Source organism: Burkholderia sp. AU45274 (assembly GCF_030482505.1).
Lineage (GTDB): Bacteria > Pseudomonadota > Gammaproteobacteria > Burkholderiales > Burkholderiaceae > Burkholderia.
The window spans coordinates 284,482-727,581 of sequence record NZ_JAUJQE010000003.1; the positions used below are offsets into that span (position 1 = coordinate 284,482).

The window sequence follows — 443,100 nt, forward strand, 5'->3', positions numbered from 1 at the left end:
TACCGCCGTGCCGTCCGGCGTGTCGGCGACGACCCCGAGCCCGCGCAATTCCCGCGTGCGCTCGAACGGCGCAACGGCAGCGCCGGTCAGGCCTGACGCGGCGGCATCGCGAACGAGCGCGCGGCTCGCCGGATGCGCGCTGCTTTCGCCGAGCCGCGCGGCCAGCGCACGCGCCTGCGCGCCGTCAACGCCCGGCTGCAGCCACACCTGCCGCACGTGCAATTCCCCGCGGGTGAGCGTGCCCGTCTTGTCGATCACGAGCGAATCGACTTCGGCGATCTTGTCGAGGAACGCGGCATTGCGAAACAGGATGCCGTGCCGCGCGCCGACCGCGATCCCGGCAATGGCCGTGGACGGCGCGGCGAGCACCAGCGCGCACGGGCACGCGGCCACGATCACCGCGAGCATCGCCGATGCATTCGAGGACGTGAACCAGACGATCGCCGCGATCAGCAGCACGAGCGCGAGATATGCGCCCATGTGCCGCTCGAGCACTTGCGTGACGGGCGGTTTCGCCTGTTCCGCGTGCTGCATCAGCGCGATGATCTTGCCGAGCGTCGAATCCTTGCCCGTGTGCGTGACGTCGATGCGCAGCACGCCGTCGAGGTTCAGCGCGCCGCCATACACGGCGCTGCCTGCGTCGACGTCGTGCGGCACGGATTCGCCGGTGATCGGCCCATTGTCGACGCTCGACGTGCCCGCGACGACGACGCCGTCGACCGGAATGCGCGCGCCGGCCACCACTTCGATGCGGTCGCCCGCACGCAGCGCGTCGTACGCGACTTCGACGACACTGCCGTCGGTGCCGATACGGCGCACGCGGCCGGCCGTCAGCCGGCCGAGCGCGCGGATCGCCTCCTGCGAACCGAGCACGCTGCGCTCTTCCAGTGCATGGCCGAAGGTCATCACGATCGGCAGCAACGCGGCTGTCGTCATGTCGCCGATCGCCCACGCGGCCAGCATCGCGAGCGCGATCAGGCGATCGGTCACGCCGTGCAGGCTCGGCGCGCGCAGGCTGTGCCACGCGCTCGCGAACACCGGCCCCGCGACGATCAGCGACGCGAGCGCGGCGAGCAGTTGCGCGAGCGTGTCGCCGCCGGCCGACAGCACGCGCCATGCGAACGACAGCACGAGCAGGCCGCCCCCGAGCAGCGCCAGCGCGATCTGCCGCGTGATCGTGCGGCGTTCGTCGGAGGACAGCGCGTAGGCGGTCGTGCCGGCAGGCGCGGCGTCCGGCTGCGTGGCCGGTTCGGCGAGCGAATTCATCGGGCGGTTCCGGGCAGGATCAGGTTGGAAGTATCGTGCGGATCGATCGTCGTCACGCGTCCGGCTTTCGACAGCACATGCTGCATGCGATCGCGATACAGCCGCGCCAGCAGCCCCGGATCGCCGTTCTCGCGAAGCGTCGCGTCGAGTTGCCGGATGTCCAGCGTGTCGGTCTGCGCGGTCGCGACGCGTTCGGCCGCGTGGGCCTGCGCGTCCTGCACGATCCGGTCGGCATCCTGCTGCGCATCCTGGCGCCGCTGTTCGGCGGCGGTGCGGGCTTCGGCGATGGTCCGTTCAGCGACCTGCAGCGACGTCAGCACCGCGTTGAACGCATCGGCGGCCGCTCCGGGAAACGCGGGCTGCACGTCGACGCGCGCGATTTCGACGCCGAGCCCCGCGTGCGCCGCGTCGAGTGCGCGCAGGTGCCGCGCGATCGCATCGGCGAGATCGCCGCGCAACCGTTCGCGACGCGCGGCCATCTGCCGGTCGGCGGCCAGTTGCTCGGGCCGCGCGACCAGGATCGCGTCGAGATCGCGGGTCGCCGCAACTTCGACGGCCGACGCGGACACGATCCGCTCGAGCGCCGCGTCGAGGCGAGCCTGCTGCAGCACGTACGCGTACGGATCGCTGACCCGGTAATAAAGCACCGCGCTCAACGCGACCGCGCCGCCGTCGCCCGTCAGCACGTAGCCCGAACCGGCGAGCGCGTCGGGCAACCGCGCGACGCCCTTCGCGGACGGCGCGAGCGCCCGCGGATCGCGGTCGAGCGAGCGGATCCGCTGCTCGAGCACGCGCGCGGCGCCCGGCACGAGCAGGACCGATTCGAACGGCTGCGGCCACGCGATCACGAGCCCGGCGTCCTGGGTACGCACGAGCGCGCCGAACCGCATCACGACCGCGCGGCTGTCCGCCGGAATCCGCCGGATGTTCGAGCCGGCCCACGCGCAGGCGGCGAGCACCGCGAGCGCGGCGACGAACCAGAACGACAGACGCACGGCCTGCGCGCCCGGCCCGAGCGGCGGTGCGGACGGCTCGCTCATCGCGCGGCCTTGTGTGCCTTGGGCGCCGGCGCGGCCTGCGCCGACGCGTCGCCCGGGCCCTGCACGAGCACGCGGAACGGCGCGGCGTCGGTACGCAGGATCAGGTTCGTATTGGTGCCGACCACCGTGTTCAGCGTGTCGAGCGAACGCAGCATCGTGTACAGGTGCGGGTTGCCCGCATAGCTCTTGCCGTAGATGTCGGCCGCGTCCTTGCGCGATTGCGCTTCGATGCCGGCCGCTTTCACGTTCGCATCGGCCAGTGCGATGCGCGCGTCGCGCTCGGCATCGGAACGGATCTGCGCGGCCTCGCGATTGCCCTCCGCGGTACGCTGCGCGGCCACCGTCTCGCGTTCCGCGCTCATCCGGTCGACGGTCGCGGCGAGCGTGACGGCCGGCAGCGTGAGCCGTTCGAGCCCGACCTGGGCGACGCGCACGCCATAAGCCGAATAGAGCTGCGCATCGATCTGCCGGCGCAGCGCATCTTCGAACTCGCCGATCTTCACCTGGGCCGGATCGGTGTTCACGAGCGACGCGAGATCGTATCCGGCGGACGTCGTCTGCAGCGCGGAGCCGACGAGCGAGCGGATCTGCCGCGCCGCTTCGTCCGGCTCGTTGCCGACCGCGCGCATGAAGCGCCCGATGTCGCGCGCATCGGCCGGCACGCGCCACGCGACGTAGGCCTCGACGATGATGCGCAGCCCGTCGCGGGTACCGACGTCCTGCAGGCCGCTCGACGTGGTGTGCAGGCGCAGGTCGACGGGCGTCACCGCGTCGATCGGCGCGGGCAGGCGCCACGCGAGCCCGGGTTCGAGCAGCACGCGCACCGGTCGGCCGAAGCGCGTGATCACCGACGCCTCGCCGGCACGCACCTGCACGAAGCTCGCCACCGCGAGCGCGACGAGCACGCACAGCACCGCGACCGCCACGCGCAGGCGGAACGCGCCGGGCGGCTGCGGCGCACCGTGGTGCGCGTGATGAGGATGGCCGTGGTGCGCATGATCATGCGCGTGCGAATGAAACAAACTCACGATGTCGCCCCGGGTGCGGCGTCGCCCGCGTGCGGCGCGGCGACACGGCGTGTTGCCGTGTCGCGCCGTCCGTGCGGAAATCGCCGCGACATGTCAATGGATGCCGGCAAGATCGCCGGCAGGCGTATTGCGAAGATCGACGGTCGCCCGCGTGCCGTCGGCCAGCCGGTCGTCGATGATCGTCATGCGCGCGTCGCGCAGGCCGCGTTGCAGCCGGTCGAGGTAATACTCGAACGGAAACGCGGGGCCGCCGAGCCGGTATGCGACCAGGTCGGCGTCGAAATCGATCTGCTGCACGCGCGCCGACGACATCGTGTCGCCGGCCTGCGCTTCGGCGTGCGCGACCCGTTCGAGCGCCTGCTGCTGTGCGTTGCCGAGCAGGCCGGCCGCGAAGCCGCGCGCCTGCGCGACGCTGCCCTGCGCGCGGATCTGCGCGGCCTGCACGTCATGGAACGCGGCGGCCGCGCCGGTCGGCGGATGCACGCTCTCGATCACGACCGCAATCACGTCGACGCCGCTTTGCAGCCGGTCGAGCTGCTGCTGGATCGCGCGCTTCAACTGGCCGGCCATCGCGGCCTGATTGGTTTCGAGCAGCGATTCGAGCGTATGCGACGCGAGGTAGTGCACGAGTTCGCGATTGGCGCTCGTGCGCACCGTGCTTTCCGGGTCGATCGTGCGATAGAGCGCCGCGCGCGCGTCGGCATCGGTCGGGCCGAGCCGGTAGTCCACCCGCACGTCGGCGTTGACGATCTGGAAGTTCTGGCGGTCGCCGTTCGCGCCGGCGATCACCTGGGTGGTTTCCCACGGATGCGGCACATCCCAAAGACGGTCGAGGCGTTCGGGTGTCGGGCCATCGGCCGGCACGGGCGACGTATCGGCGCCGCCGTCGCTCACGTTGCCCGCGATCGCGACCTGGTGCACCGCGCCGTTGTCGACGATGCGCGCGCGCCCGAACGGCCAGGGCAGGCCGACGTGCAGGCCCGGCTGCCAGACGGCGACCGGCGCGCCGAAGCGCTCATAGACCGCGCGCTGCTCCGGGTTCAGCACGACGACGGCGGTAAGCAGCCATGCACACGCGACGGTGGTGGCGAGCGCGCCGGGCAGCAGCCGCACGAAGCTGCGCCAGCCCCAGCTCTGCCGCAGGTCGATGCCGTAACGATGGCGCAGTTCGGCGCCGAGCGACGCGAACGGCGACGGGCGCCGGCTCAGCAGCCCGGCGATCGCGCTGGTCGGCACGATGGCGCCGCGCGGCACCGCAAACCACGACAGCACGCCGCGCAGCGCCAGTTCGGCGGCGACGGCAGCATTGAGCAGCGCGACCGCCCGCACGAGCCCGTCTGCGGGGCGGTGCCGGAACGCGAACCCTGCAGCGGCCAGCGCACCCGCGAGCGCGGTGACGAGCGCGACGCGCAGCACCCGCGTGAGCGACGCGGACACCGCCGAACGGCTGGCGGCCGCCGCATGGTGGCGTTCAGCGACGAGTGTGAGGAAGGCGAGCACGATGCAGGCCGCGCCGGCCGCGAGCGTCGGCTCGGGCGCAGCCATCGCGCGCACCAGCATCCCGGGCGATGGCGGCTGCCACGCGAGCGCGGCCAGCGCGACGGAGAGCACGCCGCCCGCGGCAACGGCCCACGGCCGCCAGTCGATCGCAGCGGCGATCGCCGGCCACGGGTTGTCGTCCTGCTCCGGCTCGTGCTTGCGGCTGAACGCATCGCGCAGCCAGTCGCCGATCAGCGTGGCGGCCGATAGTTCGGGAGGATCGCGGCGCGCGCGGCCGGCGAGCAGCACGCCGATCGCGACCACGAGTACGTTGCACCAGGCACTGGCAAGCGGCGCGCACCAGCGCAGGTCGGCGGGGAGGAAGTCGACCGCGCCCAGCGCGCCGAGCGTGGCGACCAGCAACGCGGCGGCGCCTGCGACCGGCGCGAGTGCGTCGCGGCTGGCCGGATTGCCGGGAATGTCGTCGTTGCCTTCCGCCTGTTGCCCCATCGGGGATTCCTTACGTACGCGTTACAGGATGCGCAGGAGTCCGTGCGGAATGCTGCGAGCGGCAATGTAGCGCGGCGGATGACGAAACTCAAGGCATCGATGCGATTGGCTCGACGGATGAAACAGTCGTGCGGATGGAACCTTTCCGCCACATTACGCGCAACGTGCGCAGCCGATGTCCGGCACGGCGCATCGGCCTGGATTCAGATCAGATGCCGGCCCGCCACCGACTCGATCTCGAGCACGCAGGCATGCGGGGGGTGCCGGCCGGCGGCCCCCTACTTCGCCGCCTGCGCCGCCGGCGTGAACGAGCACTTCGGATCGTTCTTGCCCCGCGCCGAACAGCACTCGAGCAGGTCGCTCACCGACTTCACGTTGGCCGCGTTCCACTCGTCGCGGCTGCGGTTGTTGTCGATCGGCATCCAGTGCGTCAGCGGATAGCTGCTCGCCAGCGGGTTGCTGCCTTTCGGCGGCGGCAGCAACCCGGCGGCGAGCGGCACGTAGATCTTGCAACTGTTCTGGTCGCCGATCCGGTGGCAGCCGATGCAGGTGTTACCGGGCGTGCTGATCGCGTGCGACGTCCATGACGCGAAGTCGGCCCCGAGATTGACGTACTTGCCCCACGGATCGGTCGGCACGCGGTTCCAAACCTGCCCGATCCATGGGCTGTACATGACCGGGCTCGCGTCGTGGCACGACACGCAGCGCTTCGTCGCGGTCGCAGCCGGTTTCCACCAGAATTCCGCGGCCGACGGCCGGCCGGGCGGCGGGGTCTTCTCGTTCGGCGGCGGCACGCGCGACGCGTCCATGCCGCCCGTGCCGCCCTTGTCCGCATGAAACCAGCAGGTCTTGCCGTTGCGCACGTGGTGCAGCACGATGTCGACTTCGTCGTAATACGGGCTGCGGTTCTCGCGGATCTGCTTGCGACGGCAAAACGCCGAGATCTGCGTGTCGCCGTGAGACAGGTCGAGGATCTTCGAGTAAGGCGTGCATTGCCCGGAGGTCGGCGCGTCGTACGGCAACAGCGCCGGGCGATCGCAGGTCATGTGTGCCGTGTACCGCGCGGGCACGCTGCCGTTGACGGTGATCGGCACGTCCGTCCCGCTGTTGCAGTCGAACGCGGGAATCTCGCCGATTTCGTCGGTGCACTGCTGCGCGTATTCGTGCAGGGAGGCATCGGCGCCTTCCGCGGCAAACGAGGCGGGCGCGGCCAGCAGCATCGCCAGCGCCGCGGCGCAGGTCCTGATCGTCATGCCGCCTCCTTCGTGTAGCGCATCGCCACCTTGCGGATGGCCTCGATGTATTTGACGTAGCCGGTGCATCGGCACACGTTGCCGCCCACCCACGTCTCGATCATCGCGTCCAGTTCGGCGGCGGGCACCGGCTGCGCGCGCAGATGATCGAGCATCGCGGTCGCGGCCATCAGGAATCCCGACGCGCAGTAGCCGCACTGGAACGCGAACGATTCGAGAAAGCTCTGCTGCAGCGGCGACAGCGTGCCGTCCTGCGCGAGCCCTTCGATCGTGTAGACGTGCATGCCGGCCATCGCGCTGACCGGCGTCGAGCACGACAGCGTCTTTTCCATCGGCGCGTCGGGCGTGTTGCGCACGCCGACCGTGCACGCACGGCACACGCCGATGCCGCAGCACAGCTTCGTGCCGGTCAGGTCCTGTCGTTCATGCAGGAAGTCGATGAGGTTCATGTCGGCGTCGTCGGCTGCTGCCTCGACGGGCTGGCCATTCACGACCATGCGGATCGGATCGCTCATTGCAGTGCCTCCCGAATCTTGTCCGGCGTGACCGGCGTGACCCTGAACCTTCGCCCCGTCGCCATCGCCAGCGCATTGAGCAGCGCCGGCGCGATCGGGCACATCACCGCTTCCGCGATGCCGCGCGCATTCGCGGGATCGTTGCCGGGCGGCGGCAGCGCGATCAGCTCTTGCTCGGGAATGTCGGGCAGGCGCGTCACCTCGTAGCGGTCGAGGTTCCATCGGCCGCCACCCGGGCCGTCCGGGCCGAGCGGGCACGTCTCGGTCAGCACGTTGCCGATGCCCATCGCGACCGCGCCCTGCGACTGTCCTTCGACGAGCTCCGGCGACAGTTGCCGCCCGACGCTCACCGCCGACACCACGCGCTCGACCTTCACGCGCCCGTTCGCCGGATCGACGGACACGCCGACGAGCGACGCCGATGGCGCATAGGTCGTGCGCCCGTAGAGGCTCGTGTCGACCGGCGGCGCCTGCAGCGCGCGGTACAACGGCGTCAGGAAGTAAGGATCGAGGCCGACCGCCACGTAGTCGTAGTCGATTTGCGCACTGCCCGACGCGAACGGATAGGTGCCCTTCCAGAAGTAGCCGGCATAGCTCGCATGCACGGCCGCCACCGTCTGCAGGCCCAGCTCCGTGATGGTGTCGAGCAGCGTCGGCCACGAAATCGGCGTGAGGCCGTTCGCGACGAGCGCACCATTGGCCCAGCGCACATCCTCGGCCCGCACGGACACGCCCCACCATGCACGGGCAGCCGGCAACACGCTTTGCAGGAACAAGGCCTGTGCCGCCCCCTTCACTGCGTGGTACTGATGGAATGCGCCGAGACAGGCGCTCGACGAACCGTACGTATAGCGCACCGTCTTCGGATTGGCCGACGGGTTGCTCGACCGCGTGAGCCCGAGTGCATTGAACGGCCCGATCTCGCTCATGGCGATCGTCTGCGCGTTCTGCCCGAGAAATTCGGACGGTGCGAGCCCCAGCGTCGTGGCCGCGCCGTTACCCATGTCGGTGTACGGCGTGACCACGCGCAGCCGGCTGTCGGGCAGGATCTGCACCATCCCGAACATGCCGTCACCGGAGGTGCCGTAGGCCTCGTTCGCCATCGCGAGTCCGACGCCGTAGCGAAGATGGTGCGCAGCGCGTTCCGCGCGGGTGCGCTCGCGTTCGCGCCACAGCGGGTGCTGTTCGAGCCGGTCGAGCAGCGCGTCGAGCTGCAGGTCGAACAGGATCGGCGCACCCGTGATCGCGCGCCCCTTGCCGAGCCCGGGCGTGCTGCCGAGAAAATTGGCGCGACGGATCGCGAACGGCGAGAGCCCGAGCCGGCGCGCGGCCTCGTCCATCAGCGTCTCGACCGCCATGAACGCCTGGGGGCCGCCGAAGCCGCGCTGCGATCCGCCGAACACTTCCCGCGTGTAAGTCGAGGCCGCCTGCGCGCGTGCGCGCGGAATCTCGTAGCAGCTCATCGCGCTCAGCGCGGCGAGCTGCGCGACGTACGGCGACAGGTTCTTCTTGCCGCCGCCGTTCATCAGGAAATCGCACGTGATCGCTTCGAGCTTGCCGCGCCGGTTGAACCACAGCGATTCCGAAAACTGCGTTTCGCAGCGCTTCAGCCCGACCTGGAACTGCTCGTAGCGCGACTGCTGCCAGCGTAGCGCGCCCGTCGCGAACGGCGCCGCGAGCGCGAGATAAAGCGGGAAATAGGACTTGTCGCGCCCGCCGAAGCCGCCGCCCGGATAGCACGCGATGACGTGGGCCTCCTTGGCCGCGATGTCGCTGCCCTGAAACAGCGCGAGTGCGCCGGTCGCATCGTCGTTCGCCGACTGCGTACCGAGCACGAGGCTCATTGTCGCGCTGGATGCGTCGTACCATGCGAGCCCCGCTTCGGGTTCCATGAACATCGGGTCCATCGCCGGCGTCTCGAATCCTTCGTTGCCGGTCGCGCGCACGCCGATCCACGCGCCGGCGGCCGCGTTGCGGGCAATCGTCGCGTCGATGTTGGCGACCGCCTCCTCGCGTTGCTTCAGGTATTCGGCGGTCGGCTTGCCGCTGCTGTCGGTCTGGTAGTTGTCGACGTAGTTGAAGCCGCGTTCGTCATCGCGCACGTAGATGGTCACGGGAGAAAACGGCACGGCCTGCGCGGTCGTCGGGCGCGTGACCGGCGCGCCGTAACGGATCACGCCTTGGTTGAAATCGAGCAGCTTCTTCGCTCGACGATAGACATCGAAGTTCTCGAAGATCAGCAGCGCGGCCGGTTGTCCGTAGCAATCCGCCGCGTGGCCGGTGCGCGCGAGCCAGTAGATGTCCTGGTTCGCGATCGGGTCGGCCTCGGGTGCCAGCGGAATCCGCCGCGCGCTCAGCAATGCGTTGTCGACGACGGCGATCGGCCGCAATTCGGCCGGCAGCACACCGAGGTCGTAGCCTTCGTACACGGCGTCGACCCGATCGCACCGCAACGCATAGAGCCAGTTCTCCTGCTGCGGCCAGCCGACGAAGTCGCGCGACTTGAAGTCGCGTGCGTAGATCTTCTGGCCCGTGACCTTCGGGATGCCGTCGATGCGCCAGCGCGCCTTGCCGGGCACCGGCGCCCAGCCCGGCCCGGCCGCGTCGTCGTCCGCCTGCCCGGCGGCGCCGAGCGCCAGCGCCGGCAAATGGGTGATCGAGATCGCGACGAGCGCGCCGCTCCCGGCCAGCTTCAGAAACGTCCGGCGTGTCACAGGCACATCGATGGCCATGCTGGGTCCCTCGTTCGAATGGTCGTGCCGGCACGGCCGACGCGCGACGCGACGCCGGCCGGGTACGGGCCGCTTCGGGTGTGCTTCGTCGTGCGGGATGTCGGTGCGGAAACGGTCTTGCGGACGCGGTCGCGTGCCGGCGGTCAGGAATCGGGGGGAAGCGGACCGGGGAACGTGCGCGGCGGATTCGCGCGGGCGCCACGGGCCCGCGGATGTCTGCTGGATGAAGCGTCAGGCCACCTGCTTGCCATTGCTTGCTCGTTCATGTTTCCCCCGGCCTTGATCGTGCGTGACTGGCCTGTTTTCCGTATTGTCGGGCAGTCTCTTGATTTTCAAGTGTTGTTGTTCGGTATTTCCGGCACGTGCAACGTTTGCGTCGTCAGTCCCGTGATGCAGGCATGATTTTCAATAATGTAGAAATTCGGGCCGGGTATTTCAAGGAGATTTTCGGATGGCGCGCAGCGGTGCGCAAAAAACGAACGAGAAGCCATTGCCATGAACGACGGAGTCAACAATCCCGCGGATCGTTGCCGTCTTTCACTATCAGGCGAGGTATCGCCGTGCCGTTTCATCCAGGCGCACAACGCGATGCCGGCAAACTTCGCCGGCATTCAGGTTAGCAGTAGGGGGCAGCCGCTAAGGCGGTGGACTACGGCTCGTTCCATGGCCGACCATGGGTCCAGGATGCCTTGACGCCGCTATGGTCAACCTGTCTCGCGGCGCCGCCTGGGGAGGGAGCCTCCATGAAGCCTGTTACCGTGCCGGCCGGCGGGGGTGGCCATCCGGCACGCAAAACCTTGATCGACGCAACCGGCGCAACGCCGCTGCGTCACTCACTGCCCGATGCCCACGAACGTCGGCAGCAGCACGCGATAGACGTGGATCATCGCCGGCCCGAGCAGCACCATCATCAGTGCGGGGAAAATGCAGAAGATCAGCGGGAACAGCAGCTTCAGCGCGATCTTCGCGGCCCGCTCTTCCGCGCGCATCCGGCGCCGCGTGCGCAGCATGTCGGACAGCACGCGCAGCGATTCGCTGATGCTCGTGCCAAAGCGGTCGGCCTGGATCAGCATCGCGCAGAACGATTCGATGTCCTCCACACCGGTACGCAGCGCGAGATTGCGCAGCGCCGTCTCCTTCGTGAAGCCGGAGCGCATCTCGAGCAGCAGCAGGTCGAGTTCGCTCGCGACCACCTCGCTGCTGAACCGCAGCTCCTCGCTCACCTTCATCAGCGCCGCATCGAGCCCGAGACCCGCTTCGACGCACACCGTCAGCAGGTCGAGCGCGTCCGGGAAATCCTCGAAGATCTTCCTCTGGCGCACCTTGACCCGCTGCGACAGCACGACGTTCGGAATGTAGTAGCCGATGCCGGCGAGCGCGACGAGGATGACCGACAGGATCGCACGCTCGTCGCCGAGCGACGTCGTGATCAGCACGAGCAGCGCCGCGCACGGCAACCCGAGCGCGAGCGCCGTCTTCGCGGTGAAATACAGCGCAGCCGCGCTCTGGTTGCGCCAGCCGGCATTCATGAGCCGGATGCGCAGCGGCGAATTCTCCCAGCCCTCCTTCGGCACCGACAGCTTCGAGATCGGCGTGGACAGCTCGACCAGCTTCGCGACCCAGCGCGACGTCAGGTCGTCGCCGTCGCCCGTGCCCGCCACGCCGGTCGCGCCCGCCCCGGCCCCGCCGGCCTGCTGGACCCGGCGCTGGATGCTGCGCGGCGCGAACAGCAGCATCGCGACGAGCGCGCCGCCGGCCACGAAGAGGAACAAGCCGCCCAGCATCACGGCCTGGACTACGCTCAGGTTTTGCATGACAGCCTCGCAACGGTTCGTTATACGGCTCGCGCGTCAGACGCGAATGCGGACAATACGGCGGATCCAGAACAGCCCGAACAGCATCGACACCAGCATCGCGCCGACCATCCTGATCCCCGCCGGGTCCTCCCAGAGCACGGACAGGAATTCGCGGTTCAGCAGCGCCATCACCGCGGCGGTGCCGAACGGCAGCAGCCCGAGAATCCATGCCGACAACCGCCCTTCCGCCGACAGCACGCGCACCTTGTCGAACAGCTTGAAGCGCTCGCGGATCAGCGCGGCGATGCTGTCGAGCAGCTCGGCGAGGTTGCCGCCCGTCTCGCGCTGGATCAGCACCGCGATCACGAAGTAGCGCAGGTCCTGCACCGGCACGCGCGTGACGAGGTTCATCAGCGCATCGTGCAACGACACGCCGTAGTTGACCTCGTCGAACGTGACGCGGAACTCGCCGCCCATCGGCTCGGGAAACTCGTCGCCGACCATCCCGAGCGTGCTCGTGAACGAGTGGCCGGACCGCAGCGCGCGCGCGATCATGTCGCAGATGTCCGGCAACTGCCGCTCGAGCTTGCGCATCCGCTTCCCGCGGCAGCGCATCACGTACATCATCGGCAGGCATCCGGCGAACAGCGCGACCGGCAGCGCAGCGAGCTGCGGCAACGTCGCGAAGCTCAGCGCAAGCCACGCGAACGCCGCGAACACCGTGCTGAGCATGATCAGCTTCGGCAGCGTCCAGTCGAGGCCCGATTGCTGGATCACGAGATCGAGCCGATGCACGCGCGGCATGCGCAGCAGCAGCCGGTCGAACGGCTTCGATTCGTCGAGCATCCGCTTCTTCAGGATCGACAGCCGTTCCTGCTGGACGTTGCCGCCGGCCGACATCGAGCGGATGCGCGATTCGATCCGGCGCGCGGCGGCGCCATGCCGCGCGTTCCACCATTGATAACCGCCTTCGATCGCGAGAACCACCGCGACGAAGGTGAGAATCACAAAACCGTAAAAGATCGTGTTCATGAAGCCTCCCCGGCAGCGAACGGCGCCCTGTCGTCAGTTCGTCTCGTACCGCTGAGACGGGTCGTACAGCGAATCCGGCAGGTTGATGCCGAATGCCTGCAGCCGCTCGACGAACTTCGGCCGCACGCCCGTCGCGCAGAAGTGGCCGCGTACCGAACCGTCGCGGTCCACGCCCGTTCGCTTGAACGTGAAGATCTCCTGCATGTTGATGATGTCGCCCTCCATCCCGGTCAGTTCCTGGATGCTGACGATCTTGCGCCTGCCGTCGGTCAGCCGCGCGGCCTGCACGACCACCGAGATCGCCGACGTGATCTGCTGGCGCATCGTCTTCGGCGGCAGCGTCAGGCCGGAGACGCTGATCATGTTCTCGAGCCGCGTCAGCGCGTCGCGCGGGGTGTTCGCGTGGATCGTCGCGAGCGAGCCCTCGTGGCCGGTGTTCATCGCGTTGAGCATGTCGAGCGCTTCGGCGCCGCGCACTTCGCCGAGGATGATCCGGTCCGGGCGCATCCGCAGCGCGTTGCGCACCAGCGTGCGCTGCGTGATCTCGCCCTTGCCTTCGATGTTCGGCGGGCGTGTTTCGAGCCGCAGCACGTGCGGCTGCTGCAGTTGCAGTTCGGCGGCATCCTCGATCGTCACGATCCGCTCGTTGCGCGGAATGAAGCCGGACAGGATGTTGAGCAGCGTCGTCTTGCCGCTGCCGGTGCCGCCCGACACCAGCACGTTCACCTTCGCGCGCGACAGCGCATCGAGCAACTCGGCCATCGGCGGCGTCAGGCTGTGGTAGCGCACGAGGTCGTCCATCTTCAGCGGATTGACCGCGAAACGCCGGATCGACATCAGCGGCCCGTCGATCGCGGACGGCGGGATGATCGCGTTCACGCGCGAGCCGTCGGGCAGACGCGCATCGACCATCGGGCTCGATTCGTCGATGCGGCGCCCGACGCGCGACACGATCTTCTCGATCACCTTCATCAGGTGCGCGTCGTCGTAGAACGTCACGTCGGTCAGTTCGAGCTGGCCGAAGCGCTCGACATAGACCTGCCGGTACGTGTTCACGAGGATGTCGGAAACGGTCGGGTCGCGCAGCAGCGCTTCGAGCGGGCCGAAACCGAACATCTCGTCGTACACGTCGATCGCGAGCTGCCGCCGCTCGATGTCGTTCGCCGGCAGCCGCTCCTCGTCGAGGATGCGCGTGATCAGCAGGCCGATCTCCATGCGGACCGATTCCTGCGGCATCCGCGACAGGCGCTCGAGCTCGACGCGTTCGAGCACGGCCAGGTGGATTTCGCGGCGCAGCTTCTGGTATGCGTCGCGCACCGACGAATGGGTCGGGCCGGCCGGTTCGCTGCCCGTCGCCAGCGGCTGGGCCCGTTGCAAGGACATCTGTTCGCGCAATGACATGATGGTTCCCCGAAAGATTTACATGGACTTGAGCTTCGGCGTGGCCTTGCGGCCGAACAGCCGGGACATCAGCGGTTCGCTGTGCGTCGCGCCGTGTCCCGCGCGCACCTCCCCTTCGACGAGTTGCTTCGCATACCCTTGCAACGCTCGGACGACCCCCGTGCCGCGCGCGACCCGCGACACCGGATGGCCCTGGTTGAGCGCTTCGAGCACGGTGTCGGCATCGTCGGGAATCGTGCAGGCCGCGTGCAGGCCGAGCACTTCCTCGAGCGCCGTGCGAGTGCGGTCGCTCGCGCGCGTCGCGCGGTTCACGATCAGCCGCATCTGGTCAGTTGAGTAGCCGAGCGACACGAGGATCTCCAGCAGCCGGCGGCCGGCCCGCACGTGCGGCATCGCGGGCTGCAGCACGAGCGCGATCTGGTCGCTGCGATCCAGGGCGACCATCGACAGCGGATTGATGCAGACGCCGACGTCGAAGATCACGAAGTCGTAACGCGGCGCGGCGACGCCCAGGATCCATTCGAGCGCGTCCTCGCGCATCTCGGCGGCCTTGACCGGGTCGCCGGCGCCCGCGAGCACGTGGAAGTTTTCCGTCACGTGCGCGACGCTCGCGTCGAGGAACGCGCTGTCGAGCCGTTCGATCTGCGCGCACAGCTGCGGCAGCGTCGACGGCGGGGTTTCGTCGCTGACGAGGAACGCCGCGTCGGCGAACTGCTGGTTCAGGTCGATCAGCAGCACGCGGCGCTTGAAGCCTTCCGCGATCTCGAATGCGAGGTTGCTGGCCGCGAAGCTCGTGCCGGCTCCGCCCTTGCACGACATGAACGACACGATCCGCGTGTCGTCCGTGTCGCGCCGCGTGCTTTGCGCGGCGGCCCGTTCGAGCGCGTGGCCGAGCGCCTGCGGGTCGAGCGGCCACTGCAGCACGTCGCGGGCGCCCGCCCGCATCGCGTCGAGCAGCACGTGCGGCGACGCGTCGGCCGTCACGAGAATGCAGGTCAGGCTCGCGTGCGCGCGGCAGATCCGTTCGATCGCCGACAGCTCGGACGGGTCGAGCGACGTGCCGTCGACCAGCAGGATATCGAACGCGTCGAGCCCGTCGGTGCGATGTTCGATCTGCGACGGGCGGCCGGTCGCGCGTGTCGCGCGATAGTGTCCGCAGTCGGCCACGAGGCGCGCGATCTGCGAAAGACGCGCGGTGTCGTCGGAAGCTACGAGGATGTTGATCATGTCGTGTGCCTCGCCTGTTCGATTAATTACAGTTGGCGCCGCCGGTCGCGGAAGTGAGGCTTTCGCGCGGCAGTGTCGTCGTGAACGGCGGCATCGTCACCGTGATGTTCACGAACGGGATCATCGTCTTGACCGTGACGTTCGTGACGCTGACCGTCACGAACGCGCACGAATTCACGTCACAGCTCGCGGGCGAGTAGTTCACCGACACGTTCGCGTTCGACAGCAACGGCAGCAGCGCTCTCACCCGCTTCACGACGCCGGCCGCATTCACGTCGCACACCACCGCCGTGCGCGCGCCCAGGCGCACGGCTTCGCTCGCGGTGCTCCAGTAGAACAGCACGCGGCCGAATTCGAAGATGCCGATCAGCAGCATGATCAGGATCCATGCGATCAGCGCGAACTCGACGATCGCCGAGCCGCGTTGGGCACGCCGGCGTGACGGGGGGGCATGGCGCGCGTTCATGACACTTGCCTCATCACGGTGACGATGTTGTTGAAGGTGATCGACGGCAGCCCCGGGAACGCGGGGATCGGCTGGTACTTGTAGCCCGTGATCTTCACTTCGACGACGTTGATCGCGCCCGTCGCGGTGCCGCCCGACGCGTTGTTGTTCGAGTCGTAGGTCGGCAGGTTCGCGAACTGCGCCGGGTCGGACGTGTCGCTGCAGCCGGTCGTGCGCTGCGCGTCGCAGATCGTCACCATCGACGTCTTGAGCCCCGGCACCAGCTCGGTGCCGGCGGCGCCGCACGTCGTGCTGCCGTAGACGACGAGGCACTGCGCCTGCGAGGCCGGATACGCGCTGTCGGTCGGCAACCAGACCGACAGGTAGCGCGCCGCATCGCGCGTCGCCTTGGTCAGCGTCTCGAACTGGTAGATCGCGCGGCCGAACTCGGCCACGCCGGTCGCGAGCATGATCATCGGCATCAGCACGAGCGCGAACTCGACGGCGACGGCGCCGCGGGTGCGCGAACGGCGAAACGGGGGCTTTTTCATGATCCGCTCTCCGCTATTGAACGAGCATCGGGACCTGGGTCCCGGACGCGCTGCCGCTGCCCGGCAAGCCGTGCGTCGCGCACGGATTGTTGCCGGAGACCGACGAGCCGAGGTATTCGAGGTGCGCGACGATCGCGCCGCTGCCGGAGCTGAACGGCAGCGGATCGAGCATCAGCACGCAGTCCCATTGCGTGACGTGCACCTTGCCGCTGCTGCCCTTCAGCGTCGAACAGTCGCCTTCCGGCGCGAGCGCGACACGGCGGTCGCTGCCGTAAGTCTGGTAGTTGCTCGCCGTCGCGGTGCCGTTGGTGTTGATCCCGCTGCCGGTCGGCGGCGCGCCGTCGCCCTGGTAGGACTTGAAGGCTGCGCGGTCGGCCACGAACTGCGTGTACGCGTCGCCCTTGATGCCCGCCGTTCCGGGCGGCCCGTAGTTCGGGCCGACATATGCATAGCCGGTGAAGTCGGGCTGGCCGCTCGAGCCGTTCGCGCCGTTCGTATAGATGCCGAAGCGCGTGTTCCAGGCGCGCAGCGACGCCGACTTCAGGCCCGTGGTGGCGAGATCCGGCGGACTCGTGATGTTGCAGGTATTGCCCGACAGCTCGCTCGCGAGGGTCGGTTCGTTCGTCGAGCCGTCGAGCGCCGCCCAGCCGAAGTTGCCCGGCCCGTAGGTCGACGACGACCCGGACGGCGACGAGATCCAGTCGCCGACCTTGTAGGCCGGATCGGACGGGCCGCGACACACGAACACCGGAATCGCGCAGGTCGTCTGCCCGCCGCCGACGGTGGCGATCGCGCTGGCCGACACCTCCGCCGCGTTCGCGAGCTTCGTGCCCGGCAGCACGTTCAGTATCTCGATGAACCAGTGCGCGATGTTGCTCAACGTGGCGGTGCACTGCACGTACTTGATGTTCGCCGGCTTCGTGACCGAGTTCTTCGTCTGGAACGCGTTGGACAGCGAGTCGCTGAACGTGACGTTCGCGTTCGTCGACATCTGCACCGACTTGTTCTGGAAGAACACGAAGTTCAGGTGGCCGGCGGCGATGCCGTCCGCCTCGGCCACCGACAGGCTGATGGCCGAGGTCAGGTCACGCGCGGCCGACAGCGCGCAGGCATCGGCGCTGTTCTGCAGTTCGCTGCGCGTGACGTACAGCTTGCCGAGATCCAGCGCGAGGCCGACGAACCCGATCATCACCGCCAGTGCGAGACCGACGATGATCGCGACGGCACCGCGCTGGCGATGCAGGCTGCGACGCATGACTTTCGGATGGCGAGCTGCGCTGTTCATGGCGTTCTCCCTGAGCGTGCCGTCGTTACTGGGTGGACTTGCCGATGCCGATCACGAACGCATTGGCGGGCGGCACGGTCTGCTTGAACGACTTGTCGTAGTTGTCGAGCGCGGCCGCGGCGGCAGCGCCGTCGACCCCCGGCGCCGACACCGAGGCCGCGTGGTCGGCGGCATGCGGGTCGATGATCTGGGCCTGGGTCACGGCGCGGACCGAATCGCCGAAGCGGGTGTCCCACACCGGGGTCGACGACATGCAGCCGGCAAGCGCGAACGCGAGCGGTGCGGCGAGCGCCACGCGGCGCACGATGACGAGGTAGGCGGATTTCATGAGCGTCCCCTTGGATGGCTTCAACGATCGGTGGATTCGGGTGCCGCGCTCACGCGCACGACCTGCTGCGCATGGGCCGCCGCCGGTGTCCGGCGCTTCGGCTGCCCCGCGGGCTGGGCCGGCGTGTCGGAACCGGCCGCCGCAAGACGGGCGGCGGCGGCTTCGATACGCGCGATGCGGGCCGCGTTGGCGGATTCGTGCTGCGAGACGGCGGCGGCAACCGGTGCAGGCGTCTTCTGCGGCTCGGCCGGCGCCGGCGGCTGCGCGTCCGTCCCCTGCGGCGCGCGCGGCGCGGGCAGCGCGGCGGCCGGGGCGGCGGGCGCTTCCGATTGCGGTGCCGGTGCGGGGGCCGGTGCCTGGGCCGGGGTCTGCGGTGCGGCTGCCGCGCCGTTCGCCGGTTGGGCGCCGTGCTTGCGAACACCGCCGCGGCCTTCCATGTTGCCGGTCGCATACACGTCGACTTCGTTCGGCTTCGAGAAGCTGTCGGTCGGCAACGGCACGTCGGCGGTCTGCAGCGGCTTCACCAGGTGCGGCGTGATCACGAAGATCAGCTCGGTGCGGTCCTGCTGAAACGATGTACTGCGGAGCAGCGCGCCGAGCACGGGAATTTCGCCGACACCGGGGAGCGCCTTCAGCGCGCCGGTCCCGTTGTCCTTGATCAGCCCGCCGATCGCGAACGTTTCGCCGTCGCCCATCTGCACCGTCGTCGATGCGCGCCGCGTCGTGATCAGCGGCAGGATCGACGTGCCGCCGATGTTGGACGCGCTCAGCGTGACGCCCGTCTGCGACAGCTCCGACACTTCCGGTGCGACCTTCAGGCTGATCCGGCCGTTGCCCAGCACGGTCGGCGTGAACTTCAGCGCGACGCCGAACTCCTCTTCCTGCAGCGTGATCGACGAGACGCCGTTGCTGCCGCTCTGCGGGATCGGGATGAAGATCTTGCCGCCGGCGAGGAACGTCGCTTCCTGGCCGCTGATCGTCACGAGATTCGGCTCCGCGAGGATCTTGACCATGTTGTCGGTGTTCTGCGCGTCGGCCGCGAGGTTGAACGGCTTGTTGTTCGCCTTGCTGAAGGCGATGCCGGTGGCGACGCCCGCGAGCAGGTTGCTGACCAGCGCGCCGCTCCACGAACCGAAGCCGCCCTGGATGTTGAGCGCGCTGCCCATCTGGTTGATCAGCGTCTTCGACACCTCGGCCACCTTCACCTCGAGCATCACCTGCTGCGGCGACGTGACGTTCAGCATGTTGAGCACCCCGCCCGCCTTGCCGCCGCCCGCCGGATCGCCCGCGCTGTCACCGTACGCCCGGGCGATCTGCATGGCCTGCTGCGCGGCCATCGAGCTCGACACGGTGCCCGCCAGCACGATCGTGCCGGCGGCGGTCGACACGTGGATGTCGCGCTCGCTCGGCATCAGCTGCATCAGCGACGCCTGCAGGCCGCCGGCATCCGCGCCGACCGCGACGTCGATCACGCGGCATGCCCCGCTCTTGCCTTGCACGATCATGTTGGTCGTGCCGACCGCGAGCCCGAGGATGTACAGCGTCTGCGGCGACACCATCGTGGCCTGCGCGACGGCCGGATTGCCGATCGTCCGATTACGGACCGGCTCCGGCATCGGCACCAGCAGCGACTTGCCGAGCGGCACGCTGACACTGGTCGATTCGCGCACGGCGCCGACGCAGTTCGGCCCGCGCAGCGGCCCCGCCGCTGCGGCGGGCGCGGCGGCCGCCACCGGCGCCATGCTGATCGTCATCTGCATCGGCCCCTTGCCGACCGCGGCCGGCGCGCTGGCGCCGCCCTTGGTCAGCGCGGCCGACTCGACGCCTTCCTGCGCGAGCGCGCCATAAACGGTCAGCCATCCTGAACAGAGGATCGCGGCCATCATCGTGCCCCGTGCGACGCGTGTCTGCAGTGGGCCGGTACCTGTGCATTGCGGTTTGATCTTCATTTCGTCTGATCCCCCGAGAGACCGGCGCCGTGCCGGTTATCGACTTCCAGGGCCGCCGCGCATTGCCGGCGGCCGTTTATGTGACTTCGATGAACTGATTCAGAAACACTCGACGCTGCCCTTCACGCCCGTCAGCACGCCGACGCAGTCGCGCCGCACTTCCGGCGCCGCGTGCGATGCGACGTGCACGCGCACCGTCTTCACACGGGCCGGTGCCGGCGGCGCTTCGGGTGCGGGCTCCTTGCCGAGCAGCGTCAGCTTGGTCGCCCCGTCGGTGTTCAGCGTCTTCTGGTCGACCTGGTTGCGCAGCACGAGCGACAGCGTGCCGACGCTGCGCGCGAGGTCGAGCCGTTCGGCCTGGTCGGGCGTGACTTCCAGCGTCACCGCGTTGACGACCTTCGGCGCCGTGTCGTCGCGGCTGACCTGCTGCGCGACGGCGAGCACGAGGATGTGCTCGAGCACGATCTTCGAGATGCTCTGCCCGTCGGTCTTGCCCTGTTGTTCCTGCGTGTTGACGATCACGTCGACGTAGTTGCCCGGCAGCGCGAAGCCCGCGACACCGACCACGTCGTTCACGCGCACCGTGATCGCGCGGCTGCCGTCGGCGATCACCGCGGACAGCCCGCCCTTCGTGCCGACCGGCGCGAGCTTCGACTCGATCACCGGCTCGCCGCGTGCGAGGCTGGTGCGCACGACGCGCCCTTCGAGCCCCTTCGTATCGGTGAACGCGCCGTTGGGCACGCTGCCCGAGGGCCAGCTGACCATGTGGATCTGGTTCGGCCCGAGCGGTTCGCCCAGGTTCAGATCGGTGTTGGCCACCGCGACCGGCGTGACCGAGCTCGTGGATGTCTGCACCAGCCAGTGGGACGCGAATACGACCGCGGCAAGACCCGCGACCATCGCGACGACCAGCATCATGACCGCTCGACTGTTTTTCATGGCAATGCTCCTCGACGAATCGTGAAAGAAACGGCTCAACCGGTGATGTAGGTGCGCCCGCCGCGCTCGACGGGCGGCGGATGGCTGCCGTCCCGTTCAGGCACCGTGCCGAAATAGCTCGCCCATGCGTCGTACAGCGCGTCGTGCGTCACCTCGGGCGGATCGCCGCGGTAACGCGCGCCGGCGGCCACGAGACGCAGCAGGTCCGCCGGGAAACAGGCGAGAAACGCCTTGCCGGTCGGCAGGTGCAGCCGATGCAGCAGGTAGTCGAATGCATCGCTCGCCGATACGAGTCCGAGCGATGCGCAGGCCGCGTTGTACACCTGGCGGTAGTCGTCGATCGACATCGCGCCGACGTGCAGCTTCGAGCCGAGGCGGCGCAGGAATGCGTCGTCGCCCAGCTGCTCCGGCGACAGGTTGCTCGAGAACACCGGCCAGACGTCGAACGGCATCACGAAGCGGTTGCCGGATTCGAGCGTCAGGAAATCGACGCCGCGATCGAGCGGACGCAGCCAGCGATTGAGCAGGTCGCGCGGCTCGACGCGCTGGCGGCCGAGATCGTCGACGACGTACATGCCCAGGTTCGCCTTCATGTGCGGCGGCGCCTGGTAGAAGCCGGCGGCCTCGTCGCGGCGCAGGTCGAGCTCGTCGAGCGTCAGTTCGCCGCCCGACATCACGACCGGCCGTTGACACAGGCGCCAGCGGCGATCGACCGACAGGCCGCCGGACGGCGTGCCCGCGTCGACGTGCACGAGCGGGTCGTAGATCTGGATCACTTCGCCGGCCGCGCAGATCGCGTGCGGCACCGGCACGCGGCCGCGCATCAACGAGCCGAGCCGCTCGGCGAGGAAGGTCTTGCCGCTGCCGGCCGGGCCGTAGATCAGCAGCGGACGGCCGGCGTTCAGCGCGGCCGCCGCCGCATCGAGCAGCGACGTGTCGATCACGATGCCTTCGAACGCCGCCCACACTTCGTTCTGGCTGATGCGCAGCTTGCGCACCGAATGCGCGTTCAGGCATTCGATATAGGCATCGAGCGTCACCGGTGCGGGACCGCTGTAGCTGCTGCGCGAGCGTTCCTCCAGCGCGAGCACGCGGCCCGCGTCGGTCAGGCGGAACGTCACGTCGAGATCGGTCGCACCACGGTGCGTGAGCTCGACGAGGTGCTCGCGCACCAGGAATGCGAAGACGTCGTCGAGCACCGCGAGCGACAGGCAGTGCCGTTCGACCAGGTCGCCGTATGACGGGCGGCCGAGCATCAGTGTCGACTTCAGCACGAGGCCGGCAACGAACGTCATGCTCAACCCGGTTTCCTCGAGCGAGCGCGGCGCCGCCGGCAACTGCGCGCCCAGCTTCGTATGCGCTTCCCGCGACGGCAACGGATCTGGCAGGCGTGCCACCTGTGCGTCGCGTCTCGGTTCGGTGTGATTCGTGTTCATGATCGTTGCGTCCTCGTTGCGGATGCGTCGCGCTATGCGCACGACACGAACAGCATGCCCAGCGTGCCGGCCGCGATCGCCACGCCGTACGGCAGCGTGCCGACCGATGCGATTTCGACGGGGCCGCCGGCGGTCTCGGCGCTCGCGCCTTGCAAGCGCCGCGCGATCAATACGCGCACGTTCGCCCACATCTGGCGCATCCGCCCGCGCAACAGCGCGAAGGCGACGGCGCCGATCCCGCCGGCCAGGAAGGTGGCCAGCACGATGTAAAACGTCATTTCCGCGCCGACCCAGGCGCCGATGGCGAGCATCAGCTTCACGTCGCCGGCCGCCATGCCGCGCAACAGGTAGAACGGCAGCAGCATGCCGAAGCCGGTCGCGGCGCCGGCGAGCCATCCGAGCGCACCTGCCACGACACCGTGCAACAGGCACTGGGCAACCAGCGCGCCGGCCAGGCCGAGCAGGACGAGACGGTTCGGAATGCGACGGGTCGCGATGTCCGTGCTGGCCGCGGCGACAGCAAGCAGCGTCACGCACAACGGAACCGGATAAGGCGGCGCAACAGGGAGCATGGCGAACCTCGCGGTCGAATCGGTGGAATCGGCGGATCAGGAAACCATTGCCAGCGCGGTGGCCACGGCGGCCGTCACGGCCGTCGCGATCACCTCGTACGTATCGGCAAGCGAGCCTTTCAGCGTGACGACGCTGCCCAGCACCGCAACGGCGAACATCGCGCCGAGCAATGCATATTCGGTCGACGTCACACCCTGCTCGTCGCTGATCCAGCGACGTACGACGCGCATCGTGGCTTGCATGATGGTCTCCGGTTCCGGGTCGATCAGATGACCGGGGACGGCTCGAGCGCTGCACCGGCCGAGCCGTCCGCGGCACGATCCATCAGATGGCTGCGACCGCCGAATCGAGGTCGTCCGCGATCGTGGTGAACACGGTCTTGAGGTCCTTGCCGACCGTCGACAGCGCGGCGATGATGCCGATGGCGATCAGTGCGGCGATCAGGCCGTATTCGATGGCGGTCACACCGTCTTCGTCGCGGAGGAAACGGCTGGCTTGTTGAATGAACTTGGACATGATGATCTCCTTGCGTAGTCACTTTCAGATCCCTCGCGTGCCGGCAGGATCGATTGATCCGGCATCGATACGTCGAGGCATGGTGTTAATGCCGTGTGGTGCCAACGAACGAATCGGACGAGCCGTTCGCCGCACCGTCCATCAAATCGCAGCAACGATCGAATCCAGATCGTCGGCGACCGTGCTGAAGACGGTCTTCAGATCCGTACCGACCGTCGTCAACGCGGCGACGATACCGATCGCGATCAGCGCGGCGATCAGGCCGTATTCAATGGCCGTCACGCCGCCCTGATCCTCGACGAGCCAGGCGATCTTCTCGATGATTCTTGACATGAGCATTCTCCTTTCGGACTGCTATGAAATACCCTTCGTCCGTCGGGACGTCGGGGGTGGGCACCACCGGCACTACTCGAAAAATCGGAATGCGTCGCTCAGCTGCGGGAGCGGGGATAGACACCCCTGTCCGTGCGAACGGGTATCAATGAGGCCGTGAGCGAGAGAGGCGTGTACGGTGCGACCGGCCGGATGAACCGGACGATCCGATCGACCCGAACGGCACGACTGCCGTTCGACGCGTGGAATCCTGTTGAACGGGAGACAAACTCCCGGAAAATCCGCAATGTGTCTTTAATGCGGTTTGCGATCCGCAATATGCTGTGGTCTTTCATTTTTATTCCCCAATGCTGCCATGCCGATTTCTTATTGCCCTGACGCTACCGGGTCTCATGGGTCATTCGACGAAGTCTTGCTCGGTTGATCGACCTGGAGCTGCGTGTTCCCCGTCGCGCTCCGGCCCTCCTTTCCGCAGGTGATTCCGCAGCGGATTCCGTCTGTCCTTTGCCGGAACCGCCCGGTCTTCACCTCGTCGACTGCCGTGCCAACGCTTACGCAAAGAGCAGGCCACCCCGAACGAAATCCAGGCGTATCAAGCGTTCCGGCGATGCCCGTCCATCCCGGCTCGGGGCTCGATGCGCGAAATGTTTCAAAATTGATCGATCCGCCCGCGCACGCGTTGCACGCCTGAACGCCGGTCGCCGCGCTGCAACAAGGGTCTCAATTTTTTTCTCGGGACTTTCCCGAACGCATCCGGCCGCTCGGGCGCCGCGGTATCGACGGCACGCAAACCCGGTAAAAAACCCGGAATGTTTCAAGCCAGATACATGAAATCCGGTCGCGCCGTTTTCTCATACGTGAAAACGCGGTTTTCACACGTATCGCTGAACAATTTAAATACCCGCCGTCCGTGCGCGGTTTGCATCGTGCGATTTTTTCTTCAACAATGAATTCACCGGACAACGCGATTTCAGCGCGATTCGATCCGCGGGCACGACAACATGAAAACGGCTGTGAAAGACCACGCAGCCTTCACGACAGACGGGGAATCATGTACACAGCCAACCGTGAAATCCGCGGGCGTGCAATACGCCGCATCCAATGGCTGACAGCCGACCGGATCATTCCGTACAGCTGCATCATGCTGATGCTCTTCACCGCATTGCTGATCGTGTGGGGGATCGTGACCGACGGCTTCACGTCGACCACCACGGTCCGCCCCGGCACCGACTTCTCGGTCTTCTGGACCGCATCGCATCTCGTGTTGCAAGGCCACGCCGCATCGGTCTACGACATTTCCTCATTCAAGCAGGCCGAGTTCGCGCACTTCGGTGCGTCTCTGCAGCACCAGCCGCTTCCCTGGCTCTATCCGCCGACGATGCTGCTGTTCATCGCGCCGCTTGCCCTTGTGCCTTTCCTGCCCGCGTATTTCCTCTTTTTGGCGGGCAGTCTTTTATGCTACGCGTTCGCAGTCTCGCGGTTGTCGGGATTGCGCGCGCATCTTCCCCACCCGCGCGCCGCCACGCTCGTCGTGGTCGCGTATTCGGGGGTGTGCCTGTCCGCGCTGTTCGGCCAGAACAGCGTCCTGACCGCCGGCCTCGCCGCGCTCGCGCTGCATCTGCTGGGCAAGCGCCCGGTCGTGGCCGGCGTGGTGATCGGATTGCTTGCGATCAAGCCGCAACTCGCCGTCGTGTTTCCGTTCGTGCTGATCGCGGCGCGGGCATGGCGCACGTTCGCGGCGGCCGCGCTGAGCGCGACGCTGTTCGCGGCGGCCGGGATTGCACTGACCGGCCCCGGCGCGCTGCACGGTTTGAGCCAGGCCATGTCGACGGTACGCGACATGCATTTCATGCTCGCGTCGTACTGGTTCGCGTCGCCGACGCCGTTCGCCGCGTTGCGGCTCGCGGGTGCGCCGGTGGCCGCCGCGCTGGCCGCGCAAGCGGCGGTCGCACTGATCGCGATCGCCGCGGCTGTCGATGTATGGCGCCGTACGCCCGACATGCGCCTGCGCGGCGCGGTGCTGGCGGTCGCCACGCTGCTGACGACGCCCTATCTGTGGCATTACGAACTGACGTGGCTCGGCATCGCGATCTTCTGCCTGATCGCGCACGGCCTCGACGAAGGCTGGCTGCCCGGCGACCAGGGCATCCTCGTGCTCGCGTGGCTGCTGCCGGTCTTCGAGATGTTCAACCGGTTGACGAAGCTGCCCCAGATCGGGCCGGTCGTGCTGCTCGCGGTGCTGCTCGTCGTCGTGCGCCGCGCGGCCCTCGCGTCACGGACCACGCCATGAAAGCGCCTTCGTTCGCCCGCCACGCGCATGCCGCCACCGACGTGCATCCGGAACTCCCGATCGCGGGCCCGCGCCGCTATCCGCACTGGCTCAATCGCGAACGCGTGCGCCTTTATGCGGCCGCCGTGCTGATGGCGGAACTGCTGTTCATCGGCATCTATTCGCTCCGCGTGGTCCTGTCGCACCACGGCGCACCGGAACCGCTGTCGCCGGATTTCTCGCCGATCTGGAGCGCGGCGTGGCTCGCCGCGCACGGGCACGCGGCCGATGCATGGCATTTCCCCGCGCTGCTCGCGGTCCAGAAGCTCGCGATTCCGGCGCTGAATCTCGCGGAAGGCACGCTGCCGTGGCTCTATCCGCCGTCCATGCTGCTGCTCGTGCTGCCGCTCGGCTGGCTGCCGTACACGCTGGCGCGCGTGCTGTGGCTCGGGCTCACGTATGGGCTGTTCGCGGCAACGATCCGCGCGATCGTGCAGCGCGATGCCGCGTGGCTGTGCGCGCTCGCGTTCCCCGGCGCGTTCCTCACGGTGATCGCCGGGCAGACCAGCCTCTTCACCGCGTTGCTCGCCGGCGCCGGCCTGCTTGCGCTGAACCGCCGCCCGGTGTACGCCGGAATCTGCTTCGGTTTGCTGACGATGAAGCCGCAGCTCGCGGTGCTGTTCCCGCTCGCGCTACTGTGCGCGGGTCAATGGCGCGCGCTGGCCGCGTGGGCCGCGACGATCGCGTGCAGCGTCGCGCTCTCGACCCTCGCGTTCGGGTTCGGCCCGTGGCTCACGTTCGCGCATGTGATCGACAACGTCTACGCGATCGTCGGTGCCGGCCAGGCCAAGTTCGTGCGCATGCCGTCGGTGTTCGCGCTCGCGATGATGGCAGGCTGGCCTGCCGTCGTCGCGGACGGCCTCCAACTGCTGTCGGCCGCGATCGCGTCGATCGCCGTCATCTATGCATGGCGCGGCGCCTGCTCGTACGCGCTGCGCGCCGCGACCCTCGCCTGCGCCTGCCTGCTCGTCAGCCCCTATCTGTACGACTACGACCTGACCGGGTACGGCATCGTGATCGCGTGGTACGCGCGCTATGCGTGGACGCACGGCTGGCGCCGCTTCGATCGCGAATGGCTGCTGCTGCTGTGGCTGATGCCGCTCGCCGGTCTCGCGGTCGTGCCGCATCTGTCGTTCCAGTTCATGCCGCTCGTCACGCTGGCGTCGCTCGGGCTGCTCGTCAGCCGGATCGCCCGGGAACGACACGACGTGCCGTTGATGCCGGACACACGCGACAACTCGACCGAAACCGCGTTCTCGCATCAGGCCCGAACGCACCACCGCCCGGCGTACGGAATGCGCCGCACCGGCCGACCGACCATCGGCGCGCAACGGTGAAACGACGTCACAAGGGGAATCATCATGCGGGAACCACTCTATACACCGCTCATCTCGCTGGTCGTGCCGTTCTATAACGAAGGCGAGGCCGTTGAGCACTTCTTCGACGTCGTGATTCCGCTGATGACGTCCATCGCCGCGATCCGTTTCGAGATCGTCTGCGTGAACGACGGCAGCCGCGACGACACGCTCGACCGGCTGATCCGGATCAGCACCGCCGAGCGGCGCGTGCGCGTGATCGACCTCACCCGCAACTTCGGCAAGGAAGCGGCGCTCACGGCCGGCCTCGACGAAGCGCTCGGCGACGCGGTGATCCCGCTCGACGCCGACCTGCAGGATCCGCCGAGCCTGATCCCCGTGATGATCGAGCACTGGCGCGACGGCGCGGAAGTCGTCGCGGCGAAGCGCAGCAACCGCGCGTGCGACTCGTTCGCGAAACGCACGGCGGCCGCGATCTACTATCGCGTGCACAACCTGCTGTCGGACGTGAAACTGCCGGAGAACGTCGGCGATTTCCGGCTGATGGACCGCAAGGTCGTGAACGCGCTGCGCAACCTGCCCGAGCGGCATCGCTTCATGAAGGGGCTGTTCGCGTGGGTCGGCTACCGCACCGTGATCGTCGAATACCAGCGCGACGCGCGCAGCGCCGGGCACTCGAAGTTCTCCGGCTGGAAACTGTGGAATTTCGCGCTGGAAGGCATCACCAGCTTCAGCACCGTGCCGCTGCGCAGCTGGACCTATATCGGCGTCGGCATCGCCACGCTCGCGTTCCTGTACGGCGCGTTCATCATCTTCCGCACGCTGCTGTTCGGCAATCCGGTGCTCGGCTACGCATCGCTGATCTCGGTCACGCTGTTCATCGGCGGGATCGAGCTCATCGGGATCGGTGTCGTCGGCGAATACGTCGGGCGGATCTACGACGAGTCGAAGCAGCGGCCCGTCTACCTGATCCGCCGCCGCTACCAGGCGCACGGCAAGGTGATCGAACTCCCGGTCGCGCGCGATGCGCGCCGCCAGATCGCGCGCCGGCGCGTGCAGCCGACCCGTGCGCGGATCGGCGCACGCTGACGCGCGCCAACGGCCATGATCGCCCTGCTCCATGCCGAGCGCACGCGGCTCGTGCGCTTCGGCGTGTCCGGGCTCGGCTCGACCGCGATCCACACGCTGGTGGCCGCGGCGCTGTTCGCGCGGTTCGACGCGACGCTGGTGACGGCGAACGCGATCGCCTTCCTCTGCGCGACGGCCTTCTCGTATCTCGCGAATACGCTGTGGAGCTTCTCGTCGACGGTGGGCACGCGCAACGCGGTGCGCTTTCTCGCGGTCACGCTGGCCGGCTTCGTCGAAACGATGCTGCTCGCGCGTGCGGCCGAAGCGCTCGAAGCTTCCCGCGCGATAAGCATCGTCGCGATCGCGCTGCTGGTTCCGCCGACCACGTTCGCGCTGCACCGGCTGTGGACCTATCGGTAAGCGATCCTTCCCCGCCCGCCGCTGTCGGACATCATCGGCCATTCGATTAACAGGTTCAATGTCGTTATATTTATGTAACGCGTCGAGCCGATTGAAGCCGATTTTAAAATTACCGTCCGAAATAATATTAATGCCCTGTTTACCTTTACAGCTTCCGGAATTAACCGAACGGGATAATCTGCATTCGCCATCTCGCCTGCACGTGCCTTGACCGGCACGAAGCCTTGCAGGACAAGGCGATGGCGGCCGCACGAAGAAATTCGCGCAACAATAAGTCCCATTCATTCAAACGGGAGCTTCTATGTCACGCGTCACTGATGTGCTCGTCTCTTTCGATACCGAAACCATTCTCAAAAAATATCCGAATCCCAGCAAGAACCCGGCCGCACCGACGCTGATCGATTGGCGCTATGTCTATATGGTGACCAACCAGGACAACGTCATCTCCGGGCAGGCAGGCGGCGAACTCGACCTGAAGGCGCAGGTCGGCGACCTGATCCGCTGGCGTGAAACGAGCCTGTCGCTGGGCTTCGAGAACCAGGTCGTGTTCTACAAGTTCGTCGGCAACGTCGGCAACGAACTGATCTCGACGCCGACGCCGCGCGTCGCGGAAGCGTCCATCCCGGTGCCGAACACCAGCAAGCCCGAGGTGCCGACCTGCCAGAAGGTCGCGAACTACTACTGGTCGTCGGAGTGCCTGAAAGTCGGCCGCGTGACGTACCACTTCCAGTTCCAGATCATCGATCGCAACTGCCAGAGCCAGGGCTGCTTCTCCTGGGATCCGTTCATCTCGATCCATAACTGATCGCGGCAGGCGGGCGGCCGCGCGGCGGTTGCCCGCATCATCCACTTGTTGCGGAGGAAGCGCTCATGTCTGGTCTTCGTTGCGATGCGCTGGTGATCGTCGACGCCGTCACGTTGCTGTCGGCCTACCCGGAGGCAAGCCGGGATCCAGCCGCGCCGACCGTGATCGACGGCCGGCATCTCTATGTGGTGAGCCCCGGCGACGCCGCGCCGCTCGGCCACAACGATAGCCGCCTCTTTACCGGCCTGTCGCCGGGCGACCAGCTGCGCCTGCGCGAAACCGCGCTGGCCTTGCGCGCCGAGGTAAGCGTGCTGTTCGTCCGGTTCACGTTGAAGGATGCGGGCATCGTCGCGCCGATCGAACCCGAAGTGCGCGACGCGGCCACGCCCGTGCCGAATGCCGACGACCTGCTGCATCCGCCGTGCCATCCGATGAAGGACCACTACTGGCGCAGCGACGTGCTGGCCGCGGGCGCCACCACGTGTACGGCCGATTTCGGCGTATACGACCGCGACGGCACCGTATCGGGCTATTTCCGCTGGGAAACGTCGATCGAGATCGCCGGAAGCCAGCCGGACACGAAGCAGCCCGGTTTCAAGCCGTCGTCGGATCGCAATGGCCACTTCACGCTGCCGCCGAATACGGCATTCAAGGCGATCTTCTACGCGAATGCCGCCGACCGGCAGGACCTGAAACTTTTCATCGACGATGTGCCGGAACCGGCCGCATCGTTCGTCGGCAACAGCGAGGACGGCGTCAGGATGTTCACGCTGAACTCGAACGGCGGCAAGATCCGGATCGACGCGTCGGCCAACGGCAGGCCATCCGCGACCGATGCGCGCCTCGCGCCGCTGTCCGCGGGCGACTCCGTCTGGCTCGGCTGGCTGGGTGCCGAGGACGGCGCCGATGCCGACTACAACGACGGGATCGTGATCCTGCAGTGGCCGATCACGTGAGCGCTGCAGCAATCGGCACACGGGCGGTTCAGGTACGCGGCAGCCCCGGCGGATTGGTCTGCGACCGCTCGATCGCTTCGGCGTCGAGGCTCCAGCGGCCGAGCACCTTCCGGTAGCTGCCGTTCGCGATCAGCGCATTGATCGCGACCGTCAGCGGATCGGCGAGGCCGCTGCCCTTGCGCGTCGTGATCGCGATGTCCGCGGTGCGCGGCCAGCCGCCGCTCACCGTGCCGATCAGCTTCGCATCGCCGCGCAGCGACGCCTGGTACGCGAGCATCGAATTCACGCTGAAGATCGTGTCGACGCGCCCCGACTGCAGCGCGACCCAGCGCTCGGCCGCATCCGCGTAATACTGGATCTCGACCGGCGCGAGGCCGCGCGCGACGTTCTGCCGGTTCCACTCGAGCAGGATCTTTTCCTGGTTCGTGCCCGAATCGGTCACGACGCGCAGCCCGGCAACATCTTTCGGCTCGCGGATCGCGGCGATCCGGCTGCCGTTCTTCACGTAGAAGCCGAGCTGATCCTTCCGGTAGGTCGAGAAGTCGAATTTCTCCTTGCGCTGTTCGGTCACCGTCACGTTCGAGATCACCGCGTCGACCTTGCCGGACTGCAGCGCGAGCGGCCAGTCGGCCCACGAAAGCGGCACGAGCTTCAGCTTGCGGCCGATGCTGTCCGCGACGAGCTGCGCGAGATCGGGATCGAAGCCGACCACCGTTCGCGCATCGGTCGCATAGGTGCTGAGCGGCGGCAGGTTCGGCGCGATGCCGATCGTCAGCGTGTTCGCCTCGGCAAACCGGAAGCCGGCCGGCAATGCCTGCTCGACCGCCGGGTTCACGGTGCCGCGCTGCCGGCCGGGCTGCTCTGGGCTCAGGTCGAACGTCGCGGCCTGCGCGGCCACGCTGCCGCCGATCAGGACGGCGGCCAGCACGCGAACGACGCGCGCAACGGGAAATGCTGTTCTTTTCATGTCTTCCGGATTCCTTTGTTTTTTTGATGACGCGTGTGCGGAACGCGGGCGGGCCGAACGATGTTCACCGCCCGTCGCCGCCTGGCGCTCCCGGCCCGCTCAGGCGGGCGTCGCTTCGAGTTCGGCCGCGGCCGCGCGTCGCGTCACCGGCTGGGCGACCGGCGACGGGCGGGTTGCTTGCGACTCGCCCGCATACAGCGCCTTCGGATCGAACACGCGCGCCTGCAGCGGCGTGAACGCACGGAAGTTCCACAGGCTGCGCGCGACGAACACGCGCTGCACCCAGCGGAATGCCCGGTCGTTCTCGTCGTATTGCGGATCGAAACTGTCGCGCGAATGCAGCGTGAAATGGTTGTTGATCAGCACCAGCTTGCCCGGTTGAACCTGCACGCCGAACGACACCTCGCGCACCGCGCGATACAGGTTGGCCAGCGCCTCCTGCGCGCGCGTGTTGACCGCCAGCACCATGTCCGGATAGAACGCGACCGTCACGCGCGGCGCATCGAGCGGCCCCGACAGCACCGCGCTCAGGTCGGTGTTGTCGCGCGGCGTCGGCGCGGCCCCGCGCCACCGGTACGGCACGCGGATGATGTAGTGCTCGCCGTAGAGTTGCGCGATATCGTCCGGCGACAGCAGCTGCAGCGCACGACGCGCATCGGCGAGCCGCGTGTACGGGCCGCCGCCGGCCTCGCTGCGCACGCCGAGCAGCAGCAACGCGAACGGCGACGTATCGCCTTCCGGCATGTGCGCCTGCGCGGCGTTCTCGATATGGAAATCGAGTTCGACCTCGGAGCCCAGGCCCGTATAGTCGCGCGCGGTCGCCTTGTGCGGCGTGAGGTTGTTCACGAGCTCGCGGCCTTCGTGCGCAATCGAATACGGCTCGCCGGCCAGCGTGCTCAACGCGACCAGCACGTTCTCGCTCAACACGCCGGCCTTGAATGAGCGGCCGGTTTCCTCGAACCGCGGGCTGCCCTTCACGTCGTCGTCGATCGGCAGGTTGTCGATCTCGATCAAGCCGTGCGCATCGGCGGTCGGCGCCTTCGCGCGATCGAACGCGTCGACGACCCGGTCGGGAAACGCGGTGTAGGCAAGCTTGCGCACCGCGCTGATGTAGCCCGCACCGCCGGCCGGATCATAGGCCAGTGCGCCGAGCGTCGTCCGGATGTGACTCGATTCCGCTGCCGTCAAAACGATGCGTGCATCTGCGAGATAGGTCATAGGTCTCTCGTATAAAGATCGGAGGTCGATAAGCGGTATGGCTCTACCGCCGCGCGTGGCCGTCCTCGGGGCCCGGCGCTCGACAAGACTAGGAGACCGTCATTGCATTGCGAAATGATATTAATTCGATTGCAAACAAAAAATTTCGATATATGTTCAGCAACGCGGCGAGCGGCGGGCCGCGTCGTTCGTGCCGTCGCTTAACACGAATGGTTGTTAAAAAATCGCTGGTTATTATTTGTATTCGCTAACGGGTCGATGCTAGTTTTCTGTCGGATTCGACGATGCGCCGGCCGTCGATCGGCAGCCGGCGCCCTTCCTCCGCCCCACGGAAACCCGTTAGATGAACCGATTCCATCTGCTGCGCAGTACGCCCGGAAACGACGCGCCGTTGGCTGCATGCCGCCCCACCCGCCACGCGGTGCGGAGGACACGATGAGCGATCGCGCGCCGGCACTCGAGCGCACGCTAGCCGCCGGCGTGCCGCCGCACCGCACGTCGCTGCGTGCGATCTTCCCGACCGTCGCGGCCGCGAGCCTTGGCTTCGCGATCGTCCAGCTCGACGTGACCGTGGTCAACGTCGCGATTCCGAGCCTCGGCCATTCATTCGGATCGAGCGTCCACGGGCTGCAGTGGATCGTCGATGCGTACACGCTATCGTTCGCCGCGCTGCTGCTGACGTCCGGCACGCTGGCCGACCGCTTCGGCAGCCGCCGGCTGTTCGCGTACGGCCTTGCGCTGTTCCTGCTGGCATCGCTCGGCTGCGCGCTCGCGCCGTCGCTGGTCGCGCTGATCGTCGCGCGCGTCGCGCAGGGCGTGGGCGCCGCGATGATCCTGCCCACGTCGCTCGCGCTCATCACGCACGCGTGCGCCAACGATGCCGCCGCCCGTGTGCGGGCCGTCGCGTGGTGGAGCGCGACGGGCGGCGCGATCAGCGCGGCCGGGCCGACGCTCGGCGGCCTGCTGATCGATTCGCTCGGCTGGCGTGCGATCTTCTTCATCAATCTGCCGATCTGTGCGGCCGGCCTGTGGCTCACGCTGCGCCACGTGCGCGATTCGGCCGCCGCGCGCACGCGGCTGTTCGATCCGGCCGGCCAGATCGTCGCGGTGCTCGTGCTCGCGCTGCTGACGGGCGGGATCATCCGGGCCGGCGCGCAGGGGGTGGGCGATCCGTATGCGGCCGGTGCGCTGGCCGCGTCGGTCGTGCTCGGCGCGCTGTTCGTCGCGATCGAGCGGCGCGTGGCCGCGCCGATGCTGCAGCTCGCATTCTTCCGGATCGCGCGCGTGCCGGGCGTGCTCGCGATCGGCGCGGTCACGAATGCCGCGTTCTACGGGCTGATCTTCTCGCTGAGCCTCTATTTCCAGAACGCGCGCGGCTTCACCGCGACCGAGTCGGGGCTCGCGCTCGCGCCGCTCACGATCATCATGCTCGCCAACATCGCGAGCGCGCGTCTCGCCGTCCGCCATGGCTTCCGCGCGACCGTCATCGTCGGCCTCGCCGTGTCGCTCGCGGGCTACGTGTGGCTGTGGCAGACGCTCGGCGCGCACACGCCGTATGCGCTGCTGGCGCCCGGGCTCGCGGCGATGGCGATCGGCGGCGGGATCGCGATTCCCGCGCTGACCTCGACGATGCTCGGCAGCGTCGAGGCCGGCCGCGCGGCCACCGCGTCGGCGATCCTCAATACCGCGCGCCAGGTGGGCGCAGCCGTCGGCGTCGCGGCGCTCGGCGCACTGGTCGCGGGCCAGGGCGCGGCGATCGTGGCCGGCGCGGCACGCGGGTTCGCGGTCGCGGCCGTGCTCGTCGCCCTCTGCATCGTGCTGGCCGCGCGCTGGCCCGGCGATGCGCCCAGCAATGCGCCCGATAGCGGCCCGCGGGCCTGAGCCCAAGCCCCCTTCAACCGATCCCACAGCCCAGCGAGGAATCCATGCCGCACCGCTTCATCGATACCGTCCTGATCGTCGACGGCGCGTCGACAGCCGCCTATCTTGCGCCCGCGTTCCGCGCCTACGGCATCCGTTGCGCGCACGTGATCAGCGACCCCGACCTGCCGGAAATCTACCGGAACCAGTTCGTCCCGTCCGACTATATCCGCCAGGTCCAGCATCACGGCGATATCGACGCGACGCTCGCGCAGTTGAGCGACCTGCGGATCGGCGCGGTGCTGCACGGCCTCGACGCGGCGCTGGAGCTGGCCGACACGCTCGCCGAACGGCTCGACGTGCCGACGCGCAATCCGCTCGCGACGTCGGCCGCGCGGCGCGACAAGTACGCGATGAACGAGCGGATTCGCCAGGCCGGCCTGCGTGCCCCGGCCCATTTCCACAGCACGTCGGTCGACGCCGCACTCGAATGGGCACGCGCGTACGGCAAGCTGCCGCTCGTGGTGAAGCCGGCGCGCAGCGCGGGCGTGACCGGCGTGAAGATCTGCCGGACGCTCGACCAGGTCGAGGCCGCCGCGCGCGACGTGCTGGCCACCCGTTCGCTGTACAACCAGCCGAACGACGACATCGTGATCCAGAGCTATTCGGAGGGGCAGGAATACATCGTCGATTCGGTGTCGTTCGAAGGCTGCCACCGGGTGGTCAGCCTGTGGGAAGTGCACCGCGACCGCACGCATGCGCCGCGGCTCGACAAGATGCTGGTGCTGAATCACGCCGATCCGCGCTACGCGCCGCTGCTCGACTACGCGGCCGCGGTGCTCGATGCGCTGGACGTGCGCTTCGGGCCGACCCATCTCGAACTGTTCGATACGGCCGACGGCCCGACGATCGTCGAGCTGAACGCGCGACTGCACGGCAGCCTCGATCCGCGGCTGACGAGTGCGGTCAGCGGCGAGAATCATGTGTCGGCTGCCGTGGAAGCGGTGCTGCATCCGGAGCGGCTGTTCGGTGACGTCGCCGCACCGACGGATTTTCGGGGTTACTGCGGGCACGTGCTGCTGCTGTCGTCGCGCAACGGCGTGCTGCGGCAGGACTTCACGTGGCAGGCGATCCAGGCGCTGCCGTCGTTCGTCGGGCTCAAGCAATGGGCGAGGGTGGGCGACACGCTGCGCGTGACCACCGACCTGCAGACGGCGCTCGGCACCGTCGGCCTGTACAGCCCGACGTTCGAGCGGCTGCTGGAGGACTGCCGGCGGATTCGCGAGATCGAGGCTGAATTCTTCGCGGATGAACGGGCGGTTGCGCCGGCGTAGCGCGTGCGGCGCGGTGCGGCGCGCCGAGGTGCGCCCTGCTAGCGCCCGAGCAGCGCCCCCGCCTGCCGCCCCAGCACCGCACGCAATGTATCGAGCTCGGGCAGCTCAGGCGCTTCGTCGGACGTGACGAGATAGGTCGTCACACTGTCGAGATCGTCGAACGAATGCGCCCGCAGTTCCTTGCGCGCCACGTGCTCGGTCGTGATCCGCTTCGGCAGGATCGCGACGCCCATGCCGGCCGCCACGCAGCCGAGGATCGCGCCGAACGTGCCGAACGACGCCACCGACTCGATCGCGATGCCGCGCGCCTTCAGCCAGTGCTCCGCGACCGCGCGATACGGGCAGCCGTCGTGAAACGCGAGCAGCCGCACCGGGTTGTCGGCCAGCACCTGCCGCCGCGTGGCCGTGGTCGCGCTCACCAGCACCATCTCTTCGGCGAACGCCGGGTCGTAGCGCAACCCGGGGCGCACGACCGCGCGCGCGGTGAGCGCGGCGTCGATCCGGCCGCGCAGCAGTGCATCGGCCAGATCCGGTTCGCTGCCGATCTGCACCGCAAGGCCGAGCGCCGGGTCGCGCGCCTTCAATGCAGCGGCGAGCGCCGGCAGCCGCGTGGCCGCCGTGCTTTCCATCGAGCCGAGCCGGAAGCTGCGCGCGACCGGTGCCTCGCGCACCACCTGCGTCGCTTCGTCGACGAGGCGCAGGATGCGATCGCAATACGGAATCAGCCGACGCCCGGCGTCGTTCAGCACCAGCCGCTTGCCGTGCCGGTCGAACAGCGGCGCGTCGAGCGACGCTTCGAGCAGGCGCAGCCGCGCGGTGACGTTCGACTGCGTGCAGCCGAGCCGTTCGGCCGCGCGCAGCGCGCTGCCTTCCTGAACGACGGCCCGGAAGGTTTCGAGCAGAGGGATGTTCATATCACTTTCTCTTGTTACTGATCGCAGTTATATCATTTTACTTCGCAAAAAATCCGGATTAGCCTTGCGGATACCCGGTGCCCGACGGCCCGCTCCCGAGGAATCCGCATGCCCTTCTCCGCCTGCCCTGGTCGCGCGACCGTCCGCCGTCGTCCCGAGGCTCGCCCGTGCGCACGCTGATCGCCGCGCTGGTGCGGCGCGGCCCGACCGTGCTCGCGTGCGGCGTCGGCCTCGGGCTGCTGGTGCCGCCGCTCGCGGCTCTCGCGCGGCCGCTGATGCCCGTCACCGTGTTCCTGTTCGTGCTCGGCACGCTGCTGCGCGTCGAGCCCAGCGCGGTGCGCGCGGTCGCGCGGCGGCCGGCCGTGTCGCTGCTGCTGCCCGCCGCGACGATGATCGCGTGCCCGGTCGCGCTCGGCATCGCCGCGCGGCTCGTCGGCATGCCGTACGACTGGGTCGTCGCGCTGGTGATCGCGTACTGCGCGCCGCCGTCGAGCGGCACGTCGACGATCGCGCGGATGCTGTCGCTCGACGCGAGCGTCGCGCTCGTCGCGACCCTCGCATCGATGGTGTTCGTCCCGCTCACCGCGCCGCTGCTGACGGCCTGGTTCAGCCACGATGCGGCCGTGTCGATCTCGCCGCTGAATCTCGCGTTACGGCTCGCGCTGCTGATCGGCAGCGCCGAGGGCGTTGCGCTGCTCGTGCGGCGCTTCGCCGGCGCCCGGCTCGACCGCTATGCGACACCGATCGATGCAACCGTCGTCGTTGCGCTGCTGGTGTTCGCGCTCGGCACGATGGCCGGCATGCAGCAATCGATCATCGACGCGCCGCACCGCGCGCTGACCGCGATCGCCCTCGCGTTCGCCGTCAACGCGGGCTTCCAGGTGATCGCGTACGGGCTCACGCCCGGCGACGTCCGCACGCGGCTCAATGTCGCGCTGATCGTCGCCAATCGCAACGTCGGCCTGATGTGGGCCGCGCTCGGGCTCGCCGCGACGCCCACCATGGCGCTCGTGTTCACCTGCGCGCAGCTGCCGATCTACACGCTGCCGCGCGTCGTCCAGCATCTGCTGCCGCGCCTCGAAGCACAGCGCCTGCGCCGCCGCGCACGCTAGCCGGCACGCGATGCCGTTCCCCTCTTCCGCCCTCGATCAAGGATCCAGCATGAAGCGACTCATCGTGATCGGCGCCCGCGCCACCGGCAGCAGCCTCGCGCTCGTGCGTGGCGCGCTTGCGCGGCAAGCGGCCGTGACCGTGATCACCGCCCCCGCGCACCGTCTCGACGGCGTCTTTCCGGCGGGCGTCGAGACGATCAACCTCGAACCCGATGCCGGCCAGCTCGCCGGCTGGCTGCGCACGCGCTATCCGGACGAGATCGACACGCTGCGCGTGACGACCGCGCACGACACCTACGCGCGCACCGCCGCGTGGGTCGCCGACGCGCTCGGCCTGCCCGGCCCCGATGCGCGCCACGTCGCGCACGCGGTGTCGAAGTCGAACCAGAAGGCGCTGCTCGCCGCGCACGGCATCCCGGCCGCGCAATTCGTCACGGGCACGCTGGCCGCGCCGGCGGCGCTCGCGGCCGCGGCAGACCCGCTGCGTTTCCCGGTCGTCGTCAAGCCGTCGGAAGGCTCGGCGAGCGACGGCGTGCGGCGCTGCAAGGACATCGCCGAGGTCCGTGCGCAGCTCGACGCCCTCGCTGCCGGGCAAGCCGACGCTCAAGCGCTCGCGACCGAGCGCGTCGTGATCGAGGAATTTCTGAGCGGCAGCGAATACTGCGTCGAGTATTTCGACGGCCGGTACGTCGGCGCGCTGCGCAAGCTGAAACGGCACGGGGCGGGCTTTCTCGAGCGCGGCTATACGTCCGAACTCGACCTCGACGCGGGCACGCTGCGCGCACTGATCGACGTCGGGACGCGCGCCACGGCCGCCGCCGGGCTGACCTGGGGTCCCGTACACCTGGACTGCATCGTGCACGACGGCGTGCCGCACGTGATCGAACTGAATCCGCGCATCGCGGGCAGCTTCATCTGCGACATCGTGCGCGACGGCTATGGCTTCAACGTGGTCGAAGCATTGCTCGACAAGCTCGACGGACGCCCGGTGGAGATTCCCGAGCGGTTTGAACCGCAGGCGTATGCGCACGCCGAATTCCTGCTCGACAGCGATCCCGGCGCGTGGCGTTTCGCGCAGGCGGGCGAGATTCACGACGGCACGGTCACGATCAGTTACGGACCGCAGGTGCTGCCCGATCGCGAGCGGCGTGCGTTTCTCTATGTGCGGGTGGCGCTGCCGGTCGCGCACGGTGTGGACGGCGCGCCCGCGCATCCCGGTTCGTCGGCCCACGGAAATCCCGTCGGGCAGCACGCCGTTTCCGGCTCGCCTTGAAACGGCCAACTGCACGCCCTCCCGGGCTCGGCCGAACGCTGTCGTGCCGCGTGGCTTCGGTCAGGCACCGTCACAAACGACGCCCCAGCAACTGCCCCGGCCACCCTTCCACGTCGAAGGGTGAAATTCGCTCATAGCCGCACGACTCGTAGAAACGCACCAGCGCGCCGGTCCCGCCGCCGTAGCAGTCCACCCGCAAGCGCGCCACCCCGGCCGCCCGGGCGCGCTCGTCCGCGAAGGCCATCAGGCGCCGGCCGACACCCCGCGCCCGCGCATCGCGCGACGCCACCAGCACGCGCACGTAGATTTCCGGCTCGGTCGCGGGCGGCACGTAGGGCATGGACTCGCCGAGGATCAATGCGCCGAGGACGCGGCCGTCCTGATCCTCTGCGACCCACGCGTCGGGCAGCGCGCAGGCGTCGGTCACGAGCGCGATCCGCCGGGGTTGCGTCGACCAGGGCTCGCGGCCCCATTGCCCGTCGTTGCCGATGGCGACGAACCACGCAATCACGTCGTCGAAGATCGCCAGCACGGCCGGGGCATCGCGTGCGCTGGCACGACGGATTCTCACCTTGTCCACGCCTGTCACCGTCACGTTCAACACTCCTTCGCCTGCGTCATCGACCGGCGCGCAATGGGATGTCAAGCCGGGCTGCCCAGGGACACGCGATGGAAGCCCGGCGATCAAGCCTGCTACGGTACTGACATTCCACCCGATTGATCAAGGTGTGACGGCCCGCGATTCGACATGACGGGTTGTCTTCGTGAAAAACCCGGGCCAACGAGCCGCCACGCTGCCGGCGGATCAACACGGCAACGTGGTTCGAGGCGTAGCAAGGAAGCCGAAAGATCGTGCTGCAGCGCATTGCCCACGACGCTCCGCCGATCCGGCGCAACGCCCCGCCGCCTGCTCCGCCCCGGATCGCAGCGAATCGCTTCCCGCGCGAATGTCGGCGTTCACGGCAAAAATATACAATCGACGCGATGCATCGCAGGCATGAAGCGCCAGCCGCCCACTCTCGCTCGCCACCATGAACGCACCCGCTGATTCCACCTCCTCCGCCCCGTCGGTACTCGGCGTCTATCGTCAACTGGCGGACCCGTCCGCCGGGCAATGGATCGTCAGCCGCTCCGAACGCGCGCACATGTACCGCATCCAGCATCACCGCCCTGACGGCAGCACCTCGGTCGATACGGTCGTCGATGCGGACAACCTCGATGCGAAGCTGCACAAGTGGATCCAGGAGGGCTTCGTCCGGCGTGAAGCCGGCGATCGCGTGGCGCCCACTCATCGCGGCGCGTTCATGCAGGCGCTGCGAAGCGCGCACGCGGCGCGACCGGCGGCAGCCGGCGACGCAGCGCACGTCGCGCAGGTGGGCGGCGTGCCGATGCCGCGCGGCCCGGGCGGGCCGCTCGTGCCGCCGGTGAACCTGGCCTACCTGTTCACCGCGCGCGTGACGAACGTGCTGGAAGACATCGTCGAGAACCGGCGCATCCTGCTGATCGGCCACACCGGCACGGGCAAGACGAGCCTCATCGAGCAGGCCGCCGCGCTGGCCGGCCATGGCGTACTGCGCTCGAACATGAACGGGCAGACGACGGTCGGCGACTTCGTCGGGTTCTGGACCGTCAAGGGCGGCGAGACGATCTGGGTCGACGGCGTGCTGCCGACCGCGATGCGTGAAGGGCTGTGGCTCATCGTCGACGAGATCGACTTCGCGGAGCCGGCGATCCTCGCGGTGCTGACCGCCGTGCTCGAACCGGCCGGCCGCTTGTTGCTGAAGGAGAAAGGCAACGAGATCGTCGTCCCGCATCCGTCGTTCCGGCTGTTCGCGACGGCCAACGCGGTGGGCGCGATGGGCCAGTTCCGCCATCTATACCAGGGCGCCAACGTGATGAACGAGGCGTTTCTCGACCGCTGGCGCGTCTACCGCCTCGACTACCTGCCGCCGCCCGATGAGGCGCGCGTGCTGCAGCGCACGTTCGGCCCGGCCATGACCGCGGCGATGGCCGACACGCTCGCGGCCATCGCGGCCGACTGCCGCGCCGCGTTCGTCCGCGAGGATCTGGCCAGCGCGTTCTCGACGCGACGCCTGATCGACTGGGCCGAGCTGATGCTGCGCACCGGCGATCCCGAATCGGCCGCCGGCCCGACGATCTATGCGAAGGTCGGCGCGGAAGACGCCGACCTGATCCGCAGCATCATCCGCCACTACATCGACGTCGAGGCCTGACGCGATGGACCGGGACGACGACGCGCGGTCGCTCCACCTGACCCGGCTGGCCCGCACGCTCACGCAACGGCACGGCATCGAGGTGCGGTTTGCACGCCACGGGCCGGTCGCGCGGCACGACTTGCTGGTGCTGCCCGACACGCTGCTCGCCGGCGACGCCGATGTCGACGTCGACGACGATGCGATCACCGGCCTCGTCGACCTCCATGCAGCGCGCATCCGCTTCGGTGCAATCGATGACATTGCCGCACTGTCGTCGCCCGCGGTGCAGGCCATTGCGCAGGCGATCGACGACCGGCGCGCGGCCGGCTGCCTCGCTGCGATCTATCCCGGTGCGATGACGTTCCTGCGGCGGATGCGCGCGGCGACGGCCGCCGACGTGCGCCATCGGTGGCCTCGCATGGCATGGCGCGACAGGCTGGTGTGGCGCATCGAACGGGCGCTATGGGACGAACCGCCGCCTTCCATCGAGCGCATGCCGTCGCTCGACGCGACGATGGCTGCATCGGGCGATCTCGTCGACGCAGCGCGTGCAGCCACGTCGACCGCCGACAGCATCCGCGCCGCACGCCGGATCGTCGAACGCGTGCGCGCGCTGGCGTCGGCCGGTGCGAACAACATGATGTTCACGGCCGATACGGGCAGCACGATCGACAGCGACAGCATCGCCGCCGAATTCGAATCGGACGGACAGCGCGCGCCGGACGACTCACGCGCGCCCGTTTCCGCCGAATCGGGCGCCGGTGCGATCGCCGACACGGCATCGTCCACCGAAGCACCGACGCCGGCCGATGCGATGCCCGGCACGATCCGCCTGTCCGCGGACAGCCGGCCGCTGCTGTCGGTCCCGCTGACCACCGCGTTCGACACGGTGACGGACTTCACCGGCAACGGCGAACCGGCGCGCTGGCACCGCCTGCGAAGCGCGGCCCGCGCGCAGACCGAGCCGCTCAAGCTACGACTCGAACGGGCGTTGAAAGTGGACGAGCAGACGCGCTGGAAACGCGAACAGGAACGCGGCGAGCTCGACCGGATGTCGCTCGCCCGCCTCGTCACGTCGCCCGGCTATCGCACGCCATTCCGCATCCGGCGCGCCGCACCCGGGCGCGACGCGGCCGTCAGCCTGCTGATCGATTGCAGCGGGTCGATGGCCGGCAGGAAGATCGAACTCGCCAGGCTGTGCGCGTCAGCGCTGTGCGATGCGCTGACGCAGCTCGGCTTCGCGTGCGAAGTGCTCGGCTACAGCTCCGTCGAAGACGCGGCGATGCGCGCGCACTACCAGCGCTGGATCGACGCCGGCCGCGACACCTTCGGCTATAACCGGTTCGTCGAACGGCTCGACCTGCGCGTCTACAAGCGGTTCGATTCCGACAACCCGAGCGGCCTCGCGTGCATCGAATGCGGCCACGAGAATCCCGACGGCGAGGCGTTGAGCTGGGCCGCCGAGCGGCTGCTGGCGAAGCGGGCGCGGCGGCGAATCCTGATGGTGCTGTCGGACGGCTATCCGGCCACCGGCGACGGCAACCCGGCGATCCTGCGCACCGACCTGCGTGCCCGCGTCGACGCGCTGCGCGAGCGGCGCGTCGAGCTGATCGGTGTCGGGATACTCGACGATGCGGTGGAAACCTTCTATCCGGTCAGTAGCGTGGTCGAGCATCTGCACGAGCTGCCGGGCGCGGCGTTCAGTGTATTGAGCGATACACTGCTGGATCGGCGCTAGCCTCGCGCGCGACAGGGTCGAAGCACACTTCGATTCGCCGGCGCGTCACATCGGACGGTTAGCATCGCCGATGGCCGACTCGAATCGCCGCGATGACGCAGGATCCCGCGTTCCGTTGCATTCGACCGGCCGACCGGTTTCGATGTGCACGCGGCCGGCAGCACGATCCTTGCTCCGCGCCCCCTTTCGATTGTCAACGCGACGGCGGAGTCGGCCGCGTCTTCCTGCCACGGTCGGCCGCCGGCACGAAACTGCACATGCCCAGGAAAAAAACCAGCCTCTGGTTGCGGCCCCTCGAACTGCTCTCCGTCGCCGCCGGCGCGCGCCCGACGAAGCGCACGAGCAAGCCGCGACCGGCCGCCAAGCGAGCGGTCAAGCCGGTCGCCCGGCCAGCCGCCACCGTGCCTCCCGCTGGACGCACCGGCACCGTGCATCCGGCCCGCGCCCCGGCGGACAAGGCGCCCGGCACCTGGCTCCGCTCGTTTCATTCCGCCGGCCCGAGTGCCGGCCGCTACGTGAACCATCTTGCCTACGCGTTGTATCTCCCCGCCGCACCGGCGACGACAGCCGGCATGCCGGTCGTCGTCATGCTGCACGGCTGCAAGCAGAGTGCCGAATCGTTTGCCGCGGGCACGCGCATGTGCCGTCTCGCCGAGCGCTCGGGGTTCGCCGTGCTGTTCCCCGAACAGGCCAAGACCGCGCATGCGCATCGCTGCTGGCACTGGCATGGCGACGCGACGGAGTCGGAAGCCGCGGCCGTCACGTCGCTGGTCGACGCCATCGTGCGACAGCACGGCTTCGACCGCGACCGGATCTACCTGGCCGGCATGTCCGCCGGAGCCGGGCTCGCCGCCGCACTGGCCATCCGGTATCCCGACCGCTTCGCGGCCGTCGGCCTGCACTCCGGCCCGGCCATCGCCCCGCCGTCGTCGACGTTGGCGGCGATGAACCTGATGCGTCGGGGCCTGCGCGACGACCCGATACGCGCGGTCGATGCGTGCGCCGACGTCGCGTCCTATCCCGGCATGCCGGCCCTCGTCATGCACGGCGCACTCGATACGGTCGTGACCGACCGGAACGCGACGCAGCTCGGCATCGCGTTCGCGCGGCTCAACCGGCTCGTCGACGAGCACGGCGCGATGCGGGTGGGCGAGCAACGCACCTATGCGCGCGACGATGCCGACTATGTCGACTATCTCAAGGCCGGGCGTCTCGTCGTCCGGGTCTGCATCGTCCGCCGGCTGCCGCATGCGTGGAGCGGCGGCGACCCGCGCGAGCCGTTTCATTCCGCCACGGGGCCGGACGCCACCGCGATGCTCTGGCATTTCTTTCGTCGCCAACGCCGCAAGCGGCTGCGATGACGTGCGACAACCGCGCCGGCCCGCGGCACGCGGCGCCGTCACGCGATCACGCCCGGTGCGCCAGCTCCGCCGTGTTCTCGCGCTCGCCGGCGCGCCGGATCGGGATCCGGACGCAGAACGTCGTGCCCCACCCGGGCTCGCTCGTCACGTCGATGGTGCCGCGATGGCGCTTGACGATGCCATGCGATACCGACAAGCCCAGCCCCGTGCCCTGCCCGACCGGCTTCGTCGTGAAGAACGGATCGAAGATCCGCCGGACGACGTCGGGCGTCATCCCCGTCCCGGTGTCGCTGATCGCGATCGACACCTGCTCGCCGTCGCTCGATGTGCGGATCGTGATCACGCCGCGCTCGGGAATCGCGTGCGCCGCGTTTACCAGCAGGTTCATGAACACCTGGTTCAACTGCGACGGCAGGCATTCGACCTGCGGCACGTCACCGTAATCGCGCACGATGTCGGCCTTGTACTTGAGTTCGTTGTGGACGACGTTGAGCGTGCTTTCCAGGCCCGCGCGGAGATCGACCACGCTCCACTCGTCGCTGGCCGGGCGCGAGAAATCGCGCAAGTCCTGCACGATGCGCCGCACGCGCAGCGCGCCGTCGATCGATTCGTCGATCAGCGTCTCGATCTCGCCGCGCACGTAGTCCAGGTCCGCCGCGCGGCCCGTCGCCGCCAGCGCATCGCGCGCGGCCGGGTCGAGTTGCGGCAGCGCGGCTTCATGCGCGGCGATCACGTCGAGCAGACTGCGCACCCATGTCTTCAACGTGTTGAGGTTCGCACTGACGAAGCCGATCGGATTGTTGATCTCGTGCGCGACACCGGCCGCGAGCTGACCGATCGACGCGAGCTTTTCCGACTGCAGCAGTTGCACGTGGGTTTCCTCGAGCACATGCAGCAGGCGCCGCTGCTCGTCCTTCTCCTGTTCGAGCCGCGCCTGCGCGGCCTTGCGTTCGTCGATCTCGGTCGCCATGTTCTCGCGCGTGCGCTGCAGCATCGCCGTCGTCTGCTCGTAGCGATGCAGCGCGCGTTCCAGTTCGACGGTGCGCAAGCGCACGAGCCGCTCGAGCGTGTCGGTCATCCCGCGCAGGAAGGTTGTGCGCGCATCGAATCGGGTCAGCAACAGCGTGACGACCAGGGTTCCCGTCGTGAACAGCGTGACCGTCGTCGCGAGCCAGGGCGTATCGACCCCGTTCGCGGCTCCGCACCGCGCGTCCGGCGCGAAATGCGCGGCCGCCATCGCCGTGTAGTGCATGCCGGTGATGCCGACACCCATGATGAAAGCCGCACCGACCCGCTGGGCGGTCGCATGACGCGCCTGCTGCACGCGCAACGCCTGCGCGATCCAGAGCGCGGCCGTCGACGCGATCACCGCGATGCCGATCGACGCGGCGAACAGCGCGGCATCGTAGCGGATGCCGGGTTCCATGCGCATCGCGGCCATCCCCGCGTAATGCATGCCGGCAATCCCGGCGCCCATCAGCGCGCCGCCCACGAGCAGCCGCCGCCAGCCCAGCCGTGCGCGCGTGACGACCGTCAGCGCGAAGTACGACACGAGCACGGCAATCGCCAGCGACGCGCCCGTATCCGGCCATGCATAGCCGAGCGGAATCGGCAGCGAAAACGCGAGCATGCCGACGAAATGCATCGACCAGATGCCGGTGCCCATGGCCACCGCGCCGCCGCCCAGCCACGCACGCTTGAGCTTCGGGTTGTCGAGCAGCGAAATGAAGGCGGCCAGGTCGAGTGTCGTATAGGAGGCCAGCGTCGCGATCGCGAGCGACAGCAGGACGAGCGGGAGATGGTAGGTGCCGTACATGATCGAGCGCCCGGATCGAGGTGAGTGCGTTGCCGCGGCGCGCAGTCGTGCGCCGCGGCCATCAGGTCGCGCGGCCGGGCTCAGGCCGGCGCCGCGCCTGCATTCGGCGCGCTCTGCGCCGGCTTCGCCGCAGTCTGGCCGGCCAGCACGAGGATGTCGAACGACGTGCCCTCGCGCGTCTCGAAGCGGCGCACGAGCTCGATCTGGTGCGCCGACATCACGCTGCCCTTGGTCATCAGCAGCACGCCGCGATGCGTGCGCAGATCGTCGGCGAGCTGCATCCCCTCGCGCAGCTGCGCGGACTTGACCTCCGCGACGGACGCCGCGATGCCTAGGCTCGCCGGGTCCCGCATCAGTTCGGTCAGGCCGTCGACGATTCGCGGGTCGTAACGCACGCCGGCCTGCGAGCGCAACGCGTCGAGCGCCTGCTCGACCGAATGCGGCGCGCCGATGTCGCCATTGCGCAGCCCTTCGAAGTCGCGCGCGATCGCCAGGATTCGCGAGCCGAGCGGGATCGTGTCGCCCGCCAGGCCGTCCGGCGTGCCGCGTCCGTTGAAGCGCTCGTACTGGTGCAGCACGATCGACGCGACCTTGTGCAGTTGCGCGACCGGTGTCAGCACCATCTGCGCGCGCAGCGGATGCTGCAGGAACAGGCCGTGCTCTTCCGCCGTCATCTTCGCGAGCGGCTTGCGCAGCAATTCGTCCGGCAGCGACAACTTGCCGATGCCGTGCAGCAGCCCCGCGAAATAGACGTCCTGCGCATGCAGCTCGCTCATCCCGGACGCCAGCGCGAGCCGCCGTGCGATCTCGCCGACCCGCATCGCGTGACCGCTGGCCGACCCGCAGCGTATCTCGATCATGCTCGCGCAGACCTGGACCATCGCGGTGAAGCTGCTTTTCAGGTCGCGTTGCGCGGCTTCGAGGAACATCACGGTCTGGCCGAGTTCCTCCGTGCGTGCGCGCACCTGCGTTTCGAGTTCCGTGTTGAAAAGGCGCAGCGCTTCGTTCTGCGCTTCCGTCAGCGCGGCCAGCCGCGCCGCTTCGCGCCGCAAATGCCGCTGCTCCAGTGCGTGTTCGATGGTCAGCAGCAGGTCGTGGTCGTCCCACGGCTTGTTCAGGTAGCGATAGACGCCGCCGTCGTTGACGGCCTGCACGACCGACGCGATCTCCGCATAGCCGGTCAGCAGGATGCGCATCGTGTCCGGGTAGAGCGCCCGTGCGCGAGCCAGGAACTCCGCGCCGCTCATGCCCGGCATCCGCATGTCGGACACGATCAGGTCGACTTCGGTCGACGCCAGGATCTCGAGGGCCGCCTCGCCGCTTTCCGCGGTCAGGATCGCGTAGCCGGCAGGACGGAACACGCGCCTGAGCGCCGACAGCACGCTCGGCTCGTCGTCGACCAGCAGGATCGTCGGTACGCCACCCGCATCGTCGGATGTCGCTGCCGCCCCGGTCGTTTCAGGCGATACCGCATTCGGTCCGTTTGTTGCAGATGTCGTCATGATTGGCCTCGGATCATGTATTTGTATTCTCTCTGCATCATCGGCATGCGCCGCGCATTCCGTATCCGGGAAAACGCTGACGCGCTCTCCCGAATCACACCGCGAACGCGATCTACACCGTCGCCGAACCCGGTGCGCGCACGTAATAGATGTCCCACTCCGCTTCGTCGGCCTGCACGAAGCCGTGCCGGGCATAGAAACGGTTCGAATCGCTGCCGCGCAACGCGCCGACGCGAACGGGCACCCGCTGCGAATCGGCGTCGGCAAAGATCTTGCGCAGCACCGCCGCGCCGATCCCTTTTCCCTGATGCTCGGGCACGATGTACAGATGGTCGAGCAGCCAGTGATCCTCCTGCGGCCGGATCACGAAAAAGCCCGCGCTCACGCCGTCGACTTCGATCAAGCGACATCGCGCCGGATCGAACGACGCGAGAAACCGGTCGCGCGCACGCTGGGGATCGAAGCGACCGATGCGTTCGAGGCTGTCACGCATCGCGGCGATGCGGATGGCGACCAGCGTCTCGGCGTCGGATCGGGTGGCGAGGGGAAAGGTCAGGTTCATTGGCAAGTTGTGCTCATGCGGAGAAAAGCCCGGCATCCCGGCGCGGGCGTCGAAGCCTGCTCGCGACGCCGGCCGGCACGAACCACGCGCGTCAGGGCGTCTCGATGCCATCTGCCCGCGTCGCCAGGAATCGCAGGTACTTGCCGTCCTCGTCCTCGAACAGTTCCGGCCCGCCGCTCGCATAGGCGCGCATCAGTTCGTCGGCCGCGCGATCGAGATCGCCCAGCTCGAACTGGCACTGACCGAGCCTCAGGTGCAGGAACGGGTTGCCGATCGCGTTGGGGAAATGCATCGACTGGGCGAGATTGTCGCGTCCGGCCGCGTAGTTCTCTTGATGGAAATTCACGTCGCCGATGGCGGCCATCAACCACGTGCCGGCTTCCCAGTTGGTCTTGGGTTCGGGAAGCAGGTCGAATCCCGCCCAGAATTTCTCGAGCGCGCCTTCGTAGTCGCCGTCTTCCATCAACGCATCGCCCGCGTCGCTCAGCGCGCCGATCCGTTCGTACAGCGCGTTGTCCAGTTCTGCCATGTCGAGTCCCTGTTTCCGAGTTGAAGTCGGCCCGGTGCGGCCAGTGGTTGCGATACGATCGCGGTGATTGTTTGCAGTTTTGCCGTCCTGATCGCCGATCCGGCCGGCCTTCATCCAGCATACTCGAGCTGCATGCGCGCGTGCCGCGACTTTCGGCGCACCGTCGTCTGCCCGGGCGCGTCGCTTGCCGCATTACACTATCTGCCGCCACGCTACGCGTCCCGACAATCCGTGTTGCCAGGCCTGCCGCTGACCATGATGTGGGTCGCGCTCACCTGGCGAATTTTCGTTTGACTATCGATCCATGCTCCGCTTCGACAATCTCGGCAAGCGCTACGACAAGCGCGTCATCTTCAAGGGACTCCACTACGCATCCGGCGCCGGATGCGTGGCGCTGTGCGACGAAACCGGCAGTGGCAAATCGACGTTGCTCGCCATTCTCGCCGGCACGCTCGACGCGGACGAGGGCGAGGTGTGGATCGGCGGCCATTCGCTGCGCACCGCGCCGCACGATGCGAAATCCGCGCTGGCGTACGTACCTGACGATTGCCTGGCGTATCCGCTCCAGACGGGCCGCGAGTTTCTCGATCTCGTGGCGGCCGGCAGGAAGACCGTCGTCGACGCCCGCACGCTCGAGCTGGCCGATCGATTCGGGCTCGGCCCGCATCTTGAGAAGCGCTTCGAGCAGATGTCGTTCGGCACGCGCAAGAAACTGTTCCTGACGGCCACGACGCTCGGCGCGCCCGCCGTCGTGATCGCCGACGATCCGGACAGCGGGCTCGATGCCGCGTCGCGTGCGGTGCTGATCGATCTGTTCAAGACACTGGCTACAGACCGTGCGGTCTTTTTTTCGACTTACGATCCGGCGCTGACGAGCGCCTGTGACGCAAGGGTCACCACTTTTGCGGAGCTTGGATTCGCTGGATAGACGGCATCGTCGCCGGCGCAGTCGCGGGGAAGGATCGGGGGCGGCTGATGGTTGGAGGGAGAACGACGCAGCGACAATCGATCGCCGTCTTTTGCCGCAAGGAAGTGCGAAACGGCCCCTCCCGCCTCGCACTTCCGTGACCTTCGCGATACGCACGGCCGCCGCACCGGGCTTCGATCAACCGACTGTCCGACACCCGAGCCGGTTATCGTTCGCCCCGCGCACGCGCCCGGCCATGGGCGCCGTCAGGCCTTCAACGCCCCGAACACCTCGTCCAGCATCTTCTTCGCGTCGCCGAACAGCATCCGGTTGTTGTCCTTGTAGAACAGCGGATTGTCGACGCCCGCATAGCCGGACGCCATGCTGCGCTTCATCACGATCGAGGTCTTGGCCTTCCACACCTCGAGCACCGGCATGCCGGCGATCGGGCTGCCCGGATCTTCCTGCGCCGCCGGGTTCACGATGTCGTTCGCGCCGATCACCATCGACACGTCGGCTTCGGGGAAGTCGGCGTTGATCTCGTCCATCTCCATCACGATGTCGTACGGCACCTTCGCCTCGGCGAGCAGCACGTTCATGTGCCCCGGCATGCGGCCGGCCACCGGATGGATCGCGAAACGCACGTCGACGCCCTTCTCGCGCAGCACCTTCGTGAGTTCATGCACGGTGTGCTGGGCTTGCGCCACGGCCATCCCGTACCCGGGCACGATGATCACGCTCTTCGCATCGCGCAGCAGCTCGGCCGTCTCCAGCGCACTCACCGCCACCACTTCGCCGGCCGGCTGCGCACTGCCGCCGGCCGCCGCGGGCGCACCGCTGCCGGTGCCGAAGCCGCCGGCAATCACGCTGATGAAGTTGCGGTTCATCGCGCGGCACATGATGTACGACAGGATCGCACCCGACGAGCCCACCAGCGCGCCGATCACGATTAGCAGGTCGTTGCCGAGCATGAAGCCGGTGGCGGCCGCCGCCCAGCCCGAGTAGCTGTTGAGCATCGACACCACGACGGGCATGTCCGCGCCGCCGATCGCCATCACCATGTGCACGCCGAACAGCAGCGACACCACCGTCATCACGATGAGCGGCGTCATGCCGTCCTGGACCGTCTCCGCATGCAGGAACGCACGGCCGAACACGACCACCACCACCAGCGCGGCCAGGTTGAGCCAGTGCCGGGCCGGCAGCAGCAGCGGCTTGCCGCCGATCTTGCCGGAGAGCTTGCCGAATGCAATGACCGAGCCGGCGAAGGTCACCGCACCGATCAGGATGCCGACGTAAATTTCCACTTCGTGGATCGCGTGCTCGGCACCCGTGAACTGCACCGACGTATCGATGTAGCTCGCGAAGCCCACCAGGCACGCCGCCAGGCCGACCAGGCTGTGCATCAGCGCCACCAGTTCGGGCATCTGCGTCATCTGCACCTTCTTCGCGGCGTAGAGCCCCACCGCGCCGCCGACGACCAGCGCAGCCACGATATACGGAACGCCCTCAACCGACACGCGCGGGCCGAGTACCGTGGCGAGCACGGCGATCAGCATGCCGATCATGCCGAGCAGGTTGCCGCGCCGTGCGGTCTCGGGATTGGCCAGCCCGCCGAGGCTGAGGATGAAGAGGATGGCCGCGCCGATATAGGAGACGGTAGTCAGATTGGAAGTCATTGTTATCGTCTCCTTACTTGCGGAACATCGCCAGCATGCGACGCGTCACCGCGAAGCCGCCGAACATGTTGACGGCCGTGAGCGTCAGCGCGCCCACCGCGAGGCCCAGGATCAGCCCGGACGGACGGCCCCCCGCCGCCGTGTCGCCCAACGGCGGCGCGACCTGCACCAGCGCGCCGATCGCGATGATCGACGAGATCGCATTGGTGACGCTCATCAGCGGCGTATGCAGCGACGGCGTGACGTTCCAGATCACCATGTAGCCGACGAAGCAGGCCAGCACGAACACCGTGAAGTGCGCGAGGAACGTGGCCGGCGCGAACTTGCCGACCAGCAGGAACGCCAGTGCGCCGACGGCGAACGTGATGGCGAGCGACTTCGCCGACATCGGCGCGCCGCTGCCGTGGCCGTGCCCCTTGGACGCGGTTGCCGCGACCGGCGGTGTTGCGGGCTTCGGTGCGGCGGCCGGCTGCTGGATCGGCGGCGGCGGCCACGTGACGTTGCCTTCCTTGACGACCGTGAGGCCACGGATCGCGTCGTCGTTGAAGTCGACGTTGATCGTGCCGTCCTTGCCCTTGCACAGCTCCTCGACCACGCGCAGCAGGTTGGTTGCATACAGCGTCGACGACTGTCGTGCCAGGCGCGACGCGAGATCCGTGTAGCCGACGATGGTCACGCCATGACGCACCACGGCTTCGCCCGGCACCGTCAGTTCGCAGTTGCCGCCTTGCTCGCCGGCCATGTCGACGATCACGCTGCCCGGCTTCATCGACTGCACCATCTCGGCCGTGATGAGCTTCGGCGCCGGCTTGCCGGGGATCAGCGCGGTGGTGATGATGATGTCCGCCTCCTTGGCCTGCTGCGCGTACATCGCGCGCTGCGCCTGCTGGAAGCCTTCGCTCATCACCTTCGCGTAGCCGCCGCCGCCCGAGCCTTCCTCCTCGTAGTCGACCTTGACGAACTCACCGCCGAGCGACTTGACCTGGTCGGCCACTTCCGCGCGCGTGTCGTTGGCGCGCACGATCGCGCCGAGGCCCGCGGCCGTGCCGATCGCCGCGAGGCCGGCGACGCCCGCGCCGGCGATGAACACCTTGGCCGGCGGCACCTTGCCCGCGGCCGTGATCTGCCCGTTGAAGTAGCGGCCGAACGCATGAGCCGCCTCGATGACGGCGCGGTAGCCGCTCACGCCGGCCATCGACGTGAGGGCATCCATCTTCTGCGCGCGCGACAGCGTGCGCGGCAGCGAATCGATCGCCAGCACCGTGGCCCGCTTCGCGGCCAGCTGCTGCATCAGTTCAGGGTTCTGGGCCGGCCAGACGAAGCCGATCAGCGTGCCGCCCTCGCGCATCAGCGCGACTTCGTCGCTGCTCGGCGGGCGCACCTTGAGGACGATGTCGCTGCGGCCCCATAGATCGGCGGCCGTCGGCACGACTTCGGCGCCGGCCGTGCGGTAGTCGTCATCACTGAAGTTCGCGCCGGTGCCGGCACCGCTTTGCACGGCCACCGAGAACCCGAGCTTGATCAGCTTTTCGACCACGTCGGGAACGGTCGCTACGCGCCGCTCCTCGTGGGCCGTCTCCAGAGGGACCCCAATCAGTAATGTCATATCCTGAACTGTCAGTAGTGGCCGTCGCGAGGAATTACGGCCTGCGTTTCACGTCACCCAACTCAATCCGTGTACGACTTTGCTCCGCGCGCAGCTTGGCACTCCCGCGCAGATTTCACAAACGATCGATCCTCTAATCGATGGTCTTGTCAGGGCAAACCGGTTCATGCTCTTGCCGGATTATGCTGACGAATATCCGGCGCAGGTTCCGATCGGATAAAACCCGTCAAGCATATCCCGTGCCAGAGTCTTTCCAAAATTTATCTTTTGAATCGGCGCGCATTCAATCCATGAATCCCCTGTCTGGACACGACGGGGCTGGCACCCTCGCACTCACCGGCCAGAACCGCGCGGCACGGGCCGCCAGCACGTGAATCCGTTTGAAACGTGAATAATCGGTGATCGGCACACGAGCACCGGAATCGGTTTCATCGAGAATGCCCTTGCCTACCGGAACAATGCCATTTGTCGCGCGCCAACGACATAATCCGTGTGGCCGACGCACTTCAGTGCCGGCGAGTTTAATGGAGAATGCTGACTGACTGTTGCCCCCCATCCGGTGACGATCATTCACGCAGCGCATCGACGTGGGCACGAATGCGGCGCGCGCCTTCCTCCGGCGTGCAGGTCGATGTGTCGATGCGCAGCGAGTAGGGCCGTGAATATGCCGGATGCCCGAACTGCGATCGCGCCATGCCTTCGCCTCGATCCACTCTCGCGCGTTCGCGCTGTTCGAGGATGTCCAGCGGGCACGTCACACCGATGACGAAGGTCTGACGCGGCGACAGCGCAGCAATGCATGCGTCGAGCGCGCACTGATCCCGAAGCACGAGGTCCAGCACGATCTCGAAATGGCTGGCCGCAATCCGCGCGAGCGTCGACTGCAGGTTGAGGTGGTGAAGCCTCAGCGCCTGATTCAGTTCTTCTTCCGATCGCATGTCACGCCGGCGCGACATTTCGACGAACGCGTCGAGCGATACGTGAAACATCGGCACGTCCGAACACTGTTGGAGCGCGCGTGCCAGACTGCTCTTCCCTGCACTGGTCGGGCCGTGCAATACGACAGCGACGGGTTTCATGGCGATGGTCCGCGGGAGAGATTGCCGGTTGTCCGGGTGCAACGCTAGATCAGCTCGGCGACGCGCACGATGACGAGCGCGGCCGGCACGAGCACCGCTTGCGCACACAACGTGCCGAGCACGCGCGCGCCCGCGAGTGTCGTGATGGCCCGCCGAAAGCTGTTCTCCGAGATCCGCCCTTCGATGACGTCGTCGGTCATGACCGAAACCTGCGGGTCGATGACGACCGCCAGCACGACGGTCGCGAAACCGTTGATGACGGACGACAGGTTCGCGCACGTCACTCTCAGGTCGGGCTTCAGGTAGCCCGCATAGAGCGACGCGAACACGCCGACCGTCCAGATCGCCATCGCGGCGACGTTCAGCGCAATGACGCCCCATGACACACCGGTGTTCGCGGTCAGTTGCGTGACGTTCTGGCTGGAAGGCAGTCGTGCGCCGACGCGCAGATAGTTGATCCCGGCGCGACTGCACGCATCCAGCAGCAAGCGGGGAATCGAGCGGTTCACCTGGAAGTGTTCGACGGCGCGACTGAAATAACGCTGGAACGTCGGGATCAGGAACGACCCGACGACGGTCGCCACGGTGGCGGACAGCAGGAACCACCGGAAGTCGGCCAGCAACCCGCTCCCCATCCGGTGCGCGATATCCATTTCAACGCGTTTCGCGATGAACGGCCCCTGAAAGGAATTGGCCGTTCGCGACACGAGCGCGATGATCCCGAACAACGAAAACGACAACGCGATGCGTCGCGTGCGCACGCCGGCGATCCGCACGGCATAAGCCAGCGTCGCGATCACATGGATGACGAAGGTAAGCCCGCAGATGATCCAAAGCTGACTGTCCATGCTGGTGCCGCGTGCGTGACGGGATCACGAGTGTACCCGAGCACGGCGCATCAGCCTGGCGACGCCGCCGTCGCAAGCGTAACGGTTGGACGATGCGCGTCAGCCGCTGCCGCCCGGCGCCAATCCCCGCGCTTCATCCAGCATCCATGTCGCGAAAGCCCGCAACGGCCCGTCGGCCAGCTCGATCGGATCGGGCAGGACGAGGCAGAAGTTTTTCGTCACCGTCTTGCCCTCCGGCCAAGGCGCAACCAGCCGCCCCTGCTCGAGCTCCGCGTCGATGTACAGGCGCGGCACCAGCGCGACACCCAGGCCGGCCAGCGCCGCTTCGATCAGCATCGAATGGAGGTCGTAGCGCGCGCCCACCGCGGAATTGGTCAGCACGATGCCGGCCGCCTGCGCATAGGCTTGCCACGCGTCGGGATTCTGTCGCCGATGAAGACGCGGCAGTGCGTCCAGCGACGGCTTCGCCCCGGCGCCAGCGAGCAGCGCCGGACTGCAGACGGGCACCAGCACTTCCTCCAGCAGCGGATGCAGATGCATCCCCGCCCATGCCGGATGCTCGAAATGAATCGCCACGTCGAAACCGCTCCCGGCCAGCAGGAACGGCTCCATCCGCTCGGCGATATGCACTGTGATGTTCGGATGCCGATCCTGAAAATGTTTCAGCCGCGGGATCAGCCAGCGCGTCGCGAAGGTTGGGATGGCGGCGATATCGAGGCTCGCGCCTTCGATCGGCTGCCCCATCAGGTACAGGCTGTCCCGTTCGAGCCGATCCAGAATCTCGCGAACCTGCACCGCGTATCGCGCACCGTTCGGCGCCAGCCGCACCCGATTGCCGATCCGCTCGAACAGCGTGACGCCCAGGAACGCCTCCAGCCGGCCGATCTGGCGACTGACGGCACCCTCGGTCCGCGCCAGCTCTTCGGCGGCTCGGGCAAAGCTGCCGTGTCGGGCCGCGGCTTCAAACGCCTGGAGCGCGGAATTGCTTGGGATCTTGCGGGACATGGACGTCTCGTTGGTCGGAGTGTGTTCACCGTCAGCTTGAGCAAATGTCACTGAAGGCTGACTTTATTTCGTTTTATGGCGCGGAATCACGAGCTTAGCATTACGTTACCGCACTGAACATCACACGTTCCCAGATGGACGTGCATCCTGCCCAAAGGACAATCCCATGATCTACACCGTGGAATGCAGCTTCGCCGACCTCGACAGCGAAGCCGAATGGAACGACTTCTACAGCCTTGAAAAGCTGCCCGCGCTGATCTCGGTCACGGGGTTTCACACGTCGCAGCGGTTCAAGGCGATCACCGGCGGTTGCCCGGTTTATCTGGCGATCCACACGATCGACGGCCTCGATGTCCTGACCGGCGACGAGTATCGCCGCAAAGGCGGCGGCAATTTCGCGAAGTGGCAACGACACATCACCGACTGGCACCGGAATCTCTACAGCGATATCGGCTTCGCGCCGGCGGTAAAGGACGGTGAACATCTCGCAGTAAGCGCCGGCGGCCCTGATTCGCTGATTCAATTGGGCCTCCAACCGCTGGCCATGCAGGCCGTTGCGCTCGAGAAGTGTCCGGCACGCCGTTGGCTCGCCGTCGTGCCACGGAACAGCGCGCAGCTTGTCGAGGCGCTCCCGGAAGGCATTCACCTTTACGCGCCGATGACGGAGCAGTTGACAAGCACACGCGCCCTTTCGATTGCACAGGAGTAGACCGCGATGCCGAACGTCACTTTCTCGATCGATGCGACGCGGATGCCGGCTGATGAAAGCCTTGCCGAGCTGTCGCGCGATTGCGTCGAACTCTGCACGCAGGTGCTTGAGGCTGAACTCAAGAACGTCCATGTCATTTTCCTGGCGGTTCGGCACGGGCATGGACATCCCGTCTTCGCCGACATCCGGTATCGCGTCGGCACGCGTCGCACGCCGGAGGTCATGAACCGGTTCATGGACGCGCTGGATCAGGCGATCGTTCGCCGCACCGGCCTCACCGCGCGCATTCGGTGCTTTGGATATACCGCGTCGAGCATTCACGCTCGCAACTAGCCGATTCGGAGCAACACGATGTCCACCCTTACCTTTCCTGTTCAGCAAGTCGGGGATTTCATGATCACCGCCATCAGCGATGGATATCTCACTGCCAGTCTCGACTTCCTGTCGAATATCGCTTCGGATGACGCATCAAAAATGCAGCGTGATGCCGGACAGAAAGAGCCGACGGCCGTCCATATCAATTGCTATGTCGTACGCGGAGCGGGCCGCACCGTTCTCATCGACGGTGGGGCTGGCGGGTTCAAGCAATGGGGTGGCCAGCTCAAAACGAACCTGATACTTGCCGGCATAGAACCCGCCGCGATCGACACCATCCTGCTTACCCATGCGCATCCCGATCACGTCGGTGGGCTGGTGAATGGTGCGGGACAGGCCGCGTTTCCACATGCGGAACTGGTCGTGCATCAGCGAGAGGTCAGGTTCTGGCAGGACGACGGAAATCTCAGTCGCGCCAGTGAGCGGGCTCGCGGCAACTTTGCGAAGGCGCGTCAGGTGTTCGATGCCTATGACGACCGGCTTCGCCTGTTCGAAGACGGACACGTGCTCCCCGGCATCAGCGCGCTGCCGTTGCCGGGACACACCGATGGACACACCGGATATGTTCTCGAATCCCGCGATCAAGGCCTGCTTGTGTGGGGGGATGTGGTGCATTTCCCGCATATCCAGATTCAGCGGCCGGACGTCTCGATTGCGTTCGATCACGATGCGTCGCTGGCAGCTGCTACACGGTCACGCATTCTCGATCAGGTCAGCGCGGACGGCCTTCTGATCGCCGGCATGCATCTGGGGGAACTCGGGTTCGCACGTATCAAGCGGACGAGCGACGGGTATGGGTTGCTTTACGAGAACGAAGGCTGAAGCCACACGTGTACCGATGTGCGATGCCGCCACCTCACGCCGACATGCTTGAGTCACTCGTTTGATCCAGGTGTCGTTTTTTGAGGGTTATACGACCTTTGCGCCATCCGCTTCGCGTTCCATACTGCACGTGGAAGATCGAGCAGCGAAAAGCACAAACGCCATCGCGTCTTGCGCTTTCGGCCCGATCAATCACGACGTAGAAAGGAGCAGAAGATGAGGCTTAAAGACAAGTCGGCGTTAATCACCGGTGGGACCAGTGGCATCGGTCTTGCCACCGCGAAGCGGTTCATTGCGGAAGGCGCCCGCGTCGCGGTGACGGGTCGCGACGAGGCGGTGATCGAGCGCGTGAGGGCCGAACTCGGCGAGCATGCGCTCGTTCTCAAGGGCGACGTCCGTTCGATCAACGACATGCGGGCGATTGCCGCCGAAGTCGGCGAACAGTTCGGCGGCCTGGATATCGTATTCGCGAACGCCGGCTGGGCGTTCCCGTCGGCAGTCGACGATATCGACGATGCGCTTTACGACGAGATCATGGACATCAACGTCAAAGGCGTGGTGTTCACGCTTCAAGCGGTGCTGCCGCAATTGCGAGCGGGCTCGTCCGTCATTCTCAACACCTCGTTCGTCGCGCAGACCGGCAAGCATGGCATCTCGTTGACGGCAGCCGCGAAGGCCGCCGTGCGATCGCTTGCCCGCAGTTGGTCCTACGAGTTTCTCGACCGGAAAATCCGCTTCAACGCGATCGCGCCCGGCGCGATCGACACGCCGCTGCTGACCAAGTGGGGCATGCCGGACGAATGGGTTCGCGACCGCAAGGCCGAGTTCGCCGACACCATTCCGGTGGGTCGCATGGGTACGGCCGAGGACATCGCCAACGCCGCGCTCTATCTCGCCAGCGACGAATCCGCGTACGTCGTCGGCACCGAACTGGTCGTCGACGGCGGCGCCTCGCAGCTTTGACCTGCGGCGCACGCACGGTTCCGGAGCCCGGCATGTCATCGCGGCTCATCCACCTATCCGACCTCACGTTCGCCACGCTTTGAGTCACGGCGGCTATTTCATCCGGCCCAGCCTCGTAACGCTCGCAGCAGGGCCGACCCGCAAGGAGAATTGATCTTGACCGACAGTAGCGAAAACAATGCTTCCGGACCGCCGCTCACCCAAGCCGGTCGTTCGCGCCGGGATGTGCTCAAGTTCGGCAGCATCGCGACGCTAGGCGCCGTCCTCGGTGGCGGCGCCCTGCTTGGACACGCCGCCCCTGTGCTTGCCCAGACCGGCGGCGACGGCGCACTTGCCCCGAACGACCCGCTCGATATCCTGATCGTCAATTACGACGGCGGCACGCTGCTCGACTTCGCCGGCCCCAGCGAAGTCTTCCATCGGCTACCGAATACGAACGTTCGCTACGCGAGCCTCGATGGCGGCAACGTCACGCTCGAATTCGGCGTCGTGTACGGCAAGACCGAGCGGCTGGCCGATATCGACAAGACGGACGTGCTGCTGGTCCCCGGCGGGTCCGACCTGTCGGCGCCGATGCGCCCCGCCTATCAAGCGCAGATCCGGCGCCTGGCAGAAAGTGCCCAGCATGTGACGTCCGTCTGCAACGGATCGCTCGTGCTAGCCGCAACGGGAATTCTCAACGGCAAGCGAAGCGCCTGCCATTGGGCCTTCGTCAACAAGCTGGCCGAATACGGCGCCATTCCCGTGCCCGATCGCTTCGTCGAAGACGACAACGGCCGGTTCATGAGCGGCGGCGGCGTGACGGCGGGCATCGACTTCGCCCTTCGCGTGGCGGCGAAGCTGCGCGGTCAACAGGCCGCCGAACTCACTCAGCTCGTGATCGAATATGATCCCGCGCCGCCGTTCCACTCCGGCCATCCGAGAGATGCACGGCCGGAAGTCATCGCGATGGTCGACAAGAAACTGCCCGGTGCATCCAGGGGGCTCGCACGCGTCCCGGGCGTTCGTTGAATCGCTTGCAGGCAATGTGAGCCAACCCATCGACAGACTGCGATGAACACCGCGACCGACATTGCCTGCTTCATCCTCCACTTTCGCAGTCCTTTCCATTCAAACCATGCACGAAAATCACTCGATGCAACAGACCCGTGTTTTCACCGCTGCTCTTGCAGCCTGCTTCACCTTTTTTGCGTTTGCCGCGCCCGCGACTGCCGCTGGTTCGCCACGTCCGCCCGAAGCGGCCATCAAGGCCGAGAATGCGCGCTGGGCGGATGCCTTTGCGCGAGGGGATTACGAGGCGATCGGCCGCCTCTACACCCGCGACGGCACGCTCTTGCCGCCCGGAGGCAACAAGATCACGGGACGCAACGCGATCATCGGGTACTTCACCAAGGGGTATGCCGGATCAAAGCCCGCCACCGTATCGTTCAGCAATGACGAGTTCTACGGTAACGACCGGGTCGTGACAGAGGTGTCGGATGTGGAGGTCCGCGACCACGACGGACAACTCAAATTCCGCGGCAAGCAGACGCTCGTCTTTCTGAAAGAGGACGGCGCGTGGAAGTTGCATCGCGACATGTGGAACGATGACGGCCCGCTGACGGCGGATGGCCATTGAGCGTCTGGTGAAACGCATGGCGATCTACCCAACGCGCCGCTAGTCCGCGAGAGGGACCTCGGCCAGGCAGCGCGCGGATCGGCCGGCAGACGATGGTCGATCAGCGCGCGCCGTTCGATCGGCTCTCGCGTCGAATCGCTTGCGGCGGGTGCCCATGCAGTTTGATGAAGGCCCGCCGCATCCGTTCCGGGTCGGTGAACCCGACAGCCAGCGCGATCTGCTCGATCGGTTCGCTGCCGCCCTGCAGGCGCAGCCGCGCCGCTTCGACACGCAAGCGCTCGACCGCCTTCGCCGGTGTTTCTCCGGTTTCCCGGCGAAATGCGCGCCCGAACTGCCGCAAACTCAAACTTGCGGCCTCGGCGAGCCGCTCGACGGGCAACGCTTCCGCCAAGTGTTCCCGCGCAAAATTCAGCGCGATGCGGATGCGATCCGATTCCGGCTCCATCTGCGACATCGCCGAGAATTGGGACTGACCGCCCGGCCGACGATACGGAACCACCAAAAGCCGGGAGACAGCGCGCGCAACCTCCGCGCCCATATCTTTTTCAATCAAGCCGAGCGCCAGGTCGATGCCGGACGCGATGCCCGCCGACGTCCAGATGCGGCCCGCCTCGATATAAATACTGTCGCCCTCGACCCTGGCGCGCGGGAAGCGCGACTGCAATTGGGCCGCGTATCGCCAGTGCGTCGTCACGCTCACGCCGTCCAGCAAGCCGGTTTCCGCAAGCAGAAACGCCCCCGTACACACGCTTGCGACCCGCGCAGCCCTGGCGCCCAGTTTTTTGGCGGCGGCGATGTTCTCCGGCGTCTGCATCGGATCGATGTCACCGCCCACGAAGATGACGGTGTCGAACGTGCGCCTTCCGATCGGCTTCGTGTCGACCGACAGGCCCGTATTGCCGGGAACCGGGCCGCCGGACTGCGAGATGACGTGGAGCTCATAGGGCGCGTGGCCCGCCGCCGTGGCGACCTGGTTGAAGGCCGACAGTGGCCCGCCCAGATCGAGCGCATCGTAGCCACGGCAAACGAAGAATCCGATTCGATGCATGACGAAGTCGTTAACTGGAAATCCCGAAAAGTCGTATTTTATAAGGAACCCTCAAATAGCGCCATTCAGCCTGAAATGAGGGAAATACGTCGTTTACGTCGTGATCGATTGTCCGTATGTCTAACCGCCGACATCTGCCGGGCCCGGATAGCAATGAGGCCCCCCCTACTCCGCATTCACCTTCCGCCACTGCATCGGCGACATCTCGTACCGTCCTCGAAACGCGCGACTGAACGCCGCTTCCGACGTATACCCAACCCGCCCGGCAATATCCGAAATCGGCGCGCGGCTGTACCGCAACAACTCCGCCGCCCGGTCGAGGCGCCAGGTCGTGAGGTAGCTCAGCGGCGCCTGCCCCACGACACGCTGGAACCGGTCTGCAAAAGCCGACCGCGACAGATTCGACAACTCGGCAAGATCACTCACGCTCCACGCCCGCCCGGGATCCGCATGAATGGCCGACATCGCCGGGTTGATCCGGCTGTCGATCGCGCCGGACAGCCACCCGTGCCCCGCCGAGCCCTCCGTCGCCCAGGTGCGCAGCAACTGGACGAAGATGACGTCCAGCAATCGGGAGATCATCGCGGCGGCGCCCGCGCGCGGACTCAACGCCTCGTCGAGGATGAAATGACAGCTCAGCTCCAGCCACTCGAACGGCCGTTCCCGCAACCCTTTCAGCACCAGCACCGGCGGCAGCACGGACAGCAACCGTTGCGACAGCACGCCGTCGAATCCGAAGTCGCCGCACAGCCAGGTAGTGTCGCCGCTCCCGATCGTCAGGCGCTCGCGATCGTAGTACTGTGGCGCGAGATCCGTGACGAGACGCGCGGAGCGGCCCGGCCGGTCGGAGATGACATGGCCGTGGCCATGCATCAGCATGACCAGGTCTCCCTGCGACGCGTGATAGCGCTCGTCGATCCCGTCCACTTCGATCGCCACGCTGCCGCTGCGGATGATGTGCAGACGATACTTGCCGGCAGGAAAGCGCAATCCGAAAGGCGCCGATGCCGCGCACGTGAAGACCGTGTTGCCGCGGATGCGGATCAGCTCCAGCACGTCGGAAAAGGCATCCCGCTTGAAGGCGAACGGATCTGCGTCATCGTCCAGCGCCGTCGGCGTTTGAGCAAAGAATTCCGGCTTTTTGGCCATGTCGCGTACTCGGATGGTCTTTATGATGGACACATCATTCACGCTGAACGACGCCGGTGTCAAAGACTATTCTCAAGGTGCGTGGCATTCGGCAATCGCGTAGTACCCCTTGTTTCGTTGCTGGCAAGCATGGGGCGGACGGATCCGGAAATACGAGGTCTCACGGGCGCGATGTTCGTCATCCAGCAATCACAGGAGCAGGGATATGAATCCGGAAACGCGTACCGATACGGTTGTACTGATTCACGGCCTGTGGATGACGCCGTTGTCGTGGGAACATTGGGTCACGCGCTACGAGCAGCGCGGCATGCGCGTCATCACGCCGGGATATCCGGGTGTCCAGCCGGGCACGGCCGGCGTCGAGGCGCTCCGCCGCGACCCGTCGCCGCTGGTGAATCTCGGCGTGCGCGAGATCTTCGATCACCTGGCCCGAACGATCGCCGCGCTCGACACCAAGCCGATCATCATGGGGCATTCGTTCGGCGGCGCGTTCGCCCAGCTTCTTCTCGACGCGGGCTACGGCTCGGCCGGTGTGTCGATCGACGGCGCCGCGGTGAAGGGTGTATGGGCGCTACCGTTCAGCCAGATCAAGGCGGCGTTCCCGGTCCTGCGCAATCCGGCCAACCTGCATCGTGCGGTGCCCATCACCGAGCACGAGTTTCACTATGCGTTCACGAACAACCTGAGCCTCGAGGAATCGAAGAAGGTCTATGACCGCTACGCGGTGCCCGTGTCGGGGCGGATCCTGTTTCAAGGCGCGTTCGCGAACGTCAACCCGAATGCCCCGACGCGCTACAACTTCGCGAACGACACTCGCGCACCGCTGCTCTTTATCGCCGGTGGGAACGACAACATCCTGCCGCCGGCCGTACAGCGCGAGAATTTCGAAAGGAATGCGAAGGGCTCGCGTGCGATCTCGGCGTACAAGCTGTTCGACGGCCGCAGCCATTACACCTGTGGCGAGAAAGGCTGGGAGGAGGTTGCCGACTTCGCGCTCGACTGGGCGCAGGCGCCTGCGGCAGGGGATCTCGGCAAGGGTTGAGTTGCTGGTCAATGGCCCATAAACGGCTATGGCCGTGAACCCGCCTACTCTCCTTCAACAACTCTACCGGGCGGCCGATCCAGCCTCGCACGTCGATTCTTTTATCGCTCGTGCATGAGGCGAGTCGCGCACGATTGGCCGTGAACATGTGAACCCCGTGGAATCCTGAACGACGTCTTGTAGCGTCAACAGACCGTTGAACGACTTGTCGGCCTGACGCATTCTCCGGTTCGCCATTCGAGGCAGGCACCCCGTCGCGTTCCGTTTTCAATGCGCGAGCGGCACGTCGGCGGACATGGTGTTGGATTGCCCCGGTCTGGCACCCTCGACCACGGGTGCAGGTCAGGCAATCCATCCTGGCACGCGTCACGCGCGCCGGCTTACGCGGCCTTGGCCAGCTCCGCGTCGATGGCGGCGACCAGCTTCGGGTCGTCCGCGGTCGTATCGGGCGAGAAACGCGCGACCACTTCACCCGTTCGGCTCACGAGAAACTTCTCGAAGTTCCACAGCACTTCGGGCGCCGGGTTCGGTTGAATGCCGTAGCCTTCGAGGCGCGCACGGAACGGGCCGTCGCCGGTCGCCTGCGGCTGCGCCAGGGTGAGCGAGCGATAGAGCGGATGCTTGTCGTCGCCGATCACGGAGATTTTCGAAAACAACGGAAACGTCACGCCGAAGGTGCCGGTGCAGAACGACTGGATCTCCGCATCGGTGCCCGGCTCCTGGCCCTTGAAGTTGTTGGCGGGGAACGCCAGCACTTCGAGACCCTCCGCGCGCTTGCCTTCGTAGAGCGCCTCAAGCCCTTCGTATTGCGGCGTCAGCCCGCATTTGGACGCCACGTTCACCACCAGCAGCACTTTGCCTTCGTAGGAACGCAGGGTTGTTTGCGCGCCGTCGATGGCGTTGACAGGAATATCGTAAATCGTGCTCATGTCTGCATCCTTCAATTGATCAAATCGGTTGGCGAGCCGCAGGAATCGCGGTGTATCGCGTTCATTGGAAAACCGTGGACGTCGGTCGGCAAAGGCGCGTTGTCGACGCTCGTGATCTGCGCGTGGCAGAGCCCTATCCTACTGCGATCGGTCAACTTCCTGCTTGCAGGCGCGGGCCGTGGGGGCCAACAGGCGACCTGGAAAGGCCCAGGCTTCGATACAACGGCAGAATGGCTGCATAAGCATCGCCCCGTTGCCGGGGTACGCCATCAGCGGATGCGGTGCGTGGCAATATCCGAACCTTGGTCAGACTTCGGAACGCTCTACAACCACCTCGCTGATTTGAAGCACGGGCTGTATATCCGTGTAATTGGCGATGTCGGCCATGATCTCCTGCGCATGCGGGTCGCGCGCCGCCTGGAAAGCTTCGATAGAAGTGCAGACGAAGTCGCATTTGGCTACGTAGACAGGATCAGTGCCCGGAGCACCGCCTGCGATGCCCTTGTCCACCGTGTAGTACAGACATGCCGCACCGAGCCGCTGCTTCACCATTGGCATGTGCTTGTCGCGGTAGTAAGCATGATCGAATCGCGCGCCTGCGGCGTACGGGTACATGACACTGACTTTGATCATCGGGTTCTCCTGTTGCTTCATGGGAATCGAGGCGCCAACGCTCGCGAGATGGCGTCGAGGCCGCTGATACGGAGCGCAGCGGTTCTTGATTTTGCAAAAAACTCATCGAATTAACGATCCTATCCGATCAATGTGAGGCGAAGACGGCGGTTGTATCGCTTTCAGATCGTCGCGGTCAGCGCTTCATTTTCTGCTGGGCGCACCAGACTCTCTCCAGTATCCGTCAACCTGGCAATGCTGTCTTTATCTAGCGCTGCGCTACTCATGGCCCACTTGCTTGAGCCACGCGTTTAATTCGCGCGTACGATCACGTGTTCGGTCGATTTCGCAAGTCAGTAGATCAAGATTACGATCTGCGCCTGCCTCGTTTATCAGATACCAGGCGGTACACTCGTTGTCGAGAAAACGGACCCATTGCCGCTGAGCCTGGACAAATTTCACCTTGAGTGCCGGATAGTCGACGTACTCGTCACGTGGCCGAGACATCGACTTCAAAACCTTTTGGTACGTGCGATTCAATTCGTCGTCTGCTTGCTGATATTCTTCTTGGCTACGCTGCAGCAAGCACTCGGGCGCCACGCTATCAGGTGTGCAATTCCGCGCTTGCGCAGCAGTGAACCACGAACATGTCAGCGCCATGGCGACGCCGAGCGCTGCGCGACGACGGCTGAACGCCGATGCGCGAGCATGCACGCTTGCTCCCATTCCTGTCTTTCCCGTTCAAATTGTGATCTGAGTCATTCTCGCATCGATCGCGGTCAACAGCGCCGACCGAAGCAGATACCGCCGACTTGCTTTCAACAAGCGCGACCAACGTTGAAAAACCGCTTGTCAACGAACGGCACGACCATGTCGGGTGACTGAAAATGGCCGATCGCAGCCACCCATCCACTGCGACAACTGGTCGGATTCGTCTTTACGAAGAGGACGATTCGACGCAATCACTTCGACGAATCAGGACCCTTATCGCGCGCAACAGATGTTGGTTTATCGTCGGAATCAGAGTTGCCGGAATCTCATGAGGTCCTGCGGTTCGGAAATCGGCCGCTCGCAGGATGTGAGCCTGTCCGCCGTTGAATTGCACGAACGCTTCGATCGTCGGGTCGTCCCGTATTGCCGCTTTCATGGCATCTTCATCGAACCAGTTTGACGAATAGAGGGTGAATGTCGGTGTATCGACTGGCGGAAGCGCCCGGAAACCTGCGTGAACGAGCCAGTCGAATTGCGCCCGGTCCATCTTGACGATACTGGACGCGCCGTAAAGACTGCTACCGTTGCGCGCGAGATGGTCGATCCACCAGTCGTTTTGCCATCGCTCGTAACCGAGCAACGCACCTTCCAGGCGCTCCATGTTCTCGCAGCCATCGCCGTGCAAGTTGATGTTCTGACGAAAAAATTCCAGAGCCGGGATGCGCCACTCCTCGCCTTTGAGCGTATACAGGATTTGCCCAATTCGACGCGCTGGACGGCCTGGTCGTGCCGGTGCATCAACGATGATTTCGTGCGAGTGCAAGACGCCTTGAGCCACATACTCGTCGAAGCGTGCCTTGAGTAGGACCGACGGCCGCCATTCGCTGTTGAATTCGATGAACCCGAATGGTTTGCGCCCTTGCACCATCAAAGCCAGCTCGTAACCTGTATGGACAAGGTACGGGATACGAACACCAATATCGACATACTTCGAGATAACGGCATCGCGCGAACCATGATCAAACTCGATCGCAAAGGCGTCGCATACGGCCGCGACCTGTGCCGGCGACAGAAGATAATAGTCATCGAGGTCCGCATCCTCGGGTGCGTCCGGGTCGACCAGCCGCCGCAGCGCATCCAGGTCGTCGGTTTCGAATCGAATCTCGAGGCACGGATACAGAAGATCCGGATCGATTGCCGACAGAATGAACGGGGTGCTCGGATAGGCCATGGCAGTTTCCGGTGCGTCAGTTTGAAGACATCGACATACGCCAGGTCACCTTCGATCGCCGATGTTTCCAAGTTGATCGCAGAAATCCACGGACATCACACGCAATCGGAGACGGCTTGGCGCAGAAACGCTGGACTAGACCACGCAGACACCATCTGGTCGTCTGACGTCAGTAGCAAACGAAAATCAGCTCCCGATCTGGCGCTGCATGAGATAGAACCTCATGTCGTCGCGCCCCTGCATTGAAACCGGTTTCGGATCGCGATTAAAGCCGAGCATCTCATAAAATGGGTATGCCGATTCTCGCGCCGTACACCAGAGCAATAATCCACGCTGTTCGCGGACATGGCGAATGGATAGATTGACCAGAAGGCGTCCGAATCCCAGACCACGCACCGATGGATGGACGGCCATGCCGCGAAGGCGCCAGGCTTCAGCGTTCAAAACACCGGATTGTCCTTCTTGACACACCGACGCCACCGCCACAATGCCGTCGTTATCACGCACAGCAAAGTGCATTGTCGTCGGGGCGAGGTCTCCGGGTAGCGCACTCCCTTCCTCATCTCCGGCCATCAAGATTGCGGCCCTGAGGGGATAGGTTTCTTCCGCGCGAACGGCGCAGATGGTAAAGCGCACATCTTGTGAAGTCATCTAATTGTCGGCTCGCTTCATCACGCAGATAGTCTTCCGGTTCGCTTTCAGCATACCCACTCGCAAAATTATCAGTTGCCGGGCGTAACCAGTAAGGGTAATTTCCTATCCGTTATCTCTTTTTCAATCATACGCTAACTGCGATCACAGATGACGTCGAAAGTCTCGACAGATGCAGAGCTTGCCTACGACGAGATCCGATCGAGGATCTTTGACGGCCGCCTTGCGCCTGGGCAGAAAGTATCCCATCGAGGACTATCGGACGAACTCGGTTTCGGCCAAATGCCTGTGCGCAGCGCATTGCATTTGCTCGAGTCCGAAGGGCTGGTCGTGGTGATCGAAAAGAGTGGGACCTATGTCGCTTCGCCAACTACGAGCGATCTCCGCGAAATTTTTGAAATGCGGCTGGCCCTCGAGAGTACAGCGGCGTTTCTCGCAGCCAGGTCGGGCGTAACGGCAGACCTTCGCGACGCGGCAGAGAAAATGCAGGTGCTGATTGACCAGGACGTCGCGGACATCATGCTCGAGCAACGTGTCGGTTGGGTATTTCATCAAGCGTTGTTTGCCGCCGCAAGGAACGTGCGAATCTCATCCGCGTATAGTCTATTGCGAGCCCAAACCTTGGCGCTAAACGAACTCCCGCGTAGCGACGCCGAAACCGTTCGGCGCGGCACGATCGAGCACCTGAAAATCTTTCACGCAATCGAAGCAAACGACGGCGAGCTTGCGCGTCAGCATATGTGGAATCACATCGTTGACGGCACGCCCGCCCGGATAAAACTACTAAAGGCGCGGCATGAACACGAAAAATAAGGGGCTTTCCCTCCCGCTGCAAATGCTTGGCGGGCTTGTCCTGGGCGTCGCTTGCGGCGTATTTGCTCCTGGCTTTGCCGGGAAGCTGGGCTTTCTCAGTGCGATGTTCGGCCACGCGATCAAGATGGTCGTCATGCCGTTGATCTTCCTGTCGGTCACGGTCGGTGTCTTTCGTGCGGGCCGACTGCGCGAACGGCTCGGAAAGGTCGCACTATCCAGCATCGTCTTCTTCGTTTTGATGACTGGCCTGGCTGCGTCGCTCGGTCTGCTGCTCAACTTCGCATTTCGGCCGGGTCTCGGTGCGAGCCTCACGCACTCCGGATCGATGCCAGCAGCACTCGCATCCAGCATCGACTGGACGAAATTTCTCGTTGATTTGATCCCCGCGAACATCGTCGCTGCGCTCGCCGCAGGGAATTCTCTCCCGGTGCTCGTTTTCGGCGTCATTTTCGGTGCGGCATTGGCGGCTGCCCCGGAGCGTGCCGAGCCTGCGATTGCCGTTTTCGAGGCGCTGCTGTCGGGACTGTTCAAGATGACCGAGTGGGTGATCGCATGGTCGCCGCTCGCGATCTTCGCCGCGATCGCGCAGCTGTTGTCGGCCAAGGGCTTTGCCGGCGTGCACTCGCTCGTCGAGCTTCTGGGCGTGGCCTATCTCGGCATGGCGATTCTGGCGGTGGTACTCACCCTCGTCATTCGCGTCGCCGGTCAATCGCCTCTCGCCGTTCTCAGGAAAGTGAAGGAACCGCTGATCCTGGGTTTCACGACGCGGTCGTCCGAAATTACCTACCCGTTGCACCTGAAGAAGCTGGTTGAATTCGGCGTTCCCCACGGCGTGGCGTCCACGATCTTGCCGCTCGCCTATATTTTCAATCGCGACGGCGCGGTCCTCTACACGGCCCTCGCGGTCGGCTATCTGGCTGACGCCTATCATCTCGCCTGGTCCTGGCCGCTGGTGATCACGATTTTGATTTTGACGATCATCACCATCGACGGCGCAGCCAACGTGCCCTCCGGAGCAATCGTCGCCATCACCATCGTGCTGACGTCGATCGGGTTGCCGGCCGATGCGGTGCTGCTGCTGTTGGGCGTCGACGCCTTTTTCGACATGGGGAGAACTGCCCTGAACGTCTATGGGAGCACGGCGGCGGCGGCTGTCGCGGTGAGGCTTTCCGGTTCGGAGGACGGTATCGCCGCCGAAACCGTAACGCGTCAGGCAAGCGTGTGAGTGCTTCGGAAGCGACGGGCAGGGGGCGCTTCACTGTTGCGCCCGCCCATTGCAAGGCGCCGGGGCACATCTACTCGAGCATCCGGGTACGGCGACGAGAACAGGATTGGATGATCGTTCGTTTCCATTGATCTTCGGTTAGCAGAACGACGGATCTTTTGCAGGAGAAACAGTATGGTTGGTTCAGAGTCCGCAGATTATTTCATGCTGCGCCTAGGCACGCCGCATCCGACATGGGCGTTGACTGATGACAGCAACATGATTGGCATCGGCAATTGTGACGGCGTGGTGAGTGCCCTGTTCGAGCTGGATCGCAACCAGATCGCACGGATTAGAGCATTGGGCCAAGCGGTGGAGAGAGTCAGGTGTATTTGCGACCGCGCGGGCCGGGAGCTGCACTTTTATCTCCACGGCAGACAGGTGTCGCCCGGCGTGTGGGCCGGAGTCGCGTCGGCCGATCCCGACTATCTGCCGACCGCCGCGATGATCTCAACATGGACAGTACCGAAGAAGCCCTGCGATGCCTTCAAGTTCCCGAGCGTGAGAGCACGTGTGGTCGCATCCGTTAGCCTAACCTAAACTGCGATCACAGATTATTGCGCAAGGTCGAGCCGGATAAGCCCCGACTTTCGGGGGCCGATCGTTTGACATGTTCGTCCGGCCGCGCGCGCACGCCGTTCAGTGCCTTTGGTTCTGGCACACTCAACCTCGGATCGCCAGGACCATTTTGCTGGCCAGTTCATCGGCCAGCACTTTTCATTCATGGGTATTCGGTCTTCGAGCGACGCCCTTTCATCGCGAAGCTCAAGCACGAGACTACGCGGAAGCCCGCAAAAAACATCCCGCCAACCCTGCAGCAGAGCCTGCGCCGCACGTGACGAGACGCAACGCGTGACGCTCGCCAAGCCCCACGCCCGCCCGCTCCAAGACCGAAAACTCTGCGCTCCTCAACCGCCCTACGGCGCTCACCGCATCACCGCCCAGGCCCCCTGCTCGCCCCGAGCGCTCCCCGTTCGAACAAAATCCGAAACATTCAGCGAAACCGTATCGGCCTTCGCCTTCGAGCGCGCCTTCCGCGCGACTGCCAGGATCGGCGTCAAATGCTCGTAAAAGCATTCGAGCTGTCGTGCGTCAGACGCCAGTCGCTCAAGATCGCACGCCCGCTCGAGAATCAATCGAGCAATATGAAAACGCTGAAGCCCGTGGCCGACCCGAATCTGAAACACGACGCCATCGCTGCTATGCGGCACCCCCGCCCACATAAGCGAACTGCGATCCATAAAGCCTCCGAAAAATCCCAATCGTCACACCAATATGCCAGCCATCTCCGACGTTGCATATTTGTATTTCAAAATTGTGGCGTTTCACACATTGGCATTTTCGTAAAACTCGAATATTGCGCCGCAGCAAAAGTATCCGTAGACTGGGTTTGCGCGTCCGATGTAGTTGCCCCGCAGTCGTCCCATGACGGGAGAGCACGCGATGACGACTTCTTCACCAGCACTGAACCAGGCACCCCCTGCGCTCCACGTGTTCCAGCAAGATGGCGGCTGGCACTGGGGCATCACGGTTCCTCGCTCCGCGGGATCCGGCTTCAAGCTGATCGCATTCAGTACCGACATCTTTTCCACGGAAGACACCGCACAACGCGACGGCGATCGGGCGTTGGCCTCCATCGTCGCCAGTGACGTGCATTGATTCTGGCGGATCGGGCAAGTGCGCCTTCCTTGAATTTTCACAGCCAACTGCAATACTCGTATCACCCTTCGTTGCGGGACCCTTTACCGCGCGCGATGACGGACTTCGCCCCTTGTCTGACCTACCCGATCGTCGGTGACGATCCAGGCCAGCCGGTCGCTGCCTGCGGCCTCGGTTGCGGTACGTTGCAATCAAGCTCCCGGCGAACGTCATACGAGAAAAATGCGGCACAGCGGCTGCTGCAACCACGCAATGACGCACCGTGCTCGAAAGCAATCGAGAGACGATCACTGCCGCGGTCAATCGACAGACGTTGCCGAAAGGCGGCCGACAGCCCCCACCCAACCAGTCAGACTGCTCAACCGAGGCCCGCTTGCGGCCGGCATGCCGATAGCAGACAGGAGACGTTACGTGAACATCCGGATCTTGATGCCCTGCACCCTGGTTCTTGTTGCCCTCCATGCTCACGCGGCAGATATCACCGGCGCAGGCAGCACTTTCGCAGCACCGATTTATGCAAAGTGGGCCGATGCGTACAAGAAGGCGGGCGGCGGCAAGGTCAACTATCAAGGCATCGGCTCGTCGGGCGGCCTGAAGCAGATCAACGCGAAGACGGTCGACTTTGCCGGTTCGGACGCTCCGCTGAAGGATGACGAGCTCGCGAAGGCAGGCCTGTTCCAGTTCCCGACGGTGGTCGGCGGCGTGGTGCCGGTCGTCAACGTGCCGGGCGTGAAGGCCGGCGAACTGACACTGTCGGGCCCGGTGCTCGGCGACATCTACCTCGGCAAGATCAAGAAGTGGAACGACCCGGCGATCGCCGCGCTGAATCCGAAGGTCAAGCTGCCGGACACGGACATCGCCGTGGTTCGTCGTGCTGACGGCTCGGGCACGAGCTTCATCTGGACGAACTACCTGTCGAAGGTCAACGACGAGTGGAAGTCGAAGGTCGGCGAAGGCACGACGGTCAACTGGCCGACGGGCACGGGCGGCAAGGGCAACGACGGCGTCGCAGCGTTCGTGCAGCGCCTGCCGGGCGCAGTCGGCTACGTCGAATGGGCGTACGCGAAGAAGAACAACATGGTCTACACGGCCCTGAAGAACTCGACGGGCACGGTGGTCGAGCCGAAGACGGAAACGTTCAAGGCCGCTGCTGCCGGCGCGAACTGGTCGAAGTCGTTCTACCAGATCCTGACGAACCAGCCGGGCAAGGACGCGTGGCCGGTCGTCGGCGCGACGTTCGTGCTGCTGCACGCAACGCAAGAGAAGCCGGCACAAGGTGCGGAAACGCTGAAGTTCTTCGACTGGGCATTCCACAACGGCAACCAGGCCGCCACGGAATTGGACTACATCTCGCTTCCCGAATCGGTGGTGTCCGAAATCCGCACGCAATGGAAAGCGAAAATCAAGGATGCTTCCGGTAAGCCGGTTGCAAACTGAGGATTCCGGATGAGACGCGCAATCGCCCGCATTCACCTCGCAGCGCAGGAGGACGCAACCGCCGATCGACGCACACCGCGATGGCGAGCGGGCCTGATTGAAGCATGAGACGGACGCACTGCCGATTACGTTGCAATCAGCGGACGATTTGAGCCATGCGCGAAGAAAGCGCTTCACCGAACCAACGCGCTCCTGAAAAGCTGACCCCCATGCCTTGCGAAGCCTGCACGACCATGCACGCGACTTCCGATCCTGTCGCCCATCGGGAAATGGTGGAATTGCACAAGCCAACGAAACTGCGGCCGCTAGGACGGCCCGCAATCGTCGTGCGACAGTATCGCTGCCGTCTTTGTCATACGAACTGGCTGGTGGAGTCCGATCCGTTGCAAGCCGGCGTCACTGAATGGCTCTGCCTGAACGGGTCAGCGAACATTCTCGCGCCCTCTTCCACACCGCAGCCGGATGACGTGGCAACCGGGCGCGCCGAAGAAGCCGCTATCGGGAACACGACGTTGCGGCTGAACCCGGCACCCTTGCGATGGAGGCAGCGCCATCTTTTTGCGCACTACGGCAGGTAAGGCGTGATGTTCGTCAACGCGCGAGAAACGTACTCCTCCTTCTCCCCCACCGGCGCCACGTAGTGCAGTGCGCTCCGTGCGGCTTCCTCGCCCTCCAGGCGTGCAATGATCCACGCGGCCAGATACTGCGAAGCAAAGCAGCCACCTGCCGTTGCGACGTTGCCTTGTGCGAAGAATGGCTGATTGAGGACTTCGACGCCCGCCTCGACGACCCAGGGTTTGGTCGTGAGGTCCGTGCACGCCGGGATGTTGTCGAGAAGGCCGAGCTTTGCCAGCACCAGCGTGCCCGAACATTGGGCGCCAATCAGTTGCCGGGTCGGATCGAGATTCAGTTGCTCCATCAGCGTCGCGTCGTTGACGACATCCCGGGTTTGAATACCGCTCCCGACGATGACGGCATCCGCCGCGCGTGCGTCCGCCAACGTCGACTGCGCCTGCACGGTCACCCCGTTCATCGATGTGACGAAATGCTCCGGGCATGACAGCGTCACCCGCCAGTCGGGCTTCTTGATTCGGTTGAGTACGCCCAGCGCGATGAGGGAATCGAGTTCGTTGAAGCCCTGGAAGGTCAGAATGGCGATGTGCATGGGGTGCCCTGGCTGAGGTCTGTCGATGCATATTGCCAGATCGGCGCGATGTACGGATTGACGTTGGCGAAAACTGACGGTTGCTGTTTCGGCCACGGGGGCCTGGTCGGAAGGTGCACGTCGCGTTCTCACATCGGCGCTGCTTTCCGGGGCGGCAGTTCATGAAGCGTAGCCTCACCGAGGAATCGCTTTCCGTTTGGCCCCGTGGGTTCGGAAAGTCAGTGGATCGGCTGTCCGACAACCCGGGCCCACATCGCCCGAACGCGTCGCGCGCGGTCTTCGAAGAGATATGACGCCGCAAGCGTCAAGACACCTGAAATGGCACCCGTCACGATGTGCTCGACGTAGGGGATGCGGTAGTGACTCGTGTGCGAGTAGGCATCGCCCACCGTGGTCAGGACGCCAACGACCAGCGCATTGCCGTATCGATTCGCGTAGAGTTTTGCCACGGGCGTGAAAGTCAGAAGGACAGCCAGGAGTCCGGTCAGCAGCCCCGTCTGAAATGCGATAGTCCAGTGGGCGAGGCTCATGATATTTCCCCAGCTCCCCGGCATGCACGTCATGCACGCACTGGTCGGCTGCCAGAAACGCTGGACAAACAGTCTGACGCGGTGATTCCACTCGGTTGACATGATGCATTCCCATCCATGCCGTCGCCGCGGCCGGAGCCGCCACACGTATCGTTGAAGCAGTTTTCGAACTTTTCGGCGAGCTCGCCGCCGTCGTCACGGATGGGTCGGCTGTGTGCCGTGGAGACTTGGCAATGCCGGACATGGGGGAATACTACTCCACGATTAGACGGCCGCTGTTTCGATCGAGACCGAAATTTCAACGCTCGAGTCTATCGGGGCGGCCCCGTCCGTGATGCCTGTCGAACGAGGTGCTTGCGCGCGAAGTCGCCGGCCGGCATCGACCCGAAGGGTCGGTCGCCTTGCCAGTAAGCGGCCGTTCGAACTATCTATACTTCCCTGACAACATGCTGCCTCCCTGAGCCAGAACGCAAAAGGACGCTCCCATGAGACTGCTAACAACTGCTGAAGCTGATGAATACCTTCAGAAGATTGGCATGCACATCGGAAGTTGGAATCAAATCGCCGACATACCGCGTGAAAGTACTGTACGCACCTACCTGCCGTACAGTGCGCCCACTAACTCGAGGGAACTGTACGTGTTTGCGCATCACGCGGCCGGCTGGTTGCCCGCAGGCAAGTGGAAAATATTCCAGATCGACAATTCGAGCGCATTCCGCGGGGACGAGCTTCGGTTCATCGATACCCTGCTCGGATCAAATACGGACCTGGACCGTGAAATCGATGTTGGGTCCCGATCTCTTTTGTTCGATGGGGCCGCAAACGCGAACCTCGATGTTTCTACTGAACTGACCATCGCAAGGCTCATCTATCTTTTCTTGCTTTTCGAACAGCATGCCTGTGTGGTCTCCTCGGCGAGTTTGAATGGTCAACGGCTAGGCGTACAAGACGGCGTTATCTATTTCGAGTCCGATGTCTTCTATCGCCCTATAGCTGACCAACTGATTCGCGTGTTCGAGTCTGAGCCATTGCGGCTTCCGTCATGGATGGACCGCTTTTTAGATATCGCTTGATTGACCGCCTCTGGCCGGCCGCTGTTCAATGCGGCCGCCCAAATACGCACCGTTGCTGCAGATCGAGCCGTTGCACCTCAAGGGCAAGTATCAGAGCACTACGGTCACGCGCTCCGAAGCTCCGAAAGCTTGCCCTCCCTTGACGGATCGGCTTCAGCAACCGAAAGCCCGGCACACCTCGCAATTGACCTGACTCCAGCCCTGCACCCATCACGACTTGCGGCCCCAATGGCAAGCAACGATCAGAGATCTCCGCGCACTTCACCGGTTCCCAGCGCGCTCCGCTGCCGGTTGACTTCCGCCCAAAGCTCATCGCTGTCGTCGTTGCGCAGCACGACCATCCAGTCCAGTTGATCGTCGGTCACGCCGAAGTACTCCAGGATTTCCCGTCGAGCCGCATCGATGAACTGCGCGTATTCCGGGGTTGCCTGGGCCCGCGCGTGCAAGGCGTCGTATTCGGCATCGTCCGCGCCGCCGCCGTGCTCGTCGATATAGCGCGAGATCCACTGGTCCCGTTCGTGGTCGTAGTCCGCCTCGGCGCGCATCGCCTGCAACGCCGTGTAGAAATCCAATTGGGCAAACGCGGCGATCGCCGCCGTTGTCGCCTCGTCGAATGGTGTCGTCATTTCATCTCTCAAGTCAGTCATCGCACATCATCGCACGGGCCGCACCCGGGCCGGCCCCTCGAATACGAACCGCGCGCACATGCCATAATTCGCCCGTTCCCGAGCTACCGGATGCATCGTGTCATACGCGAAATGATTTTGATCAGATCACTTGCCGCCTGTCTGTTGATGGCTGGATGTCTTGCTGCAGCGCACGCCGAGACGTATCCACCCGAAGTATCGAGAAGCATCGACAAGCTTCAGTCCCAATGTTCCCGCAAGTCCAACGATCCCAAGGCGCCAGCCTGCATCGAATACAAGGCCACGTTGGCCCGCACCATTCCCTCTGCCGTCCAGGCATTGATGCATCAGGAAGAAGTCGCCAATGACCAATGCCGGAACGGTCCGGCGCCGAAGTTGTTGCCTGACGGGCAATATGCGCCGGGAAGCGCGTGCGCACAACGCGAACAACTGATGAAGACCCTTCACCAGCACGGCTGGTGCTGGGGCCATACGGACATGGATAGCTACCTTCCAGGTTGGGTGATCTGTCATCCCGGTGAATGGCAGTAAGACCGCCCCCATAGCGGGACGGCATTCCGCAAGGCTGCGCAGGCGGATTGCAGGTCCCAGTCTTCGCCGGCGAAGCTCGCACCCGCTGTTGCCGCAGCAAAGAGTCGAACAGGTTTCCCGGCCATCGTTCAGTCGCTCGATCTGCCTTTGCAGCGCTAATCCTCGCCGCCGTCCTGGCATCAGCAACGGGCGCTTGTCCCGGCGGACTTTCCTGAACCTCCCGTTTCAGCCTGAAACGGTGGCCCTGAAATTTACGTCGACGGATCGTAATGGGCTGCAGATTCAACCCGACGACGCCACGCACTCGAAGTTGCCTTCAGCCGCCAAACCGCCAGCCATATTCAATGGCTGGCGAGCCGCATCCCCACGCATCAGGACGGACGTTTCCCACGGGCACCCGCGGGTTTGCCAGCCGGCTTGCGCGCGCCCGCCGCCGGCTTGCCGGCAGATTTGCCACGCGGCTTCTGCACGCTGAACGGGCTGCCGATGGTGTAGTCCGGTCCGTTACCGGCCGGCTTCGCATGCGGCGCCGCAGCCTTGTGCTTGTTCTCACCACCTTGCGGACGCGGCTTTTTGCCCGACACCGGCATGGCAGCCGACGCAGCGTGCGGCACTTTCGGCTTCTTGGGCTTTTTCGGTTTCTTGATGATCTCGCCCGTCGCGCTGGTTTCCGGCACGCGGTGTTCGGCCTCGAAACCCGGCTCTTCTTCACGGCGCAGCGTTTGCTTGATCAGCGCTTCGATCGCGGCCAGTTGCGGCGCTTCATCCGCGCACACCAGGGACACCGCCACGCCACTGGCACCCGCGCGGCCGGTACGGCCGATGCGGTGCACATAGTCTTGCGCGACGATCGGCAGGTCGACGTTGATCACCAGCGGCAGGTCGTCGATATCCAGCCCGCGCGCCGCCACATCGGTGGCCACCAGCATCTGGACTTCGCCCGTCTTGAAGCGCTCCAGCGCACGCAGGCGCGCCGGTTGCGGCTTGTCGCCGTGAATGGTGTCGACGGCATAGCCCGCTTCGTCCAGCATCGCCGCCAGGTAATCCACGCCGTTGCGCGTCTTGACGAACACCAGCGCATGCGCCCACTTGTTCTCGGCCACGAGGTGCATGAAAAGATCGGGCTTGTTCCGCTTGTCCACCGTCACCACCCACTGCTTGATCTTGCTGGCCGTGGCATTGGGCGGACTGACGCTGATGTTGACCGGACTGCGCAGAATGGTCGCCGCCATCGCGCGGATATCGTCGGTAAACGTGGCCGAAAACAGCAGCGTCTGACGCTGCGCGGGCAGCGCGGCAAAGACGGCGTTGAGTTCGCGCGCAAAGCCGAGATCCAGCATGCGGTCGGCTTCGTCCAGCACCAGCGTCTGCACCTGATCGAACTGCACCGCGTTCTGGCGATTGAGGTCCAGCAAACGGCCCGGCGTGGCCACGAGCACATCCACGCCCTTGCGCAACTTCATCATCTGCGGATTGATGCTCACGCCGCCGTAAGCGGCCAGAAACCGCAAATCGAGGCCCTTGCCGTAAGCGATGAAGCTTTGCAGCACCTGTTCAGCCAGTTCCCGCGTCGGCACCAGCACCAGCACACGTGCGCGGTTGCTGGACACCGCCGGGCCGTGTTGCACCAGCCGCTGCAGCAGCGGCAGCGCAAAACCCGCGGTCTTGCCCGTGCCGGTCTGGGCGCCCGCCATCACGTCCTTGCCACCGAGCACGGCAGGAATCGCCTTGGCCTGCACCGGCGTGGGGGCCTGGTAATTGAGGTCCTGCAGGTTACGCAGCAAGGGATCGATCAGGCCGAGCGAGGCAAAAGACATGGACGTATTCCGGACTAAAACCGCAATTCTAGCGGTTGCCGGGCGAATCAAGGCCCACTGCACCCGGCTGGACGGCGCCGACGGCGAGCGACGCCACGGCCAACCGACAGCCGCCGCTGGCGCGAAGCAAGCAAATCGCCTCCCTCTTCCCGCATCAAATCGCCTCTCGCAGTCACGCAATCCCTTTGCCCGTCCATCACTGTTGGGGCCACAAGATGAGGGGAACGCACCTGTCTCGCGTCGCCCGATTGGCGCCGAAGGCAGGCTTGCGCCGCTCGATGACGCTCGATGACGAAAGCCAGGTGATAAGCTCGATGCCGACGCGCGGTCGCACATCGACGCGCGCCAAACCCTGCCCCTACGACCGTCACGAGCCTGCCATGCCCCTCGCCCCTTCCGTCCTCTCCGCGTTCACGCCGACCGGCAAGCTGCGCGCGTCGATCAACCTCGGCAACCCGATCCTCGCGAACCGCGACCCGGCGACGGGCGAACCGTTCGGCGTGTCGATCGACCTTGCGCGCGCGTTCGCCGAGCGTCTGTCGGCCGAGCTGGAACTGGTCGTGTTCGACACTGCCGGCAAATCGGTGCAGGCGCTGACCGACGAGCGCGCCGACTTCGGCTTCTTCGCGGTCGATCCGCTGCGCGGCGAAACGGTCGCGTTCACGGCGCCGTACGTGCTGATCGAGGGGTTCTATCTGGTGCGTGACGCGTCACCGATCCGCGCGAACGCGGACGTCGACCAGCCGGACCACCGCGTGACCGTCGGCAAGGGCAGCGCCTACGACCTGTTCCTCACGCGCGAACTGAAGGCCGCGCAGATCGTGCGTGCGCCGACGTCGCAAGCCGTCGTGCAGACCTTCGTCGAACAGCAACTGGAAGTGGCCGCAGGCGTGAAGCAGCAGCTCGAGGCCGACGCCGCTAAAACACCCGGCCTGCGCCTGCTCGACGAGCGGTTCATGGTGATCCGGCAGGCCATGGGCGTGCCGAAGAGCCGCGGCGAAGCGGCCGCGGCGGCATTGAATGCGTTCGTCGAGGAAATGAAGGCGTCAGGCTTCGTCGCGGATTCGCTGCGGCGGCATGGCATCTCTGGGGCATCCGTCGCGCCGCAAGCGTGATTGCATCAGGCGTGACGCAGCGATCTACAACTGCGATCCCCCCGCTTTGCGGCCGCCCGACTTCGCGCGGCCGCGTCGGGTGCAGGAAGCGGTGATCGAGATGAAGTCGTCGGGCATGGGCGGAACCGATCTTCGCGACCTTCGATACAGATCGGACCGCAGATCAGCGCTTTCGATTGTCCAACTCGGCAGGGTGGATACGACCGGCCGGAACAAGGCCCCTTCGCTCAGTACGACTTGACCGCCACCGTGGCCGGAGACTCGCTCAACGGGACGAATCGGCGCGTGGTGCCGTCGAGTGCGTCGATGCGCCCCATCTCGATGTCGTAGACCCAACCGTGCAGATTCATCCGTCCTTGCTCGAGCGCGAGCGCAACCGACGGATGCGTGCGCAGGTTGGCGAGCTGCGCGATCACGTTCTCTCGCACCAGACCGTCGAGCTTGTCCCGAGGGGAGTCGAACTGATGCGCGGCATTGATGGCTTTCGCGGCATCGGAATGGCGCAACCAGTTCGCAACAGCCGGCATATGGTCGAGACACGTACACCGTGAGATCGCGCCCATCGCGCCGCAATCCGAGTGCCCGCAAATGACGATATCCCGCACGCCGAGCACGGCGACCGCATACTCGACCGTGGCCGACACGCCGCCCGGTTCCGGTCCGTACGACGGGACGATGTTGCCCGCGTTGCGAATCACGAACAGTTCGCCGGGCTCGCGCTGCGTCAGCAGCTCGGGCACCACGCGGCTGTCCGAGCACGTCACGAACAGCGCCTTGGGATTTTGGGCGGTCGCGAGCTGCTTGAACAGCTCGACACGTTGCGGATAGACCTCGCGCTGAAAGCGCAGGAAGCCGTCGATGATGTCGCGCACGGGACTCTCCTGATACGAATTCACGGCGGGCGGGCAACGAGATCGTACGCTGCCGTCCGCCAAGGCGGCCGACATTATCGCAGATCGGCGACGTCGTGATGAGGCTGGCGCGGACGTCGGCCAGCCGGACTTACCTCGACGCGCCCCCATGCGCGCACGGCACCTCCAATCCGGTCCGCCCGGGACCGAAAACCGGCACGATCCGGGGACGTCCGCCGCACCGACGCACCACCCTAAGTCGGCAGCGGCGCCCTTGATTCGATTCCGGGTTTCGGTATATTTGCGGGACACACGAGGGGATGGCGCACTCGCAAAAACAGGGCGCCCTCAAACGACCAAAAAGCCTATAACCGAGAATAACGATCATGTCCGGCACCTACGACCTTACGCTCGTCGTACTTTCCTGCCTGCTTTCGATCCTCGCATCGTTCACGGCACTCAATATCTCCGATCGCCTGAATCTCATCGGGAATCGTTCGATCTGGCCCTGGATCGCGTTCGGCGGGTGCATCATGGGGCTCGGCATCTGGTCGATGCATTTCGTCGCCATGCTGGCATTTCACCTGCCGGTGGCTGTCGGATACGATATTCCCACCACCGTCGCTTCCTTGCTGATTGCGATTGCGGCTTCCGCCGTCGGCTTCGTCCCGCTCGCCCGCTTCGCGCTGCACTGGCCGCAACTCATCATCAGCGCAATCGTCATGGGACTGGGCGTCGCCGGCATGCACTATCTCGGCATGCAGGCAATGAGCATCTGCTCCGGTATTCGATACCAGCCCTGGTTGGTCGTGCTGTCCGTCATCATCGCGATCCTGGCAAGCGGCGCCGCCTTGTTGCTCGCCTTCGACCTGCGCCGGCCGAGCACATTCGGCAGAACACGCCAGATCGGCTCGGCCATCGTCATGGGCGTGGCCGTGTGCGGGATGCACTATTGCGGCATGGCAGCGGCCAGTTTCGAACGAGGCAGCGACGCGACGGCAACCCTCTCCAACCTACCCGCACCGTGGCTGGCCGGTATCGTCGTGACGGTCAGCCTGGTGATTTTCCTGGTCGCCGCCGCGATCATGCTGCTGGATGCCAGGATCAACACCCAGGCGCGAGAACGCGTTCAGGCGACATTGAGCACCCATCTCGATCGACGGAATCCGACTCGCTGACAGCGCACGCTCGGCTTCATCCGGCACGTCAAACGGGCGTTTCCCCGCTCTCCCGGCCCGGCACACCAGGTGCACGGGTGGACGGCCGCTTCGGCGCGCCGGCCTGTCCCGCCGGGGTAAGACCGCACGTGAGGCGGCTCACCCCGACAACACGCTCGCCCTAGCCCAGCCAGCGCGCATCCGGCCAGTCGCCCTGGTCGAACGTCGCCTTCACGCAATCGAGCAGCACCCCGACCACGCAGCGCACCGGCGCCGTGGCCTGCCGGCTGCTGGGCGCCGCGAGCACAATCGTGCGCCGGACGCCCGGCGACGCGAGCGGTGCCGCGCTCAGGATGCCGCGCTCGACCTCCTGCGTCACGCCGACGGCCGGCAAGATCGTCCAGCCGTGGCCTTGCGCGACCAGTTCCTTCTGTACGCTCAGCGCATTGGTTTCGGCGAAGACCTGCAACGTCACGCCCGCCTCGGCCGCCGCGTGCTCGATCGCCGCGCGCAGGCCCTGCGGCGCGGAAGGCAGGATGAACGGCTCGCGCGCGACCCGATCCAGCGACACCGGCCGCTTGCGCGACAGCGTGGCCGACGGCGCCGCGACGGCCCACAGACTCTCGTCGATCAACGCCTTGACGTGCAGCGCGGGCGTCTCCTTCTGCCCGTACAGCAGCGCCGCATCGACATCCCCCGCTTCGAGCCAGTCCTGCAGGTGGCCCGCGTAGCCGATCGTGAGCCGTAGCCGGATGTGCGGGTAGCGCCGCGCCACCTCGCTCGCCAGCCGTGTGGCCAGCAGATCCGACGTGCTGGCCAGCAGCCCGATGCTCACGATGCCCGCCACCGGCCCGTCGGTCGGCTGGATCTCGGCCTTGGCGCGCGCCACCTCGTTGAGGATGCGGCGCGCGTATTCGAGCATCGTCTTTCCCGACGACGTGAGCTGCATGCCGTGGCGGCTGCGGTCGAACAATTCCGTCCCCATGTCCTCCTCGAGCAGGCGCAGCTGGCGTGACACGGCCGGCTGCACGAGATTCAACAGGCTCGACGCCCGGGTGACGTTGCCCGTTTCGGCCACGGTGACGAACGCACGCAATTGCTTGAGATCCATCGCGGGATACCTCGATACCAAAAACTGATTCGACGATCAGGAAATTCTATTGTTTAAGAAATCCATCAAAACTTATTATGGACTCGACCCATGCCAATGACGAGACACGATTCATGAGCGCCTCCGTTTTCTCCGCCCCCGATCAGTACCAGGCAATCCGCGACGCGGTACGTAGCCTGTGCAATCAGTTTCCGGCCGACTACCACCGCAAGATCGACGAGGCGCGCGGCTATCCCGAAGCGTTCGTCACGGCCCTCACGCAGGCCGGCTGGCTGGCCGCGCTGATTCCGCAGGAATACGGCGGCCCGGGGCTGTCGATGGCCGAGGCGTCGGTCATCATGGAAGAGATCAACCGCTCCGGCGGCAATTCGGGCGCGTGCCACGGCCAGATGTACGTGATGAACACCATCGTGTTCAGCGGCACCGAAGCACAGAAGCAGCGCTATCTGCCGCGCATCGCGGCAGGCGAGCTGCGCGTGCAGTCGATGGGCGTGACCGAGCCCACCACCGGCAGCGACACCACCAAGCTCAAGACCACGGCGGTGAAAAAGGACGGCCGCTGGGTCATCAACGGCCAGAAGGTGTGGATCTCGCGGGTCCAGCACAGCGACCTGCTGATCCTGCTCGCGCGCACCACGCCGCTCGACCAGGTGCAGAAGAAGAGCGACGGGCTGTCGTGCTTCATCGTCGAGCTGGACAAGGCGATCGGCAACGGCCTCACGGTGCGCCCCATCCTCAACATGGTCAATCACGAGACCAACGAGCTGTTCTTCGACAACCTGGAGCTGCCGGAAGACGCGCTGCTCGGCACTGAAGGCAAGGGGTTGAAGGTGATCTTCGACGGCCTGAACGCCGAGCGAACGCTGATCGCGGCCGAGTGCATCGGCGACGGCTACTGGTTCCTCGAGAAGGCGCGCGACTACGCGAGCGAGCGCAAGGTGTTCGGCCGCCCGATCGGGCAGAACCAGGGCATCCAGTTTCCGCTCGCCGAATCGTTCATCGAGCTGGAGGCCGCGAACCTGATGCGCTGGCGCGCCTGCGAGAAGATCGACGCGCGCCAGAACGCCGGCGTCGAGGCCAACATGGCCAAGTACCTGGCCGCGAAGGCCAGCTGGGAAGCGGCCAATGCATGCCTGCAGACGCACGGCGGCTTCGGCTTCGCGTGCGAATACGACGTGGAGCGCAAGTTCCGCGAAACGCGCCTGTACCAGGTCGCGCCGATTTCCACCAACATGATCCTGGGGCATGTGGCCGAGCACGTGCTGCAGCTCCCGCGCTCCTACTGATTCCGGAAGGATTCCTCTCCATGAAGATGCTCGTACCCGATCGGCCGGACCGGCAAGATCGTCGCGCCGCAGCTGTACATCGCGGTCGGTATCTCGGGGGCGATCCAGTATTTGGCCGGCATGATGGATTCGACGGTAAGCGTCGCGATCAACAAGGATCCCGAAGCACCGATCTTCATCGTGGCGGACTACAGCCTCGAAGCCGACCTGTTCGCGGCCATGCCCGAACGGGTCAACGCACGCTGACGGCAATGGCGACCGGCACCCGACATGCTGGCGCCGGCTGCCTGCCTGACGCTTCAATCATCGAGCACCCAACACCATGAGTGTCGAGCCGTCCGAATCCTTCGACGCGTGGGTCGGCCGGAGCGTTGACAGCGCGGACCGGATTACCCGGGCCCCCGTCCGTCTGCTGCAGGCGGCACTGGACTACGCGAACCCATCCGAACTCCCCGCGACGCTGCCGCCGCTGTGGCACTGGCTGTACTTCCTGCCGGGCGAGCGGCAGTCGAACATCGGCGTCGACGGTCACCCGCGGCGCGGCGGCTTCCTGCCGCCCGTCACGCTGCCGCGGCGCATGTGGGCCGGCGGACGGTTGCAGTTCCTGCGCCCGCTGGCCGTCGATGCGCCCGTGCAGCGCCGGTCGACGATCCTGAGCGTGCAGAGCAAGTCCGGCCGCAGCGGCCAGCTGGTGTTCGTCACCGTACTGCACGAAACGAGCGATGCCGAGGGCGTGGCCATCCGCGAGGAACAGGACATCGTGTACCGCGACGCGCCGCCTCCTGCCACTGCCGGCATACCGGCACCGCAGCCGGCCCCGGCGCCGACGGACGAACAGTATTCGCGCATCGTCACGCCCGATCCGGTGCTGCTGATGCGCTTCTCCGCGCTCACCTTCAACGGCCACCGGATTCACTACGACCGGCCCTACGCGATGCAGGAAGAAGGCTATCCGGGCCTCGTGGTGCACGGCCCGCTGATCGCGATGCTGCTGCTGGAGGAACTGCGCCGCACGCACCCCGGCAAGACGATTCGCCGCTTCGAGTTCAAGGCCGTCAGCCCGCTGTTCGACACCGCGCCGTTCACGGTGAACGGCAAGCTCGAAGGACATGCCGCCCGCCTGTGGGCGCGCGGCCCGCAAGGGCAGCTGGCCATGCAGGCCAGCGCCGAACTGGAATAACGATCCGACCATGCAAGCTCGCAAAGCTCAACCCGGCCCGCTCAGCGGGATGACCGTCGTCACGCTCGAACACGCGATTGCCGCGCCGTTCTGCACGCGCCAGCTCGCCGACCTCGGCGCCCGCGTCATCAAGGTGGAGCGCCCCGGGGTGGGCGATTTCGCGCGGGCGTACGATCACCGCACCCGCGGTCTCGCGTCGCATTTCGTGTGGACCAACCGGTCGAAGGAAAGCCTCACGCTGGACCTGAAGCAACCGGCCGCGCAGGAGGTGCTGGGCGAACTCGTCGCCCAGGCCGACGTGCTGGTGCAGAACCTCGCGCCCGGCGCGGCCGCGCGCATGGGCCTGTCGTTCGATGCGCTGCACGCGAAGCACCCGCGGCTGATCGTCTGCGACATCTCGGGCTATGGCGCCGATGGCCCTTACCGCGACAAGAAAGCCTACGACCTGCTGATCCAGAGCGAGGCGGCGTTCCTGTCGATCACGGGCACGGCCGACGAGCCCTGCAAGGCCGGCAACTCGATCGCCGACATCGCGGCGGGCATGTACGCGTACACGGGCATCCTCAGCGCGCTCCTGCAGCGCGGCGTCACGGGCATCGGCTCGCACGTGGAAATTTCGATGCTCGAGGCGCTGGCCGAGTGGATGGGCTTCCCGATGTACTACGCGTACGACGGCCAGCAGCAGCCGGGCCGCAACGGCGCCGCGCACGCGACCATCTATCCGTACGGCCCGTTCAAGGCCGGCGACGGCCGGGTCGTGATGCTCGGCCTGCAGAACGAGCGCGAATGGAAGACGTTCTGCGATGTCGTGCTGCGCGCCCCGGCGCTCGCGACCGATCCGCGCTTCGACGCCAACGTGCACCGCTCGGAGCACCGTGCGGAACTGAAGGCCGTGATCGAACAGGCGTTTTCCTCCCTCACCGCGCAGGACGTGATCGCGCGCCTCGACGAAGCGCAGATCGCGAACGCCGCCGTGAACCAGATCGGCGATCTCTGGACGCATCCGCAACTGCACGCGCGCCAGCGCTTTCGCACGATCGACTCGCCGGCCGGCGAACTGCAGGCGCTGCTGCCGCCCGCCACGATCGACAGCTTCGACGTGCGCATGGACGCGGTACCCGCGCTGGGCGAGCACAGCGCGGCCATCCTGCATGAACTCGGGCGCACCGACGCCGATATCGAACAACTGCGCGCCGCCGGCGTGATCTGAGCCATGTCCAAGCCCCTTTCCCCCGTCCGTCACGCGCGCAGCCTGCTGTTCGTGCCGGCCACCCGCCCCGAGCGCTTCGCGAAGGCGCTCGATTCGGGTGCCGACTGCATCATCGTCGACCTCGAGGATGCCGTCAGCCCCGACAGCAAGGACGACGCACGCGCGCAGCTTGCGCAGCACCTGCCGCGGCTGACGGCCGAGCAGCGTGCGCGCACCGTCGTGCGCGTGAACGCGGTCGGTACGCCTTGGCACGACGCGGACATCGCGCTGCTGCGCGACTGGGCCGCGCAACGCGTGGCCGTGATGCTGCCGAAGTCCGAAGATGCGGGCGCGCTGCGCAAGGTTGCGGAGCGGCTCGGCGAGCACGCGCAACTCGTCGCGCTGATCGAATCGCTGGCCGGGCTCGATTCAGCCGACGCGCTGGCGCGCGACCCGCAGGTCGTGCGTGTCGCGTTCGGACATCTGGATTTCCAGCTCGACCTCGGCATGCGCGCGACGTCCGACGAGCCGGAGCTGGCCTTTGCGCGCAATGCGCTCGTGGCCGCGTCACGCCGCGCGCAGTTGCCGGCGCCGATCGACGGCGTGACCACGCGCACCGACGATGCCGAGCGTCTGACGGCCGATGCGCGGCGTGCGCGCGCGTTCGGGTTCGGCGGCAAGCTGTGCATCCACCCGGCGCAGGTCGCCGGCGTGAACGATGCGATGGGCTATTCGGAAGACGAGCAGGCGTGGGCGCGCCGCGTGATCGACGCAGCCGCGAAACACGGCGGCGCCGCGTTCAGCCTGGACGGCCGGATGGTCGATCTTCCGGTGATCCGGGCGGCCGAGGCGATCATCGCCGGTACGCGGAAATAATCGATCGCGACTACGCGGCGCGCCCCACCGGTGCGCACCCGCGCCGCCGCTCAGGCCGCCGCTTGTTCGCGCCGATCGGCGGGACGCCAGCCGAGTGCCGGTGCAATACGCGTGATGACGTCGTCGAGGATCTGCAGATAGTTCTCGAACGGCAGGTTGTAGGGCAGTTCGACACGCAGTTCCCGCACCTGTCCGACCACCGGATCGGCCAGCAGCCGCTCCAGGATTTCGTCCGAGGGGCCGACCAGATCCGGCGCGTACAGCGTGCGTCGCTCGCCCTGCGGCGCCAGCGTGCGGGCATGACGCCCGTCTGCAAACGCGCGATAGCGTTCGCGCTCTTTTGCGCTCGCGCTGTCGGTCGGGACGATCACACGGCCCAGCGAGATACGCGGTGCGTGGGCTTCATGCCAATGGTCGCGATACAGCGCCAGTTGCCGCAACTGGGCGTCGAGATAATTGTCGGTGCCCTCGCCCGTGGTCACGTTGGCGATCAGCAAGTTGAAGCCGTTACGGGCCGCCCATTCGGCCGAGCGCGCGGATCCCGCGCCGTACCAGAGCCGCCCCGTCAAGCCCGGTGCGAAGGGGCTCACGCGCGGCCGGACCTTGCCCGCAGCCGATTCCACGAACGTGTCTTCGTCACCGAGCCAGTCGCCGGCCAGATTGCGGCGCAGCCGGGCCACGCGGGCATGCGAGAAGTCGACCCGTTCCGGATCGGTGTCGAACAGCCGTTCGCCCAGCAGCGCCCCGTGAATCGGCGCGCCCGCGCTGAGCCCGACGTTGAGCCGCCCGCGCGACAGCACGTCGACGGTGGCGAGGTCCTCGGCCAGCCGGAACGGATTCTCGTATCCCATCTGGATGACCGCCGCGCCCAACCCGATCCGCGTCGTGCGCTGGCTCGCCGCCGCGAGAAACGTCGCGGCCGACGAGACGGCGCGCTCGAGATGGCGTTGCCGTATCCAGGCGCCGTCGTAGCCGAGCGCCTCGCCCGCGTGGAACAGGTCGAGCGCTCGCTCGAATCCCTCCGCTGCGTCTTCGCCGGGGTAGTTTCCCGCTGTCAGGAAGGCAATATGATCAATGCGTACGTTGCTCACTTTCGTGTCCTTCGCAATCAGTCGAAAATCGAAAGGAAATGAGACATCGCGCTCGACCTCGAAAACGTCGAGCCCATCGGATTCAAGCGGTCACGAGAAAGCGTGGAAGGGACTGACGACTTCACATGCGTCGTCGATTATGGAGAACGTGCGACTGACCCGTTGCGGTCATTTCTTCTATGGATATGACGCGCGCATCCATAATGGAATGCGCGATCGAGGCTGGGCGGTTCGACGCCCGTTGGCGGTCGTCGAGCGGTTGCGCGCACGCGGCCTCGGCCTGCGTGCACCGCGTCGGGATCGACCGGCGAAATCGGGGCGCCCGGGCGATACGGCGCCGACGGCTCGCGCTTCAACACCTTGCGTGACAGTGCGGCCGGGAAACCCAGCTAGGCCTTGAACAGCGACACGACCGTCACGCCGGAGGCAGACTCGCCGCGACGGTCGACAAGAGACTCACGCCCCGTCAAACGCCTTCGACCAGCACGGCCCGAAAGCGTGCGCCCTTGAAGCGGTGCGGAACGATCGCCTGGTATGCCGGGCTGCCATACCACGCGTGCGCGGCGTCCCTGGACGGAAACTCGACGATCACCACCCCTTCCGGGCCGTCGCCCTCGAGCGTTTCCTGCGGGCCATACGCGGCCAGCACCTTCAACGGGTGGCCGGCGGTCGTCGCGCCGACCTTGTCCTGGTAGAGATCGAGTTCCTGCTGATCCTGCGTGCTTTCATGCGTGAAGACGATATAGGTCGCCAAGATTGCACTCCTGATGCGTTCGAGAATGATGGGACGATCCGAAGATCGTCCGCCGGACAACGGCATTCATCCTAACCATCGGGCGCGCTTTCTCTTATCCCCCTGCTTCCAACTCTCTATGCGAGCCGGATTAACAATGGACGCAACCGGTCGGCCGGGCGCATGTCGCAGCACCAAAAGAAAACACCCCTCGACGAGGGGTGCATGAGCCGGATCGCGGTGCCCCCCAGCCGCTGGCAAGTCAGCTGGGGGAACTCACCGCCCGGCACCGGAGCCGTCGAGACGCAGCGTCGCGCTCACCCTACTCGCGCTTCGCCCTCGCGCTCGGCCTCGCCTTCGTCCGACCCCGTTCGCGCCAGCACCGGCTTGAGCGCCTGCCCGGTGTGGCTTGCGCTCACCTGCGCGAGCGCTTCCGGCGGCGCCGCCGCGACGATCGTGCCGCCGCCCACGCCGCCTTCCGGCCCGAGATCGATGATCCAGTCGGCTTCCGCGATCACGTCGAGGTCATGCTCGATCACGACGACGCTGTGCCCCGCATCGACGAGCCGGTGCAGCACGCGAATCAGCTTCGCGACGTCGGCCATGTGCAGGCCGACCGTCGGTTCGTCGAGCACGTACAGCGTGTGCGGCGCCTTCTGGCCGCGCCGCGTGATGTCGTCGCGCACCTTCGTCAGCTCGGTGACGAGCTTGATGCGCTGCGCCTCGCCGCCCGACAGCGTCGGCGACGGCTGGCCGAGCGTCAGGTACCCGAGCCCGACATCCTTCATCAGCTGCAGCGGATGCGCGATGTTCGAGATCGGCGCGAAGAATTCCACCGCCTCGTCGATCTCCATCGTCAGCACGTCGCCGATGTTCCGGCCGCGCCACGTGACGGCAAGCGTCTCCGGGTTGAAGCGCTGCCCGTGGCACACGTCGCACGGCACCTTCACGTCGGGCAGGAAGCTCATCCCGATCGTGCGCACGCCTTGTCCTTCACATGCGGGGCAGCGCCCGTCGCCGGTATTGAACGAGAAGCGCGACGCCGTGTAGCCGCGCGCCCGCGCTTCGAGCGTATCGGCGAACAGCTTGCGGATCGTGTCCCACACGCCGATATAGGTGGCCGGGCACGAGCGCGGCGTCTTGCCGATCGGCGTCTGGTCGACTTCCAGCACGCGGTCGATCTGCTCCCAGCCGCTCAGCGATTCACAGCCCTGCCACGCATGCGTGACGTTCAGCGATGGCCTCGGCGCGCTGCGCGCGAGCACGTTCGAACGGCGGTTGGTGGCCGGCGCGTCCTGCTGCGCGGCCTTGCGTGCGCGGCGCGTGGCCGGCGACGACAGTACCGAGCGGCCGACCGCGTCGAGCAGGTTCGTCATCAGCACGTCGCGCGCGAGCGTCGACTTGCCCGAGCCGCTCACGCCCGTCACCGCGACGAGCCGCGCAAGCGGGATGCCGACCGTGACGTCACGCAGGTTGTGCAGCCGCGCGCCGTGCACGGTCAGCCACGCGTCCGGCACCGCGGCGCCGCCCTGCTTGCCCGGCAGGCTCACGCTGCGGCGCGGCTGCAGCGGGTGCGTCATCGGCTGCGCGAGCAGGCGCCCCGTGACCGAATCGGACTGCGCGGCCAGATCCGCGACCGCGCCCTGCGCGACCAGCGTGCCGCCGCGCTTGCCGGCGCCCGGGCCGACATCGATGATGTGATCGGCGCGGCGGATCGTGTCCTCGTCATGCTCGACGACGACGAGCGTATTGCCCTTGTCGCCGAGCTTGCGCAGCGCGTCCAGCAGGATCTGGTTGTCGCGCGGATGCAGGCCGATCGTCGGTTCGTCGAGCACGTAGCAGACGCCCTGCAGGTTGCTGCCGAGCTGCGCGGCGAGCCGGATGCGCTGCGCTTCGCCGCCCGACAGGCTCGGCGCCGCGCGATCGAGGCTCAGGTAACCAAGCCCGACTTCCTCGAGAAACGCGAGGCGGCTGCCGATCTCGCTGACGATGTCGCGTGCGATCTGCGCGTCGCGCCCCGTCAGTTCCAGCCCGTCGATCCAGCGCCGCGTGTCGGACACCGTCCATTGCGCGACCTCGACGATCGGATGCGCGTCGAAGGTGACCGCGCGCGCGGACGGGTTCAGCCGCGTGCCGTGGCAATCCGGGCACGGCTCGTTGCCCACGCCTTCCGGCTCCTGCTCGTCGGACGGCAGCGTCTGCTCGCGGCCGCGATCATCGCCGGCGAGCACCGTGTCGTCATACGCGGCGCGCTGTTCGCGCGTGAGCGTGACGCCGGTGCCGACGCAAGTCGTGCACCAGCCATGCTTGCTGTTGTACGAGAACATCCGCGGGTCCAGCTCCGGGTAGCTCGTGCCGCACACCGGGCACGCGCGCTTGACCGACAGCACCTTGACCGTGCCGACCCGCGCGGTCGAATGATCGTTCTGCATCGCGTGGTGCAGCCCGTCGAGCGGCGCGAGCAGATGCATCACGCCCTTGCCAAGCTCGAGCGTCTCGTCGAGCACGCGCCGCAATTCGGCCTCGTGGTCCGGCGACACGACGATATCGGCCACCGGCAGCTCGATCGTATGCTCGCGGAAGCGGTCGAGCTTCGGCCACGGATCGACCGGCACGAACTCGCCATCGACGCGCAGATGCGTGCTGCCGCGCGCCTTCGCCCACTTCGCGAGATCCGTATACACGCCCTTGCGGTTGACGACGAGCGGCGCGAGCAGCCCGACGTGCTCGCCGCGATGATCGCGCAGCAACTGCGCGGCGATCGATTCGACGGATTGCGACGTGACGGGCGTGCCGTCGTGGATGCAATGCTGCAGGCCGAGCTTCACGTACAGCAGCCGCAGGAAGTGCCAGACTTCGGACGTGGTCGCGACCGTGCTCTTGCGCCCGCCGCGCGACAGCCGCTGCTCGATCGCGACGGTCGGCGGAATGCCGTACACCGCATCGACTTCAGGGCGGCCGGCCGGCTGCACGATCGAGCGTGCATACGCGTTCAGCGATTCGAGGTAACGGCGCTGGCCTTCGTGGAACAGGATGTCGAACGCGAGCGTCGACTTGCCGGAACCCGACACCCCGGTGATCACGTTGAACTTGCCGTGCGGGATGTCGACGTCGAGCGCCTTCAGGTTGTGTTCGCGCGCATTGACGATCCGCACGACGTCTTCGCCTTCGATCGCACGCCGCTCGCGCGCCGCGTTCAGCACGGCCTGCAGCGGCTTGCCTTCGTCGGCGAGCGCCAGCTCGGCATCCATTGCGCGGTCGTACTGCAGCAGCGCCACGCCGGTATGCGATTCGGCGCAGGCCTTCACGTCGTCGGGCGTACCCGCGCACAGCACGAGGCCGCCGCCGTCGCCGCCTTCCGGGCCGAGATCGATCAGCCAGTCGGCCGCACGGATCACGTCGAGGTTGTGCTCGATCACGATCAGCGAATGGCCGGCCGCGAGCAGCTTGCCGAACGCCTGCATCAGCTTCGCGATGTCGTCGAAGTGCAGCCCGGTGGTCGGCTCGTCGAACATGAACAGCTTCGCCCGCGCGATGCGCGCTTCTTCCGTGACGACCCGGCGCCCATTGACGGCCGCCGCCGATTCGGCGAGGAAGCCGGCCAGCTTCAGCCGCTGCGCTTCGCCGCCCGACAGCGTCGGCACCGGCTGGCCGAGCTTCACGTATTCGAGGCCGACGTCGACGATCGGCTGCAGCACGCGCAGCACCTCGGCGTCGGTCGCGAAGAACGCGGCCGCTTCGCTGACGGTGAGATCGAGCACGTCGGCGATGCTCAGCGCACGGCCGTTGCGCTCGATGCGCACTTCGAGAATCTCGGCGCGGTAGCGGCTGCCGTCGCAATCCGGGCAACGCAGGTAGACGTCGCTCAGGAACTGCATCTCGATGTGCTCGAAGCCCGAGCCGCCGCAGGTCGGGCACCGGCCGTCGCCCGAGTTGAAGCTGAACGTGCCGGCGCCATAGCCGCGTTGCAGCGCGAGCGGCGCCTTCGCGAACAGCTTGCGGATCTCGTCGAACGCGCCGACGTAGCTCGCCGGGTTCGACCGCGTGGTCTTGCCGATCGGCGACTGGTCGACGAACACGACGTCGCCGACCTGGTCGGCGCCCGTGAGGCTGCGATACGCGCCCGGCGACTCGGTCGCCTTGCCGTGGTGCCGCGCCATCGCCGGATAGAGCACGTCCTGCAGCAGCGTGGATTTGCCGGACCCCGACACGCCCGTCACGCAGACGAGCCGCTGCAGCGGGATCTCGACGGTCACGTCGCGCAGGTTGTGTTCGCTCGCACCTTCGAGCACGATGCGCGGCGTGTTCGCGTCGACCACCCGGCGCGCCCAGTTCGACGCATGCGCGACATGCTTGCGGCCGCCGAGATACTCGCCCGTCAGCGTATGCGCGGAGCGGATGTCGCCCGGCGTGCCGTCGTAGACGATCGTGCCGCCGCGCTCGCCCGGGCCGGGCCCCATGTCGATCAGCCGGTCGGCCGCGAGCATCACCGACGGATCGTGTTCGACCACGACCAGCGTATTGCCCGCGTCGCGCAGCCGCTGCATCGCCTCGACGATCCGCGTGAGGTCGCGCGGATGCAGGCCGATGCTCGGTTCGTCGAGCACGAACAGGGTTTTCGTGAGCGACGTGCCGAGTGCCGTCGTCAGGTTGATCCGCTGCACCTCGCCGCCCGACAGCGTGCGACTCTGCCGGTCGAGCGTCAGGTAGCCGAGCCCCACGTCGCACAGGTATTTCAGGCGCGTGCGCACCTCGGCGAGCAGCAGCTTCAGCGCATCGTCGAGCAGCGCGCTCGGCAGCGTGATGTCGTCGAAGAAGCGGCGAATGCGCTCGATCGGCAGCAGCATCAGGTCGTGCACGGTGAGGCCCGGCAGCGCTTCGAGCTGCGCGCGACTCCAGTCGACGCCGCGCGGCATGAAGCGGCCGGCCGGCGCGAGCACGCCGTCGGCATTTTCTTTCGACCCGAGCCGCCATTGCAGCGATTCCGTCTTCAGGCGCGCGCCGCCGCACACGTCGCACGGCGTGTAGCTGCGGTATTTCGACAGCAGCACGCGGATATGCATCTTGTACGCTTTCGACTCGAGATAGCCGAAGAAGCGCTTCACGCCGTACCACTGGCTCTGCCACTTGCCGTTCCAGTCCGGCGACCCGTTGACGACCCAGTCGCGCTCGGCGTCCGACAGCTCGGACCACGGCGTGTCGCGCGGGATGCCGGCTTTCGCCGCGTAGCGCATCAGGTCGTCCTGGCACTCCTTCCAGGCCGGGGTCTGCATCGGCTTGATCGCGCCGCCGCGCAGCGTCTTGCGCGCGTCGGGGATCACGAGTCCGAGATCGACACCGATCACGCGGCCGAAGCCGCGGCAGGTTTCGCATGCGCCGTATGCCGAATTGAACGAGAACAGCGCCGCCTGCGGCTCCGCGTAGCGCAGGTCGCTGTCGGGATCGTGGAGCCCGGTGGAGAAGCGCCATACCTGCGGCTCGGCAACCGCGTTCCCGGCGTCGGCCGGCAGCACATAGACGTTCACGCGCCCGCCGCCGCGCTTCAGCGACGCCTCGATCGCCTCGACCACGCGCACCTTGTCGGCGCCCTGCACGCGGAAGCGGTCGGCCACCACGTCGAGCACCTTGCGCGGCCCGGTGGGCGACGCGACCTCGCGCTGCGCCTGCACGCGCGTATAGCCGCTCGCCGACAGCCACTGCGCGATTTCTTCGTCGGACACCGCTTCCGGCAGCTCGACCGGGAACGTGACGACGACGCGCGGATCGTCCGCCTGCGTGCGCGCGACGAGCTCCGCGTAGATCGTCTCCGGCGTGTCGTGCCGCACCTGCCGCGCGGTCTTGCGGTCGAACAGCTCGGCCGCGCGCGCGTACAGCAGCTTCAGGTGATCGTTCAGCTCGGTCATCGTGCCGACGGTCGAGCGCGAGCTGCGCACCGGGTTGGTCTGGTCGATCGCGATGGCCGGCGGCACGCCGTCGACACGCTCGACCTGCGGGCGGTCCATCCGGTCGAGGAACTGCCGCGCGTACGCGCTGAACGTCTCGACGTAGCGCCGCTGGCCTTCCGCGTACAGCGTGTCGAACACGAGGCTGGACTTGCCGGAGCCCGACGGGCCGGTGACGACCGTCATCTCGCCGGTACGCAGGTCGAGATCGAGATTCTTGAGGTTGTGCTGACGTGCTCCGCGAATGCGGATCAGATTGCTGGATGACAATTTGCCTGCCCGTCTGAATGAGTTAGCCAGAGTGCTCGGTGCCGGAACGCTGCGGCGGATGCCCGCAGGCGCGGCGCACGGGCCGCAACGGTTGCACGTGTGCGGCTCGATTGCGACGGACACTATACTGTATATTCATACAGTTTTCCATGACGACCCTGGCGCCGTCATGGGCAGGCGGCTGGCGAGGGGGCGAGACGCCTGCCGGCATGGCATGGCGCGATGACGGGCACCCTGAAATCTCGGATCACCCGGATTCCGCTGTCGGTCGCCACTGTCCGTCCGATGCAGCCGGACCCCAGGCATAAACGCCTCGCCGCGCACGTTTACCGCACGTACCGCACCAAGAAAGCGTTCATGCCGTCGCACCGGCAGGGGTGTCTGCGTGCGCGGCAGTCACGCCGATCGATCCCCCACTCCTGATTCCCCCTTCCCCACGTCTCGCTTGCGCGACGGCGCCTGCCGAACAGGCGACCGGGCGCATGCTGGTTCGCAGCGGTAATGGACGCGTCCCGCCCACCATTCGAATCCCCCGTCGCCGGCTGACGACGGGTGCAGCCCTCCCCGTGTGCAGCGCTCGAAAAGTTAACTTGTAGAAGTTGTGACGCATTAGTAGCATTTGCTACATGAACACTTTATCGATCTGGTCACTCCTGGTTCTGACCCTTCCGACAGAAAACGCGACGGCCCGCATGCGGTTCTGGCGTGCGCTGAAGGCGAAGGGGTGCGCGGTGCTGCGCGACGGCATCTACCTGCTGCCGTACACCGGAGAGCATGAAGCGACCCTGCGCGAACTCGCGGACGCGATCGCCGACAGCGGCGGCACGGCCCACCTGTTGCGCGCGCCCAGTCTCGACGCGTCACAGGAACAGGAATTCCGCGCGCTGTTCGACCGCGACGACGACTACGCGGCCTTCACGCGAACACTCATCGACGCGCGCAAGACACTGGCCGGGCAGTCCCCCACGGAACTCACCCGCCTGCTGCGTCGCCTGCGCAAGGATTTCGACGCCATCCGGGCGATCGACTATTTCCCGGGCGATTCGGCCACTCGTGCCGAAGTCGCGCTGCAGGATTTCGTCGCGCTGGTCGACACCGTGCTGTCGCCGGGCGAGCCGCACGCCGCGGACCGCGCCATTCGCCCGCTGGCGATTGACGAGTACCAAGGTCGCACGTGGGCGACGCGGCAGCGGATGTGGGTCGATCGCGTCGCGAGCGCATGGTTGATCCAACGATTCATCGACGCACGCGCCCGCTTCATCTGGCTGGCGGCGCCGGCGGATTGCCCGGTCGATGCGCTCGGCTTCGATTTCGACGGTGCGACGTTCACGCACGTCGGCGAGCGCGTGACATTCGAGGTGCTACTCGCCAGTTTCGGGCTCGAAAACGACGCCGCGCTGATGCGGCTCGGCGAGATCGTGCACGCGCTCGACGTAGGCGGCCCCGCCGCGCCGGAAGCGGTGGGCTTCGAGGCCGTGATGGCCGGCACGCGCCAGCGCACGGAGAACGACGATCAGTTACTCGAGCAGATGGGCGCCGTGCTCGACGCCCTGTACGCGCACTTCACGTCGAATGGCAAAAACCAGACCACGGCCCGATCATGACCACTACCGTCGCCACCACCGAACCGACCTACTCGCTGGGCGAGCTGGTCGCCTACATGCTGCGTCTCGGCACCTGGGGTTTCGGCGGGCCGGTCGCGCTCGCGGGCTACATGCGTCGCGATCTGGTCGAGCGTCGCGGCTGGATCACGGAGGCCGACTACAAGGAAGGCCTCACGCTGGCCCAGCTCGCACCGGGGCCGATGGCGGCCCAGTTGGCGATCTATCTCGGCTTCGTCCACTACCGCCTCCTCGGCGCGACGCTGGTCGGTTTCGCGTTCGTGCTGCCGTCGTTCCTGATGGTGGTCGCGCTCGGGTTCGCGTACGCGCATTTCGGCGGGCTGTCGTGGATGCAGGCCGTCTTCTACGGCGTCGGCGCCGCGGTGGTCGGCATCATCGCGATGAGCGCGTACAAGCTCACGACCAAGACCGTCGGCAACGACAAGCTCCTTTGGGCGATCTTCCTGACCCTGGCTGCGGTGACCTTCATCACGGAATCGGAAATCGCGTGGCTGTTCGTCGCCGCCGGCCTGATCGGCTGGCTGTGGCGTGCTCCACCGAAGTGGCTGCACAAGGGCGGCCTGAATGCCGTTGCCGCTGCCCATCTTCCCGCGGCTAGCGGGTGGCTGAGCGGCATCGATTTACCGCAGCTCGTTCAGATCGGTGCCTTCTTCATGAAGGCAGGTGCGTTCGTGTTCGGCTCCGGGCTCGCGATCGTGCCGTTCCTCTATGGCGGCGTCGTCACCGAGCATCACTGGCTGAACGACAAGCAGTTCGTGGATGCCGTCGCGGTCGCGATGATCACGCCCGGCCCGGTCGTGATCACCGTCGGCTTCATCGGGTATCTGGTCGCGGGATTCCCGGGCGCACTCGTCGCTTCTCTCGGCACGTTCCTGCCTTGCTATCTGTTCACGGTCATTCCCGCGCCTTACGTGAAGAAATACGGGCACCGGCCCGGCGTCAAGGCGTTCGTGAACGGCATCACGGCGGCGGCCGTCGGCGCGATTACGGGCTCCGTTCTCGTCATCGCGAAGCGATCGATCGTCGATATCCCGACTGCGCTGCTCGCCGTCGCCACGGTGCTGCTGCTGTGGCGTTTCAAGAAATTGCAGGAACCGGTGATCGTGACCGCCGCCGCCGTCATTGGACTCGTGGCGTTCCCGCTGCTTCATCATTGACCTGCGTCGCCGGGAGACGAAAAGCCGCGTTTGAGTTTCGTTGCCTGTCGAAGGCCGTGTCTCCGGCAGGAGTCGCTGCGTGCCTTCCTCAATTCACCGGCACTCGCCAAAGCGAAGCCCGATTCTCCTCGACCGCTTCTTCTCTGACGGCCCGACTACCTGTCGGATCGAATTCCGGCTGATACAGGTAATCCACTCGCCACATCTCGTCGGCCCTCCCGCGCCTCTTTCGGCCGTCACCAAGCGACGCGTCAGCCGGGCACCACCCGCGCCAACCATTCGCCCACGCCGTCCGCCACGTGCTCACGCTCGGGACTGTCGTGCCACACCCGGATCACCTGGCCGATCCGGCCGCCCTTGTCCGGGTCGAGATCGACGCACAGATGGTCGCCGCCGCCGTTGTGGGTGAGCGGGATCCATTTCAGGTTGTACCAGTCGCCGCGAATGCCCGGCTCCGGCTCGCCCTCGTAGCCCGCCAGATCGCCGCTCGCGACCAGGTCGCGCCAGATGGACCACTGCGCGAGGATCTGCCGAGCGGACAGCAGCGTCTCGCCGCCAAACGGTTCGGTACGCCCGGCTTCCTGTCCGTCGTGCAACATCAGGCTCTCGCGCCACGCCTCCGGCAACGCCACGCCGAGCCCCGCCTCGAGCGCGCGCAGATCATCGTCGCTCGCCGGACCGCGGAAAGGCGCCGGTGCATCGGCCGGCAGCGTGCGCCGCCATGTGTCGAGACGCGACCAGGACGCCGCGATCGTGGTGTCCGGCGATGGTGCGGCTGCAGCGCCTGTCGCATCCGCTCGCGTTGCATCGGAAGCTGCCGGGGGCGATTCGTCCACCGCTGGAGATCGAACCGCTTGCGTGTCGTCCACCGCCGAGCGCACAGCCCGCGGGGGCCGGCGCGGCTGGTCGAGCCGCATGAACAGCACCGGCGAGCCCGCTGCCAGCGGCGTCGCCCCCGCCGCAACCGCGACGAGCGCATCGGCTCCGGCGAGCGCGCCGAGCGCATCAGGCCGTTCGCCCGCCAGCGGCGTCACGACCGGTTCACCCGCCGCGCCCGCCGCGAGCCTCGCCCAGCGGAGGTCATTCAGCACTGGATCGCGCGATATCTGCGTGCCAAGTACGCCCGTCTCCCAGTACGGTCCCGGCATGTCCGCAAATTCCAGCAAATCGATCAGCCGACGCAGAATCGTGTGCGCGAGGATCGCGACCTCGCCGGGGTAGCCCGGCAGGTTGACGAGCGTCGCCTGGTCGTAACAGGTGACGACGCGCATTCCGCGCGGCCGGCCCGCCGCATCGGTCAACTCGAACGTGCGGCGCTGCGCCGGCGAACGATTCTCGCTGCGTCCAAAATTGAAGCGAGCCGCGCGCACCTGCTGCAGCGTCACGCGCGCCTCGCTGTACGGAAACACCGGCAACCGGTTCAACGCGGCGTCCTGGTGCGGATCATTCCCCAACACCCCCGTGCCGACCAGCAGGTCGTAGCGCTGCGCAAGCGCGGCAAGCTGGCGGCGAAATGCCAGTTCGGCATCGTGGGATTGCAGCGGAGGCAAGGTCATGTCCGGCGGAGCGACATATTCGAGCGATACGTCGCAGCCCCACTGCTTCAGGAGCGCGTGCAGATAGGGGCCGTTCGCGTCGGGACGCTGCCACGGCAGCCGCTCGCAGCCGGACGGCACGAGGTCGTAGCTCGCGACGACCACGCACACGCGCGGCCGCCGGCTTACCTCGACGGTACGCACGCCGGCGGCAATCAGCAGCGCCTGCTGTTCCGCGTCAATGCGCTGCCCCTTGTCGAGCAACAGGGCACCCCATGCGTAATCCGAACCACGCGCGATCACACCTTCTCCTTCGACCGGTGGCGCGTCGAGTTTGAGCCGCGCATGCTGTTGCCCGTCGGGGGCGCGATTGCGCGTGCGAGGCACCACGGTGTCCGCGTGCGCGGGTAACGGCGCGAGCGCCGGCAGCCATTCGGCAGCGCCCGCCGACAAAGCCCGCGCCACCGGATCGCCGCCGCGATGGATCAGAATCGGATACTGCAGCCGCACATTCAGCATCGCCGGCCGCACGGGCGATGCGTGTGCCGCGTCGGTTGCGCGCAGCGCATAGCCTTCGATCGCCGCGAGCGCGAGCCGCGGCAGCGCCTCGGGCGCGGTCACGGCCTGCGCAAGCACGCGTCCGTCAGCCTGCTCGACCGGCACGGTCTCGACGCGCATGCCGCCCGGCACCGCGTCGGCGCAACGGCGATAAGCGTCTGCCAGCCACGCCGGCATCGGTGAAGGGTCGTTCGTCATCGTCATGTCAATACGGTTTGAGTGCGCACATCGTCGGCAATCCGCTCGGAACGATGTGCGCGGTCGATCAGATGCGGCGTGGCGAATCAGCGTCGCTTCGACGCCGGCGAAGCACCGGCCGGTTCACCGTCGACGTAGAATTCGTCGGCGTCCAGCACGCGCTGCGCGCGGAAAAAATCGCCAAGCAACGCGCCAGCGCGACGATTGTCGCTGGCGTCGATGCGCTTGACCGAGAACGTGCCGGTCTTCGCGCCCTGATTGGTTGCCGCAAACGGATACTCATCGCAATCGCAATCACTGGGCGTTTCGTCGGAATCGCCGGTGAACGTGCATTGTCCGGTGACCCGGCCGTACTGCGCAATGCACTGCTCCTTGGACACAGCGCGATTGCCGGCGCGCAGCGTTGCGTTGCGGGTGCGCGTGAGCGGCCGCGAGTCCGATCCTGGCAGGATCGTACCGTCGTCACGCGGGACGAACTTGTGGCTCCAAGTGACCCGCGTGAAGTGGCTTGTGCCAGTTGAGACGCCATACGAATGACTGTTCCAGTGTCGGACCTACCCGGGTCTCCGCACTGGGTCGAACGGTGGCAACGGGTCGGGTGCCGCGACAAAGGTCCAGCCAAGCCCCGCATGGAAGCAAAGACCGGCGAGCGAAGGCGGGGTTGCGCACAAGCGCTCGCGAGACCAACCTGCCCGAAGGATGTGGAAAGCGTGATTCCCGACACCGGCGAGGTGCTGAATGCGCAAGACCGCGGCTCGCCAGCCCATCCCTCCCTCGCTACGCCTTCTTCGTATAACTGTTGCACCAGCCTTTCGCATTGACCTGCTTGCCGCCGAAAATCGCGCACGCCCCCGTCGTGGCGCCGGCCTTGCCCTGGAAGAACTGGCAATTCGCACAGGCGTCGCCCGCGTGGAATTTCGGGTACTTCGCATGATCGACGCGGCCGGCGTCCGCCTTGTAGCCGAGCGCCTGGGCATTGGCATCGGTTTCCTGCACGACACCGGCACCGGCATCCGCCGCCGTCGCGCGGCGTCCAACGGCGAGCGCGGAAGCGAGCACGGTGGTGACTGCAATAAAACGTCGGCGTGAAAATTTCATGGGAATCTCCCTTCAAGTTTGCATGAACGAATGTCCGTGAAGCGCCGCTCCCCCGATGACGGGACGCCGTCCGCTCCGAAACAGCGCCCGTCGATAGCGTGCGCATTGCGCCCATCAAGCCGACGCACGATCGACGCTGCAATCAGCGAAAGAACAGCTCCCGCATCCCGAACGTGTGATGCGCTTCCGCCGCCATCAGCACCATGAGCACGAGCAGGCACAGCGGCGGGATCAGGATCGCGTACACGAGCGCCAGCCGCTCCCACATCATGTGCATGAAGATCGACACGATCAGCCCGGCCTTCGCGATCATCAGCACGACGATCAGCACCCAGCGCATCAGGCCCTGCACGTTGAAGTAGTCGACCAGGTACGACAACGTGCTCAGCACGAACAGCAGGCCCCAGATCTTCAGGTAGAGGCCGATCGGATGCTGCTGGCCGTGCGCGGCGTCGGGTCGATCGGCGGGATCGGTGTGCTCCATGGCTGCCTCACCACAAATAGAACAGCGCGAAGATGAACACCCACACCAGATCGACGAAGTGCCAGTACAGCCCGGCGATCTCGACGATCTGGAAGTTGCCGTGTTCGGTGAATCCCGGCTGCAGGATCTTGCGCGCGATCAGCAGCAGGTAGATCACGCCGCAGGTCACGTGAAAGCCGTGGAACCCGGTGATCGTGAAGAAGCACGCGCCGAACTGCGCCGCGCCCAGCGGGTTGCCCCACGGGCGGATGCCTTCGCGGAAGATCAGGTTGCTCCATTCGAACGCCTGCAGCGACACGAAGGTCGCCCCCAGCAGCGCGGTCGCCAGCAACAGCGCGGCAGCGGGCCGTGCGTTGCGCCGGTAGCCGAAGTTGACGGCCATCGCCATCGTGCCGCTGCTGCTGATCAGCGTGAACGTCATGATCGCAATCAGCAGCAACGGCACTTCCACGCCGCCCACGCTGAGCCCGAACACCTTCGCGGTATCGGGCCACGGCGCGGTGGTCGTCATGCGCACCGTCATGTAGCCGATCAGGAAGCTGCTGAAGACGAAGGTGTCCGACAGCAGGAAGATCCACATCATCGCCTTGCCCCACGGCACCCTGAAGGCTTCGCGGTCGGACGACCAGTCGGTGACGATGCCGCGCCAGCCGTCGGGCCGCGCGTCGACGGGCGGCACCGCGGACGATTCGGCAGCGGATTCGGTGTGGGCCGTCGGCGCGGTCATGGCGCGGCTCCGTATAGCGGCCCGCAGACGGCGGCGACGATCCCGGGGGTCAGCCACCACATCGCCGCCAGCAGCACGAGCCAGACCGCGAGCAGGAAATGCCAGTAGCGCGCGCACAGTGCGATGGCCCGTTGGGCCCGGAACGGGTCCGCGCGCCGGAGCTGCACGATCGTCACGGCCCACGCCGCCAGCCCGCCCAGCACATGCAATCCGTGCAGGCCGGTGAGCAGGTAGAGGAAGCTGTTGGACGGATTGACTGTGACGGTCTCCCCGGCTGCCGACAGCATCTGCCACGCAACCAGTTGCCCGATCACGAACACGGCCGCCAGCACGCCACCGGCTACCAGCCACATCGTGCGGTACGGGCCTATCCGCCGGGCTCGCTGCATCGCGATGCTGGCCAGCGCCAGCGCGCCGGAGTTCCACCACAGCAGCGCTGGATGCGGGATCGGCTGCCAGTCGGGTTCGCGCATGCGCATCGCATAGGCGAACAGCAGCAGTGAGAACAGCGTCGTCGCCACCGCCATGAACACGGCCAGGCCGGTGCGGCCCGCATTCGGCAGGCCGGGTGGCGCATCGGGAACGAAGGGGCGCGGCAGCGTGGTCATTTGTGTGCCTCGCCCGGGTGCAGCGTCGGATGGGCCGCCTTGGGTTCAGGCGCCGTCGCCGGCGGCTGATTCTGCGGCACGAAGTCTTCCGCCTGCCCCGGCGGACTGTATTCGTACGCCCAGCGGTAGACGACCGGAAGCGTCGGCCCCCAGTTGCCGTGCACGGGCGGCGTTTGCGGCGTCTGCCATTCGAGCGTGGTGGCCCGCCACGGGTTGCCGTCCGCACGACGGCCGTGTCGGAGGCTCCACGCGAGGTTGAACAGGAACAGCAACTGCGCCGCCGCGACGATCAGCGCGACGATCGTGATGAACGTGTTGAGCGTCTGCGCCGAATGCGGAATGAAGCTGTAGCCCTGATACGCGTAATACCGCCGCGGCATGCCGAGGATGCCGAGATAGTGCATCGGGAAATAGATTGCGTAGGTGCCGACGAAGGTAATCCAGAAGTGCGCGCGCCCGAGCGTGTCGTCGAGCAGGCGGCCCGTCACCTTCGGGTACCAGTGATACAGGCCGCCGAACACCACGAGGATCGGCGACACGGCCATCACCATATGGAAGTGCGCGACGACGAAATACGTGTTCGACAGCGGGATGTCCACGCTGACGTTGCCGAGGTAGAGCCCGGTCAGCCCGCCCAGCACGAAGGTGCTGATGAAGCCGATCGCGAACAGCATCGGCACGGTCAGGTGGATATCGCCGCGCCACAGCGTCAGCACCCAGTTGTAGACCTTGAGGGCGGTGGGGACGGCGATGATGAGCGTCGTGGTGGCGAAGAAGAAGCCGAAGTACGGATTCATGCCCGCGATGAACATGTGGTGCGCCCAGACCACGAAGCTCAGCGCGCCGATGATCACGATCGCCCATACCATCATCCGGTAGCCGAAGATGCTCTTGCGCGCGTGCGTACTGATGAGATCCGACGCGATGCCGAAAGCCGGCAGCGCGACGATGTAGACCTCCGGATGCCCGAAGAACCAGAACAGGTGCTGGAACAGCAACGGGCTGCCGCCGGCGTGCTTGAGCGTCTGCCCCATCGACACCACGGCCGGGACGAAGAAACTGGTGCCGAGCGTCCGGTCGAACAGCATCATCACCGCCGACACGAACAGCGCCGGAAACGCCAGCAGCGCCATGATGGTCGCGATGAAGATGCCCCACACCGTGAGCGGCATGCGCATCAGCGTCATGCCGCGCGTGCGTGCCTGCAGCGTGGTGGTCACGTAGTTCAGGCCGCCCATCGTGGCCGCGACGATGAAGATCGCCAGCGACACGAGCATCAGCACGATGCCCCATTCCACGCCCGGCGTGCCCGGCAGGATCGCCTGCGGCGGATACAGCGTCCAGCCCGCGCCGGTCGGCCCGCCCGGCACGAAGAAGCTCGCCACCAGCACCAGCACGGCCAGCAGGTAGACCCAGTAGCTCAGCATGTTGAGAAACGGGAACACCATGTCGCGCGCGCCCAGCATCAGCGGGATCAGGTAGTTGCCGAAGCCGCCCAGGAACAGCGCCGTCAGCAGGTAGATCACCATGATCATCCCGTGCATGGTGACGAACTGGTAGTAGTGGTTCGCGTCGATGAACGCGAACTTGCCCGGAAAGCCGAGCTGCAGCCGCATCAGGTCCGACAGGACGAGGCCGACCAGGCCGATCGCGATGGCCGTCAGCGCGTACTGCACGGCGATGACCTTGTGGTCCTGGCTCCACACATAGCGGGTCCAGAAGCTGTGCGGGACGTGGTCGGTGTGCGCGTAGGTCATGGCGTGTGCTCCGTCTGCTGCGTCCGTTCCGCTAGGGCTGGGCCGCGGTGCTGGCGGCCGTCCCGCCTTGCGCCTTGATGTAGGCCACCAGCGCGCTCAGTTCCTGCTCGCTCAGGTCGAAGTGCGGCATGATCGGCGAGAAGCCCTTCACGACACGGGCCGTCGGATTGCGGATGAACGCGCGCAGATAGGCTTCGTCCACCTTCGCGGTGCTGCCGTCGGCCATCGTTTCGGTCTTGCCGTACAGGCCCTTCCAGGTCGGGCCCACGAGCGGGCTGCCGTCCACGGTATGGCAGGCGACGCAGCCCTTGGCCGCCGCGAGCGTCTTGCCCAGGTTGGCCAGCGCCTGCGCGCTGCCGCCCGCGGCGGCCGGCGCGGCCTGCACGTGGGCCATCTGCTGCTGCGCGAACGTAGTCTGCTGCGCCAGCCAGCGCGAGAACGCGGCTTCGTCTTCCACCACCACCACGCCGCGCATGCCGGCATGCCCGATCCCGCAGAGCTGCGCGCACAGGATGTCGTAGCGCCCAGCCTGGGTCGGCGTGAACCAGAAGGTGGTCACCATGCCCGGCACCATGTTCATCCGTGCCCGGAACGGCGGGACGTAGAAGTCGTGCAGCACGTCGCGCGACCGGGTCAGGACCTGGACCGGCCGGTTGAGCGGCAAGTGCACCTCGGGACTGTCGATCAGGTAGTTGTCACGGCCGTTCGGATCGGCGGGGTTCAGGCCGAACGGGTTGTCGTTGCTGATGTAGCGCGCGTCGGTCGTGCCCAGCTTGCCGCCGGGCCCGGCGAAGCGGAAACGCCATTGCCATTGCTGGCCGAGCACCTCCATCTGCAGCGCGTTGCGCGGCGGCCGGATGTAGTCCGCGTAGACGAACAGGCCCGGCGCCAGCAACGCCGCCACGCCGACGATGGTCAGGCCGATCAGCCACCATTCCAGTTTCCGGTTGTGCGGTTCGTAGGCCGCACGATGCCCGCTACGGTGGCGATAGCGCACCAGGGCGACCACGATGAACAGGTTGATGGCGATGAAGAATGCGCCGGTGATGACGAGCGTGATCGTCAGCATGTCGTCCATGCGCACCCAGTTCGACGCGATCGGCGTGATCCACCACGGACTGGCAAAGTGAAACCCCACCGCCAACAGGATGATCAGGACCAGGGCAATCGCAAGGGCCATAGGCCGCCTCGCTGCATCTCACTCGCCGGCACCGCCGACACCGGGTTCCGTGTCTCCCGCGGCCGCCGCGTGTTCAAGCGCGGCGCGGCGGGAAACGCGATGGGTCAGTCGTCCACGTTCTGCTTGCGCAATCGCTCCAGCCTGCCGTACGTGATGGCCGCCACCACGCCGAACAACAGGTTGGCCAGCAAGGGCCCGGAACCGCGCTCGGAGACGAACCACGGGAACACGGCCGTCATCACGTAGAAGTTCCACCCATACGCGACGATCCCGAACGCCAGCCCGATCGCGGCTTCCATGCCCACGCTCGAATCGAGGCGGAAAGGCGCCATGATCGCGGCGAGCATCATCCCCATGATCGCGCCGAGCACGTAGTGCAGCAGCAGCGCCATCGCCACGATTTCGAGGTTGAATTGCGTCATCTGGCCGAGCGCGCTGCGGCCCATCACCATCGCCGCGATCTTGTGGGTCGGTTGCCACGGGCTCGAGCCGAGCACCAGGGTCGACCAGACGAATTCCAGCGCGATCACCAGCGCGCCGCCCGCGAGACCGGCCACGGCAGCGGCGACCCAGTCGGGCGTACGCCGCTCCCAATGGTGCGATTGAATGTGCAGTTCCATACGACCTCCTTGCCGACCGTTCGACGTCGGCACTTCGGTTCCGAAGGCGTCACGCGCGTCGGACCCGCGTCTCTTGCGCGATTCGGGATGGCGGACAGGGTTGCCTGCGCAACGTGCGAGCGACCCGCTCCACGCGCGGCCTGCGGTCGCGGTCGTGCGCTCGACGCAACGCGTCGATGCCCCCGGGTGTCGGGCAGGCCGGCTTGCTGTCGCGCGTCAGGGGAAGATCGGTGACGTCGGTTCGGCGCCTTCCAGGTCCGCCTTTGGAAAATGCTGGGCGACCATTTCTTCGATTTCCTGCTCTCGCAATGCCGGCACGTCGGCCATGATCAGGATCTGGCCTGCCTGGATCGCCTCGCGAAATCGCTGGAGTCGCGCGTTCGGCTCGGCGATGCCGATCATCGCGGCGGTCCACGCCCCGAATCCCGCGCCGGCCAGCGTCAAGCCGACGACGGCGCCGCCCGCGATCACGAGCTCCGCCGGCGGAAAGACGAGCGCGACGAGGCCGATCAGCGCACCGGCCGCGCCGCCGAGCGCGACGCCGCGCTCGAGCGCATGCACGACATCGCTGCTTTGCAGCAACGATGCTTCGGGCAACTGATCGAGTGTGACGCTGTGGTCGGCGAGAACGTGGATATGGCGCCAGACGATACGTGCGCGCAATAGATCGTCGACGATGGCCTTCGCCATCTGGGTATCGGGTACGAGGAAATAAAGGCGTCTCATGTTGGCACCCCTTTTCTTGCCATCAACGCGTCCACAAGGGACTGTTTTCTATTCTATGTCAGCATCGGCGACACGCCAGGTGCATGCGGACCACGGACGGGGTCGCATGCGAGCATTCGGCACGCGTGGCAGGTGGGGTTGAAACGCGGTGGTAGTTTGTCGATCACGGACGACCGATGCGGGGGCCCGGGACATTCGCCCCCGATTGGCGCTATCCGCGTTTGCGTAACGGCGCCAGCAAGTCCCGCAGGCCGTTGTGGTCGATCTCGTGCATCAGCGCGAGCTGCCGGCCGATTTCTCCGCGCGGAAACCCTTCGCGCGCTAGCCAATTGAGGTAAGGCCCGGGCAGGTCGGCAATCAGCCGGCCTTTGTATTTCCCGAAGGGCATGATGACGGTGACGAGCTGTTCGAGGTCTGGATTTTGCATGCGGGTATTGTGCCCGGCTTTTCGGTCCTGTCGCAGATCTCGCGAAAAGGACTCAGCGAACCACCTGCGCCCCTTTTCTGGCCTGCTAGACTGGAATTCCCCCCTGCACACGATGGAGGGAATCATGTTGTCCGTCTACGTCGTGAAGACCGGCGAGCAGTTCCTCTGCACCGCCGAGGATGGCGATATCGGCATGGCACCGGCGGTTGAGGATGCCACGTCGTTTGGTTCGTATGAGGAAGCGGAAAAGGCCGCGCACGTGCATGCCGACCCCGGATACGAAATCGTCGCCGTCTGTGTAATCAGGCACTGACAGGGCGCCCGCTGCCGGGCGCCACGCGACGAGATGCGGCTCGCAGTTCCGCTGGCGCCATGCGACATGGGGTGGCGCGATGGACTTTGCCCGGAATTACCTGGGAACCGATGGATTGCGTATCGGGAGTCTCTCAATGGGATCGCCGCGCGCGTCGGCATTCCCGCTGTGTACGCTCCGATACAACGCGCGTTTCCTGAAACGCCTGGCATCCGGCGCGCATTCCTCGTATGCGGCGCTGCGGGAGTTCGGAGCGTCGCTGCTCCGCTGTTATCGTCTGGGCCCTTTCATGCCCTCCGACTCCATGGCCGCATGCCACTCCTCATTCGCCTCGATGGGGTCCATCTCATCGTCGACGGAGGCCGTCGCGCGCTCGGCGGCCGCTCTGGCTTCGTCTGCCGGGGACGCAAAATCACCGTCGCCATCACGATCGCCATCGCCGTCACCGTCGCCCGGGGGCTGCAGCATGTCCTTGAGCATCGCGCTCAGCTCCGGCGTGTCCCATGGCAGCCCACGCCGAGTCCGATCCTTGATGTAGTGCCTCACCTCCGCGTCCTGCTCCACGGTCAGCGGCAGCCCTCGGAAGGTGCTTTGGGGGCCAGCGTCGATCATCGCATTCTCCTGCTTCTAGGGCATTTCCAGTGTACTCGCCATTGCGAGCCCGTGAGCAGTGATTACGGCGCGCTTGCGGCGGATCAAACGTGTGGGCTCGACGGGCGCGCGGCCGCCCATTTCAGGCACCCGCCTGCGATGGGTCGATACCGATGAAAGTTTCGCGAGATTTCGCGACCCGCTTATCCGGTAGTTCAGGGGGAAGAAGTGACAACCTCCACTGCCACAAGCACAGTATTCGCTGCTATCCGCCGAACGCAACGACGATCTCTTCGATCGTCACGCGGATGCGCGCCGTATGCCGCAGATCCTGATGCGTGACGAGCCAAACCTCATACGACGCGTCGTTTGTACGGTCCGGCCAGATCCGCACAAGGCCGTCTCGTTCGCCCATCGGCACGGGTATCTCGCTGATGCCGAGCCCGGCCTTGAGTGCCGCGCGCAACGTCAGGTTCGTGTTCAGCCGTGCGACGATGCGGCCGTCCGTCAGCGGTTCCCCGACGAACGCCGGCACCCGCGCCTTGGCGAAATACGGCTGGTACACGACGAGATCATGCCCGGCGAACCGCTCGCCCGGCACCGGTTCGCCATGGCGCCGCACATAGTCGGGCGACGCGAACAATCCGACTTCCCAGCGCGCCAGACGGCGGGCGAGCAGATCTGGATTTCGGGGCTTGACGGTCCGGATCGCGATGTCGGCTTCGCGCTTCGCGAGATTGAGGAGCAGGCTCGTCGTGTCGAGCATCACCGATACGTCCGGATGCTTCGCATGCAGGCGCTCGAGGGCCGGCATCACGAACTCGTGGGCCAGCGCATCCGTCGTCGATAGCTTCACCTCGCCGGCGAGCCGCTTGTCCACGCCCTGCGTGTGGCGCACGAGATCGTGTGCGGATTGCTCCATCGCCTCGGCTGCACGGATCGCGATCCTGCCGACCGGCGTGAGTTCATAGCCGTTCGACGTACGCAGGAACAGCGTCGCGCCGAGCGCGTGCTCGAGCGCCGCAAGCCTGCGGCCCACCGTGGCCTGATCGATGTCGAGCGCGCGAGCGGCGGCCCGCAAGGTCCTTTCCCGATGGAGCGCGACGAAGATGCGCGCGTCGTCCCAGTTCATGTCGCCCCCGGCGTGATGCAAATTTGCATCATACGTCCAGCAATTCTCTGCACGTCAAACACAGGCTGCGCGATTACACTTTTTTCAACCGATGCGGCGGGTCGCTCGAATCCGCGGCGCATCCGGCATTTTAAAAGGATGAAGTCGTGTCACACGAAACGAAAGGCATTCCCGCGGCGATGACCGCGATCGACATTACGCAGCCGGGCGGCCCGGATGTGCTGGCACCCGTGCAGCGTCCTGTTCCCGCACCGGCCGACGACGAAGTGCTGATCCGCATTCATGCGGCCGGCGTGAACGGTCCTGACGTGCTGCAGCGCAAAGGGTTGTACGATCCGCCACCGGGCGCGTCGGACATTCCCGGGCTCGAAGTCGCGGGCAAAATCGTGTCCGTCGGGCGCGACGTGACCCGGTTCGCGGTCGGCGATCTCGTCTGCGCGCTGGTGCCGGGGGGCGGCTATGCGGAGTACGCCGTCGCGCACGAGAGCAACACACTCGCGGTTCCCGATGGTCTCACGATGGTCGAGGCGGCCGCGATCCCCGAAACCTTTCTGACGGTATGGCTGAACCTGTTCCAGCGCGGCAAGTTCAAGGCTGGCGAAAGCGTGCTGATCCATGGCGGCGCATCGGGGATCGGCACCACGGCGACGATGCTCGCGAAGGCGTTCGGCGCCTCGAAGATCATCACGACGGTCGGCTCCGACGCGCACCGCACCGCAAGCATCGCGCTCGGTGCCGATGTCGCGGTTGACTACCGCAACGAGGATTTCGTCGAGGAAGTCATGCGCGCGACGGATGGGCGCGGCGTCGACGTGGTCGTCGATATCGTCGCCGGTGATTACGTCGCGCGGAATTACGCGGCGGCCGCGATGAACGGCCGCATCGTGCAGATCGGCGTGATCAAGGGGCCCGCGCCAGCACTGGACCTGTTCCCGATGCTGGCGAAGCGCCTCATGCACATCGGCTCGACGCTGCGCTCGCGCACGCACGAGGAAAAGGCGGAGCTGATCGAGGATCTCAAGCGATCGGTGTGGCCGCACATCCGGCGTGGCGCGGTGAAGCCCGTGATCCATCGGACCTTCGATCTCGACGATGCGCGCGGCGCGCATGCGCTGATGGACTCGGGCACGCATATCGGCAAGATCGTGCTGACGACCCGGGCGGCAGGCGTAGACTGACGCGCGGCTCCGGCCACCTGACATGACTCACTCCCCGATCAAAACCATGACTGATACACGCTACCACTACTACGAACCGTCACAAGGCCATGGATTGCCGCACGATCCATTTAATTCGATTGTCGGTCCAAGGCCTGTCGGATGGATTTCCACGCGCGGCAGCAACGGCATGCTGAATCTCGCGCCATACAGCTTTTTCAACGCCTTCAACTACCATCCGCCGATCATCGGCTTCTCGAGCATCGACGCGAAGGACAGCCTACGCAACGTGCAAGAAACGGGGGAATTCGTGTGGAACCTCACCACACGCGATCTCGCCGAAAAGATGAATGCAACGTGCGCAATGGTGCCTTACGAAGTTGACGAGTTTGAAGTGGCCGGGCTGACCCCCGCTCCGTCTCGGCAAGTCGCCGTTCCACGCGTGGCAGAGAGCGGTGTCAACTTCGAATGCAAGCTCACCGATGTGATCCAGCTGCGCGATCACAAAGGCACGCCTGTCACCACATGGCTCGTGCTGGGAGAAGTCGTGGCTGTTCACATTCGCCAGGACTTGCTTAAAGACGGCACCTTCGACACCTTCGGCGCAGGCATCATTCTTCGGGCAGGCGGCCCATCGGCCTATGCGCTCGTCGCACCCGAGAGTCGATTCGATATCGGGCGCCCGCCCGGGGCGAATCCCCCCGTCGCACGATGACGGAGGGTGGCGCAGTCGGCTCGTGAAGGGCCGTTGGACCTCGGAAGCTGCCGCTGACTTGTTCCCGGACCGAGCGGCTGTCGACGGTCGAAAGTGCGTGTTCGCTAAGCCTGACGGCAGGCGTTCGGTGCAGATCCTCAGCCGAACGTCCGCAAGGCAGCGTCAAGTCGACCGGCCGCGACCAACACTTGAACGCCCGCAAAGGCCGAGCACTTGCCGCTCGGCGCAGGCACGGGGCCACCGATATCCGGTTGAACAGCCGTTGAGGCTGCGCGAGCTCCAACGGCGATTGTGGATCGATTGATCGCCATGTCGTCCACGAAACAATCGACAACTTGGAACTATACTGGGCAACCAGGAGGCTTCCATGACCGATCACGACAGACTGCATCCACTCCGTCCGCTCCTGAAAAACTGGGTTTGGGAGCATGGTCGAATCGGGACTCGCTATCTCGACTGCGTAGATGGCGAAATCAGGTTTGACGAGGGCAAGAAGTCGCATTTCGCGGCCGAGAAATATATCTATGTGCCCCTTGGCAAGGGCGCTGAAGACGATGCATCCGCGGAGGGGCCTGCGATCCACGAGGCTGGACTTGCCCGGTTTTTGCGAGCCGCGCAGCTGGGCACGCCGGAGGAAGCCGGTTCGGCAGCGGATGTCCAGCGCGCAGTGCAGGACTGCGTTGAGATTGGCCTGTTCAGCGCATATCAATGGGAGGCACGAGAGGCGTTTGCCCGATACGCGCAGGAACCCATGTTCGATGACGAGATCCGCGCGGCGGTTGTCGACGACATCCGGCGTATTTACGCCGGCATGCGGGAGCAACTGGCGCTGTACGATTTCAGTGTGCTCCACGGCTTGCCCACGCCGCTGCTTATCGGCGACACGCCCTTCATCGACTGGCGCCAGCGTGCCAGTCCGGCACTCCCGTTCGTATCGCTCCCGCTGGGTCCTTACTGCCTGCTGGTAGGCGCGCCGTCAGGCAGGAAAAGCCGAATCGCCCCGGTCGTCTGGAAGGCCGCTGCCACGATGGGCCCGTTGAAGGATCACAACCGCCAAATCGAGGAGCAGGCACGTCTGTGGCTGGTGGCGACCACGGACGACCAACTCGTCGCTGCGCAAAGTCGCATTGCCGCGGCCGTCGGCTCCAGGCAAGGGAATGTGAAGCCCTGACCGACGTTCACCTTAAGCAGATCGTCGGCGGTGGCTAAGTGAAAGACCGGCACGTGAAGCCGACCGGTTCGCCATCGACGTGTGATGCGATCACCGTGATACCGGATGCATAGTGGCCGAGCGCTTCGACGTCAGTTCGGACCTAGTTCGAGAGGTCCTTGCGGACGATTTCCGCACCCGCGCTCAACGCACTCAGCTTGCCTCTCGCGACTGCACGCGACAACGGCGCCATGCCGCAGTTGGTGCAGGGATAGAGCTTGTCGGCATCCACGAACTGAAGTGCTTTTCGCAACGTACCGGCGACTTCCTCGGGGGTTTCAATGGTATCGGTCGCCACATCGATGGCCCCCACCATCACCTTCTTGCCCCGAATGAGTTCAATCAGATCCATGGGAACGCGCGAGTTGTGACATTCCAGCGAGACCATGTCGATACTGGATTTTTGCAACTTGGGGAAGGCTTCCTCGTACTGCCGCCACTCCGACCCCAGCGTCTTCTTCCAGTCCGTGTTGGCCTTGATGCCATAGCCATAGCAAATATGCACGGCGGTTTCACACTTGAGACCTTCGATCGCTCGTTCCAGGGTCGCGACGCCCCAATCATTCACCTCATCGAAGAAGACATTGAATGCGGGCTCATCGAATTGAATGATATCGACGCCGGCAGCCTCCAGTTCCCTGGCTTCCTCGTTCAGGATCTTTGCGAACTCCCAGGCCAGTTTTTCGCGACTCTTGTAATGATCGTCGTACAGCGTATCGATCATCGTCATCGGCCCCGGCAACGCCCATTTGATGGGCTGGCTCGTTTGCCGGCGCAGGAACTTGGCATCGTCAACGAAAACCGGCTTCTGTCTCGCCACCGCATCAACGACCGTCGGCACGCTGGCGTCATAGCGATCGCGAATTCGAACGGTCTTGCGGTTCTCGAAATCAACGCCGCTGAGGTGCTCGATGAACGTGGTCACGAAATGCTGGCGCGTTTGCTCGCCGTCGCTGACGATATCGATGCCCGCATGTTGCTGCTCTTGCAACGACAGGCGCAAAGCATCCTGTTTGCCCTCGATCAACACCTCGTCCTGCAATTTCCACGGTGACCAAAGTGTCTCGGGTTGTGCGAGCCACGAAGGTTTAGGCAAACTGCCGGCGGTTGAAGTGGGTAGAAATTTTTTCACGGTAGACGACCTCGTGTATTTGTTGGTCAAAGCGCGTAGTCCGCAGACCACTGCTCAAGAATGGCCTGGTATGGCTTGATAAATTGCTCTTCGACAAACCTGCCCTGTTCGATAGCCAGCCGGCTACGCTCTTCCCGATCGTAAACAATCCGGGTGAGCGAAAAATCCTGATGCTTCAGACTCGGTTGGTAGGATTTTCCTGCCGGAGAATTCGCATTGTAAATTTCGGGCCGGTAAATTTTCTGGAAGGTATCCATCGTGCTGATGGTGCCGATGAGCTCCAGATTGGTGTAATCGCCCAGCAAATCACCGGTAAAATAAAAAGCCAGCGGTGCGACACTATTCGGCGGCATGAAATAGCGCACCTTCATTCCCATTTTTTCGAAATACTCGTCAGTCAAGGAATACTCGTCCTGCCGGTATTCGATACCCAACACGGGGTGCCGATTTGCCGTCTGATGATAGGTCTTGCTACTCGAAACGCTCAGACATATAACGGGCGGTTTCGCGAAATTATCCTTGTAGGCGCTCGACTTCACGAAGGACTTGAACAGATTCCCGTGCAGGTCGCCAAAGTTATCCGGCGTACTGAAGCCGGGCTGATTCTTGTTGTACTCCAGCAAGACCACACTGAAATCGTAATCTCGCACATAAGAGGAAAAATTATTTCCCGCGATGCCGTCAATGTGTTTGTTGTTTTTTCGATCGAAAATATTCGTCTTCAGTATTTCGATCAAGGGCAGCGCGGCACTGCCCCGCTCGCCGCCGATATTCATTTCGACCGAAATGATTTCAAGCTTGACGGCATAGCGATCGCCTTTGGGATTGTCCCAATGCGCCATCGCATTGAAGCGATTGTCAATCATCCTGAAGGTATTGCGCAAATTCTCCTGACGACTCTTTCCTCTGGCGAGGTTCGCAAAATTGGTCGTGATGCGCGTATGGTCGGAAGGCTGATAGTCCTCATCGAAACTGACGCTTTTAATAGCAAATGTAAACTCTTGACTCGTCATGATCTTGCGCCCCAGATTTCGAAATGAAAACCGCATCTGCTCCATGCCTTTCGATGCGGCTCGCTTTTCTTTTCCGATGAACGAATGTGACGTTGGGCCATGGCCGACTGGATATGAATCGATTTCAACCAACCAAGAGCGATGCTCACGGTGCGGTGTATCCGGTTCACATCGGAAGAAAAGTAACTGGCAGCGATGATATAGTTTCCATTGCATGAATAAAAATGGATTTATTTCATGCAACCATTAAATTTGTTCATGGAGTGGTCGATGCTGGATCGCAATCATCTGATGGTCGTGCGGGAAGTGGAGCGGCAGGGCTCGCTCACGGCCGCGGCCGATACGCTCAACCTCACGCAGTCGGCGCTCAGCCATGCCGTGAAGAAGCTGGAGCAGCAGCTCGGTACGCCCGTGTGGGCGCGCGAAGGACGGACCATGCGGCTCACGCAAGCCGGACAGTACCTGCTGAGCCTCGCGAACCGGTTGCTGCCGCAATTCGAACTCGCCGAGGAGCGCATGAGGCAGTACGCGCAGGGCGAGCGCGGCACGTTGCGGATCGGCATGGAATGCGCGCCGTGCTATCAATGGCTGCTGAAGGTGGTGTCGCCGTATCTCGCGCACTGGCCGGATGTCGATGTCGACGTGAAGCAGCGCTTCCAGTTCGGCGGCATCGGTGCGTTGATCGGCTATGAAATCGACGTGCTCGTCACGCCCGACCCGCTCAAGAAACCCGAACTGCATTTTGAGCCGGTGTTCGATTACGAGCAGGTGCTGGTGGTTGCCGATGATCACCCGCTGGCCGGAGAAGCGTATGTCACGCCGGAACAGCTGACGCACGAGGTGCTGATCACGTATCCCGTCGAAACGGACCGGCTCGATATCTACACGCAGTTCCTCACGCCCGCGAACAGGGTGCCGAAGCGCCACAAGGTGATCGAGACGACCGACATCATGCTGCAGATGGTGGCGAGCGGCCGTGGCGTGGCGGCGTTGCCTCGCTGGCTCGCGGAAGAATACGCGGGCTGGATGCCGCTTACACCCGTGCAACTTGGAAAGAAGGGGATTGCGAAGCAGATTTTCCTCGGCACGCGCAAGACGGATGACGACGTCGATTATCTTGCGGCGTTTGTAAAGGCTGCGCGGGAATGGAAATGGGCGGACGCGAAGATGCGAGACTAGTTTTGCAATTGGGACATGAACAAAACTGATTGCTCCCGCAACGGGCCGCTTTCCGCGCCTTCGTGCTTGTCGACCCGCGCTGCAGTCGAGCCCGCGTCAGCCACGCGACCATTGCAGCCCCGCACCTCCGCCGAAGTCTCTCTCATCCCTTTTCACGCAGCGGCACCGGGCATTGCTTGCGCCCCGCGCAGCAACACGTTGGCGGGCGCCGATGAACCCACGACATCGGCGTCCACCAACCGGCCCGCGGGCCGTCGTGCCGCGTCGTCGTCCGCGCGATGGCGGCATCGCGCACGCCCATCGCGACGCGTTGCCTGATTCGACCGCCAGCGTCTCCGAACGGCGCCACAGCCGCAAGCGAGAGCCGTCCGTTCGCGACGGCAACGCCTGCGGCAACCCAGTGGCGACGCCCTACTTCCGCAGCGAGATTTCCACCCGGCGATTGCGCGCGCGCCCTTCGGCAGTCTCGTTCGATGCGGCCGGGTTGGTATCTCCATGTCCCGTCGCCGCGACCGCATCCGCCTTCAGCCCGTGTTCGCGCAGATACCCCGCGACGGCATCGGCGCGGCGCTTCGACAGGGCCTGGTTGTGTGCATCCGAGCCGGTCGCGTCGGTATAACCGTCCACTTCCACACGCGAGAAGTGCCGGTCGCCCTGCTGGCTCAGCAAACTGTCGAGCGCGGCGGTGGCGGCGGACGTCAGCACGGCGGAGTCGGTCGCGAAGTACGCATCGCCGGTCAGGCTCACCTTCTCGACCGCGACGGGCGCCGGTGCGGCCGCCGCGGCGACCGGCGCGGGTGCCGCACCGCACTGGAACACGATCGAGTGCGGATCGGCGCCGTCGCGGTACGGCGTCGTGGAATCGACCTTGCGCACGGCCTCGTTGCCGCACATGCGCGTCGCGACCTTCATGCAGGTATTGGCGCTCGACAGGATGCCGTGACAGTCGACACGGAACGTCCGGATGCCGTCGCGGGGCTGAAGTTCGTATGCGTTGTACGTCGGTCCCGATGCGCTCGAACAGGCCGCGAGGGAAACGACGGACGCCAGCAGTGCAAGATGAATGTTTTTCACGTGAGGACTCCGAAAATGCGAGGGGCGCAGCGCGGGCGGCGCAATGGTGCAGCCGCATCCGCGTGCGTGTGCGTTCGACGCGGTCCGCCCTGGCAGTGCATGCCGGCGCGAACCGCAGCGCGCGATTACTTCCACTGATACAGCATGCCCGCGCCGACGACGCGCTGGCTGCCGGCGAAGCCGCCGTTCAGCGTCGCCTTCAGGTTTTCCGTGACGCGCGCCTGCACGCCGACCGCCATCGCCTTCTGCCCCTGGAACGTCGCCGTACCGACCCCCATCGCGAAGTTCGAGTCACGGTCCATGTGCGGGATCGACGCCATCGCTGCGGTGGCCGCGATCCCCTCGCGTGCCATCGAATCGGTCTGCTGGATCTGCTGCTGCATCTGCGTGAGCTGGTTGTTGACCGTGTTCAGCGACTGCGTGAACTGGTTCGACACCGCGTTCAGCTGGTTCACGTTCACCGCATCCGTGCCCTGCGTACCGGCCGCGACGTTGACCACCTGGCGCGCCGATTCCGCCGAACCGACCGCGACGACGTTCGAGCGGCCGCCGTCGTTGCTGCCCGTGCCGATCGCGGTCGAATTGCTGCCCGACGCCGTCGAGCCCACGCCGAAGGCGGTGGAACCGTTGCCCGATGCGAGCGCATTGTTGCCGACCGCCGTGCTGTTCGAGCCCGATGCCACCGCCCCCGACCCACCCGCCGACGAATTCGGGCCGGTCGAGCCCGGCGGCACGTTCGCGCCGTTCGGGTTCGTCGTGTACTGGCCGCCGAGGTTGGTCGTGCGTTGGTCGATCAGCGTCGTCAGCTGGTTCGCGACCGAGTCGAGCTGCGACACGTTCACCGCGTCCGTGCCGTTCTTGCCGGCCGCGAGGCCTGTGATCTGCCGGTTGCCGATGTTCACTTCGCCGGCCGACGATTGCGGGCTGCCCAGGCCGTACGCGACGTAGTTCGTCAGCGCGCCGACCGTCGTCAGCGAACCGGCGCCCAATGCGACGCTGTTCGCGAACGTCGCGGACGCACCGGCGCCCAGCGCGAGCGCATCGGTGGCGTTGCCGAGCGCGCCGGAGCCCAGCGCGACGCTGCCCACGCTGACCGCCTTCGCATTCGCGCCTTGCGCGACCGACTGCGCGCCCAGTGCCGTCGCGCCGCTGCCGAGCGCGAGCGCGTCGGCCTGTGCGGCACTCGCCGCCTGCCCGATCGCGATGCCGCCAGGGGCGGTCTGGTCGACGATCGCGCCGTTGCCGATGCCCACGCCGTGGTCGCCGTTGACGACCGTCGTCGGCCCCACCGCGACCGATTCCGCGCCGACGGCGAGCGAGTCGGCCGCCGTCGAATTCGCGTGGAAATACTTCTGGCCCGTGACCGCGAACGACTGCAACGCGCCGGCGAGCTGCCGCACGGTCACCGCATCCTGCTGCCCGGTGCCGTCCGCGACGTTGGTGATCTGGCGATACGTCTTGCTGGTCGCGTCGCCGACCGATACCGCGCCGAGCAGCGTCTGGTCCGTCGTGTTGAACGGGATCGACGCGGTGCCGTTGCGGAGGATGCCCGAGGCCGGCGTCGTCGCGCGGTCGGATACCGACCCCGCGCCGAGCGCGATGCTGCCGTCCACCTTCGAGATCGCATTCGGGCCGATCGCGACACTGTCGAGCCCGATCGCCTGGCTGTCCGGCGCGGTCGAGTTCGCGTGGAAATACTTGATGCCGTGGGCGTTGATGTTGTCGATCGCCGAGCCGACGTTGTTGTTGATCGTCGTCGAACCGTCGCTGTTGTACGTCACGTACGAAGGTGCCGAAATCGTGCCGGTCGTCGGATCGTAGGTGGCCCCTCCGCCGATTGCGCCCGCCGTGCTGTTGCCGAGGTTGGTGTTGTTGTTGGCGATCGAGCTGAGGCCGGTGGACAGCGAGCCGATGCCCGTCGACGTCGCGGTGGACAGCGACGTCAGGTTGCTGTTCGTGCTCGACAGCCCGGTGGACAGCGAGCCGACGGTCGTCGAGGTCGATGTCGACAGCGACGCGATCGAGCTCGTCGTCGAACTGAGCCCGGTCGACAGCGAACCGATGCTCGTCGAGGTCGCGGTCGACAGCGACGTGACGGTGCTGTTCGTCGTGCTCAGGCCGGTGGACAGTGAACCGACCACCGTCGAGGTGGACGTCGACAGCGACGTGATCGAGCTGTTCGTCGAACTCAGGCCGGTGGACAGCGAGCTGATGCCGGTCGACGTCGACGTCGACAGCGACGTCACCGTGCTGTTCGTCGAACTCAGGCCGGTGGACAGTGAGCTGATGCCGGTCGACGTCGAAGTTGACAGCGACGTCACCGTGCTGTTCGTCGAACTCAAGCCGGTGGACAGCGAGCTGATGCCTGTCGACGTCGAAGTCGACAGCGACGTCACCGAGCTGTTCGTCGAACTCAGGCCGGTGGACAACGAGCTGATGCCCGTCGACGTGGACGTCGACAGCGACGTCACCGAGCTATTGGTCGAACTCAAGCCGGTCGAAGTCGACGTGGACAGTGACGTGATCGCGCTATTGGCCGACGACAGACCGGTCGACGTGGACGTCGACAATGACGTCACTGTGCTGTCGGTCGAGCTCAGGCCCGTCGACAGCGAGCTGATGCCCGTCGAGGTCGACGTCGACAACGACGTGATCGCGCTATTGGCCGACGACAATCCGGTCGACGTGGAAGTCGACAACGACGTCACCGAGCTGTTGGTCGAACTCAACCCCGTCGACAGCGAGCCGATGCCCGTCGAAGTCGATGTGGAAAGCGACGTGATCGCGCTATTGGCCGACGACAATCCGGTCGACGTGGAAGTCGACAACGACGTCACCGAGCTGTTGGTCGAGCTCAACCCCGTCGACAGCGAGCCGATGCCCGTCGAAGTCGACGTGGAAAGCGACGTGATCGCGCTGTTGGCCGACGACAACCCGGTCGATAGCGACGACACCCCCGTCGACAACGAACTGACACTCGACGCCGTCGACGTCGACAGCGAATTCACCGCCTGATTCGTCGCATCGAGCTGCGACCCGTTGATCGCATCCGTGCTCGCCGAACTGATGCGCCCGGCCGCGACGTTGGTGATCTGGCGCTCGGTACCCGCTGCACCGACACTGACGACGCTGGTCGGATTCGTGCCCTTGAACGTGTACGTCACGCCGCCGATCGTCGCGCTCGCGGTCGGGTTCGGCGCGGCCGTCGTCGAGCCCGAGCCGAGCGCGACGTCGCCTGCATTGTTCGCCACGGCCGACGCGCCGAACGCCAGCGCCCCAGCGGCCGCGGCCGTCGACGTGTTGCCGAGCGCGAGCGAGCCGGTGCCCTGCGCGATGTTCGAATTGCCGATGGCGACCGCGCCGTCGCCGTTCGCCGTGTTGTTCGACCCGGCCGTGACCGCACCGGTGCCGATCGCGGTGCTCGGGTCGCCGATCGCCACCGCACCGTTGCCGCTGACCGTCTGGCTCGCGCCGAGCGCCACGGCGCCGGTACCGCCCAGCACCTTCGAGTTGAAGCCGCCGGCGATCGAGCCCGGCCCGGCTGCGGCCGCGACCGAGTTCGAATCGCCGATCGCCACGGTCGACCCCGCCGCCGCGACGCTGTTGATGCCGATGGCCGTCGCATTCGTGGCCGATGCCGTCGCACCGGGCCCCAGGGCGGTCGCCGAGATGCCGGTCGCCAGCGCGGCATTACCGAGCGCGGTCGCGAACTGCTGCGTCGCGCTCGACTGGACGCCCATCGCGATCGAACTGACGCCCGTCGCCTTCGCGCTCGTGCCGAGCGCCATCGAGGTATCGGCGCCGGCCGTCGTGGCCGAACCCAGCGCGATCGAACTGGTGCCGAGCGACTGCGTGCCCGAGCCCGGTACGCCGGCCGTCCCGCCCCAGCCGATCGCGATCGACGACGTGCCCTTCGCACCGCTGTTCACCCCCATCGCCACGCCCGAATTGCCGGAAGCCAGCGCGCCGCTGCCCACGGCAACGGCGGCCGCGCCCGAGCTGGTCGATTGGTTGCCGAGGGACACCGAGCCCGTCAGGTCCGCATGCGATGCATAGCCCAGCGCGACACTTTGCGCGCCGGCGGCGCTCGCCCCGAGGCCCAGCGCCGCCGCGTATTGACCGGAAGCCAGCGCATTGTTGCCGAGCCCGATGGCCGACACACCGGTCGCGGCCGCACCACTGCCCATCGCCACCGACCCGCTTTGCGTCGCGCTCGACAGGTTGCCGATGGAAACCGAGTAATCGCCCGAACCGATCGCCTGCACACCCATCGACGTGCTGTTGACGCCCGTCGCCTGCGCGTTGATGCCGACGGCCGTCGAAGCGTCGCCCATCGCATGCGCCCCCGGGCCAAGCGCCGTGGCCGACACGCCCTGCGCCGTCGACAGGTTGCCCAACGCGGTGGAATTCGTCTGCGCGGCGCTCGACCCGACGCCGATCGCGATCGACGAGACGCCGCCGGTGGCCGTCCCGCCATCCGGGTTGTACTGCGCATGCGCACCGGCATGGAACAGCGCGAGGTACGCGGACGCCATCAGCATGGTGAGCCGCCTGAGCGACGGGGCCGAGGTCGCGCCTGCGCGAACCGCGGCCGCTCCTGCGACGTCACGCCCCGGCGTGCCACGCGACGACGCGACGCGCTTGCCGCGCGCCCGATCAAGCTCCGAAGCCGCAACCCAGGCTCCCAATGCTTCGTTCCAGATCGACTTGAACGACTTGTTCATCTTGTCTTCCCTCGGTTCTCATGTGCTGGATGACGCAACGGCGAACACGGCAGCCGGCGAGAATGTCCTCAACACATTCCCGTCCGCCTGGCGATGCCTCGCCACTCACTTTGGATCACTAACTAAACAGCCCGGTAACGCTGCTCGACACGCGCGATGGATATCGCGATCACGCGATCGCGCGCCGCCCGTGCCGGTCGACACGAGGCGACGCGACGATCGCCGGTTATCGAATCATGGAAGCCGACACGGCAATCCCGGCGGCTCGACGCCGGGCGTGCCGTTCATCCGCGCACGCGCGCGCCGTCGCGCCGAACCCGCGACGACCTCGAATCTCATGGAAAAGCGTCATTCAGACGCCGGATGGGCGGAAGCCGGCCCGCACCCGGGGGCGGCCCGCCCTGTTTCATTCAGGAGGAGGATGACGCCGTGCGATCCCCGGGGCTGAAGCATGCGCCGCCGGTTCGTGCGAACCGGTGCGTTGGCCTGTCATGCCTGTTGTGTTCATCGTTTTCGTACCCGCCTGATTCGAAAGCGCGCCGCGCGCGACCGTCCCCCGATGGATCGAACCCTCGGACGGCCCACGCGCAGCCACGCACCCCTTCCGTCCGGCCTTCAAACGCCTTTCCGGAATCCCGGAACAGCATCGACGACTTGCCGGACGACCCCTGCACCGAATTAATCGATCGAATTTCGTTGATGATTTCGTCTCGACCGGTGCGTCATGCCCAACTGCATTCCAGAACTCACCGATTTCTCTTATATAGCAACGTATTCGGTGAATAATGAAATCTGCATTACCCTCGTGCCAGTTATTCTCTTGCCGACGCGATCCCATATCATGGGATATGACATCGATCAATGTCTCATTGGTATCGCATGCATCGGAATAGAACTTCGGCATGCGATCCACGCGATCCAGACCGTTTGAAAGAACCGATTCCAGCCGCGCCGGGGCTAGTTTGCTGGCATTCGTCAGAACGAACCTTTTCCCGAGCGGAAAAACCCTTTTCCCGAGAAGACAGCATTTAAATTCATACATTCCAACGCAAATTGCGATTTCACGATTAACACGATTTCGACCCGCCGACATCAAAAAATTAATCACGCAACTCACAATTTCTTCATTCTTTTCACATAGCAGGCGTCGACTTCTGAACGCACGTCAAACTGATTAACCGCCCCTTCCCATTCCCATTATTCCGAATTGATCCGGCAATAACGACCGATTATTAAAAACCGATCCGGCATGTTTTTCCACTTCCGTTTCTTCCGGCCGGACGCCGTGGCGGCAAGCACGCAACATCCCCGCCGCACAAGCCCCCACATGCCACACGGAATCCTCACAATGTGACCTGTGGTCGGCATATAATTTTTCGCAACAATCGTGCAGACCGCGATGCACGTCATCTGACCGGCCACCCTTCCACCGCCTCCGCAACCATGTCATCCCGCTCGTCCAGTCCGGCGTCGCCTCGTCCCACGCCGGATCTTGCTGACGCACATATTCTTGTCGTCGACGATCGCCCGAACGACCTGCGGCTCCTCACCGAAATCCTGCGGGCCGCACGGTGCCGGATCAGCGTCGCGTTCGACGGGCTGCAGGCGTATCACCGTGCGCAGGCGATCGCGCCCGACCTGATCCTGATGGATGTCCGCATGCCGCGCATGGACGGTTTCGCGGCGTGCCGGCTGCTGGCGTCGACGCCTTCGACGCAATCGATCCCAGTCATCATCCTGACGGCCGCGGGCGATCTCGAGGATCGCATCGCAGGGCTCGAAACCGGTGCGATCGACTACATCATCAAGCCGTTCGAGCCGACCGAAGTGCTGGCCCGGATCCGCAATCACCTGAAACGCGCGCGGCGCAGCCAGCCGTTCGCGCATCTGCCCGAGCTGCCCGACAACCCGGAGGCGGCCCTCGTGCGCGCGGCGTCCGAGGTCCTGCTGCGCGACCTGCGCCATCCGCCGGCGCTCGAGGATCTCGCCAGGCAGGTCGGCACGCACGAGAAGCGCCTGTCCCGCGTGTTCCGCGACCATCTCGGCCAGACCGTGTTCGAATATCTGCGCGACACGCGCCTGCGCGCCGCGATGCACTTTCTCGCGGAGACGTCGATGGGGATCGGCGACATCGCCGAGGAAATCGGCTTTTCCACGCCCGGCAACTTCGCCACCGCCTTCCGCGAACGCTTCGGCATCACGCCGTCCGACTGGCGGCGCCAGCGCCATGCGGTCAATGCCCCGCCCGCCACACCCGGGGCGCACCATCACGATGGGTAGGCGCCACGCGGCATGGGCAGCCGGATGTCGCGCGGTGCTGCTGCTCCTGCTCGCGATGGCCGTCACCTGCGCGACGGCGCACGCCGCGTCGACGCCGAACCCCGCGCAACTGGACACCGTGTCGGTCTTCGAGGACGCGAGTACGACGATGTCCGCCGAACAGGTCGCCGCACGGCTCGCCGATCCGGCGCATGGCACGCCGGTGGCCGGCACGTCGTCGTTCAACGTCGAGTTCTCGCGATCGGCGTGGTGGATCCGCGCCACGCTGACCAACCGCGACAGCGCCGCGCGCCCGCTGGTGCTGGTGATTCGTGACGCCCGCGTCGACCAGGCGGACTTCTATCTCGGCCGGAACGGCGGGTGGACGCTCGACAGCCGCTTCCCGGCCGCCGGCGCCGGTAGTGACGCCCGACCGTCATCGCGCTACCCGGCACTCGACGTCACGTTGCGTGCCGGCGAAAGCGTCCCCGTCCTGATCCGCGTCACGTCGCGCAAGGAAATGCGGCTCGCGCCGGCCGCGTTCACGCGCGCGGCATGGGATGCGCTGGAACGTCGCGCGACGATGTGGGACTTCGGCTTCTTCGGCGGGTTGCTCGCGCTGATGTGGTGCGCGCTGCTGATCGGGTTCTTTTCGCGCAGCGGCGTGTTTCACGTGCTGGCCGCGGTGGCGCTGGGCACGACACTGTTCGAAGCGGCTTACCGCGGCTATCTGGCGCTGGCGTTGCCGCCTGCGCTGCGTGAATGGTCGGCGCGCGGCGAAGTGATCTTCGCGTACCTGGCGGTGTCGTGCTTCGTCGTCTTCATCCTGATGGTCGCCCGGCGCGAGCAGGCGAAGCTGCCGATGCGCGCGATCTACATGGCCTTCCTCGCGCTCGAAGGGATCGGCATGATCGGCGCCGCCTGCGGCGACCTGCTGACGTTCACGTGGTTCTGCCTGCGGCTGAACGCGGTGCTCGGGATCGTCAACATCAGCCTCGCGCTGCTGCTCGCGATCCGCCGGACGCCGACCGGCCGCGTGATGCTGATCGCCATCGCGATCGCCACCTTCAACATGTTGATCCGCGTGCTCGACGGCATGAACACGCTGCCGCCGGCGCTCGCGTGGCTGAAATCCGACATCTTCCCGAACCCCGTCATCGCGATCGTCGGGCTCGCCACGCACCTGCTGGTGCTGGCCGCATGGATCCACCACGTCGGCCGCCAGCGTACCGAGGCGAGGAAGCGGCTCGAACACTGGCAGCTCACCGAGCAGGATCGCCTGCGCGACGAAGTCGCACGCCGCACGCTCGCGCTCAACGACGCGCTGCAGCAGGTGACGACCCACATGCAGCAGAAGATCGAGACGCTCGGCTACGTCAGCCACGACCTGCGCGCGCCGCTGTCCACGATCAACGGCTATGCGAAGCTGCTGCTGCAAGGCGCGACGCGCGGCCAGGCGCGGCTGATCCGGTCGATCGACCGCAGCATCCGCTACCAGCTCACGCTGATCGATGAGCTGCTCGCGTTCACGAAGGCCGAGCTGCAGCCGCTCGGCGTGACGCCGGATGCAACCGACCTGCCCGGCCTGCTCGACGACATCGGCCACTATGCGCTCGCGCTGTGCGCGCAGCAGGACAACCGGTTCGTCTACCGGCCGGCCACGCCGCTGCCGCGCACGGTGTCGATCGACGGCATGCGGCTGCAGCAGGTGCTGCTCAACCTGCTGTCCAACGCATCGAAGTTCACGCGCGACGGCACGGTCACGCTGTCGATTCATGCCGCGCGCGAAGGCGACGCCTGGCGCCTGCTGTTCGAAGTGGCCGATACGGGCATCGGGATCGACATCAGCGGCAACCGCGACATCTTCCGCGCGTACCAGCAGGTGCAGGCCGTGAACGGCGGCACCGGGCTCGGCCTGTTCATCGCGCAGCGCATCGTCGGCGCGATGGGGGGCGAGCTGGCCGTCGCCAGCCAGCCGGGCGTCGGCACGGCATTCTCGTTCGCGATCGTCGCGCCCGCCGTCGGGCACGCGCTCGTGCCGGTGTCGGAGCTCGTCCGGCGGTTTCATCCGGACGGCGAGGCCGAGCCGGATGACACCGCGCCCACGATGCCGTGCCCGCCCGACGATGCGCTCGACCAGTTGATCCTGCTGGCCGACAACGGGCAGTTGACCGATATCGAGGCATGGCTCGGCCCGTATGCGGACGAGCCGGATTACGCGGCCTTCGTGCGGGACGTGCGCGAACACCTCGATGCACTGGACCTGGACGCGATCGGGAAACTGGCCGGCTCGCTAAAACAGGCGCGCCGCGCCGCGACGGCGTTCGACGCCGAAGCCGACGCGGCCGGGCCGGCCTGACGGCACGGGCCACCGCGGCGCGCACGCGCCGATCGGGCACCGGCCGGCCGCCGGATGCGACCGCCCGCGCATCGGCACCCCCACCGTCGCGTCAGCACGCGTCGTGCCGCGCCCCCCGCCGGACGATGCGCGCTACAGCCGCCGCATCGTCGAAACCAGCGCGGCGCCCTCGTCGGGCGAGGCCGGCCGCGCCCGCACCGGGTCGCGCTCCGGCCTCGGCGCACCGAGCCCCGTGCCGCCCGTGCGCCGCCGCGCGGCGTGCCGCTCGATCACCCGTTGCAGCACGCAGAACACGCACAGCAGCGCCCCGATCACGATCCGCGTCCACCACGAACTCAACGTACCGTCGAACGTGATCAGCACCTGGATCGTGCCGAGGATGCCGACGCCGAACACCGAGCCGACCACGTAGCCCACGCCGCCGGTGAGCAGCGTGCCGCCGATCACGGTCGCGGCGATCGCGTCGAGTTCCATGCCCTGGGCCTGCAACCCGTAGCCCGACAGCACGTACAGCGTGAACACGACGCCGCCGAGCGCCGAACAGAAGCCGCTCAGCGCGTACACGCCGACCTTCGTGCGCGCGACCGGCAGCCCCATCAGCAGCGCCGAGCGCTCGTTGCCGCCGATCGCGTAGACGTTGCGGCCGAAGCGCGTGAAATGCGCGACGTAGATCGCGCCGGCCAGCGTCGCGAGCGCGATCAACGCGCCCGCGCTCAGCGTGCCGCCGCCCACCGGCACGCTGAAGCCCGCGATCGCATGAAACACCGGCTCGTTGATCGTGATCGACTGCGTCGTGATCAGGAAGCACGCGCCGCGCGCGAGAAACATCCCGGCGAGCGTGACGATGAACGGCTGCAGCCGGAAATAATGGATCAGCGCCCCCATCGCCGCGCCGTACAGCGCGCCGAACGCGAGCACCAGCGGCACGATCACCCACACGGGCCAGTGCAGCCGCTCGGCGCCGACCGCGCAGAAGATCGTCGTCAGCGCGACGACCGAGCCGACCGACAGGTCGATCCCGCCCGACACGATCACGAACGTCATCCCGATCGCGACGATCAACAGGAACGCGTTGTCGACGAGCAGCCCGGTCAGCACCTGCATCGAAAAGAAGCCCGTGTAGGTCACGGACCCGAAGCCGAACAGCGCGGCGAACAGCACGATCGTCACGACGATCGGCAGCGTGCGCGGGTCGGCAAGCCGGCCAAGGAATCGGTTCATCGCGGCGTCGCTCCGGAAGTGGCGCGCGAACGCGCGGAAGACAGCAGCCGTGACGCGTGCCGGACGAACAGCGCGCGCGCCGCGTCCGACTGGATCAGCGTCACGACGATCACGACGACCGCCTTGACGACGAGCGTCGCCTCCGGCGGCACGCCGATCGAATAGGTCGTATAGGTGAGCGTCTGGATGATCAGCGCGCCGAGCACCGAGCCGGCGAGGCTGAAACGGCCGCCGAGCAGCGACGTGCCGCCGAGCGTCACCGCGAGGATCGCGTCGAGTTCGAGCAGCAGCCCCGCGTTGTTGCCGTCGGCGCTGCGCACGTTCGAGCTGGCCAGGATGCCCGCGAGCGCCGACATCACGCCTGAAAACAGATACACGCCGAACACGATCGCCCCCGAGCGCAGCCCCACGAGCCGTGTCGCGACCGGGTTCACGCCGATTGCGCGGATGAACAGCCCGAGCGCGGTGCGGTTCACCAGCAGCGCGGTCGCGGCGATCGTCGCCAGCGCGATCCACACCGCGCACGGCACGGCCGCGAGATAGCCGCCGCCGAGCGCGAGGTAGCCGGGCGCGCCGATCGGGATGATCTGGCCGCCCGTCAGCAGTTGCGCGACGCCGCGGCCGGCCACCATCAGGATCAGCGTCGCGATGATCGGCTGCATCCCGACGAACGCCACCAGCAGCCCGTTCCATGCGCCGGCCAGCAGCCCGACGCCGAGCGCGGCAGCCAGCGCCACGCCGATTCGCGACGGGTCCGCTTCGAGCACGATCGCCGCGGCCGCCCCGGCGATCGCGACGATCGCGCCGACCGAGATGTCGATCCCGCGGGTCGCGATCACGAGCGTCATCCCGAGCGACACGATCACGAGCGGCGCCGCGCGGTTCAGGATGTCGACCGGCGCGCCGAACAGGTGACCGTCGAGCAGCGTGATCGACAGGAAGCCCGGGCGATACGCGACGTCGAGCGCGAACAGCAGCGCGAGCGTCAGCACCGGCCACACGAGCGAATGACGGAACAACGTGCGCAGCCGCGTCATGACTGGCCTCCCGCGATCAGCCGGTATACCTGCTCCTCGGATGCGTCGGCGCCGGTGAGTTCGGCGACCTTGCGCCGGTCGCGCAGCACCGCGATCCGGTGGCTCACGCGCACGACTTCGCTGATCTCCGACGAAATGAACAGGATCGCGAGCCCTTGCGCGCACAGCGCGAGCACGCGCTCCATGATGTCGAATTTCGCGGCGACGTCGATGCCGCGCGTCGGCTCGTCGAGAATCAGCAGCTTCGGTTCCGTCGCGAGCCAGCGCGCGAGCAGCACCTTTTGCTGGTTGCCGCCCGACAGCAGCCCGATCGGCTGCTCCGCGTCGCGCGCCTTGATGCCGAGCCGCGCGATGTACGTATCGGCGAGCTCGCGCTGGCGCGCCCGCCCGATCAGCCGCCACCAGCCGCGCCGCGCCTGCAGCGCGAGAATGATGTTCTCGCGGATCGACAGCGCGGCGACGATGCCCTCCTTCTTGCGATCCTCCGGGCAATACGCGATGCCGTTGCGAACCGCGTCGTGCGGCGACGCGAGCCGCGTGCGCGCGCCGTCGATCTCGATCGCGCCGGTGTCGGCGCGCTCCGCGGCGAACGCAAGCTGCGCGGTTTCGGTGCGCCCCGAGCCGAGCAGCCCGGCCAGTCCGACGATCTCGCCGGGCCGCACGTCGAGGTCGAGCGGGCTCATCATCCCGCGCCGGCCGACCTGCTGCATCGACAGGAACGGGTCGGCCTCGCCGGCGGTGCGTTCGACCGCCGCCGCACCCGCCTGCAGCGTGTCGGACATCCGTTCGCGGCCGGTCATCTTCGCGACCAGCACGTCGACCGGCAGGTCGCGCGCGAGATACTCGCCTTCGCGCTCGCCGTTGCGCATCACGGTGATCCGGTCGGACACCGCGTAGGTCTGCTCGAGAAAGTGCGTGACGAACAGGATCGCGATGCCCGAGGCCTTCAGCCGGCGCAGCACGTCGAACAGCCGCGCGACCTCGCCGTCGTCGAGGCTCGACGTCGGCTCGTCGAGAATCAGCACGCGCGCGTCGACCGACACCGCCCGTGCGATCGCGACCATCTGCTGCACGGCGATCGGATACGCGTCGAGCGAGCGCGTGACGTCGAGCGCCAGGTCGAGTTCGGCCAGCGCCGCGCGCGAACGTGCATGAATCGTGTTCCAGTCGATCGCGCCGCGCCGCATCGGCTGCCGGCCCGCGAAGATGTTCTCCGCGACCGACAGGTTCGCGCACAGGTTCACTTCCTGGTAGAGCGTCTGGATGCCGGCCGCCTCGGCTTCGCGCGGCGCGGCGAAATGCACGACCCGGCCGCCGACGCGAATCTCGCCCGCGTCGTGCGCATGCACGCCGGTGAGCACGTTGATCAGCGTCGACTTGCCCGCGCCGTTCTGGCCCATCAGCGCGTGGATCTCACCCGGAAACAACCGGAAGTTCACGCGCTGCAGTGCGTTCACGCCCGGAAACGACTTGTCGATGCCGATCATCTCGACCACCGGCGGACTCTCCATGCATCCTCCCTCGAAACGGTTGGCGCCCGGGCGGCCGCAACACCGCCGCCCGCGCCGGATCGTCGGTACGTGGCTCAGTACTTGCGGGTCGGCAGCACCTGGGCCGCGACGTTCATCGGGAACACGGTCTCGTTCGTCACGATGCGCTTGGGCAGTTGCTTGCCGGCGACGACGTCCTTCACCGCGGTCATCAACTGCGGGCCGAGCAGCGGGCTGCATTCGACGTCGACGTTGATCTTGCCGGCGACCATCGCCTGGAAGCCGCCCTTGGTCGCGTCGAACGACACGACGCTCACGTCCTTGCCGGGCTTGATCCCCGCCTCTTCCATCGCCTGGATCGCGCCGAGCGCCATGTCGTCGTTGTGCGCGTAGACGACGTTGATCTGCTTGCCGTAGGTCTTCGCGAACGCTTCCATCACCTGCTTGCCGCCGGCCAGCGTGAAGTCGCCGCTCTGCGACGCGATCACCTTGAACTTAGGATTGCTCTTGATCACTTCGAGCAGGCCGGCCCGCCGGTCGTTGGCCGGCGCCGAGCCGACCGTGCCCTGCAGCTCGACGATGTTGATCGGACCCGGGTCGTTCTTGTAGCGCTCTTCCATCCAGTGGCCGGCGCGCCGCCCTTCCTCGAGGAAGTCCGAGCCGATCATCGTCACGTACAGCGACGGGTCCTTCACGTCGACTCCGCGGTCGGTCAGGATCACCGGGATGTGCGCGGCCTTCGCTTCGGTCAGCACGGGCTCCCAGCCCGATTCGACGACCGGCGAGAACGCGATCACGTCGACCTTCTGCGCGATGAACGAGCGGATCGCGCGAATCTGGTTCTCCTGCTTCTGCTGCGCGTCGGAGAATTTCAGGTTGATGCCGGCGTCCTTCGCCGCGCCCTTCACCGACACGGTGTTCGCGGTGCGCCACGCGCTTTCCGCGCCGACCTGCGAGAAGCCGAGCGTGATCGGTTTCTGCTGCGCGTGCGCGCCGCCGGCCAGCACCGTCGCCGCGGCAACGATCGCGCCGGCCGCCAGCTTCCTGATGAATGTCATGGTTCGTCTCCGATGATGTCGTTGTCTGCCGTTGCGCTGTTCTGTTTCTGCGTGGCGCAGGCACGGGTCGGGGCTGTGCGCCGGCCGGGGGCGTCGCGCCGGCCCGGTCTGCATGCCCCGCATCAGTCTAGAAACAAGTCAGATAACCTTCTAATGAAATATTGGATTGGGGCGATATCGGATTCGGCATACGTATAAACACCTAAACGAACGACGCGGCCCGTTCCAGGCGGCCTTTGCACGAGCCAGCGCACCACCGGCGCGTTGCCTCACGGCATCGTAAAACGCTCGCTCCAGCCGACCTCGACGATCTCCGCGGCAGCTTCGATGTTCGTTGAACGCGACACGGCGTCGACGCGATCCGCCCGATGCCGACATCGGGCCGCAGTCAGCTTGCCCGGGCGAAGCCGTTGCGTTGTTTCGTCCATGCAGCGGAAACAAACACCCGGATGCCCGTCCGGCGCGCGCTTGCGCCGGGCCTTCTCGCGCATGCCGGGAGTGGCGCACGGTTCTTGCTGCGCAGCACCGGAACGTACGCATAAACAGGAGAAAACCGTGCGCGCAGGATGTCCGCCCGGAACGCAGCCCGACGATACGCGGATCGGCACTGACGTCGATCGACGCGCCGCAGCATGAAGCAGCGCGCCCCGTCGCAGCCGAAGGCGCGCATGCCCGCCGGGCCGCTGCGCCATGTCGACGACCGCCGCCCCGGCTATACGCGCCGGCCGCTCCGCAACGGCTTCGCGTATTACGGGCCCGACGGTGTGCGAGTGCGCGATGCCGACGAAATTGCCCGTATCAACGCGCTCGCGATTCCACCCGCGTACACCGACGTGTGGATCTGCATGGACCCGCGCGGTCATCTTCAGGCAACCGGCCGCGATGCACGCGGGCGCAAGCAGTATCGCTATCACCCGCTGTGGCGCGAGACGCGAGACGCGAACAAGTACGCGCGGATGGCCGCGTTCGCGCGTGCGCTGCCGCGCATCCGCGCGCGCGTCACGCGCGATCTGGCGTTGCCGGGCATGCCGCGCGACAAGGTCGTGGCGACGATCGTCCGCTTGCTCGACACGACGCTCGCGCGGATCGGCAACACGGAATACGCACGCGAAAACGGCTCGTACGGGCTGACGACGTTGCGCAAGCGTCATGTGAAAATTCAGCCCGGCCAGGTGCAGTTGCGCTTCGCCGGCAAGAGCGGGATCGAACACGACGTGACGGTTGACGACGCGCGGGTCGCGCGCATCGTGCGGCGCTGCGCCGAGCTGCCCGGGCACGAGCTGTTCCAGTATGTGGACGACGACGGCGTACGCCATCCGGTCGGGTCGTCCGACGTGAACGACTACCTGCGCGAGGCCGGCGGCGCGGATTTCACCGCGAAGGACTACCGGACCTGGGCCGGCAGCGTGCATGCGCTCGGGTTGTTGCGGCGCACCGAGCATCGCGGCGTCACGCACGCGCGCAAGCAGATCGTCGAGACCGTGCGCGCGGTGGCCGAGCTACTGCGCAACACACCGGCCGTGTGCCGGCGCTGCTACATCCATCCGGCCGTGCTCGACGCGTTCGAGGCGGGCACGCTCGCCGCGCTCGCGGTCCGGCGTACGCCGCGCGGCTTGCGCGTGGACGAAGCGGCGTTCGTGGCGTTGCTCCGCAGCGCACGCCGGCGCATGGGGACATGACTGCGCACATCGCCCGGACACACCCGCTTCGACGCAGCCGGCCCCACACGAACCCGATGTCGTTTACCACCGGGTTCCGGGCGCATGACCGATAGCCGCCCGCGCCCGTTTCCCTAAACTGGTTCGCACAACACACCTGCCCGGTGTCGTCCGCTACGCGCGTCACGCCACCGGCATCGACGCATCCCCGAGACATCCGCCTTCGCTGTCCGTCGGCCCGCACGCCCCCGCTGCGTTCCCGCCGGCCGCGCCGCCAAGGCATTCCAGGAGAGTTCATTGAGCCCGTCGCAAGCGCGCCCCGCGAAAACCCGATCTTCGCGCCAGTCCGTCAAGCTGGATGACATCACGATCGTCGACCCCGCCGTCCTCAAGCGCGCGGTCGGCGCCATGGCGTTCGGCAACGCGATGGAATGGTTCGACTTCGGCGTCTACAGCTACATCGCCGTCACGCTCGGCAAGGTGTTCTTCCCGTCCAGCAGCCCGTCCGCGCAGCTGCTCGCGACCTTCGGCACGTTCGCGGCCGCGTTCCTCGTGCGCCCGCTCGGCGGCATGGTGTTCGGCCCGCTCGGCGACCGCATCGGCCGCCAGCGCGTGCTCGCCGCCACGATGATCATGATGGCCGTCGGCACGTTCGCGATCGGCCTGATCCCCAGCTACGCGTCGATCGGCATCATGGCGCCCGTGCTGCTGCTCGTCGCGCGCCTCGTGCAGGGCTTCTCGACCGGCGGCGAGTACGGCGGCGCGGCCACCTTCATCGCCGAATTCTCGACCGACAGGCGCCGCGGCTTCATGGGCAGCTTCCTCGAGTTCGGCACGCTGATCGGCTATACGCTCGGCGCGGCGACGGTCGCGCTGCTCACCGCGTCGCTGTCGCAGGAAGCGCTGCTGTCGTGGGGCTGGCGCGTGCCGTTCTTCATCGCCGGCCCGCTCGGCCTCGTGGGGCTCTATGTCCGGCTGAAACTCGAGGAGACGCCCGCGTTCAAGAAGGAGGCCGAAGCACGCGAAGCGGACGAACGCACGCGGCCGAAACAACGCTTCGCGACGCTGCTCGTCGAACAGTGGAAGCCGCTGCTGCAATGCGTCGGCCTCGTGCTGATCTTCAACGTGACCGACTACATGGCGCTGTCGTACCTGCCGAGCTACCTGTCGGCGACGCTGCACTTCCGCGAATCGCACGGCCTGTTCCTGGTGCTGCTCGTGATGGTGCTGATGATGCCGATGACGCTCTACGCCGGGCACCTGTCGGACAAGGTCGGCCGCAAGCCGGTGATGATGGCGGGCTGCGTGGGCCTGCTCGTGCTGGCCGTGCCGGCGCTGATGCTGATCCGCACCGGCGGCATGCTGCCCGTGTTCGGCGGGATGCTGATCTATGGCGTGCTGCTGTCGTGCTTTACCGGCGTGATGCCGTCGGCGCTGCCCGCGCTGTTCCCCACGCGCATCCGCTACGGCGCGCTCGCGATCGGCTTCAACGTGTCGGTGTCGTTGTTCGGCGGCACGACGCCACTCGTCACCGCGTGGCTCGTCGATCGCACCGGCGACCTGATGATGCCCGCGTACTACCTGATGGGCGCATCGTTCATCGGCATCGTGTCGGTGCTCGCGCTGCGCGAAACGGCGCGCCAGCCGCTGCCCGGCTCCGCGCCGTGCGTCGCGAGTCGCGCGGAGGCGCTGAGCCTCGTTCGCGGCCAGGCCGACGAAGCGCGCGGGCAAGACAGGAAGCTCACGCCGGTCAGCGAACGTGCGTGATGCGGGCGCGGGTAGCGTTGGCGCTCATGACGTGACGCGACGCCGCGCGACATGCGGCGCGTCGCGCGCACCGCGTCAGCCTGCCGACAGCCGCTGCGCGTCGAACCAGTCGAGCAGCATGCGCGTGACGAACGCGGGATTTTCCAGATTCGAGATGTGGCCGGCGTCCGGCACCAGCGCATGGGTGCAGCCGATCACGCTCGCCATCTTCACGGTTTCCGACGGCGGGCGCGCCATGTCGCCCGCGCCGCACATCAGCAGCGTGCGTTCGGCGTCCAGTTCGGCGAGTGCCGGCAGCGTGTCGGGCCGGCCGAAGATCAACCGGCCGAGCGGGACGATCGATTGCCGTAACCGGTCGGCCGGCAGGTTCGCCAGCGCGTCGCGAAACGCGGACGGCACCGGGCCCGTCAGATTGACGTCCGGTCGGAAGAACAGCGGCACGATCGCATCGAGCAGCGGCGGCGCGATACGGCCCGCGGCGGCGATGGCGTCAAGCATTCCGAAGTAGCGCAGCCGCGTCGCCTCGGGCTCGGCCTCGAGCGACGCATCCATCAGCACGAGCGAGCGCACGCGCTGCGGTTCGCGCAACGCGAGCCGCGCGCCCCACATGCCGCCGACACTGAGCCCGACGAGCGCGCACTGTTCGATCGCCAGCGCGTCGAGCAGCGCACTCGCCTGCGCGGCGAGATCGTCGAGCGTCTGCGTGCCTTCCGGCATCGCACCCGATGCGCCGTGCCCCCACAGGTCCGGCACGATGACACGATACTGGCGCGACAGCGCGTCGATCTGCGGCGCCCACATCGCCGCATCCCACAGATAGCTGTGCCCGAGCAGCACCGGGAACCCGGTGCCGTGATCCTGGTAATGCAGGGTGCTGCCATGAATGTTCACTGCGGGCATGTCGTCTCCGGTGTCGGCGCGATCGGCAGTGGCCCGGAACCGGGCGCCGCGGTCGGCGGCGTGCTGCAACGAAGGCGAAGCGGCGCATCATCGCACAGGTTGCAGGCGCGGCGCATGACGGTTCGCACCTGCGTGCGCGTCGACCCTGCCGCATGCCCCTTCAACACGCACGCGTGACGGCGTGCCGCGACCGTCCTATCCGACGCGATACATCGGCACCACGTTGCTGCCGGCCGTTTCCTGGTCCGACGCGAGCGGATGACTCGCCTGCTCGAGCAGCCAGTTGGTCAGCACCGCGATATCGAACTCGTTGCATGCGTCCGGGTTCTGCACCAGCACGTAGCTGCCCGATGCGACCGTGCAGTGCGGGAACAGCTCGACGAGCCGGCCCTGCTTCAGCAGCCCGTCGACCAGCGGCCGCCGCCCGATCGCGATGCCGTGCCCGTCGACCGCGGCCTGCACCAGCTGATCGTACTGGCTGAAATGCAGTGCGCCGGCGGGCCGCAGGCGCGGCACGCCCAGCTCCTTCAGCAGATGGCTCCATCCGTGCCACGGCCATTCGCCGCGCGGATCGTCGAGATGCAGCAGCACGTGCTTGTCGAGATCCTCCGGCTTCATCGACGCGACGTCGCCCGGCGCCGGCATCAGGCTCGGGCTGCAGACCGCCACGACATGCTCGCGAAACAGCACGTCCGTCTCGTCCGTCGACGTATACGGCCCGGCATATCGCACGGCCAGGTGCAAACGTTTGCGTTTAAGATCTTCAATTTCGCTCGTGGCGGATACGCGTACGTCGATGTCGGGGTAGCTGGCGCGGAATGAACCGAGGCGCGGAATCAGCCACAGCGCCGCGAACGAAACGGTGGTCGACAACGAGATCGCGCGCTGGCCCACGCTCGACGACAGCTTGCCGATCACCGATTCCAGGTCGGACAACGCGAACGAGATCGCGTCGTACAGCTCCCGCCCCTTGTCGGTCAGCGTCAGGGAACGTATGTGCCGATGAAAGAGCTCGATCCGGAGCTGCTCCTCGAGCGCCTTGACCTGCCGACTCACGGCGGATTGCGTGACGTTCAGTTCCTGCCCGGCACGCGTAAAGCTCAAATGACGCGCCGCGCATTCGAAGCCTCTCAGGAAATCCAGCGAAGGCATACTTCTCAATCGCTTTGCCAATCTCACATTAGCCATACCGCCGCCTCAAAGTTGCACCCACCGACAGGCAAGTCGCCGTTCGTCTCCCTGACTCGTTTCTCCTTTTTGGATTCGGAAACGATTTTATATTGAAGCATGGATGCGGATCATTCTTATTTTCAATCGTGACACTCGTATTTATCTATCGATTTTCATCGGCCAGATATTCTTACATTACCATTATCAAGTAGTGATTTTGTAAATCAATAAGCGGCCAGAATGGCGCGAAGAATGACCGACGAAATCGCGTAAAAACAGCACATTACAGGCGAAAATCGACGTCATGACGACGATACGGACGCCACAGCAGAAGCACGTCCGCACACCTACAATTCAATTTCAATCACCAAACGATTTTATTCATTTACCGTATTACGAAAAGAAACCACACCTCAACCTACACGCGGAATACCATTTAAATCCGTTATTTCGTGTTTATAAAAACATACTAAACGCATGAAATTGAATTGCACCATTCAATTGCCGTAAATTGATGAACCTATTATGTCCGGCAATGAATATTGCCGCCGCCCGGAAACGGCAACCCGCGTGCATGACACCACTCTGTCGTCCGGAATCGGTTCCGCCCTTTACCGGACGGGATGCGCGCCGCTATACCGCGTCCACCACGCCGTCCGTCACACGAGGCGTTCGCGCGGTCACTTCGCGGCGATAGCGGTTCAGCTCCTGCGCGGTCGCGAACGGGCGCTCGAACAGGATCGACAGGTTGTGCAGGATCCGCTCGACCACCTTCTTTTCCCATTCGCCGTCGAAGCGGATCTGCTCGTCGAGCCAGCGCTCGAGCCATTCCGGATCGGGCAGGCGCGACTGCACGGTGTCGCGCGGGAACAGCGCCTGGTTCACGTGCAGGTTGGTCGGGTGCAACGGCTTCTCGGTGCGGCGCGCCGATGCCATCAGCACGCCGATCTTCGCGAACGCGGCACGCGCGACGTCGCCGCAGTCGTTCAGCGCCTTCTTCATGTAGCGCAGATACGCGCCGCCGTGGCGTGCTTCATCGCGCGAGATCGTTTCGTAGATCTGCTTGATGACCGGCTCGGTGTGCCAGTCGGCCGCGCAACGGTACCAGTGGTTCAGGCGGATCTCGCCGCAGAAGTGCAGCATCAGCGTCTCGAGCGGCGGCGCCGGGTCGAATTCGAAGCGCACCGCGTGCAGTTCCGCTTCGGTCGGCGCCATCGCCGGCTTGAAGCGGCGCAGGTATTCCATCAGCACGAGCGAATGCTTCTGTTCCTCGAAGAACCACACGCTCATGAACGCGGAAAAGTCGCTGTCGTGCCGGTTGTCGCGCAGGAACATTTCCGTCGCGGGCAGCGCCGACCATTCGGTGATCGCGTTCATCCTGATCGTCTCGGCCTGCTCGTCGGTGAGCAGCGACGCGTCGAAGCGGTCCCACGGAATGTCCGTCTCCATGTCCCAGCGCACCGCTTCCAGCGACCTGAAAAGTTCCGGATAGAGCATCGTCGTCACCGTCGTTGAAAGGCATTCGGGCCCGGCACCGGCCCGGTCATGCCGATTGCGTGGACGCCGGCGCCGCCGTTTCGGCGTCGGGTGCGCGGTCGTCCGCATCGTCGTCCACCGTGCGCGGCGACAGCCTGCCGCGCAGCAGCGCGTAGTAGAACTGCCGGTAGGTGCGGTGGTAATAGCGGATGCGCGGCCCGATCGCGCCATGCAGATCGTGCAGCCGCTCGATCGGCAGGTTCGGCATCATGTGGTGCTCGACGTGATAGTTGTTGCCGTTCGTGAACCACGTCATGAATGCATTGCTCTCGATCGTCCGCGTGTTGCGGAACGGATCGGTGCTCGTCAGGTCGCAGCGGTAATGCTCGGGCATCTCGACCAGCGCATGCACGGGCGCGGCCACGAACACGAGCGGCACGACCCACACCCACACGACGAACCAAGTGTGCAGCGCGATCGACACACCGGCCAGCAGCGCGATCGCCGCGACCATCAGCAGGTGATCGCGGCGGATCGCGCGCGACACGAGCGGGTTGTCGCCGAAGCGTGCGCCCGGCACGACGAGCTTCGCGACGTTCTTCGCGAACTGGATATAGTGCGCGGCCATCGACAGCCGCCACGCCCACAGGCCGAGATTCACGACGGGGCGCGCGCCGTACTGGTCGCCGTAGTCGAAAAACTCCTTGTTCTCGGGCGTGCCGAGCAGCCGGTGATGGCGCAGGTGGCTGTCCTGGTACGCATGAAACGACACGAGCATCGGCATGCCGAGCAGCACGCCGAACACCATGTTGAGCCGCTTGCTCCTGAATCCCTGGTAATGCAGCGCCTGATGCTGCAGCTCGACCCCGTGCGCGTACATCGCGCCGATCAGCGGGATGCCGACGATCTTCAGGACCACGACCGTCGACAGCGCGAACAGCATGCCATGCGCGATGAGTGCGACGTAGACCGCGAGCTTCAGCGAGAAGACGACGCCGCTGGGGCGGCTCTTCATGTCTGCAACCGGTTTCTGACGGGCGAGAAGCGATGAGGTGACGGACAAAATGCTCTCCTTGGCCGGACCCTGCCCGGCACGATGACGCGGCGACACTGGCGCGCTGCCGGGTTGCAATTCTTCTGTGAGTCGATGCTTCGGACAAACGAATTTTCCGAACGCATTGCATGACGCCCGCGCATGAGCGCACCACATCGTGAACTAGACGACCGGTCGAATGCGTACCGACCATTCACCTCGCACGGGCTCGCGCGTATACACACATGGCAGTGCCGAGTGGATGCGTGCTGCTCATGCATAGCCTGCAAATATTCCGTTTGTCGCGTCATGTCGATCCGGCAAGAATCCCCCTCACTCGACGAACGGCGCCGCCGGCACCGTGGCGCGAGCGGCCGTGTTCCTCAAGGGGAGAATCCTCGTGACGAAGTGCGCATCCACCATTCATCGCCTCATCGAATCGCTCGAGGACGTCGCGGGCGCCATGCATCGCATGACGTTCGTCGACGACGCCGGCAACGAGGCGAGCATCACGTACCGGCGCTTCGCTGAAGAAGTGTTTCGCCAGGCCGGCGCGCTGCGCGAACTCGACGTGCGCGAGAACGACATGGTGATGCTGGCGTTGCCCGCGTCGGTCGAGCACGCGGTCGCGATGATGGCCTGCGTGATGACGGGCGCACTGCCCTGCACCGTGCCCGTTCCGACGCGCCGCGCCACGACCGGGCGGCAGGTGATCGATGTCGCCTGCGAGCTGTACCGGCCGCGCCTCGTCATCGCCGCGGATGCGCAGTCGGCCGCATGGCGCGACGATGCGTTTCCCGCTTCGTTCACGCGCGTCGTCGATCTCGACACGCTGTCGCTCGTCGCGGATGCCGGCGCGCGCGCGCTGATCAGCGCGAAGCATGGCCGCGATCCGCATCATGTCCAGCTCACGTCCGGCTCGACGTCGCACCCGAAGGCCGCGGTGCTCAGCCACGAGAACGTGATCGCGAACGTGCTCGGCATCGGCGGGTCGGTGCGTTTCGACATTGCGGCCGGCGACGGCACCGCGTCGTGGCTGCCGCTCTATCACGACATGGGGCTGCTCACGCTGCTGTCGAACCTGCATTACCGTGCGCCGCTGCTGATGATGCAGCCGAACAGCTTCATCCGGAATCCGCTCGGCTGGTTGAAGCGCATCGCGTCAGCGCGCGCGACGACGACGTCGGTGCCGACCTTCGCGCTGCGCTACTGCGTGCGCCGTTTCAATGCCGCCGCGATGGAAGGCGTGGATCTTTCCGCGTGCCGCAACATCTTCATCGGCGGCGAACGCGTGGACGACGCGACGCTGCGCGACTTCGCCGCGACGTTCGCGCCGTACGGTCTCGCCGCATCGGCGCTGCAGCCGTGCTACGGGATGGCCGAATCGACGCTCGCGGTATCGATGCATCGTGCGTGGCACGACGGCGCCGTTGACGGCGCACCGTACGTGATCGCCGACACGCTCGACCGTCGCGCGCTGATCGAGCGCCGCGACGCGCAACCGGCCGCCGCGAACGACGGCGCCGACACCGACACCGAAACCGTGCTCGCGATGGGCACGCCGATCGAGGGCATGGCGTTCCGGATCCTCGACGACGGCGACCACGCGCTGGCGAATCGCGCGGTCGGCGAAGTCGCGATCCGCGGCACGTCGGTGATGCTCGGCTACCTGAACCCCGACGACGGCTCGATCGCCGCGCCGCTGACGGCAGACGGCTGGTTCCGCACCGGCGATATCGGCTATATCGCCGACGGCCAGCTGCACATCCTCGGGCGCAAGAAGGAAGTCATCATCATTCGCGGCAGCAACTACTTCCCGCACGAAATCGAGGAAGCGTTGGCGTCGCATCGCACGCTGCGCAAGAGCACCTGCATCGCGTTCGGGCTGCCCGACCCCGAGACGGGCACCGAGCGGCTGGTCGTCGCGATCGAGGCGCGGCCCGTCGACGCGACGCCGCAGACGCGCGCCGAGTGCCAGCAGTTGCTCGCGTCGCGCATCGGTTTCGCCGCGCAGGATCTGTGCTTCGTCGAACCCGGCTCGCTGCCGCGCACGACGAGCGGCAAGCTGCAGCGCCTGAAGTGCCGCGACCTCTATGCGAGCGGCGCGCTGTCCGTGATCCACGCGACGGCCGCCGCCGAAGCCGGCCAGGGAGCGTACGCATGACGACCGCCACGCTCACGCCGGTGCTCGAACTGCGCGACGTCTCGCGCGTGTACGAGGGCGCGGGCCGCGTCGTCGCGGTGCGCGGCGCGACGATCTCGATCGGCCGGCGCGACGTCGTCGCGCTCGTCGGCCCGTCGGGCAGCGGCAAGAGCACGTTGCTCAACCTGGCCGGCTTTCTCGACGTGCCGAGCAGCGGCGAACGCTGGCTCGAAGGCCGCCGGATCGACGATGCGCCGGACACACTCGAACGGATTCGCCGCGAGCGCATCGGCTTCGTGTTCCAGCAGTTCAACCTGATTCCGGTGATGTCGGCGCTCGAAAACGTCGAGCTCGGCTGCTTCGCATGGGGCACGCCGCGCACGCGCCGCGAGCGCGCCCGCGCGATGCTCGACGCGGTGGGGCTCGCCGCGCGCGAACGTCATCGCCCCGGCGAGCTGTCCGGCGGCGAGCAGCAACGCGTTGCACTGGCGCGCGCACTCGCCAAGGAACCGGCGATCGTGATCGCGGACGAGCCGACCGCCAGCCTCGACAGCACCAACGCACGGGCAGTGGCCGAGCTGATCCTCGACACCAACCGCACGCTGGGCACCGCCTTTCTGATTGCGTCGCACGACGATCGTCTGTGCGCGCACCTGCCGCGCCGCATCGAGATGCGCGACGGCGTACCGGGAGTGAATCGTGAACTGGTCGACGTTTGCGTGGCGTAACCTCTGGCGCAACAAGCGCCGCACCGTGCTGACGATGGCGATGATCGGCGTCGCCGCGTTCGCGTCGAGCCTCGCGCTCGGCTACGTGATCGCGACCTTCGATGCGGTGCGCGAAGGATCGATCGACAGCGGCGTCGGCCACGTGCAGGTGCTGCACCACGGCTATCTCGACCTGATCGGCGAACGTCCGCTGCAGTACGGGCTCACCGCCGACGAGCAGGCCACCACCACGCACGCGATCGCGGCGCTGCCCGGCGTCGCGACCACCGCGCGCGGCATCGACTTCGACGGGTTGATCTCGAACGGCGATCTCAGTTACGGCTTCGTCGGCGAAGGCATCGAGCCGAACCGCGAGCCGCCCGGCTTCTTCGACTATCACACGGTGCTGTCGGGCCGTTACCTGTCGCCGACGAATGCCGGCACCGAAGTGGTCGTCGGCGCGGAACTCGCGCGCAAGCTCGGCGTGCACGTCGGCTCGGTCGTGCAGCTAATGGCGTCGACCGCGCACGGCGGCATCAACGCGACCGATGCGCAGATCGTCGGCGTGATGAGCACCGGCAACAAGGACGTCGACGAACGGATCGTCAATGTGACGTTCACGGCCGCACAGGCGCTGCTGCGCACCGACCGGGCGTCGCGCATCGCGGTGTTCCTGTCGGACACCGCGCACACGCCGGCCGCCGCCGCGTCGCTGCGCGCCGCGCTGCCGACGCTCGACGTGAAGACCTGGGACCAGCTCGTGTCGCTCTATCACCAGGTCGTCGCGCTGTACAAGAACCAGTTCTCGGTGTTCGGCGCGATTCTCTGCCTGACCATCCTGCTGTCGATGAGCAACTGGATCCTGATGAGCATCGTCGAGCGCCGCCGCGAGATCTCGACCTTGCGTGCGCTCGGCGTGCCGGCCGCGACGGTGCGCGGCGTGCTGATCCAGGAGACCGCCTTCCTCGGCCTGCTGGGCGCCGCCGCCGGCATCGCGGTGGCGCTGCTGACGATGGTCGCGCTCAATCACGCACAGATCCGCCTGCCGCCGCCGCCGGGGCGCGTGAAGTCGATCCTGCTCGAATTCACGGTCTCGCCGGCCGCCGTGGCCGCCGTCGAAGGCGCGTTCGTCGTGCTCGGGGTGGCCGCCGCGCTGCTCGCGACGCTCGGCCTCGCCAAACGCAACATCCTCGAAGGACTCGCCCCATGATTCGCATTCGCCACCTGGCCGCCGCGCTCGTCGCGTGCGCGCCGCTCGTGCATGCCGCCGACGCCCCGACGGCCCAGACCATGCTTGCCCGTGCCGACGCATACCGCAGCACGGCCGCCGATACGCAGACGAACATCCAGATCACGAACGAAGTCGGCGGGCAGTCCGGCGACGCGACGCGCTATCTCGTCTATACGCGCGGCAACGGCGACACGCTCGCGCTGACGCGCAGCGGCGAGAACGACGGCCAGAAATACCTCGCGACGACGCGCGGCCACTGGTTCTACGTGCCGAACACGCGCAGCGCGGTCCGCATCAACGGGATGCAGCGGCTACAGGGCGAGGTCGTGATCAGCGACATCACGCGCACGCACTGGGCGGACAGCTATCACGCATCGGCCGCGCCGGGCGCGACGACGATCGCCGGCAAGCCGGCCACCGAGCTCGATCTGACCGCGACCGATCCCGACAACGTCTACCCGACGATCAAGCTGTGGGTCACGCCCGATACCGACGTACCGGTGCGCGCGCAGTTCTTCCTCGCGAGCGGCCTGCTGTTCCGCAGCGCCGATTTCTCCGCGCCGGTCGATGCGAACGGGCGCAAGGTGATCCGCAAGATCACGTATCGCAACGAGATCGAAAAGCAGCGCGCGAGCGTCGTCGACATCCTCGACGGCCAGCCGCGCAAGATTCCGTCGGGCTGGTTCAATCCCGACACGCTTGCCGATGGCCAGTGACAACAACGCCCATGTCGACGCCCATCGTGACCGCCGCCTTCCATCATCCGGCCGACTCTGGCCCGCCGCCGCGCTCGCCGTCCCGCTTGCGCTCGGCTGCACGCTCGCGCACGGAGAATCGCTGATGGAACAGTTGAGCACGCTGAACGGCATCGCGTACACACGCACCGTCGACAGCATGGACGGGCACGCGCTGTTAGGCAACCTGATCGGCGACCAGCCGCGCAACCTGCAGGAAGCGGGCCTGCTCGCGCGCATCGACGGCGAGAACCTGTTCATGAACGCCCGTGCCGTGGCCAGCAACCACTCGCTCGGCGCGCAGGCCACCCGCTTCAACGAGGCCGGCGTGCGCTACGCATTCGACAACGGCATCACGCTCACCGCCGGCAAGCGGATCGATCCGCTCGATACGTCGCAGGCGTTCTTCCCGCTCGGATTCTTCCAGAAGCGGGCCGCGACGGCCGACATCTACGACCGCTACGGCGACGTCGAAGGCACGCCGCTCGTCGAAGCGAAATGGGCCGGCGAACAGACCACGCTGCAGTTCATCGCCGGGGAAAACCGCACGCTGCGCAGCGACGTCGACAACCGCGACGTGCAGGGCGCGACGCAGCTCGTGCGCGGTGCGTACAACTGGTCGGGCGGCTCGGCCGCGTTGCTCGCCGGCCGGCATGCGGGCCATGGCGGCGCCGGTGCGACGCTGTCGTTCGACGTCGCGCGCTCGAACACCGTCTATGCAAGCGCGTGGCTCGAGCGCGGCACGACACGGCCATTGCCTGCGTTCATCGCGAACGGCACGTCGCTCGATTCCCCGGCCGCGTACGACGCGGTCGATCGCCGCAACGATCGCCAAGTCATGTGGCGCAGCGCGGTCGGCATGCAGAGCGCACTGCCCGGCAACTTCTCGCTGATCGTCGAGTGGTCGCACGACGAGGCGCGCTACGACGCGAACCAGTGGCGCCAGATGGTCGGCGCGGTCCGCGTGAACAACGCGCTGCTGCCCGTCGCGCCCGGCGCGGCGCTGGGCGGCCTCGGCGGCACGGCCGATTTCGTGAGCGTCGACGGCAACCTGCGCGACTACCTGTTCGCGCGGCTCGGCAAGAAGATCGGCCGCGTCGAATATTCGCTGCGCGGCGTCTATTCGCCGCAGGACAAGGGCCTGCTCGCGATCGCGCAGATCGTCGCCGATGTGAACAAGCGCGTGAGCGTCGACGTCGCGGTCACCCGCGCGTTCTCCGACAGCAATTCCGAGTACCGGATGGTCGGTCTCGGCACCCGTATCGACGCCGCCGTGCGCGTGCGCTTCTGACAGGAACCCTGCCCCATGTCCACGCTTTCCGCTCCCGCTTCGTCCGCCGCCCCGTTCACGCCCGCGCCGCTGCTGCTGCGCGTGGCCGACCGGGCCGCGTATCCGGTGCTGCGCCACTTCGACACGATCGCGTCGCTCGGCACGCCGCCGCGCGCGGCGACCCGGCTCGTCGAAGCCGCTGCCGTGCGGCTGCTCGACAGCGAGATGGTGATCGCGCTGCATGCCGCCACGCCGGACGTGCTACCCGATTCGTCCGCGTCGACGCCGCTGCGGCACGAAGAAGCGCCGCTCACCGAAGCGTTGCTCGAACAAATCAGCCGCGAAGGGTTTCATCACCTGTTCAAGCCGTTCATGCGCGCGTTCATCCGCATCATGTTCGGGCTGTTCTTCTCCGACGACCAGAACCGTCGCGCCTGCGACTGCATCGACAGCGGCCACAACTTCGCGTTCCTGATGAGCGACGGCGGCGGCCCGACGCTCGCCGCATGGCGCACCGTCGTGCGCAGCGACGACAACGGCCTCGCGCTCACCGTCGACAAGGTGTGGGGCATCGAAGCCCACCGCGACTGCATGGCGGTGGTCGCCGCGCGGTTGCCGGGCGTGATGTTCCCGGCCGCCTACCTCGTGTGGCCCGACGAGTACCGGAAGCTGAAGCGCACGACCTGCGGCGCGCCGTTCCTCGCCGGCAACCTGCAGCTCGCGAACGTCGGCGGCCAGGTGCGCGCCCATGCCGAGGATCGCCTGCGCATCGGCGGCCCGACCGTGTTCAACAAGTACCTGACCGTCGTGCGCCCCTACTTCGTCCGCGCGCTGATGGCGCACGTCGGCTGGCTCGCGCAAACGGGCCGCATCGAACTCGACGCCGACGCCCGCGCCGTCCACCAGTTCATCGCCCACGCCGCGCGCAGCCAGACCGACGACGCGCACTACAGCTTCGGCAAGGTGCAGCGCGTGCTCGCGATCAAGCTGCTGTCGAACGAGTTCCTGACGGCGCTCGTGCGCGACGGCAGGGTGGCGACCTTCGACGACCAGCGCGACCTGCTGGCGTTTTCGAAGATGGAAGGCAGTTCGTACCGCTGTTATCACGAGCTTCGCAAGAGCCTGCGCTGCGAAGCCGGCAGTTGACCCACGCGACAGGCCGATCGATCCCGATCAACCCACTTCATTATCAGGAGCTCCTCTCATGACGACCCAGAACGTTCCGGCCGACGCGCTCGACATCCTGTCCCGCGAAGTCGCGAAGATCCTCAACGTCGAGACCGTCGACACCGACGCCGGCATCGGCGAACTCGGCATCGATTCGCTGAACATCGTCGAGCTGATCGTGTTCTGCGAACAGCTCTACGGTTCGATCGACCCGGAAGCGCTGAACATCACGCAGTACACGACGCTGCAGCAGCTCGACGCGCAACTGCGCCGCCAGCAGCACGCCGCCTGACACGACGATGCTCGCGCCCCTTGCGACCGTGGCGGCCCCCGCCGCCCAGCCGGCCCCGGCCACTGCGCTGACCGTGCAGGCGCTCGCGTACCGGCGCGTCGCGCCGTCGCGCGACGGCGCGGCCGTGCCGCTCGACGACACGGCCCGCGCGATCGGCACGCTCGCGTGCGCCGAACGCGAGCGGCTGTGCGGCGCGGTCGGCGCGGACGACTACGTGGTCAGCTCGACGATCCTGTCGATGCTGCTGATGAACGATTCGCCGCAGCATCGCGTGTTCGCGCAGGCACTCGCCGGCGCGAACGACTACACGCCCGACTGGATGACCTGCTCATACGAATGCGCGGGCTGGGGCTACGTATTGCGCCGCTCGCTCGCCACCGCGGCCGAGACCGGGCCGCGCACGCTGCTGCTGCAGATCGTCGACATCGACGTGCACGGCTACACGTACTGGCACGGCAACCCCGCCTGGGGGCGCTCGGGCTTCGGCGTGTGCACGCTGCTCGTCGACGTCGGCCGAGAAGCGTCACCGTCCATGACGTCGGTGCTGGCCGAGGCCGCGCCGCCGGCCAGTGCGGTCGTGCGGCTGGGCCGCGACATCCGCACCTTCTGCGCGGCCCGCCCCGGCTTGCACGCGGCGCTGCCGTTCTTTCCGGCGACGTCGCGCCGTGCGCTGCTCGCGTCGGTCGGCAAGACGCCGCTGCTGCCGGACGGCCACGGGCAGTTCGGTCATGCGTTCGGCAGCGATCCGTGGCTGTCGGTGCTGCTCGCGCATCGCGACGGCGACACGCCGCGCCGCGCGGCCGTCTGCTCGCTCGCGCTGAACGGCTATTACGCAGTCGCCGACGTCGCGTTCGCGCCGGACGCGACGTTCTCGCTCGACGACGAGGCGTGACATGGTGCGACCCGTTCACTTCACCTACCGGATCGAGCGCGACGCGCGGCAGCCGGTCGCGGTCGCCGCGAGCGCGTACCGGATGCCGCTCGACACGCCGGCCGACTATGCGCGTGCCTCACTCGCGGAAACAGCCGGCGACCTGTATGACGCCGGCGATGCGCTCGGCGGCGATCGCCGCGTGCTGCTCGACCACGTCCAGTACTTCGCATTCCTTGCCGAAATCACGGCACGCATCCGCGACGCCGTGCATCCGGACGCGCGCGTATTCATCGAGGTCTGCGCGCCGTACTTCGGCACGTTGCCGGCCGAACTGCTCGCGCCGCACGTGCTGCTCGGCGTGCACCTGTACGACGAAGCCTTGCGCGATGCCGCGCGCGGCGCACCCGTCGTGTGGATCGGCGACCGGATCCTGCGCGACGCGGAGTTCGCCGGCGACAACCGCGTGTGCTGCGCGATCTGGCCGGCGCGGCTCGCCGACGCCTTCGACGCGCAATTGCGCGGCGCATGGCCGGCGTATGCGATCCGCCTCGACCCGCACCCGGCCGCGCCGCGCGCCGCCGCCACGACGCTTACCGATTCCGCCCATCATTCCGGCGCCGCCGCGCGACCAGGGAGACCTTGAAATGACTGACACGCTCACCGTAATGCAGGACACGGCCGACATCCGCTGGTCGATGCCCGTCGACGCCCTGATGTCGAACGACTACGCACTGCGCGAAGAGGCGCTGAACCGCTTGTACGAAAAGGCGAAGGCCGCGCAGTGGGACGTCGCGACCGATGTCGACTGGAGCCACGATCTCGATCCGGCGAACCCGCTCGGCATGCCCGACCCGACGCTGCTGATCTACGGCACCGAGCTGTGGGGCAAGCTCTCGGACACCGACAAGCGCGAGGTGCGCCATCACGCGCAGGGCTGGCTGCTGTCGCAGATCCTGCATGGCGAGCAGGCCGCGCTGATCTGCGCATCGAAGCTCGCGTCGGCCGAGAACGGCCTGAGCGCGCGGCTGTGCGCGGCCGCGCAGATGATGGACGAAGCGCGCCATGTCGAGGCGTACGCGAAGCTCGTGAACGAGAAGCTCGACGTCAGCTACCCGATGAGCCGCTCGCTGAAGGGGCTGCTGCACGACACGATCACGAGCAGCGCGCTCGACATGACGAACCTCGGGATGCAGGTGCTCGTCGAGGGCATCGCGCTGTCGATCTTCCAGAGCGTGGTCGCGTACAGCACCGATCCGTTCATCAAGGACCTGTTCGTGCGGATCCAGCGCGACGAGTCGCGCCACTTCGCGGTCGGCCGGATCACGCTGTGCCGCGTGTATGCGGAGATGAGCGCGGTCGAGCTGCGCGAGCGCGAGGAGTTCGTCTGCGAGGGCGCGGCCGTGCTGTACGAGCACCTGTGCGCGGACGACATCTGGGAACCGATGGGGCTGTCGAAGCGCGAATGCAGCGCGATGGTGCGCGAATCGCCGGTCTCCAGCTCGATCCGCCGCTCGATCTTTCGGCGCCTGGTGCCGACGATCCGCGAGATGGGTCTGCTCACGCCGACCGTGCAGGCGACCTTCGAAAAACTCGACGTCCTCGACTACGCGGCGATGCCGCTCAACTGAACCATGACGACGACCTCCTCCCAAGCGTCACGCGATTTCTGGATCGGCATCGACGCGGTGGCCTACGAGCTGCCGGGCCTGCCCGTCGATATCGAGGCCTGGGCCGCCGAGCGCGACTACCCGGCGCAACGGGCCGCGGCGATCGCGCACTCGGGCAGCCGCTATTTCCACATGGCGCTCGACACGAGCGAGACCGATCTCGCGATCGCGGCGGCCGGCCGCCTGCTCGACACCGCGCGCGTGCATCCGTCCGACATCGGCGCGATCGTGCACGTGCACACGCAGCAGTTCAGCGTGCCGCCCGCGCCGCGCAGCCTGCCGCACGAGCTGGCCGCGCAGCTCGGCATCGAGCCGCTGTGGCTCGGCTCGGTCGCACAGCTGAACTGCGTGTCGGTCGCGGCCGGCATCGAGACGGTGCGCGCGCTGATGCGCCGCTATCCGCAGCTCGACGCGGCGCTCGTCGTGTCGTCCGATCGCGTTTACGGCGAGGATTACCGGATGCGGCAGATGACGGGTGTGCAGTGCGACGGCGCGGCCGCGATGCTGATCGCGCGCAACAGCACGAAAAACCGGCTCGGCGGCATCGCGATCGAGACGCATGCGAAGTGGCATCGCGGCTCGGACACCGTCGCCGCGAACGAGGCCGACCTGATCATGATGGAGTGGCCGTACACCCGCAAGGCGATCGACGCGGCGGTCGCGCTCGAGCCGTACGCGCTCGACGCGTACGAGCTCGTGCTGCCGCACAACGCCGACCTGCCCGGCTGGAACGCGCTGTGCCGCGCGATGCGCGTGCCGGCCGAGCGGCTCTATGCGGAAAACATCCATGCGCGCGGCCATGCGTGCTGTTCGGACTTCCCGATCAACCTGGCCGACGTCGGGCTCGACGCGGTCGCGCGCGGCCAGCGCGTGCTCGGCGTGATGCAGTCGAACTGCGGCGCGTACGCGGCCGCCACGCTCCATCCGGTGGGCCGCCATGACGCCTGAGCGCCCGCTTCCGCCCGCCGGCGACCACGCGTGGATCGCCGACCTGCGCACGCCGTGCTACGTGTACGAGCCGGAGGTCGCGATCGCGCGCTACCGGTCGCTGAAGGCGCGGCTCGGCACGCGGCTGATCGTGTCGCTGAAGGCGAACCCGAACCAGGACATGCTCGCGCGCTGCGCGCATGCGTACGAGGATGGCGTCGAACTCGCGAGCCGCGGCGAACTCGATGCGGTGATCGGCCGGATCAAGACGCCGCGCTACCTGAACAACCCGTCGATGGACGAGATGTTCATGCGCGCCGGGCTCGCGTCGCGCTGCCATTTCGTGCTCGACAACCCGGACGCGGTCGCGCGCTTCGTGCCGCTGGCGCGCGAGGCGGCGGCCGGCGGCAGCACGCCGGGCGCCGTGCTGCTGCGCGTGAATGCCGGCGCGCTGGCCGGCGACGAGGCGCGCGCGCTGTGGCACGACCACTTCGGGATGACGCCGAACGAGGCGCACGACGCGGTGCGTACGCTCGCCGCTGCCGGTTTGCCGGTGGCCGGGCTGCACGTGTTCTCCGGCCCGCATTCGTTCATCCGCCAGGACGCGACGCAGCCCGACACACTCGTGCTGCCCGAGCGGCTCGCGGCGCTCGCGCGCGATCTCGCCCCCGCCAACGGCGCGCCGCTCACGTCGCTGAGTCTCGGCGGCGGTTTTGCCGACGATCACCCCGGCGACGCCGCGTTCGAACGCTATGCGACTGCGCTCGCGCCGCTGGCCGGCCAGTACGCGCTCGCGCATGAATCGGGCCGCGCGATCTTCGCGGATGCGGGCGTGTTCGCGACGCGCGTCGTCGCGGTCAAGACGTGGCAGGACCGCACGATCGCCGTCTGCGACGGCGGGCTCTCGCATGCGTTCCTGCTTGCGCAGACCGAATCGGTGATGCGCCGGCTGGCCGCGCCGTCGCTCGTGCGCCACAAGCCCGCACCGCCGGAGCGTGGCGTACCGACGATCTATGTCGGCAGCACCTGCAGCCGCGCGGACGTGATCGGCCGCGACGACACCGGCGCCCCACCGCAGGTCGGCGACATCGCCGTGTTCGCGCGCTGCGGCGCGTATCACCGCACGTACTCGATGGCGCATTTCCTGTCCCACGAAGCCGCGCACGTGTACGTGCGGCCTGCCTAGACCCACCTGAGAGAGAAGCCGATCATGAACGCCCTGATCAGCGTCGCCGACCTGCTCGAACACGGCGCCGCACGCTGGCCGCAGCATCCCGCGTATGCCGACGGCGGCGGCGCGATGACCTACGAACAGCTTGCGCGCGCGGTCCGCCGCGCGGCCGCCGCGCTCGCGTCGCGCGGCGTGCAGCCCGGCGAGCGCGTCGCCATCTACGCGCCGAAACGCATCGAAACCGTGGTCGCGATGCTCGCGGCCAACGCGCTCGGCGCGATCTTCGTGCCGGTCAATCCGCAGTTGAAGGAAGCGCAGATCGAACACATCGTCACCGACAGCGGCGCGGCGCTGTTCATGACCGGCGCGCAGCGGTTGAAGCGCCTGCCGGCGCTCGCCGCGCTCGTCGGCGAACGCGCGATGCTGATCGAGGAACTGGCCGACGCGATCCACGCAGCCGGCACCGACACACCTGCTCCGCTTCCCGCCGGCCGGCCGGTGGACGACGATCCCGCCGCGCTGCTCTACACGTCCGGCTCGACCGGCAAGCCGAAAGGCGTGGTCGTGTCGCATCGCAACCTCGTGTCGGGCGCATTCAGCGTCGCCGCGTACCAGGGGCTGGCCGACGACGACGTCGTGCTCGGCGTGCTGCCGCTCAGCTTCGACGCGGGCCTGAGCCAGCTCACGACCGCGCTGGCCGCCGGCGCGTGCTACGCGCCGCTCGACTTCCTGCAGCCGGCCGAAGTGCCGCGCCATTGCGACGCGTTCGGCGTGACGTCGATCACCGGCGTGCCGCCGTTGTGGATGCAGCTCGCGTCCGCCGGCTGGAGCGACACGGCGCGCACGCGGATCCGCCGCTTCGCGAACACCGGCGGCCATCTGGCGACGCCATTGCTGCACCGCCTGCAGGCGGTGTTCACGAACGCCGCGCCGTACCTGATGTACGGGCTGACCGAAGCATTCCGCTCGACCTACCTGCCGCCGGCCGACGCGGCACTGCGCCCGACGTCGATCGGCAAGGCCGTACCGAACGCCGAGATCCTCGTGCTGCGCGCGGACGGCAGCGAATGCGCGGCCGACGAACCCGGCGAACTCGTGCATCGCGGCGCGTTCGTCACGCTCGGCTACTGGAACCGGCCCGAGCTGACCGCGCAGCGCTTTCGCCCGCTGCCGCGCCGGCACGGCGAGATCCCGCGCGCCGACGTCGCCGTGTGGTCCGGCGACATCGTGCGGCGCGACGCGGACGGCTACCTGTATTTCGTCGCGCGCGGCGACGACATGATCAAGACGTCCGGCTATCGCGTGAGCCCGACCGAGGTCGAGGACGTGCTGTTCGCGCTGCCCCACATCCGCGAGGCCGCGGTGTTCGGCGTGCCGCACGCATCGCTCGGCGAGGCGATCGCCGCGTGCGTCGTGTCGACGCTCGACGCCGAAGCATGCCGCGCCGACATCGCACGCGCCTGCCGCGACGCGTTGCCGACCTACATGAGCCCGCTCGTCGTCGAGCCGCTGCCGGCGTTGCCGCGCAACCCGAACGGCAAGATCGACCGCCCTGCGCTGAAAAACCAGTATCGCGACGCGTTCGCGCCCACGAACGAGGAGACCGCCGCATGACCCTGTCGACGCTCGATGAAACCTGCCTCGGCGCGCGCCGCATCGCCGAGCCCGGCACGCTGGCCCTGTCGGGCGGCGTCGTGGTGCTGCCGCCGTCGGTCGTGTTCAGCGCGATCCAGGCACAGGAACGCCATCCCGGCTACCGGCATCTGCTGCTGCCGCAGGCGCGCTTTGCGCGGCCGCGCGGAATGGGCGCGCTGACGCCCGACGAAGGCACGCGCCTCGCGCCGGGCGGCCGGCCCACGCTGCGGGTCGCGCCACCCGGGCGCAGCCTCGCCGATCTCGCCGCCGACGCGGCACTCGACCTGCGCGACCAACTGGGCTCCGGGCAACTGGCGCGCACGACCCACGTGATCGTCGCGAGTTGCGCGCTCAACGAAGGGATCGGCGACTCGGTCGTCGGCCGCATGCAGTACGAGCTCGGGCTGCAGCGCGTGACGCCCTTCGCGCTCGGCCAGAACGGCACGCTCGGCTGGTATTCGGCGCTGATGCTGCTCGACGGGCTCCTCGACGAAGGCGACCAGGCGCTCGTGATCCTCAGCGACAAGTGGCTCTACCCGTTCTTCCGCCAGTTCGGCGACCTGGTCGGCTACGGCGACGCGGCCGCCGCGCTGCTCGTGTCGCGCGCCGGCCCGGCGCCCGAGCCGGCGGACTGGGGCGGCGTGCGGTCCGTGGCGATGGAATTCGGGCCGTCGATCGCCGATCCGTGGGCCGACGCGCCCGGCACATTGCGCGACACGCTCGCGCCGGTCGCCGCGCGTGCGATCCGCCGCGCGCTCGACCTGGCCGGGCTGCGCGCCGGCGAGATCGACTGGTGCGTGCCGCCCGGCTTCGATCCCGGCTTCGCGGCGCGCGTGGCCGACGCCGCGTCGATCCCGGTCGCCGCCCGCATCCAGCATGAAGCGGCCGGCCACCTGTCGTCGGCCGAATCCGCGGCCGCGCTGATCCGGCTCGCCGGCGCGCTCGACGAAGGTGAACGCCGCACGGTGCTCGTGTGGGACGCGGCACTGCATGGCGCGGCGGCGGCGGCCGTCGTCGACCTCGCCGGCGGCCTCGATGCCGCGCTCGATATCGAAGGAGACGCGTAATGAGCGCCTACAAGGTGAGCCTGCGCGAACTGCGCTTCTTTCTGTGGGAACTGTTCGAAGCCGACAAGCGGTTCCTCGCGGAACACGGCCTGTACGGCACGCATGACCGCGCATCGATCGACGCGCTGCTCGAACGCGCACGCGATTTCGCGCTCGACCTCGGGCGCAGCTACCAGCAGGCGGACGTCGAGGGCTGCACGCTGCTCGACGACGGCCAGGTGCGCATTCCGTCGCATTTCCACGCGCTGTGGGCACGGTTTCGCGACGAATGGTCGAACACGCTGTTCGGCACCGCGCACGGGCTGCCGCCGATCGTCACGCAGATGATCTACGAGATGTTCATGGGCGCGAACCCGTCGTTCATGACGTACGGCGGCTTCACGCGCCCCGCGATCAAGCTGCTGCAGATGCACGGCACGCCGCTCCAGAAGGCGCTGATCGCGCCGCTCGAGGCGTACCGCTGGGATGCCTGCTTCTGCGCGACCGAACCGCAGGCCGGCACCGACCTCACCGCGGTCGCGCTGCGCGCGACGCCGCTCGAACGCGACCTCTACGCGATCGACGGCGAGAAGGTCTATATCTCGGCCGGCATGCACGAGCTGACCGAGAACACGCTGTATTTCGTGCTCGGCCGCATCGACACCGCGTCGCCGGACTCGTTCTCGCTGTCGTGCCTCGTCGTGCCGCGCTTCTGGCCGGACGAGGAAACGGGCGAGCTGCAATCGAATCATGTCGACTGCATCGGCCTGCCGCGCAAGATGGGGCTCAAGGGCTGCGCGAACACGCATCTCGTGTTCGGTTCGAACGGCACGACCAAGGGCTGGCTGCTCGGCGGCCGGCGCAACGTCGGCCTGCTGCAGCTGATGCCGCTGATGAACCAGGCGCGGATGAGCACCGGGATGTTCGGCGTCGGCGTCGCGTCGAGCGCGTACCTGCATGCGGTCGAGTATGCGGGCCGCCGGCTGCAGGGCCGGCCGATCGAGCGCGCGTCGAACACCCACGCGGCCCGCGTCGCGATCGTCGAGCACGCGGACGTGCAGCGCATGCTGGTCGACATGAAAAGCCGTGTCGACGGCTGCCGCGGCCTGCTCGGCAAGCTCGCCGCGACCGCCACGCGCGCGGCGATGCTCGAAGCGACGCCCGACGCCGACCCGGCCGAGATCGAGCGCCACCGCAAGCTGCAACTGCTGCTGACGCCGATCTGCAAGGCGTTCATCTCCGACCAGGCGTGGCGGATCTGCGAAACCGCGATCCAGGTGCACGGCGGGCTCGGCTATACCGATGCGAGCCCCGTCGAGCAGAACGCGCGCGATGTGAAGATCCTGTCGATCTGGGAAGGCACGAACTACATCCAGGCGCAGGACCTCGTGCGCGACAAGCTCGGCTTCGGCCACCATTCGCGGCTGATCCAGTACTACCGCGACGAACTCGACGTGTTCCTCGCGCGCCAGCATCACACCGGCACGCATGCGGAGCTGCGCCCGCTGTTCGATGCGCTGCGCACCGGCGCCGACCGGATCGCCACCGCGCTCGACGACATCGCGCGCGACGTGCAGGACGGTCACACGCACCGCAGCAGCCAGTTCTACACGCGCTTTCTCGAGATGTTCGGCGTCGTCACGTCGGCGTGGGTGCTGCTCGAATCGGCGACGATCGCCGCGCGCCGGCTCGACGCGCCGGACACCGCCGACACGCCGGCCGAACTCGCGTTCTATCGCGGCAAGCTGAAAAGCGCGCGCTACTACTTCGCGAACGTGCTGCCCGTGGTCGACCAGCACGCGGCCGTGATCGCCTCGATGGCGCATGCGGCGATCAGCGTCAGCAGCGACGAACTCGCGCAGGTGGAATGACATGGATACGACATTCGATTCCGGTACGACCGCTGCGACCGCCACGACCACCTCGGCCGGCGACGCGCCGCGCAACCTGCTCGGCCGCCCCGCGACCCGCCATCGCGGCACCGACATCGACGGCGCGACGCTCGAACCCGAAGCGCTGCGCGTGCGCGATCTCGATCTGAACGCGCTGATTGGCGCAACGACGTTCGAAGGCGCGCTCGCGCACCTGTGGTTCGACGTCGCGCCCGGCAGCGCCGCGCATCGCGCACACGAAGCGGCCATCGGCGCGCGGCTCGCGGCGTTCGCCGATGCACTGGCGCCCGGGAGTGCCGCGCAATCCGTCGCCGCGGATCTCGGCGCGGCGGGTGTCGCGCCGGTGTTCGCGGCAGCGTCCGGCCTGCTGCGCGGCTTCGACGACGTGACGGCCCGCATGCACGGCGACGCGCCGGACGACGCCGACCTCGACACGATGCTGCTGTGCGCGGCCGCCGCGCCGTTCCTGCTGCACGCGGCGATCGAAGGCCGCCCGTTTGCCGCACGCCACGACTCGATCGGCGCATCGCTCGCCGGCACGTCGAACCAGGCGCAACGCATGCTCGTGCTGACCGGCGCGACGCGCACCGATGCGCCGGCGCAAGCCGCGATGGACATGCTGCTCGTCGCATGGCACGCGGGCTTCGGCTACATCACGCCGACCGTGCTCGCACCGCGGGTCGCGATCGGCACCGGTGTCACGCTCACGCAGGCGATCGCGTCCGGTTTCCTCGCAAGCGGGCCGTCGCACGTCGGTGCGGCGCTCGAAGCGATGCAGTGGCTCGCCGCGCTCGCGCAGTCGGTGCCGGGCGGCACCGGCGCACCGCCTGCCGCGCTCGACGCAACCGGGCGCGCAGCGATCGACGCCACGCTCGACGCGAAACGCACGCTGTACGGCTTCGGCCATCCGCTGTTCGTCGCCGACCCGCGTCCGCCGCACATGCGCGCGCGGTTCGCGGCGCGAGGCTTCGACGGCGCTTACGTGACGCTGTTCGACGCGTGCTGCGCGCAGGCCGATGCCCGCCGCTCGCTTCGGCCGAACATCGATTTCCTGACGGCCGCGACGCTGCTCGAACTCGGTGTCGCCGCGCCGTCGTGGGGCGTCGGCGTCGGGCTCGGCGCGCGCATCGCGGCGATGGCCGCGCATGCGGTCGAGCGGCGTGGCCGCCCGGCTTTCGGCGTCAACAGCGCGACCGCGCGACGGCTGCTGGCCGCCGTGCCGGTCGGCTGGCTGTGAACCCTCATCCCTCCGCACTCCGCACAAGGACCGTCATGCTGCTCAAGAACCTGCGCCCGGCGAACGACTACGATCGCTTCGCCACCGAAACGCTCGAACCGTGGGACCTGCTGTTCATCAGCCGCATCCGCCAGCTCGCACGCGGGATGACGCCCGGCGTGATCGCCGACATCGGCACGGCCACCGGCGTCGTGCCGGTGCGGCTCGCGACCGACCCGGCGATGCGCGGCTGGCGCTACGTCGGCATCGACCTCGATCCGGCGATGCTCGACGAAGGCCGCCCGCGCATCCACGAACTCGACCTCGACGACACGATCGAGATGCGCGTCGGCGATGCGCTGGCACTCCCGTTCGACGACGGCACGCTGACGATGGCCGTCGGCCGCGCGACGCTGCACCACCTGCCGAACAAGGCATTGAGCCTCACCGAGATGTATCGCGTGCTGGAGCCGGGCGGCATCGCGCTCGTGCACGACATGCGCCGCGACGCGCCGCAGCACCTGCTCGACCGCTTCACCGAGATGCGCGCCGCCGCCGACTATCCGCCGACCCACGTCGAGGAAAAGATCACGCTCGACGAAGCGCATGCGCTCGTCGCCGAAGCCGGTCTCGCGGCAGTCGCGTCGATCTACAGCCCGAGCGCCGGGCTCGGCGCGCTCGGCTTCGAGATCCTGCTGAAGAAACCGGCGCTGGCCTGAGTGATGACCGACCTCGCCTTCCTCGCTGCGCACGCCGCCGCGCGGCTCGGCGCCGACGACGTGCACTGCGCGGCGGTCGCGCCCGGCGCGACGCTGCCGCTGTGCGTGACGCCGCGCAGCGCCGAACTCGCGACCTCGCCGGAGATGTTCGTCGCGTGGTACCGCTCGCGGCTCGACACGATCGACACGCTGCTCGATGCGTGCGGCGCGCTGCTGTGGCGCGGCTTCGCGGTGCCCGACACCGCCGCGTTCGGCCAGCTCGGTGCGCTGTATCCGCCGCACGCGAACGGCTATACGGCCGGCGCCGCGCCGCGCAAGCAGATCGACGGCCAGGTGTACGAGTCGACCCGCATGCCGCCGCCGTTCAAGATCGGGCTGCACCAGGAAATGGCCTACATGCCCGCGTTCCCGCGCCTCGTCGCGTTCTATTGCCGGCAGCCGGCCGACGCGGGCGGCGAGACGCCGATCTGCGACATGCGCCGCGTGACGGCGCGCGTGCCGGCCGCGCTGCGCGAACGGTTCGCCGAGCGCGGCGTGATGTACCTGCGCAATTTCGCGGCGCCCGGCGCGCGCGCGGACGGCCTCGCCGCCCATCCGGGCATGCCGTTCGCCGAATACCACCGGCCGTGGGACGACGCGTTCGGCACGACCGAGCGCGACGAGGTCGAGCGGCTGTGCGCGGCGCGCGGCGTCGGCTGCCGCTGGCTCGACGACGGCAGCGTGACGGTGTCGCACGTCGGCAGCGCGCTGCGCACGCATCCGCGCACCGGCGAAACCGTGTGGTTCAACCAGGCGAGCGCGCAGCACCCGAACCCGCGCTCGATGGGCGAGCTCAGCTACCGCTACCTGCAACGCATGTACGGCGGGCGCGCAGCGTTCCCGTACGAGATCCGCTATGGCGACGGGTCGCCGATGCCGTTCGACGATCTCGTCGCGATCTACGACGCGTTCGACGACGAAGAGCGCGCGTTCCCGTGGCAGGCCGGCGACGTGCTCGTCGTCGACAACATGCTGGTCGCGCACGGCCGCAACCCGTACCGGGGCGCGCGCGACACGCAGGTCATGCTGTTCGACTGACAGGAAGCCGACGATGAGCGATTCGTTCCTCGCCTCCGTGCGCGCGCTGTTCGGCCCGCACACCGCGTTCGACCGGCCACTGCGTGCCGGCACGCAACCGCTGCCCGATGCGCACTCGCCCGGTGCGGCGCTCGGCGCGCGCGCGATCGAGGTCGCGGCCGGCGATTTCCGTTTTTCCGCGCGGCACGTGCGTTTCCGGCTCGGCGCAATCACCGCGATCGTCGGGCCGAACGGCTCCGGCAAGACCACGCTGCTCGAAACGCTGCTCGGCTTCCGGCGCGGCGGCACCGACGTGCGCGTGCTCGACGTGCCGGCCGCGCGCTTCATGCGCGATACGCCGTCGTTGCGGCGCATCGGCGCGCAACTGCAGAAGGTCGAGTATCCCGACCATCTCCGCGTGTCGGAGATCGTCGCGCTGCACCGCGCGATGTATGTGCGTGTGGACGCCGCGGTCACGGATGCACTCGGCATCGCCGAACTGCTCGACAAGCCGTGCCGCGCGCTGTCGAAGGGGCAGCGCCAGCGCATCGATCTCTATGTCGCGCTCGCGCACCGGCCGGAACTCGCCGTGCTCGACGAGCCGTTCACCGGCCTCGACCGTCGTTACGCGGGCGTCGTGATCGACCTGCTGCGCCACCGTGCGCGCGGCACGAGCGTCGCGATGATCTGCCACGCCGAGGAAGAGCTGGCCGTCGTCGACGATCTCGTGTGGGTGCGCGACGGCGGCGTGCGCTACCAGGGCGACAAGGACACGCTGCGCGCCGAGCTCGTCGGCGAGGCGCGCGCGGTCCTGCATTGCCGCGACGAAGCCGATGCGCGCGCGCTGCGCAAGCGGCTCGCGGCGCTGCCGGGCGTGACCGGCGTGCGCGTGTCGGCCACGCATGTCGTCGAGGTATTCGGCGACGCGACGCTGCATCCGAACGTGCACCGCATCGTCGGCGAACAGGGCATCCAGCACCTCGCGCTCGCACCGAGCACGCCGGGCGACCTGCTGCGCCTCTGTACCGAGGGCCCCACCCATGACTAAGGTGTTCCTGATTCTCGTGCGCAACGAGCTGCTCGGCTATCTGCGCAGCCGCTCGTCGCTGTTCTGGACGCTCGTGTTCCCGGTGTTCCTGCTGAGCGTGATGCTGTTCGCGTTCGGCGGATCGGGTTCGCTCGGCACAGCGGACATCGCGTTCGCCGTCCCCGGCGGCGCGACCCCGTACAGCCGCGCCTGCGAAGCGCAGATCGTCGACAGCCTCACGCACAGCGACACGGTGAAGGCGACCTTCAACGGCCGCGGCGCGGCAGCCGATCGCGTGACCGTCGTGCTCGGCCACGACGAGCGCACGCCGGCGACGATCCGCTACGACTTCAACGGCTCGCTCGCGGTCAAGGCCGCGTCGCGCGTCGTCGAGATCGCGCTCGCGCGCTGCGCCGCGCAGCGGCTCGGGCTGCCCGCCGCGCAGGCGCGCTTCGAGAACGCGGCGCCCGCGCGCCGCCCGTTCGACTATGGCGCGTTCTTCGCGACCGGCATTCTCGTGATGGCGTTCATGGCGATCGGCCTCAACTCGACGACGACCGCGATCGCGTCGCTGCGCGAGCGCAATACGTTCAAGCTGTACGTGTGCTTCCCGGTCTCGCGCGGCGTGTTCCTCGCCGCGCTGATCGTCGCGCGGATGATCATGATGGCGCTGTCGGCGCTCGTGCTGCTGACCGTCGCGCGCGTCGCGTTCGGCATCGCGCTGCCGATCGCCACGCCCGACGGGCTGCGTGCATTGCCGATCGTGCTGCTCGGCGCGGCGATGGTGCTCAGCATCGGCGTGCTGCTCGCGAGCCGCGCCAGGTCGCTCGCCGCCGCCGAACTCGCGTGCAACGTCACCTACTACCCGCTGCTGTTCTTCAGCGACCTGACGATCCCGATGCACGACGCGCCGGCCTGGCTGAAGGCGGTGCTCGCGTTCCTGCCGACCAACCAGTTCGCGGTCGCGCTGCGCGGTGCGCTGGTCGACGGCGCCCCGTATGCGCAGCTCGCGCCGCAACTGCTCGGCATGACCGCGAGCACGGCGCTGTTCCTGTTCGCCGCCGCGCGGCTGTTCCGGTGGCACGACGCTTGACGCGTCGCCCGCTGTTTCGCTGTTTCGCTGTTTCGACGAAGGAGAATCCCCCGATGAAATCGAGCAATCCCATCACCGACTACCTGCTGCACGCGAGCAACTTCCTGCCGGCGATCGTGTTCCTGTTCTACGGCCGGCTCGGCCCCGAGCAACCGGACGTGCGCTGGACGCACGCGTTCCTGATCGGCGGCGTGCTCGCGCTCGTGCACGGCGCGTGGCTGATCCGCCGCGCGGACCGCAACAGCATCGCGATCGGCGTCGACCTGTTCCTCGTGATCGGCGCGGTGCTCGCGCTCGTGTCGCCGACAGGTAGCCGTTTGTGGGGCGAAGAACTCGGGCCGGCGGCGATGCTCGTCTGCGTGCTGGTCGTCGGCATCGTGCATACCGCGTGGTCGGACGGCGGCTTCGTCGACGGCACGTTCGTCGACCACGCGCGCGCACGTTCGCTGTCGATCGTGCTGCTCGCGGTCACCGTCGTCGCGCTCGCGGTGTCGATCGCGATGCGCCACAGCCCGCTGTGGGGCGGCGTCGTGCCGCTGATCGCGCTAGTCGTCGTGCGCGGCCGCCTGCGCAAGCAGCTCGTGCGGGCCGGCTGACGATGAGCGCGCTGCCCGACCGCGCCGCGCAGCGGCACGCGCTCGCCGCGACGCTTGGTGACGGCTGGCTCGACGGGGCATCTTCCGACGAGTGCGCTTCGTATGTAACGGATGTGACGCTCCACGGCGGCATCGCGCTCGGCGTCGCACGGCCGGGCTCGACCGCCGACACGAGCGCGCTCGCCCGAGTCGCCGTCGCGCACCGCATCGCGCTGGTCGCGCAGGGTGCGCGCACCGGGCTCGTCGGCGCCGCCGTGCCCGATCGCAGCGGTACGCAATGCGTGGTGTCGTTCGACCGGATGCGCGCGGTGCGCGCGTTCGACGCGGCGAATCGCAGCATCACGGTCGAGGCCGGCGTGCCGCTGTCGGACATCAACCGCGTGGCGGCCGAAGCCGGCCTCTGCCTGCCGATCGACCTCGGCAGTGATCCCACGGCCGGTGGCCTCGTCGGCGCGAACGCGGGCGGCAGCCGCCTGATCAAGTACGGCGACGTGCGCCGCAACGTGCTCGGCGTCGAAGTCGTGCTCGCCGACGCGGCGGGCACCGTGATCGACGCGCTCGCGCCGCTGCGCAAGCGCAACGCGGGCTTCGACGTCACGCAGTGCTTCATCGGCGCGAACGGCGCCAACGGGCTCGTGACGGCCGTGTCGTTCGCGCTCGCGCCTGTAGAACGATCGTCGTGCGCCGCGTTCGTCGCGTTCGCGTCGTACGACGCGGCGCTCGCCGGCCTGCTCGCGTTCGAGCGCGCGTTCGGCGAGATGCTGTCGGCATTCGAATTCATGTCGGCTGCCGCCGTCGGCTGTGTCGCGAACGCGTATCCGGCGTCGCGTATTCCGTTCGAAGCCGACGCTGCCGCGTGCTATGCGCTCGTCGAGATCGCGACCGGGATGCCGGGGCTCGATGCACTGCTCGAGGAGCGCACGATTGCGACGCTCGATACGCTGGCGGGCGGACACGTGGTGCTCGATGCGGCCTGCGCGCCGGCCGAACGGTTCTGGCGAATTCGCGACGCACTGCCGGCCGCGGTGGCGCAGGACGGCATCCCGCTGTCGTTCGACGTGTCGTTTCCGCGCGGGGCGCTGGCCGCGTTCGTCGCCGACGCCGAGCAGTGGATCGCGGCCGCGCATCCGTCGCTGCGCTGTCACACGTTCGGGCATTTCGGCGACGGCGGCTGCCATCTCGTCGTGTCGATCCCGCACGCCTGTGCGGACCACTACGGGCCGCTGCAGCAGGTGGCGCTGCGTGGCGCGCTGTACGACCGCGTCGTGCGGGCGGGCGGCTGCTTCAGCGCCGAGCATGGCGTCGGGCCGGTCAACGTCGCGTACTACCGCAAGCATGTGCCTGCCGCCCAACGGCAGGTCGCCGCCGCCATCCAGCACGCCGTCGACCCGCTGGGTCTGATCGGGCGTGTCCGCTATTGATGCGCCGACAAGCGGCGCCACGGAGAATTCGCATGGTCCTTCGACACCCGCCCGGCCCGGGTACCGTTTCCGAACCGGATGACGAACCGCCTTTGTCCGGCATTCCGGCCACGCTGCCCGACTCGGGGGTCGTGGTCAACGTGCGAGGCGTGGCGTACGTCATCCAGCTGCCGCCGCGCGATCATGCGCGCCCGGCGCTGTGGCGCGAGTTGGCGGACTGGCGTGACGACCGGTCGGCGGGCGGTAACGGCGAGCCGGAGGCGCGGCAGGATTGAGCGTTGATGTGCGCTCCGGTGCCTTGAAAGGCCACCGCAGAAACGACCACGGCGCCGGACAACCTCGGTCGTCCGGCACCGCGTCGGGCGAAGCACGCGATTCGAAAATCAGAACACCGCGTGCCCGCTGATCAGGCTCGGCAGCCAGGTCGAGAAGAACGGCAGGTAGGTGACGATGTTGATCGCACTGAAGATCGCGAGGTAGTACGGCCACGCCATCTTCGTGGTCTCGCCGATCGACACGTTGCCGATCGCGCAGCCGACGAACTGCACCGAGCCGATCGGCGGATGCACGAGACCGAGCGAGCAGTTCAGCAGCAGCATGATCCCGAACTGCACCGGCCCGACGCCGCACGCCATCGCGATCGGCAGGAACAGCGGCGTCGTGATCAGGATGTGCGCGGCCATGTCGACGAACGTGCCGAGGAACACCTGGATGATGTTGATGTACAGCAGCATCAGCCACGGCGCGGCGGTCGACTGCTTCAGCAGCCCTTCGATCGCATCCGGAATCTCCAGGTACGACATCTGGAAGCGCAGCATGTTGGACACCGCGATCAGCAGCAGCACGACGCCCGTCGTGCGTGCCGCATGCGACAGCGCACGGCGCAGCTTCTCGGCCGTCAGCGTCCGGTAGACCACCGCGGTCAGCACGAGCGAGTACACGACGGCGATCGCGGCCGCTTCGGTCGCGGTTGCAATTCCCTTCGCGACGCACACGAGGATGATCGCGATCACCATCAGCCCGGGCACCGCGCCGACGAAGCTGCGCAGCACCGCATACCAGCCGGGGAACGCGGGCAGCGCGGACGAACCGTCTTCACGGCGCGGATAGCCGTGACGCACGGCCTGCCAGTACGCGGCGGCCAGCACGAAGCCCATCACCCACAACACCGGCAGCAGCCCCGAGAACAGCAGGTCGCCGATCGACACGCCGCTCACCGGCTGGCCGTGCAGCATCCCGGTGATGCCCTGCGCGGCGAACGCATAGATGATCATGTTGGTCGACGTCGGCATCAGCGCGCCGGCGAGCGACGCATGCGTCGTCACGTTGACCGCGTACGCGGCGCTGTAGCCTTCGCGCTTCATCAGCGGAATCACCACGCCGCCCATCGCCGACGTATCGGCGGTCGGCGAGCCCGACACGCCGCCGAACAGCGTACAGGCGACGACGTTCGCCATCCCGAGGCCGCCGCGGAAGTGGCCGACGGTCGCCTGCGCGAAGCGCAGGATCCGGTCCGCGATGCCGCCATGCAGCATCAGTTCGCCGGAGAAGATGAAGAACGGCACCGCGAGAAACGAGAACGCATTCATTCCCGAGATCATCGCCTGCATCGCGGTCGCGATCGGCAAGCCTTCGACCAGATAGGTCAGCACGCAGGCGATGCCAAGCGCGAACGACACGGGCACGCCCAGCACGAGGAAAATCAGAAAACTGACGGACAGGATCGCGAGTTCCATGGCGTTATTGTCCCGGCGAAGAACGACGAAGCGCGAGCAGGTGCTCGAGCGAGAAGAGGATGATGGCGATCGCCGCGGGCATCGCGATCAGGTAGCGCACGCCTTCGGGCAGCCCGATGATCGGGATGCGGTCGCCCATCGTCTCGGCGGCCATGCTGCCGCAGCCGATCATGATCATGATCGCGAACGCGATCAGGCTCAGGTGCTGGATCGCGATGACGACCGTGCGCACCTTCGGCGACAGCCGGCGCACCAGCGAATCGAGGCCGATATGGCCGCCGTCGCGCACCTTCATCGCCGCCCCGAACATCGCGATCACGATCACGAGCAGCAGCGCGATCGGCTCCACGAAATCCGGCGCGTTCTCGAACACGTAGCGCATCACGACCGCATAGAACACCAGCACCGTCAGCACCGCGAGGCACGCCGACGCAATCACGGCCAGCACGCGGAACAGCACGTCGTTCACGCAGCGCAACAGCGGCGCGGCATGCGGGCGTGGCGACGCCGTGCCGTCCGGCGCGCCGCCGCCGGGCGAACCCCCAGCCGACGCGCCGTTCAGGGAGGTGTGACGTGTCACTTGGTGGCCTCGATTTCGTCGACGATCTGCTTCATCTGCGGCGTCTTCTCATACTTCGTCCACAGCGGCTGCATCGCCTTCACGAACGCCGCGCGGTCGATCTGCGCGGCCGGCAGGATCTTCGCGCCACCCTTCGTCACCAGCTGCTGCGCGGACGCTTCACGCGCGGTCCAAAGCTTCTGATAGTACGGCACCGAATCGGCCGCCGCCTTCCTGATCGCCGCCTGCTCCTGCGGCGACAGCGTGTCCCAGACCTTCTTCGAGAACACCAGCACTTCCGGCGTCATCGCGTGCTGCGTCTCCGAGTAGTCGGGCGCCACTTCGTAGTGCTTGGTTTCCTCGTACGACGGCAGGTTGTTTTCGGCTGCGTCGACGAGACCCGTCTTCAGGCCCGTGTACACCTCGGCGAACGGCATCGGCGTCGGCGTGCCGCCCATCGCCTTGATTTCGTCGACCATCAGGTCCGACGGTTGCACGCGCACCTTCAGCCCTTTCATGTCGGCCGGCGAGCGCACCGGGCGCTTCGCGTAGATCGAGCGCGCGCCGCTCTCGTAGAACGTCAGCGCGATCATCCCCTTCGCGGTGAACGCGTCGAGGATCTTCTGGCCGGCCGGGCCGTACATCGCCTTGCGGAAATGATCGACGTCGCGGAACAGGAACGGGAACGACGGGATCAGCGATTCCGGCACGATCTCGTTGAACGACGCGCCGTTCACGCGCGCCATGTCGATCGCGCCGATCCGCACCTGGTCGACCGTGTCCTTCTCCGAGCCGAGCGCGCTGTTGCCGAACACCTTGATCGAATCCTTGCCGCCCGTCTGCTTCGACAGCTCGTCGCCCATGAACTTCACGGCCATGTTGGTCGGGAAGTTGTCGCCGTGCACGTCCGCCGAGCGGAACACGCGTGCCTGGGCGGACATCGCGAAACCGGCCATCAGCGCGACGGCCAGGGCGATACGGGAGCGGTTGAATCGGTGCTTCATCTCAGTCTCCTTGATGGTTGTGCTCGTTATTGCGCGGCGATCCGCCGGCATGCGCATTCTTTGGCGCCGTGCTCGCTGACCGCAGAGTCATACGTCGTATGACGTGTTGACGCGAATGTACGTCGGTTAATCGTTTAACTCACTTGGTGCATACCCGTAGAGCCGTTGCTGTGGCGGGTTTGGGGTATGTTTCAGGGAATCGTTTTCTCTGTTTCGATGAATTTGTGCGAAACGTTTTCTGGGAAGGGGTTTGCGTTCAGGCCGGACAGCCGGCCGACCGTTTTTACCATTGCCCGAAATCTAACTTTCGCTTTGTTTTCAACTGTCGTAGGATGACTGATCACGATGCCGGCATGTCGGCGCAATCTCATGAATACGCCGGCCGGACACAGCCGCGGAAGGAACGACGGGGAATCCGGGCAGGGGCAGCCGCCTACGCCCCCCCCCCCCGCTGTAGGGTGTCAGAGTATTCGCGACTGGCGCCACGGTTTTGCGACTCAGTGTGACCAAGTTACTGCGACTGCCCTACGCATCGTCGACAACACCCCGTGATGTCAACGCCCGGATTCATACCTGATAGGACGCATGTTCGCGTAGGGCGCACAGCTGGCACCATGCTTTTCCGACTTTCGACCAAGTCGATGTAACCGACTTGGCTCGGAACTCCGACGGCGGCTCCCGGCCCTGAAGAGACGCTCGTCCATCCCATCGCGTGCTCATTTGAACGTCGGCGACACCACTGAGAGCGGCCCTTCGTTGGAGGATGGAATCTGACAGGTCATCTGGCTGAGGGTGTGCCGGACCCACGAATTTTGCGTCGTTCTTCGCGCAACCGCGTCCACCCAATCGGGTCGCCATCGACAGACGCGACGCGATCGCTGAGCCGAGCGGTATGATTGGCGCAGTGATTGCGACAATGGCTGCCCGGAGACTGGAATTGCTCAAAAGCTACCTAAACAAGGATGGTGAGGACCTCTTCGCCTCATTCAAATCGGATGCGGATCGTGAGTGGACCTGGCGGGTGATAGAGTGCATACGCGAACGTTACCCCGATGCCGATCAATGGACGACAGGTGGGCCAAACTATCAGTACACCGACTTGCGATTCGGGCGACGCAAGCTCGGCCATTCAGCGTGGCGTGTCAGTTTTCGAATTCGGCTGAGGGCAGGACGACCTGCCTGTGAGCTTGCCAAGTGGCTCTGCAAGGGTTTGGCGAACCGTCCGGCGATGTCGCCTGTGACGCATCCTGATTCGACCGCCATGAATCGTTGGCTCGACGAGTGGGTGCCGCGCATCGCCCCCTACGCGAGCGACTTGATAGGGGAAGGCTACCGTCCGTCGGACTACGGCACTTCAGCGTCCCCTGACATTGACCCGGACGAATCCGATCCAATCGAGCGGACGCCACGCGGCATGCATCCAGATGCCCGCCTGATGAACACCATTCTGTACGGCCCCCCGGGAACCGGCAAGACGTATGCCACCATTGACGAAACATTGCGCATCTTGGATCCCGAGTTGCTGGCGCAATATCCAGAGCCTGTCGGCAATGCTGCGGCTGACAATCTAAATCGACGTTCTGCGTTGAAGACAAGATTCGACGAATTGGCTCAGGCCGGGCGCGTGCGCTTCGTCACCTTCCACCAAAGCTTCAGCTACGAGGACTTCGTGGAGGGAATACGTGCGGTCAGCCACAGCAACGGACAAATCAGCTATCAAGTCGTTGACGGGGTGTTCAAGGCGCTGTGTGATCGGGCACGGGGGGCCGCCGCAACCAACACATCCGTTGAGACCGAGTCGCCCATCAAACTCTCCGGACGCCGCATCTGGAAGATGTCTCTGGGCGCGGCTGAAGGAGACGACGCATACGTCTACGATGACTGCATCAGGCAAGGGATGGCGCTGCTGGGCTATGGTTACGCGCTCGACTATACCGGCTGCGCCTCACGAGCTGACGTCTCTGCACGGATGCGCGAACACGGGCATCAACCCGATGTCAATGACTACGCCGCAACGGCGGTTAACATCTTCATAAACGTGATGAAGACGGGCGACCTGCTCGTCGTTACAGACGGAAATCTGAAGTTCCGGGCACTTGGCGAGATCACGGGACCCTACCGACATATCGAACGGGAGGAAGGCGACGATTACAGGCAGAGCCGTGCTGTACGTTGGCTACGGTCCTATGAGCCGTCCCTGGCCTTCGGTGAATTGATGAACAATCGCTTCAGCCAAATGACGCTTTATGAACTGCGTGACGGCTCAATCGACATGACGAAACTCGACGCCTTGCTGGCACCGGCGCCGCCACCGACTGGAGTCGACGCGACGCCTTATGTGTTGATCATTGACGAGATTAATCGGGGAAATGTGTCGCGTATCTTTGGCGAACTGATTACGCTCATCGAGCCCAGCAAGCGGGCTGGCAATCCAGAAGCGTTGACGGTTACGTTGCCGTATTCGCAGACGCCATTCACGGTGCCGGACAATGTCCATCTGCTCGGTACGATGAACACGGCTGACCGCTCCCTAACGGGTCTGGATATCGCTTTGCGTCGACGCTTCACTTTCAGGGAAATGGCGCCCCGGCCAGATTTTCTGGATGACGTAGACGTTGCCGGCGTCAACATCGGCCGAATGCTTGCAGTCATGAATGAGCGCATTGAGCTATTACTTGATCGCGACCACATGCTGGGCCACGCGTACTTCATGCCACTGGCCGCCGAAGGTGGCAACACACTGGAGACGCTGGCTCGAATCTTCAGACATCAGGTATTTCCGCTGCTTCAGGAATATTTCTTCGAGGACTGGGAGCGAATCATCTGGGTGTTGAACGATCATCGCAAGGCTGATGAATTGCGCTTTATCCGACAGCGCGGCGCGCCTCTCGCACAACTCTTTGGTGCGGAGCTGGTCGGCATGTTGCGCGAAAAACGCTGGGAAGTGAACACAAAAGCCTTCGATAACGTTGAAAGCTATGTGGGCATCCTGTCGACCGAAGCATGAGCGCTCGCACGCTGACTGTCCGTGAATTCGCTCGTTTAACGACGGGCGCTGTGCCCACGTCGCTAGATCAGGCGCAAGTTACGAACGCCGACTTCGAATGGCTATGCGAGATTTCGGCACGTATGCGCGGGAGAACCGGCGCGCAGGTTCTGCATGTCGAAAGCCAGCGGTGGCTACGTTTGGACAATTATGTCGGCGTACTCGAATCGCCTGGCGGCCTGCGTCTCGAGATCCTGCCCAAGCATGTAAGCCGCGCCGACAACCAGACTGTCGAACAGGCCCGAGCGTTACTGCGCCGCATGCTTGAAGTGGCAATGGAAATTACGCCGCGCGAAGGCGACGAGGCTACCCTTCAATGCTTTGATCACCCCATCACCGAGTGGGTGATGCGACGGTTTCTACAGGCACTCGAGCATGTGATCAAACGAGGCATGAGATACGATTATCTTCGTATCGAAGAAGAACAGCGCTATTTGCGCGGCCAACTGAATATCGCGAAGCAAATGCGTGCGTCGCCTGCTCACGCCGATCTGCTGAACATCCGGTATGACGTGTTCTCGCCAGACCGTGCCGAGAACAGGCTACTCAAGTCCGGGTTGCTACGCGTGAGCAAAAGCACCCGGGATGCCGATAACTGGCGCGTTGCCAATGAATTGCTGCACATCCTTCACGAGGTCCCTGCCAGTCGAAACGCGTCGGCGGATTTCCAGGCGTGGCGCAAGGACCGCCTGATGGCGCATTACGTCCAGGCCAGGCCCTGGTGTCAGATCGTGTTGGGCGACCAAGTGCCGCTGGCGCTAGCCGGTGAGACGCAAGGGATCAGTCTGCTGTTCCCCATGGAGAGGCTTTTCGAGCGTTACGTAGGCCGCGCGTTACGCATACTTCTACCTGTTCATTACCGACTGACGGAGCAAGGTTCGCGACATTGGCTCTGCAACCATGACGGCACTGGCATCTTCAAACTCGAGCCGGATTTTTTGATCGAGGGCCCAGAAGCTCCGAGAATCCTCGACGCCAAGTGGAAACTGATTGACGGAGCGGACCGTACCAACAACTACGGGCTTAAACAGACAGATTTCTATCAACTCTATGCCTACGGCCAGAAGTATCTCGGTGGCGTTGGCGAATTGATTTTGATCCATCCGCGCACGCAGCAGTTCGAGGCGGCGCTGAAGCCATTCTATTTCACTCCCGATTTGCGCTTGCAAGTATTGCCGTTTGACCTAGACACTGCAACACTGCATGGCCTGACTTGGTTTGCGCCGGACTCTGAATTTCCCTCCAGTTATTTAGATTTGCGAGCCTATCCACCCGAGGAGGCTGCTTACCGGTGATTCGATACACGCGAAGTCAGACCGTCACCTTCTGGGTTTCCTTTACCTCCCGCGTCCTCCGCCGTACGGAAAACGTCACATGCGGAACACGCTAGTAGCAGTAGCGAAGTAGTCTTGGATGACCTTAATGCGCTAGAGAACAGCCGTTCCTGGAGTGCTGACATGAAGGACGGCAACGGATCAACTGCTGTCGACTCATCCTGGGGAAGTGGCAATTCATGCACAATGTCGAACCGTAGCCCTTTTGGCCGGAGTCGGCGTTCAAACCGCGTGAGGTTCCGCAGACCATTGTCCGTTCGTTCACACTTTCGCACGAACGGACTGCCTCAACTGAGCTGCGACCGAGCGATAGTGCTACCCCTTTTGCTGCACGCTCCTCACGTGCGCGGGAACCGCGTACAAGCCCTTCAACTCATGCGAACGTTCTTGTCATGCCAGAAGATTTCGAAGTACACGGCCCGCACGATCATGCAGTAGAGCACCCTGCGGCGCATGAAGAAAGCCACGGAGCGGCGCGCATCGCCGTGATGACTGCTGTCCTCGCCTGCGTCGGCGCGATTTCCGCATACCAGAGCGGTGCGGAAGAGAATTTCGCGTTGCTGCACAAGAACGAGGCCGCGATCCAGAAAACCGAGGCGGCTAACCTGTGGGCCTATTACCAGGCAAAGGGCGAAAAGCAGAATCTAGCCGAGCTCGGTGCGGCATTGAGCCAGGAAGCATCGCCGCAAAGAAAGCGTTTCGAAGCAGACGCGGCGCGGTATCGCGAAGAGAAGGAGCCGATCCGCAAGCGCGCCGAAGCGCTCGAGCAAGAAGTCGTGAAGAGCAATGCTGCAAGCGAGGAGCGGCTACACCGACATCATCGTTGGGCGCAGGCCACTACCATCATCCAGATCTCGATCGCGCTTGCTGCGATCACGATTCTCACGCGGCGGAAATGGATGCAACACCTGTCGATGGGGGCTGCCGCGATCGGCGTCGTACTGGCTGGGCTGGCGCTCTTTGGTGTGTAGCGGCACGACGAGCGGGCGCTTGTCGGCCAGTTTCTGGCGTTCGCCAGACAGTTTCAGATCGCCGCCAGTCACCGCCGACAGTCAACTTTCGTCAACCGAAACGGCAGACAGGCGCTGTTAAGCTTTGACCTTCGTGAGATAAAAAACGCAGGCTCTGGCGTCAGCGGCGACCTCACTGTGTGCGCTGGCAACAAGTTGCCGGATTACATGCAACTCGCTTGGGCCGCCGATTACCGCCGCAATTTGAACGGCGCGCCTGACCAAATCGGGCTGCTCGGATGCCAACGCCGCCCGCACTACAGCACACGCTTTCTCGCTGAAATCCGGGATGGTTCGGGAGAATTCTTCAACAATTTTCCGCAGGTGATCCACGCCCACGTACCCCGGCGGTTCTTGTCGTGTCTGTCCCCAGGTGAATGAGTTTCCGTGCGGACCACGTGCCGCCAGCCAACGCCAAATCTCGTTGGTGGGATCTCCACCAAGCCTAATGACCTCGTTGACGATTGTGCTATTCATAGGGGCTGACCACCTAGTGAGAACGGCAAATTATCGACGGGACCCAATGTCCGATGCTGTAAGTTTGAGGGTGAGCGGCGGCTATCGGCAAGCTGCAGTCAACCGCGTACAACGAAATGCCGCTACGTTGACGCCGCAAAAAAAACAATCGCACGAACTCCGACACACCACCGCAGAATCGGTGGCGCGACTGGCCGTAAGTCACTTACTTTCTGCGCAAGCAGTTGCCGATACCCTTACTCCCTACACCCACCCCGCCCCCTCACGTCTGCATAACCAACGACGTAAGCTGCGCCGCCCGCCCCACCGCCGTCTTCGCATAGATCGACTTGATCTGCGTGCGGATCGTGCCGATCGACACACCGCGCAACCCGGCGCATTCCTGCGGCGACAACCCGTCGCAACACAGCAGCACGGCAAGATCAGCCTCGGCCGACGACAGCCCATAGAACACGCGCAGCCGCTGCGCGCGGGCCGACGGCGAACGCAGATCGGCGGCCGTCATCAGCGTCGCGACGCCCGGCCGCTCGCGCATCAGGCGCGATTGCTCGGGCACCGGCATCAGCGCCAGCGGCAACGGTTCACCCGTTGTGCGCCGTAACAACAGCCCGCCGCGCGCGTACGCGTGCCGCCATTGCGCATCGTCGACACAGCCTTCCGGCGCGAATCGCCCGTTCACGACCCGCAGCGCCGGTTCCGCCGCGATCAGCTGATCGGCCGCGCGATTCGTGTAGCGCAGCTCACGCTGCGCGCCGAGCAGGAAGACGGGCACCGGCAGCGCATCGAGCGCCGATTCGGCGGCGGCCACGCGCGCCTCGAGCTCGCCGATCCGCGCCTGGATCTGCAGCGCCCGGCTAATGTGCATCCCCATGTTTTCGATCGCGTGGCGCTGATCGTCGGACAGCCCCTGCGATTCGAGGCCGCCCTGGACGCTGAGGAATGCGCCCGAGCCCTCGCTGCGATGGATGTACAGGCCCGAAATGCTGCCGAGCCCGAAAGGGTGAAGGAATTCCTGATAGAACGCGCTGTGCGTGCGCTGGTGCGCGGACAGGTGCTTGACGTCCTCGAACCAGCGCCCCGCCGGCCAGTCGGCGGCGACCGGCACGACCGGGTCGTACCGATAGAACTCGGTGTTGTAGGTGTGGTAACACGCGGCGACCCATGACGCGTCGTCGCCCGCCGCCTGCTCGATCGCCGGCACCCGCGCCGCGTCGTCGAATGACAGCAGCGTGACCATGCGCACACCGACGCACGATCGCAGCCCGTCCAGCACCGTTTCCCATCGTTGATCGCCCAGCGCCGCAGCGTAGACGTCATCGATCCATGCGGATGGAATCAACCCGTTCATTTGCATCTGGCCACCCCGCGCCGTGCGTTTTTGTCGAACGTCTTCTGCGCATCTTAGTCAATCGGCGCCCACGTTTAAATCACTCGTTCGCGTTTGATCGAAATACCACGTTTGTTACCGCTTATCGTCAGACGTAATGGCCGTTATTCCGGCCCGCACGGTGTCGCCGGCTTTTCATCCGGATCACGGTATGCCATGATGCAGCGCATGACGATTCGAAACACCACGCTCTCGCTGCACCATCACCACGGACGCCCGCTGTTGCGCCGTGGCTCGTTTCGCATCTAGCAATTGCATCGGGTGAATGCCCGATCAAGACGACAACCAAGGCGCCTCCGGCGCCTTTTTTGTTTTTTGCCGCCTTGAAAGCGGACTGCGCCGATCAATCGAACCCGTATGGAGTGTTTTCAATGCAACAGCCCTGGAAAGACATCGCCTTGTCGGATTTACCGCTCCGCGAGGATCTCAAGTTGCGGCACGCGTACGGGGCGCCGCAGCTCGATGTGCCGGTCTGCCTGAACGTCAACGAGAACCCCTATCCGCCGTCGCCCGCGCTCGTCGCGCGCATCGCCACCGCGGTGGCCGACGCCGCGCGCGCGGCGAACCGCTATCCCGACCGCGACTTCGCCGAGCTGCGCGCGCATCTGGCGGCGTATCTGACGCACGACACCGGCGTGACGGTCGACGCATCGAGCGTCTGGGCAGCCAACGGCTCGAATGAAGTGATCCAGCAGATCCTGCAGGCATTCGGCGGCCCCGGGCGATCGGCGCTGGCCTTTACGCCCGCGTATCCCATGTATGACGAATACTGCCGCACGACTTTCACGCGCCTGCATACGTTGCCGCGCACCCGGGATTTCGCGCTGGATCTGGATCAGGCCCTCGACAGCATCCGCGAGCACCAGCCGAGCGTCATCCTGCTGACGTCGCCGAACAACCCAACCGGCACCGCGCTGCCGGTCGACGATATCCGCGCGATACTCGACGTCGCGCCGGGCGTGGTGGTCGTCGACGAGGCCTATGCGGAATTCCGGCGTCACGGCGTCCCCAGCGCGGTGACGCTGCTGCCGGAGCATCCCCGGCTCATCGTCACCCGCACGCTGAGCAAGGCGTTCAAGTTCGCGGGCGGCCGCGTCGGGTATTGCGCGTGTGCGCCTGCGATCGTCGAAGGGCTGAAGCGGGTTCGATTGCCCTACCACCTGTCCGCCTTCACTCAGGCGACGGCCTGTGCGGCGCTGGTCGCGCGTGACGAGATGCTGTCGCAAGTGGAGGCGATCAAGGCCGAGCGCGATTCGACCGTCGACTGGCTGCGTGGCCTGGGCCTCACGGTCGCCGATTCCGATGCCAACTTCGTGATGTTCGGCAAGTTTGCGGATCGGCACCGGATCTGGAGCGGCCTCCTGCGTCACGGGGTCCTGATTCGGGAGTCCGGGCCGCCGACGTATCTTCGCGTGTCGATCGGCACCGGCGCGGAGATGGCCGCGTTTCGTGCGGCACTGCTTGACGTGATGGCACCCGAATAAGCGACCGGCCATCCGGTCGACGACGCGATGAGGCCCATGCGTGGGCCGTATCCGACGATGTACTTACTTCATCGTCGCGAACCGCATTTCCATCGTGTGGATCTTCGCGAGCACCGCTTCGCTGAGCTTTCTGACGTGGCGCGGCACATCGGGCGCCGACAGCAGCTCCTCGATTCGCCCGCGCCAGTAGCTGGGATGCCGCACGCGCCCCGCACCCGACATCGACACATCGTCAGCGCTCGTCTCGCTGTCCAGGAGAGCCACCATTCGCTGAATGTGTGAGAGCTCTCGTTCTGCAAAGTCTCGTGCCAGCATATTGATTGAAATTCCCCGAAATACGACAGCAGGCCTTCCGTCATCAACGCGCCATCGTGTTGCGGTGTAAGGCATTCACCGCACACGTCAGTCGCCATCGTAAGCAGAAGCTGTGTCAGTAAACCGCGTGGGCATTTGCTGATTTCGATACGGAATGGGGAGCCTGTCCGATTGTTCCGACGACTTCCGGCCCCGATGCCCTGCGGTCAATCGTAGGCTGACTGTTGGCCGATGGCATCTCCCAAAGTGGGGATGCGGGGCGATATTGGCGGGGCGGTGTTTCCGGAATTTTCAGGTCGTCGGGCGGTGCGCGGAAGGCATACGGTTGTCGGCCGAAGACAAAACCCCGATCAGTTGACTATCTCGACGACGCGCGTCGGGCGTATGGCTGACCGGTAGGCACGAGGCGAGCATGTACAGTGTGCACGCGAGTAGCGCTGCGCCGTGGACCGCGGGCGACCTGCGCGCCCTGCTCAACAAATCGGCGCGCGAGATTGCCTGGACAACGGGCGAGCGACAACACAGCCCATTCGCCCAATTCGCCGCGCACCTTCAAATCGCAGATATCGAACGCCGCCTGACGCTTCGCAAGATCCTCATCGGCGAGCAGGCTGTCGAAGTCCTTTGGTGGTAATTGCTGGCTTTGCTTTCCGTATTGCTAGCGCGTGCTTTCACCAGCAGGCGCGTCGTGCATCGGCTATAGGAATGTTTCGCGCAACTACACACTCGCGAGACAGGATCCGCTGAAGTCAGATACCGACATCGCCCTGCTTCAGCCCGAAAATGAAATCGACTTCCACCGACGCCCCTTTGGGCAATTGCAGCACGCCGACCGACGTCCGCGTATGAACGCCTGCATCGCCAAGCACCGCGTACAGCATGTCGGATGCGCCGTCGGCGACTTCGCTTTGCATCGTGAAGCCGGGTGCGCTTCGCACATACACGGTGATGCGCGGCACAGTCGCGATCGCGTCGAGTGTGCCGCGGTGCTTCCTGATCAGCGACAGCGCACGCAGCACCGATACGCCGGCGGCCCGGCGACCTTCGTCGAGCGAAACGGATTCCCCCACTACGCCCACGAAATGCACCACGTCGCCGATTCGCGGAATCTGGCCGGCAATGTAGGCCGTGTTCCCGTCGATCAGAATGGGCGTGTACTTTCCGCCGATCCTGATTTCCTCGTCCGGATTGAAGCCGAATTCGGCCGCGACCTGCGTCAGCTTATCGTCTCTGTTCATTGGTGAATCCCCCGATACTTCAGAAAAATGTAAAGAATAATTAAGTCTCGCGCGGATGTCTCGACGAAAAAATCCCGCTGCGACCGATCAAAGCGACGTGCCGCCGCCGTTAAAAAGTTTCCGGGTAATCCTCTACGTTTTCTCAAACATGACACACTTTTCAGGTGTTCGAAGCAGTCCTGCATTGCTTTATCGATGACAAATCTCGTAGTCGAAGAGAATTTCCTCAAAACTTTCTGCTGAAACCGCTATCATATGTGTACTCAACCTGAAGAGTGATACATGGCAACGTACAAGGAACTGAAAGCCCAAATGGAAGCTTTGGCCGAGAAAGCCGAAGCTGCACGTGCCGCGGAATTCCAGGCGATCGTCGACGACATCCGCACCAAAGTTGCGGAATTCGGCATTACCGAGAAAGACATTTTCGGTACGCGTCGTGGTCGACCGGCCAAGCAAGCGGCCGCCCCCGTGCAGGCAAAGTATCGCGACCCGAAGACCGGGGCAACCTGGTCGGGCCGCGGTCGCGCGCCCGCATGGATCAAGGACGCGAAGAATCGCAATCGATTCCTGATCCAGGAATAAGATTCTCGACGCGCACCGGCGCGCGCTAGCGCGCCGCCCTGCTATTTGGGCATCGATACCGGCGGTATTTAAAGGCTGCTCCGGTGTGGTGACGATTTGCGCCATCCGGCGCGTGGTTGCACGCTACGCGCCGGATTTCATGCTGCCCAATATTTCCTGATTCAACGTTCGTAATAAATCGCAAGCCAGACGGATTGTGTTGCTTCGTGCGTCCACGCGACGCGATGACGGCAATGCGGCTCGATCAGCACGTAGTCGCCGGGATGCATTTCATGGCGCGTCGGACCTTCTTCGAATTCGAGTACGGCGGCGCCCGACAGCAACACGACCCATTCGGCGCGCGAGTCGTCATACCAAAAGCCATCGGGGCTCGCGTGCCCCATCGACACGATTCGCTCTACGTTCAGACGCTGCCCGGTGACGAGGCGGTCGATTTGTTCATCTTTACCGCGCTCGCCATCGGTGGTGAAAAGATTGCCGGTTTGAAGTTGCATGGGGCGGCCTCGTCGATGATCGTCGGGGAAAGAATCGTGCGTTGAGTGACGCAGACTTTCACCTCAGTCTAACGATCACCATTGACACTGACTCGTTTCATCGGAAACAGCATCATAGCGTTCCACATGCCTGAAACCGGCCGCGGATTCAACCCGTCGATACATCGAATTGATGAACGCGCTCAGCGGATGTATCGAAGTCCCGTATCGCTCGCGGACGTTCACACTCGATCCAGCGGAACGGTAAGCAGGTCGATCACCGCTTGCGTCTCGGGGCGCACGCCGCGCCACCACGCAAAGGCTTCCGCCGCCTGCTCCACCAGCATGCCAACGCCATCCGCTACACCGGCGACCCCTGCATTGCGCGCGAGTCGCAAGAACGGCGTGAGGTGCTTGCCATAGGCCAGTTCATAGGCTGTGCCATGCGGGCTGAACACGCCGGGCGGCACGGGCGGCAAATCGCCTGTCAGACTCGCGGACGTCGCGTTGACCACCAGATCGAAGCGCCCCATACGCTCGAGTTCCCCGTAAGCGCATGCCGTTATCGGGCCATACGAAGCCAATTGCGATGCCAGCGCTTGCGCTTTCTCGACATGACGATTCGCCACCACCAGTTGTGCGGGGCGCGCGCCCAGGAAGGGAAGCAACGCGCCGCGGGCCGCGCCGCCGGCACCCAGCAGCAACACACGCTTGCCCGCGAACGGCGTGTGAAGATTCACCTCGATATCACGCAGCAGGCCGATGCCGTCGAAGTTGTCTGCGAGAATCCGACCGCCGTCGAACTTGAACGCGTTCGCCGCGCCTGCAAGCGTCGCGCGCTCGCTGCGCTCATCGGCCATGTCGAATGCCGCAAGCTTGAACGGCGCCGTGATGTTCATGCCCTTGCCGCCCGCCGCGATAAATTTCCGCACCGTTGCCGCGAACGCGTCATCCGGTTCGCACGGCCCCTCGATGGCCGTGTAGTGCATCGCCTGCTGCGTCGCTTCGGCGAAAAGCCCATGAATCAGCGGGGATTTCGTATGGCCGATCGGATTGCCGATCACCGCATAGGTATCGCTCATCGTCGCCTCACTTGTCGAACAGCACGCCATCGGTTTGCATCGCATCGATCTCGGCGGGCGTGAAACCCAGCGATTGCGCGACTTCGGCATTGTGCTGCCCCAGATCCGGGGCAACCTCTCGGATCGTGGTATCGCATCCGGAAAACCGGAACGGCAGATTCGGCAGGCGCAGCGTGCCGTAACGCGGATGCTCCTGTTCGACGATCATGCCGCGTGCCTGGATTTGCGGATCGGCGATCACTTCGTCGATGCGTTGCACCTTCGCGCAAGGCACATCGATGCCGTCGAGCAGTTCGAGAATCTGCGTCACCGTGCGCGCGGCGACCCACGGCTCGACCACGCCGAGAATGTCCAGCCGATGCGTATTGCGACCCACGCTATGGTGAAACCGCTCGTCGGTGCCAAAGCCGCGCGGCCCGCCGCTCGCTTCGATCAGCGACGCGAAGCGCTTCCACGCATCGTCCACCTGCGCGGCGATCACGAGATCGCCATCGGTCGCGCGAAACACACCATAAAGCGTCGAGCCGGGCATGTCGTGCCCGGTCTGTTCGGGCAGCACATCGGCAAGCGTGTAGCACTGGACCGCATATTCGTGCATCGAGACGAGCGTGTCGTAAAGCGCCATGTCGATGTGCTGCCCTCGCCCGCTTTTCACGCGGCCGAGCAGTGCCGCATTGATGGCCGCGACCGCGTGAATGCCCGTGTACATGTCCCCGAGCGAAATACGCAGCAGCGGTGGGCGGTCGCCGGGCGTGCCGACCATCTGCATGATGCCGCTCTTGGCCTCGGCGATCAGTCCGAAACCCGCGCGATGGGCGTCCGGCCCCGTGTGGCCATACGCGGAAATGGAGCAGTAGACCAGCCCTGGATTGCGCGCGGAAAGCGCTTCGTAGCCGAGCCCAAGTTTGTCGAGCGCGCCGGGCCGGTAATTCTCCACGAATACGTCGGCCGAATCGCAGAGCCGCTCCATGAAGGCCTTTCCGCGCGGGTCCTTCATGTTCACGCTGACGCCGCGCTTGCCCATATTGAGCTGCAGAAAATAGCCGCTCGAGCGAGCGTCAAGCACGGTCGCGTGCTGGCGTCCCGCATCGCCGCTGCCGGGTCGCTCGACCTTGATCACTTCCGCACCCAGCGCCGCGAGGCAACGCCCCACGTACGGACCCGCGAGAAAGTGGCTGTAGTCGACGACACGAATCCCTTCCAGTGGACGCGCCTGTTTCATCGTTCAGCTCCCGGCCGGCGCGGCACCATCAGACGATGCTCACCTCGCTGCACCACTTCGCCGTGCTGATTGATCAGCTCCGAAGGAAGCGTCACGATGCCCCAATCCGGGCGGCTCTTGCTCGGGCGCATCGCGCCGATGCGAAACTTCACATGCAGCACGTCATCGACCTTGATCGGCAGAACGAAGTCCCAGCTCCAGCCCAGCGACATGCCCGGCACAAAGCGATAATCGCTGCGGGTCTTCAGGCCATCGGCAATCGAAAGACCAAACAATCCATGCGCAACGAGGCAGCCAAAGTGGCTCGCGTTCGCATACGCTTCATCGACGTGCACCGGTGTGTGATCGCCGGTGAGATCCGCGTACGCGAGAATGCGTTCCTTCGTGACGGTGTAGCTCGGGCTCACGCATTCGTCGCCTTCGCGTGCGTCGTCCCAGTATTTTTCGACGATGGTCATGTCATGCCTCCGCGCGCGGATTGATGGCGAGCGCCTGGCCCACGCAGCGCGCGGGTTTCGCCTGAATGAATTCGATGGCGAGACCATCGGGCAAACGCAGCCAGTTCGCACCTTGCGGCATGGGCTGCACGTCGTAGCGGCGGGCGGCGGCGAGCGAGGCTTCCACGTCCTCGCACATGATGCCGAGATGGCCAAGCCTTCCTTCGGGGCCCGAAAAATCCGGCTGGTGGATGAACTGCATGCCGCCGAGCGTCCAGTACTGGCGCGGCGCTTCGGTCGTGCCGTCGACCTCGCGCATCGTCATGCCGAACACCTCCTCGAAAAAACGGATGTGCCAGTGGATGTCGCGCACGAAGACGGCGACATGTTCGAGATAGGCTTTCGGTTGGCTCATGCTTGCGCCTCCGCTTTCCGGCGGTCGACCATCGCGCGCTCGATGCCCTTGATGCACGCAACCAGCGTGGCGTTGACCGGCGTCGGCACACCGTAACGCGCGCCCCAGCGCACGACCGAGCCGTTGATGAAGTCGATTTCGGTCACGGAACCTTTTTCGAGGCTTTGCAGCATCGACGTCTTGAACGCAGCGGGCAAGCCCTCGGCGGCAAGCGACCACGCCTGCTCCGGATCGTTCATCGACAGGGTGACGCCTGCCGCCTTCGCGGCCGCGATCGCTTCCGCGACGGCCGCCAGCGAAGTGGCCTTGAGCAGCGGCTCGTCATAAAGCTGGCCGTAAGTCAGCGACGTGATGCCGGTCAGCGCGCCCGTCGCGACATTCACGAGCAGCTTGTCCCACATGGTGCCGACGATGTTGTCGCTGACCTGCGTGTCGAGGCCCGCGTGGCTGAATGCGTCGGCAATACGTCGAACGCGATCCGTCACGCGTCCGTCCAGTTCGCCGATGATGGTGTGCTTGCCCACGACGCCCGACTCGATGTGCCCCATGCCGCGGAGTACGCCCCCCACATAGGTCTTGCCCGCGAGCACGCGTTCGCGGCCCACGGCGTCGGCAAGAATGTCTTCGTGACCGAGGCCGTTTTGCAGTGACAGCACCAGCGTTTCAGGTCCCACCAGCGCTTGCGCGCCGCGAATCGCCGCATCGGTGTGGAACGATTTGACGAGCACGATCACGACCTCGGCCACCCCTGCTTCGTCCGGCCGGGTGGTCGCGCGGACTTGCACCTGGCGCGTGCCGCTTGCGTCGTCGACGCGCAGGCCGTGGGCTCGCATCGCATTGACATGATCGGGCGAGCGGTCGATCAGCCAGGTCTCGTGGCCGCCTTCGGTGAGCGTCGCGCCAATCGCGCAGCCCAGCGCGCCGGCACCCAGAATGGCAATTTTCAAGTGCGTCTCCTTAACGTGTGACGTCACGATAGGAGCCGCTTCATCATGTCGCAATACAATGGATACAATGACATCATTGCCACACGCAATATCGTTGATCTGCGATGACCCCGACCGATCTGCCCGACCTCAAGCTGCTGCAGTTGTTCGACCTGCTCTACGACACGCGCAGCGTCACACGCGTGGCTGAACAACTCGGCCAGAGCCAGCCGACCGTCAGCATCTGGCTCGCGCGGTTGCGCGAGCATTTGCACGATCCGCTCTTTATCCGGACGCCCGGCGGCATGGCGCCCACACCGCAAGCGGATGCGTTGATCGGCCCATGTCGGGAGATTCTCGAATCGTTGCGGCGCTTCTCGGCCTGGGAAATCGCCTTCGATCCGGCGACTGCGCAAAGACGCTTTCGCATCTGCATGACCGATGCGAGTCACGTGACGCTGCTGCCGCGTCTGCTCGCCTACGTGCGCGCACAAGCGCCTCGCGTGCGCCTGGAAGCTGCGCGGATCGACGGCAACACGGAACGCGCGCTCGAATCGGGCGAGGCCGATCTTGCGATCGGATACGTGCCGTGGCTGAGCGGCGGCATCTATCAGCAACAGCTATACGAGCAGGATTGGGTGTGCCTGGCGAATCGCCATCATCCGCGTATTCGCAAGCGGCTCGGCGTCAAGGCGTATCGCACCGAAGGCCATGTGGCGATCACGGGAGGAACGGGCACGGCGCTGCTCGAGCAGGCGCTCGTGCGGGAGCGCATTGAACGGCAGGTGGTGCTCGAATTGCCCGGTTTTCTGGGGCTCGGCGCCATTGTGCAGACCACCGATCTGATCACGACCTTGCCGCGCCATATCGGCGAGACGCTGGCTCAGGCCAGCGATCTCTCGGTACATCCCTGCCCCATTCCCGTCGAGGGCTTCGCCGTTCGGCAACACTGGCACGCGCGCTACCATCAGGAGGCCGGCAATCGCTGGCTGCGTTCGGTCGTGGCCCGGCTGTTCGGCATGTCTGGAGCGGACGTTACAGGCTGACGATTTGCCGTTTCGGCATCGATGTCTGCGGGTCCATCGCAACGATCGCGCGCACGCTCGCGGAAATATGGACGCCGTGACGGAAAGCGATCGTTGGCATGGCCGTCGAACATCAGTGATGGTCGCGCCGGCACAAGCCGCACCTCAGACGTCGCAAGTATTGCGGCCGGTGCAATGCCGCCAAGGACACTCGATTCCTTTCAACACATATCGATTGCCTTCCACATGAAAGGAATGGCGACGGATCCGTGCCGCGGGAATAAAACCAGGCCGACTCCGGTATATCGGGGCGTCAGGCCGCTCACCACGCCGAACGAGCCGGTGCACGACGCCCAACCGAACCGGAGAGACCGCAATGTCACACCCCAACCACGTCGCCTACACACGCTTCGCGATCGCCATGCACTGGTCGATCGCCATCTTGATCCTGTTGAACCTGATGATCGGGATCTACATGGATACCTTTCCGCACAACTCGTCTCAGTTCAACGGCATCCTGTTCTATCACGCGTCGATCGGCAGCCTGATCTTCATGCTGACCGTGCCGCGCCTCGCGTGGCGTGCGACGCATACGCCGCCGCCGCTGCCGGCCAGTGTTCCGGCATGGCAGGCGCGGATCGCCGGTGCACTGCACGGCGTGCTGTACCTGCTGCTGTGTCTCGTGCCGCTGACCGGCTACGTGCACCGCCTCGCTGGTGCCCATCCGGTCAGTTTCTTCGGCATCACGGAATTGCCGGTGCTGGTTGGCCGCGACGAACCGCTGCGACTCCTGACCGATTCGCTGCATCGCGCGCTGGTGCTGACGCTTGGCTTGCTGCTGGTCATGCACGTCGCGGCCGGACTGAAACACAAGTTCGTCGATCGGGACGGTGTCGCGGAGCGGATGGGAATCTGAGCGCAACCTGGCGGTTGATGTTCGCCCGAAACGGCCACCCGAACATCGGGATCCCAAGCAGCCGACATTCGTCGCTGTATGCAATGTGGATGTGGGATGATCGTCCCGCCATGCAGCAACTTCGTCACCGTCTGCAGAACGAACGACCGATGAGAAGAATTTTCAGCTCCCGACACCCGCTCGAGGTGGGGCGCTGCCAGAAGAATGCTGCTTTGCCGGAGTAGTGCAGCCACTACTCCGGACTTCCACGCCGGCGATCAGAAGCCGTGGTACATACCGATGTTGACTTGAACCTGGTTGCCGCCCGATGCGGTGTTGCCAAAGTCCGCAACGGAAGCCTGAGCGCCCTTGGCATGAACGTACCCGCCCATCGCGTATAGCGCGGTGCTTTTCGACAGCGAGTACGTCGCGCCCAGCGACACCTGGTTGATCGACGCCATCGTGCGGCCCTCGGCAGCCAGCGCGGGCGTGGCCGCGGAACCGTAGACATACGTGTACCCGGTCGCCAGCGACAGCGCCGGCGTTACCTGGTACTGCAGGAGCGCGCCCAGCACGTTGAAGTGGATCGACGGCTGGCCGGCGTTGCCCTGGTACTGCGCGTTCGAGTAGCGCAAGCCAGCCGTGTACGGACCGATCTGATATTGCGTGGCGACTTGCGCGATGCCCGCGCTCTTGAATGCATTGCCGCCGTTGTAACCCGAACTCGGATAGCCCAGCGCACCACCGAAACTCGGCTGCGCCGTTGCGTTCATCCACCCGTTCTCACCCTGGTTTGCCGCATGGAAATAGCCGCCGGCGACCGTCAGACCGCCCTGAGCGTAGTTCGCCGCCACCGACCACGACTGGCCCGAACCCATCGAGCCGGCCACGCCGCCGAACGAGTACGCGCCTTCGGCCTGGAAGCCGTGGATGAGCGGCGAAATGTACTTCACGGCGCTGTTCTGGTTCGTCGTGTTGTCGTTGTTGTCCACGTCGCCCGGGGTCGAGAACGTCGACGCCGAAATGGCGTCGCCCGTCAGGACCTGAACCATTTCCGTCACGGCGTCGAGCTGGCGCCCCAGACGCACGGTACCGTACTGATCGGAAGCGAGGGATAGGTATGCCTGGCGGTTGAACAACGAGCGCGTGGAACCGATGGGCCCCTGGCCGCCTATGCCGCCCGTACCAATATTGAAGCCGTTTTCGATCTTGAAGATCGCCTTGAGGCCGCCACCGAGATCCTCCGTCCCCCTGAGGCCCCACTTGTTCGAACCTGCGGCACCACCATCGAGGCCGAACCGCTTGTGGCCATTGATGTTCGACGTGTAGCCGATACCTGCATCGAGCATGCCATACAGGGTGATCGACGACTGTGCCATTGCTGCCGACGATGCTGCGAAGGCGGCAACAGCGATAACGCTGACCTTGATTTTCTTGTTTTTCATCTGTATTTCACTGTCAGGAGTGGTTGCGGGATTGTTTGAAACGGGTTTTGTTGTATTCGAATGCAGATGACGGCGCATGGGCTGCGCGTCGTCTCAGGTTGCAACAGCCGGCTTCATGTTCGCCAGATCGGCATATTCGACTCGATCATTTCGTCATCCTCAAAATTTCATGCCGGAAGGCGCCTCGCATCTCGACCTGTCCCGCATTCCATCGATTGGAACCATCGCGGCGTCCCGCCTGGACGAAAGCCGCTGCGTTGCTTCCGTTGTCGCTCCAGCTGCTATCGAATTCGCCATCCGGACGAACAGATGTGCCGAATCCGCGAAGCCGAAAAACTCGAGCGGATCGCCACGCGGAACCGAACGTTTCTTCAATGGCAATTCGAAGAAGCATTGGGTCGTCACGTTCCACACTCACGCCATACCCACGAGCGAAGTGGGCGAAGACGAAACCGGCCACGCTCCACCCGCGACAACAAGCGCTATGGAAATGCCGACCGCCGTCGCAGGCTGATCGAGCGTCCGGTTCAGCCGCTGGAGAAGCACGCGAACTTTTCGCCAATCACCAATGCTGCAAGCGGGACGCGCTTTGCAGGTGCGAAAAACCATATCAGGAACATAAATCGTCGTCAAAATTTGTTTGATATAAGTTAATCGCGTTTGATACCCGTGCGGACTACCGGGATTTCCCTGATAGGAATTGGCGCCAGGACGAAGTGTTGGAAAAAGCCGTGCCGTCGGACAAAGACCTCGTGCGGAACGGGTACGCCCAGGCGGGAGCGGCAGACGTTCACTACCGTGATATCGCGTCGCTCCTGACATGGCCGCGGGACATCGCCATTCAGGTTGGCATCGCGGAGATACGCCGCGTCTACGCCGGACGCCGGCACGGACGCAACGCGCGAAGCGGCGTCGGCGAAACGGTTCGTATCGGAAACCGAAGCGAATTTCTCACTGAATGCATTGCGGTTATTCGGGACACGGGATTGCCCAATGCCACGAGGGATACGGGACGCTGGCGCGCCCTCCATCTAATCCGGAACGTTGGATATTCAACGTCGACGCAATGTCATTGCCTGGATCGCCACGTGCAAGGGTCAGCGTTCCCGCGCCATTCCGGGATGAGCCCACGTCCCGTCAGTTGCATTGCGGATGACGCGCTCGACAGATTGCTCAAAACGGGGGGATGGAGATGGCGTGTCGCAAGTGATGAGCCCGCCATCCCGCGACCGTCGATCGTGTCGAACATGAAACGTAGCGGCCGCCCAATCCATGCGGCGGCCGCGGAAGCGACTTCGCCTACTTCTTGACCACCGGAACGGTGAGCGAACTGACGAGCGCCGTCACCGGTGCCAGCAGACCGCCACCCGTCACAGCGCCGCCCCCTTGCCCGGAATTGCCGTTCAGCGAGACAGCCAGTGCCGGGACGACGCCGGCCACCGAGCCGACAGCCGAACCGACAGAATGCACCGCCGTGTTGACGATCGTCGCGCCGCCGGAGACAAGTGTGCCGACTGCGTTGGTCGCACCTCCGACTGCACCGGCTGCCGTGCCGCCGTTGAGTGCGACACTCAGTGCCGGCAACGTGCCTGCGATCGCGCCGGTCGTACCGGTTACGGTGTTCGCCAGCGTGCCCGCGAGGCCGGTCGTCACCGCCGCGAGGGCTCCGGCTGCACCGCTTGCGCCGTTGATGACGCCGGTTCCGGAGCCGATGATGCCGCCGACGCCGCTCGTTGCAGGTCCGATCAGCGACGTGACGGCGGATGCGATCGGCGTGATCGCCGCCGTGCCGCTGCCGGCGATTCCGGTTACCGCGCCGGACGCCGCACCGATTGCACCATTGGCGGCACCGATCGGCAGCGATCCGCCGAGGGTGCCGACGATGCTGGTGATCGGCGTAATCAGCGCGCCGCCATTGCCCGCGACACCGGTGACGGCGTTGACGACTCCCGTGCCGGTGTTGGCCACCGTGCCCACGACACCACCCAGGCCACCGATCGCACCACCGCTGCCGCCAACACCGCCCAATGCGCCGGTCAACGTGCCGACTGCGCCGGTTGCCGTGTTGGCAACCGTGCCGACGACGCCGCCCAGGCCACCCGTTGCACCACCGGTCCCGCCGATACCGCCCAACGCGCCGGTCACCGTACCGACGACGCCACCGAGCCCCCCGGTCGGATCGCCACTGCCGCCAACGCCTCCCAAGGCTCCCGTTACGGTACCGATCGCGCCGGTTGCCGTGTTGGCTACTGTGCCGACGACCCCACCCAGACCACCCGTTGCGCCACCGGCCCCGCCGATACCGCCCAAGGCGCCCGTCACCGTGCCAACCACTCCGCCGAGACCACCGGTCGGATCGCTGCCGCCAACACCACTCAGTGCACCCGTTAACGTGCCGACTGCACCGGTTGCCGTGTTAGCTACCGTGCCAATGACGCCGCCCAGACCACCCGTTGCACCACCAGCCCCGCCGACGCCGCCCAAGGCGCCCGTCACCGTACCGACCACACCGCCAAGACCACCAGTCGAACCACCGCTGCCGCCCCCGCCACCCAGTGCACCGGTGACCGTACCAACCGCACCAGTCGCCGCGTTGGCTACCGTGCCAACGACGCCGCCCAAGCCACCCGTTGCACCACCGGTCCCGCCAACACCACCCAGCGCACCCGTCAACGTGCCAACTGCACCGGTCGCCGTATTGGCTATCGTGCCAACGACACCACCCAGGCCACCTGTCGCGCCACCCGCCCCGCCGATGCCGCCCAAGGCTCCCGTGACCGTACCGACCACACCGCCAAGACCACCAGTCGAACCACCGCTGCCACCCACGCCACCCAGTGCACCGGTTACCGTACCAACCGCACCGGTTGCCGCGTTGGCTACTGTGCCAACGACGCCGCCAAGGCCACCCGTTGCGCCACCAGTTCCGCCGATGCCGCCCAACGCGCCGGTCACCGTACCGACCACGCCACCGAGGCCACCGGTCGGATCGCCACTGCCGCCGACGCCACCCAAGGCTCCCGTTACGGTACCGATTGCACCAGTTGCCGTATTGGCTACCGTGCCAACGACACCGCCCAGGCCGCCCGTTGCGCCACCAGTCCCGCCGATGCCGCCCAGGGCTCCCGTCACCGTGCCGACCACGCCACCGAGGCCACCGGTCGGATCGCCGTTGCCGCCAACGCCACCCAAGGCTCCCGTTACGGTACCGACTGCACCGGTTGCCGTGTTAGCTACCGTGCCAATGACGCCGCCCAGACCACCCGTTGCGCCGCCAGTCCCGCCGATGCCGCCCAACGCGCCCGTCACCGTACCGACCACACCGCCGAGACCACCAGTCGAACCCCCGCTGCCGCCCACGCCACCCAGCGCGCCAGTGACCGTACCAACCGCACCAGTTGCCGCGTTGGCTACCGTGCCAACGACGCCGCCCAGGCCACCCGTTGCGCCACCAGTCCCGCCGATGCCGCCCAAGGCTCCCGTCACCGTGCCAACCACTCCGCCGAGACCACCGGTCGGATCGCTGCCGCCAACACCACCCAATGCACCCGTCAACGTACCGACTGCGCCGGTTGCCGCGTTGGCTACCGTGCCAACGACACCACCCAGGCCACCCGTCGCACCACCCGCCCCGCCGATGCCGCCCAAGGCTCCCGTCACCGTGCCGACCACACCGCCGAGACCACCAGTCGGATCACTACCGCCCACGCCGCCCAGTGCACCGGTGACCGTACCGAGCACACCCCCGATGCCGCCTGTGGCGCCACCGCCGCCACCCATCCCGCCGAGTGCCCCCGTCACGGAGCCGGCCACGCCCGCGACCGGCTCGAGCAATCCGTTACCCAGATTGATGGCCGCACTCCCCGCCGCCGACCCTGCCGCCCCGATCGCGATACCGCCGGCATTCGTCGGGCTGCCAACCGAGACGATCGCGTTCCCCCAACCCGCCACGGTGCCGACGAGCCCCCCAGCCGCCGACGAACCGCCGCCGATGATCACGCCATCGGCATTACTCAGGCTTCCGGGCACGGACGTCACGACCACCGCCTCGGACGCGCTGGCGGCCACGCTGAACAAAGCCGCGACCGACAAGGCGATACCTGTCAATTTCACGTTCATTTTCGTTTTCATGAAGACCCTCATTTCGGTTGGACAACCGCGGAACAGCTCGAACGATGACGCCTGGATCCTGCCGCCACGAAGGTGGCGCGAATCGTTTGCGGATCGCCCGATACGACACGTGTTGAAACGGGTTTAGACAGGCCGGAGAGGCGGGATGTCAAACATCGCGCCATACGTTTCACGCCAATTGATTTGCATCACGAAACTTCTGTCATGCGAATCGAACAACCAACCAAGGAACCATCGATCAACCATCGGCCGCTCGCGACAACGACATCGCGAGCGGCCGCCCCCTTAAAACTTCCACAGCAGATTGCCGTACAGCGCGTGGTCGCTGAAGCTTCCACCGATCTGGCCGCTATACGACAACCCCAGCGACAGGTTCTTCGTGACGGCCGCATCGACCCCGACCTCGAGCACCGCGGCATCTCGCGCGACCGGCACGCCGACCACGCTGAACGGTGAACCGCCGCTCGCGAACGCCAGCGTCGAACCCGGCTGCGTATTGCCGAACGCATGCCGCCAGCCGACGGTCCCGAACGCGGTGACCTTGCCCTTCGTCGTGACCGCGACATCGGTCGAGGCGCGCACGCCGAGCGTCGAGAAGCCGAGGCCGGTCGTGCTGGAATCGCCCTGCAGTGCTGCCGCGCCACCGTTCTCCCTGAAGCTACCGGTATGCAGGCTCGCATACGCGAGTCCGACGAACGGTTCGAGTGCGACGTTGCGGATGGCCGTCGAGTAACCGATCTCGGTGAACACCTGCGTCGCGTTCGCGTCGTAGCTGGCGGTGTCGTGGTCGGAGAAGCCGCCGAACGACGGATTGCGCTCGCTATGCACGCGGTACCACGACTGCGCGAGGCCGCCGCGCACGTTCCATGCGTCGTACCGGCCGCTGGCGTACAGCGCGATCGTCTCGCCGTTCACCTTCGCCGACTGGTTCTGGTCGGCATTGAGCAGGGTGCGCGATGCGCCGCCCGCGATACCGACGCGCCAGTGGCTGCTGACCTCCGCATCCGTCCCGACGACGAAGCCATACAGGTTGCGATCGACCGACGCGACGCCGTCGCCGTCGAACCGGCTATGCGAGCCGTACAGCCGGCCCCACACCGCCGGCTTGAACGACTTGGCCGGCGTACAGCCGTTCTCCGACGCCAGGCGCCGGTCGAGCGACGCCGCGTGATCGTCCGCCGACACCGGCGCCTCGCAGCCGCACAATGCACCGCCGGGCTGCGAGCCGAGACGCGCGCGATCGAGCACCGCGTCGCGCACGTAGCGGGTGTCGGACAGCAGCACGCTTCTCGTGCTCGGATGCAGATCGCCGTCAAGCTGCGCGAACGCGCGGTTGGCAGTCGGAGCATCCGACGTCAGCACGGTATCGAACAGCGGATTGCCGGCGCCGAGCGTGCCGACCGCGCCCGCCACCGCTTGCCCGTCGGGCGTCGTCGCCACCGACGCGAACGGCGTGCCGTTCGGTGCCAGCGACATCAGCACCTGCGCCGGGTTGTACGTGAGCGTCGGCGTGAGGAACGCATACGTCGAGTTCACCGCGCTGAACTGCCCCTGCACGCCCGCGCCGGCGTTCACGATGGTGTACAACTTGCCCGGCTGATACTGCCCGGTCGCCGCGACGACCTGCACCGTCCCGCCGTTGAGCGCGGCCGAGCCGGTCACGTCGAGGCCGCCGCTTTGTTGCGGCGTCGCGCCGACCTGCAGCGTCGAGCCCGGCTGGAACGTCGCATTGCCCGCCACCTTCAGCGGCTGCCCGAGCTGGAGCACCGAAGCGGTGCCGCCGCCCGACACGACGAGGCCACCGATCGTGCCTGTCCCGGTGACGGTCGCGCCGTTGCCGACGGTCACCGGCGAGCTGGCCAGCGAACCGGTGACGGCGAGCGTGCCGCTGGCCACGGTCGTCGGCCCGGACAGCGTGTTCGTGCCGCTCAGCAACTGCGCGCCCGTGCCGGCCAGCGTCAGCGGCCCGGTGCCCGACAGCGTGCCCGCGAAGGTGCTGGTGCCCGCGGTGTTGACCGTCAGCGGCGTATTGCCGAGGTTCACGCTCGAGCCCGTCGCGCCCGACAGCGTGCCGATCGACTGCGGCGCGGCCGAGCCCGCCAGGTTCAGCGTCGCGCCGCTGCCCGCGAGGATCATCGGGCTGGTCGGCGCGAGGCTGCCTGCACCGGTGAGCGCCAGCGTGCTGCCACTGCCGATCGTCGTGCCGCCGGTGTAAGTATTGGCGCCGGTCAGCGTCTGCGTGCCGCCGCCCTGCACCGCGAAGCCGCCGGTGCCCGCGATCGTGCCGCCGAAGGCGCCGCCTGCCGGGCCGGCCACCGTGAGCGTGTTGCCGCCGAGATTCACGGTCGAACCCGCGGTGCCCGACAAGGCACTCGTCGTCTGCGGGCTGCTGGCGCGAGCCACGTCGAGCGTCGCGCCGGTGCCGGCCAGCGTCACCGCACTGCCGGACGACAGGCCGCCGCTGCCGCCGACCGCCAGCGTGCTGCCGCTGCCGATCGTCGTGCCGCCCGTGTAGGTGTTGGCACCGGTGAGCGTCGTCGTCGACGGGCCGCTGACCGCCAGGTTGCCGCCGCCCGAAATCGGCCCGCTCAAGCCGAGGTTGTTCGCGCCGCCGACCGTCAGCGTCGAACCCGTGCCGAGATTCACCGCGTTGCCGAGCGTCGTGCCGGCCACGCTGGTGCCGAGCGTGCCGCCGTTGCCGCCGACGTTCAGCGAGCCGCTGCCGAGTGCCGTCGGCGTGCCGGCAACCAGCGTGCCGCCGCCCGTGACGCTGGTGCCGCCGGTGTAGGTGTTGGCACCCGACAGCGTCGTCGTCGCCGGGCCGGTGACCGACAGATTGCCGGTGCCGGAAATCGCGCCGGTCAGGCCAAGGCTGTTCGGGCCGCTCACCGTCAGCGTGGAACCCGTCCCGAGGTTCACCGCATTGGCCAGCGTCGTGCCCGGCGTGCCGGCGGCCAGCGTCCCGCCTGCGCCGCCGGTGTTCAGCGCGCCGGTGCCGAGCGCCGCGTTGCTGCCCGCGACCAGCGTGCCGCCACCGGTCAGGTTCGTGCCGCCCGAATACGTGTTCGAACCGGTCAGCGTCTCGGTGCCCGTGCCGCCCAGCGTCAGGCTGCCGCCCGTGCCGGCGATCGTGCCGCCGTACGTACCGCTGCCCGACCCGCCGAGCGTCAGGTTGTTGCCGCCGAGGTTCACCGTCGAACCGGCCACGCCCGACAGCCCGGTCGTCGTTTGCGGCGTCGTCGCGCCGCTGACATCGAAGGTTGCGCCCGCACCGGCCAGGTTCAGCGGACTGCTGCCGGAGAGGCTGCCGCCCGCACCGATCGCCAGCGTGCCGCTGTTGATCGTCGTCGCGCCGGTGTACGTGTTCGCGCCGGCCAGCGTTTCCGTGCCCGTGCCCGACAGCGTCAGCCCGCCCGTGCCGCCGACCGTACCGCCGAACGTGCCGCTGCCCGAACCGCCAAGCGTCAGCGTGTTGCCGCCGAGGTTCACCGTCGAGCCCGATACGCCGGACAACGAGCCCGTCGACTGCGGCGTCGTGGCCGCGCTGACGTCAAGCGTCGCACCCGTACCCGACAGGTTGACCGCACTGCCCGCCGACAGGCTGCCGCCCGCGCCCACCGCGAGCGTGCTGCCGTTGCCGATCGTCGTGTTGCCCGTGTACGTGCCGGTACCGGTGATCGTCGTCGTTGCAGGGCCGGTCACCGACAGGTTGCCGCTGCCGCCAATCGCGCCGCCGAGGCCCAGATTGTTCGCACCGCCAACCGTCAGCGTCGAACCCGTGCCGAGATTGATCGCGTTCGTCAGTGTCGTGCCTGCGACGCTCGTGCCGAGCGTGCCGCCTGCGCCGCTCGTGTTCAGTGCCCCCGTACCGAGCGCCGACCCATTGCCCGCGAGCAGCGTGCCGCCGCCGGTCAGGTTCGTGCCACCCGTGTACGTATTCGCGCCGGTCAGCGTTTCGGTGCCCGTGCCCGACAGCGTCAGGCTGCCGCCCGTGCCGGCGATCGTGCCGCCGTACGTGCCGCTGCCCGAACCGCCGAGCGTCAGTGCATTGCCGCCGAGGTTCACCGTCGAACCCGCTACGCCCGCCAACGCGCCCGTCGACTGCGGCGTCGTGGCGGCACTCAGGTCCAGCGTTGCCCCCGCCCCCGCCAGATCGACCGCGCTGCCCGACGACAGGCTGCCGCCCGCGCCGACCGCCAGCGTGCTGCCGTTGCCGATCGTCGTGCCGCCCGTGTACGAGCTCGCGCCGGTGAGCGTCGTCGTCGACGGTCCGGTCACGGCGAGATTGCCGCTGCCCGAGATCGCACCGCCGAGGCCCAGGTTGTTCGCCCCGCCGACCGTCAGCGTCGACCCCGCACCGAGATTCACCGCATTGCCGAGCGTCGTGCCGGCCACGCTGGTGCCGAGCGTGCCGCCCGCGCCGCTCGTGTTCAGCGCACCCGTGCCGAGTGCCGATCCGTTACCCGCGATCAGCGTGCCGCCGCCCGTCAGGCTCGTGCCGCCCGTGTACGTGTTCGTCCCGTTGAGCGTCTCGGTGCCCGTCCCGCCCAGCGTCAGGCTGCCGCCTGCACCGGCGATCGTGCCGTCGTACGTGCCGCTGCCCGAACCGCCCAGCGTCAGGTTGTTGCCGCCCAGGTTCACCGTCGAACCAGCGACGCCCGACAACGTGCCCGTCGTCTGAGGCGTGGTCGCGCCGCTCAGGTCGAAGGTTGCGCCCGCACCCGTCAGGCTCACCGGCGTCGTCGCCGACAGACTGCCGCCCGCGCCGATCGCCAGCGTGCCGCTGTTGATCGTGGTGGCGCCCGTATAGGAGTTCGCGCCGGTCAGCGTTTCGGTGCCGGTGCCGTTCATCGTCACGCCGCCCGTGCCGGCGATGTTGCCCGCGTAGGTGCCGCTGCCCGTGCCGCCGAGCGTCAGGTTGTTGTTCCCGAGGTTCACCGTCGAGCCGGCCACGCCCGAGATCGCGCCCGTCGATTGCGGCGACGACGCGCCGCTCAGGTCGAGCGTCGCGCCGGACGCCGTCAGGCTGACCGGGCTGCTCGACGACAGGCTGCCGTTGCCGCTGATCGCGAGCGTGCCGCTGTTGATCGTCGTCGCGCCGGTGTACGTATTGGTGCCCGTCAGCGTTTCGGTGCCGGTGCCCGACAGCGTCAACCCGCCCGTACCGCCGATCACGCCGCCGTACGTGCCGCTACCCGATCCGCCCAGCGTGAGCGTATTGCCGCCGAGATTCACGTTCGTGCCGGTTCCGCCGGACAGCGCACCGCTCGTCTGCGGCGACGTGGCCGCGCTCAGGTCGAGCGTCGCGCCGGTACCCGACAGGTCGATCGCGCTGCCCGACGACAGGTTGCCGCCCGCGCCGACCGCCAACGTGCTGCCCCCGCCGATCGTCGTGCTGCCGGTGTAGGTGTTCGCGCCCGACAGCGTCGTCGTCGACGGACCATTCACCGCGAGGTTGCCGCTACCGCTGATCGCGCCGCCGAGGCCCAGGTTGTTCGCACCGCCGACCGTCAGCGTCGAACCGCTGCCGAGGTTCACCGCGTTGCCCAGTGTCGTGCCGGGCGTGCTCGCGGACAGCGTGCCGCCTGCGCCGCTCGTGTTCAACGCGCCCGTGCCGAGTGCCGTATTGCTGCCCGCGACCAGCGTGCCGCCGCCGGTCAGGCTCGTGCCGCCCGTGTACGTATTGTTGCCCGTCAGCGTTTCGGTGCCCGTGCCCGACAACGTGAGGCTACCGCCCGCGCCAGCGATCGTGCCACCGTACGTGCCGTTGCCCGTGCCGCCGAGCGTCAGGTTGTTGCCGCCGAGATTCACCGTCGAACCCGCCACGCCCGACAGCGTGCCGGTCGTCTGCGGTGTCGTCGCGCCGCTCACGTCGAACGTGGCGCCCGCACCGGTCAGGTTGACCGGGCTGCTCGACGACAGGCTGCCGCCCGCGCCGATCGCCAGCGTGCTGCCGCCGCCGATCGTCGTCGCGCCCGTGTACGTGTTGTTGCCGGTCAGCGTTTCGGTGCCCGTGCCCGACAGCGTCAGCCCGCCCGTGCCGCCCACGGTGCCGCCGAACGTGCCGTTGCCCGAACCATTCAGCGTCAGCGTGTTGCCGCCGAGGTTCACCGTCGTGCCCGATACGCCCGACAGCGTGCCCGTCGTCTGCGGCGTCGTGGCCGCGCTCACGTCGAGCGTCGCACCCGTGCCCGACAGGTTGACCGCGCTGCCTCCCGACAGGCTGCCGCCCGCGCCCACCGCGAGCGTGCTGCCGCCGCCGATCGTCGTGTTGCCCGTGTACGAGCTCGCGCCGGTGAGCGTCGTCGTCGACGGGCCGGTCACGGCGAGATTGCCGCTACCCGAGATCGCGCCGCCGAGGCCCAGATTGTTCGCACCGCCAACCGTCAGCGTCGATCCCGTGCCGAGATTGACCGTGTTGGTGATCGTCGTGCCGGCCACGCTGGTGCCGAGCGTGCCGCCCGCGCCGCTCGTGTTCAATGCGCCCGTGCCGAGCGCCGCGCTGCTGCCCGCGAGCAGCGTGCCGCCGCCGGTCAGGTTCGTGCCGCCCGAATACGTGTTGTTGCCCGTCAGCGTTTCTGTGCCGCTGCCCGACAGCGTCAGGCTGCCGCCCGCACCGGCGATCGTGCCGCCATACGTGCCGTTGCCCGTGCCGCCCAGCGTCAGGTTGTTGCCGCCGAGGTTCACCGTCGAACCGGCCACGCCGGACAGCGTGCCGGTCGTCTGCGGCGTCGTTGCACCGCTCACGTCGAACGTCGCGCCCGCACCGGCCAGGTTGACCGGGCTGCTCGCCGACAGGCCGCCGCCCGCACAGATCGCCAGCGTGCCGCTGTTGATCGTCGTCGCGCCCGTGTACGTATTGACACCCGTCAGCGTTTCGGTGCCCGAACCGGACATCGTCAGCCCGCCGGTACCGCCGATCGTGCCGGCATAGTTGCCATTGCCGGAACCGGCGAGCGTCAACGTATTGCCGCCGAGATTGACGTTCGTGCCGGCGACGCCCGACAGCATCCCGCTCGTCTGCGGCGAAGTCGCCGCGCTCAGGTCCAGCGTCGCGCCCGAGCCGGAGAGGTTGAGCGCGCTGCCCGCGGACAGGCCGCCGCCCGCGCCCACTGCCAGCGTGCTGCCACCGCCGATCGTCGTGTTGCCCGTGTACGTGTTCGAACCCGTGAGCGTCGTCGTCGACGGGCCGCTCACCGTGAGATTGCCGCTGCCCGAGATTGCGCCGCCCAGCCCGAGATCGTTCGCACCGCCAACCGTCAGCGTCGAACCCGCGCCGAGGTTCACCGTGTTGCCCAGCGTCGTGCCCGCCACGTTCGTGCCGAGCGAGCCGCCCGCACCCGAGACGTTCAGCGCGCCGGCACCCAGTGCGCTGCCGTTGCCGGCAATGAGCCCGCCGCCGCTCAGCGTCGTGCCGCCCGTGTACGTGTTCGGGCCCGTCAGCGTCGTCGTGCCCGAGCCGGTTTGCGCGAGGCCGCCGTCACCGGCAATCGTGCCGCTCAGGCCGAGGTTGTTCGCGCCGTTCAGGCCGAGCGTCGCGCCCGCGCCGAGATTCACCGCGTTGCCGAGCGTCGTGCCGCTCACGCTGGCGTTCAGCGTGCCGTTGCCGGTCACGTTCAGCGCGCCGGTGCCGAGCGCCGTATTGCTGCCGACGCTGAGCCCGCCGCTGTTCAGCGTCGTGCCGCCGCTGTAGGTGTTCGAGCCGCCGAGCGTGATCGTGCCCGCGCCCGACTGCACCACGCCGCCCGCGCCGGAAATGATGCCGTTCAGGCCGAAGTCGTTGAGGCCGCCGAGGTTCAGTGTCGAACCTCCGCCGAGATCGAACCCGTTGGCGAGCAGGATGTTGGCCGTGCTCGCGTTGAGCGCGCCGCCTGTGCCGGTCACGTGGACCGCGCCCGTGCCAAGCGCCGTACTGCTGCCAACGGACAACCCGCCACCGCTCAGCATCGTGCCGCCCGTGTACGTGTTGGCGCCGGAGAGCGTCGTCGTCCCGCTGCCGGTCTGCGCGAGACTGCCGCCGCCCGAGATGAGCCCGCCGAGGCTCAGGTCGGCCGCACCGTTCAAGCCCAGCGTCGCGCCTGCGCCGAGATTCACCGCATTGCCGAGCACCGTGCCGGGGACGTTCGCCGCCAGCGAGCCGCCCGCACCGGCGAGGTTCAGCGCACCGGTGCCGAGCGCCGCGTTGCTGCCCGCGATCAGCGTGCCGCCGCCGGTCAGGTTCGTCCCGCCTGAATAGGTGTTGTTGCCTGTCAGCGTCTCCGTGCCCGTACCGCCCAGCGTCAGGCTGCCGCCTGCGCCGGCGATCGTGCCGCCGAACGTCGCGTTGCCCGAGCCGTCGAGCGTCAGCCCGTTGCCGCCCAGGTTCACCGTCGAACCGGCCACGCCCGACAGCGCGCCCGTCACCTGCGGCAACGTCGCGCCGCTGAGGTCGAACGTCGCGCCCGCGCCGGCCAGATTCACCGCGCCACCTGCCGACAGGCCGCCGCCCGCGCCGATCGCCAGCGTGCCGCTGTTGATCGTCGTCGCGCCCGTGTACGTATTGATACCCGTCAGCGTCTCGGTGCCGGTGCCGGACAGCGCCAGCCCGCCCGTGCCGCCGATCGTGCCGCCGAAGGTGGTGTTGCCCGCGCCGCCCAGCGTCAACGTGTTGCCGCCGAGGCTCACCGTCGAGCCGGCCACGCCGGCCAGCCCGGCCGTCGCCTGCGGCGACGTGGCCGCGCTTAGGTCGAGCGTCGCGCCCGCGCCGGCCAGGTCGAACAGACTGCCCGCCGACAGGCCGCCGCCCGAGCCCACCGCGAGCGTGCTGCCACTGCCGATCGTCGTGCTGCCGGTGTACGAGCCGAGCCCCGTGAGCGTCGTCGTCGCCGGGCCGTTCACCGACAGGTTGCCGCCACCGGAGATCGCGCCGCCCAGCCCAAGATTGTTCGCACCGCCAACGGTCAGCGTTGCGCCCGTGCCGAGATTCACCGCGTTGCCGAGCACGGTGCCGCCGACGCTCGTGCCGAGCGTGCCGCCCGCGCCCGCGACGTTCAGCGCCCCCGTGCCCAGCGCCGCGCCGTTGCCGGCGATCAGCCCGCCGCCGCTCAGCGTCGTGCCGCCCGAGAACGTATTGGCACCGAGCAGCGTCGTCGTGCCGCTACCGGTTTGCGCGATCCCGCCGTTGCCGGCTATCACCCCGCCCAGGCTAAGGTCGGCCGAGCCGTTCAGGCCGAGCGTCGCGCCCGCGCCGAGATTTACTGCATTGCCGAGCAAAGTGCCGGCGACGTTCGTCGCCAGCGTGCCGCCCGTGCCCATCACGTTCAGCGCACCCGTACCCAGCGCCGCGCCGTTGCCCGCGATGAGCCCGCCGGCGCTCAGCGTCGTGCCGCCCGAGAACGTGTTCGTGCCGGTGAGCGTCGTCGTGCCCGTGCCGGTTTGCGCAAGGCTGCCGTTCCCGGCGATCGTGCCGCCCAGGCCCAGGTCGGTCGCGCCGTTCAGCCCCAGCGTGACGCCGGTGCCGAGATTCACCGCGTTGCCGAGCGTCACGCCCGGCACGCTCGCGCCGAGCGACGCCGAGCCGTTGACGTCGAGAGCGCCCAGGCCGAGCGCCGTGGCGCTGCCGACGACCAGGTTGCCGCCGGTCAGCGCCGTGCCGCCCGTGAACGTGTTGTTGCCCGTCAGCGCCTGCGAGCCGGTTCCCGACAGCGTCAGCCCGCCCGCCCCGCCGATGTTGCCGGCGAAGACGCCGCTGCCGCTGCCGGCCAGCGTCAGGTGGTTCGCCCCGAGATCGATCACCGAACCCGCGACGCCCGACAGCGTGCCGATCGACTGCGGCGTGGTCGCACCGGCCACGCTGAAGTGCGCGCCCGCGCCGCTCAGGTTGACCGGGCTCGACGCGGCAAGGCTGCCGCCCGCGCCGATTGCCAGCGTGCCGCTGCCGATCGTGGTGCCGCCGGTGAACGTCTCGGCCGCGGTCAGCGTCGTCGTGCCCGGGCCGCTGACATTGAGGCCGCCGGTGCCCGAGATGATCCCGCCCAGCCCGAGGTCGTTCGCGCCGCCCACCGTCAGTGCGGCGCCCGCGCCGAGCTGGATTGCATTGCCCAGCACCGTGCCGCCGACCGTCGTGCCGAGCGAGCCGCCCGCACCCGTCACGTTCAGCGCGCCCGTCCCCAGCGCGCCGCCATTGCCGGCGAGGAGCCCGCCGCCGCTCAGCGTCGTGCCGCCCGAGAACGTATTGGCACCGAGCAGCGTCGTCGTGCCGCTGCCGGTTTGCGCGATCCCGCCGTTGCCGGCGATCACGCCGTTCAGGCCGAGATCGTTCGCACCGGTCAGCGCCAGCGTCGCGCCCGTGCCGAGGTTCACCGCGTTGCCCAATGCCGTGCCGCTCACGCTCGCGCCGAGCGCACCGCCCGCGCCCGCGACATTCAGCGCACCGGTGCCGAGCGCCGCGTTGTTGCCGGCGAGCAGCGTGCCGGCGCTCAGGGTCGTGCCGCCGCCGAAGGTGTTCGCGCCGGACAGCGTCGTCGTCCCCGCCCCGCTCAGCACGAGCCCGCCGGTGCCGTTGATCGCGCCGTTCAGGCCGAGGTCGTGCGCGCCGTTCAGCGTCAGCGACGCGCCGTTCAGGTTGATCGTGTTCGCGAGTGCCGCGCCGGCGGCCAGGTCCGCGCTCAGCGAGCCGCCGAGGCCACTCACGTTCAACGCGCCGCCGATGCCGAGCGCCGTGTTGCCTTCGACGATCAGGCTGCCGCCCCCCGTCAAGCTCGCGCCGCCGGTGAACGTGTTCGCGCCGGACAGCGTCGTCGCGCCGGTGCCGCCGAGCGCCAGGCTGCCCGCGCCGGCAATCGTGCCGCCCAGGCCGAGATCGGCCGAGCCGTTCAGCCCGAGCGTCGCGCCCGCGCCGAGATTGATCGCATTGCCGAGCACCGTGCCGCTCGCGTTGGTCGCGAGCGAGCCGCCCGTGCCGGTCACGTTCAGCGCACCCGTGCCCAATGCCGTGCCGTTGCCGGCGACGAGCCCGCCCGCGCCGAGCGTCGTGCCGCCCGCGAACGTGTTCGCGCCGAGCAGCGTCGTCGTGCCCGACCCGGTTTGCGCGAGACTGCCGCTGCCGCCGATCGTGCCGCCGAGGCTCAGGTCGGCCGCACCGTTCAGGCCGAGCGTCGCGCCCGCGCCGAGATTCACCGCATTGCCGAGCAGCGTGCCGCTCGCGTTGGTCGCGAGCGAACCGCCCGCGCCGGTCACGTTCAGCGCCCCCGTGCCCAATGCCGCGCCGTTGCCGGCGACGAGACCGCCCGCGCCCAGCGTCGTGCCGCCGGTGAACGTGTTCGCGCCGAGCAGCGTCGTCGTGCCCGACCCGGTTTGCGCGAGGCTGCCGCCGCCACCGATCACGCCGCCGAGGCTCAGGTTGGCCGCGCCGTTCAGGCCGAGCGCCGCGCCGGCGTCGAGGTTCACCGCGTTGCCCAGCAGCGTGCCGCCGACGCTCGTGCCGAGCGAGCCGCCCGCACCGCTCACATGCAGCGCGCCGGTGCCGAGCGCGGCGCCGTTGCCCGCGATCAACCCGCCGCCGCTCAGCGTCGTGCCGCCCGCAAACGTGTTGGGGCCGAACAGCGTCGTTGTGCCCGTGCCGGTTTGCGCGAGGCTGCCACTGCCGCCGATCGCGCCGCCCAGGCCGAGGTTGGCGGAACCGTTCAGGCCCAGCGTGACGCCGGTATCCAGATTCACCGCATTGCCGAGCACCGTGCCGCCGACGCTCGTGCCGAGCGTGCCGCCCGCGCCCGTCACGTTCAGCGCGCCGGTGCCGAGCGCCGTCCCGGTGCCGACGACGATCCCGCCGCCGCCCGTCAGATTCGTTCCGCCGGTGAATGAATTGGCGCCGTTCAGCGTCAGCGTGCCGGCGCCGCTCGCGTTCAGCGCACCGCCGCCGGTCAGCGCACCCGACAGCGCGAGGCCCGTCGCGCCGTCGACCGTCAACGCCGTGCCGAGCGTCACGTTGTTGAGCAGGTTCACCCCGGCCGCGCCGGCCTCGAGGGTGCCGCCGCCGACGACGATCGTTCCCGTCCCCAGCCCGCCGCTGTTGTTGAGGATCGCGGTGCCGCCGGTCAGCGACGCGTTCGACGCGGTCGATGCGCCGTTGATGTTCCACGTACCGCCCTGGACCGCGAGATGGGTGAAATTGCCGAACGTATCGACCGCGACGGTGCCGTTCGCCGCGCTGCCGGCGGCCGTGTTCAACTGCAGGTTGAGCGTGTTGTTGCCGCCGAGGCCCGCATCGACACCGAGGCCGACCGACGATCCGGTCATCGCATTGAACGTATTCGACGTCCCGACGGCCGCGCCGAGCGACACGTTCCCCGTGACGGTTCCCGCGTTGGTGAACGTATTGCCAGTGCCGGCCAGTCCGCTCGGGGCCAGCACCACGGAGCCGTTGATCGCGCCGCCGCTCGCGTTGGTGAAATTGACCTGCGCGCCCCCCTGCGCGGTGACCACCTGCGCGGTCGGGCCCGCGGTGAAGCCGAGAATGCCGGTCGTGCCGATCGTGCCGGCATTCGTGATGTTCGTCGTCCCGCCGATGCCGTTGTAGACGGTCAATGCCGGCCCGTTGCCCAGCAACCCGCTGGTCGAGCCCATCATCACGCCGGTGCTCGCGTTCGTGACGTTGACCGTGCTCGGGGACAGGATATTACCGACGACCGTGCCGTTCGAAACGACGCTCAGGCCGGCCAGGGAGGGGTCGATCGTCCCGTTGTTGGTCAGCGTGACGCCGCTGCCCGTCAACGACATCGCGGTCCCGCCGAACAACGGCAGCACGGAAACGGTCGCGCCCTGGGCGACCGTGACGTTGAGGCCGTTCGTGCCGTTCGCGTAACTGGAGGTCGCGCCGGTACAGGTGACGGCGGGTGTTCCGGTGCAGGCGGCCAGTGCTTCTGCGGGAATGACCCCGGCGCCGACCAGCGCGACCAGCATGCCGGTCGGAACGAGGAATTTCGGACGTGCATCCGCGCGCTTTTTATTCGAACCCATGCGCATACGCATAATCACACCTTCCCATAAAGAGAATCGACGTCCCGAATCCTTCCCGCAATTAGGAATACAGAAAGGAAATACCGGAATCTGTTATTCGATTTTTCTGGATAAATGCCGCCTCGTCATCAAACCAAAACGGATGACCGGATTGACAACTGGCGAGAATTAATCAACTGGCATTATTTAATCAGCATCTTTTACTTTTAATCCCCCTGCCCGTCAAATCTTCCACTTATTAGAAATCGCTGTTTCCGGCACATCAAAGACCCGGCCGGAGAGCCCACCCTGATTACGCGCCTCTATATCCAGGTCAAACGGCAGACGCAGCCAAAGTGCCTGCGCGGCAAGCCTTGCGCCACGAAAACGAACGCCGGAATCTCCCCCCCGGAATTCAATCGAAGAACTGTTGTTTCATATATGGATTAACCTGACTCCATCGCTCGATTCGCACTCCCCGCATTGATCGCGAGTCAAATATAGGCTCGACTCGCAAACGTTTTCCATGGGGTCGGCGAGTTTTTGTCAAAACTCAACATTCTTTCTGCGACATTCGCACATTCGTATACTGTTTGTAAATTTTATATTTTAACTAACGAGCCTGAATTATTAAGAAAGGCAAAAAAGACGATTTTCGAGATGCTGATTTATTCTCGAATCTGCTTTAATTGGTTCACATCCGTCGCATTGCGGTTTTGTCTCGCGAACGATAACGCGGTGTCCAAGGGAGAACTTCACGATGGTGACGTTGAACATCAACAACCGGCCGGCGGACGTCGATGCCGATCCGTCGACGCCGATGCTCTGGGTGCTGCGCGACAACCTCGGTCTGACCGGCACCAAGTTCGGCTGCGGCACCGGCGACTGCGGCGCGTGCACCGTGCACGTCGACGGTCGGGCCGTGCCGAGCTGCACGCTCGCGCTGTCGTCGGTGGGAAATGCGCGCATCACGACGTCCGAACACCTCGCCGACGATGCGATCGGCAAGGCCGTCCTCGACGCGTGGGTCCGCCACGACGTCGCGCAATGCGGTTATTGCCAGAGCGGCCAGATGATGAGTGCGGCAGGGCTGCTGCGCGGCAACAAGGCGCCGACCGATGCCGACATCGATCGCGCGATGGCCGGCAACCTGTGCCGTTGCGCCACCTACCAGCGCATCCGCGCCGCGATTCACGCCGCGGCCAGTGCGCTTGCCTGAGACCGCCGGGAGACTGTGACCATGCGTATCCGCACTGCCGGGCGCCCGGCGAACACCCGCGCCCCTGCCTCCGACGCTTCGACCGTCACCGGAGCCGGCTCTCCGATGCCCGGCCGGCGCGACTTCCTGAAACTCACGATGGCGGCGAGCGGCTGTCTCGCGCTCGGCATCACACCGAAGCGCGCCGGCGCCGAAGCCGGCATGACCCTTCGGACCTCGCCGCCTCAAGCATTCCTGATCATCGCACCGGACAACACGGTGACGGTGGCCGTCAACCGGACCGAGTCCGGCCAGGGCGTCAGCACCGCGCTGCCGATGGCGCTGGCCGACGAACTCGATGCCGACTGGCGCAACGTGCGCACCGTGCTCGCGCCGGCGGGCGAACCGTACAAGGATCCGGTGACCGGGATCCAGATGACGGGCGGCTCGACGTCGATCAACCATTCGTTTACGCAATACCGCGAACTCGGCGCGTCCGCGCGCGCGATGCTCGTCGCCGCGGCCGCCCGGCGCTGGAACGTCGATCCGGCCACGTGCCGGACCGCGCTGGGCGTCGTGACGTCCGGCAGCCACACCGCGACCTACGGCGAACTCGCGGCGGACGCGATGGCGATGCCGGTGCCGCAGCACGTGCCGCTGAAGTCGCCCGACCAGTTCCGCATCATCGGCAAGCCGACCCTGCGCGTCGATTCGCGCGCCGTGCTCGACGGGACGCTCAAGTACGGAATGGACTGGCGCCTGCCGGACATGATGGTGGCCGTGGTCGCGCGCCCGCCGCGCTTCGGCGGACAGGTTGCAAGCTACAACGCGGCGGCGGCCCGCGCGGTCAAGGGCGTGGTCGAGGTCGTCGAAATCCCGACCGATCGCGGCGGCACCGGCGTGGCCGTGATCGCGAACGGCTACTGGCCTGCGAGGCTCGGTCGCGACGCGCTGCAGGTCACGTGGAAGGACACCGGTTCGACCGTCACGTCCGCCGAACAGATGCAGGCATACAAGCAGCTCGCCGGCACGCCCGGCACCGTGGTGCGCACGGCCGATGCCGGCAACGCGCCACCGGCGGCCACGCGAATCCGGCAGGACTACGAATTTCCGTATCTGGCTCATGCACCGATGGAACCGCTCAGTTGCACGGTTGACGTCGGCCCGCCGAGCTGCGCATGCGGGATCAAGATCTGGGGCGGCTCGTCGATGCAGACGTCCGATCGCGCCGCGGTCGCGAAGGCACTCGGTGTCGTGCCCGAGAAAGTCCAGATCTTCACGATGATGTCGGGCGGTGACTACGGCCGGCGCTCGACGCCCACGTCGGACTACGTGGTCGAAGCCGCGCGTGTGTCCGCCGCGTACCTGGCAGCCGGCCACCTGGGCCCGGTCAAGACCATCTGGGCGCGCGAGGACGACCTGCGCGGCGGCTATTACCGCCCGATGGTGCTGCATCGGGTCGACATCGGCGTCGACGGCAGCGGCGCGGTGCGGGACTGGCAGCACGTCGTCGTCGGCCAGTCGGTGCTGAAGGGTTCGCCGCTCGAGCGCACGACGATTCGCAAAAGCGGCACCGATCCCGACCTCACCGAAGGCGTGGCGAACAGCCCGTACGGTTTCCCGATGCAGGTCTCGGTCCACCAGCCGGACGTCGACGTGCCGGTCCAGTCATGGCGCTCGGGCGGCAATACGCATACGGCGTTCGTGATGGAGACGCTCGTCGACGAACTCGCGCACGCGGCCCGCCAGGATCCGGTCGCGTACCGGATGGCGCGGCTGTCCAGCCCCGAGCACACTCGCCATCGCCAGGCGCTCGCATTGGCCGTCGACAAGTCGGGCTACGGCGCACGCACGCTGCCCGCCGGCCATGCGTGGGGCGTCGCGATGCACGAAACCGCCGGCACGGTCGTCGCGTATGTCACCGAGGTGTCGATCGAAGCCCGGCAGCCGCGCGTGCACCGCGTGACGGCCGGCGTGCATGCCGGCCGCATCGTGAACCCGACCGGCGCGGAAGCGCAGATCCAGGGCGGTGCGCTGTTCGGCCTCGCGACGACCAAGCCGGGTTTCGCGATCGACGTCGAGCATGGTGCGGCCCGCAACGCCGGCTTCGCCGACTACTCGCCGGTGCGGATGCAGGAAGCAGCGCCGGTGGACGTGTTCTTCGTCCCGTCGGACGCGCATCCGACCGGGTTGAGCGAGGCCGGCGTGCCGCCGATCGCACCGGCGGTCGCCAACGGCGCGTTCGTTCTGACCGGCGAGCGGATGCGCGCGTTGCCGTTCGCGCCGATGCTGGTCGCGTCGACCGCGCCCGCACTGCCTGCCGCGGCGGCAGCGGAAGACGACCCGTACGCCGACCTGGCGGCCGGCGGTTGCCGGATGCCGCACAAGGCAAAGACGGCCGCGTTGAAGCCGAAGGTCAGTCAAAGCCAGGCCGGCGTCGGGCAAGCCAGCGCGGTGCCCAAGTTTCTCCGTCCCAAGCGGAAAGCAGGCATCCCGTGCATCGACGATCTCAAGAAGCCAACGACGACCTGATGCCCGTTATCGGTTTGGCGAGCCGAAGCCGGGATGGAAGGATGCGTGCGTGCGGCCGCGGGCGATTTTCCACGGGACATCCGGATCAATGCCGTGACCCCGACCGTACTGACCGAATCCGTGGTCGGGGTTCGGTCGTTTTTTTCCCCGGCCGCGAAAGCGCGCCGGCGTCACGTGTGGCAATCGCCTACCGACGCAGCGTGGAAGGCGTGCATGGCGGCCGCGTTTATCGGGTGGGCCATTGACGTCGAGGGCGCGCCCCGCGAGCCCGAATCCCGCGCTCCGCCGCCCGCCCCAGATTCCACCAAGCCATCACCGCCCCCACCACCAGCAACAGAGCCGAAACGATCAACGCCCGCTCCATCCCATGGACGAACGCCACGCCCCCTGCCTCACGAACGAAGAAACCAAACAACGCGACGCCCATCACGCCGCCCACCTGACGCGCCGTATTCAACAACCCCGACGCCACACCTGACTGCGCGCCGCTCACCGCCGCGAGCGCCGCGTCCATGATGGTCGGTATCGTCAACGCAATGCCGCTGCCCGCAAGCAGCATCGGTATCGCAAGCAACCCGTTGGATTGCGCGGCAATTGCCGGCCACATCGCCAGATAACCGACCGCTGAAATCGACAGCCCGGCCGTCGCCAGCGTGCGCGCGCCCAGCCGGCCGGTCAGCCGCCCGGCGACGATGCTCATGATCATCAGCACCCCCATCATCGGCAGAAACGCGACGCCCGCACGCACCGGCGTCATACGCCAGACCGACTGAAACAGCAGGCTCAACGTAAAGACGATGCCGTAGAAGACCAGGTTCGCGATCGCACCGATCACGATCGAGCTGCGGACGATCCGGTCCTGCCACAACCCTGCCGGCAGCATCGCGTCCGGATTGCGCGCCTCCAGCCGGACGAACGCGATGCCCAACGCAACGCACAACACGAATGCACTCACGATGACCGGACTGCGCCATCCCAGCGCACTGATCTCGGTCGACGCGAACGTGAGCGCCGCCAGCGCAAACGCACCGGTCAGTTGCGCGGGAAGATCGAGGCGCCTGCCGCCCTGCGCTTTCGTGTCGGGCGCAAACCGCCACGTCAGCCAGATACCGGCAATGCCGACCGGCACGTTGACCAGGAAAATGCTGCGCCAGCCGACTGCAGCGATGAGCAACCCGCCGGCCAGCGGCCCCGCGGCCAGCGCAATGCCGCCGCCGGCACCCCACCAGCCGATCGCGCGGCTACGCGCTGCCGCGTCGTCGAATGCGAGACGCAGCACGGCCAGCGAGTTCGGCACCAGCAGCGCGGCGCCGATCCCCTGAACGAGACGCCAGGCGATCAACGCGCCGATGGAATGCGCGAGGCCGCAGCCGATCGATGACAGCGTGAAGATCGCGTAGCCGGCAATGAACACGCGCTTTGCACCCAGCCGGTCGCCGAGCGCGCCCGCCATCAGCAGGGTCGCCGCGAACACGAGCGCATACGCGTTGACGACCCATTGCAGGTCGGTGAGCGCAGCGCCAAAGGACGTTCGCAATGCATCGAGCGCAACGTTGACGACGCTGACGTCGATCAGGACGACCGCATAACCGAGGCACGCCGCCGTTTGAACCAGCCGCGGGTGAGGTGTGGATGAGGTCTGCATCGGCAATCCTTCGCATTCGGAGGATTGAAGCGTAGAGGATCGTCTTCTGTGCGAATATTCCGCAAAACAGCACAGCAACCTGGAGAAAATGCACCGATGTTCGACTGGGAAAACCTGCGTTACTTCGTTGCCGTCGCTCAAGCGGGGAGTCTTTCCGCGGCCGCCCGGCGATTGAACGTCGACCATGCGACAGTCAGCCGTCGCCTGGCCGCACTCGAATCGGAATTGAAGATGCGCGTGATCGACAGGTTGCCGCGCGCGTGCCGGCCGACCGCCGCCGGCCGGCAGATTCTCGAGTTCGCCGGGAAAATGGAGGAGCACGCGTTTGCGATCGAGCGCCTCGCGCTCACGGAACATCTGCCGATGCACGGCACCGTGACGATCAGCGTGCCGCCCGTTCTCGCCAACAATTTCTACGCGAATCATCTGTATGCGTTCGCGCAAATGCATCCGGGTATTCGGCTGTCGATGGCCAGCCAGGCGCAAAGCGTCTCGCTCGCCCGTCGTGAAGCGGATATCGCCGTGCGCCTGTTCCGCCCCGAAGAGCCGCAAAACGTGACGCGCAAGCTGGGCGAGATGGCTTTCGGGCTCTATGCGAGTCGCGACTATGCGCACGCGTCGACGCCTGACGATTGGGCGTTCATCTGCTACGACGCGCAATTCGCGGAAATGCCGCATCAGAAGTGGCTCGAGTCGATCGCTCGAGGTCGCCGCATCGCGTGCGAAGTCAGCGATATCACGACGCAGCAGGTCGCGGCCCGTACCGGAATCGGCGTCGCGGGCCTACCCGTGTTCATGGGCGATGACGATCCGGGGTTGCAGCGCTTGCCGTTCGACGGGGAACCGTACGCCCGCGACATCTGGCTGGTCGTGCATGCCGATCTCAGGCATTCCCCGTCGATTCGCGCGGCGATCGACTTCATCGCCGACGTGACGGGAAAGACCTTCGCGCCGGATTCGAGGCAGTAGCGACGTCCATACCGTGGCGTGCGATACCGGGCGCCGGGATCGATCGCGATGCCTGCGCCGAGCTTCACCACGCCCCTTCTTGCGGGCGCGTGGCGTCAACACCCATCTGCACACACACGCGCCCCATCAAACCACCGCCCTCAACCACCCCAGCACATCCCCCTGCGCACTCTCCACCACCACCGGTTCCGGCGTCAACAAGCAGTAATGCGAACCATCCTCGACGAACCCCATCGGCGCGACGAGCACACCGCTTTCGATGTCGTCGCGAACGAGGTGCCACGGGCCGATCGCGACACCGAGCCCCGCAACCGCCGCCTGCAGACTGAAATAGAAATGGTCGAACATCTGCCCGCGCCCGCCCGCGGCCGGCTGGTTCGCCGCCACTGCCCATTCCTTCCACGCGTGCGGCCGTGTCCGCGTGTGCAGTCGCGCAACATCCGCCTTCAACGAGCGACTGCCACGACGCGCGGAAAACCACGCATCGACCTTATCCGGCCGGCAGACCGGCCCCACCTTCTCCGCGAACAGCCGCTCCGCGTGATAACCCGCCGGCCACGCAAAGTCATTGCGTCGAATCGCCATGTCGATGCCGCTGTCGAATGAGAACGGACCGCCTGCGGCAGCCAGGTGAATGTCGACGCCCGCATGCCGCGCCTGAAAATCCGGCCAGCGCGGAATCAGCCAGCGCATCAGAAGCGTCGGTTCGCACGACAGTACCCAGCGCCGCGCCCGGGCGGCCTCGGTACGCAATTCCTGCGCGGCGTGACGCATCAGCCCCAGCCCGTCATGGACGGCCTGCGCCAGCTTGCGGCCCGCATCGGTCAGGAACACGCGACGGCTGCGCCGCTGGAACAGCGCGACACCCAGGTCGTCCTCGAGCAATCGCACCGCGCGGCTGACCGCGCCATGGGTCAGGCACAGCTCGTCGGCCGCACGGCTGAAATTCTCGTGACGCGCCGCCGCCTCGAAGCAACGCAGCGCCATCAGCGATGGCAGGTTCGTGCGAAATGACTGTGAGTCAATCTCACCATTCTGGTCAGAAATCATCGCTTTTTCCGATGGAACATGACCCATAAGATTGCGCCATCAAGCCATCAATCGCAAGGACAAGACGATGACCGAACTGATAGTTGTAGTCACCATCACGCTGCTGGCCGTGATCAGCCCGGGGCCGGACTTCGCGATGGTCACGCGCAACAGCCTGATGCTGTCGCGCCGCTCGGGCGTACTCACCGCGCTGGGGATCGGGCTCGGCGTGACGGTTCACGTAAGCTACACGCTGCTGGGCGTCGGCCTGCTGATCCGGCAGTCGCTGTGGCTCTTCAATGCCGTCAAGCTGGTCGGCGCGATCTACCTGATCTACCTCGGCGTGAAGATGCTCATGACGAAGGCGGGCAACGGGCAGACGGATGCGCCGGCCGCACCGCTGTCCGACCTGGCCGCGCTGCGCACCGGCTTCCTGACCAATGCGCTGAACCCCAAGACCACGGTGTTCATCGTCAGCCTGTTCATGCAGGCCGTGCGGCCCGACACGCCGTTGATCGTGCAGATCGGCTACGGCGCGTTCATCGCCGTCGCGCATGCCGGCTGGTTCAGCCTGGTGGCCCTGTGCTTCTCCGCGACGGCCGTCCGCGATCGCCTGCTGGCGCTACGGCACTGGATCGACCGCACCTTCGGCTGCCTGCTCGTGGGCTTCGGCGTCGCGCTTGCCATCGCGCGCGGCGGGCGCTGATTCGAAACGGCGCGCCACCCGTCGATGCAACCGACCGGCGCGCTTCGCCGGCGCGCCGGATGCGCCACTCGGTCGCTTTAGAACGTACGCGCGATCGTGCGGGCTTCGTCGATCGCGCGACTGCGATCGACCGCTCCGTCGGGGCCGAGCAAGGTGCGCTCGACGACGATCCCGGTGACGTCCTTCACGCCCACGAACTTGAGCCAGGTCTCCATGTACGGGCGCTGCAGATCGAATTCGGCCGCCGGGGTAAATGAGCCCGGCGACTGATAACCGAGCCCGCGCGCGTAGACCACCGCCGCCTTTTTCCCGGCCAGCTTGCCGGCGAAACCTGTGCCGTCGAACGTGAACAGCACGTCCTTCTGCGAGATCACGTCGATCAGGTGCTTGAGTTTGTACGGAATACTGAAATTCCACAGCGGCACGCCGAACAGGAGCTTGTCCGCTTCGTGGAACGGCGCCGCGAGCTGCTCGATCCGCTGCCATGCCGCCGCCTGAGCCGGCGTCAACGCGTTGCCGCTCAGTCCCGCATATTTAGCGGCCAGCGCGGCTTCGTCGAATTCGGGTATCGCCAGATTCCAGATGTCGAGCGCCTGTATCTCGTGATCGGGATGCGTGTGCCGATACGCATCGAGAAAGGCATTGCACACGTCGATGGACGCCGAGTAGTCCTTGTTGGGTGAGCCTTCGATATAAAGCACGCGTGTCATGAAACCGGTCCTTGCCGAAAGTGACGGCGACGCGCGGGATGCGCGATCGCCCACTGCCCTTCGCAGCCTATCGGATCGACCTATAATCCGGAAACGATATGAATTGATCGAATTAACCCGAATTGGTGATCAATGAACACGCCGCTCGACACCTCACTGCTTCATACGTTCGTCGCCATCGCCGACGTACGGAGCTTTACCGGCGCAGGTCGCAGGCTGCATCTCAGCCAGTCCGCGGTCAGCGCGCAGATCGCTCGTCTCGAGGTGCAGGTCGGCCGGGCGCTGCTCGCCCGCAATACGCGCAGCGTTACGCTCACCGAGCATGGCCGGATGCTGCTCGGCTACGCGCGCGCGATGCTCAACCTGAGCGAGGAAGCGAAGACGAAACTGGGCAGCGGCAACGCAGTCGATGTCACGCTGCGCATCGGCGCATCGGAGGATGTGGCGGGAGGCTGGCTGCCCGACGTGATGCGCCGCCATGGCGCCGCGCGGCGCGGCTTGCGGCTGAATCTGACGGTCGACATCGGCGACAGCCTGTTTCAACGGCACGCCGACGGCGAATTCGATCTCGTGATCGGCAGCCGGTGCGCGCACACGGGCCAGGGCGCGACGTTGTGGCGAGAGCCGCTCGTCTGGGCGTTTGCGTGCCACGAGCCGCTGCCGGAAGGCGATGTGCCGCTCGCGTGCTTCCCCGATCCGTGCCCGTACCGGGGCGCTGCCATCAAGGCGCTCGCGCTGGCCGGCATGCCCTATTTCATCGCATGCGAAAGCCCAAGCGTCACGGGCATCCGCACGTTCGCGCGCGCCGGCATCGCGATTGCGCCGGTGCCGCGCAGCGCGATCGACGACACGCTCCGCGAGCTGGGCGTGTCCGAAGGCTTGCCGGCGCTGCCGGACATGGAATTCGTGATGATGCACGACGCGGGAATGCCGGCCGCCGTCGAATTCGCTGCGACGCTTGTCGATGAAACCGCCATTCGCAACGGGGCCGGCGTGCGCAACCGGCCCTAGCGTGCAGTTCGGTCACGGCCGAGGTTCGATCACAGGCACTTACCGACGCATGCAAGTTCGGCCACAACGGCGCGCCGCGTGCGATTCAGCCGCGCACCGGTCGCGGCGCATCGCCGGTCTCAGCGCTTCGCGCTCAATCCCGCCCGCACGCCCTCAGGCTCCCGGCTGCGCCCGAGCAGCGCTGCCAGCGACAGATCCGCGAGCTTGCCAAACGGCGCACGCAGCAGGCTCGGCAGGTTCCAGCGCCCCAGCACGAACACGCCCTTCGCATGGCTCATCGCGCGGAATCCCTCGATGCCGTGATACGCGCCCATCCCGCTCGGGCCGACGCCGCCGAACGGCAAGTCCTCCTGCGCGACATGCAGGAGCGTGTTGTTGATGCCGACATTGCCCGACGTGGTGCGCTTGAGCAACGACTCGCAGTCGCTGTCCTGCGCGCCGAAGTAGTACAGCGCGAGCGGCCGCGGACGCGCATTCACGTAGTCGACGACTTCGTCGATCGTGCGATACGTGCGCACCGGCAGGATCGGCCCGAAGATCTCTTCCTGCATGACGGTCGTATCGTCGCCGGCACCGACGATCAGCGTGGGCGCGAGCGTCCGCTTGCGGGTGGCCGCCTGCTGCGGATTCACACCCGCCTCGATCACGCGCGCGCCCTTGCTACGCGCTTCGTCGACGAGGCTCTTCAGGCGATCGAAATGCCGGTCGCTGACGATCGACGTGTAGTCCGGGCTGGTCGGCCCGCCCGGATAGAAGCGCGCGACGGCCGCATCGTATTGCGCGACGAACGCGTCGAGGTCGTCTTCATGCACCAGCGCATAGTCGGGCGCGACGCAGGTCTGCCCGCCGTTCGACAGCTTGCCGAACACGATGCTGGACATCGTCCGGCCGTCGACGTGCCCTCTCGCGACGATCGCCGGGCTCTTGCCGCCGAGTTCGAGCGTCACCGGCACCAGGTTGTCGCTGGCCGCCTTCATGACCTTGCGGCCCACCTGCGTGCTGCCGGTAAACAGCAGATGATCGAACGGCAAGCCGCTGAAGGCGGCGCCGACTTCCGGGCCGCCGAGCACGACCGCGACTTCCTCGCTCGGGAAAGTTTCCGCGAGCATTCGGCGCATCACCTCGCTGGTGCGCGGCGTCAGTTCCGACGGCTTGAGCATCGCGCGGTTGCCCGCGGCCAGCGCGGTGGCCAGCGGAATGAACGTGAGCGCGAACGGGTAATTCCACGGCGCCATCACGCCGATGACACCCAGCGGCTGGTACTCCACGCGCGCGTGCCCGGCCCGGTAAAAGATCCCGACGTGCCGGCGCTGCGGCTTCGTGAAGCGGCGCAGATTGCGCGTCAGGTAGTCGATCGCCTGGATCACGCCGACCAGTTCCATGATCGCGGTCTCGTGTCGCGAGCGGTGCCCGAAATCGGCGCTGACCGCCTCCTCCACTTCGCTGCGATACGCGAGCACCACGGCGCGCAGCCGCGCGAGCCGCGCCTTGCGCTGCTGCACGCTCGGCGGCCCCTCGCTGACGAACGCATTGCGCTGGCGGGCCAGCAACGCCGCCGGGTCGAAGCTCGAGCTGGATTCTGCGGAAACGGCCATGGTGCACCTCACGAGGTTGCGTCGATGTAGACACTGTCAACTTGCATGCGGCGGATCATAGGCTCACAATGTGTTCCCTGTCAACATAGGAGCAACGCGATGTCGTCGGATGAGGCTGCGGACGCCGGGCAAAAGGCTTATCACCACGGGGATCTGCGGCGCGCGATCATCGACACGGCGCTCGACACGCTGCAGGAGCAACAGGGCTGGCAGTTCACGCTGCGCGAAATCGCGCGGCGCGCGAACGTCAGCCACTCGGCGCCGTACCGGCATTTCCCGGACAAGGCCGCGTTGCTGCACGAGCTCGCGCTGATCGGCTTCGATCGGCTGAACGAAGACCTCGCCGCGTCCGTCGATCCCGCGGCGGACGCACCGGACGTGCTGCGCGCACTCGCTTACGCCCATCTCGCGTTCGGGCAGCGCAACCCGGATCTCTATCGACTGATGTTTGCCGCGGATGCCGGCGAGCCCACGGACATCCATCTCGATCCGCGCGTGCAGGCGCCGTTCCTGCTGGTCGTCGACATCCTGGAACACGGCCAGCGCGCCGGCACGATCCGCCCGCGCCCGGCGCTCGGCCAGGCGACCGCCTGCTGGGCGCATCTGCATGGGCTGACGATGCTGGCGATCGACGGGCGGCTGGTGCGCGAGAAGGTCGGCGATCACGCGATCGAAGATGCGCTGACCACCTTGCTGGACGGTCTCGTGCTGCCCGCCAGCCCCGCGCGGTCCGCGAAGACGAAAAGGCCTTGACCTTCAACTTTGCTTGAAGGTTAAGGTTTGCCTCGGCAGCGTATCGAGGCCATGGGTATGGGCACTGCCATCCGACAATCCGGCGGCGCGTCGACGACGCCCGCCCGTGGCCGATGAAAGGGAACCGCATCATGAGCAAGCGCATCCTTCACGTGGTCAGCAACGTCGCGCACTACGCCGATCCGTCCCAACCGACCGGCCTGTGGCTGTCCGAGCTGACCCATGCCCATCAGATCTTCGCGGCGAAAGGCTATGAGCAGCTGCTGGTGAGCCCCAAGGGCGGCGTGTCGCCGCTGGAGCCGCGCTCGCTCAAATGGCCGCACGCCGACGCCGCCGCGAAAGCGTGGCGCGCCGACAAGGCCAATGAGGCGCTGCTGGCCACCACCGCGCGCCCCGACGAGATCGATCCGGCCGATTTCGATGCGATCTACTTCACCGGCGGCCACGCGGTGATGTGGGACTACCCGGACGATGCGGGATTGCAGCGGCTCACGCGCGAGATCTACGAGCGCGGCGGCGTCGTGTCGTCGGTCTGTCACGGCTACTGCGGGCTGCTGAACACCAAGCTGTCGGACGGCTCGCTGCTGGTTGCCGGACGCCGGATCACCGGCTACTCGTGGGTCGAGGAAATCCTGGCCGGCGTCGCGAAGAAGGTGCCCTACAACGTCGAGGAGCAGATGCAGCAGCGTGGCGCGCGCTACGAGAAGGCGCTGCTGCCGTTCACGTCGTACGTCGTCGTCGACGGCCGGCTCGTGACCGGCCAGAATCCGCAATCGGCGAAGGCGACCGCGGAACAGGTCGTCGCGTTGCTGTGATGGGATGCGCCGGCGCGCTGCCGCTAGGCGCGGGGCGGCCGGCGGCGCACGACCGCTTCATCGCGATCGGCGGCGGCAGTCGCAGCCTCGCCGCCACCGCCCTCCGCCGCACTCCCCGGCGGGATGCGCGACAGCAATCGCTTCGCATGGATTGCACAATCGACCGACTCCGGTTTCGCGGCGATATCGGCGATCAACGCCACGATCTGCGCCTTGCTTTGCGCGAGCCGCGCTTCCAGCGCCTCGATGTCCTGCACCTTGCGGCACAGCGCGTCCAGTAACGAAGCGCAGGGCCACTGCGCGAGGTCGGCCGGCATCAGCGTGCGAATCTCGTCGAGACTGAAATCCGCCTTCTGCGCAGCCGTGATCAGGTCGAGCACCGTCACCGCTTCCTGCGGATAGGTGCGATAGCCGTTCGCTTCGCGCTCGACGAGCGTCAACAGACCGATGCGCTCGTAAAAGCGGATGCGCGAAGAGGTCAGGCCGGTGCGTTCCGCCAGTTCCCCGATCTTCATGTTCCGATACTCCCCGGCCGGATCGTGTCCGGCCATCTGCCCCGTCGTGACTGTCCTTTGTCTCCCGATGTTGTTTCGCAATCCGATCTTTATCGGCTTCCTGTCGAATGGCGAGCGAACGGCGCGCGCTCAAATCACTTCGAAACGCAGGCCCGCATGGCGCACCAGGCGCTCGATGTAGCGCGCGTCGAACATCGTCGCGGGCGTCCAGAAGCCGCCGCCGCGGCCGGTCTTCACGCCGTCGCCGGCGCAATCCAGCGCGAGACTGATCGCGGCCTGGCCGAGCATCTTGCCAGTGGAGCCGTAGCCGGGATCGCGATCGCCGGTGACTTTCACGCGCAAGGTCTTCCCGTCGTCGGTGCGGCCGAAGAAGCGCAGATCGTAGCGGCCGGCCAGCTGCGCCGCGGCGCTCGGCCCCTCGCCGGGTTTCGGCAGCAGGAAACGCTCCATCAGGCCGCGCACCGGCTTGATGACGACACCCACCATGAACGCGCCGAGACCGGCCACCATCGTCACCGCGGTCAGGCGGCCCTTGAGGCCCGTGCCCGTCATCACCGCTTCGTCATACGTGAAGCGGCTGCCGTACGCGTTGCCGGCGAGCGCATTGGAGCGATGCACGACACGCTCGTTGATCGCCGCCATCACGAACGGCGCGATCCACGCGTCGAAGTCGCGATCGAATGCGGCGGATCGCACCGCATGCTGGCGCATCGTGAAGCCATGCCCCGGCGGGCACAGCGAATACGGATCGAGCAGTTCCCGGCGCAACGCTGGGTCGGCCGCCGCTTCCCTGACGACGTTGATCACGCTCGCCACCGTGCCGCCCGACGCGCCGCCCTTCAGCGTTTTCACCCGCATCTTCACCTGCGCGGCCGGCACGCCCCACCGCTGCCGCGCCTGCTGCTGCAGGAAGAACACGCCCATGTCCGACGGCACCGAATCGAAGCCGCAGCAATGGACGATGCGCGCGCCGGATTGCCGGGCCGCGGGCTCGTACCTGTCGATCATCCGCTTGATCCATTGCGTCTCGCCGGTGAGGTCGCAGTAGTCGGTGCCGGTCTCCGCGCAGACCCTGACCAGCGGCTCCCCGTAAAGCGCATAGGGGCCGACGGTGGACACGACCACCCGCGTCTGCGCGCAGAGCGCGCGAAGCTGCGCTTCGTCGGCCGCGTCGGCGACGATGATCGGCACCGACTGCCCGGCCGCGCCCAGCGTATCCCGGACCTGCCTGAGCTTCGCTTCCGAACGGCCGGCGATGGCCCAGCGCAGCGTTTCGCCGCTGCCTGACAGGTACTCGGCGAGGTAGCGGGCGAGGATCTGCCCGACGAAACTGGTGGCGCCGAATACGACGAGATCGTGGGTCGGACGGGTCATGGGCGATTCCTTCGGCGCGGGCGTGCCGCGAAGTGGCGTGGCGTCAGCGTGGCTTTCCGGGTTCATCGAAGGCCTTCAATGGGGTCGGCAGGTTCAGCACCAGCTGCGCGTCCTTCACCACGTCGAGACGCAGGATGGTGGACGCGCCCAGCCCGTCGAGCAGCTGGCTCAGCGGGCCGCCGTGCCGCACGAGCTCGACGTTGCGCGGCAGCAGGCGCTGAGCGAACGATAGCGCATTCGTCTGCACGAATGTCTGGTGCCATTCGCCGTCGATGCGGTTGATCATCGTCGACGTGCCCATGTGCGACTGCGACGCGACGTTCGTCAGCTCGGGCATCGGCACGCTCAGGCTCAGGTCCGGCCGGCCGCCCGGGCCGGCAATGCGGGCGCTGGCGGTGGCGTCGAGTTTCACGTCGATATCGGCGAGCCACTTGGGCAGCTGATAGCCGTGCACGCCGCGCACCCGCGCGATTTCCGTGGTGACCGGCAGCGCGAGCACGTGCGCGAAGAAGCTCCGGCGCCGCATCGAATCGAGCAGCTCGAGCGCGTGTGATCCGGTCGAGCCGGGCCGCCGGATCACCACCGCGACCGACACTTCGTCATACGGATCGTTGTCGCACACCGAATACGAGAAGAAGGTCAGCGCGACCAGCCCGTACCCTGGGAGCGCGCGCAACGGCTCGAGCGGCACCGGCAGCGTGCTCCGCAGGCGTTCGAGCGGCGCAAGGAACAGCAGCTGAATGCTGCTGGAACGGTAGTAGAAATTCGGCGCCCAGGTCAGGCCGACCCGCGACGCAACCTGACGCTTCGGAATCCGACGGAAAAAATCGATGTTCCCCGCCGCGGGATCGCGCGCCACTTCGTCGAGGTCAGGATTCATCCGGAACCGGTCGTAGTACCCGCCTTCGGGCACGTCGACCTTGTGTGGGCCGAATTCGACCTGTGTAAACCGCCTGTCCATGCTCGTTGCCTCCCGTCGATGATCGACCGTGGCAGGCAACACCCGATGCCCGCTGACTCACCGCCGTCAGCAAGCACTCTAAGATTTAAGTCAACTTTAAGGTCAAGGCCCCGAATAGAGGGGCATGTCGGATTGCGTTTGAGCGACTGGCCGGCGCTCGCCGGGCCGGCGCCGGATCATTTGGCGGTCGTGCGACGGCCCTTGCCGGGTGTCGGCGCCTCGCCCGGATTGCGCAACCGGTCCATCACCCAGCGCGTACGCTCCGAGCAGGTCAGTTCGGCCGGCCGGTTCTTGATGCTGTCGATCGCGACGCGCAGTTGCGCCTTGTTCTCCTCGAGGCGCTTCTGCATCGCGTCGATCTCGGCGACTTTCCGTTCGAGCGCCTCCACCAGCCCGTCATGCTGCCAGTTGCCGGCTTTCAACGGCAGCAGATGGCGGATCTGCTCCAGCGAGAACCCGGCGCTCTGTGCGCCGGCGATGATCTCGAGCATCCACACCGCGTCGTCGCCGTATTCGCGATAACCATTCGTGCCGCGCTCCACGGCCGTGAGCAGCCCCTCAGCCTCGTAGAAGCGGATCCGCGAGGCCGTCAGGCCACTGAGCTTCGCGAGTTCCCCGATTCTCATCCCTGCCTCTCCAGCGTGTTGACATTAAACCTAACTTTAAACCTAGAGTGAACGCATCGCCAAGGCAGGCGGGCAGCGGATGCCACCGCATGCGCCGCGCCGGCCCGGCGACCCTCGCGACCGGCAGGACCGTCACGGATCGATATCGCCCACCGAACAGGAGCAGACATGGGATACGTCACAACGCAGGATGGCGTCGACATCTTCTACAAAGACTGGGGGCCGCGCGACGCGCAGGTCATCTTCTTTCATCATGGCTGGCCGCTCAGCGCCGACGACTGGGATGCGCAAATGCTCTTCTTCCTGGCACAGGGCTATCGCGTGATCGCGCACGACCGTCGCGGCCATGGGCGCTCCAGCCAGGTGTGGGACGGTCATGACATGGATCACTACGCGGACGACGTCGCCGCGGTCGTGAATCACCTCGGCGTGCAAGGCGCCGTTCATGTCGGCCATTCGACCGGCGGCGGCGAGGTGATCCACTACGTCGCCCGTCACGGCGAAGACCGCGTCGCCAAGGCCGTGCTGATCAGCGCCGTTCCGCCGCTGATGGTCAAGACGGACAGCAATCCGGGCGGCCTGCCGAAAGCGGTATTCGACAACCTCCAGGCGCAACTCGCGGCGAACCGTGCGCAGTTCTACTACGACGTGCCCGCCGGCCCGTTCTACGGCTACAACCGCGACGGCGCGAAACCGTCGCAAGGCGTCATCTGGAACTGGTGGCGGCAGGGCATGATGGGCAGCGCGAAGGCCCACTACGACGGCATCGTCGCGTTCTCGCAGACCGACTTCACCGAAGACCTGAAAAGCACCACGATCCCCGTTCTCGTGATGCATGGCGACGACGACCAGATCGTCCCGTATGCGGATTCCGGTCTCCTGTCGGCGAAGCTGGCGAGGAACAGCACGTTGAAGACGTATGCGGGCTTCCCGCATGGCATGCCCACGTCCAACGCCGAAACGATCAACGCCGATCTGCTCGCGTTCATCCGCGGCTGAAAATCGACGACGCCACTGCGGCCTTCAGTTGCCCTTGCGGCTGAAGGCCGTCGCCTGCCCGCTCTCGAACGCAGCTAGTCGAGCCCGCGCAGAAAATCGGGAACCGCTTCACCGATCGACGCAAGATAGCCGGCCATCGCGCCGGCGACCTTGCGCACGGCGGGGCGTGCCGTCATCCGTTCACGCCACGCGAGCAGGCGGGGCGTTTCGTCCGTCATCGGCGCGCCCTTGCGCGCGCCGAATAACTGCGCCATGTAGAACGCGATGTCGGCATAGGAATACGTGTCGGCCAGAAACGCGCGATCCGCCAGCACGTGCTCCATGCGTCGATAGTATTGCGCCGCCGCGACGCGAGCAGCCTGTGCCGCTGGATCGTCCGGTTTCTCCTCCAGCCCCATCAGCCGGACGACATGCGGAAAATAGATTTCGTCGCTGCAATGCTCGAGCTGACGCGCGATCGCGCGCGCCGCCGGATGCGCTGGCCATAGGGCGGGATCGGGCTGCAGATCCTCGAGATACTCGAAGATCTGCGTGGAATCGAAGAGCTCCAGATCGCCGTCGATCAGCACCGGCACCTGCCGCTTCGGGTTGATCCGCAACACGTCCGGATGTTTGGGATCGTAGCCGCGAAGCTGGCTGAACGGCACCATCACCAGTTCGAATTCGATGCCCTTCTCGTGCGCGGCCATCTCGACCTTCGCGCCAAACATGCTCAGCGGCCCGGAAATGATCTTCATCGCTTGATCCCTCGTGATGTCATGCTGCGTCGCCCGCGTCGATGAAACGGATCGGGAATGCGCGAAAGCATAAACCCGATAACATGACACCTCATGTCAGGTATTTGAGGTAACGTGTCGCTCATGAAAGCGAGCCGCCTGTTGTCGATCATGATGATGCTGCAAGCGCGCGGCCGGATGACCGCACCGGCGCTCGCCGAAGCATTGGAAGTATCCGAGCGCACGATCCTGCGCGACATCGACCAGCTCTCCACGGCCGGCGTGCCGATCTGGGGCGATCGCGGCCGCAACGGCGGCTTTCAGTTGAGCGATGGCTGGCGTACCGATCTCACCGGGCTCACCGAGCACGAAGCGCACGCGCTGATTCTGGCGGGCTTGCCCGGGCCGGCGCGAGAATTGGGCCTCGACGGCATGGCGACTTCCGCGCGGCTGAAGATGATCGCAAGCCTGCCGCCCGGCTCGCGCGAGCATGCCGATCGCGTCGCCAGCCGGCTGCACGTCGACACCGTCGACTGGTACCGCGCGCAGGAAACGCCGGCCTGCCTGCGTGAAGTGGCCGATGCGGTGTGGGGTTCGTATCGTATCGACGTGAAATACCAGAGCTGGCGCGGCGTGTCCCGCCGCGAACTCGAGCCGCTCGGCCTGGTGCTCAAGGGCGGCGCGTGGTACCTGGTTGCCAGGGTGGTCGGCAAGCCCGGCGCACTCACGTTCCGGCTCGCGAATATCCTCGAACTCGATGCATCGCGCCGCCGCTTCAAGCGGCCCGTGCGATTCGACCTCGCGACGCACTGGCGCGACGCGATGAGCCGGTACGAAGCCGACCTCGATCGGTTGACCGCCCATATCGCCGTGTCGCCGCGCGGCGAAACCTGGCTGGCCAACACGCGGATCAAGGCCGAGCGTGTCGTGCAGGAAAAAGGCGACACGGAGGTGCCGCCGGGATGGACGGCGTTCCTGATGCCGATCGAATCGATCGAGCACGGCGCGCGGAAATTGCTGGGGTTCGGCGCACACGTGAAGATCCTCGGGCCGCAAGCGCTCAAGGATCAGTTCATCGACGAGTTGGCGCAGGTGCAGGCGCTCTATCAGGCCGGTGACGATTGAAGCATCGCGTTGCGCGACGACGTGGTCGCGGCGATTCGAAACAATGGAACCGTTGAGTCTTCGTCAAGTTTGACGTCGCGCTTCTCAAGGTGGTACTGCCGGCCACGCCGGTCAATTATCGCGCTTCGCCCCAACCCCGACCTGTTCAGCCACCGGCCCGCGGTGGACGATTGACAGCCGCCGGCAGAGCGCCGACAGTTCCGGCATCGCCGCTCGATCGTGCAGGCCGGCATACCGGGGATCGGCCACCGCGAGCGCGAGCGCGAGCGCGCGTGCCGCGCCTGTCGCAAGCAAGGCGCCCATGGACTGCTAGCCAACCATACCGAGAGAACAGCATGCCGCTTCAGTCGAACTACCCCAACACGCTCCACTACGTTCGGCAGAATGCGCGCCGGCTGACCTATGACATCGGCTACTACCTGAGCCCGCACAGTGACGGAGCGATCACCGTCGGCTACGAGATCGTGCAGGCGGCGCACCACGGCCGCATCGGCTGCGCGGCGACCACGCTCGATTTCCGGGGCTCGCTCGAAGAAGCGGAACGGTATCTGGTCAAGCAGCTCGAAGCGATGGTCGAGGGCTTGCCCGAGTCGTGGGAATCGGATCAATACAGAAACCGCAAGGAGACGGACGAGAGCGCGGTCGAGCATGCGTGGCTGATACGCAGCGTCTACGGCTACTGGCCGAAATTTCATGACGCCGGGGTACTGGCCATCGCACTGCGCCGGGTCAACGTGAACGGTGGATGGCAAACGGATATGGAACTCACGATCCGTCATGCCGGGCAAGACAATCCGGCATGGAAAGGGCCGCAAACGCCTTGCCGGATTACGTTCCTGTTCGAGGACGTAGAGGGAACCGAGTTCGCGACGGAAAATGTCGCGCTCCCGTCGTGGATTTACGATCTGCGGTTTTCTCATTGCGACGATGGCCGCATCCAGATCGACCTGTATCCGTCGACCGGCTTCGGGATCCTGCTCTACTGTCGTGCCGCGACCGTCATCCGCATCGAGCCCTGCGCGGCAGACGACGTCGGCATCTGAAAGCCACATCGGCACAGTCAGATTTCGTCGGAGAACTCGTCGAGAAAGCGCTGCAATCGATCGCGGCGAACGATCGCCATACGCGTGCCGGTGACGGTCTGAAAACCGGTTGAAAGCCTCAGCAGTTTCGTGCGGAAGTGATCGATCGCGAATCGCGTGTCGTCGAGCGCCCGTGCCGATGCGTGCGGATCCGCCGGGTCGTACAACGCGCTGCCCATCCGGCCCGCGACATAAAAGCACCGCGCGACGCCCACCATGCCGATCGCATCGAGCCGGTCGGCGTCCTGCAGCACCTTGGCTTCAATCGTCTTCGGCGCGACACCGGCCGAAAAACTGTGCGCCTCGACCGCATGCGCAACCGCGTCGATCTTCGCATCCGGCCAGTCCAGCGACTTCAGCACCTGCCGGGCCTTCTCCGCCGACAGCCGCGATGCGTGCGCGCGAAGCGGGGAATCTTTCTCCACCGCCACGCAGTCGTGCAGCAGCGTCGCCGCCAACAGCACCTCCGCGTCGCCGCCCTCCTTCGCCTGGATCGCGGCCGCGTTCTTCCACACGCGTTGCAGATGCGACGTGTCGTGCGCGCCGTCGCCATTGGCATCGCGCCAGTGCGCCAGCAAGGTGTTGGCCAGATCCTGAAAGGGTGCGAACGCAGGGAAAGTCATCGGGGAAAGCGGTCGAGGTCGGGATGCCGATTATCGCCGCAAGCGCCGCGCGGCATACGATCCGCTATCCGTTCTGCCCGTGATTCCGGTATATCAAGCAAACTACAACCTCCAGCAGAACCCGGTTGCCTTATAGTGCGGGTTGCCAATTCGACGAGGAGCGCTGCAATGACACTGCTGGCCAATGGTCCGTTTGAAGTGAAGCTGAATCCGGAATCCCTGAGTGCCGTCGCGGAACAGACCGGGCTCGGCCGCATGTCGCTGGACAAGCAGTATCACGGCGACCTGGAAGCCGTCAGCCAGGGAGAGATGCTAGCGTTTCGAAGCAGCATCCCGGGCTCCGCCGGCTATGTGGCGATGGAAACCGTGCAAGGCGCGCTGGGCGGCCGCCACGGCAGTTTCGTCCTGCAGCACAGCTCCACCATGACACGCGGGCAGCCGCAGCAGTCGATCACCGTCGTGCCCGATTCCGGCACGGGTGAACTGCTGGGGCTCGCCGGCTCGATGATCATCACCATCGACAACGGCCTGCATTCGTACCGCTTCGACTACACGTTGCCGGAATCGCCTCGGTAAGCCGGCTCGTGCAGCCGATGCGGCTGCTTCGTGGTGTCGCCGCGCCGGGGCAATGACGCCGTCCATGCAGCATTCACGTGCCCGATACCCGGCAATTGCGCTCCGACGAACGCACTACCGGGTTCGCTCGTGATCACGCAGATGCGTTCGACCGCGATGACGCACTCACCCGTCACCGAGCCATGACACCACGATCGTCACGCGTTCAATTCCACGCATGGCGCGCCGGCCGCACGCCGTTCAGGTAGTAATTGCCGACGAGGTGATATTTCCAGCGCACCGGATCGTGCAGCGTATGCGTGCGTGCATTGCGCCAGTGCCGGTCGAGGTTGTGCTCGGCCAGCGTCGACTGCGTGCCCGCCAGCTCGAACAGCTTCTCGCCCGCGAGCAGCGCGATTTCCGTCGTCAGCACCTTCGCCTCGCCCACCGCCACCGATGCACGTGCGACGTCGTCCTCGGTCACGTCGCCGCGCGCCGCGATCTCGTCGAGCGTACGCGCCGCGCGCTCGAGCAGCGCCTCCGCCGCATGCAGCTGGATGTGCAGATGGCCGACCTCGCGAATCGTCAGCGGATCGTCGGCCGCCCGCTCGACGCCGCTGTCGACCCACGGTCGCGTGCGCGAGCGCACGAACGCCAGCGTATCGTCGAGCGCGGCCTTCGCGATGCCCGCGTCGATCGCGGCCTGGATGATCTGCGACAGCGGGCCGTTCAGCGTCGGCAGGTCGGACACGCGCTGCGCCGGCAGCACGTGCGACGCCGGCACGCGCACGTTGTCGAGCACGACGGTGCCGCTCGCGGTGGTTCGTTGCCCGAACCCCGACCAGTCGTCGATTACGGTCAGCCCCGGCGCGGGCTGGCGAATGTACGCGAGCCACGCTTGGCCCGTGTCGTCGAGGCCGAGCACCGGCACGTAATGCGCGAACAGCGCGCCGGTCGAATAGAACTTGGTGCCGTCGACGACGTAATCGTCGCCGTCCCGCCGCACGCGCGTCTTCAGATCGAGCACGTGCTTCGTGCCCTTCTCCGAAAAGCCGTTGCCGAACCGCTTGCCGCTCAGCACTTCCGAGAACAGGTGGCGCTTCTGCGCGTCGGTGCCGGTCAGCGCAATCACGTCGACCAGCCCGAAATGATTCTGCGGCAACTGCCCGAGCGACGGATCGGCCGCCGCGACGATCTTCACCACCTCGGTCAGCGTCACGTGCGACACGCCCGCGCCGCCGTACGCCTTCGGCACGGTGATGGCCCACAGCCCCGACTGCGAGAACCATTCGATCTCGTCACGCGGCAGCCGGCGCTCCCGGTCGCGTTCGGCCGCGCCTTCCGCGAGCCGCTGCGCAAGCGCGTGCGCGGCCGCGATGGCCTGCGCGTCGTCGGCGATCACGCGGGCCGCCTGCGGTTGCGGATCGGCCGGCCGTTCCTGGATCGTGGCGCTCGTCTCTGACATCGGGCTCTCCTGCTGATTGACGGAAACATTCAATCTAGCAGCACGCCGTACGCCGGCAAACCGAGCGATTCGCACAACGATATTCCTTCGCATGACAAACGATGCGGTGCACGGCCCGCAATGCACCACGCGTCAGCGACGATATCGACGCCCCGGCATCGATGCCACACCGCCTCGCCCGCGTAATGCCCGGTGACGATAACGATGTACGAATCCGTTATTGGATCGTCAGCAGCGTGCTTCCTATACTGGCCTGCCGGCATCGACGGCCCTGCCTTTCAAGGATCACCGCATGACTTCGTCTCCCGCAGCAACCGAACTTTCCACCGGCACTGACTATGACGCGCTTGCCAGCCGCTTCAGGCCGATCTTCGAACGCATCGCGGCCGGCACCGCGGAACGCGAACGCCGCCGAGAGCTGCCGCACGAGGCGATCGGCTGGCTGAAGGCCGCAGGCTTCGGCGCCGTGCGGCTGCCGGTGCGCGATGGCGGCGCCGGCGCGTCGCTGCCGCAGCTGTTCCGGCTGCTGACCGAACTCGCTACCGCCGATTCCAATCTGCCGCAGGCCTTGCGCGGGCACTTCGCGTTCGTCGAGGACTGGCTGAACGCGCCGCCCGGCGCCGATCGCCAGACCTGGTTCGACCGCTTCGCGAGCGGCCAGCTCGTCGGCAATGCATGGACGGAAACCGGCGACGTGGCGCTCGGCCAGACCATCACGAAGGTATCTGAAAAGAATGGCCGGCTCGTGCTGAACGGCCGGAAGTTCTACAGCACCGGCAGCCTGTTCGCCGACTGGATCGACGTGTTCGCGCAGCGCGCGGACGACGGCCGCGACGTGATCGTCGCCGTCGCGACCGCGCAGCCCGGCGTGATCCGCGAAGACGACTGGGACGGCTTCGGCCAGACGACGACCGGCAGCGGCACCACGCGCTTCGAGGACGCGACGGTCGACGCGCGGGACGTGATCGACTTCGCGCGACGCTTCAAGTACCAGACGGCGTTCTACCAGCTCTTCCACGTCGCGACGCTGGCCGGCATCGGCCACGCGATCGTGCGCGACGCGGGCGACCTGGTGCGCCGCCGCACCCGCGTGTACAGCCACGGCAACGCCCCGCGCGCGGCCGACGACGCGCAGCTGCAGCAGGTGATCGGCGAAATCGCGTCGTGGGCCTATGCGGCCGACGCGCTCGCGCTGCGCGCCGCGCAGCCGCTGCAACGGGCCTATGAGGCGCACTTCGGCGGCGACGAGGCGGCCGAGCACGATGCGAACGTGGCGGCCGAGATCGAATCCGCGCAAAGCCAGCTCGTCGTCTCTGACCTCGTGCTGCGCGCGGCGACGCGCCTGTTCGACGCGCTCGGTGCGTCGGCAACCCGCAGCACGACGGCGCTCGATCGTCACTGGCGCAACGCGCGCACCGTGTCGTCGCACAATCCGCTCGTCTACAAGGCGCGGATCGTCGGCGACTGGGTCATCAACGGGCGCACGCCGCCGTTCGTCTGGCAGATCGGCAACGGCCCGGGTGCGAGTTCAAACACGAGCACGCATGCAGAGACAGGAGCCGCCCAATGAGCAAGACCATCCGCTTCAATGCGTTCGAGATGAACTGCGTCGGCCATCAGTCGCCCGGGCTGTGGGCGCATCCGCGCGACCGGTCGTGGCAATACAAGGATCTCGACTACTGGACCGACCTCGCCCGTGTGCTCGAACGCGGGATTTTCGACGCGATCTTCATCGCGGACGTGATCGGCTACTACGACGTCTACAAGGGCAGCAATTACCACGCGCTGCACCAGGCCGCGCAGATCCCGGTCAACGATCCGCTGCAGCTCGCCGCGCCGATCGCGATGGCGACCGAGCATCTCGGCATCGGCATCACTGCATCGACGACGTTCGAGCACCCGTACACGTTCGCACGCCGGCTGTCGACCGCCGACCATCACACGAAGGGCCGGCTCGCGTGGAACATCGTCACGTCCTACCTTGAAAGCGGTGCGAAGAACGTCGGCGACAACGGCCTGCGCACGCACGACGACCGCTATGCGGTCGCGGCCGAATACGTCGAGGTGCTGTACAAGCTGTTCGAGGGCAGCTGGGAAGACGGCGCGGTCGTGCGCGATCGCGACGGCCGCGTGTTCACGCATCCCGAGAAGGTGCACGAGATCGGCCACAAGGGCCGTTTCTTCGACGTGCCCGGCTACCACCTGTGCGAGCCGTCGCCGCAGCGCACGCCGGTGCTGTTCCAGGCCGGCGCGTCCGGCCCCGGCAAGGCGTTCGCGGCGCAGCACGCGGAATGCGTGTTCGTCGCCGCGCCGACGCGCCCGCAGCTCGCGCGCTACGTGGCCGACGTGCGCGCGCAGGCCGCGGCCGCCGGGCGCGACGCGAGCAAGGTCCTGATCTACAACCTCGTCACCGTGATCGTCGACGAGACCGACGAGAAGGCGCAGGCCAAGTTCGACGAATACCGCAAGTACGTGTCGTATGACGGGTCGCTGGTGTTCATGTCCGGCTGGACCGGCATCGACTTCGGCCAGTACGCGCCGAACGATCCCGTCCGGCGCGTCGAAACGAATGCGATCGTGTCGGCGGTCGAGCACCTCGCGGGCGGTGACACCGCGTGGACGATCGAGGAACTGGCGGCCTGGGGCGGCATCGGCGGCCTGGGGCCGGTGTTCGTCGGGTCGGCGGAAACCGTCGCGGACATCCTGCAGGAATGGGTCGCCGCCACCGACGTGGACGGCTTCAACCTCGCGTATGCGGTGGCGCACGAAACCTTCGAGGATGTCGTGCGTTTTCTCGTGCCCGAGTTGCAGCGGCGTGGCGTGTATCCGACCGGCTATGCGCCGGGCACGCTGCGCGAGAAACTGTTCGGCGGGTCGGCGCGGCTGCCGGACGAGCATCCGGCCGCGCAGTATCGCGACATCGAGCAGGTCAAGCGCGATGCCGAGCGGGTAGCCGCCTGAGCGTGACGACCATTCGGCGGCTGGTCGGCCTGCCGTGTGCGGGCCGACCGGCTTCACGATGAGCAACAACTGGTGCGTCGGGCCGACACTCGCCCGGCACGCCGCCACCTGATCGCCCCTTCCCCCTCATTCGACACCCGATGCGGGCTCCGCTTCCGCGCTCGTCCATCGAGCGGGCGAAACGTGCGGCTGCGGCAACCCACGACGACGCGCGCACCCACCGTACACGCGTTTCCCTGAGGATGAGCGACCTCGACCGCGTTCAAACACCGCCGTCATCATCGATATCACGCGCCGTCGGCTCATAACGCACGATCAACAGGAACACGATCGGCGTGGCGGCGCTGATCGCGACGACCCAGAACATGTCCGTGCCGAGCCGCGCCTGCAGGATCGGCAGCACGAACAGCGCGAGCGCCTGACCGATGCCGCACAGCGAACGCCCGAAGCCGACGCCGGTGCCGCGGATCGCCGCCGGATACGACAGCGTCGGGTAGATCATCATCTGCGCGCCGGGCCCGAACCCTTCGGCGAACAGCCAGGTGCCCAGCATCAGCAGCACGAAGCCGATCGCGAGCGCGCCATGCGGATGCCCTGCCAGCGCGAGCGCCACGAGCGCGACGAACTGCAGCGCGAAGCCCGCGATCGCGACATGGCGTGACGCATGGCGATGGGCAAGGCGCATGCCCAGCAAGCCGCCGGTGAACGCAAACAGCACGTTCAGCGCCAGCGACGCCGCGATCGTTTCGAACACGCCCGCGCCGAGAAACTGCGACAGGATCGACGGCAGGAAGAACGCGATCGCCGTGTATTCGAACGGGATGCACAGGTTCATCACGCTGGCGACGATCGTGCGTCCCAGGTACGGGCGCTGGAACAGCACACGAATGCGCACGGGCGGCTGGCTCGGCGCGCGTCGGGCGTCCTCTGCTTCGTGCGCATGAATCCCGTACGACTCGCGCAGAATCCGCGCGGCGTTGGCCAGGTCACCCTGGTTCGCGGCCCACAGCGGCGACTCGTTCATGAACCGGTTCCTGAACAGAATGATGACGAGCGCCGGCACCGCACCGAAGATCAGCGACGCGCGCCACAGCCATCCCGCATGCTCGGCGGGCAGCAGGAAATACAACCCGAAGATCAGCAGGAAGCAGACCGACGACGCCACGTACCACATCGGGCACCACGCCGCGAGCCGCGACGCCTTGTTGCCGCGGCCGTTGAACTTCGAGAATTCCGCGAGAAACGCCATCGCGACCGGCAGGTCGATGCCGACCCCGAGCCCCATCACGAAGCGCGCGCCGATCAGCACCCACACGTTCGGCGCGAGCCCGGCCGCGATCGCCGCGACCACGAAAAACAGCATGTCGGCCATGAACACCTGATAGCGGCCGATCTTGTCGGTCAGCCATCCGCCGATCAGGCTGCCGAAGATCGTGCCGATCATGATCGCCGACCCGACCAGCCCGGTCAGTGCCGGTGTCAGGCCGAACTCGCGCGCCACGTCGTCGATCCCGTAGGACAGCGTCGTCAGGTCGTACGCATCGAGAAACACGCCGCCCAGCGCCAGCAGCACGATCATCCGGGCATGGCTGACCGAGCTGTCCACCGTGTTGATCAGGCGCGCGACGTCGCTTGCCGAGCGAATGGGCGAGGAAACCGGTGTAACGGCGTTCAGATCGATCGAACTCATCGCATTCCTTAGTTTTTCGCCGAATGATCGGCGATGTCCGCATGAAGCCGGAAGTCGGGCATATTCATTCGCGATCGACAGCGACCATGCGCGGCCAGACGCCGCTCGACACGCGACGCCATCACGTTCCGGCAGCACGCATTCTGTTCTCCCGATTCCGTTATCCCAAGCGATATAAATCGATAAATTAATCGGCCCGCGTCATAAAGTTGCTCGCCATCCACGCTTAGCAGCAGCGTGCATGTTCAATCGCGGATTTCTTCGTTCACGGCGCGCCGATGCTTCGTTACATTGGCCGGTCACCCTGCCTGTTCGCGGCATCTTGCCGCCCTTCCGGAGAATCCCCGATGAAGCTGTCCTGGTCCCGCGCGTGGCAATCCGCGGCCCTCGTCGTTGCCGCGCTCGCCAGCCTCGTCTCGGTGCACGCACGCGCCGCGACGCCCGCGGAGATCCGCGTCGACTATGCGTACTACTCACCGGAGAGCCTGGTGATCCGCCACTTCGGTTGGCTCGAAGACGAATTCAAGGCCGACCGCACGTCGATTCGCTGGGTGCTGAGCCTGGGCAGCAATCGTGCGCTCGAATACCTGAACAGCGGCGCGGTCGATTTCGGTTCCGCCGCGGGTCTCGCGTCGGTGCTCGCGCGTGCGAACGGCAACCCGATCCATACGGTCTACGTGTTCTCGCGCCCCGAGTGGACCGCGCTGGTGGTCCGCAAGGATTCGCCGATCCGCTCGCTCGCCGACCTGAAGGGCAAGAAAATCGCCGCGACGCGCGGCACCGATCCGTTCCTGTTCACGCTACGCGCGCTGCACACGGTCGGCCTGACCCGCGACGACGTCGAGATCGTCAACCTGCAGCATCCGGACGGGCGCACCGCGCTTGCGAACGGCCAGGTCGATGCGTGGGCCGGCCTCGATCCGCACATGGCCGCGGCCCAGCTCGACGACGGCGCGCGCCTGCTCTATCGCAATGTCGCGTTCAACACCTATGGCTTCCTGAACGTCCGCGACGCGTTCGCCAGCCAGTATCCGCAGGCGGTCACGCGCGTGCTGAAGGTCTACGATCGCGCGCGCCAGTGGATCGTCGCGCATCCGGCCGACACCGCGCAGATCGTCGCCGACGAATCGAAGGTATCGCTGCCGGTGGCGAAACTGCAGCTGCAGCGCAACGACTTCAGCGATCCCGTTCCGGGCGACACCCAGCGCGCGGCGCTGAAGGCGGCCGCCCCCGTATTGACGGCCGAACAGCTGACCAAGCCCGGAGTCGATCCCGCGAAGATCGTCGATACGCTGATCGATCCGTCGTTCGCGCGCCCGCTCGTCGACGCATCGCGCTGAGACTGCCGCCCATGACCGACACCGCCGCCCGCGACGACACGCTCGCGCCCCGCCGCCCCGCTTCGCCGCCCGCTGGCCGGCGCGATCCGCTTCGCCGGTGGCGGATCGCGGGCCTCGCGCTGCCGTTCGCGGCGCTCGCGTTGCTGGAGGTCGTCGTGCGGCAGGGCTGGCTGCCGAATCATCTCGTCCCCGCCCCGAGCGAGATTCTCGACACGCTCGCCCGCCTCGGCGTCACGCGCGTGGCGCGCCATGTCGGCGCGAGTACGCTGCGGGTCGCGGCGGGGTTTGCGGCGGGCGCCGGACTCGCGCTCGTCGTCGGCGCGGCGATGGGCCTGAGCCGCCGGATCGACGCGCTGTTCGAACCGACGTTCCAGGCGCTGCGCGCGATTCCGTCGCTCGCGTGGGTGCCGGTGTTGCTGCTGTGGCTCGGCATCGATGAAGCACCGAAGATCACGCTGATCGCCATCGGCGCGTTCTTCCCGGTCCACCTCGCGGTGGTCGCCGGCATTCGCGACGTCGACCGCAAGCTCGTCGAACTCGGCGCGGTGTACCGGCTCGGCCCGTTCGCGCTGTTCCGCCGCATCCTGCTGCCGGCCGCGCTGCCGCAGATCGTCACCGGCTTGCGCACCGGCCTCAGCCTCGCGTGGATGTTCATGGTGGCCGCGGAGCTGATCGCGGCCACGCGCGGGCTCGGCTTCCTGTTGAGCGACGGCCGCGAAACCGGCCGCCCGGATCTCGTGTTCGGGGCGATCCTGCTGCTGGCGCTGCTCGGCAAGCTGACCGACGGCGCGATGGCGCGCATCGAGTCGCGCTGGCTCGGCTGGCGCGATGCATTCGACCACACGCCACGTAAAGGGTCGGCATGAGCACACGTTCTTCCGCACACACGGCGGCGCGCACCGCGACACCGCTGCTCGACGTGCGCATCACCCGCAAGCTTTACGGCGATCGCACGATCCTCGCCGATGTCCCGCTGCAGGTTGCGCGCGGCGAGATCGTCTGCGTGGTCGGCCCGAGTGGTTGCGGCAAGAGCACGCTGCTGCGGATCGTCGCCGGCCTCGATACGGATTTCCGCGGCAGCGTGAAGCTGGGCGGCGTCGCACTCGACGGCCCGTCCCCGCGCGCCGGTGTGATCTTCCAGGAGCCGCGGCTGCTGCCGTGGCTATCGATCGCGGACAACGTCGGCTTTGCGGCCGGCCCGCGCGGCGGCCGCGAGCCGGCCGTCGCACGGCTGCTCGACGAAGTCGGCCTGGCCGGGGTCGCCCGGCAACTGCCGGCCACGTTGTCGGGCGGGATGGCGCAGCGCGCGGCGATCGCGCGCGGGCTGTTCGGCGAGCCCGACCTGCTGCTGCTCGACGAACCGTTCAGCGCGGTCGATGCGATCACCCGGATGCGGCTGCAGACGCTGCTGCTCGATGTCGTCGCGCGGCACCGGACGGCCGCGATCGTCGTCACGCACGATCTGGACGAAGCGCTGTATCTCGGCGATCGCGTGCTGATGCTCGCGCCCAATCCGGGCCGCATCGACGACGAGATCCACGTCGGGGTCGCCCGGCCGCGCGATCGGCGCGACCCGACGCTGGCCGTGCTGCGCGCGCGGCTGCTGGACGCATTCCAGCAGCTTCAGGATCGTGCCGACGAGACGACGCGCCGACCGCGCGACCTTCAGGCCTCCGAAGCCTGACTTCGCGCCCGCCGGTTCACGACCGGCGTCGCCCGGCCCCGATTCGGCACGCGTTCAGCGCCGGGGCGATGCATCCGTCATCGAATACCGGTGCTGCAGGAATCGCAGCCGTATCGAAGCGCCGCCAGGGTGCGCGAGGTATCGCGCACCTGCTCACCGCTCAGCGAGGTGACATGCCGCAACTCACCGGCGCACTTCAACCGTGCGTATGTCTCAACTCGCCGTCGATCGTCTGCGGCAGTCTCAGCAGGTTGAAGATCGGGCAGATGGCCTCGACCGCCTGATGCAGTGCCCGAATCGTCTCCGGCGGTTCGGGCGAGACGATATCGAGCGTATAGCGAAGGTTGTGCGGGAACACCGGCACATGCTCGAACCCCGGTTGCTGCGCGAGCGGATGCTGGTCGCCGGTCACCTCGACCTCGATCGAGTCGATCTTCAGGCCGCGCTCCGCGGCCTGGATCAGCGTGATGTGCGTCAGGCAACTGCCGAGCACGCCGAGCTGCAGCTCCGGCGACGCCGGCCCGAGGTTATAGCCCGCGAAATCGGGCGGGCTGTCGCTGATCACCTGGAAGTCGCGAATGCGGATCTCCCGCACGCCGCTGCGGCCCAGCGCGCGCACGGTCGCTTTCAGCGGGGTCGCCTTGAGTTCGGGATTGCTGCGGGCGGCTTCCTTTTTCGCGAGCCACGCGTCGCGCTTTTGTTCGAGATAGTCGTTCAGTGTCGTCATGTCGGGTCGATACGGTCGCAATGACCGGCCGCGCATACGGCGGCCAATCGAGAGGGAGCTTCATGCTATTCCCTTCCGCGACCGCCACTAAACGATCAATCCAGCAAAGCAATTCGCCGGATGTGATGTCGCATTGCGGCACGCGCGCGGCAATTTTCGGCTGCCGTTCATTACCTCGAGTTATCCACAATTTCCGTGCATAACCCTGTGGAGAACGTTGGAGAAATTGCCCGTCCGCCTTGACCGGCAAGGATCACGGCTACGCCGTGCTGCCTCGGGGCCCCTGAACGCAGACCGCGTCGCATCGCGCTCGGCGATCGGCCGATCGTCGTGCTTCACCGCGCCAGTGCATGGATCGCGTCGACGTCGGCAGTCAGGAAGTCCGCACCAGAAATGTGCCGCTTCGACGCCGGTGCACCGCGTTGGCGGCAAGCCGGCCCGTCGATCCCGCTCCGGTCGCCCGTATCGGTGCATCAGGCGAGCGCCTCGTCACGCAGACGGAACTGCGCAACCGCCGCACTCAGCCGCGCGCCCTGTTCATCGAGCGACAGCGCGGCGGCCGCGGCCTCCTCGACCAGCGCGGCATTGCGTTGCATCGTCTGCTCCATCTGGATGACCGCGGCGTTCACCTGCTCGATGCCCGACGCCTGCTCCTCGAACGCCTGGCCGGTTTCGCTCATGATCATATTGACGCGCTCGACCGCCGCGACGAGCTCGGCCATCGCCGAACCGGCCAGTGCGACGAGCCCGCTGCCGTCTTCGACACGCTGCGCGGAATGGCCGATCAGTTCGCGGATCTCCTTCGCCGCCGACGCGCAGCGCTGCGCGAGCCCGCGCACCTCGGTCGCGACGACGGCGAAGCCACGCCCCTGCTCGCCGGCGCGCGCGGCTTCGACGGCAGCGTTCAATGCAAGGATGTTGGTCTGGAATGCGATGCTTTCGATCACGCCGACGATCCCGGAGATCCGCGTGGAACTGAGCGAAATCGCCGACATCGTCTCGACCACGCGTTGCATCGCCTCGCCGCCGCGCGACGCGATGCCGGCCGCGCCTTCGACATAGGTGCGCGCATCGCGCGCGTTGTCCGCGTTCTGGCGCACGGCCGCCGTCAGTTGCTCGACGCTCGCCGCCGCCTGTTGCAGCGAAACGGCCTGCTGCTCCGTGCGCGCCGACAGGTCGACGTTGCCGCTCGCGATCGTGCGGACGTCGCCGACGATCGTCTCCGTGCTCGTACGCACCTGGTTCACGGTGTCGACGAGGCCGTCCTGCATCCGTTTCAGCGCATGCAGCAGATAGGCCATCTCGTTCTCGCCGGGCACCACGACCGTTCCGGTCAGGTCGCCTGTCGAGATCTTCTCGAACTGGTCGACCGCGAGCTTGATCGGCTCGATGATCGCCTTCGCGAGCACGCGCTGCGCAAGGAAGCCGACGACGAGTGCGAGGGCCGCGACCGCCGCCATCCCCCACACGATCCGATGGAACTGCACGCCTGCCGCGTCATAACGCGCCTTTTCGCGCGCGACCTGGAACGCCTCGAGCGCATCGATCGCCTCCTGGTAGGCGGCGAACAGCTCGGGCGGCGCGGTACGTTGCGTGTCGAGGAAGCCGAAACCGTCGTCGCCGTCGAGTTGCGAGAGCGCCTTCAGGAACACGCGGTCGAGCAACGCCCGACGGCGATTCTGCAGCGTGTCGAACAGCGCCTGCTCGTCGGCGTTGCGCGCGTGCAGCCCCGCATAGGCATCCAGTTCGTCGTTGCTCTGCTTGAGGAGCGTGCGGAGTTTCGCGATCTCTTCCTTGGCCGAGTGGCCGGCGCTGATGATCTGCGCGACGTCGCTCATGCGTTCGCGCAGCACGAGCATCCGCTCGGAGCTGGTCTTCAGGTGCAGCAGCGACGCGGTGTCGTCGCGGTACATCGCCTCGAGCGAACCGTTGCCCATATAGAGGGCCGCGATGCTCGCGCCGACCACCAGCACGAGCAGCACGGTATAGCCGGCGATGGTCGCGACGAGGCCACCACGGATAGTGAGTTGTTTTCGCATGACGTTCCCTTGCGCGGGCCGGGCGCGGCCAGCGGCGGATGTGGATTCCGGATCACGAAAGACGCGCGCCGTGTCGCAACACGGGGCGCATGGGCTGCGAACGGGTTAACGGCGGCGGGAACGGGGAGGTTTTACCGATACGCGACGTGAATCTTGACGATTGCGACAGGGGCAGGGGCGAAGCGGTACGTGACGAGTGCGCGAAGCCGTGCCGACGATCATCTGGGAGTGAAGAAAGGCATCCTGATCACTTCGACGCACTCCGACGGGTATCTAGCCGCCGTTCGTCAGCCTCGAACGAATCTCGTCAACCGACAGGTCGCGCTGATGCGTTGCGATCTGCCATCGATTCCCCCACGGATCCTGCACCATCGCCCGCCTGTCGCCGTACGGCATGTCGGCGGGGGCTTCGAGCGTGGTCGCACCCGCTGCAAGCGCCCGCCGGTAGGTCAGGTCGGCATCCTCGACATACACGTACAGGAATGCCGGCATCGGCTCACGCAGGCCATCTTCCCCGCTGATCATCACGACGGAATCACCGATCCTGATTTCCGCGGGCAGCCCCGGGCGGTACTCGCCCTGTGCGTGAAATACCGTTCGGATGAATTCGATCAGGTTTTCAGGATCAGGCACGACGATCCGGGGCGTGACGGTGTGCCATCCATCGGGCTGGAACCTGGCCATGTCGGGCAGCCTCCGAAGAGATTTCCGACGGGTATTGTGCGCCGGGCGACCTCTGTGGGCAAAGGGGGCGACGCTGCACTCCGCGGTGTCCACGCCGCCCTCCATTCAGATAGGGACGGATTCGACATGTCCGACGACGCGCGTCCCCTCTTCCTACGACATACATCCGCGCGGCCGCATGTTTAACTCATGCCCAGCCGGATCGGGCGCATTCCGAATCCGGGCGGCGCGCGCACCTTGAAGGTTCATGAAGCCCGTCAATGCTTCGATGAATTCCGATGTGCTTGACGCACTGCTTGTACACAGCGACGACGAACCGGCTATCGACGTGTGAACCAACACGCGCGTCGCTGCCGCACCCGTTGCGCTCCAAGTGAGGCTTGCCTACGCATCGCCATGCCAACAACGACTGGAACCTGAATGGTGACAAACGCCGAACCCGTGAATTTCCACAGCGCGATCGCCTGTGCGCCGGCAGCCAATGCGCCGCTCGAGTCCCCGCTCGCATGCGTCTGATCTGTTTTCCGTATGCGGGCGGCTCGGCCGCCGTCTACCGCGCGCTGCAAACCTTGTTGCCCGGCATCGAAGTGCGCCGTCATGAACTTGCCGGCCGAGGCGGCCGCCTGTCCGAGCCTGCCATCCGAGACATGTCGACGCTGGTCGACACGTTGCTGCGCGACCTGGACAACTGCTTCGATCGTCCCTTCGCGCTGCTCGGACACAGCATGGGCGCGGCGATTGCGGCCGAACTGGCCCTGCGACTTCCCGCCCACGCACGACCGAACCTGCGGCATCTGTTCGTGAGCGCGCGTGCCGCACCGGGCCAGGAGCGCCACGATCGGCGCATGCAGGCGCTGGATGATCGCGCCTTCATCGATGCGCTGCGCGAGATGGGCGGCACACCGAAAGCGGTGCTGGACAACGGCGAACTGATGGCGCTGCTGATGCCGGCGCTGCGTGCGGATTTCACGCTGATCGAAAACCACCGGCCCGTGCCCGGGCCCAGGCTGGCGGTGGATATCACCGCATTCGCGGGCCGGGGGGACAACGAGGTCCCCGTCGATGCCGTTGCGGGCTGGGGCGCCGCGACGACCGGGCGCTTCGATTTTCACGTCATCGATGGAGATCATTTCTTTCTGAGAAACGAAATGCGGACGATGGCCGGCGTCATCGCGGCGCGCATGCGGCGCGCGGAACACGCCGCGTCGAGCGCACTGCAGGCATGACGGGCCGATCCTCGCGATCGGCGTGCCGGCCGGTGCCGTGATCGTCGAATGAAAACGCCCGCGCGCCTGATCCGCTCCCCTGCCGGAGCCGCGGGCCGGTCAAGCAAGTCGGGAGGCCGCGTCGCTTCCCTGCACGCGATACTTGGAGTGCCATTGTGCAACGTAATCGAAAGCGAATCCTCGTAACAGGTGGCGCGGGTTTCCTCGGTTCGCATCTTTGCGAGCGCCTGGTCGAACTCGGTCACGACGTCTTGTGCGTCGACAACTATTTCACCGGCACGAAGCAGAACGTCGCGGCGCTGCTCGGCAACCCGAGCTTCGAGGCGCTGCGTCACGACGTCACCTTTCCGTTGTACGTGGAAGTGGACGAGATCTACAACCTCGCCTGCCCGGCTTCGCCGATCCACTATCAATTCGATCCCGTGCAGACCACCAAGACCAGCGTGATGGGCGCGATCAACATGCTGGGGCTCGCCAAGCGCACGCATGCGCGCGTTCTGCAAACCTCGACGAGCGAGGTGTACGGCGACCCTGACGTGCACCCGCAACCGGAAAGTTACCGCGGCAACGTCAACCCGCTCGGGCCGCGCGCCTGCTACGACGAAGGCAAACGTTGCGCGGAGACGCTGTTCTTCGACTATCACCGCCAGCAGAACGTACGCATCAAGGTGGTCCGCATCTTCAACACGTACGGGCCGCGCATGCATCCCAACGACGGCCGCGTGGTGTCCAACTTCATCGTGCAGGCGCTGCGCGGCGACGACATCACGCTGTATGGCGACGGCAGCCAGACCCGGGCCTTCTGCTATGTCGACGACATGGTCGACGGTTTGATCCGGATGATGGCCACGCCCGCGGAGCTCACCGGCCCGATCAACCTCGGCAATCCGCACGAGATCGCGGTCAGCGAACTGGCGCAGATCATCTTGCGCCTGACCGGCTCGAAGTCGCGGCTCGTATTCCGTCCGCTGCCAAAGGATGATCCGACCCAACGTTGCCCCGACATCAGCCTCGCACGCGCCCACCTCGACTGGGAGCCGACGATCGGGCTCGAAACGGGGCTGCGGCGGACCATCGATTATTTCTGTTCGACGCTCGCTGCCTGACGGCGCACCTGGAAGCCCCGCTTCGATGAGCGGAGGGGAATGGCATGACGGGGTGACGTCGCCTGGACGATGTCCCATTTTTACGTGACAGACGTGATGCGGAGACCATGCTCCAATCCGGTCGTACCGTTAACACCATTGGCCGGGATGAAGCGATTCTCGTGCGCCAGTGTCCATCAATCCGCCTCGCAAGCCGGATCTTCGCGCATGGAAAAAATCGAGTATCTTAAGCAGGTCGAATCGAACGCGCGAACCTACGCAACCTCTTTCCCGCGGCTGTTTACCCATGCGAAGGGCATACGCGTACGCGACGCCGACGGGCAGGAATACATCGACTGCCTGTCGAATGCGGGCACGCTCGCGCTCGGACACAATCACCCGGAAGTCAATGAAGCCGTGATGCGGTTTCTGTCGTCCGATCAGATGCAACAGGCACTCGACCTGGCGACGCCGGCCAAGCACGCGTTCGTCGAGCAGCTTTTCTCGCTCCTGCCCGGGAAGATCGCCGAATCCGGCAAGATCCAGTTTTGTAGCCCGAGTGGGGCGGACGGCGTCGAAGCGGCGATCAAGCTGACCCGGCACTATACGGGCCGCCCGGCGATCATGGCGTTCCACGGCGCCTACCACGGCATGACGGCCGGCGCACTCGCCGTGTCGGGAAACCTCACGCCGAAATCGGCCGGCGGCAACGGACGCGACGTTCATTTCCTGCCCTATCCCTATGCCTTTCGCTGCCCGTTCGGCACCGACGGCTCGGCGACCGATCAACTCAGCATCAACTACATCCGGACCGTCCTGTCCGATCCGGAGAGCGGGATCACCAAACCGGCGGCCATCATCATCGAAGTCGTGCAAGGCGAAGGGGGTTGCATCCCCGCTCCCGACACCTGGCTGATCGAGTTGCGTGAGCTGACGCTGCGGCATGAAATCCCGTTGATCGTCGATGAAGTGCAGACCGGACTCGGTCGAACCGGCGCGCTGTTCGCTGTCGAACATTCCGGCATCCGGCCGGACGTACTCGTGCTGTCGAAGGCATTCGGCGGCGGCTATCCATTATCGGTGGTGGTCTACGACGAGCGCCTGGACACCTGGCCGCCGGGCGCGCATGCCGGCACCTTTCGAGGCAACCAGATTGCGATGGTGGCCGGCTTGTCGACCATGCGCATCGTCGAACGGGAGAATCTGTCGGCACACGCGGACCGGGTCGGCAAACTGCTGGTGGCCGGCCTCGAGGGGCTTGCCGAACGCTTTCCGTGCCTCGGCCAGATTCGCGGCCGCGGCCTGATGATCGGCGCTGAAGTCGTCGTGCCCGGCACCCATGGCCGAACCGGCCCGCCCCACACGGAACGGGCAAAAGCCATCAAGCGGAACTGCCTGCGAAACGGGCTCATCGTCGAAACCGGCGGGCGCAACGGCGCGGTACTCCGGTTCCTGCCGCCGCTGATCGTTTCGGAAGCGGATATCCACGAAATCCTCAATCGCTTCGAGCATGCCGTGGAAACGGCCTGCCGTGCCTAGCCGCACCGCGGCGCGACCATGCAGGCCGACCCGTTCGGTTGCGCCGTGATCCACGTACAGGAAAGGACTATTGACGATGCTGGGCATGACGGAACGCAAGCTGCTTGCCGAGGGTAGCTCGCCGTGGCTGCTGGAACCCGTGTCGAATGGGCGTGATCTCGCGCACGCGGTGAACGACAACCGGGCGGCACTCGAATCCCGGCTGGTGGAACATGGCGCACTGCTGTTTCGCGGCTTCGACGTTTCATCCGTGGGCGGCTTCGAAGCGTTTGCTCACGCGATTTCGGCCCATCAGTCCGACTACGTCTATCGTTCCACGCCACGCACCTCGATCGGCAACGGCATCTTCACCGCAACCGAGTATCCGCCGAGCGAGACGATCGCCCTTCATTGCGAAAACGCATATCAACGAAGCTGGCCGCTGAGAGTCGCATTCTGTTGCCTGACGCCGGCCGCGACCGGCGGCGAAACGCCGATTGCCGACATGCGGGAGGTGAGCCGCCGAATCGGACCGCGCCTCCTGGATCACTTCGAAGCGAAACAGGTCCGCTATGTCAGGCACTACCGGCGGCACGTCGACATTCCGTGGGAAACCGTGTTCCAGACCCGCGACCGCAGCCAGGTTGCCGCCTTCTGCGCGGACAACGGCATCGAGCATGAATGGCTCGACGACGACACGTTGCGCACCGCCCAGGTCAACCAGGGCGTGGCCTACCATCCGGTCACCGGCGACCGGGTGTTCTTCAATCAGGCCCATCTGTTCCATCTGTCGAACCTGGAAGCCTCGCTCGCCCGTTCGATCGTCAGCCTGTTCGGCGAGGATCGCATTCCGCGCAATGCCAGCCACGGCGACGGGAGTCCATTCGATCTCGCCGACCTCGAGCAGATCCGCACCGCGTTCCGCGCATGCGCGATCACGTTTCCATGGCAGCGAGGCGACGTCCTGCTGGTCGACAACATGCGCTTCGCGCATGGCCGCAACCCGTTCGAAGGCGAGCGCAAGGTCGTCGTGTCACTGCTGGACCCGTACGCGCCCGACCTCGAAGGAAGCGCCGATCGTTAGCAAGCGCGAGCGTGCACCTCAATAACAAGCCGTATTGATCCGGTGCGCGAAACGCCGTGTCCTTGGATTACGGGGCAGACGTCGGATTAGAGCGATGCTCTAATTTCAATACCGTCCAACGAAGCACGCTTGGCGGGATCGCCACGACCGGTCCTGAGATATTCAACGTTTAGAAGACAACGAAGGTTGAGCATGCTTCCCGATACAAAATTCAGGACTGTTACAGAAATTCTGTTGTTTCGCGGCAAGGTAGAACCGGAGAAGACGGCATTCATTTTTCTCGAGAACGGCGAAGCGGAACTGACCCGGCTCACGTTCGGCGACCTCGACAAGCGGGCGCGCGGCATCGCCGCCAGGCTGCAGGACATCGCGCAACCGGGCGATCGCGTCCTGCTGGTCTATCCGCCCGGGCTCGAATTCATCTGCGCATGGGTCGGATGCCTGTACGCCGGCCTGATCGGCGTACCTGCGTATCCGCCGCGCAGGCATCGCCCCGCCGATCGTCTCAAGGCGATCGTCGCCGACGCCGGGCCGGTCGTCGCGCTGACCGATGCAGCCACACTCGACGGCATCGCGCATCACGCGGACGGTTATTCCGACACGCTGGAACTGAAGATCCTCGCGACGGACCAGCGCTTCGACGCGCCGGCCGAACACTGGCGCGCACCGGACATCACGCCGCAGACGCTGGCGCTTCTGCAATACACGTCAGGCTCCACCGGTACGCCGAAAGGCGTGATGATCAGTCATGCGAACATCCTGAGCAACATGGCGGTCATCGCCGAGGCGAGCGACGCCGATGCGTCGACGGTGTTCGTCAGCTGGCTCCCGGTGTTTCACGACATGGGGTTCTTCGGGAAGGTGCTGCTGCCGATCTATCTCGGCGTGCTGTCGGTGCTGATGGCGCCCGCGGCGTTCGTGCAGAAGCCCCTCCGCTGGCTGCAGGCCATCACGAAGTATCGCGGCACGCATTGCGCCGCGCCGGATTTCGCGTATGACCTGTGCGCGCGCAAAATCTCCGATGAAGCGCGCGCGCAGCTCGATCTGAGCAGCTGGCGGGTTGCGTTCAACGGCGCGGAACCGGTGCGCGCGGAGTCGGTGGCGCGTTTTTCGCGCGCCTTCGCCGCATGCGGCTTCCACGCGCACACCATGCGCCCGGTCTACGGGATGGCCGAGGCGACCTTGTTCATCTCCGGTCAGCCGGCACGCTCGCTGCCGCGCGTGGCGGACTACGACGCCGACGGCCTCGCGCAAGGCGTGGCGACGAGAAGCGACCAAGGCAAGCGCCACGCGCTGGTCTCATGCGGTCGGACCTGGGCGGAGCACCGCCTGCGGATCGTGAATCCGGATACCGGTGAGCGCTGCGCGCCCGGCCGGATCGGCGAAATCTGGTTGACGGGCCCGAGCGTCGGCGTCGGCTACTGGAACCGCGTCGAGGAAACGGAACGCACCTTCGGCGCGAAGCTGGATGGCGATGATGCGCGTTACCTGCGCACGGGCGATCTCGGTTTCGTCGATGGCGAGGACCTGTTCGTCACCGGCCGTTTGAAAGACCTCATCATCGTCGCCGGCCGCAATCACTACCCGCAGGATCTCGAACAAACCGCGGAGGGAAGCCACCCCGCGCTGGCGCCCAATGCATCGGCGGCTTTCTCGATCAACGTCGACAACGTGGAGCGGATCGTCGTCGCCTGTGAAGTGCGCCGGGAAGCGCTCAACACGCTGGACGCGGAAGCCGTCGCCGCGGAGATCCGGCGCACGCTCGCCGAAGCGCACGACGTCGATCTGTATGCGGCTGTGCTGTTGAAGCCCGCCACGATCCTGCGCACGTCCAGCGGCAAAATCCAGCGGAGCCGGATCAGGCAGGCATTCATCGATGAACAGGGACTCGCGATCGCGGGCGAGTGGCGCCGTGCGTTCTCCGCGCCGCCGGCCGCCCCGCAACCGGCCACGCCACGCGACACGCAAGCGCTGGTGCAATGGTGCATCGAACGTGTCTCGCGTCTGTCGGGAATCGACGCCGGCAAGATCGACCCCGACGCGCCGTTCAGCATCCACGGGCTCGATTCGAAGGACGCCATCCAGCTCTCGGGCGAGTTGCAGGACTGGCTCGGGCGGCCGGTTTCCCCGACCGTCGTCTACGATTTTCCGAGTATTTCGCTGCTGGCGCGCCATTTGAGCGGCACCGGGAACGCCATGCCGGACCCGGCGCCCGGCTCGGCCGCAGCACGCGCGGATATCGCGATCGTCGGCATGGGATGCCGTTTCCCCGGCGCCGGCAATCCCGACGCATTCTGGCAGTTGCTGCTGGAGGGCCGGGACGCGGTCGGCGCGTCGACGCAGCGCGGCGCCGACCTTCCGCCCGCCGGACTGCTGGACCAGGTCGATCAGTTCGATGCGGCATTCTTCGGCATCAGCGCCCGCGAAGCGGAATCGATGGATCCGCAACAGCGTCTGCTGCTGGAGGTGGCCTGGGAGACGCTCGAGCATGCGGGGATCGCACCCGGCAGTCTCGCCGGCGGCCGCACCGCGGTCATCGTCGGCATCAGCAATTCGGACTACATCCGGCTGGCGCAGGACGAAGTCGCGGACGTCGGCCCTTATGTCGCGACGGGCAATGCGCTCAGCGTCGCCGCCAACCGCATTTCCTACGCGCTCGATCTGCGCGGCCCAAGCTGGGCGGTCGATACCGCGTGTTCGTCCTCGCTCGTCGCGGTGCATCAGGCGTGCCGCGCGCTGCAGCGCGGCGAGTCCGATGCGGCACTGGCCGGCGGGGTCAACCTGATTCTGGCGCCGCAATTGAGCGCGTCCTTCACGCAAGCGGGCATGCTGTCGCCGGACGGCCGATGCAAGGCGTTCGATGCATCAGCGAACGGTTACGTGCGCGGCGAAGGCGTGGGCATGGTGCTGCTCAAGCGGCTCGACGATGCGCTCGCGAACGGCGACACCGTGTTCGCCTTGATCCGCGGCTCCGCGGTGAATCAGGATGGACGCAGCCATGGCCTGACCGCGCCCAACGGCCCGGCCCAGCAGGCCGTGATTCATAGTGCGCTGCGCGATGCCGGCGTACGCGCGCAGGACATCGGCTTCGTCGAGGCGCACGGTACAGGCACACCGCTCGGCGACCCGATCGAATTGAACGCGCTGGCGGCCGTCCTGAACGACTCCCGCCGGCCGGACGAGCACTGCTGGATCGGCTCGGTCAAGACCAACATCGGCCACCTGGAATCGGCGGCGGGCATCGCCAGCCTGATCAAGACCGCCCTTGCGCTACACCATCGCGCCATTCCGCCGAACCTCCATTTCCGGTCGATCAATCCGCAGATCGCGCTCGACGGCACGCCGTTCCGCATGCCGCAGCAGGTCACGCCGTGGGATTCGAAACACGGGCCGCGCGTGGCCGGCGTCAGTTCGTTCGGCTTCGGCGGCACCAACGCGCACCTGATCCTGTCCGAAGCGCCCCGGCCCGCGGAGATCGAAGCCGACCCGGCAGCGCCCGCGGCGCGCGTCGTGACGCTCTCCGCGCGCACGCCGGAAGCGTTGCACGCGCTCGCTGCGTCCTATGCGGCCTACCTCGACGCCCATCCCGAGGCCCGTGTGCGGGATTTCGCATTCACGGCCAATTCCGGGCGCACTCACTTCACGCGGCGCGCGGCCATCGTCGCATCGAGTCTCGATTCGTTGCGTTCGCAACTTGGTGCCGTTTCGTCCGGCAAGCCAGCCGAAACGCCGCCTGCGGTGACATTCCACTTTTGCGCCGACGACGGCGGCAGCGCCGACGCGGTTCGACAATTGCGCTCGGCCAGCCCCGCTTTCGACGCGCTGATGCAGCGGCAATCCGAGGCGCCCGGGCTCGCCCTCGCCGAAGCCGGGTTCACGGCATTCCAGCGCGCGCTCGCGCAACTGTGGATGTCGTTCGGCATCACGCCGAATGCCGTCAGCAGCGCGGGCGACGGGCATCGCGCCGCAGCCTCGTGGGCGGACATGCCGCAGACGCCGGACGGCGGTGCGGCGGAAAACCGCGTCGTGATCGAAATCGGCACGCACACGGCCGCGTGGGACGCGATCCTGCACACGCTCGCCGCGCTGTACGTACGCGGCGCGTCGATCGACTGGGATGCCGTGGAGCGGGGCGCACCGCACCGCCGGCTCGCGCTGCCGACCTACCCGTTCGAGCGTCGCGGCTTCTGGATCACGCCACGTGCGCCGCGGCATCCGTTGCTCGGGCGCCTCATGGAGCAGCACGCGCATGCGCCGGCCACGTGGATCTGGCAATCGCGTCTCGATGCGCCGGCCACCACCTTTCTCGACGGTCATCGCGTCAAGGGCTCGCCCGTCCTGCCCTATTCCGCGTTCGTAGAAATGGCACTGTCGGCCACGTCGGAAATCGGTGCTGCCGGCCATACGACGTTGAAGGACCTCGCGCTGCATGCGCCGTTGCCGCTGCATCCGCATGCATCGCGCACCGTGCAGACCGTGCTGAGCCGCCGGTCCTGGGGACCGTTTTCGTTTGCCGTCTATCACCGGATCGACGACACCCGCGCCACCCCGACGTGGCAGATGTGCGCGAGTGCCGAGATTCACGAATCGGATCGGAGCCACGCATGAAATTCGGCCTGATGTTCTTCGCCAGCAGTGAAGAGGCGCTGTCCGGCAACAAGTACCAGCTCGTGATGGAAAGCGCGCGCTTCGCCGATGCGAACGGGTTCTCCAGCGTCTGGGTGCCGGAGCGCCATTTCACCGAATTCGGCTCGCTGTACCCGAATCCCGCCGTCCTGCACGCCGCGCTCGCGGCGGCCACCCAACGCGTGAAGCTGGTCGCGGGCAGCGTGGTCGCGGCGCTGCACAACCCGATCCGGATCGCGGAAGAATGGTCGATGGTGGACAACCTGTCGAACGGCCGCGTGGGCGTGTCGTTCGCGTCCGGATGGAATCCGGACGACTTCGTGTTCGCCCCGGACAAATATGCGAGCCGGCAGGACGACATGCTGGCGACGATGCGCACGGTCCAGCATCTGTGGCGCGGCGGCATGCTGAAGGCGACGAACGGCGTCGGCAAGCCGGTGCAGTTGCGCATCTATCCGACGCCGGTGCAGCCGGAGCTGCCCGTGTGGGTGACCGCCGCGAGCAATCCGCAGACGTTCGTGCGCGCCGGCGAAACCGGCGCCAACCTGCTGACCCACGTGCTCGACCAGGATCGCGACCAGCTCGCGCACAAGATCGCCCTCTACCGCGACGCGCGCGCGAAGCACGGCTTCGATCCGGCGGCCGGCACCGTGTCCGTGATGCTGCACACGTTCGTCGGCGACGATGCGGCGCAGGCGCGCGAACAGGCGCGTGTGCCGTTCTGCAACTACATCCGCGGCAATATCGGGCTGTTGAACGGGCTGGCGCAGAGCCGCGGCCAGTCGGTCGACGTGCGCGCGATGGGCGCACGCGAACTGGACGAGTTCGTCGAGTTTCTCTATGAACGCTTCGCGCAATCGCGCGGGCTCATCGGCACGCCGGAAACCTGCGTCGACCTGGTGCGGGATCTCGCGTCGATCGGCGTGGATGAAGTGGCCTGCCTGCTGGATTTCGGTCCGCCGGTCGAGCGGATCCTCGGCAATCTTCCGCAGTTGCGTCGACTACGGGAGATGTGCGCGCCCAGGCAAGCCGCCGCGCAGACGCGATTCGATGCCGCCGAGGTGCAGGCCCGCTGCCCGGAAACGACGTCGGGCGCGGACTTCAATGGCGAAATCCGGCAGCACGGCGTGCAGATCGACGGCGTGTTCGACGCGATCCGGCAGATCTGGCGTACGACCGGCGAGGCGCTGGGGAAAATCAGCCTGCCGGCCGACGCGCTGGCATCGTCGCCGTACCAGGTCCACCCCGCCTTTCTCGACGCGTGCAGCCGCGTGCTCGCCGCCGCCATCGATCCGGACGCGCTGGCGTCGGGCGACCTGTACCTGCCCAGCTCGATCGGTGCGGTACGAGTGCATCAGCCGCCGTCGTCGACCGACGCATGGAGTCACGCCACGCTGCGCAAGCCGGTCGGACAGGGCACGCTGGAGGGCGACATCCGCGTCCATGACCTTGCAGGGCGACTGCTGATCGAGATCGATGGGCTGCGGTTGCAGCAGGTGCGCGCGGGGCGCGCCGCCGAGCGGCACGACTTCGCCGCGCTGCTTTATCAACGCGTCTGGAGACCGTCGAACGTCGACGCGGCAACCGGCGGTTCCGCGCAGGGCGAGTGGCTGATTCTCGCGGACCGCGGCGGCGTGGGCGCACAGCTGTCGGCGCTGCTGGAAGCCAACGGCGATACGTGCACGCTGCGCTTCGCCGACGCGACGCCGGACCTGCCCGCGCCCGACCGCCCGCTGAAGGGCGTCATCCACCTGTGGAGTCTCGATCTCGCGCCCGCCGACATCGCGGCGAGACGGCGTGCCAGCGCGAGCGTGCTGCACCTGGTCAGGGCGCTTGCGTCACGCGCGCCGTCGGCCCGGCAGGCGCGTCTATGGCTGGTGACGTCGGGCGCGATGAATGTTCTGGAGGGCGAATCGATCGCGGTGGCGCAGGCCCCGCTGTGGGGATTGGGCCGCGCGATCGCGGTCGAGCATGCGGCGCTGTGGGGCGGGCTCGTCGACCTCGATCCCGCGCAGCCGTCGGCGGCGCACATCGTGCAAGCGGTACAGGCGGGCGGCCGGGAAGACATGGTCGCGTTTCGCCGCGACCAGCGCTACGTCGCGCGCATCGCCCGCGACAATCGCGAATTCGTCAGCCACCGGCCGATCCGGTTCCACGATGACGCAACGTATCTCGTGACCGGCGGGCTCGGCGGGCTCGGCCTGCGGCTCGCGTCCTGGCTCGCCGACCACGGCGCCGGGAAAATCGTCCTGCTGGGGCGCGGCGAACCTTCCGCCGCGCACGAGACAATCCTGCGCACACTCGACGCGCGGTTCATTCGCGCCGACCTGTCGCGTCGCGAGGACGTCGAGCAGGCGCTCGATGAAATCGCGCAGTCGATGCCGCCGCTCAAAGGGGTCTTTCATCTCGCCGGCGCGCTCGACGATGCGCTGCTGACGCGCCAGGACGACGACGCCTTCCATCGCGCCGGCAGCGGCAAGGCCGACGGCGCCTGGTATCTGCACGAGCTGACGGCCGGCTTGCCGCTCGACCATTTCGTGCTGTTCTCGTCGATGGCCGCGCTGATCACCATGCCGGGCCAGGGCAACTACGCGGCGGCGAACAGCTTCCTCGACGCGCTCGCCCAGCATCGGCGCGCGCAGGGGCAACCGGGGCTCAGCGTCAATTGGGGGCCGTGGGCCGAGATCGGCCATGCCGCCACCGACTACGGACGGCGCGCGCACGAACAGCTGGGCGCGCTCGGCGTCGGCACGCTGCCGCCCGAACTGGCCATCGCGACGCTGGAACGGCTGGTGGCGTCCGGCGTCGCGCAGTCCGGGGTCGCGCAAATCGACTGGCCGACCCTGTTCCGGGTCGATGCGCCGGCCGCCGGGTCCGCGCTGTTTTCCGAGCTGGCGCAACCGGCCGCGCAGCCCGTGCAGCAGGACACGGCGTTGCTGCGCCAGCTGCATGCATGCGCGCCGCGCGAGCGGGTCGAGCTCGTCACCGACACGCTCGCGGCGATGCTCGCCGAGACCTTGCGTCTGTCCGGCCCCGACGCCATCGCGCCCGAGCAATCGCTGCTCGATCTCGGCCTGGATTCGCTGGTCGCGCTCGAACTGACCGATCGCCTCACCAAGGTGTTCGGCAGGCCGTTTCGCGCGACGCTGTTCTTTTCCTATCCGAACCTGCGGGCGCTCGCCCAGTACGTGCTCAACGAACTGTCGCCGTCGCTCCCCGCGCCGGTCGTCGACGAAGCATCCGACGACCTCGACGAGGACGACCTTTCCGAACTGATCGCCCAGGAGATCGGCACCCAATGAACGCCAAGGCCACGCATGCACTGAAAGCCGCGCTCGACGAATTGCGCCTGCGGCGCGCGGAAATCGCGGCGCTGCGTTCGGACCGCAACGAGCCGATCGCCGTCATCGGCATGGCTTGCCGCTTCCCCGGCCGCAGCGATACGCCGGACGCGTTCTGGCAACTGCTCGACGGCGCGCGCGATGCCGTCACCGAAGTGCCGGGCGAACGCTGGGACATCGATCGCTACTACGACCCCGATCCGTCCGCGCCCGGCAAGATGGCGACCCGCCACGGCGCCTTTCTCGAACGCGTGGATCAATTCGACGCGGCGTTCTTCGGGATCGCGCCGCGCGAAGCGACCTACCTCGATCCGCAGCAACGGCTCCTGCTCGAAGTGGCGTGGGAGGCGCTCGAGAACGCCCATCTCGCGCCCGAGCGCTTCCGCCAGTCCGCCACGGGCGTGTACGTCGGCATCACCTGCTTCGACCACGCGATCCAGGTGTCCAATGCGTCGATGCCGTCGAGCAGCTACGCGGGCACGGGCAGCGCGCTGAACATGGCCGCGGGCCGGCTGTCGTTCGTGCTGGGCCTCACCGGCCCGAGCATGGCGATCGACACCGCCTGCTCGTCGTCGCTGGTGTGCCTGCACCTGGCCTGCGAAAGCCTGCGCTCGCGCGAAACCGGCATGGCGCTCGCGGGCGGCGTCAACCTGATGCTGTCGCCCGAGGTCATGGTCAGTTTCTCGCAGGCGCGCATGCTGTCGCCGGACGGACGCTGCAAGACCTTCGACGCGGCGGCGGACGGCTACGTGCGCGGCGAAGGGTGCGGCATGGTGGTGCTCAAGCGCCTCGCCGACGCGCTCGCCGACGGCGACCGGGTGCTCGGCATCGTGCGCGGCACGGCGGTCGACCAGGGCGGCGCGGGCGGCGGGCTGACCGTGCCGAGCCGCGATTCGCAGGAACGGGTGATCCGCCGCGCGCTGAACCAGGCCGGCGTCGCGCCCGGCGACGTCTCGTATGTCGAGGCCCACGGTACCGGGACGTCCCTCGGCGACCCGATCGAGGTCGAAGCGCTGGCCGGCGTCTACGGCGCCGGGCGCACGGCGGACGAGCCGCTCGTGATCGGTTCGGTCAAGACCAATATCGGGCATCTGGAATCGGCCTCCGGCATCGCCGGCCTGATCAAGGTCCTGCTGTCGTTCGAGCACGACCGGATTCCGGCGCACCTGCATTTCACCCGACCCAATCCGCATACGCCGTGGCAGGAGATCCCGATCCGCGTCGCCGCCGATCCGGTCGCGTGGCAGCGCGGGGAACGCAAGCGCATCGCCGGGGTGAGCGCGTTCGGATTCAGCGGCACCAATGCCCACGCGATCGTCGAGGAGCCGCCCGTCGCGCCGGTGCACGCCGCGCAGCGCGCGCTGCTGCTGCTGTCGGCACGATCCGAAGCGGCGCTGGCGGCGCTCGTGCAGCGCTACGAGCGCGCGATCGACGGCGCGACGCCGCAGGAGCTGGCCGCCATCTGCCGCGCCGCCGCCACCGGACGGAGTCACTATCCGTTTCGCGCGGCCTATGTGTCGGGCGTGAGGGCCGCGTCGGCGGCAGCGGCGCGCACGGGCAAGGCGTTGCGCGTGGGCTTCATGTTCGGCGCGCCGGACACCGGCGTCGCACGCGCGCTCCACGCGTCGGAACCGCTGTTCCGCGATGCGTTCGCGCGTTGCGCGGTGCCGCTGGAGGCGCTCGAGACCAACGCGGGCCGCTTCGCGATCCAGTTCGCATGGGCGGAACTGTGGAAGGAATGGGGCATCCGCCCAGCCGTCGTGTCGGGCCATGGCATCGGCGAATATGTCGCGGCCTGCGTGGCGGGCGTCGTGAGCGTGGCCGACGCGCTGCGCGTCGTGACCGCCCGTTCGGATGCCGAAGCGTTGCACGCCGTGCTTCAGGACATCTCGCTCGCACGGCCGTCGGTCCGCCTGATTTCGGGCTGTCTCGGCACCGAAGTGACCGACGAGGTGACACACCCGTCGTACTGGTTGCAACTGGCCGGCGCGTCGGATCAAGCCGATGCGCCGCACCCGCCGGAAGGGCTCGCCGACGGCTGGCTGCCGCCGCCCTGCGCGGGCGATGCACTGGAACACGCACTCGCGGCGCTGTACGTGCAGGGCGCGCAGTTCGACTGGCGCGCGCTGTTCCCGGCGCCCGCCCAGCCCGCCACGACCCTGCCGAACTACCCGTTCGAGCGGCAGCGCTTCAGCCTGGAGAAGATCCCGTCGCCCGTCGTCGGCATGGATGCCGGCAGCATCGACGCCGCGGTGCGGCACCTCAAGTCGTCCGGCAAGTACCCGGAGGACATGCTGAACGCGTTTCCGGACCTGCTCAGGACGGCATTCGCCCCCGCCAAAACCACCGCGTCGAACGAAAGCCCGCTCTATCACGTGGTGTGGGAGCCGCAGGCCGCATTGCCGGCGGCACAGACGGCCGCCGACGCGTCCCCGTGGCTGATCTTCGCGGACACGAGCGGTGCCGGCGAGCGGCTTGCGGCGCTGCTGCGGGCGCGCGGCGCAGCCTGCTCGCTGGTGCGCCCCGGCCTCGACTATCTCGGCGACGTGGAAGCGGGCTGGCAGGTCGCGCCCGAGCGGCCGGACGACTTCGTCCGCCTGCTGAACGAGACCGCCGCCCCCGGCCAGCGCATCGTCTTTCTGTGGGCGCTGGACGAAGCCGTCGGCGAGACGCGCATGTCCACGGCGCTGCTGCATCTCGTGCATGCGGTGGTCGGCAGTGAGCGCGAGTGGACGCCTTCGACCCGGCCCAGGATCTCGGTGGTCACGCGCGACGCGGTGGAAGCCGGCGCAGCGCCGCAGGTATCCGGGCTCGCGCAGGCTGCGCTGTCGGGCCTGGCACGCGGGGCGATGATCGAGCATCCGGAATGGTTCGGCACCGCGATCGATCTCGACCCGGCCGCGCCGGAAGACGAGACGCAGGCGCTGCTCCTGGAACTACTCGGCGAGAGCCGCGAGGAACAGGTGGCGTTGCGGCACGGCGCGCGCCATGCCGCGCGCCTGAGCCCGCTCGCGCCAGCCGAAACCGCCGCGCTGCCGGTCGATCCGGACGCGGCCTACCTGATCACCGGCGGGTTCGGCGCGCTCGGGCTGCACACCGCCCGGTGGCTGGCGGCGCGCGGCGCACGCACGCTGATCCTGGTCGGCCGGCAAGGGGCCGCGAGCGACGAGAGCCAGCGGGCGATCGCCGAGCTGCGCGAGCGGAACGTCACGCTGCGCTGCGAGCGCGTCGATATCGCCGACCCCGCGGCGGTCGCCGCTTTCTTCGCCGCGCTCCGGCGCGACGGCGTGCCGCTGCGGGGCATCGTGCACGCGGCCGGCATCGTCGGCTACAAGCCGATCATGCAGGTCGGGCGCGAGGAGCTGGACGCGGTGCTGCAACCGAAGGTGGCCGGCGCGTGGCTGCTCCATCAGCACAGCGGGCACTTTCCGCTCGATTTCTTCATCCTGTTTTCGTCGATCGCGTCCGCGTGGGGTTCGCGCGAGCAGGCGCACTACAGTGCCGCGAACCGCTTCCTCGACGCGCTCGCGCATCATCGTCGCGGCCAGGGCCTGCCGGCGCTGAGCGTGAACTGGGGGCCCTGGGCGCAAGGCGGCATGACGTTCCCCGAGGCGGAAGCGTTGCTGCGGCGCGTCGGCATCCGGTCGCTGGCGGCGGATCGTGCGCTCGACGTGCTGAATCGCCTCCCCGCCGTGCCCCAGGTCGCGGTCGTCGATATCGACCTGGCGCTGTTCCAGGGCTCCTACGAGGCGCGCGGACCCAAGCCGTTCCTCGACCGCGTGCGAGTGGCCAAAAGCGCGCCCGGCGCGCCGTCGATGCCGGCGTTGAGCGACGCGTCGCCGCGCGAGCGCAAGCGCCTGCTGGCGGACAGCATCGATCGCGCGGTGGCCCAGGTGCTCGGCTACGACGCGGGGACGCTCGATCGCGATCTCGGCTTCTTCGAGATGGGCATGGATTCGCTGATGGCGCTGGACGTGCGCACGCAGCTCGAAACCGCGCTGGGCATTCCGTTGTCGGTCGCGCTGTTGTTCGATCATCCGACGGTCAACGCCCTCGCGGATTTCCTCGCGGAGCAGGCGTCCGGCATGGCGGCGGACGCACATGCGGCACCGGCGCAGGCCGTGCCGCAGCCGCGACCGATCGCGCCGGCCATCGAGGCCCGCGACGCCGGCACGCCCGAGCCGATCGCGATCGTCGGCATGAGCTGCCGGTTTCCGGGCACCGCGCACGATCTCGACGCCTACTGGAACTTGCTGAACGACGGGGTGGATGCGATCTCCGAAGTGCCGCGCGAGCGCTGGGATGTCGACGCGTACTACGATCCCGATCCTGAAAAGCCGGGGCGCATGTACTGCCGCTTCGGCGGTTTTCTCGACGACGTCGACCAGTTCGATCCGGCGTTCTTCCGCATCACGCCGCGCGAAGCGAACGCGATGGATCCGCAGCAGCGCCTGTTGCTCGAAGTCAGTCACGAAGCGCTGGAGCATGCCGGCATTCCGGTCGACAGTCTCAAGGGCAGCCGCACCGGCGTGTTCGTCGGCATCACCACCAACGATTACGCAAACCTGCAGCTTCGCAACGGCGGCGGCGCCGGCATCGACGGCTATTTCTTCACCGGCAATCCGCTGAACACGGCGGCCGGCCGCATCTCCTACGGACTGGGCCTGCAAGGGCCGAGCATGGCGATCGATACCGCGTGCTCGTCGTCGCTCACCGCGATCCATACCGCCAGCCAGAACCTGCGCAGCGGCGAGTGCGATCTCGCCATCGCGGGCGGCGTCAACCTGATCCTGTCGCCGGACAACTCCATCGCCGTCTCGCGCACGCGGGCGCTGGCGCCGGACGGCCGCTGCAAGACCTTCGACGCGTCCGCGGACGGCTTCGTGCGCAGCGAAGGCTGCGGCGCGCTGGTGCTCAAGCGCCTGTCCGACGCGCTCGCCGCGGGCGATCGCGTGCTGGCCGTGCTGCGGGGTTCGGCGGTCAACCACGACGGCGCGTCGAGCGGCTTTACCGCGCCGAACGGACGGGCGCAGGAAGCCGTGACCCGCCAGGCGCTGGGCGGGCTGCCCGCCGCGTCCATCGATTACGTGGAAGCGCACGGCACCGGCACCCCGCTCGGCGACCCCGTCGAGTTGCAGGCGCTGGCGACGGTATTCGGCGATGGCCGTGATGAAGGCCGGCGGCTGCGCGTCGGCTCCGTGAAAACCAACATCGGCCACACGGAGTCCGCCGCCGGCATCGCGGGGGTCATCAAGGTCGTGCTGTCGCTGAACCACGACCGCCTGCCCGCCCACCTGCATTTCCGCCAGCCGAGCCCGCTGGTGCAGTGGGACACGCTGCCCCTCGAGATCTGCGCCGAGGCGAGCGCGTGGCCGCGCGGCGAGCGGCCGCGGCGAGCCGGCGTCAGCGCGTTCGGCGCGAGCGGCACCAATGCCCATCTGGTGCTCGAAGAAGCGCCCGCGTCGGCGCGGCCGGTGACACCGTCGAGACACAAGGTGCATCCGCTGGTGCTATCGGCCAAGACGCCTGCGGCGTTGCGCGAGCTGGTCGGGCGCTATCAGCGGCGGCTCGAAGCCGAACCCGGTCTCGACATCGCGGCCGTGGCCTTTTCGGCGGCGACCGGCCGCTCGCATTTCGCGCATCGGCTCGCGTGGCCGGTGACGTCGCTCGACGACGCCCTCGACAAGCTGCGCGCCTTCCACGCGAAGGAACCCGCCGGCACGACGCAGCCCGCCCCCCGCGTGAAGATGGCCTTCCTGTTCACCGGCCAGGGCGCGCAATACGCCGGCATGGGCCGCCGCCTGTACGACGCGTATCCGGTGTTCCGCGACGCCATCGACCGCTGCCGCGCGGTGGCCGATCCGCTGCTCGACAAGCCGTTGCTCGACGTGCTGTCGGCCCAGGGCGAGGACATTCACCAGACCGGCTACAGCCAGCCGGCCCTGTTCTCGCTGCAGTACGCGCTCACCACGTTGCTGGCGTCGTTCGGGGTGGTGCCCGACGCCGTGATGGGCCATAGCGTCGGCGAGTACGCGGCGGCGTGCGCGGCCGGCGTCTTCTCGCCGGAAGACGGCCTGCGGCTGATCGCCGAACGCGGCCGGCTGATGCAGGCGTTGCCCCGCGACGGCGAAATGGCGGCCATCTTCACCGACCTCGCCACCGTCGAGCGCGCGATCGAAGCGTGGCCGCACGAGGTCGCGGTGGCGGCCGTCAACGGCCCGGCGAGCATCGTGATCTCCGGCAAGCGCGAGCGCATCGCGATGCTGGTCGACGCGTTCGCCGCGCAGGACATCCGGTCCGTGCCGCTCAATACGTCGCACGCGTTTCACTCGCCGCTGCTCGAGCCGATGCTGGACCGCTTCCAGGCGGCGGCGAAAGCCGTGCCCGTCGCGCGCCCGGCGCTCCCGTTCTATTCGAATCTCACGGGCGCCGTGATGGACGACGCGCCCACCGACCTGTACTGGCGCCGGCACTGCCGTGAGCCGGTGCAGTTCGCGAGCAGCGTCGAGCGCCTCGCCGAAGCCGGTTTCAACGTGCTGGTCGAAATCGGCCCCAAGCCGGTGCTCGTCAACCTGGCCCGCGCGTGCTGTGCGCCGGACGCCGGGATCCAGTTCCTTGCCCTGCAGCGGCCGCAAGTCGAGCAGCAAGCGCTGATCGAAACGCTGTCGACCCTGTATGCCCGCGGCGTCGATGTCGACTGGGCCCCGACCGAAACACCCGCACCCGCACGCATCGCATTGCCGTCCTATCCCTTCCAACGCAGCCGTACCTGGTTCCAGAAAGCGGACACGTCCATGACTCAGACAAGCGCATCACCCCTCGCCGCCGCACCGACGCACAATCGCAGCGGCGAGGTGCTCGAATGGCTTCGCGGCAAGATCGGCGAATTGATTCAGGCCGATCCCGACACCATCAACATCGAACTGCCCTTCCTCGAGATGGGCGCCGACTCGATCGTGCTGATCGAGGCCATCCGGCACATCGAGGCGGAGTACGGCGTGAAGCTGGCCATGCGCCGCTTCTTCGAAGACCTGGCGACGGTGCAGGCGCTCGCCGAATATGTCGCGGACAACCTGCCGGTGGCCGCCGCGCCGACCGGGGCCGAGGTCGTGGGCGCTTCCGAGGCTGTGGCGGAACCGTCCACGGCGGCGGTTGCGGTTGCGGTCGCGCCGTCCGCGCAGGCGCTTGCGCCGCTCGCCGCCGCGCCGGTGGAATGGGTGGCAGCCGAAGGCGGCTCGACGGTCGAGCGCGTGTTGCGGGAGCAGAATCAGTTGCTGTCCCACGTGATGAGCCAGCAGATGGAACTGCTGCGCACGTCGCTGACCGGGCAGGCCGGCGTCCGGCCGGCGACGGCCGCCGCGCAAGCCGTCGCGAGCACGGCGAGCGTCGCCCCGAAGGCGGCGATCGCGGCACCGGCCGCCGCGCCCGCGGCGAAGCCCGCGCCAGCCGCCGCCGCGGCGCCCGCGGCCGACAATGCGCCGCCCAAGCCGATGATGCCGTGGGGCAGCCCGGTCCAGCAGCGGGCGCGCGGCCTGTCCGCCGCGCAGCAGGAGCATCTCGAGGCGCTGATCGTGCGCTACACGACGCGCACCCGGAAATCGAAGGACTCGGTGCAGGCGTCGCGCCCGGTGCTGGCCGACAGCCGCGCCACGGTCGGCTTCCGCTTTTCGACCAAGGAGATGCTGTATCCGATCGTCGGCGATCGCGCGGCCGGTTCGCGGCTGTGGGACATCGACGGCAACGAGTACATCGATTTCACGATGGGCTTCGGCGTGCATCTGTTCGGCCACACGCCGGATTTCATCCAGCAGCAGGTCACCCGCGAATGGCAGCGCCCGCTCGAACTGGGCGCGCGCTCCAGCCTCGTCGGTGAAGTCGCCGCGCGCTTTGCCCGCGTGACCGGCCTCGATCGCGTGGCGTTCTCGAACACCGGCACCGAGGCCGTCATGACCGCGATGCGGCTCGCGCGCGCCGTGACCGGGCGCGACAAGATCGTGATGTTCACGCATTCGTATCACGGCCACGCCGACGGCACGCTCGCCGCGGCGAACGCGGACGGCGTGACGGAAACCATCGCCCCCGGCGTGCCGTTCGGCTCGGTCGAGAACATGATCCTGCTCGACTACGGCAGCGACGCCGCGCTCGAGGCCATTCGCGGGATGGCGTCGACGCTCGCCGCCGTGATGGTGGAGCCGGTGCAGAGCCGCAACCCTTCGCTGCAACCCGTCGCATTCCTGAAGGAACTGCGCCGCATCACCGAGGAGGCCGGCGTCGCCCTGATCTTCGACGAAATGATCACCGGCTTCCGCGTCCATCCGGGCGGCTCGCAAGCGATGTTCGGCATCAGGGCCGATCTCGCGACGTACGGCAAGATCATCGGCGGCGGCCTGCCGCTGGGCGTGATCGCCGGCACCAGCCGCTTCATGGATGCGATCGACGGCGGCATGTGGACCTACGGCGACCACTCGTTCCCCGCCGCGGACCGCACCGCGTTCGGCGGCACGTTCTGCCAGTATCCGCTCGCGATGGCGGCCGCGCTGGCCGTGCTGGAGAAGATCGAACAGGAAGGCCCGGCGCTGCAGGCCGCGCTCAACGAACGCACCGCGCAGATCGCCGGCACGTTGAATGCGTTCTTCGCGGAGGCCGAGGCGCCGATCAAGGTCACGTGGTTCGGCTCGATGTTCCGCTTCGAATTCACCGAGAACCTCGACCTGTTCTTCTATCACATGCTCGAAAAGGGCATCTACATCTGGGAATGGCGCACCTGCTTCCTGTCCACCGCGCATACGGACGAGGATATCGACCGCTTCATCCGCGCGGTGAAGGACAGCGTCGCCGACCTGCGCCGGGGCGGCTTCATCCGGCCGCACTCGAAACACGGCACGGTGGCCGCGCTGAGCGAAGCGCAACGCCAGCTGTGGGTGCTGTCGGAAATCGATCCCGAAGGGTCGCTCGCCTACAACGTCAACACCACGCTCGAACTGAACGGCCGGCTCGACGAAGCCGCGATGCGCGCGGCCGTCCAGAGCCTGGTCGATCGGCACGAGGCGCTGCGCACCACGGTGATGGCGGACGGGTCGGGCCAGATCGTGCATCCGTCGCTGACACTCGAGATCCCGCTGATCGACACGGAGCAGGACGCGTGGCGGGAGCAGGAAAGCCGCCAGCCGTTCGACCTCGTGAACGGCCCGCTCTTTCGGGCCGCGCTCGTGCGCCTGGGCAGCGAGCGTCACCTGCTGGTGATGACGGCCCATCACATCATCTGTGACGGCTCGACGTTCGGGGTCCTGCTCGAGGACCTGGCCCGCGCGTATGCCGGTGCGGCGCCGGCCGACGCGCCGCTGCAGTTTCGCGCGTACCTGAAGCAGCTCGACGGCCAGCGCCACAGCCCGGAAACGAAGGCGAATCGCGATTACTGGCTGGCGCAATGCGCGCACCAGGCCGCCCCGCTGAATCTTCCGGTGGACTACCCGCGGCCCGCGGTGAAGACGTTTCACGGCGGGCGCGTGTCGCTGCATCTGGACACGGCGGCGGCCGCGACGCTGCGCACCGCGGCCCGTCAGAACGGCTGCACGCTCTACATGGTGCTGCTCGCGGGCTTCAATCTGTTCCTGCACCGCGTCGCCGGCCAACAAGCGATCGTCACCGGCATCCCGGTGACCGGCCGCTCCGTGGCCGGGAGCGACCGCCTCGCCGGCTACTGCACGCATCTGCTCCCGCTGCGCTCCACGCTGCCCGAGCAGGCCACCGTGGCCAGCTTCCTGGCCGGCACCCGGCAGAACCTGCTCGACGCGCTCGAGCACCAGGATTATCCGTTCGCCGAGCTGGTCCGCGAAATCGGCGCACAGCGCGATCTCAACGCCGCGCCGCTGGTGTCGGCGGTCTTCAACCTCGAACCCGTGTCGGCGCTGCCCGAACTGCCCGGCCTGACGGTCGGCCTCGTGGCGCCGCTGATCCGCCATACCGCGTTCGACCTGAACGTCAACGTGCTCGACGCGGGGCAGGCACTCCTGATCGATTGCGACTACAACACCGATCTGTTCGACGCGAGCACGGTGCAGCGTTTCCTCGACATCTACCGGACCCTGCTGACGCATCTCGCGGACGATGCGTCGGCCGCCGTTGCCAAACTGCCGTTGACGAGCGACGCGGAGCGGAACCTGATGACGGTCGAGTGGAACCGCACCGACACGGATTTCGGTGAAGCCGCCGCGCAACCGCTGCATCGCCTGTTCGAACAGCAGGTCGAGCGCACGCCGGATGCCGTCGCGGCCGTCTTCGATGACCAGACGCTCACCTACGCCGAACTCAACCTGCGCGCCAACCGCCTCGCCCACCACCTCATCGCGCTCGGCGTCGGCCCCGATGCGCTCGTCGGCGTCGCCATGGAGCGCTCGCTCGACATGAGCGTCGCGCTGCTCGCGATCCTCAAGGCCGGCGGCGCCTACGTCCCCGTCGACCCCGACTACCCCGCCGAGCGCGTGCGCTTCATGATCGACCACGCGCAGTTGCGCTGGCTCCTCACCCAGCAGCATCTGCGCGACGCGCTGCCCGAGACCGACGCACATGCGATCGTCGTCGATAGCGACTCGCTCGACCTCGATGCCACTGCTGCGTCCAACCCCGCGCCCGCGCTCAACGGCGACAACCTCGCCTACATGATCTACACGTCCGGCTCGACCGGCCGGCCCAAGGGCGCGCTCAACACCCATCGCGCGATCACCAACCGCATCCTGTGGATGCAGCACGCCTACGCACTCGACGCTGACGATACGGTGCTGCAGAAAACCCCGTTCAGCTTCGACGTCTCGGTCTGGGAACTCTTCTGGCCGCTCGTCACCGGCGCGCGCCTCGTGTTCGCCCGACCCGGCGGCCAGCGCGAGACCGACTATCTGGTCGAGCTCATCGAGCGCGAACGCATCACCACGCTCCATTTCGTGCCGTCGATGCTGCGTGCGTTCCTCGATCATCCGGACCTCGACGCGCACTGCGCATCGCTGCGCCGCGTCGTATGCAGCGGCGAGGCGTTGCCCCACGACCTGCAGCAGCGTTGCCTCGAGCGCCTGGACGTCAGGCTGTACAACCTCTACGGCCCGACCGAGGCCGCTGTCGACGTGACCGCGTGGGAGTGCCGCCGCGACGATCCGCACCGCATCGTCCCGATCGGCCGGCCGATCGCCAACACCCGCCTCTACATCGTCGACGCGCAGATGCAGCCCACGCCGATCGGTGTGCCCGGAGAACTGATGATCGGCGGCACGCCGGTCGGGCGCGGCTACCACGGCGAACCTCAACTGAGCGCCGAGAAGTTCATCGCCGATCCGTTCTCCACCGACCCGCTCGCACGCCTCTACCGCACCGGCGATCTCGCGCGCTACCGCCCCGACGGCAACATCGAATTCCTCGGCCGCATCGATCACCAGATCAAGCTGCGCGGCCTGCGCATCGAACCCGGTGAAATCGAGGCGGCGCTGACGTCGCACCCGCTGGTCGACGCCGCCGTCGTGGCGCTGCGCGGCGTGGACGACGGCGCGAGACTGGTCGCATGGCTGTCCTCGTCGCATCCCGAAGCCGAACTGGTCGACGCGGTGCGCGGCCACCTGCGGCAGCGGCTGCCGGATTACATGGTGCCCGCCGCGTTCGTCGTCGTGAGCGCGTTCGAGCAGTTGCCCAACGGCAAGCTCGATCGCGCCAGACTGCCCGAACCCGGCGACGGCCTGGACTACGTCGCGCCCGTCAACGCGCTCGAAGCGCAGTTGACGGCCATCTGGCAGGAAGTGCTCGGCAAGGTTCGGATCAGCACGACCGCCAATTTCTTCGAGCTGGGCGGCAATTCGCTGCTGGCGACGAAGGTCGTCGCGCGCATCCGTCGCGATCTGCATGCGAAGCTGGAAATCCGCAGCCTGTTCGCACTCCCCACCATTTCGAGCCTCGCGAAGCGCATCGCCGATACGCAGCCGATCGACTACGCGCCGGTGACGCCGCTGCCGGCGCAGGCAAGCTACGCGCTCTCCCCGGCCCAGACGCGGCTGTGGGTGCAGGATCGCCTCCATGCGGCGCAAGCCGGCGGGCCGCTGCCCACGTCGCTGCTGTTCGAGGGCGTGCTGGACGTGGACGCACTCGTGCGGGCGTTCCGCGCGTTGAGCGAGCGTCACGAGATCCTGCGCACGCGTTTCGTGCTGGAAGACAACCAGCCGGTCCAGCAAGTCCTGCCGCCCGGCGAAGCCGCGTTCCCGGTCGAGGTCGTGGATCTGCAGGAGGCCGAGGACCGCGATGCCCAGGCCGCGTCGATCGAGGCGAGCGAACGAATCGCGCCGATGGATCTCGCCGCCGGCCCGCTGTTCCGCGTCAAGCTGCTCAGGCTCTCCGAAGTCCGTCACGTCTGCATCTGCACGATGCATCACATCGTGAGCGACGGCTGGTCCACGGAGGTCCTGCTCGACGACCTGTCGGCGCTCTATGACGCATTCGTCCAGCGTCGCGACGATCCGCTGCCCGCCCTCCCGATCCAGTACAAGGATTACGCCGGCTGGCTGAACCGCCTGCTCGCCGGGCCGGACGGCGCGCGCATGAAGGACTACTGGCTGACCAAGCTGGGCGGCGGCCTGCGCGCGCTGGACCTGCCGGGCGACGTCGCGCAGCCGGCCGCGCCGAGCTGGAAATCCTGGCGATTCGAGCTGCCCGCCGCCGAGACGACGGCGCTGGAATCGCTCGGCAAGCGCCACGGCGCGACCTTGTTCATCGCGCTGCTGTCCGCGATCAAGGCGCTGTTCTACCGCCGTTCCGGCCAGGAGGACATCGTCGTCGGCACGCCGGTCGCGGGCCGCGAGCTGCCCGAACTCGAGTCGCAGGTCGGCCCCTACCTGAACGTGCTGGCACTGCGCGATCGTGTCGCGGGCGACGACCGGTTCGACACGCTGCTCACCCGGGTGCGGGACACCACCCTCGAAGCGTTCTCGCACCCGCTGTATCCGCTCGATCGCCTGCTCGACGAGCTGCACATCAAACGCGTGGCGGGACGCAATCCGCTCTTCGACATCGGCCTGACGCTGCAGAACCAGCGACACGGCCCCGTCGATCGCTATGCGGGACAAGTGCATATCGCCGAGCTGCCGGACCACGACCCGCAGGGCGCGGACACGGAAGCCGCAACGGACTTCTGGTTCCTGGCCGAACCGCGCGCCGAGGGCCTCGCGATCCGCGTCGTCTATCACGCGGGGCGGTTCAGCGAGGCGCTGGTGCAAGGCGTCGCCCACGAGCTGACGTCCGTCATCGGCGAGGTGCTGGCCAATCCGGGCGTTCGCATCCGGAACCTGACCCTGGGACACCGCGCGCTGCACGCCGACGCCCGCCAGCCCACCGTCGAACTCAGCGCATTCTAAGGAGCCTTCGTTGACCATTTCGTCCAGCACGCAGGTCTACCTGCGACACAACATCCAGTTCGAACCGCTGATCAACAGCTGGTACGCGTGGTATCACACGCTGCCGCCGTTGACCGCCGCCCTCAACGTGGCGGAGCGGTTCCTGCCGCTGCTGAAGTCCTATGCGGCATCGCCGATGATGCATGCGGCGGCCTGCAAGGATCCCGCGATGCGCGGCGGGCCGTTCCTCGACCTGGGCGGCCAGCGCGTCGACGAAATCCGCGCGCTGATCGAGCAGACCACCCAGCGCGCGACCCGGCAACTGGAACTGGCGAAGGCCTACAAGGCGTTCTCCACGCTGCTGCTGGAACAGGCCAGGGGGATGGCGTCGGACCCGCTCTACCCTGCGATTCCGGAGGTGTTGAAAGGCTATGTCGAGATCTACTACGACCTGAACCACAACCCGTCCTTCCGGGTGTTCGAAAGCCTGCTGTACGCGAGCCCGTTCTATGCGCGCGATGCGCAGAGCATCGCGCTGTCGGCGATCGAGGAGCACACGCCGCGGCCGTTCATCCTCAGCACGCCCCGGCTCCGCGACGATCGCACGGTGTTCTGCAACATGGCGTTCGACGACCGCGCGCTCGACGCGCTGTTCCGCATGCGCGACACGCCCGGCAGCTACGCGAAGATCGTCGACCTGATGCGCGTGGCGGAGCAGGACGAGCCGCTGTTCCGCTCGTTCTTCACCGAGGAGGCGCCGGCGCCGAAACCGGATCGTTCGTTCGACGGCGACGACATCCGCATCCGCTACTACGGCCACGCGTGCGTGCTGATCCAGAGCCGCGGCGTGAGCATCCTGATCGATCCGGTGATCAGCTACGGCTACGACACCGCGCTGCCGCGCTACACGTTCGCCGACCTGCCGGACCAGATCGACTACGTGCTGATCACGCACAGCCATCACGATCACATCGTCCTCGAAACGCTGCTGCAGCTTCGCCACAAGGTCAAGACCGTGGTGGTCGGCCGCAATCTCGACGGCTTTCCGCAAGATCCGTCGATGGAACTGGCGTTGCGCAAGCTCGGCTTCGACGACGTGCTGGAAGTTCGGGATGCCCAGGAAATCAAGCTGCCCGGCGGCACCATCACCGCCATTCCGTTCATGGGCGAACACAACGACCTGGCGATCCACAGCAAGCAGAGCTTCATGATCCGCTTCGGCTCGCGCTCGGTGCTGTGCATCGCCGATTCGTGCAACCTGGACCCGCGCCTCTACGAGCATGTGTTCCGCCTCGCCGGCAAGCCGGACACGCTGTTCGTCGGGATGGAAACCGAGGGCGCGCCGCCGTCGTGGGTCTACGGCCCGCTGTTTCCGAAGGCGCTGCCGCGCGACATCGACCAGTCGCGCCGGGCGCGGGGCTGCCAGTTCGGCGAGGCCGCCGCGCTGGTGGACGATTTCGCGTTCAACGCGGCGTATGTCTATGCGATGGGCCAGGAGCCGTGGCTGAACCACCTGCTCGACAACACCTTCGACGAAAACTCGCCCAGCCACATCCAGTCCACCCAGTTCGTCGCGCACTGCCGGGCCAAGGGCATCGCGTCCGAGATCCTGTACGCGACGAGGGAGATCGTGCTTTGTCAGAACTGAATCTCAACGCGCTCTCGACGAGCGGGCAATACCAGGAACACGTGGCGTTCTGGAACGACGCGCTCGGTCGCCTCGACGAAGACTTCCGCCTTCAGCAGGCGTGGCAGGCGTACGCGCTGCCGCTCGGCCCCGAGCCGACCCTGACGTTCGCGCTCGACGGCGAAGCGGCGCCGGTGCTGGAGAAGCTCGCCGCCGGCAACGCGCTGGGCGCGTTCGTCGTGCTGCTGGCCGCGCTGTTCCGCGTGCTGGGGCGCTACGACGGTGCGGCCGGCCTGTTCGTGGCGTCGCCGCCCCTGATCGCCGGACCCGCGAGCGGCGCCGCCGAGCCCGTCCCGTTGCTCGACGCCGGCGCGCCCGGCCCCTCGGTTCGCGCGTACCTGAACCAGTTGCGCGACGCGGTGCAGCGCAGCTATTCGTACCAGGATTTCCCGATCGCCGCGCTCGCGCACAAGCTGCATGGCGAACGGCGCGCGACCAACGTCGGCGTGCGCTTCGACGGCCTTCACGAAGCCTGGGCAGCGGCCGACTACGACCTGTCGATCGAGATCCGCCATCGCGAGCGCTACGAGATCGTGCTGACGGGCCGGCCGACGGTGTTCACGCTGCATTATCTGCAGCATCTCGCGCGGCACCTGCGCAACGTCGTGGCCGGCTTCGGCGCACTGGATGCGCCGCTCGACACCGTCTCGCTGCTCGACGACGACGAGCGCGCGCGCCTGCGTTCGCAGGCGGCACCCGTCGCGGTCGACGGCACCTTCCTGGAACAGTTCGCGCAACGGGTCGCGGCCGCGCCGGACAGCGTCGCGGTGGTGACCGCCGACGCGTCGCTGACCTATGCCGAACTCGACGACCAGGCGTCCCGGCTGGCGAGCTTCCTGCTCGCGGAATACGCGATCGAACGCGGCGACGTGGTGGGCGTGGTGGCCGACCGTTCCGAGCGCTGGATCGTCGGCCTGCTCGGCGCGCTCAAGGCGGGCGCGGTGTATCTGCCGCTCGACCCGGAGTTTCCGCGGGAGCGGCTGCGCTTCATGATCGAGGATGCGAAGGTCAAGGCGCTGCTGACGCACTCGGAACACCTGCCGTTGCTCGCCGACTTCTGGGCGATCCCGATGTTCGCGCTCGACTTCCAGCTCGACACGCTGGAACCCGCGTCGGCATCGGCGCAGGTCGAGGTCCGGCCGGACGATGCGGCGTACATCATCTACACGTCCGGCTCCACGGGCGTGCCCAAGGGCGTCGTGCTCGAACACGCAGGGCTCCTGAACATGGCGCAGCACCATGTGGACGCATTCGGTTTCGATGCGGCCGACCGCTTCGTGCAGTTCTACTCCCCGGGCTTCGACGGCTCGATCATGGAGATCTTCGTCACGCTGCTCGCGGGCGCGCGCCTGGTGCTGGCAAAGCCCGCCGTGATCCGGGACGTGCCGCGTTTCGTCGACTACATCGCGCAGCAGGGCGTCACCACCGTGAACGCGACGCCGGCCTATCTCGCCGCGCTCGACTGGCCCGCGCTCGGCGCCGTGACCCGGGTCATCAGCGCCGGCGACAACGCCCGCGTGGCGGATCTGCGCGAGCTGGCCCGGACCCGCACGTGCCACAACTCGTACGGCCCGACCGAGGCAACCGTGTGCATCACGGACTACGTGGTCGACCCGGCCGTCACCTACGGTGCCCGCCTGCCGGTGGGCCGCCCGATCCGCAACACGCACCTGTACCTGCTCGACGAGCACGGCGGCCTGGCCCCCGAGGGCTGCACGGGCGAGATCTGCGTGTCCGGCATCGCACTGGCGCGCGGCTATGTCGGTCGGGACGACCTGACGGCCGCCGCGTTCGTCGATCATCCGTTCGACGCGGGCGCGCGCCTCTATCGCACCGGCGACCTCGGCGTCTGGCTGCCGGACGGCAACCTGGAAGTCACCGGCCGGCGCGACACGCAGGTGAAAATTCGCGGCTACCGGATCGAAACGGGCGAGATCGAGGCGGCGCTGAGGCAGCACGCCGGCGTCGCCGACGCAATCGTGTTCGTGCGCGAAGACACGCCGCAGCACAGGCAGCTGGTGGCCTGCGTCGCGACGGCTGCGGCCAGCGTCGCCAGCCTGCGGGAACACCTGAAGGAACGTCTGCCCGAGTTCATGGTGCCGGCGTCGATCGTGACGCTCGAACGCCTGCCGCTGACGCCGAACGGCAAGCCCGACCGCAAGGCGCTCGCCGCGCTGGAACTGGCGCCCGTGCCGAGCGAAACCGCGTACGTCGCACCGGCCAATGACGCCGAGGCGCGCCTGGGCAGGATCTGGTCCGACGTGCTGGGCCGCGAGCCGATCGGCGTGCACGACAACTTCTTCGAACTGGGCGGCGACTCGATCCTGATCATCCAAGTGATGTCGCTGGCCCAGCAGGTCGGGCTCAAGTTCACCGCCGACCAGTTCTTCGCGCATCCGACCATCGCCGAGCTCGCCCGGGTCGCGACGGAGGCGCCGTCGCTGCGGATCGCGCAGGAGCCGGTGGTCGGCCCCGCCCCGCTGACGCCGATCCAGCACTGGTTCTTCGCGCAGGACGTCGCCGATCCGCATCACTACAACCAGTCGACGATGATCGAGGTGCCCGCGTCGCTGCGGCCGGACACGATCGAGCGCGCGCTCGCGGCCGTCACGACGCATCACGACGCGCTGCGGCTGAGTTTCGAGCGCGTCGCCGGTGCGTGGCAGCAAGCGCATGCGGCGCCGCCGCTGGCCATTGCGCTCGGCGTCACGTCGCTGGCGGACGCGGCACCCGCCGCGCGTGAGGCCGCGATGCTCGCGACCGCCACCGGCATGCAGGCGAGCTTCACGCTGTCGGCGCCGCCGCTGCTGCGCGCGCACCTGTTCCAGTTCGACCCCGACGCGCCGCAGCGCCTGCTCGTGGTCGCGCATCACCTGGTGATCGACGGCGTCTCGTGGCGCATCCTGTTCGAAGACCTGTACACCGCGTGCCGCCAGCTCGAAGCGGGCCACGTGGTGCAGCTCCCGGCCAGGACGACGGCGTGGCGCGACTGGTCGACGCGTCTGTCCGAACTCGGCGCGACCGCGCTCGACGGTCTGGGGCTCGACTACTGGATCGACGGGAACGCCGGCGAGCCGGCGTGCTTCGACGACATGCCGGTCGGCACCCGCGCCGAAGCCGGCTCGACGGTCGTCGAGTTCGACGCCCAGCAGACGCTCGCGCTGTTGCAGGACGTGCCGCGTGCGTTCAACACCCAGATCAACGAAGTCCTGCTGACGGCCCTGCTGCTCGCGTTCGGCGACTGGACCGGCAACGCGTCGCTGGTCGTCGATCTCGAAGGCCACGGCCGCGAGGACCTCTTCGACGGCGTCGATACGTCGCGCACGATCGGCTGGTTCACCACCCACTATCCGGTGCTTCTCAACGCCGGCGACGCCACCGTGGCGGTCGACGCGCTGCGCCACGTCAAGGAGCAACTGCGCGCGATCCCGATGCGCGGGCTCGGCTACGGCATCGCCCGCTACCTCGGCCGCGACGCCGGCATCACGGCCGCGCTGGAACGGCAGCCGCCGGCGCCGGTGCGCTTCAACTATCTCGGCCAGGTCGATCGCGTGCTGGCCGACGACACGGGCTGGAAGCCGGTGCTCGACTTCCAGAGCCCCGAGCACAGCCCGCGCGCGCGTCGCGGCCATCTGTTCGAGATCGACGGGATGGTGTTCGACGGCCGCCTGCGCCTGACCTGGCACTACAACCGCGAGGCCTGCGCACCCGGCGTCATCGAGCAGCTGACGCAGTGCTACCGCAGCCGTCTGCTGTCGATCGTCGCGGCCAGCGGCGACGGCCCGCGCGCGCTGAGCCCGTCGGATTTTCCGGCCGCGCGCATCAGCCAGGCAGCGCTGGACGCCCTCGTCTCAAGGATCAAATCGTGACATCCCCGACCATCGCCGATATCTACGCGCTCTCCCCGATGCAGGAGGGGATGCTCTTTCATGCCGTGCACGAGCCCGGCGCGAGAAGCAGCTTCAACCAGCTCAGTTGCCGGATCACCGGCAGCCTCGACACCGCGCTGTTTCATGCCGCATGGCAGCAGCTCATCGATCGGCATCCGGTGATGCGCACGTCGTTCCATTGGGAGGAATTCGACAAGCCCATGCAGGTCGTGCACGCGCACGCCACGCTGCCGTGGGTGCAGGACGACTGGCGCGACCTGCCGGAACACGAACAGCGCACACGCTGGCGCGCGCATCTCGAACAAGACCTGGCCGAGGGCTTCGCGCTCGATCGCGCGCCGCTCGTACGCTGTCGCCTGGTGCGCGTCGCCGCCGACGCGTACCTGTTCAGCTGGAGCCACCACCACATCCTGGCCGATGGCTGGTGCCTGTCGCTCGTCATCGACGAGATCTTCCAGGTGTATGGCGCGCTCGCGCGCGGCGTGCCGCCGGCGCTCCCGCCGGTGCGCCCGTATCGCGACTACATCCAGTGGCTGCAGCAGCACGAGCCGCAAGCCGCGCAGCAATACTGGACGCGCTATCTCGAAGGGTTCCGCTCGCCGACCCCGCTGCCCACGGCCGCGCGCGCGGGCGCTGACGAGCGCTTCGGCCAGGGCCTCGCGCAAGTGCAGGCCGACCTGTCGGCCGACCTGAGCGCGCGCCTGCGGCAATTCGCGGCCCGCCATCACGTCACCCTCAATACGCTCGCGCAAGCGGCCTGGGCGCTCGTGCTGTCGCGTTACAGCGGGGAAACCGACGTGGTGTTCGGCGCGGTCGTGTCCGGGCGGGGCGCCCCTCTGCCGGGGATCGAAGCCATGCTCGGCCTGTTCATCAACACGGTGCCGGTGCGGGTGCGGGTCGACCCGAGGCAGCCGCTGGTGCCGTGGCTGAAGATGATCCAGGCGCGCGTGGCCGCCCGTGCGCCGTTCGAGCACACCCCGTTGCCCGACATCCAGCGCTGCAGCGAAGTGTCGCCGTCGACGCCGCTGTTCGAAAGCAACATCACGTTCATGAATTACCCGCTCGACGCGTCGCTCACGCATGGTGCGCATGGGCTGGCGGTCGACGAGGTGCAGCTCTACAACCGCGCCGACATTCCGCTCGAATTCGTGGTGACGGCGCGCGACGACTGGAAGATGGAACTGTCGTTCGACCCGCGGCGCTTCGATGAAGACACGATGCAGCGGATGCTGGGCCACGTGGCTGCGACGCTCGACGCGTTCGCGGCCGAGCCGAACCGGCTGCTCGGCCGCGTGCCGATCTTGCCCGAGGCCGAACGCCGGCAGTTGCTGGAAACCTTCAACGACACCGCCGTGCCGTTCGACGCCGCGCTCACCGTGGTGCATCGCCTGGAGCAGGCCGCCGCGGACCACCCCGAGCGACCGGCGGTCGAGTACCGCGATAGCGTCCTGAGCGCGGGCGAGCTGAACGCGCGCGCCAACCGCATCGCGCACCGCCTGCTGGCCGCGGCCGAGCTGGGGCCGGACACGCTGGTCGCGATCTGCATGCACCGGTCCGCCCAGCTGATGGAGGCGATCCTGGCCGTCTGGAAGTGCGGCGCCGCCTATGTTCCGATCGACCCCGACTATCCGGTGGCGCGCATCCGCACCATCCTCGAGGATTCCGGCGCCGCCCTCGTGATCACCAGCGACGGGCTCCTCCCTCCGGAGCTGGCCGGGATCGCGCCGGTCGTGTCGCTCGACGCCGTCACCGAAATCGACAACGACACCAATCCCGGCCGCCCCGTGTCGCCCGACAGCCTCGCGTACGTGATCTACACGTCCGGCTCCACCGGCAAGCCCAAAGGGGCGATGGTCGAGCACGCCGGCATGCTGAATCACATGCTCGCCGAGATCGACGAGTTCTCGATCTCGGCGCATTCGGTGATCGCGCAAACCGCGCCGCATTGCTTCGATATTTCGGTCTGGCAATTTTTCACGGCGCCGCTCGTCGGCGGCAAGACCGTGATCGTCGACGACGAATGCATTCGCGATCCCGCGCGTTTCGTCGCGTATCTGGACACCACCCGGATCAGCATCCTCGAACTGGTGCCGTCCTATCTGTCCGCCGTGCTCGACCGTGCATCGGAACAGCCGGCGCTGATGCGGCACCTGCGGCACCTGCTCGTCACCGGCGAGATGGTCAGCCCGGCCCTGGTGAAACAGTGGTTCGACGTATTCCCTGGTATCGCGCTGGTGAACGCGTACGGCCCGGCCGAAGCGTCCGACGACGTCGCGCAGCACCGCATGACGTGCGCGCCAACCACGCCTTACGTACCGGTCGGCAAGCCGATCCGCAACGTGCGCCTCTACGTCGTCGACCCGCAGATGAACCTGTGCCCGATCGGGATTCCCGGCGAGCTGTGCGTGTCCGGCGTCGCCGTCGGCCGCGGCTATCTGAACGACGAGGCCGCCACGCGGGAGGCGTTCGTCGAGGATCCGTTCCATCCGGCGCGCGGGGCCCGCCTGTACCGCACCCGCGACATCGGCTGCTACCTGCCCGATGGAACGATCGTGCTCCACGGCCGCCAGGACCACCAGCTGAAGATCCGCGGCTACCGCATCGAGCTCGGGGAGATCGACAACGCGCTGGCCGCCATTCCGGAAATCCGCCAGGCGGCCGCGCTCGACTATCGCGACGAGGCCGGCCGCGCCGCGCTGTGCGCGTATGTCGCGTTCCGCGACGGCGCGGCGCTGAGCGACGCCGCGATCGCCGCCGCGTTGTCCGCCACGCTGCCGGACTACATGGTGCCCGGCATCTACGTGGTGCTCGACGCGCTGCCGCTGAGCGGCAACGGCAAGATCGACCGCAAGGCGCTGCCGCCGCTGGACCGCGCGCGACTCGCCGCCACCACGCACGCGCCGACGCCGCCGCGCACGCCCACCGAGACGCTGCTGTGCCGCATCTGGGGCGAAGCGCTGGGCATTCCGTCGCCCGGCATCCACGACAACCTCTTCGCGCTGGGCGGCGATTCGATCCTGAGCATGCGCATCGTGTCGCTGGCCGCGAAGGCGGGCCTGAAGCTCACCACCCGGCTCATCTTCCAGCATCCGACGGTGGCCGAACTCGCCGCCGTGGCGACGCGCGGCACGGTCGGCGCGGCGGAGTTCGTCGCGTCGTCCGGCCCGCTGCCGCTGACGCCCATCCAGAAGCGTTTCTTCGCGCAGCACCAGCACGACCCCAACCAGTACAACCAGGCGGTCCTGCTCGACGTGCCGGCGGATGTCGATCCGGGCCTGCTGCGCCAGGCGCTGCGGCACGCGGCCAAATGGCATGACGCGCTGCGGCTGCGCTTTCGCGCAGGCGCGTCCGGCTGGAGCCAGGAAGTCGTCGACGATCCGGACGTCCCCGTCGTCGTGTCCGACGTGGCGCGCGATCAGCTCGCGCAGCACGTCGCGCAAGCGCATGCGAGCCTGAATCTCGCGGACGGCCCCGTCGTGCGCGCCGACCTGTTCCGCCTGGACGCAGGCCGTTCGCTCCGCCTGCTGCTGGTCGCCCATCACCTGGTGATCGACGGCGTGTCGTGGGGCGCGCTGCTCGAAACCGTGTACGACGCCTATACCCGCCTGCGCCACGGCAAGGCACCCGAGTTCGCGGGCGGCAGCGCCACCTGGACCGCCTGGACCCGGGCGATCTCGACCTGGGCCGATTCCGGCGCCGCCGACGCCGACCTCGCCCATTGGCAATCCCTCGCGCGTGCCGCGCTGCCCGGCCTGCCGCTCGATCGCGAGGCGTCCGCCGACGCCAATACCGTGTCGTCCGCCGAAACGATCGTGGTCGAGCTCGGCGAAGCCGCGACGACGGCGTTGCTGGGCGCCGCACCCCGCGCGTATGACGCGCAGATCAACGACGTGCTGCTGGCCGCGCTCGCGCGGGCCGTCAGCGACTGGAGCGGATGCGCCGACGTCCTGCTGGATCTCGAAGCGCACGGGCGCGAGGAGCTGATCGACGCGCTCGACATCTCGCGCACGGTGGGCTGGTTCACGTCCGTGTTCCCGGTCGTGCTGACGGTCGATGCCGGTTCGCACGATCCAGCCGGCCTGGTCGCATCGGTCAAGGCGCGACTGCGCGCGGTGCCGAACGCGGGCATCACCTGCGGCCTGCTGCAAGACCGGCTCGACGGCCCGCTTCCGCGGCCGCGCATGCAGTTCAACTACCTGGGTCAGACCGACCAGCTGTTCACCGCCGCACGCGACTGGAAACAGGCCGCGGAGCCGAGCGGGGACGGCCGCCATGCGAACCAGCGGCGCGAGCACCTGCTCGACATCAACGCGTACGTGACCGGCAACCGCCTGCACGTGGCGTGGGAATTCAGCCGGGCTTGCCACGACGCGGACACCATCCGGCGCGTCGCGCAAGCCTACATCGCGGCGCTCGAATCCCTGGTCGCCGGCCATGCCGTCCAGTCCGCCTCTTCCCGGCCCGCGACCGGCTTGCCGCAGGCGCCGGCGTCGGTGCGGCCGGACGAGGTCGCCGACGTCTACCCGCTGACACCGACCCAGCAGGGCATGCTGTTCCACAGCCTGTACGCACCCGCGTCGGATGCGTACTTCAGCAGTCTGAATTTCCGGATCGACGGGGCGCTCGACGTCGAACGGTTCCGCCGCGCGTGGGATACCGTGGCGCACCGGCACGACATCCTGCGCACCGCGTTTCACTGGGAAGACATCGAAAGCCCCGTGCAGGTCGTGCATCGCCGGATCGACTTGCCGTGGCACGACGAGGATCTGCGCGCGGTGTCCGCCGCGGAGGCCGAGCAGCGCTGGGACGCCTACGTGGCGCAGGACCGGGCGCGCGGCTTCGACTTTGCCCGCGCGCCGCTGATGCGGCTCGCGCTGTTCCGCGTGGGCGAGCACGCATGGCGCTTCCATTGGAGCCATCACCACATCCTGCTCGACGGGTGGAGCTCCGCCCGCCTCCTGAGCGAAGTGGCTGCCGCCTATCAGGCGCCGCCGGCCGACGGCGCGCCGCAGCGGGACGCGCCGCCCGCCTTCGCCGATTACGTGCGCTGGCTGGCCCGCCAGGACGCCGCCGCCGCGGAACGCTTCTGGAAGACCAGGCTGGCGGATTTCCAGGCGACGACGCCGCTCGTGCTGGGTCGCCCCGAACTCGACGGCACGGCCGCGCCGGGCGCGTACGTGGAAGAGGCGCTGCTGCTCTCCGAAAGCGACACGCAACGGCTCGTCGCGTTCGCGCAAACCAGTCGACTCTCCCTCAACACGCTCGCGCAGGGCGCGTGGGCGCAGTTGCTGAGCCGCTACAGCGGCGAATCGGACGTCGTGTTCGGCACGATCGTGTCCGGTCGCCCAGCGTCGCTGCCGGCGTCGGACGAAATGGTCGGGCTGTTCATCAACACGCTGCCGGTGCGGGTGCGCATCGACGCGCGCCCGACGTCCGCGTGGCTGGCGCAATTGCAGCTGGATCTCGCGCAGCAGGAGGACTATGCGCACTATCCGCTGGCCGACCTCCAGAAATTCGCCGGCCTGCCGCCCGGCGTGCCGCTCTTCGACAGCCTGCTCATCTTCCAGAACTATCCGGTGGAAGAAGCGCTGGCCGATGCGCTGCCCGGCCTGCGGATCGGCGCCTTCCAGGTGTCCGATCCGAACAATTACCCGCTGACGCTGGTCGTGACGCCGGGCAAGCGCCTGTCGCTGCAGGTGCTGTACGACGACGGCCGGTTCGATCGCGACACGATCGTCCGCCTGCTGCGCCATGTCGAGACCCTGCTCACCGGCCTGGCCGGCGCGGAAGATCGGCCGAACCGCAGCGTTGCGCTGCTCACCGCCGCCGAGCGGGACGCCCTCCTGCTCGGCTGGAACGACACGTTCGCGCCGGTGCCGTCCGACCGGACGCTGCCCGAACTGATCGAGGCCGTCGCCGCCGCGCACCCGGAGCGCATCGCGGTACGCTGCGGCACGGAGGTTCGCACGTATCGGGCGCTCGTCGAAGGCGCGAACCGGATCGCCGCGCAGCTTCTGCAGACGGCGCCGCTGCAGCCGGACGACCGGATCGCCGTGTGGATGCCGCGCTCGCCGCTGATGCTGGAAACGATCCTGGCCATCTGGAAGTGCGGCGCGGCGTACGTTCCGGTCGATCCGGCCTATCCGGCCCAGCGGGTCGAGACCCTGCTGACGCTGGCCCGGCCGGCCCTCATCGTCGGCACCGACTGCCGGCCGCCGCCGGCGCTGGCGTCGATTCCGCTGGTCGATCCCGCCCGCCTGCCCGCCCATCAGGATGCCGAAGCACCGACGCCGCGCTGCCGGCCTGCGGACCTCGCCTACGTGATCTTCACGTCGGGTTCGACCGGCCAGCCGAAGGGCGCGATGGTCGAACATCGCGGCATGCTCAATCACGTGCTCGCGATGGCGCGCCGGGTCGGGCTCGACGCGCGGAGCGCGGTCGCCCAGACCGCTTCGCACTGCTCGGATATTTCGGTCTGGCAGTGCTTCGCGGCGCTGGCGTCGGGCGGCACGACGGTGATCTACCCCGATGCCGTGATCCTCGAGCCCGCACGCCTGATCGACAGCCTGCACCGCGACCGCATCACGGCGATGCAATTCGTGCCGTCCTATCTCGCGACCTTCCTCGGCGAACTGGAACGGCACGCGACACCGGCCTTCCCGCACCTCGAAACATTACTGACGATCGGCGAAACGCTGCAGCCCGCCACCGCGCAAGCGTGGTTCCGCCTGAATCCGGCGGTTCGGCTCATCAACGCGTACGGGCCGACCGAAGCGTCGGACTCCGTCGCGCATTACAGCCTGACGCGCGCGCCGGATCGGCCGGCGATTCCGATCGGCCGGCCGATCGAGAACCTGCGCCTCTACGTCGTGGATGCCGACCTGAATCCGTGCCCGGCCGGCGTCAAGGGCGAGATCTGCATCGGGGGCGTCGGCGTCGGGCGCGGCTACCTGTTCGACGAAGTCCGCACGCGGGCGGTGTTCCGCGACGATCCGTTCAGTCCGGAACCGGGCGCGCGCCTGTATCGCACCGGCGATGTCGGCTGCTTCGACGCGGACGGCAATCTCCACTTCTTCGGCCGCCGCGACTTCCAGGTCAAGATCCGTGGCTATCGGATCGAGCTCGGGGAAATCGAAGCCGCGCTGACCAGTCTCGCGGGCATCTCCCACGCCGTCGTGGTCGCCCGGGAAACGTCGGATGCCGAAATGACCCTGTGCGCCTACGCGTCGGGAACCGGCTGGACGCCCCCACGCGTGCGCGACGCACTGCGCGACACGCTGCCGGCGCATATGGTGCCCGACACCGTGATGCTGCTGCCGGCGCTGCCCGTCATGCCGAACGGCAAGATCAACCGCGCCGCGCTGCCGCTCCCGGATGCCGCGTCCGTGCCCGACGACGTGCCGGCCGAACCGCGCACGCCGGTCGAAGCGGCGCTGCTGCGCTTCTTCGCCGAGGTGCTCGGCCGCCGGCCGAACGGCGTCGACGCCGATTTCTTCGAGCAGGGCGGCCAAAGCCTCAAGGCGATCCAGCTGGTCAGCCGGATCCGGCGCGAACTGAAACGGGACGTCACGGTCGCCGACATCTTCCATGCGCCGACGCCGCGCGCGCTCGCGCGGAAGCTGGCGGCCATGCCCGCCGACGGCGCTGCCGCCGACGACGCGTTCATCCCGGCGCTGGCCGCGCAGCCGTCCTACGCGGTGTCCCGCGCACAGAAGCGGATCTGGCTCGCCAGCCGCGGTGCGGATCCGTCCACGTACAACATGGCGGGCGCGCTGCAGCTGGACGGCGCCGTCGACACGGCGCGCCTCGTCCGTGCGTTCGACCTGCTGGTCGATCGCCACGAGAGCCTGCGCACCGTGTTCGCGATGATCGAAGGCGAGTTGCGGCAACGCATCCTCAGCCGCGAAGCCTCCGGCTTCCGGGTCGAGCAGCGCGATCTCGCGGACGATGCCGGGCCGCAGGCGATCGATGCGCTGATTCGCGCGGCAAGCGAGCAGCCGTTCGATCTCGCGTCGGGGCCGCTGTTTCGCGTCACGCTGGTGCGGCTCTCGCCGGTGAAGCACCTGCTGCTGCTGAACATGCACCACGTGATCTCGGATGCGTGGTCGATCCGCGTGCTGACCGACGACCTGCATGCGCTGTATGCGGGACACGACCTGCCGCCGCTGCCGATCCAGTATCGCGACTACGCCGCGTGGCACAACGCGAGCCTATCCGGTCCGCGTGCCGCCGCGCATCGCGCGTACTGGCTCGCGCAACTGGCGCCGCCGCTGCCCCGCCTGCAACTGGCATCCGACTTCCCACGGCCCGAGCGGCCCGGTCATGCCGGGCAGACGCTCGAAGTCGAACTGCCGGCGCCGCACGCGGCAGAACTCGCCGCGCTGGCCCGCGCGCACCATACGTCGCTCTACGCGGTGCTGCTGGCGTCGTTCTGCGTGCTGATGCATCGCTACACGGGGCGTGAGGACATCGTCATCGGCAGCGTATCGGCCGGGCGCGACAGCGAGCCGCTCGAATCGCAGGTCGGCGTGTATCTCAACACCGTCGTGCTGCGCGTGCCGGTGCGGGCATCCTCGACCGTCGCCGACGTGATCGACGGCGTGGCGACAGCCTCCACGCAAGCGCTGGAGCATGCGTCCTATCCGTTCGACGTGTTGCTGGAAGACCTGAAGATCCGCACCCCGGCGGGCCATTTTCCGATCTTCGACATTCAGGTGAACCACGTGTCGATGCCGGCCCCGCAGCCCGGCCTGCGCATCACGGACCTCTCGCCGGCGGACACGACGGCCAAGTTCGACCTGTCCTTCCAGGTCGTGGAAAGCGAAGGCCGGCACCTGATCCAGTTCATCTACAACACGCACCTGTTCCGCCCGTCGACCATCGCCGCGATGCGCGATCGACTGCTCGCGATCCACGACGTCTTCCGCCGCGACCCGGCCACGCCGGTCGATCGCATCCCGCTCTCCGGCGAGGCCCCCGCCGCCGGCCCACGGGCCCGCGTCGGCCTGCGCCTGAAGCGCGCGCCCGAGGTCACGGCCGACGACGCGCTCGAGGAGAAGACGTGATGTGGATCGTCCGGAGTTCGAGCAGCGTGCGCCGTGCGCGCCGCTTCGGGTTGTTTCAGGTGAACAAAACGTTTCAAGGAGTGTCCTGTGCAAGACAATAACGTGCTGGTCACCGACCATCGCTATGCCTCCACCGCGCGTTTCTGGCGCGAAAGCCTTTCGCAGGTCGCCGGCGTCTACCGGATCGCGGCGTACGCCCCGAATCAGCAACCGGGTCGCCTGCTGTCCCGCACGGTGCGGCTCACGCCCGCGTCGCTCGACCTGTTGCGGCGCATCGGCGACGGCGAGCTTGCCGAGTTCGCCGTCACGGCGGCGGGCATTGCATTCCTGCTCTGGAAATACTTCCGGATTCCGGTCACGGTGCTCGGCACGCCGGCGCTGGCCGCGCATCCGCCGGCCCGCGCCGCCACCGTGCCGCTGATCATCGAGGTCCGTCCCGACGAGCGCGTCGAGGACTACCTGTCGCGCGTGGCCGCGATCGTGGAAGACAGCTACGCCGAGCCTCACTTCCCGCTTGAAACGCTCGTGCGCAACGAAAAGGACATGGCGCTCGCGCAGCTCACGAAAGTCGCGCTCGCTGACGACCGGGTGCACGACGCACCGACCGGTCGCGACGACGATCTGCAGTTGCATCTGCGGCTCGCGCGCGGCGAAATCGAGCTTCGTTACAGCACGGCGATCGAGCCTTTCATCATCGACGGTTTCGCCGGCAGCCTCGGCGCGGTGCTGGCGGCATTCGAACACCTCGACACGGCCGTCGGCGACATCGCATCGGCCCCGCCGGAAGAGGGGCCGCTGCTGAGCGCCTTCAACGAAACCGCGACGGCCGGCCCCAGCCACCCGACGGTCGTCGCCATGTTCGAAGCGCAGGTCGCCCGCACGCCGACGGCGCCGGCCCTGGTCACCGACAGTGCGCTGATGACCTACGCCGACCTGAACGCGCGGGCCAACAGCCTCGCGCATCAATTGCGCGAACACCACGGCGTCGGGCCGGAATCGCTGGTCGGCATCATGCTCGACCGTTCCGAATGGATGATCGTCGCGATTCTCGGCATCCTGAAGGCGGGCGCGGCGTTCGTTCCGCTGGACCCGGCGTATCCGGCCGAGCGGATCAATCACATCCTCGGCGACACCGGCCTGTCGTTGCTGGTGACCCAATCGAATCAGCTCGCGCAGTGGTATGAGTTCTCCGGCGTGACGCTGCTGCTGGACCAGAAACTCCCCGGCTGGCCGCCGCGGCCCGACAACCCGCCGTACCGTGCCGAACCGGCGCACCTCGCCTACGTGCTCTACACGTCCGGCTCGACCGGGAAACCCAAAGGCTGCCTGCTCGAACACCGGAACCTGGCCCACTACATCGCGTGGGCCGCCGCGTATTACTTTCCGGAAAGCACGACCGGCAGTTTCGGCCTGTACAGTTCGCTCTGCTTCGATTTCACGCTCACCAACCTCTTCTGCCCGCTGGTGCGCGGCAAGACGCTGCGCATCTATCCGCAGTCGGAAAGCATCGACACCATCCTGGCCCGGATGTTCCAGCCCGGCAGCGGCGTCGACACCCTCAAGCTCACGCCCACCCACATTCACCTGCTGGAGTACATGAACCTGGCGCGCTCCGGCGTGCGCAAGGTGATCGTGGGCGGCGAGGAACTGACGCCCCAGCACATCGCCACGCTGCGCAAGATCGATCCCGCGATCGAGATCTACAACGAGTACGGTCCCACCGAGGCGACGGTCGGCTGCATCGTCGAGCGCGTCGAGGACGCGCCGTCGACGGTGCTGATCGGCCGGCCCATCGCCGACACCCGCGTGTACATGCTCGACGACGCGCTGCGGCCGGTTCCGCTCGGCGTGCCCGGGGAAATCTGCCTCGCCGGCGCCGGCCTCGCGCGCGGCTACCACCAGCGGCCCGACGTCACCGCCGCGAAATTCGTCGAGCATCCGTTCCCCGGCGAAGCGCGCATCTATCGCACCGGCGACATCGGCCGGTGGCTGCCCGACGGACGTATCCAGTGCTACGGGCGCGTCGACCACCAGGTCAAGATCCGCGGGCACCGTGTCGAACTCGGCGAGATCGAGGCCGCGATCGCCGCGCACGAGGACGTCGTCGGCGCGGCGGTCATGCTGCGCGAATCCGCCCACGGCGTGCGCAAGCTGGCGGCCTACGTCAAGGGCGCCGCGAGCCTGAGCGTGCCGGACCTGCGGGCCTATCTGGCCGGGAAGCTGCCGGACTACATGGTTCCGTCCGACATCATCCCGATCGCCGAATTTCCGCTCAACGCCAACGGCAAGCTGGATCGCCCGGCGCTGCTGGCGCTGGAGCCCAACGCCGCGCCCGACGACGCCCGTCTCGACGCCACGCCGCTCGACGCCACGCCGATTCAGCTCGAGCTGGTGCGCATCTGGCGCGACGTGCTCGACAATCCGGCCGTCGATCTCACCGGCCGCTTCTTCGACTACGGCGGCGATTCGCTGCAAGCCATGCAGCTGGTCTCGCGGATCTGGAGCAGCTTCTCCGTCGAGATCGGCATCGACGCGATCTTCGAACTCCAGACCATCAGCGCGGTGTCCGACCTGATCGAAGCGTCGTCGCCGCACGCCGGTTCGACGGCCGGCGCCATCCTGCCCCGCTCGCGCGCGAACGACCTGCCGCTGTCCTTTCCGCAGCAGCGGCTGTGGTTCCTCGCGCAACTGGAAGGCCCGTCGGCCACGTACAACATCTCGAGCGCGCTGCGCTTCGACGGCGAACTCGACATCGCGCGCCTGCAGGCCGCCGTGTCCGAGATCAGCCGGCGTCACGAGATCCTGCGCACGACGTTTCCCTCCGTCGACGGCCGCGGGGTTCAACGCATCGCGCCGCCGGCGCCGGTCGCGCTCGACGTCGTCGACGTCGCCCGCGAATCCGACACGCTCGCGCGGCTCGCGGAGGAAGCCGACCGCCCGTTCGATCTCGCCGCCGGGCCGCTCTATCGCGTCGTGCTGTATCGCGTCCATGAGCGCCTGCACGTCTTCGGCATCGTGATGCATCACATCGTCTCCGATGCATGGTCGTCAGGCATCCTGATCGGCGAACTGGCCGCGCTCTATGCCGGCGAGTCGCTGCCGGAACTGGCGGTCCAGTACGCGGACTACGCGGTGTGGCAGCACGAACGCCTGGCGTCCGCCGACACGCATCGGGAACTGGCGCTGCTGAGCGCCGCGCTGGCCGATGCGCCGGACCTGATCGAACTGCCCACCGACCGCCCGCGGCCCGCCATCCAGCAGTTCCGCGGCGCGGTGCTGCCGTTCCAGCTGAGCGGCGAACGCGCCGACGGCCTGCGCGCGATCGCGCGTGCGTCCGGCACCAGCACGTTCATGGTCGTGCTCGCCGCGTATGCGCTGCTCCTGTCGCGATACAGCAACCAGCAGGACCTCGTCATCGGCTCCCCGATCGCCAACCGGCGGTCCAGCATGACCGAGCCGCTGATCGGCTTCTTCGCGAACATGCTCGCGCTGCGCGTGGACCTGTCGGGCAATCCGACCTTCGGCGAACTGCTGGCGCGCGTGAAGCGCGTCGCGCTCGACGGCTACAGCCGCCAGGAGATTCCGTTCGAGCAGGTGGTGGATTCGCTCGCGCTCGAGCGCAACCTGAGCCGCACGCCGGTGTTCCAGGTCGTGTTCGCGTACGAGAAAGCGCCGTCCCAGGCGGTGAGCTTCCCCGGTCTCGCGGCCACGCCGGTGGCGGTCGAGACCCACACCGCGAAGTTCGACCTCACGCTCCATGTGCAGGATGCCGACGACGGCCTCGCGGGCTCGCTGGAATACAACCTCGACCTGTTCGACGCCGCCACGATCGATCGCATGGCGGAACACTTCCGCACGCTCGTCGATGCCGTGATCGCCGATCCGGACGCGCCGCTCGGCGCGCTGCCGTTGACGAGCGACGCGGAGCGGAACCTGATGACGGTCGAGTGGAACCGCACCGACACGGATTTCGGCGACGCCGCCGCACAACCGCTGCATCGGTTGTTCGAACAGCAGGTCGAGCGCACGCCCGATGCCGTCGCGGCCGTCTTCGATGACCAGACGCTCACCTACGCCGAACTCAACCTGCGCGCCAACCGCCTCGCCCACCACCTCATCGCGCTCGGCGTTGGCCCCGATGCCCTCGTCGGCGTCGCGATGGAGCGCTCGCTCGACATGAGCGTCGCGCTGCTCGCGATCCTCAAGGCCGGCGGCGCTTACGTCCCCGTCGACCCCGACTACCCCGCCGAGCGCGTGCGCTTCATGATCGATCACGCGCAGTTGCGCTGGCTGCTCACCCAACAGCATCTGCGCGACGCGCTGCCCGAGACCGACGCCCGCCTGATCGTCGTCGATACCGACTCGCTCGACCTCGATGCCGCGGCGACGTCCAACCCCACGCCCGCGCTCGACGGCGACAACCTCGCCTACATGATCTACACGTCCGGCTCGACCGGCCGCCCCAAGGGCGCGCTCAACACCCATCGCGCGATCACCAACCGCATCCTCTGGATGCAGCACGCCTACGCACTCGACGCTGACGATACGGTGCTGCAGAAAACCCCGTTCAGCTTCGACGTCTCGGTCTGGGAACTCTTCTGGCCGCTCGTCACCGGCGCGCGCCTCGTGTTCGCCCGCCCCGGCGGCCAGCGTGAGACCGACTATCTGGTCGAACTCATCGAGCGCGAACGCATCACCACGATCCATTTCGTGCCGTCGATGCTGCGTGCGTTCCTCGACCATCCCGACCTCGACGCGCACTGCGCATCGCTGCGCCGTGTCGTGTGCAGCGGCGAGGCGTTGCCCCACGACCTGCAGCAGCGTTGCCTCGAGCGCCTGGACGCCAAGCTGTACAACCTCTACGGCCCGACCGAGGCCGCCGTCGACGTGACCGCGTGGGAATGCCGCCGCGACGACCCGCACCGCATCGTCCCGATCGGCCGGCCGATCGCCAACACCCGCCTCTACATCGTCGACGCGCAGATGCAGCCCACGCCGATCGGTGTGCCCGGAGAACTGCTGATCGGCGGCACGCCGGTCGGGCGCGGCTACCACGGCGAACCCGAACTGAGCGCCGGGAAGTTCATCGCTGATCCGTTCTCCGCCGACCCGCTCGCGCGCCTCTACCGCACCGGCGATCTCGCGCGCTACCGGCCCGACGGCAACATCGAATTCCTCGGCCGCATCGATCACCAGATCAAGCTGCGCGGCCTGCGCATCGAACCCGGTGAAATCGAGGCCGCGCTGCGCACGCATCCGTCGGTCGACGACTGCGTCGTGATCGCGAAAACCGCAGGAGCCCGAACGTTCCTGATCGCCTATGTCGCGACCGCGGAGCCAGACATTGCCGATCTGCGCGGTTATCTCGGCGGCAAGCTCGCCGACTACATGGTGCCGTCGCAGTTCGTCGTCCTTGCATCGTTGCCGATGCTGCCCAACGGCAAGATCAACCGCAAGGCGCTGCCCGCCCCGGCCGACGGGGTCAACGTGGTCAACATGGCCCAGCCGCACGCGCCCGCCGTCACGCCCCGGGAAATCCTGCTGGCGTCGATCTGGCAAGACGTGCTGCAGCTGCCTGCCGTCGGCATCCACGACAATTTCTTCGAACTCGGCGGCGACTCCATCCTGAGCATCCAGGTGATTGCGCGCGCCAATCAGGCGGGGCTGCGCGTGACGGCGAAGCAGCTGTTCCAGTATCAGACGATCGCGCAGCTGGCCGCCGCGCCCGAGGAGCGGGCAGCCTACGTGCCGACCTTGAGCCCGCTGGGCGACGCGCCGCTCACGCCGGTGCAGCACTGGTTCCTCGACCAGGAGATCGACGCGCCGTCGCACTTCAATCAAACGGTCCTGATCCAGGTGCCGGCGGATCTCGACGCGTCGCGGCTGGCCGACGCGTTCCGGCAAGTCTACGAACATCACGACGCGTTGCGACTGCGTTTCTCGCACGATGCGGGCCGCTGGACCCAGCACGTCGTCGCCGGCGGCGAGATGCCGGCGCTCTTTGCGAAACAGGTGATCGCCGGCGACGCCGCCGAGCGCCTGGCGGCGATGCGCGCCGCCGCCGCTGACGCGGAGCGCGGCATCGACATCACGCATGGCCCGTTGCTGGCGGCGCGGCTCTTCTGCGTGGCCGGCGAGCCGCTCGCCCGCCTGTTCGTGTCGATCCATCACCTGGCGGTGGACGGCGTGTCGTGGCGCGTGCTGCTCGAGGACTTGCATGCCGCCTACCACGGCCAGCCGTTGCCCGCGAAAACGACGTCGTTCCGCGAATGGGCGCTGCATCTGCAGGAACGGGCCCGGTCGCCGGCCATCGGCGACGAAGCGCGACTGTGGCAAGCGCTCCTCGCGCAGCCCGTCGAGCCGCTCCCGCTTGACTATCCGGCCGCGGGTGCGCCCAACAATGTGGCCAACAACGCGGTCAGCGACGCGTCATCCGTTTCATTCGAGCTGGACGAAGCCGACACCACCGCGTTGCTGCGCCGGCTGCCACGGGCCTACGACACCCGCATCAACGACGTCCTGCTCATCGCGCTCGCGCAAGCCTGTAGCATGGTCACCGGCAACGCCCGCACGCGGATCGATCTCGAGAGTCACGGCCGCCACGTGGCGGATGCGCCGCTCGACCTCACCCGGACGGTGGGCTGGTTCACGTCCATCTACCCCGTCGTGCTCGACGCCGACGCGATGCACACGCCGGAGCAAGCGCTGCGTGCCGCGCGCCAGCAGCTGCGCCGGATTCCGGCCGACGGTCTCGGTTATTCGCTGCTCCGCTACCTGAGCCCCGACGCCGCCGTGCGCAACAGTCTCGCCGCGTTGCCGCAGGCCGATATCCTCTTCAACTATCACGGGCAGCTCGATACCGTGTTGCAGCAATCCGACGGCTGGCGCCCGGCGACCGAAGACCTCGGTTCGCTGCGCGCCGGGCGGTCGCAGCGCACGCACGCGTTCGAGATCGTCGCCGCCGTGGTCGACGGCAAGCTGCAGGTGGACTGGCGCTACGGCGAGCGGCTCCACCGGCGGCAGACGGTCGAGAACCTGGCCGCGCACTTCAGGGACCGGTTGCTCGACTTCGCGGCGTCGGTCCCCGACACCGCAGCGGACGACATCGACGACAGCTACCCACTCTCGTCGCTGCAGCAGGGCATCCTGTTCCATTCGCTGTACGACCTGGATCCTGCCGCCTATTTCCAGCAGTTCAGCTTCGTCGTCAGCGGCCCGCTCCAGGTGCCGGCGCTCCGGCAGGCGTGGGCCCATGCGCTCGCGCGCCATGCCGTGCTGCGCACCGCGTTCGCGTGGGCCGATCGCGAGCAACCCGTCCAGACCGTGCTGCACACGGTCGATCTGCCGTGGACAGTGCTTGACTGGCGGCACCGCGATGCGTCCCGCCGCGCGCAGGACTTCGATGCATTCCTCGCCGACGACCGGAAGCGCGGCTTCGATCTGCAGCGGGCGCCGCTGTTCCGCTGCACGCTGATCCAGGAAACCGACACGCGCCATCGCTTCTGCTGGAGCGCGCACCACATCATCCTCGACGGCTGGAGCACCGCGACCCTGATGAAGGAGGTGTTCGCCGACTACCTGTCGCTCGCCCGCACCGGCACGCCCGCGGTCGCGGCGTCGGCGCCCGGATACCGCGCGTACATCGACTGGCTCGCGCGTCATCCGCGCGCCGCCGACGAAGCCTGGTGGCGCGCCGAGCTGGCCGGCTTCCGTGCCGCCACGCCGATCGCGGCCAGCCCGGCCCGGCAGACGACCGGCGACGCCGCGCGCCAGAACAAGCGCCGGACCCAGCAATTCCTGCTGGACGAGGCGCTGACCGCGCGGCTGCACGTGCTCACGCGTGCGCATCGCGTCACCCTCAACGTGCTGATCCGCGCGGTCTGGGCGTTGGTGCTGCGGCGCCACGCCGGAACGGACGACGTCGTCTTCGGCGTCACCGTGTCCGGGCGCCCGCCGCTGCTCGACGGCGTCGAGTCGATCGTGGGGCTGTTCATCAACACGCTGCCGCTGCGCCTGCGTATCGCGCCGGAGCGCCCCTTCACCGAATGGCTGGCAGAGGTTCACGCGGCCCAGACGGCGATGGAGCCGCATTCGTACAGCTCGCTGGTCGACATCCAGTCGTGGAGCGAAGTGCCCGCCCGCGACAGCCTGTTCGACAGCCTGCTGGTCTTCGAGAACTTCCCGGTTGCCGCCGCCCCCGAACTCGGGCCGGACGACATCGAGATCCTCGACACCCGCGCGTTCGCGGAATCGAACTACCCGCTGACCCTGACCGTGCACCCGGACGCGCGCATCGGCTTCCATATTTCGCACGATGCGCACCGCGTCGCGCCGGATGTCGTGCGGCAGATGCTCGACACCCTCCGCACGTTGCTCGAGCGATTCGCCGAGCACCCGGACCAGCCGACCGGCCAGCTCGCCGATCCGCCGGCCGCCGACGGCCAGCCGGGCGCGCCGCGCGATGCGGCCGGGCCGGCGATCGAAGCCGCCGCCGGTGCGGCCACGGCGGCACGCGTCGTCGCGCCCACGGCGGACGAGCGCACGTTGCTGGAGATCTGGCAGCGGATCTTCAAACGAGACGACATCGCGGTCACCGACAACTATTTCGACCTCGGCGGCCACTCGATCATCGCGATCCAGCTGATGGCCCATGTCGAGAAGGCGTTCGATCGCCGGCTGCCGATTTCCTGTCTCTTCGAGAATCCGACGATCGAGAAACTGGCGGCGGCGCTCGCCGCGAACGAACCGGCCGCGCCCGCCGGCGGACTCGTGCCGATTCGCGACGGCGGCCCCGCCGCGCCGCTCTTCCTGCTGCCGGGCGCCGGCGGGAACGTGGTCTACTTCCACCCGCTCGCGCACCACCTGAGCGGCGCCCACGCGATTCACGGGCTGGAAGCGCCCGGCCTCGACGGCGCGTGCGAGCCGCTCACCCGCGTGGAAGACATCGCGGCCCGTCATATCGAGCGCATCTGGCCGCTGGTGGGCGCGGGTCCGTACTACCTCGCTGGCCACTCGTTCGGCGCGCACGTGGCGCTCGAGATGAGCCGGCAACTGGTCGCCAAGGGCGCCGACGTGAAACTGCTGGCGATCCTCGACGCGTCCGCGCCCATCGACAGCTCAGCCGCCACGTACTGGCAGGACTGGGACGACACCGAATGGCTGGTCGCGATCGCCCACGAAATCGGCACCTTCCTCGGGGCCGACCTCCAGGTGACGCGAGCCGACCTCGTCCCGCTCGATCCCGACGGCCAGGCCGACTTGATCCTCGCGCGGATCGGCGACCGCGGCAACTGGTTCGCGGACGCCGGGCCCGACCGCCTGCGCGCGTACCTGCGCGTCTATCAGGCCAACTTCAAGTCGCACTACGCGCCGCACGCCACGCCGCTGCCCGTACCGATCGCGTTGTTCCGCAGCACCGAGCACGATCCCGACGACTTCGCGCCGTCGCCCGAGATCGCGCAGCTTCGCCTGGACCCGGCCTGGGGATGGTCCCGCTTCTCGACGCTCCCCGTCGCGGTGACGGACGTCCCCGGCGACCACCTGACCATGCTGCTCGATCCGCATGCCGGCGCCCTCGCCGCCCATGTCAATTCGTTCCTGGAAAAACAACCCTCATGAAACTGAAATCAACGCCGACGATCGACAACACGTTCGCCCGCAAGGTCTGCATCAACCTGGACCGGCGTCCCGACCGCTGGGAAGCGATGCAACGAAAATTCGCAGAGCAGAACATCCTCACGGTGGAACGGCTGTCCGCCGTCGATGCAAGGCTGGTGAGCGTGCCGGAATCGTTGAGCCACATGCGTCCGCAGGACTACGGCTGCACGATGAGCCATCTCGCGGCCGTGAAACAGGCGAAGGCCGCCGGCGCCAGCGAAGTCCTGATCTTCGAGGACGACGCGTTCTTCGACGCCGAGTTCGCCGCACGCTTCCCCGAGTTCATCGCGCAAGTGCCGGACGACTGGCACATGCTGTTCCTGGGCGCGTATCACTTCACGCCGCCCATTCCCGTCGCGCCGAACATCGTCAAGGCCGTGGAGACGCTCACCGCGCACGCGTACGTCGTCAGGGACTCGCTTTACGACGCGTTCATCGCGATCAACGAAAACCCGCCGGCGATCAACGACCGCAACAACCTCGTCCTGCAGCAGACGTTCAATTGCTACTGCTTCGAGCCGAACCTGGTCGGACAGGAGTCCGGCTACTCCGACATCATGGACGAAGTGATGCCGGAGAAGCCGCTGACCTATTCGATGCCCATTCCGGACGGCTGGTAACGCCTGCCGCCCCGTGCGCGCCGCGAACCCTCACTCGACAGGCCATTGAATCTCATGCAAACCACCACCGTTGACCTCGAAGCGGCGTTCGTACAAGCCGCGCTGGATGCGCTTCACCGGGACTGCAAGCTCGGCGACGCGATTTCACTGGCTTACGGGAAATGCGAATCGACTGCCGGCGTGATCGACCTGATTTTTCCGTTGATCACGAAGAAACTGCGGATCGACTACATCCTCATGTACAGCATCGAAAGCAATCCCCGCGCGCTCCTGCAATTTCTTCGGCAGGTCGAGTCGCGGCTGGCACGGAACGAAAACTGGACGGCCGCGTCGGTCGAGGCCGCGTTGCGGAGCGTGGCCGATTCGACGGACAGCGTCGGCTGGGCGCGGGCGCAGCGCCTGCTGAAGTGCTGCATCCTGTTTTCCGATTCGCCGCTGGGCATCGTGGAAAGCATCACGTTCCTGGGCCAGCACGAAACCTCGTCGAGGTTGAGATCAGCGGCAAGCAATGTCGAACTCAGCCACCTGATCAACTGAGACCTATTGGCCATTCATGGATTCCGCTCAAAGCAAATCGCCGCCCTGGCATTCCGCCGTCACGCTGATGTGGCGCAGTCATCCCTGGCTGACGCTGGGCACGGTCCTGACGGGCCTCGTCAGCGGCATCGCGTCGATCGTGGGCGTCGGGTTGATCAGCACCGTGCTGCACGACCCGTCTGATCGACAGACGCTGCTGCTGATGTTCATTGCGGTGAATGTCATCGCGGTGGTCTGCAGGAGCGGCGCGGCCGTAATGCCGTCCTATGCGTGCATGAAAGTCATGACGAGATTGCGCGTCGACCTGTGCAAGCGGATCCTTGCGACCCCGCTCGACGAAATCGACCGACGCGGCGCCCCCCATGTGCTGACCTTGCTGACACAGGACATTCCGCAGCTGAGCCAGACCCTGCTCACCATCCCGACGATCATCGTTCAATCCGTCGTGCTGATCTGCAGCATCGTCTATCTCGCCTATCTCTCGTGGATCGTTTTCGCGTCGACGATGATCCTGACCCTCGTCGGCCTGGTGCTTTACCTGTTCTTCTATCGGAAGGCGGTCAATTTCACCGAGCGGGTTCGCGATGAATTCGTCCAGTTCAACGATTACACGCATGGCCTCGTGTTCGGCATCAAGGAACTCAAGCTCAACCGGGCGAGGCGCCGCTGGTTCACCCGGGCCGCGATCGAACTGTCATCGAAGCGCGTGGCGGGATTCAACTACATCGAACGCTTCTGGTTCATGAGCGGCGACAGCATCGGCCAGATCACCGTCGCGGTGCTGCTCGGCTTCCTGCTGTTCGGCGTGCCTTCGCTCGGCGTCGTGGATCCGTCCGTCCTCACGGCGAGCATTCTGGCCGTGCTCTACATGATGGGGCCCTTGACCATGCTGATCAATATCCTGCCGGTGATGGCCGAAGGCAAGACCGCGCTCGCCCGGCTGGCGGAATTCGGTTTCCTGATCGATGACACGCAGGACGCACGCAATGAGCCGCCCCATCCGGGCGCCGTGGCGTCCCCATCGGCGAAGTCATGGAAGGTCATCGAGTTGAACGAGGTGACGATGAACTACCGTGACAATGAATCGTCGACCGACTTCGTGCTCGGCCCCATCAATATGACGATTCATGCCGGAGAACTCGTCTATGTAATCGGCGGCAACGGCAGCGGCAAGAGCACGTTGGGCAAGGTCCTCAGCGGCCTCTATGCGCCGACCGGCGGCACCATTTCGCTCGACGGAAAAGTCATCGACGACGATGCCCGGGAACGCTACCGAAACCTGTTTTCCGCCGTCTTCACCGATTTCCATTTGTTCAATCGCATCATCGGGCCGGATCGGGGCAATGACAGCATCGAGCTTGCCCGGAAATACCTCGACACCCTGAAACTGGCGGACAAGATCGAGATTTCCGGCCGCACCTACTCGACCACCCGGGCGCTATCGACCGGGCAACGCAAGCGCTTGGCGCTGCTTTGCGCGTACATCGAGGATCGTCCGATTTACATCCTGGACGAATGGGCCGCCGATCAGGATCCGGTCTTCAAGCGATTCTTCTATGAAGTGCTGGTTCCCGACCTGAAATCCCGCGGGAAATGCGTCGTCATCATTACCCACGACGATCAGTACTTCAAGCTGGCGGACCGGGTCATTCGGCTCGATAGCGGCCGTATCTTCTCCGATACGGCCGTATGCGCCGTCCCGGCCGAAGCCGCCGGATGAGCCGCGATCCTGATGGGACACGATGCGCGCCGTACCGGATTCGACGGCCGGCGATGCGTCTGTCCCGGCAAACCGTTACAGACGCATTCGCACGTGGGTGTTTAAATCATGTCGGCATCCATGCGCACACGCGCAGCTTCAACGTCTCATCAGGAATCCTTTCATGGAGTTCAGCAGATTGTTCGCACACGTCGGCGAAGCGATCTCGAGCAGCGGGAGCCGACGTTTTCCCCGAATGATGTACAACCTGATCGCCGCGGCGGTCCCCGTCGACGAGATCCGCATTTCGGAGCTGGCGGTCGACGACTCACCTGACGGCCATCCCGCGGTGCGCAGCCTCGGCGCGGTCGGCGCGGCGCTCGCGAAGGCCGGGGTGACCGCCGCCTGTTGCGGGCCGCAGATGCCGCCGCGCCCGGGGGCGAGCCCCCTGCACGTCGACGACACGCTCGCCGGCCACGGCCCCATCCACGCGCAGCTCGACCGCTTCATCGTCATGCAGGCGGCGGTCGTGTCGCCGCGTTACGCGCAATTCCACCTCGTGACCCGCAAGCGGGGCCACTGTTACGTGATCTCGTTGTATCGCACGTGTACGTTCGACGATTTCTCGCCGCAGGAGCGAACCTTCCTCAAGGAACTCTCGCACGTGCTGTTTCCGATCGTCGAGAGCCATGTCGCGGCGCTCGACGCGACGCCACCGGCCGCCCAAGTGACTATCGCCGCGCCGCCGGCGACGCAATCGGGCCGGGAGCGCGTGGCGCGGCGGTTCGCCGAGCGTCTGCGGCAAGCCGGCGTCAAGCTGTCGACGCGCGAGATCGAGGCGTGCACGGCACTGCTGGCCGGCGACACGGTGCCCGCCATCGCCATGCGTTTCGCGCTGCGCGAAAGCACCGTCGAGACCTACCTGAAGCGGGCCGCCGTCAAGCTGGGCTTCAGCGGGCGTCATGGCCTGACGCGCTGGATGCTCGACGAGACGGCCGGGGCCGCGACGGAAGCGGGCGGGGACGGCATGCGAAGCGTGCGGCGCGACTACGCGTCGCCGCGCATCGGAACCTGAGGGCACGCGGCCCGAACACGCCGATCCGGCGGCGCGGCGTGAGTCAGGCGCGGCACATCAGGCACTTCAGCGCGCGCGACGCCGACGCAGGCGCAGGCGACGCGCGAAACTCCATGGGACAACTGCCGCCGGTTTCCATCTCGCGTCGCACGTCGGCAATCTAGCCGGCGCCGCAACCCGCGCTGCCGCACCCGGTGACATCGTCGTCATCACTCGCGACGACGCGTGCCGGCGCGGGCGCGCGCGGCAGCCATCCTGGCTAGTCGGCCGGCGGCGTCACGCCGCCGACGCGCACGGTACGGAATCGTCGATCATCCATTTCGTGAGCCCGTGCCGGCCGCTGATGCCGAGCTTCACCGCGGCGCGCTTGATGTACGTCTCGATCGTGCTCTCCTTCACACCGAGCTCGCCGGCCATTTCGCGCAGCATCTTGCCCGCGAGCAGGCCGAGGCACACTTCGTTTTCACGCGCCGACAGCACGACCCGCGCGCGCGCGAGCCGCGATTCGAACTCGTGGCGCAGCGCGTCGACGCCGGGCAAGCCTGCCGTCGCACCGGGCGCCGTCGCGCATTCGAGCGTGCCGTGCCGACGCGTCGACGCATGCCACTCGACGAGCGGTAGCAGCGTATCGGCGAAATTCTTCAGGAACGACATCTCCTGCAACGAGAAGTCGTGATGCGATGCCGTGCGATGCAGCGAGATCACGTAGCGGCGATTCGCCTTGCCCGACACGAGATGGCACTGAAATCCGCCGCCCGGCCCGCGCGGCGGCGCGACGTCGCCGCCATTGCCACGCCGCAACAGCGGATTGATGTGAATGAGCTGCCGGTCGCAGGCCGCCAGGATCCGGTTCAACGGCGGATGCGCGGCCGGTTCCCGCTCGCCGTGCGCGGCCGGCGCGCCGCGCCCGTCGCCGCCCGGTGCGCCGAACGCGCCGAGCGATTGCACGCGGACGACTTCGCCCGCCGGCTCGTCGAGCGTCCATTCAGTCATCCGGGTGATCGCGAGCGGAATCGATTCGACCAGCAATGCATGCATGTCGGATGCGAACCGCTCACTGCCGGCGCTCGAAATCACCTTCCCGAGCTTCGCGAACATCTGACTCTCCTTGTTGTGCGTGCTTGAGGACCTGGCGCAACGCCGGCGCGCGTCGGGTCGCGCTGTGTCGCACGCGTTCTCAGGCGGGCAACGCGCGCCGCCGGCGCGCGATCCGGAACACGCGATGCGCGTGCGAATGATCGTCAGGCACGGCGAGCGCCGCCGCGTCACCGACGATCGAACAGACCGATGACGAGCGAGAAACAGGCACGATGTTTCCTCCGTATCGGACAGCGCGATGCGGTGGGCGTCGCATCGATGGACGTTCATGACGGGCGACGCTGCCAGCGGCCGAAACGTCCATTTCGGTCGATGCGCGTGGCGGGACGAAAACGCGCCGCCGCCGGACGTGCTGAAGACCTGAATCGGACAACCCGGCGCCGGCTCGAAGCAGGCGCGTTCCCGGTGAATTCAACGAAAAATGTCGATCAAAAAGCGAAACGATTCTTTCCATTGAATTTGATCCATGTATATCCCAGCCGCGTATGATAGCGATGATTTAAGACATTTGCAGTTAACCCGAAATTTATTTTTAAAACGACACCGCTTGATAACCGGAAATGGGCATTATTATCAACGCACGAATAAATCAACATTCGTTTACCACGAACTTTTGTAATAATCGGTCGAGCGACGCTTACCACGAATTTTCATCCGGGGGGCACCATTCGAGAGAGGAATTGTCGGATTTCACCAGCCCCCGCTCATCGAGCTGGTTTCAAGCCGTATCTTCCGGACGCTATTTCGATTCACTCAACAATCGATTCAATATGCGCGACGGCAAAGCATAGTTTCCGCCCAAGCCCACGGCAGCGTGCTGCCGGGACGGGCGTTGCAAAACACCAACAAAGGGCGAAGCCATTTCCCGTCATAAAATTTCCATATTAAATGAGTCGGAATTCTTCAATTCCGCCGCTTGTCACCCCACAGATAAATTGCTACGCTTTCGACCGAAATATACGACGCATCATCAATCAACCTTGAATTACGGCCGGGTTTATTTAAAAAATCGAAACAGGACGATTAATATTCACGTGAAATCATCTTTTATCGATCGTCGCGGCTAGCGCTTCGCCGCACGCGATTCCGTCGAATTTCCCTATCCGCTTGTCGACAGAACAGGCCGACGGCCAATTGCAGCAATCTCCCGGCGGTTTTTCGATTTCCTTTTAGACGCCCGTGGTGATGCGCGGCCCGCGCATTGCCGGACGCATCGTTCTTTTTCAATCCTGCCCGACCCGAGCGCAACGCTTCCCGAGCGTCACGCCTGCATCGATTGCCACACCAGTCTCAACGCGTCATTTGTCGTCTTTCCAATCTTCAAAACAATGCCGAAAAATTGGAGCACACCATGAGTCACGACTTCCGAGACGAACCCGCGCCGCGTCGCGCCTTCCTGGCCGACATGGCAAAACTCGCGGCGGCCGGCATCGTCACCGGCTGGACCCCGCTCTACCAGATCGCGGCACACGCGCGGACGGCCGGCGACACGCCGCCCGGCTTCCCGGCCGACATCCCGCTTTACAAGCAGGCATTCCAGAACTGGAGCGGCGAGATCGCCGTGCAGGACGTATGGACCGCCGCGCCGCGCTCCGCCGACGACGTCGTCGCGACCGTCAACTGGGCGCGCGCGAACGGCTACCGGATACGCCCGCGCGGCTACATGCACAACTGGTCGCCGCTGACGCTGGACCCGGGCGCCGGCGCCGCGAACCTCGTGCTGCTCGATACGACGAAGTCGCTGACGGCCGTCTCCGTCGACACGTCGGCACGTCCGGCGCGCGTCACCGCCCAAACGGGCGTCTCGCTGGAGTCGTTGCTCGCGACGCTCGAGCCATATGGCCTCGGCGTGATTGCCGCGCCGGCACCGGGCGACATCACGCTCGGCGGCGCGCTCGCGATCGATGCACACGGCACCGCCGTGCCGGCGGCCGGTGAAACCTTGCAGCCGGGCCATACATACGGCTCGCTGAGCAATCTCGTGGTCGCGCTCACCGCGGTCGTGTTCGACCCGGCCCGGCAGCAATACGTGCTGCGCCGGTTCGAGCGCGGCGATCCCGAGATCGGCGCGTTCCTCGCACACATCGGGCGGGCGTTCGTCGTCGAAGTCACGCTGACGGCAGGCCCGAACCAGCGGCTGCGCTGCCAGAGCTACGTCGATATTCCGGCATCCGAACTGTTTGCGCCGGCCGGCTCGACGGGCCGCACGATCGCGTCGTTTCTCGATCGCTCGGGCCGGGTGGAAGCCATCTGGTTCCCGTTCACGACCAAGCCGTGGCTCAAGGTCTGGACGCCGACGCCCAGCAAGCCGTTCCTGTCGCGCGCCGTCACGCAGCCGTACAACTATCCGTTCTCCGATTCGATCTCGCAGACCATCTCGGATCTCGTCAAGCGGATCGTGATCGGCGGCGAAGGCGCGTTGACGCCGCTGTTCGGCCAGACGCAGCTGGCCATCACGACGGCCGGTCTCGCACTCACGCTCAGCGGGGACATCTGGGGCTGGTCGCGCACCGTGCTGCAGTACATCCGGCCGACGACGCTGCGCGTCACCGCGAACGGCTACGCGGTGCTGGCGCGGCGCGCCGACGTGCAGCGCGTGATCAGCGAATTCGTGCAGTTCTATCAGAACCGCGTCGACACGTACAAGGCGCGCAACGAGTATCCGATGAACGGTCCGGTCGAGATCCGCGTCACCGGCCTCGACAAGCCGGCCGATGCCGGCGCGGGCGCGGCCGTGCCCGCGTTGTCCGCGCTCAAGCCGCGTCCCGACCGGCCGGAATGGGATACCGCCGTGTGGTTCGACATCCTGACGTTGCCGGGCACGCCGGCCGCCGATCGCTTCTATCGCGAGATCGAGCAATGGATGCTCGCGAACTACACCGGCTCGTATGCGACGGTGCGCCCCGAATGGTCGAAGGGCTGGGCCTATACCGACACGGCCGCCTGGCAGGACGACACGATGCTCGCCACCACGATTCCGAACCTGCATCGTGAAGGCCAGCCGCCGTCCAGCAGCTGGGATACGGCGCGCGCGACCCTCGAACGCTACGACCCGCACCGGATCTTCCGGTCGCCGCTGCTCGACCGGCTGATGCCGTAGGGATCCCGGCGGAAGCCGGCTGCCATGGCCGCCACGGAACGGATGACGATGCGCGAACCGTGCAGGTTCGCAAGGTCATTCAGGATGTGGCGGCCGGCCGGCTGGAACCGTGGCGAGCGGCGGAACGGCTGAATCGACGACCTGACAGGCTCGCCTGCGGGTCGCCAGGCCGCGGGAGCGCGGCCGCGAAGCGCTCCGGCCCATGCACGACTGTCGAAGCGATTGCCGGATGCGGCGCGTGATTCGACAACAGCACCGCGCAAAACCGCACCGGCCCCACTGCCATCGGTCGATCGTCAAAAGGCGACCGCCTGCCGCCGGTCGCCCGCAGCCGGTCGCCCGCAGCCGGTCGCCCGCAGCCGGCCGCCCCTCCCCGCCTTACGCCGCGGCCGCTTCCGCCCACGGCGGCCGGAAATCCAGCCCGAGATGCTGGCTGATCGCCGCGTCGAGCCGCTCCACCGCGTCCCGCTCGATACGCGTGATGCCCGGATGCCAGATGTCGACGAGCAGGCAAACCCGCGGCTCGTTGCTGTCGTTCCAGCTCTCATGCTCGAACGTATCGTCGAAAATGATCGCGCGCCCGTCCGGCCACTCGCGAATCTCGTCGCCGACGCGCAGCCGCGAGCCGCGCGGCACGATCAGCGGAAGCTGGCAGGTCAGCTTGAGATTCGTCGTGTCCGTATGCGGCGGAATCCGCGTCCCGCCCTGGATCACCGAAAAGATGAAGGCGCCGCTCGGGCTGAGGAAGTCCTGCACCTGCCGCATCAGCGCCGCGGTGCGCGGGCAGCGGCGGCAATTCTCCTCGACCTCGGGCTCGCCCTTGCGCCTGAAATAGAACGACCCCCAGTCGTTGCGCCGGATCGATTCGAAACGCCCGGCCACCTGCTCTTCGTACGGCAGCAGCATCGGCGTGGTCACCTGGGCGAGAAACTCCTCGCGCAGCACGTCGACCGACGCCTCGAGCGTCGACGTGAACGCCTCGAGCGCCGGATAGTCGGACGCCTCGTACCACGGCTTGCCGTCCAGCCCCGGGAAATAGAACAGCAGCGGCCGCTGATATTTCGGCAACGCGGGCAGCGGAACCCGCCCCGTGTTGATGTCGACGAACTCGATCACGCGTTCGAGCTCCGCGGTCCCGTACTGCGACACGAGCGCCTCCAGCGTCTCGTGAATCGCGATGCGCATCTCCTGTTTCAAAGTCGATCTCCTTGGCTATCGTGGGGTGACAAACAACAAAATTGCCGCTTCCGCATGACGCATCACACATGAATCGAAACGGTGCGCCCGGCCTACGCGCGCGCCGTCGTCTTCGCCTCCTCCATCGGGTCGGCGGCCCAGCCGCCGATCGACGCGCCGTACCCGGCCGCCGCCGCGACCAGCACGCCGACGCCGCACCACACCGCCTGCACGCCCCACTGGCTGACCAGGTAGCCGAGCAGGATCGACGCGATCATGCTGCCGAGCTGGAACACCAGCGAAAAGAACGAGACGGCGCGCGATCGCAACGCATCGGGCGTCCGGTGATGCAGCACCGCGTTGACCACCGCGCCGGCGATGCCGAGGAACAGCGCGACCCCGCTCAGCACGGCGCCGAACGCGACCACGTGATTCGCCCAGCGCGTCAGCACGAGGCTCGCGGCGAGCCCGGCGAACGGCAGCGACACGGCGAGCGCCGGCCGTGCGGCGCAATGCTTCATCACGCGATACGACACCCAGCCGCCCGCGCCCTTGACGACCAGCATCAGCGTGAGGAACAGGCCGAACGCCCAGGTCGCGCCATGCATCGGCACGAGCGTCTTCAGCACCACCGGCCAGTAGCTCTCCAGCACCGACACGACGCCGCCGAGCAGCATGCAGAGCAGGATCAGCGGCCGCACCGCGCCGCCGTGCCACGCGAAGCGCACCAGTTCGCGCAGGTCGTCGCGCATCCGGCCGGCCGGCGCGGCCTCGGGCGGCGCCTGCTCCGCCTCGGCGAAAAACCATGACGTCAGGCCCAGCAGCACGATGAACAAGCCGCCTGCGAGCGCCAGGCCGATCCGGTAAGGGTTGTCGAACAGCCGGCTGCCGATCAGGTCCGGGAGCACGCCGCCGACCAGCGACATGCTTGCCAGCCCGAGCGCGGAGGCCAGCTCCGCGCGGCCGAGAAAATAAGGAATCCGGTTCGTCTCGCCGTGCTCGCGCAGCAGGCCGACATACCACGCGTCGACGGTGCCGGAACTCATCGCGCGCGCGACGCCGAAGCTCGCCGCGGCGAGGTACAGCACCGGCTTCTGGCTGAAGCACAGCATCAGCGCGCAGCCGATGCTGTTCATCAGCAGCGAGATGCGATAGGTCCGGATCCGGCCCACGCGGTCGGCCATCGCGCCGAACGGCAGTTCCAGCGCGATGGTCGACAGGCTGAACACCGCCGCGTAAAGCCCGATCTCGAACAGCGTGAAATGGCTGTGCAGCAGGAACAACGTGACGACCGGCAGCACGAGGCCGAAGGTGCCCCACAACGCCGCCTGCTGCAGGCAGTACCGCAGGTGGACGGTCATCGGCCGTCCTTGCCGCCGGACTCGAGCAGCAGGTACTCGCCGTCTTCCGAGCTGCCGGCGCCGATCTCGACGAAACCGCACGCGGCATAGAACGCCAGCGCCGGCCCGTTGGCGCGCAGGCACTTGAGCCGGTAACGCGTGGCCGGCCAGCCCGGCAACGCGCGCAGCAGCGCCCGGCCGATGCCGCTCCGGTGGTGCGACCGGTGCACGTGCAGGTGATGGATGAAATGGTCGGGCTCCCAGACCGACACGAAGCCGGCGAGTCGCCCGCGGTCGTCCTCGGCGACCCTCAGCCGCTCGCCTTCCGTCTGGGCCTCGAAATCGGCCAGCTGGAACGCGCCGGCCGGCTGCCAGACGAAGGTCTCGCGGCGCGAGCGCAGGAACAGTTCGCACAGGGCCGGCGTATCGGCGGCCACGGCGTCACGTACGATGATCTTCATGATGCGCTTACCTCGCGGCAGTCGTGGTTGCCGGGCCCGCACAGCCCGGCAGGCTCGCCATCACGTCGGCGACGAAACGTTCGGTATCCCAACTGTGGTCCACCGTCGCGCCCAGCCGCGTGATGACCGCGCGGCACGACGGCACGATCACCACCAGCTGGTGATTGAAGCCGTCCATCATCATCAGGTCCGCCGGCAGCGACGGAAACCGGCGCGCGCCGCCGACGCCGGCGTTCAGCCACAGATGCGCGCCGAGCCGGCCGTCGTGCCGCGCCGCCTGGGGCGTCGCCATGAAGCGCACCCAGTCCGGCTCGACGATGCGCGTGCCGCGCCACACGCCTTGCTGCAGGATCAACTGGCCGAGCTTCGACCAGTCCCGCGCCGACGCCAGCATGTAGCTGCCGCCGACCAGCGTGCCCGACGCGTCGGGCTCCATCATCGCGGTGCGGATGCCGAGCGGCTCGAACAGCCGCGCCCGCGCGAACGGCACGACGTCGAGCGGCCGCGGCGAAATCGCGCGCGCGACGATCTTCGCGACCAGCACGCTGCCGCCGCTCTGGTAGTCCACCTCGCGGCCGGGCGCGACCTTCAGCGGCCGGCTCGCGACGAAGCGCGCCATGTCGGTCGACTGGTACAGCATCTTCGTCGTGTCCGAGCCGGGCAGATAGCCTTCCTGGTAATCCAGCCCGCTCGTCCATTGCAGCAGGTTGCGCAACTGGATCGCCTGGCGCGGATCGCCGGGTTGCGCCCAGTCGTCCAGCAGGTGATCCTGCGTGAGCGTCAGCTTGCCGTCGCGGGCCAGCACACCCGCCAGCAACGCGGTGACGCTTTTCGTCATCGACCAGCCGAGCAACGGGGTGTCGGCCGTGACGCCCGGCGCATACCGCTCGCCGACGAGCTTGCCATCCTGCCGCACGACCACGGCCAGCGTGTTGCGCAGCGACGCGGGCGACGGCTCCGCCATCGCGCGATCCAGCACGGCGCTCAGCGCCGGCAGCGGATCGGCCGGCGCGACATCGTCGGCGTTGCCGTAGTGGTCGACGTAGCCGGCATCGGCCGCGGCGGGCGGCAGCGCGAGGCCGCGGCCCGCCGCGCGCAATGCGTCGATCTCATCGGCCGGCGCGATCGTGCAGCCGAGGCCCGGCCGGTACAGCGCGACCGTCGAACGCAGCACGCCGAGCCCGGCGGCCTCGACGGTCTGTCGCGCCCGGTCGATCCGGTACGTGACGAAGTTGAACAACGGATTGATCGGCTTGACTTCGCGCGCGAACAGCGCACGTGCATCGCCGTCGCCGCCGGCGAGCGCGCGCACGCACAGGTAGTGCGACGCGTAGCCGGTGGCGGCGGGCAGCGCCCAATACAGCAGGCCCGCGGCAATCACCAGCAACGGCACGGCCGTGGCGGCGAGCATCTTGAAGGCGGCAGCGACACGGGACGGATGACGATCCGGCATGGGAGTGGTTTCCTGGTTCGACGATTCGACGAGACGAGACGACACGACACGACACGATGCGGACGGCCGCGTGGCCGCCCGCGCTCAGAGGATGATTTCCTTCTTCAGGTACAGCCGCTCGGACTGGATGTCGTGCGCGTGACAGCGGGCGATCAGCTTGTCCGATTCGACGATCGGCAGCGACGTCGGCGCGTATTCGATGCTGGAGATGAACTTGAGCCAAGGCTCCGCGCCCATCGCATAGACGAACACCTGGCGCGGCGCGAAGCACTCGACCAGCGGCCACGCGCGCTCGCAGTCGGAGCCGTTCAGCCGGCGGTTCTGGTCGAACTGCCGCCCGAGCGGCTCGTTCAGGAGCGCGCCGTACAGCCAGGACATCGGCGCGCCCTCGCATTCCATGCCGATGAACAGCGTGCCGATCCGGCCGATGCGCTGCGCGATACGCTGGTACAGCTCCGGCTGCAGGTTGTTCGAGTCGGCCGCGAACAGCATGCTCTTGCCGTCCACCTTCAGCGCGAACGCCATCTTCGCGGCGATATGCAGATCGCCGTGCTCGCCGAGGAATGGCAGCGCCACGATCTCGCCGCCCGGCACGGGCACGCTGTCCAGCTCGCCGACCTCGACCACCCGCTCGAACCCGCACGCCTCGAGCGCGAGCCGGATCGACGGGTCCTGCAGGAACCCGCCATGGCTGCGCGGCACCACCAGCGTGCCGATCCGGTGCCGCAGCTGCAGCAGGCTCTCGAGCACGATGTGATCCTGGTGGTTGTGGGTCAGCAGCACGTAGTCGATGCGCTCGGGCAGATCCGCGAACGTGAACGGATCGTCGCCCTGGCCGAGCGGATAGCCGACGATCGGATCGGTCAGCAGCGAAAATTCCGCGGTTTCGACCAGCACCGTCGCATGGTTGAAGTAGCGCACCCGCACCGGCTGCCCCGCGCGCGCCGGCGCCGACGGCGGGCGCGGCGGCGGCGCGTCGGTGAACCAGGTTTCGAGTGCCGCGCGCCGCTCGGCACCGCCCTCCGCGTGAACCAGCAGGCGGTCGATCAGGTCCGGCGCGGCGCCCGCGTGGCGAGCCGCGAACAGTTCGTCGTACAGCGCGTCGCGGAACGGCAGGCGGATCTGCACCATGTGCTCGTCGGGAAAGCGCGGCGTGCTGAGCATGAAGCTCCGGTCGTCGCTGGTCGCGAGGAAGCCGTTCACGCTCTGCAGCGCGTCGAGATAGCCGGCGCTGTCGTACAGCAGCCGCTCGAACAGCCGGTACGACGCGTGGCCGCGCAGGTCGTAGCCCAGCTCGACGAAGCCCTTCAACGGCTCGGGCACCCGCGCATACAGCGGCGACAGCGTGTCGCCGCCCCCTTCCCGCGCGAGCAGCTCGTCGAGCTCGCGCAGCGCGTCCGCCAGCGCCAGCAGCGGCGCGGCGCGCGTGCGGGTGTCGCGGATCAGCGCGTCGACCGCCGGCAAGAGCTCCCGGCCGCCGTTGAGGAACGGCCCGCCGGCCATTTTCGCGGCGGAACGCCGATGCAGTTCGGGTGCGCGGATGAAGGATTCCATGATGCGCAGGTGCACCTGCTTCATCACCAGCGCGCAGGTCGCCGGCTGCAGCAGGAACGTCCACGCATACCACTGATTGACCAGCGGTTCGAAGACGACGTTCGGTTTCAGGTAGATCTGGGTCATGTCAGGAATGATCGTGTTCGACTACGGGAACGGCGGCGTCGGCGACGAGCGCGAGCGCGGCCTCCATGTGCTCGCGCCACCGGCGCAGCAACCGTTCGGCAGTGGCGCGCGTGTGCACGGTGTTGCTGTAACGGCACTCGAATGCGAGTTCGCCGTCGCCCGCGACGCAGACGAGGTTCAGCAGGTGCGAACGTTGGTCGGTCGCCGCGCGATCCGCGCCCACCGCCTCGGGCGCGGCGGAGAACCACGCGGAAGGGCGCGCGGCGGCCGCCGAGACGAAATCGACGCTGACCTGCGGCTGCACGCAACGCCGCCACGCGTCGGCATCGACGCCGGCGGGCGGCGGCACGTCCGCGCCGCCCAGCGCCGCCGGCGGCAGCGCGGCGAGCGCCGCCTCCCACGCGCGCAGCGCGGCGACGCCCGGCGCGCCGGCGTGCTGCGGCAACAGCAGCGGCACGTCGCAGACGAAGCAGCCGAGCGCGCGCTCGACCGCCGGCCCGTCGTCGAGCCAGTCGCGGCCGTGCCGGCCGAGATCGGCGACCACCGCGCCGCCCGCCCATTCGGTCAGCGCGCGCGCGGCCGCCGCGATGGCGACGGTGGCGGCTTTCACGCGCAGGCGCTGCGGCACGACGGTGAGCATCCGTCGCGCCGCGTCGCCCGTCAGCCGGTCGCGCACGACCTGCTGGCTGGCCTCCGCGTTGTCGCCGGGTGCCGCGTGCCGATCCCGCGGCAGCGCGACGTTGGCCGCCATCGGCGCGAAGTACGCGGCGCTCTCGCCCGCCGCCCGCGCGGCGGCAATGCGCGCGTCCACCGCACGCAGATAGGCCGGGTACGCGAGCGTCGGCGCGGCCAGTGCCGGCGTCCGGCCGTTCGCATGCGCCGCATATGCGTGGGCCAGGTCGTCCAGCAGCACCGCCCAGCCATGGCTGTCCGCCACCAGCCCGTGCACGACGAGCAGCAGCCGGTCGCCGGCCGCGCCGCACCGGTAGTGCGCGATCCGGACCAGCGGCCCGTGCGCGAGATCGAAGCCCTGCTGCAGCGTCGCGCCGTGCGCGGCGATGAAGCGGGCCGCATCGTCCGCCGTGCCGAGGTCGTGGCTGCTGAAGCAGCGCTGCACGGCGTCCGCGTCCGCCGGCGCGATGCGGCCGGCCAGCGCGTGGGCATCGAATACGCAGCGCAGCCCCGGGTGCGCGTCGAGCAGCGAGCGGAACGCGGCCCGCAGCGCGTCGGCGTCGAGCGGCTGCGCCGCCTGAACGAGCAGCGAGCGGTTCCAGTGGTGCGCGTGCGGGCGCTGCAACACGCGCCGCTGATACGGCGTCAGCGGGAACCCGGACGCGTCGTCCGCCTCCGGCCGCACCGTCAGCGGTCGCAGGCATTCGGCCAGGTCCGCGAGGGTCGAGGTCGAGAAGAAGTCCTGAGGATCGACCGTCCAGCCCGCCCGGTTCAGTTGCGCGACGGCACGCAACACCAGGATGGAGTCGCCGCCCAGCCCGAAGTAGTTGTCGTCCCGGCCGATCCGGTCCAGCCGCAGCACGTCGCGCAGCACCGCCAGCAGCGCGCGCAGCGGCGGTGCTTCGTCGCCGTCCGCGGCTTCGTCGGGCAGCACCGCCGTCGACACCCACTGGCGGTCGATCTTGTCACCGGACGTCTTGGGCAGCGACGGCACGATGGCCAGCGCATGCGGCACCAGGTGCGCCGGCGCCACGCGGCGCAACGCACGCAGCCGCGCGCGCGCCGCATCGCGTGGCGTGGCCGGCGCATCCGACGCGTCGGAACCCACGACGATGAACGCCTCCAGGCGCGGCGCCGGCGCATCGGGCCCGCTCGACAGCCGCACCGCCGCCTCGCGCACGCCGTCCTGGTCGAGCAGCAGCGCCTCCACCTCGGCCAGGTCGACGCGAATCCCGCGCACCTTGATCTGGCGATCGCTGCGGCCGAGGTAGACCAGTGCGCCGTCCGTATCGCGACGCACGAGGTCGCCGGTGCGATACATGCGCGCGCCCGGCTGGCCGGCGAACGGATCGGGCAGGAAGGCGGCGGCCGTCTGCCCGGGCCGGCCCGGATAGCCGCTCGCGAGCGCACTGCCGCCCAGGTAGAGCTCGCCGCGGCACAGCGGCGGCACCGGTTGCAGGTGCGCGTCGAGCACATAGGCGGTGGTGCCCGGCAGCGGCGCGCCGATCGGCACGTCGCGTTCGTCCGGGCGCGCGGCGGTCGGCACGTCGTGCACGACGGACGTGATCACGCTTTCCGTCAGCCCGTACGCGTTCATCAGCGCCACGCGGCCGCCCGTCACGGCGCGCCATGCCTGCACCGCCGCGAGCGGCACCGTCTCGCTGCCCGTCACGACCAGGCGCAGCCGCGCCGGCAGCGCGGCCTCGCCGAGCCGGATCGCACGCACCCATTCGCGCCAGAACGACGCGGGCAGGTTGAGAACGGTCGCGCGCTGCGTATCGAGCAGGCCGCTGAACGCACCGAGCGTCGGCCATGCCGCGCGATCGAGCAACAGCAGGCAGGCGCCGGCGGACAGCGTCGTGAAAATCTCCTCGATCGACACGTCGAACACGAGCGACGAGAACTGCACGACGCGGTCGTCTGCGGTCATCCGGTACGCGGCGCACAGCGCCTGGATCTTGTGCGCGACGGCCCGATGGCTGACGTCGACGCCCTTCGGCACGCCGGTCGAGCCGGACGTGAACAGCGTATAGGCGGCCTGCTGCGGATCGATGCACGCGGGCAGCGCGCCGGCGGGCGCATCGCCCAGCACGGCAAACGCGATCGCCGCGCATCCGGGCCATGCCGGCGCCGCCGCCGTGGCGTCGTGCACGAGCAGCACCGGCGCCGCCTGCGACAGGATCGCGTGCTGCCGCGCGGCCGGCGCGGCGGGATCGAGCGGCAGGTAGGTCGCCCCGGCGTGCAGCACGCCGAGCAGCGCCACCAGTGCGTCGAGCCCCGTCGGCAAGCACAGCGCGACGCGGTCGCCGGTGCGCACGCCGCGCGCGAGCAGTGCGCCCGCGACCTGGTCCACCCGGGCCCGCAGCGCCCCGTAGCTGAGCGTCTCGTGCGCGGTGGCGACCGCGGGCGCGGCGTTGCCGGCCGTCAGCGTGCCCGACAGCAGCGACACGAGGTCGGACGCCGCCCGCGCAGGCGCGTCGACGGTGCCGGACGCCGCCTGCCATGCCTGCCGCTGCGCGGCCGACAGCACGCCCGCGTCGCCCAGCGGCGCATCGTCCGGCAGCGTCAGCAACAGGTCCAGCGCCGCGTGGAACTGTTCGACCACCTCGTCCGCCTCGCCCCGCTCCAGCGCGCCGTCGCGTGTCAGCAGCACGCCGCCGTAGCCCGCGCCGTCGCGATGCAGGTTCATCGTCAGGTCGTATTCGGTTTCCGTTTCCGGCGTGTCCTCGAACGCGACGTCCAGCGCGCCGATCCGCACCTGGCGAACCGGCGCCTCCTGCATCGAGAACACCACCTGGAACAGCGGCGTCAGCGACGCGTCGCGCGGGCCGGCGAAACGCTCGACCAGCTTTTCGAACGGATAGTCCTGATGCGCGTGCGCGGCCATCACGCAGTCGCGCACCCGTTCGATCCATGCGCGCGTGCTGCTGGCCGCCGGGAACGCCACGCGCAATGCGAGCAGGTTGACGAAAAAGCCGACGAGCTCTTCGGTGCGGCTCGACGCGCGGTTGGCGACCGGCGAGCCGACCACCAGGTCGCGCTGCCCCGTGCGCCGCGACAACATCAGCAGGAACGCGGACAGGAACACGACGTACGGCGTCGTCCGCAAGCGCCGCGCCAGCGCGTCGACCTGCGCGGCGCGCCCGGCGTCCACCGCGACGCGGCCGCTGTGCGCGAGGCGTCCGGGCGTGCGCGCGCGACGCCGGTCGCCGCCGAGGTCGAGCACCGGCGCGCCGTCCAGGTGCGCCCAGAACGCCTCGTGCGCCGCGTCGTGCCCGGCGGCGAACCGCGCCGCCTGCTCCTCGCTGTAGTCCGCGTAGTCCCACGCGGGCGGCGCGGCCTCCGGCGCGCGCCCCTGGCTCGCCGCGCCGTACAGCGACGCGAGATCCTGCGCGATCAGCCGGAACGACCAGCCATCGACGACGATGTGATGGAACGACATCAACAGGCACGCGCGGCGCGGCCCGAGTTCGAGCAGCCGCGCGCGGAACAGCGGCGGCCGCGCGAGACCGAACGGCTCCGCCCGCAGCGCGTCGCGATGCTGCGCGATGAACGCGCGCAGCGCGTCGTCCGTGTCGTCCGTGTCGTCCGTGTCGCCGGCGTACGCATGGATCGACAGCGCGACCGCCGCGTCGGCATGCACGTGCTGCTCGCCGGCGCCGTCCGGCCCCTCGTGGAACGACGTGCGCAGCACCGGATGGCGCGCGACCAGCCCGCCGAGCGCCGCGTGCAGCGCGGCGCGGTCGACGTCGCCGTGCAGATGCAGGCATTGCGGCAGGTGGAAGACCGAACCGCCCATGCCGAGCCGTTCGAGCGTCCACAGCCGGCGCTGCTGGAACGACATCGGCGCGCGGCGCGGCCCGGCGGCCGGCCGGCCAGCCGGCGTCGTTGCCGCCCGCTCGGCTGGCTGCGCGGGTTCCGCCTGCATGCGAATCGCGCAGGCCAGCCCGTCGATCGTCGGCGCACTGAAGAACGCCTCGAGCGTCAGCTCCGCATTCAGCCGCTCGTGAATCCGCGCGAGCACGCGCCCGGCCAGCAGCGAATCGCCGCCCAGCGCGAAGAAATCGTCGGTCGGCGTGATCCGCTCATGGCCGAGGCATTCCGTCCAGATGCGCGTCAGCGCATGCCGCACGTCGTCGGTTTCGACCGCTGCGGCGCGCGGGGTGTCGACCGCAACCGGTGCAGCAACCGGTGCAACGGCCGGCGCCTGCGGCTGCGCGCGCTCGAGGGGGCCGCCCTGCTGGGCCGGCAGCCAGTGGCGCGTGCGCTCGAACGGATAGCCCGGCAACGGCAGCCGCTTGCGGCGCTCGCCCGCGTACGCGTCGCGGCGCGTCAGTCGCGCGCCCTTCGCCCACAGCCGGCCGTAGCCGGCGAGCAAGGTCGCCATCGTGCGCGGCGCGCGCTCCGTGAAGCTTGCCAGCACCGCGTCGGCCGGCGCGCAGCGATGCGCGCGCACCAGCGCCGCGAGCACGTCGCGCGGGCCGATCTCGACCCACAGCGCGTCGCCCAGCGCCGCCAGCGTCCGCACGCCCGCCGAGAAACGCACGGTGCCGAGCACGTGCGCAGCCCAGTACGCGGGATCGGCGGCGCGCTGCGCATCCAGCAGCGTGCCGTCGAGGTTGGAGATCAGCGGGATGCGCGGCGCGTGCAGCGTCATCGTCGCGGCATGCGCCTGCACGCGCGCGGCCGCGTCGGCCATCATCGGCGAATGGAACGCGTGCGACGACGCGAGCGGCGCATGCGCGACCCCCGCGTTGCGCAGGTGCGCCGCGAACGCGTCGACCGCGTCCACCGGGCCGGACACCACGCACTGCAGCGGCCCGTTGACCGCTGCGACGGCGAGCGTCGGCGGCAGCTGCGCGGCCAGTTCGTCCTCCGCGATCGATACCGACAGCATCGCGCCGGCCGGCTGCGCCTGCATCGCCGCCGCGCGCGCCGCCACGAGGCCGACCGCGTCGTCGAGCGAGAACACGCCCGCGCAGCACGCGGCGACCAGTTCGCCGAGGCTGTGGCCGATCAGGTAGTCCGGCGTCACCCCCAGCGCCGCCCACGCCTGATACAGCGCGTACTCGTACGCGAACAGCAGCGGCTGGACCAGCGCCGTGTCGGTGGTGCTCGCGTCGCCCAGCAGGTACGGTTCGAGCGCCAGCCCGGCCGCCCCCGCGAACCGCCCGCACACGTCGTCGAGCGCGGCGCGGAACACCGGGTGCTCGCGATGCAGGTCGCGCGCCATCCCGGCGGCCTGCGCGCCCTGCCCGGTGAACAGGAAAATCACCGGGCGCGCGGGCGGCGCGTCGCCGGTGGCCGGCCACCCGCCCGCGGCCAGCGCATCGAGCGCCGTGTCGCGCGACTCGGCAACCACGAACGCCCGGCACGCGTGATCCTGCCGGGCGGCCTGCAGCGTATGCGCGACGTCGGCCAGCGCCCATTCCGGGTGGCGGCGCCACGCGGCGGCGAGGCGGTCCGCCGCGCGCCGCAGCCCGTCCGGCGTGGCGGCCGACAGCCGCAGGCAATGCGCGGCGGCGGCCGTCGGCGCATCCGCCTCGGGCGGCGCGGCTTCCAGGATCACGTGCGCATTGGTCCCGCCGATGCCGAACGAGCTGACGGCCGCGCGGCGCGGCGTGCCGCCGTCCGGCCAGTCGGCCGCTTCCGCGGTGAGGCGGAAGGCCGTGTCGTCGAGTTCGAGCAGCGGGTTGGGCGTGTCGAAATGCAGCGTGCCCGGCACCTTGCCGCGTTCGAGCGCGAGCGCCGCCTTGATCACGCCCGCGAGCCCCGCCGCGCTGTCCAGGTGCCCGACGCTCGTCTTGACCGCGCCGAGCAGGCGCGGGGCGCGTGCCGGGTGCTGGCCGTAGGTCGCCTTCAGCGCGGCCATTTCGATCGGATCGCCGAGCAGCGTGCCGGTGCCGTGCGTCTCGACATAGCCGACCGACGCGGCGTCCACGCCCGCGTCCGCCAGCGCGGCGCGGATCACCCGTGCCTGGCCCGCGGGGCTCGGCGCGGTGTAGCCGGCCTTGTCGTGGCCGTCGTTGTTGATCGCGGAGCCCTTGACGACCGCATACACGTGATCGCCGTCGCGGCGCGCGAGATCGAGCCGCTTCAGCACCACCGCACCCGCGCCGCTGCCCTCGACGGTGCCGCTCGCGGCCGCGTCGAAGGCGCGGCAATAGCCGTCCGCGGAAAAGATCCCGCCGGTGCGGTGCAGGTAGCCCGGCACGCCGTCGACGCCGATCGACGCCGCGCCCGCGAGCGCGAGTTCGCAGTCGCCCTGCGCGACCGCGCGCGTGGCCATGTGCAGCGCGACCAGCGACGTCGAGCACGCGGTGTTCAGCGTGACCGCGGGGCCGGTGAGGTTCAGCCGGTAGGCGATCTGCGTCGCGGGCTGGTTCAGCACGTTGATCTGGTACAAGCCGAGCGCGTCGACCGCGTCGCGGTTGCCGAGCACGTGGTACGCGAGGTACTGGCTCGCGCCCACGCCGACGTAGACGCCCACGTCGCGCGCGAGCCCGGGCCCGGCATAACCGGCGTCCTCGAGCGCGCGGTAGCTTTCCTCCATCAGCTTGCGCTGCTGCGGATCCATGATCTCGGCTTCGCGCGGCGTATAGCCGAAGAACGCGGCGTCGAAACAGTCCGGATCACGAATCAACCCGCGCGCGGCGACGAAGCGCGGATTGCCGAGCAGGTCGTCCGGCACGCCGAGCGCGCGCAGCCGTGCGTCGTCGAGCCGGGTGATGCCGTCCTCGCCCGCGAGCAGCATGCGCCAGAACTGCTCGACGTCGTCCGCGCCCGACACGGCCGCGCTCATCCCGATGATCGCGACGTCGCGGCTGTCGACGGGCGATGGGCTCACGGCCGCGACCGCGACCGCGCCGTCGGCATCCGCATCGGCCGACGACGTGCCGGACGCGGACAGCCAGCCGGCCAGCGTGCGAATCGTCGTGTAGCGGAACAGGTGATCGATGTCGACGTCGCGGCCGAATTCGCGACGCAGCCGCGCCTGGCACTGGATCAACGCGAGCGAGTGGCCGCCGGCGTCGAAGAAGTTGGTGTCCGGATCGATCTCGGCGAGGCCGAGCACGTCGCACCAGATCGCCGCGACCGCGCCCTCGGCATCGCCGGGTGTGCGGTGTGCGGGGCTGGCAGGGCCGGCGGAATCGGTGGCGCCCGCCGCGTCGAGCGGCCAGTCGGCCAGCCGGAGACGATCGATCTTGCCGCTGCCGGTCATCGGCATCGCGTCGAGCACGACGATCCGGTCGGGCACCATGTACGGCGGCAGCGCCTGTTGCGCATGCGCCTTCAGCGCGCCGTCCGGCAGCGCGCCCGCCGCCTGCACGAACGCGCAGAGCACGGCGCCCGCGCTCCCCGTACGCGCGAGCACCGCGACCTTGGCGACCCCCGGATGGCGGCCCAGCACCGATTCGACTTCGCCCGTCTCGATGCGGAAGCCGCGCACCTTGACCTGCTGGTCGTCGCGGCCCACGAATTCGAGGTCGCCGTGCCGATCGAAGCGGGCCAGGTCGCCGGTGCGATACAGCACGCGATCCGCATCGCCGGTCGCATACGGATTCGGCACGAAGCGCTCCGCGCTCAGTTCGGGCCGGTTCAGGTAGCCTGACGCCAGCGCGCGCCCGGACAGGTAAAGCTCGCCGGTCACGCCGATCGGCAGCCGTGCGAGATCGGGCGCGAGGATGTGCGTGCCGACGTCGCCCACCGCGCGGCCGATCAACACGGGGCCGCTCGCGCAGCGCCATACGGTTGCGTAGATGCTGGCCTCGGTCGGGCCGTAGGCGTTGAACAGCGGCGCGTGCGGCAGCACGCGCGCCGCCAGCTCGACGGTCGCCGGCAGCAGCGGCTCGCCGGCGGCGAATACCGCGCGCAGCGGGCTCGCCGCGCCGGCGTCGAGCGACTGCAGGAACAGGTGCAGCATCGACGGCACGAAATTGACCACCGTCACGCGATGCTGCTCGATCGCGCGCTGCAGGTAGCGCGGATCGTACTGGCCGTCCGGCCGCGCGATCACGATCGCGGCGCCCTTCATCAACGGCCACAGCATTTCGGTGAGCGAAACGTCGAACGATTGCGCGGTCTTCCACAGCACGCGATCGCCCGCGGCCAGCGGATACGTGCGGGCGAGCGCGTCGAACAGCGCGAGGATGCCCTCCTGGCGGCACAGCACGCCCTTCGGCGTACCGGTCGAGCCGGACGTATAGAGAATGTAGGCCGGGTCGCCGGGGCTGACGCGCGGCGCGGCGGCCAACGCGGCCGGGCCCGCTTCCGCCAGCGCCGCCTGCTCGACGAAGCGCACGCCGCACGCGCGCAGGCAGGCGGGCGCGGCGGCATCGCCGACGATCGCCTCCGGACGCGCGTCATCCACCATGAAGCGATGGCGCGCTTCCGGCAACGCGGGATCGAGCGGCAGATACACGGCGCCGATCCGGAACAGCGCGAGCACGGTCCGCAGCGTCGCCGCCGTGCGGCCCGCGCACACCGCCACGACGTCGCCCTGCCGCACGCCCAGCGCGACGAGCGCAGCGGCGTGCCGGTCGCACTGTTCGAGTAGCGCCGCATAGGTCGTTTCGCCCGTGTCGTCGATCAGCGCGACGGCGTCCGGCGCGGCGGCCGCGCACGCGGCAAGGCGCTCGCCGACGCTCGCGCCAACCGGCCGCCCCGGCTTCGGCGCCGCCCAGTCGTCGAGCCGCGCGAGCGTGGCAGGCAGCAGCCACGTCGCCGCGGGTGCGCCGGCAAGCCGCCGCAGCGCTTCGTGCTGCGCGTGCGCGATGTCTTCCGCGTCGGCGCGCCGCAGGCTGTCGGCCCGGTAGCCGACGATGCAACGCAGCCGCTGGTCGCTCGCGGAGACGGAGAAGTCGACCTGCACCGGAAAGCTGTTGACCGCATGGCCGTCGCGGCCCGCGAGCATCCGCACGTCCGCGTCGTCCAGCTCGCGCAGCACGTGGAAGCTCGTGAAATTGAACAGCACCTCACCCAGCTCGATCCCGCCGTTGTCCTGCCGGATCTGCTGCGACGGATAGAAGCGGTGCCGGAAAATACCCGACTCGATCTCGAACACCTGCCGCACCTGCGCGACGGGCGATGCCGCGCCGTCGAGCGCCGCGCGCACCGGCACCGAATTCAGGAACAGCCCGACCGCACGCGCCGCATGCTCGGTCTCGGGCCGCACGTGCGTCACCATCGACGTCAGCACGTCGCGCCGCCCGCTCAGCGCCTGCAGCGCGCGCAGGTGGGCAGCGAGCAGCACGCTCTTGAGCGGCACGTTCGCGTCGCGCGCGAGCGCGCGCAGCGCCGCCTCCAGTTCGACGGAGACCTCGACCTCCAGATAATCCACCCGTTCGTCCGCCGCGTCGCCCGGCAGCGGCGCGCGGCGCAGCGACAGCGCCTGCGCGCCGTCGAGCTGGCCGCGCCAGAACTCGCGCTGGGCCGGATCGGCGAGCGCGGCCTGTTCCAGTTCGATGAAATCCCGGTAACCGGCCTGCACCGGCTCGTCGTCCTGCGGGTTCCGCGCGCCCGTCAGGCCCGCCGTGTAGAGCCGGATGAATTCGGCGGTCAGCGCGGCCTCGCTCCAGCCGTCGAGCATCGCGTGATGGAAGCTCCACACCAGCTTGAAGCGCTGCGCCGCCAGCTTGAACACGAAGCAGCGAAACAGCGGCGCGGCGGCGATGTCGAACGCGGCGAACCGCTCGCCGTCCATGAACGCGGCGATCCGGGCGGCCTGCGCCGTCGCGTCGAGCGCGGTCAGGTCGGTGACCGTCAGCGGAATGCGCGCCGTGTCGAACACGAGTTGCAGCGGCACGCTGAACCCCTCCATCCGCAGCGCGGTGCGCAACGCCGGATGGCGGGCCGACAGCCGGTCGAGCGCGTGCGCGAGGCACGCTTCGTCGTACGCATACGCGACCTCGTAGCCGATCACGTCGTGGTACACGCTCGAGCGCTCGTGGCGCAGGCCGTGATAGAGCATCCCCAGTTGCAGGCGGCTGAGCGGATACGCGTCGACGACGCCGGCCGGCAGCCGCGCACGATCCGCTTCGCTCGTCAGCGGCGCCCGGGCGACGGCGGCCTCGGCCGGCGCAACTGCAACGGCGCCTGCCCCCGCGCCGCGCTGCCGCTCGATGTGCTCGCCCAGCGTCCGCACGCTCTGGTGGACGAACAGGTCCTGGATCTCGAATTCGAGCCCGTGGCGCTGCGCCTGCGCCTTCAGCCGGATCGCCAGCAGCGAATCGCCGCCGAGATCGAAGAAGCCGTCGTCGAGGCCGAACCCGCTGCGGCCGAGCACGTCTTCCCACAGCGTGCGCAGGACGCGCTGCGTGTCCGTCAGCGTCTCGGGCGCCGCGTCGACGGGCGCGTCGGCCGGCGTGAGCCGCGCGAGCGCGGCCCGGTCCACCTTGCCGTTCGCCGTCAGCGGAATGTGCGGCACCGCGTGGAAGCGCGCCGGCACCAGATGATCCGGCAGCGACGCCCGCAGCTGCGCGCGCAGGCCGGCTTCGTCCGGCACGTCCGCGCCCGTGCCCGGGCTTGCGGTCCAGTACGCGACGAGCTGCTTGTCGCCCTGCGGCGTCGCGTCGACCGTCACGACGGCGGCCTGCACGCCGCGGCACGCGGCCAGCGCCGCCTCGATTTCCGCCGGCTCGATCCGGTAGCCGCGCAGCTTCACCTGCCGGTCGCGCCGGCCGAGGTAATGCAGCGCGCCGTCATGCGCCCAGTAGCCGACGTCGCCGCTGCGGTACATGCGGGCGCCCGGCTCGCCGCCATGCGGATCGGGCACGAACGCCGCCGCGGTCAGGTCCGGCCGGTTCGCGTAGCCGTGCGCGACGCCGGGCCCCGCGATGTAGAGGTCGCCCGCCGCGCCGGCCGGCAGCGGATTCAGGTCGTCGTCGAGCACATACACCGACGTGCCCTGGATCGGCATGCCGATCGGCACCGTGCGCCCGGCCGCCAGCGCGCCGCGCACCGGGTACGCGGTGGCGAAGGTCGTGGTCTCGGTCGGCCCGTAGCCGTTGACCACCTGGCCGCGTTCCAGCAGCGCGCGGGCGCGCGCCACGTGCGGCAGCGACAGCACGTCGCCGCCGCAGACGAGGTAGCGCAGCTGCCGCAGCGCGTCCGGCGCGTGATCGACCATCGCCGCGAACAGGCCGCTCGTCAGCCACAGGATCGTCACGCCCGCGTCGACCAGCAACGGCCCGAGCTGGTCGAGCGACGCGTCGCGCCCGACCGGCACGACGAGCGACGCGCCGTTCAGGAGCGCGGTCCAGATCTCGAACGTCGACGCGTCGAATGCCGTCGGCGCGAACTGGAGGAACACGTCGTCCGGCGTCACGTCGAGATAGGCCGGCCGGTAGGCGAGCCGCAGGATCGCCTGCTGCGGCACGATGACGCCCTTCGGACGATCGGTGGTGCCCGACGTGTACATCAGGTACGCCGGCATCTGCGCCGGCAGCCCGCTCGCGACGAACGCGCCGTCGCGCGCGGCGATCTCGTCGTCGTGGTCCTCGAGGACGATCAGGTTCAGATAGCCGTCGCGCAGCGCATCGGTGCGCGCCACCACGTCGTCGCGCGTGACGATCACGCTTGCCTGGCTGTCGTCGATCAGGAATCGCAGCCGGTCCGCCGGATAGCGGCTGTCGAGCGGCACATACGCGCAGCCCGCGTTGAGCACCGCCAGCATCGCGACGATCAGTTCCGCGCCCGGCTCGAGGCACAGGCCGACGGTCGAGCCCGGCGACACGCCGAGATCGCGCAAGTGATCCGCCAGCCGGTTCGCGCGCAAGTTCAGCGCGTGGTAGTCGAGCGTCGCGTCGCCGTGGCGGATCGCCGTGCGGCCCGGATGCTGCCGCGCGAGCGCGTCGATCACCGCGCCGATCGAGTCGGGCAGCGGCTGCCCGAGCGGCCGGCTCTGCCAGCCGCGCAGCGCGTCGAGCGTGGCCGCGTCGCCGCGCGCGAGCGTGCCGAACGGCGCGTCCGGCTGCGCGGTCAGCGCGTCGAGGTACTGCGCGTAGGTGCGCGACAGCCGCTCGATATCGGCGGCCTCGAACAGGTCGGTGCGGAACACCGTGCAGCAGCGCACGCCGTCGGACGTCAGCTCGGCGAACAGCGTCAGGTCGAACTGCGCGTAGCGATACAGGTCGTCGCGCACCGTCATCGCCGGCATCCCGGCCGGCGTCGCCGGCTCGGCGGCGCCGGGCACCGCGCCTTTCGTGTCCTGCAGCACGAAGTTGACCTGGAACAGCGGGCTGCGCGCGGCATCGCGCGCGACGCCGACCTGCTCGACCACCTGGTCGAACGACACCGCCTGATGCCGCAGCGCGTCGGCGACGGTGTCGCGCTCGCGCTCGACCAGCGCGGCGAACGTGGCGCAGCCTTGCCGCGCGGTGCGCAACGCGAGCAGGTTCGCGAAGAAGCCGACGATGCGCTCGCTGCCCGGATGCACGCGGTTCGACGCGGTCGTGCCGATGCAGAAGTCGTCCTGGCCGGCGTAGTCGCCGAGCAGGCACCGCCACGCGGCCAGCATCACGGTGAACAGCGTGCCGCCCTGCCGGCGCGCCAGCGCCTCGGCCCGCGCGCGCACGGCGGCGGGAATCGTGAAGAACATCAGTTCGCCGTCGTGCGCGCGCCGCGGCGGGCGCGGCAGCGCGAACGGCAATTCGAGCGTCGTCGCGCCGGCCAGCCGGCCCTGCCAGTAGGCGAGGCTCGGCGCGCTGTCCGCGGCGCCGCGCGCCTGCTGCCACAGCGCATAGTCCGCATAGTGCGGCTCGTCGTCGGCCGGCGGCTCGAGCTCGCGGCCCGCCAGCCGCGCCGCGTAGGCCCGCCACCAGTCGGCCAGCATCAGTTCCAGCGACCATCCGTCGACGATCAGGTGATGGGCGGTCAGCACGAGAATCTGCCGCGCGTCGCCGACACGATGCAGCGACACGCGCAGCAGCGGCCCGTGCACCAGGTCGAACGGCTGCGCGATTTCGGCGGTGATCGCGCGGGCGATGTCCGCGTCGGTCGCGCCCGCCGCATGACGATGGACGGGCAGCGCCGGATCGAGCTCGGGGTGCACACGCTGGTACAAGCCGCCGTCGCGCGCGTCGAACGTCGTGCGCAGCGCCTCGTGCCGCGCGACCACGTCGCACAGCGCCGCCCGCAATGCCGCTTCGTCGAGCGTGCCCGCAATCTCCAGCACGTGCGGCACGTGGAAATGGCCAGCGCCGCCGCTGATCGCCATCTGCACCCACATCCGCAATTGTTCCGCCGACGCGGGCAGGTCCGCCGGCCGCGCCTGGCGGGTAATCGCGTCGCGGCTGCCCGCGCCGCGCTGCCTGCCGAACGCTTCGAGCAATTGGCGACGCTTGTTTTCGGTGGAATCGTTATGCGACATCAAACCAGCTCTCCCGACGATGAAAACAGTGTGAGTAGTTCGTCCATGTCGTCCGGCGCGAGGCGATCGAGCAGCGCTTCGAGGCGGTCCTCCCGCTGGGCTTTCTGGCCGAGCGCGACCAGCACCTGTGCGCTGAACCGGTCGAGCTGCGGTGCGCCGAACAGCAGCGGCGGCGACAGCAGCAGCCCGTAGCGGCTATTCAGACGCGCGATCAGCTGGATCGCCTGCACGGAGCTGCCGCCGAGCATGAAGAAATGATCGTCCGGCCCGATGTCGGCGACGTCGAGCACGGCCGACCACTCGGCGGCGACCTCGGCCTGGAACGGTGTCTTGGCGCGCGCCTCGGCGCCGCGCGCGCGCGTCTCGAGCGCCGCGTCGGCGAGCTGGGCCAGGCGCTTGCGGTCGATCTTGCCGGCCGGCAGCAGCGCGATGCGCTCCACCACGTCGATGCGCGCCGGACGCATCGATTCGGGCAGCCGCGCGGCCAGCTCCGTGTGCAGCGCGTCCACCGGCCAGCTGTCCCACCCCGCGGCCGGCTCGACGAACGCATGCAGCAGCCGCACGCGCCCGTGCACCCGCACCGGCACCACCGCGCACTGCGCGATGCCCGGCAGCGCCAGCAGGCACGCCTCGATCTCGCGCAGTTCGATCCGGTTGCCGTTGAGCTTGACCTGCTCGTCGCGCCGGCCGAGGTAATGCAGTTCACCGTGCTCGCCGAACATCGCGATGTCGCCGGTGCGGTACATGCGCGCGCCTGCACGGCCCGCGTACGGATCGGGCACGAAGCTCGCCGCGGTGAGATCCGGGCGGCCGACATACCCTTGCGCGAGCCCCGCGCCGCCGATGTACAGCTCGCCCGCGCGGCCGGGCGCGCAGGGCTCGAGGCCCGCGTCCAGCACGTACAGCGACACGTTGTCGATCGGCCGGCCGATCGGCACGCCGGCGCGCGCGTAAGCCTCGCCCGGCGCGCAATGCCACACGCTCACGTCGATCGCCGCCTCGGTCGGCCCGTACAGGTTGGCGAGCCGCACGCCCGGCAGCAGCCGGTGGAAGCGCTCGGCCTGCTCGGCGAGCAGCGCCTCGCCGCTGCAGACGACCAGCGCGAGATCCGGGAAGCGCTGCCCGGGCACCGCGTCCAGGAACGCGTTCAGCATCGACGGCACGAAGTGCGCGACCGCGATGCGCGCGTGGCGCAGCAGCGCCGCCAGCCCGGCCGGGTCCTTGTGCAGCTCCGGCGGCGCGATCACCAGCGCATGTCCGCTCTGCAGCGTCCACAGGAATTCCCAGACCGACACGTCGAAAAAGTACGGCGTCTTCTGCAGCACGCGCACCGGCGCGGCATCGGCGAGCAGCGAGCCGTGCCAGTCGAGCCGGTTGACCAGCGCGCGATGCGTGTTGGCGACGCCCTTCGGCGCGCCGGTGGAGCCGGACGTGTAGATCACGTAAGCGATCCCGTCCGGGTGCAGGCGCCGCGCCGGCAGCGGCTCGGCGGCGAGCCACGCCGCCCGGTCGTCCAGCGCCTGCCGCGCGGCCGGCCCGGCGGGCAGGCGCGCCAGCAGGTGCCGCTGCGTAAGCAGCAGCGCGAGCCCGGCATCGTCGACGATGCGCCGCAGCCGCTCCGGCGGCGCGGCGGGATCGAGCGGCACGTAGGCCGCGCCCGCGCGCAGCACCGCGACGATCGCCAGCACCATTTCCGTCGAGCGCTCGCAGCACAGCCCGACGAGGGCCCCCGGCGTCACGCCGCGCGCCGCGAGAAAACCCGCGAGCCGGGCCGACAGCGCATCCAGTTCGCGATAGGTCAGCTGCTCCGCGCCGAACTGGACGGCCGGCGCATCCGGCGTCGCGGCGCACTGCGCGGCGAAGCGGGCCGGCCAGTCCGTCGCGTCGAGCGGGCGCGCGGGCCCGTGCCAGTGGCGCGCGAGCCGCGCGCGCTGCTCGGGCGCCAGCAAGTCGACCGCGAGCGCGGGCTGCGCGTCGTCGTCCAGGTACGCGCGCAGCAGCCGGCCGAAGGACGCGGCGAACTCGCCGATCCGCGCCGCCGGCACGCGGCCCGTGTCGTATTCGAGATTCACGTGCAGGCCGTCGGGCGTCAGCTGATACGCGAAGTTCAGGTCGAACGGCCGCTCGGCGGCGACCGCCGGCAGCAATTCCGCTTGCACGCCGTGGAAGGCGAGCGGTGCGTCCTGCACGAAGAACGCTTCCGTCACGCCGACGTTGAAGACGGGCGCATCGGCCAGCGAGCGCGTGCGCCGCAGCGCCGTCACGAGATCGGTCAGCGACAGCTGCTGATGGCGCTTGGCCTCCGCACGCTGGGCGGTGGTGCGCGCGACGATGTCGATGAACGTGTCGCCCTGCCGCAGCGAAAAGATCATCGGCAGGTTGTTCACGAAGCATCCGCTGGCCTCGCGAAAACCCGGCGAGCGCATGTTGACGGGATAGGTCACGACCAGTTCGCGCACGTCCTGCCAGCGGGCCAGCGCGATCGCGAACAGGCTCGACAGCACGAGAAACGGGGTCGACCGGCTCGCGCGGGCACGCGCGCGCAGCCGGCGCGTGATGTCCGCGTCGAAGCGCAGCCGGTGGATGCGCCCCTCGCCCGGAGCGGCCGATGCCGGTGCCGCTGCCGCTGCCGCCGCGTCGAACTCGAGCCCGAGCGGCGCGTGCGCCAGCGCGCCGAGCCAATAGGCGAGGTCTTCGTCGTAGCGCGGCGACGCGCGGTACGCGGCTTCGAACGCGAGCTGCTCGCCGAGACCGCGCAACGTGCGGGCGGGCGCCGGGCCCACGCCGAGCGCGTGGTTGTACAGCGCCGTCAGCCGCTGGTTGATGTACACCGCCGAAAACGCATCGGAGATGATGTGCGGAAAGCTGAGCACGAGCCGGTGCACGTCGGCCTCCTCGCGCAGCAGCGCGAAGCGAAACAGCGGCGCGTCGTCGAGCGCGAACACGTGCGCCGCGCGCGCGGCGATCCACGCGTCGGCCTCGGCGGCGTCCAGCGCCGGCGCCGCCCGCGCGTCGCGGTAGTCGAGCGCGACCGTCACGCGGTCGTGCACGTCCCGCACCACGCCGGCGTCGCCCATCCGGAACGAGCTGCGGCATCCTTCGTCATGCTCGTGGACGAACGCCTCCAGCGCGCGCCGCAGCGCGTCGCGATCCAGCGGACCCGACAGGCGGTAGACGAGCGCGGTCGTGTAGGCCGACGAGTGCGGATTGAGCTGCCACTCGAGCCAGAAGCGGTACTGATAGGCTGAAAGCGAAGTGGTACGCATGGTAGCCCCTGTCTGGATGCATGAAGGACGTGAAGGACATGGAGGACGGCGCGGCGGGTCGCGCCCGGCGCGCCGCGCGTCAACGGACCGCGTGGCCCGCGACGTCCGGTGCCGCGAAGTGTTCGGCGATGCAGTGGCGCAGCCGCGGCCCGAACACGGCGGCGATGTCGTCGGCCGAGTACGGCGCGATGGCGTCGTCGATGCCGAGCGAGCGATCCACCTCCTGCTGGAGCCGCGTGAAGATCCGCTGCGCGGCGCGCTCGTCGTGCAGGTACGTATTGAGCGCGTCCGCCGTCGCCCGCGCCGCCGCCGCGTCGAGCCCGTGCGCCGCGAACGCGTCGGCCGACCATGCGTCAGCGTCGCGCGGCGCATCGCGCATGGCGTCGATCTCCGCCAGCAGCGCCGGCCCGTGCGCGCCGAGCGTGGCCACGCACATCCGGTCCGCCGCGGCGACGAGCTGGTTCAGCCCGGCCGTCATCTGGCCCAGCACCGTCCCCGCCGGCCATTGCCGCGCACGCGCGATCTCGGCCTCGTCGCCCTGCAGCAGCATCGTCAGATCCTCGCGGGCGATTTCGTGCGCGAGCGGGCTCGTGTGTTCGGTGGACCAGTCCTCGAAGCGCGCCAGCGCGTCGCGGAACGCGTGCGTGCGCGCCTGCCCGGGCACCGCGTCGAGCGCGACGATCAGCGCGCGCAACTGCTGCGCCGCACGCACCGCGAACAGGTATTTTTCGGCTTCGAGCTTCAGGAACGCCGCCGCGTAGCGGTAGAAGCCGGGCTCGGCCGCGCTCGCTTCGGCGCCCGCCGGCGGCGCCGGCTCGATCATCGCGCGATAGGCCTGCTCGACCATCGTCTGCGGCCCCGCGCACACCGAGTTGCGGCCGACGAGCAGGCCCGCCGCCTCGGCGACCAGGTAATACGCGTCGCTGGCGAGGCACGGCGCGGCCGGATCGCCGCCCGACGCCATCCGCTTGATCAGCGAGATATGCACGATCCGGTGCATGCCGAGCGAGATCCGGTAGATGATCGACGGCACGACGGGAATGGCATCCGGGTCGGCCGGCTGCTCGCGCCGGCGGATCAGGTACGCGGGCAGCAGCTGGCACAGCTTGCTGATGAACCACAGGTCGAGCATCGACACCGCGCCGTCGTGGCCGCGCAGGCGGCAATACCCGTCGCGCAGCGTCGAGATGGTCGGCAGCACCAGATGCCAGTGGTTCGCGAACTGCCGCAGCGACGAGATGTTCATCGGCAGCGCGTGATGGAACCGGCTGCCCTCGTACTCGCAGCGCGCGGCTTCGATCTCGATGCCGTCGCGCGCGTCGGCCGGCGCGATCTCCTCGCCGAGCGGGCGAAAGAAGCTGTCGCGATACGCGACCATCGAGCCCAGCATCGAGCGCCAGTAGAACTCCGGTTTGTCGAGCGCGCGCGGCCCGTGATAGCCGGTCGCGTACAGCGCGTCGATGACGGTGAAATCAAACTCGTTCTGCATCATGGCTTCCTGAAGAGACACGGCCGCCGGCACGGCGGCCCGATAGAACGAACGGCGTGGCGCCGGCGCGTCAGCGCGGCATCGACATCGGCTTGTCGGCCGTGCCGGCCGCGCGGCCCCACCGGCGCGCGAGCGCCTGCCACAGGCTCGCGAGCTCGACCCGGCAGAAGGTCCGCACGGCGCGGGGCGACCACCACCAGTAATTCACGTTGATCGAATCGCTCAGCGATTCCACGTAGTGCCACCAGCCGGGCGGCAGGTACAGCACCTCGCCCGCCTCCAGCACGAAGTCGTGGCGCGGCGCCGACTGCACACGCGGAAACCGCACCGGGTCCGGATCGCTCATGTCCACCGGGCTGAAGATCACCGGCAGGTCGCGGCGCTGCCGGTAATAGACGTTGGCGGACTGCCCGGGCGCGAACAGCACCCAGCGCTTGCGGCCGTACACCTGCACGTTCAGGTTCTCGTGCCGGTCGAAATGCATCGGCGACGAGATCCCGGCGGGGCCGAGCCAGAAGCCCGGCCGCAACACCAGCCTGCGCCGCAGCCAGTGCGGCATCCAGCCGGGAAAGCCGTGCTGCTCGTGCAGCGGCGCGATGTCGTCCTTCAACGCCGGCGCCGTCGAATAGATCGCCGCGTAGGTGATGTACGCCGTGCGGGCGCTGCCCTGCGCCTGCATCGCCCGGATCGTTGCGCCCAGGCGTGCGGTCTCGTAGCGGCGCGCGCCCAGGTACAGGTCCGGCTGCGTCGGCGTCGGCGACAGCTGCGAGGTCTCCACCGTGATCTCGTGCTCGCCGTAGCGCTCGACGAAGAAATCCGGCGTCCAGCGCGTGCGCGCGGGCCAGGCTTCGATGAAGCCTTCCAGCACGGCCGGATGCTTCAGTCCGGCCAGAACGTCGCGCATGCTGCGGCTGCCGTCGTAGCGAATCCGCGGCATCGGCACAATCTTGCTGCCAGTCATCGTGGGGCTCCTGTCGACGGGAAGAAAATCAGGACACCTGCCAGTCGCCGTGGTGACGCAGCACGTCTCCGGGCAGCCAGCGAATCACGCGGGTGGCGCCGCCGAGTGCGCCGATGCGCGCGTCGATCTGGTCGAGCGTGTCGGCTTCCGCGGGCTCGCCGTTGATCCAGCCGATGTCGCCGATCTCGGTGGCGATGCCGCAGAACCCGTTCGCATACGGCGCGAACGCGCGCGCGCCGGCGCGTGCGCAGAGCTCGCCGATGCCGTCCGGGCCGAGCGTGATGGACGGGCCGTCGCCCGCCTCCGCGATGCGCGGCAGGCGTTGCAGCTCGGTCATCGGCAGCACCATCCAGAACGTGAACAGGCCCTGCCAGAACGGCGCCTTGCGCAGTTCGCGGCAGCAGCTCAGGACCAGGTCGGGCCGGCCGCGACGGGCGACCGACTGGTCGATCACGTCCATCACCGAGCCCTTCGCATCCTCGCCGCTGTCGACGAGCAGGATCACCGAGAACTGCGGCGTCGTGACCCGGTAGCAATTGCCCCAGTTGCGCACGTCGTGCGGCGGCACGGCCGCGCCGATGGTCGGCTGCTCGCCGTAGAACGGCAGGATGTCGATCTCGATGTCGCCGATCCGCACCGTCTCGCCCCAGCCGGGCGCGAGCACCGTCTGCCCGACGTCACGCAGCGACTGCTGCATGTCGTCCTGCGCCAGCAGCGATGCGACCGGGATGCGCGGCACGATGACGGGCACCGATCCGTCGCCGCCGTGCCGCAGGATCGTCGGGACATGCCAGTGGTCGAGATGGCCATGCGTGACGAGCATGCCGTCGATCCGCTGGCCCAGGTTGGACGGCGCGCGATCGAGATCGGGCAGGCCGACGTTGCCGCCGATCGCGAGGCTGATCGGGTCGGTCAACAGGCGGGTGGTGTCGGAGGCGATCAGCAGCGACGCGTGTTCGAGCCGCTGGATGCCCGGGCCGTCGAACGCCGGCCACGCCAGCGCCGCGTCGTCCGCGGGCCGTTCGCAGCCGAGCAGGCGGGGATCCGCGTACAGCGCGGACAGCGGCTGCCAGTGGTTGCGCTGCAGCGCGTCGCGCAGCGCGTTCGCGAGTCGCGGCACGTCGCCGGCGGCAGTGTCGAGCACGATCGGCTCGCCGTGCCGCGGTGCGAGCGCGAGCGTCCAGCGGTCGCGCTGCTGATGCAGATCGTAGAGCAGCGCGCGGCTCGCGATACAGCCGCCGGCCGCCACCGAATCCGGATCGAACAGCTCCTCCAGGAACGGATAGCGCGCAATCGCGTCGCGCAACAGCGCGGCGCAGGCGGCCGGCTCGAATTTCGCTGCCATGAATTGCTGCATGAGCGCGTCCTGCTGCTCGATCAGCCGGCCCAGGTCATGCGCGCGCGAAGCCAGAATGCCTGTATTGAGGAAGACCCCCAGGCGATCATCGACAGACATGGTGTGTTTACCCTCGGATTCTCTCGGCGAAACGCTGCATGCGCCCGCGCGCCCCGTCACCGGGCCGCCAGAGGCCGCATCGTTCCTTTATCTTTTATTGCGCCGTGCGTGGCGCGACGCGTCGACCGTCAGGCCGACAGCGCGACCCGGACGCTCAATGGCCGCATGTCGGTCCAGTTGGCGTTGATCCATTCGAGACAGGCGTCCCGGGTTCCCGACGGGCCCGCCGCCCGCCAGCCGTCCGGCACGCGCTTGTCGTCCGGCCAGATCGCGTATTGTTCCTCGTGATTGACGACCACCTTGAAAATGGTGTCGTGGTTCGGCATTTCGGCTTCCATGTCTCTCTCGTTTCAATAATCGATCAAGCGTGTCACACGCATAACATGATTCGATATTTCTATAAAAACAGCACGCCCAGCCATGCCGGGTAACGATGCAAGCACTTTGAAATCGAAGCGAGCAGACTTTACCATAAGCCATCCGAAAACAATTACATTTCTATTGAATAAAAACAAAGTAAATCATAAGCGGCGCCGGCCAATAATCCCGGCCATTGTTTATAAATATGTGAATTGATGACAAACAATCTGCCCTTTCGATTAAATCGATAATCGGCTTAATTGTTTGAATATTTTGTATGGTTCGTTTTTAAAGCGGAGTCCCGACGCATGGCCTTGCTACCCAGTACCCTCACCATCCCGCGCGAGCGCCCGACGGCTCGGCACCGGCTGCTGGTGTTCCATCACGCGTGCGGCGCGGCAGCCAATTACTACCGGTGGGCGGCGTCCTTCCCGGACGATATCGAGGTCTGGCTGATCGAGCTGCCCGGTCGCGGCAAAAGCCTGGGCACGCGCGCGATCGATACGTTGTCCGAACTGATCGACTTCCTGCGGGCGCTCCGGCCGCTGCTGCCGCGCGACTACGCGGTGTTCGGCCACAGCATGGGGGCGCTGATCGCGTACTGTTTCGCGCGCGACATGGCGCAACTGGGACATCCGCCCGTCTGGCTCGGTGCGTCCGGCACCGATGCGCCGTTCTACCCGCATCGCCACGCGCCGCTTGATGGCGCGCCGGTGCACCGGCGCAACGACGCGGACATCGTCGACTATGTCGTGTCGCTCGGCGGCACGCCGCGCGAGGTAGCCGAGCACGACGCGCTGCGGGCGATGCTGCTGAAGCTGGCCAAGGCGGATTTCCGCGTGATCGAGGCGTGCTTCCCGCTGCCGTCCGCAACGGCGCTGCCCTGCCCCGTCACGGTCTTCTCGGGCCGCGACGATACGTTGCTGAGCCCCGCCGGGCAGCGTGACTGGTTGCGCGCATCACGGCACACGGTCACCTTTCGCGCGTTCGACGGCGGGCACTTCTATCTGTTGGAAAACCCGGCCGCCGTTCAGCACGCGATCGGCGAGGCGCTGGCCGATGCGGTGCGATGCGACACCGCCGAGGCGTTGGCCGGCCCGTGCCGCTGACGTCGACGCGCGCGGTGATGCCAGCCGTCGCGACGCATGCGTCACGCGGCGCCGTCGCGCCCCTTCGGGAACACGCCGTGGCTCATCGCGTCGAGCTGCCGGCCGATCTCCGCGCGCAATTCGGCGGAGATCTCGAGGCTGTCGAGCAGTTTCGAAATCCACAGCCCGTCGGCGGCGAGCCGGCAGATCATCAGCGTCGCGGCCTGCTCGAGCGGCACGGGGTCCGGCCGCGTCCATTCCCGCATCGGCACCGACCAGCGCGCGCGCGTGTCCTGATCGGTAATCATCGACGCGACCAGCACGCGCAGCACGTCGGTGCTCGCGACCGAATGCGACTCGTCGAGCACCGCGTGCATGTAGGCCCGCGCCACCGCGCCGGCGCCTTCGGCATCCGCCGCCACCCGCGCGGCCATCTGCGCGGCGAACCGCTCGGTCGCCTGGCCGAACAGCGCATCCAGCAGCCCCTGCTTGTTCGCGAAGTGATACTGCAGCGCGCCTTTCGTCACGCCGGCCCGCTCGGCCACCGCATCGAGCGTCAACGCGGCCACGCCGTGATGTGTCGCGATTTCCGATGCAGCCGCCAGCAACTGCGCACGCACCTGATCCGGCGCTTTTTTCCGACGCACGCCGGCGGTGGGGACAGCCGGCGCCGGGGCTGCTTCAGTCGCCCGCGCACCGGCCGTTCCAGCCGGTTCGACGGGCGCGGACGCATCGTGCGGCGCGGGTTCGAGGTGTTTTTTCATGGTGCGGATGGTAGCACCCGGCGTCTCGATATAAACATTCCGGCCGGATGGTATGATCCGCCGCATGATTACACCGACCTCCTCCCCCTGGTCCGCGCTCGACACCGCCATCGCCCGTGGACGCGACGCCCTGGTGCGTCTCCAGCAGCCTGACGGCAGCTGGTGTTTCGAACTCGAATCCGACGCGACGATCACCGCGGAATACATCCTGATGATGCATTTCATGGACAAGATCGACGACGTGCGCCAGGAGAAGATGGCGCGCTACCTGCGCGCGAACCAGCGGCTCGACACGCATGGCGGCTGGGCGCTGTACGTCGACGGCGATCCGGACGTGTCGTGCAGCGTGAAGGCGTACTTCGCGCTGAAGGCAGCCGGCGACAGCGAACATGCGCCGCACATGGTCCGCGCGCGCGACGCGATCCTCAAGCTCGGCGGCGCGGCCCGCGCGAACGTGTTCACGCGGATCCTGCTCGCGACGTTCGGCCAGGTGCCGTGGCGCGCGACGCCGTTCATGCCGATCGAATTCGTGCTGTTCCCGAAGTGGGTGCCGATCTCGATGTACAAGGTCGCGTACTGGGCGCGCACGACGATGGTGCCGCTGCTGGTGCTGTGCTCGCTGAAGGCGCGCGCGCGCAATCCGCGCAACGTCTCGATCCGCGAGCTGTTCGTCACGCCGCCGGACGAGGAACGCCGGTACTTCCCGCCCGCGCGCGGCATGCGCCGGCTGTTCCTCGCGCTCGACCGCACGGTGCGCCATGTCGAACCGCTGATGCCAAAGGGCCTGCGGCAGCGCGCGATCCGCCATGCCGAGGCGTGGTGCGCGGAGCGCATGAACGGCGAGGACGGGCTCGGCGGCATTTTCCCGCCGATCGTGTATGCCAACCAGATGATGCAGGTGCTCGGCTACCCGGACGACCATCCGCTGCGGCGCGATTGCGACAACGCGCTGGAGAAGCTGCTGGTCACGCGGCCGGACGGCAGCATGTATTGCCAGCCGTGCCTGTCGCCGGTGTGGGATACCGCATGGAGCACGATGGCGCTCGAGCAGGCGCGCGGCGTGGCGGCGGCGGAAGACGGCGAGCCGGGCGACGCACGGCGCGCGCTCGACGAGCGCATCGCACGCGCGTACGACTGGCTGGCCGAACGCCAGGTGAACGACCTGCGCGGCGACTGGATCGAGAACGCGCCGGCCGAAGTCCAGCCGGGCGGATGGGCGTTCCAGTACGCGAACCCGTACTACCCCGACATCGACGATACGGCGGTCGTCACCGCGATGCTCGATCGCCGCGGCCGCACGCATGCCAACGCGGACGGCACGAACCCGTATGCGCCGCGCGTCGCGCGCGCGCTCGACTGGATGCGCGGGCTGCAGTCGCGCAACGGCGGCTTCGCGGCATTCGACGCCGACTGCGACCGCATGTACCTGAACGCGATCCCGTTCGCCGACCACGGCGCGCTGCTCGATCCGCCGACCGAGGACGTGTCGGGCCGCGTGCTGCTGTGCTTCGGGGTGACGAAACGGTCGGACGAACGCGAGTCGGTCGCGCGCTGCATCGACTACGTGAAGCGCACGCAGCAACCCGACGGCAGCTGGTGGGGCCGCTGGGGCACGAACTACATCTACGGGACGTGGAGCGTGCTGGCCGGCCTCGCGCTCGCCGGCGAGGACAAGTCGCAGCCGTATATCGCGCGCGCGATCGAATGGCTGCGCTCACGGCAGCACGCGGACGGCGGCTGGGGCGAGACGAACGACAGCTACATCGACCCGAAGCTGGGCGGCACCAATGGCGGCGAGAGCACGTCGAACTTCACCGCGTGGGCGCTGCTCGCGCAGATGGCATTCGGCGATTGCGAATCCGATTCGGTGAAGCGCGGCATCGCGTATCTGCTGTCGGTCCAGCAGGAAGACGGCTTCTGGTGGCACCGCTCGCACAATGCGCCGGGCTTTCCGCGCATCTTCTACCTGAAGTATCACGGCTATACCGCGTATTTCCCGCTGTGGGCGCTCGCGCGCTATCGGCGGCTGGCGGGCGCGGCGGCCGCGCGGGCGTCGGCTGCGCACGGTGCGACGGCGGTCAAGGCAGCGGCCACGGTGCTCGCCTGAGCGGTAACGTGACGGCGCAAGGCCGTCACACGAAGCCCTCTTCGACCAGCGTGCAGCCGTGCGCCGTGATCTCGTGCCGCTGGCCCGAGCCGCCGACCACGCGGCTCCAGCTCTTCGACACGAGCATGGCCGCGGCGCCGTCGGCGTGCAGCGCGTAACCGAACCCGCCATACATGCCCGGCACGCCGAACCATACGCTGTCGGCCTGCGCGTCGAGTTCCAGCAGCGGTTCGAGTTCGGGCAGGCGCAGCGCGTCGACGCGCAGGTGTGCGATGCGGCCGAGCATCATCTCGTGGAAGTGGCGCTGGATGTCGCGCAGCGTTTCGTCGGGCACGAAGCGTCGCGGCTGCGGCGTCAGCAGATCGATCAGATGCCGATGCCCGCGCTGCGCGGCGATATCGACCGGGCGCGCGCCGTCTGCATCGCGCAGCATGCGCCACGCACCGAGCTGCAACAGTTCGACGACGACCTCCTGCGGCGCGCCGCCGTAGGCAGCCTGATGCAGCGGTGTATAAAGCGACTTCCCGCCAAGCCGTGTCGCGTTGACGAGCTTGTGCTCTTTTGCAATGCAGTCGAGCATCGTCGCCCAGTCGCCGTTGCGCGCCGCATCGGCCAGCGCGTGCCGGCTCGCGACCTGCGCGTCGTCGAGCACATCGGCGCCCGTGATTCCATCCCATGTGATGCCCAACCGTTTTCTCCTTTCGCCTCTCGCGCATCCGGCCGGCGCGTCGTCCGCTCATCATAAGCGTTCGTCACGGCCGTGCGTTCGCGACACGAGACGCGGCGCCGGCAACCGCCAAACCCGCCCGCAAGTATGGAATCATGCGAACGCGCTGTCGGCGCGTTCATTTCACAACGACTCAGCACAACGACTCAGGAGGCCAGCCGTGCTCGACATTACCGCCATCACCGATGCCCTCACCCCGAACGGCGAACCCGTGCAATACCGCGTCGCGCCCGAGAAACTGCTGGCGGGCGACCCGCTGCAGACGCTCACGCCCGGCTTCACGAGCCCGTGCGGCCGCTTCTCGACCGGCATCTGGGAAAGCACGCCGGGCTGCTGGCGGGTCGCGTATACCGAAGCGGAATACTGCGAGATCCTGGCAGGCACGTCGGTGATCACCGACGAGGAAGGCAACGCGAAAACCCTGCGCGCCGGCCATCGCTTCGTCATTCCGCCGGGCTTTCGCGGCACGTGGGAAGTCGTCGAGCGCACGCGGAAAATCTTCGTCGCGTACGAAGCGCAGCCGACGGAATGAGCCGCACCGGCCCCGGCGTCGGAAACGTTACCGCCAGCCGTCGAGCGCCCCGAGGATCCCGTACGCGGCCTTCACGCGGTCCTCGTTCGGATAGCTGCGGTTCGCGAGCATCACGATCGCGATCCGCTTCGACGGGACGAACGCGACATAGGTACTGAAGCCGTTGGTCGAGCCCGTCTTGTTGATCCACGTGTCCGCGCTCGGCGCGAGCGGCGGCTTGATCGCGGCGGCCGGTAGCCCGTCACGCAGCATCTTCATCGAGTTGCCTTCGAGCAGCGTCGGCAGCGCGACCGGATACGGATACTGTTCCCAGATCAGGTCCTGCGTCAGCGGCCCCGAGCGGAAATAGCCGGTGTGCGTGCGTTCGAGCGCGCGCTGCAGGCGCGGCGCGGTTTCGATCAGCCCCATATTCGCCTGCACGAAGCGCAGCAGGTCGGCCGCCGTGGTCCGCACGCCGTAGGCCGGCTGCCACAGCATGCCGCCCGTCATCCGGATCGGCTTGCCGTCCTGCGTATAGCCCTGCGCATAGTCGGCCTGGCGCGCATCGGGCACGTTGATGTACGTGTGCGTCATGCCGAGCGCGGGAAAGAGCCGCTGCTCCATCAGCACCGCGAAATCCTTGTGCATCGCCTTCGCGGTGAGCCACCCGAGCATGCCGACCGACACGTTCGAATACGTACGGTACGTACCCGGCGCGTGCGCGGGCCGCCACGCGCCGAGATAGCGGATCAGGCCCGCGTCGTCGCGGATGCTGTCCGGCACCTGCACGGGCAGGCCGCCGGACGTGTGCGTGCCGAGATCGCGCAGCGTCACGACACCGAACGGCTTGCCCTGCAGCGCGGGCAGATACTTGCCCACCGGGTCGGCCAGCGACAGTTCGCCGCCCTCCTGCGCATCGGCCGCGAGCGTCGCGGTCAGCGTCTTGCTGACGGAGCCGATTTCGAACAGCGTATCGCCGGTGACCGGCTTGCCCGATTGCGTCGACATCACGCCGTAGTCGAACACGTAGGGCTTGCCGTCGGCGATAATGCCGATCGCCATGCCGGGAATCGCGTACTGCTTCATCAACGGCGCGATGTGGCGGGTGACGGTGTCGTGGAGCGCGTCCTGGGTGACGGCGGCCGCGCGGCCGGCCGTTGCGGTGGCGCACGCGGCGACGAGCAGGATCGCGGCGAAGCGTGTCGCGTTGAATCGCATGGTGGCGGTTCCTTTGATTTCTGATGGTTGCGTGGACAACGGTCCGGCCACGCCGTGCGGAAATCGCAGTGGCCGGCCTGCCGAAGCAGGACTATCCCCTGTCGATCCGCCGCCAACAATCGACGATATGTTGCGCGAGACGAAAGAAAATCTTTTGGCGCCGTCCCCTGCCGAACGGCGGGGGATTCCCATGCCTGGCGATGCACGTCCGCATCGGAGCATGTTCGACGCAGCGTTGGTATCTCGATCATGCGAGACACCGCATTCACTTCAGGCCCACGCTCTTGTTCGCAGCCCGGTGAACCTTTTCGGCCGCGTCGTGCCGTCTTTCGACCCGTACGCCGAACAGGGCTGGGTAGAAGAACCGCCTTCGTCGAACGGATGAAATCGGCACAGCGATGGATAACGCGGCCGCCGGCGGGCCGCGCGACCATCACCCCGGCAGCCGCCCGAGAAACGCGAGCATCGCCGCGTTGAACCGCTCGGGCCGCTGCAGCGGCGCGAAATGGCTCACGCCGGGCAGGGTCGTCAGCGTCGCGCCCGGAATCGTGCGCGCCAGGTACGCCGCGTGCTCGGGCCGGATGAATTCGTCGTGCTCGCCCAGCACGATCGTCACCGGAACGGCAATCGCCGCGAGATCCTGCGCGCGGTAATCCGGTTGCGTGCGCATCATTTCGCTGACCGCCGCGACGAAGGCGTCGAACTGGTCCGGCGTCGCGGACAGTGCTGCGTAGTCCTTGCGGTGCCGCGCGAAGCAGCGGTCGAGCAGCGGGCTCGGCACGATCTCCTTCGTCCCGCTCGGGTCCATGTTGCACGCGAAGAAGAACACGCCGGCCGCCCGTTCCGGCGCGCGATCGGCCAGCACGAGCGCGATGCACGCGCCGTCGCTCCAGCCGACGAAGCGCGCACGGTCGACGTGCAGCGCGTCGAGGACCGCCAGCACGTCCGAGGCCATGCGTTCGTAGGAATAGGGTTCGTCGTCGCGCGTGCTGCGGCCGTGGCCGCGGCTGTCGATCACGATCGCGCGGTAGCCGGCCGCGAGCAGCGCCGGCACCTGGCTGCCCCAGTTGCCGCTATGGCCGAGGCCGCCGTGCAGCAGCACGACCGCCGGGCCATGGCCGAACGACGCGTGCCAGATGCGCGCGCCGTCGTGTTCCAGCCATCCTTGCTCATCGGCCGCCGGCAGCGGCGTGCCGCCTTGCGACTCGAAGCGGGCGAGGTCGTCGTCGTTGAATTCCGCATTCATCGTTCAGCCGTCCTGTCGAGGGAGACGTGCTCGCGATTGTAATGCGTGCGGCCGACACGGCCGCGACCGGTCAGGCCTGCGTCGACACCAGCCCGCCCGCCTGCGAGCCGCCCGATTTCTGGATCGCCGCCGCGAGTTGCGAGATCGCAGTCGAAAGCGCCCCCGAGATCGCGCTGGCTTGCGCGCTCAGCGACTGCTGTTCGATCGCCGCGGCCGGGTCGTCCTTCGCGCGCTGGCTCGCGCTCGCGATCTGCTGCTCCAGTGCCGCGAGCTGCTTCTGCAGCCGCTCGATCAGCGCCTTCAACTGGCTGACCGCCGGGTCGTCCGACGACGCGCCCGATGCGCCGAGCGTTTCGCCGGTGGCGCCGGTCGACTCCTTCGTGCCGGGGGTAGCGGTCGTACTCGTCGCACCCGAGGTACTCGTCGCGCCATCGGTGGACGTCGTCGCCGCAGCGCCGGACGAAGCGTTCGCGTTCAGGTTGCCGTCCGCCAGCGGCGAGCGTGTGGTCGTGGAGAAATCGATCTGCATCGTGTCGGTCCGTATGTCGGTAAGCGAATCGTGACTGGGATGAAACTGCCTTCCAGAATGTTTACGGCATTCGTCACACGAAACTTGAGTATCGGGGACGGACTGATTTAGCCGAAGATCGACCGGTTTAGCCGCGAAAGGGCCAGATTGACGGCCCGGCGGCGCTGGTAAAATCGCGGCTTCGCCAGCGGGATGCGCGCGCCGATCGCCTCCGGGCATGAGCACGCAACGCCGCCGGCTTCGACTCCCGCCCTGCCGGGCGCGGCACGCAGTACGTGCCGGCGCCGCGGTCACGGCTGCGCGGGTCGCCTTTTTCGTGCGCCGGTGTGCCCCGCTCGCCCTGTCGAGCGGCGAGCGCCATGCGGCGCGCACGCACTTCATCACGTATTCGAGGAACCCACGATGGCCCGCATCGGCGCCTTCTGCATCACGACGTGGCTTGCCGCCGCGATTCTCTACTTCGGCCAGCACTCCGTCGCGATGATCGTATTGAGCGGTGTCGTCGTATTCGGCGGCTTCGATCTGCTGCGCCCGTAGACACGCCTGGCGACGCCACCGCGCACGGCCGCGATGGCCGATGCGATTGTGATAGCCTCTCCCGCACCATCCGTCAGATGCGCGCGCCGCTGGCGAGAACAGGAGAACGGGAATTGAATCACGACCTGAATCGCCACCCGGCGGCCCTTGCCTGCAAAGTGTGTGCTGCCCACGCGCCCATCTGCGGCCTGGTCGATTTTTCGCGCTGCGGCGCGGACTTCATTGCCGGGAAAAAGGTCGACCCGTATGCGGGGGTGCCGGTCTACTACCATGCGTGCGAGCAATGCGGCTTCACGTGGGCCCCGATGTTCGACAGCTGGACCCACGACGATTTCGCGCAGCATGTCTATAACGCCGACTACCCGCGCCACGACCCCGAGTATCTCGAGATCCGTCCGCAACAGCATGCCGACCTGATCTGCACCAGCTTTCCGGAAATGCGGGAAGGCCGGGTGCTCGATTTCGGCTCGGGGCTGGGCTTGCTGGAACGGAAGCTGGCATCGCGCGGCTTCGCGGACGTGACGTCGTACGATCCGTTCTCGCACCCGGTTCCGCCCGAAGGCAGCTTCGATACGATCCTGTCATTCGAGGTGTTCGAGCATCATCAGGCGCCGGTCGACCTCTTCGACCAGATCATGCGCCATCGGAAGCCCGACGGCGCGCTGCTGTTCCAGACGTCGCTGATCACCCGGGACATCCTCGATCAAGGCATCGATCAGTGGTGGTACTGCGTGCCGCGCAACGGGCACATCTCGTTTCACACCGCCCAGTCCCTGACGCTGCTTGCCCAACGCCACGGGCTCGAATATGGCGCATTCGGCCCGTCGCTGCACGTCGTCTTCGATCGCGCGGCGACACCGCGCTGGCTCGACAAATTCCTCAAGCAGTAGCGGCCTGGCGGCTATCCGGCAGGCCACGAACACCGCGCGCATTCACGCGGCGCGTCACCGGCCCGCTCCCGCTTGGCGCGCCCTCACGCAGCACCCACCTCCGTCAGCAGGCCGCGAACGTCGGCACCGCCGGCGCGACCGCCAGCGCGCGCTCATTGAACACGACCGGCACGCCGCCGAGCCCCAGCCGGCAGTTCGGGCGATCGAGCCGCCACCCGTCGACGCGCAGCGCGACGCGCGACACCGGCGCGCCGCCCGCATGCGGCAGGTCGATCGTGATCTGCCGCTTCCCGCCGGGTATCAGGTTCAGGTAGTTGTCGCTGTAGAACGCCGGCAGCACACGCGCGCCGGTCGACGGATCGAATACCTGCACGTGCGTCATCAACGCGACGGCGGCGCCGAGGTTCGCGACGTCGACCGTGATGCGCGTCGTCACGTCGTCGGCCTCGGCCGACGATGCGTGGACGGATACGGCCGCGCCCGGCATCGTGTCGAGCGACGTGTATGCGTCGTCGCCCCCGTCGCGCTGCCGCCAGTAGACGTTCTCGGCCAGCGCATTGCCGCCCGAATCGGTCAGCGCGAGCGCGACGATGCATACGTCCGATTTCGCGGCGGCCAGCGCCGACGCGAGGTTCGCCACCACGCGATACGACGCCTTCGCGACGCCGCCGACATCCGCGCTCGTCCGGCTGCTCAGCGTGCCATCGAGGTTGTACACGCGCATCTCGACGCGGCCGGTGACGGCCGCCGCCGTGTGATTCGCGATCGTCACGTCGGCCGTGCTCGCATCGAGAATCGCATTGACGCGACGGCACCCGTGCCGCACCGCGAAGAACGACGCGTGCGCCTCGAGATCGTGGCTGTACATCTGCCACACGAAGCTCGGCTGCGCGGGGTTCGTCATCCACATGATCACGCCGGTGGCCGGCGACGTGATCTTCCCGGCCACCGGGCCGATCATCACGGCCGCGTTCGCCTCGTAGATCGAGCGGATGCATTCGTAGTTCATCATCTGCGCCTTGCGCACGAAATCCGCGAGATTCCGGATCGCGCCGTAGCGCAGCGCCGTCATCGCGATGTAGCCGGCGCCGCCCTGCTTGCCGACCGCCGGGTAGTACGCGCCGTTGCCGTTCATGTCGCGATCGGCCCAGAAGTCGTCGGGGCATTCGTACGAGGCCGGCGGCAGCATCGCTTCGACGCATTCGAGCGTCGGGATCGAATGCGAGCCGACTTCGTTGTGAAACGCGACCGACGTCGTGCCGTAGCCGCGGCTGAACGCGGCCTGCGGCGACGCCCAGTTGTACGGGCCGCCTGACGAATAGCCGTTCACCGCGCCGGCGCCCGTATCGCCGGCCGAACTCGTGAGGCACAGGCGCTGCGGATCCAGCTCGGCGACGAGCGCGTCGAGCCCCTTGACGAGTGCCGGCGGCGGCGCACCTTCGTTGCCGCCGCACCAGAGCAGGATCGACGGCCGATGACGGTGGCGTGCGATCACGTCGCGGATATTGTCGAGATCGCGCGGCACGTTGGCCGGGCCCGACCCGTCTCCTTCGGTCGAGAAGAAGAAATCCTGCCAGACGAGGATCCCGTAGCGGTCGCATGCGTCGAAGAAGTCGTCGCTCGTGCTCTGCCCGTTCCAGTTGCGGATCAGGTTGAGGTTCGCGTCGCGATGGAGCCGCACCTGGTGGAACAGCCGCGCGCGCGGAATGCGCTTCAGCGCTTCGTCGAGCCCCCAGTTGCCGCCCATCACGAGAATCGGCAGGCCGTTGACCGTGATGCTCAACTGCTTGCCCATGCCAATGTCGCGCGCATAGTCGATGCGACGCAGGCCGATGTTCAGCGTGCGCTCGTCCGACAGCAGGCGCCCGACCCTGACGCCGACCGTCACCGCATGAAGCGTCGGATCGCCGTACCCGTTCGGCCACCACAGGCGCGGTTGCTTGATCGACAACGCCGCGATCTCCGACGACGTGAGCGACACCTTCGTCGTCGTGCCCGACGCGGGAATCGTGATGTCGTGGCTAAACGGCGCGCCGTTGCCGATCGTGCCGACGAGCGTCGCGACGAGATCGGCGCCCGAGCCGTTGTCCAGTTCGAGATCGAGCCGCAGCTCGGCGCGCGACAGGTCGGCGGACAGCGTGTGCGCGACGTGGATCGCCGCGATGCGCACCGCGCCGGTGGTGAACCAGGTCACCGGCTGCCAGATGCCGAGCGCGCGATCGGGGATCGTCGGCAGCCAGTCCCAGCCCGCCGAGCAGAAGAACGTCGGCCCGTTCTTCAGCGTGACGCCGGTCGGGCCGCCGTTGCGCCCGCCACGCGTGACGCCGCTCTGGTAGCTCGGCAGCAGCGGCCCTTCGGAGAAATCCAGCTTGACCACGCGCACCGCGAGATTGGCCGCGCCACCCGCCTGCGGCACGAGCCGCGAGATGTCGAACGCGCCCTGCTTGAACGCGCCTTCCAGCCGGCCGACGAGCGCGCCGTTCAGCCAGACCTCGGCGCAGTAGTTGACGCCGCCGAAACGCAGCCACAGCCGCTGCCCCGGCTGCCGCGCCGGCGCCGCGAAGGTCGTCCGGTACCAGTAGTCGGTGTCCTTCAGCGTATCGGGAATGGTGTCGGTGACGATGCGGCCGTAGAACGGATCGGGATACTTGCCGTTGACGATCATGCTGTTCAGCACGGTGCCGGGCACCGTTGCCGGCGCCATGCCCGCCACGCCAGCGGCGCCCGACAGTTGCGCCCCGCCGGCGCCCGGCAGGCTGCTCGCCGATGCGAACGTCCAGTTCGTGGCAAGTTCCTGCGTGGCCAGCAGGCTGCGCGCCGGGTCGTTCGGCACGCCCGGCACGGTCGGTGTGACCGTCGCGGGACCGTCGGCGCCCGGCGTGCCGGCCGTGCCCGCTGCCGGATCGATATCGCCGTTGCAGCCGGCGAGCCAGCTCGTACCGGCGAGTGCTGCGCTGTAAGACAGGAATTTCCGGCGCGATGTCGATCGCATGGTGTCGTTCTCCCGGATGGCTTCGTCTCGACGGGCGCGCAGGGTGGCCCCTGCGCGTCGTGCCCGTTTGGGTTTATCGCGCGCCGGCCTCGCGCATGCGCATCGCCGCTGCCGACCCGCCGGCCGTCATCTGCGTGTAGTCCGCGTTCGGCCCGGACGGCGGCGTCAGGTTGTCGGCGGCCGCCCATTGCGTCGGCGTCGCGGACAGCGCGTAGCTCATCGTGCCGCCATTGGCGATCTTGCCCAGCGGCAGCCATGACCCCGCGTAGTCCGCGCCATTGACCTTCAGCGACTGGACATACGCAAACGACGGGCGCCCCGCGCTGTCCATCGTGACCTGCTTGTCGCTTTCGAGCCGCAGCGTCTTGCCGTTGCCGAACCACACCGTGATCCCGCTGAACTGCGGCGTGGACAGCGCGAGCCCCGCCTCCGACGGAATGACCGGGAACATGCCGAGCGCGGCCCACACGTACCAGCTCGACGTCGCGCCCATGTCGTCGTTGCCCGGCAGCCCGTCGCGGGCCGTCGTGAACGCCTTCGACATGATGATCGGGAGAACGTACTGTGCGCCGCTCGGCTGCCCGGCCCAGTTGTACCCCCACGGCGACTGGAACGACGGTTCGTTGCCGATGTACAGGGTGTTCGACGATTCGCCGCCGTTCAGGCTGCCGGAGGACGGCACGGTCGAGAACGGCGTCGTGATCGCGAACAGGTTGTTCAGCCGCGTGACGGCCGCCTGCTTGCCGCCGATCGCGTCGATCAGCGCGCTCCAGTCCTGCGCGAAGGTCCAGAAGTAGTTCGGCTCCGTCGATTCGTGGAACGCGCCCTGCACCAGCGTGCCGGGCGCCGAGCCGGCCGGCGGCGCGTTGCGCGCGGCGATCACCTTGTTCGTGTAGTCGAAGATGTTGCGCCACCACCCGGCCCGCGTGTACAGCGTGCCGATGGTGTCCGGCGTCACGCCGACCGACGGCGCGTTCAGCACGCTGGCGGGCAGCGCCTGCAGGAACGCGGCCGCGGAGCGGTCGCTCAGCACGCGCTCGATGGTCGCCGACGACGAGTGACCGTCATCGCTCTGCGACAGATAGTGGGCCGTCAGGAAATTGGCCAGGCCCGCTGCGCTCGTGCGGTCGTTGCACGCGCTGGACGGATCGAACACCGACTGCTTCGTCAGGCGGGCGGCCGATACCAGGTCGAAATCGGTCGCACCGAACTTGTACGCGCCGGCAATCACGTTCAGCGCGTTGTCGCCCGCCATCGGCGTCGAGTCGTCGCTGCCGTCGACCCAGTGCGGGAACGCGCCGCACTGCAACCCGTCGACGACGAGCGACTGCATCATGTCGCTCGATTCCTTCGGTGCGAGCAGCGCCAGCAGCTGCGCCTGCGACCGGTACGTGTCCCACAGCGAGAAACCCGTGTAGTGGTTGCCCGCGCCGCCCTGCGATCCGTCGGCGCGCCGGAATGCGTAGTCACTGACCTTCGCCGTCGCGCGCGGCGGAATGGTGCCGCTCTGGTCGACCGACTTCGGATAGCTGCCATCCGCGTTCCTGGGCTGGCGCATGCTGCGGAATTCGCCGTTCGTGTCGCTGTAGAGCGTCGGCGTGCCGAACACGCGATAGAGCGCGGTGTAGAACTTCGTCAGGTTCGCCTTCTGCGTCGCATTCAGCGATGCGGGCGTCGCGGCCTGGTCGATCTGGATCGTGTTGAGCCGGTCGTTCCACAGGCCGGACGCGTTCTTGCGTGCGTCGTCGAACGCGAGCGTCTCGCCCTCGGCCTTCAGGTTCGCCTGCGCATTCCGGACGCTGACGGACGACACCCCGACTTTCACGGTGACGGTCCGGTCCGCGTCGGTCAGGTCGAACTGCAGCGTCGCCGCGCCGTTGCTGGCGGTATTCACCGCCGAGGTGCCCGCCTGCTTGCGCAGCGGCTTGTCGAAGCTCGCGTAGAAATATACGGGCGCATTCCATACGGTGCCGTACGGCGTGCAGAACGCCGGCGCCACGGCCTGCCCGCTCATCGACTTGCCGTCGCTCGCGAGCGCCAGCGCGACGTTGTTCGCGGTGACCTTCGTGCTGCCCGAATCGCTGTTGCCGTTCAGCTTCGCGTCGATCGAGAAGAAGCCCTTGTCCTTGTTCGTGTACGTGAAGCGCGCGATGCCGGCACGCGCGGTCGCGCTCAGCTCCGTCACGATGCCGTTCGCGAGACGCACCTTGTAGTACCCGGGCTCGGCCGTTTCATCCGCGTAGCGGTACCCGACGCCGATCGGCCGGCCGCCCGATGCCACGGGCGTCGCCGCGTCGGTCGGCAGCATCGCGACCGTGCCCTGCCCCGGGCACCCGACACCGCTCAGGTGCGTCACGCTGAAGAAGTCGATGGTGCCGCCCGACCCGCCTGTCGACAGGTAGCCGCCCGAGCCGTTGAAGTTGTAGCGCGGCGTGTTCGGCCCGAAATTCACCATCCCGAACGGCACCATCGCGCCCGGGCTCACGTTGCCCGCGTAGCCGGAATCCGCATTGACCTGCGTGCCGATCAACGGATTGACGAACTGCGTCAACGCCATGTCGGTGCGCTTCGGCGGGGCCGGCTGATCCGGCTGGGAAGGTTGCGACGGCCCCGCCGTCGGCGGGACGGTCGACGGCGTGTCGCCTGCGCCGCTGCTGGCCGTCTGGACACTGTTCACGTCGTCGCCGCCACACGCGGCCAATGCCGCGCAAGCCAGTGCGGCGACGAGCAAGAGTCGTGGATTTTTCATTTCTTCGTTTAGTACCGTTAATTAAAACGATTGATCCGGCGCCGACGATCATCCGGCACGCCGCCCGGCTTGCGGGCCCTGCGCGGCACATCGATGCCGCGCGGCGTGGCGTCGGCTGCCCCCCCAAAACGACGTCACGCTGACTTTCAGATGCGAACACCCGGCGACGATCGTTGCCTCCGCAACCGTCTCCACCACCGCCCTGCCTCCTGGAGCGTCACAGGCTTCCCAGGGGCTTACAGTGCCGCAACGACTGTTTATTCACTACAAGAAGTTTCCCGAATTTTCAGTTTGTTTAACTAAACAATCCGGCGTTAAGTGGCTTTGGGTACAAATTTCCGCCATTGTTGCGTTGCAACGGCGGCGCACAGGGGGGTGCTTTGACGGGCGCCCGGCGAACCCGGGCGCCACATGAACCGGCGGAACGGAACGAATGAATGAATGCCGTGCGCGTCAGCGCGGCAACGTCCTCAGCGAAGAAGGCCCGCCCGTCAGTGCAATCCGCTTGCCCGTATCGTGCAGCTTGCCGCCTTCGACCGAATAGAGCGCCAGTTGCCGTTCGACGTTGAACTGCACGATCACGTGCCGGCTGTCGGCGGTGAACACGATGCCTTGCGCGGCTTCGCCGCCGGGCAACTCGCTCACCTTCACGGCCTGCCCGTTGCGGATCTCGAACAGCAGCACCTTGCCGATCTTGTGGCGGCCCGGGTTGTCGGCCGTCAGGTTCGAGCCGTCCATCGCCTGCACGGCGATCCACTTGCCGTTCGGCGAGATCGCGACGCCTTCCGGCAACGACGGCACCGTCAGGTACTGGACCGTGCGGAACGGCGTGCGCGACACGTCGATCAGCGCGACGGTATCGGCGTCGCCCGCCAGCGTGCCCGTATAGCCCGGCAGCCCCGCGAGCCCGACGTTGCTGACGACGGCCCAGCGGTTGTCGCTCGACACGTCGATCGTGTAAGGCGCGACGCCGGTGCTCAGGCGCGACCCGCTGTCGGTCACCTTGCCGTCGTCGACGTTCAGCACCGCGATGCCCTGCTCGTCGCGCAGCGACACGAGCGCATGCTTGCCGTCATGGGTGAAGCTGATCCCCGCCAGCCGCTTCTTGCCGATCTTCAGGTTGCCGTCGAGCGTCACGTTCGTGCCGTCGATACGCAGGATCGACACGCTGCCGTCGACGTTCGCGACGAGCGCGAGCTTGCCCGAGCGGTCGATCGCGATGCCTTGCGGATGCGTGCCGAGCTCGATGCGCGTGATCGACGGCGGCGCGGCGTCGAGATTCACGACCTGCAGGAACGTGTCGAACACGAGCTGCTTCGCGGCCGTGTCGTAGCGCGTCGGCGCGCCGACGAGCGCGAGCTTCGCGTCCGGCGTGATCGCGACGGCCTGCGGCGGCCCCTGGATGCCGTTCTCGACGTCGACCTGCAGCGCGACCTTCGGCGGGAACGTGCTGGCGTCGAGCAGCGTCAGCGTGTCGGCGGGCGGCGAAGCCAGATAGGTGTCGCGGCCCTCGACGCGCTGGTACTTGCCGTCGTTGCCGGACACGATCCAGTCGGCGGCGTGGGCGGCAACGGCCGTCGTGGCGAGGGTCAGTGCGGCGAGCAGGCGCGCACTGCGCGGGCGAAAAGGATTCGAATGCATGTCGGTCGATTCTCCGGATCGGTTGCGGACACAATGGATGGCATCGACCCTGCTGCTCGACGGGTCGGTGCCATCGCATGATGCCCGAAAGCCGGCAAATCCGGCGTTTTGCGCCCGGTCGGTTTCCGTCACGCCGTCCCGCGCGCGCCGGACGACGACCATTCGCCCACCACGTCGAGCGGATACACGGGCCGCGCCAGCCGCTCGTATTGGAACAGCCCGTAGTCCGACCCCGTCACGCCGCGGCTGTCGCATTCGACCAGCGCGGCTGCGATCGGCACGAACACCGGCCGGCAATACATCCGCGACTTCAGCAGCAGGAAGCGCGCGCGGCGTGGATCGACGCCGACGCTCTCGAACACACCGAGATCCCACGGCTCCTGGGTCCGCTCGGTGATGACCAGCGTGGCCGCGCCGATGTCGAGCACGGCCGTGCGGCCCATGTACGCACGCTGGCCCGTGTAAGTGGGCCCCGTGATCACGTATTCGCCGTCGGTGAGCGCACGCACGACGCCGGTCGCGCGGAACGGCTCGCGCCGCACGCCGCCGTGCGACGGCAGGCGGTTGCCGACCGATACCGTGACGGTCGCGCCGACACCCGCGTCGATCAGCGCTGCGACGGCCTGCGGGTCGCACAGCGGCCCGCTGACGATGCCGTCGAGCCCGTGCGCAAGCGCGGCCTCGAGCAGGTCCATCGTGTCGCACGGGCCGCCCGACATGCAGTTGTCGCCGTGATCGAGCATCAGCACGGGGCGATCCGCGCCGTGCGCGAGCGTCGCGGCCTGCGCAACCGATTCAGCGAGCGGCGCGCTGCGATAGACGAAATCGTCGCGCGCGTCCCAGATCTGCCGCGCGATGCGCTCGGCCACCGCGTCGGCGGCGGCCCGGTCGCCATCGGCCACCACCACCACGCTGATGCACGGCGCGGGAATGTCCGCGAGCGAGAAGCCGGGCAGCACCGAAACCGCGAGCATCCCGTCGGCCTCGGCGGCGCGCGCGGCCTCCACCGCGCGCCGCATTGCGCCTTCCGCGCTCGCACTGCGCAGCGTCGATGCCATCAGCGGCGGCTGCCGCCACGCGAGCACGGGCCGCGCGCGGCCGTGCAACCGGTCGAGCAGCACGCGCGCCGCATGCTCGCCCGTCTCGTACATATCGACGTGCGGGTAAGTCTTGAAGCTGACGATCACGTCCGCGTGATCGATCATCTTCTGCGTGACGTTCGCATGCAGGTCGAGCGCGACCGCGATCGGCACGTTGGGCAGCGCCGCGCGCACACGCTCGAGCAGGTCGCCCTCGCCGTCCGCGCTCTGCTCGGCGACCATCGCGCCGTGCAGGTCGAGCATCACCGCGTCACAGCCGGGCGCGGCCGCGACGATCGCGTCGCAGATCGCCGCATACGCGTCGGCCGCGACCGGCCCGCTCGGGTTCGCGGCCGCCGATACGGGCGTCACGATGTCGGCGCCTTCACGTTCGGCCGCGTCGAGGAACGCGGCCATCGCGGTGCGCATCCCGCGATTCGCGCGATCGGCGTCGTCGCCCCAGTCCGGGCCGTTGCGGCCGAACGCGGCAAGCGGCGTCGGCACCGGCGAGAACGTGTTGGTCTCGTGGTTCATCCGTGCGATCAGGATTTTCATCGTGCGCGGCCCTCCGCGATCCCGGCAGCGCCGAGCATCGCGTGCAGCAACACGTTGCAGCCGGCCTCCAGATGCGCGGGATCGGCCTCCTCGATCTCGTTGTGGCTGATCCCGTCCTTGCACGGCACGAAGATCATCGCGGTCGGCGCCACGCGCGCGAGATACACGGCGTCGTGGCCCGCCCCGCTGATCACGTTCATCGACGACAGCCCGAGCGCACGCGCGCCCGCACGCACCTGCTCGACCAGCGTCGCGTCGAACGGCTGCGGCGGGAAGTACACGACCTGCTCGACGTCGATTGGCATGCCGGCCGCTGCGCCCAGGTCGGCGCACGCCGCACGCAGCTCGGCATCCATCGTCGCAAGCGTCGCATCGTCGGCTGCGCGCAGGTCGACGGTCAGCGTCACGCGGCCCGGAATCACGTTGCGCGAGTTCGGGTGCACGTCGACCCAGCCGACCGTGCCGCGTCCATGCGGCGGATGCGCGCACGCGATGTCGTTCACCTTGCGCACGAGATCGGACGCGACGAGCAGCGCGTCACGCCGCAGCGCCATCGGCGTCGGGCCGGCGTGCGCCTCGATGCCGTGCACGGTCACGTCGTACCAGCGCTGCCCGAGCGCGCCCTCGACCACGCCGATCGTCGTGTCGTGCGCCTCCAGCACCGGGCCCTGCTCGATATGCGCTTCGAAATACGCGCCGACCGGATGCGCGCCGCGCCCGTCGTTCGCATCGCCCGCATAACCGATCGCGGCCAGCGCGTCGCGCACCGACACGCCGTCGCGGTCGCATTGAGCGAGCGCATGGTCGAGCGTGAACGCGCCCGCGAACACGCCGGAACCCATCATCACGGGCACGAAGCGCGACCCTTCCTCGTTGGTCCACACCGCGACCTCGAGCGGCGCCCGCGTGCGCACGCCCGCATCGTCAAGCGTGCGCAGCACTTCGAGGCCCGCGAGCACGCCGTAGTTGCCGTCGAACTTGCCGCCGGTCGGCTGCGTGTCGATATGGCTGCCCGTCGTCACGGGCGGCAGGTCGTCGCGTTCGCCCGCGCGCCGCGCGAAGATGTTGCCGATCGCGTCGACGCGCACCGTGCAGCCGATTTCCTTCGCCCACGCGGCGAACAGGTCGCGCGCCTCGCGATCGAGTTCGGTGAGCGCGAGGCGGCACACGCCCCCTTTGTCGGTCGCGCCGATTCGCGCGAGACGCATCAGGCTGTCCCACAGCCGTGCGCCGTCGACGCGCAAGCCGGACGCCGCGACGCCCGGTGTCGAATCCTGAACTTGCATCGATGGAATTCCTCGCAATGAAAGGACGCGGCGCTTACGCGACACCGACGCCCAGGTAACGGTCCTTCACCTCGTGATCGGCCGCGAACGCCGCGTTGCTGCCTTCGTAGACGATCACGCCCTGTTCGATCACGAAGTGGCGGTCGGCGAGCTGCGTGCACACTTCGAGGTTCTGTTCGACGAGCAGGATCGCCACGCCGGCCGCCTTGATCCGCTTCAGCTGCTCGACGATCTCCTCGACGATCACCGGCGCGAGCCCTTCCACCGGCTCGTCGAGCATCAGCAGCCGCGGGTGGTTCATCAGCGCGCGGCCGATCGCGAGCATCTGCTGCTCGCCGCCCGACAACTGCGCGCCGCCGTTGCGGCGGCGCTCCTTCAGGCGCGGGAAGATCCGGTAGATGTCGTCGAGCTGCCACGGTGAATCGCGGCGCGCACCGAGCCGCAGGTTCTCCTCGACCGACAGCAGGCGGAAAATCCCGCGATGCTCCGGCACGAAGCACAGGCCGCGCGCGGCGATCCGGTGCGCGGGCTGCCCGGACACCGGCCGGCCCGCGAACGTCACCGTGCCGCCGGTCGGCGCGACGACGCCCGCGATCGTCTTGAGCGTCGTCGACTTGCCCGCGCCGTTGCGGCCGAGCAGCGTCACCGTCTCGCCTTCGTCCACGTTCAGCGAAATGCCCTGCAGGATGTGGCTCTTGCCGTAGCAGGCATGAACGTCCTTCACGTCGAGCATCATGCGCGGCCTCCCGTGATCATGTTGCCGAGATACGCGCTGCGCACGCGCTCATCGCCGCGAATCGCGTCCGGCTTGCCTTCGACCAGCACGCGGCCCTGCTGCATCACCGTAATCGTGTCCGAGATGTCCATCACGATGCCCATGTTGTGTTCGATCAGCACGACCGTGTAGTCGTCTCGCAGGCCGCGGATCAGTGCCTTCATGTCGTCGAGATCGTCGATCCCCATGCCCGACGTCGGCTCGTCGAGAAAGATCGCGCGCGGTCGCGCCGCCAGCGCCATCCCGACCTCGAGCCGGCGCTGCTGGCCGTGCGACAGCACGCCCGCCGCCGTATCGGCGAAGCGCTGCAGGCCGAGCCGCTCGAGCACGTCGTCGACGATGCCGTCGTGCGCGAGCGCACCGCGCGGCGCCGCCCACGGATTCAGCGCGCGCCGCGCTTCGACGCCCTGCGCGGCGACGCGCAGGTTCTCGCGCACGCTCAGGTTCGGAAACAGGCTCGTCACCTGGAACGAGCGCGCGATGCCGCGCCGCACGCGCTTGTGATCGGGTTCGCGCGACACGTCGTGACCGTCGAACAGGATCGAGCCCGACGTGATCGGCAGCGTGCCCGTCAACGTATGGAACAGTGTCGTCTTGCCGGCGCCGTTCGGCCCGATCACCGAATGCACGGTGCGCGGCATGATCCGCAGGTCGACGCCGCCGAGCGCCGTGAACTTGCCGTAGCGCTTGACGATGCCGCGCGCCTCGAGAATCGCTTCGCTCATTGCTGCTCCCCGGTCGTCGTCGCCGTCCGTGCGCCGCGCCGCAGCGACGCCGCGACGCGTTCACCCAATCCCCACAACCCGCGCTGCATGAACAGGCTGACCGCGATCAGCACGAGGCCGAGCAGCAGCAGCCAGCGCGGCCACAGCGTCGACAGCCAGTCCGCGAACAGCACATAGAACGCCGCGCCGAGCACCGACGCGAACAGGTTGCCCGTGCCGCCGATCACCGTCATCACGAGGATCATCTCGCTCGTGTGATAGTCGATGTTCGACAGCGGCGCGATGCCCGTCATCAACGCGTGCAGCGCACCGGCGAAACCCGTGACCGCACCCGACAGCACGAACGCCGCGAGCTTGAAGCGCTTCACGTCGTAGCCGGCCGCCGCCGCGCGCGCCTCGTTGTCGCGGATCGCGAGCAGCGTACGGCCGAACACGGAGCGCGACACGCGCAACAACAGCCAGAACACCGCGACGAACAGCACCGCGACGAAGCCGTAGTAGCGCCACGGTGAATCGAGCGAGACGAGCGGATGCCCGAACAGGGACAGCGCGGGGCGCGGGATGTCGAGCAGCCCGTTGTCGCCGCCCGTGAGGTCCGGCGTCGTATAGGCGAGAAAGTAGAACAGCTGCCCGAACGCGAGCGTCAGCATCACGAAATAAGTGCCGCGCTGCCGGATCGAGAACCAGCCGACGAGCGCGGCCGCGACGGCACCGAGCACGGTGGCGGCCACCAGCGCGGCAGTCACCGATGCGACGCCGTGCGTCAGCACCAGCCCCGCCGCGTAGCTGCCGAGCCCGAAGAAGATGCCCTGCCCGAACGACAGCAGCCCCGTGTAGCCGAGCAGCAGGTTGCAGCCGAGGGCGGCGAGCGCGAACACCAGCACCTCGGTCGCGAGCGAGCCCGAGCTCAGCGCAACCGGCAGCGCGCACACGACGGCCACCGCGAGCCAGCCTTCCGGCCGCTGCCATGCGCCGCGCCACGGCCGTGGGCGTGACGAGGCCGCCGTCCCGGGCGGCAGCGGTTTCGACGATTCGATCATGCGGCCCTCCCCAGCAACCCGTTCGGACGCAACAGCAGCACGGCCGCCATCGCGACATAGATCATCAGCCGCGCCCCTTCCGGCCACAGCGTGCTCATCAGGCTCTGCACGATGCCGACCAGCAGCCCGCCGACCAGCGCCCCGAGAAAATTCCCCATCCCGCCGACGACGACCACGACGAACGCGACACCGAGCGCCTCGATGCCCATGAACGGGTCGACGCCGCGGATCGGTGCGGCGAGCACGCCCGCGAGCGCGGCCGTCGCCGCGCCGAGCGCGAACACGAGGCTGAACACGCGCGTCACGTTGATGCCGAGCAGCGACACCATCTCCGACGATTCGCTGCCCGCGCGCACCGTGCTGCCGAGCCGCGTGCCTTCGAGCACCCACCACAGCAGCGCGGCGAGCACGGCCGTGAACGCGATCACGAACAGCCGGTATTTCGGGTAGACGAAGCCGCCCCAGATCACGACGCCGTTCAGCGCGTCGGGTGGCGGCACGTTGTCGCCGAGCGGGCCCCACGCGAGGATCGCGCACTCCTGCAGCACGAGCGCGAGCCCGACCGTCGCGAGGATGTGGAATTCGTGCTGCTGCGCGTACACATGACGCAGCACGAGCTTTTCGACGCTCCACGCGAACGCGCCGACGACGAGCGGCACGACCGCGAGCGCGACCCAGAAATTCGCCGACCATTGCAGCGCCTGGTAGCAGAGATACGCACCGAGCAGGTAGAACGCACCGTGAGCGAAGTTCACGAAGCGCAGCAGGCCGAACACGATCGACAGGCCGACGGCGAGCAGGAAATACAGCATGCCCACGCCGATGCCGTTGACGATCTGCAGCAGATAGACGTTCATGGCTTCCGTGTCAGAAAGGAAGGTAACGGACGTCCGCGGCGCGCGACGGCCGCGGACGCATGCACTGCGTCACGCGAGCTTGCAGCTCGTCTTGTCGACCGGCAGGAACGACTGGCCCGAACTGACGATGTCGGCGTAGTCGTCCGCGTTCTTCATCCGGCTCTTCGGCTTGCCCTTCAGCAGGTAGTAGTTCTTCAGCACCTGGTGATCGCCCTTGCGGATTTCCTCCGGGCCCGTGAGGCCGTCGTACTTCATGCCCTCCATCGCCGCGACCACCTTCTTCGGATCGGCGCTGCCGGCCTTCACCATCGCGTCGACCAGGATCTTCGAGCAGATGTAGGAACCCGCGAGGCTGTAGTTCGGGTTCGCCTTGAACGTGGCGTTCGCGCGCTTCACGAGGTCGCGGTTCAGCGGCGAATCGATGCCGTGCCAGTACTGCGCGCCGAAATACACGCCGTCGCAGATGTCGGGCCCGAGCGCCTCGAACTGCTCGAGGCCCGATGCCCACGCGAGCAGGATCGTGCAGTTGCGCTTCATCCCGAAGCTGACGGCCTGGCGCAGCGTGTCCGACGACTGCGAGCCGAAGTTCAGGATCAGCAGCACGTCCGGCTGCGCGGCCGCCGCGTTCGTCAGGTAGCCGCTGAACTCCTTCTCGGCGAGCGAGTGGTAGCTGTTGCCGACATGCTCGATGCCCTTTTCCTTGAAGATCGCCTTCGCGGCCGACAGCAGGCCCTCGCCGAACACGTATTGCGGCGTGATCGTGTACCAGCGCTTCGCCTTCGGCAGCATCTGGGTCAACGGGCGCACCGTCTGCTCGATCGCGCCGAAGGTCGGCACCGACCAGCGGAACGTCGCGGCATTGCAATCCTTGCCGGTGATCTCGTCCGCGCCGGCCGTCGTGATGAACACGCCGCCCGCCTTCTGGACTTCCTTGCCCATCGCCAGCGACTCGGACGACAGGATGCCGCCCGCGAAGAAACGCACGCCCTTCTGCTGCGCGATCTCCTGCACGCGCCGCACGGCGGTCGCGGGCTTGCCCTCGGTGTCGAGCGCCGTGTAGGCGAGCGGCGCGCCAAGCACCTTGCCGTATTGCTGGACGATGAGCTGCATGCCGAGATCGGCGTACTTGCCGTTGGCCGCGAACGGCCCCGACATCGGCACCGGGCATGCGAGCTGGATGGACGAACCCTGCGCGAACGCGGCGCGGGACGACATGCTGCCGAGCGCACCCGGCACGGCCGACAGCGCGGCCAGTTTCAACAGTTCTCGGCGATTCAAGTTGACGCTCCTGATAAAGGGGGACACACGCGATGCGACCGACTGCCAAACCGTGCCCACGCCCTGCAGGATGCGCGCCGCCGGTTGATTCTATTTATCATGATAAATAGAATGAACCTGATGCTAGAGTTGATCAAAATTGGTGTCAATCAGGCAAAATTCCGTACCCGCGCCGGAACGGATCGTCGACGATGACGCGGCGCGCAGTCAGACAAAGGAGTCGTGAAGATGGTCATGGACCGAGCCAGGGCGGGCCTCGCGGTCGAAATCAAGCAGCCGAAGCGGGCCGACCTCGTCGCCGAGGAGATCAAGCGGCTGATCACCGAGAAGGACCTGAAGCCGGGCGATCGCCTGCCGCGCGAAGCCGAGCTGCAGCAGCTCTATGCGGTGAGCAAGAGCACGATCCGCGAGGCGCTGAAGTCGCTCGAGGTGCAAGGACTGATCAAGGTCACCACGGGGCCGTCCGGCGGCGGGATGGTCGTCGAGGTGCCGCTCGACCGCACGTTGCAGCTGCTGCAGAACTACCTGTTCTTCAAGGACGTGACGATCGACGACATCTACACCGTGCGCAAGCTGCTCGAACCCGAGCTGGCGGCCGGTGCCGTGCCGCATCTGGGCGAGCGCGACTTTGCGGCGCTGGAGGCGAACATCGCGTGCTGCGACGGCGCGTCGGGCGTGCACGACCGCGGGCACATGCTGCGCCAGCGCCAGGAGGACACGACGTTCCACGACATCCTCGCGGCCGCGAACCCGAACCCGTTCCTGCGCTTCAGCTGCGAGCTGATCAACGAGATGATCCGTCAGCTGATCGAGTTCCGGAACGATACGCCGCTCGTGGAGCACAAGCGCTTCGGCGAAGCGAACGTGTCGATCCACAAGGCGATCCTGCAGGCCGCGCGCGAGCGCGACGCCGAGCGCGTCCGGGCGCTGATGGTCGAGCACATGACCGAGGCGCCCAAGCATGTGAAGCGGATGAAGGGCAAGCTGCGCGGGCGGTTGATCCTCGATTCCGAGATCCGCCGGCGGGCCGCCGCGCCCGTTGCGGGATCCGATGCGGGCGCAACGGATCCCGACGAGGACTGACTGCCGGCGAGCGCGGCGTCGGCGCGACGCCGCGTGCTCCGCAGCGCACGGGAAGTATCAGCCACGCGGTCACTGCCGACGCCGTGCGTGGCCGTGGCGGCCGGCCGCCGCGAGCGGCGCAGGCAATCGCGCATGCGCGCCGCGATTCACCCGGGCGGGCGCCGCATCGTGCGGACGCTCACGCGTACCCCGTCGTGCCCTTCGTCTCCAGATACTCGACGAGGCCGAACTCCGCATACTCGCGGCCGTTGCCCGAGCGCTTGTAGCCGCCGAACGGCGCGGCCGGATTCCATGCCGGGTAGTTGATGTGGACGTTGCCGACCCGCAACCGCGCCGCCACCCTGCGCGCACGCTCGATATCCTTCGACTGCACGTAGGCCGCGAGCCCGTAGACCGAATCGTTTGCGAGCGCGACGGCTTCTTCTTCGGTCCGGTAGGTCATGATCGACAGCACCGGCCCGAAGATTTCCTCGGTCGCAATCGTCATGTCGGGCGTGACGTTCGAGAATACCGTCGGCCGCACATAGAACCCTTCACCGAGCCCGTCAGGCCGCCCCGGCCCGCCGGCGACGAGCGTCGCGCCCTCCTCGATCCCGAGCCGGATGAAGTGCTGGATGCGGTCGAACTGCGTGCGGCTGACCACCGGCCCGATACCGGTTTCCGTCGAACGCGGATCGCCGACGACCGTGCGCTCCGCCTCCCGCCGCGCGGCCTGCTCGGCCAGCGCCAGATGATCGGCATGCACGAGCATGCGCGTCGGCGCATTGCACGACTGGCCGCTGTTGCTGAAGCAGCTGCGCACGCCACGCGTGACCGCGTCCTCGATATCGGCGTCGGGCAGGATCAGGTTCGGGCTCTTGCTGCCGAGTTCCTGGTGCACGCGCTTCACGGTATCGGCGGCCGCCTTCGCGACCTCGACACCGGCGCGCGTCGAGCCCGTGAACGACACCATGTCGACATCCGGATGCCGCGACAGCGCGTCGCCCACTTCGTGCCCGTAGCCGTGCACGAGGTTGAACACGCCGGGCGGCACGCCGGCTTCGTGCAGGATCTCCGCGAACAGGATCGCGCTGAACGGCGCGATCTCGCTCGGCTTGAGCACCATCGTGCAACCGGCCGCGAGCGCCGGCGCGACCTTGCATACGATCTGGTTGATCGGCCAGTTCCACGGCGTGATCAGCGCGCATACGCCGATCGGCTCGTGCGACACCAGCAGCGAATCGGTCTGCGTGCTGAAGCGGAATGACTGCAACGCGCGGATCGTCTGTTCGAGGTGCGCGGTGCCGACGGCCGCCTGCATCGCGCGCGCGAATGCGATCGGCGCACCCATCTCCTGGCTGATCGTCCGCGCGACCTCCTCGTAGCGGCGCTGGTAAATATCGAGCACGCGCCGCAGCAGCGCGACGCGCTCGTCCACCGGCCAGCGCGAATACGTGTCGAAAGCCTGCTTCGCCGCGCCGACCGCGCGATCGACATCGGCCGCATCGCCGATCCTGAGCTGCGCATACGGCCGCGCCGTGCTCGGGTCGATCACGTCGATCGATCGTGCATCGGCCGGATCGAGCCACTGGCCGTCGATATACGACTGTTGTGTCGTTCTCATCGAATGCTCCCGAAATGAAGGCCGCCGCGCTCAGCGCGTCGCCCGTGCATAGGTGTCGACGAGGATGTCGCGGATCTTCGCGACGAACCACACGATCTCGTCGCGCGACATCACGAGCGGCGGCGAGAACTGCACGATCGGCGTGCCTTCGTGATCGACGCCCGCGCGGCACAGCAGCCCTGCGTCGAAGATCGCGGGCGCGAGCAGCGTCGACACGAACGCCTGCGCGCTGATGCCGGCTGCCCAGCGGCGCGCGGCCTTGTCGGTCACGAGTTCGAGCGAATAGTGATAGCCGTCGCCGCGCACGTCGCCGACGCACGGCAGTTCGAGCAGGCCGTCGAGCGTCTGGCGGAACACCGCTTCGTTGCTGCGGACATTCTCCAGCACGCCTTCGCGCGCCATGATCGCGAGGTTCGCGAGCGCGGCCGTGCACGCGACCGGGTGGCCGCCGTAGGTCGCGCCGTGCAGGAACATCTGCTGCGGGCCGTCGAGCACCGTGTCGACCACCGCGTCGCTCGCGATCACGCCGCCGAGCGGCACGTAGCCCGACGCGATGCCTTTCGCGAACGTGATGATGTCCGGCTTCAGCCCGTAGCGCGCGGAGCCGAAATATTCGCCGAGCCGGCCGAACCCGCAGATCACTTCGTCGGCGACGAGCAGCACGCCGTGCCGGTCGCAGATGTCGCGCAACCCGGCCGCATAGCCGGCCGGCGGCGTCAGGCTGCCGCCCGCGTTCTGCAGCGGCTCGACGACGATCGCGGCGACGGTATCCGGCCCTTCCTGCACGATCAGCGATTCGATCTCGTCGAGCAGGTGGCGCGTGAACTGCGCTTCCGTCTCGCCCGCCGGGCGGCCGTAGCGCTTCGTGTTGCCCACGTGCCGCACGCCCGACATCAGCGGCTCGAAATGCTTGCGGAAGTTCGTCATCCCGTTCAGCGCGAGCGCGCCGAACGACGTGCCGTGATACGCGACGCGCCGCGCGATGAACTTGCGCCGCTGCGGCTCGCCGCGCGACTGGTGATACTGGCGCACCAGCTTGATCGCCGATTCGTTCGACTCCGAGCCGCTCGACGTGAAGAACACGCGGTTCAGCCCTTCCGGCGCGAGCGCCGCGAGCTTGTGCGCAAGCTTGATCGCCGGCTCGTGGCCCACCCCCCAGTTGGTCGCGAACGGCAGCCGCACCATCTGCTCGCGGATCGCGTCGCCGATTTCCGCGCCGTGGCTGTAGCCGACCTGCACGCAGTACAGCCCGGCCAGCCCGTCGAAGTAGCGCTTGCCGTTGCGGTCGACGAGCCAGCAGCCCTCGCCGCGGTCGAACACGGTGAGCGCGTGGTCGCGATACGCATCGGCGTGCGTGAAATGCATCAGCAGGTGGCGTTTGCCGATGGCCTGCAGGTCCGCATCGAGATTGACGTCAACAGCGTTCATGGATGATTCCTCCTTCAGGGTTTCAGAGCCGGCGGCCGGCAGTCGGCCACCGGTCATTCAATTCATCGACAGCGTCGGCGCCGGGCGCGTGAAGCCGCGCGTGAGCCACACGAGCTGGCAGAGTCCGAGCACGAGCCAGCCGGTGCCGACGTAGAACGTCTGGCGCGACAGGCCCGACCAGAGCCACACGTTCATCGCGAAGCCGATCGCCGGCATCACGCCGAACGTGATCCAGCCCGCGAAGCGGCGATGCTCGGGCCGGCACAGATAGCTGCGCATCACGCACAGGTTCACCACCGCGAACGCGACGAGCGCACCGAAGCTGATCATCGTCGACGCGAGATCGAGCGTGATGAACAGCGCGGACAGCGACACGATGCCGACCGCGAGCGTCGCGCGCACCGGCGTGCGCAACCGCGCATGCAGGTGGCCGAAGACGCGTTCGGGCAGCACGCGGTCGCGGCCCATCGCGAACAGCACGCGCGTCACGCTCGCCTGGCCCGCCATCGCGCTCGCGAAACAGCCGGCCACGTACACCGCGACGAAGAACGCCGACAGCGTGCCGCCGCCGATGCGCCGCATCAGGTCGAGGCTGGCCGAATCGAGATCCTTGAATGCGTGCCAGTCGGGAAACACCACTTGCCCGACGTACGCGACCAGCATGAACAGCACGCCGCTCGCCAGCGTGCAGAGCAGGATCGCGCGCGGCACCGTGCGCTTCGGCTCGCGCGTTTCCTCCGACAGCGTGGTGACCGCGTCGAAGCCGAGGAACGACAGGCACAGGATCGCGGAGCCGGCGAAGATCGCCCGCGCATCGCCCGACGACGGCAGCGCGACGGCCATCGACAGCCCTTCGCCCGACGCGACCCGCGCGGAAGCGATGAAGAAGATCGCGATGAACACGAGCTGGCTCGCGATCAGGATCAGGTTCACGCGATTGACGAGCCGGATGCCGACGATGTTCAGCCCGGTGATCAACACGATGCTGCCGACGATCCACACGCCGGCCGGCACACCCGGGAAAATCTGTTTCATGTAAATGCCGATCGCGAGGTAGCTGATCATCGGGATGAACAGGTAGTCCATCAGCAACGCCCAGCCGACCATGAAGCCGGCCGACGTGCCGAAGTTGCGGCTCGCGAACGTATAGGCCGACCCGGCGCTCGGCATCAGCCGCGCCATGTGGCCGTAGCTGCGCGCGGTGAACAGCATCGCCACCAGCGTGACCGCATACGCGGCGGTCAGGTGCCCGTTCGTCTCGCTCGTGACGATCCCGTAAGTCGTGAACACCGTCATCGGCAGCATGTACGCGAGGCCGAAGATCACCAGCGTCGCGAGCCCGAGCAGGTGCGGCTTGCGGTGTTGGTCCGCGTCGCCTCGCATCGCGTGCGCGCCGACGTCATGCATCGCGGCGGCTGATGCGTATCGACCTGGGCTGTCGTTGTCCATGCTGTCCTCACGTGGGTGGCGTTCACGGCTTCAACACTCGTTCGCCCGGCACGGCCGGCGGCGCACGACTGGGAGAAAGTGTGGTGCGCCAAAAAATCCGCCACGAATGAGAAAAGCGGACGTAATCAGGGGATATTTCCGGACACACCGCCGTGCGTCGCGCCGGCGAGCCATGCATGCTGCTGTGCGGCACTGGCGTTTTGCGGACATTCCGGCTATGTTCTACGCGACCCCGTCGCCCCTTCAGCACCATGAACAGTCGCCCCCATCCAGACCAGAGCCGGGCCGAGCGCAGCCTGCGCTCGTCGCTCGGCCTCGCACGCCCGGCCGGGCGCCAGGAGGACATTCCTGCCACCGTCCACGCGATCGCGGTCGCGCTGGACGAGTGCCGCGTGCGGCATATCGACGGCGCCGCGCTGCTCGAAGGCACGGGGCTCGGCGCGGACGAAGTCGCGTCGCCGAACCTGCACGTGAATCGCGGCCAGGAGCAGCGCTGCTTCCACAACCTGCTGCAGTGCAGCGGCGTGCCGTCGATCGGTCTGTCGATCGGCGCGCGGCTGCACGTGTCGACGCTCGGCCTCGCCGGCTACGCGATGCTGATCAGCGGCTCGGTGATGCAGGCGTTCCGGTGCATGGCCCAGTTTCCGCTGTTCATGGGGTTGTATTTCGATATACGTATCGATGCGCACGCGGATGGCATGAGCGTGACGATCAGCCGCTACAACGGCGAACCCGATCTCGAGGTGTTCCAGGTCGACATGTGCCTGTCCAGCCTGCGGCTGATCGTGTCCGATCTCGTCGCCAAGCCGGTCTGGCCCGAGCAGGTTCAGCTCGCGCGCCGCACGCCGCGCAATGCGGCCGACTACACGCGCCACTTCGGCTGCAAGGTCGTGTTCAATGCGGGCGACAACCGTCTCGTGTTCACGTCGGTGAACGGCACCGAGACGCCGCTGCTCGCGAACGAAGTCAGCTTCAACGCTTTGCATGGCCAGTGCGAGGCGCTCGAACGGCAGTGGGCCGCGTCGGTCGGCACGCGCTTCGCCGATCGCGCGAGGGAGCTGATGGCGCGCGACCTCGCGCGCTTCAAGTCGATGACGTCGCTCGCGGATGCACTGCACCTGACGGAGCGCACGCTGCGCCGGCGGCTCGACAAGGACGGTCTCACGTTTCAGTCGCTCCTCGACGACGTGCGCCGCGACGAAGCAGTGCGGATGCTCGACGATCCCGAGCTGACGGTCGCGGCCATCGCGGAACGTCTCGGCTACAGCGAGCCGCGCAGTTTCCGTCATGCGTATCGACGCTGGACCGGCAGGGCACCGCGCGCCGATCAGGACGGCAGCGAATAGGCCGGGCGCGCGTGGAGACATGGTGGTGCGTGACGGTCGGGTACGACGCTGGGGCGCTCGCGAAACCCGCTTCAAGTCGACGGCCTCGTCAATCGATTCGGAATTCGAATCATTTTTCAAACACCTGATCCTTCCCCGTTTCATCGCCACCGCACGATCGTCGGCACGCAATCCCGATCGCTCCCCAAGGTAGACGCGATCATTCGATTACTCTATACTCAGCCCAACTTCATCACAAAATGCATGATCTCGTGTGCAACGTGATGTCATTTCGCAATTCGTTGCGCATGCATCCGTTTCGCCACGTCAAGGGGGCCTCCGGCTCCAGCGGCAGGTGTCACGCCCGCCGCATCCATGCCGTCCTCACGGGGCGGTGCCCTGCTCGAACGCGCCTCGCCATGACGGCGCCGCCGGGCTGAACATGACAATCAGACGAACGCAGCATTGCGTTCACTCGACCGCCAGTCGCACCTCGTTGCGGCCGGCATGACTGTTTCCGTCAGTTCAAATCGCGGCCATGCCGGGATCACGAACTTCCATCGCGGCGCCATCCGGCGTCCACGCGGCGCGCGCCCGTGCGTGTGCCGCACCGAGATTGAGGGGGTGTATCTTCATGACTCGACGCACTGTCCAGCTAGTGGGCAGCCTGATCGCCATCGTCGCCATCGCCTGGGCGCTCGCCCGCGGCATCGGCGCCGACACATTCAGCCAGCACGCGGACGATCTCGCGTACTACGCGGGCCAGCACATGCTGCTGGTCGTCTATTCGATGGCGCTCGCGATCGCCGTGGGCGTGCCGGCCGGCGTGCTGCTGAGCCGGCCGCGCTTCCAGCATCAGGCCGAGCGCTTCATGCAGGTCTTCAACATCGGCAACACGATCCCGTCGCTCGCCGTGCTCGCCATCGCGCTCGGCATCTTCGGCATCGGCAGCGTGCCCGCGATCGTCGCGCTGTTCCTCGCATCGCTGCTGCCCATCACGCGCAATGCCTACGAAGGCATGAAGAACGTGCCGGCCGCGCTGCGCGAAGCCGCCAAGGGCATCGGCATGACGGGCTGGCAATCGCTCGTGCGCGTGGAGTTGCCCAATGCGCTGCCGATCATCGTCGGCGGCGTGCGCACCGCGCTCGCGATCAACGTCGGCACGGCCCCGCTCGCGTACCTGATCGGTGCGGACAGTCTCGGCTCGCTGATTTTCCCCGGCATCTATCTCGACAACCAGCCGCTGCTGCTGCTCGGCGCGTCACTCACCGCGATCCTCGCGCTCGTGCTGGACGGCCTCGTCGCGGCCGGCAGCCGCCATTGGCTCGCCCGCCACGGAGGTGCCGCATGACGCTCCACCGCACCATTCGATCGCTCGCGCGCCTGTGCGCCGTCGCCGCGTTGTGCGTGGCGGCGAGTGCACCGGCCTGCGCGGCGAAGCTCGTGCTGGGCGCGAAGAACTTCACCGAGCAATACGTGCTGGCGGAACTCACCGCGCAATACCTGCGCGCGCGCGGCTACGACGTGGAAGTCCGTTCGGGCCTCGGCAGCACGCTCGTGCGCAGCGCGCTGGAGAACGGCCAGTTCGATCTCATGTGGGATTACACGGGCACCGCTGCGCTCGTCTACAACAAGATCAACGACAAGCTGTCGCCCGACGAAATGTACCGGCGCGTCAAGGCACTCGACGTGCCGCGCGGGCTCGTCTGGCTCGACGCGTCGCCGCTCAACGACACCTACGCGATCGGCCTGCCCAGCCCGCTCGCGCAGGCCACCGGCATCCGGACCGTCTCGCAGCTCGCCGAGCACCTGAAGACCGATCCGGCCGCGAAGCACTACGTGTTCGGGATGGACGCCGAATTCGCGAATCGCCCCGACGGGCTGAAGCCGCTGCTCGCCGCCTACGGCATGCAGTTCAGCCGCGCGCAGCTCAAGCAGATGGACCCCGGGCTCGTCTATACAGCGCTGCACAACAACCAGCTGAAGATCGGCCTCGTCTACACGACCGACGGGCGCGTGAAGGGCTTCGGCATCGTGCCGCTCGAGGACGACAAGCACTTCTTCCCGCCGTACAACGCGACGCCCGTGGTGCGCAAGGGCACGCTCGATCGCAATCCGAAACTTGCGACGCAGCTCAACGCGCTGTCGGCCGCGCTCGACAACGACGTGATGCAGGCGATGGCCAAGGAGGTCGACCTCGACGGCAAGTCGCCGCGCGACGTCGCCGACGCGTTCCTGCGCACGCACAAGCTGCCCTGAAGGAGAACCGATGAGCGTATTCGACTATCTCGCGTCGAGCTGGCCCGAACTGCTGCAACTCACGTTGCAGCACATCTGGCTGGTCGGCATCGCCGTAGGCTGCGCGATCGTGGCCGGCGTGCCGCTCGGCATCCTCATCAATCGCCACGACTGGCTTGCCGGGCCGCTGCTCGGCGTCGCGACCATCGTGCTCACGCTGCCGTCCATCGCGCTGTTCGGCCTGATGATCCCGCTCTTCTCGCGCTTCGGCCAGGGGATCGGCGCCGCTCCCGCGATCACGGCCGTGTTCCTGTACTCGCTGCTGCCGATCATGCGCAACACGTACCTCGCGCTGCACAACGTCGATGCGGGCATCAAGGAAGCCGGCACCGGCATCGGCATGACGTCGTGGCAGCGCCTGCGGCTCGTCGACCTGCCGCTTGCGGTGCCGGTGATTCTCGCGGGCGTGCGCACCGCGGTCGTGATGAACATCGGCGTGATGACGATCGCCGCCGTGGTCGGCGCGGGCGGGCTCGGCACGCTGATCCTGCGCGCCATCGGCCAGAGCAGCATGATGAAACTGCTGGTGGGCGCGGTGCTCGTGAGCCTGCTCGCGATCGTCGCCGACCGGCTCCTGCAGAGGCTGCAGCGAGCATTGACACCGAAGGGAGTCCAGAAGACATGATCGAACTCGACAAACTGACCAAGACCTTCACGCGCAAGGACGGCCAGGCCGTGCGCGCCGTCGACGCCGTGAGCCTCTCGGTGGCCGAAGGGGAAATCTGCGTGTTCCTCGGCCCGTCGGGCTGCGGCAAGACCACCACGCTGAAGATGATCAACCGGCTGATCGCCCCCACGTCCGGCCGTGTGCTGATCAACGGCGAGGATACGGCGCAGCTGAACGAGGTCGACCTGCGGCGCCACATCGGCTACGTGATCCAGCAGATCGGGTTGTTCCCGAACATGACGATCGAGGAAAACATCACCGTCGTGCCGCGCCTGCTGGGCTGGGACAAGAAGCGCTGCGCCGAACGCGCGCGCGACCTGATGGCGATGGTCGCGCTCGATCCGAAGCTGTACCTGAAACGCTATCCGCGCGAACTGTCGGGCGGGCAGCAGCAGCGGATCGGCGTGATTCGCGCGCTGGCCGCCGATCCGCCCGTGCTGTTGATGGACGAGCCGTTCGGCGCGGTCGATCCGATCAATCGCGAATCGATCCAGAACGAGTTTTTCCAGATGCAGCGGCAACTGAACAAGACCGTGATCATGGTGAGCCACGATATCGACGAAGCGATCAAGCTGGGCGATCGCATCGCCGTGTTCCGGCGCGGCCAGCTCGTGCAATACGATCACCCCGACACGCTGCTCGCCCGCCCGCGCGACGAATTCGTCGCGCAGTTCGTGGGCCAGGACAGCACGCTCAAGCGCCTGCTGCTCGTGAAGGCCGGCGACGCCGCCACGCAGCCCGAAACGGCCCGGATCGATACGCCGCTCGCGCACGCGCTCGCCGTGATGGACGAAACCGACTGCCGCTACCTGACCGTGCTCGACGACGCGGGCCGCGCGCTCGGCTACGTGACGCGCCGCGCGGCGCGCACCGGCGGCGGCGTGTGCGGCGAGCGCGTGACGCCCTTCCCGGCCGGTGTCGCGGCGGACGACAACCTGCGCATCGTGCTGTCGAAGATGTACCAGTACAGCGCGTCGTGGATGCCGGTGCTCGACCCCGACGGCGCGTGGCTCGGCGAGATCACGCAGGACTCGATTGCCGCGTACCTCAGCTCGGGCCGCTCGCGCCGGCAGACGGGCCAGCCGCCCGGCAGCCCGGCCGATGCGGTCGCGGCAAGCGCCACGCACTGATTCGTCTCCGTGCCGGTGCAGCGTCGCACCGGCACGGGCAAGCGAATCGATACCGTGCGCGATGGAAAAAAACGCGCGGCCAGGCCCGGCGATCAAACGCCGCCTGACCCGCCTTCAACTGAAAACCGTCGAACCGGAACCGGCGAGCGGACGCCATTTCGATCATCCGTGTTTGCCGCAGACGTAATCCATGACCAGCGTCTGAATGGAGTCGCGCTCGACATACCGGTAATCATCCGAATTTTCGCGAGATACGTAGACCTCGCCCGGCTGCGCTCCGACCATGCTGGTCTTGCCCATCGCCCAGGTCTTGTTCTCGCAGTCGAACGACCAATCGGAAACGAGGCGCTTCACCGGAAACGGCGCCGAGTAACGGCGCGGCTCGGCATAAACGATCTTGACCGTCACCCACGAATTGAGCGGATAACGCTCGACGGAAGCGGGATCCACATAGAGCGCGATGGCCGGGCCGGGGCCAAGCGTGATCCAGCTCTCGGCCCATGCCCCGCTTGCGACGAGCGCAAGGAATGCACCCGCAATCCAGCGTCTTTTCATTTTCATTCCTCGAATCCGGCTCGGTGAATTCCGGCGGCCTGATTCTACTTTCTCCGGTTGCGTGACGTGCGCGATTCAAACCGGATCATTCACCGACTTCAAATCATTTCGCCCAATCGACATCCGGTCACACCTGTCGAGCGCATATAGAAAAATCCGCGCGACGAATGCATCGCGAATTGCATGAATTCGACTCGCGTAGAATGCCCGCAATAATCGAACATCAAGCCGAGCGGGCCGCCCTTCCATTCCACTCGCACCGGCGCAACGCGAACAAGACAACACGGACACGACCCGTGGCATCCGCAAACGGCGCCGCCCCGACCGCGCGCCCTTGCGACGATCGCCCGCCGACGAAGCCTCCATGAGCAAACCGATCCTGTACCTCCTCGCCGGTAACGGCAGCGCGGCCGACTGGTGGGACGATGCGCTGCCCCACTTCCGGCGTTACCAGCCGGTGCCGCTGGAACTGCCGGGGTTCGGCGACAACCCCGCGCCGCCCTGCGAGGATCTCGCCGCCTATGCGCAAGCGCTGCTCGACATGACCGAGCCGGGCCACGCGATCATGGCGGTCGGCGTGAACGCGCTGCTGGTGCTGCACGCGTTGCAGCGACGCCCCGGCCACTTCAGCCGCAGCGTGCTGCTCGCGCCCGTCGGCGCGTTCCTGTGGGAACGCCGCCTGCCGAAACTGATGGCGCCGAAGCCGCTGCGCAAGACCATCCACTGGCTGCTCGCGCACTACCCGACGCTGTTCGCCCGCAAGTTCTCGAACCTGACCTGGACACGCGCACAGTACCGCCGCATGGGCGCCGGCTATGCGCGCTGCCGTGCGTTCCTGCCGCACTGGGATCTCGTGCGCGCCGATACCGCGCTACCGCTGCTCGAGTGGGTCGCCGATCGCATCGAACTCGTATGGGGCGACCAGGACAACGTGCTCGGCGTGCGCCAGGCCGCCGCGTGGTCGGCGATTCTCGCGCGCGCCGACCTCACCGTCACGCTGCAGGCCGGCTGGGGACACTATCCGTGGATCGACGCGCCGGCGGCATTCGTGCACTGGCTCGAAGCGGGCGATGCCGGCTTCGTCGCGCATACCAAGGGCGGGCGTCTGGCGCTGGCGACGATGGCCGGCCTGCCCGTGCCGCCCGCGCTGTCGCTGACCCGCGCCGACGATCCGCGCCTGCCCGGCTTTCTCGCGAGCCAGCCCGATGCCGAGTGGGCGATCCGCTCGTCGAGCCACGGTGAAGACCAGGCCGATGCGGCCAACGCCGGCCTGCATACGACGTTCCTGCGCGTACCGGCAGCGCAGGCGGCCGCGCGTGTGGCGGAGCTGCTCGATGGCGGCCTCGAGGAAGCGGTCGTGCAGCGCTTCATCACGCCCGTGCTGTCGGGCATCGCGTTCGTGCGGCATCTGGCGGTCGAAGTCGAATGGGTGGAAGGCCACCTCGAAACGCTCGCCGACGGGCAGGCCAGCCCGCAACGCGCGATCCTGTCGCGGCTCGGTGAGCCGTGGCAGCGCGGTACGTTCCCCACCGCGTGCGGCCTGGGCGCGACGCAACTGTGGACCTTCCTGCAACGCGTGCTGCGCGCGTTCCACTACGTGCCGGGCGACGTCGAATGGGCGTGGGACGGCCGGCAGCTGTGGCTGCTGCAATACCGCCCGATCAGCAGCTACGGCTGGCATCGCCACCTGACCGCCGCGAACATCGCCGAGATCCTGCCGCCGCAGCCGAGCCGGCTGGTCGAGTACGCGCAACGACGCGCGGCCGGCAGCATCCCGGCGATCATGGCGCGCTGGGATGCACGCGTACTGCAGGACAACGAACCATTCACCGCGCTCTATGGCGGCGCGTCGTATATCAACAACGACCTGTTCCTCGCCCGCCTCGCCGACTGGGGCGTGTCGGCCGGCAACTACTCCGGCGAGATCGGCGGCGCGACGCCGCCGCTGCGCTGGCGCCCGCTGCGGCTGCTGCGTTCGCTGCCGGTGTTCTGGCGCATGCTGCGCGTCGCGCGCGGGCACCTGCCGACACTCGAACGCGGCTTGCAGCGCTTCGACCAGGAACTCGCGACGCTCGTCGAGCAGCACGCCGACGGCCAGCAACTGGCCGACTGGTTCACGCGCTTCTACGTGTTCGTCGTGCAGGGCAACCTGTGCATCGCGTCGTCGCTGGCCAGCAGCGGCGGCGCACTGTGGGGCCGTCCGCCGACCGCATACGGCCAGCTCGACGACAGCCCGCATCGCCTGCCGTGGGAAACCGATCCGGGCACCGCGCGACCCGCGCCCACCCGCCTGCCGCTGCAGGCGTTTCCTGACTGGCCGCTGCCGGTCCGCGTGCTCCACGCGCTCGGCGCGCCCGGCATGCGCGGCTGGTATCTGCAGGTCCGCGAGTGGTATCGCGACAACCTGATGCGCGTGTTCTTCCGCCTGCATCATGCGATGCCGGCCGCCGATCGCGACACGTGGTTCGCGCCGCATCCCGAGCGCCGCGAACGCAACGGCAGTTTCTGGCAGGACGGCAGCGAAGGCACCGACGAGGCGGCCGGCTTCATGATCTATCCGGGCCACACGCAAGGCGTGCTCGGCCACGACATCCTGCTGGAAGACACGCTCGACCCGGGCCGGCACGCGCAATATCAGGCCGCGCGCGCCGTGATCGCGCGCATGGGCGGCCGGCTGTCGCACGGCGCGACACTGCTGCGCGAACTGCGCAAGCCGTCGGCCGTGCTGCCGCGTGTCGATGCGGCGTGGATCGGGCGCGAGGTGCGGCTCAGCGACGGCCGGCTGACGCTGGTCGAATGAGCGCGGCGCGGTTGCCGTCCGCCTGAGCCTGAACTGCTTGCGGGTCAGCGCACCGGCGTGCGGACGACTCCGTCGACCTTCAGCGTGCGCCGGTCGTGCGCGGCTTCGTATTCGACCGTCTGCGCGGGCGTGACGGCGCCGTACGAACGGCCGTTCACATAGACGGTGCCGTCCCGCAGCTCGACCCGGTCGCCATTGACCGTCGCGGTGGCCCGTTCGCCCTGCAACACCGCGCCCGAGCAGCCGGCGGTCGAGAAGCTGCGTACCGACGTGCCCGGCATCGCGGCGATCCCGCCCGGGTCCGCCGCATGCGCCGCGCTGCACGGCGGCGCATCCATGCTGCCGGCCGCGTGGACCGCGCCGGCGCTGATGCCGCATCCGGCAAGCAACGCAATCGTCATCGGCTTCAGAGGGTTCATGGTGAGCTCCGTTGTCCGCCGCCGCGGATCGATGGCCAGCCGACGCCCGTGCGCGCATGGCAGGCAGGCCGGATGCACCCAGTATGCGTCCGCTTCGCGGCACGCCGCCATCCGCGTCAGTACCACTCGTCGCCGCCCTGGTTCACGCCGACACCGGCCTCTGGAAACATCTCCCACCGTGCAATCCGTCCCCATGAAAGTTCGCCTTGATCAAGTTGCGACCCGCAACTATTATTGATTGCGATCCGCAACCTTTCCAGGCCACCCATGGACCTCATCGACGCGCCCGCCAAGCCTCGCGAAGCCACGATCCTCGAGCTGCGCGACTTCTCCCGAAAACTGGTTCGCGAGCTCGGCTTCATGCGCGCGACGCTGGCCGACAGCGACTGGGCGCCTTCGGCCGTCCACGCGATCCTCGAGATCGGGATGGCGCCCGGCATCAACGCCCGCGATCTCGGCAACATCCTGCGGCTGGACAAATCGAACACGAGCCGGCAACTCGCGCGGCTCGAGGCGGCCGGTGTCGTCGAGCGGCGCGTGTCGAGCGACGATGCGCGCGCGATCGAGCTGTACCTGACCGCCGAAGGAAAAAAGCTCCAGAAGAGAATCGACACGTTCGCGACGGACCAGGTGTCGAATGCGCTGCGCCGCATGGTGCCCGCCGACCAGCAGGCGCTGCTGCGCTCGCTCGCGCTGTATGCCGATGCGCTCGCGCAAGACAACGCCGCGAAAGCGCCCGTCGCGGCACTCGACGCGCCGGCGATCCGCGAAGGTTACCAACCGGGCTGCATCGGCGATATCGCGGGCCTTCACGCGCGTTTTTATGCGGAACACTGGGGCTTCGGCGCCTTTTTCGAAAAGCGGGTGGCGACCGAACTGGCCGAATTCGCCGGTGCGCTGCCGGCCGACGGCAAGGCGCTTTGGCTATGCCAGGAAGACGGACGGACACTCGCGTCGCTCGCGATCGACGGCGACCCGGCAACGGGCGTCGCGCACCTGCGCTGGTTCATCGTGAACGACGCGCTGCGCGGGTCGGGCATCGGGCGCCGGCTCATGACGGAAGCCATGCGCTTCGTCGACGCGCAGCGGTTTCGCGAAACCTATCTGTGGACGTTCAAGGGGCTGGACTCGGCGCGCTATCTGTACGAGTCGTTCGGCTTCACGCTGACCGACGAATCCGCGGGCACGCATTGGGGAACCGAGGTGGTCGAGCAACGCTTCAGCCGGCCGGGGCCGTCGGGCGGTTGAGGGGCGACGGGACGGCTCCGTCGCGCTACCCCATCCCGAAGAGCGAATCGAAGACGTTCTTGATTTCTCGATGAAATAGACGAACGCGCAGGATAACCGCACTCGAGCGGCCACGCGACGCGTGGCCGGCGCATCACTTGATGCGCCGCACGCGCACGATGCCCCAGACGAGTATCGCGATAACGACGGCGAATACCGCACGCGTATCCGCATCCCGCGCACGCCGCTGCGACCGGGCGCGTGCGCGGTCACCTTCAGCGTCCGCGTCTCGAGAATGTGATCGTCGCGCGCTACGTGCCGAGGCGCTCAGTCGACTGCCGGAATCCATGCGGCAGTCGCCGCGTCGCTCGCGCGGAACGCCGGAAACTTCGCGGCGAGTTCGGCCACGGTATGAATGTCGTTCTTCACGAGATCGTCACGCGTGATCAGCGTCGGCTTCACCGCGATGCGCGCGCCCGGGTCCTGCCCTGCGACCAGCAGCGCGGCGGCCCGCACCGACACGGCGCCGACGACCGCCGGATTGGTCGCGGCCGTCGCGACCCACGCGCTGTTCGGCGCGCGGATGGCCTCGATGTCGGCCGTCGACACGTCCGCGCTGTAGATGCGGATTTTCGACGAGAGCCGGGCCTCGTCCGCCGCGAGCTTTGCGCCGCGCGCGAACTCGTCGTACGGCGCGAACACGACGCGAATGTCGGGATTCGCGCGATATACGGCCGCCGCCTGGTTCGCGACCGATTGCGCGATCGGATTGTCGACGGTGCCCCAGCGCGCCTTTTCCTGCACCTTCGGGTGCGCACGCTTGAAATCGCGCCACGCGGCATCGCGCCGGTCGAGCGGCGCGAATCCGGCCACGTACACGTACCCTGCCGCGAACGTGTCGCCGTTGTCCTTCACCGCCTGATTCAGCAGCAGGTTCGCCAGGTCGCGATCGTTCTGCTCGATCTGCGGCACCTTCGGATTGGCGAGATCGACGTCGAACGCGACAACCTTGATGCCTTTGTCCAGCGCGCGCTGAACGACGTCCTTCAGCGATTCCGGCAAGCCGTGATTGACGATGATCGCAGACACGCCGATGCTGATCGCCTGCTGAATCTGCTCGCGCTGCTCGGCCGCGTCCTGCCGGCCTTCGTAGATGCGCAGATCGACGCCGAGCGCCCGTGCCTGCTTCTGCGCGCCGGCTTCGTAGGCCTGGAAGAAATCGCCGGTCGACAGGTAGTTGACGAGCGCGATCTTCACGCCGCCCTTGTCGAACGGCGCAGGCGCCCCCTTGAGCGGACCGGCGTGGGCCGTGGGCACACCGAACACGAGCGCGGTGCCCAGCACGAGTGCACCGAGTTTCAGTTCGATACGCGACTTTCGGCGAAGCAACGAGCGCATGGCGTGTCTGTCTCCATATAGGACGATATCGGCTCAATCTATCAGCGCGCCACGCGAATTCAAACCGACCGATTCGGCAATCGATATTACTTTGGATAACAAACCGTCCTGCCTGAAGATTCTCCGAACCATGGGTGCCCGAGCCTGGTCTCGGCGAGCTCACGCGTCACGCCCGGGCATCCGTACGGCGACCGATGCCGAACGTAAATGCAAGGGCCAGCACGAGCAGTACGCCCTTGATGAAATCCTGCATGTAGTAGGGTGCGTTCAGCATCGTGAGCCCGTTGAGCAGCACGCCGACGAACACCGCCCCGACGACCGTGCCGAATACGTTGGGCCGCTTCGCGCCCCACACCGCATAACCGATCAGCGCGGCCGCCACCGCATCGAGCAGCAGCGAGTGGCCCGCGCTCACGTCGCCGCGGCCGACCCGCGCGGCGATCAGCACGCCGCCCAGCGACGCGATCGCACCCGACACGACATACGCGGCGACGCGGTAGCGCGCGGCCGGCGCGCCGGCCAGCCGCGCGGCCGTTTCGTTGCCGCCGATCGCGTAGATCACGCGGCCCCAGCGGGTCGCCTCCATCGTCACGCAGGCCAGCACCGTCACAGCCGCGAGCAGCAGGACTGGCAACGGTACGACGTCGAACACGCGCAACCGGCCGAGCGCGAGAAACGCATCGGGGAACACGCCCGTCGCGTCCGTGCCGTCGGGCAGCACGGAACCGGTCGCGAGCGAACGGCCGCCGGTCGGGATCAACTGCAGGCCGGCGAGCAGGAACAGCGTGCCGAGCGTCGCGAGCTGGTCGGGCACGCGCAGCCGCGTAATCAGCAAGCCGTTGAACAAGCCGGCCGCCACGCCAAGCACGACGCAGGCGAGCACGGCCGCCCATGCGCTGCCGTGCCAGACGACCAGCACGTAGCTCGCAGCCATTTGCGCGGTCGCGGCCACGCTGCCGACCGACAGGTCGAAGCCGCCGGCCGCGAGCGTGACCGTCACGCCGATGCCGAGCAACGCGACGATCGACACCGCCTGCAGGATGCTGAACAGGTTGTCGAGGTTCAGGAACGCGGGCTCCCTGAGCGCGAACACGACCACGAGGACGCCCAGCACGAGCAGGATGCCCGTCCGTTCGAGCACATCGCGGATGCGCGCCGGCCCGGGACGCGACGACCGTTCGACGGATGCGGCATGGCGGACAGCGGAAGAAGTCACGGGTTTCATGAGCAGGCACGCACGATGGAAGAAGTGGGAGGCACGCAATCAAGCGTCGCGCGGTCGAATCGCACGATACGATCGGCGATCTCGGCCGCTTCCTCGAGATCGCTGACGAACACGATCGTCGTGCGCTCATGCGCATGACGCCGCAGCGTATCGACGATATCGGCGCGCGCGCCCGCATCGATGCCCTGGAACGGCTCGTCGAGCAGCAACAGCCGCGCCGGCTCGGCATGCCAGCGCGCGAGCACGACCTTCTGCTGGTTGCCGCCGGACAGGTGCGCGACGCGATCGTCGGGCCCGTCGCAGCGAATGCCGAACCGTGCGATCGCCGCCGCGGCGGCCGTGCGTTCGCGCGCTCGGCGCACCGCGCCGCTCGCGAACCAGCGCGACAGGAACGGAAAGCCGATCGTGCCCGCGATCGACGCGAACGGAACGCTGTCGGGAAACAGCGACGTGCGCCAGCGGTCCTCGCCGGCCAGGAATACGCCGGCGCGAATTGCATCGGCCGGCGAGCGTGGCCGCCACGGCCGCCCGTCGAGCGTCATCTCGCCGGCCGCCGCCCGCACCGCGCCGAAGATCGTCCGCGCGAAGCGCGACTTGCCGCCGCCGACGGGGCCCGCGATCGCGACGATCTCGCCACGCCGGACATCGAGGTCGAACGGTGTACTGGTCGGCGTCAGCCGCATCTGCCGCACGCTGAAACCTTGGCCTGCCCCGGCTCCGGCGAGCCCGGCACGCTCCGGCACCGATGCACGCGTACGCGGCAACGGCCGGCCGATCATCGTTTCCACCGCCGCGTCGAAATCGATCGGCGCGGCCAGGTCGGCGACGATCCGCCCGTCGCGAATGATCGCCGCGCGATCGGCGATGCGGCGCAAATCGCCGAGCCGATGCGACACCAGCAGGATGGCGACGCCGTCGCGGCGCAACGCGTCCACCAGCACGAACAGCCGCTCGGCCTCCGCCGCCGACAGGCTGGCGGTCGGCTCGTCGAGAATCAGCAACGATGGCTGCCCGGCCAACGCACGCGCCAGGGTCACACGCTGCTGGTCAGCCAGCGACAGCGAGGCGAGCGGTGCGGCCAGGTCGACGTCGAGCCCGACCCGTGCGGCGAGCGATCGCGCCGCCGCGCGCCGCGCGGCCGGCGGCACGCGCCAAGGCGAGGCCGGATCGCACAGCCGGTCGAGCAGCAGGTTGTCGGCGATCGACAGCGTCGGCACGACGGCGTCGGCCACGGACTGGTGCACGGTCGCGACGCCGAGCCGCTTGGCCGCGTGCGGCGACGCCGGTCGATAGGGTTCGCCGCGTAGCGTCAGCGTGCCGCTGTCCGCTTGCAGCGCGCCGCTCAGGATCTTGACGAAGGTCGACTTGCCCGCGCCGTTCGCGCCCATCAACGCGACGACTTCGCCGGCGCCGATCGACAGGTCGAGCGCCGACAGCGAGACGGTCGCGTCGAAGCGCTTCGCGATGCCCGTGGCGCTCAGAACAGGTGGTAACGTCGACCGATGAGGCCGATCGTCGCGCGTCACGTCCATCGTCTCGTTTGTAGCGCTATTCATACCGAAGATTCCGGACGGCGCGATGCGCTTGCAGGAGAAACAGGTCGTCGTGGGTCATGTCACGCAATTCCGCTGAGGATCGTCCGGCATTGATCGGCTGGTCAGTCGGCTTCAGCCACGGGAAACCGGAACGAAGCGCCATAGGCCGTGTCCGGCAGGCGGTCCCGCCCGCTCAGCCGTGAACGGAAGGTGCCGCTCGCCGGCGTCGCTCGGTACAGGCCGCGCTTTTTCAGTTCCGGCACGATCAGTTCGGCGAAATCGTCGAGCGTGCCCGGGCTGATCAGCGGATTGAGCATGTAGCCGCTCGTCGTCGATTGCCGCGCATGCTCGGCGAGCTGGTCGGCGACTTCGTCAGGCGAGCCGACGAGGATCAGGTCGGTGCCGCGCGTGACATTCGCGAACTTGCGCCGCACGTCGCCGGCGGTGAGCGGCTTGCCGCTGCCGTCCGGCCGCACCACGTAGGACGTGAGCCCTTCCGTTTGCGTCGTCAACGGCTCGTCGTCCGCATAGCGATCGATGTCGATGCCGGTATCGCCCGCATAGCTGACGAGTTGAGCCTGCAGGTGATAGTGCTGCTGCAGCGCGTGGTACTTCTCCTTCGCGTCGGCCGACGAACGCGCCGTCACGATCCGCAGCACCGTGAGCGCCTTCACGTCCTCCGCTGCCCGGCCGTTTTCGACCGCCAGCCGCCGGATTTCATCGAGGCCGGTGCGGATCTCATGCGGATTCGACTTCGCGACGAACACCACTTCCGCGTGCTTCGCCGCGAATTCGCGCCCGCGCCCCGACCAGCCGGCCTGGATCAGCACCGGCGAGCGCTGCGGCGACGGCGCGCAGACGTGCGGGCCATGCACGCGATAATGCGTGCCTTCGTGCTCGATCGGCCGCACACGGTCGCCGCGCGCGTAGCGCGGCTCGCGCTTGTCGGCGACGACCGCGTCGTCCGCCCAGCTCCCTTCCCACAGCTTGTAGGCCACGTCGAGAAACTCCTCCGCACGCGCGTAGCGTTCGTCGTGGCCGATCATCCGGTCGAGCCCGAAGTTGCGCGCCGCGCTCGTCAGGTAGGACGTCACGATGTTCCAGCCGATCCGGCCGTTGCTCAGGTGGTCGAGCGTGCTGAAGCGCCGCGCGAGCGCGAACGGGTGCTCGTAGGTCGTGCTCGCGGTCACGCCGAATGCGAGCCGCTCGGTCTGCGCGACGAGCGCCGGAATCAGCATCATCGGATCGTTCGCGGGCGCCTCGACCGCCCACCGGACCGCCGCGTCGGACGACCCGCCATGGACGTCGTACAGGCCGAGCACGTCCGCGAAGAACAGCATGTCGAGATCGGCCTGCTCGGCCGTGCGCGCGAGGTTCGACCAGAACGCGAGCGTGTTCGCGCGCAGCCGTTCGTCGGCGGGATGGGTCCACAGGCTCGGCGCACCGCCGCAGCCGACGCTGGCCTGTTCGTAAAGGGAAAACAGCAAGGGGCGAGGATCGGACATCGTCGTGTTCAGTGCAAAAGCAGGAATCAGTTGGGCGCCGCCCACGCGCCGGACGATGCGCGGCGGCGCCGTGCGGGCGGGCGATCGTCGGGCTCGCGCGTCAGGTAGCGGTTGAGGTGTTTCTCGAGACGGGCGGCGGGAATCGTCAGCAGCGCGACCAGCACGACATAGACGATCGCCGCGCCCGCGAGCGGCTCATAAACGCGCAAGGTTTCAAAACGAAGCGTGTTGGCCGTCCCCATCACGTCGAACACCGTGACGGTCGACGCGAGGACGGTCGACTTCAGCAGCAGGATCGCCTCGCCGGTGAGCGCCGGCAGCGCGAGTCGCCACGCACGCGGGCCGACGATCCGGCGCAGTACACCCGCCCGCGTCATTCCGTATGCAAAGCCGGCCTCGATTTCGCCGGCCGGCACCCCGGCAATCGCGCCGCGCAGGATCGTCGCGACATAGGCGCCCTCGTTCACGCTCAACGCGACGACCGCATACCAGAACGCATCGCGCAGCAATGGCGACGCCCAGCTGTCGCGCATCCATTCGCGCGGGACGATCTGGCCGAAGCCGTAATACAGCAGATAAAGCTGCACCAGCAGCGGTGTTCCGCGAACCAGCATGATCCAGCCGCGCGCGGGCCAGCGGCAGGCTGCGTGGCGCGAACCCGCCGCCAGCGCGAGCGGAATGCCGATCACCACGCTGGCGATACCCGACAACAGCAGCAACGCCAGGGTCGTCGGCACCGCGGCGAGCAGCTTCGGCATCACCGTGTCGAGCAGGAAAGGCAGCGAGAAAATCATGTCGTCGCGCGCCTCGTGCCGCGGTTCGCATGCCGCTCCAGCGCCGCGAAGAGGCCGGTCGACGTGATGCTCAGCAGCAGGAACAGTGCGGCCGTAACCAGATAGAAGAATACGTAGTGCCGCGTCGCGCCGGCCGCGAGCTGGCTCGCCTTCAGCAGATCGGTGAAAGACCCGAGCACGCTGATGAACGACGCATCCTTGGTCGCGTTCAGCCACACGTTGCCGACGCCCGGCAGCGCGAGCCGCGCGGCGGCCGGGAACCGGATGCGCGCGAACGTCTGCCATGGCGTCATCCCGTACGCGTACGCGGCTTCGATCTGGCCGACCGGCACGTTGACGAGCGCCGCGCGGAAGATGTCGGTGAGATACGCACCCTGGATGAAACCGAGCGACAGTGCGGCGACGACGAACGGATCGAACGCGAAGTCGCCCGATACGATGCCGCTGCCGCGAAGCGCGTTCTCGATGGCCGGTGCGACCGCGTAGAACGCGAGCAGCAGGCACAACAGTTCGGGCAGCGCGCGCACGAGCGTCGTGTAGAGGCGCGCCAGCCACACGAGCGCCGCGTATCGCGACAGCTTGCCGAGCGCGCCGGCGATGCCGAGCAGCACGCCGGTGCAGAACGACGCCGCCGCGACGCCGAACGTCAGCGCGAACGCACCCGCGAACACGCGGCCATAACCGCCGTCGCCGAATGCGAGCAACGCGAGCAGCGAATCGTCCGCGGCCATGCGCTCAGCGCCCCTTCTCGATCGTGCCTTTCAGGTTCGGATAGCGGGCGGTGATCGCATCCCACGTGCCGTCCTGCTGCAGTTGCGCGATCGCGGTCGACAGCTTGCCGCGCAGCGCATCGCCGCGCCGCACGCCCGCGCCGACACCGAGGCCCAGCACCGGATCGTCCGCGCACGTGGCCTTGACTTCGAAGTCCTTGCCGTCGCGCGACGCGAGGAACGCCGTGAATAGCCCCTTGCCTTCCTGCACGTAGTCGACGCGCCCGGACACCAGATCCGCGAGCGCATTGTCGAACTTGTCGAACGCCTTGATCTGCACGTTCTGCTTGAAGCGGGCATCGAGGAACGCCGAGAAGTTCGTGCCGGCCTCGACGCCGATCACGCTGCCCTTGAAGGTCGCGGGCACCGCGCAGTCGACGCGGCGCCGGTCGCTTTTCGCGCCGACGAACACCGTCGGCGACTCATAGTAGGCACGACTGAAGTCGATCGCTTTCTGCCGTTCGCCGGTGATCGTCATCGACGACCAGATCACGTCGATCTTGCGGTTCTGCAACGCCGGAATCAGGCCGTCCCATGCAATGTCGGTGAGCTCGCACCGCACGTTCAGCTTGCCGCATGCGGCATCGAGCACGTCGATTTCCCAGCCCTTCCACTTGCCGCCGGCATCTTTCGAAAAGAACGGCGGATACGATTCGGCGTCGATGCCGACGCGCAACGTCGGCTGGGCCGCGTGGGAAATCGGCGCGAGGCCGAGCACGAACAGCGCGGCCGCGGCACGGCGGACCCTGGAACGCATCAAACGATTCATGTGGCGAATTTCTGAAATAACGTCGGAACGACCGGCGTTGCAGCCGGCAGGAGGCGTGACTGTAATGCGCGCCGATGCGTGTACCAAATGGTTATTTTTGCGATGGATATCTGATCGCGCGATATGTACGATATGCACGAAACCGCGCACCGTCCGACGTACGGCACGGTACGCGGTTCATCCGTCGTTCACGCCGCCACGGCCTCGCGCCGCAACGCCGGCAGTTCCAGGTTCGCGCGAAAATCGCCGCCTACATAGTCGGTGTCGAGCAGATCGCGCCGCCGCAATTCGGGCAGCAACCCGTTGAGCAGCAGGTCTTCCTGGTCCGGCTGGCCGAGCCCGTGCAACGACAGCACGTCGACGAGCCCCGCGCGATAGCGCGTTTCAATCGCGTCGGCGAGCTGTTCCGGCGTGCCGGCGACGGACCAGTGGCCCGTCTCCTGCGCACGGATGATCAGCTCGCGCAGCGTCAGCCGCTGGCGTGCGTAGCCCACGAAGATCGCGACGCGTCCGCGCCGGCGATGCACGCTGTCGATCGCCGGCAGCAGCGACGCCGGCAACGGCTGGTCGAGCGGCAGGCCGCTCAGGTCGACGACGCCGCCCAGCATGTCGGCCAGCTTCAGCCTGCCCTGTTCGTAATCGATCCGTTCATGCTTGTCGCGCAACCGTCGCGCGACGTCGGCATCGGATTCGCCGATCACCGAATGGAACGAGTTCATCACGAGCGGCAGCCGGTCGGCGCGGCCGAATGCGATGGCCTGCCGATGCAGCTCGGCGACGAATGCGCGCGCATCGTCGTGCGTCGGCTGTGACGTATAGACGACCTCCGCGTACTTCGCGCCGAGCGATACGCCGCTGGCCGACTGCCCGGCCTGAAACAGCACCGCCCTGCGCTGCGGCGACGGCGGCACGTTCAGCGGCCCCTGCACCTGGAAGTGCTCGCCGCGGTAGTCGATCGCGCCGAGCTGGCGCGGATCGACCGAGATGCCGCCGCCCTGCCCGCGCCGCGTCGCGCGCGGATCGTTCGCGTCGAACAGCGCGTTGACGACTTCGACGAATTCGGCCGCACGCGCGTAACGCCGTTCGGGGTCGGGCAGCGCCGCATCGCCGAAATTCTCCTCGCCGACCGACGACGTGACCGCATTCCACGCGGCCCGCCCGCCGCTCACGTGGTCGAGCGTGCCGATCAGCCGCGCGAGGTTGTACGGATGGTGATACGTGGTCGACACCGTCGCGACGAGGCCGATCGCCGACGTCGCCTGGCTCAGCGCCGCCAGCGCGACGATCGGCTCCTGGCTGCCCGTGGTGCCCGCGAGGCCGGCCGCATCGGCCTGCAGCAGGTCGGCGGTAAAGAGGCCGGTGATCTTCTCGGCTTCCGCCCTGCGTGCGAGCGACGCCGCGCGTCGCACACCCTGTGCGACATCCGCATCGCCGGGCGCGTACAGCACGCTCGCCGCGCCGACGAGCGTCTTCAGCCGTCTGCGTGCGCCGCTCATGACGCGGCTCCGTTCATCGCGCGATGGCACGCCGTGAGGGCCGTACGTCGTTCGCGTTGCTCGTTCATTCGCACTCCTCGTGATTCCGTTCGGTCGGAGAATCGGAGCGTGCCCGCGGGCATCGCGACGGCGAGCGTACTCGCGTCGGACCGTCGGTCAGGCTCCACACACGCGCCGCGAGGCGCGCAGCCAACGACCATAACGCAAGCCCCCGGGGCGGCCGGAACGAATATTTTCGGCTTTCGATATTCTTCTTGATTGTTTGACCGTGCGAACGTCGACGCAAAATAATTCGGCATGCCAAATCCGCTGATCAGGCCGTTTCGACCCGCGCCGATCGCTTCATCATGACGTTCGACGCCCTCCGCTCCCACTTCGATTTGTCCGCTTTGTCCGCTTTGTCCGCATTGCCGTTCCGCTTGAGCGTGCTCGACAAGAGCCCCGTCGCGCCCGGAGAAACCGCCGCCGACGCGCTGGCGCGCAGCGTATCGCTCGCACGCTTCGCCGATGCGGCCGGCTATCACCGCTACTGGCTCGCCGAACATCACAACACCGCCGCGCTCGCGTGCCCGTCGCCGGAAATCCTGATCGCGCACGTGCTCGCGCAGACGCGGCGCATTCGGGTCGGATCCGGCGGCGTGATGCTGCAGCACTACAGTCCGTACAAGATCGCGGAAAACTTCAACCTGCTCGCGTCGCTCGCGCCCGGCCGCGTCGATCTCGGCATCGGCAAGGCGCCGGGCGGCCTGCCGCTGTCGACCCGTGCGCTGCAGGCCGGCTACGATCCGGCGCGGCGCGCGTCGTTCGCCGATCTGGCCGAGGAATTGAATCGTCATCTCGAGGGCGACGATGCAACAGCCGACGCGAGCGATCAGGATGGCGCTACGCTGCATGCGACGCCACGCCCGCCCGAGCCCGCGCAACCGTTCCTGCTCGGCGCCAGCGCGGAAAGCGCCACGCTCGCCGCGCGGCTCGGCTGGGCGTTCGTCTACGCGTCGCATCTGAATGCCTCCGCGACGGATCTGGAGCGCACGTTCGACACCTATCGCGACGCGTCGGGCGGCCGCACGCCGCTGCTGGCCGTCTCCGCGATCGTCGCCGGCACCCGCGACGCGGCGGCGCGACTCGCGAGCGGACATCAGGGCTTTCGCGTTCAGGTGGGCGACACGCCCGCCGTCAACGTCGGCAGCCTCGAACAGGCGCACGCGTACATCCGCCAGGCCGGCGGCGGCCCGCACCGGATCGACCCGCGCGAAACGCGGATCGTGCACGGCACGCGCGACGACGTGCTGCACGAGCTCGACGCATTGCATCGCCGCCACGGGATTGCCGAATTCGTCGTCGACACGCCGGTCGCCGACGCCGCCCCGCGCATTGCGTCGCTGCGCCTGCTGGCCGGCGCGCATGCCGACGGTGACGACACGGCGGCGGGGGCGCGCGACGAAGCGAACGCGAACGCGCGAGATGCCGGCGCGCGCACGATCGCACGCCAACCGGACTTCGAGGGCACCGCGCCATGACCGATACGATTCGCATCGCCAGCGCAGACGACGTGCCGGCCGTCTACGCGTTGCTGCAGGACGCCTACGCGCCGCTCGCGGCGCAGGGCGTGCACTTCACGATCACGCGCTCGCCGATCGAACGCGTCGCGCAAGCCGTCGCGCGCGAAACGACGTTCGTGCTCGAACATGCGGCACCCGACGGCCGTACCGCCCTCGCGGCCACGTTGACCGTGCGGTCTCCATGGGTATCCGGCGAACGCCATCGCACGCCCTATCCGTTCCTGCACTGGTTCGCGGTTGCGCCCGCGTTCGCGCGGCAAGGGCTCGGGCACACGCTGCTCGAACACGTCGAGACACAGTTCCTGGCCGCGCAGGTCAAGGCGCCCGCGACGTATCTGTCGACCGCGATCCACCATCCATGGCTGCAGTCGTACTACGAGCGCGGCGGCTACGTGCCGTTCGATCGCTCGACCAACGCGCTCGGCACGCCGCTCGTCTGGCTCAGAAAAATCCTGATCCCGGATCTCTACGAGGATCCGGCGATGGCCGACGCCGCGCCGGAGCGCCTGCCTGTCCCCGTGGACGCGTGACGCGCGGGCGCACCCTGCTTCGCGTAGTGCATCCCCTGCCATCCATCTCGTGAAAGGCTTCAACGCATGACTCTCGCATTTCCGGATTCCGCTCTCCGCGCGTCGCGCCACACCGTATCGGCTGCGTTGCTGCTCGCCGTCGCGATGCCGTATGCGGCGTTCGCACAGGGCACACCCGTCTCCGGCGGCACGCTGACCTGGGGTGTCGAAACCGAGCCCCGCACGCTGAATCCGCAACTGAACGGCCAGGACAAGGTCGAGCTGCTGCTGCGCAACGCCTACGAAAGCCTGCTCGCGCAGAAGCCCGACGGCAGTTACGTGCCGTGGCTCGCGACCGGCTACAAGGTCTCGGCCGACGGCAAGACCTACACGTTCACGCTGCGCGACGGCGTGAAATTCACCGACGGCGCGCCGTTCGACGCGCAGGCCGTCGCCCGCAACTTCCTGAACGCGCGCGAACTGTCGTACTCGGCCGGCAGCCAGCTTGCGCGGCTGATCTCGCACGTCGCGGACGTGAAGACGCCCGACGCGCACACGGTCGTGATCGCGCTCGACGCGCCGTATACGCCGTTCCTGACGTTCGCCGGCCGTCTGCCGCTGCTGTCGCCGAACGCGTTCGGCCGGCCGAGCCTGAAGTCGGGCGGCACCGACATCGCGGGCACCGGCCCGTTCATCCTGAAGCGGTACGTGAAAGGGCAGGAAATCGAGTTCGCGAAGAACCCCGACTATCGCTGGGCGCCGCCGACGGCGGGCCACCAGGGCCCCGCGTACCTCGACCGGATCGTCTACCGGTTCCTCCCCGAATCGTCGGTGCGCACCGGCGCGCTGTTGTCCGGCCAGGTCGACGTGATCGAAGGCGTGTCCGGCAACGACGCGGCACTGATCCGCAAGAACGCCGATTTCACGTATCGCCGCGCGCTCAATACCGGCACGCCCTACTCACTGTTCCTGAACGTCGACTACGGCCCGACCCGCGACGTGAAAGTACGCCGCGCGCTGCTCGAAGGACTGGACGCGACCGGCATCGTGCAGTCGATCTACCGCGGCGAGCGCACGCGCGCGTGGGGGATCACGTCGCCGATCGATCCGCTCTACGACGCCGCTGTCGAAAAGACCTACGGCAACAATCCGAAACGGGCGAACCAGCTGCTGGACGAAGCCGGCTGGCAAGCACGCGACAGCAGCGGCTACCGGACCCGCGACGGCGAACGCCTGACGATCGCGGTGATCCAGGCGCAGGCGACGGTACGCGATCAGCGCGACGTGCTGCTGCAGGCACTGCAGGCGCAGGCACGGCAACGCCTCGGCGTCGACCTGAAGATCCAGTACGTCGACGACGGCACGTACGTCGAAGCGCGCAAGAGCGGCAAGTTCGGCTCGATCGCGAACTCCAACACGCCGCCCGACGGCATCGACATCGAGGGCCACTACCTGCCGGTCGATCGCGGCGGCGCGCTGAACTACAGCCGTGCGGCGGCGCCCGAACTGGCGCGCTGGTTGCAGGCGGCCGCGCGTACGCAGAACGTCGCGCAGCGCAAGCAGTCGTACGGCGAGCTGCAGCGCTTCGCGATCAACGAACAGGCGTATGCGGTCCCGCTTTACGAACCGGAAGACCAGATCGCGGCCGCGAAGGCCGTCCAGGGGCTGCGCTTCCGCTCGTTCGCGCAGATGCCGGAGAACCCGTACGACGTGTGGGTGAAGCAGTAAGCCGGCGCGCAGCGGCCCGCTTTTGCATCACGGTTCGCGCCGACCCGACAGGAGATTTCCCAATGAGCCATTCGACCTCCGCTCCCGCCTCCCTCCCTGACGCACGACCGGCCGCGCCGTCGCCGGCCGCATGGCGGCGCTGGCCGGGCTCGCCCGTCGTCACGCGGCTCGCCACCGGCGTGCTCGTGCTGTGGGCCGCGATCACGCTGTCGTTCGCGGCCGTGCATCTCGCGCCGGGCGATATCGTCGGCATCCTGATCGGCGAGCAGTTGAGCACGCCCGAGATCGAGGCCGCGATCCGTCAGGAATGGGGACTCGACGAACCGCTCGCACTGCAATACGTGCACTACCTGTGGCGCGTGCTGCACGGCGAGTTCGGCCGCTCCTACATCCTGAACACGGACGTCGCGCCGCTCGTGCTCGGGCAGCTGTGGCCGACGCTGAAGCTGACGGGCGCGGCGCTCGTCGTGACGATCGTGTTCGCGGTCGGCCTCGCGGTGCTGACGGCCGGCCGCCGCTGGGCGGGGCGCGCCGCGTCCGGCGTCGAACTGCTGCTGGCCTCGACGCCGTCGTTCTGGCTCGGAATCATGCTGTTGTTCGTGTTCAGCTTCACGCTGAAGCTGTTCCCGGTGGCCGGCGATCGCGGCTTCGCGTCGCTCGTGCTGCCCGCGCTATCGCTGGGGCTCGCGCAGGGCGCGGTGATCGGCCGCGTGCTGCGGCAAGGCATCGAGCGCGCGCTCGACGAGCCGTATGCGCTGACGGTGCGCTCGTGGGGGATCGGCGGGTTCGCGCTGCGCGTGCGCCATGCGCTGCGCCACGCGGCGCTGCCGGCCGTCACGCTCGCCGGCTGGCTCGTGGGCGGGCTGCTGAGCGGCGCCGTGATCACCGAGCAGGTGTTCGGCCGGCCGGGCCTCGGCAAGGTGACGGTCGACGCGGTGCTGTCGAAGGACATGCCGGTGATCCTCGCGATCGCGATCCTGTCGGCCGCGATCTACGTCGCGCTCAGCACCGCCGTCGATCTGCTGTACCTGCTGATCGATCCCCGCCTGCGCGAACGCCGCGCACGGCATTGAACCGGAGGCACCGATGTCCGTTCCCGTCGATCTCACGTTGCGCCCGAGCGCGACCCGCGGCACGGCCGGCTGGCTGTCCCGCCATCCGGGGCTGGCGCTCGCCGCCGTCTATCTGCTGCTGAACGTGGTCGCCGTCGTCGCGCCCGGCTGGCTCGCGCACGGCGATCCGCTCGCCGCCGATCCGCTGTCCGCGCAGCTCGGCAGCAGCGCCGAGCACTGGCTCGGCACCGACCAGCTCGGCCGCGACATCTACTCGCGCGTCGTGTATGGCGCACGCTACTCGCTGTCGATCAGCGCGGCCGCGATCGGCGTCGCGACGCTGTTCGGCACCGCGCTCGGGCTGCTCGCCGGCCTCGCCCGCGGCTGGCTCGACGAGCTGATCACGCGCGTGCTCGACGTCGTGTCCGCGTTCCCCGACCTGCTGCTCGCGCTGATGCTGATCTCGTTCACCGGCCCCGGCGCGGTGAACCTGGTGTTCGCGCTCGGCGTCGCGTCGGTGCCGCGCTTCGCGCGCGTCGTGCGCGCGCAGACCTTCGTCGTCGCATCCTCCGGTTACGTCGAACACGCGCGCACGCTCGGCCTCGCGCCGGCGGTGCTGGTCTGGCGCCACGTGCTGCCGCACGCGATCGCGCAGGTGCCGGTACTCGCGACGATCGGCCTCGGCACCGCGATCATCGGCGCGTCGGGGCTCAGCTTTCTCGGCATGGGGCCGCAACCGCCGGCAGCCGAATGGGGGCTGATGCTCGCCGAGGGCCGCAACTATCTGTACAACGCGTGGTGGATCGCAGTGTGGCCCGGCCTCGCGATCACCGCGGCCGTGATCGCGGTGAATGCGCTCGGCGGCTACTGGCAGGCGCGCTTCGAGCGGCGGGAGGCAGCATGAGTACGATCGGCGCCGTGTCGCAGCCGACGCCCGCGCGTGGCGCGCCGCTGGTCCGCATCGAGCAGCTGACGGTCGGGTTCCGCGGCGCGCAGCCCGTCGTCGGGCCGCTCGATCTCACGCTGCATGCCGGCGAATGCGTCGCGCTGGTCGGCGAGTCGGGTTCCGGCAAGTCGGTGACCGCGCGCAGCCTCGTCGGGCTGAACGGCCCGCATGCCGCGATCGACGCAGCACGCTTCGACATCGCCGGCATCGACGTGCGCCGCCATCGGGAACGCGACTGGCGCGCCATTCGCGGCCGCCGGATCGGCTATGTGCTGCAGGACGCGCTGGTGTCGCTCGATCCGCTGTGGCGCGTGCGCGACCTCGTCGCCGAAGCGCTGCACGATACGCGGCGGCGCGACGTCGCAACGCGCAGCGCCGACCTGCTGCGCTCGGTCGGCATCGACGACCCCGAGCGGCGGCTGCCGCAGTATCCGCACCAGTTGTCGGGCGGCTTGCGGCAGCGCGTGCTGATCGGCACCGCGATCGCGGGCGGCGCGGCGCTGCTGATCGCCGACGAGCCGACCACCGCGCTCGACATGACCGTGCAACGCCAGATCCTGTCGCTGCTGCGTGCGCGCCGCGATGCCGGCGATGCGGTGCTGCTGATCAGCCACGATCTCGCGGTCGTCGCCGAACTGGCCGATCGCGTGCTCGTGATGCGCGGCGGCCGGATCGTCGAGCAAGGGCCGGCACGCGACGTGTTGAGCGCGCCGACGCATCCGTACACGCGGCAGCTGCTCGCGGCGATTCCCACTGCCGCGTCGCGCGGGTTCCGGCTCGCAGCCACCCCGCGCGTGCCGCTGCCGCCGAAGCGCATCGATACGGGCACGCCGGTGCTGGCCGTCGACGCGTTGACGAAACGCTACGGCGGCCGCGACACGCCGGCCGCGGTCGACGGCGTGTCGTTCACGCTCGCGCGCGGCGAGACGCTCGGCATCGTCGGCGAATCCGGCTCCGGCAAATCCACCGTCGCGCGAATCGTGCTCGGGCTCGTCGAACCGGACAACGGCACCGTCGCGCTCGACGGCCAGCCGTGGAACGGCGTGCCGGAAGCCGCGCGGCGGGCGCGCCGCGCGCGGCTGCAGTTGATCGCACAGGATCCGTACAGCTCGTTCGACCCACGCTACTCGGTCGGGCAGATCGTCGGCGAAAGCCTCGATGTGGCCGGCATCCGTGGCGACGCGCGGCGCCGCCGCGTCCTGCAGCTGCTCGACGAAGTCCAGCTCGGCGCCGGTTGCATCGACCGGTATCCGCGCGAACTGTCCGGCGGCCAGCGGCAGCGCGTCGCGATCGCGCGCGCGTTCGCGTCGAATCCGGCGCTGCTCGTCGCGGACGAGCCGGTCAGCGCGCTCGACGTGTCGATCCAGGCGCAGGTGCTGGACCTGCTCGCCGACCTGCAGGCCGAGCACGGCACCGCGATGCTGTTCATCTCGCACGATCTCGGCGTGGTGCATCACGTCGCCGACCGGATTCTCGTGATGCGGGGCGGCCGCGTCGTCGAAAGCGGCCCTGTCGACCGGGTGTTCGGCGCGCCGTCGCACCCGTACACCGCATCGCTGCTCGACGCGCTGCCGCTTCTGCCCGACGCCCGTGCGGCGTCGCCGCTGCCCGCCGTCGCCTGACCATGGTTTTTCACCGAACCGCTGCCATGCACCGATCGACGCCCGCCTCTCCCCGCCGGATCCATCTCGGCGCCATCATCCCGCGCGCGTCTGGCAACATGACCGCGTAGCGGCACCGGATGCGCTCGCTGACGCGAGTGTCTCGGGCTTCCGTATCCGCCGAACCGGCACGCACGCGCGGCATGAGCGGCAGCGAGTCGTGCGCGTGGCCGGGCCTTGCGTGACGGTCGTATCGCCAGCACGGCCGGCCTTGTGCATTTCGCCAGGCCACCGCGCGCGAACCCGGCTCAACCGTGGAACACGAGCAGCACCAGCGGCATCGTGACGGCCGCGAGCGCGGTCTGCACGGTGATGATCCCGGCGGACAAGCGATGATCGCCGCCGAGCAGCTTCGCCATGATGTACGCCGACGGTGTGCACGGCAGCGAATTGAACAACACGATCGTCGTGAGTGCCGGCCCCCGGATGCCGAGACTGAAGCCGATCCAGAAGGTCAGCAAGGGCACGAGCAGCAATTTGATCACCGACGACTGGAACACGGGGCCGCGCGCCGCCTTCGCGGCCTTCACGTCGAGACCGGCTCCCACGGCGAGCAGCCCGAGCGGGAGCGATGCAGCACCGAGAATCGACAGCACGCTCGACAGCACGCCCGGCAAGGGCAGCCCGCCGAGATTGAACGCGGCGCCGAGCACGACCGACATGATCACCGGGTTTCTCAGCAAGGCGCCGCCGATCTGCCGCGCCGATGGCGCACCGCCGCTGCCGTGACGCATCAGGATGATGATCGACGCGACGTTCAGCAACGGGATCGCGACTGCGATGCTGATCGACGTGAGCGTGAGACCCACGCTGCCGTACAACGCCGCGGCGGCGGCAACCCCCACGTACGTATTGGGCCGCAGCGCCCCCTGGATCACCGACGAAAACACAGCCCCCGGCTGCCGGCTCCACGCTCGCCATGCATAGAGCAGCGCCGCGCTCGCAACCACCGCGCCGAGGATGGCGATCGCGATCGGCCGCACCGGAAACTGCGTCAGATTGGCTTTCGCGACCTGACTGAACATCAGCGCGGGAAACATGTAGTAGTAGTTCAGCGTTTCGCACGGCAACCAGAATTCGTCCGGCAGCAGGCGGCGCTGCCGCAGCACGAATCCTGTCAGGATCAGCACGAAGATCGGAATGAGTGCGGTCAGGACATTCTGCACGGGCCGCTCCGTCACGCGAAGACCAGCGTCTTCGCGAGCACGACCGCGCCGTAGACGCCGATGAATGCGGTCATCGCGCGCTCGTACAGCGGTGCGCCGGCGCGCGCGAACAGCACGTTGCCGACCGCGAAATAGATCGCGACCGCCACGGGTGCCATCGCGACGCCCGTCGTCCCGACATACAGCCGGCTGCGCGCGTGAACGAATTTGCGCAGCCCGGTCTGCAGACGCGACGAATAGCGCATCGCGGCGGCGCTCAGCATTGCAACGCCGATCATCAGGTCGGCGCGCGCATTCAGGTTCAAGCGCACCAGCATCGCAAGCGATACCAGCACCGCGATCGCGCAGATCACCATCGTGACCCGTTCGGCGACCGGCACCGCACGTCGCCGCGCGAGCAGCGACGCCGGCCCGATCGTCGCAATGATGGTGGTCTTTGACATTTTTCTGATCCGATGAATTCGGTGCACAGAAATATGACAGAACCGTGAAATTCTCAGAAAGAATTAAAAATACGAAACCTAGATCCGAAAGTGATTTAGAAAGCGCGCACCTCGTCCGGTCGATTGACTGCGCATGGCCATTGCCACGGCCCACGGCCAAACGCATGTTCAACCGACAAATCGCGCTTCGACACCGCTTCGCACCACCAGATCGAAGCGCTCCGGACGAATATGAAACACGGTGGATTCACACGTGCGGCCGTCGGCCAGACGCGACGTGCGCCGCAACACGAGCAGCGGCGCCTGCTTTGCGGTCTTGAGCCACACGGCGATATCGTCGGGCGCGGCCACGGCCGTCACCGACATGTCGGCGTCGGCAATGCGCCAGCCGAGCAGTTGCTCCAGCAGCTCGTAGGTCGGCAGGCTGTCGGCCCGCGCAAAAGCGACGTCGCTCGCTTCGGGCAGCAGGCAGGTCTGCGCGAGCGCGATGGGCTCGTCGTCGACCCAGTGCAGGCGTTCGAGATAGACGCAGCGCGTCACGTCGGCGGCGAACGCGTGTCGCAGGCCGGGCGGCACGTCGCACGCCTCCATGCGCAGCAGTTCCATCCGTGCCTTGGCCCCCTGTCCCGCGATCGAATCGTGCAGTCCACGCAGCACATCCAGTCGATGCCGCAGCCGCTGCTTGGCGGCGAACGTGCCCTTGCCCTGCTTGCGCTCGACGACTCGCGCGTCGGTCAGCCGGTCGAGCGCGAGCCGGACGGTCACCCGACTCACCTGAAAACGCTCGCTCAATTGCGCCTCGGACGGCAGCTTGCCGGTCGGCTCGTACGCGCCTTGCTCGATCTCATCGCGCAGCGTCGTCGCGATCTGCTCGTAAAGTGACGTCGCATCATCACGCAACAGCGTCATCGAATCTTCCTCTCCGTGCCCGGCTCGCGCTATGCGCGAATCCTGATTTCGATATGAAAAGCAATTGGATCGCCCAACTTGTATTAATACGTATTATGACATCTCGATAGACGATCGGGCCTGCTGTCCCAGGGCCCGACGCACGGGGAGCATACCAGTGACTGAAAACGCAATCGGCACGCCGCCGCTCGACAGCACGCACGCCAGCCGGCCGCCATCGGCCGGATCGCCGGCGACGCGACACGCCGATCCGCACGCGGCAGGCCGGTCGCATCGCGCGCACTGGCGTGCCGCGATCGGCTTCGCTGCGGCATGGCTCGCGTTCTTCGCGATCGCCTGGTGGCTGCCGGCCCCCGCGCATCTGTCCGCGGAAGGCAAGGCGACACTCGCGGTGGTTTCGTGGGTCGCGATCGTATGGATCACCGACGCGGTTCCGGTCGGCGTGAGCGGCATCCTGCTGCCGATGCTGCTCGTGCTGTCGCACGCGAGCCCGTCGTTTCCGAAGGCGGCCAGCGGCTTCGCCGCGCCCGTCGTGTTCCTGTGCCTCGCCGCGTTCCTGTTCTCCGCGATCATGCAGGCGTGTGGACTCGACCGCCGCATCGCCCTGTTGCTCCTCGATCGCCTGAAGGTGCGAACCGCCAACGGCGTGATCTGGGCCATGTTCGCGGTGAATTGCGTGATGGCGCTCGTCGTGCCGGCCGCGAATGCACGGGCCGCTACGCTGCTGCCCGTCACGAACGGGATCGTCCGGCTGTTCGGCGAGTCGCCGCGCGAGCGTGCCGCTCGCAAGGCGATCGTGATCCAGACGCTCGTCTACGGCGCAATGATCAGCGGCATGTGCATCCTGACGGCCCACCTGCCGAACATGGTCGTGTCCGGGTTGCTCGAGAAACAGCTCGGCATCCGGATCTCGTATCTGACGTGGCTCAAGCTCCAGTGGCCGTACCTCGGGATGTTCGCGATCACGCAAGCCTGGGTGCAATTCCATTTCCGCTCGCGCGCCGTCGCGATTCCCGGCGGCCCGGGCGCGATCGCGGCCATGCGCCGTGCGCAACCGCGCGCGGCGCGCAACGACTGGGCCGTACTCATGCTGTTGGCCGCCGTCGCCGTATTGTGGGCGACCGAGCCGCTGCACCACCTGCCGTCGGAAATCGTCGCGCTGATCGCGCTGGCGTTGCTGTTCGCGCCCGGCGTGCTGCGCTTCGGCTGGGCCGAAGTCGAACAGCGCACGATCTGGGGCACGCTGTTCCTGCTGGCCGGCGCGCTGTCGCTGTCGTCGGCGATCAGCGCGTCGGGGCTCGCGAGCTGGGCCGCCGATCACATCTATGTCGCCGCGCACGGTCACGGCTGGTGGTTGGCGATCGCGATCGTGATGCTCGGAACGCACGTGATCCGCATCGGCATGCTGTCCAACGTCGCGGCCGTCACGATGATCGCGCCGATCGCGCTCGCACTCGCGCCGCGCCTCGGGCTGCATCCCGTCGCCTTCACGATGCTCGTCAGCGATACCGACAGCTTCGCCTATCTGCTGCCCACGCAGATCACCGCGGGCGTCATCGCGTACAGCAGCGGCGCGTTCTCGACGGCCGACTACGCGAAGGTCGGCGCGGTGTCCGTGCTGATCGCGATCGTCTACGGCCTGTGCGTGATTGCACCGTGGTACGCGTACATGGGCATCCCCGTCTGGGACGCGAGCGCGCCCTGGCCGTTCGCGCACTGAAGCGCCCGAGTTCCATCGCCATTTCTTCCGGATTGACCATGAACGAATCCAACGACGCCCTCGATACCGTCGATGCCCGCGCCGCCGCGCTGCGCGACCGCCTGGGCCCGCACGTCGCGCCCGAAGGCCTGTATGAGCGCCACAAACGCCTGCCGTTCGCCGGACGCGTGCGCTGCAACGTTGCACAGCTCGAAGCCGGCGCATGGAGCGAGATCGTGCTCGATTACGAAGTCGGTTCGTCGGGCATCGCCGACGGTGGCTGGCTGAAGGCCACCTTCAAGTTCTATTCGGATTGGGCGCTGTTCCAGACCAGCGATCCGGGCGCCGCCAACTACATCAGTGCCGAATACCATGCCGCACCACCCGTGCCGGGCCAGAGCCCGGCCACCGTGCAGGCGCTGAACGTGCGTTTCGACCAGAAGGGACACGAGCGGCCGTTCCAGAAGGCCGTGATCGTCGACGTCGTCGACGGTTACGTGAACGCCGGCGACCGGATCGTGATCCGACTCGGCGATCGCCGTCGCGGCCCCGGCACGCGCGTGCAGACCTTCGCCGAGGACAACTTCCGGTTCCGGCTCTACGTCGATCCGCTCGGTACGTCGCGCTTCGTCGCCGTGCCCGGAGACATCTCGATCGACATCCGTGCCGGCGCACCTTCCGACGTACTCCTGAACGGCCCGCGCTTCGTGCGGCCCGGCACGCGCGCGCCCTTCCGGCTATCGCTGCAGGACCGCTGGGGCAATGCGTGCCGAGACGCAGGCGGCACCGCGCGCGTCGTCGCATACGACGCACGCGGCGAAGCCGTCTACCGACGCGAGCACGCGCTGCCCGATGCCGGGCTCGCGACCTGCGCGGTCGACGACCTGCCGGTCGATGCCGGCACGCTGCGCATCGTGGCCGACATCCCCGCCCGCCCGGACGTGCGCGCGGCCGAAGCGTGGCTCACGAGCGACGCGTCGCTGCCTGCGCCCCGTGCGTGGTACGCCGACCTGCACGTCCACGCCCACGATACGGTCGGCACCAACAGTCCGGCGTACAACGCGCGCTACGCACGCGACATCGGCGGCATCGACGTGCTCGGCTATACGGCGAACGATTTCCAGATCACCGACGAGAACTGGCAACTCGGGGTGGATGCGGTCGAGCAGTTCAACGACCCGGGCCGCTTCGTCGTCTATCCGGTGCAGGAATGGTGCGGCAGCTCGACCGCGGGCGGCGACCACAATGTCGTATTTCTCGGCGACGCGCGGCCGGATTTCCCGTACAACGCGCGCGGCGAGCACAACCGCACGCTGGTCTGGAACGAGGACATGAAGGGCAATGCGGTCGAGCTCGGCCGCTGGCCCGTCGAGGAACTGTGGGATGCGTATGCGGACGATGCCGCGCATCATCTGGTGATGCCGCACGTCGGTGGCCGCCGCTATATCCCCGACTGGCACCATCCCGAGCTCGAACGGCTCGTCGAGATCGCGTCGTCGTGGGGGCACTTCGGCTGGCTTTACCAGGACGTGATCGCGCGCGGCTATCGGCTCGGCGTGGCGGCCAGCGGCGACGAGCATCGCGGCCGGCCCGGCGGTGGCGCGCCCGGCGTGCAGGTGTTCGGCGTTCGTGGCGGCCTGACCGGCGTGCTGGCCGAATCCCTCGACCGCCGCAGCGTCGGCGAGGCGCTTCGCGCCCGTCATACCTGGGCGACGACGGGAGAGCACACCGCACTGCTCGTTCAATGCGGCGAATACCGGCAAGGCGACGCGTTCCGGCATCGCGGGCCAGCCACGCTCGATTACCGCCTGCTCGGCAACGCAGGCTGGGAATACGTGGCGGCCTACGACCATACCGGCGTGATCTGGGAGCGCGATCTTCACGCGGAGCTGGGATACGCGCAGCGGCACATCCGGGTTCGCTGGGGAGGTGCACGCATTCGCGATCGCTATCGCTGGGCCTCCTGGCGCGGCACGATCCGTGTGCTGAACGGCACGATCCACAATTTCAGGTCAACCGGCTTCGAACACCTCGAGGAGGCGGCCTGGCGTTCCGGGACGACCGACATTGGCTTCGCAAGCGATACGTACGGCGATGCCGACAGCGTCGAGATTGAAGTGGGTGGCCTGGCCCATGCCACGATCGTCGTCGAAGGCACCATCGACGGTTTCGTCAAGGTCGGCGATCCGCTGGCCGGCAATCCGTTTGCGCATGCGCCGACGTTCCGTCATGAGATTCGTGGCGCGGATCTGCTGGCAGCCGGCTCCGCGACGCACCAGCTCGGTGGCACCGAGCTGTTTCTCGCCATCGAACGGCTGACTGAGCAGACGTTGCCGACCGACCTCTCGGGAAGCATCGAGATCGCCGCGTCCAACGCCTCGTTCGGCCACCGCCCCGTGTACTTCTTCGGGCGGCAACGCGATGATGCGAAGGTCTGGTCTTCGGCGCAGTTCATTACGTTCGACGATTGAGCGCGTCCGACTCGACCCACCTTGTCACCGGGCGCTTGCGACGGTCTTTCCGACGCTCGCCCGGTGACGATCGCGGCTGCAAACCGTCGAATATTCTCATCACTTCGAGCCGGTCTCGACCGGCAAAGCGGCCTCACGCGCGCCGTTCACCCACCATCGCCACCACACCCGGACGCATTCATCGGCCTTCGAACGCCTAGGGAAAATCCGGAGACATCCTTACAGCGATTTACCTGATGATTCATGGAAGCGTCATGTTTCGGCGATTCAGGTGTCCGCCAAGCTTTCAATTCGCGTCACGCAACCGATGCCGCCGCGCGGCACATGCGATGACCGAAACCTGAAACGGCAGCCGCCGGCGCATCGTCAGGTGTTCAATACTTTCAACAACCCGGTCGAGAGTAATCGTGAGATTCCGTGGCCCGCTGGTGCGGTGGAGACGAGGCGATGCGCGAAACCTGCGCGCCGCGATCGCGTCCTCCGACGACAGTGACGGCGGGCAAAGCCCTTGCCTGCCTCTGTCGATCTACACCATCCTGTCCCGCCGCTCCGTTCGCCGCCACAACGCCGTCGCCGCGCGTGCGTACGTCGCGATCCATACCGACGACGTGGCATCGCTGCTGCCTTAGCGCCCCGCCTCTTTTCCTGACTCCGTTCGACCCACTCGCCGTGTCACCCGACCGGTGACGGGATCGGCTCGCACTGCGTTTCCGTGCAAGCCGGCTCCTGATCGAACGGACTCCTGATCGCCGTGCACCACGCACGCTCGCCACGCGCGGCGGTCACGCACGTCTGCTTCATCCGATGAACCATCGCGCCACGACCCGCGCCTTGCGGCTCACCACGCGCACCGAAATGGAAGACTCCGTCATGCGAATCCGCACGCTTCGCCGCGCCGTTGCAACCGCCGCCATCCTGTCGGCCGCCGCGGCTGCCGGCACGACCGCCCACGCGGCCGGCGAACTGAACATCTACAACTGGTCCGACTACATCGCGCCGGACACGATCCCGACCTTCCAGAAGCAGACGGGCCTGCACGTCCGCTACGACAACTACGACAGCGACGACACGCTGCAGGCAAAACTGATGTCGGGGAATTCCGGCTACGACATCGTCGTGCCGACGTCGAACTACATGGCCAAGCAGATCCAGGCGAGCGTCTACCAGCCGCTCGACAAGTCGAAGCTGCCGAACCTCGCGAACCTCGATCCGCTGCTGATGAAGATGGTCGCCGATGCCGATCCGGGCAACCGGTACGGCGTGCCGTGGGCGTACGGCACGGACGGCATCGGCTACAACGTGCAGGCCGTGAAAAAGGTGCTCGGCGACAAGGCGCCGGTCGACAGCTGGGCGCTGGTGTTCGACCCGGCCAACATGGCGAAGCTGAAAAGCTGCGGCGTGTCGTTCCTCGACCAGGCCGTCGACGTGTTCGCGGCCACGCTGCAGTACATGGGCAAGGATCCGAACAGCACGAACCCGGCCGACTACCGCGCCGCGTACGAGGTGCTGAAGAAGGTGCGCCCGTACATCACGCAGTTCAACTCGTCGGGCTACATCAACGATCTCGCGAACAACGACCTGTGCGTGGCGTTCGGCTATTCGGGCGACGTCGGCATCGCGCACCGTCGTGCCGCCGAAGCGAAGCGCCCGTACGAGATCGGCTTCGCGAACCCGAAGGAAGGCGGGCTGCTGTGGTTCGACATGATGGTGATCCCGAAGGACGCGCCGAATCGCGACGCCGCATTGAAGTGGATCAACTACGTGCAGGATCCGAAGGTCAACGCCGGCATCACCAACGCGGTGTTCTATCCGACCGCGAACAAGGCCGCGCGCCAGTACGTGAAGCCCGCGATCGCGCGCGATACGTCGGTCTATCCGCCCGACGAGGTGCTGAGCAAGATGACGCTGCTCAAGCCGATGCCGCCGGAGATTCGCCGGCTGCAGAACCGGCTGTGGGCGCAGTTGAAGACGGGGCGCTGAACCGCGCGCCGCGGTAACGAATCGTGCCGCCGGCGGCTTGCTCGCGCCGGCGGCACGTGGTCGCATCGGAACCGGTGACCTCGCGTACCGAGGCGCCGACCCTGCCACGCGAGCATCGCAACGACCGTAGCCGAACCGGCCGCGCGAATTATCGAAACGCCGGCTCCGCCGAAAACGCGTGTTCCACGAAGCGGATCACGTCGTCGAACGACGACGTGCACGTGGCCCCCGCCGCAAGCTCGCGAAACGCATCGTCCGGCCCGAAGCAGATGAGCGGCTTGCGCCAGCGCCGCGCGAGCGCGATCTCCTCGGCCGTGCCGGGCCCGCCCGGCAGCGCGACGATGAGGTCGCTGCTCAGCACGTTCACATAGTTGCGGTTGATCGTATCCGGGGCGGCGTCCGGCTCGCGGCGCGGCAGCGGCGTGAGGATCGGGATGTCGACGAACGGATGCGGATAGCCGTCGAGCGGCACGAAGCCCGCGAGCGGATCGGCTTGCGTCGGCAGGATGCCGATCGACCGGCCGGCCCGCCCCGGCACGCCGGCGAACGCACGTGCGACCGCCAGCATCACGCCCTGCCCGCCGCCCGTCAGCAGGTTGAAACCGGCCTGCGCGAGCCAGGTGCCGAGCGGCTCCGAAAACGCGAGCCACGGCTCCTTGCCCGAGCCCATCACGCCGATCGTCTTGTTCTTCTGTTGCATCGTGGTTACGAGTGAGGTCGTTGGATGGTGCGCGATGGCCGCGCTCATTCGAGCTCGACGCCCTTGAGCTCGGGAATCAGGCACAGCGTCGCGACCATGTCGAGCACGTAGAGGCCGGCGAGCAGCGCGATGGCCGTCTGGAACGAGTAGTGCGCGGCCAGCGCGCCGACCGCGACCGGGCCGAAGCCGCCGACCGCGCGGCCGATATTCCACAGCACGTTCTGCGCGGTGGCGCGTGCGGCCGTCGGATAGCCTTCCGACATCAGCGTCCCGTAGCCGCCGACCATCCCGTTGACGAACATGCCCATCAGCGCACCGGCCCACAGCATCGCGGTCGGGTCCGACAGCCGCGCATACGCGAGGACCGTCACGACCGCGCCGAGCTGGTACAGCAGGAACGTCGGCTTGCGCCCGATGCGGTCGGCCAGCTGCCCGAACACCCAGACGCCGATCATCATCCCGACGACCGTCGCCGCCGTCCACAGCCCCGACTTCGTCAGCGAGAAGCCCATCTGTTTCGACAGGAAGGTCGGCAGCCAGATCATGATCCCGTAGTAGCCGAAGTTCTGGACCGAACACAGGATCACGATGCCGACGCTCGTGCGCGTGGTGCGGCCGTCCGCGACGAGCAGGCGGAATGCGTTGGCCTTCGGCTGCGCCGCGCGCTGCACGAACGCTTCAGGCTCGTGCAGCCGGTTGCGCATCGCCCAGGCGAGCAGCGCGGGCAGCACGCCGACCACGAACATCCCGCGCCAGCCGATGTGCTGCAGCAGGAACGGCGTCAGCAAGGCGGCCAGCAGCACGCCGGCCTGCCAGCCGAGCGCGACGTAGCACGACACGCGGGCGCGCTTGCTGGCCGGCCACGCTTCCGCCGCGAGCGCCATGCCGATCCCGAACTCGCCGCCGAGCCCGATGCCCGCGATGGTGCGATACACGAGCAGATCCTCGAAGCCCTGTGCGAACGCACACAGCCCGGTGAAGACCGCGAACAGCAGGATCGTCCAGGTCAGCACGCGCACCCGCCCGTACCGGTCGCTCAACGCACCGAACAGGATGCCGCCCGCGACGGCGCCGATCAGCGTCCATGTGACCAGCGCGCCGCCCTGCCCGGGCGTCAGATGCAGCGCCGCCGTGATCGCCGGCAGCATGAAGCCGAGGATCAGCAGGTCGAAGCCGTCCATCGCATAGCCGATCGCCGATCCGGCCAGCGCTTTCCACGCGTACGCGCCGACCTGCTCCACGCGCGGGGCCGGCGGGCCGCCGAGCGTCGAAGATTCTATGTTTGCTGCCATGGTGTCCTGCCATGATTGTCCGGCGACATTTTAAAGCCTGTGCCCGTGAGCGACGGGCCAGCAGCCCCGCGGTGACGATGGTTCGCGCGTGCGTCGGCGCCCGCTTGCGGGACGGCGTGGCGGAAATCTGCAGACAATGAACGGGAGGGGAAAAACGGCGATCCGGTGTCGGCGGCGAAGCCGGCGATGCCGCGGTCAGGCCGGACACCGAATGAAAAGCAGCATGCTGGCGGAGTGTTGCCGTCCGGCCCGCTGGCGCGAACCGGACGGCGCCGGCTGGCCTGGCGGCCGGGCCGGCTTCAGCCTTGATCGTCTCCGGGCCACCAGGTCTTGGCCTCGCGGTCGACGGCGAGCGCATCGAGATCCTTGCCTTCGAGCCATTTCGGCCGCGGGCCGCGGCCCGACCACGAGCGGCCGGTCGTCGGATCGTAGTACTTGGCAGGCGCCTTGCGTTTTCGCTGGACGATGTAACCGAGCGCGCTCAGCACTTCCTGCTGCGAAATTCCCAAAAGCTCGACCTGTTCCTTGAATGCCGCGAGCGCGGCCTGCTTCTCCTTCTGCTTCGCATCCGACAGCTTGATGTTCAGGTCCCGAAGTTGTGCTTCGAGTTCCTGCAGGGCCTGGGTCATGTATTCATCCTCTTTGGGCATGTTTTCGCAAAAAGCTCCGATGGCGGAACCTACCACGAAGTTCCGCCGATGGGGGCTGTCAAATGTCTGAATCGTTTGCCGGAGCCGGCATGGCTTGCGCGATACGCACTAAACGACGTCGTGCGTCAATCAATGGCAGACAGGACCGGGCCGGCAACGCACAGCCCGCCATGTACGAAGGCACGGCGAACGGCTGCGGCAAGTAAGCGTCGCACCATGGCACTGGCGCGGCATGGCGCGAATGATAGCAGTGCTCGGCGTCGTGTTGCAGATGTCGTCGGCCGGCGTCGATGCGGATACGTCGGATTACTGGCCGACGTCGCGGGCGTCCCACTGGATCCGGTCGAACAGCGCGCGCAGCTTCGCGCCGCGCGCCGCGTTCAGCGCGGCCGCATGCGCGACACGCCCGGCGAGATGCGCGCGGAAGTCCGGGTGCGCATCGCGATTCTGCGACGCCGGGCCGCTGCGGATGCAGTTGGTCAGGATGGCCTTCAGGAGATCGAACGCATCGCGCGCCAGGTTCGGATGACGATTGACGACCACGCCGGCCAGTTGCTGCCGCGTGCCGCGCCGCATCACGCGCGTCTTGCGCAGTTGCAGCGCAAAGCCTTCCTCGAGCGCGATCGCGGCGACCCGGATCTGCAGCCGTTCGACGTCGCGCGCCAGCGTGCCGCCGCCGGAGAAGGCGAGATCGTCGGCATAGCGCGTGTAGGTTGCACCGAGCGAACGCGCGAGCGCGGCGAGCCGCATGTCGAACCGGAACGCGCTCAGGTTCGCCAGCGCCGGCGACGTCGGCGCGCCCTGCGGCAGATGCCGCTCTCGATAACGCTGGCGGCCGATCCAGTCGAACCGGTCGCGCAGGTCCGGCGCGAGCAGCCGTGCGGACGGCACGCGGTTGGTGCACAGCCCGGTGAGCATGCGCGCGACTTCGACCGGGTACCCGAGCGTGACGAACAGCGCGTGCACGCGGGCGGCGCGTATCGATACGAAGAAATCCGCGAGATCGAAACGGACGACGACGTCGCGATCCGCATGGGGCGCCGCGAACGACACGATCCCGTGCCCCTTGCGAAAGCCGTGTACCGCACCGTGCGGCGCGATGCGATCGAGCAGCCCGTGCAGGATGCGGCGCTGCGCTTCGCGCAGCCGGCCTTTCGGGATTTCGACGAGGCGGCTGCCGCCGCTGCGCTTGTCGTGCGCCACGTACGTGTAGTGATGCAACGGCGTGGCGCTGCTGCGCGCGTCGACGCGCCATTGGTCGGACAGCCAGTCGAGCGCCGGCGCGCTCACGCCGAGCCAGCCGGCCAGATCGCCGGGCGTCGCCCATTGCGGCACGTCGCAGCCGGCGAGCGGCGCCGGCAAGGGCCGCTGGACCAGCGGGCGCCGTACGACGCGAATCGCGACGGGCCGATCGCTGCCGTACCACGCGCGCACGAAAGCCGGCGCATCGGCGAGGTCAGCCGCAAGCGTATCGATGTCGATGTCGGCCCAGCGCGCACCGAAGCGTGCGAGCGCGGCATCCGCGACTTCGTGAGTCCACGGTGGCGCGCCGCCGAGCACGGCCGCCATCCGGGACAGGACGCCGGGGCGTTCAGGTTCGCCGGCCAGCATCGCTTCCGCAATCGTGCGGGTGGTGTCGAACAGGGAGCCGGACATGGGAATCGATAGGCGGGACGATGAGCCAACGTGACTGGTGCTGCGAGGAGTCGCGTTGCGCAACGCGCAACCGTGCTCCTTGCGACGCATCGGGGTGTCAATCTCATCCACGGGGTAGCCCCGTAGTCCTGGAACATCGGCTGCCTGTTCCGGGCGTGTGCTTGACCCACCGGCCCGCGATGCGACTTTAATGGCCGCGAACGCGGCGTGTCAAACCGGGTGGCGATCCGGCGCCACGGCGACGCGCCGGATCGCGACGCGCAACCTACGCGTGCCGGGAAAACAGCTCGCGGTACGCGATCGGCGGGACGCCGACGCCGGCCATGTTGTTCAGCATCGTGGCCCAGGTCGCGTTGTCGACGCTGACCGGAAACGACCGCACGCGGTTGGCGAGCAGCCAGAAGGTGCGCGTCATGCCGTTGCTCATCGCGACTTCGTACCCGCTTCCCTCGAGCCAGTGGCCGACCGGCGGCAGCGCCACCGGTTCGAGGCGGCCGGCCCGGAACGCGGCGGCGGCCGACGCGTATTTGCTGTCGAGCGGCATGACGCGGCGCGGCACGCAATCCTGCGAATTCAGTTGCGGAAACGCCGGGCTCGTGCCGAGCCACAGGCCGTAGAACTTTTGAGCGTCGAGATGCACGACGAAGCGCTCCGTTTCGGCGGGCGTTGCCGCCATGTAGCAGTCCGCCTGGCCGGGAACGACCACGCGCCACGTCGCGCGCTGCGCGCTCAGGTCGACCAGCTCGCTCGGCAGCGGCCGCGGCTGGATGGGAGACGGTCGTCCCGCTTCGCGCAGGTCGCGCGCGCGATCGAGTCCGATACGAAGACGTGTCAGCATGGGCCCTCTATTTCTCTCGTGATTTGTTCGAATGCGTCAGGGGGCGGGCGATTACATCGTCACGTGTTTGCAATCCGTGGGCCCGGTGTCCTGGCGCTCCCGGTGTGTTCGGGAACTGGCGCAGTGTAGCGTCTTTCCGGGTCGGCAAGAATCAACTCGGCCGGCGTCGACTGCAGCATCGACGGATGTGCGCTGCGCAGTTCGCACACTGGAAGAACCGCACGCTCGAATGCTGGAACCCTCATGAACGCCCATGCGCTATGCCCGCCACACCATCAACCATCGAATCAATATTCGTCGCCGATTATTTAAATATCGAAACAATCAAAAAACAAAAACAACAGCCCGCAGAATTCAATGAAATCAAATTCAAACAAAATTATCGAATATGATTAACGATAAATTAATACGATTGGCGCCCTCAAAATCAAATAAATAATCTGTGTTGTGCGCCGCAACACCGTGATTCAAAGATCAACGAGATACGGAGGCGCAGCATGAATTACTTCATTCATGCTTGGTCGCAGAGTTTCCCCCTTATCAGGCCACCGTTGATTTCCAGACATTTGTGAATCAGCAATCCGGAAAGACAGTCACGTCTTCCCGGACGTGACCGACGTCGTCAGATCGCATCGATTCATTCAATACCAAAGGAAAGTCATGAAGAAGATTGCAACCGTGCTGTTTTCAGCACTGATGCTCGCCTCCACGTGCGCGTCCGCGCAGGCGCTTTGCAAAGCCGGCAAAATCGACAAGATCGAAACCGACACCACCGGCAACCTGCTGGTGACCATTAACGACGGCGTCTATTCGTTCGGCGCGAAGGAAGTTTATTCAATTATTTACCAGGCCTATTCAGAAAACAGAAATCTGTTTATCTATGGAAACAATTGCGCGAATGGTTCGCCGGCAACCCGCTTTGCCATTCGTTAATCGACCTTAAACGCTCGACGATCATCAATACGTCGAGCACGGGGCTGGATTGACATTCTGAATCCGGCGCCATCGCGGGCTGGGGTGTCGGCGTTGCGCGTCATGACGCCCGGCCCGCCCCCTCCCGTTCCGGTCCCCATGGAGCAGCCGTGCTTGCCGCTATAAGCCAAACGTTGTCGGGTATTTTTCATCCCGACCACCTCGAGCGCCCGCCGGCCCGTAGTTCACCATGCAACTCGATGCCGGACATCCCCGGCATGCAGACATCCGCAATCAAAAACGCGATGTCGCGAACGTGGGCAGAATCGAGAGGCGGCCGGGCCGAATCGAATGTATTCACGCGCCACCCCGACGAACGCCGAAAGCCCTCGATCGCGGGAAACTACCGCAGAAACGGCGCCAGCGTGTCGGAAGCCTCGGAGAACCGCTGCTCGAGGAAGTCGAGCAAGGTGCGCACGCGTGGCGCCATATAAAGCGTTCGTTGAAACAGCGCGTTCACCGGCACGTCCGGGCAGCGCCACTCCTGCAGGAGCAGCTTGAGCCGCCCGGCCTGAAGATCGGCGCCGATGTCCCAGATCGATTTCATGGCCACCCCGCGCCCCTCGATCGCCCATTCGCGGGCAAGCGCACCATCATTGGTCTGACGGGAACGGTCGAGCGGCGCGGTGAACGACGCGGTCTCCCCGTCGCGCGCGAAACGCCAGTTGTTCGCCGCGCCGGCCGCGGAAGAAAGGACGATGCATCGATGCTCACGCAAATCGTCGGGATGGTTCGGCATGCCGTACTCGGCGATGTAGTCGGGCGACGCGCAAAGCGCGCGGCGATTGTCGGCCATGCGCTTGGCGACCATCGCGCTGTCCGCCGGCACGCCGAACCGGATCGCGAGATCGATATCGTCCTGCAGCAGGTGTGACAGTGAATCCGAGAGCACGAGCGTCAGTGTGACGTTCGGATGGCGTTCGTTGAATTCGTCGAGCCATCGACGCAGCACGGTGCGCCCGAAATCGGAGGTGGCCGATACGCGCAACGCCCCGCTCACCGATGCACGTCCGGCCTGCAACGCCGCGCGCGCATCTTCCAGCGTTTGCAGTGCATGCTGGCAATGGACGAGATACAGACGACCTTCATCCGTGAGGCGCAGCTTGCGGGTCGAACGCTCGAACAGCTGCGTGTGGAGTTCTCCCTCGAGCTTGACGAGCCGGGCGCTCGCCGCCGCGGGGGACAGTCCGAGCTTTCTGCCGGCCGCCGAAAGACTGCCCTGGCCTGCTGCTTCGACGAAAAGACGAATGTCACCGAGATTGTCCATGGTCGCGTCACGCGAAAAGAGTGTTGGGTCGTGCCGCGCGATGCGCCGCGAAGGCCCGGGCATGGTAACGCGATGCGGACGGACGAAGAAAAGGCCGATTGGCACGATCGGCCCCCGGCCCGCTTACTTGGCGACCACGCCGAGCTGTTGCAGGAACGTCAGGTTGTCTTCGAGATGCCAGTTGTCGGTGATCTTGCCGTCGCGAATGCGATAGATGTCCGTGGCGATGAAGTCGACTACCTGCCCCTTCCCCTGCACGCCGTTGAAGGTGCCGGTGAAGTGACCGGTGAAGTGCAGATGGGTGACGACGCGGTCGCCGGCGACGATCATCTGTTCGACTTCGGCGTGGACGTCCGGCACGGCGCGATGGAAGCCTTTCGATGCAGCCAGCGGCCCGGCGATGCCCTGCGGCCGACCGGCGGGCAAGGTGCGGTCCGTGAAATCGGCCGCCAGCGCCTCGCGGGCCTGGGCCTCGTCGCCCGTGCTCCAGAAGGTGTCGTAAAGACGTGCCGCGCGAATCTGTTGCTCGGCCTGCTGCTTCGAGAGGGTCTTGTCGACGATCAGCGTTTTCGGCTGCACGAGATCGTCGCCGGTCGCGGCGACGGCAGGCAACGCGGCAGCAGCGGCGGCGGCGGCCAGCGCGATGCGGGAAACGGCGGAAAGGACGGTGCGGGTTTTCATGACGGGCTCCTTGAGTGTGTACGCGATGCTCGATGAACGGATTGAATCCGGCAGTAGTGCGACTTGGGTCATTCAGGCTGGAAAGCGGGCGGTGCGATTCGCTTGTGCGGTCTCGCGTCGATCAAGCCGGGACGCGAAAGCGGTCACCGCAATCGCCATCAGCGTCAACGCGGCGGCCACGAGCGGCAGCGTGTCGAGTGCCTGCCCGTGCGAAAGCGCCATGCCGCCGAGCCATGCCCCCATCGCATTCCCCACGTTGAATGCGCCGATGTTGAGCGTCGATGCGAGGTTCGGTGCGCTCGCGGCCTTGCTCAGCACGCGCATCTGCAGGCCCGGGACCGTCGCAAATGCCGCGACGCCCCAGACGAAAATCGTCAGGACCGATGCCACGGGGTGATGCATGGTGCGACTGAACACCACCATGATCGCGACCAGCACGACGAACACGCCCGTCAGCGCCTGCATCACGCCGCGATCAGCAAGCTTGCCGCCGAGCGCATTGCCGATGGCCAGACCGATGCCGAACAGCACGAGAATCTTCGTCACGCCGCTCGGCGCGAATCCGCTCGCCTGTTCGAGCACGGGGGTGATGTAGGTGAACACCACGAACATGCCGCCAAAGCCGAGCACGGTCATCAACAGTGCGAGCCAAACCTGCGGGTGCTTGAGCACGCCTACTTCGTGCGCAAGGCTCGCGGGTTGCGCTTCGCGCGTGTTCGGCACGAGCGTCACGAGGGCCAGCGCGGCGAGCACGCCTGCGCCGGCGACGGACCAGAATGCGGCACGCCAGCCGAGCATCTGGCCGATGAAGGTGCCGAGCGGCACGCCGAGCACGTTGGCGAGCGCAAGACCGGTAAACATCAATGCGACGGCACTCGCGCGCTTGTCCTGCGACACGAGCGACGCGGTAACGACCGACCCGATGCCGAAGAACGAGCCATGCGCGAACGACGTGACGACGCGGGCGATCATGAGGCTCGTGTAGCCCGGCGCGACCGCGCACAGAACATTGCCGACGATGAAGATTCCCATCAGCAGCAGAAGCGCCCACTTGCGCGGCATCCGGCTCGTGAGGACGGCGAGCAGCGGCGCGCCCACGGCGACGCCCAGCGCATAGCCGCTCACGAGCAGCCCCGCCGACGGGATGGAAACGGAAAGCGACTGCGCGACATCGGGCAGGATGCCCATGATGACGAATTCCGTGGTGCCGATCGCAAAAGCGCTCAGGGCCAGCGCGAGAATGGGAAGTGGCATGGCTGTCTCCGGGAAAGCGGCAGAGCCGCAGGGGATGTGCAGCGATTCTGCTTGCCACCGTGCGGATTGATAATTGGCCTCCGTCTTGAATCATTTTCAAGCCAGACAAGAAAATCAACGCAAGGGGCGGCGCGTGCTTGATCAGCACTCCATCATTCGTCGCCGGTCAACGCGCCGATCAGCGCGCGCACGCGAGCCCGGCATCACGAGATTGACAGACAGCGGCGCGGGGCGACAGGTCGGCAACACTTCAACGAGCGTGCCGCTGCGCAGATGAGCTTTGGCGAGAAACGCGGGGAACTTGTGCGAGGCCCGCGCCAAGCGCGGCGGCTTCGACGAGCGCTTCACCGTGGTTGATGCGGAAGCGGGCCTCGATGGTCAGCGTGACCGTTCGCCCGTGTTCGACGAACTCGATTGGCCGATCACGGCCCGTGATTGGTATGCGAAACGCAATGAGGCGATGCTTTCGCAAATCGCCAACCGAACGAATCGTCGGATTGGCCGCCAGGGAATCCGGATGCGCGCACAGGATCAGCGCCGCTTCGCCGATGCGACGGACGACAAGCGAAGCGTCGTCGAGCGCCTTCGCACGATCGCACCGGTGCGAAGGCGCTCGGGCAGCCCGCTAGATCGTCTCGCTTTCGCGCACCGTAATCGGGCTTTGCAGCACGAACCGCGCAATGTCGTCCTTGCGCATGAACGCAACGCCGGGATGGCTCTTTGCATGACGCAGGAACGCGTCCCATGCACGCGTCATCTGCGGCGTGCCGCTGATACGGTCATGCGCGCTGATCGACATCATGCGCCGACGCGTACCCGCTTCCTCGTACAACTGATCAAAATCGAACTTGATCTGTTCGAGGAACTTGTCCGGCGAGTAATTCCGGCCCTCCACCAGCAGGATGTCGTTATTGCGCAGCGTATACGGAATCACGACGAAATCCTTGCCGTTGACCTTTTCGATGAACGGCTCGTCGCGGCTCGTATCATCGATGTGATACACGTAGCCCAGCTCCTGCAGCAGCGACAGCGTGTTCGGCCCGCGTCGCAGCCAGTTCGCGTTGTAGCCGATCGGACGTTGGCCCGTCACCTCCTCCACCATCGATCGCGCCTGGATCAGAAACTCGCGTTCCTGCGGTCGCGACATCGCATACTGCGAGTTCCACGTCGGCCCATGGCCCGACGCTTCGTGGCCGCGCGCCACGATTTCGCGCGCCACCTGCGGATGCCGCTTCGCCGCCTCGCCGATCATGTGACTCGTCACCTTCACGTCATGCCGATCCCACAGATCCAGCATTCGGGGAATGCCCTCGCGATACCCGTACGCAAACCATGCTTGCGCGGCAAGATCGGCGGGCACGCTCGCCGGGAAATCGACTTTCGGAAACGGATTGTCGGCGCCCTTTGGCGGCTGTCCGCCCGCCTCGAACTGCATCGAGATCGAAATGACCAGCCGTGCACCGTTCGGCCAGAATTCACCCTGCACGGGCGCGGCTACCGGGATCGATCGGGGGCTGCCCGTTTGCGCACCGGCCTGGGGGGATTGAAGCATCGCACCGACGGCGAACGCGCCCGCGCCGATTCCGGCCTGGGTCAGGAAGGAACGGCGCGTCGGTTGATCGGGTGCCTGCTCGGCCGGATCGCGATCCACGTGATCGATTTGAATTGCCATGGACAATCTCCTCATGACGCGCAAGCGCGTCGCTCGCACCGCAACGCGATGCATGATGAACGGGTATGGAATGTCACGCAGATTGGTGCGTGTACAACCTATTTTCGGAAAACGGTCCCGCTTTGAAAATGGGCTTTGAAATGAATAGACTTTCAATCCAGGCCAAAAAATCGGCGTTCCATCCGGATATGGCAAGCCCGCTCGGCCTACCGCGCTTCAATGCGTCGATACCCTTCGATAAACGACGGTGAGCGCCATTGCATCGTGATGGCGATCCTTCAACCATCCGAACACGATCGGCCCCGCAAAACCCGTCAGGTTTCCGAAGCAAATGATCGTCGCGATCCCCGCCGCCGCGGCCGCGCCGGTCATTCGCATGGTCGGCAGGTGCCGGAACAGCGGCAATCGGTGCGATCGACACGTACGCACGATCGCTCGTCATGCAGACGATATCGGCCCTGCTCTCACGACACCCGCAGTTGTACGTGTCCGTTCAAGCCCTTCCGGCTGCGGCGATCGACTAGGGGCTGGTGGAAATGAACTGGACGTCGGCGTGTCGCTCTCCCATCTGTCGCATGCGGACGTCGAGCAGAGAACGTTGTGCATCGAACGGCTGGCGCGGGTGCGTCGATCCGCCAGTCGCAAGGTCCGGAAGACCGCCAGCCTGCGGGAAGTGGCGACGACGATCGCGGACGATGGCCTGTCGCGCATCGCCGCGGCGCGCTGGCGTCGCGGCAAGACCTTCACGCCTGCCAAGGAGCGTTTTGTAGAAGTGCTGTCGCGAACGATCCGCTCGTCCGGCCTCGACATGCCGGACAACGATTCGGTACGCACATCGGAGCCATCGCGGCCTGCGGGCACCAGAAAGCGCTAACGGCATCCTGAATACGCGTGCGCCCCGAAACGGAGGCGGCGCAGACGCTCATGCTCGCCCGTGCACCCGGGATCATCCGGCGCCGCACACGGCACGCGGAATTCGGGCACGGGCGCTCGGACAACGGCGACGCATCGCGGTTCGACCTTCAACCAACCCGGCCGCTACGCGATCGCACCGCCACCGTCGACCAGCACCGTCGAGCCGGTCGCGTACGGGGTCGACGCGAGGTAGAGCACGGCGTTCGCAACGTCCTCGGGTTGACCGACACGGCCGGCCGGCAAGCGCGCCGCGGCGCCTTCGTACATCCTGTCCCGCGCCTGCGCATCGAGCTTCGACCAGAGCGGCGTCGCGATCAGGCCCGGAGATACCGTATTCACCCGCACGGGCGACAGCTCGAGCGCCAGACCCCGCGCCAGCGATTCGAGCGCCGCGTTGATCGCGCCTTGCAGGACCGAGGTCTTGCTCGGCCGCACGCTCAGGAAGCCCGACACGAACGTCATCGATCCGCCCTGCCGAATGCGTACGGCCCGCGCGACGCGATAGGCGCCCCAGAACTTGCTGTCCATCGCCGCGTAGGCATCGGCGAGCGCGAGACCACGCACCGGCCCCGTGGGTGTCTGAGCGGCCGACACGACAACGTGGTCGAATTCGCCCGCCGATTCGAAAAATGCACGTACGCTCGTGTCGTCGGTCGTGTCCATCACACCGGTTCGCACACCGTGACCGATCCTCGCTGCGCTCGCCGCCAGTTTGGCCGCGTCGCGCGACGCGATCGTCACGCTCGCCCCGGCCGCCGCAAAGGCCCGCGCGGCCGCTTCGCCGATCCCGGAGCTTCCGCCGACCACCAGCACGTCTTGTCCATCGAATTTCATCGTTCGCTTCCTCCGATCAAAAGCGTGCTCGCGAGCGTGAAGCCGTGCCCATCGCACGCATCAAATGTTCTGAATACCGCTTGCGGCCAAGGATGGTCGGCCGCCACGCCGAATCGCCGCTGTCGCCGGCGAAGCCGGCAAGCGTCATGGGTTTCGCGAGACGATTCGGCAGATCCGGTCATCCGTTCGGAATCCCAGGCTGCTCATCCGCTCCGAGCGTCGTCACAAATTCGACGGAAACCCCCGGGGCAATGGACACGAACAACTGAAGCTCATTGGACAACGGCACTTCACTCAGCGAGTAGTCGATCCGACTGCCGGAGAGTCGATCGATCAACGTCACCCATTCGCGGTGCGTGTCGACGCGAAGCGCAATGTGATCGATGCGCGGCGTGCTACGGCCTGCGTGCGCCGGTAGCGTTGCACACGTGACATGAATCATCGGGCGGCTATCGAGGTACAACCAGTAGCCATCCACCGTGAACGGCGGTCGAGGCCCGGTATCGAGACCGACGACCTCATCGAAAAAGCGGCGTGTACCGTCAATGTCATCGGTAACGATGGTGGCGTGGTCGAAATGCATGCTTCGTGTCCATGCTGGAAAGCCTGGTACGCATTCTGTCGCACGTCGGTCGGTCTTGATAATTGGCTTCGCCATTGAATGATCTTCAATGACGACAAGAAGATGGGGGCCGCTGGTTGCCTTGGGGGTCCCGGTTTCGTCGCACGCCAGCGGATTCAAGAGACACGATGTCACCGCGACGCCATGCGTGCACGTCTTCGGCAATGTCGCGAACGGCATTCATGGCGCGGCCGGCGCAATGGGCGCATGTGCACGGGCCGCGCGGGGCGCCCGATCCTACAGCCCCTGCGGCGCATCGCGCAGCACGGCGCGCAGCGCGGTATCGAACGGCGTCGCGTGATCGATCCCCGCGGCGCGCACGCTCGATGCGTCCAGATGGCAATCATAGGGGCGCGGCGTCGCGTCGGTCGGCTGGTCGATTCGCATGAGCGCGGCGTCGATGCCGAGCGCGGCCGCGATCCGCTGCGCGATGTCGTACTTCGTCATCGGCTCCTCGCCCGACCAGTGACGAAGGCCCGTGATCGACGCACCCGCGAGATGGCGCAGCGTCAGGTCGCGGATGACGTCCGCGACATCCGGCGTATACGTCGGGTACCGGATCGCCCATGCGTCCATGCCGACGGCTTCGGCGCCAGGCTGCGCAGACGCGACGATCGCCGGCACGAGGCTCGTGACGGCCGATTCGCTCCAGTCGACGATCGGGCCGAAGAGCAGCGGCAGGCGCAGCACACACGACAGCGGCGACGCGGCGAGCAGGGCCGCCTCGCCTTCGAGCTTCGTGCGGCCGTAGATGTTCAGCGGGTTCGGTGCGGCGTCCTCGCGGTACGGCGCCGCCTTGCCGTCAAAAACGTAGTCGGTGGAGATGCCGAGCGTCCATGCGCCGTGGCGCGCAGCGAGCGCGCCGATGCGGGCCGGGGCCGTGACGTTGATCGCCCGCGCGCCGGCAGGGTCGCGTTCGCAGACATCCGGGCGGCGTTCGGCCGCGCAGATGATCACGGCGGCCGGTTGGCAAGTGGCGAAGAGGTGTTCGAGGGCCGGCTCGTCGAGGACGTCGAGTTCGGCGAGGTTTTCCGGGGGCAGCGCCAGGCGTTTGGCGCCGGCGCCTTGCGGGTTCCGGATCGTTGCGACGAGGTTCAGCGACGATTCGCGGGCCAAAGATGCGGCAACCGCGCGGCCGAGGAGGCCGGCGGCACCGATGAGGAGGACGGTCGGGAGGTCAGTCGACGAGGTCGGATTTGGCATGGGCGGTCATTCGGGTGACTGGGAAGTGCTCGAGGTCGCGTTCGACACTCGGGCCAGGGTCGCGGGGAGCATAGCCGAGTATGACAGCCAGTACATCGTGATGGCAGATCGGCAACCCCGCGACGGGCGCGCGTCACGTGAGTCACGTGCGCCGCGGCCGGCGGCCGGCGCTCGGCACGGCGCCCCCAGCCATCGGGATGACGACCGTCCTGCCGACGACGTCGACACGCCGCGCGGCCGCCCGCGCGCGCGGGCAATCCGCGGCGGCGCCACCTCACGAACCTCGCCCAAAAGCAAAGCCCGGTGCGCTTGCACGCACCGGGCCGTCACCTCTGCGGAAAACCGCGTCCCGCGTTACTTCCGGTCGAGCGAATACCGCCCCGGCCCGGTCAGTGCGAGCAACAGCAGCCCGCCGATGATGCTCACGTTCTTGTAGAAGTTGATCATCGCCATGTATTGCTCCATCCCCTGCAGCGCCCAGTAGCGATGGCCGATCAGCGCGGTCGCGAGCGTATAGGCGGCGAACACCAGTGCGAGCGGACGCGTATAGAAGCCGATCGCGATCAGCAGACCACCGGCCAGCTCGACCGCCACCGCGATCGCGGCCGCCAGCTCGGGCGCCGGGTTCCCCGTCGACGCCATGTACGCGACCGTGCCCGAGAAGCCGCTCAGCTTCTGCCAGCCGAACAGCACGAACAGGATCATCAACAGCACGCGAGCCGCCAGCAACAGCTCGTCCTTCTTCGACTCCAGTGAAACGTAACGCATGACAATCACCCTTGAATTGACGGTTTGATGCGTCCGGTGCCGATACGCGCCAGGTCGGCGCGCCAGGTCGGCAACGAACCACTCCTCGCACACTCGGACAGCAAGCCGGCTGGCCCGCCGCCGAAGAATCCGCCTGGTCGCGCCGTTCCCGGCGCGCCCCGGATCGGTTCTGGCGAAGCACGGATGCAGTCTACTGTCTCCCCGTGAATCATCAATCCGTCAAAACAAGATTCGCTGTCACAATTTAGTGGACAATCGAGCGAAACAAGGCCGCACGCAGCAGCCATCAATTCGATCAAATGAATCTGCCGTTGTGTTTCAAGGACATGAAAACCGCCCACTCATATCCCGCCTCCGTATCCAGTCGATATTGAAACGCCAATTCGTGCTCACAGGCCAAATCGAAATATCGCAATCGCGATTCGACGATACGTTATGTGTACAAACCTGCCATCAGTGAATTAATTTACAAATTCGACTTTCTTTCCCATCGGCGAAGGCCCTCCGTTCGGGGCAAAGACGTCCGGCCTGGAAATGCGTTTTGGCAAACGAAAACGTTTCACGGGCAAGCGGGTTGATGTCGTCCGCGGCGGATGCCGTCCCGTGGGCAAGGGTTTCAGTCCGATAGCTGCCGGGAAGAACACCTTCCGTGCACTGTCGATCGATCCGGTGTTTAGCCGAGCAAGCGAAAAAAACGATCACGCATTCACGCTCCCGGCAAGTTCTCAATTCCAACAATAATCCGTTAATAAACACAATCAAAAATGATGCGTTTACGGCAAAAAATCGCAAACCTTTAACCCCCACTCCACCACGACATTTCCATCCACACTTTTCCCAACAATCATTACAAAAAATTACTAACCAATACGGATTTAAATATACGATAGCGCACGCCCTTACATTTCCCCGACACTCCCGTGACTCCCGGAACGCGTCGTTCCGGACACGGCCCGCAGGCCGTCGACAGCCGCTCGTCACGGGATCGCTTTTCAACCGGAGACCACCCATGGCAACGAACATGTCCGTGAACAACAGCGCGAACGCGAACAGCCTGTTGCAACAGGCGGCGCAATCAATCATCAACGGCTCGACCGGCAATGGGTCGATGGATGTCGGCTTGCTCGTCACGACGCTGGTGAACGCGAAGACGGCCGGCCGGGCCGCGGCGCTCGCGGCGTCGCAGCAGACCGGCACCACGCAGATTTCCGCATTCGGCGCGCTGTCGTCCGCGCTGGGCGCGCTCGAGACGGGCCTCACCACGCTGGCGAATGGCGCGCTGCAGTCGACGTTCACCGCGGTCGCGAGCGGCAAGGGCCTGACCGCGACGCCGAGTGCAGGCGCGGTTGCCGGCACCTACACGGTCGGCGTCACGCAGATCGCGACCGCGCAGGCGCTGGCTTCGTCCGGCTTCGACGGGAAGAAGGCGCTCGGCACCGGCACCCTGACGCTGTCGCTCGGCAACCAGTCGTTCAAAGTCGACGTCAACGGCACGAACAACACGCTGTCAGGCATCGCGGCCGCAATCAACTCCGCATCGAACAACCCGGGGGTCAGCGCGACGGTCATCAACGGCACCGACGGCGCGCACCTCGTGCTCGCGTCGTCGAAGACGGGCTCGGCGAGCACGATCAGCGTCGCGGTCGGCAACGTGGCCAACGACAACGGGCTGTCGAACCTCGGCGTCACGTCGACGGCCGACACGAAGGGCGGCCCGTCGAAGATCGACTCGGCGAACAGCGCGGCCGCGTGGCGGCAAAGCGCCGTCGCGCAGGACGCGAAGTTCACGGTCAGCGGCATCGCGTCGACCAGCGCGAGCAACACGGTGACGGGCGTGCTGAACGGCGTCACGCTGAACTTGTCGGCGGCTGCGGTCAGCGCAACCGATACGCAGACGCTGACGATCAGCCCCGACACGAAGTCGCAGGCGGCCACGATCACGAATTTCGTGAACCAGTACAACGCCGTCGTCAAGACGATGGGCGCGCTGTCGAGCTACACGCCGGGGGCGAGCGCGCAGGGCGCGCTGATCGGCGATTCGACGCTGCACACGATCCGCAACGCCCTCGCGTCGACCATCGCGCGCGGCGTTCCCAACAAGAACGGCGACGGGCACACGAACCTGGCAGCGATCGGCGTCTCGCTCGAGAAGGACGGCACGCTGAGGGCCGACAGCGCGAAGCTCGACAGTGCGCTGACCAACAACCCGTCGGGGGTCGCGCACCTGTTCAACCCGACGAACGGGGTAGGCAAGCAACTGACCGACCAGATCGCGACCTTCACGAAGCGGGGCGGGATGATCGACCTGCGCACGAACGCGCTGGGCGCCGACCTGAAGCGCGTCACGCAGCAACAGACGAATCTGGCCGACTACGCCGCGCAACTGACCAAGCAGTACCAGGCGCAGTTCACGGCACTCAACGCGCTGATGGCCAAGATGAACTCGAACACGCAGTACCTGACGCGGCTGTTCGGCGGGGCCAACAGCAGCGGCACGCTGGCGAACAAGTGACGCGCGTCCGGGTCGACCGACGATCGTGGCGGCGGCCGCCGGTCAATGGATCGACCGGCTCGCGCCGCCGCGCACGGTGTCCCGCGTGGAAGCCTCGCGAGCATGCGCCGGGTTCGGTTCCCCGTCTCGCACCGTCAACCCCGGACGGCAGCGCGCGCCCGATTACGCGGCGATCCTTCGCCGGAAATGCTCGGTGCCGGCCACGATCTTGTCGAGCACCGCATCGAGCGCCCAGAACCGCTCACGCACGTCGTAGTCGATCACGCGGCAACGGATCGACGCGAAGGTGCCGATTCGCTGGTGATAGAGCTTCGCGAGCGCCGGATACCCCAGCGCTTCCGACACCGCCGACACGACGAGGAACGTCGACAGTTCGTCGGCCAGCGCCGGATTCGACGCCCCTTGCGTGCGCAACCACCGGTACAGGTCCGGATGGAAATTGGTGAACACGCCGTTGAAGCCGGCGGACCCCGCCTTCATCGCGTCCCATGCAATCGCGGCGTTCGCGTTGAGGATCTTCAGCGGCGAGCCCTCGGCGAGCGCGACGCGCCGCTTCACCGTCTCCAGGTCGCAGCTCACATCCTTGAGCATCACGAACCGGCCCGTGTCGATGCACGCACGCAGTTCGTCATCCGACAGCAGCCGCCGGTAAGGCGCCGGGCACTCGTACAGCCCGAGCGGCAGATCCGACGGCAAGCGCGCGAGCAGCCGCTGCAGATGGTCGAGCAGCGCGGCGCTGCCCTTGCGCTGCGGATCGAGTCGGTTGGTCACGAGCACGACGCCCTGCGCGCCCGATTCGGCCGCCGCGCGCAGCTCCTCGGCCTGCGCGTCGAGATCGTCGCTGATGTGCCCGGACGCGACGACCGGCACGCGCCCGGCCACCCGCTCGACCACGAAGCGCGCGAGTTCCGCGCGTTCGGCCAGGCTCAGGAACTGCATCTCGCTCGACTGCGCGACCGCGAACAACGCATCGGCGCCGTGCGCCAGATACCATTCGATGAGCCGTTCGAGCCCGGCGTAGTCGATCGCGCCGGCGTCGTCGAACGGCGTCAGCATCACCGGGACGATGCCCTCGATGGTCACGTTCGATTGCTGCGGGTGTTGCATCTGTTTCTCCTTGCTTCAGTGAATGCGTCGCGCATGCCGCGTGCTCAGGCCGGCAACGGCCCGGGCGCGGCGTTCGCGGCCTGCTCGGGAATCGGCTTGCGCACCAGCAGCAGGTACGCCATCGCGCCCGCGAACGCGATCGCAGCGGCCGTCAGCAGCGCCGGCACGAACGACCACTTCTGCGCAATGATGCCCGTCAGGATCGGCGCGAGCGCGCCGCCGATGAAACCGCCGAAATTCTGGATCGCGCCGAGCGACGCAATGCGGCTCGGCGGCGCGGCTGCCGTCGCGAGCGCCCACGAGCAGGCCGACGCCGCGTTGGCGAGAAAGATCACGACCGAAATGCACGCGAGCGCCACCGTGTTGCTCTGCGCAAGCGCGGCGGGAATCGTGAACGCGACCATCCCGAGCATCGCGACCACCACCGCATTGCGCCGGCTCACGACCGGCGAACGGCTGCGGCGCGTGACCAGGTCCGACAGCCAGCCGGCCAGCAGCGAGCCGACGAACCCGCACAGGAATGGCACCGACGCGGCAAAGCCGGTGCGGATCAGGCTCATGTGCCGCTCCATCGTCAGGTAGCCCGGCAGCCAGGTGAGGTACACCCAGTTCAGGTACACGGAACCGAAATAGCCGATCAGCATCCCCCAGGTCGTGCCGTGCGAGAACAGGCCGCGCCATTCGGCGAACGTCAGTTTCGGCGCCGCGACCGTGCTTTGCGCGTCGGCGTCGAGGTAATTGCGCTCGGTGGCAGTCAGTTGCGCGCGCACCGGATCGCGATACAGCGCGAACCAGACGACGGCGACGACGAGACCGGCTGCGCCCGTCGCGATGAACGCCCAGCGCCAGTCCAATGACGCGACGAGGATCGACAGCAGCAACGGCGCGAGCGCGGTGCCGAGCGGCGACGCGGCGTTGAAAATGCCGGTCGGCGTGCCGCGTGCGCGCAGCGGAAACCAGTTGCTCACCACCCGCGCGGCCGACGGGAACTGCGGCGCCTCGCCGATGCCGAGCACGATGCGCGCGACGATGAACCAGCCAAAGGTCGACACGATGCCGCCCGCCGCTTGCGCGATCGACCACACGATCAGGCCGATCCCGAGCAGCCGGCGCGGCCCGATGCGGTCGACCAGCCCGCCGACCGGGAACTGGCACAGCGCGTAGCTCCACGAGAAGGCCGACAGCAGCAGCCCCATCTGCGCGAGCGACAGGCCGAGATCGGCGCGGATCGCCGAGCTTGCAACGGCCAGCGTGCCGCGATCGAGGTAGTTGACGATGCCGCTCACCATCAACAGCGCGAGCGCGATGCGTTGCCCGCGCCGGATACGCGGCGGGGCGGGCGGAACGGTCGGGGTTTCGTTCATTGCGGTTGTCTCCATGTCAGTGATATCGGCCGGTTCCGGCCTGTCCGTCTGATGCGGAATTCAAGGTTCCAGGCATGCCACTTCGTCGCGCGTCGGAATCGAGGTCTGCGCGCCGTGGCGCGTCACGCTGATCGCGGCGGCGCGCTGGCCGAAGCCGATCGCGTCGTCCATCGACGCACCGCCCGCGCGAGCGGCCGCGAACCCGCCGACGAACGTGTCGCCGGCCGCGGTCGTATCGACGGCGACCACCGACATCGCCCGCAGGCGGCCATTACCCGCACCGCCGCGCCAGCACACGCCGCGCGCGCCGAGCGTGACCAGCACGTTGCCCACGCCCTTCGCGCACAGCGCATCGGCGGCGCGCACGGCGGACGCATCGTCGCCGACGGCGATGCCGGTCAGCGATTCGGCCTCGGTTTCGTTGACGACGAGGTAGTCGACCCGTGCGAGCAGCGCGTCGAACAGCGGCTGCGCGGGCGCGGGATTGAGCAGCACCGGCGTGTGGTGCGCGCAGGCACAGGCGATGGCGCGCGCCACGGTGGCGACCGGCACTTCGAGCTGGCTCAGGAGCATCGCCGCCCCGGCGATCGCGTCGCGCGCCGCGTCGATCCGGTCGGCATCGAGGCGCGCATTCGCGCCGGGCACGACGACGATGCTGTTCGCGCCGCCCTCGTCGACCGTGATCGTGGCCACCCCGGTCGCGGTGCCGCCGATCCGGTCCAGGTGCGTCACGTCGATGCCCTCTGCCGACAGCGCGTCGTGCAGGCGCGCGCCGAACGCGTCGTCGCCAACGCAGCCGATCATCGCGACCGACGCGCCCAGGCGCGCAGCCGCGACCGCCTGGTTCGCGCCCTTGCCGCCATGGACGGTCTGGAAATCGGTGCCGAGCAGCGTCTCGCCCGGCACCGGCAGGCGCGGCGCGCGTGTGACGAGGTCGATGTTCACGCTGCCGACGACGGCGATGCGCGGGGAAGTGGTGTCTCTCATTTCTGAATGTAATCGCTTACATTAGCGACGGATAAAAAGGCCGGAATGGCCGTCGTCGATGAAAATTTCACGATATGGATAGAATATGGGTCTGACATAATACGGAAGCACGTCAAGATAGCGCTTACATTCTCACAGGGTCGACCGGGAATGCAAGCGGCGCCGCCACGAATCGAGGGTAAACATTGACGCATTTGACAACTTGTAGCGCTGCCATCGCCGCTACGCCTGGAGACAGCCGATGAGCTCGCCCCCGTCCCGCGCCGGCGCGCCCCGCGCGCGCCGCGGCAGCGGCCGCTCCGTGCTCGGCGATGTCGCGAAGCTGGCCGGCGTGTCGACCGCGACCGTTTCGCGCGTGTACAACGATCCCGGCAAGGTGTCGGCCGACGTGCAGCAGCGCGTGCGCGACGCGGCGCGCGCGCTGAACTGGATCCCGAATGCGGCGGGCCGTGCGCTCGCGTCCACGCGCACCCACATCACGGGCGCGATCATTCCGACGCTCGACGACCAGGTGTTCGCCTCGCAGGTCGCTGGCATGCAGACGGTCATGGCCGAGCACGGCATCACGCTGTTCCTCGGCTGCTCGAACTACGATCCCGCGCAGGCGCTGGACCAGGTGCGCGCGATGCTGTCGCGCGGCGTGGAAGCCGTGTCGCTCGTCGGCGAAGCGTATCCGCCTGAATTGTTCGAACTGCTTGCGATGCACCGCGTGCCGTACGTCGTCACCTATGCGTATCGCGACGACAGCCCGCACTGCTGCATCGGCTTCGACAACCGCGCGGCGTTCGCGCAGCTCACCACTCACCTGCTCGACCTCGGCCACCGCGATTTCGCGATCATCATGCAGCCGTCCGCCGACAACGACCGCGTGCAGGCCCGGCTGCGCGGCATTCACGACACGCTGGCCGCGCGCGGGCTCGCGGTGCGCCCCGTCCATCAGCACGAAGGCGCGGCCACGATCGCGTTCGGGCGGGCGAGCCTGCGCGCGATCGCCGACAGCGACGCGGCCACGCGGCCGACGGCCGTGATCTGCGGCAACGACGCGCTCGCGCTGGGCGCGTTGCTCGAGGCGCAGGCGCTCGGCATCGACGTGCCCGCGCAATTGTCGATCACCGGCTTCGACGACATCGCGCTCGCGCGCGAGATCCAGCCGCCGCTGACGACGATGTGGGTCGACACCCACGCGATCGGGCGCCAGGCCGCGCAGGCGTTGCTCGACGCACTCGAGAACGGTGCAACGGGGCCGGGTCATGCGGTGCTGCCGGAGTTGCGCACGCGGGAATCGGCTGCGGCGCCGGCGCAGGTTCGAGCAGGACGTAAAAAATGACGATGCGCCGGGCGGCTTCGACTGCCCGGCCCGCCTGTCACTGCATCACGTCGACCGGCAGCGTCTTGTCGAGATGGTCGTGCCACGCCTGGATGGTCTTCGGCACGTTTTTCTTCCACGCCGGCACGTTCGTGTAATAACGCATCCGGACGTTGTTCTTCGCGTCGAACACGAGCAGGCCGATCCACAGGTCATTCCCGCGGCGCATCACGATCGCCGCATTCGTCGTCGCGATGCCGCGCACCCAGTACGCATTCACGTGCGCGTTCAGCCCGTCGAGATCCTTCTCGTCGGCGCTGTAGTTGACGTTGTCGACGAGCGTCTGATAATCGGCGCCGAGCAGCTTGTGCGCGGTCGCGTTCTGCGTCGCGTCGTCGACGACCTTGAGGCTCAGCAGGTCGGCCGCCGGTTTGGCCTGGAACTGCGACGCCGTCACATACTGGCCGTCGTAGGAGACGCCCGAGCCCGCACCGCAGTCAAAATCCGCGCCGTGTTGCGTGACGCCGATGCGCCCGCCCTTCCGTTCGAAATCGAGCCGGCATTTGTCCTTGCGGTAGGTACCGCTGTCGCCGTGCAGCACGATGTCGCCATCGAGCCCGCCCGTATTCGCGCCGTTGTTGCCGCTCAGCTCGAAATGCAGGTGCGGCGCCGTGCCGGTGAACGTCAGCACGCCGCCGAACGACGGGTTGTCGCTCGTCATGTACCACGTCTGCTGCCAGCGGTCGGCGGCCAGCGGCTTGCCGTTCAGGCTCGCAAGCCGTTCGCGGTAGCGATCGCCGAGGCACTGCGCGTCGTCGCCGCACCGGTCGCGCTGCTTGAGCCACTTCAACTGCGCGGCTTTCAGCGCGGCCGTATCGCCGCCTTTTCCGAGCGCCTGCTTCCACGCCGTCGCCAGGTCGCCGTCGAGCTTCGACAGCGCGGCGTCCGCGCAGATTGCCTTCTCGGTGGGCGAAGCGGCTTTCGCGCAGTCGAAGCCTGCGGCATGCGCGGCGAGCGGCAGCAGTGTCAGCAACGCGGCGGCCGCGACGGATCGCCGGTGCGTGTGCCGCACGGCACGGGCGGAAATCGCGGTTTGCCCGCGCGCATTCTTTGGGTTCTGGAGGGTCATCGGCTTGATCGTCGCTGGATCGCGCACCTGTAGAAGCTACCTGCACGCGGCATTCGAGGTAAAAACGCCCGGCCCGGCATGCGGCGCATGCCGTTGCTCGCCGAAGCCTAACCCGAATGCGCGGCGCCGATCAATCGACGTTAGATGTCAGCGCAACCGTCGACGCAGCCACGCTGCATTGCACGATGCCGTCACGCAAGGTGGCTTCCACGGCGGCATCGATGAAGCCGATGAACACCATCACGCCGTCTCCTTCGCGCACGGCCAGCCCTTCGTCTTCCATCGACGAAAACCGGAGGCGCCGCGCGGCGACCTGGCACACGCGCGTGGCGACCGCGCCCTGCGCATCGGCCACGCGCACGATGCCCTTCGCGCGCAGGATCGTGCGCGGCAACGCCTTCAGCCATGCACGCAGCCGCGCCTTGTCGAGCACGTCCGGCGCGGCGACGGTAACGCTCGCGAACGCCGGCATCGCGTCATGTCCGATCGCCCGGTGCGAGCGCGCGAAACCCGCCGGCATCGCGCCACGATCGGGCACGGCCGCGTCGAACAGCAGCGCGAGCGGAATCTCGCCATGGCGCGCGGCGACGACGATGTCGGTCGGCGCCCACGCGCGCACGTCGCCGAGTACCGCGTCGCGCCGTTCCGGCGCAACGCGGTCGAGCTTGGTCACGACGATCGCGCCCGCGCCGTCGAGCTGGCGCTGCGCCATCGCGCCGACGAGCGGATCGGCGAGCGTGTCGCGCCACGCGAGCGCGTCGGCGACGACGAGCACCGACGTCAGCCGGAACGCACCGTTCAGCAGCCCGATCTGCGCGATCTTCGCGGGATCGGCCACGCCGCTCGCTTCGACGAGCAGCAGGTCGGGCCGCACGTCGCGCGTCGCGACGCGTGTCAGCGCATCGACGAGCGCGCCGCCGATCGTGCAGCAGATGCAGCCGTTGTCGAGTTCGATCACGTCGTCGCCGCGCGCCCGCACGAGCCGCGCATCGATGTTCACCGCGCCGAAATCGTTGACGAGCACCGCGATGCGCCGGCCATGCGGCGCCTGCAGGATCGCGTTGACGACCGTCGTCTTGCCCGCGCCGAGATAGCCGCCGATCACCGCGAGGTCGATCGGCGCGGGCGCAGCCCCGGCGTGCACGACGGCGTCACCTTGCGCACTCATCGCGGCGACCGGAACACGCGCCCGCCGAGCACGGTGCCCCACACGGCGAGCTCCTTCAAACGTGCGTGTGCGCAGACCGACGGATCATCGTCGAGCACCGCGAAATCCGCGAACTTGCCGATCTCGATGCTGCCGACGAGATGATCCATCCGCAACGTATAGGCCGCGCCGAGCGTGATCGCATGCAGCGCGTCGTCAACCGCAAGCCGCTCGCCTTCGCCGAGCACGCGCCCGGATGCCGTCTCGCGCTGCACCGCGCACCATGCGGTGAACAGCGGATTGAGCGGCGTGATCGGCGCATCCGAATGCAAGGCGAACGGAATGCCGAGCCGCTGCGCGGAGCCGGCCGCATCCATCCGGTTCGCGCGATCGGGGCCGATGGTCTGGCTGTAATGCGCGTCCCCCCAGTAGTACAGATGATTCGCGAAGAAATTCACGCACATCCCGAGCGCGCGAACGCGCTTCAATTGCGCGGCGTCCGCCATCTGGCAATGCTGCAGCGTATGGCGATGATCGGGGCGCGGATGGCGCGCGAGCAGCGTCGCCATCGCGTCGAGCACGACGTCGGTCGCTTCGTCGCCGTTGGTATGCACGTGCAGTTGCAGCCCCGCGCGATGAAACGGCTCGAACACGTCGACGAGCTGGGCGGGCGGAATCAGCCACAGCCCGTTCGGCTGCCCGCCCGCGTAGCCGGGCCAGCGCACGCGCGCGGTGAAGCCCTGGATCGAGCCGTCGACGATGAACTTCACCGGCCCGAAATGCAGCTTGTCGGTATTGCGCTCGATCTCCGCGAGCACACTGTCGGCCGAGCGCGCCGGATTGCGCTGCGGCGCGAACGCCGGCACGATCCGCACCGGATAATCCGGATCGGCGGTGACGTCGCGCAGCGTGCGGTTGCCGTCGGCCGACAGGTCATTGACGAGATCGGTGGCCGTCGTCACGCCCGCGAGCTGCGCGACGCGCCCGAAATTCCAGACGGCGTGCGGCTTCTCGCTCGCGGAAATCGCGAGCTTGCCGCCGATCGTCTGATACACCGGCAGCATCGCCGCGAACTCCTGCAGCTCGCCGGTCGGGCGGCCGTCGGCATCGCGCGTCACGCCGTCGATGTCGGTGTCCTCGTCGATGCCCGCGCGCGCGAGCATCGCGCCGTTCACGTTCATCAGGTGCACGCTCGCATGCAGGATCGCGATCGGCCGCTGCGCCGATACGCGGTCGAGTTCGTGCGCGGTCAGCCGCGCGGTGCCGAAGAAGATCGGATCGAAGCCCCACGCGAGCAGCGGCCCGTCGTCGGTCATCGCGCGCTCGGCTTCCGCGAGCCGTTCGAGCACCGCGTCGAGCGAGCGCAGCCCCGGCCACAGCGTGCCGTCGGGGCCGCGCCGGTCGTAGTAGCCGACGTACACGGCGTCCCACATCGCGCCTTCCATCAGGTGGCAATGCCCTTCGACGAGCCCCGGCATCAGCACCTTGTCGCGCAGCGTGTCGTCGGTCGTGCATGCACCGAACCGCGCGTGCCACGTGGCCGCGTCGGCGGCATCGCCGACCGCGAGGATGCGGCCGTCGCGCACGGCGACGTGCGTGGCCGACGGCTGCGCCGGGTTCATCGTCAGGATGCGGCGCGCCGTGAACACCGTCACGGGTGCGGCCGGGGTTGCGGATGCTGGCATGGGATGAGGCTCTCCTTGCGGCGGGACGCCGACGCGTCAGGATACGGCGTATTGCTTCACGGGACGGCCATGCAGCATCGCATGCACGGCCGCGACGACGAGCACGTTGACGACGAGGCACACGAGGCCGAGGTTGATGCCGCCGAAGTCGACATGGAGCACGTAGAAGATCATCGCGAGCACCTGGCCGCAGATCATCCCGGCCCCGACCGCGACAGGCCGCACCCGGCGCCCCGCGAGCAGGATCAGCACGCCCGGCAGGAACTGCGTGACGCCGTAGTACGTGGTGTTGATCAGCGTGAGCATCAGGTTCGGCGTGAGCATCGTGGTCGCGATCGACAGCAGCAGGTAGCCGACGATCACGTATTTCGCCGCGCGCTTCTGGCGCGACTCGGGCAGGTTCGGCATCAGGTTGCGCGTGACGATCGGCCCGATCGCGAGGCAGATGCCGGCCAGCACGAGGAGCCCCGACAACGCGGCGCCGGCCGCGACGAGGCCGATCAGCCAGCCGGGCAGCAGGTGCGTGACGGCGGCGAAGAATGCGTCGTTCGGCGACACGAGTGTGAGGTTCGCGGTGATCGCGTAGTACGACGCGATCACGAGGAACGGATACATCAGCATGTACAGCGGCATCACGACCTGCGTGCGCCGGATCGCGTCCGGCCCGCGCGCGGTGAAGAAATTCTGCGCGGCGAACGGCATCAGGTAGAAGCCGAGCGACTGGAACAGCATCGTGCTCATCGAGAAGCGCAGCTGCGATCCGCTCATCGTGTTGCTGACCTGCCGGCTCGCGGCGTCGAACACCGGATGCACGCCGCCCACCTGCCACGCGACGGCCACGCCCGTCACGACGATCGCGAGCAGCATCAGGATGTCCTTCAGGATCGCGATGTACGCCGACGCGCGCACGCCGGAGATCGCGATATAGGTGAACGCGAGCGCCGCGCACACGAGGATCAGGTACAGCGGCTCGACGTGCCAGCCGAGCCCCTTGAGCGCCGCGACGAGCCCGGTGAACTGCAGCTGCCCCCACGGGATCAGGAACAGGATCGATGCGCACGCAACGACCAGCTCGAGCCCGCGGCTGCGGTAATGGCCCTTGAACAGGTCGGGCAGCGTGATCGCATTGTGGCGCTTGCCGGCCTCCCAGATCTTCGGGCCGACGAAATAGCCGATCGGGTAGGCGAGCAGGATGTAGCCGAGGAACCACACGCCGTAGGTCGGCCCTTTCGCGTAGATGCCGCCGGGGAAGCCGACCATCGTGCCGATGCTGTAGATCTCGCCGGCGGTCAGGAAGAACACGAGCGCCGTGCCGAACTGGCGCGACGCGACGAAGAAGTCATGCACGCTCTGCTTGCCGCGGCCGCGGCCGGATCGAATGGCGAGATAGAGCGACAGCGCGATCAGCGCGGCGAAGACGACCGTGGACATGCGCACCTCTGCGAAGGAAAGGAATGCGTAGGGTTCGCCGGAAAGCGCGGGCGGCCGGCGGTCCGCGAGAAGCGGATGCGTGCGCTAGGCGGCGCCGCTCGCGCGGCGGTCGAACAGCATCCAGCACGCGAACAGGCAGCCGGACGTCAGCACGAACCACGCGAAGATCCACATGAAGATGAACGGCACGCCCAGCACGTAGCGGTCCTGCGCGGCCGCCCACGGCAGCACGCCGATCACGCCGAGATACGGAATACCGATGCCGATCAGGTACCTGAGCATGCGTGTCTCCTTGAAAGCGGGTTCGTACGGAAGGGTCGTACGCGGGGGCGGCGGATATCGCCTGTACGACATCCGGGCTCGAATCCAGTATTCGAAGACAAAAAGGCGCGGGATAGTGCCAGACGCGGGCAATCGCTTGGGCCAGTGGCCCATTGCCCGGTCAACGCGGCAACGATCGAAGCGGCAACCCGACTCCGCTCGGTCGCGGCCAGCGCCCACCGGTCATGACCCGGTCCGGCGTCAGCCGCTAAACGGCATCAGCTCGTAACTCGTGCTCCGGCCGCCGGACGACGAGCGGCGCAGCACGCCGTGCTCGACGAGCTCGGTAATGTCGCGCAGCGCGGTGTCTTGCGAGCATTTCGCCAGCGCCGCCCACTTGGTGGTGGTCAGCTTCCCCTCGAAGCCGTCGAGCAGGCGATTCATCACCTTCACCTGGCGTTCGTTCATCGCGAAGCCCGCGCAGCGCTGCCAGAAGCGCGCCTTGACCAGCACCGCGTCGAGCGTCGTGTGCGCGTGGTCGATGGCCCTGCCGAGCGCGGTCAGGAACCACGCGAGCCATTCCGTGACGTCGAGCGAGCCGCGCTGCGTCCGCTCCAGCACGTCGTAATACGCGTTGCGCTCGCGCTGGATTTGCGCCGACAGGCTGTAGAAGCGCTGCGGACTGCGGTCGGCGCGCGCGAGGACCAGATCCCCGAGCGCGCGTGCAATCCGGCCGTTGCCGTCATCGAACGGATGGAGCGTGACGAACCACAGGTGAGCGAGGCCGGCCCGGATCAGCAACGGCTCGACCGGCTCCGCATTGAGCCACGCGAGAAAGCGGGCGATCTCGCCGGCGAGGCGCGCGGCGGGCGGCGCCTCGAAATGCACGCGCTGCCGCCCGATCGGGCCGGACACGACCTGCATTGGCCCGGTGGCGTCGGTGCGCCAGCCGCCGACCGTGATCCGCGACATCCCCGAATAGCCGGTCGGAAACAGCGCCGCATGCCACCCGAACAGACGGGCGTCCGTGACCGGTGCCGTCGCGTGGGCGGTCGCGTCCAGCACCATGTCGACCACGCCCTCGACGTGACGATCGACCGGCGCCAGCGCGCCGATATCGACGCCGAGCCGGCGCGCGATCGACGACCGGACCGACGCCACGGTCAGGCTTTCGCCCTCGATCGCGCTGGTCTTGACGACGTCCTCCGTCAACGCGGCGAGGCTGGCCTCGTCGCGCAGCGCCAGGCCGACATCCGCCAGCCGCCCGGCCAGCATGCCTTGCGCCCGGCTGACGTCGGCGAGTGGCGTCGCCAGTGCAGGGAGGTCGAAGCGCCACGCGGGCCAGTCGGCCGACTCCCAGATGTCGGTGTAATCTCCGCTCATGATGCGGAGATTATCCCACCGATTCACCGCATGACTCAATATTCTCCGCAAATCATGCGGAGAATAGCACCCCCATTCCCCGCAAACCGGCCCGCTACCGCGCCCGGCCCGCCCCGCCCTTCGCGGCCGGCGCCGCGTCGCCGAGCCGTTCCGCGAGAAACCCAATGAACGTGCGCAGCGTGACGAACCCTTCCCGATGCTGCGGAAACACCGCATTGAGCGTGATCGGCGACGGCGCGTACGCGTCGAGCACCGGCACCAGCGCGCCGCTGTCGAGCGCCCCGCCGACGATGAAATCCGGCAGCAGCGCGATGCCGAGCCCTGCGATCGCCGCGTCGCGCACCACCTCGCCGTTGTTCGCGACCAGCGGCCCCTGTACGTCGAACGTGCGCGCCGCGCCGTCGACGCGGAATTCCCAGCCGATGCGCCGCTCGCGCCCGTACAGCACGCACGTATGGCCGGCGAGATCGGCCGGCGTCTGCGGCGTGCCCTGCCGCTTCAGATAGGCGGGGCTCGCGCACGCAATCATCCGCCACGCGCCGAGCGGGCGCGCGATCAGCGTCGAATCCTCGAGCGAGCCGATCCGCAGCACGAGATCGAAGCCCTCGCCGATCAGGTCGACGCGCCGGTCGGTCAGGTCGAGGTTCAGCCGCACGGCCGGGTGCGCGGACAGGAATTCGGCGATCAGCGGCGACACGTGCGTGATCCCGAACGACAGCGGCGCGCTGATTTTCAGCGACCCGTGCAGCTCGGTGCTGCGCACCGACATCGCCTGCTCGGCGTCGGCGATCTCCGCGAGGATCCGCTGCGCCCGCGCATAGAACTCCTGACCCGATTCGGTCACCGCGAGGTTGCGCGTGTTCCGGTGCAGCAGCCGCACGCCGAGCGACGCCTCCAGCGCCATCGTGCGCCGGCTGACGAACTGCTTGGACAGCATCAGCTGGTCGGCCGCCGCCGTGAAGCTGCCCGCATCGACCGTCGCGACGAAGATCCTGAGATCGTTCAGTTCCATATTGTCCACTCCATAGCGACAGTCATTATCTCTACAGCCATTTATTTGTCAAATCGATTGACCTAAGATTCATCTCAACGAACGGCCGGGCCCACTTCCGAGGTCCGGCGTCTTGAGGAACAAAAATCATGATCGAAATCCGTGCAGCAAACCAACGTGGCCGTGCGGAGCATGGCTGGCTCAGCTCCCGTCATACGTTTTCGTTCGCGAACTACTACGATCCGAAGCAAGTCGGCTTCTCCGACCTGCTGGTGATCAACGACGACCGCGTCGCCCCGGGCCGCGGCTTCGGCACGCACCCGCACCGCGACATGGAAATCCTGTCGTACGTGCTCGACGGCGCGCTGGAACACAAGGACTCGATGGGCACCGGTTCGGTGATCGTGCCGGGCGACGTGCAGCTGATGAGCGCCGGCACCGGCGTGCGCCACAGCGAGTTCAACCACTCGCCGGAACTGCCGGTCCACTTCCTGCAGATCTGGGTCGGGCCGGCCGAAAAGGGTGCCGAGCCGCGTTATCAGCAGACGAACGTCACGGCCGACGACAAGCGCGGCAAGCTCGCCCTCGTCGTCTCGCCGAACGGCGACGCCGGTTCGCTGAAGATCCGGCAGGACACGCGGATCTACGCGGGCTTGTTCGACGGCGATGAACGCGCGACGCTGGAACTGGCGCCGAACCGCTTTGCCTACGTGCACGTGGCACGCGGCAGCGTGACGGTCAACGGCGTGACGCTCGGCGAAGGCGACGGCGTGCGCATCCGCGACGAACAGGCGCTGACGGTCGCCGACGGGAAGGATGCCGAAGTGCTGGTGTTCGACCTGCGTCCGGTCGAAGTAACGGCCGAATGGGCATGACGCCCGTTCGGGAAACCGGGCCCCGCTGAACGCGGGGCCCTTTTAATCGGAGATTCGCAACATGGCCAAGGTACTCGTTCTTTACTACTCGTCCTACGGGCACGTCGAAACGATGGCGCAGCACATCGCGGAAGGCGCGAAATCGGTGGCCGGCGTCGAGGTCACGCTCAAGCGCGTGCCGGAAACGATTCCCGTCGACCAGGCCCGCGCGATCGGCGTGAAGGTCGACCAGGCCGCACCGGTCGCCACGGTGGACGAACTCGCCGACTACGATGCGATCATCTTCGGCACGCCGACCCGCTTCGGCAACATGGCCGGCCAGATGCGCACGTTCCTCGACCAGACCGGCGGCCTGTGGATGAAGGGCGCGCTCGTCGGCAAGATCGGCAGCGTGTTCGCGTCGACCGGCACGCAGCACGGCGGCCAGGAAACGACGATCACGTCGTTCCACACCACGCTGCTGCACCACGGGATGGTGATCGTCGGTGTGCCGTACGCCTGCAGCGGCCTCGTCAACATGAACGAAATCACCGGCGGCACGCCGTACGGCGCGACCACGCTCGCGGGCGCGGACGGCAGCCGCCAGCCGAGCGCGAACGAGCTCGATATCGCGCGCTACCAGGGCAAGCACGTCGCGGAAATCGCGAGCAAGCTCGCGTCCTAACGCGACGGCCCGGCGGTTCGGGCCGCCCCGCACATGCGCGAACGGCGCCGGTCGATCCGGCGCCGTTCGCGCTGTGCCGAGGTTCCGGCCGTTACTGGCCCGATGCCGGGGCGGCCGGCGCCGCCTTCGTCGCGGGCGCCTTCTGCGCGGCGTTCTGCGGATAGTTGCTCTGGTCGTTGGTCAACCGGTAGCCGCTGCCCGTGCCGATCGCCTTCAGGTCCGACGCATGCCGCGCCCGGGCGGCCTTGCGGGCCGCCTTCTTCTGCGCCTTGTCGAGCTGCTTCTGCGTCGGCGCGGACGCCGGATCCTGCGCGTATGCCGCCGGCGCGGCGGTCAACAGCAGACCGAACGACGCCGTTACTGCTACTGCCACCGATACCACGCGAGACTGCTTCATGGCCGGATCTCCTTGTCGATTGTTGATAGTGGGTCGAACACCGGCGCGCACGCGACCGCTTGCGACATCGGCGCCGTTGCAACGTTAGCCGATCAGTATTCCGTTGTCCGTGTGCGTTCCTGAATTCTCCTGATAACGGCCACGATACATGCACACCGCGAGTGCCGCCGTTTCGGCGCCGCGCCGACGCCATCAGGGAAACCGATAACCCGGCCTCGCCCTAGGGCCTGTTCACGCTAATAACGGGCTTGCGCTGGCCACCAGAAGGGCCGAGCGCAAGGATTGCGACGAAGCGAATACTCGACGTATTCGTGAGGAGCATGACGCGGCGATCGGCCCTTCTGGTGGCCAGCCCCACGAATGAATTTTCCGGAAACAGGGGAACGTGCCTTGCCGGCCGCACTGCGGCGTCGATCGTCGCTTGTCCCCCAAGGGGACTTCCTTCGGGGCGTTTGGCGCGGCCAAACGGCGCTCCTCACTCCTTGCATTGCGACCGGCAAGGCACGTTCGCAAGCCCGTTATTAGCGTGAACAGGCCCTAGCCGGCGCTCAGATCCAGCGCGACAGCACCGGCAGCAGGATCGGCACGACGAAGGCCGTCAGCACGCCGTTCAGCCCCATCCCGAGCCCGGCGAACGCGCCGGCTTCCTCGCTGACCTGGAACGCGCGCGCGGTGCCGATCCCGTGCGACGCGACGCCGAGCGCGAAGCCGCGCACGGCCGGTTCGTCGACCCGCAGCGCATTGAGGATCCCGCGTGCGCACACCGCGCCGAAAATCCCGGTCGAGATCACGAGCACGGCAGTGAGCGACGGAATCCCGCCGATTTCGGCCGCGACGGCCATCGCGATCGGCGTCGTCGCCGATTTCGGTGCAAGCGACGCGATCGTCTGGTGCGACGCGCCGAACAGCGCCGCGATGCCCACCGCCGACACGATCGCGGTCAGCGAACCCGCGAGCAGGCCGACCAGCAGCGGCACCGCGGCGCGGCGCAGCTTCGACCACTGGCGGTACAGCGGCAGCGCGAGCGCGACGGTCGCGGGGCCGAGCAGGAAGTGGACGAACTGCGCGCCTTCGAAATACGTCGGATACGGCGTGCGGGTGATCGTCAGCAGCACGACGATCAGCGCGACCGCGATCAGCACCGGGTTCGCGAGCGGGTTGAAGCGCGCCCGCGCATAGACGGCCTGCGCGAACAGATAGGCGATCAGCGTGATGGTCAGGCCCAGCAGCGGGGTCGCGGCGAGATAGACCCAGATCGCGCCGAGTGTCGGAAAGGCCGTCATCGCGTGCCCTCCGCCGCGCCGCCCGCGCGCCGCTGGCGCCGCAGCAGCGCGCGCGTGACGAGCGCGGTCACGGCGATCGCGAGCGTGGTGCTCACCGCCAGCGCGACGACGACCGCGACCGCATCCCCGCGCACGCGGTCGGCCGACACCATGATGCCGACGCCAGCCGGCACGAACAGCAGCGACAGGTGGCGCAGCAGCTCGAGCGCGGTCGGCTCGATCGCGTCGGCCACCTGCGGGCGCAGCATCACGAAGCCGAACAGCAGCAGCATGCCGATCACCGGGCCCGGCACCGGCAAGCCGAACAGGTAGGACACGCCTTCCCCGAGACAATGGAAGGTCAGCAAGACCGCGAACGCCTGCAGCATGAACCGCTTCTCCCGAACGGGGCCGCGCTGCCGGGCGGCCGCGCGACCGATGGCCGGCGGCTTGCGGCGCCGGCGTGAACGATACGCGCGATCGTACCAACTTCACGCGCGATCGAACATCGCCGCGTGCGGCTGCGGGAAGACACCACCGGGTGCACGGCGTGCGGCCTCCCGCCGCCACGCATCATCCCGGCACCGGTTCGGCCGACATCGCCCTGCCCGGGTCGTGCGCGTTGCCGGCTACGCCGGCCACGGGCAGCGTGACCGTCACGGTCGTGCCCCGCCACGGGGCGCTGCGCACGTGGATCTCGCCGCGGTGCCGGTCGACGACCGCCTTCGCGAACGCCATGCCGAGCCCGACACCCTTCGTGTCGGGCTGTCCCGGCAGACGAAAGCGCCGGTAACGCTCGAACAGGCGCGCCTGATCCTCGGCCGCGATCCCGTAGCCGTCATCGCGAATCACGCAGCGTACCGAAGCACCGTCGTCCGCCAGTTCGACGCTGCACGCGATGCGAGTATGCGCCGCGCTGTAGTCGACCGCGTTCCCCAGCAGATTGACCAGCGCACGCGACAGCAGCGCCGGATCGCCATGCACGAGCGCGTCGTCGCACGACGGGACGTCCTCGATCGCGATGTGCTTGTCCCGCGCGCGCGGCCAGATTTCGTCGCGCGCGTGATTCATCAGGTCGGCCACGTTGACGAGCTCCGACGCGTACTCGCCCGCCTCGGCCCGCGACACCTGCGCGAAACCGTCCGCCATCGCCAGCGTATGACGCGCCAGCCCGCCGATCTCGTGAAGACGCTCGCGCAGCGCGCAGTCGGGCGGGCACGCGGCAGGCGCGTTCACCAGCACGATGACCGACGTGAGCGGCGCACGCATGTCGTGCGAGAACAGCGTCAGCATGTCGTTGCGCTGCCGCTCGAGCAGCGTGCGATGGACGTAGGCGCCGCGCAGCGCGTCCAGTGCATCGTTCACGTGCGCGATCTCGGGGCTCGTGCCCGGAATCCGGACGATCGGCGATACGTCGCCCTCGCTCAACGCGACGATGCGCCGGCTCAGCGCATCGAGCGGTTTCGACAGCGTCCGCTGCGTGCCGCGCACGAGCAGGAACAGGATCGCGATGCAACACGCCGCCTCGGCGCCGGACAGCGTCATCCGGACGCGCGCCGCATCGCGCAGCGTCACCGCGCGCGCCCGCGTGAGGTCGAGCACGTGATCGCGCAACCGCGCCGCTGCGTCGAGGTCGCGCATGATCCGCGACGCGAAATCCTCCGCGTTCATCGCATAGGTGCCCGTGCGCCCTGCGCGAAGCGTCGTCGCCACGAGCGGCAGGAAGCTGCCGTCCATCGTGTCGTTCAACCGGGCCAGGTCATTCGACAGCATCGCGTCGTCGAGCGTCGGTGCGATCGCGCCGGCGATCAGTGCGCGGAGCTGCACGATGCGCCCGCGCATCTGGAGGATGCGCGCCAGCCGGTCGTTGTCGAGCGCCTCATTCCTCACCAGCGGCGCGACGAACAGCGCGCCCAGCCGGCCGGTGTATTCGCGCAGGTCGCCCAGCAGGCGCGCGAGGACCAGCGCGCCGGCCGTGTCTGGATGACGCATCGCCGTCCCGGCCATCACGACGCCGGTCAGCGCCGCCAGATCGTCGGCGGCCGCGAACATGCGGTCCTGCGCGGCCTGCACCTGCCACGTCGCACGCGCCGCCGCGGGCCGCGCGGCGAGCGCATCGACTTCGCCGCGCGCGCCGGCCAGCCCGCCGCGTAGCGACGCGAGCGCGTGCAGCGCGGCCCCGCGCTCGGATGCCCCGAGCGCCTCCGCCCGCGTGAGGTCGTCTCGCAGCGCATCGAGCGCCTGGTCCGTACGCGCGCGCGCATCGCGCACGGCCTGCGCTTCCTTGGCCGAATCGCGCCGCCGCAGCGCCAGCAACCGGTTGGCGGGCCAGCGTTCGGCCGAGATCCGGTTCGACGCGATCATCACGCATTCGACCAGCGCGAAATCGCGCAGGTCGAGCATCCCGTGCCGATACTGCCGATAGCTTTCCCACAGATTCGTGCCGCACGCGACTGCCGTCAGCATCACGACGAGCACGAAGCCGGCACGCATCCGCTGCCGGATGGAGAGGCCGCGAAGGTTCACGATGCCGGCTCGATGCGCACCGGATGCGCGCAGCCTTCCCCATCGGACGAACGCGCCGCCCCGGCCGACGCGAGGTGCCGACCGGCGTCATGCGCCGCGGACCGCGTGGGCCCTGCCGCGGCCGCCCTCGCCCCGCTAGATCGCACACCATTCTCCCGATGATTCGTCCGCGACGCTTCCGCTGCCGCGACAGGACGCGACGGCGACCTGTGCGTCGTGCCGTCGCGCATGACGCGTGCCGGGCGCCACGCGCGGCGACGTCCCGACCGCGCGCTTGCCGGCACGCGCCGGCAGCCGGCAGGCGACGCACACGGGATGCCGGCGCAGCGCGTGGCGGTAGGTGATGAACGCCGCGCCGCAATCCCGGCATCGGGCGATGTCGAGCACGCCGGTGTCGACGAAGCGCACCAGCATCCAGGCGCGTGTCAGGTCCAGCGGCAACGCGCGGCATGCGGCATCGCCCTGTTCGGCATACAGCGTATAGGCCTTGACGAGCGCCTCGAGTCGCGTGCAGCCCGCCTGGTTGCGCAGGAAGCGATAGATGCTGTGGAACAGCGATGCATGAAGGTTCGCGAACCACGTCATGTACCAGTCGATCGACGACGGCAGCAACCCCTTCGGCGCGGCCACGCCGCGCACTTCGCGATACAGCCGCACGAGCCGGTCGCGCGGCAATCCGCACTCGATTTCCAGCATCTGCAGCCGCGCGCCGAGCCGGATCAACGCCGCCGCGTGCATCGTCAGTTGCGCGTCGTCCGCGAGGCCATGTCGCCCTGCCCGGCCGTTCACGATGTTTCCTCGTCGGGTAGCGCAAGGCCGGCCAGCACCATCGCGGTATGCACGCGCACGAGATCGACCGGCGGCGTCGCGCGGGTCAGCGCCGACAGCACACCGTACCGGCCCGGCCGCAATGCGCAGATCAACTGCCCCGCGGACGCGAGCTCGTTCATGTGCTTCATCGACAGCGCGGCCAGCGCGGCGGCGACATCGGCGGTCACACCCAGGCGGAACATGCCGGTTGCGCGATCCGACTGCAGCAGTCGCTGCGCAAGCCAGAGATACGACATGTTCAGTTCCCACATTGCATCGCTGTCGTTGGCAACCTTCATCGTTCACCTCGATTCATGCGCGATCAGGATCAATGATTCATCGTCAAAATGCGTGCCGATAATCCCGTTATGACGAACCATTATTTTTTTGTGTTCGACGCGAATAACAGAAATTCACCGCCGCCGAACGACGCACATTGCGTGCGTGCAGCGCGCCGTCATTCAATCCTGTGGCGGCCGCTTGCGTCGTCGCTCACATCGGCGCGATGCCGGCGACGCATCGAATGGCGTGCCTGCATTCACCTGCATTGCGAACTGTCGTGATTGAGTCTCGGCGATATTCCGCTGAATGTAAATGCGACGTTAGACGCAAGACAGATGCAGGACAAAAGCGACTTTAGTATTAAGACTTTCGTCTTGTACAATCCGGTTCGTTCGTGTCGGCCCGACTCCGGATTCACTTATTCAAGCATCCTCATGAAAATTCTGATCGTCGACGATCACGCGATCCTGCGGGATGGCGTGGAGATGCTGCTGCGCCAGGGTGACGACGACACGGTCGTCGTCCAGGCGAGCAGCGCCGATGATGCGGTGCGGCTGCTCGACGATCACACCGACCTCGACGCCATCGTGCTCGACCTGAAGCTGCAGGGCATGGACGGCCTCGACGCCCTCGCCGTCTTCGCGACGATGCGCCCGGGGCTGCCGGTCATCGTGCTGTCGTCGTCCGAGGATCCCGGCGCCGTGCGCAGCGCGTTCGCGCAGGGCGCGATGGGTTACGTGCCGAAGTCCGCCAGCCCGCGCACGCTGCTGTCCGCGATCCGGATCGCCCTCAACGGCGAACGCTACGTACCGCCGCTCGTGCTCGACGACCCCGCGCTGCAGCATCAGGACGGTGCCGCTGCAGCACGCGGTTCGATGCTGACGCAACGACAGATCGAAGTGCTGCGCTATCTCGCTGAAGGCGTGCCGAACAAGGTCATCGCCGACAAGCTGGGCCTGTCCGAAAAGACCATCAAGGCGCACATCACCGCGATCTTCAAGGCGCTGAACGTCATCAACCGCACCCAGGCAGCGGCAGCCGGCAGGAAGGCAGGGCTCATCTGACCCGACGCCGGCTCGCGTCGCGACATTGCCATGCCGGCGCGGAACGCCTAAATTTTCCTCATTGTCCCCGCCCGTTCGAGGAGCGTGCGCATGACGCATGTCGACGAGCCGCCCGACGCGCCGGCCGACCATGAAGTCCCGTTCGACCTCGCCGCCGACGTGATCGCGCGCTGGCAGCGCCTCGTCGACCTGATGGCGGAAATCGTCGGCGTGCCGGCCGGGCTGATCATGCGCAACGTCGGCCGCGACATCCAGGTGCTGGTGGCGAGCCGCAACACCGGCAATCCGTTCTATCCGGGCGAATCGGCCGAACTGCACGGCTCCGGGCTTTACTGCGAAGCGGTCATCGCGAGCGGCGCTACGCTGGTCGTGCCGGATGCGCGGCAATCCGCGCAGTGGCGCAACAATCCGGACCTGCGCGTCAACATGGTCTCGTACCTCGGCCTGCCGATCCGCTGGCCCGACAACACGCCGTTCGGCACGATCTGCCTGCTCGACTGCAAGGAGAATGCGTATTCGGAGCGCTACATCCGGCTCGTCGAGGAATTCCGCGACCAGATCGAGATGCAGTTGCAACTGATCCGCGCGCAACGGATCGCCGAACGCGAACGCCAGCGCGCCGCGCAGCTGGCCGAGAACTTCCGCCGGCAAAAGGATCTCGCGACGGAGGCCGTGCACGTCAAGTCGAGCTTTCTCGCGGCCGCGAGCCATGACCTGCGTCAGCCCGTCCACGCGTTGAGCCTGTTCGTCGGCGCGTTGCGGCACGTGCCGATGCCGGCCGACGGCACGCTGCTCGTCGATCGCATCGACCAGTCCGTCAACGCGATGGACGCGCTGTTCACCGCGATCCTCGACATCTCGCGGCTGGATGCGGGCGTCGTGCCCGTCCATCGCCGGCCGTTCGCGATCGGCGCAGTGCTGGAGCGCGTGTGCCGCGAAGTCGCCGCCGACGCGCACGGGAAAGGCTTGTCGCTGTCGTACGTGCGCAGCACGGCCGTGGTCGATTCCGATCCCGTGCTGATCGAGCGCATCGCGCGCAACCTGCTGTCGAATGCGGTGCGCTATACCGACACCGGACGCATCGTCGTCGGCTGCAGGCGCACGCGCCAGCACGTTCGCCTGCAATTCATCGACACCGGGCGCGGCATTCCGGCCGACCAGCAGGCGCGCGTATTCGACGACTACTACCAGTTGCGCCGTCGCGGCGACGAGCCCGAACGGGGCGTCGGCCTCGGGCTGGCGATCGTGCGGCGCCTCGCGGGGCTGCTCGACTGTCCGCTGACGCTGCGCTCCGAACCCGGGCGGGGCTCATGCTTCGAACTGCAGCTGGTGCGGCTGGACACGGCCGTGCAGCCGGGCGCCGCCGCCGACGAGATCGCCGTCGACGAGACGACGGCCGCCGCGCACCTCGTGGTCGTGATCGACGACGAAAGCGCGATCCGCGCCGGCATGTCGATGCTGCTCGAGCGCTGGGGCTACCAGGTCGTCACGGCCGCGTCGGTCGATGACGCGATCGCGTGCCTGGCATCGTGCGAGGTCCGGCCGACCCTGCTGATCTGCGACCTGCACCTGCACGGCGACCAGAACGGCATCGCTGCGATCGCGCGCATTCGCGACGAGTACAACACGGCGATTCCCGCGATGCTGATCACGGGCGACACGACCGCGCGACGGCCCGGCCGGCTGAAGCACGGCGGGTTCGTGCTGCTGCACAAGCCGGTGCCGAGCGACAAGCTGCGCGCGGCGATGGCGCGCCTGCTGCATGCGCAGGCCCCCGGGCAGCAGCGCCGGACCGACGCGGGATAGTCGGCGGCGCACTGGCGGCATGCAAAAACGGCGGGCATCTGCCCGCCGCCGAGTCTTCTCACGCGCACCGTGTGAAGCGCGGCGCACGTGCGGGCCCTCGCTTACTTCAACCGCGTCGCGATCTCGTTCGCCATCGCCTTCGTCGCGGCCTTCGTCGGCGCATCCGTGGCCAGTGCGTTCAGCAGGCCGAAGTCATGGATGGTGCCGTCGTAGCGCGTGGTCGTCGCATCGACACCCGCCGCGTCGAGCTTGCGGCCGTACGCTTCACCTTCGTCACGCAGCACGTCGAACTGTGCGACCTGGATCAGCGCGGGCGGCAGGCCCTTCAACTGCGCGGTGCTCGCGCGCAGCGGCGACGCGTAGATCTCGTTGCGTTGCGCTTCGTTCTTCGTATAGGCGTCCCAGAACCACTTCATCATCGGCCGCGTCAGGAAGTGTCCTTGCTGATACGCGTTGTACGAGCCCGTGTTGAAGTTGTGGTCCGTCACCGGCCACATCAGCCCCTGGAAGCGGATCGCGGGGCCGCCCTTGTCCTTCGCCATCAGCGCCACCACGGCCGCCATGTTCCCGCCGACGCTGTTGCCGACCACCGCGAGGCGGCTGCCGTCGACGCCGATCTCCGCGCCGTGCGCGGCCACCCACTTCGTCGCCGCATACGCCTGGTTGATCGCGACCGGGTAATGCGCTTCCGGCGACGGCGTGTAGTTCACGAACACCGCGACGGCGCCCGATTGCACGACGAGATCGCGCACGAGGCGTTCATGCGTCGGGAAATCGCCGAGCACCCAGCCGCCGCCGTGAATGAACACGAATACCGGCAGCGTGCCCGTCGCGCCTTGCGGGCGCACGATCGTGACCGGCACCGACAGGCCGTCCTGTTCGATCGTGCGGTTCGACACGTCGATGCCCGACAGGTCGACCTTCGTGCCGTTCTGCGCATCGACCAGCACCTGGCGCGCCTTCGCGGGGCTCAACGTTTCGAGGCCCGGGCCCTTCTGGCCGTTCAGCGCAGCGAGGAATGCGCTCGTCGTCGCATCAGGACCGACGGCTTCGGCGCCGGCGGCGAACGCGGCAGGTGCGGTGGACAGTGCGGCTGCCACGGCGGCAGCGATCAGCAGCGGCTTGACGATCTTCATGGTGCAACTCCTTGGTCGAATCTTTGAATGGCGAGGATGGTTGGCAGTGCGATTGATCAGACGAGCGTGAGCGCGACGTCGATATTGCCGCGCGTCGCGTTCGAGTACGGGCAGACGACGTGTGCGCGTTCGATCAGCGTTTGCGCGACATCGCGATCGAGGCCCGGCAGCGAAATCTTCAGTTCGACTTCGATGCCGAAGCCGTTCGGGATCGCGCCGATGCCGACGCTGCCTTCGATCGCGGCGTCCGCGGGGATCGCGATCTTGTCGCGCGCGGCGACGAACTTCATCGCGCCGATGAAGCAGGCGCTGTAGCCGGCGGCGAACAGCTGCTCGGGGTTCGCGCCCGCACCGCCCGCGCCGCCAAGCTCGCGCGGCGTGGTCAGCTTCAGGTCGAGGCCGCTTTCGGGCACCGTCGCACGGCCGTCACGGCCGCCGGTGGCTTTTGCATGGGCGCGGTACAGCACTTTTTCGATCGACATGACAGACTCCTTTTTCAGCAAATGAATGAAACAGCCTTCGAACCGGGGACCACGTGCCGGCGGCTTTTCCGCCGGCTTCGCATTTGTTTATCTACTTATAGATAGATAAACATCCCCAAAAAATGCAGAGGATCGATTCCTCTGCGCCAACCATCTATCTACTACATGATAGATTACAAGATTCAATAAAAAGGCGGCGAACCGCCTCACTGCTTGCGCCGTCCGTCAGGACCGCGTTTTCCAGACCGCCTCGACGTCCTCGAGACGCGCCCGCGTATGAAACAGCCGGCTGGCCAGCACGCTGCCCTGGAACGCCGCGTACAGCGTGCGCGCCGCCGTATCAGGCTCGCCGCTGAACTGCAGCGTGCCTTCCTTCGCGCCTTGCGCCAGCAATTCCGCGAGCCAGCGCTCGTTGGCCGTGAAGAACGCCTGCACCGCCTGCCGCACGTTCTCCGGCAGCGTTTCGATGTCGGACGCGAGCATCCCGCACAGGCAGATCAGGTTGCCGTCACCCAGCGTGCGGCCGAACATCTTCGTGTACAGGCTCAGCTTCACGTCGGCCGGCAGCGCCGGATCGATCGCCCGCACGGCCGCGAGGACTTCGTCGCTGTAGGCCGCCACCGCTTCCAGCACCAGATCGTCCTTCGACGGGAAGTAGTAGTGGATGCTCGACGTCTTCACGCCCACCAGGTCGGACAGGTCCCGATAGCTGAAGCCGTTGTAACCGCGCTGCATCATCAGCGTGATTGCATGATCGAGAATCTGTTCGCGGACGGTCGGTTTCGTTTCCATGGATCGAACTTTATCTACTCATAGATAGACAGTCAAGGACTTTTTTAAGGGCGCGATGACCATGCCTGCGAGCCCGCTGCGCAGGGACGACGCCGTTCGCCTGGCCGGGCGGCTTACAACCGGCCTGCAGCACGATCGAATCGATGCGACACTTCACGCCGGGCCACGCGAATCGCGGTGCGGCGTCCATCGGCTGGACGGACGTGCCGGCACACGATGACCGCATCGCATCCGGCCCCGGCATCATCGGCCCGCCCGCTGCGTCGGGCCGCACAAGGAGAACAAGTCGATGTTTTCGTGGTTTGAACGGCGCCTGCCGACTTTCCCGCTCGAAGATCCCGTCACGCCGCCGCGGGGTTTCTTCTCGTTCGTCTGGGCGTGCACGAAAGGCGCGCGCAGCTGGATCCTGCTGATCGCGCTGACGTCGGCCGCACTGGCCGCGTACGAAGCCGCGCTGTTCGCGATGATGGGCCGCGTGGTCGACTGGCTCGCGTCGTCGACGCCGGCCGATTTCGGCGGCCGGCACTTCGGCACGCTCGCCGGGTTCGCGGCGATCCTCGCCGGCAGTGCGCTGCTGATCGCGCTGCATACGATGGTCAAGCACCAGGTGCTCGCGATCAACTTCCCGATGCGGCTGCGCTGGCTGTTTCACCGGCTGATGCTCGACCAGAGCCTGTCGTTCTACGCGAACGAGTTCGCGGGCCGCGTGACGACCAAGATCATGCAGACCGCGCTCGCGGTGCGCGATGCGCTGTTCATGTCGGTCGACGTCGTGATCGGCGTCGCCGCGTACCTGATCGGCATCCTCGCGCTCGCGGCCAGCTTCGACTGGCGGCTGATGATCCCGCTCGCGCTGTGGGCGCTCGGCTACGGCCTGGCGTGCGCGTATTTCGTGCCGCGCCTCGGTGCCGTCGGCAGCCGCCAGGCCGATGCGCGCGCGCTGATGACGGGCCGCATCACCGACGCGTATTCGAACATCACGACCGTGAAGCTGTTCTCGCACACGCGGCGCGAAGCCGACCACGCGCGCCGCGCGATGGAAGCGTTCAAGGCGACCGGCGACGCGCAGATGCGGCTCGTCAGCGCGTTCGAGGTCGTCAATCACCTGCTGTCGACGCTGCTGCTGGTCGGCTCGACCGGCCTCGCGCTGGTGCTGTGGATGCACGGCCAGGTGAGCGCGGGCGTCGTCGCGGCGGTGATCGCGATGGCGCTGCGCCTGTCGAGCTACTCGCACTGGATCATGTGGGAAATGACCGAGCTGTTCGAGAACGTCGGCACGATCCAGGACGGCATCAACACGCTGACGAAGGTGCACAGCGTGGTCGACGCGCCCGACGCGAAGCCGCTCGTGGTGCAGCGCGGCGGGATCGTGTTCGACAACGTGCAGTTCGCGCACGAGGACAACGATCGCGCCGTGTTCGACGGGCTGAACCTGACGATCCGGCCCGGCGAGCGGATCGGCCTGATCGGCCGCTCGGGCGCCGGCAAGTCGACGCTCGTGAACCTGCTGCTGCGCTTCTACGACGTGGGCGGCGGCACGATCCGGATCGACGGGCAGGACATCGCGCACGTGACGCAGGACAGCCTGCGCGGCGCGATCGGGATGGTCACGCAGGATACGTCGCTGCTGCACCGGACAATGCGCGAGAACCTGCTGTACGGGCGCCCCGACGCGACCGAGCGCGAGATGCACGACGCAGCCGTGCGCGCGGAAGCGTCCGAGTTCATCGGCCGGCTGCGCGATCGCCACGGGCGCAGCGGCTACGACGTCGAGGTCGGCGAGCGCGGCGTGAAGCTGTCGGGTGGCCAGCGGCAGCGCGTCGCGATCGCGCGCGTGATGCTCAAGGACGCGCCGATCCTCGTGCTCGACGAGGCGACCAGCGCGCTCGATTCCGAAGTCGAAGTCGCGATCCAGCGCAGCCTCGACGACCTGATGAGCGGCAAGACGGTGATCGCGATCGCGCACCGGCTGTCGACCATCGCGGCGATGGACCGGCTGATCGTGCTCGACGAAGGGCGCATCGTCGAGGAAGGGAGGCACCAGCAGCTGCTGCAGGCGGGTGGTATTTACGCGGCGCTGTGGGCGCACCAGAGCGGCGGGTTCCTTGGGGAGACGGCGGACGTGGAGAAGGCGGAGCAGTAAGCCGCCCGTCCGGATGCGCAAGACGCGCGGCCTCGTTGCCCAGGCCGCGCGTCGCCCATGACATTACAACCGCACGACCGTCGACTTCAGCTCGGTGTACTTGTCGAGCGCATGCAACGATTTGTCACGACCGTTGCCCGACAGCTTGTAGCCGCCGAACGGGAAGTTCAGGTCGTCGCTGCCATCGCCATAGCAGTTGACCCACACGGTGCCCGCGCGCAGACGTCGTGCCACCGCGTGCGCGGTCGAGAGGTCGGCCGACCAGACGGCGGCGGCCAGTCCATACTCCGTGTCATTGGCGATCCGCACGGCCTCGTCGACATCGTCGAACACGATCACCGACAGCACCGGCCCGAAGATTTCCTCGCGGGCGATCTTCGCATCGGGCTTCACCTCGAACACCGTCGGCTCGACATAGAATCCGCCCGTCTCCTCGCGCACGCGCAGGCCGCCCGTGACGAGTTTGCCTTCGTCGCGCCCGGCACCGATATACCCCATCACGCGCTCGAGCTGCGTGCGGTCGACGATCGCCCCCATCGTCACCGACGGATCGAGCGGGTGCCCGGGCGCGAAGCGCCGCGACGCGTCGATCAGCTTCGCGACAAATGCGTCCTTGATGTCGCGATGCACGAGCAGGCGCGAGCCGGCCGTACACACTTCGCCCATGTTGAAAAAGATCGCGTCGGCAGCCGCCTGCGCGGCGCGGTCGAGATCGGGGCAATCGCGCAGCACGATGTTCGGCGACTTGCCGCCGAGTTCGAGCCACACGCGCTTCAGGTTCGATTGCGCAGCGCACGCCATGATCTGCTGCCCCGTACGCGTCGACCCGGTGAACGCGATGCAGTCGACGTCGCAATGCAGCGCGAGCGCCCTGCCCGGCTCCGCGCCACCCGGCACGACGCTGAACACGCCGGCCGGCATGCCGGCCTCGCACGCGAGCTGCGCAACACGGATCGCGGTGAGCGGCGATTTCTCGGACGGCTTGAGCACGACGCTGTTGCCGGCCGCGAGCGCCGGCGCGAATTTCCATGCGGCCATCAGCAGCGGGAAATTCCACGGCACGACGGCCGCGACGACGCCGATCGGCTCGCGCGTGACGAGCCCGACCAGATGATGGTCCACCGGCGCGACTTCGCCGCCGACCTTGTCGATCGCTTCCGCATACCAGTCGACGCAATGCGCGGCGGCCGGCACGTCGATCGCCGTGGTATCGGCGATCGGCTTGCCGGTGTCGAGCGTCTCGAGCAGCGCGAGCTCGTCGAGGTGCTCGCGCATCAGCGCGGCCCAGCGCTGCAGCACCGCCTTGCGCGCACGCGGATTCATGCCGGCCCAGCTCCGCGCGTCGAACGCGCGGCGCGCGGCCGCCACCGCGAGGTCGACGTCGTCGGTGCCGCAATCTGCCACGTGCGCGAGCACGCCTCCGTCGATCGGGCTCACGCAGTCGAACGTCTTACCGCCGCGCGCGTCGCGCACCTCGCCGTCGATGAACGCGCGCCCTTCGATCCGCAGCACGGCCGCGCGGGCCTGCCAGTCTTCGAATGTCGGTTGATTCATGCGTTTCCTCTTGAAAAGTCGCGGATCACGACCCGGTGACCGGATCGATCGGCGTGAAGATGCCCGCGCGCGCCTCGATCGCTTCGCCCGCGGCGAGACACAGTGCCTCCTCAAAGCGTCCGGCGACGAGCTGCACGCCGGTCGGCACGCCATCGCGGATGCCGGTCGGCACCGACAGTCCCGGCAGCCCGAGCAGCGCAGTGGCGAGCAGCGGCCCCTGCCGTTCGACGATCGCGCGCATCGCGTCGTCGCCATGCTGATCGGCGTCGATCGCGAACGGCTGCGCGCACGACACCGGCATCAGCAGCAGCGGATGGCGCGCGAAGAACTGCTGCCAGTCGCGCAGCAGCGCGGTGCGCCGCGCGAGGGCGTTCATGTAGCCCTCGAGATCCAGCGGCTTCGCGAGACGGCGCTGGCTCGCGAACGCGATACGGATCGCCGCGTCGCCGTGCTGCATGATCACGTCGCCGAGGCCGCTGCGCGCTTCGTTGGTCACCAGGTCCAGCCACAGTTCGCACGCTTCGGCGAACCGCGGCGGCTCCGCTTCCTCGACGATGCAGCCGGCCTCTTCAAGCCAGCGTGCGGCCTGCCGGATCGCGTCGACCACCACCGGATCGGACGGCACGCCCGGCAGCGCCGCGCAAACGGCCACGCGCGCGGGGAACGCGGCTTCGCGTGCATTCGGCGCGACGGGCATCCACCATGCGTCGCGCGCGTCGCCTGCCGCCATCGCGTCGAGCGCGAGCCGCAGGTCGCCTACCGTGCGCGCGAGCGGCCCCTGCACGGACGCAAGCTGCACCGCGAGCGTGCGATCCTTCGACTGCGTCGGGTTGTACGCCGGCACGCGCCCGGTGCTGGGCCGCAGCCCGGCGACGCCGCACGCGTAGGCCGGGTAGCGGATCGAGCCGCCCAGGTCGTTGCCATGCGCGATCGCGCCGATGCCGGCGGCCACCGCCGCGGCCGCGCCACCGCTGGAACCGCCCGGCGTCAGCGACGCATCCCACGGATTCGACGTGCGGCCATGCAGGTCGTTATCGGTGAACCAGCGGTACGAAAACGCCGGCGCATTGCTGCGCCCGATCACGATCGCGCCGGCCTTGCGCAGGTTCGCGGTCACCGGGCTGTCCTCGTGCGCGATCAGGTCCGAAAACGCGCGCACGCCGTTGGTCGTCGCGTATTCCGCCGTGTCGACGTTGATCTTCACGGTCACCGGCACGCCGTGCAGCGGGCCGACCGGTGCGCCGCGCGCGATCGCGGCATCGGCATCGGACGCCGCCTGCAACGCGCTGTCGGTCATCACGTCGACGATCGCGTTGATGACGGGGTTCACCGCTTCAAGCCGCTGCAGGCAGCTGTGCGTGAGTTCGGTGGCAGACACGTCGCGACGCACGACGCGCTCGGCCATTTCGGCCGCGCTGAGACGCCACAATTCCTGGGTCATGGATTGCTCCTCGTTGATCTCGATGGTTGTCCTGAACCGGCCGCGCGTTACGCGGCCGGCTGTCCGGCTTGCGGTGCGTGCGATGCATAGATCTTGCGGCACGTCTCGACGACTTCCCACGTGCCGCGAAAACCCGGTGGAATCACGAAGCGGTCGCCCGCGCGCAGCACGCGCTCGCGGCCGTCGGCATCGCGCACGATCGCGACGCCGCTCAGCATCTCGCAATACTCCGACTCGTCGTACTCGATCGTCCAGCGGCCGGGCGTGCATGCCCAGATCCCGCAGCTGAACTGCCCGCACGGGCTGATGTAGTGATGCGACAGCGTCTGCTGCGGATTGCCGTCGAGCAGCAACCCGCTCGGCACGCGGCTCTGCGTGAGCTTCGCCGGTGCGCGCATCAGGTCGACGAGATTCGTGATGTTGGTCATGAGTGCCTCCAGGGCATGAGTGATTCGAAACGTTTCGGTGCCGCGCGGCCGGTTGAACGGCCCGCGCGGATCAGAGCAGGTCCATCATCCGGTGCCAGGTCATCGCGAGCGCCAGCATCGGCGTGCGCAGCGCACGCCCGCCCGGAAAGTCGCGATGGCGAATCCGGCCGAACAGGTCGAAGCGCGTGGCCTGCGCGTCGATCGCTTCCGCGATCAGCCGCCCCGCGAGCCCCGTCACGTTGACGCCGTGCCCGGAAAATCCCTGCGCGAAATACACGGTCGGCTCGAGCCTGCCGAAATGCGGCGCGCGATTCATCGTCGCGTCGATCAGCCCGCCCCACGCGTAGTCGATCCGCACATCGGCCAGCTGCGGGAACGTCTTCAGCATGTCGCGCCGCATCGCGGCCGCGAGATCGCGCGGCGTATTCGTCGAGCTGCTGGCCTTGCCGCCCCACAGCAGCCGGCGGTCGCGTGTCAGCCGGAAATAGTCGAGCGCCGAACGGGTGTCGCAGATCGCCGCATCGGCCGGCATCGTTTCGGCCGCGCGCGCGTCGCCGAGCGGCTCCGTCGCGATCAGGTACGTCGCGACCGGAATGATCTTGCGCGTGAGCGCCGGCGCCAGCTGCCCCAGGTATGCATTGCAGGCCAGCACGACATGACGGGCATCCACGTGGCCGCGGGCGCACGTCACGCGGTGATACGGTGCGGCACGACCGAGCGCAATCGCGGGCGTGTCCTCGTGGATCGTCACGCCGGCCTCGCGCGCCGCCCGCGCGAGGCCGAGCGTGTAGTTCAGCGGATGCAGGTGGCCGCTGCCTTCGTAACGGAGGCCGCCGAAGTAGCGATCCGATGCGACGAAGCGATGCATGTCGGTGCGCTCGACGACTTCGTAGCCGCGATAGCCGAAGCGGCTCGCCGCGGTATCGCGCCACGCGCGCAGCGCATCGAGATGGCGCGGCTTGTTCGCGGCGGTGAGGTAGCCGGAGGTCAGGTCGCAATCGATGTCGTACCGCTCGACCCGCTGCCGGACGATCTCGACCGACTCCAGCCCCATCGCCCAGACGCGCCGCACGTCGTCTTCCGGCAGGTAGGCCGAGAACGTGTCGATATCGCACGCGTACCCGGCGATCAGCTGGCCACCGTTGCGCCCGCTCGCGCCCCAGCCGATCTTCGACGCCTCGACGAGCACGACCGAATGGCCGCGCTCGGCGAGCTCGAGTGCCGCGGACAGGCCCGTGAGCCCGCCGCCGATCACGCAGACGTCCGCCGTCACGGCCCCGTCGAGCGATGGATGCCGCGTACGGTTGTTGACCGTCGCTGCATAGTAGGACTGAACATGTTGCTGGTTTTCGAACTTGAGCATGTGCAAGACTCGCGAACGGCGTCGCGTCAGAACGCGTAGATGAGTTGGGTGGCGAGCAGGTCGTTCGACTTCTCGTACGACCCGTCGTGACGCAGGAACACCTTGTTGCTCGCCCAGTCGTGCCGGTATTCGACCTTCACCGTCACTTGCTGGGTCGGGTAGAACAGCAGGTCGAACGCGGCAGCCTGCCGCGTCGCGCCCTTGCACTCGAAGCCGACGCCGCCGTTCGCCTTCGACAGCGCCAGGCAATCCGCATCGATGCCGAAGCCGTTGTACGGGTCCATCCCGTTGCCGTTCAGGCCGATCGACGAGCCGCCGCCGCCGTTCTTCCGGTTCACGAGCAGGTCGTAGCGCAGCGTCGCACCCATGCGGCCGACCACCGGCGCGTTGAACTTGCGGTGCGCGAGCAGTGACAGCCCGAACCACTGTGCGAGCCCGCCGTTGAACGCGCCGTGCTGCTGCTGGCCGTAGTCGAACTCGGCGTTGTACTGCGCATCGGCGAGCGTGTAGGTCGCGTCAGCCTCACCGAAGAAGAACGCGCCGTACGCGCTCGGTGCGTTGCCGCCCACGCCGTAGCGCACGTTGCCGGTCACCGGATCGACCGCGCTCGGCAGCGTCTGGCGGCCGATGCTGATCGAGCCGCCGACGTCGAGCGCGCTGCCGCGCAGGTAATCGACGCGCGCGGTGAAGGTCGGCACCTTGTTGCTCGTCGAGATCGGGTCGCCGAGCGCGTTGACGCCGGTCTGCGTGACCGCGCCCGCGCTGCGGAACTGCTCGTTGCCGATGAAGAACTTCCACGCCCAGTGGCCATCCGCGCTCTGGTAGTTGAGGCCCGCGCCGATCGACGAGCCCGGATCGGAGAAGTCGTACAGCAGGTTGTGCGTGAGCGTCAGCATCATGCTCGACTGCTGGTACTCGTAGCCGCCGAAGCCCGTCACGAGGCCGCCGGTGAGCGCCGTCGTGCCCGACAGCGGCACGGTCAGGACGGCCGTGTTGATGATGTTCAGGCCGCTCGAGCCGCTGCCCGTCATCATCGACAGGCCCGCGCCGCGGTTCGGCATCAGCGTGATTTCCGCGGACGGCGCGGTCGGGCCGACACCGAAGGTCTTCTTGATGTCGAGGAATACGTCGCCGAACGTGCTGTTGTAGTACGTGTACGCGTTCTCGTGGTTCGCGAACTGGAACGACGACGTGCCGGCGCCCCGGTTGTACAGGTAGGTCGGGTCGAGGTAGCCCGTCACCGACAGCCCCGCGATCGGGCCCGTGCGCGCGGCATCCGTCAGAGAATCGACCTTCAGTTGCTGGTTCGCGACCTGCTGCCGGATGTCCGACACGTCGTCGTTGGTCAGCACGGCCGGTGCCTGCCCGTAGCCGGGTGCGGACGGGTCAGCCGCCGCGCCGGTCGCCGGGTTTGACGCGTTCGATGCGTTAGACGCCACCGGTACGGCCAAAGGCTTCGCGCCGAGCTGCGATTGCAGCGCGCTCATCTGCCGCTGCAGCACCGCGATCTGCTGCTGCAGCATCCGGATCCGGTCGGCGCTCGAGTTCGCCGCAGCCAGCCCCGGCAGCGCTCCGGCGATCAGCGCGCAGAGCATCTTCTTTTTCATGGAATGTCTCCTGGTCGTTCGTCACTGTTCGTCACTTCGTGGGATGCGGAATGCGGTCGTGCAGCGGCGGCGCGGCAGGCGCACGCGCGGGCGGCATGGCGGACGGCGACGCGGGGATGCCGGATACCTCGGGTGCGGCCGCCGCATGCCACATCCGCATGTCGCGCGCGTGCCGCCGCTCGCGGGCCAGCATCGCGCGGTTCACGACGACGACCCCGATCGTCACGACCGTGATGAACACCGTGGCGAGCGCATTCATCTCCGGGTTGAGCCCCATCCGCACGCGAGAGAACACGACGAGCGGCAGCGTCGTCGAACCGGGGCCCGACAGGAACGCGGACAGGATCACGTCGTCGATCGACACCGTGAAGGCAAGCAGCCAGCCGGACACCAGCGCTTGCGCGATCAGCGGCAGCGTGATCACGAAGAACACCTTCCACGGTCGCGCGCCGAGATCGAGTGCGGCTTCCTCGATCGAACGATCGAGCTCCTTCACGCGCGACTGCACAATCACCGCGACGAACGACAGGCACAGCATCACGTGGCCGATCCAGATCGTCAGCCAGCCGCGCCCGGCCGGCCAGCCGAAGGTCTGCTGCATCGCGACGAACAGCAGCAGCAGCGAGATGCCCTGGATCACTTCCGGAATCACCAGCGGCGCATTGATCATCGCGGCATACAGCGTGAAGCCGCGAAAGCGCCCCATGCGGGCGAGCACGAAGCCGGCCCAGGTGCCGATCGCGACCGACGCGGTGGCCGTCAGCAGCGCGATCTTCAGCGACAGCCAGGCGGCCGTGAGCAGTTCGTCGTCGTGCAGCAGCGCGCCGTACCACTTCAGCGAGAAGCCCGACCACACCGTCACCAGCTTCGACGCGTTGAACGAGTAGACGACCAGGCTGACGATCGGGATGTACAGGAACAGGAAGCCCGCGCCCAGCACGCACGCGGACAGGATGCGATTCGCACGGTTCATGACCTGGCCTCCGCTTCGGTCTGGCTGTAATGGAGCAGCGCCATCGGCACGAGCAGCAGCAGCACCATCGTCACCGTCACCGCGGACGCCATCGGCCAGTCCATGTTGTTGAAGAATTCATCCCACATCACGCGGCCGAGCATCAGCGTGTTCGCGCCGCCGAGCAACTCGGGGATCACGTATTCGCCCACCGCCGGGATGAACACGAGCAGGCTGCCCGCGACGATGCCGTTCCTCGACAGCGGCAGCGTGATGCGCCAGAACGCGGACCACGGCGTCGCGCCGAGATCGTTGGCGGCTTCGAGCAACGTGAGGTCCATCTTCACGAGGTGCGCGTACAGCGGCATCACCATGAACGGCAAGTACGAATAGACCATCCCGATGTAGACGCCCGCGTCGGTGTGATACAGCCGCAGCGGTGTCGCGATCACGCCGAGTGCCGCCAATACGTGGTTCAGCAGCCCGTCGTCCTTCATGATCCCGACCCACGCATAGACGCGGATCAGGAACGACGTCCAGAACGGCAGCATCACGGCCATCATCAGCAGGTTGCGTCGGGCCGGCGTCGAGCGCGCAATGAAGTACGCGATCGGGTAGCCGGCCAGCAGGCACATCAGCGTCGATGCCGCGGCCATCTTCAGCGAGCTGACGTAGGTGTTCAGGTACAGGTCGTCCTGCAGCAGCAGCGCGTAATGCTTCAGCGACAGCGCAACCTGCACGGTGCCGGCCTCCAGCCGCGCAAGCGCGGTGTACGGCGGGATGCCGAGCATCTGGTCGGCGAAGCTGATCTTCAGCACCAGCACGAACGGCAGCGCGAAGAACACGGCCAGCCACACGAACGGCACGCCGATCGCGACGCTGCGGCCCGACGGCAGGAAGCGCGACAGCGCGGCGAAGCGGCCTCGGCGCTTGTCAGCCTGGGGCGCGGCGGTCGTGCCGGTCGACACCGGAGTGGAGGGCGTGGAAGCGGAGGTTCTCATCGTGGCGTCCTCACTGCGTCAGCACGACGCCGCTGGCCGGCGACCACGACACGAACACGTCGTCGTTCCACGCCGGTGCGTTGTCGTTCATCAGGTGCGAGCTCGACAGGTTC

General features: G+C 67.3%; 336 protein-coding genes and 6 pseudogenes (1 of these 342 only partly in view). 145 read left to right on the plus strand and 197 right to left on the minus strand.

Annotation, left to right across the window (positions count from 1 at the left end; genetic code table 11):
- From QZM35_RS14095 to QZM35_RS14205, 23 genes are all read right to left on the minus strand, one after another.
- Positions 1-1,266, minus strand: partial view of a cation-translocating P-type ATPase gene (locus QZM35_RS14095; protein ID WP_301776176.1) — the 5' portion only. It extends 678 nt beyond the left edge of the window; only the first 1,266 of its 1,944 coding nucleotides appear in the window; the start codon lies at positions 1,264-1,266; its stop codon lies beyond the left edge, outside the window.
- Positions 1,263-2,306, minus strand: a complete 1,044-nt coding sequence (gene hflK / locus QZM35_RS14100; protein WP_089433724.1) for a protease modulator HflK — start codon at positions 2,304-2,306, stop codon at positions 1,263-1,265. Before hflK (QZM35_RS14100) ends, QZM35_RS14095 begins: the two co-directional genes overlap by 4 nt.
- On the minus strand, positions 2,303-3,334 hold the full coding sequence (gene hflC, locus QZM35_RS14105) for a protease modulator HflC (RefSeq protein ID WP_089429712.1): 1,032 nt from the start codon (positions 3,332-3,334) through the stop codon (positions 2,303-2,305). Before hflC ends, hflK (QZM35_RS14100) begins: the two co-directional genes overlap by 4 nt.
- A gap of 93 nt (positions 3,335-3,427) precedes the next feature.
- Positions 3,428-5,323, minus strand: a complete 1,896-nt coding sequence (gene hflK, locus QZM35_RS14110; protein WP_301776177.1) for a protease modulator HflK — start codon at positions 5,321-5,323, stop codon at positions 3,428-3,430.
- Positions 5,324-5,601: 278 nt separating this feature from the next.
- Entirely contained in the window at positions 5,602-6,576 is a 975-nt protein-coding gene (locus QZM35_RS14115) for a hypothetical protein (RefSeq protein WP_301776178.1), read from the minus strand.
- On the minus strand, positions 6,573-7,091 hold the full coding sequence (locus QZM35_RS14120) for a (2Fe-2S)-binding protein (RefSeq protein WP_089429715.1): 519 nt from the start codon (positions 7,089-7,091) through the stop codon (positions 6,573-6,575). The genes QZM35_RS14115 and QZM35_RS14120 overlap by 4 nt, the downstream gene beginning before the upstream one ends.
- Positions 7,088-9,823 (minus strand): xanthine dehydrogenase family protein molybdopterin-binding subunit, encoded by a 2,736-nt coding sequence (locus QZM35_RS14125; protein WP_301776179.1) that lies wholly within the window; start codon positions 9,821-9,823, stop codon positions 7,088-7,090. Before QZM35_RS14125 ends, QZM35_RS14120 begins: the two co-directional genes overlap by 4 nt.
- A 332-nt stretch (positions 9,824-10,155) precedes the next feature.
- The gene (locus QZM35_RS14130) at positions 10,156-10,434 is read right to left on the minus strand and encodes a hypothetical protein (RefSeq protein WP_144025264.1); all 279 of its coding nucleotides are present in this window, start codon (positions 10,432-10,434) and stop codon (positions 10,156-10,158) included.
- A 222-nt stretch (positions 10,435-10,656) separates the two neighbouring features.
- Positions 10,657-11,637 (minus strand): type II secretion system F family protein, encoded by a 981-nt coding sequence (locus QZM35_RS14135; RefSeq protein WP_089429717.1) that lies wholly within the window; start codon positions 11,635-11,637, stop codon positions 10,657-10,659.
- 36 nt (positions 11,638-11,673) lie between these two features.
- A complete protein-coding gene (locus QZM35_RS14140) occupies positions 11,674-12,651 on the minus strand; it encodes a type II secretion system F family protein (RefSeq protein WP_089429718.1) in 978 nt (325 codons plus the stop codon).
- Positions 12,652-12,684: 33 nt separating this feature from the next.
- Positions 12,685-14,052: a CpaF family protein gene (locus tag QZM35_RS14145; RefSeq protein ID WP_089429719.1), complete on the minus strand. Its 1,368-nt coding sequence runs from the start codon at positions 14,050-14,052 to the stop codon at positions 12,685-12,687.
- A gap of 18 nt (positions 14,053-14,070) precedes the next feature.
- On the minus strand, positions 14,071-15,279 hold the full coding sequence (locus tag QZM35_RS14150; protein ID WP_301776180.1) for an AAA family ATPase: 1,209 nt from the start codon (positions 15,277-15,279) through the stop codon (positions 14,071-14,073).
- A 22-nt stretch (positions 15,280-15,301) separates the two neighbouring features.
- Positions 15,302-15,745 carry a TadE/TadG family type IV pilus assembly protein gene (locus QZM35_RS14155; RefSeq protein WP_089429721.1) on the minus strand — a complete coding sequence of 148 codons (444 nt, stop codon included), beginning with the start codon at positions 15,743-15,745 and terminating at the stop codon, positions 15,302-15,304.
- Positions 15,742-16,275: a TadE/TadG family type IV pilus assembly protein gene (locus QZM35_RS14160; protein WP_089429722.1), complete on the minus strand. Its 534-nt coding sequence runs from the start codon at positions 16,273-16,275 to the stop codon at positions 15,742-15,744. Before QZM35_RS14160 ends, QZM35_RS14155 begins: the two co-directional genes overlap by 4 nt.
- A 13-nt stretch (positions 16,276-16,288) precedes the next feature.
- Positions 16,289-17,560 carry a pilus assembly protein TadG-related protein gene (locus QZM35_RS14165; protein WP_089433730.1) on the minus strand — a complete coding sequence of 424 codons (1,272 nt, stop codon included), beginning with the start codon at positions 17,558-17,560 and terminating at the stop codon, positions 16,289-16,291.
- 25 nt (positions 17,561-17,585) lie between these two features.
- On the minus strand, positions 17,586-17,888 hold the full coding sequence (locus QZM35_RS14170; RefSeq protein ID WP_089429724.1) for a hypothetical protein: 303 nt from the start codon (positions 17,886-17,888) through the stop codon (positions 17,586-17,588).
- A 20-nt stretch (positions 17,889-17,908) separates the two neighbouring features.
- A complete protein-coding gene (locus QZM35_RS14175) occupies positions 17,909-19,837 on the minus strand; it encodes a type II and III secretion system protein family protein (RefSeq protein ID WP_174970575.1) in 1,929 nt (642 codons plus the stop codon).
- A 99-nt stretch (positions 19,838-19,936) separates the two neighbouring features.
- Positions 19,937-20,776 carry a Flp pilus assembly protein CpaB gene (cpaB, locus tag QZM35_RS14180; RefSeq protein ID WP_089429726.1) on the minus strand — a complete coding sequence of 280 codons (840 nt, stop codon included), beginning with the start codon at positions 20,774-20,776 and terminating at the stop codon, positions 19,937-19,939.
- 35 nt (positions 20,777-20,811) lie between these two features.
- Positions 20,812-22,212 carry an ATP-binding protein gene (locus QZM35_RS14185; RefSeq protein WP_174970573.1) on the minus strand — a complete coding sequence of 467 codons (1,401 nt, stop codon included), beginning with the start codon at positions 22,210-22,212 and terminating at the stop codon, positions 20,812-20,814.
- 32 nt (positions 22,213-22,244) lie between these two features.
- Positions 22,245-22,784: a prepilin peptidase gene (locus QZM35_RS14190; protein WP_301776181.1), complete on the minus strand. Its 540-nt coding sequence runs from the start codon at positions 22,782-22,784 to the stop codon at positions 22,245-22,247.
- Positions 22,785-22,820: 36 nt separating this feature from the next.
- Entirely contained in the window at positions 22,821-23,027 is a 207-nt protein-coding gene (locus QZM35_RS14195; RefSeq protein WP_089429729.1) for a Flp family type IVb pilin, read from the minus strand.
- A gap of 82 nt (positions 23,028-23,109) precedes the next feature.
- Positions 23,110-23,301: a Flp family type IVb pilin gene (locus tag QZM35_RS14200; RefSeq protein ID WP_089429730.1), complete on the minus strand. Its 192-nt coding sequence runs from the start codon at positions 23,299-23,301 to the stop codon at positions 23,110-23,112.
- Positions 23,302-23,442: 141 nt separating this feature from the next.
- Positions 23,443-23,634, minus strand: coding sequence for a Flp family type IVb pilin (locus QZM35_RS14205; RefSeq protein ID WP_039355485.1), 192 nt, complete (start codon positions 23,632-23,634; stop codon positions 23,443-23,445).
- 1,051 nt (positions 23,635-24,685) lie between these two features.
- Between QZM35_RS14205 and QZM35_RS14210 the strand changes: the two genes are divergently transcribed.
- The 6 genes from QZM35_RS14210 to QZM35_RS14235 all read left to right on the plus strand — a co-directional run bounded on the left by QZM35_RS14210 (position 24,686) and on the right by QZM35_RS14235 (position 30,528).
- Positions 24,686-25,924, plus strand: a complete 1,239-nt coding sequence (locus QZM35_RS14210; protein ID WP_301776326.1) for a glycosyltransferase family 87 protein — start codon at positions 24,686-24,688, stop codon at positions 25,922-25,924.
- Positions 25,921-27,300 carry a glycosyltransferase family 87 protein gene (locus QZM35_RS14215; RefSeq protein WP_301776182.1) on the plus strand — a complete coding sequence of 460 codons (1,380 nt, stop codon included), beginning with the start codon at positions 25,921-25,923 and terminating at the stop codon, positions 27,298-27,300. The genes QZM35_RS14210 and QZM35_RS14215 overlap by 4 nt, the downstream gene beginning before the upstream one ends.
- A gap of 24 nt (positions 27,301-27,324) precedes the next feature.
- Positions 27,325-28,368 (plus strand): glycosyltransferase family 2 protein, encoded by a 1,044-nt coding sequence (locus QZM35_RS14220; protein ID WP_301776183.1) that lies wholly within the window; start codon positions 27,325-27,327, stop codon positions 28,366-28,368.
- 15 nt (positions 28,369-28,383) lie between these two features.
- Entirely contained in the window at positions 28,384-28,767 is a 384-nt protein-coding gene (locus QZM35_RS14225) for a GtrA family protein (protein WP_301776184.1), read from the plus strand.
- Positions 28,768-29,068: 301 nt separating this feature from the next.
- Positions 29,069-29,572 (plus strand): inclusion body family protein, encoded by a 504-nt coding sequence (locus QZM35_RS14230; RefSeq protein ID WP_011349899.1) that lies wholly within the window; start codon positions 29,069-29,071, stop codon positions 29,570-29,572.
- A gap of 65 nt (positions 29,573-29,637) precedes the next feature.
- The gene (locus tag QZM35_RS14235) at positions 29,638-30,528 is read left to right on the plus strand and encodes an AidA/PixA family protein (RefSeq protein WP_301776185.1); all 891 of its coding nucleotides are present in this window, start codon (positions 29,638-29,640) and stop codon (positions 30,526-30,528) included.
- A 28-nt stretch (positions 30,529-30,556) separates the two neighbouring features.
- On the opposite strand, the gene QZM35_RS14240 is transcribed toward QZM35_RS14235, so the two are convergent.
- Positions 30,557-31,495, minus strand: a complete 939-nt coding sequence (locus QZM35_RS14240; RefSeq protein WP_089433741.1) for an ABC transporter substrate-binding protein — start codon at positions 31,493-31,495, stop codon at positions 30,557-30,559.
- Between the two features lie 99 nt (positions 31,496-31,594).
- The gene (locus tag QZM35_RS14245; protein ID WP_301776186.1) at positions 31,595-32,713 is read right to left on the minus strand and encodes a TauD/TfdA family dioxygenase; all 1,119 of its coding nucleotides are present in this window, start codon (positions 32,711-32,713) and stop codon (positions 31,595-31,597) included.
- Between the two features lie 435 nt (positions 32,714-33,148).
- Here QZM35_RS14245 and QZM35_RS14250 point away from each other — a divergent pair, with 435 nt between their 5' ends.
- Positions 33,149-34,594, plus strand: a complete 1,446-nt coding sequence (locus tag QZM35_RS14250; RefSeq protein ID WP_301776187.1) for an MFS transporter — start codon at positions 33,149-33,151, stop codon at positions 34,592-34,594.
- A 44-nt stretch (positions 34,595-34,638) separates the two neighbouring features.
- A complete protein-coding gene (locus QZM35_RS14255) occupies positions 34,639-35,907 on the plus strand; it encodes an ATP-grasp domain-containing protein (RefSeq protein WP_301776188.1) in 1,269 nt (422 codons plus the stop codon).
- Positions 35,908-35,945: 38 nt separating this feature from the next.
- Here QZM35_RS14255 and QZM35_RS14260 read toward each other — a convergent pair whose 3' ends face one another.
- Positions 35,946-36,821 carry a LysR family transcriptional regulator gene (locus QZM35_RS14260; protein ID WP_089429740.1) on the minus strand — a complete coding sequence of 292 codons (876 nt, stop codon included), beginning with the start codon at positions 36,819-36,821 and terminating at the stop codon, positions 35,946-35,948.
- A gap of 167 nt (positions 36,822-36,988) precedes the next feature.
- Here QZM35_RS14260 and QZM35_RS14265 point away from each other — a divergent pair, with 167 nt between their 5' ends.
- Entirely contained in the window at positions 36,989-37,933 is a 945-nt protein-coding gene (locus QZM35_RS14265) for a hypothetical protein (RefSeq protein WP_301776189.1), read from the plus strand.
- A gap of 49 nt (positions 37,934-37,982) precedes the next feature.
- Entirely contained in the window at positions 37,983-39,206 is a 1,224-nt protein-coding gene (locus tag QZM35_RS14270) for an acetyl-CoA carboxylase biotin carboxylase subunit family protein (RefSeq protein WP_301776190.1), read from the plus strand.
- A 70-nt stretch (positions 39,207-39,276) separates the two neighbouring features.
- Here the strand turns inward: QZM35_RS14270 and QZM35_RS14275 are convergent, their stop codons facing one another.
- Positions 39,277-39,801 (minus strand): GNAT family N-acetyltransferase, encoded by a 525-nt coding sequence (locus QZM35_RS14275; protein ID WP_089434021.1) that lies wholly within the window; start codon positions 39,799-39,801, stop codon positions 39,277-39,279.
- 436 nt (positions 39,802-40,237) lie between these two features.
- On the opposite strand from QZM35_RS14275, the gene QZM35_RS14280 reads away from it, so the two are divergent.
- The 3 genes from QZM35_RS14280 to QZM35_RS14290 all read left to right on the plus strand — a co-directional run bounded on the left by QZM35_RS14280 (position 40,238) and on the right by QZM35_RS14290 (position 44,521).
- Positions 40,238-41,440 (plus strand): AAA family ATPase, encoded by a 1,203-nt coding sequence (locus QZM35_RS14280; RefSeq protein ID WP_089433747.1) that lies wholly within the window; start codon positions 40,238-40,240, stop codon positions 41,438-41,440.
- A gap of 4 nt (positions 41,441-41,444) precedes the next feature.
- A complete protein-coding gene (locus QZM35_RS14285) occupies positions 41,445-43,160 on the plus strand; it encodes a cobalamin biosynthesis protein CobT (RefSeq protein ID WP_301776191.1) in 1,716 nt (571 codons plus the stop codon).
- A gap of 257 nt (positions 43,161-43,417) precedes the next feature.
- A complete protein-coding gene (locus QZM35_RS14290; RefSeq protein ID WP_301776192.1) occupies positions 43,418-44,521 on the plus strand; it encodes an alpha/beta fold hydrolase in 1,104 nt (367 codons plus the stop codon).
- Positions 44,522-44,567: 46 nt separating this feature from the next.
- On the opposite strand, the gene QZM35_RS14295 is transcribed toward QZM35_RS14290, so the two are convergent.
- From QZM35_RS14295 to QZM35_RS14310, 4 genes are all read right to left on the minus strand, one after another.
- Positions 44,568-46,337: a histidine kinase gene (locus QZM35_RS14295; RefSeq protein WP_301776193.1), complete on the minus strand. Its 1,770-nt coding sequence runs from the start codon at positions 46,335-46,337 to the stop codon at positions 44,568-44,570.
- Between the two features lie 80 nt (positions 46,338-46,417).
- Positions 46,418-47,839, minus strand: a complete 1,422-nt coding sequence (locus tag QZM35_RS14300) for an HD domain-containing phosphohydrolase (protein ID WP_301776194.1) — start codon at positions 47,837-47,839, stop codon at positions 46,418-46,420.
- Positions 47,840-47,951: 112 nt separating this feature from the next.
- A complete protein-coding gene (locus tag QZM35_RS14305) occupies positions 47,952-48,401 on the minus strand; it encodes a GNAT family N-acetyltransferase (RefSeq protein WP_174970551.1) in 450 nt (149 codons plus the stop codon).
- A gap of 91 nt (positions 48,402-48,492) precedes the next feature.
- A complete protein-coding gene (locus QZM35_RS14310; protein WP_301776195.1) occupies positions 48,493-49,044 on the minus strand; it encodes a tol-pal system YbgF family protein in 552 nt (183 codons plus the stop codon).
- A 190-nt stretch (positions 49,045-49,234) separates the two neighbouring features.
- Here QZM35_RS14310 and QZM35_RS14315 point away from each other — a divergent pair, with 190 nt between their 5' ends.
- Positions 49,235-49,858 (plus strand): ABC transporter ATP-binding protein, encoded by a 624-nt coding sequence (locus QZM35_RS14315; protein WP_301776196.1) that lies wholly within the window; start codon positions 49,235-49,237, stop codon positions 49,856-49,858.
- 245 nt (positions 49,859-50,103) lie between these two features.
- Here the strand turns inward: QZM35_RS14315 and pntB are convergent, their stop codons facing one another.
- From pntB to QZM35_RS14340, 5 genes are all read right to left on the minus strand, one after another.
- The gene (gene pntB, locus QZM35_RS14320) at positions 50,104-51,516 is read right to left on the minus strand and encodes a Re/Si-specific NAD(P)(+) transhydrogenase subunit beta (RefSeq protein ID WP_089429751.1); all 1,413 of its coding nucleotides are present in this window, start codon (positions 51,514-51,516) and stop codon (positions 50,104-50,106) included.
- Between the two features lie 13 nt (positions 51,517-51,529).
- Positions 51,530-53,122, minus strand: a complete 1,593-nt coding sequence (locus QZM35_RS14325; protein WP_301776197.1) for a Re/Si-specific NAD(P)(+) transhydrogenase subunit alpha — start codon at positions 53,120-53,122, stop codon at positions 51,530-51,532.
- 566 nt (positions 53,123-53,688) lie between these two features.
- Positions 53,689-54,201, minus strand: a complete 513-nt coding sequence (locus tag QZM35_RS14330; protein ID WP_174970545.1) for a chloramphenicol phosphotransferase CPT family protein — start codon at positions 54,199-54,201, stop codon at positions 53,689-53,691.
- Positions 54,202-54,245: 44 nt separating this feature from the next.
- Positions 54,246-55,049: a lipid II flippase Amj family protein gene (locus QZM35_RS14335; protein WP_089429754.1), complete on the minus strand. Its 804-nt coding sequence runs from the start codon at positions 55,047-55,049 to the stop codon at positions 54,246-54,248.
- A 99-nt stretch (positions 55,050-55,148) separates the two neighbouring features.
- On the minus strand, positions 55,149-56,054 hold the full coding sequence (locus tag QZM35_RS14340; RefSeq protein ID WP_301776198.1) for a LysR substrate-binding domain-containing protein: 906 nt from the start codon (positions 56,052-56,054) through the stop codon (positions 55,149-55,151).
- Positions 56,055-56,220: 166 nt separating this feature from the next.
- Here QZM35_RS14340 and QZM35_RS14345 point away from each other — a divergent pair, with 166 nt between their 5' ends.
- From QZM35_RS14345 to QZM35_RS14370, 6 genes are all read left to right on the plus strand, one after another.
- A complete protein-coding gene (locus QZM35_RS14345) occupies positions 56,221-56,763 on the plus strand; it encodes a sugar ABC transporter (RefSeq protein ID WP_089433759.1) in 543 nt (180 codons plus the stop codon).
- A gap of 6 nt (positions 56,764-56,769) precedes the next feature.
- A complete protein-coding gene (locus QZM35_RS14350) occupies positions 56,770-57,096 on the plus strand; it encodes a hypothetical protein (RefSeq protein WP_174970537.1) in 327 nt (108 codons plus the stop codon).
- Between the two features lie 18 nt (positions 57,097-57,114).
- Positions 57,115-57,960: an MBL fold metallo-hydrolase gene (locus tag QZM35_RS14355; protein ID WP_089429758.1), complete on the plus strand. Its 846-nt coding sequence runs from the start codon at positions 57,115-57,117 to the stop codon at positions 57,958-57,960.
- Between the two features lie 216 nt (positions 57,961-58,176).
- The gene (locus QZM35_RS14360) at positions 58,177-58,923 is read left to right on the plus strand and encodes a glucose 1-dehydrogenase (protein WP_089429759.1); all 747 of its coding nucleotides are present in this window, start codon (positions 58,177-58,179) and stop codon (positions 58,921-58,923) included.
- Between the two features lie 156 nt (positions 58,924-59,079).
- The gene (locus tag QZM35_RS14365) at positions 59,080-59,934 is read left to right on the plus strand and encodes a DJ-1/PfpI family protein (protein ID WP_301776199.1); all 855 of its coding nucleotides are present in this window, start codon (positions 59,080-59,082) and stop codon (positions 59,932-59,934) included.
- A gap of 124 nt (positions 59,935-60,058) precedes the next feature.
- A complete protein-coding gene (locus QZM35_RS14370; RefSeq protein ID WP_089429761.1) occupies positions 60,059-60,541 on the plus strand; it encodes an SgcJ/EcaC family oxidoreductase in 483 nt (160 codons plus the stop codon).
- Positions 60,542-60,641: 100 nt separating this feature from the next.
- On the opposite strand, the gene QZM35_RS14375 is transcribed toward QZM35_RS14370, so the two are convergent.
- Positions 60,642-61,589 (minus strand): GlxA family transcriptional regulator, encoded by a 948-nt coding sequence (locus QZM35_RS14375; RefSeq protein WP_089433764.1) that lies wholly within the window; start codon positions 61,587-61,589, stop codon positions 60,642-60,644.
- A 165-nt stretch (positions 61,590-61,754) separates the two neighbouring features.
- A complete protein-coding gene (locus QZM35_RS14380) occupies positions 61,755-62,738 on the minus strand; it encodes an AraC family transcriptional regulator (RefSeq protein WP_089433765.1) in 984 nt (327 codons plus the stop codon).
- Between the two features lie 205 nt (positions 62,739-62,943).
- Between QZM35_RS14380 and QZM35_RS14385 the strand changes: the two genes are divergently transcribed.
- Positions 62,944-63,780: an alpha/beta hydrolase gene (locus QZM35_RS14385; RefSeq protein WP_301776200.1), complete on the plus strand. Its 837-nt coding sequence runs from the start codon at positions 62,944-62,946 to the stop codon at positions 63,778-63,780.
- A 380-nt stretch (positions 63,781-64,160) separates the two neighbouring features.
- Here QZM35_RS14385 and QZM35_RS14390 read toward each other — a convergent pair whose 3' ends face one another.
- From QZM35_RS14390 to QZM35_RS14410, 5 genes are all read right to left on the minus strand, one after another.
- Positions 64,161-64,709 carry a glutathione peroxidase gene (locus QZM35_RS14390; protein WP_301776201.1) on the minus strand — a complete coding sequence of 183 codons (549 nt, stop codon included), beginning with the start codon at positions 64,707-64,709 and terminating at the stop codon, positions 64,161-64,163.
- 306 nt (positions 64,710-65,015) lie between these two features.
- Positions 65,016-65,342 (minus strand): EthD family reductase, encoded by a 327-nt coding sequence (locus tag QZM35_RS14395; RefSeq protein WP_089430128.1) that lies wholly within the window; start codon positions 65,340-65,342, stop codon positions 65,016-65,018.
- Positions 65,343-65,600: 258 nt separating this feature from the next.
- Positions 65,601-66,047 (minus strand): lysozyme inhibitor LprI family protein, encoded by a 447-nt coding sequence (locus QZM35_RS14400; protein WP_089429765.1) that lies wholly within the window; start codon positions 66,045-66,047, stop codon positions 65,601-65,603.
- Positions 66,048-66,258: 211 nt separating this feature from the next.
- Complete coding sequence (locus QZM35_RS14405) at positions 66,259-67,263, minus strand: hypothetical protein (protein WP_301776202.1); 1,005 nt, start codon at positions 67,261-67,263, stop codon at positions 66,259-66,261.
- 186 nt (positions 67,264-67,449) lie between these two features.
- Positions 67,450-67,914 (minus strand): GNAT family N-acetyltransferase, encoded by a 465-nt coding sequence (locus tag QZM35_RS14410; protein ID WP_301776203.1) that lies wholly within the window; start codon positions 67,912-67,914, stop codon positions 67,450-67,452.
- A 150-nt stretch (positions 67,915-68,064) separates the two neighbouring features.
- Here QZM35_RS14410 and QZM35_RS14415 point away from each other — a divergent pair, with 150 nt between their 5' ends.
- The 3 genes from QZM35_RS14415 to QZM35_RS14425 all read left to right on the plus strand — a co-directional run bounded on the left by QZM35_RS14415 (position 68,065) and on the right by QZM35_RS14425 (position 70,531).
- The gene (locus QZM35_RS14415; protein WP_089429767.1) at positions 68,065-68,727 is read left to right on the plus strand and encodes a GntR family transcriptional regulator; all 663 of its coding nucleotides are present in this window, start codon (positions 68,065-68,067) and stop codon (positions 68,725-68,727) included.
- Positions 68,711-69,952, plus strand: a complete 1,242-nt coding sequence (locus QZM35_RS14420) for a dicarboxylate/amino acid:cation symporter (protein WP_301776204.1) — start codon at positions 68,711-68,713, stop codon at positions 69,950-69,952. Before QZM35_RS14415 ends, QZM35_RS14420 begins: the two co-directional genes overlap by 17 nt.
- Positions 69,953-70,126: 174 nt before the next feature.
- On the plus strand, positions 70,127-70,531 hold the full coding sequence (locus QZM35_RS14425; RefSeq protein ID WP_301776205.1) for a hypothetical protein: 405 nt from the start codon (positions 70,127-70,129) through the stop codon (positions 70,529-70,531).
- 386 nt (positions 70,532-70,917) lie between these two features.
- Here QZM35_RS14425 and QZM35_RS14430 read toward each other — a convergent pair whose 3' ends face one another.
- Positions 70,918-71,232, minus strand: a complete 315-nt coding sequence (locus QZM35_RS14430; RefSeq protein WP_301776206.1) for a hypothetical protein — start codon at positions 71,230-71,232, stop codon at positions 70,918-70,920.
- 202 nt (positions 71,233-71,434) lie between these two features.
- Between QZM35_RS14430 and QZM35_RS14435 the strand changes: the two genes are divergently transcribed.
- From QZM35_RS14435 to QZM35_RS14445, 3 genes are all read left to right on the plus strand, one after another.
- Entirely contained in the window at positions 71,435-71,650 is a 216-nt protein-coding gene (locus QZM35_RS14435; RefSeq protein WP_089430130.1) for a hypothetical protein, read from the plus strand.
- Positions 71,651-72,079: 429 nt separating this feature from the next.
- Positions 72,080-73,087, plus strand: coding sequence for a phosphate ABC transporter substrate-binding protein PstS (pstS, locus tag QZM35_RS14440; protein WP_301776327.1), 1,008 nt, complete (start codon positions 72,080-72,082; stop codon positions 73,085-73,087).
- A gap of 155 nt (positions 73,088-73,242) precedes the next feature.
- Positions 73,243-73,665 (plus strand): hypothetical protein, encoded by a 423-nt coding sequence (locus tag QZM35_RS14445; protein ID WP_301776207.1) that lies wholly within the window; start codon positions 73,243-73,245, stop codon positions 73,663-73,665.
- Here QZM35_RS14445 and QZM35_RS14450 read toward each other — a convergent pair.
- Together QZM35_RS14450 and QZM35_RS14455 are read right to left on the minus strand one after the other, a co-directional pair.
- Complete coding sequence (locus QZM35_RS14450) at positions 73,653-74,252, minus strand: DJ-1/PfpI family protein (RefSeq protein ID WP_089429772.1); 600 nt, start codon at positions 74,250-74,252, stop codon at positions 73,653-73,655. The genes QZM35_RS14445 and QZM35_RS14450 overlap by 13 nt on opposite strands.
- A 218-nt stretch (positions 74,253-74,470) precedes the next feature.
- Positions 74,471-74,884, minus strand: coding sequence for a hypothetical protein (locus QZM35_RS14455; RefSeq protein ID WP_089429773.1), 414 nt, complete (start codon positions 74,882-74,884; stop codon positions 74,471-74,473).
- A 383-nt stretch (positions 74,885-75,267) separates the two neighbouring features.
- On the opposite strand from QZM35_RS14455, the gene QZM35_RS14460 reads away from it, so the two are divergent.
- Positions 75,268-75,855 carry a hypothetical protein gene (locus tag QZM35_RS14460; RefSeq protein WP_301776208.1) on the plus strand — a complete coding sequence of 196 codons (588 nt, stop codon included), beginning with the start codon at positions 75,268-75,270 and terminating at the stop codon, positions 75,853-75,855.
- 242 nt (positions 75,856-76,097) lie between these two features.
- On the opposite strand, the gene QZM35_RS14465 is transcribed toward QZM35_RS14460, so the two are convergent.
- On the minus strand, positions 76,098-76,481 hold the full coding sequence (locus QZM35_RS14465; protein ID WP_089429775.1) for an ATP-dependent protease: 384 nt from the start codon (positions 76,479-76,481) through the stop codon (positions 76,098-76,100).
- A gap of 111 nt (positions 76,482-76,592) precedes the next feature.
- Here QZM35_RS14465 and QZM35_RS14470 point away from each other — a divergent pair, with 111 nt between their 5' ends.
- Entirely contained in the window at positions 76,593-77,033 is a 441-nt protein-coding gene (locus tag QZM35_RS14470) for a hypothetical protein (protein WP_254600112.1), read from the plus strand.
- A 371-nt stretch (positions 77,034-77,404) separates the two neighbouring features.
- Here the strand turns inward: QZM35_RS14470 and QZM35_RS14475 are convergent, their stop codons facing one another.
- Positions 77,405-78,850 carry a DEAD/DEAH box helicase gene (locus tag QZM35_RS14475; RefSeq protein WP_174970501.1) on the minus strand — a complete coding sequence of 482 codons (1,446 nt, stop codon included), beginning with the start codon at positions 78,848-78,850 and terminating at the stop codon, positions 77,405-77,407.
- A gap of 380 nt (positions 78,851-79,230) precedes the next feature.
- On the opposite strand from QZM35_RS14475, the gene QZM35_RS14480 reads away from it, so the two are divergent.
- Entirely contained in the window at positions 79,231-79,965 is a 735-nt protein-coding gene (locus tag QZM35_RS14480; protein ID WP_089434023.1) for an ABC transporter substrate-binding protein, read from the plus strand.
- 227 nt (positions 79,966-80,192) lie between these two features.
- Here QZM35_RS14480 and QZM35_RS14485 read toward each other — a convergent pair whose 3' ends face one another.
- Positions 80,193-80,837, minus strand: a complete 645-nt coding sequence (locus QZM35_RS14485) for a carbonic anhydrase (protein WP_089429778.1) — start codon at positions 80,835-80,837, stop codon at positions 80,193-80,195.
- 365 nt (positions 80,838-81,202) lie between these two features.
- On the opposite strand from QZM35_RS14485, the gene QZM35_RS14490 reads away from it, so the two are divergent.
- Positions 81,203-81,994 (plus strand): MHYT domain-containing protein, encoded by a 792-nt coding sequence (locus QZM35_RS14490; protein WP_301776209.1) that lies wholly within the window; start codon positions 81,203-81,205, stop codon positions 81,992-81,994.
- Between the two features lie 160 nt (positions 81,995-82,154).
- Here QZM35_RS14490 and QZM35_RS14495 read toward each other — a convergent pair whose 3' ends face one another.
- Positions 82,155-83,084 (minus strand): LysR family transcriptional regulator, encoded by a 930-nt coding sequence (locus QZM35_RS14495; protein ID WP_301776210.1) that lies wholly within the window; start codon positions 83,082-83,084, stop codon positions 82,155-82,157.
- A gap of 113 nt (positions 83,085-83,197) precedes the next feature.
- Here QZM35_RS14495 and QZM35_RS14500 point away from each other — a divergent pair, with 113 nt between their 5' ends.
- The 5 genes and pseudogenes from QZM35_RS14500 (at position 83,198) to QZM35_RS14520 (ending at position 87,615) form a co-directional block, all read left to right on the plus strand.
- The gene (locus tag QZM35_RS14500; protein ID WP_089430132.1) at positions 83,198-84,370 is read left to right on the plus strand and encodes an acyl-CoA dehydrogenase family protein; all 1,173 of its coding nucleotides are present in this window, start codon (positions 83,198-83,200) and stop codon (positions 84,368-84,370) included.
- Between the two features lie 39 nt (positions 84,371-84,409).
- Positions 84,410-84,616, plus strand: a pseudogene (locus QZM35_RS14505) (FAD-binding protein); the annotation flags it as partial.
- 76 nt (positions 84,617-84,692) lie between these two features.
- Positions 84,693-85,550, plus strand: coding sequence for a MaoC family dehydratase N-terminal domain-containing protein (locus tag QZM35_RS14510; protein WP_089429781.1), 858 nt, complete (start codon positions 84,693-84,695; stop codon positions 85,548-85,550).
- Positions 85,551-85,560: 10 nt separating this feature from the next.
- Positions 85,561-86,760 carry a CaiB/BaiF CoA-transferase family protein gene (locus QZM35_RS14515; protein WP_301776211.1) on the plus strand — a complete coding sequence of 400 codons (1,200 nt, stop codon included), beginning with the start codon at positions 85,561-85,563 and terminating at the stop codon, positions 86,758-86,760.
- A gap of 3 nt (positions 86,761-86,763) precedes the next feature.
- Positions 86,764-87,615 (plus strand): CoA ester lyase, encoded by an 852-nt coding sequence (locus QZM35_RS14520; RefSeq protein ID WP_301776212.1) that lies wholly within the window; start codon positions 86,764-86,766, stop codon positions 87,613-87,615.
- Between the two features lie 50 nt (positions 87,616-87,665).
- Here QZM35_RS14520 and QZM35_RS14525 read toward each other — a convergent pair whose 3' ends face one another.
- The 4 genes and pseudogenes from QZM35_RS14525 to uvrA all read right to left on the minus strand — a co-directional run bounded on the left by QZM35_RS14525 (position 87,666) and on the right by uvrA (position 95,651).
- On the minus strand, positions 87,666-88,706 hold the full coding sequence (locus QZM35_RS14525) for an LLM class flavin-dependent oxidoreductase (protein WP_089433780.1): 1,041 nt from the start codon (positions 88,704-88,706) through the stop codon (positions 87,666-87,668).
- Between the two features lie 232 nt (positions 88,707-88,938).
- Positions 88,939-89,122: pseudogene (locus tag QZM35_RS14530) on the minus strand (hypothetical protein); the annotation flags it as partial.
- A gap of 50 nt (positions 89,123-89,172) precedes the next feature.
- Entirely contained in the window at positions 89,173-89,460 is a 288-nt protein-coding gene (locus QZM35_RS14535) for a DUF1330 domain-containing protein (protein ID WP_089429785.1), read from the minus strand.
- Between the two features lie 296 nt (positions 89,461-89,756).
- A complete protein-coding gene (gene uvrA / locus QZM35_RS14540; RefSeq protein WP_301776213.1) occupies positions 89,757-95,651 on the minus strand; it encodes an excinuclease ABC subunit UvrA in 5,895 nt (1,964 codons plus the stop codon).
- Between the two features lie 626 nt (positions 95,652-96,277).
- Here uvrA and QZM35_RS14545 point away from each other — a divergent pair.
- Positions 96,278-97,255, plus strand: a complete 978-nt coding sequence (locus QZM35_RS14545) for a chromate resistance protein ChrB domain-containing protein (RefSeq protein ID WP_301776214.1) — start codon at positions 96,278-96,280, stop codon at positions 97,253-97,255.
- Positions 97,252-98,430, plus strand: coding sequence for a chromate transporter (locus QZM35_RS14550; RefSeq protein WP_301776215.1), 1,179 nt, complete (start codon positions 97,252-97,254; stop codon positions 98,428-98,430). The genes QZM35_RS14545 and QZM35_RS14550 overlap by 4 nt, the downstream gene beginning before the upstream one ends.
- A gap of 251 nt (positions 98,431-98,681) precedes the next feature.
- Here QZM35_RS14550 and QZM35_RS14555 read toward each other — a convergent pair whose 3' ends face one another.
- The 11 genes from QZM35_RS14555 to QZM35_RS14605 form a co-directional block, all read right to left on the minus strand.
- On the minus strand, positions 98,682-100,727 hold the full coding sequence (locus tag QZM35_RS14555; RefSeq protein WP_301776216.1) for an SMI1/KNR4 family protein: 2,046 nt from the start codon (positions 100,725-100,727) through the stop codon (positions 98,682-98,684).
- Between the two features lie 80 nt (positions 100,728-100,807).
- Positions 100,808-101,101, minus strand: coding sequence for a NucA/NucB deoxyribonuclease domain-containing protein (locus tag QZM35_RS14560; protein ID WP_301776217.1), 294 nt, complete (start codon positions 101,099-101,101; stop codon positions 100,808-100,810).
- Positions 101,102-101,498: 397 nt separating this feature from the next.
- Positions 101,499-101,819, minus strand: a complete 321-nt coding sequence (locus QZM35_RS14565; RefSeq protein ID WP_089429791.1) for a high-potential iron-sulfur protein — start codon at positions 101,817-101,819, stop codon at positions 101,499-101,501.
- A gap of 142 nt (positions 101,820-101,961) precedes the next feature.
- On the minus strand, positions 101,962-102,303 hold the full coding sequence (locus QZM35_RS14570; protein WP_089429792.1) for a cytochrome C oxidase subunit IV family protein: 342 nt from the start codon (positions 102,301-102,303) through the stop codon (positions 101,962-101,964).
- Positions 102,304-102,310: 7 nt separating this feature from the next.
- Positions 102,311-103,030 (minus strand): heme-copper oxidase subunit III family protein, encoded by a 720-nt coding sequence (locus QZM35_RS14575; RefSeq protein ID WP_301776218.1) that lies wholly within the window; start codon positions 103,028-103,030, stop codon positions 102,311-102,313.
- Positions 103,027-103,638: a cytochrome c oxidase subunit 3 gene (locus QZM35_RS14580; protein ID WP_174970482.1), complete on the minus strand. Its 612-nt coding sequence runs from the start codon at positions 103,636-103,638 to the stop codon at positions 103,027-103,029. Before QZM35_RS14580 ends, QZM35_RS14575 begins: the two co-directional genes overlap by 4 nt.
- Positions 103,635-105,395, minus strand: coding sequence for a cytochrome c oxidase subunit I (gene ctaD, locus QZM35_RS14585; protein WP_301776219.1), 1,761 nt, complete (start codon positions 105,393-105,395; stop codon positions 103,635-103,637). Before ctaD ends, QZM35_RS14580 begins: the two co-directional genes overlap by 4 nt.
- A gap of 31 nt (positions 105,396-105,426) precedes the next feature.
- Positions 105,427-106,575: a c-type cytochrome gene (locus QZM35_RS14590; RefSeq protein WP_089429796.1), complete on the minus strand. Its 1,149-nt coding sequence runs from the start codon at positions 106,573-106,575 to the stop codon at positions 105,427-105,429.
- Between the two features lie 104 nt (positions 106,576-106,679).
- Entirely contained in the window at positions 106,680-107,195 is a 516-nt protein-coding gene (locus tag QZM35_RS14595; protein ID WP_089429797.1) for a hypothetical protein, read from the minus strand.
- 216 nt (positions 107,196-107,411) lie between these two features.
- Positions 107,412-107,921, minus strand: coding sequence for a DUF1269 domain-containing protein (locus QZM35_RS14600; protein WP_089429798.1), 510 nt, complete (start codon positions 107,919-107,921; stop codon positions 107,412-107,414).
- A 211-nt stretch (positions 107,922-108,132) separates the two neighbouring features.
- On the minus strand, positions 108,133-108,348 hold the full coding sequence (locus QZM35_RS14605) for a DUF3820 family protein (RefSeq protein ID WP_047853223.1): 216 nt from the start codon (positions 108,346-108,348) through the stop codon (positions 108,133-108,135).
- A gap of 124 nt (positions 108,349-108,472) precedes the next feature.
- Here QZM35_RS14605 and QZM35_RS14610 point away from each other — a divergent pair, with 124 nt between their 5' ends.
- Positions 108,473-108,661, plus strand: a complete 189-nt coding sequence (locus tag QZM35_RS14610; protein ID WP_069250279.1) for a hypothetical protein — start codon at positions 108,473-108,475, stop codon at positions 108,659-108,661.
- A 270-nt stretch (positions 108,662-108,931) separates the two neighbouring features.
- On the opposite strand, the gene QZM35_RS14615 is transcribed toward QZM35_RS14610, so the two are convergent.
- Positions 108,932-109,273, minus strand: coding sequence for a hypothetical protein (locus QZM35_RS14615; protein ID WP_089429799.1), 342 nt, complete (start codon positions 109,271-109,273; stop codon positions 108,932-108,934).
- Between the two features lie 244 nt (positions 109,274-109,517).
- Entirely contained in the window at positions 109,518-110,384 is an 867-nt protein-coding gene (locus QZM35_RS14620) for a LysR family transcriptional regulator (RefSeq protein WP_206147515.1), read from the minus strand.
- A gap of 146 nt (positions 110,385-110,530) precedes the next feature.
- On the opposite strand from QZM35_RS14620, the gene QZM35_RS14625 reads away from it, so the two are divergent.
- From QZM35_RS14625 to QZM35_RS14635, 3 genes are all read left to right on the plus strand, one after another.
- Positions 110,531-111,562, plus strand: coding sequence for an NAD(P)H-quinone oxidoreductase (locus QZM35_RS14625; protein ID WP_306427346.1), 1,032 nt, complete (start codon positions 110,531-110,533; stop codon positions 111,560-111,562).
- 46 nt (positions 111,563-111,608) lie between these two features.
- A complete protein-coding gene (locus QZM35_RS14630; protein WP_089433796.1) occupies positions 111,609-112,256 on the plus strand; it encodes a flavin reductase family protein in 648 nt (215 codons plus the stop codon).
- Positions 112,257-112,623: 367 nt separating this feature from the next.
- Positions 112,624-113,427, plus strand: coding sequence for a hypothetical protein (locus QZM35_RS14635; RefSeq protein WP_089433797.1), 804 nt, complete (start codon positions 112,624-112,626; stop codon positions 113,425-113,427).
- A gap of 142 nt (positions 113,428-113,569) precedes the next feature.
- Here QZM35_RS14635 and QZM35_RS14640 read toward each other — a convergent pair whose 3' ends face one another.
- A complete protein-coding gene (locus QZM35_RS14640; RefSeq protein WP_089433798.1) occupies positions 113,570-114,598 on the minus strand; it encodes a methionine synthase in 1,029 nt (342 codons plus the stop codon).
- A gap of 26 nt (positions 114,599-114,624) precedes the next feature.
- Positions 114,625-115,611, minus strand: coding sequence for a DUF1852 domain-containing protein (locus QZM35_RS14645; protein WP_301776328.1), 987 nt, complete (start codon positions 115,609-115,611; stop codon positions 114,625-114,627).
- A gap of 270 nt (positions 115,612-115,881) precedes the next feature.
- Here QZM35_RS14645 and QZM35_RS14650 point away from each other — a divergent pair, with 270 nt between their 5' ends.
- Positions 115,882-116,790, plus strand: coding sequence for a LysR family transcriptional regulator (locus tag QZM35_RS14650; RefSeq protein ID WP_089430136.1), 909 nt, complete (start codon positions 115,882-115,884; stop codon positions 116,788-116,790).
- Between the two features lie 411 nt (positions 116,791-117,201).
- On the opposite strand, the gene QZM35_RS14655 is transcribed toward QZM35_RS14650, so the two are convergent.
- Both QZM35_RS14655 and QZM35_RS14665 read right to left on the minus strand, forming a co-directional pair.
- The gene (locus QZM35_RS14655; protein ID WP_174970473.1) at positions 117,202-117,864 is read right to left on the minus strand and encodes an OmpA family protein; all 663 of its coding nucleotides are present in this window, start codon (positions 117,862-117,864) and stop codon (positions 117,202-117,204) included.
- 125 nt (positions 117,865-117,989) lie between these two features.
- A complete protein-coding gene (locus QZM35_RS14665) occupies positions 117,990-122,588 on the minus strand; it encodes a YadA-like family protein (protein WP_367620784.1) in 4,599 nt (1,532 codons plus the stop codon).
- 1,443 nt (positions 122,589-124,031) lie between these two features.
- On the opposite strand from QZM35_RS14665, the gene QZM35_RS14670 reads away from it, so the two are divergent.
- The gene (locus QZM35_RS14670; RefSeq protein ID WP_089429803.1) at positions 124,032-124,868 is read left to right on the plus strand and encodes a response regulator; all 837 of its coding nucleotides are present in this window, start codon (positions 124,032-124,034) and stop codon (positions 124,866-124,868) included.
- The gene (locus tag QZM35_RS14675; RefSeq protein ID WP_301776220.1) at positions 124,861-127,206 is read left to right on the plus strand and encodes a sensor histidine kinase; all 2,346 of its coding nucleotides are present in this window, start codon (positions 124,861-124,863) and stop codon (positions 127,204-127,206) included. Before QZM35_RS14670 ends, QZM35_RS14675 begins: the two co-directional genes overlap by 8 nt.
- Before the next feature lie 132 nt (positions 127,207-127,338).
- Here the strand turns inward: QZM35_RS14675 and yjfF are convergent, their stop codons facing one another.
- The 5 genes from yjfF to QZM35_RS14700 all read right to left on the minus strand — a co-directional run bounded on the left by yjfF (position 127,339) and on the right by QZM35_RS14700 (position 132,503).
- On the minus strand, positions 127,339-128,427 hold the full coding sequence (gene yjfF, locus QZM35_RS14680) for a galactofuranose ABC transporter, permease protein YjfF (protein WP_089429805.1): 1,089 nt from the start codon (positions 128,425-128,427) through the stop codon (positions 127,339-127,341).
- Positions 128,424-129,464: an ABC transporter permease gene (locus QZM35_RS14685; protein WP_301776221.1), complete on the minus strand. Its 1,041-nt coding sequence runs from the start codon at positions 129,462-129,464 to the stop codon at positions 128,424-128,426. The genes yjfF and QZM35_RS14685 overlap by 4 nt, the downstream gene beginning before the upstream one ends.
- Positions 129,461-130,975, minus strand: coding sequence for a sugar ABC transporter ATP-binding protein (locus QZM35_RS14690; RefSeq protein ID WP_301776222.1), 1,515 nt, complete (start codon positions 130,973-130,975; stop codon positions 129,461-129,463). Before QZM35_RS14690 ends, QZM35_RS14685 begins: the two co-directional genes overlap by 4 nt.
- A gap of 74 nt (positions 130,976-131,049) precedes the next feature.
- A complete protein-coding gene (locus QZM35_RS14695) occupies positions 131,050-132,012 on the minus strand; it encodes an ABC transporter substrate-binding protein (protein ID WP_089429808.1) in 963 nt (320 codons plus the stop codon).
- A gap of 269 nt (positions 132,013-132,281) precedes the next feature.
- The gene (locus QZM35_RS14700; RefSeq protein ID WP_301776223.1) at positions 132,282-132,503 is read right to left on the minus strand and encodes a hypothetical protein; all 222 of its coding nucleotides are present in this window, start codon (positions 132,501-132,503) and stop codon (positions 132,282-132,284) included.
- A gap of 141 nt (positions 132,504-132,644) precedes the next feature.
- Between QZM35_RS14700 and QZM35_RS14705 the strand changes: the two genes are divergently transcribed.
- Positions 132,645-133,691, plus strand: coding sequence for a DNA topoisomerase IB (locus tag QZM35_RS14705; RefSeq protein WP_089429810.1), 1,047 nt, complete (start codon positions 132,645-132,647; stop codon positions 133,689-133,691).
- Between the two features lie 276 nt (positions 133,692-133,967).
- Complete coding sequence (proP, locus tag QZM35_RS14710; protein ID WP_089429811.1) at positions 133,968-135,437, plus strand: glycine betaine/L-proline transporter ProP; 1,470 nt, start codon at positions 133,968-133,970, stop codon at positions 135,435-135,437.
- A 75-nt stretch (positions 135,438-135,512) separates the two neighbouring features.
- Here proP and QZM35_RS14715 read toward each other — a convergent pair whose 3' ends face one another.
- From QZM35_RS14715 to QZM35_RS14730, 4 genes are all read right to left on the minus strand, one after another.
- A complete protein-coding gene (locus QZM35_RS14715) occupies positions 135,513-136,337 on the minus strand; it encodes an alpha/beta fold hydrolase (RefSeq protein ID WP_301776224.1) in 825 nt (274 codons plus the stop codon).
- 195 nt (positions 136,338-136,532) lie between these two features.
- On the minus strand, positions 136,533-137,525 hold the full coding sequence (locus QZM35_RS14720; RefSeq protein ID WP_089476280.1) for a LysR substrate-binding domain-containing protein: 993 nt from the start codon (positions 137,523-137,525) through the stop codon (positions 136,533-136,535).
- A gap of 615 nt (positions 137,526-138,140) precedes the next feature.
- Positions 138,141-139,013 carry a ferritin-like domain-containing protein gene (locus tag QZM35_RS14725; protein ID WP_301776225.1) on the minus strand — a complete coding sequence of 291 codons (873 nt, stop codon included), beginning with the start codon at positions 139,011-139,013 and terminating at the stop codon, positions 138,141-138,143.
- A 37-nt stretch (positions 139,014-139,050) separates the two neighbouring features.
- A complete protein-coding gene (locus tag QZM35_RS14730; RefSeq protein WP_301776226.1) occupies positions 139,051-139,998 on the minus strand; it encodes a fatty acid desaturase in 948 nt (315 codons plus the stop codon).
- Positions 139,999-140,416: 418 nt separating this feature from the next.
- Between QZM35_RS14730 and QZM35_RS14735 the strand changes: the two genes are divergently transcribed.
- The 23 genes from QZM35_RS14735 to QZM35_RS14845 are packed head-to-tail and all read left to right on the plus strand — an operon-like array spanning position 140,417 to position 164,175.
- Positions 140,417-142,180 carry a fatty acyl-AMP ligase gene (locus QZM35_RS14735; RefSeq protein WP_301776227.1) on the plus strand — a complete coding sequence of 588 codons (1,764 nt, stop codon included), beginning with the start codon at positions 140,417-140,419 and terminating at the stop codon, positions 142,178-142,180.
- Positions 142,177-142,887, plus strand: coding sequence for an ABC transporter ATP-binding protein (locus QZM35_RS14740; protein ID WP_089429816.1), 711 nt, complete (start codon positions 142,177-142,179; stop codon positions 142,885-142,887). The genes QZM35_RS14735 and QZM35_RS14740 overlap by 4 nt, the downstream gene beginning before the upstream one ends.
- Positions 142,859-144,076: an ABC transporter permease gene (locus QZM35_RS14745; RefSeq protein ID WP_301776228.1), complete on the plus strand. Its 1,218-nt coding sequence runs from the start codon at positions 142,859-142,861 to the stop codon at positions 144,074-144,076. Before QZM35_RS14740 ends, QZM35_RS14745 begins: the two co-directional genes overlap by 29 nt.
- A complete protein-coding gene (locus tag QZM35_RS14750) occupies positions 144,073-144,813 on the plus strand; it encodes an outer membrane lipoprotein-sorting protein (protein ID WP_174945843.1) in 741 nt (246 codons plus the stop codon). The genes QZM35_RS14745 and QZM35_RS14750 overlap by 4 nt, the downstream gene beginning before the upstream one ends.
- Positions 144,803-146,122 carry a hypothetical protein gene (locus QZM35_RS14755; protein ID WP_301776229.1) on the plus strand — a complete coding sequence of 440 codons (1,320 nt, stop codon included), beginning with the start codon at positions 144,803-144,805 and terminating at the stop codon, positions 146,120-146,122. The genes QZM35_RS14750 and QZM35_RS14755 overlap by 11 nt, the downstream gene beginning before the upstream one ends.
- Before the next feature lie 15 nt (positions 146,123-146,137).
- Positions 146,138-147,247, plus strand: coding sequence for a hypothetical protein (locus QZM35_RS14760; protein ID WP_301776230.1), 1,110 nt, complete (start codon positions 146,138-146,140; stop codon positions 147,245-147,247).
- Between the two features lie 58 nt (positions 147,248-147,305).
- Entirely contained in the window at positions 147,306-147,560 is a 255-nt protein-coding gene (locus tag QZM35_RS14765; protein ID WP_011350104.1) for an acyl carrier protein, read from the plus strand.
- A 7-nt stretch (positions 147,561-147,567) separates the two neighbouring features.
- Complete coding sequence (locus QZM35_RS14770; protein ID WP_089429821.1) at positions 147,568-148,452, plus strand: hypothetical protein; 885 nt, start codon at positions 147,568-147,570, stop codon at positions 148,450-148,452.
- 1 nt (position 148,453) lies between these two features.
- Positions 148,454-149,077 (plus strand): hypothetical protein, encoded by a 624-nt coding sequence (locus QZM35_RS14775; protein ID WP_301776231.1) that lies wholly within the window; start codon positions 148,454-148,456, stop codon positions 149,075-149,077.
- A 1-nt stretch (position 149,078) separates the two neighbouring features.
- Entirely contained in the window at positions 149,079-150,062 is a 984-nt protein-coding gene (locus tag QZM35_RS14780) for a ferritin-like domain-containing protein (RefSeq protein WP_046547055.1), read from the plus strand.
- 3 nt (positions 150,063-150,065) lie between these two features.
- Positions 150,066-151,049 (plus strand): ketoacyl-ACP synthase III family protein, encoded by a 984-nt coding sequence (locus QZM35_RS14785; RefSeq protein WP_089433807.1) that lies wholly within the window; start codon positions 150,066-150,068, stop codon positions 151,047-151,049.
- Positions 151,039-152,214, plus strand: a complete 1,176-nt coding sequence (locus QZM35_RS14790) for a PLP-dependent decarboxylase (protein ID WP_089433808.1) — start codon at positions 151,039-151,041, stop codon at positions 152,212-152,214. Before QZM35_RS14785 ends, QZM35_RS14790 begins: the two co-directional genes overlap by 11 nt.
- 24 nt (positions 152,215-152,238) lie before the next feature.
- Positions 152,239-153,813, plus strand: a complete 1,575-nt coding sequence (locus QZM35_RS14795; RefSeq protein WP_301776232.1) for an acyl-CoA ligase (AMP-forming), exosortase A system-associated — start codon at positions 152,239-152,241, stop codon at positions 153,811-153,813.
- Entirely contained in the window at positions 153,810-154,901 is a 1,092-nt protein-coding gene (locus QZM35_RS14800) for a hypothetical protein (RefSeq protein ID WP_301776233.1), read from the plus strand. Before QZM35_RS14795 ends, QZM35_RS14800 begins: the two co-directional genes overlap by 4 nt.
- Positions 154,901-156,751 (plus strand): acyl-CoA dehydrogenase, encoded by a 1,851-nt coding sequence (locus QZM35_RS14805; RefSeq protein WP_089429827.1) that lies wholly within the window; start codon positions 154,901-154,903, stop codon positions 156,749-156,751. Before QZM35_RS14800 ends, QZM35_RS14805 begins: the two co-directional genes overlap by 1 nt.
- A gap of 1 nt (position 156,752) precedes the next feature.
- Positions 156,753-158,009 carry a citrate/2-methylcitrate synthase gene (locus QZM35_RS14810; protein WP_089429828.1) on the plus strand — a complete coding sequence of 419 codons (1,257 nt, stop codon included), beginning with the start codon at positions 156,753-156,755 and terminating at the stop codon, positions 158,007-158,009.
- 35 nt (positions 158,010-158,044) lie between these two features.
- Positions 158,045-158,707: a class I SAM-dependent methyltransferase gene (locus QZM35_RS14815; protein ID WP_069249723.1), complete on the plus strand. Its 663-nt coding sequence runs from the start codon at positions 158,045-158,047 to the stop codon at positions 158,705-158,707.
- Between the two features lie 3 nt (positions 158,708-158,710).
- Positions 158,711-159,784, plus strand: coding sequence for a TauD/TfdA family dioxygenase (locus QZM35_RS14820; RefSeq protein ID WP_089429829.1), 1,074 nt, complete (start codon positions 158,711-158,713; stop codon positions 159,782-159,784).
- Positions 159,785-159,797: 13 nt separating this feature from the next.
- Positions 159,798-160,811: an ATP-binding cassette domain-containing protein gene (locus QZM35_RS14825; RefSeq protein WP_089433813.1), complete on the plus strand. Its 1,014-nt coding sequence runs from the start codon at positions 159,798-159,800 to the stop codon at positions 160,809-160,811.
- Complete coding sequence (locus QZM35_RS14830) at positions 160,804-161,883, plus strand: ABC transporter permease (RefSeq protein WP_089429831.1); 1,080 nt, start codon at positions 160,804-160,806, stop codon at positions 161,881-161,883. The genes QZM35_RS14825 and QZM35_RS14830 overlap by 8 nt, the downstream gene beginning before the upstream one ends.
- A 53-nt stretch (positions 161,884-161,936) precedes the next feature.
- Positions 161,937-162,479 (plus strand): hypothetical protein, encoded by a 543-nt coding sequence (locus QZM35_RS14835; protein ID WP_059590725.1) that lies wholly within the window; start codon positions 161,937-161,939, stop codon positions 162,477-162,479.
- 2 nt (positions 162,480-162,481) lie between these two features.
- Positions 162,482-163,900 (plus strand): FAD-binding oxidoreductase, encoded by a 1,419-nt coding sequence (locus tag QZM35_RS14840; protein WP_301776234.1) that lies wholly within the window; start codon positions 162,482-162,484, stop codon positions 163,898-163,900.
- A gap of 32 nt (positions 163,901-163,932) precedes the next feature.
- Complete coding sequence (locus QZM35_RS14845) at positions 163,933-164,175, plus strand: hypothetical protein (RefSeq protein ID WP_089429833.1); 243 nt, start codon at positions 163,933-163,935, stop codon at positions 164,173-164,175.
- 108 nt (positions 164,176-164,283) lie between these two features.
- Here the strand turns inward: QZM35_RS14845 and QZM35_RS14850 are convergent, their stop codons facing one another.
- The 3 genes from QZM35_RS14850 to QZM35_RS14860 are packed head-to-tail and all read right to left on the minus strand — an operon-like array spanning position 164,284 to position 167,199.
- The gene (locus QZM35_RS14850) at positions 164,284-165,636 is read right to left on the minus strand and encodes a TRAP transporter large permease (RefSeq protein WP_089429834.1); all 1,353 of its coding nucleotides are present in this window, start codon (positions 165,634-165,636) and stop codon (positions 164,284-164,286) included.
- A 4-nt stretch (positions 165,637-165,640) separates the two neighbouring features.
- On the minus strand, positions 165,641-166,216 hold the full coding sequence (locus tag QZM35_RS14855) for a TRAP transporter small permease (RefSeq protein WP_089429835.1): 576 nt from the start codon (positions 166,214-166,216) through the stop codon (positions 165,641-165,643).
- A complete protein-coding gene (locus QZM35_RS14860; RefSeq protein ID WP_089429836.1) occupies positions 166,213-167,199 on the minus strand; it encodes a TRAP transporter substrate-binding protein in 987 nt (328 codons plus the stop codon). Before QZM35_RS14860 ends, QZM35_RS14855 begins: the two co-directional genes overlap by 4 nt.
- A gap of 937 nt (positions 167,200-168,136) precedes the next feature.
- Between QZM35_RS14860 and QZM35_RS14865 the strand changes: the two genes are divergently transcribed.
- The 3 genes from QZM35_RS14865 to QZM35_RS14875 all read left to right on the plus strand — a co-directional run bounded on the left by QZM35_RS14865 (position 168,137) and on the right by QZM35_RS14875 (position 172,550).
- Positions 168,137-170,206 (plus strand): AAA family ATPase, encoded by a 2,070-nt coding sequence (locus tag QZM35_RS14865; RefSeq protein WP_367620785.1) that lies wholly within the window; start codon positions 168,137-168,139, stop codon positions 170,204-170,206.
- A complete protein-coding gene (locus tag QZM35_RS14870) occupies positions 170,203-171,540 on the plus strand; it encodes an McrC family protein (RefSeq protein ID WP_301776235.1) in 1,338 nt (445 codons plus the stop codon). Before QZM35_RS14865 ends, QZM35_RS14870 begins: the two co-directional genes overlap by 4 nt.
- A gap of 431 nt (positions 171,541-171,971) precedes the next feature.
- Entirely contained in the window at positions 171,972-172,550 is a 579-nt protein-coding gene (locus QZM35_RS14875; RefSeq protein ID WP_089433823.1) for a DUF4337 domain-containing protein, read from the plus strand.
- Between the two features lie 117 nt (positions 172,551-172,667).
- On the opposite strand, the gene QZM35_RS14880 is transcribed toward QZM35_RS14875, so the two are convergent.
- Together QZM35_RS14880 and QZM35_RS14885 are read right to left on the minus strand one after the other, a co-directional pair.
- Positions 172,668-173,066 carry a hypothetical protein gene (locus tag QZM35_RS14880; RefSeq protein WP_143329933.1) on the minus strand — a complete coding sequence of 133 codons (399 nt, stop codon included), beginning with the start codon at positions 173,064-173,066 and terminating at the stop codon, positions 172,668-172,670.
- 262 nt (positions 173,067-173,328) lie between these two features.
- The gene (locus QZM35_RS14885; protein WP_301776236.1) at positions 173,329-174,414 is read right to left on the minus strand and encodes a helix-turn-helix transcriptional regulator; all 1,086 of its coding nucleotides are present in this window, start codon (positions 174,412-174,414) and stop codon (positions 173,329-173,331) included.
- Between the two features lie 347 nt (positions 174,415-174,761).
- On the opposite strand from QZM35_RS14885, the gene QZM35_RS14890 reads away from it, so the two are divergent.
- On the plus strand, positions 174,762-175,937 hold the full coding sequence (locus tag QZM35_RS14890) for a histidinol-phosphate transaminase (protein ID WP_301776237.1): 1,176 nt from the start codon (positions 174,762-174,764) through the stop codon (positions 175,935-175,937).
- A 63-nt stretch (positions 175,938-176,000) separates the two neighbouring features.
- Here the strand turns inward: QZM35_RS14890 and QZM35_RS14895 are convergent, their stop codons facing one another.
- The gene (locus QZM35_RS14895) at positions 176,001-176,252 is read right to left on the minus strand and encodes a hypothetical protein (RefSeq protein ID WP_089433827.1); all 252 of its coding nucleotides are present in this window, start codon (positions 176,250-176,252) and stop codon (positions 176,001-176,003) included.
- A 412-nt stretch (positions 176,253-176,664) separates the two neighbouring features.
- Between QZM35_RS14895 and QZM35_RS14900 the strand changes: the two genes are divergently transcribed.
- Complete coding sequence (locus tag QZM35_RS14900; protein ID WP_301776238.1) at positions 176,665-176,886, plus strand: hypothetical protein; 222 nt, start codon at positions 176,665-176,667, stop codon at positions 176,884-176,886.
- A gap of 115 nt (positions 176,887-177,001) precedes the next feature.
- Here QZM35_RS14900 and QZM35_RS14905 read toward each other — a convergent pair whose 3' ends face one another.
- The gene (locus QZM35_RS14905) at positions 177,002-177,490 is read right to left on the minus strand and encodes a RidA family protein (RefSeq protein ID WP_301776239.1); all 489 of its coding nucleotides are present in this window, start codon (positions 177,488-177,490) and stop codon (positions 177,002-177,004) included.
- 282 nt (positions 177,491-177,772) lie between these two features.
- Here QZM35_RS14905 and QZM35_RS14910 point away from each other — a divergent pair, with 282 nt between their 5' ends.
- Positions 177,773-178,072 carry an H-NS family nucleoid-associated regulatory protein gene (locus tag QZM35_RS14910; protein WP_011350136.1) on the plus strand — a complete coding sequence of 100 codons (300 nt, stop codon included), beginning with the start codon at positions 177,773-177,775 and terminating at the stop codon, positions 178,070-178,072.
- 161 nt (positions 178,073-178,233) lie between these two features.
- Here QZM35_RS14910 and QZM35_RS14915 read toward each other — a convergent pair whose 3' ends face one another.
- The 6 genes from QZM35_RS14915 to QZM35_RS14940 all read right to left on the minus strand — a co-directional run bounded on the left by QZM35_RS14915 (position 178,234) and on the right by QZM35_RS14940 (position 182,648).
- A complete protein-coding gene (locus QZM35_RS14915; protein WP_089429845.1) occupies positions 178,234-178,566 on the minus strand; it encodes a cupin domain-containing protein in 333 nt (110 codons plus the stop codon).
- 221 nt (positions 178,567-178,787) lie between these two features.
- Positions 178,788-179,627, minus strand: a complete 840-nt coding sequence (gene aroE / locus QZM35_RS14920) for a shikimate dehydrogenase (RefSeq protein ID WP_089429846.1) — start codon at positions 179,625-179,627, stop codon at positions 178,788-178,790.
- A 7-nt stretch (positions 179,628-179,634) separates the two neighbouring features.
- A complete protein-coding gene (locus QZM35_RS14925; RefSeq protein ID WP_089433830.1) occupies positions 179,635-180,849 on the minus strand; it encodes a CaiB/BaiF CoA-transferase family protein in 1,215 nt (404 codons plus the stop codon).
- Positions 180,846-181,307: a MaoC family dehydratase gene (locus QZM35_RS14930; RefSeq protein WP_039347828.1), complete on the minus strand. Its 462-nt coding sequence runs from the start codon at positions 181,305-181,307 to the stop codon at positions 180,846-180,848. The genes QZM35_RS14925 and QZM35_RS14930 overlap by 4 nt, the downstream gene beginning before the upstream one ends.
- A gap of 1 nt (position 181,308) precedes the next feature.
- A complete protein-coding gene (locus QZM35_RS14935) occupies positions 181,309-181,701 on the minus strand; it encodes a VOC family protein (RefSeq protein ID WP_089433831.1) in 393 nt (130 codons plus the stop codon).
- A complete protein-coding gene (locus QZM35_RS14940) occupies positions 181,698-182,648 on the minus strand; it encodes a ketopantoate reductase family protein (protein WP_089433832.1) in 951 nt (316 codons plus the stop codon). The genes QZM35_RS14935 and QZM35_RS14940 overlap by 4 nt, the downstream gene beginning before the upstream one ends.
- A 104-nt stretch (positions 182,649-182,752) precedes the next feature.
- Here QZM35_RS14940 and QZM35_RS14945 point away from each other — a divergent pair, with 104 nt between their 5' ends.
- Both QZM35_RS14945 and QZM35_RS14950 read left to right on the plus strand, forming a co-directional pair.
- Positions 182,753-183,673 carry a LysR family transcriptional regulator gene (locus QZM35_RS14945; protein WP_089429850.1) on the plus strand — a complete coding sequence of 307 codons (921 nt, stop codon included), beginning with the start codon at positions 182,753-182,755 and terminating at the stop codon, positions 183,671-183,673.
- A 355-nt stretch (positions 183,674-184,028) separates the two neighbouring features.
- Positions 184,029-184,568: a cytochrome b gene (locus QZM35_RS14950; protein ID WP_089429851.1), complete on the plus strand. Its 540-nt coding sequence runs from the start codon at positions 184,029-184,031 to the stop codon at positions 184,566-184,568.
- A gap of 257 nt (positions 184,569-184,825) precedes the next feature.
- On the opposite strand, the gene QZM35_RS14955 is transcribed toward QZM35_RS14950, so the two are convergent.
- On the minus strand, positions 184,826-185,992 hold the full coding sequence (locus tag QZM35_RS14955; RefSeq protein WP_301776240.1) for a porin: 1,167 nt from the start codon (positions 185,990-185,992) through the stop codon (positions 184,826-184,828).
- Between the two features lie 76 nt (positions 185,993-186,068).
- Here QZM35_RS14955 and QZM35_RS14960 point away from each other — a divergent pair, with 76 nt between their 5' ends.
- The gene (locus QZM35_RS14960) at positions 186,069-186,506 is read left to right on the plus strand and encodes a hypothetical protein (RefSeq protein ID WP_301776241.1); all 438 of its coding nucleotides are present in this window, start codon (positions 186,069-186,071) and stop codon (positions 186,504-186,506) included.
- A 785-nt stretch (positions 186,507-187,291) separates the two neighbouring features.
- Here the strand turns inward: QZM35_RS14960 and QZM35_RS14965 are convergent.
- On the minus strand, positions 187,292-190,123 hold the full coding sequence (locus tag QZM35_RS14965; protein ID WP_301776242.1) for a hypothetical protein: 2,832 nt from the start codon (positions 190,121-190,123) through the stop codon (positions 187,292-187,294).
- Between the two features lie 285 nt (positions 190,124-190,408).
- Positions 190,409-203,131 carry an autotransporter-associated beta strand repeat-containing protein gene (locus QZM35_RS14970; RefSeq protein ID WP_301776243.1) on the minus strand — a complete coding sequence of 4,241 codons (12,723 nt, stop codon included), beginning with the start codon at positions 203,129-203,131 and terminating at the stop codon, positions 190,409-190,411.
- 727 nt (positions 203,132-203,858) lie between these two features.
- Between QZM35_RS14970 and QZM35_RS14975 the strand changes: the two genes are divergently transcribed.
- The 3 genes and pseudogenes from QZM35_RS14975 to QZM35_RS38160 all read left to right on the plus strand — a co-directional run.
- Positions 203,859-204,317 (plus strand): (2Fe-2S)-binding protein, encoded by a 459-nt coding sequence (locus QZM35_RS14975; RefSeq protein ID WP_089433835.1) that lies wholly within the window; start codon positions 203,859-203,861, stop codon positions 204,315-204,317.
- Positions 204,318-204,338: 21 nt separating this feature from the next.
- Entirely contained in the window at positions 204,339-206,828 is a 2,490-nt protein-coding gene (locus tag QZM35_RS14980; protein ID WP_301776244.1) for a xanthine dehydrogenase family protein molybdopterin-binding subunit, read from the plus strand.
- Between the two features lie 27 nt (positions 206,829-206,855).
- Positions 206,856-207,073: pseudogene (locus tag QZM35_RS38160) on the plus strand (short chain dehydrogenase); the annotation flags it as partial.
- Here the strand turns inward: QZM35_RS38160 and QZM35_RS14985 are convergent.
- Complete coding sequence (locus tag QZM35_RS14985) at positions 207,055-208,473, minus strand: MFS transporter (RefSeq protein ID WP_301776245.1); 1,419 nt, start codon at positions 208,471-208,473, stop codon at positions 207,055-207,057. The pseudogene QZM35_RS38160 and the gene QZM35_RS14985 overlap by 19 nt on opposite strands.
- A gap of 96 nt (positions 208,474-208,569) precedes the next feature.
- Here QZM35_RS14985 and QZM35_RS14990 point away from each other — a divergent pair, with 96 nt between their 5' ends.
- Entirely contained in the window at positions 208,570-209,442 is an 873-nt protein-coding gene (locus tag QZM35_RS14990; RefSeq protein ID WP_089433838.1) for a LysR family transcriptional regulator, read from the plus strand.
- Positions 209,443-209,568: 126 nt separating this feature from the next.
- On the opposite strand, the gene QZM35_RS14995 is transcribed toward QZM35_RS14990, so the two are convergent.
- Positions 209,569-210,492: a LysR family transcriptional regulator gene (locus QZM35_RS14995; RefSeq protein WP_301776246.1), complete on the minus strand. Its 924-nt coding sequence runs from the start codon at positions 210,490-210,492 to the stop codon at positions 209,569-209,571.
- A 67-nt stretch (positions 210,493-210,559) separates the two neighbouring features.
- Between QZM35_RS14995 and QZM35_RS15000 the strand changes: the two genes are divergently transcribed.
- Positions 210,560-211,177: a LysE family translocator gene (locus QZM35_RS15000; protein ID WP_089434031.1), complete on the plus strand. Its 618-nt coding sequence runs from the start codon at positions 210,560-210,562 to the stop codon at positions 211,175-211,177.
- A gap of 77 nt (positions 211,178-211,254) precedes the next feature.
- Here QZM35_RS15000 and QZM35_RS15005 read toward each other — a convergent pair whose 3' ends face one another.
- Entirely contained in the window at positions 211,255-211,887 is a 633-nt protein-coding gene (locus QZM35_RS15005; protein WP_301776247.1) for an FMN-dependent NADH-azoreductase, read from the minus strand.
- Positions 211,888-212,019: 132 nt separating this feature from the next.
- Between QZM35_RS15005 and QZM35_RS15010 the strand changes: the two genes are divergently transcribed.
- Positions 212,020-212,898: a LysR substrate-binding domain-containing protein gene (locus tag QZM35_RS15010; protein WP_301776248.1), complete on the plus strand. Its 879-nt coding sequence runs from the start codon at positions 212,020-212,022 to the stop codon at positions 212,896-212,898.
- A gap of 119 nt (positions 212,899-213,017) precedes the next feature.
- Here QZM35_RS15010 and QZM35_RS15015 read toward each other — a convergent pair whose 3' ends face one another.
- Positions 213,018-214,493, minus strand: a complete 1,476-nt coding sequence (locus QZM35_RS15015; protein ID WP_089429861.1) for a coniferyl aldehyde dehydrogenase — start codon at positions 214,491-214,493, stop codon at positions 213,018-213,020.
- A 99-nt stretch (positions 214,494-214,592) separates the two neighbouring features.
- On the opposite strand from QZM35_RS15015, the gene QZM35_RS15020 reads away from it, so the two are divergent.
- Positions 214,593-215,246 carry a TetR/AcrR family transcriptional regulator gene (locus QZM35_RS15020; protein ID WP_089429862.1) on the plus strand — a complete coding sequence of 218 codons (654 nt, stop codon included), beginning with the start codon at positions 214,593-214,595 and terminating at the stop codon, positions 215,244-215,246.
- A gap of 131 nt (positions 215,247-215,377) precedes the next feature.
- Positions 215,378-216,061 carry a type 1 glutamine amidotransferase domain-containing protein gene (locus tag QZM35_RS15025; RefSeq protein ID WP_089430142.1) on the plus strand — a complete coding sequence of 228 codons (684 nt, stop codon included), beginning with the start codon at positions 215,378-215,380 and terminating at the stop codon, positions 216,059-216,061.
- Between the two features lie 23 nt (positions 216,062-216,084).
- Here the strand turns inward: QZM35_RS15025 and QZM35_RS15030 are convergent, their stop codons facing one another.
- The 4 genes from QZM35_RS15030 to QZM35_RS15045 form a co-directional block, all read right to left on the minus strand.
- Positions 216,085-216,576 carry a MerR family transcriptional regulator gene (locus tag QZM35_RS15030; RefSeq protein WP_174975331.1) on the minus strand — a complete coding sequence of 164 codons (492 nt, stop codon included), beginning with the start codon at positions 216,574-216,576 and terminating at the stop codon, positions 216,085-216,087.
- A gap of 129 nt (positions 216,577-216,705) precedes the next feature.
- The gene (locus QZM35_RS15035) at positions 216,706-217,950 is read right to left on the minus strand and encodes a trans-acting enoyl reductase family protein (protein ID WP_301776249.1); all 1,245 of its coding nucleotides are present in this window, start codon (positions 217,948-217,950) and stop codon (positions 216,706-216,708) included.
- A 43-nt stretch (positions 217,951-217,993) separates the two neighbouring features.
- Positions 217,994-218,911, minus strand: a complete 918-nt coding sequence (locus QZM35_RS15040) for an acetoacetate decarboxylase (protein WP_301776250.1) — start codon at positions 218,909-218,911, stop codon at positions 217,994-217,996.
- A 176-nt stretch (positions 218,912-219,087) separates the two neighbouring features.
- Positions 219,088-219,537, minus strand: a complete 450-nt coding sequence (locus QZM35_RS15045) for a MerR family transcriptional regulator (protein WP_089429866.1) — start codon at positions 219,535-219,537, stop codon at positions 219,088-219,090.
- Positions 219,538-219,705: 168 nt separating this feature from the next.
- On the opposite strand from QZM35_RS15045, the gene QZM35_RS15050 reads away from it, so the two are divergent.
- Complete coding sequence (locus QZM35_RS15050) at positions 219,706-220,536, plus strand: alpha/beta fold hydrolase (protein ID WP_089444463.1); 831 nt, start codon at positions 219,706-219,708, stop codon at positions 220,534-220,536.
- Positions 220,537-220,610: 74 nt separating this feature from the next.
- On the opposite strand, the gene QZM35_RS15055 is transcribed toward QZM35_RS15050, so the two are convergent.
- A complete protein-coding gene (locus QZM35_RS15055) occupies positions 220,611-221,273 on the minus strand; it encodes a glutathione S-transferase family protein (protein ID WP_301776251.1) in 663 nt (220 codons plus the stop codon).
- Positions 221,274-221,396: 123 nt separating this feature from the next.
- Here QZM35_RS15055 and QZM35_RS15060 point away from each other — a divergent pair, with 123 nt between their 5' ends.
- On the plus strand, positions 221,397-222,377 hold the full coding sequence (locus QZM35_RS15060) for a YafY family protein (protein WP_301776252.1): 981 nt from the start codon (positions 221,397-221,399) through the stop codon (positions 222,375-222,377).
- A gap of 111 nt (positions 222,378-222,488) precedes the next feature.
- Here QZM35_RS15060 and QZM35_RS15065 read toward each other — a convergent pair whose 3' ends face one another.
- Complete coding sequence (locus QZM35_RS15065) at positions 222,489-222,680, minus strand: hypothetical protein (RefSeq protein WP_089429869.1); 192 nt, start codon at positions 222,678-222,680, stop codon at positions 222,489-222,491.
- 32 nt (positions 222,681-222,712) lie between these two features.
- Between QZM35_RS15065 and QZM35_RS15070 the strand changes: the two genes are divergently transcribed.
- Positions 222,713-223,420 carry an Imm50 family immunity protein gene (locus tag QZM35_RS15070; RefSeq protein ID WP_089429870.1) on the plus strand — a complete coding sequence of 236 codons (708 nt, stop codon included), beginning with the start codon at positions 222,713-222,715 and terminating at the stop codon, positions 223,418-223,420.
- A 17-nt stretch (positions 223,421-223,437) separates the two neighbouring features.
- Here the strand turns inward: QZM35_RS15070 and QZM35_RS15075 are convergent, their stop codons facing one another.
- A complete protein-coding gene (locus tag QZM35_RS15075; RefSeq protein ID WP_089429871.1) occupies positions 223,438-224,082 on the minus strand; it encodes an HD domain-containing protein in 645 nt (214 codons plus the stop codon).
- Between the two features lie 168 nt (positions 224,083-224,250).
- Here QZM35_RS15075 and QZM35_RS15080 point away from each other — a divergent pair, with 168 nt between their 5' ends.
- Positions 224,251-224,658, plus strand: a complete 408-nt coding sequence (locus QZM35_RS15080; RefSeq protein WP_089429872.1) for a DUF3224 domain-containing protein — start codon at positions 224,251-224,253, stop codon at positions 224,656-224,658.
- A 205-nt stretch (positions 224,659-224,863) separates the two neighbouring features.
- Here QZM35_RS15080 and QZM35_RS15085 read toward each other — a convergent pair whose 3' ends face one another.
- Positions 224,864-226,102 carry an SfnB family sulfur acquisition oxidoreductase gene (locus QZM35_RS15085; RefSeq protein ID WP_089429873.1) on the minus strand — a complete coding sequence of 413 codons (1,239 nt, stop codon included), beginning with the start codon at positions 226,100-226,102 and terminating at the stop codon, positions 224,864-224,866.
- A 292-nt stretch (positions 226,103-226,394) separates the two neighbouring features.
- Between QZM35_RS15085 and QZM35_RS15090 the strand changes: the two genes are divergently transcribed.
- Positions 226,395-227,672 carry an acyl-CoA dehydrogenase family protein gene (locus tag QZM35_RS15090; protein ID WP_301776253.1) on the plus strand — a complete coding sequence of 426 codons (1,278 nt, stop codon included), beginning with the start codon at positions 226,395-226,397 and terminating at the stop codon, positions 227,670-227,672.
- Positions 227,669-229,063 carry an LLM class flavin-dependent oxidoreductase gene (locus QZM35_RS15095; protein ID WP_089433851.1) on the plus strand — a complete coding sequence of 465 codons (1,395 nt, stop codon included), beginning with the start codon at positions 227,669-227,671 and terminating at the stop codon, positions 229,061-229,063. The genes QZM35_RS15090 and QZM35_RS15095 overlap by 4 nt, the downstream gene beginning before the upstream one ends.
- Positions 229,064-229,325: 262 nt before the next feature.
- Here QZM35_RS15095 and QZM35_RS15100 read toward each other — a convergent pair whose 3' ends face one another.
- Entirely contained in the window at positions 229,326-230,753 is a 1,428-nt protein-coding gene (locus QZM35_RS15100) for an MFS transporter (RefSeq protein ID WP_089433852.1), read from the minus strand.
- A gap of 347 nt (positions 230,754-231,100) precedes the next feature.
- Here QZM35_RS15100 and QZM35_RS15105 point away from each other — a divergent pair, with 347 nt between their 5' ends.
- The 3 genes from QZM35_RS15105 to QZM35_RS15115 are packed head-to-tail and all read left to right on the plus strand — an operon-like array spanning position 231,101 to position 233,777.
- Entirely contained in the window at positions 231,101-232,093 is a 993-nt protein-coding gene (locus tag QZM35_RS15105; RefSeq protein ID WP_089433853.1) for an aliphatic sulfonate ABC transporter substrate-binding protein, read from the plus strand.
- Positions 232,094-232,104: 11 nt separating this feature from the next.
- Positions 232,105-232,959, plus strand: coding sequence for an ABC transporter permease (locus QZM35_RS15110; protein ID WP_179255336.1), 855 nt, complete (start codon positions 232,105-232,107; stop codon positions 232,957-232,959).
- Entirely contained in the window at positions 232,956-233,777 is an 822-nt protein-coding gene (locus tag QZM35_RS15115; protein ID WP_089433854.1) for an ABC transporter ATP-binding protein, read from the plus strand. Before QZM35_RS15110 ends, QZM35_RS15115 begins: the two co-directional genes overlap by 4 nt.
- Positions 233,778-233,973: 196 nt before the next feature.
- Here QZM35_RS15115 and QZM35_RS15120 read toward each other — a convergent pair whose 3' ends face one another.
- The 3 genes from QZM35_RS15120 to QZM35_RS15130 form a co-directional block, all read right to left on the minus strand.
- The gene (locus tag QZM35_RS15120) at positions 233,974-234,504 is read right to left on the minus strand and encodes an OsmC family protein (protein WP_089429879.1); all 531 of its coding nucleotides are present in this window, start codon (positions 234,502-234,504) and stop codon (positions 233,974-233,976) included.
- A gap of 473 nt (positions 234,505-234,977) precedes the next feature.
- Entirely contained in the window at positions 234,978-236,543 is a 1,566-nt protein-coding gene (locus tag QZM35_RS15125; protein WP_301776254.1) for a methyl-accepting chemotaxis protein, read from the minus strand.
- A gap of 273 nt (positions 236,544-236,816) precedes the next feature.
- Complete coding sequence (locus tag QZM35_RS15130) at positions 236,817-237,320, minus strand: VOC family protein (protein ID WP_254600283.1); 504 nt, start codon at positions 237,318-237,320, stop codon at positions 236,817-236,819.
- Positions 237,321-237,733: 413 nt separating this feature from the next.
- Here QZM35_RS15130 and QZM35_RS15135 point away from each other — a divergent pair, with 413 nt between their 5' ends.
- From QZM35_RS15135 to QZM35_RS15205, 15 genes are all read left to right on the plus strand, one after another.
- Positions 237,734-238,453, plus strand: a complete 720-nt coding sequence (locus QZM35_RS15135) for a thioesterase II family protein (protein WP_089433856.1) — start codon at positions 237,734-237,736, stop codon at positions 238,451-238,453.
- 155 nt (positions 238,454-238,608) lie between these two features.
- Positions 238,609-239,559, plus strand: a complete 951-nt coding sequence (locus QZM35_RS15140; RefSeq protein WP_089476337.1) for a UDP-glucuronic acid decarboxylase family protein — start codon at positions 238,609-238,611, stop codon at positions 239,557-239,559.
- A gap of 207 nt (positions 239,560-239,766) precedes the next feature.
- On the plus strand, positions 239,767-241,077 hold the full coding sequence (locus tag QZM35_RS15145; RefSeq protein WP_301776255.1) for a diaminobutyrate--2-oxoglutarate transaminase family protein: 1,311 nt from the start codon (positions 239,767-239,769) through the stop codon (positions 241,075-241,077).
- Positions 241,078-241,153: 76 nt separating this feature from the next.
- Positions 241,154-242,140 (plus strand): TauD/TfdA family dioxygenase, encoded by a 987-nt coding sequence (locus tag QZM35_RS15150; RefSeq protein WP_301776256.1) that lies wholly within the window; start codon positions 241,154-241,156, stop codon positions 242,138-242,140.
- Between the two features lie 192 nt (positions 242,141-242,332).
- The gene (locus QZM35_RS15155; RefSeq protein WP_367620788.1) at positions 242,333-246,748 is read left to right on the plus strand and encodes a beta-ketoacyl synthase N-terminal-like domain-containing protein; all 4,416 of its coding nucleotides are present in this window, start codon (positions 242,333-242,335) and stop codon (positions 246,746-246,748) included.
- On the plus strand, positions 246,745-250,068 hold the full coding sequence (locus tag QZM35_RS15160; RefSeq protein WP_301776258.1) for a bifunctional LLM class flavin-dependent oxidoreductase/SDR family oxidoreductase: 3,324 nt from the start codon (positions 246,745-246,747) through the stop codon (positions 250,066-250,068). The genes QZM35_RS15155 and QZM35_RS15160 overlap by 4 nt, the downstream gene beginning before the upstream one ends.
- Positions 250,065-263,489 (plus strand): non-ribosomal peptide synthetase/type I polyketide synthase, encoded by a 13,425-nt coding sequence (locus QZM35_RS15165; RefSeq protein WP_301776259.1) that lies wholly within the window; start codon positions 250,065-250,067, stop codon positions 263,487-263,489. Before QZM35_RS15160 ends, QZM35_RS15165 begins: the two co-directional genes overlap by 4 nt.
- Positions 263,490-263,499: 10 nt before the next feature.
- Complete coding sequence (locus QZM35_RS15170; protein ID WP_301776260.1) at positions 263,500-265,116, plus strand: MBL fold metallo-hydrolase; 1,617 nt, start codon at positions 263,500-263,502, stop codon at positions 265,114-265,116.
- Positions 265,104-269,024, plus strand: coding sequence for an amino acid adenylation domain-containing protein (locus tag QZM35_RS15175; RefSeq protein ID WP_301776261.1), 3,921 nt, complete (start codon positions 265,104-265,106; stop codon positions 269,022-269,024). The genes QZM35_RS15170 and QZM35_RS15175 overlap by 13 nt, the downstream gene beginning before the upstream one ends.
- Complete coding sequence (locus tag QZM35_RS15180) at positions 269,021-278,110, plus strand: non-ribosomal peptide synthetase (RefSeq protein ID WP_301776262.1); 9,090 nt, start codon at positions 269,021-269,023, stop codon at positions 278,108-278,110. Before QZM35_RS15175 ends, QZM35_RS15180 begins: the two co-directional genes overlap by 4 nt.
- Positions 278,111-278,197: 87 nt before the next feature.
- Entirely contained in the window at positions 278,198-287,728 is a 9,531-nt protein-coding gene (locus tag QZM35_RS15185; protein WP_301776263.1) for a non-ribosomal peptide synthetase, read from the plus strand.
- Positions 287,725-288,387 (plus strand): glycosyltransferase family 25 protein, encoded by a 663-nt coding sequence (locus tag QZM35_RS15190; protein WP_256976964.1) that lies wholly within the window; start codon positions 287,725-287,727, stop codon positions 288,385-288,387. Before QZM35_RS15185 ends, QZM35_RS15190 begins: the two co-directional genes overlap by 4 nt.
- A gap of 54 nt (positions 288,388-288,441) precedes the next feature.
- Entirely contained in the window at positions 288,442-288,924 is a 483-nt protein-coding gene (locus tag QZM35_RS15195) for a hypothetical protein (protein WP_089433864.1), read from the plus strand.
- 16 nt (positions 288,925-288,940) lie between these two features.
- Positions 288,941-290,644: a cyclic peptide export ABC transporter gene (locus tag QZM35_RS15200; protein ID WP_301776264.1), complete on the plus strand. Its 1,704-nt coding sequence runs from the start codon at positions 288,941-288,943 to the stop codon at positions 290,642-290,644.
- Positions 290,645-290,807: 163 nt separating this feature from the next.
- Positions 290,808-291,698: a LuxR C-terminal-related transcriptional regulator gene (locus QZM35_RS15205; protein ID WP_089429896.1), complete on the plus strand. Its 891-nt coding sequence runs from the start codon at positions 290,808-290,810 to the stop codon at positions 291,696-291,698.
- A gap of 276 nt (positions 291,699-291,974) precedes the next feature.
- On the opposite strand, the gene QZM35_RS15210 is transcribed toward QZM35_RS15205, so the two are convergent.
- Positions 291,975-292,796: a helix-turn-helix transcriptional regulator gene (locus tag QZM35_RS15210; RefSeq protein ID WP_301776265.1), complete on the minus strand. Its 822-nt coding sequence runs from the start codon at positions 292,794-292,796 to the stop codon at positions 291,975-291,977.
- A 189-nt stretch (positions 292,797-292,985) separates the two neighbouring features.
- Here QZM35_RS15210 and QZM35_RS15215 point away from each other — a divergent pair, with 189 nt between their 5' ends.
- Positions 292,986-293,285 carry a hypothetical protein gene (locus tag QZM35_RS15215; protein ID WP_143329937.1) on the plus strand — a complete coding sequence of 100 codons (300 nt, stop codon included), beginning with the start codon at positions 292,986-292,988 and terminating at the stop codon, positions 293,283-293,285.
- A gap of 862 nt (positions 293,286-294,147) precedes the next feature.
- Positions 294,148-295,896: a cholesterol oxidase substrate-binding domain-containing protein gene (locus QZM35_RS15220; protein WP_301776266.1), complete on the plus strand. Its 1,749-nt coding sequence runs from the start codon at positions 294,148-294,150 to the stop codon at positions 295,894-295,896.
- Positions 295,897-296,274: 378 nt separating this feature from the next.
- Here the strand turns inward: QZM35_RS15220 and QZM35_RS15225 are convergent, their stop codons facing one another.
- From QZM35_RS15225 to QZM35_RS15275, 11 genes are all read right to left on the minus strand, one after another.
- Entirely contained in the window at positions 296,275-297,093 is an 819-nt protein-coding gene (locus tag QZM35_RS15225) for an aspartyl/asparaginyl beta-hydroxylase domain-containing protein (protein WP_301776267.1), read from the minus strand.
- A gap of 92 nt (positions 297,094-297,185) precedes the next feature.
- A complete protein-coding gene (locus QZM35_RS15230; RefSeq protein ID WP_089429900.1) occupies positions 297,186-298,433 on the minus strand; it encodes an MFS transporter in 1,248 nt (415 codons plus the stop codon).
- Positions 298,430-298,873 carry a GNAT family N-acetyltransferase gene (locus QZM35_RS15235; RefSeq protein ID WP_089429901.1) on the minus strand — a complete coding sequence of 148 codons (444 nt, stop codon included), beginning with the start codon at positions 298,871-298,873 and terminating at the stop codon, positions 298,430-298,432. The genes QZM35_RS15230 and QZM35_RS15235 overlap by 4 nt, the downstream gene beginning before the upstream one ends.
- Before the next feature lie 7 nt (positions 298,874-298,880).
- Complete coding sequence (locus QZM35_RS15240; RefSeq protein WP_301776268.1) at positions 298,881-300,326, minus strand: serine hydrolase; 1,446 nt, start codon at positions 300,324-300,326, stop codon at positions 298,881-298,883.
- Between the two features lie 84 nt (positions 300,327-300,410).
- Positions 300,411-302,006: an MBL fold metallo-hydrolase gene (locus QZM35_RS15245; protein ID WP_256976965.1), complete on the minus strand. Its 1,596-nt coding sequence runs from the start codon at positions 302,004-302,006 to the stop codon at positions 300,411-300,413.
- A 1-nt stretch (position 302,007) separates the two neighbouring features.
- Positions 302,008-316,047 carry a non-ribosomal peptide synthetase/type I polyketide synthase gene (locus tag QZM35_RS15250; RefSeq protein WP_301776269.1) on the minus strand — a complete coding sequence of 4,680 codons (14,040 nt, stop codon included), beginning with the start codon at positions 316,045-316,047 and terminating at the stop codon, positions 302,008-302,010.
- On the minus strand, positions 316,047-319,313 hold the full coding sequence (locus QZM35_RS15255; RefSeq protein WP_301776270.1) for an amino acid adenylation domain-containing protein: 3,267 nt from the start codon (positions 319,311-319,313) through the stop codon (positions 316,047-316,049). The genes QZM35_RS15250 and QZM35_RS15255 overlap by 1 nt, the downstream gene beginning before the upstream one ends.
- 79 nt (positions 319,314-319,392) lie before the next feature.
- Entirely contained in the window at positions 319,393-320,802 is a 1,410-nt protein-coding gene (locus QZM35_RS15260; protein ID WP_301776271.1) for a hypothetical protein, read from the minus strand.
- A 70-nt stretch (positions 320,803-320,872) separates the two neighbouring features.
- The gene (locus tag QZM35_RS15265) at positions 320,873-321,763 is read right to left on the minus strand and encodes a cupin-like domain-containing protein (protein WP_089433871.1); all 891 of its coding nucleotides are present in this window, start codon (positions 321,761-321,763) and stop codon (positions 320,873-320,875) included.
- 28 nt (positions 321,764-321,791) lie between these two features.
- Positions 321,792-323,219, minus strand: a complete 1,428-nt coding sequence (locus QZM35_RS15270) for an MBL fold metallo-hydrolase (RefSeq protein WP_301776272.1) — start codon at positions 323,217-323,219, stop codon at positions 321,792-321,794.
- A gap of 128 nt (positions 323,220-323,347) precedes the next feature.
- Complete coding sequence (locus QZM35_RS15275; protein WP_089429908.1) at positions 323,348-323,557, minus strand: MbtH family NRPS accessory protein; 210 nt, start codon at positions 323,555-323,557, stop codon at positions 323,348-323,350.
- 330 nt (positions 323,558-323,887) lie between these two features.
- Here QZM35_RS15275 and QZM35_RS15280 point away from each other — a divergent pair, with 330 nt between their 5' ends.
- Positions 323,888-324,688, plus strand: coding sequence for a thioesterase II family protein (locus tag QZM35_RS15280; protein ID WP_301776273.1), 801 nt, complete (start codon positions 323,888-323,890; stop codon positions 324,686-324,688).
- 41 nt (positions 324,689-324,729) lie between these two features.
- Here QZM35_RS15280 and QZM35_RS15285 read toward each other — a convergent pair whose 3' ends face one another.
- Entirely contained in the window at positions 324,730-325,431 is a 702-nt protein-coding gene (locus QZM35_RS15285) for a TetR/AcrR family transcriptional regulator (protein WP_301776274.1), read from the minus strand.
- A 52-nt stretch (positions 325,432-325,483) separates the two neighbouring features.
- On the opposite strand from QZM35_RS15285, the gene shc reads away from it, so the two are divergent.
- Positions 325,484-327,538 carry a squalene--hopene cyclase gene (shc, locus tag QZM35_RS15290; protein ID WP_301776275.1) on the plus strand — a complete coding sequence of 685 codons (2,055 nt, stop codon included), beginning with the start codon at positions 325,484-325,486 and terminating at the stop codon, positions 327,536-327,538.
- A gap of 25 nt (positions 327,539-327,563) precedes the next feature.
- Here the strand turns inward: shc and QZM35_RS15295 are convergent, their stop codons facing one another.
- Positions 327,564-328,226, minus strand: coding sequence for an ankyrin repeat domain-containing protein (locus QZM35_RS15295; RefSeq protein ID WP_301776276.1), 663 nt, complete (start codon positions 328,224-328,226; stop codon positions 327,564-327,566).
- Between the two features lie 199 nt (positions 328,227-328,425).
- On the opposite strand from QZM35_RS15295, the gene QZM35_RS15300 reads away from it, so the two are divergent.
- Positions 328,426-328,797, plus strand: coding sequence for a cupin domain-containing protein (locus tag QZM35_RS15300; protein ID WP_256978496.1), 372 nt, complete (start codon positions 328,426-328,428; stop codon positions 328,795-328,797).
- 27 nt (positions 328,798-328,824) lie between these two features.
- Here the strand turns inward: QZM35_RS15300 and ampC are convergent, their stop codons facing one another.
- The 4 genes and pseudogenes from ampC to QZM35_RS15320 all read right to left on the minus strand — a co-directional run bounded on the left by ampC (position 328,825) and on the right by QZM35_RS15320 (position 331,769).
- Positions 328,825-329,994 (minus strand): class C beta-lactamase, encoded by a 1,170-nt coding sequence (gene ampC / locus QZM35_RS15305; protein WP_301776277.1) that lies wholly within the window; start codon positions 329,992-329,994, stop codon positions 328,825-328,827.
- Positions 329,995-330,177: 183 nt separating this feature from the next.
- Positions 330,178-330,369, minus strand: a pseudogene (locus tag QZM35_RS15310) (zinc ribbon domain-containing protein); the annotation flags it as partial.
- Positions 330,370-330,427: 58 nt separating this feature from the next.
- A complete protein-coding gene (locus QZM35_RS15315) occupies positions 330,428-331,240 on the minus strand; it encodes an alpha/beta fold hydrolase (protein WP_301776278.1) in 813 nt (270 codons plus the stop codon).
- A 70-nt stretch (positions 331,241-331,310) separates the two neighbouring features.
- Positions 331,311-331,769 carry a hypothetical protein gene (locus QZM35_RS15320; protein WP_089429914.1) on the minus strand — a complete coding sequence of 153 codons (459 nt, stop codon included), beginning with the start codon at positions 331,767-331,769 and terminating at the stop codon, positions 331,311-331,313.
- Between the two features lie 402 nt (positions 331,770-332,171).
- Between QZM35_RS15320 and QZM35_RS15325 the strand changes: the two genes are divergently transcribed.
- Together QZM35_RS15325 and QZM35_RS15330 are read left to right on the plus strand one after the other, a co-directional pair.
- Complete coding sequence (locus tag QZM35_RS15325; protein ID WP_006767081.1) at positions 332,172-332,306, plus strand: hypothetical protein; 135 nt, start codon at positions 332,172-332,174, stop codon at positions 332,304-332,306.
- 113 nt (positions 332,307-332,419) lie between these two features.
- Positions 332,420-333,196: a class I SAM-dependent methyltransferase gene (locus QZM35_RS15330; protein ID WP_174975272.1), complete on the plus strand. Its 777-nt coding sequence runs from the start codon at positions 332,420-332,422 to the stop codon at positions 333,194-333,196.
- Positions 333,197-333,299: 103 nt separating this feature from the next.
- Here the strand turns inward: QZM35_RS15330 and QZM35_RS15335 are convergent, their stop codons facing one another.
- From QZM35_RS15335 to QZM35_RS15380, 10 genes are all read right to left on the minus strand, one after another.
- Entirely contained in the window at positions 333,300-336,188 is a 2,889-nt protein-coding gene (locus QZM35_RS15335) for a sugar-binding domain-containing protein (protein ID WP_301776279.1), read from the minus strand.
- Positions 336,189-336,261: 73 nt separating this feature from the next.
- Positions 336,262-338,937 (minus strand): glycoside hydrolase domain-containing protein, encoded by a 2,676-nt coding sequence (locus QZM35_RS15340; RefSeq protein WP_301776280.1) that lies wholly within the window; start codon positions 338,935-338,937, stop codon positions 336,262-336,264.
- 453 nt (positions 338,938-339,390) lie between these two features.
- Complete coding sequence (locus QZM35_RS15345) at positions 339,391-340,578, minus strand: beta-propeller fold lactonase family protein (protein ID WP_089430149.1); 1,188 nt, start codon at positions 340,576-340,578, stop codon at positions 339,391-339,393.
- A gap of 128 nt (positions 340,579-340,706) precedes the next feature.
- A complete protein-coding gene (locus QZM35_RS15350; RefSeq protein WP_301776281.1) occupies positions 340,707-342,212 on the minus strand; it encodes a M81 family metallopeptidase in 1,506 nt (501 codons plus the stop codon).
- Positions 342,209-343,498, minus strand: a complete 1,290-nt coding sequence (locus QZM35_RS15355) for a Zn-dependent hydrolase (RefSeq protein ID WP_301776282.1) — start codon at positions 343,496-343,498, stop codon at positions 342,209-342,211. Before QZM35_RS15355 ends, QZM35_RS15350 begins: the two co-directional genes overlap by 4 nt.
- Positions 343,499-343,532: 34 nt before the next feature.
- On the minus strand, positions 343,533-344,234 hold the full coding sequence (locus QZM35_RS15360; RefSeq protein WP_089429920.1) for an ABC transporter ATP-binding protein: 702 nt from the start codon (positions 344,232-344,234) through the stop codon (positions 343,533-343,535).
- Entirely contained in the window at positions 344,231-344,998 is a 768-nt protein-coding gene (locus QZM35_RS15365) for an ABC transporter ATP-binding protein (protein ID WP_089429921.1), read from the minus strand. The genes QZM35_RS15360 and QZM35_RS15365 overlap by 4 nt, the downstream gene beginning before the upstream one ends.
- Positions 344,995-346,038 carry a branched-chain amino acid ABC transporter permease gene (locus tag QZM35_RS15370; protein WP_089429922.1) on the minus strand — a complete coding sequence of 348 codons (1,044 nt, stop codon included), beginning with the start codon at positions 346,036-346,038 and terminating at the stop codon, positions 344,995-344,997. Before QZM35_RS15370 ends, QZM35_RS15365 begins: the two co-directional genes overlap by 4 nt.
- A complete protein-coding gene (locus QZM35_RS15375; protein ID WP_039355129.1) occupies positions 346,035-346,895 on the minus strand; it encodes a branched-chain amino acid ABC transporter permease in 861 nt (286 codons plus the stop codon). The genes QZM35_RS15370 and QZM35_RS15375 overlap by 4 nt, the downstream gene beginning before the upstream one ends.
- Positions 346,896-346,964: 69 nt before the next feature.
- Positions 346,965-348,173: an ABC transporter substrate-binding protein gene (locus tag QZM35_RS15380; RefSeq protein ID WP_089459597.1), complete on the minus strand. Its 1,209-nt coding sequence runs from the start codon at positions 348,171-348,173 to the stop codon at positions 346,965-346,967.
- Between the two features lie 228 nt (positions 348,174-348,401).
- Between QZM35_RS15380 and QZM35_RS15385 the strand changes: the two genes are divergently transcribed.
- Complete coding sequence (locus QZM35_RS15385; protein ID WP_089430150.1) at positions 348,402-349,256, plus strand: FadR/GntR family transcriptional regulator; 855 nt, start codon at positions 348,402-348,404, stop codon at positions 349,254-349,256.
- A gap of 178 nt (positions 349,257-349,434) precedes the next feature.
- Here the strand turns inward: QZM35_RS15385 and QZM35_RS15390 are convergent, their stop codons facing one another.
- The 3 genes from QZM35_RS15390 to QZM35_RS15400 are packed head-to-tail and all read right to left on the minus strand — an operon-like array spanning position 349,435 to position 353,736.
- On the minus strand, positions 349,435-350,859 hold the full coding sequence (locus tag QZM35_RS15390; RefSeq protein WP_089433883.1) for an aldehyde dehydrogenase family protein: 1,425 nt from the start codon (positions 350,857-350,859) through the stop codon (positions 349,435-349,437).
- 30 nt (positions 350,860-350,889) lie between these two features.
- Positions 350,890-352,287, minus strand: coding sequence for an aspartate aminotransferase family protein (locus QZM35_RS15395; RefSeq protein ID WP_301776283.1), 1,398 nt, complete (start codon positions 352,285-352,287; stop codon positions 350,890-350,892).
- A 57-nt stretch (positions 352,288-352,344) separates the two neighbouring features.
- Entirely contained in the window at positions 352,345-353,736 is a 1,392-nt protein-coding gene (locus QZM35_RS15400) for an APC family permease (RefSeq protein ID WP_089433885.1), read from the minus strand.
- A 251-nt stretch (positions 353,737-353,987) separates the two neighbouring features.
- Between QZM35_RS15400 and QZM35_RS15405 the strand changes: the two genes are divergently transcribed.
- From QZM35_RS15405 to QZM35_RS15425, 5 genes are all read left to right on the plus strand, one after another.
- Complete coding sequence (locus tag QZM35_RS15405) at positions 353,988-355,082, plus strand: AraC family transcriptional regulator (RefSeq protein WP_301776284.1); 1,095 nt, start codon at positions 353,988-353,990, stop codon at positions 355,080-355,082.
- A gap of 613 nt (positions 355,083-355,695) precedes the next feature.
- A complete protein-coding gene (locus QZM35_RS15410) occupies positions 355,696-356,412 on the plus strand; it encodes an ABC transporter permease (protein ID WP_301776285.1) in 717 nt (238 codons plus the stop codon).
- A complete protein-coding gene (locus QZM35_RS15415; RefSeq protein WP_174975264.1) occupies positions 356,409-357,320 on the plus strand; it encodes a glycine betaine ABC transporter substrate-binding protein in 912 nt (303 codons plus the stop codon). The genes QZM35_RS15410 and QZM35_RS15415 overlap by 4 nt, the downstream gene beginning before the upstream one ends.
- Before the next feature lie 10 nt (positions 357,321-357,330).
- Positions 357,331-357,984, plus strand: a complete 654-nt coding sequence (locus QZM35_RS15420) for an ABC transporter permease (protein ID WP_089429930.1) — start codon at positions 357,331-357,333, stop codon at positions 357,982-357,984.
- Positions 357,981-359,156, plus strand: a complete 1,176-nt coding sequence (locus tag QZM35_RS15425) for an ABC transporter ATP-binding protein (RefSeq protein WP_226205161.1) — start codon at positions 357,981-357,983, stop codon at positions 359,154-359,156. The genes QZM35_RS15420 and QZM35_RS15425 overlap by 4 nt, the downstream gene beginning before the upstream one ends.
- A gap of 162 nt (positions 359,157-359,318) precedes the next feature.
- Here QZM35_RS15425 and QZM35_RS15430 read toward each other — a convergent pair whose 3' ends face one another.
- Positions 359,319-359,717: a surface-adhesin E family protein gene (locus QZM35_RS15430; protein ID WP_301776286.1), complete on the minus strand. Its 399-nt coding sequence runs from the start codon at positions 359,715-359,717 to the stop codon at positions 359,319-359,321.
- 358 nt (positions 359,718-360,075) lie between these two features.
- Between QZM35_RS15430 and QZM35_RS15435 the strand changes: the two genes are divergently transcribed.
- Positions 360,076-362,511 carry a PEP-utilizing enzyme gene (locus QZM35_RS15435; protein WP_301776287.1) on the plus strand — a complete coding sequence of 812 codons (2,436 nt, stop codon included), beginning with the start codon at positions 360,076-360,078 and terminating at the stop codon, positions 362,509-362,511.
- A 44-nt stretch (positions 362,512-362,555) separates the two neighbouring features.
- On the opposite strand, the gene QZM35_RS15440 is transcribed toward QZM35_RS15435, so the two are convergent.
- A complete protein-coding gene (locus tag QZM35_RS15440) occupies positions 362,556-362,930 on the minus strand; it encodes a sugar ABC transporter ATPase (RefSeq protein WP_089433891.1) in 375 nt (124 codons plus the stop codon).
- A gap of 267 nt (positions 362,931-363,197) precedes the next feature.
- Here QZM35_RS15440 and QZM35_RS15445 point away from each other — a divergent pair, with 267 nt between their 5' ends.
- On the plus strand, positions 363,198-364,178 hold the full coding sequence (locus QZM35_RS15445) for a helix-turn-helix domain-containing GNAT family N-acetyltransferase (RefSeq protein WP_301776288.1): 981 nt from the start codon (positions 363,198-363,200) through the stop codon (positions 364,176-364,178).
- 306 nt (positions 364,179-364,484) lie between these two features.
- On the opposite strand, the gene QZM35_RS15450 is transcribed toward QZM35_RS15445, so the two are convergent.
- From QZM35_RS15450 to QZM35_RS15485, 8 genes are all read right to left on the minus strand, one after another.
- Positions 364,485-365,555, minus strand: a complete 1,071-nt coding sequence (locus tag QZM35_RS15450; protein ID WP_089433893.1) for a substrate-binding domain-containing protein — start codon at positions 365,553-365,555, stop codon at positions 364,485-364,487.
- Between the two features lie 166 nt (positions 365,556-365,721).
- Complete coding sequence (locus tag QZM35_RS15455) at positions 365,722-366,780, minus strand: ABC transporter permease (RefSeq protein ID WP_174975731.1); 1,059 nt, start codon at positions 366,778-366,780, stop codon at positions 365,722-365,724.
- Positions 366,777-368,336, minus strand: coding sequence for a sugar ABC transporter ATP-binding protein (locus QZM35_RS15460; protein WP_301776289.1), 1,560 nt, complete (start codon positions 368,334-368,336; stop codon positions 366,777-366,779). Before QZM35_RS15460 ends, QZM35_RS15455 begins: the two co-directional genes overlap by 4 nt.
- A 101-nt stretch (positions 368,337-368,437) precedes the next feature.
- Positions 368,438-369,820, minus strand: a complete 1,383-nt coding sequence (locus tag QZM35_RS15465; protein WP_301776290.1) for an LLM class flavin-dependent oxidoreductase — start codon at positions 369,818-369,820, stop codon at positions 368,438-368,440.
- A 26-nt stretch (positions 369,821-369,846) separates the two neighbouring features.
- Entirely contained in the window at positions 369,847-370,614 is a 768-nt protein-coding gene (locus QZM35_RS15470) for an ABC transporter permease (protein WP_089476386.1), read from the minus strand.
- Positions 370,611-371,345, minus strand: a complete 735-nt coding sequence (locus QZM35_RS15475; RefSeq protein WP_301776291.1) for an ABC transporter permease — start codon at positions 371,343-371,345, stop codon at positions 370,611-370,613. The genes QZM35_RS15470 and QZM35_RS15475 overlap by 4 nt, the downstream gene beginning before the upstream one ends.
- Before the next feature lie 4 nt (positions 371,346-371,349).
- Positions 371,350-372,153, minus strand: coding sequence for a transporter substrate-binding domain-containing protein (locus QZM35_RS15480; protein ID WP_089429941.1), 804 nt, complete (start codon positions 372,151-372,153; stop codon positions 371,350-371,352).
- A 188-nt stretch (positions 372,154-372,341) separates the two neighbouring features.
- Positions 372,342-373,649, minus strand: a complete 1,308-nt coding sequence (locus QZM35_RS15485; protein WP_301776292.1) for an NtaA/DmoA family FMN-dependent monooxygenase — start codon at positions 373,647-373,649, stop codon at positions 372,342-372,344.
- 347 nt (positions 373,650-373,996) lie between these two features.
- Here QZM35_RS15485 and QZM35_RS15490 point away from each other — a divergent pair, with 347 nt between their 5' ends.
- From QZM35_RS15490 to QZM35_RS15515, 6 genes are all read left to right on the plus strand, one after another.
- Complete coding sequence (locus tag QZM35_RS15490; RefSeq protein ID WP_301776293.1) at positions 373,997-375,169, plus strand: MsnO8 family LLM class oxidoreductase; 1,173 nt, start codon at positions 373,997-373,999, stop codon at positions 375,167-375,169.
- Complete coding sequence (locus QZM35_RS15495) at positions 375,166-375,741, plus strand: GNAT family N-acetyltransferase (RefSeq protein ID WP_301776294.1); 576 nt, start codon at positions 375,166-375,168, stop codon at positions 375,739-375,741. Before QZM35_RS15490 ends, QZM35_RS15495 begins: the two co-directional genes overlap by 4 nt.
- 66 nt (positions 375,742-375,807) lie before the next feature.
- Complete coding sequence (locus tag QZM35_RS15500; RefSeq protein ID WP_301776295.1) at positions 375,808-377,448, plus strand: ABC transporter substrate-binding protein; 1,641 nt, start codon at positions 375,808-375,810, stop codon at positions 377,446-377,448.
- A 62-nt stretch (positions 377,449-377,510) separates the two neighbouring features.
- Complete coding sequence (locus QZM35_RS15505; protein WP_174975724.1) at positions 377,511-378,521, plus strand: ABC transporter permease; 1,011 nt, start codon at positions 377,511-377,513, stop codon at positions 378,519-378,521.
- 13 nt (positions 378,522-378,534) lie between these two features.
- Positions 378,535-379,404 carry an ABC transporter permease gene (locus QZM35_RS15510; RefSeq protein WP_089433903.1) on the plus strand — a complete coding sequence of 290 codons (870 nt, stop codon included), beginning with the start codon at positions 378,535-378,537 and terminating at the stop codon, positions 379,402-379,404.
- A complete protein-coding gene (locus QZM35_RS15515) occupies positions 379,401-381,068 on the plus strand; it encodes an ABC transporter ATP-binding protein (protein ID WP_301776297.1) in 1,668 nt (555 codons plus the stop codon). Before QZM35_RS15510 ends, QZM35_RS15515 begins: the two co-directional genes overlap by 4 nt.
- 287 nt (positions 381,069-381,355) lie before the next feature.
- Here QZM35_RS15515 and QZM35_RS15520 read toward each other — a convergent pair whose 3' ends face one another.
- From QZM35_RS15520 to QZM35_RS15530, 3 genes are all read right to left on the minus strand, one after another.
- The gene (locus QZM35_RS15520; RefSeq protein WP_089429949.1) at positions 381,356-382,273 is read right to left on the minus strand and encodes an AEC family transporter; all 918 of its coding nucleotides are present in this window, start codon (positions 382,271-382,273) and stop codon (positions 381,356-381,358) included.
- 11 nt (positions 382,274-382,284) lie between these two features.
- Positions 382,285-382,716 carry a hypothetical protein gene (locus QZM35_RS15525; RefSeq protein WP_301776298.1) on the minus strand — a complete coding sequence of 144 codons (432 nt, stop codon included), beginning with the start codon at positions 382,714-382,716 and terminating at the stop codon, positions 382,285-382,287.
- A 168-nt stretch (positions 382,717-382,884) separates the two neighbouring features.
- Positions 382,885-383,625 carry a GntR family transcriptional regulator gene (locus QZM35_RS15530; protein WP_089433906.1) on the minus strand — a complete coding sequence of 247 codons (741 nt, stop codon included), beginning with the start codon at positions 383,623-383,625 and terminating at the stop codon, positions 382,885-382,887.
- Positions 383,626-383,782: 157 nt separating this feature from the next.
- On the opposite strand from QZM35_RS15530, the gene QZM35_RS15535 reads away from it, so the two are divergent.
- From QZM35_RS15535 to QZM35_RS15550, 4 genes are all read left to right on the plus strand, one after another.
- Entirely contained in the window at positions 383,783-385,345 is a 1,563-nt protein-coding gene (locus QZM35_RS15535) for a DASS family sodium-coupled anion symporter (RefSeq protein WP_301776299.1), read from the plus strand.
- 38 nt (positions 385,346-385,383) lie between these two features.
- Positions 385,384-387,795 carry a hypothetical protein gene (locus QZM35_RS15540; RefSeq protein ID WP_301776300.1) on the plus strand — a complete coding sequence of 804 codons (2,412 nt, stop codon included), beginning with the start codon at positions 385,384-385,386 and terminating at the stop codon, positions 387,793-387,795.
- A gap of 407 nt (positions 387,796-388,202) precedes the next feature.
- Positions 388,203-388,424, plus strand: coding sequence for a hypothetical protein (locus QZM35_RS15545; RefSeq protein ID WP_089429953.1), 222 nt, complete (start codon positions 388,203-388,205; stop codon positions 388,422-388,424).
- A 241-nt stretch (positions 388,425-388,665) separates the two neighbouring features.
- Positions 388,666-389,775 carry a polyamine ABC transporter substrate-binding protein gene (locus tag QZM35_RS15550; RefSeq protein WP_301776301.1) on the plus strand — a complete coding sequence of 370 codons (1,110 nt, stop codon included), beginning with the start codon at positions 388,666-388,668 and terminating at the stop codon, positions 389,773-389,775.
- A 148-nt stretch (positions 389,776-389,923) separates the two neighbouring features.
- Here QZM35_RS15550 and QZM35_RS15555 read toward each other — a convergent pair whose 3' ends face one another.
- From QZM35_RS15555 to QZM35_RS15575, 5 genes are all read right to left on the minus strand, one after another.
- Complete coding sequence (locus QZM35_RS15555; protein WP_301776302.1) at positions 389,924-390,475, minus strand: DNA-binding protein; 552 nt, start codon at positions 390,473-390,475, stop codon at positions 389,924-389,926.
- 44 nt (positions 390,476-390,519) lie between these two features.
- Positions 390,520-391,767, minus strand: coding sequence for an MFS transporter (locus tag QZM35_RS15560; RefSeq protein WP_301776303.1), 1,248 nt, complete (start codon positions 391,765-391,767; stop codon positions 390,520-390,522).
- A 299-nt stretch (positions 391,768-392,066) separates the two neighbouring features.
- A complete protein-coding gene (locus tag QZM35_RS15565; protein WP_089429956.1) occupies positions 392,067-392,396 on the minus strand; it encodes an H-NS family nucleoid-associated regulatory protein in 330 nt (109 codons plus the stop codon).
- Between the two features lie 327 nt (positions 392,397-392,723).
- Entirely contained in the window at positions 392,724-394,073 is a 1,350-nt protein-coding gene (locus QZM35_RS15570; protein ID WP_301776304.1) for a reverse transcriptase family protein, read from the minus strand.
- Between the two features lie 265 nt (positions 394,074-394,338).
- On the minus strand, positions 394,339-394,911 hold the full coding sequence (locus tag QZM35_RS15575; RefSeq protein ID WP_089429958.1) for an Osa protein: 573 nt from the start codon (positions 394,909-394,911) through the stop codon (positions 394,339-394,341).
- Positions 394,912-395,571: 660 nt separating this feature from the next.
- Here QZM35_RS15575 and QZM35_RS15580 point away from each other — a divergent pair.
- Positions 395,572-395,844: a hypothetical protein gene (locus QZM35_RS15580; RefSeq protein WP_089429959.1), complete on the plus strand. Its 273-nt coding sequence runs from the start codon at positions 395,572-395,574 to the stop codon at positions 395,842-395,844.
- A 382-nt stretch (positions 395,845-396,226) separates the two neighbouring features.
- Here the strand turns inward: QZM35_RS15580 and QZM35_RS15585 are convergent, their stop codons facing one another.
- The 6 genes and pseudogenes from QZM35_RS15585 to QZM35_RS15605 form a co-directional block, all read right to left on the minus strand.
- On the minus strand, positions 396,227-397,150 hold the full coding sequence (locus QZM35_RS15585; RefSeq protein WP_089433910.1) for a LysR family transcriptional regulator: 924 nt from the start codon (positions 397,148-397,150) through the stop codon (positions 396,227-396,229).
- A 123-nt stretch (positions 397,151-397,273) separates the two neighbouring features.
- On the minus strand, positions 397,274-397,831 hold the full coding sequence (locus QZM35_RS15590; RefSeq protein ID WP_089433911.1) for an ester cyclase: 558 nt from the start codon (positions 397,829-397,831) through the stop codon (positions 397,274-397,276).
- Positions 397,832-397,903: 72 nt separating this feature from the next.
- Complete coding sequence (locus tag QZM35_RS15595; RefSeq protein WP_301776305.1) at positions 397,904-399,085, minus strand: MFS transporter; 1,182 nt, start codon at positions 399,083-399,085, stop codon at positions 397,904-397,906.
- Positions 399,086-399,335: 250 nt separating this feature from the next.
- Positions 399,336-399,656 (minus strand): annotated as a pseudogene (locus QZM35_RS38165) (LysR substrate-binding domain-containing protein); the annotation flags it as partial.
- Positions 399,657-399,710: 54 nt separating this feature from the next.
- Positions 399,711-400,757, minus strand: a complete 1,047-nt coding sequence (locus QZM35_RS15600) for a polysaccharide deacetylase family protein (protein WP_089429964.1) — start codon at positions 400,755-400,757, stop codon at positions 399,711-399,713.
- 273 nt (positions 400,758-401,030) lie between these two features.
- A pseudogene (locus QZM35_RS15605) lies at positions 401,031-401,162 on the minus strand (MFS transporter); the annotation flags it as partial.
- 148 nt (positions 401,163-401,310) lie between these two features.
- Between QZM35_RS15605 and QZM35_RS15610 the strand changes: the two are divergent.
- Complete coding sequence (locus tag QZM35_RS15610) at positions 401,311-401,631, plus strand: hypothetical protein (protein WP_301776306.1); 321 nt, start codon at positions 401,311-401,313, stop codon at positions 401,629-401,631.
- 164 nt (positions 401,632-401,795) lie between these two features.
- Here QZM35_RS15610 and QZM35_RS15615 read toward each other — a convergent pair whose 3' ends face one another.
- From QZM35_RS15615 to QZM35_RS15630, 4 genes are all read right to left on the minus strand, one after another.
- A complete protein-coding gene (locus QZM35_RS15615; protein WP_301776307.1) occupies positions 401,796-402,506 on the minus strand; it encodes an SDR family oxidoreductase in 711 nt (236 codons plus the stop codon).
- 178 nt (positions 402,507-402,684) lie between these two features.
- Entirely contained in the window at positions 402,685-403,089 is a 405-nt protein-coding gene (locus QZM35_RS15620) for an extradiol dioxygenase (protein ID WP_301776308.1), read from the minus strand.
- Positions 403,090-403,365: 276 nt separating this feature from the next.
- Positions 403,366-404,331, minus strand: a complete 966-nt coding sequence (locus QZM35_RS15625; RefSeq protein ID WP_089433917.1) for an SDR family oxidoreductase — start codon at positions 404,329-404,331, stop codon at positions 403,366-403,368.
- A 354-nt stretch (positions 404,332-404,685) separates the two neighbouring features.
- Positions 404,686-405,099, minus strand: coding sequence for a DoxX family protein (locus QZM35_RS15630; protein WP_089429970.1), 414 nt, complete (start codon positions 405,097-405,099; stop codon positions 404,686-404,688).
- Positions 405,100-406,108: 1,009 nt separating this feature from the next.
- Between QZM35_RS15630 and fliD the strand changes: the two genes are divergently transcribed.
- Positions 406,109-407,611: a flagellar filament capping protein FliD gene (gene fliD / locus QZM35_RS15635; protein ID WP_089429971.1), complete on the plus strand. Its 1,503-nt coding sequence runs from the start codon at positions 406,109-406,111 to the stop codon at positions 407,609-407,611.
- 162 nt (positions 407,612-407,773) lie between these two features.
- Here the strand turns inward: fliD and QZM35_RS15640 are convergent, their stop codons facing one another.
- Genes QZM35_RS15640 through rbsK form a run of 3 tightly spaced genes read right to left on the minus strand, consistent with a single transcriptional unit; the run spans position 407,774 to position 411,069 of the window.
- Entirely contained in the window at positions 407,774-408,718 is a 945-nt protein-coding gene (locus QZM35_RS15640; protein ID WP_089433919.1) for a dihydrodipicolinate synthase family protein, read from the minus strand.
- Between the two features lie 44 nt (positions 408,719-408,762).
- The gene (locus QZM35_RS15645; RefSeq protein ID WP_089433920.1) at positions 408,763-410,082 is read right to left on the minus strand and encodes an MFS transporter; all 1,320 of its coding nucleotides are present in this window, start codon (positions 410,080-410,082) and stop codon (positions 408,763-408,765) included.
- A gap of 60 nt (positions 410,083-410,142) precedes the next feature.
- Positions 410,143-411,069, minus strand: a complete 927-nt coding sequence (rbsK, locus tag QZM35_RS15650; RefSeq protein ID WP_301776309.1) for a ribokinase — start codon at positions 411,067-411,069, stop codon at positions 410,143-410,145.
- A gap of 241 nt (positions 411,070-411,310) precedes the next feature.
- Between rbsK and QZM35_RS15655 the strand changes: the two genes are divergently transcribed.
- Positions 411,311-412,396 carry a LacI family DNA-binding transcriptional regulator gene (locus QZM35_RS15655; protein ID WP_089476428.1) on the plus strand — a complete coding sequence of 362 codons (1,086 nt, stop codon included), beginning with the start codon at positions 411,311-411,313 and terminating at the stop codon, positions 412,394-412,396.
- A 37-nt stretch (positions 412,397-412,433) separates the two neighbouring features.
- On the opposite strand, the gene QZM35_RS15660 is transcribed toward QZM35_RS15655, so the two are convergent.
- From QZM35_RS15660 to QZM35_RS15690, 7 genes are all read right to left on the minus strand, one after another.
- Positions 412,434-413,504 (minus strand): lysozyme inhibitor LprI family protein, encoded by a 1,071-nt coding sequence (locus tag QZM35_RS15660; RefSeq protein ID WP_301776310.1) that lies wholly within the window; start codon positions 413,502-413,504, stop codon positions 412,434-412,436.
- A 130-nt stretch (positions 413,505-413,634) separates the two neighbouring features.
- On the minus strand, positions 413,635-414,672 hold the full coding sequence (locus tag QZM35_RS15665; RefSeq protein WP_301776311.1) for a GTP-binding protein: 1,038 nt from the start codon (positions 414,670-414,672) through the stop codon (positions 413,635-413,637).
- Positions 414,669-416,336: an amidohydrolase gene (locus QZM35_RS15670; protein ID WP_301776312.1), complete on the minus strand. Its 1,668-nt coding sequence runs from the start codon at positions 416,334-416,336 to the stop codon at positions 414,669-414,671. Before QZM35_RS15670 ends, QZM35_RS15665 begins: the two co-directional genes overlap by 4 nt.
- Before the next feature lie 36 nt (positions 416,337-416,372).
- Complete coding sequence (locus tag QZM35_RS15675) at positions 416,373-417,767, minus strand: sodium:solute symporter (RefSeq protein WP_174975709.1); 1,395 nt, start codon at positions 417,765-417,767, stop codon at positions 416,373-416,375.
- An 84-nt stretch (positions 417,768-417,851) separates the two neighbouring features.
- Positions 417,852-418,049, minus strand: a complete 198-nt coding sequence (locus QZM35_RS15680; RefSeq protein WP_085040323.1) for a DUF3311 domain-containing protein — start codon at positions 418,047-418,049, stop codon at positions 417,852-417,854.
- Positions 418,050-418,289: 240 nt separating this feature from the next.
- Complete coding sequence (locus tag QZM35_RS15685; RefSeq protein WP_301776313.1) at positions 418,290-419,411, minus strand: Fic family protein; 1,122 nt, start codon at positions 419,409-419,411, stop codon at positions 418,290-418,292.
- A gap of 94 nt (positions 419,412-419,505) precedes the next feature.
- The gene (locus tag QZM35_RS15690) at positions 419,506-420,423 is read right to left on the minus strand and encodes a LysR family transcriptional regulator (RefSeq protein ID WP_089429978.1); all 918 of its coding nucleotides are present in this window, start codon (positions 420,421-420,423) and stop codon (positions 419,506-419,508) included.
- 128 nt (positions 420,424-420,551) lie between these two features.
- On the opposite strand from QZM35_RS15690, the gene QZM35_RS15695 reads away from it, so the two are divergent.
- Positions 420,552-421,277: a pirin family protein gene (locus QZM35_RS15695; RefSeq protein ID WP_089429979.1), complete on the plus strand. Its 726-nt coding sequence runs from the start codon at positions 420,552-420,554 to the stop codon at positions 421,275-421,277.
- Between the two features lie 61 nt (positions 421,278-421,338).
- Positions 421,339-421,941 (plus strand): NAD(P)H:quinone oxidoreductase, encoded by a 603-nt coding sequence (gene wrbA, locus QZM35_RS15700; protein ID WP_039355294.1) that lies wholly within the window; start codon positions 421,339-421,341, stop codon positions 421,939-421,941.
- Between the two features lie 91 nt (positions 421,942-422,032).
- Here the strand turns inward: wrbA and QZM35_RS15705 are convergent, their stop codons facing one another.
- From QZM35_RS15705 to QZM35_RS15730, 6 genes are all read right to left on the minus strand, one after another.
- On the minus strand, positions 422,033-422,338 hold the full coding sequence (locus QZM35_RS15705; RefSeq protein WP_069249854.1) for a hypothetical protein: 306 nt from the start codon (positions 422,336-422,338) through the stop codon (positions 422,033-422,035).
- Positions 422,339-422,886: 548 nt separating this feature from the next.
- Entirely contained in the window at positions 422,887-423,621 is a 735-nt protein-coding gene (locus QZM35_RS15710; RefSeq protein ID WP_089429981.1) for an LrgB family protein, read from the minus strand.
- Positions 423,618-423,989: a CidA/LrgA family protein gene (locus QZM35_RS15715; RefSeq protein ID WP_301776314.1), complete on the minus strand. Its 372-nt coding sequence runs from the start codon at positions 423,987-423,989 to the stop codon at positions 423,618-423,620. Before QZM35_RS15715 ends, QZM35_RS15710 begins: the two co-directional genes overlap by 4 nt.
- A 184-nt stretch (positions 423,990-424,173) precedes the next feature.
- Positions 424,174-426,126: a HAMP domain-containing sensor histidine kinase gene (locus tag QZM35_RS15720; RefSeq protein ID WP_301776315.1), complete on the minus strand. Its 1,953-nt coding sequence runs from the start codon at positions 426,124-426,126 to the stop codon at positions 424,174-424,176.
- Positions 426,127-426,261: 135 nt separating this feature from the next.
- The gene (locus tag QZM35_RS15725; RefSeq protein WP_301776316.1) at positions 426,262-426,915 is read right to left on the minus strand and encodes a FlhC family transcriptional regulator; all 654 of its coding nucleotides are present in this window, start codon (positions 426,913-426,915) and stop codon (positions 426,262-426,264) included.
- Positions 426,912-427,235, minus strand: a complete 324-nt coding sequence (locus QZM35_RS15730) for a flagellar transcriptional regulator FlhD (RefSeq protein WP_039355302.1) — start codon at positions 427,233-427,235, stop codon at positions 426,912-426,914. The genes QZM35_RS15725 and QZM35_RS15730 overlap by 4 nt, the downstream gene beginning before the upstream one ends.
- 417 nt (positions 427,236-427,652) lie before the next feature.
- Here QZM35_RS15730 and QZM35_RS15735 point away from each other — a divergent pair, with 417 nt between their 5' ends.
- Positions 427,653-428,282: a response regulator transcription factor gene (locus QZM35_RS15735; protein WP_089429985.1), complete on the plus strand. Its 630-nt coding sequence runs from the start codon at positions 427,653-427,655 to the stop codon at positions 428,280-428,282.
- A gap of 90 nt (positions 428,283-428,372) precedes the next feature.
- Positions 428,373-430,088: an ATP-binding protein gene (locus tag QZM35_RS15740; protein WP_301776317.1), complete on the plus strand. Its 1,716-nt coding sequence runs from the start codon at positions 428,373-428,375 to the stop codon at positions 430,086-430,088.
- 101 nt (positions 430,089-430,189) lie between these two features.
- On the opposite strand, the gene QZM35_RS15745 is transcribed toward QZM35_RS15740, so the two are convergent.
- From QZM35_RS15745 to QZM35_RS15755, 3 genes are all read right to left on the minus strand, one after another.
- Positions 430,190-431,224 (minus strand): alpha/beta hydrolase, encoded by a 1,035-nt coding sequence (locus tag QZM35_RS15745; RefSeq protein WP_089433932.1) that lies wholly within the window; start codon positions 431,222-431,224, stop codon positions 430,190-430,192.
- A 56-nt stretch (positions 431,225-431,280) separates the two neighbouring features.
- On the minus strand, positions 431,281-431,706 hold the full coding sequence (locus QZM35_RS15750) for an organic hydroperoxide resistance protein (protein WP_301776318.1): 426 nt from the start codon (positions 431,704-431,706) through the stop codon (positions 431,281-431,283).
- A 225-nt stretch (positions 431,707-431,931) separates the two neighbouring features.
- Positions 431,932-432,498, minus strand: a complete 567-nt coding sequence (locus QZM35_RS15755; RefSeq protein ID WP_089429988.1) for a TetR/AcrR family transcriptional regulator — start codon at positions 432,496-432,498, stop codon at positions 431,932-431,934.
- Positions 432,499-432,787: 289 nt separating this feature from the next.
- On the opposite strand from QZM35_RS15755, the gene QZM35_RS15760 reads away from it, so the two are divergent.
- Entirely contained in the window at positions 432,788-434,641 is a 1,854-nt protein-coding gene (locus QZM35_RS15760; protein ID WP_301776319.1) for an ABC transporter ATP-binding protein, read from the plus strand.
- A gap of 63 nt (positions 434,642-434,704) precedes the next feature.
- On the opposite strand, the gene QZM35_RS15765 is transcribed toward QZM35_RS15760, so the two are convergent.
- The 7 genes from QZM35_RS15765 to QZM35_RS15795 all read right to left on the minus strand — a co-directional run bounded on the left by QZM35_RS15765 (position 434,705) and on the right by QZM35_RS15795 (position 442,987).
- Complete coding sequence (locus QZM35_RS15765; protein WP_089429990.1) at positions 434,705-436,195, minus strand: aldehyde dehydrogenase; 1,491 nt, start codon at positions 436,193-436,195, stop codon at positions 434,705-434,707.
- Between the two features lie 25 nt (positions 436,196-436,220).
- Positions 436,221-437,636 carry an amidase family protein gene (locus QZM35_RS15770; protein ID WP_301776320.1) on the minus strand — a complete coding sequence of 472 codons (1,416 nt, stop codon included), beginning with the start codon at positions 437,634-437,636 and terminating at the stop codon, positions 436,221-436,223.
- 47 nt (positions 437,637-437,683) lie between these two features.
- On the minus strand, positions 437,684-438,064 hold the full coding sequence (locus QZM35_RS15775) for a cupin domain-containing protein (protein ID WP_089429992.1): 381 nt from the start codon (positions 438,062-438,064) through the stop codon (positions 437,684-437,686).
- A gap of 70 nt (positions 438,065-438,134) precedes the next feature.
- Positions 438,135-439,427 carry an FAD-binding oxidoreductase gene (locus QZM35_RS15780; RefSeq protein ID WP_301776321.1) on the minus strand — a complete coding sequence of 431 codons (1,293 nt, stop codon included), beginning with the start codon at positions 439,425-439,427 and terminating at the stop codon, positions 438,135-438,137.
- A gap of 26 nt (positions 439,428-439,453) precedes the next feature.
- Positions 439,454-441,034 carry a DUF3138 family protein gene (locus tag QZM35_RS15785; RefSeq protein ID WP_089429994.1) on the minus strand — a complete coding sequence of 527 codons (1,581 nt, stop codon included), beginning with the start codon at positions 441,032-441,034 and terminating at the stop codon, positions 439,454-439,456.
- A 31-nt stretch (positions 441,035-441,065) separates the two neighbouring features.
- On the minus strand, positions 441,066-442,007 hold the full coding sequence (locus QZM35_RS15790) for an ABC transporter permease subunit (RefSeq protein ID WP_089429995.1): 942 nt from the start codon (positions 442,005-442,007) through the stop codon (positions 441,066-441,068).
- Positions 442,004-442,987: an ABC transporter permease subunit gene (locus tag QZM35_RS15795; protein ID WP_089429996.1), complete on the minus strand. Its 984-nt coding sequence runs from the start codon at positions 442,985-442,987 to the stop codon at positions 442,004-442,006. The genes QZM35_RS15790 and QZM35_RS15795 overlap by 4 nt, the downstream gene beginning before the upstream one ends.
- Positions 442,988-443,100: the final 113 nt, after the last annotated feature.

What these genes read in the sequence shown, in the direction of transcription:
- hflK (WP_089433724.1), bottom strand. Translation starts at nt 2,306, where the DNA reads ATGAGCGAGCCGTCCGCACCGCCGCTCGGGCCGGGCGCGCAGGCCGTG.
- hflK (WP_301776177.1), bottom strand. Translation starts at nt 5,323, where the DNA reads ATGGGGCAACAGGCGGAAGGCAACGACGACATTCCCGGCAATCCGGCC.
- QZM35_RS14115 (WP_301776178.1), bottom strand. Translation starts at nt 6,576, where the DNA reads ATGACGATCAGGACCTGCGCCGCGGCGCTGGCGATGCTGCTGGCCGCG.
- QZM35_RS14120 (WP_089429715.1), bottom strand. Translation starts at nt 7,091, where the DNA reads ATGAGCGATCCGATCCGCATGGTCGTGAATGGCCAGCCCGTCGAGGCA.
- QZM35_RS14125 (WP_301776179.1), bottom strand. Translation starts at nt 9,823, where the DNA reads ATGGCCATCGATGTGCCTGTGACACGCCGGACGTTTCTGAAGCTGGCC.
- QZM35_RS14130 (WP_144025264.1), bottom strand. Translation starts at nt 10,434, where the DNA reads ATGCCGGCGAAGTTTGCCGGCATCGCGTTGTGCGCCTGGATGAAACGG.
- QZM35_RS14135 (WP_089429717.1), bottom strand. Translation starts at nt 11,637, where the DNA reads ATGCAAAACCTGAGCGTAGTCCAGGCCGTGATGCTGGGCGGCTTGTTC.
- QZM35_RS14140 (WP_089429718.1), bottom strand. Translation starts at nt 12,651, where the DNA reads ATGAACACGATCTTTTACGGTTTTGTGATTCTCACCTTCGTCGCGGTG.
- QZM35_RS14145 (WP_089429719.1), bottom strand. Translation starts at nt 14,052, where the DNA reads ATGTCATTGCGCGAACAGATGTCCTTGCAACGGGCCCAGCCGCTGGCG.
- QZM35_RS14150 (WP_301776180.1), bottom strand. Translation starts at nt 15,279, where the DNA reads ATGATCAACATCCTCGTAGCTTCCGACGACACCGCGCGTCTTTCGCAG.
- QZM35_RS14155 (WP_089429721.1), bottom strand. Translation starts at nt 15,745, where the DNA reads ATGAACGCGCGCCATGCCCCCCCGTCACGCCGGCGTGCCCAACGCGGC.
- QZM35_RS14160 (WP_089429722.1), bottom strand. Translation starts at nt 16,275, where the DNA reads ATGAAAAAGCCCCCGTTTCGCCGTTCGCGCACCCGCGGCGCCGTCGCC.
- QZM35_RS14165 (WP_089433730.1), bottom strand. Translation starts at nt 17,560, where the DNA reads ATGAACAGCGCAGCTCGCCATCCGAAAGTCATGCGTCGCAGCCTGCAT.
- QZM35_RS14170 (WP_089429724.1), bottom strand. Translation starts at nt 17,888, where the DNA reads ATGAAATCCGCCTACCTCGTCATCGTGCGCCGCGTGGCGCTCGCCGCA.
- QZM35_RS14175 (WP_174970575.1), bottom strand. Translation starts at nt 19,837, where the DNA reads ATGAAGATCAAACCGCAATGCACAGGTACCGGCCCACTGCAGACACGC.
- cpaB (WP_089429726.1), bottom strand. Translation starts at nt 20,776, where the DNA reads ATGAAAAACAGTCGAGCGGTCATGATGCTGGTCGTCGCGATGGTCGCG.
- QZM35_RS14185 (WP_174970573.1), bottom strand. Translation starts at nt 22,212, where the DNA reads ATGAACACGAATCACACCGAACCGAGACGCGACGCACAGGTGGCACGC.
- QZM35_RS14190 (WP_301776181.1), bottom strand. Translation starts at nt 22,784, where the DNA reads ATGCTCCCTGTTGCGCCGCCTTATCCGGTTCCGTTGTGCGTGACGCTG.
- QZM35_RS14195 (WP_089429729.1), bottom strand. Translation starts at nt 23,027, where the DNA reads ATGCAAGCCACGATGCGCGTCGTACGTCGCTGGATCAGCGACGAGCAG.
- QZM35_RS14200 (WP_089429730.1), bottom strand. Translation starts at nt 23,301, where the DNA reads ATGTCCAAGTTCATTCAACAAGCCAGCCGTTTCCTCCGCGACGAAGAC.
- QZM35_RS14205 (WP_039355485.1), bottom strand. Translation starts at nt 23,634, where the DNA reads ATGTCAAGAATCATCGAGAAGATCGCCTGGCTCGTCGAGGATCAGGGC.
- QZM35_RS14210 (WP_301776326.1), top strand. Translation starts at nt 24,686, where the DNA reads ATGTACACAGCCAACCGTGAAATCCGCGGGCGTGCAATACGCCGCATC.
- QZM35_RS14215 (WP_301776182.1), top strand. Translation starts at nt 25,921, where the DNA reads ATGAAAGCGCCTTCGTTCGCCCGCCACGCGCATGCCGCCACCGACGTG.
- QZM35_RS14220 (WP_301776183.1), top strand. Translation starts at nt 27,325, where the DNA reads ATGCGGGAACCACTCTATACACCGCTCATCTCGCTGGTCGTGCCGTTC.
- QZM35_RS14225 (WP_301776184.1), top strand. Translation starts at nt 28,384, where the DNA reads ATGATCGCCCTGCTCCATGCCGAGCGCACGCGGCTCGTGCGCTTCGGC.
- QZM35_RS14230 (WP_011349899.1), top strand. Translation starts at nt 29,069, where the DNA reads ATGTCACGCGTCACTGATGTGCTCGTCTCTTTCGATACCGAAACCATT.
- QZM35_RS14235 (WP_301776185.1), top strand. Translation starts at nt 29,638, where the DNA reads ATGTCTGGTCTTCGTTGCGATGCGCTGGTGATCGTCGACGCCGTCACG.
- QZM35_RS14240 (WP_089433741.1), bottom strand. Translation starts at nt 31,495, where the DNA reads ATGAAAAGAACAGCATTTCCCGTTGCGCGCGTCGTTCGCGTGCTGGCC.
- QZM35_RS14245 (WP_301776186.1), bottom strand. Translation starts at nt 32,713, where the DNA reads ATGACCTATCTCGCAGATGCACGCATCGTTTTGACGGCAGCGGAATCG.
- QZM35_RS14250 (WP_301776187.1), top strand. Translation starts at nt 33,149, where the DNA reads ATGAGCGATCGCGCGCCGGCACTCGAGCGCACGCTAGCCGCCGGCGTG.
- QZM35_RS14255 (WP_301776188.1), top strand. Translation starts at nt 34,639, where the DNA reads ATGCCGCACCGCTTCATCGATACCGTCCTGATCGTCGACGGCGCGTCG.
- QZM35_RS14260 (WP_089429740.1), bottom strand. Translation starts at nt 36,821, where the DNA reads ATGAACATCCCTCTGCTCGAAACCTTCCGGGCCGTCGTTCAGGAAGGC.
- QZM35_RS14270 (WP_301776190.1), top strand. Translation starts at nt 37,983, where the DNA reads ATGAAGCGACTCATCGTGATCGGCGCCCGCGCCACCGGCAGCAGCCTC.
- QZM35_RS14280 (WP_089433747.1), top strand. Translation starts at nt 40,238, where the DNA reads ATGAACGCACCCGCTGATTCCACCTCCTCCGCCCCGTCGGTACTCGGC.
- QZM35_RS14285 (WP_301776191.1), top strand. Translation starts at nt 41,445, where the DNA reads ATGGACCGGGACGACGACGCGCGGTCGCTCCACCTGACCCGGCTGGCC.
- QZM35_RS14290 (WP_301776192.1), top strand. Translation starts at nt 43,418, where the DNA reads ATGCCCAGGAAAAAAACCAGCCTCTGGTTGCGGCCCCTCGAACTGCTC.
- QZM35_RS14295 (WP_301776193.1), bottom strand. Translation starts at nt 46,337, where the DNA reads ATGTACGGCACCTACCATCTCCCGCTCGTCCTGCTGTCGCTCGCGATC.
- QZM35_RS14300 (WP_301776194.1), bottom strand. Translation starts at nt 47,839, where the DNA reads ATGACGACATCTGCAACAAACGGACCGAATGCGGTATCGCCTGAAACG.
- QZM35_RS14305 (WP_174970551.1), bottom strand. Translation starts at nt 48,401, where the DNA reads ATGAACCTGACCTTTCCCCTCGCCACCCGATCCGACGCCGAGACGCTG.
- QZM35_RS14310 (WP_301776195.1), bottom strand. Translation starts at nt 49,044, where the DNA reads ATGAAGGCCGGCCGGATCGGCGATCAGGACGGCAAAACTGCAAACAAT.
- QZM35_RS14315 (WP_301776196.1), top strand. Translation starts at nt 49,235, where the DNA reads ATGCTCCGCTTCGACAATCTCGGCAAGCGCTACGACAAGCGCGTCATC.
- pntB (WP_089429751.1), bottom strand. Translation starts at nt 51,516, where the DNA reads ATGACTTCCAATCTGACTACCGTCTCCTATATCGGCGCGGCCATCCTC.
- QZM35_RS14325 (WP_301776197.1), bottom strand. Translation starts at nt 53,122, where the DNA reads ATGACATTACTGATTGGGGTCCCTCTGGAGACGGCCCACGAGGAGCGG.
- QZM35_RS14330 (WP_174970545.1), bottom strand. Translation starts at nt 54,201, where the DNA reads ATGAAACCCGTCGCTGTCGTATTGCACGGCCCGACCAGTGCAGGGAAG.
- QZM35_RS14335 (WP_089429754.1), bottom strand. Translation starts at nt 55,049, where the DNA reads ATGGACAGTCAGCTTTGGATCATCTGCGGGCTTACCTTCGTCATCCAT.
- QZM35_RS14340 (WP_301776198.1), bottom strand. Translation starts at nt 56,054, where the DNA reads ATGTCCCGCAAGATCCCAAGCAATTCCGCGCTCCAGGCGTTTGAAGCC.
- QZM35_RS14345 (WP_089433759.1), top strand. Translation starts at nt 56,221, where the DNA reads ATGATCTACACCGTGGAATGCAGCTTCGCCGACCTCGACAGCGAAGCC.
- QZM35_RS14350 (WP_174970537.1), top strand. Translation starts at nt 56,770, where the DNA reads ATGCCGAACGTCACTTTCTCGATCGATGCGACGCGGATGCCGGCTGAT.
- QZM35_RS14355 (WP_089429758.1), top strand. Translation starts at nt 57,115, where the DNA reads ATGTCCACCCTTACCTTTCCTGTTCAGCAAGTCGGGGATTTCATGATC.
- QZM35_RS14360 (WP_089429759.1), top strand. Translation starts at nt 58,177, where the DNA reads ATGAGGCTTAAAGACAAGTCGGCGTTAATCACCGGTGGGACCAGTGGC.
- QZM35_RS14370 (WP_089429761.1), top strand. Translation starts at nt 60,059, where the DNA reads ATGCAACAGACCCGTGTTTTCACCGCTGCTCTTGCAGCCTGCTTCACC.
- QZM35_RS14375 (WP_089433764.1), bottom strand. Translation starts at nt 61,589, where the DNA reads ATGCATCGAATCGGATTCTTCGTTTGCCGTGGCTACGATGCGCTCGAT.
- QZM35_RS14380 (WP_089433765.1), bottom strand. Translation starts at nt 62,738, where the DNA reads ATGGCCAAAAAGCCGGAATTCTTTGCTCAAACGCCGACGGCGCTGGAC.
- QZM35_RS14385 (WP_301776200.1), top strand. Translation starts at nt 62,944, where the DNA reads ATGAATCCGGAAACGCGTACCGATACGGTTGTACTGATTCACGGCCTG.
- QZM35_RS14390 (WP_301776201.1), bottom strand. Translation starts at nt 64,709, where the DNA reads ATGAGCACGATTTACGATATTCCTGTCAACGCCATCGACGGCGCGCAA.
- QZM35_RS14395 (WP_089430128.1), bottom strand. Translation starts at nt 65,342, where the DNA reads ATGATCAAAGTCAGTGTCATGTACCCGTACGCCGCAGGCGCGCGATTC.
- QZM35_RS14400 (WP_089429765.1), bottom strand. Translation starts at nt 66,047, where the DNA reads ATGGGAGCAAGCGTGCATGCTCGCGCATCGGCGTTCAGCCGTCGTCGC.
- QZM35_RS14405 (WP_301776202.1), bottom strand. Translation starts at nt 67,263, where the DNA reads ATGGCCTATCCGAGCACCCCGTTCATTCTGTCGGCAATCGATCCGGAT.
- QZM35_RS14410 (WP_301776203.1), bottom strand. Translation starts at nt 67,914, where the DNA reads ATGACTTCACAAGATGTGCGCTTTACCATCTGCGCCGTTCGCGCGGAA.
- QZM35_RS14415 (WP_089429767.1), top strand. Translation starts at nt 68,065, where the DNA reads ATGACGTCGAAAGTCTCGACAGATGCAGAGCTTGCCTACGACGAGATC.
- QZM35_RS14420 (WP_301776204.1), top strand. Translation starts at nt 68,711, where the DNA reads ATGAACACGAAAAATAAGGGGCTTTCCCTCCCGCTGCAAATGCTTGGC.
- QZM35_RS14425 (WP_301776205.1), top strand. Translation starts at nt 70,127, where the DNA reads ATGGTTGGTTCAGAGTCCGCAGATTATTTCATGCTGCGCCTAGGCACG.
- QZM35_RS14430 (WP_301776206.1), bottom strand. Translation starts at nt 71,232, where the DNA reads ATGGATCGCAGTTCGCTTATGTGGGCGGGGGTGCCGCATAGCAGCGAT.
- QZM35_RS14435 (WP_089430130.1), top strand. Translation starts at nt 71,435, where the DNA reads ATGACGACTTCTTCACCAGCACTGAACCAGGCACCCCCTGCGCTCCAC.
- pstS (WP_301776327.1), top strand. Translation starts at nt 72,080, where the DNA reads ATGCCCTGCACCCTGGTTCTTGTTGCCCTCCATGCTCACGCGGCAGAT.
- QZM35_RS14445 (WP_301776207.1), top strand. Translation starts at nt 73,243, where the DNA reads ATGCGCGAAGAAAGCGCTTCACCGAACCAACGCGCTCCTGAAAAGCTG.
- QZM35_RS14450 (WP_089429772.1), bottom strand. Translation starts at nt 74,252, where the DNA reads ATGCACATCGCCATTCTGACCTTCCAGGGCTTCAACGAACTCGATTCC.
- QZM35_RS14455 (WP_089429773.1), bottom strand. Translation starts at nt 74,884, where the DNA reads ATGTCAACCGAGTGGAATCACCGCGTCAGACTGTTTGTCCAGCGTTTC.
- QZM35_RS14460 (WP_301776208.1), top strand. Translation starts at nt 75,268, where the DNA reads ATGAGACTGCTAACAACTGCTGAAGCTGATGAATACCTTCAGAAGATT.
- QZM35_RS14465 (WP_089429775.1), bottom strand. Translation starts at nt 76,481, where the DNA reads ATGACGACACCATTCGACGAGGCGACAACGGCGGCGATCGCCGCGTTT.
- QZM35_RS14470 (WP_254600112.1), top strand. Translation starts at nt 76,593, where the DNA reads ATGCATCGTGTCATACGCGAAATGATTTTGATCAGATCACTTGCCGCC.
- QZM35_RS14475 (WP_174970501.1), bottom strand. Translation starts at nt 78,850, where the DNA reads ATGTCTTTTGCCTCGCTCGGCCTGATCGATCCCTTGCTGCGTAACCTG.
- QZM35_RS14480 (WP_089434023.1), top strand. Translation starts at nt 79,231, where the DNA reads ATGCCCCTCGCCCCTTCCGTCCTCTCCGCGTTCACGCCGACCGGCAAG.
- QZM35_RS14490 (WP_301776209.1), top strand. Translation starts at nt 81,203, where the DNA reads ATGTCCGGCACCTACGACCTTACGCTCGTCGTACTTTCCTGCCTGCTT.
- QZM35_RS14495 (WP_301776210.1), bottom strand. Translation starts at nt 83,084, where the DNA reads ATGGATCTCAAGCAATTGCGTGCGTTCGTCACCGTGGCCGAAACGGGC.
- QZM35_RS14500 (WP_089430132.1), top strand. Translation starts at nt 83,198, where the DNA reads ATGAGCGCCTCCGTTTTCTCCGCCCCCGATCAGTACCAGGCAATCCGC.
- QZM35_RS14510 (WP_089429781.1), top strand. Translation starts at nt 84,693, where the DNA reads ATGAGTGTCGAGCCGTCCGAATCCTTCGACGCGTGGGTCGGCCGGAGC.
- QZM35_RS14515 (WP_301776211.1), top strand. Translation starts at nt 85,561, where the DNA reads ATGCAAGCTCGCAAAGCTCAACCCGGCCCGCTCAGCGGGATGACCGTC.
- QZM35_RS14520 (WP_301776212.1), top strand. Translation starts at nt 86,764, where the DNA reads ATGTCCAAGCCCCTTTCCCCCGTCCGTCACGCGCGCAGCCTGCTGTTC.
- QZM35_RS14545 (WP_301776214.1), top strand. Translation starts at nt 96,278, where the DNA reads ATGAACACTTTATCGATCTGGTCACTCCTGGTTCTGACCCTTCCGACA.
- QZM35_RS14550 (WP_301776215.1), top strand. Translation starts at nt 97,252, where the DNA reads ATGACCACTACCGTCGCCACCACCGAACCGACCTACTCGCTGGGCGAG.
- QZM35_RS14555 (WP_301776216.1), bottom strand. Translation starts at nt 100,727, where the DNA reads ATGACGATGACGAACGACCCTTCACCGATGCCGGCGTGGCTGGCAGAC.
- QZM35_RS14565 (WP_089429791.1), bottom strand. Translation starts at nt 101,819, where the DNA reads ATGAAATTTTCACGCCGACGTTTTATTGCAGTCACCACCGTGCTCGCT.
- QZM35_RS14570 (WP_089429792.1), bottom strand. Translation starts at nt 102,303, where the DNA reads ATGGAGCACACCGATCCCGCCGATCGACCCGACGCCGCGCACGGCCAG.
- QZM35_RS14575 (WP_301776218.1), bottom strand. Translation starts at nt 103,030, where the DNA reads ATGACCGCGCCGACGGCCCACACCGAATCCGCTGCCGAATCGTCCGCG.
- QZM35_RS14580 (WP_174970482.1), bottom strand. Translation starts at nt 103,638, where the DNA reads ATGACCACGCTGCCGCGCCCCTTCGTTCCCGATGCGCCACCCGGCCTG.
- ctaD (WP_301776219.1), bottom strand. Translation starts at nt 105,395, where the DNA reads ATGACCTACGCGCACACCGACCACGTCCCGCACAGCTTCTGGACCCGC.
- QZM35_RS14590 (WP_089429796.1), bottom strand. Translation starts at nt 106,575, where the DNA reads ATGGCCCTTGCGATTGCCCTGGTCCTGATCATCCTGTTGGCGGTGGGG.
- QZM35_RS14595 (WP_089429797.1), bottom strand. Translation starts at nt 107,195, where the DNA reads ATGGAACTGCACATTCAATCGCACCATTGGGAGCGGCGTACGCCCGAC.
- QZM35_RS14600 (WP_089429798.1), bottom strand. Translation starts at nt 107,921, where the DNA reads ATGAGACGCCTTTATTTCCTCGTACCCGATACCCAGATGGCGAAGGCC.
- QZM35_RS14605 (WP_047853223.1), bottom strand. Translation starts at nt 108,348, where the DNA reads ATGCAAAATCCAGACCTCGAACAGCTCGTCACCGTCATCATGCCCTTC.
- QZM35_RS14610 (WP_069250279.1), top strand. Translation starts at nt 108,473, where the DNA reads ATGTTGTCCGTCTACGTCGTGAAGACCGGCGAGCAGTTCCTCTGCACC.
- QZM35_RS14615 (WP_089429799.1), bottom strand. Translation starts at nt 109,273, where the DNA reads ATGATCGACGCTGGCCCCCAAAGCACCTTCCGAGGGCTGCCGCTGACC.
- QZM35_RS14620 (WP_206147515.1), bottom strand. Translation starts at nt 110,384, where the DNA reads ATGAACTGGGACGACGCGCGCATCTTCGTCGCGCTCCATCGGGAAAGG.
- QZM35_RS14630 (WP_089433796.1), top strand. Translation starts at nt 111,609, where the DNA reads ATGACTGATACACGCTACCACTACTACGAACCGTCACAAGGCCATGGA.
- QZM35_RS14635 (WP_089433797.1), top strand. Translation starts at nt 112,624, where the DNA reads ATGACCGATCACGACAGACTGCATCCACTCCGTCCGCTCCTGAAAAAC.
- QZM35_RS14645 (WP_301776328.1), bottom strand. Translation starts at nt 115,611, where the DNA reads ATGACGAGTCAAGAGTTTACATTTGCTATTAAAAGCGTCAGTTTCGAT.
- QZM35_RS14650 (WP_089430136.1), top strand. Translation starts at nt 115,882, where the DNA reads ATGCTGGATCGCAATCATCTGATGGTCGTGCGGGAAGTGGAGCGGCAG.
- QZM35_RS14665 (WP_367620784.1), bottom strand. Translation starts at nt 122,588, where the DNA reads ATGAACAAGTCGTTCAAGTCGATCTGGAACGAAGCATTGGGAGCCTGG.
- QZM35_RS14670 (WP_089429803.1), top strand. Translation starts at nt 124,032, where the DNA reads ATGTCATCCCGCTCGTCCAGTCCGGCGTCGCCTCGTCCCACGCCGGAT.
- QZM35_RS14675 (WP_301776220.1), top strand. Translation starts at nt 124,861, where the DNA reads ATGGGTAGGCGCCACGCGGCATGGGCAGCCGGATGTCGCGCGGTGCTG.
- yjfF (WP_089429805.1), bottom strand. Translation starts at nt 128,427, where the DNA reads ATGAACCGATTCCTTGGCCGGCTTGCCGACCCGCGCACGCTGCCGATC.
- QZM35_RS14685 (WP_301776221.1), bottom strand. Translation starts at nt 129,464, where the DNA reads ATGACGCGGCTGCGCACGTTGTTCCGTCATTCGCTCGTGTGGCCGGTG.
- QZM35_RS14690 (WP_301776222.1), bottom strand. Translation starts at nt 130,975, where the DNA reads ATGGAGAGTCCGCCGGTGGTCGAGATGATCGGCATCGACAAGTCGTTT.
- QZM35_RS14695 (WP_089429808.1), bottom strand. Translation starts at nt 132,012, where the DNA reads ATGACATTCATCAGGAAGCTGGCGGCCGGCGCGATCGTTGCCGCGGCG.
- QZM35_RS14700 (WP_301776223.1), bottom strand. Translation starts at nt 132,503, where the DNA reads ATGCGCGAGAAGGCCCGGCGCAAGCGCGCGCCGGACGGGCATCCGGGT.
- QZM35_RS14705 (WP_089429810.1), top strand. Translation starts at nt 132,645, where the DNA reads ATGAAGCAGCGCGCCCCGTCGCAGCCGAAGGCGCGCATGCCCGCCGGG.
- QZM35_RS14715 (WP_301776224.1), bottom strand. Translation starts at nt 136,337, where the DNA reads ATGCCCGCAGTGAACATTCATGGCAGCACCCTGCATTACCAGGATCAC.
- QZM35_RS14720 (WP_089476280.1), bottom strand. Translation starts at nt 137,525, where the DNA reads ATGGCTAATGTGAGATTGGCAAAGCGATTGAGAAGTATGCCTTCGCTG.
- QZM35_RS14730 (WP_301776226.1), bottom strand. Translation starts at nt 139,998, where the DNA reads ATGAAGAGCCGCCCCAGCGGCGTCGTCTTCTCGCTGAAGCTCGCGGTC.
- QZM35_RS14740 (WP_089429816.1), top strand. Translation starts at nt 142,177, where the DNA reads ATGACGACCGCCACGCTCACGCCGGTGCTCGAACTGCGCGACGTCTCG.
- QZM35_RS14750 (WP_174945843.1), top strand. Translation starts at nt 144,073, where the DNA reads ATGATTCGCATTCGCCACCTGGCCGCCGCGCTCGTCGCGTGCGCGCCG.
- QZM35_RS14755 (WP_301776229.1), top strand. Translation starts at nt 144,803, where the DNA reads ATGGCCAGTGACAACAACGCCCATGTCGACGCCCATCGTGACCGCCGC.
- QZM35_RS14760 (WP_301776230.1), top strand. Translation starts at nt 146,138, where the DNA reads ATGTCCACGCTTTCCGCTCCCGCTTCGTCCGCCGCCCCGTTCACGCCC.
- QZM35_RS14765 (WP_011350104.1), top strand. Translation starts at nt 147,306, where the DNA reads ATGACGACCCAGAACGTTCCGGCCGACGCGCTCGACATCCTGTCCCGC.
- QZM35_RS14770 (WP_089429821.1), top strand. Translation starts at nt 147,568, where the DNA reads ATGCTCGCGCCCCTTGCGACCGTGGCGGCCCCCGCCGCCCAGCCGGCC.
- QZM35_RS14775 (WP_301776231.1), top strand. Translation starts at nt 148,454, where the DNA reads ATGGTGCGACCCGTTCACTTCACCTACCGGATCGAGCGCGACGCGCGG.
- QZM35_RS14780 (WP_046547055.1), top strand. Translation starts at nt 149,079, where the DNA reads ATGACTGACACGCTCACCGTAATGCAGGACACGGCCGACATCCGCTGG.
- QZM35_RS14785 (WP_089433807.1), top strand. Translation starts at nt 150,066, where the DNA reads ATGACGACGACCTCCTCCCAAGCGTCACGCGATTTCTGGATCGGCATC.
- QZM35_RS14790 (WP_089433808.1), top strand. Translation starts at nt 151,039, where the DNA reads ATGACGCCTGAGCGCCCGCTTCCGCCCGCCGGCGACCACGCGTGGATC.
- QZM35_RS14795 (WP_301776232.1), top strand. Translation starts at nt 152,239, where the DNA reads ATGAACGCCCTGATCAGCGTCGCCGACCTGCTCGAACACGGCGCCGCA.
- QZM35_RS14800 (WP_301776233.1), top strand. Translation starts at nt 153,810, where the DNA reads ATGACCCTGTCGACGCTCGATGAAACCTGCCTCGGCGCGCGCCGCATC.
- QZM35_RS14805 (WP_089429827.1), top strand. Translation starts at nt 154,901, where the DNA reads ATGAGCGCCTACAAGGTGAGCCTGCGCGAACTGCGCTTCTTTCTGTGG.
- QZM35_RS14810 (WP_089429828.1), top strand. Translation starts at nt 156,753, where the DNA reads ATGGATACGACATTCGATTCCGGTACGACCGCTGCGACCGCCACGACC.
- QZM35_RS14815 (WP_069249723.1), top strand. Translation starts at nt 158,045, where the DNA reads ATGCTGCTCAAGAACCTGCGCCCGGCGAACGACTACGATCGCTTCGCC.
- QZM35_RS14820 (WP_089429829.1), top strand. Translation starts at nt 158,711, where the DNA reads ATGACCGACCTCGCCTTCCTCGCTGCGCACGCCGCCGCGCGGCTCGGC.
- QZM35_RS14825 (WP_089433813.1), top strand. Translation starts at nt 159,798, where the DNA reads ATGAGCGATTCGTTCCTCGCCTCCGTGCGCGCGCTGTTCGGCCCGCAC.
- QZM35_RS14830 (WP_089429831.1), top strand. Translation starts at nt 160,804, where the DNA reads ATGACTAAGGTGTTCCTGATTCTCGTGCGCAACGAGCTGCTCGGCTAT.
- QZM35_RS14835 (WP_059590725.1), top strand. Translation starts at nt 161,937, where the DNA reads ATGAAATCGAGCAATCCCATCACCGACTACCTGCTGCACGCGAGCAAC.
- QZM35_RS14840 (WP_301776234.1), top strand. Translation starts at nt 162,482, where the DNA reads ATGAGCGCGCTGCCCGACCGCGCCGCGCAGCGGCACGCGCTCGCCGCG.
- QZM35_RS14845 (WP_089429833.1), top strand. Translation starts at nt 163,933, where the DNA reads ATGGTCCTTCGACACCCGCCCGGCCCGGGTACCGTTTCCGAACCGGAT.
- QZM35_RS14850 (WP_089429834.1), bottom strand. Translation starts at nt 165,636, where the DNA reads ATGGAACTCGCGATCCTGTCCGTCAGTTTTCTGATTTTCCTCGTGCTG.
- QZM35_RS14860 (WP_089429836.1), bottom strand. Translation starts at nt 167,199, where the DNA reads ATGAAGCACCGATTCAACCGCTCCCGTATCGCCCTGGCCGTCGCGCTG.
- QZM35_RS14870 (WP_301776235.1), top strand. Translation starts at nt 170,203, where the DNA reads ATGAGCGCTCGCACGCTGACTGTCCGTGAATTCGCTCGTTTAACGACG.
- QZM35_RS14875 (WP_089433823.1), top strand. Translation starts at nt 171,972, where the DNA reads ATGCCAGAAGATTTCGAAGTACACGGCCCGCACGATCATGCAGTAGAG.
- QZM35_RS14880 (WP_143329933.1), bottom strand. Translation starts at nt 173,066, where the DNA reads ATGAATAGCACAATCGTCAACGAGGTCATTAGGCTTGGTGGAGATCCC.
- QZM35_RS14885 (WP_301776236.1), bottom strand. Translation starts at nt 174,414, where the DNA reads ATGAACGGGTTGATTCCATCCGCATGGATCGATGACGTCTACGCTGCG.
- QZM35_RS14895 (WP_089433827.1), bottom strand. Translation starts at nt 176,252, where the DNA reads ATGCTGGCACGAGACTTTGCAGAACGAGAGCTCTCACACATTCAGCGA.
- QZM35_RS14900 (WP_301776238.1), top strand. Translation starts at nt 176,665, where the DNA reads ATGTACAGTGTGCACGCGAGTAGCGCTGCGCCGTGGACCGCGGGCGAC.
- QZM35_RS14905 (WP_301776239.1), bottom strand. Translation starts at nt 177,490, where the DNA reads ATGAACAGAGACGATAAGCTGACGCAGGTCGCGGCCGAATTCGGCTTC.
- QZM35_RS14910 (WP_011350136.1), top strand. Translation starts at nt 177,773, where the DNA reads ATGGCAACGTACAAGGAACTGAAAGCCCAAATGGAAGCTTTGGCCGAG.
- QZM35_RS14915 (WP_089429845.1), bottom strand. Translation starts at nt 178,566, where the DNA reads ATGCAACTTCAAACCGGCAATCTTTTCACCACCGATGGCGAGCGCGGT.
- aroE (WP_089429846.1), bottom strand. Translation starts at nt 179,627, where the DNA reads ATGAGCGATACCTATGCGGTGATCGGCAATCCGATCGGCCATACGAAA.
- QZM35_RS14925 (WP_089433830.1), bottom strand. Translation starts at nt 180,849, where the DNA reads ATGAAACAGGCGCGTCCACTGGAAGGGATTCGTGTCGTCGACTACAGC.
- QZM35_RS14930 (WP_039347828.1), bottom strand. Translation starts at nt 181,307, where the DNA reads ATGACCATCGTCGAAAAATACTGGGACGACGCACGCGAAGGCGACGAA.
- QZM35_RS14935 (WP_089433831.1), bottom strand. Translation starts at nt 181,701, where the DNA reads ATGAGCCAACCGAAAGCCTATCTCGAACATGTCGCCGTCTTCGTGCGC.
- QZM35_RS14945 (WP_089429850.1), top strand. Translation starts at nt 182,753, where the DNA reads ATGACCCCGACCGATCTGCCCGACCTCAAGCTGCTGCAGTTGTTCGAC.
- QZM35_RS14950 (WP_089429851.1), top strand. Translation starts at nt 184,029, where the DNA reads ATGTCACACCCCAACCACGTCGCCTACACACGCTTCGCGATCGCCATG.
- QZM35_RS14955 (WP_301776240.1), bottom strand. Translation starts at nt 185,992, where the DNA reads ATGAAAAACAAGAAAATCAAGGTCAGCGTTATCGCTGTTGCCGCCTTC.
- QZM35_RS14960 (WP_301776241.1), top strand. Translation starts at nt 186,069, where the DNA reads ATGGGCTGCGCGTCGTCTCAGGTTGCAACAGCCGGCTTCATGTTCGCC.
- QZM35_RS14965 (WP_301776242.1), bottom strand. Translation starts at nt 190,123, where the DNA reads ATGAAAACGAAAATGAACGTGAAATTGACAGGTATCGCCTTGTCGGTC.
- QZM35_RS14970 (WP_301776243.1), bottom strand. Translation starts at nt 203,131, where the DNA reads ATGCGTATGCGCATGGGTTCGAATAAAAAGCGCGCGGATGCACGTCCG.
- QZM35_RS14975 (WP_089433835.1), top strand. Translation starts at nt 203,859, where the DNA reads ATGGTGACGTTGAACATCAACAACCGGCCGGCGGACGTCGATGCCGAT.
- QZM35_RS14980 (WP_301776244.1), top strand. Translation starts at nt 204,339, where the DNA reads ATGCGTATCCGCACTGCCGGGCGCCCGGCGAACACCCGCGCCCCTGCC.
- QZM35_RS14985 (WP_301776245.1), bottom strand. Translation starts at nt 208,473, where the DNA reads ATGCAGACCTCATCCACACCTCACCCGCGGCTGGTTCAAACGGCGGCG.
- QZM35_RS14990 (WP_089433838.1), top strand. Translation starts at nt 208,570, where the DNA reads ATGTTCGACTGGGAAAACCTGCGTTACTTCGTTGCCGTCGCTCAAGCG.
- QZM35_RS14995 (WP_301776246.1), bottom strand. Translation starts at nt 210,492, where the DNA reads ATGATTTCTGACCAGAATGGTGAGATTGACTCACAGTCATTTCGCACG.
- QZM35_RS15000 (WP_089434031.1), top strand. Translation starts at nt 210,560, where the DNA reads ATGACCGAACTGATAGTTGTAGTCACCATCACGCTGCTGGCCGTGATC.
- QZM35_RS15005 (WP_301776247.1), bottom strand. Translation starts at nt 211,887, where the DNA reads ATGACACGCGTGCTTTATATCGAAGGCTCACCCAACAAGGACTACTCG.
- QZM35_RS15010 (WP_301776248.1), top strand. Translation starts at nt 212,020, where the DNA reads ATGAACACGCCGCTCGACACCTCACTGCTTCATACGTTCGTCGCCATC.
- QZM35_RS15015 (WP_089429861.1), bottom strand. Translation starts at nt 214,493, where the DNA reads ATGGCCGTTTCCGCAGAATCCAGCTCGAGCTTCGACCCGGCGGCGTTG.
- QZM35_RS15020 (WP_089429862.1), top strand. Translation starts at nt 214,593, where the DNA reads ATGTCGTCGGATGAGGCTGCGGACGCCGGGCAAAAGGCTTATCACCAC.
- QZM35_RS15025 (WP_089430142.1), top strand. Translation starts at nt 215,378, where the DNA reads ATGAGCAAGCGCATCCTTCACGTGGTCAGCAACGTCGCGCACTACGCC.
- QZM35_RS15030 (WP_174975331.1), bottom strand. Translation starts at nt 216,576, where the DNA reads ATGAAGATCGGGGAACTGGCGGAACGCACCGGCCTGACCTCTTCGCGC.
- QZM35_RS15035 (WP_301776249.1), bottom strand. Translation starts at nt 217,950, where the DNA reads ATGACCCGTCCGACCCACGATCTCGTCGTATTCGGCGCCACCAGTTTC.
- QZM35_RS15040 (WP_301776250.1), bottom strand. Translation starts at nt 218,911, where the DNA reads ATGGACAGGCGGTTTACACAGGTCGAATTCGGCCCACACAAGGTCGAC.
- QZM35_RS15045 (WP_089429866.1), bottom strand. Translation starts at nt 219,537, where the DNA reads ATGAGAATCGGGGAACTCGCGAAGCTCAGTGGCCTGACGGCCTCGCGG.
- QZM35_RS15050 (WP_089444463.1), top strand. Translation starts at nt 219,706, where the DNA reads ATGGGATACGTCACAACGCAGGATGGCGTCGACATCTTCTACAAAGAC.
- QZM35_RS15055 (WP_301776251.1), bottom strand. Translation starts at nt 221,273, where the DNA reads ATGAAGATCATTTCCGGGCCGCTGAGCATGTTTGGCGCGAAGGTCGAG.
- QZM35_RS15060 (WP_301776252.1), top strand. Translation starts at nt 221,397, where the DNA reads ATGAAAGCGAGCCGCCTGTTGTCGATCATGATGATGCTGCAAGCGCGC.
- QZM35_RS15065 (WP_089429869.1), bottom strand. Translation starts at nt 222,680, where the DNA reads ATGGGCGCCTTGCTTGCGACAGGCGCGGCACGCGCGCTCGCGCTCGCG.
- QZM35_RS15070 (WP_089429870.1), top strand. Translation starts at nt 222,713, where the DNA reads ATGCCGCTTCAGTCGAACTACCCCAACACGCTCCACTACGTTCGGCAG.
- QZM35_RS15075 (WP_089429871.1), bottom strand. Translation starts at nt 224,082, where the DNA reads ATGACTTTCCCTGCGTTCGCACCCTTTCAGGATCTGGCCAACACCTTG.
- QZM35_RS15080 (WP_089429872.1), top strand. Translation starts at nt 224,251, where the DNA reads ATGACACTGCTGGCCAATGGTCCGTTTGAAGTGAAGCTGAATCCGGAA.
- QZM35_RS15085 (WP_089429873.1), bottom strand. Translation starts at nt 226,102, where the DNA reads ATGTCAGAGACGAGCGCCACGATCCAGGAACGGCCGGCCGATCCGCAA.
- QZM35_RS15090 (WP_301776253.1), top strand. Translation starts at nt 226,395, where the DNA reads ATGACTTCGTCTCCCGCAGCAACCGAACTTTCCACCGGCACTGACTAT.
- QZM35_RS15095 (WP_089433851.1), top strand. Translation starts at nt 227,669, where the DNA reads ATGAGCAAGACCATCCGCTTCAATGCGTTCGAGATGAACTGCGTCGGC.
- QZM35_RS15100 (WP_089433852.1), bottom strand. Translation starts at nt 230,753, where the DNA reads ATGAGTTCGATCGATCTGAACGCCGTTACACCGGTTTCCTCGCCCATT.
- QZM35_RS15105 (WP_089433853.1), top strand. Translation starts at nt 231,101, where the DNA reads ATGAAGCTGTCCTGGTCCCGCGCGTGGCAATCCGCGGCCCTCGTCGTT.
- QZM35_RS15110 (WP_179255336.1), top strand. Translation starts at nt 232,105, where the DNA reads ATGACCGACACCGCCGCCCGCGACGACACGCTCGCGCCCCGCCGCCCC.
- QZM35_RS15115 (WP_089433854.1), top strand. Translation starts at nt 232,956, where the DNA reads ATGAGCACACGTTCTTCCGCACACACGGCGGCGCGCACCGCGACACCG.
- QZM35_RS15120 (WP_089429879.1), bottom strand. Translation starts at nt 234,504, where the DNA reads ATGACGACACTGAACGACTATCTCGAACAAAAGCGCGACGCGTGGCTC.
- QZM35_RS15125 (WP_301776254.1), bottom strand. Translation starts at nt 236,543, where the DNA reads ATGCGAAAACAACTCACTATCCGTGGTGGCCTCGTCGCGACCATCGCC.
- QZM35_RS15135 (WP_089433856.1), top strand. Translation starts at nt 237,734, where the DNA reads ATGCGTCTGATCTGTTTTCCGTATGCGGGCGGCTCGGCCGCCGTCTAC.
- QZM35_RS15145 (WP_301776255.1), top strand. Translation starts at nt 239,767, where the DNA reads ATGGAAAAAATCGAGTATCTTAAGCAGGTCGAATCGAACGCGCGAACC.
- QZM35_RS15150 (WP_301776256.1), top strand. Translation starts at nt 241,154, where the DNA reads ATGCTGGGCATGACGGAACGCAAGCTGCTTGCCGAGGGTAGCTCGCCG.
- QZM35_RS15155 (WP_367620788.1), top strand. Translation starts at nt 242,333, where the DNA reads ATGCTTCCCGATACAAAATTCAGGACTGTTACAGAAATTCTGTTGTTT.
- QZM35_RS15160 (WP_301776258.1), top strand. Translation starts at nt 246,745, where the DNA reads ATGAAATTCGGCCTGATGTTCTTCGCCAGCAGTGAAGAGGCGCTGTCC.
- QZM35_RS15165 (WP_301776259.1), top strand. Translation starts at nt 250,065, where the DNA reads ATGAACGCCAAGGCCACGCATGCACTGAAAGCCGCGCTCGACGAATTG.
- QZM35_RS15190 (WP_256976964.1), top strand. Translation starts at nt 287,725, where the DNA reads ATGAAACTGAAATCAACGCCGACGATCGACAACACGTTCGCCCGCAAG.
- QZM35_RS15195 (WP_089433864.1), top strand. Translation starts at nt 288,442, where the DNA reads ATGCAAACCACCACCGTTGACCTCGAAGCGGCGTTCGTACAAGCCGCG.
- QZM35_RS15200 (WP_301776264.1), top strand. Translation starts at nt 288,941, where the DNA reads ATGGATTCCGCTCAAAGCAAATCGCCGCCCTGGCATTCCGCCGTCACG.
- QZM35_RS15205 (WP_089429896.1), top strand. Translation starts at nt 290,808, where the DNA reads ATGGAGTTCAGCAGATTGTTCGCACACGTCGGCGAAGCGATCTCGAGC.
- QZM35_RS15210 (WP_301776265.1), bottom strand. Translation starts at nt 292,796, where the DNA reads ATGTTCGCGAAGCTCGGGAAGGTGATTTCGAGCGCCGGCAGTGAGCGG.
- QZM35_RS15215 (WP_143329937.1), top strand. Translation starts at nt 292,986, where the DNA reads ATGACGAGCGAGAAACAGGCACGATGTTTCCTCCGTATCGGACAGCGC.
- QZM35_RS15220 (WP_301776266.1), top strand. Translation starts at nt 294,148, where the DNA reads ATGAGTCACGACTTCCGAGACGAACCCGCGCCGCGTCGCGCCTTCCTG.
- QZM35_RS15230 (WP_089429900.1), bottom strand. Translation starts at nt 298,433, where the DNA reads ATGACCGTCCACCTGCGGTACTGCCTGCAGCAGGCGGCGTTGTGGGGC.
- QZM35_RS15235 (WP_089429901.1), bottom strand. Translation starts at nt 298,873, where the DNA reads ATGAAGATCATCGTACGTGACGCCGTGGCCGCCGATACGCCGGCCCTG.
- QZM35_RS15240 (WP_301776268.1), bottom strand. Translation starts at nt 300,326, where the DNA reads ATGCCGGATCGTCATCCGTCCCGTGTCGCTGCCGCCTTCAAGATGCTC.
- QZM35_RS15245 (WP_256976965.1), bottom strand. Translation starts at nt 302,006, where the DNA reads ATGACCCAGATCTACCTGAAACCGAACGTCGTCTTCGAACCGCTGGTC.
- QZM35_RS15250 (WP_301776269.1), bottom strand. Translation starts at nt 316,047, where the DNA reads ATGTCGCATAACGATTCCACCGAAAACAAGCGTCGCCAATTGCTCGAA.
- QZM35_RS15255 (WP_301776270.1), bottom strand. Translation starts at nt 319,313, where the DNA reads ATGCGTACCACTTCGCTTTCAGCCTATCAGTACCGCTTCTGGCTCGAG.
- QZM35_RS15260 (WP_301776271.1), bottom strand. Translation starts at nt 320,802, where the DNA reads ATGCAGAACGAGTTTGATTTCACCGTCATCGACGCGCTGTACGCGACC.
- QZM35_RS15265 (WP_089433871.1), bottom strand. Translation starts at nt 321,763, where the DNA reads ATGACTGGCAGCAAGATTGTGCCGATGCCGCGGATTCGCTACGACGGC.
- QZM35_RS15270 (WP_301776272.1), bottom strand. Translation starts at nt 323,219, where the DNA reads ATGTCTGTCGATGATCGCCTGGGGGTCTTCCTCAATACAGGCATTCTG.
- QZM35_RS15275 (WP_089429908.1), bottom strand. Translation starts at nt 323,557, where the DNA reads ATGGAAGCCGAAATGCCGAACCACGACACCATTTTCAAGGTGGTCGTC.
- QZM35_RS15280 (WP_301776273.1), top strand. Translation starts at nt 323,888, where the DNA reads ATGGCCTTGCTACCCAGTACCCTCACCATCCCGCGCGAGCGCCCGACG.
- QZM35_RS15285 (WP_301776274.1), bottom strand. Translation starts at nt 325,431, where the DNA reads ATGAAAAAACACCTCGAACCCGCGCCGCACGATGCGTCCGCGCCCGTC.
- shc (WP_301776275.1), top strand. Translation starts at nt 325,484, where the DNA reads ATGATCCGCCGCATGATTACACCGACCTCCTCCCCCTGGTCCGCGCTC.
- ampC (WP_301776277.1), bottom strand. Translation starts at nt 329,994, where the DNA reads ATGCGATTCAACGCGACACGCTTCGCCGCGATCCTGCTCGTCGCCGCG.
- QZM35_RS15315 (WP_301776278.1), bottom strand. Translation starts at nt 331,240, where the DNA reads ATGAATGCGGAATTCAACGACGACGACCTCGCCCGCTTCGAGTCGCAA.
- QZM35_RS15320 (WP_089429914.1), bottom strand. Translation starts at nt 331,769, where the DNA reads ATGCAGATCGATTTCTCCACGACCACACGCTCGCCGCTGGCGGACGGC.
- QZM35_RS15325 (WP_006767081.1), top strand. Translation starts at nt 332,172, where the DNA reads ATGGCCCGCATCGGCGCCTTCTGCATCACGACGTGGCTTGCCGCCGCG.
- QZM35_RS15335 (WP_301776279.1), bottom strand. Translation starts at nt 336,188, where the DNA reads ATGCGATCGACATCGCGCCGGAAATTCCTGTCTTACAGCGCAGCACTC.
- QZM35_RS15340 (WP_301776280.1), bottom strand. Translation starts at nt 338,937, where the DNA reads ATGAAAAATCCACGACTCTTGCTCGTCGCCGCACTGGCTTGCGCGGCA.
- QZM35_RS15345 (WP_089430149.1), bottom strand. Translation starts at nt 340,578, where the DNA reads ATGCATTCGAATCCTTTTCGCCCGCGCAGTGCGCGCCTGCTCGCCGCA.
- QZM35_RS15350 (WP_301776281.1), bottom strand. Translation starts at nt 342,212, where the DNA reads ATGAAAATCCTGATCGCACGGATGAACCACGAGACCAACACGTTCTCG.
- QZM35_RS15355 (WP_301776282.1), bottom strand. Translation starts at nt 343,498, where the DNA reads ATGCAAGTTCAGGATTCGACACCGGGCGTCGCGGCGTCCGGCTTGCGC.
- QZM35_RS15360 (WP_089429920.1), bottom strand. Translation starts at nt 344,234, where the DNA reads ATGATGCTCGACGTGAAGGACGTTCATGCCTGCTACGGCAAGAGCCAC.
- QZM35_RS15365 (WP_089429921.1), bottom strand. Translation starts at nt 344,998, where the DNA reads ATGAGCGAAGCGATTCTCGAGGCGCGCGGCATCGTCAAGCGCTACGGC.
- QZM35_RS15370 (WP_089429922.1), bottom strand. Translation starts at nt 346,038, where the DNA reads ATGATCGAATCGTCGAAACCGCTGCCGCCCGGGACGGCGGCCTCGTCA.
- QZM35_RS15375 (WP_039355129.1), bottom strand. Translation starts at nt 346,895, where the DNA reads ATGAACGTCTATCTGCTGCAGATCGTCAACGGCATCGGCGTGGGCATG.
- QZM35_RS15385 (WP_089430150.1), top strand. Translation starts at nt 348,402, where the DNA reads ATGGTCATGGACCGAGCCAGGGCGGGCCTCGCGGTCGAAATCAAGCAG.
- QZM35_RS15390 (WP_089433883.1), bottom strand. Translation starts at nt 350,859, where the DNA reads ATGAGAACGACACAACAGTCGTATATCGACGGCCAGTGGCTCGATCCG.
- QZM35_RS15395 (WP_301776283.1), bottom strand. Translation starts at nt 352,287, where the DNA reads ATGAACGCTGTTGACGTCAATCTCGATGCGGACCTGCAGGCCATCGGC.
- QZM35_RS15400 (WP_089433885.1), bottom strand. Translation starts at nt 353,736, where the DNA reads ATGGACAACGACAGCCCAGGTCGATACGCATCAGCCGCCGCGATGCAT.
- QZM35_RS15405 (WP_301776284.1), top strand. Translation starts at nt 353,988, where the DNA reads ATGAACAGTCGCCCCCATCCAGACCAGAGCCGGGCCGAGCGCAGCCTG.
- QZM35_RS15410 (WP_301776285.1), top strand. Translation starts at nt 355,696, where the DNA reads ATGACTCGACGCACTGTCCAGCTAGTGGGCAGCCTGATCGCCATCGTC.
- QZM35_RS15415 (WP_174975264.1), top strand. Translation starts at nt 356,409, where the DNA reads ATGACGCTCCACCGCACCATTCGATCGCTCGCGCGCCTGTGCGCCGTC.
- QZM35_RS15420 (WP_089429930.1), top strand. Translation starts at nt 357,331, where the DNA reads ATGAGCGTATTCGACTATCTCGCGTCGAGCTGGCCCGAACTGCTGCAA.
- QZM35_RS15425 (WP_226205161.1), top strand. Translation starts at nt 357,981, where the DNA reads ATGATCGAACTCGACAAACTGACCAAGACCTTCACGCGCAAGGACGGC.
- QZM35_RS15430 (WP_301776286.1), bottom strand. Translation starts at nt 359,717, where the DNA reads ATGAAAATGAAAAGACGCTGGATTGCGGGTGCATTCCTTGCGCTCGTC.
- QZM35_RS15435 (WP_301776287.1), top strand. Translation starts at nt 360,076, where the DNA reads ATGAGCAAACCGATCCTGTACCTCCTCGCCGGTAACGGCAGCGCGGCC.
- QZM35_RS15440 (WP_089433891.1), bottom strand. Translation starts at nt 362,930, where the DNA reads ATGAACCCTCTGAAGCCGATGACGATTGCGTTGCTTGCCGGATGCGGC.
- QZM35_RS15445 (WP_301776288.1), top strand. Translation starts at nt 363,198, where the DNA reads ATGGACCTCATCGACGCGCCCGCCAAGCCTCGCGAAGCCACGATCCTC.
- QZM35_RS15450 (WP_089433893.1), bottom strand. Translation starts at nt 365,555, where the DNA reads ATGCGCTCGTTGCTTCGCCGAAAGTCGCGTATCGAACTGAAACTCGGT.
- QZM35_RS15455 (WP_174975731.1), bottom strand. Translation starts at nt 366,780, where the DNA reads ATGAAACCCGTGACTTCTTCCGCTGTCCGCCATGCCGCATCCGTCGAA.
- QZM35_RS15460 (WP_301776289.1), bottom strand. Translation starts at nt 368,336, where the DNA reads ATGAATAGCGCTACAAACGAGACGATGGACGTGACGCGCGACGATCGG.
- QZM35_RS15465 (WP_301776290.1), bottom strand. Translation starts at nt 369,820, where the DNA reads ATGTCCGATCCTCGCCCCTTGCTGTTTTCCCTTTACGAACAGGCCAGC.
- QZM35_RS15470 (WP_089476386.1), bottom strand. Translation starts at nt 370,614, where the DNA reads ATGATTTTCTCGCTGCCTTTCCTGCTCGACACGGTGATGCCGAAGCTG.
- QZM35_RS15475 (WP_301776291.1), bottom strand. Translation starts at nt 371,345, where the DNA reads ATGGCCGCGGACGATTCGCTGCTCGCGTTGCTCGCATTCGGCGACGGC.
- QZM35_RS15480 (WP_089429941.1), bottom strand. Translation starts at nt 372,153, where the DNA reads ATGAATCGTTTGATGCGTTCCAGGGTCCGCCGTGCCGCGGCCGCGCTG.
- QZM35_RS15485 (WP_301776292.1), bottom strand. Translation starts at nt 373,649, where the DNA reads ATGAGCGGCGCACGCAGACGGCTGAAGACGCTCGTCGGCGCGGCGAGC.
- QZM35_RS15490 (WP_301776293.1), top strand. Translation starts at nt 373,997, where the DNA reads ATGACGTTCGACGCCCTCCGCTCCCACTTCGATTTGTCCGCTTTGTCC.
- QZM35_RS15495 (WP_301776294.1), top strand. Translation starts at nt 375,166, where the DNA reads ATGACCGATACGATTCGCATCGCCAGCGCAGACGACGTGCCGGCCGTC.
- QZM35_RS15500 (WP_301776295.1), top strand. Translation starts at nt 375,808, where the DNA reads ATGACTCTCGCATTTCCGGATTCCGCTCTCCGCGCGTCGCGCCACACC.
- QZM35_RS15505 (WP_174975724.1), top strand. Translation starts at nt 377,511, where the DNA reads ATGAGCCATTCGACCTCCGCTCCCGCCTCCCTCCCTGACGCACGACCG.
- QZM35_RS15510 (WP_089433903.1), top strand. Translation starts at nt 378,535, where the DNA reads ATGTCCGTTCCCGTCGATCTCACGTTGCGCCCGAGCGCGACCCGCGGC.
- QZM35_RS15515 (WP_301776297.1), top strand. Translation starts at nt 379,401, where the DNA reads ATGAGTACGATCGGCGCCGTGTCGCAGCCGACGCCCGCGCGTGGCGCG.
- QZM35_RS15525 (WP_301776298.1), bottom strand. Translation starts at nt 382,716, where the DNA reads ATGTCAAAGACCACCATCATTGCGACGATCGGGCCGGCGTCGCTGCTC.
- QZM35_RS15530 (WP_089433906.1), bottom strand. Translation starts at nt 383,625, where the DNA reads ATGACGCTGTTGCGTGATGATGCGACGTCACTTTACGAGCAGATCGCG.
- QZM35_RS15540 (WP_301776300.1), top strand. Translation starts at nt 385,384, where the DNA reads ATGAACGAATCCAACGACGCCCTCGATACCGTCGATGCCCGCGCCGCC.
- QZM35_RS15550 (WP_301776301.1), top strand. Translation starts at nt 388,666, where the DNA reads ATGCGAATCCGCACGCTTCGCCGCGCCGTTGCAACCGCCGCCATCCTG.
- QZM35_RS15555 (WP_301776302.1), bottom strand. Translation starts at nt 390,475, where the DNA reads ATGCAACAGAAGAACAAGACGATCGGCGTGATGGGCTCGGGCAAGGAG.
- QZM35_RS15560 (WP_301776303.1), bottom strand. Translation starts at nt 391,767, where the DNA reads ATGGCAGCAAACATAGAATCTTCGACGCTCGGCGGCCCGCCGGCCCCG.
- QZM35_RS15565 (WP_089429956.1), bottom strand. Translation starts at nt 392,396, where the DNA reads ATGACCCAGGCCCTGCAGGAACTCGAAGCACAACTTCGGGACCTGAAC.
- QZM35_RS15570 (WP_301776304.1), bottom strand. Translation starts at nt 394,073, where the DNA reads ATGTCCGGCTCCCTGTTCGACACCACCCGCACGATTGCGGAAGCGATG.
- QZM35_RS15575 (WP_089429958.1), bottom strand. Translation starts at nt 394,911, where the DNA reads ATGCTGACACGTCTTCGTATCGGACTCGATCGCGCGCGCGACCTGCGC.
- QZM35_RS15580 (WP_089429959.1), top strand. Translation starts at nt 395,572, where the DNA reads ATGAAGAAGATTGCAACCGTGCTGTTTTCAGCACTGATGCTCGCCTCC.
- QZM35_RS15585 (WP_089433910.1), bottom strand. Translation starts at nt 397,150, where the DNA reads ATGGACAATCTCGGTGACATTCGTCTTTTCGTCGAAGCAGCAGGCCAG.
- QZM35_RS15590 (WP_089433911.1), bottom strand. Translation starts at nt 397,831, where the DNA reads ATGAAAACCCGCACCGTCCTTTCCGCCGTTTCCCGCATCGCGCTGGCC.
- QZM35_RS15595 (WP_301776305.1), bottom strand. Translation starts at nt 399,085, where the DNA reads ATGCCACTTCCCATTCTCGCGCTGGCCCTGAGCGCTTTTGCGATCGGC.
- QZM35_RS15600 (WP_089429964.1), bottom strand. Translation starts at nt 400,757, where the DNA reads ATGGCAATTCAAATCGATCACGTGGATCGCGATCCGGCCGAGCAGGCA.
- QZM35_RS15615 (WP_301776307.1), bottom strand. Translation starts at nt 402,506, where the DNA reads ATGAAATTCGATGGACAAGACGTGCTGGTGGTCGGCGGAAGCTCCGGG.
- QZM35_RS15620 (WP_301776308.1), bottom strand. Translation starts at nt 403,089, where the DNA reads ATGCATTTCGACCACGCCACCATCGTTACCGATGACATTGACGGTACA.
- QZM35_RS15625 (WP_089433917.1), bottom strand. Translation starts at nt 404,331, where the DNA reads ATGCCAAATCCGACCTCGTCGACTGACCTCCCGACCGTCCTCCTCATC.
- QZM35_RS15630 (WP_089429970.1), bottom strand. Translation starts at nt 405,099, where the DNA reads ATGCGTTACGTTTCACTGGAGTCGAAGAAGGACGAGCTGTTGCTGGCG.
- fliD (WP_089429971.1), top strand. Translation starts at nt 406,109, where the DNA reads ATGGCAACGAACATGTCCGTGAACAACAGCGCGAACGCGAACAGCCTG.
- QZM35_RS15640 (WP_089433919.1), bottom strand. Translation starts at nt 408,718, where the DNA reads ATGCAACACCCGCAGCAATCGAACGTGACCATCGAGGGCATCGTCCCG.
- QZM35_RS15645 (WP_089433920.1), bottom strand. Translation starts at nt 410,082, where the DNA reads ATGAACGAAACCCCGACCGTTCCGCCCGCCCCGCCGCGTATCCGGCGC.
- rbsK (WP_301776309.1), bottom strand. Translation starts at nt 411,069, where the DNA reads ATGAGAGACACCACTTCCCCGCGCATCGCCGTCGTCGGCAGCGTGAAC.
- QZM35_RS15655 (WP_089476428.1), top strand. Translation starts at nt 411,311, where the DNA reads ATGAGCTCGCCCCCGTCCCGCGCCGGCGCGCCCCGCGCGCGCCGCGGC.
- QZM35_RS15660 (WP_301776310.1), bottom strand. Translation starts at nt 413,504, where the DNA reads ATGACCCTCCAGAACCCAAAGAATGCGCGCGGGCAAACCGCGATTTCC.
- QZM35_RS15665 (WP_301776311.1), bottom strand. Translation starts at nt 414,672, where the DNA reads ATGAGTGCGCAAGGTGACGCCGTCGTGCACGCCGGGGCTGCGCCCGCG.
- QZM35_RS15670 (WP_301776312.1), bottom strand. Translation starts at nt 416,336, where the DNA reads ATGCCAGCATCCGCAACCCCGGCCGCACCCGTGACGGTGTTCACGGCG.
- QZM35_RS15675 (WP_174975709.1), bottom strand. Translation starts at nt 417,767, where the DNA reads ATGTCCACGGTCGTCTTCGCCGCGCTGATCGCGCTGTCGCTCTATCTC.
- QZM35_RS15680 (WP_085040323.1), bottom strand. Translation starts at nt 418,049, where the DNA reads ATGCTCAGGTACCTGATCGGCATCGGTATTCCGTATCTCGGCGTGATC.
- QZM35_RS15685 (WP_301776313.1), bottom strand. Translation starts at nt 419,411, where the DNA reads ATGAGCGGAGATTACACCGACATCTGGGAGTCGGCCGACTGGCCCGCG.
- QZM35_RS15690 (WP_089429978.1), bottom strand. Translation starts at nt 420,423, where the DNA reads ATGGAACTGAACGATCTCAGGATCTTCGTCGCGACGGTCGATGCGGGC.
- QZM35_RS15695 (WP_089429979.1), top strand. Translation starts at nt 420,552, where the DNA reads ATGATCGAAATCCGTGCAGCAAACCAACGTGGCCGTGCGGAGCATGGC.
- wrbA (WP_039355294.1), top strand. Translation starts at nt 421,339, where the DNA reads ATGGCCAAGGTACTCGTTCTTTACTACTCGTCCTACGGGCACGTCGAA.
- QZM35_RS15705 (WP_069249854.1), bottom strand. Translation starts at nt 422,338, where the DNA reads ATGAAGCAGTCTCGCGTGGTATCGGTGGCAGTAGCAGTAACGGCGTCG.
- QZM35_RS15710 (WP_089429981.1), bottom strand. Translation starts at nt 423,621, where the DNA reads ATGACGGCCTTTCCGACACTCGGCGCGATCTGGGTCTATCTCGCCGCG.
- QZM35_RS15715 (WP_301776314.1), bottom strand. Translation starts at nt 423,989, where the DNA reads ATGCTGCAGGCGTTCGCGGTCTTGCTGACCTTCCATTGTCTCGGGGAA.
- QZM35_RS15730 (WP_039355302.1), bottom strand. Translation starts at nt 427,235, where the DNA reads ATGAAGGTTGCCAACGACAGCGATGCAATGTGGGAACTGAACATGTCG.
- QZM35_RS15735 (WP_089429985.1), top strand. Translation starts at nt 427,653, where the DNA reads ATGAAAATTCTGATCGTCGACGATCACGCGATCCTGCGGGATGGCGTG.
- QZM35_RS15740 (WP_301776317.1), top strand. Translation starts at nt 428,373, where the DNA reads ATGACGCATGTCGACGAGCCGCCCGACGCGCCGGCCGACCATGAAGTC.
- QZM35_RS15745 (WP_089433932.1), bottom strand. Translation starts at nt 431,224, where the DNA reads ATGAAGATCGTCAAGCCGCTGCTGATCGCTGCCGCCGTGGCAGCCGCA.
- QZM35_RS15750 (WP_301776318.1), bottom strand. Translation starts at nt 431,706, where the DNA reads ATGTCGATCGAAAAAGTGCTGTACCGCGCCCATGCAAAAGCCACCGGC.
- QZM35_RS15755 (WP_089429988.1), bottom strand. Translation starts at nt 432,498, where the DNA reads ATGGAAACGAAACCGACCGTCCGCGAACAGATTCTCGATCATGCAATC.
- QZM35_RS15760 (WP_301776319.1), top strand. Translation starts at nt 432,788, where the DNA reads ATGTTTTCGTGGTTTGAACGGCGCCTGCCGACTTTCCCGCTCGAAGAT.
- QZM35_RS15765 (WP_089429990.1), bottom strand. Translation starts at nt 436,195, where the DNA reads ATGAATCAACCGACATTCGAAGACTGGCAGGCCCGCGCGGCCGTGCTG.
- QZM35_RS15770 (WP_301776320.1), bottom strand. Translation starts at nt 437,636, where the DNA reads ATGACCCAGGAATTGTGGCGTCTCAGCGCGGCCGAAATGGCCGAGCGC.
- QZM35_RS15775 (WP_089429992.1), bottom strand. Translation starts at nt 438,064, where the DNA reads ATGACCAACATCACGAATCTCGTCGACCTGATGCGCGCACCGGCGAAG.
- QZM35_RS15780 (WP_301776321.1), bottom strand. Translation starts at nt 439,427, where the DNA reads ATGCTCAAGTTCGAAAACCAGCAACATGTTCAGTCCTACTATGCAGCG.
- QZM35_RS15785 (WP_089429994.1), bottom strand. Translation starts at nt 441,034, where the DNA reads ATGAAAAAGAAGATGCTCTGCGCGCTGATCGCCGGAGCGCTGCCGGGG.
- QZM35_RS15790 (WP_089429995.1), bottom strand. Translation starts at nt 442,007, where the DNA reads ATGAACCGTGCGAATCGCATCCTGTCCGCGTGCGTGCTGGGCGCGGGC.
- QZM35_RS15795 (WP_089429996.1), bottom strand. Translation starts at nt 442,987, where the DNA reads ATGAGAACCTCCGCTTCCACGCCCTCCACTCCGGTGTCGACCGGCACG.